The following is a 461373-nucleotide window of genomic DNA, read 5'->3' as shown; positions in this document are numbered from 1 at the left end:
AGATATACACCAGTGCACGGTCGTTAGGCCGCGTAGCGGCGTGGCGGTCCACCGCGTTGTAGCAAAGGTTGGTTTCGCCGCCCTTGAACCATTTGACGAACGGCGGCTTCGAAAAGTCGCAGATCTGCTCGGCCGGCTTGTTCCAGTGGATGAGCTGGGCCTGCTCGGCCCAGAACCCATCACGATCCTCGATCGAGCGGCGGTGAAATTGCTGGTAATCCGTCATTACTTCCTCTCCCTCTCATTCCCTCATTGGCGGATGACAAGCCGCCCATGCCGACGCGCCGGGAAAGCGCCTTCGCCACGAGCGGCGATTTACGACTCAGATGGTGGTTTGCGTGCCATCCATCCTGCCACTGCCGGCGTCCGATCCATATTGGTATCGTTCGAGCTGCTCGATCGGCAGCCCGCAGTGGAGTCGAGATTCTATCAATTCGAATAGCGGCATAAGCGCGCCGATGATGTCGGGCAGGCGCGCCTCGACTTCACCGATCGCGCCAGCACGCAGTTGGCGCAACGCCGCATCGACACTGCATATACGCCTGGCCTGGCGTTCCACCCATTCGGGCTCGACCTTGCCGTGATCCGCGAACACGCAATTGCCGCCCGCCTCATGCCCCCGCTGCACGCGTTCCTGAGCGATCTCCAGCAACTCGCTGACCTTGCCATGGCCATCGACCGCGGAGTTGGCCACGCCGATCGTCACGGTCACCCGGATGTGCTCTTCACGATAAGCCAGCACCAGCTTTTCGAAACTGCTCCGCAGGCGGAGCGCGAAAGCACAGCTCGACACCACGTCGATGCCGGGCGACAACAGGGCGAATTGTGTGGTCGAATGTTGCGACACGCTGTCTTCGGTACGAATCCGTGCCGTGACCATCTTGGTCAGCCTGCGCACGATCAGCTGCACGACGTGCAGGCCATGGCGTTCGAGCAAGGTTTCGTAGTCATCGAGCTCGATCAACATCACCGCGATGCCGGTCTGCCGTCGCTGGGCCTCCGCCAGCACCTGTTCGCCATGGTGCTCGAGATAGGCCCGGCTGACCAGGCCGCTTTCCGGATCCTTCGGGCTGTTGCTCGCGAGCGCTTCGCGGCTGCGCTCGAGCTCGGTCTGCGTCCGCGACAGGCGTACCAGCGAATCGAGCGTCGCCAACAGTTCCACACTACCCACGCCCTTGGCAATGAAACCGTTCGCACCGAGCGCGAGGGCGCGTTCACGCGCATGCTCGTCCTCATCGCCCGAGATGATCACGACCGGCAGGCCGCGCACCCGCGCCACTCTGGAGGAGCGGATCCGCTCGAGCAGGCCGAAGCCGTCGAGGCGCGGCATGCCGATGTCGGTCAGCACCAGGTCGATCGCGGGGTCGACCAACAGGGCCTCCCAGCCCGCTTCGCCATCGACCTCTTCGCGCGCTTCGAAGCGGCCCCGGACATTCTTCAGGATGGAGGCCCGCACCATGCGCGAATCGTCCACCACGAGGATCCGGGGGAGTCTGTCGTCCACGGTCATCCCCGGAACGCCATCGCCCCGAAAGCGAGCTTGCCGCCCAGGTCGATCACAAAAGCGTTGAAAGGCTTCACCAGGCTTCTCCTGCCGGTGGAATGTCACGGACCGTCTCGGTGCGATTCGCCATAATTATAGCCCCATGGAAAGGCCGCCCCGGCAGGTGGCTTCAGTTTGAGCGACGCCGGCCGTTAGCCATCCCGAGACCCTGGTTTCCGAGCATGCCCATGAGCACCCTGCACTCCCCTCTGCCCTCGGTGGGCGCCTACGTGGCGTACTTCACGCAACGGCCACTGCCGGTGCTGCGCCGAACGGCACGCGAACTGGAGGCACTGCACCGCGAGCCGGAGCATGCCGAGAGCCGCCAGTTGGCCTCCATCGTGCAGGCCGACCCGCTGATGACGATGCGCCTGCTCACGCACCTGGAAACGCATCGCCGACAATCCCAGAATCACGATATCACCACGATCGAACGCGCCGTGATGATGATCGGTGTCGAGCCATTCCTCCGCCTGTTCGACGCGCTGCCGACCGTGGAGGACGCGCTCGAGGAGGATCCGCGTGCGCTGGTCGGCGTGCTGCGGGTCATCGCCCGCGCCCGCCGCATCGCCGGGCTGGCACGGGAGTTCGCAATCATGCGGCACGACCTCGACGTGCAGGAGATCACGGTCGCCGCGTCGCTGCACGAAGCGACCGAAATCGTCTGCTGGATCCATGCGCCGGCGCTGACCGAACAGGTCTATGCGCTGCAGACCGCCGATCGCCACCTGCGCTCGGCGGATGCCCAGCGGCGGGTATTCGGCATCACGGCCAATGAACTTCAGCTCGGCCTGGTCCGCGCGTGGCGCCTGCCGGCACTGCTGGCGCAGTTGCTCGACGACAGCCAGCAAAACGATCCGCGGGTCAGGACAGTGAGCCTGGCAGCGCGCCTCGCCAGACATCTCGCCCACGGCTGGGATGACCCCGGCCTGCCGGATGATCTCGCCGAACTCGGCACTTTGCTGCGGATTCCGCGCGAAACCCTGCTCAGGCGCCTCGGCGCCCCTGAGGAGGCCTTGAATCGCCTGGCCACACGCTGACCGGACAATCCTTCTGGAGTCGAACACATGAACACCTTCAGCGCACTGGTAATGGGCGTCCTCGCCCTCGGGCTGGTCTATGGCGTGCTCGCCTATAACGGGCTGGTCAATCTCAAGCACAACATTACCAAGGCCTGGGCCAACATCGACGTGCTGCTCAAGCAGCGCCACGACGAATTGCCCAAGCTCGTCGAGGTATGCCGCCAGTACAAGCAGTTCGAGCAGACCACGCTGGCGCGCGTCACCGAAGCCCGCGCGCGCGTGGCCGCGGCACGCGAAACGCACGATGTCGACGCCCTCGGGTCGGCGGAGAGCATGTTGCGCGCCGGCCTGGGCCAGATTTTCGCCGTTGCCGAAGCCTATCCGGAGCTGAAGGCAAACGAGCACTTCGCGCAGTTGCAAAGTCGCATCAGCACGCTCGAGAACGGCATTGCCGACCGGCGCGAGTGGTACAACGAGGCGGTCAATCGGCATAACGTCCGCATCGAGCAGTTCCCGGACCTTATCGTCGCCCGCCTGTTCGCCTTCAGTGCCCAGCCCTTGCTGCAGTTCTCCAGTGCCGAAAAAGCCGACGTCGATCTGAAGGCGCTGTTCAAGGGCTGAATCGGCCATACGCTGCCGATCCTCGCATGCTTGTTCGACTCATTCACAGTCGGCTGGACGCAGCGCTGCCGCTGCTCCAGATGGGCGCCGCCGCAGGTCTGTTCCAGGTCGATAGCGGATGGCACACCGCCGCGGCGCTGGCCTTTCTGGCCGCGACCGGCCTGTATGGCTGGGCGCGCTCGCTACGGCATTCGCGGCTGATCGCCGATACACCGACATCGCGCATCACCTCCGCGGCGCAAGGCTATGTCGAACTACGCGGCAGGGCCCGGCCACTCGACGGCAGCCCGCTCCATTCGCCGATGAACGGCCTGCCGGTATTGTGGTACCGCGTGCAGACCGAACGCCGCCAGACCAAGGGCACATGGCAGATCGTCAGCACGGTCGAAAGCGACACTTCATTCTTGCTCGACGACGGCAGCGGCACATGTGCGATCGACCCCGAAGGCGCCGACATGCTGGTGCGGCGTCGGGATGTCAGCACGGTCGGCGACATGCGCTACACGCAATGGTCACTGATCCGCCACGACACGGTGTATGCGCTGGGCGATTTTCTCACCCTCGGCGGAGCCTGCACGCATCTGGACAGCCGCACACAGGCTCGCGAGCTGCTGGCCAGTTGGAAACGGGATCGCAAGACGCTGCTGCAACGCTTCGATCTCGACGGCAACGGCGAACTCGACCTGCGCGAATGGGAACTGGCCCGGCAAGCAGCCAAGCGCGAAGTCCAGCGCCAACGGCAGGAACTGATGGCCGCGCCCGAAGCGCATGTGATGCGCAAACCGGCGGACGGCCGGCTCTACCTGGTTTCGGATCTCGACCCGGACCGGATCGCACGGCGCTACCGCTGGCTGGCGGCATTCCACGCCGCCGTGTTTCTCGGCGCCGTGGGCGCCTCGGCTTGGCTCCGCCAGACCGGCGACTTCTGACAGCACCTGCGGCCCATCGCGTAGCGCACTCGATCGTCAGGATGCGGCACGTGATTCCAGTTCTTCCCAACGCAGCATGGCGACCTCGATCTCGGCTTCGAGCGCGTCGAGGCGGGCCTTGATCTGCGCCACCTCCTGCGGCGCCTGCTGGTACAGCGCGGGATCGGCCATGCGCGCATGCAGGGCCGTCTGCTCGTCCTCCAGCGCTGCGATCCGGTCCGGCAACGCCTCCAGTTCGCGTTTGTCGTTGAAGGACATCTTCGCCGGGCGCTTGGCCGCCCCGCCCTCCGGCCTGGCTTCGGCTGCCCGCTGCTTGTCGGCAGTGGCAAGCGCCGCCCGTTTCGCGCTGTCGCGCCGGGCCTGCTCCTCCTCCCGCGCCGCCTGCACCCGCTGCCAGTCGGCATAGCCGCCGGCATATTCGCCCCAACGGCCGTCGCCTTCCGCAGCGATCACCTGAGTGACGACGTTGTCGAGGAAGGCGCGGTCGTGGCTGACGAGAAAGAGCGTGCCGTCGTAGCCGGCCAGCAGATCCTCGAGCAGATCCAGCGTCTCGATGTCGAGATCGTTGGTCGGCTCGTCCAGCACCATGACGTTGGCCGGGCGGGCGAACAGCCGTGCCAGCAGCAGACGGTTGCGCTCACCGCCGGACAGCGACTTGACCGGGGAACGCGCACGCTGCGGCGCGAACAGGAAGTCGCCGAGGTAGCCGATGACGTGCTTCTTCTCGCCGCCGATCTCGACGAAGTCGGAACCCGGGCTGATGACCTCGGTCAGCGGCAGCTCGGGATCGAGCTGCGCGCGCAACTGGTCGAAATAGGCCACGGCCTGGCGGGTGCCGCGCCGCACCGTACCTTCGTCGGCTTCGATCTCGCCGAGGATCAGCTTGAGCAGGGTCGTCTTGCCCGCACCGTTGGGGCCGATGAAACCGATCCGGTCGCCGCGCATGATGCGGGTGGAGAAATCGCGCACCACCACACGATCGCCATACCGCTTCGAGACGTGTTCCAGCTCGGCCACCATCTGGCCGCTCTTTTCGCCGCGGTCGACGGCCAGGCTGACGTCGCCCAATCGGTCGCGGCGCGCGGCGCGCTCGCGGCGCAAGGCTTCGAGACGGCGCACCCTGCCCTCGTTGCGCGTGCGCCTCGCCTCCACGCCCTTGCGGATCCAGACCTCTTCCTGCGCCAGGAACTTGTCGAAGCGCGCCGCGGCCTTTTCCTCGGCTTCCAGCTCTTCGACCTTGCGCCGCTGGTAGTCGGCAAAGCGCCCCGGATAGCTCGCCAGCCGGCCGCGATCGAGCTCGATGATGCGGGTCGCGATGTTGTCGAGGAACACGCGGTCGTGGGTGATGACGATGATCGCGCCGCGGAACTCGCGGATCAGGCCCTCGAGCCAGAGGATGCCGTCGAGATCGAGATGGTTGGTCGGCTCGTCGAGCAGCAGCAGATCCGGCTCGGCCACCAGCGCACGCGCCAGCGACACGCGCTTGATCCCGCCGCCCGACAGGCTGGAAACTTTGGCGCCCGCATCCAGTCCGAGCCGGGCGAGCATGTGCTCGACACGCTGGTTGAGACGCCAGCCGTCGGCTGCTTCGACCTCGTGCTGGAGCGTATCGAGCCTCGCCAATGCCTCGGGTGTCGCCTGCTCGGCCACCGCCATCATCGCGGCATGGTAGTCGACCAGCAGGCGGGCGGCGTTGCCCAGGCCGTCGGCCACGGTCGCAAACACGTCGCGCTCGAGATCGAAGTCGGCCTCCTGTGGCACATAGGCCGTCACCAGCCCGGTTTCACGCCACACGACGCCGTCGTCCAGCGCGGCCTGGCCGGCCACTGCCCGCAGCAGGCTGGACTTGCCCGAGCCGTTGCGCCCGATCAGCGCCACACGTTCACCGGCGTCGAGCTGGAAGGAAATCTTGTCGAGCAGGTCGACATGGCCGAAGGCAAGACTGGCGTTTTCTACGGACAACAGAGGCATGGCGTGAAATCGGCCGGGTCCCGGCCAGCAGCAGACAATCCCGGATTCTAGCCGCCCGCTCGCAGTTCGGGCACTTTGCCCGATAATGCAGCGCCGTCCGGCCGTGACCGCCATGCAGGAAACACTTGATGGAAGATATTCTTCAACGCTTTGCCAACACTGATGAAGATCCGGTTGCCCTGTGGGTAGCACTGGTCGACCGTCTACGGCCACGGCACGCAACCCAGATCGACAAGGCCACCGAAAACCTCCGCACCCTGACGCACTGCCTTGCTCGCCGGCCGGAACTGCTTGCCCAGGTACGAGCGGCGCTCATGCGGCTGTTTGCCGAGCGCAAGCAGGTGTCACTCTACGTCTCCTCCGGCCTGCTCCCCTCCACCGGCTTCTTCACCGAAACGGCGAACCGCATCTCGCACCGCCTGCTGCCCGAAGTACGCGACACGAGCTATCTCAAGGACCTGCTGTCGATCGTGTTCCACCGCAGCGACGACGAAATCTGGGTCAACGGCGTCAGCGACGAAGTCTGGCTGGAGCTGATCGCGGTCCTGGTCGGCGATGAGCAGCCGATGGCCGAAGAGGATGCAGGCCCGCTGCCGCCGGCAGTGGGCGAGATTCTCGAATCGCTCCGGGTACTGTCCTACCACGTGTCGGCCATCGGCCTGGACCCGGAGCTGGTTCGCATCGATCCGAACCTGGAGGAATACGAATCGCCCTTCCTGGCGCAGAACGCCGAACTGCTGGTGTATATCGACCACTACAGCGACTGGTGGACCACCCCCGGCGCGCTCGTCACCGACGATCTCCATCTGACCGTGATGCTGGGCCAGTGCGACGAGGTGCTGCAGCGGGTGCGCAAGCGCGCGACCAAGCTCGGTACCAGCCTGACACTGACCTTCAAGCTCGAGCGCCTGCGCCAGCACCTCGACCGCATCGACGAACTGGTGTCGATGCTGAACGAACTGCGCAAGCGCCGCATGCTGGCCGACGTCGCACCGCGTGCGGTACGCCTGTTCAAGACCCTGGTGTGGGCGGAATGCCGCAAGAACAACCTGACCGACTACTGGAGCCAGAACGTCGAGATCCTGTCGCTGCGCATGACCGAAAGCGCCAGCAAGACCGGCGAGAAATACATCACCAGCACGCGCAGCGAGTACTTCGGCATTCTTCGTTCGGCCATGCTCGGCGGCGTCATCATCGCCTTGATGGCGGGAATGAAGGTCGTGCTGGGCGCGCAAGGCCTGGCACCGCTGAACGCCGCCCTCGCCTTCTGCCTGAACTACGGGCTCGGCTTCGCCCTGATCCACATCCTTGGCGGCACCGTCGCCACCAAGCAGCCCGCGATGACCGCCAACGCCATCGCCGCCTCGATCGGTGAAGCGCGCGGCAGCACGCGCGACCTCGAGGCCCTTGCAGACCTGATCGCACGCACGGTTCGCAGCCAGCTTGGCGCGATCCTCGGCAACCTCGGCACCGCCATTCCGATGGCGATCCTGGTCGGCACGGCCATCCACTATGCGACGGGTGCGCATTTCGTCGATCCGGACAAGGCACATCATCTGCTTGCAGAAATCGACCCGCGCAGCGGCGCGCTGTTCTTTGCCGCCGTCGCAGGCGTGTGTCTGTTCCTGTCGGGCCTGATCGCGGGCTACTACGACAATCTCTGCGCCTACTACCGCATACCTGAGCGCCTGCTGCAGTTGCGATGGCCGCGGCACTTGCTCGGCGAGGCCCGGATGCAGCGAATCGCCGGCTACATCGAGAACAATCTGGGCGCCCTGGCCGGCAACTTCTTCTTCGGCTTCCTGCTGGGCGGCACGACCGCGCTGGGTGTGCTGTTCGGGCTGCCGCTCGACATCCGCCACATCGCCTTTTCCTCGGCCTATCTGGGTTACGCCTCGGCAGCGCTCGACTTCGCGCTGTCCTGGCAAATGGCAATGCTGGCGCTGTCCGGCGTGCTGCTGATCGGCCTGGTCAACCTGGTCGTCAGTTTCACGCTGACCCTGACCGTCGCCATGCGCGCCCGCCGCATCAGCTTCGCCCAGGGCCGCAGCCTGGGCCGGATGCTGCTGCAGCGCCTCGCTCGCCGCCCGCAGGACTTCCTGCTGCCGCCACTGCGCAAAACGACCGGCCCTCTTGGTGAGCCGCCGCCGAACGGCTAGAATGCGCGGTTCGTCGGCTCGTCATAGTTCAATGGATAGAACGGGCGCCTCCTAAGCGCCAGATCCAGGTTCGATTCCTGGTGACGGGACCACTTCAAAGCACCAAGCAGCACCCGGAAGCACCAGAAACCCGCGCAGCCACTGGCCCCGCGGGTTTTTTTGTTGCACCCGTTTGCACCATACGGCACCATACCAATACCCGATTTCTGGGGGTATCTGTGGGGGTACATCGAGAACATACCCCCGTACCCCCAGAAAAATACCCCCACGAGGCACCGGTATGGCCCTGACCGACACCGCCATCAAGCAGGCAAAACCACAGGAAAAGCCCTACAAGCTCGCCGACGAGCGCGGCCTCTTCCTGCTCGTGCAGCCCGCCGGCTCGAAGCTCTGGCGCTTCAAGTACCGCTTCCAGGGAAAGGAGAAGCTGCTTGCGCTGGGCAAGTACCCCGAGGTGAGCCTGGCGGCGGCACGCAAGGCACTGGCGGCCGCACGCGAGCAACTGGCCGCCGGCGTCGATCCTGGCGCGGCCAAGAAGGAAGCGAAGCGCGCCGCCAAGGTCGCAGCGGAGAATTCGTTCGAGGCGGTCGCCCGGGCCTGGTGGAAGGGCTGGAAGACTGACCGCACGGAAGGCACCGCGAACGCAGCCATTCGGGCGCTCGAACTGCACGTCTTCCCGCACATTGGCGACACGCCCATCACCGCCGTGCAACCGGTCGAGATCCTGGAGCTGCTGCGCAAGGTCGAAGCCAAGGGCGCCACCGACATGCTCAAGCGGGTTCGCGCCCGCATCGGCGAAATCTTCATCTACGCCATCGCCAACGGCCTCGCCAAGAGCAACCCCGCCGAAGGCCTGCACAAGGCGGTCAAGACGCACACGGAGCAGCGACGCCCTGCCCTGCGCGCGGCCGATCTGCGCGAGTTCTTCATCCGCCTGGACGCCGTGCGCATCTCCCAGCCGATCAAGCTGGCCATCCGCCTGCTGGTGCTGACCTTCGTCCGGCCGGGGGAGCTGCGCTGCGCCCAATGGCCCGAATTCGACCTCGAGGCCGGCGTATGGACCGTGCCGGCCGAACGCGACCGCAGCTGCGGACTCACTGGCATGAAGATGCGCGAGGAACACATCGTGCCGCTGTCCCGCCAGGCGGTGGAGATCCTGCGCGAACTGCACGACCACTCCGGCGGCCGCGACCTGCTCTTCCCCAACCGCAACGGCCAAGGCCGCCCGATCAGCGACGGCACCATCAACAGCGCATTGCGCGCCATGGGCTACCAGGCGCAGGAAGTGACCGGCGCCGGCTTCCGCGCCACCGCAACCGGCGCGCTGCTGGAGCTGGGCTACCGGCCCGACGTCATCGACAAGCAGCTTGCCCACCGCGAGCGCAAGCAGGTCTTCGCCGCGTACAGCCATCATGCGCAGTTCATGGCCGAACGCAGGGCGATGATGCAGGCGTGGGCGGACTACCTGGATGCGCTGCAGGAGGGCGCGAGGATCATCCAGTTCCCCAGCGTGGTGAACGGGTAACGCAGTCAGTTTTGCCGCGCCTACTCCAACGGGAGGAAAACCGGGTTCCCTTGCCCGGCCGGCGCGGCACCTGTTTCAAGGGACAAGCGTCAAAGGGCGCAACAATGGATAACCAGGAATTAATAAAACTACTCATGGGCCCTGCAAAACCCAAGAGCAACGACAACGAACGTGCAATTCAAATTTCCGATCTGGTTGAAATATACCGTGACCTTTTGGAGCGCAATTTTAAGGAGCTTGTCTTCGGTGAAAAAAAAGTCAAGGAAGGAAGCCCCGAGGACCGTGCTCTTGTCGATCTACGCTACGCAATCATAGAAGCCCATGATGCGTTAGCAGGCTGATGCAAAAGAGCTGAACACCGGACTAACCCAGGGGTTCAAATTGATCTTCACAGGGACTTCGTCGAGAGAATGGGGCTTTCAATGCGACCCACATTGCCGGCATGGACGTTCCGAGACCGATCAGCCCCTGGTTCGTTTGCCCGACTCACGCCGTTCCTCCCGCATTTCCCAATTTCGCGATTCTCAACAAGTTGTAGGCTGCGCCAGAAATGAAGGCCGCCATTTGCGTCTTCGCCTGCCCGATGAATCGCGTCTTGCGCAACCCACCGACCGTCTTGAGCCAGCCGAAGATTTCCTCCACCCGCTTTCGCTTGCGTTGGCTGATCCGATAGCCCTCGGTTCGCGTCGTGCGCCCATCGAGTCCAGGCGTGCAGCGATGGTCGATTCGAGCAATGTGCGGCCGGATACGATGCGCGCGCAGGTGCGCCACGAAATCCTTGATGTGGTAACCCTTGTCGGCCGCCAGACTCTTGGGGTGGATACGCCGTCGGCGGGCGCGGGTGAGCATCGTGCGTGCAGCACGGTGCTCGGCCTGCGTCGATTCCGTGATCAGGATGTCGACACACAGGCCATGACGGTTCTCCATGAGCACATGCCCGCCGTAGCTGAGCCTGGCAGGCTGGCCGTTACCCTTTCGCATGAGCCGTGCGTCAGGATCAGTGCTGCTCTGGTGTGTGGCGTTCGAACGCTTCTCACCTTTGAAATTGACCATCCCCGTGCCATCACCACCGTCTTTCGGCGGCTCGCCGTCCTTGCGCTTGAAACTCTTGAACGAGGCCCAGGCTTCGATGAGCGTGCCGTCGACAGTGAAGTGATCCGAGGACAGCAAATGTTGCCGGCGCGCCAGGCTCACCACCTCGTCAAAGAAGCGGCGGGCGATATCAGTCGCCACCAGGCGTTCGCGCAGGCGGCTGAAATTCGACTGGTCCAGGCCTGCGCTCTCCAGGTCCATGTCGAGGAACCAGCGAAAGAGGATGTTGTAGTTCAGTTGTTCGCAGAACTGCCGGTCAGACCGGATCGAGTACAGCGCGATCAGCAATTGCCCCTTGAGCAGGCGCTCAGGCGGAATCGACGGGCGGCCGGTACTCGAGTACAGCGCATCCAGGTCCGCCGAAATGGCACTCAGCGCCCGATCGGCCAATTGCTTCACCCTTCGCAGGGGATGATCGGCCGGTACGCGCGATTCCGGCGAGAAATAATGGAACATCGAGGACTGGGGATCGAGTGGGCCGCGCATCGCTGTCAGGACAAGGGATTGAGGAACGGATTTATGACTATCAACTCGCAGGATCGTTCACTAGGTTATGCATCAACCTGCTAGATACGATCGAACTACTTCCAAAATCAGGCGCATTACCAAAAATAGAAGGAATTGTCAGCTTAATTGATACAATCAGCAGACACCTGGGTTTTGTAGCGGGAATCCACGGGAATAAATTCGCCACAGCAAGAAGGAATGCACAGAAAAAACATTCTTCCCCTAAAAACGAGAAGGCGAAGGCAAAAGAATTTGTGAAAACCTGCTGGGTGGAGTGGGAAAAACAAAAAGACAAATACCCAAGCAAAGAGGCGTTCGCTCGTGACATGTTAGAAAAATGCGAGCACTTGAAGAGCACCAAAGTCATAACGCGGTGGTGCAAAGATTGGGAAGAACAGGCAAAAAAGGAACTCTGCTAGCACGGTGGGAACTCTGCTAGCAGAGAGGTTTTAAGCGGTTTAATCGTCAAGCAAAGTCTGTACAGATCAAGTATTCACCTGACACCGGCCCCGGGCCGGTGTTGTCTTACGCAGCTTCCATCATCGGCACTTCGGGCTGCTCAGTGATGCCTGCCATGAAGGCCTGAATCGGCGTTCTGCCCTCCATCATCCGCCCTTGATGGGGCCGCTCATGGTTGTAGTGATGCAGATAGCGTTCGAGGTCTTCCTGCATTTGATCGACAGACTCGTACCATGTCGTGCGCCCGGCCACCCGGAAGTGCTCGTCGAGCAACGTGCGGTGCAGCCTTTCGACGAAGCCGTTGCTCTGCGGCCTGCGAACACGGGTCGTGCGATGTTCGATGCCTTCCAACTGCAGGAACAGCTCGAACGGATGATGATCGGGCCGACCGCAGTATTCGCGTCCGTTGTCCGAGAGGACCGTCTCGATTCTCACACCATGCTGTTCGAAGAACGGCAGCACGTCGTTGTTGAGAACATGGACGGCGGTCAGCGGCAGCTTGCTGGTGTAGAGCCGACCAAAGGCGAAGCGGCTGTAGCAGTCCAGCACCGTCTGCAGATAGACCTTGCCCACCCCCTTGAGGCTGCCGACGAAGAAGGTGTCGATGGCAACCAGTTCGCCGGTGTGATGCACTTCGATCTGCCGTTCCCGGAACTCGGGACTGAAGCGTTCGAGCAATCGAACCTGCTCTTCGCTGAGCGGCACTGCATTCTTCTGTTGCTCGCGCTCCAGGCGCAGCAGGCGATCATGTTTGGACAGCAGATCATGGCGGCTCCATACACCCCGCACACCGCCTGCGCTCACCGTCACACCGCGTAGCGCCAGTTCCTGCGCAACCCGCAACGGTCCATGTGTGGGGTGCTCCAAGCTGTAAGCCAGGATCGACGCCTCGATCTCCGGCGCGACCCGGTTCGGGTGAGCGCCCTTGCAGCCCGGCAGTTTGTCCAGCAAACCGGCTGAGCCGTAAGTCTGGTAGTTGCGCCGGATTTCATAGAACTGCTGACGGCTGTAGCCCATCACCTTGCAGGCCTTGCTCACGTTGTGAAGCTCTTGCGCCAGGTCCAGAAGACTGAGCTTGCGACGTGCTATTTTCTCTTCGGTGGTCATGCGTCCTTCTCCAGGTCATGAACAGGTAGGGGTACCCGTTTCATAACCCGGCTCGGGGTCGTATGACCACCCCCCAATGTGGTCAACTGTCAGGGGAATACCGTATCAGCACACAAGTCGCCTCATGCCGCCCCGAGCGGCGTTACCTAGAGGCGAACAATGCAAACCCCTGCCACTCTCAAACCATCTGTTTCCCACTTCGACAACCTGCCAGCATCCGGCCTGGTAGATGACAAGACAGTAGCCGGCGTCCTTGGCTGCAGCCGCAATACCATCTGGCGCAAAACGAAGGCCGGAGACCTCCCCTCCCCCGTAAAGGTCGGCCCTAAGACCACCCGCTGGCAGGTCGGCGCGATCCGTGAATACCTCGCGAGCCTGACCGCTCAGCAGTCTGCTGCGTAAGGGGGAAGCGATGAGCCATTCCCTCAAAGACCTGGCTATCCAGGCCATCAAGTACGCCGAAGCGGCTGAACACACTGCGCGCTGCAAAGAGGCATTGCGTGACGCCTATCGGGAGTTCCGCCATCAGGCCAGCCCCGGGGAGTACCTCGAAAAGAACTCCCCGCAGTGGGCGGCAATGATGGGCGCCACCGCGCCGGAGTATCGCGAGCTGGGGAGCGCCAAGGCCCGCGAGCGCCGCGCCAAGACCAAGCTGCTGCAGATGGCCAAGGGGGTGTAAGCATGACGCCCCCCAGAAATGACAACGCCCGCGAGCAGGCGGGCGTTGTCGGCAAAGCAAAGCGGAACGAGCACGTCGATGCTACCGCCCCTGGTGCTCAACGCAAAGGCGCAGCCCCCACCACCATCCACGCCCCGGTATTCCCGAAGCCGAACAGCATTCGGGAGTCGGCTCTGCTGGCATTGGTCGCCGGCCCCATTCGGCAGTCCGGTTTCAAACCGTCGTGGCGCCTGGCCGCGTACGTCCGTTTCCTGCGTGATGACGGCTGGGCAATCATCAGCCGCGAGGTGATCGAGAACGGACGCACCGTGGCCGAATACCTGCTCGACCTGCAGGACAGCCCGACACGCGCTGCCGCGGCCCTGTACCGGAAGGGCCGGAGGTGTGCAGCATGATGAACCGCGCGCCCTACGGCGGCCCGCGCCGCCGCTCGAACGTACAGATCCACGGAGACCGTGACTTCGATCGTGTCGGCGGTGCTTACGCAAGCAGTGGATCGCATACTGGAAAGAGGTGAATAGAATCTGCAGCGAGGCCGAGGCCGCAGGGCTGCTCCCTGGGGAGTATGAAACGCCGCCCTTCCCGGAAGAACTGCGCGGCCTTACCTGCGGAGCCAAAACCAAGGGCAGCCGCGCACCCTGCCGGCTGACCAGCCTGTATTCGAACGGCCGCTGCAAGTTCCATGGCGGCCTTTCGACAGGACCCGCCAGCGATGCCGGCCGTCAGCAGTCCCGCGAGAATGGCAAAAAAGGCGGACGCCCGAGAAAAACCCAACCTTGTGAGAAGTAGGGAAAACTTGACGTATGAACATCCATGACAAGCTGAAGCAGGCCATCGAATCGCTCAAGCACCTGCTGGAAGACTGGGCGCGATGGAATCGCAGCTATAGCCTGATGCTCGGTTACCCCCGGCATAGCGCTGGCTTTGCCGGGAGTGGTATCCACTCCTTCGATGACATGTGTGATGAGGTGGACTTGCGCATCCGTCAAACGATCGACGCAACGATCAACGACCTTCCGCCTGCGCAGAAAGCCGCGATCTTGCGCTGCTACGGCATTTCGTCGACGTTCAACTTCCCGCGCGACAAGTACCAAACGCAGCTCTTCGAGGCTCACGAACATCTACTGCAGGAACTGCCAAGGCGCGGCGTGGTGCTGCAATAGAGCCGGAAAGCTGCATCCAACGCAGAAACCCAACCCCGTGAGGCGCTCAGAGATGTCAAGGTCGCGGCGGTAGGCCACACGACGTAATCCGCACATGAATCGGCGGAGAAATCGGCGGCATGACTATGGGATTCAAGTTCGTTTTGGATTTCAGCCGTGGTCAGGCAGGATATTTTCACAGAGGCAAAAAAGCAAAAGGCCCGGGGCTGCTGGTAACAGTCCGGGCCTTTCTGTTTTCGACACCCGCTTGCCGGCGGATGCAGTTGGACGCACCGAGACGAGAGGTACGTGCATGGATGGTAGCAGACGAAAGGACAGATTTGGAGACGATGTGATGGTGACAGCTAGAACAAGCCAACAAGGCGCTGACCGCGCAGCTCTTGTGCTGGCATGGTGCCGGGGGATTCGGCACGTCCTGACCCCTATTGCCTGGGTTGCGTGCAGTGCGCTCGCTTACCTCGTGGCGATGCGTCTCTTGCCGTAGAGGTGCGAATCCTTGCCGTCGATGGTGGCTGGCCTGCTCCGCCCTGCATCTGGCCGCGCACCCTTCTTTCGGAGTAGGGAGCAGACTATGAGCAACATCATCAAGCGCGACTTCCGCGGCAGCCTCTACAGCTTCAACATGGATGGATGGTTCAATGCCACCGAGGCGGCGAAGCGGTTCGACTCCGAGCCGTTCGACTGGTTGCGCCAGCGCGATACCGTTGCGTACATGGCCGCTCTGGCCAGGCATTTGTTCAAAACCGATTTTCTGCCGGAATTGAACAAAATCAGCAAGCTGCGACTACCTGCGCGCCGCCTCTGTCAAAGCTTTCGCCGCCCACTGGTTCAGGCTGGTGCCAGCGGCCTGAGCAGCAATCAGCGCGGCGCTATGCACCTCGGGCGGCACACGCAACATCAGCAGGCCAGAGGTCGGCTTCTCAGGCTTCTGGCCGAGCTTTTCGCATGCCGCCAGGTAATCGTCGACCGACTCGTGAAAGGCTGTTTCCAGTTCGGCAACCGATTCCCCGTGAAAGGTCACGATGTCCCTCAAGCCGGCCAGGCGACCGAAGAAGATCTTGTCGCTGTCGTCATACTCAATGCGGGCGGTGTAGCCCTTGTAGGTCATTGCGTTGTTCATGGTCACCGCTCACTTATACCGCATGCGCGCGCCACAAAATCATCCAGCAAGCGCGCGCAGCACATGCTCCGGATCGTTGTGAATGGCGCGCAGCAGCGCCTTGGCTGGGCCGGTTGGCTCCCGGCGCCCCTGCTCCCAGTTGCGCAAGGTTCACACCTGTACATCGATCACCTTGGCGAACCGCGCTTGCGAGAGCCCGGTAGCCTTACGGATTTCCTTCACCTGCAGCGCATCGACGGCGAACTCACGGGACGGCTGGCGCTCTCCCCGCCGGATTTCGTCCATCTGCTGAACGCTTTCCATCAGATCTTCGAAAAAACTGCCCATTGCGCTTACCCCCACGTCTCAAGGCTCAACCAGCGACAGAAGCGGCATCTCGCTGCACATGCGGCCGGATACGCCCCAGCACTTCGCCGAGGGTATCGCGTGCCTGGGCCAGCTCGTAATCGGACTGGAGATTGATCCAGCTCTGCGCATCGGTACCGAAGAAGGCCGCCAGGCGCAGGGCCGTATCGGCCGTAATGCCGCGCTGACCTTTCACAATTTCATTGATGCGCCGGGGAGGCACATCGATGGCCTTCGCAAGCGCGTACTGGCTCAGGCCCATCGGCGCAAGCCATTCCTCTAGCAGAATCTCTCCGGGGTGCGGCCATTTGACTTCACGGCTCATGATGAACTCCTTTCAGTGGTAATCCACGATTTCAACCTGGGAGGCGTTGCCATCCGCCCAGACAAAGCACACCCGCCACTGCGCATTGATGCGGATGCTGTACTGCCCTTTGCGCCCACCCTGCAAGGCTTCCAGCCTGTTGCCCGGCGGCAGGCGCAAGAACTCCAGCGATGCCGCCGCGTTCAACTGCACGAGCTTGCGCATGGCTACCGCTTCGATATTGGCAAACCGCGCCACGCGCTTGCCCAGCATCAGAGCTTCAGTGTCTGCACATTTGAAATCGAGGATCATGGGCACATGATAACGATGTCCGTTAATAACGGCAACCGCCATCAAAATGCCTTGACAGCCCCTACCCCGCCCGCCTACTCTGCACACGTCCCCGCAAACAACGGGGCACCGGTTTGGCGACCGGGAACAGTCAGGCGGACAACCGCCGCCGCGCGGTTTTTTTACGTCCGTAGCATGGTGCTGCCCTATGGGCGGGCCGTGTTGGGAGACCGCAAGGTCTGCCGGGTCCTGACTCCGGTTCGCCAACCCGACACGGTTCCGCCCACCCGTTTGGCGACGGGAAGCGGATTCAAAAACCGCAATGTCAGGAGTCACCACCATGGCACACCCCACCACCGGCGCGCCCGCGCCCTCTTCTGCCGTCGAACCTGACGGCCCCCTCGACCTTCACGTCATGTACCAGCACAGTTCCGCGTGCGGCTTCGATCATGACCTTCTGCTGCGGGCTCCCAGCGCGCAGTCCCTTGCGGCGCACCTGCGCGGCATTCGCGCTATCGTCGCGGTGCTCACCACAGAAAGCGGCGGCGATGTTGATCTTGGCGAATGGATGCGCTCGGGCCTTGTGGAGGCCATTGGCGCGCTGGCGTCCCAAATGGACGACATCCTCTACCGGAGCAACGAACGCGCACAAGAACAGCAGACCGATGCAAACAAGCGGCTGATCGCGGCCGCGCCGGATATGCACCGGGCCGCAAGTGCAGCGGAAGCCTTGCTGACCAGGCAGAAGTGGAAACCTTCCGAACATACGCCGGAAGGCGCCGTGCTCATGTCGCTTCGCGCCGCCCTGGCGAAGGTGGAAGGGAGGGCGGCAGCATGAGCACCGCCTCTCATACCTTCTCCGTTGATGAAATCAACGAAATGACCGGCAAGATCAGCAGCGCCATCGCCATCCTCGATCTGATCTTCATCGTGGGCCGCGACCTGGACTCCCTCTGCGATAACACGCTGAACACGGCAATCGGCGACGCGATGGGGATGATTGTCGATGTGCGCAACCGGCTCAACGACATACCCACAGATACTGGAGGTGCGGCATGAGCACGATCAGCCGCTTCACCCTGTACCGCGCACTGCGCCGCTTCGCCGGCCCGGCGCTGGCCTATCGTCTGACCTTCGGGAGGAAGTGACCATGAGAAATCTACGCGATGCAGTTTTTCTGTTGTGGGAAAAGGCCGAGGACCGTCTAACGCTCGACGAGGTGTCAATGTTTTCCGGTGGAATGGAGAACGCACAGCACCTGGCGCAAGACTTGGCCGTTATATGCGGCAGCCTCGCAGCCCTCGTCGCGGAAGACAGCGAGAACGGCAATGCCGGCAACTTCCAAAATGGTGAAGAAGTGCAGGCGCTGCTCCGTACGCTCGAATGCGGCTCCGATCAGGTCGCTACCTTGATTGGCCTGGCACGACGCGCAGAACCGCGCCGGCTTGAAATGATGGGCTGGAACGAAATCGAAGCCTACGAGAAGGCGAAGCATTTAAGGAAGGTGAAGTCATGAGCACGGACAACATCGATGTGGATGCCATCAACCTCAAGCTGTCAGCGGCCGCCGCGCTCATCGACATGATCTACACGCTTGAAGTCACCGGCGACATCAACAGCCTGAGCCAGCATTCCCTGTCCGGGTGCCTCAGCGAGGCCATGGATCTGGTCAACGATTCGCGCGATCTGCTCCTCGGAACAACCAAAGGAGAACCCGCATGAACAAGACCTTCCCCCTGAGTTCTCCGCGCTGGTGGCGCAGTACCGCGATACCGCTGCTGGCCTGGGTGACGATCACCCGATCGCGCGCCGCCTGTGGCTGCTGGTCGAGCACACGGCCCCCGAGTGGTTCAAGGATGAGATGCGCGACATGGCGCGCGAGATGGGCCTGATTCCCACCTCGCGCCAATGCAACGACCAGGGCGAGCCCATAGTCACGTCGGCGGAACTGGCCGCGCACCTGGGCATGAGCGAGGAGGAAGCCGAGGCCGCGATCGAGCGGCTGATTGCAGATCGCAAGGCGCTGGGCCTGCCGACCGATGGCATCACCCGCGCCAGCGGCGACAAGCTTCACGGGCTGCACTGAGCCAGGTACCGGCAGCACCACCAGCACACCGAACCCGCCCGCGTGAACTGCACCCCAAGAGTTGGACACCGATCCAACTTTTGGGGTGTTTTACATGGCGAAGTGTCCAACTTCTTGGGGTCAGTTCAGCGTGGCGGGTTTTTGCTGCTTCAGAAAACTTCAGTTTTTCGTGTGCAAAATTCAAGATTTTCAACACACTGTTTTCAACATACTGTTGAAACCATCGAGAACATAAAGCATTGTAGCGTCTGAGTTTTCGATTCGATTTTTCAAGTTGTCAAACATCACGCTTTCAGATCACTGTAGCCATGCCTAAATTTGCTCACCACGACTTGGCCTTGCTCAACCCTTCCTTCGACTCCCCACTGGTCGACGTTCTGACCGAGCTTGAGCATCTCCGACGCCTGCGGCTAGATGGAGATACCCCTGCGCCGATCTTCTTCCAGTTGAAATCCATCTTCCACATGCTGGAGAGTCTGGGGTCCGCCCGCATCGAGGGCAACCACACCACCTTGGCCGACTATGTCGAGAGCCGGGTCGAAGGACGGGCCAAGGAGTCTGACCAGCTACGGGAAATCGCCAACATCGAACAAGCGATGGACTACATCGAGGACAGCCTGAAGGCAGGAGATCAGCTTACCGAGCATTTCATCCGCGAGCTGCATGCTCTGGCTGTCAATGACCTCGAACGAGAAGGCGACAAAAACCCGGGCACTTACCGCACTGGTCAGGTGCAGATCGCTCAGTCAGAGCACCTTCCCCCTGCTGCAGTGCGGGTCCCAGAGTACATGTCCGAGTTGGTCGCATTCGTCAATGCGGACGATCCCCCGAAGTACGATCTGATGAAAGTTGCCTTGGCACATCACCGGTTCGGCTGGATCCATCCATTTGGGAACGGTAACGGTCGTGTCGTTCGCCTGCTGACCTACGCACTACTCATCAAGTATGGCTTCAACGTACAGGCAGGCGGCCGCCTCTTGAATCCAACCGCCGTGTTCTGCAACGACCGAGAGCACTACTATTCGATGCTCGCTGTCGCTGACAGTGGCACTCTGGATGGCAGGGAAAAATGGTGCTGCTACGTCCTGCAAGGGGTTCTGGCAGAGATGCAGAAGGTTGACCACCTGGCCGACTTTGGATATCTGCGGCGCAACATCCTCACGCCTGCCCTGGAGTTCGCCCGAGAACGCCAGCTCATCAACCGGGATGAGTCGGCGATTCTAAGTCACGCCATCACAGCCGGAGTAATCAAGGCAGGGGATCTAGCAGCGATCATGCCTGACCTGAACGCCAATCAGCGTACCTACCAGATCAGAAAGCTGGTCGATCAGAAGATGTTGCAACCTACTCGTGAAGGCTCCCGGCAGTACACCGCTGGCTTCGCAAACAACTACCTGATCCGAGGGGTCATCAAGGCACTCACTGACGAAGGCTTTATCCCAGACCCGCTCGCAAAGTCCTGATCTCAGCTTACCAAGCTGTGAGGAGGAGAACACACCCTACCCTCACGCGCTGGGGGTAGATTTGGGGGTATAAATTCTCCGTGCCGCTTCAAATCCTTTACAGAACAAGGTGGCTACCCGATTTTTCGATTCCTGGTGACGGACCAAAGAAAAAACCGCAAGGCTCCAGTCTTGCGGTTTTTTGTCGTGCCTGCCATCCGCAGATACAGCCCGGTATCGTTCAGGGGGCGTTCGCCAGCAGGCGGTGCAGGTACTCCACGGGAATCGCATAGCTGATCCCCGAGGGGTCGGACAGCACGCTCTCCTTGGTCGATTTGACGAACACCATGTTGATGACGCCGATGACCTCGCCTGTCTTCGGGTCGAACACAGGGCTGCCGCTATTGCCGGGATAAGCCGTGGCATCGAGTTGATAGACGCGGAACACGTCGTTGGCCAGCCGCCGGATGAGGGCGGGATTGAGGTCGCGTGAATTGCCCTGCGGAATGCCGATCGGCGTGATCGCGGAGACGATGCCGCGATGCGTGACCGGTGTCATGCCGAGCACGGCACCGATGGGGAAGCCGGTAAACGCGATTTCCTGCCCTTCCTGCACCCGCTCCCGCGCAGCCAGCTTCAGGGCAGGCAGGGCCTCGCCGCCTTCGAGCCGGAGCACGGCAAGGTCGCGGCTGCGTTCGCTGCCAACGCGGCTGACCTGCCGAACCGTCCCCTGCTGGTCCTTGCCGGGGACGACGATTACCAGCATTTCCATGCTCTCGCTTGCGATCGCATCCGGAAGCACATGGGCATTGGTCGCAATCATGCGGCCATCGCCGACCACGAAGCCCGTACCGCGAAACTGGAAAGCGGGGCTGCGGGTACGCTGATAGGTGCCGACCGCAACGACGGAAGGCTTGATGCCGGGCAGGATATCGACCAGGTTCGCCCGCGCAAGCGCAGGACATGCCGTCAGCGCCACGAACGTACAAACCGCTTGCAGCACCCGCCGGCGAATCCCGTCGTGCTGCTGTTCAGCACTCATGTGCCGCTCCCTTCCTGTGCGGCCAGGCGCAGGTTGCGCAGCATCCGGCTGGGTGAGACGACGCTGCGGTCGAAGGGGTGATGCGCCTGTCCGACGTGGCGGAGGATGCGCTCGACATAAGCCTGCGTCTCACGATAAGGCGGCACGCCGCGATGGCGGTCGACCGCCCCTTCCCCCGCGTTGTAGGCGGCCGCGGCAAGGGCGATATCGCCTTCGAAATAGGCCAGCAGCCAGCGCAGATAGGCCAGACCGCCGCGAATGTTCTGTTCGGGATCGTAGGGCTTGCTGACGTTGAAGCGCTCGGCCGTCTCCGGAATCAGCTGCATGACGCCCATCGCGTTCTTGGGCGACAGGGCTTGCGGATTCAGTGCCGACTCGGTCAGGCCGATGGCCAGCGCCAACACAGGCTGGATACCGTACTTCGGCGACAGCTCCGACATCAGGCGGGCGATTTCGCGTCGTTCCGGCGACAGACGGGCGATGAGCCCATCGATCGGCCAGCGCTCCCGCACCACATCTGCCGGCCTGCGCAGGCATTCGGGCTTCGCGCGAGTGTCGTTTCCCGTGTAGCGCAGCATCTTCCTGGCATGCTCGTGGCCCTTGCGGGCGGCCTGGGCAAACAATGCACCGGCATAGGCGTCGTTGCGCTCGACGCCCCGGCCATTGGCATACATCCAGCCCAGGGAATACATCGCTTCGACGTCGCCCAGGCGAGCGGCTTCGCAATAGAGCCGGGCCGCGTAGGGCTGATCACGCGGAACGCCTTCGCCATGCTCGTAGCTCAGGGCTTCCCGCGCCAGATACCGGGCCTGCTCGGCCAGGCGCTTGTCGATGGCAAATGCAGCCGGCGCAGGCAACGCGATCAAGAGCCCGAGCATCCATTTCATGCCATTCCTGAAAAATCCGGGATGGCCAAAACCGGAACGGATCGCTACGGACTGCTTCGTCATCACACTGCCTCGCCGATACGATGGCCCTTACAGGCGCCAGACAACTGCCCCTGCGGCCTTGAGCGCCGCCGGATCGTAAGCCGATTTTACGTCGCTGAACACGCCACCGGGCGAGAGTTTTTGCAACAGCTCGGTAACGGGCATGTCCAGGTACTGCTGGTGCGCCACCGCTGCGACGATGGCTTGCGCCTGCGGCAGGGCATCCCATGTGCAGAGGCTCACGCCATATTCATGCTCGGCCTCGGCAGATTCGGCCACCGGATCATGGACATGGACCTTGCAGCCGTAGCTCTGCAGCTCGCGAATGACGTCGATGACCTTGCTGTTGCGCAGATCGGGGCAGTTTTCCTTGAAGGTCAGACCGAGCACGACGACATCGGCGCCCTTGATGCTGGAGCCCGCGGCGATCATGTTCTTGACCGTCTGCTCGGCGACATACTTGCCCATGCCGTCGTTGATCCGGCGGCCGGCAAGGATGACCTGCGGATGGTAGCCGAGCATTTCGGCCTTGTGCGTCAGGTAGTAGGGATCGACGCCGATGCAGTGGCCGCCGACGAGGCCCGGCCGGAACGGCAGGAAATTCCATTTGGTACCGGCCGCCTTGAGTACTTCCAGCGTATCGATGCCGATCTTGTGGAAGATGACCGCCAGTTCGTTCATCAGCGCGATGTTGAGATCGCGCTGGGTGTTTTCGATGACTTTCGCCGCTTCGGCAACCTTGATCGAGCTGGCCGGGCAGACGCCGGCGGTGATCACCGAACCGTATACCTGCGCCACCGTTTCCAGCGTCTGGGGCGTATCGCCGGAGACGACCTTGACGATCCTGGTCACCGTGCGTTCCTTGTCGCCCGGATTGATGCGCTCGGGCGAGTAGCCGACGAAGAAGTCCTTCTTCCATTCGAGGCCGGACTCACGCTCGAGGATGGGGATGCAGACCTCTTCGGTGGCGCCGGGGTAGACCGTGGACTCATAGACCACGATCGTCCCGCGCTTCATGTTGCGGCCGACGGTTTCGGACGATTTCACCAGCGGCGTCGATCCGGCTGATGTGCGTCATCGACCGGCGTGGGCACGGCAACGATGATGAAATCCGCCTCCTTCAGCACCGAAGGATCGGTGTGGCAAGTCAGATGCGTCGCCGCGCGCAGATCTTCGGTGGCGACTTCGCCGGTCGGATCGATGAAATCACGGTAAGCCGCAACCTTCTGGGGAGACAGGTCGAAGCCGAGGGTCTTTTGCTTCTTGCCGAACTCGACGGCAAGCGGCAGACCGACGTAGCCCAGACCGACGACTGCAATGGTGTTCATGAACAGATTCCTTGTTGCAATGTATTCAAATCAATGGGTAAGGATCATCAAAGCGAATTCAGGAGTTCAGTCGCCTCCTTGTGCAGGGGCGTATTTTCCTCCAGTTTGGGCATCATCGTATCGAGCTCCTTGCGAGCGTCGTCCTTGCGCCCCAACTTTGCATACGAACGCGCCAGGCTCAGTCGCAACTGGGCGAGATCCGGTGCCAGCGACACTGCGCGCTGCAAGTTGGCCAGACCCTTGTCGACCTGGCCACGCTCGATCTGGATCACGCCCAGGGTATCGAGGATGGCGGGGTTGTCCGGCGCCAGGTTTTGCGCCCGCTCCGCATATTCAAGCGCCTTCGGGTCCTTGACCTGGCTGGCAGCCCAGGCCAGGTTGTTGAGCACCATCGGGTTGTCGGGCGATATCTTCCTCATCGCCTCGAAACCATCGACCGCATCCGCATAGCGGGTCTCACCCAGTGCCCGCTCGGCCAGATAACCCCTCATCGCCAGATCTTCCGGCTGCTGCCGCAGCCAGTCGGCAGCGAGCTTGTCGGCCTCGCCCTTGCGCTCCACGCGCATCAGCGCGGAATGCAGACGAATCGCGACCTCGCCACCGCTTCCGCGCTCGATGGCCTGGCGATACGCCGACGCAGCCTCGGCCCAGCGATTGCCGGCGGATTCGATCTCCGCCTCGAGCACGTAGCCAGCCGGGCTTTCGGCGTGCTGCTTCTGCACCGCCTTGGCGACCTTCAGCGCATCCTCGCGCGCTCCACGTTCGAGCAACAGCCCCGCGAAGCGCTGCTGGGCGTCGATCGAATCCGGTTGTATCGCAAGCGCCTTGCGCAAAGCCTGCTCGGCGGCGGCAGTGTCCTTCGCTCCCCGATGCACATCGGCCAACAGGATCAGCGGCGCCACCGATTGCGGACGCAGCGCAGCCAGTCGGTTCAGGGACGCGATGCCCTGCTGGGTTTCATTGGCCGCCAGTTGGGCACGGGCCAGCGCTTCGACTGCGCGAACGTCGTTCGGACTTGCGGCGCTGAGCTTTTGCGCAGCGGCAAGCGCTTTCGGGAACTCCCGGTTGCGCAAGTGATGCTGGATGAGCGCCAGGGCCGGCGCCATGGTTCCCGGCGCGGCCGCTTCCGCACGTTCGAGCGTGGCAAGCACGTCGGCGGGCGCAGCACCGGTTGCGACTTGCAGTTCCGCCAGCGCGAGACGGGCCTCGACGTTCTTTGCGTTGCGATCGGCAATCGCGCGAATCCGTGCCAGCGCTTCCTCCGTCTTGCGCTCACCAAGATCCAGGCGCGCGAGATTCACTGCGGCAGCGAGGAAATCGGGATTGAGCGACAAGGCTTTCTCGAACGCAGCCCGCGCGGCAGGAATGTCCTGCCTGGCCTGCATCACCCCACCACGCAGGTTATATACGAGCGGATTCTGCGGCTGCTTGCGCTCCAACTCGGCCTGGGCCTTGAGCGCCTTCTCGGTGTCGCCGCGCCGCAGGTAGGCGGCGACCAGAGCCAGGTCCGCCTGGATGGCAGCGTCGTCCATCGACGATGCGCTTTCGAAATCAGCCAGCGCACCCTCTGCATCGCCGCTGGCCAGGCGGGCCGCGCCGAGACGCAAACGAGCCTGAGGATCTTCCGGCGCCGCCTTGGCCGCACGCTCCAGGTAATCCTCGGCCTTGGCCAGATCGCCGTTGGCGAGGAATACCTGTCCGGCCAATCCCAGTGTGCGTGCGTCGCTTGGCTGCGTCTCGAGCAGCGGCTGCAGCAGTTCGAGCGCGCGCGACGCTTCACCCGAGGACAGATGGGACGTGATCAACAAGGTACGTGCCAATTGCTGGCCAGGGGCACGGCTGAGTACGGTGTTCAGATGATTGCGGGCCTGCGCCTGGTCGTTGAGTTGCAGCAGCACCGAGCCGGCGAGCAGTTGCGCGGGCAGGAAATTGGGCGCCTGGTTCAGGACCTGTGTCAGCAAATCACGCGCTTCGGTCAGACGACCCTCGCGCGCATCTATGAAGGCCTGGAGATAGCGGGTCGACGGATGATTGGGCGCCGCCTTCTTCATCGTCTCGAAGTGCTTCACCCCTTCTTCGTATCGGCCGCCACGAAACAGCAGGGAGACCAGCGCATAGTGGTAGCCGGCTTGCTTGGGACTCAGGCGCACGGCCTCTTCCAGGGCCTTGAGCGCCTCTTCCTGCTTGCCTTGCGCCAGCAGGATGTCGGACAAGGCGGCCAACACATCGCCATTGTCGGGGCTGTGCGCAACAACGGCCCTGATGGCCTCTTCTGCTCCAGTCGGGTCGTTGCTGAAAAGACGGGCGCGCGCCAGACCGATACCGGCCTCGACATCGGTCGCACGCAGCGTGAGCGCCTGTTGATAGAACCGCATGGCTTCCTGGACATTCGCCTTGCCGAAATGGGCATCGCCCACGGCCCCCAGCAGACGCCCCTGCGCGGCATCCTCATCCAGTTTCACATCGGCGAAATCGGTCAGTACGCGATCGAACTCGCCGGCGCGCACTCTGGCCCTCGCCAGCAGAGGAACGACTTCGGTTCTGGCATAACCGAGGTCGAAGGCATGCTGCAGTTCCTTGATCGCTCCCACCGTATCGCCTTGCTGCAGGTTGATGCGTCCCAGGAGGAAGCGGGCCTCGGCGAGGTTTCCGTTCTCCTGCAGGGCATTCTTCAATTGAATGACTGCTGCATTGGTATCGTTGTTGGACAGATAGCCTTTCGCCGAAGCAAGCATCTGCTCCGGGCTGTCGCTGCAGGCACTCAACAAGGCGGCGGAAACCAGCGCCAGGGCAAGACCCCGCGAACGCCCTTTCCAGGCCGAAATCCGCCGGCCCTCTGCAGTGTTGTTCACGATCCGTTCTCCTTCTTCAAACCGAAGCGGTTCATCAAGTCGTAGAGTGAAGGGCGGCTGATTCCAAGGACTTCGGCCGCCCGGGCAATGTTGTTGTTGGTTCGCGCGAGGACCCGCAACACCGCCCGGCGCTCGGCCTCATCGCGGACCTGTCGCAGGTTGAGATGCTCGAGATCCTCCTCGATCGTCTCGAAGCCGAGATCGTCCGCGGTGATGCGGTTGCCGTCGGCCATGATGACCGCGCGCTTGAGGCAGTTTTCCAGTTCCCGCACGTTGCCTGGCCATGGATGTGCCTCGATTGCGTTGACCGCATCATCGGTCAACGTCATCGAACCACGCCCGTTCTCGCGCGCATAGCGCTGAACGAAGGCATGGGAGAGCAGTACGGCGTCGCCTTCCCGTTCACGCAGCGGGGGAATGTCGACGACGATCTCCGCCAGGCGGTAATAGAGATCCTCACGGAACGCCCCCGTCTTGATCTGCTCCTTCAAATCCCGGTGCGTGGCGCACACAATCCGGACATCGACCGGAATCTCGTCACGCCCGCCAACGCGCTCGATGACCCGTTCCTGCAGGAAGCGCAGCAGCTTGGCCTGCAAGGGCATCGGCAGATCACCGATCTCATCGAGGAACAGGGTGCCCTTGTTGGCGGTCTCGATCTTGCCGAGCGTCTGCTTCACCGCCCCGGTGAACGCGCCCTTCTCGTAACCGAACAGCTCGCTTTCCAGCAAGGCTTCGGGAATGGCCGCGCAGTTGATTGCCACGAAGCGCTCCGCGGCACGCGACGACAGCGCGTGCAGACCACGCGCAAGCACCTCCTTGCCGGTTCCGCTCTCGCCCAACAGGGCTACGGTGACCGATGCCGAGGCAAGCTTCTCGATCGTACGGCAGATCTTGAGCATCCCGGGATCGCGCGTCAGCAGGCCGGACAGGGGACTGGCCCCCATTGCCGACAGACGCGCATTCTCGAGTTGCAGATCGTGCATGCGGAAAGCCCGCTCGATGGTGAGCGACAGCAGCTCGGGCTCGAAAGGCTTGGCGAAGAAGTCGTATGCCCCCAGCCCGATCGCCTTGACCGCGTTCTCGCGATCATGCTGGCCAGTCAGCACGATCACCTTGGTGTCCGGCGCCAGCACGAGGATTTCGCGCAGCAGCCGAAACCCCTCGGTGACATCGTCAGGCGCCGGCGGCAGCCCCAGGTCCATGGTCACCACTGCAGGCTCGTGGCGGCGCAACTGCGCAATCGCGCTTTCCCTGTCGTCTGCAACGACGGTTTCACAGGCATCGAAGGCCCAACGCATCTGCTTCTGCAGCGCGGGATCGTCCTCGACGATCAATAGCGTCCGCTGCTTTTCAGGCATGAATTTCACTGGCTCCGTCTTGTAGATCCTGCCGCCCATCCGACAAGCATGGCAACAGGATGGTTGCTCGCGTCCCCTGTCCGACTTCGCTTTCGAACTGGAGGTCGCCACCGATCTCGTTCAGATACTGACGGGTCTCGAACACGCCTATGCCCATGCCGCTGGCTTTGGTCGTCTGGAACGGACGGGACAGGCGGTCACGAAGGAAATCGGCCGACATGCCGCACCCCGTATCTGCAATCACCAGACTCACCTTGCCGTCGCCGGCAAGACTGAGCTGAGCGGTCACCTTACCATCCTCGTTTGTGGCATCCAGTGCATTTTGCACGACATGGCCAATGATTCGCTCCAGGCGCTCGGGATGAGCCAGCACCATCGCCTGGTGGGGAAGCGGGTCGAGCAACTGGACCACGGGTGACTGGCTGCGCTTCGACTCACAGACAGTGCGCAGGATCTGCACGATATCGACGCCACGGGGCGAATCGATCGGACGCTTCTCCTGCAACTGCGTCATCAACCCCCTCATCCGCGACTCGACGTGCGACACAGTCTCGAGCATGTCCTGCTGGAACTCGGGCTTGTGTCCGTGGCGCTCCGCATTCTTGAGCATCAGCGACAGCTGCGCGACGAGGTTCTTCAGATCGTGCACGATGAAGGCCGACATCCGATTGAAGGAGTCGAACTTGCGGGCTTCGAGCAGGGCCTCCGCAGCAAGCATCCGTTCGAGATAGCCTGCGGCCTGCCGCTGGGCAGTCTTCAGCAGGTCGAGCACCTCCCAATCCACCTCGAACGGCGCACGAGGCGTTGCCAGCACGACGAAACCGAGCAGCGAATCCGTGCTCCTGAGGGGGATGACGAGCCACGCATCCGGCAAGCTGGAAAGCCAGTCCGGCAACACGAGGCCGTCGTAGTACCGGGGGCGGCTCCGGTACTCCTCGAGATCGATGATCCACTCGCGCTCATCGAGAAAGCGGCAGAGTCCGGAATCCATCGACTCGACGGCATCGATCGCCGGACGGTTCAGGCGAGCATAAGGCGCGAACTTGCCGTAGCTGTCGCGCAGCCACAATGCTCCACCAGGGCTTTCGACCAGATCCGACAATGCCTTGACGACCGACTGCCCGAGATCGAGCCCCTTGTCCGCCGCGGCCAGAGCCTGGGTGAATCGCAGCCATTCGGTCCGATAGTCGTAGCGATACGGGAAAAGGTGCTTGCTGAGGAGAACTCTCAGGCGAGCCCGCTGCGATCCGGAAAAAAGCAGCGCGCCCAGCAGCACGAGGCCGCCGAAGAGCAGGGCCATCTGCAACGCCCGCCCCCAACTTTCTCCGAAATAGCGTACGTAATAGGCCACCGCGGCGATCACCAGCAGATAGACCCCGGCAGCGGCGAGAGCGGCGGAATGGAACACGACCTCCCGCGACACTGCCATACGCAGCGTCCAGGTAGGGCTGCGTGTCCCAGAAAGCGCGATCAGCGGTATCAGCAGCGCATGCGCCACGCCCCGAACCGCAATGACATCGAGATCGATCCGATTGAACAAGGCGGCATCGGCAAACAGATACAACTCGAAGATGTAGCCGGCTCCAAGTCCGATGCACAGGGGCTTGATGCCCCATCGGGACGCATCGGGAAGCGCCCGATAGAGGTGCTCGATGAACATCAGCCCCACTACCGCATGCGCAAGCCAGGCGACCAGGATCGGTCGAATCGGCAACACGATGCCCGGCACGAACACCTCGAAAGCCAGCGAAGCCAACTGGCTTCCAACGACCCCTGCGGCGAGATACGCAGGCCATCGCACGCGTGCCCCCCACAGGGGACGCATCAGGACGATGAGAAAGGCAAACCATGCCGCACCGCGAAGGCAGTCGAGCAGAACGCCCAGCACCGGCCACGGCGCACCGGTGAAATAGACGGAACTCGCTTCGGTCGCGGCCCACAGGCAGGACAGCATGACCGCAACCAGGAGGACGCCCCCCGGAAGCCCTCCTCGCCATGCGAAGAAGACGTAGAGCCCGAAGAAGAAGAAGGCCAGCGCTGCAGTGCCGTAACCCCAAAAGGCAAGCTCCAGCACTTCAGGTCTCTCGTTTCAGTTCGACGACAGCCAATGCACCTTCGCCTTCAGCCGGCATGCATCCGGTGCATCTCAATGAGCCCCCTCGCCCGTCAGCACGACGCGAACGGTTTCGAAGAGCACGAGGATGTCGAGAATGAGCGTATGGTTCTTGACATAATAAAGATCGTACTGGAGCTTCTCCATCGCATCATCGACAGAGGCACCATACTGGTAACGAACCTGAGCCCAGCCCGTCACGCCAGGCTTGACGCAATGCCGGACGTTGTAGAAAGGGATTTCCCTCGCCAGTTGCTCGACGAAGAAGGGGCGCTCGGGCCGCGGCCCGACCATGCTCATGTCGCCGACAAGGACATTGAACAACTGGGGAAGTTCATCGATCCGCAGCTTGCGGATCACGCGTCCCACTCTGGTCACGCGATCATCATTGGACGTCGCCCAACGCGGCTTACCGTCCTTCTCCGCGTCACGGCGCATGCTGCGAAACTTGGTCACACGGACAACCCGGCCACCCAGCCCGACCCTCTCCTGGCGATAGAACACCGGAGCGCCATCCTCGATGAGGATGAGCAGCATCGTCACGAGCATGATCGGCATGGCCAGGATCAGCAACAGCAATGCTGCGCAGATGTCGAACACACGCTTCACGAAGGTACGGATCAGGCCTTGCCGGAAGCCGTCACCATAGATCAACCAGCTCGCCCTGAGCGAATCGAGCTTCACCTGCCCCTGGACCCTTTCGAAAAAGGACGACAGATCGACAATGCGAACGCCTTCGAGCTTGCAGTCCAGCAGTTCACGAAGGGGCAGCACACCACCCCGCCGCTCACGCACGGCAACGATGACCTCGTTGACCTTCAAGGTCCGGACGATATCGAGCAGCCCCTGCGCCGGCAGGACCTGCCTCGCATCCACTTCGAGCTTTTCGTCCCCGCCGCTCCGCAGGAAGCCGACCACTTCGACGCTACGCTGCAGTGGGCGAGTCAGATCACGATAGACCTGAGCTGCATCAGCCCCGGTACCGATGATCAGCACGCGCGGAGAAAACAGGCTGGAAGCCTGCCTTTGGTTGATCAGGCCCCGCATCAGCAGCAAGGAGGACAGCAACAGCACGACGGTCCATTGCAGAGAATGCGGCGCCATCTCGGCCCAGGGCAGCAGCCCGAAAACGCCATAGGCCACAGGGATGCTGACCAGCAGCGACAGGGCAACACGGGCAAACGCCTGCCGCTTGCAACGCTGCAGCACAGGACGATAAAGCCCCATCGCGGTATTCAGCCCGACCATCAGCAACGCAAAAATCAAGGCAGATGGAGCGAAGACGGCCCAATCAGGAACCCCGGGCGGCGCCAGGAAGATGACCGTGCCCAACACGACGAGAAACAGCAGCAGGGCATCGAACAGCACCTGTTGTAGCGTGTGAGACGGAAGATAGTGACTGAAGACCTTCAGCATCGTTTACCCCAGACTGAACCCATTCACTTTGGAGCTCCCTCACACCCGACATGAGCATGAGCAGCTTCCTGACAGACTATCCGACTGACACCTTACAGCGCGTTAAACCCATCACATCCACGGCATCACTGGCCACGCCAAGCGCCGTGAATGCAAAACAACTCTGTATATTATCACGACATTTCCGCCCCCGTCAGTCGGCGGTTTTCCATGCTGTTTTCGGGCATAGGCTGGCCCGTCGCGCCTTGGCAGCTGGTAGCGAGACGTGTGCCGGGGGTGTTGTGTTGCGGTGTTTTTGTCGCTGTAGACGTAAAAAAGCCCGACCACGGGGTGTTGGTCGGGCATTTTTACGGTGTAGTTAGTCTGACGATGACCTACTTTCACGAGGGCGGACCTCACTATCATCGGCGCGTTTGTGTTTCACGGTCCTGTTCGGGATGGGAAGGGGTGGTTCCACAAAGCTGTGGTCGTCAGACTGTGACTTGTTCCCTGCGCGGGGTGCAGGGCAAAGTAGGAAGAAGTGTGGGTGTTGTGTGATTGGTGCGCGTGTTGCGCACGTTACGAGTTCTAGTGTGTTTCAAGGTTATAGGATCAAGCCACACGGGCAATTAGTATCGGTTAGCTCAACGTGTTGCCACGCTTCCACACCCGACCTATCAACGTTGTGGTCTTCAACGACCCTTCAGGGGGCTCGAGGCCCCGGGGAAGTCTCATCTTGAGGCGAGTTTCCCGCTTAGATGCTTTCAGCGGTTATCTCTTCCGCACATAGCTACCCGGCGATGCGACTGGCGTCACAACCGGTACACCAGGGGTGCGTCCACTCCGGTCCTCTCGTACTAGGAGCAGGCCCTCTCAAACTTCCAGCGCCCACGGCAGATAGGGACCAAACTGTCTCACGACGTTTTAAACCCAGCTCACGTACCACTTTAAATGGCGAACAGCCATACCCTTGGGACCGACTACAGCCCCAGGATGTGATGAGCCGACATCGAGGTGCCAAACTCCGCCGTCGATGTGAACTCTTGGGCGGAATCAGCCTGTTATCCCCAGAGTACCTTTTATCCGTTGAGCGATGGCCCTTCCATACAGAACCACCGGATCACTATGACCTGCTTTCGCACCTGCTCGACGTGTGGGTCTCGCAGTCAAGCCACCTTTTGCCATTGCACTATCAGTACGATGTCCGACCGTACCTAGGTGACCTTCGTACTCCTCCGTTACCTTTTGGGAGGAGACCGCCCCAGTCAAACTGCCCACCATGCACGGTCCCCGACCTGGATTCACAGGCCTGGGTTAGAACCTCGACGACACCAGGGTGGTATTTCAAGGATGGCTCCACCGGAACTGGCGTCCCGGTTTCATAGCCTCCCACCTATCCTACACAAGTCCCGTCAAAGTCCAATGCAAAGCTACAGTAAAGGTTCATGGGGTCTTTCCGTCTAGCCGCGGGGAGATTGCATCTTCACAAACATTTCAACTTCGCTGAGTCTCAGGAGGAGACAGTGTGGCCATCGTTACGCCATTCGTGCAGGTCGGAACTTACCCGACAAGGAATTTCGCTACCTTAGGACCGTTATAGTTACGGCCGCCGTTTACCGGGGCTTCGATCAAGAGCTTGCACCCCATCACTTAACCTTCCGGCACCGGGCAGGCGTCACACCGTATACGTCCACTTTCGTGTTTGCACAGTGCTGTGTTTTTAATAAACAGTCGCAGCCACCGATTCTCTGCGGCCCCTTCGCCCTTCGGATGTTCTCCTACAAGCTAACGGGGCATACCTTCTCCCGAAGTTACGGTATCAATTTGCCGAGTTCCTTCTCCTGAGTTCTCTCAAGCGCCTGGGTATTCTCTACCAGCCCACCTGTGTCGGTTTGCGGTACGGTCAGTTCTAGACTGAAGCTTAGAGGCTTTTCCTGGAAGCAGGGTATCAGTTGCTTCGGACCCGAAGGTCCTCGTTATCACGCCTCAGCTCAGCCCGGCGGATTTGCCTACCGGGCACGCCTACACGCTTGAACCACCTATTCCAACAGATGGCCAACCTAACCTTCTCCGTCCCCCCATCGCATCTAGAACCGGTACAGGAATATTGACCTGTTTCCCATCGACTACGCATTTCTGCCTCGCCTTAGGGGCCGACTCACCCTGCGCCGATGAACGTTGCGCAGGAAACCTTGGGCTTACGGCGAGGGTGCTTTTCACACCCTTTATCGCTACTCATGTCAGCATTCGCACTTCCGATACCTCCAGCATCCCTTACGAGACACCTTCGCAGGCCTACGGAACGCTCCCCTACCACGTGTCAAAGACACATCCGCAGCTTCGGTTCATGGCTTGAGCCCCGTTACATCTTCCGCGCAGGACGACTCGACTAGTGAGCTATTACGCTTTCTTTAAAGGATGGCTGCTTCTAAGCCAACCTCCTAGCTGTCTGTGCCTTCCCACCTCGTTTGCCACTTAGCCATGCATTTGGGACCTTAGCTGGCGGTCTGGGTTGTTTCCCTCTTGACACCGGACGTTAGCACCCGATGTCTGTCTGCCGTATATCACTTTGCGGTATTCGGAGTTTGCTATCGCGGGGTAGATCGCAGTGACCCCCCCAACGATTACAGTGCTCTACCCCCGCAAGTGTCCGTACGACGCACTACCTAAATAGTTTTCGGGGAGAACCAGCTATTTCCGGATTTGTTTAGCCTTTCACCCCTATCCACAGCTCATCCCCTAACTTTTCAACGTTAGTGGGTTCGGACCTCCAGTGCGTGTTACCGCACCTTCATCCTGGCCATGGATAGATCATCCGGTTTCGGGTCCGCCCAGCAACTACGACGCCCTTATCAGACTCGCTTTCGCTACGCCTCCCCTATTCGGTTAAGCTCGCTACTGAACGTAAGTCGCTGACCCATTATACAAAAGGTACGCAGTCACCCCTTTCGAGGCTCCCACTGTTTGTATGCATGCGGTTTCAGGATCTATTTCACTCCCCTCCCGGGGTTCTTTTCGCCTTTCCCTCACGGTACTGGTTCACTATCGGTCGATCACGAGTATTTAGCCTTGGAGGATGGTCCCCCCATCTTCAGACAGGATTACACGTGTCCCGCCCTACTTGTCGCACGCCCAGACCCGCCACCGGCTTTTCGCATACGGGACTATCACCCTGTATCGTCGGACTTTCCAGACCGTTTTGCTAAGCTGATGGTTTAGTCGTGCAGGCTCTTCCGTGTTCGCTCGCCACTACTTACGGAATCTCGGTTGATTTCTGTTCCTGCGGCTACTTAGATGTTTCAGTTCGCCGCGTTCGCCTCCTCTGGCCTATGTATTGAGCCAGGGATGACCCTTGCGGGCCGGGTTTCCCCATTCGGACATCGTGGGATCAAAGCTCTATTGCCAGCTCCCCCACGCTTTTCGCAGGCTTACACGTCCTTCATCGCCTGTGATCGCCAAGGCATCCACCACATGCACTTAGTCGCTTGATCCTATAACCTTGGTGCCTCCACAGAAGCACCCCTGTCACAGGTCGAACTCGTTTGTGCGGCCCAAACTGTGCTGACAACGCAGTTTGAGCCAATGCAATCACACAACTGCAGTACGCACCGGCTCGATGCGTACTACACTTCTTCCACTTTGTTAAAGAGCAAACCTCAAACCGGTATCGCTACCGATCAAGAAGTCAGAGATGGTGTCTATCTAAAACACCATCTCTGACTTCCCGAAACGCGCATGACCTGGTGGAGCTGGTCGGGATCGAACCGACGACCTACGGCTTGCAAAGCCGCCGCTCTCCCAGCTGAGCTACAGCCCCCTTGTCTTCAGCAACCAAGGCTTCAAGCAACCCTAAATCCTGGTGGGTCTGGTTGGGTTCGAACCAACGACCCCCGCCTTATCAAGACGGTGCTCTAACCAGCTGAGCTACAGACCCTCTTCTCATGCACCTTCGAGGCTCTTCGCCTGAACAACCGATAAGTTGTGGATACTTGGCAACCATGACCTCTTTTCTCTTGAAAGGAGGTGATCCAGCCGCACCTTCCGATACGGCTACCTTGTTACGACTTCACCCCAGTCATGAATCTCACCGTGGTAAGCGCCCTCCCGAAGGTTAAGCTACCTACTTCTGGTGAAACCCACTCCCATGGTGTGACGGGCGGTGTGTACAAGACCCGGGAACGTATTCACCGCAGCATGCTGATCTGCGATTACTAGCGATTCCGACTTCACGTAGTCGAGTTGCAGACTACGATCCGGACTACGATCGGCTTTAAGGGATTGGCTCCACCTCGCGGCTTGGCAACCCTCTGTACCGACCATTGTATGACGTGTGAAGCCCTACCCATAAGGGCCATGAGGACTTGACGTCATCCCCACCTTCCTCCGGTTTGTCACCGGCAGTCTCACTAGAGTGCCCAACCTAATGATGGCAACTAGTGACAAGGGTTGCGCTCGTTGCGGGACTTAACCCAACATCTCACGACACGAGCTGACGACAGCCATGCAGCACCTGTGTTCTGGCTCCCGAAGGCACTCTCGGCTCTCACCAAGATTCCAGACATGTCAAGGGTAGGTAAGGTTTTTCGCGTTGCATCGAATTAATCCACATCATCCACCGCTTGTGCGGGTCCCCGTCAATTCCTTTGAGTTTTAACCTTGCGGCCGTACTCCCCAGGCGGTCGACTTCACGCGTTAGCTGCGTCACTCAGTGCATTGCTGCTCCGAACGACTAGTCGACATCGTTTAGGGCGTGGACTACCAGGGTATCTAATCCTGTTTGCTCCCCACGCTTTCGTGCATGAGCGTCAGTACAGGCCCAGGGGGCTGCCTTCGCCATCGGTGTTCCTCCACATCTCTACGCATTTCACTGCTACACGTGGAATTCCACCCCCCTCTGCCGTACTCTAGCCTGCCAGTCACAAGCGCAGTTCCCAGGTTAAGCCCGGGGATTTCACGCCTGTCTTGGCAAACCGCCTGCGCACGCTTTACGCCCAGTAATTCCGATTAACGCTCGCACCCTACGTATTACCGCGGCTGCTGGCACGTAGTTAGCCGGTGCTTCTTAGTCCGGTACCGTCATCCACACCCTCTATTAAAGAGCGCGATTTCTTCCCGGCCGAAAGAGCTTTACAACCCGAAGGCCTTCTTCACTCACGCGGCATGGCTGGATCAGGGTTGCCCCCATTGTCCAAAATTCCCCACTGCTGCCTCCCGTAGGAGTCTGGGCCGTGTCTCAGTCCCAGTGTGGCGGATCATCCTCTCAGACCCGCTACAGATCGTCGCCTAGGTGGGCCTTTACCCCACCTACTAGCTAATCTGACATCGGCCGCTCCAATCGCGCGAGGCCCGAAGGTCCCCCGCTTTCTCCCTCAGGACGTATGCGGTATTAGCACATCTTTCGATGTGTTATCCCCCACGACTGGGTACGTTCCGATGCATTACTCACCCGTTCGCCACTCGCCGCCAGGCCGAAGCCCGCGCTGCCGTTCGACTTGCATGTGTAAAGCATGCCGCCAGCGTTCAATCTGAGCCAGGATCAAACTCTTAAGTTCAATCCTACAAAGTACTCAAAATACTGACTTGCAGTATGAGCACCTAATCATTGTGAAACCGCAGCAAAAAGCTGCCGAGACCACAACCACCAAGCACCCACACTTATCGGTTGTTCAAGTTTTTAAAGAAACGTGCCGGTCAGCACAGAAGCGAGATTATGATCAACAAACAACACCCTGTCAACCACCCCGAACTGCCTTCCTGAAAAACCAAAACCAGAAAAACAACCCGGAAACCCCGCCTCCAAACCCACCCGGAAGCCCCGCATCACCCACCCAAACCACCCGGGCGCCGCGAGAAAGATCGGCATTATAGACACCAACACAAAACCGTCAAGGCAAAAATTCAATAGATATATTGATCCGGACATCAGCCAGAACGCGGACGAGCGGACGAGCAGTCACCGGAGCGGGATGGATCGGGCCGCATGGGTAGAGCATCAGCAAAACCCACCGTCTCGAAACCGATTGCGGCAATCGATGGGGTCTAGCAGGTTGATGCATAACCTAGTGAACGATCCTGCGAGTTGATAGTCATAAATCCGTTCCTCAATCCCTTGTCCTGACAGCGATGCGCGGCCCACTCGATCCCCAGTCCTCGATGTTCCATTATTTCTCGCCGGAATCGCGCGTACCGGCCGATCATCCCCTGCGAAGGGTGAAGCAATTGGCCGATCGGGCGCTGAGTGCCATTTCGGCGGACCTGGATGCGCTGTACTCGAGTACCGGCCGCCCGTCGATTCCGCCTGAGCGCCTGCTCAAGGGGCAATTGCTGATCGCGCTGTACTCGATCCGGTCTGACCGGCAGTTCTGCGAACAACTGAACTACAACATCCTCTTTCGCTGGTTCCTCGACATGGACCTGGAGAGCGCAGGCCTGGACCAGTCGAATTTCAGCCGCCTGCGCGAACGCCTGGTGGCGACTGATATCGCCCGCCGCTTCTTTGACGAGGTGGTGAGCCTGGCGCGCCGGCAACATTTGCTGTCCTCGGATCACTTCACTGTCGACGGCACGCTCATCGAAGCCTGGGCCTCGTTCAAGAGTTTCAAGCGCAAGGACGGCGAGCCGCCGAAAGACGGTGGTGATGGCACGGGGATGGTCAATTTCAAAGGTGAGAAGCGTTCGAACGCCACACACCAGAGCAGCACTGATCCTGACGCACGGCTCATGCGAAAGGGTAACGGCCAGCCTGCCAGGCTCAGCTACGGCGGGCATGTGCTCATGGAGAACCGTCATGGCCTGTGTGTCGACATCCTGATCACGGAATCGACGCAGGCCGAGCACCGTGCTGCACGCACGATGCTCACCCGCGCCCGCCGACGGCGTATCCACCCCAAGAGTCTGGCGGCCGACAAGGGTTACCACATCAAGGATTTCGTGGCGCACCTGCGCGCGCATCGTATCCGGCCGCACATTGCTCGAATCGACCATCGCTGCACGCCTGGACTCGATGGGCGCACGACGCGAACCGAGGGCTATCGGATCAGCCAACGCAAGCGAAAGCGGGTGGAGGAAATCTTCGGCTGGCTCAAGACGGTCGGTGGGTTGCGCAAGACGCGATTCATCGGGCAGGCGAAGACGCAAATGGCGGCCTTCATTTCTGGCGCAGCCTACAACTTGTTGAGAATCGCGAAATTGGGAAATGCGGGAGGAACGGCGTGAGTCGGGCAAACGAACCAGGGGCTGATCGGTCTCGGAACGTCCATGCCGGCAATGTGGGTCGCATTGAAAGCCCCATTCTCTCGACGAAGTCCCTGTGAAGATCAATTTGAACCCCTGGGTTAGTCCGGTGTTCAGCTCTTTTGCATCAGCCTGCTAGCTGCGCTTGGATCAGAGAGGGACATTGCCCCCCATCCTTCCCTGACCCCATGAGCCGAAAGCCCGGACGCACCAAGCCCTACCAGCGGGTGTACCATCCCTGCTCGTCATTCGATCCGCAACGAACATGCGACAGTACCTAGACCTCATGCGCCATGTCCTCGAACATGGCGACCGCAAGACCGACCGCACCGGCACCGGCACCCTGTCCGTCTTCGGCTGGCAGATGCGCTTTCCGCTGAAGGAAGGCTTTCCGCTGCTGACGACCAAGAAGCTCCATACGCGCTCGATCATCCATGAGCTGCTGTGGTTCCTGCAGGGCGACACCAACATCCGCTACCTGAAGGACAACGGCGTCTCGATCTGGGACGAGTGGGCCGACGAAAACGGTGACCTGGGCCCGGTGTACGGCAAGCAATGGCGGCGCTGGGAAAACAAGGACGGCACGACCGTCGACCAGATCACGAAGCTGATCGACGGCATCAAGCGCAACCCGGATTCGCGCCGGCACATCGTCTCCGCCTGGAACCCGGGCGAAGTGGATACGATGGCGCTGCCGCCCTGCCATGCGCTGTTCCAGCTCTACGTCGCCAACGGCCGCCTTTCCTGCCAGCTTTATCAGCGCAGCGCGGACATCTTCCTCGGCGTACCGTTCAACATCGCTTCCTACGCCCTGCTCACCCACATGCTTGCACAGGTGTGCGAACTGGAAGCCGGCGACTTCATCTGGACCGGTGGCGACTGCCATCTCTACCTGAACCATCTCGACCAGGCACGCGAGCAACTCTCACGCACGCCGCGTGCGCTGCCGACCTTGAAGATGAACCCCGAAGTGAAGGACATCTTCGCCTTTCGCTTCGAGGACTTCGGCATCGACGGCTACGATCCGCATCCCCACATCAAGGCACCGGTAGCTGTATGAGCACGGCTCCTGAAATCACCCTGATCGCAGCGGTCGCACGCAACGGCGTGATCGGCCGCGACAACGGGCTGCCCTGGCGGCTCAAGGCCGACATGCAGCATTTCCGCGCGATGACCATGGGCCATCCGGTCGTCATGGGGCGCAAGACCTGGGAATCACTGGGTCGCCCCTTGTCCGGCCGCCGCAACGTCGTCGTCACCCGCGACACGCGGTTCCGCGCGGAAGGCGCCGAGGCTTTCCACTCGCCGGAGGCGGCGCTCGCCGCCGCTTCGGACGCCGAGCGCATCTTCGTGATCGGTGGCGCCCAGCTTTACGCCACCCTGCTGCCCCGCGCCGACCGTCTCGAACTGACCGAAGTCTGGGCCGACGTCGAGGGTGACGCCCATTTCCCGCTCTTCGATCGTTCCGATTTCGTCGAGGAGCGGCGCGATGCGCGCACCGCCGATGTGGACAACGACTTCGATTTCGACTTCGTCAGCTACCGCCACCGCTGAGCACAGGCAGCGCATGACGCAACGAGGGCCGCTGATCGCGGCCCTCGTTGCGTCATGCCTGTACCACCGCCGGCGTCGATCAGTCCTTCACGCAATCGACGTGATAGCGACCGTCCTCACCCTTCACGAGACCATGGATGTCGGTCTCGAAACCGGGGAAGCGGGAGTTGAAATCGCGTGCGAACTTCAGGTAGCGCACGATCGTGGCATTGAAGCGCTCGCCCGGGATCAGCAGCGGGATGCCCGGCGGATACGGCGTGACCAGCATCGCGGTGACACGGCCTTCGAGTTCGTCCAGCGACACGCGCTCGATCTCGCGATGCGCCATCTTGGCGAAGGCATCGGCCGGCTTCATCGCCGGCACCATGTCCGACAGATACATCTCGGTGGTCAGGCGGGCGATGTCGTGCGCCTTGTAGAAGCTGTGGATCTGGTCGCACAGATCCTTCAGTCCGACCCGCTCGTAGCGCGGGTGCTTGGCGATGAACTCCGGCATCACGCGCCACAGCGGCTGGTTGCGGTCGTAGTCGTCCTTGAACTGCTGCAGCTCGGTCACCATCGTGTTCCAGCGGCCCTTGGTGATGCCGATGGTGAACATGATGAAGAAGGAGTAAAGCCCGGTCTTCTCGACGATGATGCCGTGCTCGGCCAGGTACTTGGTGACGATCGCCGCCGGGATGCCGGTATGTTCGGCGAAGTCGCCGTCCATGTTCAGACCCGGGGTGATGATCGTCGCCTTGATCGGGTCGAGGATGTTGAAGCCTTCGGCCAGGTCGCCGAAGCCGTGCCAGCGCTCGCCGGCCTTCAGCGTCCAGTCCTCGCGGCCGCCGATGCCTTCCTCGGCGAGGAATTCCGGCCCCCACACCTTGAACCACCAGTCGTCGTCGCCGAACTCGGCGTCGACCTTGCGCATCGCGCGACGGAACTCGACTGCTTCGCTCAGCGATTCGTTCACCAGCGCGGGGCCGCCCGGCGCTTCCATCATCGCCGCCGCCACGTCGCAGGACGCGATGATCGCGTACTGCGGCGAGGTCGAGGTGTGCATCAGGTAGGCCTCGTTGAAGATGTCGCGGTCGAGCTTGCGCGTCTGCGAGTCCTGCACCAGGATCTGCGACGCCTGGCTCAGGCCGGCCAGCAGCTTGTGGGTCGATTGGGTCGAGAACACCATCGATTCGCGGCAGCGCGGACGATCGGCACCGATGGCATGGTAGTCGCCATAGAAGTCATGGAAAGCCGCGTGCGGCAGCCAGGCCTCGTCGAAGTGCAGCGTATCGATCTCGCCGTCGAGCATCTCCTTGATCGTCTCGACGTTGTACACCACACCGTCGTAGGTCGACTGCGTGATCGTCAGGATGCGCGGCTTCTTGCTCTTGGCGTTGCGCGCAAAGGGATTGGCCTCGATCTTCTTCTGGATGTTCTCCATCGAGAACTCTTCCAGCGGGATCGGCCCGATGATGCCGTAATGGTTGCGCGTCGGCGTCAGGAACACCGGCACCGCGCCGGTCATGATGATCGAGTGGAGAATCGACTTGTGGCAGTTGCGGTCCACGACGACGATGTCGCCGGGCGCCACGGTGGTGTGCCACACCATCTTGTTCGAGGTCGACGTGCCGTTGGTGACGAAATACAGGTGGTCGCAGTTGAAGATGCGCGCCGCATTGCGCTCCGAGGCCGCCACCGGACCGGTGTGGTCGAGCAGTTGGCCCAGTTCGTCCACCGCATTGCAGACGTCGGCACGCAGCATGTTCTCGCCGAAGAACTGGTGGAACATCTGCCCCACCGGGCTCTTCAGGAAGGCGACCCCGCCCGAGTGCCCCGGGCAGTGCCAGGAATACGAGCTGTCCGCCGCGTAGTGGGTCAACGCACGGAAGAAAGGCGGCGGCAGCGATTCGAGGTAGTTCTTCGCCTCGCGCACCACGTAGCGGGCGATGAACTCCGGCGTGTCCTCGAACATGTGGATGAAGCCGTGCATCTCGCGCAGCACGTCGTTGGGGATGTGGCGCGTGGTACGCGTCTCGCCGTGCAGGAAGATCGGGATCTCGGCATTGCGGAAGCGGATCTGCTCGACGAAGGCGCGCAGATCGGCGATCGCCTTGGCCGAGGCCTCGGGCGACGAGAACTCTTCGTCGTCGATCGACAGGATGAAGGTCGAGCCGCGGCTCTGCTGCTGGGCGAAGGAGGTCAGGTCGCCATAGCTGGTGATGCCGAGCACTTCCATGCCTTCGTCTTCGATCGCCTTCGCCAGCGCGCGAATCCCCAGGCCCGAAGAGTTTTCCGAGCGGAAATCCTCGTCGATGATGATGATGGGGAAGTGGAATCTCATCCTGATCGTCTCCAGCGGGGTCCTTGCGGGACGGAAAAAGGGAAGTGTAAGCCGCCGATCTTTGCGCAGGCGTGAATGTTGCAGCGAAGCGCGGAATGAAGCGGAAAAAGCACGAGGGGCCGTCAGGCGGCCCCATCATCGTGGTCACGGCGTCCGTTCGCTCAGATCTTCGGCAGCGTGACGCCGGTCTGGCCGAGGTACTTGCCGCCGCGGTCCTTGTACGAGGTCTCGCACACTTCGTCCGACTCGAAGAACAGCATCTGCGCCACACCCTCGTTGGCGTAGATCTTGGCCGGCAGCGGCGTGGTGTTGGAGAACTCCAGCGTCACGTGGCCTTCCCACTCGGGTTCCAGCGGCGTGACGTTGACGATGATGCCGCAGCGCGCGTAAGTGCTCTTGCCCAGGCAGACCGTCAGCACGCTGCGCGGAATGCGGAAATACTCGACGGTGCGCGCCAGCGCGAAGGAGTTCGGCGGAATGATGCACACGTCGCCGGTGAAATCAACGAAGTTGCGCGCATCGAAGTCCTTCGGATCGACGATGGTCGAATTGATGTTGGTGAAGATCTTGAATTCGTTCGCCACCCGCACGTCGTAGCCGTAGCTCGAAGTACCGTAGGAAACGATGCGGCCGCTTTCGTTGCTGCGCACCAGTTCCGGCGCGAAAGGCTCGATCATGCCGGCCTCTTGGGCCATGCGGCGGATCCACTTGTCGGACTTGATGGACATGGGCGCGGGTTCCAGCGAATGCGTTGCGACCGCCTGCGGTCGGGAAAGCCGCGTAGTGTAGGCCAAGCGCCGCGAAGGGGAAAGAACCTTCACGGCGCTTGTTGCGCAAGCACTCAGACCTTGCCCTTCCACGGCACCAGCCGGCGTTCGAGCGCGCGCATGCCGAGATCGAACAGCAACGCCATCGCACCGATGACCAGGATGCCCATGATGACCACGTCGGTGACCATGAACTTCGACGCGCTCAGCACCATGAAACCCAGCCCCGCGGTCGCCGCGACCATCTCGGCCGCGACCAGCGTGGTCCAGCCGAAGCCGATGGCGATGCGCATCCCGGTCAGGATTTCCGGCAAGGCCGCAGGCAGGATGACGTGGCGCAGCACCTGCGAGCGCGTGCCGCCCATCGAGTACGCGGCGTGGATCTGCTCGATGGCGACCGAACGGACACCGGCACGGGCGCTGAGCGCCAGCGGCGCGAACATCGCCAGGTAGATCAGCAGCAGCTTCGAGCCTTCGCCGATGCCCATCCAGATCACCACCAGCGGCAGATAAGCGAGCGGCGGCAGCGGCCGGTAGAACTCCACCAGCGGATCGAAGATGCCGCGGGCGACGCGATTGACGCCCATCATGATGCCGATCGGCACGGCGGTGAGCACTGCGAGCAGGAAAGCGCCGAAGACCCGGAAGGCGCTCCAGCCCATGTGGGTCAGCAGCGACGCGTCGGCAAAACCATCGCGTGCGACCTCGATGAATTGCGTCCACACCGCCCCCGGCGACGGCAGGAACAAGGGTTTCACCCAGCCCTGGCTGGTCGACACCTGCCACAGCGCCATGCAGACGAGAATCGTGCAAAGACTCAGCATCAGGCTGTCGCCATTGCCCGGCGCGCCGTACTGCTCGCCCGGACGTACCGGGCTGGCGCGGCGCATGGACCGCAGCAGCCCGACGAGGCCGCCGCCGGCTCTGTCCTGTATCTTCATGCTGCCGCCTCCTCGTCGCCGTGGATGATGCCCAGCACCTGCTCGCGCAAGGCGATGAAATCCGGGCTGGACTTGATTGCGCGCGCATTGCGCGACTCGAGGAATCGCCGGCCGAAATCCAGCGGAAACTCGTGGGTGATGCGCCCCGGGCGCGGCGACATGATGATGAGCCGGGTGCCCATGAAAAGCGCTTCCTCGACGTCATGCGTGATGAAGAACATCATCTTCTGCGTGCGCTGCCAGATTTCGAGGATCAATTCCTGCAGACGCTCGCGCGTCAGTGCATCGAGCGCGCCGAGCGGCTCGTCGAGCAGCAGCATGTGCGGATCGTTGGTCAGCGCCCGGGCGATGCCGACACGCTGCTGCATGCCGCCCGACAACTGGTGGATGGAATGGCGGCGGAAATCCTCCAGCCCGGTCAGGCGCAGGAAGTGCATCGCCCTTTCCTCGCGCTCCGTCTTCGCCACCCCGCGCAGCTTGAGGCCGAAGGCGACGTTGTCGAGGACGTTCAGCCAGGGCATCAGCGCGTGTTTCTGGAACACCACGCCGCGCTCAGCCCCCGGCCCCGTCACCTGGTCGCGCAGCATCGCCACCGAATCGCTCTGTTCGGGCGGCCTGCCATGATAGTTGCCGAGCGTGATGAGACCCGAAGTCGGGCTGATGAAGCCCGACATCAGGTTCAACAGCGTCGTCTTGCCGCAACCCGACGCCCCCAGCGCGACGACGAAATCGCCCGCGACGATTTCCAGATTCACACCGGACAGTGCCGTCACCGACTGCCCTTTCTCTCTGCCGGGATACACCACCGACACATCGTGTATTTTCAGACTCAGGCTCATGCCCGTCTCCTGCCCTGTAGGCGCGGGCGGCCTTGCGGCAGCACGCGCGGAATCACTGACCGCCCTTACTTCACGGCATCGACGAAGCGCGACGTGACGGCGACACCGTAGTCGTCCAGTACCGCCGGAACCTTCTTCTGCTCCTTCAGGAAAGCCGCGGTGGCGGCCAGCGCCCTGGCCGCGCCGCTGTCCTTGCCGCCGCCCAGCCAGTTCCCGCCGGCCTGCTCGGCAGCCAGCGGGAATTGGTACAAGGCCAGTACCGGTGGCACCTCCTCGGGTTTCACGCCCGACTGCTGGGCCACCTGCATGACCATCTTCGAATCCGGCGTCCACCGCTCGGGAGCCTCCACATAACTCGCCGTCACCGTCTGCAGCACCTTGGTGAAAGCCGTCATCTGCGCTTCATTCCTGGCGGCAAAACCCTTGTTCACCACCAGGCCGTCGAAGGTCGCCTTGCCCCATCCGGTCAGCGTGCCCGAGGTCAGCAGCACCTTGCCGCTCTTCTTGAGTTGCCCCAGCGCCGGATCCCAGATGAAGGCGGCATCGATGTCGCCGCGCTCCCAGGCGGCGGGAATGTCGGACGGCTGCAGGTTGATGACCTTCACCTTGCCGCCCAGGCCGAACTGTTCGAGCGCGAACAAGGCATGGAAATGGGTCGTCGACACGAAGGGCACGGCCAGCTTCTTGCCGGCCAGATCCTGTGGCGCCTCGATGCCGCTGCCCTTGCGCACGACCAGCGCTTCGGCGTCGGCGATGTTGTCGAGCACCCAGAACACCTCGACCTCGACACCGCGGCTGACGGCCGCCGCCACCGGACTGCTGCCGGCCACGCCGATCTGCACGTCACCCGAGGCCATCGCCATCATCACGTCGCCGCCGCTGTCGAAGTTGCGCCACTTGATGTCCCAGCCGGTCGCCTTCTCGAACGCCTTCTCGACGACGGCCTGCTTCCACGGCCCGAACATGCTCTGTATGCCGATGGTGACCGTCTCGGCCTGCGCGCTGCCGGCGACGCCGAACACAAGGGTGGCGAGGGGCACGAGCAGCTTGCGGCACGTGCGGTCATGCAGTTTCTTGAACATGGTGACGCTCCTGTTGGAAGTGGTTCCTGCTGGCATCGATGTTATGAGGGGCCCATAACTTGCTATAGATCCAGGCCGGTTCACCACTGGTGCCAGAAATCGAAAGATTCCTGTCCCATCAGTCGGTTACCCATTCACGGACGCATCAGTTTGGTGCATCGCAACAGGATCATGAACCATGTTGGAGCGATACCTCCGCCCCTTCGAGGCCGGCCGCGGCCTGCAGGAGCAATTGCGCGAGAACCTGCTGGACGCGATCATCGACGGCGCGCTGTCACCCACCGAAGCGCTGCCCTCCTCGCGCAAGCTGAGCACGCTGCTGGGGGTTTCACGCAACACCGTGGTGCTGGTGTATGAGCAGCTCGTCAACGACGGCTACCTCACGCCGGTGGATCGCCGGGGCTACTTCATCAACGAGAAATACCTGCGCGAGCAGCTCGGCGTGCGCCTCAAGCCCAGCCCGCGCAAACTCTTCGAGCGGCCGGACGAGGCGCCGGACTGGGATCGCCGGCTCCGGCACCAGCCTTCGCAACTGCGCGGCATCGTCAAGCCGCGGCAGTGGCACGACTACGGCTACCCCTTCATCTACGGCCAGGTGGAATTCGATCAGCAGACCGCGGCGCGCTGGCGCAACTGCGCCCGCATCGCCTCGCTCGGCGCCCACATGCGGCACTGGATCGACGACCAGATCAACCGGGACGACCCGCTGCTGGTCGAGCAGATCATCCAGCGTCTGCTGCCGAAGCGGGCGATCAAGGCGCGCGCGGAAGAGATCCTCATCACCATCGGCACACAGAACTCCCTCTACCTGCTGGCGACGCTGCTGGGCGGAGCGGGCGTGCGCATCGGCATCGAGAACCCCGGCTACGTCGATGCGCGCCACATCTTCGGCCTCGGCGGCAGCCCCCTGAAGCCGCTGCGCATCGACCATCAGGGCCTGGTGGTCGATGCGCAGCTCGAGGGCTGCGACCTCGTCTTCTGCACACCGAGCCATCAATCACCGACCGGCGTGACGATGCCGGTCTATCGGCGCATGGCCTTGCTGGCAAGTGCGCGTGCAAACGATCTGCTGCTCATCGAGGACGACTACGAGAGCGAACACAACTACCTCGGCAGCAACCACCCGGCGCTCAAGAGCTTCGACGACAGCGGACGGGTGATCTACGTCGGCAGCCTGACCAAGAGCCTGCTGCCGGGCGTGCGCCTCGGCTTCATCGTCGCCGACGAGGAGCTGATACACGAACTGCGCGCGCTGCGCCGCTACATGTACCGCCACCCGCCGCTCAACAACCAGCGCATCCTCGCGCTCTTCCTGTCGATGGGCTATCACGACGAGCACATCCGCCGCCTGCGCGACAGCCTGGGACGCAAATGGCGGATACTCACCCGCGCGCTGGACGTCCATCTGCCCGATTTCCAGGCTCACGGCATGGCCGGCGGCTCTTCGCTGTGGATCAAGGGCCCGGCCGATTTCAACGCATGGGACCTGCATCGCCAGGCCTCGAAGCTCGGCGTCCTGATCGAACCCGGCGAGATCCATTTCATCGGCGAAAACCCGCCCCGGCGCTTCTTCCGCCTCGGCTACGGAGCGATTCCAGAGGATCGCATCGAAGCGGGCATCGCCGCACTGGGGCGGGCCTGGCGCGACGTCGCGGCAAATACGGAGGCCGCCTCCGGCTGAGCGCCCGCCCTTTCCTTTCCAGCGGGCCCGCCGCCCTCGTCGCCCAGGATCGGCGACCGACGTCTGCGCCGCCTCAGCTGTTCTTGATGACGATGTTCGGGAACTTGTGCGTCATGTCCTTGGACTTCTCGGCGATGCGCACCGCCACCTTGCGCGCGATCTGCTTGTAGATCGACGCGATGCGGCCCTCCGGGTCGGCGGCCACGGTCGGCTTGCCGCCGTCGGTTTCGGAGCGGATCTGGATGTCCAGCGGCAGCGCCCCCAGGAAGGGAATGTTGTAGTCGGCACACATCTTCTCGCCGCCGCCCTGGCCGAAGATGTGCTCCTCGTGGCCGCACTTCGAGCAGATGTGGATGCTCATGTTCTCGACCAGACCGAGAATGGGCACGCCCACCTTCTCGAACATCTTCAGGCCCTTGCGCGCATCCAGCAGGGCGATGTCCTGCGGCGTGGTGACGATGACCGCGCCCGTCACCGGCACGCTCTGCGACAGCGTCAGTTGGATGTCGCCGGTGCCCGGCGGCATGTCGATCAGCAGGTAGTCGAGATCCTGCCAGGCCGTGTCCTTCAGCATCTGGTTCAGCGCCTGCGTCGCCATCGGGCCGCGCCAGACCATCGGCGTGTCCTGCTCGATCAGGAAGCCGATCGACATCGCCTGGATGCCGTAAGCTTCGAGCGGAATCATCGTCTTGCCGTCCTCCGACACCGGCCGCTGGCCGCCGATGCCCAGCATCTGCGGCTGCGACGGGCCGTAGATGTCCGCATCCAGCAGGCCGACCCGCGCGCCTTCGGCCGCCAGCGCCAGCGCCAGGTTCACCGAGGTCGTGCTCTTGCCCACGCCGCCCTTGCCGGAAGCCACGGCAATGATGTTGCGCACCCCCGGCAGCAGCTTCACACCGTGCTGCACGGCATGGGCCACCACCTTGCTGCTGACCTCGACGTCGATGCGGCCGATGCCCGGCACCATTGCCAGCGCCTCCGCCAGCAAGGCACGGATGGGTTCGTGCTGGCTCTTCGCCGGGTAGCCGAGCTCGACCTCGAAGGCGACATTGCCGCCTTCCACCACCAGGTTGCGGATGCAGCGGGCGGAGACGAAATCCTTGCCGGTATTCGGATCGATGACCGACTTGAGCACGTCGGTGACGGTTTGCTGGTCGAGACTCATTGCCTGTTTCCTCGATGATCGGAACGCCCGCAGCCGGGCGAAAACGGGGGAATGATACCGGAGCCTCCGCCAACGCTCACCCGCGCTACCATTGGGGTTTCCTGCCGGCGCGGATCGGCCGCGACCGGCCGGCCAATCTGCACGCCCGAATTTCGTCTGCTTTCCACCCTCGGCAGCGCCCCTGCCCCATCGACCTTACTTCCGGCAATGAACATCTCCGCCTCCCTCCGCTCCACGCTCCTCGCCCTCGGCGCCGCACTGCTGGTGCAGGCCTGCGCCACCACCGGCACGCCCGACGCGCCCGCCGCGGTCGCCGACGACCCGATCCACCTGCATGCCCTCGTCCGCCAGACGGCGCCGGCACCGGACTGGCCCGTACTCCGGCAGGCGATGGACGAGGCCACGCGCAGCGCACCCGGCGTCACCATCGGCGCGGCCGATGCGCAAGGCTTCCGGATCGAGATCCCGGTATCCGACGGCTTCACCTCGGGCAGCACCGTCATCCGTCCACCGCTCGCCGCCGCGCTCGATGCGATCGCACCGCTGCTCGCCGCCGAACCCGGCGTCGCAGTCAAGGTCATCGGTCATACCGACAGCCAGGGCAGCGAAATGGTCAATCTGCGCCTGTCGATCGAACGTGCCGAAGCCGTTGCCGCTCATCTCGCCGAACGCGGCATCGCCCTCGATCACCTGAGTGCCGACGGCCGCGGCGAAGCCGACCCGCTCACCAGCAACGCCACCGAGGAAGGACGCGCACGCAACCGACGCGTCGAATTGCTGCTGCGCGAAATGCGCTGACGGGCTGCCCCACAGACGCCCCCTCGGCCACTCACGCAGCGGGGCAGCAGTTGTCGTGCTTTGCTAAACTCGCATCCTTTGATCCACGTTCCACAGACCATGCCCCGCAAGATCCTCGTCACCAACGCCCTGCCCTATGCCAACGGCGACATCCACCTCGGCCACCTGGTGGGCTACATCCAGGCCGACATCTGGGTGCGCTACCAGCGCATGCGGGGCCATTCGGTGCATTACGTCTGTGCGGACGACACCCACGGCACGCCGGTCATGCTGCGCGCCGAAAAGGAGGGGCTGACGCCCGAGCAGTTGATCGATCGCGTGCATGGCGAACACCTGCGCGACTTCACCGCCTTCGGCGTTGCCTTCGACAACTACCACTCCACCCACAGCGCCGAGAACCGCGACTACGCCGCGGACATCTACGGCAAGCTGCAGGCCGGCGGCCTGATCGACACCCGCGAGATCGAGCAGTACTACGACCCGGTCAAGGAAATGTTCCTGCCCGACCGCTTCATCAAGGGCGAATGCCCCAAATGCGGCGCGGCAGACCAGTACGGCGACAACTGCGAAGCCTGTGGCGCCGCCTACGCGCCGACTGAACTCAAGAATCCCTACTCTGCCGTGTCCGGCGCCAAGCCGGTGCTGCGCACTTCGACGCACTACTTCTTCCGCCTGTCGGACGAGCGCGCGGTCGCCTTCCTTCGCCGATGGACGCGCGGCACCAACGCCCACGGCGAACGCCGCCTGCAGATGGAGGCCGCCAACAAGATGAAGGAATGGCTGGGCGAAGAGGGAGAAAACAAGCTGTCCGACTGGGACATCTCGCGCGACGCCCCCTACTTCGGCTTCGAGATTCCCGGCGCCCCCGGCAAGTACTTCTACGTCTGGCTCGACGCGCCGATCGGCTACCTCGCCAGCTTCCGCAACCTCGCCGACAAGCGCGGCGACATCGTCGTCGAGGACTACACCGACGGCGAACGCGCCGCTGCGGCCGGCACCGAGATGGTGCATTTCATCGGCAAGGACATCCTCTACTTCCATGCCCTGTTCTGGCCGGCGATGCTCAAGTTCGCCGGCTATGCCACACCCAGCCAACTGTGCGTCAACGGCTTCCTGACCGTCGATGGCGCCAAGATGAGCAAGAGCCGCGGCACCTTCATCACCGCGCACTCCTACATCGCGCAGAAGCTCAATCCCGAGTGGCTGCGCTACTACTTCGCCGGCAAGTCGAACGGCACCATGGAAGACGTCGACCTCAACCTCGACGACATGATCGCCAAGGTCAATTCCGACCTCGTCGGCAAGTTCGTCAACATCGCCAGCCGCTGCGCCGGTTTCATCGGCAAGCGCTTCGACGGCAGGCTGGGCGAAACCGACACCCGGGCCTGCGCCGACTTCGCCGCCGCCTGGGCCGACGGCGCCATCGCCGCCGCCTACGACGAACGCGACTACGGCCGCGCGCTGCGCGAGATAATGCGCCTGGCCGACCTCGCCAACCAGTACGTCAACGACCACAAGCCCTGGGAACTGGCCAAGCAGGAAGGCCAGGAAGCCCGCCTGCACACCGTGTGCAGCACCGCGCTGAACATGTTCCGCGACCTCGCCCGCTTCCTGAAGCCGGTGCTGCCGGCGCTGGCCGCCGAGGTCGAATCCTTCCTGTCGATTCCGGCGCTGGACTGGCAGGGCGACTGGGCCACGCTGCCCGCCGGCCACGCGATCCAGCCCTACAGCCACCTGATGACCCGCGTCGAGCGCAAGCAGATCGACGCCCTGCTCGAAGCCAACCGCGAATCGCTGGCCCCGGCCGCAGCCGCACCGGCCAAGGACGCCTCCTCGCAGCAGCGCCACGCCGAAAAGCAGCAGCACGCCGCCCAGGCTGCCGAGACAGCGCAAACGAGTGCATCGCCGTACATCTCGATCGACGATTTCACCAAGATCGATCTGCGCATCGCCAGGATCGTCGATGCGCAGCACGTCGAAGGCGCCGACAAGCTGATTCGCCTGCAGCTCGACATCGGCGAAACCGACGAAGCCGGCAACCCGAAGCCGCGCCAGGTCTTCGCCGGCATCAAGGCGGCCTACGACCCGGCCACGCTGGTCGGCCGCCACACCGTCATGGTCGCCAACCTGGCGCCGCGCAAGATGAAGTTCGGCCTCAGCGAAGGCATGGTGCTGGCTGCCTCCGATACCGAAGGCAAGACCAGCGGACTCTACATCCTGTCGCCCGACGCCGGTGCCGCGCCCGGCATGCGGGTCAAGTAAAGCCATGCCGCTGACGCCCTCGAAACGCTGGATCATCCTGCATCGCGCAGGACGAGGGCGACCGTCTCCGTAATGCTGCCCGAAGGGGCAGCCACAGGTTTGCCTCGTTCTGACTCGCAGCGGAGACGACATGAAAATCCAGTTCCGACCCAAGCTCCTCGACACCCTGCCCGGCTACGGCCGCGCGGGTTTCGCCCAGGACCTTTCCGCCGGCATCACCGTCGGCGTGCTCGCCCTGCCGCTGGCGATGGCCTTCGCCATCGCCTCCGGCATGACCCCGACCGCCGGCATCTGGACCGCGATCGTCGCCGGCCTGCTGATCTCGCTGCTCGGCGGCTCGCGGGTGCAGATCGGCGGCCCGACCGGCGCCTTCATCCCGATCATCTACGCCATCGTCGTCGACCACGGCGTACAGAACCTGCTGATCGCGACGATGATGTCCGGCATCCTGTTGTTCGCCATGGGTGCACTACGGCTCGGCAGCATGATCCGCTTCATTCCGCTGTCGGTGGTCATCGGCTTCACCAACGGCATCGCGGTCGTCATCTTCATTTCTCAGATCAAGGATTTCCTCGGCCTGAAGATCGACAACCTGCCTGGCGAATTCTTCGCCAAGATGATCGCGTTGTGGGCTGCTCTGCCGACCATCGACCTACCCACCGTCGCCGTCGCCGTCGCCTCGCTGACGATGCTCGTCGTCTGGAACCGTCAAGCGCGGAAAGTGCGCTGGATGGCACGCCTGCCGGGACCGCTCGCAGTGCTGATCATCATGACTGCGATCAACGCCCTGTTCGCACTGCCGATCGACACCATCGGCAGCCGCTTCGGCGGCATCCCTCAGGAACTGCCCAGCGTCGGCCTGCCGGAACTGAGCCTGGGCACGCTCGGCAAGCTGGTGGCGCCCGCGCTCACCATCGCCCTGCTCGGCGCCATCGAATCACTGCTGTCGGCCCGCGTCGCCGACAGCCAGATCGACGACCGCCACGATCCCAATCAGGAGTTGATGGCGCAAGGCATCGCCAACGTCGCCGCACCACTGTTCGGTGGCTTCGCCGCCACCGGCGCGATCGCCCGCACCGCCACCAACATCCGCACCGGCGGCCGCACGCCGGTCTCCGGCATCCTCCATGCGTTGGTGCTGCTGGCGATCGTGCTCGCGCTGGCGCCGCTCGCCAGCGCCATCCCGCTTGCCACGCTGTCGGCCATCGTCGTCATCGTCTCGATCAACATGGGCGAATGGCACGCCTTCGCGCCGAAGGAACTGGCGCGCTATACGCTGCAGTACCGCACGATCCTGCTCTCCACCTTCTTCCTCACCGTGGTGTTCGACCTGACGCTGGCGGTGGAGCTGGGCATGGTGCTGGCCAGCCTGTTCTTCATCTACCGCATGTCGGACCTGACCCGCATCGAACGCGTGCCGCTGGAAGACTACTACGGCAACGAAGCGATGCAGCGCGAGGACGGCACCCCGCGCATCCTTGCCTACAAGATGTTCGGCAGCCTGTTCTTCGGCGCCGCCAACAAGCTCGAGAACCTGTTGCTGATGCAGCACGGCCACCCCGACGTGGTGATCCTGGATCTGGACAAGGTCATCAGCCTGGACACCACCGGGCTGGACATCCTGCAGACCCTGCACCGCAACCTGCAGAAGCGCGGCGCCCACCTGATCCTGTGCGGGCTGAACTCGCAGCCCGGTTCGCTGGTGTTCCGTTCCGGCTTCATGGAAAGCCTTGGCGACGAGAACATCGCCGCCAACATCACCGACGCCCTGCTGCGCGCCCAGTGGCTCAGCGGCACCCGCCCGGAGGTCGCCTATGCCTGAACAGGATCAGCCCCAGACCGCTGCCCGCCTGCTGCGTATCCACGGCAAGGTCCAGGGCGTCTGGTACCGCGCCGGCGCACAGGCCGAAGCCACCCGGCTGGGCCTGTGCGGCTGGGTCCGTAACCGGCTCGACGGCAGCGTCGAAACACTGTTGATCGGCCCGCTGCCGGCTGTCGACGCATTCATCGGCTGGGCGCACCAAGGGCCGCCCAAAGCCAGGGTCGCACGCATCGACGTCAGCGCGGCCGACGAGGAAGCCGTGAATGGATTCGAACAACGACCGACTGCCTGAAGAATCCCCCGTGGCCCAGGCGCCGCACGTTCACGTTTTCTGCACATTTCCCTGACGTTTCCACAACGCCGGCCTGCCCATAGTGGCGGCCGATGAACGCCGCCAACCCCAGCACCTCGACCGCCGCCTTTCGCCGCCCTGCCCGCTTCGCTCTCGCGGGCGGGATGGCGACGCTCATCCATTGGCTGTGTATGAGTGCGCTGATCGCGGCCGGCATCGACGCCCATGTCGCCACTGCGGCGGGTGCGATCACGGGAGCGGCCGCCAACTATCCGCTGCAGCGCCGCCATGCCTTCGCCAGCCGTGCAGCCCACGATCGTGCCCTGCCGCGCTACCTGGCAAGCTGCGCGCTCGCCTGGCTGGCCAACCTGCTGCTTTTCGCCCTGCTGCACGGCCCCGCAGGCTGGCCGCCGGCCCTCGCGCAGGCAGGCACGAGCGGAGCAAGCGCTGCACTCAGCTACCTGCTCTACGCAAGGATGGTCTTCGATGAAGCCGCAGATGCTCAAACGCCTGCCTGAGCGGCGTGCCCTGCCCACCCTCAGCATCGTCGTGCCGTTCTACAACGAGCGCGAAGTACTGCCTGCCTGTGTGGCGCGGCTGGAACAGGTGCTCGATACGCTCGAGCTGAGCGTCGAGCTGGTGTTCGTCGACGACGGCAGCGACGACGGTTCCGCCACGCTGCTGGCTGCCATGCAACCACGCGGCGCCGACCTCCGCCTGATTCGCCTGACACGCAATTTCGGCAAGGAAGCAGCGATGAGCGCCGGCATCGCCCATGCGCGCGGCGAAGCCGTGATCGTGCTCGATGCCGACCTGCAGGACCCGCCGGAACTGATTCCCGACATGATCGCGCAATGGCGTGCCGGTGCCGACGTGGTGCAGATGCAGCGCCGCAGCCGCGCCGGCGAAAGCTGGCTCAAGCGCAGTAGCGCCCACGCCTTCTACCGCCTGCTGGCGCGGCTCAGCCCGGCACCGATTCCGCTCGACACCGGCGACTTCCGTCTGATGAGCCGGCGCGCGGTGGATGCGCTGCTGCGCCTGCCCGAGCGCAACCGCTACATGAAAGGCCTCTACGCCTGGATCGGCCTGCCCACCGCGATACTGCAGTACGACCGTGCCGCGCGCCACGCCGGGCGCAGCAAATGGCGCTACACCGCGCTGGCGGGCCTGGCGATGGAAGGCATCACCTCCTTCTCCACCGCACCGCTGCGCCTCGCCACCCTGGCCGGCGCGCTGACCGCGCTGGCAGGCGGGCTCTACGGTCTCTGGATCGTCGCCAAGGCCCTGCTGTTCGGCGACCCGGCGGCCGGCTTCCCTTCGCTGGTGGCGCTGCTCGCGCTGCTGGGCGGCATGCAGTTGCTCGGCATCGGCATCGTCGGCGAATACGTCGGCAAGACCTATCTGGAAGCCAAGCAGCGGCCGCTCTACCTAATACAGGACGAGCAGTTGATCCTCGGCGGCACCCAGGCGGCCGAATGGAAGAGGCGCCGCCATGCCTGATTCCATCCGTCGGCCGACGAGCGGATTCGGCCTGTTCTGGCTGCTGTGCGCAATACTCGGCCTGCGTCTGCTGACCATGACCGTGCTGCCGATGAGCGACACCACCGAGCCGCGCTATGCCGAAACCGCCCGCCTGATGGCCGAGCGCGGCGACTGGATCACGCCCTGGTTCACACCGGAAATACCTTTCTGGGGCAAACCGCCGCTGTCCTTCTGGGCCCAGGCAGCGTCCCTGAAACTGTTCGGCGTGCATGACTTCGCCGCCCGCCTGCCGAGCTGGCTGGCCATGATCGGCATCCTGTGGCTCACGCTGCGGCTGGCGCGACAGCAAGGCAGCGAACGCCTGGCGTGGTGGTCCGGCCTGGTGCTGGCCAGCATGGCCCTGCCCTTCGTCAGTGCCGGCGCGGTGCTCACCGACCCTTTCCTTGCCTTCGGCACCACCCTCAGCCTGGTCTCGCTGGCCCTCGCCGTCCGCGGTCGCCCCATCCCCTGGGGCTGGCTGTTCTTCGTCGGCCTGGCGATCGGCCTGCTCGCCAAAGGACCTCTGGCGCTGGTGCTGGTCGGCCTGCCCGGCAGCATCTGGCTGCTGTGCAGCGGCAGCTGGCGCCGCGCATTGGCCGCCTTGCCGTGGAAGGGAGGCAGCCTGCTGGTCGCCGCGCTGGTGCTGCCCTGGTACGTGGCTGCCGAACTGAAGACGCCGGGCTTCCTGGACTACTTCCTCGTCGGCGAGCACTTCCGCCGCTTCGTCGATCCGGGCTGGGCCGGCGACCTGTACGGCAACGCCCATCACCAGCCCTACGGCACGATCTGGCTGTTCCTGCTGTGGGCGAGCTTCCCCTGGGGCATCGCCGGCCTGGCGCTGCTCGTCCATCGCCTGTGCAGCCAAACCGGCCGCGCCAGGCTGCGCGAGGCACTGGCCGACGAGGACGTGCGCCTGCTGCTGGTGGCCGGACTTGCGCCGGCAGTGTTCTTCAGCGTTGCCGGCAACATCCTGTGGACCTACCTGCTGCCGGGCCTGCCTTTTCTCGCCATCCTGATCGCGCGCGGCCTGCAGCCACTGCTGGACGCCACGTCAGTCCGGCGGACGGCGCTGGCGCTGGCGCTGGTGCTGGCGGTGCCGCTGACGCTCAGCGCGGCAGGCGTCCACCTCGCCCTGCATCCGTACAAGCTGAAATCCGCCGCGCCGCTGATCGCCGCCCTCGAAATACTGCCGGGCGGCAGTGTCGAGCGCCTGTACTACCTGGACGACATGCCGTTTTCCGCGCGCTATTATTCGCGCGACGCCGCCCGCCGCATCAAGCGCACCGATCTGCTGCCGATGTTGGCACAAGCGACGGAACCCCTGTTCGTCGCCGTCCGCCGACGCGATCAGGAGTGGCTGGAACAGGCCGCCGCCCACAGATTGACGGTACGCTTCCGCGGCGCACAACACATCCTGCTGCAATACAACCCGCCGACACCGCACTGACGGTTTGGCCACTTTTACGAGACTGCCGATGCGTCTGCTGGTCATCGAGGACAACGCCGACATCCTGGCCAACCTGGTCGATTACCTGGGCATGAAAGGCTACGTCGTGGATTGCGCCGCCGACGGCCTCACCGGCCTGCATCTGGCGGCCACCCAGCACTACGACCTGATCGTGCTCGACGTGATGCTGCCCGGCGTGGACGGCTTCAGCCTGTGCGAGCGCCTGCGCAACGGCGAACGCAAGAACGTGCCGGTGATCATGCTGACCGCGCGCGACGCGCTGGACGACCGCCTGCAGGGCTTTCACAGCGGCGCGGACGATTATCTGACCAAGCCTTTCGCCCTGCCGGAACTGGCCGCACGCATCGAGGCCGTGCTCAAGCGCAGCCATGGCGGCATGCGCCGCGACTTGTGCGTCGGTGATCTGCGCTACGATCTCGACACGCTGGAAGTCAGCCGCGCCGGACAAAACCTGCACCCGGGTCCGATCGGGCTGAAGCTGCTCGCCGTGCTGATGCGCAAGAGCCCGGCCGTCGTTCCCCGCGAAGTGCTGGAAGACGCCCTGTGGGGCGACAACCCGCCCGACAGCGATGCATTGCGCAGCCACATCCATGCGCTGCGCCAGCAGATCGACAAACCCTTTTCCCGGCCGCTGCTACATACGGTGCACGGCATCGGCTACCGGCTTGCCGATGGCTGAGCCTGTTTCACATCTTTTTCACTTTCTGCGCACCTTTCCTTGACCACCGCCTGATTACCTTGCGTGGGCTCTGCACCCAATGGAGTCCACCATGTCCCGCAACACCGCCCCGGCCGACGTCGAACTGCCCTTCAGCGCCAAATACGACGCCGAGCATTCCGAGGCTTATCACGACAAGCATCGCAGCGGCCTGCGCCGCCGCCTGTCCAACCACCGCGACCAGCAACTGGCTCGCCGGGCTCTCGCGCTGGCCGGCGAACCGCAATGGGTGCTGGATCTGCCATGCGGCGCGGGGCGTTTCTGGGAAGTGCTGGGCGAGCAACCAGATCGCCAGATCATCGCCGCCGACAATTCCGCGGCGATGCTGGACGTCGCCTTGCGCCACTGTCCGGCAGGCCTGCGCGCGCGCATCCGTCCGCTGCACACTTCGGCTTTCGCCATCGACCTGCCCGACGACTCGGTCGACAGCGTCTTCTGCATGCGCCTGCTGCATCACATCGGCGAGCCCGGACACCGGCTCGCCATGCTGCGCGAATTCCATCGCGTCACCCGCGACAGCGTGATCCTGTCGCTGTGGGTCGATGGCAATTACCTGTCCTGGCGGCGCAGGCAGCAGGAAGCGCGGCGGCAGCGGCGCGGCAAGACTGGCTACCAGAACCGCTACGTACTGCCGCGCGCCACCGCGGAAGCCGAATTTTCTGCCGCCGGCTTCGAGATCGCCGGGCATCTCGACTTCCTGCCCCTGCACTCGATGTGGCGCATCTATGTTCTGCGCCGCGCCTGAACGGCCCGCCGGAACGCCGATCACGGGACAGCACGATTTCGATTACTGGTGGACGCTGCCGGGCGATTGGGTGGAAGAGCCGAACGAGCGGCGGAACGGCTGGAGCGGTGTGATTCGGGCCGTAGTGGAAGATGGCGAGGTCTACATCAAGCGCCAATGCAACCACCTGTGCCGCAGCCTTCGCCATCCGCTGGGCTGGCCCACGGCCAGCCGGGAGTGGCACTTCCTGCTTCGCCTGCGCGCCCTGGGCATCGCCGCCCCCACGCCGGTCTTCCACTCGGTCCGGCATACTGCAGCCGGCACCGAAGCCGTGCTGGTTACCGCCGCACTGGCGGGTTACCATCCGCTGCACGAACTGGGAGCCTTGCCATCAGCCCGGCGTGCCGCCATCGCCGAGCTGCTGGGCCGGATGCTCGGCCGCCTGCACCGCGAGCATCTGCAACACAGCTGCCTCTATGACAAACACGTCATGGTTCGCCTGCATGACAACGCGCGACCCGATGTCGCCCTGCTCGACCTGGAGAAGATGCGCCACCGCCTGACGCCGACCCTGGCGGCCCGCCACGATCTCGCCCAGCTGCGCCGACGCCAGCGCTTTTTCGATGACCAGGACTGGGCTCGCCTGCTCGCCAGCCACACCCATGCCTTGACGGGCAGGTGGGCCTCGATTCGCCGATGAAAACTTCGCTCTCGCGCCGGCTGTTCCGCACCTTCCTCGCCATCGGTTTCATCAACGTCGCCGTTACGCTGGTCATCATCGAGAGCGTCCGACGACATGGAAGACAGCATCCTGCGGCACGAACTGGCACTGGAGCGGGCCTTCCTCGAGCAGCACGTCAGCGGCACGAAGGTCGAATCCCGCGACACCGCACTGCTGACCACCTTGTACGTGCCCGATGGTGCACTCCCGACCGAACTGCCCGAAATCTTCCGCAACCGCCCGGTGCCGTTCTCGGCCGAAGTGGAAATAGCGGACAAGACCTGGCTGATCTCCATCGAACGCATCGCAGAGCCGCCCGGCGTGATCTATCTCGCCCAGGACATCACGCTGATGGAAAGCCGCGAAGCAGCGCAGCGGATCGGCTGGGGGCTGTTCGCGCTGCTGGTGCTCGGCCTGGTCGTGCTGCTGACGCGCATCGGTACCCGCCGCATCCTCGGCCCGCTGGACGATCTCACCCGCCACATCGCGCGCCTGCAGCCGGGCTCGCCGGTCGCCCGCATCGACAGCCGCTACGAGGACATGGAGCTGGCCAACATCGCCGCCACCCTCAACCAGTTGCTCGATGCGCTCGATGCCTACGTGCAGCGCGAGAAATCGCTGGTCGGCCTGGCCAGCCACGAGCTGCGCACGCCGGTGGCGGTGATCTCAGGCGCGCTGGACGTGCTGGCGCAACGCGACTCGCTCGGCGAAGCCGACCGCCGCACCGTGGCGCGCATCCGGCGTGCTGCCGACGACATGCGCGCCGACGTCGAGACCCTGCTCAAGCTCGCACGCCGCTCGGGCGACAGCGACCAGCCGGAGGATCTCGACCTCGCCGACGGCGTGCGCGCGATCGTGGCAGAGCTCGAAGACGGCACGCCGCAACAGGCAGGGCGCATCAGTTGCGAATTGCCCGAGCCGGCCCCCGTCATCCACGCCGATCCGACCCTGGTACGCATGCTGCTGCGCAACCTGGTACAGAACGCGGTGCGCCATACCGCCGGCAAGGTGCATATCGAACTCGGCGCCCACAGCCTCAGCATCCGCGATGCCGGTGCGGGACTGCCCGAGCACATCCGTGCCCGCCTCAACGCGCCCCCGGACCGTCTCGTTCCTGAAGACGGCCTGGGGCTGTTCATCGTCCGCCTGATCTGCGAGCGCCTGGGCTGGCTGCTGCGGGTACGCCGCAGCGACGCCGGCGGCACGGTGCTGGATCTGCTGTTCCTGCCGGACGCTGCGCGCAACGCTCAGGAATGAAGCCTTGCACCCGCAGCCGCCGCAGGCTCAGTTCGGATAGACGATCTCCACCGCCTCCGGCGCCAGCCAATCGCGCAGGCTCTCCAGCAGCGCGTCGTCCAGCCGCACCCGCCAGCCGTCACCCAGAGGCAGGTCGGCCTCGGCAGCGGCGTTGCGGTAATTGACCCGCACCGGGCAGCCGCCTTCGCGGAAAGGTTCGAGCAGGGTCTGCAACTTGCCCGCCGCAGCGAGCGCGCCGCCGCTGGCCGCGACTTCGCCGTTGATGCGCACCTGCAGGGCGCGGGCGAAGCGGCTGCGCGCCTCGCCCAGGGTCAACAGGCGCTCGGCGACGATGCGCAGGCCACCGGAAAAGTCGTCGTTGCTGACCTTGCCTTCGACCACCAGCACTTCGTCGGTGACAATCTTGCCGCGGTTGGCATCGAGCACTTCGGAATAGATCGCGACCTCGCGCGGCTGGCTGCCGTCGTCGAGCTGGACGAAGGCCATCTTGCCGCGGTTGCCCATCTTGGTACGCGTTTCCATCACCACGCCGGCCATCATCGTGATGTCGCGCGAAGGCTCGAGCTGCGCCAGCGTGCGGCGCACGAAGCGGCGCACCTCGAGCTTGAAGGCATTGAAGGGATGGCCGGAGAGGAAGAAGCCGATGGCGAGCTTTTCCTCCTTCAGCCGCTCGCGCTCGGTCCACGGCCGCAGCTTGGCGAACTCCGGCGCCGCGCCGGCGGCCTCCGGCATCATGTCGAACAGGCCGCCCTGCATCGCGTTGGCCGCAGCCTGCTCGGCAGCTTCCATCGCCAGCGCCACGGTCGCCATCAACTGCGAGCGATCGAGGCCGGCGTGGCCTTCCAGCGTGTCCATCGCACCGGAACGGATCAGCGCCTCGATGACGCGGCGGTTCACCATCCTGCGGTCGACGCGTTCGCAGAAATCGAACAGGTCGCGGAAAGCGCCGGCCTTCTCGCGCGCGGCGATGATCGCCCGCACCGCCGGCTCGCCGACGCCCTTGACCGCACCCAGGCCGTAGCGGATCGTCTTGCGATCCACCGGCACGAAGCGGTAGTCCGAGGCATTGACGTCCGGCGGCAGTACCTTGATGCCGTTGGCGACGGTGTCCTCGAAGAAAATCTTGACCGTGTCGGTGTTGTCCAGGTCGGACGACATCGTCGCCGCCATGAAGGCGGCGCAGTGGTGCGCCTTCAGCCAGGCAGTGTGGTAGGTCACCACCGCATAGGCCGCGGTGTGCGACTTGTTGAAGCCGTACTCGGCGAACTTGGTCATCAGGTCGAAGAGCTGCTCGGCCAGCGCCGGGTCGTAGCCCTTCTGCTGCGCGCCTTCGGCGATGGTGGCGCGGTGCTTGGCCATCTCCTCCGGCTTCTTCTTGCCCATCGCGCGGCGCAGCATGTCGGCGCCGCCCAGGGTGTAGCCGCCGATGATCTGGCTGATCTGCATCACCTGTTCCTGGTACACGATGACGCCGTAGGTCGGCTCCAGGCAGGCTTTCAGGTCGGGGTGGAAGTAGTCGATCTCCTGCTGGCCCTTCTTGCGCAGGATGAAGTCGTCCACCATGCCCGAGCCCAGCGGGCCGGGGCGGTACAGCGCCAGTACCGCGATGATGTCCTCGAAGCGGTCGGGCGCGAGCTTCTTCAGCAGCTTCTTCATGCCCTCCGATTCGACCTGGAAGATCGCCGTGGTGTTGGCGTCCTTCAGGATCTGGTAGGCGGCGGGGTCCTCGAAGCCCAGGCTCATCAGGTCGGGCCGGCTGCCTTCCAGGCGGTCGACGTATTCCAGCGCCAGCTCGATGATGGTGAGGTTGCGCAGGCCGAGGAAGTCGAACTTCACCAGGCCGACCGCCTCGACGTCGTCCTTGTCGAACTGCGACACCGGCGAGGCATCATCGCCGTCGGCGATGTACAGCGGGCAGAAATCGGTCAGCTTGCCGGGCGCGATCAGCACGCCGCCGGCGTGCATGCCGACGTTGCGCGACAGGCCTTCCAGCGGCTGCGCCAGCCCCCACAGGGTCTGGATCGCCTCGCCGTCGTTGCCGTCCTTCATCATCTCGCCGATCTGCGGCTCCATCTCGTAGGCCTTGTTCAGCGAGACGGGCTTGGCGCCCTCGATCGGGATCAGCTTGGACAGGCGGTCGCACAGGCCGTAGGGCAGGTCGAGCACGCGGCCGACGTCGCGCACCACCGCCTTCGAGGCCATGGTGCCGAAAGTCGCGATCTGGCTGACCGCATCCTTGCCGTAGCGCTCGCGCACGTATTCGATGACGCGGTAGCGGTTGTCCTGGCAGAAGTCGATGTCGAAGTCGGGCATCGACACCCGCTCGGGGTTCAGGAAGCGCTCGAACAGCAGCGCGTAGGCGAGCGGATCGAGGTCGGTGATCTCCAGCGAATAGGCCACCAGCGAACCCGCGCCCGAGCCGCGCCCCGGCCCCACCGGCACGCCGTTGCGTTTGCCCCAGCGGATGAAGTCGGCCACGATCAGGAAGTAGCCGGGAAAGCCCATCTGGATGATGGTGTCGGTCTCGAACTTGAGCCGTTCCTCGTAGCGCGGGCGCTGCTGCTCGCGCTCCTCGGGGTGCGGGTAGAGCTGGACCAGGCGGCGCTCCAGGCCGGCCTTCGCCTCCTGGACGAGGAAGTCGTCCAGCGTCATGCCGTCGGGCGTCGGGAACAGCGGCAGGAAGTTCTTGCCGAGCTGCACCGTCAGCGAGCAGCGGCGGGCAATCTCGACGGCGTTTTCCAGCGCCTCGGGGATGTCGGCGAACAGCTCGCACATCTCCGCCTGGCTCTTCAGGTACTGCTCTTCGGTGAAGTCGCGCGGCCGGCGCTTGTCGGCCAGCACGTAACCCTGGGCGATGCACACCCGCGCTTCGTGGGCCTGGAAGTCCTCGCGCTTGAGGAATTCCACCGGATGCGTCGCCACCACCGGCAGGCCGAGCTCGCCGGCGATCTCGAGCGCCTGGCGGATGTAGCCTTCGGTGCCCGAATGGCCGGCGCGCTGGATCTCGATGTAGAAGGCCTCCGGAAACAGCCGTGCCCAGTCCGCCGCCAGTTGCGCCGCCTGCGCGGAATTGCCGGCGACGATCGCCGCGCCGATGTCGCCCTGCATCGCGCCCGACAGGCACAGCAGTTCGCTCGCCGCGCCGTTCTCGAACCACTCGCGCCGCATCTCGGCGCGGCCGCGGTACTTGTTGTCGAGATAGGCGCGCGTCAGCAGCTCGCACACCTGGCCGTAACCCGCGCGGTTCTTGCAGATCAGCAGCACGCGGTGGGGCTTGTCGCGCTCGGCCTCGTTCTGGATCCAGGCATCGACGCCGACGATCGGCTTGATACCCTTGCCGCGCGCGGTCTTGTAGAACTTGACCATGCCGAACAGGTTGGCGAGGTCGGAGATGCCGAGCGCCGGCATGCCGTCGGCCGCGGCGGCGGCGACGGCCTGGTCGATCTGGACGATGCCGTCGGTGATCGAGTATTCGGAGTGCAGGCGGAGATGGACGAAGCGCGGCGGCGAAGCTGGCAAGTCCTGGGAAAGCATGTTCTGGGAGGCAGTCATGGGCGCGATTTTACCCGAGCCTGCCGGCTCTCACCGCCTCATCCCCCGCTCGCCGCCGTGCTGCTACGGCAGCAGGACGGTCGAACCCATGGTCAGACGCGCCTCCAGGTCGCGATGGGCTTGCGCGGCATCCTTCAGCGCATAGCGCTGGTTGACGGCGATGCGCAGCTTTCCTGCGGCAACGAGTTCGAACAGCGCGGCGCTGCGTGCCTCCAGCTCCTCGCGCGTGGCGATGTAGTCGAACAGGCTCGGACGGGTGACATACACCGAACCCGCGCGCGCCAGCAGTCCGCAGTCGAACGGCGAAACCGGCCCGGTGGCATTGCCGTAGCTCACCATCATGCCCCGCCGCTGCAGGCAGGACACGGAATCGAGGAAGGTGTCGCGGCCCACCGAATCGTAGACCGCCGCTACCCCCGTACCGCCGGTCAGTTCGCGCACCCGCTCGGCGAAACGCTCGCGCGAATAGACGATCACATGGTCGCAGCCGAGCGCCTTCGCCTGCGCCGCCTTGTCGTCGTTGCCGACGGTACCGATCACGGTCGCGCCCAGCAGTTTCGCCCACTGCACCAGGATCGAGCCGACGCCGCCGGCCGCGGCATGCACCAGGATGATATCGCCCGCCTTCACCGGATAGGTGCTGTGCAGCAGGTAGTGCGCGGTGAGGCCTTGCAGCATCATCGCCGCGCCCTGCTCGAACGAGATCGCCTCGGGCAGGCGCACGAGGTGGCGGGCCTCGATGTTGCGCGCCTCGGCATAGGCGCCGAGCGGCCCGCTGGTATAGGCGACGCGGTCGCCGATCTTCAGCTCGGCCACGCCTTCGCCGACGGCCTCGACGACGCCGGCCGCTTCCATGCCCAGCCCGGACGGTAGCGACAGTGGATACAGCCCGCTGCGGTGATAGGTGTCGATGAAATTCAAGCCCACCGCATGCTGCCGGACCCGGACTTCTCCGGCGTCCGGTGCCGGCAGCGCCACCTCCTCCCATTGCAGCACTTCGGGGCCGCCGGTACGGTGAAAGCGAATCGCGTGCGTCATGTCCGTCTCCTGAGTGGAACGTGCGCGGCGGCAGTGCCTCAGCGCACGAGTGAGATGCCGATGCGCCACTGGCCGCCGTTGTCCTTGTCGTAGTCGAGCAGGGTTTCGCCGTAGCCGCCCACGTACTGCAGGTGCAGGAAGGCGCCCACGCCCGAGAACACGCTGCGGCGCAGCGGCCAGGACAGATCGAACTGGCGGCGCATCTTGCCAGCCGTGCCCCGGCGCAGCAGCGACGTGAGCATCAGGCCATCGTCCCGGCCGTAGCGCAAGCCCAATTCGGCATAGCCGCGGTAGCGGGCGATATCTGGATTGTCCTCGCGGTCGAGATAGCTCCATACCTTGGGTTCGAGGCCGAAATAGCTCACGCCGTCATCCAGGTAGTAGCGCCCCTCGGCCTTCAGGAACAAGGTGTCGATGCTGCGCGAATCCTCGTCGTCCTTGCCGTTCGATTCGTGTTCGTAGCCACCGGACAGGGCGACGAAGCCGCCGTGCGAAGGGTCGGAGATCAGCCAGCGGTAGAACAGCGAGGGACGGAAGCTGGTGTCGCGGAAAGGCTTCGAGTCCGACTGCAGGTCCCACAGCGAGGTCTGGGTGAAGCCGAAATAGAGCCCGCGCGCGACCGGGAAATGCTCGCCGACAACGCCCTGGTCGTCGAACATGCGGTAACGGAAGCTGAACTGGAAGCGCGCCGAGACCGGATCCTTGCCGCCGACGAGGAAATACATCGGCTCGTGGGCGGCAAGCGCCGAAGGCTGGACCGGCTCGCTCTGCGTCGTCGTCGCCGGGACGACGGTTCCGCTGCGCGAGAGGTTGTTCGACTGCGCCGTATCCACCGGCGTACGGAAGGCCGCTCCCGCGTCCATCACGATGCGGGCCGACGCCGCATCGGGCAGCGACAGCGTGGCGAAACCGGTGACCTCGGCCGGCCAGTGGCCGAGATAGCGCCGCTGCTGCGTGCGCTCGTCGGTCGCGGCAGCGGCAACCAGTTCGAGTCCGATGCGCGGGCCGCCGTCGGGCAGTTCGATCTGCGCCGCCAGGCGCTCCGGCAGTTCCGCCCCATCCGCCGGGGCGATGACCACGACGTCGAAGCTGCGGCCCGGCACCACACGCGGCTCGGGCGATGCCAGCAGCCACCCGTCCGCCATCGCGGGCAGGTTCGTCAGGCCCAGAGTGCATGCGAGCATGCAGTGGGCGATCGGGGCATGAAACGTCTTCGAAGCTCGGCGGGGCAACATGGACAGTGCCGGATGGGCACGTTTTCGGTAGTTGATCGAATAGCTGCGGGGGCGCCACCCGCGAAGATGGCGCCCGGCAGCTTCAGCCCGCCTGTTCGGCGCGCGAGGCCTGTGCGTCCACCACCGCCAGGGCGGTCATGTTGACCAGGCGGCGCACCGTCGCCGAAGGCGTCACGATATGCACCGGCTTGGCCGCGCCGAGCAGGATCGGCCCCACCGACACACCGTCGCCGTTGGCGATCTTCATCAGGTTGAAGGAGATGTTGGCGGCGTCGAGGTTGGGCATCACCAGCAGGTTGGCTTCGCCCTTGAGGCGCGAATCCGGGTGCAGGTTGTCGCGGATTTCCTCGGACAGCGCCGCATCGCCGTGCATCTCGCCATCGAGATTCAGGTCGGGAGCGGTTTCGCGCAGGATCTCGCAGGCACGGCGCATCTTGCGTGCCGACGCCGAAGTCGAGCTGCCGAAGCTGGAATGCGACAGCAGCGCGACGCCGGGTTCGATACCGAAGCGGCGCAATTCGTTGGCCGCCATCAGCGCAATGTCGGCCACCTCTTCGGCGCTCGGATTCTCGTTGACGTAGGTGTCCGTGATCGCGAGCATGCGCTTGGTCAGCAGCAGCAGGTTCATCGCCGCGAACTGCTTGGCGCCGGGCGCCAGACCGATGACATCCCCGACCTGCTTCAGGTGGTAATCGTAGGAGCCGAAAGTGCCGCACACCAGCGCGTCGGCATCGCCACGGCGCAGCAGCATGGCGCCGATCAGCGTGGTGTCGCGCCGGATCTTGGCCTTGGCCAGTTCGGGCGTGACGCCGTCGCGGCTCATCAACTGGTAGTACTCGGTCCACAGTTCGCGATAGCGCGGATCGGACTCCGAATTGACGATGTCGAAATCGCGTTCGGGCACGAGGTTGAGGCCGATCTTCTTGATCCGCATCTCGATCACTTCCGGGCGCCCGATCAGGATCGGCCGCGCCAGCCCTTCGTCGAGCACCACACGCACCGCATGCAGTACGCGTTCCTCTTCGCCTTCGGCGTAGATCACGCGCTTCTGCTCGATCGGCACCCGCTTGGCGGCGGAGAACACCGGCTTCATGACCATGCCGGACTGATAGACGAAGGCGTTCAGGCCCGACACGTAGGCGTCGAAATCCTCGATCGGCTTGGTCGCCACGCCCGAATCCATCGCAGCCTTCGCCACCGCCGGCGCGATCTTGACGATCAGGCGCGGATCGAAGGGCTTGGGAATGATGTATTCGGGGCCGAAGCTCAGTTCCTGGCCACCGTAGGCGCTGGCAACGACGTCGCTCGCTTCGGCCTCGGCCAGTTCGGCGATCGCCTTCACGCAGGCGAGCTTCATCTCCTCGTTGATCGTGGTCGCGCCGACGTCGAGCGCACCGCGGAAGATGAAGGGGAAGCACAGTACGTTATTGACCTGGTTCGGGAAGTCCGAACGGCCGGTGGCGACGATGCAGTCGGGACGCACGGCCTTGGCATCGGCCGGCAGAATCTCGGGGTTCGGGTTGGCAAGCGCGAAGATCAGCGGCTTGTCGGCCATCCTCGCCACCATTTCGGGCTTCAGCACGCCGGCGGTCGACAGGCCGAGGAAGATGTCGGCGCCCTCGATCACTTCGCCCAGCGTGCGGGCATCGGTCTGCTGCGCGTAACGGGCCTTGGTCGGCTCCATGTTGGCCTCGCGGCCTTCGTAGATCACGCCCTTGGAGTCGCAGACGTAGATGTTCTCGCGCCTGAGGCCGACGCTGACCATCAGGTCGAGGCAGGCGATGGCGGCCGCGCCGGCGCCGGAGCACACCAGCTTGACCTCGGCGATGTCCTTGCCCACCACCTTCAGGCCGTTGATCAGGCCGGAGGCCGAGATGATCGCGGTGCCGTGCTGGTCGTCGTGGAAGACCGGGATCTTCATGCGCTCGCGCAGCTTCTTCTCGATGTAGAAGCACTCCGGCGCCTTGATGTCTTCCAGGTTGATGCCGCCCAGCGTCGGCTCGAGCGAGGCGATGATGTCGATCAGCTTGTCGGGGTCGTTCTCGGCCAGTTCGATGTCGAAGACGTCGATGTTGGCGAACTTCTTGAACAGGCAGCCCTTGCCTTCCATGACCGGCTTGGACGCCAGCGGGCCGATGTTGCCCAAGCCAAGCACCGCGGTGCCGTTGGTGACCACGGCCACCAGGTTGCCGCGGCTGGTCAGTTCGAAGGCTTCGGCCGGATCGGCGACGATCGCATCGCAGGCCGCGGCCACGCCGGGCGAATAGGCCAGCGCGAGATCGCGCTGGTTGGTCAGGCCCTTGGTCGGGACGACCGAAATCTTGCCCCGCGTCGGCGAACGGTGGTAATCGAGCGCAGCAGCGATGAAATCCTGATCCATGTTTGGTCCCCTCTTGGAATGAGTGTGTTTTGTGAGCCGTGGCGAGCGCTGCCGCCCGCCGTATCGCGCTGCCCGGGAAAAGCGCACGCGGTTCCGCCATCCGGACAGGCTCGTTCTTGTTGTTCGGCGCTCCACCCCACCGGCCGCTCTTGTCGGTCGCGGGACGCCCGGAAATCGACGTCGCGGAAGTTTAGCGCAGCGCACAGGCCTTTGACACAGGGGTTTTACTGATATCCACTATCCGCAAACCCCCTTCCCATGCCGCTTTTTGGCAGAATGCGGGCTCCGACCGAGGGAGCGAAGAATGCGACGCGTGGTATTCAATCAGAAAGGCGGCGTGGGCAAGTCGACCATCACCTGCAATCTGGCGGCAATCAGCGCCCAGCAGGGCAAGCGCACGCTGGTCGTCGACCTGGACCCGCAGGGCAATTCCACCCAGTACCTGCTCGGCGCCTCGGCCGAGGATCTGGATGCCACGCTGGCCGACTTCTTCGACCAGACGCTGAACTTCAAGCTCAACCCGCGTGACACTTCCGACTTCGTCGTCGCCACGCCCTTCGAGCACCTGCACGTGATGCCCTCGCACCCGCTGCTCGAAGAACTGCAGGGCAAGCTGGAGTCGCGCTACAAGATCTACAAACTGCGCGATGCGCTCGAAGAGCTGGCGGACGATTTCGACTGCGTCTTCATCGACACGCCGCCGGCCCTGAACTTCTTCACCCGCTCGGCGCTGATCGCTGCCGATGCCTGCCTGATCCCGTTCGATTGCGACGAATTCTCGCGCAAAGCGCTGTATTCGCTGCTGGAGAACGTGCAGGAGATCAAATCCGACCACAACCGCGAGCTGCAGGTCGAAGGCATCGTCGTCAACCAGTTCCAGCCGCGTGCCAGCCTGCCGCAGAAAGTGGTGCAGGAACTGATCGACGAAGGCCTGCCGGTGCTGCAGCCTTATCTGTCCGCCTCGGTCAGGATCAAGGAGTCGCACGAGCAGGCGAAGCCGATGATCCACCTCGATCCCAAGCACAAGCTGTCGCAGGAATTCGTCGCCCTGCACGACACCCTGGCGCGCAAGTACGGCGCCTGACGGCACGGAGAGGCAAAGAGCCCCTGCTTCCGATGGCAAGGGGTGCCGGCGCCCACCGTCTCAGACCCCGGGGTCGGGAATCCGCAGCCGCCCGGCCATCCAGTCGATGAACGAGCGCACCCGGGACGACAGCAGCCGCGAATGCGGATACACCAGTTGCACCGGCAGCTCGGGCGGCTCGAATTCCCGCAGCAGGCGGACCAGTTGCCCGTCGGCCAGTTCGGCGGCGACCTGGTAATGCAGCAGCCGGGCGATGCCGAGCCCCTGCACGCAGGCCAGGCTGGCAGCCTGGACCTGGTTGGTGCCCAGGCGAGCCGGCACGGGCACGGTCAGGGCCTCGCCGCCGTCGATGAAATGCCACTCTCCTCCCTGCTGGGCGAAGACGATGCAGTCATGTTCGCACAACGCGGATGGGTGCGGAAGCTGCCCGGCCGCACGCAGGTAGTCCGGGCTGGCACACACCACATGCCGCGTCCTGCCCAGCGGCACCGCCACCATCGACGAATCGGGCAATTGTCCGATCCTGACGGCGAGGTCCAGCCCTTCTTCCAGCAGATCGACCATGCGGTCGAGCAGGATCAGTTCCACCCGCATCGCCGGATGCTGCGCCAGGAAGGCATTGACCAGCGGCGCGACATGGCGGCGGCCGAACTCGACCGGCGCGGTCAGGCGCAGCAGGCCGCCGGGGCTGTGCCGGCGCGCATCGAAGCTGTGCTCGATCTCGTCGAACTCGGCCAGGATGCGGCGGCTCCAGGCGAGGAATTCCGTCCCCTCGTCGGTCAAGGCCAGGCGCCGGGTATTGCGGTTCAGCAGGCGCACGCCGAGGTGTTTTTCCAGCGCCGCCAGGCTGCGCACCACCGACGCGGCAGACTGCCCCGACGCCCCTGCAGCCGCACTCAGGCTGCCGGCCTCGACGATGCGCACGAAGGTTGCCATCGCTTTCAGTTTGTCCATCGCTCGCCTTTCATTTGTGCGTCGAACGCAATGGTGTTGTCAGCCCGGCGGCATTGATGGCACACGCCAGGGCGCCGACACTCGTTCCCGTCCCGACACCGCCGCCGATTCTCGACATGAACGCAGCCGCTTCCCCGATCGTCCCCCCACCGAGCATCCCGTCGCCGCCCGGCGCGGCGCGCTGCCCGGCCCGCATCCTGGCCTACGACCATGTCGGCATCCGCGTCAGCGACCGCCGCCGCGCGCTCGATTTCTACCAGGCGCTCGGCTTTGCCGAAAGCCTGCGCTTTCCCGAGCACGAAGCCAACGAGATGCTGAGCCCGGACGGCGTGCGCATCAACCTGATCTTCAATGCCGCGCGCCGGCCCGATGCGCGCAACGTGCTGCTCGACGAACCCGTCAAGCTGCCGGGCATGACCCATCCGGCTTTCATCGTGGACGACCTCGGCGCACTGCAGGCCTGGCTGCACCAGCGACGCATCGCCGTCACCGAAGGGCCGCATCACATCGGCCCGCGCCGCATCGCGCTGTTCATCCGCGACCCGGACGGCAACGTGCTCGAATTCAACCAACTGATGGACCACCCCGAAGGAGACAGAACATGAAACTCTACGATCTGGAACTGTCCGGCAATTGCTACAAGGTCAGGCTGTTCGCGGCACTGGCGAACATCGAGCTGGAGATCGTGCCGGTCGATTTCCTCGGCGGCGAACACAAGCGCCCGCCGCTGACCGAACTCAATCCCTGGGGCGAACTGCCCATCCTGGTCGACGGCGAGCGGGTGCTGCGCGATTCGCAGGCCATCCTGGTCCACCTCGCCGGCACTTACGGCGGCGCGGCATGGTGGCCGGCCGAAGCTCATCTGCAGGCCGAGATCGTGCAATGGCTGTCCACCGCGGCGAACGAAATCCAGCATGGCCCCGCGTCCGCCCGCCTGGTGGACAAGTTCGGCTACGCCATCGACAAGGCCGGCACCCTGGCCAAGGCCGCCCGCATCCTGCCGCTGCTCGACGCCCATCTCGCCGAGCGGGACTGGCTGGCGCTGTCGCGCCCGACCATCGCCGACTGCGCGGTGTTCCCCTATGTCGCGCTGGCGCCGGAAGGCGGCATCGAGCTGGCGCCCTACCCCAACATCCTGCGCTGGATCGAGCGCGTCAAGCGCCTGCCGGGTTATCTCGCGATGCCCGGCACCTGAGCGCAGCTCAGGCCGGATCCAGCTTCGCCACTGCCAGCAGCAGCCATTTCATGCCGGCCGAGCCGAAGTTGATCTGCACCTTGGCGTCGCTGCCGCTGCCCTCGGCGGCGACGATCACGCCTTGGCCGAAGCGGGCGTGGTTGACCGTCTGGCCGATGCGCAGGCCATTGGGCAAGGCAGCGGAGGCCGGACGCGCCATCTGGGCGGAAGCGGCGGACGGCTTGAAGTAGCCGCCGCCGGCACCGCCCGTCGCGCCGCCCGCCGCCGAACGCGGGCTGGGCGGCGTCAGCCATTTCGTCAGTTCGGCGGGAATCTCCTCGAGGAAGCGCGAGCGCAGGTTGTAGCGCGTCTGACCGTGCAGCATGCGGCTCTGGGCGAAGGACAGATACAGCCGCTCGCGCGCCCGCGTCACCGCGACATACATCAAGCGGCGCTCTTCCTCCAGGCCGTCGGTCTCGAGGATGCTGTTCTCGTGCGGGAACAGGCCCTCTTCCAGCCCGGACAGGAAGACGACGTTGAACTCCAGCCCCTTGGCCGAATGCACCGTCATCAGTTGCACCGCGTCGGCGCCCTGGTCGGCCTGGTGGTCGCCCGCCTCGAGCGAGGCATGGGCGAGGAAGTCGGCCAGCAAGGCGTGATCCTGTACCTGCCCGGCCTCTTCTGCAGGCTGGAACTCGGCAAGGAAGTTGGCCGCGGCGCTCACCAGTTCGTCCAGGTTCTCCAGCCGCTCCTGGCCTTCCTTGTCGGCCTTGTAGTGCGCACGCAGGCCGCTGATGTCCAGCACGTGGTCGACCAGTTCCGGCAGTGGCAGGCTGGTCGTGTCGCGCCGCATGTCCTCGATCAGGCGCACGAACTGGCCGAGCACCGTCCCCGGTTTGCCGGAAAGATGCGGCACCGCGGCATACAGGCTGGAGTTCCAGGTGCGCGCGGCGTCGCCCAGCACTTCCAGCGTGCGTGCGCCGATGCCGCGGGTGGGGAAATTGACCACGCGGGCGAACGAAGTGTCGTCGTCCGGGTTGGCGATCAGGCGCAGGTAGGCGAGCGCGTGCTTGATCTCCTGGCGCTCGAAGAAGCGCAGGCCGCCATAAACGCGGTAGGGAATGCCGGCCGAGAACAGCTGGTGCTCCAGCACCCGCGACTGCGCGTTCGAACGGTACAGCAGCGCGATCTCGCTGCGCTGGGCGCCATCGCGCACCAGCGACTGGATCTCCTCGACGACCCAGCGCGCCTCGTCTCCGTCAGAATAGGATTCGAACACCCGGATCGGCTCGCCCGCGCCCTGGTCGGTCCACAGGTTCTTGCCGAGCCGGTTGCTGTTGTGGCGGATGATGGCGTTGGCGGCATCGAGGATGTTGCTGTGCGAACGGTAGTTCTGCTCCAGCCGGATCACGTTCTGCACGCGGAACTCGCGCTCGAAGTCGCGCATGTTGCCCACTTCGGCGCCGCGGAAGCGGTAGATGCTCTGGTCGTCGTCGCCGACGCAGAACATCGCCGCGCCGCCTTCGCGCCCTTCGTCGGCGAACTGCTTCAGCCAGCGGTACTGCAGGCGGTTGGTGTCCTGAAATTCATCGACCAGGATGTGGCGGAAACGGCGCTGGTAATGACGGCGCAGCGGCTCGTTGCGTTCGAGCAGCTCGTAGCTGCGCAGCAGCAGCTCCGCGAAATCCACAACAGACTCACGCTGGCACTGTGCTTCATACTCCTGGTAAAGCTGGACGCGCAGCCGGGTGTAGTCGTCCCAGGCCTCGACCGCATGCGGGCGAAGCCCGGCTTCCTTCTGGCCGTTGATGAAGTGCTGCAGCTCGCGCGGCGGGAATTTCTCGTCGTCGACGTTCAGCGTCTTCAGCAGGCGTTTGATCGCGGCAAGCTGGTCGCCCGAGTCCAGGATCTGGAACAGCTGCGGCAGCCCGGCATCGCGGTGGTGCGCACGCAGCAGGCGATTGGCCAGGCCGTGGAAAGTGCCGATCCACATGCCGCGGGTGTTCACCGGCAGCATCGCCGTCAGGCGGGCGAGCATTTCCTTGGCCGCCTTGTTGGTGAATGTAACCGCCAGGATGCCGGCCGGATCGACCTGGCCGGACTGGATCAGCCAGGCGATGCGGGTCGTCAGCACCCGCGTCTTGCCCGAGCCGGCGCCTGCCAGGATCAGGGCGTGTTGCGGCGGCAGGCTGACGGCCTGCAGTTGTTCGGTATTGAGATTGGCGAGCAGGTTGGACATCGGCGCTCCTTGCAAGGCCGTGCATTGTAATGCGGAGCCGCGGTGCGATCGATTCGGGCACGGCCGGCCCCTGCCCGCAGGCCTGGCAGAAAATGGCGTGACAAGCTGATGTTGCATTGCAACAACACACGGCTTGCCAAGCAGGGTTCCGATCGCTATTTTTGAGTTGTGCGAAGCAGCAAATTTGTTGGTGACAGCGGAACCATTTCACGATCGATCCGCCTAATCAACCATAAAATCAACCACAGAGAGCCGCCGCAGCCGAGTGCTGCGGCACAACATAGCTCGACGCACGGTCCACAAGACCGTCGAGAGCTCGACGCCGTGACCCGGCGTACAGGAGAAAACATCATGAAAACACCCAAACTGCTTCCGTGGTACGCCCGCAAGGCGGGTGTCTCGACCGAGCGCGCCGAGGCCCTGTGGCACAAGGCCGTGCGTGAAGCCACCGCCGAGACCGGCTGGGTCGGCAATTCGGAATACTGGGGCGCCTGCATGGACAGTTTCCTGGCCCTGCTCGACAAGGAACGCAACACCTTGTGCGCGCCGCAGGTACTGCCCTTCGTCCGCAGCCACAACCGCATGTGGCGCCTGCCCTTGCTGGCGATGGAAGACATGTGCTCGGCCCTCAATGCCAGTTGGCAGCGCCAGCGCCACGCAGGCTTCCCGCGCCGGGCTGCCTGACGCCCACTGTCCTGACTCGACCGGTGCGACCCGATCGCACCGGGACCTCGAACTCCGTGCGCGGCCCCAGGCCGCACACTCCCGTCTCCCTCCCTCTCCTTCAATGGAGATTCGGCATCCCGCTTTGGCGGGGTGCCATTTTTTTGTCTGCATGATGCCGGCGCCGCTGGCCCGCCCCGCTTCGCGGCCGGCCCCGGCTTCGCGGTATCTCGCGCGTTTCCAACGCTTCCGAGCCCGCACGCACACCCATGCAGGACAAATACCAGCCCGCCGCCGTCGAGGCGGCCGCCCAGCAGCACTGGGACTCCACCGACGCCTTCCGTGCGACCGAAGACGCGAGCAGGCCCAAGTACTACTGCCTGTCGATGTTCCCCTACCCGTCGGGCAAGCTGCACATGGGGCACGTGCGCAACTACACCATCGGCGACGTGCTCGCGCGCTTCCACCGCATGAAGGGCTACAACGTGCTGCAGCCGATGGGCTGGGACGCCTTCGGCCTGCCGGCCGAGAACGCCGCGATCAAGAACAAGGTGCCGCCGGCGAAGTGGACCTACGACAACATCGCCTACATGAAGCAGCAGCTGCAGTCGCTCGGCTTCGCCATCGACTGGAGCCGCGAGCTCGCCACCTGCCAGCCGGACTACTACAAGTGGAACCAGTGGCTGTTCCTGCGCATGCTGGAAAAAGGCATCGCCTACAAGAAGACCCAGGTGGTCAACTGGGACCCGGTCGACCAGACCGTGCTCGCCAACGAACAGGTCATCGACGGCCGCGGCTGGCGCACCGGCGCGGTGGTCGAAAAGCGTGAGATTCCCGGCTACTACCTGGCCATCACCCAATACGCCGAAGAGCTGCTGGGCGACCTCGACGAACTCGACGGCTGGCCCGAGCGGGTCAGGACCATGCAGGCGAACTGGATCGGCAAGAGCACCGGCGTGCGCTTCGCCTTCGGCCACGAGGTCCGCGACGAGACCGGCGAGCTGATCGGCGACGGCAGGCTGTGGGTGTTCACCACCCGCGCCGACACCATCATGGGCGTCACCTTCTGCGCGGTCGCCGCCGAGCACCCGCTGGCGACGCAGGCCGCGCGCGACAACCCGGAACTGGCCGCCTTCATCGAGAAGTGCAAGCACGGCTCGGTGATGGAAGCCGACATGGCGACGATGGAGAAGGAAGGCCTGCCCACCGGCCTGAGCGTCGTCCACCCGCTGACCGGCGAGCGCGTGCCGCTGTGGGTCGGCAACTACGTGCTGATGAGCTATGGCGACGGCGCGGTGATGGGCGTGCCGGCGCACGACGAGCGCGACTTCGGCTTCGCGCTGAAGTACGGCCTGCCGATCAAGCAGGTCATCGCCGTCGGCGACAACGCTTTCTCGACCGCGGCCTGGGCCGACTGGTACGGCTCCAAGGACGGGATCTGCGTCAATAGCGGCCGCTACGACGGCCTCGGCTACGCCGACGCGATCGAAGCGATCGCCGCCGACCTCGCCGCCGCCGGCGGCGAGAAGAAGGTCCAGTGGCGCCTGCGCGACTGGGGCGTGTCGCGCCAGCGCTACTGGGGCTGCCCGATCCCGATCATCCACTGCGAGCACTGCGGCGACGTGCCGGTGCCCAACGAGCAACTGCCGGTGGTGCTGCCGGAAGACTGCATCCCCGATGGTTCGGGCAACCCGCTGCTCAAGCGCAGCGACTTCATCGACGTCGCCTGCCCGAAATGCGGCGCGGCGGCGAAGCGCGAAACCGACACCATGGACACTTTCGTCGATTCGAGCTGGTACTACGCCCGCTACTGCTCGGCCGGCAATGACAAGGCCATGGTCGACGAGCGCGCCGGCTACTGGATGCCGGTGGACCAGTACATCGGCGGCATCGAGCACGCCATCCTGCACCTGCTGTATTCGCGCTTCTGGACCAAGGTGATGCGCGACATGGGCCTGGCCACGGTCAAGGAGCCCTTCGCCCGCCTGCTGACCCAGGGCATGGTGCTGAACAACGCCTGGCTGCACAAGCCGGAAGGCGGCGGCAAGAACTACTACTGGGAAAGCGAGGTCGAGGTCGTCCGCGACGCCAAGGGCCAGATCACCGGCGGCCGGCTGAAGGCCGACGGCACCGTGCTCGAGCACGAACTGACGACGATGTCGAAGTCGAAGAACAACGGCGTGGACCCGCAGGCCCTGATCGAGCAGTACGGCGCCGACACCGCGCGCTTCTTCATGATGTTCGCCAGCCCGCCGGAACAGACGCTGGAATGGAACGACGCCGGCGTCGAAGGCGCGCACCGCTTCCTGAAGCGGGTGTGGTCCTTCGCCCACGCCTACGCCACCGAGCTGCGCCCGGCGCTGCCGGCCAGCCCGACGCTGGGCACGGCCAAGCTGCCGGCCGAGCTGGCCGAGCTGCGCCGCGAGCTGCATCTGGTGCTGAAGCAGGTCGGCTACGACCTCGGCAAGCAGCAGTTCAACACCGTCGCCTCCGGCGCGATGAAGATGCTCAACGCGCTGGAGAAGGCACCACGCAGCGGTGCCGATGCCGCCGAAGTGGCCGGCGAAGGCCTGTCGATGCTGCTGCGCGTGCTGTCGCCGATCTGCCCGCACATCGCCCACGTGCTGTGGCGCGACTGCGGCTTCGGCGACGACATCCTGGACGCGCCGTGGCCCGAAGCGGCCGAATCGGCGCTGGTGCAGGACGAGGTCGAGCTGATGCTGCAGGTCAACGGCAAGCTGCGCGGCAGCGTACGCGTGGCCGCCGATGCGGGCAAGGACGCCATCGAAGCGGCCGCGCTGGCTTCCGAAGCGGCGCAGAAATTCATGGAAGGCCGGCCGGCCAGGAAAGTGGTCGTCGTGCCCGGCCGCCTGGTCAACATCGTCGCCTGAGGACAAGGCCATGCCCCACGCTTCGATACCCACCCCGCCGGCCGCCGCCGCCATGCCCTCGCGCAACCGGCGGCGCCTGCTGCTCGGCGGTGCCGGCCTCGCCGGCCTGCTGCTGTCGGGCTGCGGCTTCAAGCTGCGCGGCCCGCAGCAGCTGGATTTCGCCACGGTGCACATCAATGCCAGCGAGCTTTCGGAACTGGGCGCCAGCCTGCGCCGGCTGATCGCCACCACCGGCAGCACCACCGTCGTGGACGACCCTGCAAAGGCCGATGCCCGGCTGCAGATCCTCGCCAACAACCGCGGCCGCGAGATTCTCAGCCTGACCGGCGCAGGCAAGGTGCGCGAGTACCAACTGACGCAGACGCTGCGCTTCCAGCTGCTCGACAAGAGCGGCGCGGTGCTGCTTCCACCCACGGCGATCTCGGCGGCGCGCGAATACACTTTCGACGACTCCCAGGTGCTGGGCAAGGAGCAGGAAGAAACCCTGCTCTACAACGACATGCAGCAGGATCTGCTGCAACAGTTGATGCGCCGACTCGCCAGCGTGCAGCGCGCGCACTGAACGCCCGAACCGGCACCACGCCGTGAATCTGCGTCCGGCTCACGCGCCATGAATCTGCGCCCCGACCAACTTGCCGCCCAGCTCGACAAGCCGCTCGCCCCGCTGTGGCTGCTGCACGGCGACGAGCCGCTGCTGGTGCTCGAAGCCGCCGACGCGATCCGCGCCGCGGCGAAGCGGCAGGGCTTCGAGGAGCGCGAGACCCTGGTCGTCGGCCAGGGTTTCAAATGGGATGCGCTGGCGCTCGCCGCCGGCAACCTGTCGCTGTTCGGCGGTGCCAAGCTGATCGACCTGCGCATTCCCGGCGGCAAGCCCGGCCGCGACGGCGGCGAAGCGCTGCAGCGCTACGCCGCCAGCCTGCCGGCGCAGACCCTGACGCTGATCACGCTGCCCGAGCTCGACTGGCAGGCGCGCAAGACCGGCTGGTTCAAGGCCGTGTCGGAAACCGGCATCTGCGTCGAACTCAATGCGCCCGAACGCGAGCGCCTGCCCGACTGGATCGGCCGCCGGCTCGCCGCGCAGAAGCAGACCGCCAGCGCCGACGCCCTCGCCTTCATCGCCGAGCACGTCGAAGGCAACCTGCTCGCCGCCCACCAGGAGATCCTCAAGCTCGGTCTGCTGCACCCCGAAGGCCCATTGAACCTGGAGCAGGTGCGGGAGGCGGTGCTCAACGTCGCCCGCTACGACATCGACATGCTGCGCCAGGCCGTGACCGAAGGTGAGCCGGCGCGCTGCGCGCGCCTGCTCGAAGGCCTCAAGGGCGAAGGCGCAGCGCCGCCGCTGGTGCTGTGGACGCTGGCCAACGAAACCCGCACGCTGGCCAGCCTGTGCGCCGGACGCGACGCCGGCCAGCCGTTGCCGGCGCTGTTCAAGGCCGAACGCATCTTCGACCCGCGCCGCCAGCAGACGCTCGGCCGCGCGCTGGGACGCCTGAACCAGGGCGCGCTGCGCGCGGCGCTGATGCACGCCGCCCGCATCGACCGCATGATCAAGGGCCTGGTCGCCGGCGACATCTGGGACGAGTTCCTGCAGCTGGCGCTGCGGCTGGCACGCCGCACATAGCCCGCGGGCGACGTTCGGTGTTTTAATTGGGTTTTGGGCTGCCGCGCCCTCATCTCACCAGACACCGCGATGGACATCCAGAACTACATGCAGACCCTCGGCCGCCAGGCCCGTGCCGCTTCGCGCGTGCTGGCCGCCGCCTCCACCGCCACCAAGAACGCCGCGCTGCTGGCGATGGCCGCCGAGATCCGCGCCCGTAGCGAGGCACTGCTCGCCGCCAATGCGCAGGATCTCGCCGAAGCGCGCACCGCCGGCCTCGAGCCCGCACTGATCGACCGCCTGACGCTGACCGACAAGGGCGTCGAAGCCATGGCCGAAGGCCTCGAACAGGTCGCCGCGCTACCCGACCCGGTCGGCGAGATGACCGACATCAAGCGCCGCCCGTCCGGCATCCAGCTCGGCAAGATGCGCGTGCCGCTGGGCGTGATCGGCATCATCTACGAAGCCCGCCCCAACGTCACCGCCGACGCCGCCGCGCTGTGCCTGAAGTCCGGCAACGCCGCGATCCTGCGCGGCGGCAAGGAGGCGATCAATGCCAACCGGGCGATCGCCGCCTGCGTGCGCAGCGGCCTGCTCGCCGCCGGCCTGCCCGAGCATGCGGTGCAGGTGGTCGAGACCACCGACCGCGAAGCCGTGGGTGCGCTGATCGCGATGCCCGAGTTCGTCGACGTCATCGTGCCGCGCGGCGGCAAAGGCCTGATCGAGCGCATCTCCAGGGACGCGCGCGTGCCGGTGATCAAGCACCTCGACGGCAACTGCCACGTCTATATCGACGACGAAGCCGACCCGGCCAAGGTCGTGCCCATCGTCGAGAATTCCAAGACCCAGCGCTACGGCACCTGCAACACCGCCGAATCGCTGCTGGTCGCGCGCGGCGTCGCCGACATCTACCTCGCCGACATCGGCCGCATGCTGGCCGGCAAGGGCGTCGAGATGCGCTGCTGCGCCGATTCGCTGGCGCTGCTGCGCGAAGCCGGCATCGACGCCGCCAAGCTCGTCGCCGCCACCGAAGCCGACTGGCGCGAGGAATACCTGGCGCCGATCATCGCCATCAAGCTGGTGGACGGCCTCGACGAGGCGATCGCCCACATCAACGGCTACAGTTCGGGCCACACCGAAGCGATCGTCACCGAGAACTACAGCCACGCGATGCGCTTCCTGCGCGAGGTGGATTCGTCCTCGGTGATGGTCAATGCCTCCACCCGCTTCGCCGACGGCTTCGAATACGGCCTGGGCGCGGAAATCGGCATTTCCACCGACAAGATCCACGCTCGCGGCCCGGTCGGGCTGGAAGGCCTGACCAGCCAGAAGTGGATCGTGTTCGGCAACGGCGAGACACGCAAATAAGACGCAAGTAAGACGAAACTGAAACACAAGCGAGTGACGCAACCGAGTCGCGCCTGATTTCCGGGCGCTCTGACGGAGCCTTCCCTGATGAAAGCACTTGTCCGTACCCTGCTGGCCGCCACCTTGCTGTCGGCCAGCCTCGCCCAGGCAGTGGAAGTGGCGGGCATCGACTTCGCACCGCAGACCCAGGTCGACAACGGCACGCTGAGCCTGAACGGCGCCGGCCTGCGCACCCGGCTGACCTTCAAGGTCTATGCGATGGGGCTCTATCTGCGCAGCCCGAGCACCAGCAGCGCCGACATCCTGCAGGACGGCGGCGAGAAGCGCATCCGCATCGTCATGATCCGCGACCTCGACGGCAAGCAGTTCGCCGACGCGATGCTCGACGGGCTGAAGCGCAACCATGACGACGAAACGCTCGCGGCACTGAAGCCCTCCACAGACGCCCTGCTCGCCGCAGTGCAGGGCAGCGGCGAAGCCAAGGCCGGCACCGAAGTGATCCTCGACCGGCTCGCCAGCGGCGCGACGCGCCTGCTGATCAACGGCCAGCCGCAGAGCAGCGACATAAGCGATCCGGCTTTCTACCCCGCCCTGCTGCGCATCTGGCTGGGCGAGCGGCCGGCCGACTCCGGCCTCAAGGCGAGCCTGCTGAAACCCGCACAATAGACAGCAGGCGCGCAATGCGAACTCCGGACTCCTCGACGGACATCGACTTTGACGCGGTGATCGCACTGCCCTTCGGGCCGTTCGGCATCCGCGCAGCCGACGGCGCCGTCGGCGAACTCGTCTTCCTGCCGCCGGACACGCCGCTTCGCGCGCCGACGAACGACACCGCCCGCATCGCAGCCGAAGCCCTGCACGACTGGATCGAGCATCCGGAACAGCCCTTTCCGCTGTCGCTGCGCGAATGCGGCACGCCTTTCCAGCGCCGGGTGTGGGCGGAGATCAGCGCCATTCCGGCAGGCCGGACGCGGACCTACGGCGAACTGTCGGCCCGGCTCGGCAGCGCGGCACGCGCGGTCGGCCAGGCCTGCGGCGCCAACCCCTATCCGCTCGTCGTACCCTGCCATCGCGTCACCTCGGCCAGCGGCCTCGGCGGCTTCGCCAATGCCACCGGCGGCTGGCTGCTCGACGTCAAGCGCTGGCTGCTGAGGCACGAAGGCGCGGCATGACGGCGCGCCCGGCCGCTGCCGAAACCGGCCTGGCCGCCGAAATCCGCAGCGAACTCGACCGCTTCACCGACAGCCTGTGGCTGGAGCACGGCCTCGCGCGCAACACCCTCGACAGCTACCGCAGCGACCTCGCCCTGTTCGCGGCCTGGCTGGCGGAACGCGGCCTGTCACTGCCGCGCGCGCGGGCGAGCGAGCTCGCCGCCTATCTGGCCGAATTCAGCCTGCGTGCCCGCCCGGCCAGCCAACGCCGCCTGCTGTCTGCCTGGCGGCGCTATTACCGTCATCTGCTCGCCAACCGCGAGATCGCCGAAGACCCGACGCTGATGCTGGACCCGCCGCTGCCCGGCCAGCGCTTTCCGAAGACGCTCAGCGAAGCCCAGGTCGAAGCACTGCTCGCCGCGCCCGACCTCGGCACGCCGCAGGGCCTGCGCGACCGCTGCATGCTCGAAGTGCTGTACGCCGCCGGGCTGCGCGTATCCGAGTTGATCGGGCTGAAGCTGTTTGCCGTCAGCCTGGACCAGGGCGCGCTGCGGGTGATGGGCAAAGGCAGCAAGGAAAGACTCGTGCCGCTCGGCGAAATCGCCGCCGACTGGCTCGTGCGCTACCTGCGCGAAGCCCGCCCGGCGCTGCTCGCCGGCCGCAGTTGCGACGAAGTTTTCGTCACCCGCCTCGGCAGCGGCATGACACGGCAGATGTTCTGGCGCATCATCAAGCAGAACGCACTGCTGGCCGGCATTCCCCAGGAGCGCATTTCCCCCCATACGCTGCGCCATGCATTTGCGACCCATTTGCTCAACCATGGGGCCGATCTGCGCGTCGTCCAATTGCTGCTCGGCCACGCCGACATCTCGACCACCCAGGTGTATACCCATGTGGCACGTGAAAGACTCAAGCAACTGCATGCCAAGCATCACCCTCGGGGCTGACGGCGGCGCTGTTCTCCCGCCCCGCTCCATCTCTCCAGCTTTTCCCGGATTCCGATCATGAGCCGACACGATATCCGTCCGCCGGAGACTCCGGCGACCCGTTTCCTGAAACAGCACGGCCTGGCCTATTCGAGCCATCTTTACGAATACGAGGAACACGGCGGCACCGCCGTTTCTTCCCGCGAATTGAATGTCGACGAGCACGCGGTGATCAAGACCCTGATCATGGAAGACGAAAATGCCCGCCCATTGATCGTGCTGATGCATGGCGACCACAAAGTCTCGACAAAGGACCTTGCCCGCCAGACCGGGCGCAAGCACATCGAACCGTGCAAGCCCGAAGTCGCCAATCGCCATACGGGCTACCTCGTCGGTGGCACCTCGCCTTTCGGCACCCGCAAGGCCATGCCGGTCTTCATGGAGAGAAGCATTCTCGACCTGCCGCTGATCTATATCAATGGCGGCCGCCGCGGCTATCTCGTCGGCGTTCATCCGCACGACATTCTTCGAATCCTGCGGGCCGAACTGGTCGAAGTGGCGAATTGATTGCCCCGAATGGCGCGAGCACCACAATCGAATCATTCAAAATACAAAAAACCATCGTATTGTGCCGCAATTACTGGCAGAATCCGGACATGGCTGCCCGGCACTGCTGATTCGATTGCTTGCCGGCCCAATTGTTTGCCGGCCAGACCCGGCATGAATTCATCCAATTCCAACTCGCACAACCAACGAGGACACACCATGGACCTTTCGAGCTATTCGCTTCCCGAACTGCGCCGCCTGCAGGCAAAGGTCGAGACTGAAATCCGGCGCCGCAGCGATTCCACGCGCCGCACGCTGTTGAAACAGGTGCAGAAGCTGGTTGCCGAACAAGGCCTCACCCTCGACGACCTGATCGACTCCCCCGCTACCGCTGCCGCCGCGGCACCGGCCAAGACGTCTGCCACCAAGGCCAAGCGCGGCACCGCCAAGAAGGCCAAGACGCCTTCCGTCATCAAGTACCGCAATCCGGCCAATCCCGAGCAGGGTTGGAGCGGCCATGGCCGTCGCCCCCAATGGGTGCTCGACTGGCTGGCCCAGGACAAGCCTCTGGCAGAACTGGCGGCTTGAGCTCGCCGAACATGCGATGAAAAAGCCGGGCCCACGAGCCCGGCTTTTTCATTTGCTGCGGCGAAACACGCAAGGCGGCAAGCCTGCCACAGCCCGGAATACCGATTCATTCGGACCAATGAATGCGCGGAATGCATCCATCGCCAGGTGAAATTGCCCGTGCTTCAGACTTCCGCGGGCGGCGGCGCCGTGCCGTCCCGCCCACGCTGGATGAAGACCCCGACCCGACGCACGTCCTTCATCACACCGATCTTCGCCACGCGCAGTTTCACCCAGGGCGCGCCGAACTCATCGAACAGCAGCTTGACGACGAATTCGCCCAGGCTTTCGATCAAATTGAAATGGCGCTGCCCCAGTTCCTCGCGAATGCGCTGGGTGACGACCGCATAATCGATGGTGTCCGCGATATCGTCCCGTTCGGCCGCAGTATCCGGAACGCCGAAGGTGAGATTGAGTTCGACCGTCTGCTGCCCGGTCTTCTCCCGCGCATAGACGCCGACCCAGGCCTTGACCCGCAACTCCTCGATGAAGATGAAATCCATGCTGGTTCCCGTTTAGAATCGCTGCGATTCTATCCTGTGCGCAGACGCCGGCCGCGGCCGAAGATGCGCTTTCGCCACGCTGTCCTGAACATTTGATGCATTCGCCTCTTCCGATCCGGAGAGGCGCGGAGCGAAGATGTCCCTCATTGCCCTGCTCCTCGGAGCCTATCTGCTCGGCTCGATTCCTTTCGCCGTCGTCACCAGCAAGCTGCTCGGTCTGGAGGATCCGCGCCGCTACGGCTCGGGCAACCCGGGAGCGACCAATGTGCTGCGCAGCGGCAACAAGGGCGCTGCGGCGCTGACCCTGATCGGCGACTGTCTGAAAGGCTGGCTGGCAGTATGGGCGGCCACCCGGCTGGGCTTCGGTCCGCTGGAAGCCGCCCTGGCCGGCCTGGCCGCCTTCCTGGGCCATGTGTTCACCATTTTCCTGCGCTTCAATGGCGGCAAGGGCGTGGCGACCGCGCTCGGCGTGCTTGCCGGCGTGGATGGGCGCATCGCCATCCTGTGCGCGCTGGTCTGGCTGGCGGTGGCGTTCACCACCCGCTATTCGTCTGCCGCGGCGCTGTCGGCTGCCGTTGCCGCACCCGTTGCCGGACTGATCTTCCTCGGACCGCAAGCGAGTGTGCTGGTGCTGGCGGTGATGGCCGCACTGCTGATCTGGCGCCACGCCGCCAACATCCAGCGCCTGCGGGACGGCACCGAAGGCAGGATCGGCGGCAGCAAGAAACCGAAGGCGGACTGAACCACTCAGGCAGCCGCCGCCTGCGGCGGTTTCAGCTCGGCCAGCGGCCAGCGCGGCCGGATGCGCACCGACGGCTCGCCAGCCACGGTCTCTCCGGCGGCAAGGCGCATCGCGCCGGCGAAAGCGATCATCGCGCCGTTGTCGGTGCAGAGCGCCGGCTCCGGGTAATGGACCCGTCCGCCCCGCTGCTGCAGGGCGGCATCCAGCGTCTGCCGCAGATGCAGGTTGGCACCGACGCCTCCTGCCACGACCAGGGTCTTCAGCCCGGTCTTCTTCAGTGCCGCCAGCGCCTTCGCGCACAGCACCTCGACCACTGCCTGCTGAAACTCCGCGGCCAGATCGGCCATGCCGGCCGGATCCCAGTCGGGGCCCGAAACGACATTGAGCACCGCGGTCTTGAGGCCGCTGAAGCTGAAATCGAGATCGCCCGAATGCAGCATCGGCCGCGGCAGGCGGAAGCGGCCGGCCACCCCTTGTTCGGCAAGCCGGGCAAGCTGCGGCCCGCCGGGATAGCCCAGGCCGAGCAGCTTGGCGGTCTTGTCGAACGCCTCGCCGGCGGCGTCATCGACGGATTCGCCCAGCAGCGCGTAATCGCCCACGCCCCGTACCCGCATCAACTGGGTATGCCCGCCGGACACCAGCAGCGCGACGAAGGGGAACTGCGGCGGATCGGCCGACAGCAGCGGCGACAGCAGGTGGCCTTCGAGATGATGGACCGGCAGCGCGGGAATGCCGCGCGCCAAGGCGAAGGCTTCGGCCACGCTCGCGCCGACCAGCAGCGCACCCGCCAGGCCGGGCCCCGAGGTGTAGGCCACGGCGTCGACATCGCGGTTTTCCAGCCCGGCCTGCGCCAGCGCCTGCTTCATCAGCACCGGCAGGCGGCGGATGTGGTCACGCGAGGCGAGTTCGGGCACCACGCCGCCATAGGCCGCGTGGAGGTCGATCTGCGAATGAAGGCAGTGCGCCAGCAATCCGGCCTCGGTGTCATACACCGCGACGCCGGTCTCATCGCACGAGCTTTCGATTCCCAGCACTTTCATGGCTTGCATCCGTTTGATTCGGTGCGCCATTTTAACCTTCGCCGGACATTTTCCGTGCACCTGCCCTTGCCATCCGGACAGGCGTGGTTTATATTCGCCGTCTTTCTGCCCACAAGACACCCAAGGAAGTCCGCAATGCCCGGTATCCGCGTCAAGGAAAACGAGCCGTTTGAAGTTGCGATCCGCCGCTTCAAGCGCACCATCGAAAAGACCGGTGTGCTGACCGAACTGCGCTCGCGCGAGTTCTACGAGAAGCCCACCGCCGAGCGCAAGCGCAAGCTGGCCGCCGCCGTGAAGCGCAATCACAAGCGCCTGCGCAGCCAGACCCTGCCGCCGAAGCTGTACTGATTGCCGCAGCAGCCGGAGCCCGGCTGCTTGAGCTCACCGGCTGCCCCGGCAGTCGGCCATACGCCGGAAGGAGATCGGACGAGACGATCTTCTGCCGGCGTTGTGCATTTCCGCCTGCGCAACTCGTCTACGGTCGCGTACGATGATTCCCCAGTCCTTCGTCCAGGAACTGCTGTCGCGCGTCGATATCGTCGACGTCATCGAACGCTACATCCCGCTGAAGAAGAGCGGTGCGAACTATTTCGCCTGCTGCCCTTTCCACGGCGAGAAATCCGCTTCGTTCTCGGTCAGTCCGTCCAAGCAGTTCTATCACTGCTTCGGCTGCGGCGTGCATGGCAGCGCACTCGGCTTCCTGATGGAGTACAGCGGCCTCAGCTTCGTCGATGCCGTCAAGGAACTCGCCGGCCAGGTCGGTCTGCAAGTCCCGGACGACGGGCGCAGCGCCGGCCCCAAGGACGACGGCAGCGAACGCCTGTACGAGGCAATGAACCTGGCCGCGCGCTTCTACCGCGATCAGCTCAAACCCACCCGCCGCGCCGTCGACTACCTGAAGCGACGTGGCCTGTCGGGCGAGATCGCCGCGCGCTTCGGCCTCGGCTACGCCCCCGACGACTGGCAGGCTCTGCAGAAAGTCTTTCCCGACTACCAGGCGAAGATTCTGGCCGAAGCCGGCCTGGTCATCGACAACGACCAGGGCCGGCGCTACGACCGCTTCCGCGACCGCATCGTCTTTCCGATCCATGACCGCCGCGGTCGCATCATCGCCTTCGGCGGCCGCATCCTGGACAAGGGCGAACCGAAGTACCTGAATTCGCCGGAAACCCCGCTGTTCGAGAAAGGACGCGAACTCTACGGTCTCTACCTGGCACAGAAGCCGATCCGTGACGCAGGCTTCGCCGTCGTCGTCGAAGGCTACATGGACGTCGTCGCGCTGGCGCAGTTCGGTATCGCCAACGCCGTCGCCACCCTCGGCACCGCCACCACGCCGCAGCACGTCCATACCCTGCTGCGCCAGACCGACCGCATCGTGTTCTGCTTCGACGGCGACGCTGCAGGCCGTCGCGCCGCCTGGCGGGCGCTGGAGAATGCGCTCGAATCCCTGCGCGACGATGCGACGCTGGCCTTCCTGTTCCTGCCGGCCGAACACGACCCCGACTCCTTCGTCCGCGCCGAAGGCACCGACGCCTTCCGCAAGGCGGCGACCTGCGCCAAGCCGCTGGCACGCTTCCTGATCGAGGAGTTGCGCAGCCGTCACGACATGGATGCGGCCGAAGGCCGCGCCGCCTTCGTGCACGAAGCCGCCCCGCTCGTCACCCGCATCGCCGCCCCGCTGCTGCGCCTGCAGGTGATCAAGATGGTGGCGGAGGAAAGCGGCCTGACCCAGGAGGAAGTGGAGCACGCCTTCGGCGTCATCGCCGCCAACCCGAGGCACGGCCGCCAACGTGCGCCGCAGCCGGCGGCGCCCCCGGAAGACGCCCCCCGCCCCGCCTTCCAGGGCAAGCGGCGCAGCGGCGGTCTCGCCGGCATGCGCCCCGCCGGCCGCCGCAAACCGCCCTCGACCGCCGCCACCCTGCTGCGGCTGATCATGCAGCATCCGGCCTGGGCGGCGCGCATGCCGGTCGACCTGGTGCCGTCGGATAGCGCGGAAGGCCTCGCCCTGATCGCCATCATCGACATGACGAGCCTCGGCGAACCCGTTCCGCCGGGCGGGCTCGGCGCGCTGATCGAACGCTTCCGCGACACCCCCCACAGCGAAACACTGTCACGCGTCGCCGCGGAACTCGTCGACGCCGAATTCGACGAAAGCATCGTCGAGACCCTGTTCGAGGACAGCCTGCGAAAACTCCACGCCGACAGCCTCTCCACCGAAATCGATGCCCTGCTCCGCCACGACCGCGAGCACGGCCTCGATGCCGCCGGCCGGCACCGCCTGGCCGAACTGCTGATGGACAAGCGCAAGCTGGCGGAGGCATCGAAAGCCTCGGATTTATAGTATAATTTTCGGTTTACCGTTTTCTTACTCCCTCACCTGAGGAGTGCTATGGCACGCGAAACAGCCAAGGATTCGCCGCGCAAGACCGGCCCCAAGGGGCGGACATCCAAAGCGAAGGACAAGGCCGCACAGGTCGTCGAAAGCCCCGTCGCCGCGCCGCTGGACGCCGAAGTCCGGCGTACGCGGCTGAAGACGCTGATCACGCTCGGCAAGGAGCGCGGCTACCTCACTTACGCCGAAATCAGCGATCACCTGCCCGACGACGTCGCCGACGCCGAGCAGATCGAAGGCATCATCGCCACCTTCAACAACATGGGCATCCAGGTCTACGACGAGGCACCGGCCGCCGAAGACCTGCTGATGTCGGACAGCGTCGCGAGCAACGTCGACGAGGACGTCGCCGAAGAAGAAGCCGAACAGGCGCTGTCGTCGGTCGACTCCGAGTTCGGCCGCACCACCGACCCGGTGCGCATGTACATGCGCGAAATGGGCACGGTCGAGCTGCTGACCCGCGAAGGCGAGATCGAGATCGCCAAGCGCATCGAGGACGGCCTGAAGCACATGGTCCAGGCCATTTCGGCCTGCCCGACGACGATCGCCGAAATGCTCGAGATCGTCGACCGCATCGTTGCCGACGAAGCCAAGATCGACGAACTGGTCGATGGCCTGATCGACCCGAACTCCGGCAGCGAAGAGGCCGCCAGCGACGACGGCAACGACGACGCCGACGCGGACGAAGCGGACGACGACGAAAGCGACGAATCGGACGGCGACGACGACGAAGGCGACGAGGACAGCGCCGAGCGGGCCAATGCCGCATCGCTGCTGCAGCTCAAGAACGATTCGCTGGCACGCTTTGCGGTCATCCGCGAGCTTTACGCCCAGAAGATGGACGTACTGGGCAAGAGGGGCTCGCAGGACACCCAGTACCTGCTGCTCCAGCAGCAGATCTCGGACGAACTGCTCAACATCCGCTTCACCGCCAAGGCGATCGAGCGCCTGTGCGACTCGGTGCGCCACATGGTCGAGCAGGTGCGCGGCCACGAGCGCCAGATCCTGCGCCTGTGCGTCGACCGCTCCGGCATGCCGCGCCAGCACTTCATCAAGAGCTTCCCGGGCCACGAGACCGACCTCGAGTGGCTGAAGAACGAGATCGCTGCCGGCAAGAACTACGCCGAGAACCTGCTGCGCGCCCACCCCGCGGTGCTCGAAGAGCAGCAGAAGCTCATCGACCTGCAGGACAGGCTCGGCATTCCGCTCAAGGAGCTCAAGGACATCAACCGCCAGATGTCCACCGGCGAAGCCAAGATGCGCCGCGCCAAGCGCGAGATGACCGAGGCCAACCTGCGCCTGGTGATCTCGATCGCCAAGAAGTACACCAACCGCGGCCTGCAGTTCCTCGACCTGATCCAGGAAGGCAACATCGGCCTGATGAAGGCGGTGGACAAGTTCGAATACCGCCGCGGCTACAAATTCTCGACCTATGCGACGTGGTGGATCCGCCAGGCCATCACCCGCTCGATCGCCGACCAGGCGCGCACGATCCGCATCCCGGTTCACATGATCGAGACGATCAACAAGATGAACCGCATCAGCCGCCAGATCCTGCAGGAAACCGGCGCCGAGCCGGATCCCGCGACCCTGGCCGAGAAGATGGAGATGCCCGAGGAGAAGATCCGCAAGATCATGAAGATCTCCAAGGAGCCGATCTCGATGGAAACGCCGATCGGCGACGACGACGACTCGCATCTGGGCGACTTCATCGAGGACACCGCCACCCTGGCCCCGGCCGAGGCGGCGATGTACTCCGGCCTGCGCGACGCCACCGGCGAAGTGCTCGACTCGCTCACGCCGCGCGAAGCCAAGGTCCTGCGCATGCGCTTCGGCATCGAGATGAACACCGACCACACGCTGGAAGAAGTCGGCAAGCAGTTCGACGTCACCCGCGAGCGCATCCGCCAGATCGAAGCCAAGGCACTGCGCAAGCTGCGTCACCCGAGCCGCTCCGAGAAGCTGCGCAGCTTCCTCGACAGCGACCAGTAAGACGTTTTCCGGGCCTCTAGCTCATGCCTGGTTAGAGCAGCGGACTCATAATCCGTTGGTGCTGGGTTCGACTCCCAGGGGGCCCACCAGAAGCAGAAAACCGCCGATCCGCAAGGGTCGGCGGTTTTCGTTCGGGCGTTCGGAACGGGGATTCGCTTGCGGCAGCAAGCGACAAGAGCGGACAAAAGCCGTGACGTGACGATGGGGACCGAAGTCCCCACCGGCTGTCTTGGGTAATAAGGCTTCAGCGGCCCCAGCTGTGCCGGTTAGGCGGCAACAGCGAAACGCTCATCGTTGGCGTTTGTGGTTTTGCGCGGATTACGTCCGTCGCCTCTCGGGTTGCCTGCGCACCTTTGCCCGCCCTGTCGAAACCAGTATACCCCCACCCAAACACACTCACGATCGGCACAATGCACTTGGGTGGAGGTGAGGGGAATCGAACCCCTGTCCAGAACGCCTCCGGGTTGCCGGAATTACAACCATGGGCGCTATGGTACGCAGACGGGCGTGTGCGTCAAGCCCCGCCCCTGTCTTTGGCGGCTGGAGTTGTAAGCGCAGCTGTCACGCTCCCAGCCGGTCGCGCAGCAAAGATCGGCCGAGCCGTGTGCAGCCGTGCGGCAGATTCGCAGGCACGCTTAGGGGAAGCCCGGGGCTGGGACGAATCGGCGACTCGGGTGATAATGTCGGACTGCCGATTTAACGGATTGTATGCAATGAAGCGTGTTGACGATTTTCGCCTGAAGCTGGGTTCGCACGAGCTGGTGCCGATCATGGTGGGCGGCATGGGTGTCGATATCTCGACAGCCGACCTCGCCCTCGAGGCCGCTCGCCTGGGCGGCGTCGGGCATATTTCGGACGCGATGCTGCCGACGGTTTCCGACCGCCGCTACAACACGAAATACGTCAAGAACAAGCTTCAGCAATACAAGTTCAACGTCGCCAACTCGGACAAGTCCATCGTCCAGTTCGACCTCGGCCTGATCGCCGAAGCCACCGCGACGCACGTCAGCCGCACGATGGAACGCAAGCGCGGGACAGGCCAGATTTTCATCAACTGCATGGAAAAGCTGACCATGAACGCACCGAAGGACACGCTTCGGGCGAGGCTCCGCGCGGCGATGGACAACGGCATCGACGGCATCACGCTGGCGGCCGGCCTGCACCTGGGTTCGTTCCAGTTGATCGAGGATCATCCGCGCTTCCATGACGTCAAGCTCGGCATCATCGTCAGTTCGCTGCGCGCGCTGCAGCTGTTCCTGAAGAAAAGCGCCCGCACCGGCCGGCTGCCCGACTACGTCGTCGTCGAAGGCCCGCTCGCCGGCGGCCATCTGGGCTTCGGCCTCGACTGGGCACAGTACGACCTCGCCACCATCGTCGTCGAGATCCGCGACTGGCTGAAGGAGCAAAAGCTCGACATTCCGCTGATTCCTGCCGGCGGCATCTTCACCGGCACGGATGCGGTCAATTTCCTCGAGATGGGCGCGGCGGCAGTGCAGGTCGCGACACGCTTCACCGTGACCCGGGAATGCGGCCTGCCGGAAGACGTGCAGCAGCATTACTTCAAGGCCAGCGAGGACGAGATCGAGGTCAACCAGATCTCGCCCACCGGCTACCCGATGCGCATGCTCAAGAGCAGCCCGGCGATCGGCAACGGCATCCGCCCCAACTGCGAAGCCTACGGCTACCTGCTCGACTCGACCGGCAACTGCCAGTACATCGAAGCCTACAACCGCGAAGTCGCCGCCCATCCGGAGGCGAAGAAGATCCGCGTCTTCGACAAGACCTGTCTGTGCACCCACATGCGCAACTTCGACTGCTGGACCTGCGGCCACTACACCTACCGGCTCAAGGACACCTCGGTGCGCGAGGAAAACGGCGACTACCGCATCCTGTCGGCCGAGCACGTGTTCCACGACTACCAGTTCAGCACCGACAACAAGATCGCCCTGCCGGACTGACGGGCGGCAGACCGGCGTCCGGCACTCCCGCCGCCCGAACGGCCGCCGGAGTGCCGAGTTCCGGGCCCAGGATCAGAAAGTCCTGCTCTGGATCAGTTCGACCTTGTAGCCGTCCGGATCTTCCACGAAGGCGATGATCGTCGTGCCGTGCTTCATCGGCCCGGCTTCGCGCACCACCTTGCCGCCGCGGGCACGGATCTCGTCACAGGCCTTCTTCGCGTCCGGCACTTCGAGCGCGATGTGGCCGTAGGCCGTGCCCAGCTCGTACTTGTCCACGCCCCAGTTGTAGGTCAGCTCGAGCACGGCGCCGTCCTGCTCGTCCTGGTAGCCGACGAAGGCCAGCGTGAACTTTCCGTCCGGATAGTCGTGCCGGCGCAGCAGGCGCATTCCAAGCACATCGGTGTAGAAGGCGATGGAGCGATCCAGGTCGCCGACGCGCAGCATGGTGTGGAGAATTCTCATGTTCAGTCCTTCCTCTGTTTGAGATTTGCCGCCGGAACCGGCCGGCGGCTGGAACAGCCGTTTCAATCTTCGGCCTCGAGATTGTCAACCTGAGTGTCGACCTGAGCGCCCGCCTGCGCCGCACCGGCGGCGCCGATCACGGGCAGGCCTGCCGAGGCCTGCCGCAGGCGGGCACGTTCGGTGCGCCAAGCCGGGCAGACCGATTCGACCACCGCCCAGAAACGCGGCGAGTGGTTCATCTCGCGCAGATGCGCGACTTCGTGCGCCACCACGTAGTCGATGAGTTCGGGCGGCAGATGCACCAGCCGCCAGTGCAGCCGGATGCCGCTCAGGCTGCTGCAGCTGCCCCAGCGCGTGCGCGCGTTCGACAGCCTCACCGGCGGCACCGGCAAGGCCAGGCGCAGGCAGTACTCCTCGACCCGGCCACGATACCAGGCCAGCGCACGGTTCTGCAGGGCACGCAGCAATGCGCGCTCGGCATCGACTCGGGCAGGAAGGTGCAGTTCCTCCATGCCATCGGTGCTCGGGCGCCATTGCACGCGGCTCACGCCGCCGATGCGCAGCCGCATCGGGCGGCCGAACAAAGGCAGTTCGCAGCCGTCTGCCGGCACCACCACCGGCGCGCGGGAAAGCTCGGCGGCACGGCCCAGGCGGTCGAGCAGCCAGGCAGCATGATTGCGGATGAAGGCGTCGATCTCGGCCAGCGGCGTGCGCAAGGGCACCGACACCCGCGCGCCGCGGTGATCGGCCTGCAGCGCCAGCGTGCGCCGTGCCGGCGAACGCCTCAGCATCAGCTCGACACATTGCCCACCCAGCTCGATCCGGTGCGCTTCCTCACTTGCCGCCGCGCGGCGCGCGCGTTTCAAGCCTTGTCCTGCCACTCCAGCCCGCGCGCATCCAGTTCGGCCTTGATCGAGGCCATCGCCGCCGCCACGCACTCGGCCGCCCCTTTCATGCCCAGTTCGAGCGAGCGGCGCTGTCCTTCTTCCGCCAGCGTGGGCAGGCTGAACAGCGTCGCATCGGGGAAGTCGGCGGTAACCTGCCGCATCAGGCCGATCAACTGGCCTTCGTAGGCGTCCCAGACGGTGATCGCCTGCTCGATATAATCCTCGGCGTGATGCAGGTGGGCGTATTCGGTATCGAGCACCCATTCGACCATCGGCCAGGCCATCTTCGGAAAGCCCGGCGTGAAGTAGTGCTTGCGGATCGAAAAGCCCGGAATCCGGTTGTAAGGGTTCGGCACGATCTCACTGCCACGCGGATAAACCCCCATCTGCAGGCGTTCGGGCGTGGTTTCGTCACCGAAGCGGGCACGAATCTCGGCCTCCGCCTCCGGGTGCAACTCGAGCTCCAGGCCGAGCGCGGCGCCGGCCGCCTCGCGCGTGCGGTCGTCCGGCGTGGCGCCGATGCCGCCGAAGCTGAAGACGACGTCGCCGGTGGCGAAGGTCTGGCGCAGCGTGTCGGTGAGCCGCTCGAAGTCGTCGCCGCAGTAGCGCGCCCACGACAACTTCAGGCCACGCGCGCCGAGCAGTTCGATCAGCCTGGCCAGATGCCTGTCGCCGCGGCGGCCCGACAGGATCTCGTCGCCGATGATCAGGGCACCGAAATTCATTGCGGGATCTGCTCCCGGCCGGGCGCTTCGGCATCGAGCAAGGTCACGCCGCGCACCAGGCGGTCCTGGCGCAGCCGGTCGAGCAGGTAATGGACGAAGGCCAGACCGGCGTAGGCCGGCGCAACGAGGTTCACCACCGGCACATAGGCCAGCAAGGCGCTGCCGCCACCCAGCAGCAGCATCTGCGGCCGCCAGTCGCGGCGCAGGCGGTTCAGCTCCTCGTTGTCGGCATGCAGCATCAGCGCGTCGTAGCCGAAGGCACGCTGGTTCAGCCAGCCGGTCAGGAACACCGAAGCCAGCAGCCCCACGCCGGGGATCAGCCAGAAAGGCAGCGACACGATCAGGGCGATCAGGAACAGCAGACCGGCAAAAATCGAATTCCAGGCGCTGCCCAGGTTGGAACCGCCCTTGCGTTGCTCGATGTCGGCATAGTCGCGGCGGGCGACGCGCTCCAGCATCATCGGCAGCGCGATGGCGGCGACGATCAGCGCTGCGGTGACATAGACCAGCGGCACCAGGGCCAGCGCCACCGCTATCTTGACCAGCACCAGGGTCACGGCGGCCGTTGCCTCGGAAGCCGAAATCCAGGTACCGACGAAGCTCCAGCCCCTCACCCAGGCGAAGATCCAGTCCGTCACCGGCACCCAGGCGAGCACCGCGACGACAGTCCAGATCATCATCGACACCAGGCCCGGCCACAGCAGGTGCCAGAAGATGTCGCGCTGGAACAGGCTGCGCGTGGCGCGGCCAAAAGCGATCAGGATCTCCTTCATGTCTCCCCCGTGCCCGACGTGTTCAACGCGGCATGCCCGGCAAGCCACCCGGCATCATGCCTTTCATGGCACGCATCATCTTGTGCATGCCGCCCTTGGAGAACTGCTTCATCACTTTCTGCGTCTGCTCGAACTGGTTCAGCAGGCGATTCACTTCCTGCACCGTGACCCCCGCGCCGGCGGCGATGCGCCGCTTGCGGCTGGCCTTGAGGATTTCGGGCTTGGCGCGCTCGAGCGGCGTCATCGAGTTGATGATGCCTTCGATGCGGCCGATCGCCTTTTCTTCCGCGCCGCCCTGCAACTGCCCGGCAGCCTGGGCGAACTGCGCCGGCAGCTTGTCCATCATCGAGGCCAGGCCGCCCATCTTGCGCATCTGGCCGATCTGCTCCTTGAAGTCGTTGAGGTCGAAGCCCTTGCCGCTCTTGAGCTTCTGCGCGAAGACGCGCGCCTTTTCCTCGTCGACGCCGCGGCGCGCCTCCTCGACCAGGCCGAGGATGTCGCCCATGCCGAGGATGCGGCTGGCCATGCGGTCGGGATGAAAAGGCTCGATTCCGCTGAGTTTTTCGCCGACACCGGCGAACTTCAACGGCTTGCCGGTGACGTGGCGCACCGACAGCGCCGCGCCGCCGCGCGAATCGCCGTCCAGCTTGGTCAGCACCACGCCGGTCAGCGGCAGCGCCTCGTTGAAGGCGCGCGCGGTGTTGACCGCATCCTGGCCGAGCATGGCATCGACCACGAACAGGGTTTCGATCGGCGACACCGCGGCGTGCAAGGCCTTGATCTCGGCCATCATCGCCTCGTCGATGGCCAGGCGGCCGGCGGTATCGACCAGCAGCACGTCGACATGATGCTTGCGGGCATAGTCCAACGCAGCCTGCGCGATGCCGACCGGCTGCTGCCCCACGGCCGACGGGAAGAACTCGACGCCCGCCTGGCCCGCCACCGTCTTCAACTGCTCGATCGCCGCCGGGCGATAGACGTCGGTGGACACCACCAGCACTTTCTTCTTCTGCTGCTCGTGCAGCAGCTTGGCGAGCTTGCCGGTCGTGGTGGTCTTGCCCGCGCCCTGCAGGCCGGCCATCAGCACCACCGCAGGCGGCTGGACGGCGAGATTCAGGCCCTCGTGGGCGCTGCCCATCAGGCTGCGCAATTCGTCGTGCACGACCCCGACCAGCGCCTGGCCGGGGGTCAGCGAGCCGACGACCTCCTGGCCCACCGCCTTTTCCTTGACCTTGGCAATGAAGTCCTTGACCACCGGCAGCGCGACATCGGCCTCGAGCAGCGCCATGCGCACCTCGCGCATCGCCTCCTGGATGTTGTCTTCCGTCAGGCGGGCCTGGCCACGCAGGGTCTTGACGACCTTTGACAGCCGCTGGGTGAGATTGTCGAGCATGTGCGAGAAGCCTTCGTCCGGGGGTGACTTGGAGTAAACTGATGTCCTGCTATGCGCTCAATTCTACTTCATCTGATTCCCGCCTCGCTTTACGCCGGCGTCGGCATCGCGTACTGGCGCAGCTACACCGCCGCACGCGCGCCCGCAGCGAAAGGCCAGTCGTGCATGTCGTTGCGCGAGCGCCTGTTCCTGCTGCTGACGCTGATCGCGCACGGCGCAGCCCTGCACACGGCGATCTTCCCGGACGGGCAGATGCGCTTCGGCTTCGGCGTGGCGATGTCGCTGATGGTCTGGCTGGCAGTCTGCTTCTACTGGGTCGAGACACTCTATACCCGGCTGGACGGCCTGCATACCGTGATCATGCCGGCCGGCGTGGTGGCGAGCATCGTGCCGCTGATCTTTCCGGGCGAGCACGTTCTCGCCAACGCGGCCTCGCCCGCGTTCCGCGCCCATTTCGTCATCGCCATGCTGGCCTACAGCCTGTTCACCCTGGCCGCGCTGCACGCGATGCTGATGTCGATCGCCGGGCGCCAGCTGCACAATGCCCGCTTCAGCCGGCTGCTGGCGGGCCTGCCGCCGCTGCTGACGATGGAAGCGCTGCTGTTCCGGCTGATCTCGATCGCCTTCGTGCTGCTCACGCTGACGCTCATCACTGGCGTGATGTTCTCGGAGTCCCTGTTCGGCCAGGCCTTCCGGGTCGACCACAAGACGGTCTTCGCCTTCGTCTCCTGGCTGCTGTTCGGCGGACTCCTGCTCGGCCGCCAGCTATGGGGCTGGCGCGGCCGGACCGCGTTGCGCTGGACCCTGGCCGGCTTCGTCGCACTGATGCTCGCCTACGTCGGCAGCCGCTTCGTCATCGAAGTGGTGCTGCAGCGGGCGGGCTGAACCCGGCTCCGCCAGTGCCCGTGACGGCAGGCATGGGGCTGCCGTATCGAAGCCTTTACAAGGCCTGAGCCGGGATGCAACATCGACCGCAATTCAATCCAGGGCACGGCATGGCGGCAAATCCTCAACCAGCCCTGAGCGGCTTCGCTCGGGCCCTCGTTCAGCACGGACGCGTTTCCGAAGCCGACGCGATCGCCTGTACTCCACGGAGCGCCGAAGGCGCCAACGCCTTCATGCTCGAAGTCGCGCAGCGCGGCCTGCTGTCCGCCGCGGCGATGGCCCGCTTCGCCGCCGACACCTTCGGCTATCCGCTGATCGACATCGCCGCTTTCGATAAGGCGATGTTCTCGACCGACGCGGTCGACCGCAAGCTGATGCAGAAGCATCAGGTCGTGGCCCTGGCCAAGCGCCAGAACCGCATCACGCTCGCCCTTGCCGATCCGTCCAGCATGCGTGCGCTGGACGAGATCCGCTTCCAGACCGGCATGCAGCTCGATCTGGTGGTCGCCGAAGCCGACAAGCTCAAGCGCGTGGTGGACGGATTGTCGGAATCCGCTTCGGAAACCTTGAGAGAGCTCACCGGCGACGATTTCGACATGGACCTCCTGAACCAGGAGGCGCCGGGCGAAACACAGGCGGAAGAAGAGAGCAGCAACGACGTCGACGACGCGCCGGTCGTCCGCTTCATCCAGAAAGTGCTGATCGACGCGATCAACGAAGGCGCGTCCGACGTCCATTTCGAACCTTACGAGAAGTACTACCGCATCCGCGTGCGCACCGACGGCACGCTGCGCGAGATCGCCCAGCCGCCGCTGGTGCTGAAAGAGAAGATCGCCGCCCGCATCAAGGTCATCTCCCGCCTGGACATCTCCGAGAAGCGCATTCCGCAGGATGGACGCATGAAGCTGGTGCTGTCCAAGAACAAGGCCATCGATTTCCGCGTGTCGACGCTGCCGACCCTGCACGGCGAGAAGATCGTGATGCGCATCCTCGACCCGAGCTCGGCGATGCTGGGCATCGACGCCCTCGGCTACGAGCCGGACCAGCGCCAGGCCCTGCTCAGCGCCATCGAACGCCCCTACGGCATGATCCTCGTCACCGGCCCGACGGGCTCCGGCAAGACCGTATCGCTGTACACCTGCCTCAACCTGCTGAACAAGGCGGGCGTCAACATCTCGACCGCGGAAGACCCGGCGGAAATCAACCTGCCCGGCATCAACCAGGTCAACGTCAACGAGAAGGCCGGACTGACTTTCGCCGCCTCCCTGCGCGCCTTCCTGCGCCAGGATCCGGACGTGATCATGGTCGGCGAAATCCGCGACCTCGAAACCGCCGAGATCTCGGTCAAGGCCGCGCAGACCGGCCACCTGGTGCTCTCCACGCTGCACACCAACGACGCCCCGACCACGCTCGAGCGCCTCAAGAACATGGGCGTGGCGCCGTTCAATATCGCCTCTTCAGTGATCCTGATCACGGCGCAGCGCCTGGCGCGGCGGTTATGCTCCTGCAAGAAACCGGCCGACATACCGCTCGAAGCGATGCTGGAAGCCGGCTTCACGGTGGAAGACCTCGACGGCAGCTGGCAACCCTATGGACCAGTGGGCTGCGAGCGCTGCAAGGGCAGCGGTTACAAGGGACGGGTTGGCATCTACCAGGTCATGCCCATCAGCGAGGAGATTGCCCATATCATCATGACGGGCGGGAATTCGATGGACATCGCCGCACAGGCCGAGCGCGAAGGCGTGCGCGACCTGCGCAGGTCCGGCCTGCTCAAGGTCAGGCAGGGTGTCACCTCGCTCGAAGAAGTGCTGGCCACGACCAACGAATAAGGCAAAGGAAGTTATGGCAACCGCAAGCCGGGCAGCGCGTCAGACGGAGCCGAAAGAGCATCTCTACAACTGGGAAGGCAAGGACAAGACCGGCAAGATCATCCGCGGCGAGATCCGCAGCAACGGCGATGCCCTCGTTCGCGCCATGCTGCGCCGGCAGGGCATCCTGGTCACCAAGGTCAAGCAGCAGAAGATGTCGCGGGGCGGCAAGATCTCCGACAAGGACATCGCGCTGTTCACCCGCCAGCTGGCGACGATGATGAAATCCGGCGTGCCGCTGCTGCAGGCCTTCGACATCGGCATCAAGGGGTCGGGCAACCCGGCGCTGGCGCGCCTGCTCAACGACGTCCGCACCGACGTCGAGACCGGCTCCAGCCTGTCGCAGGCCTTCTCCAGACATCCGGTGCATTTCGACAGGCTGTTCTGCAACCTCGTCAGCGCGGGCGAACAGGCCGGCATCCTCGACAGCCTGCTCGACCGCATCGCCACCTACAAGGAAAAGATCCTCGCCATCAAGGGCAAGATCAAGTCCGCGCTGTTCTACCCGATCGCCGTCATGGTGGTGGCCGCGCTGGTCATCTCGGTGATGATGCTGTTCGTCATCCCCGAATTCAAGAGCGTCTTTGCCGGCTTCGGCGCCGACCTTCCGGCGCCGACGATGATCGTGATCGCGATGTCCGACTTCTTCGTCGACTTCTGGTACATCGTCCTCGGCATTCCGATCCTCGCCATCGCCGTCATCAGCTGGCTCTACAAGCGCTCGCCGGCGATGCAGATCGCGGTCGACCGCATGGTGCTCAAGCTGCCGGTCGTCGGTGCGATCATCCGCAAGGCCACCGTGGCACGCTGGACGCGGACGCTGTCGACCATGTTTGCCGCCGGCGTGCCGCTGGTGGAAGCGCTCGACTCGGTGGGCGGTGCCTCGGGCAACCACGTTTACCTGACGGCGACGCGCGAGATCCAGAACGAGGTCAGCACCGGCACCAGCCTCACCGTGGCGATGCAGAGCTCGGACGTGTTCCCGACCATGGTGGTGCAGATGGTGTCGATCGGCGAGGAGTCCGGCCAGCTCGACGCCATGCTGGGCAAGGTCGCCGATTTCTTCGAGCAGGAGGTCGACGAGGCCGTCGCAGGCCTTTCGCAACTGCTCGAACCGATCATCATGGTCTTCCTCGGCACCGTGATCGGCGGCCTGGTGGTCGCGATGTACCTGCCGATCTTCAAGCTCGGCTCCATCGTCTGAGCGTTCCATGCTGGAAGCGCTGCGCGACCCTGCCGTCTTCACCGTCCTGGGAGCCCTGCTGGGGCTGTTCGTCGGCAGCTTCCTCAATGTGGTGATCCATCGCCTGCCCAGGATGATGGAACGCGAATGGCATGCCCAGGCGGCGGAACTGCGCGGCGAACCGGCGCCGGCGGCCGAGCGCTTCAACCTCGCCACGCCGCGCTCGCGCTGCCCGCATTGCGGCCACCTGATCGGCGCTTTCGAGAACATTCCGATCGTCAGCTATCTGGCGCTGCGCGGCCGCTGCCGCCACTGCGGTGCCGGCATCAGCAAGCGCTACCCGATCGTCGAGGCCTTCACCGCCGTCCTGTCGGCCTATGCCGCCTGGCATTTCGGCTTCGGCCTCGCTGCGCTCGGCGCCCTGCTCTTCATCTGGGCGATGATGGCACTTGCCTTCATCGACCTCGACACCCAGCTGCTTCCCGATGAACTGACGCTGCCGCTGCTGTGGCTCGGCCTGCTGTTCAATCTGGGCCATACCTTCACCGATCTGCCGAGCGCGGTCGTCGGCGCGATGGCCGGCTATCTCGCGCTGTGGTCGGTCTATTGGGCCTTCAAGCTGCTGACCGGCAAGGAAGGCATGGGCTACGGCGATTTCAAGCTGCTGGCGGCGATCGGCGCCTGGCTGGGCTGGCAGGCGCTGCCATTGACGATCCTGTTCTCGTCGCTGGTCGGCGCGCTGATCGGCATCACGCTGATCGTCGTCGCCCGCCGCGGCCGCGACATCCCGATCCCATTCGGCCCCTATCTCGCCGCGGCAGGCGTGATCGCACTGTTCTGGGGCGAAGCCCTGAGCTCCCGCTACCTCGCCGTGCTGTAGCCCGACGCAGGCGGCAGCGCCCGCCCATTCTTGAAACTCCCGCCGCCCGCCCCCATCTGCCGCCTTGCTCCGCTGCCGCGGACTTCGACTTTTTCCTTATGCTGCATTGCGTTAGACTTGCGCACTTGTTTTCGGGAGCCTGTCATGCCCATCTATGAATATCGTTGCCCGGATTGCGGTTTCCAGAAGGAACACCTCCAGAAAATGAGCGACGACCCGCTCTCCACCTGCCCTTCCTGCGGCGCCGCCAACTATGCCAAGCTGCTGTCGGCCGCCGGTTTCCAGTTGAAGGGCAGCGGCTGGTACGCGACCGACTTCAAGAGCGGCAGCACCAGCAGCAGCACGTCGAGCGGCACCGGCAGCAGCGCGCCTGCCGCCCACAGCTGCTCCGGGGGCGGCTGCGGCTGCCACTGAACGCCGGGCCGTTCCAGGCCGGGCCGGGCCACGTTCGGCCTCGCCTGGCCGGAGCGTGCCGGACCGGGCTGCGCCAGGCAGGACCCTACCCGGCCGGCTTGCGCCGGGCGCCCCTTGCAAAGAGACTCCGTGAAGAAATACTTCATCACCGGCCTGCTGATCTGGATTCCATTGGTGATCACCTTCATGGTGCTCGCCTGGATCATCGGCACGCTCGACCAGATTCTGCTGTGGCTGCCCAACGGCGCCCAGCCCCGGGCATGGCTGGGCTTCGACATTCCGGGCGTCGGCATGCTGATGAGCCTGCTGGTGGTGTTCCTCACCGGGCTGATCGCCGCCAACGTGCTCGGCCAGAAGCTCGTCCAGGTGTGGGAAGCCCTGCTCGCCCGCATTCCGGTGGTGAAGTCGATCTACTACGGCGTCAAGCAGGTGTCGGACACGCTGTTCTCCAGCAGCGGCCAGGCCTTCCGCAAGGCGCTGCTGGTGCAGTACCCGCGCCGGGGTTCGTGGACGATCGCCTTTCTCACCGGCCAGCCCGGCGGCGATGCGGCCAGGCACCTGCAGGGTGACTACGTCAGCATCTACGTGCCAACGACGCCGAACCCGACTTCGGGCTTCTTCCTGATGATGCCGAAGGAAGACGTCATCGAGCTCGACATGAGCGTCGACGAGGCGCTCAAGTACATCATCTCGATGGGCGTCGTCGCCCCGCCCTCACGCCTGCCGGAGCAGGCAGCCCTGCTCAACGAATAACACCTTTTCTTTCAGACCTCCTTGCGGCGCCCTGCGCCGCCATCAAGACCAGCCGGAACCCATCCATGCGAACTCACTACTGCGGCAAAGTCACTGCCGCCGACCTCGACCAGACCGTCACCATCTGCGGCTGGGTGCACCGCCGCCGCGACCACGGCGGTGTCATCTTCATCGACCTGCGCGACCGCGAAGGCCTGGTGCAGGTGGTGTGCGATCCCGACCGCGCCGAGATGTTCAGGACCGCCGAATCGGTGCGCAGCGAGTTCGTGCTGAAGATGAGCGGCAAGGTGCGCCGCCGCCCGGCCGGCACCGAGAACGCCAACCTGACCTCGGGCGAGATCGAGATCCTCTGTCATGGCATCGAGGTGCTCAACAGCGCCGCCACGCCGCCCTTCCAGGTCGACGACGAGAACCTGTCCGAGACGGTGCGCCTGACCAACCGCGTCATCGACCTGCGCCGTCCGCAGATGCAGAAGAACCTGATGCTGCGCTACAAGACGACGATGGCCTTCCGCCGCTTCCTCGACGCCGCCGGCTTCATCGACGTCGAAACGCCGATGCTGACCAAGAGCACTCCCGAAGGCGCGCGCGACTACCTGGTGCCCTCGCGCGTGCATCCGGGCCAGTTCTTCGCCCTGCCGCAGTCGCCGCAGCTGTTCAAGCAGTTGCTGATGGTCGCCGGCTACGACCGCTACTACCAGATCGTCAAGTGCTTCCGCGACGAGGATCTGCGCGCCGACCGCCAGCCCGAGTTCACCCAGGTCGACCTCGAGACCTCCTTCCTGAACGAAACCGAGATCACCGCGCTGGTCGAGGAAATGATCCGCTTCGTATTCAAGGAAGCGCTCGAGGTCGAGCTGCCCGCGCCCTTCCCGCGCATGAGCTACGCCGAAGCGATGCGCCGCTACGGCTCGGACAAGCCCGATCTGCGCGTTACGCTCGAACTCACCGACGTCACCGACGCGGTACAGGACGTCGCTTTCAAGGTCTTCAGCGGCCCTGCCAGCTCCGGCGGCCGCGTCGCGGCGATGCGCGTGCCGGGCGGCGCCAGCCTGACGCGCGGCGAGATCGACGAATACACCAAGTTCGTCGGCATCTACGGCGCCAAGGGCTTGGCCTACATCAAGGTCAATGACGCTTCGCAGCCCAACGAACAAGGCCTGCAGTCGCCGATCGTCAAGAACCTCCACGAAACCGCGCTGCGCACCATTCTCGAACGCACCGGCGCGCAGTCGGGCGACCTGATCTTCTTCGGCGCCGACAAGACCAAGGTCGTCAACGACGCCATGGGTGCGCTGCGCACCAGGCTCGGCCATGAAAAGGGCTACGTCACCGGCCAGGCCTGGTGCCCGCTGTGGGTGGTCGACTTCCCGATGTTCGAGTACGACGAGGACGACAAGCGCTGGACGGCCTGCCACCACCCCTTCACCAGCCCGAAGGACGAACACCTGGAACTGCTGACCAGCAACCCGGGCGAATGCCTGGCCAAGGCCTACGACCTGGCGTTGAACGGCTGGGAAATCGGCGGCGGCTCGGTGCGTATCCACCGCGCCGACGTGCAGGCCAAGGTGTTCGAGGCGCTTAACATCGGCCCCGAGGAGCAGCAGACCAAGTTCGGCTTCCTGCTCGACGCACTGAAGTACGGCGCGCCGCCGCACGGTGGCCTGGCCTTCGGCCTCGACCGCATCGTCACGATGATGACCGGCGCCGAATCCATCCGCGACGTCATCGCCTTCCCCAAGACCCAGCGCGCCCAGTGCCTGCTGACCGACGCCCCGGGCGAGGTGGACGAGAAGCAGTTGCGCGAACTGCACATCCGCCTGCGGCAGAAGCTCGAAACCCAGGTCGAGATCGGCAAGAGCTGAGCGACAAGCGCCGGCCCACCCGGCACCTGCCACCAGCGCGGGCTTCACGGCCTTTCACGACGATGGATGAAAGGCCGTGAAGCCCGCGCCGTTTCAGATTTCGCCCGGGATGACGTAATCTTCGCCTGAGGCACGCACCGCGTGCATTTGGCGCCAATACAGATGCTTCTTCCGAGCGAGCTCGAAGTTCTCGTCGTCGAAAGCCAACCCACCATGCGCACGCAGCTGCGCACGATGCTGGCATCCATCGGGATCGAAACCGCCCACTACGCGGTATCCGCCACTGCGGCGATCAAGCAGCTGCGCGAGCAGCGCTACGACCTGATCCTGTGCGAGTACAACCTCGGCGAAGGCCAGGACGGTCAGCACCTGCTGGAGGACCTCCACGCCCACGGCATCCTCCCGCCCGACACGGTGTTCGTCATGATCACCGCCGAACGCAACAACGAGCGCGTCACCAGCGCCTGCGAACTGACGCCGAACGACTACATCCTCAAGCCGCTCAATGCCGAGACGCTGCGCGTGCGCCTGCTGCGCGCCTTCCAGAAGCGCGATGTCTTCCTGCCCGCCTGGCAGCTGATGCGCCTCGGCGACCCGATCGGTGCGATCGAATACTGCCGCATCGCCCGCGACGAGAACCCCCAGTACCTGACCGATCTGATGCGGCTGCAGGCGCAGTTGCACGTCGGCATCGGCCAGCTCGACGAAGCCGAAGCGCTGCATCACGAGATCCTCGGTTCGCGCAGCATTCCATGGGCCGAACTGGGGCTTGCGCGCATCCTCGTGCTGAAGAAGCGCCATGTCGAAGCGGAAAGCATCCTCGTCGACCTGCTCGCCGGCCACGACCGCTTCATCGCGGCCTACGAGCTGCTCGCCCGCATCCAGGAGGAGACCGGGCGCCCGCACGAAGCCTGTGCCACGCTCGCCACCGCGGCGGAAAAATCCCCGTATCGCATGGCCCGCCTGCGCCGCCTCGGTACTCTGTCGCTGGCCATCGGAAACCCCGCCGGCGCCGAAGCCGCGCTTGCGGAAGTCGTCGGCAAGGGGAAATACTCGGCGTTCCGCGACCCCGAAGACCACGTCCGTCTCGTCCAGGCCCAGCTTGCCCAGGACAAGATCGGCGACGTGCAGGAGACGATCGCGGACCTCGACCGCAACATGGGACGGCAGCCGAAAGGCGAAGTGTGCAAGGCGGTATGCAATGCGCTCATCCATGCCCACAAGCAGGATCGCGCCGGTGCGCAGCAGGCGCTCAAGGCCGCGATGCTGGCCGGCGGCACGATCCGCGAGCTTTCGGTCGAACTGCGCCAGGACCTGATCAAGACCTGCTTCGAACAGGACATGCAGGAACAGGCCAGCGAACTCGCCGCCGATCTGCTGCGCAGCTCGGCCGACGAACGCACCATCGAAACCACCCGCGCCGTGCTCGACACCCGCGGACTCGGGCCGTTGTCCCGGGAGATCGAAGCCCGCGTGCAGGCCGAAGTCAAGACGCTCGTCACCACCGGCGCCGAGAAGGCCCGCGCGGGCGATTTCGACGGCGCCGTGAGCGAGATGATGAGCGCCGCGCGCAAGCTGCCGGGCAATCCGCATGTGCTGTTCAACGCCGCGCTGGCGCTGTTGCGCCATATCGAGCACCGCGGCTGGAACGACGCCTTCGCCACCCAGGCCCACGGCTTCATCCAGCGCGCCCAGCGCCTGTCGCCGGCCAACCCGCGCCTGACGGCGATCACCGGCTTCATGCACGACCTGATCAAGCGCTACGGCATCCGGCCGGAAAAAGTCATGACGCGGGTCATCCGCTCCTCCTGACGCCCAGCCATGATGCGCACCCTGCTGCTCCGCCTGAGCGCTCTCGCCCTGCTCGCCCTCGCGGGCTGCACGCCCACCTCGCCCGACAAGGGCGCGCACGCCGGCATTCCCCCCGAAGCCTTCGAGACCATCGCCCTGATCCAGCAGGGCGGGCCTTTCCCCTACCGCAAGGACGGCACGGTGTTCCAGAACCGCGAAAAGCTGCTGCCCTTGAAGCCCCGCGGCTGGTACCGCGAATACACGGTGCCCACCCCCGGCGCACGCGACCGCGGCGCACGCCGGATCGTCGCCGGCGGCAAGCCGCCGGAAATCTTCTACTACACTCCGGACCACTACCGGAGCTTCCGCCAGGTGGAACCGCGCCCATGACGCCGAGCCGTCCCTCCGCGCCGTCCGCCGCGGATCCGCTCATGCTGCGGATCGACCTCGCCGGCTGCACCGGCAAGGCCGAACTGCTCGACCGCTTCGCCGCAGCGCTGCACTTTCCCGCCTGGTTCGGGCACAACTGGGATGCGCTTGCCGACCTGCTCTGCGACCTGTCATGGCTGCCGGCGTCACCCCGCCATCTCGTGCTGGCCGGGCAGGCCGAGCTGCAGACGGCCGACCCGGAAAGCCACGCCACCCTGCTCGAGATCCTAGACGACAGCATCGCCTACTGGTCCGGCACCACCACACCGCTCAGCGTCGCCATCGAGGAAGATGGGCGAAGCAACGATCCTGAGGCCTGAGCGGCCGCACCTAGCCGGCCGCGCCTAGCCGGCCGTATCGACCGGTCGCGCCTGAGCCGGCAACACCTCGCCGGCCACATCTAGCCAGCCGCTGTCCGCTCCTTGGCGGCGACGAGTTCGGCCAGACAGGCCGGGCAGTAGCACGCCCCGGTGTCCGGCACGGTCTCCACCGCCGGCACCGCAAAAGCCGGCGGAAAGGCGACACACCAGCACACTTCCTCGCCGGCCCGCATCCCACAGCTGAAAACGGCCCCACAGCGCGGACAGACATTGCCCGGCGGTGCCACATTCACAACGCGCTCCATGAAGCTCGAGCCTCTCTTCGTCAATCGTGGCCCGCATGATAGACCGGAGTCCACGCATCCCCCTGGATCTCCCTCTTGAATCATGTCCACCCGCTCCCATATTCGTATCGAGGCCGGAGAGACTGCCGGCCAACTCAAGCAGAAGGAGAGCAAGCGATGAGCAACAATCTGACCCGCCGTGTCGATCCGCTGGAAGATTTCTTCCGCGGCTTCTTCGTCCGCCCGGTGGATTTCGGTGGCGGCGCACTCGCCAGCGCCGGTGGCGAAGCACCCCAGATGCGTGTCGACGTCAAGGAAACCAGCAGTGGTTACGAAGTCCATGCCGAACTGCCCGGCATGAAGAAGGAGGACATCCACGTCCACATCGACGGCCCGGTGGTATCGATCACTGCCGAACGCAAGCAGGAGAAGGAAGTCAAGGAAGGCGAAAAAGTCCTGCGCACCGAGCGCTATTTCGGCAAGGTGTCGCGCAGCTTCCAGCTCGGCCAGGAAATCGACGAGGAGAAGGCGTCCGCCAGGTTCAGCGACGGCGTCCTCGAACTGTCGCTGCCGAAGAAGGCCGAAGCCCAGGCCAAGCGGCTGAGCATCGACTGAAGCCGGGCACGAGCCCGCAACTGCAGGCCCGTCACGCCCTCACGGAGCGGGAGTGGCGGGCCTGCTGCCATTCCTGCAACAGCCCGCGCCAAACCACGGGCGGCACAGTAAACTGGATGTTTTCGTTCCCACTGCAACCGAGGACGCCCCATGACCGATACCCGCGCCGCCGACACCGTCAGCCCGGCCCGCAAGGCCGAAATCCTTGCCGAAGCCCTGCCCTACATCAAGCGCTTCTTCGACAAGACCATCGTCATCAAATACGGCGGCAACGCGATGACGGATCCGAAGCTGAAGGACTGCTTCGCCCGCGACGTCGTGCTGCTGAAGCTCGTCGGCCTCAATCCTGTCGTGGTGCACGGCGGCGGTCCGCAGATCGAGAACCTGCTGGCCCGCGTCGGCAAGAAGGGCGAGTTCATCCAGGGCATGCGCGTCACCGACGCCGAGACCATGGAAGTGGTCGAGATGGTGCTGGGCGGCCAGGTGAACAAGGAAATCGTCAACCTGATCAACCAGGCCGGCGGCAAGGCCGTGGGCCTGACCGGCAAGGACGCCAGCTTCATCCGCGCCAAGAAGCTGCTGATGCAGAAACTCGACGCCCCGGCGGGCGACCTGGTCGACGTCGGCCAGGTCGGCGAGATCACCAGCATCGATCCGAGCCTGATCTCCTTCCTCGACAAGGGCGATTTCATCCCGGTGATCGCACCGATCGGCGTCGGCGAAGAAGGCGAGACCTACAACATCAACGCCGACGTGGTCGCCGGCAAGCTGGCCGAGATCCTGAAGGCTGAGAAGCTGGTGCTGCTGACCAACACGCCGGGCGTGCTCGACAAGAGCGGCAAGCTGCTGACCGGCCTGACGCCGCGCGAGATCGACGAACTGGTCGCCGACGGCACCCTGTCCGGCGGCATGCTGCCCAAGATCGGCTCGGCGCTGGACGCGGCGCGCAACGGCGTGAAGTCGGTGCATATCATCGACGGCCGCGTCGAACACTGCCTGCTGCTCGAGATTCTCACCGACCACGGCGTCGGCACGATGATCAAGAGCAAGTAAGCGCAAAGAAAAGCCCGCCCCGCGGCAAGCGCGGGGCGGGCCTTCGTCGTCCGGAGTGAAGCTCAGACGCGATAGTAGTCGCGGTACCAGGCGACGAAGCGCCCCACCCCGTCCTTGACGCTGGTGGCCGGTGCGAAGCCGGTCCACTCGTTCAGCGCATCGGTGTCGGCATAGGTGGCCGGCACGTCGCCGTCCTGCAGCGGCATGAAGTTCTTCTGCGCCGTCGTGCCCAGCGCCTCTTCGATGGCCTCGACGAAGCCCATCAGTTCCACCGGGTTGTTGTTGCCGATGTTGAACACCCGGAACGGCGCCTTGCCGCGGCCCGGATGGGGATTGTCCGAATCGAACGCGGGGTCCGGCTCGGCAGTATGATCCAGCGTGCGGATCACGCCTTCGACGATGTCATCGACGAAGGTGAAGTCACGCCTCATCTTGCCGTGGTTGAAGACGTCGATCGGCCGGCCTTCGAGAATCGCCTTGGTGAACAGGAACAGCGCCATGTCCGGCCGGCCCCACGGACCATAGACGGTGAAGAAGCGCAGACCGGTGGTCGGCAGGCCGTACAGATGGCTGTAGGTGTGAGCCATCAGCTCGTTGGCCTTCTTGGTCGCGGCGTAGATGCTGACCGGATGGTCGACGCTGTCGGCCTCGGAGAACGGCATCCTGGTGTTGCCGCCATAGACGCTGGAACTCGACGCATAGACCAGGTGCTGCACCTTGGAATGGCGGCAGCCTTCGAGGATGTTCATGAAGCCGACGACATTGCTGTCGATGTAGGCATGGGGGTTCTGCAGCGAATAGCGCACGCCGGCCTGGGCGGCGAGATGGATCACGCGGTCGAACTTTTCCTCGGCGAACAGCCGCTCCATGCCGGCGCGGTCGGCCACGTCCATCTTGATGAAGCGGAAACCCGCATGCGGCGTCAGGCGGGCGAGACGTGCCTCCTTCAGCGTCGGGTCGTAGTAATCATTGAGATTGTCGAGGCCGACGACTTCGTCGCCACGCTCGAGCAGACGCAGGGAGGCATGCATGCCGATGAAGCCGGCGGCACCAGTGACAAGAACTTTCATGGGGCTCTCAGAAAAAAGGCAGGAAATCCGAAGGACTCTAATTATCGCATGCCGCCGTGACATGCCGTGCCATTGAAACACTGCTGCCGCCATCCTTGCTTATACTTGCGTGACCGATTCATCACCCGACTCGATGCTGACCCGCTTCCCCTATACGCTGCTGTGGATTCTTGCCCTGCCTCTCGTGCTGTTGCGCCTCGTCTGGCGCGGGCGGCGCCAGCCGGGCTATCTCAGGCACCTCGGCGAACGCTTCGGCCGCTACGCGGTGCGTGCGCCGACCCGGGTCATCTGGGTGCACGCGGTGTCGGTCGGCGAGACCCGTGCCGCCGAGCCGCTGGTCAAGGCGCTGCTGCAGCGCTGGCCGGAGCACAGCATCCTGCTCACCCACATGACGCCGACCGGACGCGAAACCTCGCAGAGCCTGTTCAGCGGCAATACACGCGTGCTGCGCTGCTACCTGCCTTACGACCTCGGCTGCTTCGCGCACGCCTTCCTGCGCCACTTCCGCCCCCAGTTCGGCGTGATCATGGAAACCGAGCTGTGGCCCAACCTGCTGGCCGCCTGCCGGCGGCGCAAGATCCCGGTGATGCTCGCCAACGCCCGGCTTTCGGAACGCTCGGCGAAGCGCTATGCCCGCCTGCCGGCACTGAGCGCGCTGACGATGGGCGCGCTGAGCGCGATCGGCGCCCAGACCGCGGCCGATGCGGCACGCCTGTCCGCACTCGGCGCCCGCCGCGTGCTGGTCACCGGCAACATCAAGTTCGACATCACCCCACCCGAGGATATCGACACCCGCGCAAGTCTTTTCCGCAGCCGCATCGGCCAGCGGCCCGTGCTGCTCGCCGCCAGCACCCGCGACGGCGAAGAAGAACTGCTGCTCGAGGCCTTCGCCCGCCTTGCCCCGCCGGAAGTGCTGCTCGCGCTCGTGCCGCGCCACCCGCAGCGCTTCGACGAAGCGGCACGGCTGGCGGCCCGCCGCGGCCTGAAGCTGCAGCGGCGTTCGGACGATGTCCCGGTCGACGGCGACACCCGCGTCTGGCTGGGCGATTCGATGGGCGAGATGTTCGTCTACTACGCAGCGGCCGACGTGGCGCTGATCGGCGGCAGTTGGCTGCCCTTCGGCGGCCAGAACCTGATCGAGGCCTGCGCCGTGGGCACCCCTGTCGTCGTCGGCCCGCACACTTTCAACTTCGCCGCTGCCGCCGAACAGGCGATCTGCGCGGGTGCGGCGCGGCGCGCCACCGATGCGGAGGACGGCATCCGCATCGGGCTTGCACTGCTGGACGACGAAGCATCGCGCCATGTCATGATCGCCGCCGGCAAGGCCTTCGCCGCAGCCGACCGCGGTGCGACCGCGCGCACGCTGGAAATGCTCGAAGGATTGAAAGCCTGAAGCCGGCGTTCAGGGCGCCAGCAGGGCGTTGATGGCGCGGACGTCGTCCTCGCCCAGCGTGCCCGCCGCCGCCTTCAGCCGCAACTGCGCCAGCAGCGTATCGTAACGCGCCCGCGACAAGCGCTGCAGCGTATCGGCCAACTGGGTCTGGGCGTTCAGCACGTCGATGTTGATGCGCACGCCGACTTCATAGCCGAGCTTGTTGGCCTCGAGCGCCGACGCCGACGAAATCCTGGCGGCCTCCAGCGCCCTCACCTCGGCCATGCCGCTGGTGAGCCCGAGCCAGGACTGGCGGGCGGCCAGGGCTGCCGTGCGGCGGGCGTCCTCCAGGTCGGCATCGGCCTTCATGCGCAGCGCCGCCGCCTCGCGCGTCACCGAAGACACGCGCCCACCCGCATACAGCGGCATGTTCAACTGCACGCCGATGGTCGTGCTTTCATTGCGATCGGTCGCCAGTTGCGGCCGGTGGATCACGCCATGCGAGGCGATCAGATCCACCGTGGGCAGATGCCCGGCCCGGGCATGCTCGACTTCGCGCGCGGCGATCTCGCGCACCAGTTGCTGCGCCTGCACGCCCAGGTTGCCCGCCTCGGCGGCATTCACCCAATCGGCGATGCTGTCCGGCTGCGGCCGCTGCAGCGCGACGCCTTCACGCAGACCGGCGAGCATGTCGGGCTGCCTGCCGATGATCTGCGCCAGCACCTGGCGCGCCACTTCGAGCTGGTTCTGCGCCGCGATTTCCTGCGCCGAGGCGAGATCGAAGCGCGACTGTGCCTCGTGCACGTCGGTGATCGTCACCGTACCGACTTCGAAGCTGGTCCTGGCCAGTTCCAGCTGCTCACCCGCCGCGGTGCGCAGCTGGCTCACCGCGTCCACCGCATCCTGGGCGTTGAGCACGTCGAAATAGGCTTCGGCGACGCGCAGCACCAGCTCCTGCCGCTGCGCATCGAACTGGGCGCCGGCAAGCGCGGTCTGCAGCTCGCCCTGCTTGAACTGCACCCAGTTCTGCCAGCGGAACAAGGGCTGGCTGAGCTGGACGCCGTAGCCGCGCCGGTCGTAGTCGCCGGACGTCCTGCCGGCGCGGGCCTCGATCTCGTTGTCGTTCCAGCTTGCATCGGCATTCAGGCCGATCTGCGGCAGCAGGCCGGCGCGGCCCTGCGCCACCTTCTCCTGCCCGGCCTCGAACTGCGCACGGGCGGCGGAGAACTTGGCGTCGTTCGCCAGCGCCTCCTGGTACACCTGCATCAGATCGGCCGCCAGGGCACTGCCTGAAAACAGTGTGGACAGACAGATTGCCAGGATGCGATTCACTCGAGCCTCCGGAGACAGGCTACCGCTCAGTATTGCGGCATGCCCGGATCCACCTGTGCCGCCCAGCCGGCAACGCCACTCGCCAGGTTGATGACCCTGGTGAAGCCCTGGTGCTCGAGGAACATGCACACCTGAGCGCTGCGCCCGCCGTGGTGGCAGATCACGACCGTCTCGCGGTCGCGATCCAGTTCGGCAAGGCGCGCAGGCACGCTGCCCATCGGCATCGGCACCGAACCGTCGATGCGGCACAGTTCGAACTCCCAGGGCTCGCGCACGTCGAGCAGCAATGGCGCTTCCCGGGAGGCATCGCTCAGGCGCTCGGCCAGGTCGCGCGGACCGATCTGCTGCATGGGCGGCTCAGAAGCTGAAGCTGTCGCGGCGCGCTGCGTTCTGCAGCATCGGCACGACGGTTTCGAAGATGTCTTCGCTGCGGAAACGCCCTTCGGCCTCGCAGGTGATCAGGCGGGCCTTCATCACCGGTGCCTCGCCGACGAAGGCGAACAGGCGGCCGCCGACCTTGAGCTGCTCCAGCAGCGCCTGCGGCACCTCTTGCACGCCGCCCGAAACGACGATCACGTCGTACGGCGCGCGCTCGGGCCAGCCGTCGATGCCGTCGCCCTGGGCGACGATGACGTTCTCGACGCCATTGCGCTCCAGGTTGGCGGAGGCGAGCTTGACCAGCTCGGGCTCGATTTCCATCGTCCGCACCCATTCGCAGCGCGCGGCCAGCAGCGCGGCGAAAAGCCGGAACCGGTGCCGATCTCGAGCGCGGAGTCGGATTTCGACGCTTGCAGCGCCTGCAGCACCTTGCCTTCGATGACCGGCTTCAGCATCACCTGGCCACAGCCGATCGGGATCTCGACGTCGGCGAATGCCAGCGCGCGCGCCTCCGCCGGCACGAATTCCTCACGCTTGACCGTCATCAGGAGATCGAGCACGTCCTGATCCAGCACCTCCCAGGGGCGGATCTGCTGCTCGACCATGTTGAAGCGTGCTTTTTCGAAGTTCATCAAGTGCTCCCGGCGAAAATAGGCGGACGCCGACTCGGTACGCCGTCCATCGTGGCAAAACCGCGTCATTCTAACGCAGTTGATGCCTTGCGACGGGAATGGATCGCGGGCAAAGCGCGGGAAGCGCAGCCGCGAACGCCAGGCACGCGGATTCAGCGCGACTCGAGCACCAGGCGGCCGTTGGTCGGCTGGATCGGCCGCGTATTACGCGCGTACAGGCGGCTGAAGAGGGCGAGCTGATCGGCGCTCATCTCCACCGGCGTCTTCATCACCACCCACACCACGTCCTCGGTGCAGGGCGGCGTCGGCAGCGAGCCCAGGTAAAGGAAATGAGCCGGATCGGCCGGCACGAAAGTGGCCAGGTCGATGGCCGCATCGGGCACGTACTCGCGGCCGCGATCGAGCGGCAGGTTGTTCCACAGCGTCTGCAGCAGCGCGTTGGGCTCCGTGCCGACCGTCAGTTGCACGGCCAGCATCGCGATGTCGCCGCCGGCGCTGCGATGCTCGAGGTACATCGCCATGTCGTAGGCCATGCCGCCGATGCGCTCCTGCGAGGGGCGGTGAAGCGTGAAGCGCTCGAGCTCGTAGCGGACGCCCCGCACCTCCATGCCCATGCCGCCGCCGACATCGACCTGCAGCGTGTTGCCGGTATCGCTGATGCGGAAACCGCTGGCATGGTAATGAAACTTGACCGGGGCCAGATCGACCGCCAGACCTTCGCGCAGATCGATCGGCGACTGGCGCTGGCCCTCGCTGCAGGTGCGCCAGTCGGGCCGCAGCCGCCCCCAGGCGTCGGGGCCGGTCTCACCCTCGTAACTCCAGCCCGGCCCTGCCGGTCCGCTGCGCTGGGCCTGCAGCAGCGCCTCCAGCGGATCGGCCTTTGCCGCCTCGCCCACTGGCTTCGCCGCAAGCGCTTGCGGCTGCCCGCTTCCCCCTGGCGACCGGGCCGGCGGCGTGGCGCGTGGCCTGGCCGCCTCGCCCGCGGACGCTTTGCGCGCAGCACTCGGCTTCGGTTTCTGCACGGCCGCTACGGGTTCAGGCCGCCCGGCCGGGCGCTGCGGCGCAGCCTCCGGGGCTTCGGGCGCCTCCCGCACCATCGCTTGCGCATCGGGCCTGGCCGGTTTGACGCCGGGCAGGCCCGGCACGATCGACGCCGGCGCTGGCTGCGTATCCGTCGCACGGAGCGGCTGCGCTGAAACGTCGCCCGCCTCGATCGGGCCGGGACGGGCAGACGCTTCGACAGGCTGCAACCGCTCGGCAGGCTTGACGGCGATTGCCTGCGGCACGGCCTTCCCGGCCAGCTTCTGGATCTCGCCCGCCACTTTCTGGATGTCGGCGGCGGATGGCGGGCCGCATACCTCGCGCCACATCCGTTCATCCACCGACCCCGGCGTCACCTGCAGTGGCTGCGCATCGGCGACCGGCTCCTCGCGCACGATGTTGTCGTCGATGTCCAGATAAACGCGCTTGACGGTGGCGAAAGTCCGGTTCTGGCAGTCATAGCGATTCAGCGCCTTGATCGTGGCGTAGCCGGAAGCAGCCGCTTCCGCCCTGCCCAGCACCACCCTGCCCCACGACACCTTGGTGCCGCGGTCGGACGAGAAGATGCTGGCGCGATCGATTTCGACGCGCCGGCTGCGGTCGCTCAGCACCAGTTGCCAGTCGGCGGCAAGCGCGTCCTGCAAGGGCATGGCGACCAGCATGGCGAGGAGAAGCGGACGGAACGGTTTCATCGAAACAGCCGGATTCGGATCGGTACGATCCTAAACGACCCCGCCAGCGAAATCTTGAGACCCTTGCCACACGAGAGCACATGCAGTATCGTCTGCCGCTCTCGTTGGGGGTGCCCATGGCGAATGGGCTGAGATACACCCTTGGAACCTGATCCGGCTCGCACCGGCGTAGGGAAACGGACTCATGAACTCATCTGCATCATCCGCGGCTGCGGCCAGCGGCACATCCCACATTCCGAACGTCGTCTCGATCGCCGGCATCGATCCGTCAGGCGGCGCAGGCGTCTTCGCCGACATCAAGACCTTCTCCGCGCTCGGCGCTTTCGGCTGCGGCGTGGTCGCGGCTCTGACCGCGCAGAATACGCAGGCCGTGACCGGCGTGCATGTGCCGCCGACCGATTTCCTGCGCCTGCAGATCGACACCCTGTTCGCCGACGTGCGTTTGCACGCCACCAAGATCGGCATGCTCGGCAGCGCCGAAGTCACCGCCACCGTTGCCGACCGCCTCGCCCACTGGCAGGCCGCCAGGGTCGTGCTCGACCCGGTCATGGTCGCCAAGAGCGGCGACAGCCTGCTGGCAAAAAGCGCGATCGCGATGATGCGCGAGGCGCTTTTCCCGCAGGCTTTCATGATCACCCCCAACCTGCCCGAAGCCGGCGTGCTGCTCGAGCAGCGCGCCCCGGAATCGGTCAAGGAAATGTACCGCGCCGCCGAGCGCCTGCGCGAACTGCTGCCGCAGTCGTCCGAACGCTGGGTGCTGCTGAAGGGCGGCCATCTGCCGGGCAACGAGTTGACCGACCTGCTGTTCGACGGCGACCGCATGGTCGAACTGCCCGCCCGGCGCATCGACACCCGCAACACCCACGGTACCGGCTGCACGCTGAGCTCGGCCATCGCCGCGCTGCTGCCCCAGACGGCGGGCGACTTCCGCCCGGTCGAAGCAGCGGTACGCCATGCGCGCCAATGGCTGGTGAATGCGATCGCGCATGCAGACCAGCTGGCGGTAGGCAGCGGCCATGGACCGGTCCATCACTTCCACGCGCTGTGGCGCGTACGGAACGGTTCGGACTGAACCCCTCCGGCGCCCCGCACCGAGCAGGTCCGCAGCGCCTCGCACCCTCCCCGCCGCACCACCCTATCTCCGCATTCCGCGCTGGCGGTGCAGCCTTTTCCCAGTTCCATCCCGCCGTACACGATTCAAACACCCAACACGGAGACAGCCCTCATGAACGCCCCGGAAAAATTCCTCGCCTCATCCGCCCACGTCGACGAAGCGGCGATCGCGCCGCTGCCGAACTCGCGCAAGATCTACGTCGAAGGCTCGCGCCCGGACATCCGCGTGCCGATGCGCGAGATCACGCAAAGCGACACCCCGGCCTCCTTCGGCGCCGAGCCCAACCCGCCGATCTTCGTCTACGACTGTTCCGGCCTCTACACCGACCCGGCGGCGAAGATCGACATCCGCTCCGGCCTGCCTGCGCTGCGCCAGGGCTGGATCGAGGAGCGCGGCGACACCGAAGTGCTGCCCGACCTGTCCTCCGAATTCGGCCGCCAGCGCGCCGCCGACAAGGCGCTCGACGAACTGCGCTTCCCCGGCCTGCACCGCAAGCCGCGCCGCGCCAAGGCCGGGCAGAATGTCAGCCAGATGCACTATGCGCGCCGCGGCATCATCACCCCCGAGATGGAATACATCGCCATCCGCGAGAACCTGAACCGCGCCCGCTACATCGAGACCCTGCGCGCCACCGGCCCCAAGGGCCAGCGCATGGCCGACATGCTGCTGCGCCAGCACCCGGGTCAGAGCTTCGGCGCCAGCCTGGCCGCCGAGATCACGCCCGAATTCGTGCGCGACGAAGTCGCCCGCGGCCGCGCCATCATCCCGGCCAACATCAACCACCCGGAGACCGAGCCGATGATCATCGGCCGCAACTTCCTGGTGAAGATCAACGCCAATATCGGCAACTCGGCGCTCGGCTCCTCGATCAACGAGGAAGTCGACAAGATGACCTGGGCGATCCGCTGGGGCGGCGACACCGTGATGGATCTGTCGACCGGCAAGAACATCCACGAGACCCGCGAATGGATCATCCGCAACAGCCCGGTGCCAATCGGTACCGTGCCGATCTACCAGGCACTGGAGAAGGTCAACGGCAAGGCCGAGGAACTGAGCTGGGAAATCTTCCGCGACACCCTGATCGAGCAGGCCGAGCAAGGCGTGGATTACTTCACCATCCACGCCGGCGTGCGCCTGCGCTACGTGCCGCTGACCGCCAACCGCATGACCGGCATCGTCAGCCGCGGCGGCTCGATCATGGCCAAGTGGTGCCTGGCGCATCACAAGGAAAGCTTCCTGTACGAACGCTTCGAGGAAATCTGCGAGATCATGAAGGCCTACGACGTCGCCTTCAGCCTCGGCGACGGCCTGCGTCCCGGCTCGATCTACGACGCCAACGACGACGCCCAGCTGGGTGAGCTCAAGACCCTGGGCGAACTGACCCAGATCGCCTGGAAGCACGACGTGCAGGTGATGATCGAAGGCCCGGGCCACGTGCCGCTGCACCTGATCCGCGAGAACATGGACCTGCAGCTCGAGCAGTGCCACGAGGCGCCCTTCTACACCCTGGGGCCGCTGACCACCGACATCGCCCCCGGCTACGACCACATCACCAGCGGCATCGGCGCGGCCACCATCGGCTGGTACGGCACCGCGATGCTGTGCTACGTCACGCCCAAGGAGCACCTGGGCCTGCCCAACAAGCAGGACGTCAAGGAAGGCATCATCACCTACAAGCTGGCGGCGCACGCAGCCGACCTGGCCAAGGGCCATCCGGGCGCGCAGATCCGCGACAACGCGCTGTCCAAGGCGCGCTTCGAGTTCCGCTGGGAAGACCAGTTCAACCTCGGCCTCGACCCGGACAAGGCGCGTGAATTCCACGACGAGACCCTGCCCAAGGATTCGGCCAAGGTCGCGCACTTCTGCTCGATGTGCGGCCCGCACTTCTGCTCGATGAAGATCACCCAGGATGTGCGCGACTTCGCCGCCGCCCAGGGCATCGCCGAGGCCGAGGCGCTGAGCAAGGGCATGGAAGTGAAGGCCGTCGAGTTCGTCAAATCCGGCGCGGAAGTCTATCGGAACGTCTGAGCACGGTTCCGGCGGCACAACGACAACGCCCGCCCGGGAGAGCTTCCCGGGCGGGCGTTGTCAATTTCTTTCGGGCCAGGCAGGAAGCCGGCCCGGGAAAAACCGGACGGCCTTACTGTGCCGCTTCGCCGACGAAGATCTCGACGCGGCGGTTCATCGCACGGCCGGACACAGTCGAGTTGTCGGCGACCGGCTGGCGCGAGCCGCGGCCGTCGATGGCGATGCGCTGCGCCGACACGCCGCGCGCCGTCAGGTAGTCGCGCACTGCGGCGGCACGGTTGATCGACAAGGGATTGTTGACCGCGTCGCTGCCGGTGCTGTCGGTGTGGCCGATGATGGTGACGGTGGTGACCGGGTGCTGGTTCAGGCCGCCCGCCAGCCGGTCGAGCACCGGGCGCATGTTCGGCTTGATGTCGTAGCGGCCGGTGTCGAAGGAGACATCGCTCGGGATATCGACCTTGAGCTGGTTGTCGGCGGTCTGGCTGACGCCGATGCCGGTGCCCTGGGTCGCCTGCTCCATCTCGGCCTTCTGCTTCTGCATGTGCTGCGACCACAGATAGCCGCCCGCAGCGCCCACCGCGGCGCCCACCGCCGCCCCGGTCGTGGTGCTCTTGCTCTTGTTGCCGCCGGCCGTCGCGCGCCCGATCGCCGCACCGGCCACGGCGCCGATGCCGGCACCGACGCCGGTGTCGCGCTGGGTTTCGCTCATGTTGGCGCAGCCGACCAGGCCGCCGGCGGCGAAGGTGAGCGCAGTCAGGGAAACGATGATCTTCTTCATGATGTCCAGCCTCCAGATTTGTAACAGGCCAGGCGATTATCCACGCCCAGCGCGGTACCTACGCCAGCCCGGTGTGCAACAAAGGATGACCGGCTCCGCGCCGGCCATCCGTATGATGAAAATCGCATGGATCGCCCATGTTGCCAGAACCGGAGCACAGGCGTGCAGCGGCGCACCGGACAGCATCGCCGTCGGCGTGTCGTACGTCACGGCCGACAGGCTGCGTGGATCGGCCACCTCCCCGAGCTGCCCGCGACGGCGACCGTGAGAAGGCCTATCCGCGCGCCCTGTCGATCACGCTCGGGCCGCCATCGATGCCGGCAGGGAAGCCCTCCGACGCCTGCATGCCGCGGCCGAGCGCACGCATGTCGGCACCGCTGGGATGCTGGAACACGCGCAGGCCGAACTCCGGCAGGATGGCCAGCAGATGGTCGAAGATGTCCGACTGCGTGCCTTCGTACTCGGCCCACACGACGGAGTTGGAGAAACAGTAGATTTCCAGCGGCAGGCCGTCGGAAGTCGGCGCCATCTGGCGCACCATCAGCATCATGCCCTGATGCACGCCGGGGTGATGGCGCAGGTAGCGGTCGACATAGGCGCGGAAGGTGCCGATGTTGGTGACGCGGCGGCGATTGACGACGTCGCGCTCGCCGCCCGGCAGGCTGGCGTTCCAGGCCTCCAGTTCGGCCTCCTTGGCCGGCAGGTAGCCGTCGAGCAGCGCGAAGCGGTCGAGGCGCCGGCGTTCTTCGTCGGTCAGGAAGCGGATACTGTGCTGGTCGATGTAGAGGCTGCGCTTGATCCGCCGCCCGCCCGATTCGCGCATGCCGCGCCAGTTGCGGAACGAATCCGAGATCAGGCGCTTGGTCGGGATGGTCGTGATGGTCTTGTCGAAGTTCTGCACCTTCACCGTGTGCAGCGCGATGTCGATGACGTCGCCATCCGCGTTCAGTTGCGACATCTCGATCCAGTCGCCGATCCGGACCATGTCGTTGGACGCCAGCTGGATGCTGGCGACGAGCGACAGCAGGGTGTCCTGGAAGATCAGCATCAGCACCGCCGCCATCGCCCCCAGGCCGGACAGCAGGATCAGCGGCGAACGGTCGACCAGGCTCGCCACCATCAGGATCGCGGCGATGAAGTAGATGACGATCTTGGTCACCTCGACATAACCCTTGATCGGCCGGATCCGGGCGCTCGGGCGGCGCTGATAGCGCGCGCCGAGAATGTTCATCAGGCCGCCCAGCGCCAGCGCCACCGTCAGCACGATGAAAGCGCTGCACACGTTCTGGACTACCGTCACCAGCGCTTCGGGAAGGTGCGGCACCATGCCGACGCCGATCATCAGCACCAGCGCGGGGACGACGTTCGACAGCCGCGACACCACCCGCATCGGGCTCGTTCCGCCCGGCTCGCCGTCCCGGGCGAGCACGCTCGCGCCCAGCAGCGTGCGCAGGCCGCGCAGCAGGACGTGCTTGGTCAGCCAGTTCGCCAGCCAGGCGAGGGCCAGCAGGCTGCCGACCGCCACCAGGGTATAAAGCGCTGGATGCTGCTCCAGCGCACCGACGGCAGCATCGAAATCCTCTTGCATTCCATCTCCACGAAAAACTCGCCCCAGCGTATATCCGAACGCCGTCCGCGGGCGAAGCGCATTTGGCGCAAATTATATCCAGCCGATTTCCCGCCCTTCTGCCTCCCCGGCCCGACGGGTGGAGCCAATCGGCTACAATTCACCCCAATCGCAAGCATCCACGGGCCATGCCGGCAGGCCGCCCGCAACTCTCCAGCTCCCTTGAATCCGATGAATCACCCCGACAGCAAGACCGGCGCCGAAGCCGCCGCACCGAGCAACTTCATCCGCAACATCATCGACGAAGACATTCGCAGCGGAAAATGGGGCGGCCGCGTCGAGACGCGCTTCCCGCCCGAACCGAACGGCTACCTGCACTACGGCCACGCCAAGTCGATCTGCCTGAACTTCGGCCTCGCCGAAGTCTATGGCGGCGTCTGCCACATGCGCTTCGACGACACCAACCCGGAAAAGGAAGAGCAGGAATACGTCGACGCCATCATCGAAGCGGTGCGCTGGCTCGGCTTCGACTGGGGCGAGCACCTGTATTTTGCCTCGGACTACTTCGACACCATGCACGCCTGCGCCGTCAGCCTGATCAAGGCCGGCAAGGCCTACGTCGACTCGCAGTCGGCCGAAGAGATGCGGACCAACCGCGGCACGCTGACCGAAGCGGGCAAGAACAGCCCCTGGCGCGACCGCAGCGTGGCCGAGAACCTAGAGCTCTTCGAGCGCATGCGTGCCGGAGAGTTCGCCGAAGGCACTCACGTGCTGCGCGCCAGGATCGACATGGCCAGCCCCAACATCAACCTGCGTGACCCGGCGATCTACCGCATCCGCCACGCCAGCCACCACCGCAGCGGCGACAAGTGGTGCATCTACCCGATGTACACCTTCGCCCACCCGATCGAGGATGCGATCGAGAACATCACGCATTCGGTGTGCACGCTCGAATTCGAGGACCAGCGCCCCTTCTACGACTGGCTGCTCGACGCACTGGCGGCCGAAGGCCACTTCCCGCGCCCACTGCCGCAGCAGATCGAATTCTCCCGCCTCAATCTGACTTACGTCGTGCTGTCCAAGCGCAAGCTGATCCAGCTCGTCAACGAAGGCCACGTCGACGGCTGGGACGACCCCCGCCTGCCGACCCTGATCGGCGCCCGCCGCCGCGGCTTCACGCCGGCCGGCTTCCGCCGCTTCGCCGAGCGCATCGGCGTCTCCAAGGCCGACGCCTGGATCGACATGAGCGTGCTCGAAGAGTGCATGCGCGACGACCTCAACGACGCCGCCGAACGCCGCGTCGCCGTGCTCGACCCGCTGCGGCTGGTCATCACCAACTACCCCGAAGGCCAGTCCGAGCAATGCGAGGCGCCCAAGCACCCGCTCAAGCCCGAACTCGGCAAGCGCGAGATGCCGTTCGGCCGCGAGCTGTGGATCGAGCGCGAGGACTTCATGGAAGAACCCATCAAGGGCTTCCGCCGCCTCTACCCCGGCAACATGGCGCGGCTGCGCTACGGCTTCGTCGTCAAATGCACCGGCTGCGAGAAGGACGCCGACGGCAATGTCACCACGGTGCTGGCCGAATACATGCCCGACTCCAAGTCCGGCACGCCCGGCGCCGACAACTACAAGGTCAAGGGCAACCTGCACTGGGTCTCGGCCGCGCACGGCTACCAGGCCGAAGTGCGCCTGTACGACCGCCTGTTCGCCCATCCCCACCCCGGCCAGCGCCGCGAAGGCGACGCCCCGGAGACCGAGCGCGACTTCCTCGACGACATCAACCCGGACAGCAAGCGCACCGTCACCGCCTGGCTGGAACCGGCGCTGAAGGACGCCCGGGCCGAGGACCGCTTCCAGTTCGAGCGCCACGGTTACTTCGTCGCCGACCGCGTCGATTCGAAACCCGGCTCGCCAGTGTTCAACCGCACGGTCACGCTGAAGGATTCGTGGGCGAAGGGCGGGAAATGAACCATTGAGGAAGCATCGAGCCCCACCGCCATGAAACTGCGCCGCCTGCTCCCCTATCTCGTCATACCGATCCTGCTGGCGGCAGCCGGCTGGTGGCTGACGCGGCCCAAGCCGGTGGCGGTGGTGGTGCATGAAGTGGGGCGCGGGCTGGTCGAGGCGACGCTGTCGAACACCCGCGCCGGCGAGATCGAAGCCTGCCAGCGCAGCAAGATGGCAACCATCGTCGGCGGCCGCATCGACTATCTGGGCGTCAAGGAAGGCGACCGCGTCGAAGCCGGCCAGGTGCTGATGCGGCTGTGGCATGGCGATCTCGAAGCACGGCTGACGGTGGCCAGGGCGCAGCTTGCGACCGCGCGCCAGCGCGTGCGGGAAGCCTGTACCGTCGCCGACAATGCCGAACGCGAGGCGGCACGCCAGGCGCAACTGGTCGAACGCGGCTTCGTCTCGGCCAGCGCCGAGGAAAGGGCCCGCACCGAAGCCCATGCCCGGCGCGCCGCCTGCGACACGGCGCGGGCCGACGTCCTCACCGCCCAGGCGCAGGTCGATGCCACCGAGATCGATCGCCAGCGCCTGGTGCTGGTCGCGCCCTTCGCCGGCACCGTGGCGCTGATCACCGGCGAGCTCGGCGAGATCTCCATCCCTTCTCCGCCCGGTGTGCCGACGCCGCCGGCGATCGACCTGATCGATGACACCTGTCTGTACGTCAAGGCACCGATGGACGAAATCGATGCCCCGCGGATCCGTCCCGGCCAGCCGGTGCGGATCACGCTCGAAGCGATGCCGGCCACCGTCTTCGAAGGCCGCGTCAAGCGCATCGCGCCCTATATCACCGCAGTCGAGAAGCAGGCGCGCACGGTGGAAGTGGACATCGATTTCGTCCGCCCCGATGAAGCGCGCGGCATGCTGGTGGGCTACAGCGCCGACGTCGAGATCGTACTCGACACGCGCGCCGACGCGCTGCGCATTCCCACCGCGGCGCTGCGCGAAGGCCAGCGCGTGCTGGTGGAAGCAAACGGCCGGCTGGTCGAACGCGAAGTGCGTACCGGCTTGTCGAACTGGGAACACACCGAGATCGTTGACGGCCTGAACGCCGGCGAGCGCATCGTCACCTCGCTGGAGCGCGCAGGCGTCGCGGCCGGGGCGCGGGTCAGCATCGAAGCCGTCGCCCGCTAGCCCGGAGCAGAGCATGGCGCAGATCGAACTGGAAGGCATCGAGCGCATCTTCCGGCTCGGCGACAGCGAGGTGCATGCGCTGAACGACGTGTCGCTGCGCATCGAGGCCGGCGAGTACGTCGCAGTCATGGGCCCTTCCGGTTCGGGCAAGTCCACCCTGCTGAACCTGCTCGGCCTGCTCGACCGCCCGAACAGCGGCCATTACCGCCTCGAAGGCCGCGACGTCACGACCTTGTCGGCCGACGAACAGGCGGCGGTGCGCAGCGCGCGCATCGGCTTCGTGTTCCAGAGCTTCCATCTGGTGCCGCGCCTGACCGCCGCCGAGAACGTCGCCCTGCCGCTGATGCTGGCCGGCGTCCCGGTGGCCGAGCGCAGCGCACGCGTGCAGCGGGCCTTGAAGGATTTCGGCCTCGAGTCGCGCGCCCACCACCGCCCCGACGAACTTTCCGGCGGCCAGCGCCAGCGCGTGGCGATCGCCCGCGCCACGATCATGCGCCCTGCGATGCTGCTGGCCGACGAACCCACCGGCAACCTCGACCGCGCCACCGGCCAGGAAGTCACGGCCCTGCTCGAAGCGCTGAATGCCGCCGGCACCACCCTGATCGTCGTCACCCACGATCCGGCGATGGGCGCACGCGCCCGCCGCCGCCTGCTGATGGAGGACGGCGCCATCCGCCAGGATCTGCGCAGCACGCCGGCAGCAACGCCGGATCCGCCATGAGCCCCGTCGATACGCTGCGCTTCGCCACCCGCGCCGCGCTCGGCTACCCGCAGCGCACCGCGCTGATGATGCTGGCGATGTCGATCGGCGTCGCCGCAGTGGTGATGCTGACCGCGCTCGGCGACGGCGCGCGGCGCTTCGTCGTCGAGGAGTTCGCCGCGCTCGGCGCCAACCTGCTGATCGTGCTGCCCGGCCGCAGCGAAACCGGCGGCGTCAACCCGGGCAGCTTCGTCAGCAGCACGCCGCGCGACCTCACCACCGACGATGCCGCATCGCTGCTGCGCTTGCCGCAGGTCAAGCGCGTGGCTCCGCTGGCGATGGGCAGTGCCGAGATTTCATTCGGCGGCCGGTTGCGCGAAGTCATGGTGCTGGGCACCAGCGCCGACTATGTCGACATCCGCGGCTTCGGCGTCGCCCGCGGGCAGTTCTTGCCGCACGAGGATTTCCGCCGCGCTTCGGCAGTCGCCGTCATCGGCGAGACGATCCGTGCCGAACTGTTCGGCAACCAGAATGCCATCGGCCGCATGATCCGGCTGGGCGACCGCCGCCTGCGCGTGATCGGCGTCATGGGGCCGGCCGGCCGCGGGCTGGGCATGAACTCGGACGAACTGGTGCTGGTGCCGGTCGCCACCGCGCAGGCGATGTTCGACACCAACTCGCTGTTCCGCATCATGATCGAGACGCGCGACCGTGAATCCCTGCTGCCCGCCCAGCGCGAGGTCGAGAAGCTGCTGGGCGCACGCCGCCAGGGCGAGCTCGATTTCACCGTCATCACCCAGGATGCGGTGCTGGGCACTTTCGACCGCATCCTCGGCGCGCTGACTCTCGGCGTGGCCGGCATCGCCGCGATCAGCCTGGCAGTGGCGGGCATCCTGGTCATGAACGTGATGCTGGTCGCCGTGACCCAGCGCACCGGCGAAATCGGCCTGCTGAAGGCGCTGGGCGCCAGCAGCCGGGCGATCCGCCTGGCCTTCCTCGCCGAAGCCGCGCTGCTGTCGCTGGCTGGCGCGCTGGCCGGCTTCGTGCTCGGCCACGCCGGCGCGTGGGCGATCCGGCTCGCGTTTCCCACCCTGCCTGCCTGGCCGCCGGACTGGGCGGTGAGCGCCGCGCTCGGCACCGCGCTGACCACCGGCCTGCTGTTCGGCGTCATGCCGGCACGCCGCGCCGCCGCACTGGACCCGGTCCAGGCGCTGACGAAGCGATGAGCAGGCAGACGATGCCATGAGCTGGCGCGACCTCCTCCATCTGGCGCTGCGCTCGATCACCGCCCACCGCCTGCGCAGCATGCTGACGCTGGGCGGCATCGCGGTCGGCATCGCCGCAGTGATCCTGCTCACTTCGCTCGGCGAAGGCCTGCACCGCTTCGTGCTGCGGGAGTTCGGCCAGTTCGGCACCAACGTCATCGAGATCGCCCCGGGGCGCGAAGGCGCGCGCGGCGGCCCGCCCGGCCTGCCCTCCTCCGCGCGCGAACTGACGCTCGACGACGCCGCGGCGCTGGCCCGCCTGCCGCACGTCATCCACGTTTCCGGCAACCTCAGCGGCAACGCCGAAGTACGCGCCAATGGCCGCGTGCGCCGCACCACGGTGCTGGCAGTCGGCTCCGGCATGCAGGACATCTACGCGATGCGGGTGCGCATCGGCCGCTTCCTGCCGCCGGACGACAGCGAGAACGCGCGTGCCTTCGTCGTGCTCGGCGCCAAGCTCAAGCGCGAGCTGTTCGATGCCGGCAACGCACTCGGCGCACGGGTGCAGATCGGCGACGAACGCTACCGCGTCATCGGCATCATGGAGGAAAAGGGCCAGTTCCTCGGCTTCGATCTCGACGACACTGCCTTCATCCCCACCGTGCGCGGCATGGCGCTGTTCAAGCGCGACGGCCTGATGGAGATCGGCCTCAGCTACGACGAGAACGTGCCGGTCGCGCGCGTCGTCGATCAGGTCAGGCACAGCCTGACGGCACGCCACGGCCGCGAGGATTTCACCGTGCGCACCCAGGAGGACATGCTGGCGACGCTGTCGAACATCCTCGGCATCCTCACCGCCGCGGTCGGCGCCTTGGGCGGCATCTCGCTGCTGGTGGGCGGCGTCGGCATCGCCACCATCATGACCATCGCCGTCACCGAACGCACCGGTGAAATCGGCCTGCTGGTGGCGCTCGGCGCGCGCCGCCGCACCATCCTCGGCCTGTTCCTGGGCGAAGCCGTAGCGCTTTCCGCCGCCGGCGGCCTGATCGGCCTGGCCGCGGGCATGGGGCTCGCCCAGTCGATCGGCCTGCTGCTCCCCGAGCTGCCGGTCAGCACACCCTGGGCTTTCGTCCTCGCCGCCGAAACCATGGCGGTGCTGATCGGTCTGCTGGCCGGCATCCTGCCCGCCAGCCGCGCCGCCCGCCTGAACCCCGTGGAGGCCCTGCGTGCCGAATGAACTCAAGGGCGCGCGCCCTGCCCTGCTCCTCGGTGCACTGCTGCTGGCAAGCTCCGCCGACGCTGCGCCAGCCCCGTGGCACGTCTGGCGCAGCAAGCTGGACGGCCGGAAATTCTGTGCCCAGACTTCGCCCGGCCCAGGCTGGGAACACGAACGCGGCCCCTTCACCGATCCCCATTGCCGCAAGCCCGGCAAACCGGCAGATCCGCCACACGGGAGGCATATCCCGTCCGCATCCCCTTCGGTTGACCCAGGTCAAGCTTTGCCCAGATTGCCCGGCAAATCCGTCCCGGCGCGCTAGACTGGAATCAAGGGCGCACCGTGACGTATTTCACGCGACATTCGGGATACTTCCGGAGCCGGAGCAAGCTTGACCAGCATAAAAAAGGAGACAGTCATGAGCATCCTCGATTCCCCGCTCGGTCGCTGTGAAGCCATCCGGGAAATGGTTCTGCTCGACGAAACGCAGCAGGAATGCGCATGCGAGCATGGTTGCCCACCGGGCTGCGAGTGCCCGCTCACCGGCTGCTTCGCCGAAGTGAGCGGCCTGAGCGCAGAACACGCAGCCGAACTGAAACAAGCCGACAAGCGCATAAGGCAGACACAGGCTCGGGCCCGCGAACTCCTGGCAGCCTGAATATGCTGGTCTGAATCCATCTGCGGCCATCGTCCCCGGTGGCCGCATTTTGGTACGCTCCGTCCAGGACGGTTGAATCAGAAGGATTCGTCCTCGCGCAGGTAGCGCCATTGCCCGAGCGGCAGGTCGCCGAGCTTCACCTTGCCGATGCGCACGCGCTTGAGGCCCACGACCTTCAAGCCGACCAGTTCGCACATGCGGCGGATTTGCCGCTTTCGCCCCTCGCGCAACTGGAAACGCAACTGATCGTCGTTGATCCATTCGACTTTCGCCGGGCGCAGCCTGACGCCATCCAGTTCGAGGCCATGAGTCAGCAAGGCCAGGCCGTCTGCCTCGAGCCGGCCTTCGACCCGCACCAGATACTCCTTGTCCACCTTGGAATCGTCGCCGATCAACTGGCGGGCGATGCGGCCATCCTGCGTCAGCACCAGCAAGCCGGTCGAATCGATGTCGAGCCGCCCGGCAGGGGCGAGATTCTTGAGCTGGCTGGGGTGGAAGCGTTGCGCGGTGTCACGGTCGAACTGATTCGCCGCCCCGATCAGGCTCACCGCCGGCGCGTAACCGGGCTCCGGTTGCCCGGACACGTAGCCGACCGGCTTGTGCAGCAGGATCGTGACGCGCTGGCGCTGGGCCCGGCTGGCCTCCGGCGCGAGATCGATGCGCACGTCCGCTTCGACGCGAATGCCCAGTTCGGAGACCCGCTTGCCATCGACGAAGACCCAGCCGCGCTCGATGAACTCATCGGCTTCGCGGCGCGAACAGATGCCGCGCTCGGCCATGATCTTGGACAGGCGAACGCCCTGGGGCGCGGCTTCTCCTTCCCGCTCGCGGGCATCCTGCCCCGGCACGTGGCGCTCCCGCTCCCCAGGCCGATCATCGGTTCGCGGCTTCCGCTCAGCCGAGGCCGAACGAGAGGAAGAGCCAGCCACCTTGCCTCGTCCGCCAGACCGCGCTGCGCCGGCGGCCGGCGGCCGGCGCCGGGCAGCCCGCTCGGCGTCCTGTGATGCCGCATCCTTGCGCTCTTCGCCATCGGCAGCTTCCGCCTTACGCGGACGCAGCTTGAGCGTACCGCTGATCTGCGAAGGCGCGGGCGTGGGAGGGGTTCGGCGGATCGTGCTCAAGACAGGCGGCTCCGGTTGAAGGGTCGGTGGAGACAAGGCGGCATTATCGCCCACAATCGGGACGGCACGCGTTCCATGGGATCGCACTTCATTTCATTAGGCGAAATCAAGGTGGGCGAGTAAGATTCGAATTCCTGCCAATCCATCGAATGCTCGTACTGAGCACTGCCGTGTCCACCAAGAAGATCGACCCCGCTCCCGCTGCAACCGAAGGCAAAAACTCCATTCAGGTCATCGACCGCATGATGAAGCTGCTGGACGTCCTCGCCCAGCATGCCGACCCCGTTCCGCTCAAGCAGCTTGCCCTGGAAACCGGCCTCCATCCGTCCACCTGCCCATCGCATTCTCGGCGCGATGACCCAGAGCGGCTTCGTCGACCGCACCGATGCCGGCATCTACCGCCTGGGCATCCGTCTGCTGGAACTGGGCAGCCTGGTGAAGTCGCGCATCTCACTGCGCGAAACCGCCATGCCGATGATGGTGAAGCTGCACGCAGCCACCGGCGAGAGCGTAAACCTCGGTATCCGTGCAGGCGACGAGATCGTCTATGTGGATCGGACGTCGAGCGGGCGGTCTTCGGTGCGCGTGGTGCATATCGTCGGTGCCCGTGCGCCCCTGCACACGACGGCGACCGGCAAGCTGTTCCTGGTCGAGGACGGCCCCGAGCGCATTCGGGAATATGCCCGACGCACCGGGCTGCCGCCTTCGACGCCGGCTTCCATCACCACCTTGCCGGCACTCGAAAAGGAACTCGAACGGGTCCGCCGCCACGGCGTGGGCTTCGACCTGGATGAAGTCGAAGCCGGCGTGCGCTGCATTGCCGCCGGCATCCGCAACGACAACGGCGAGTTGATCGCCGGCCTGTCACTGTCGACGCCGTCCGAACGCTTCAACCCCGACTGGGCACCGTTGGTGCGCGAAACCGCGGACGAAATCTCGCATGCCCTGGGTTATGGCGCCGTACGCGCCGCCCGCGAGCATCGCTGAGGCGGATCAGCCTTCGCGGCGAACCGGCGCCGCCGCCATGCGCGGCGCGCTGTCGACCTGCTCCAGCCATTTGCGCACGCGCTTGGCATCCGCCGTGCGGGTGTAAAGCCCGCTGGAATCCATCAGCACCATGACCACCGGCTGGTCATGCAGCCAGGTCTGCATGACCAGGCAGCGGCCGGCCTCGGAGATGTAGCCGGTCTTGGACACGCTGATCGACCACTCGGGACTCTTGACCAGGCCGTTGGTGTTGCCGAAGCGGGTCAGCCGGCCGCGAACATCGACATAGCGTTCCGCCGAGGTCGAGAACTCCCGGATCAGCGGATAGGACGCCGACGCCGACACCATCTTGGCCAGGTCGCGCGGGCTGGAAACGTTGGCCGGGTTCAGTCCGGTGCTGTCGTGGAAGCGTGTATTCCAGAGTCCGAGCAAGCGCGCCTTGACGTTCATCGCTTCGACGAAAGCTCGCTCGCCGCCCGGATAATGGCGCGCGAGCGCCGAGGCGGCACGGTTCTCGGACGACATCAAGGCAAGATGCAGCATTTCTTCGCGCGTCAGCGTGGTGCCGATGGCCAGGCGCGAACCCGTACCCTTGAGCGTGTCGATGTCGGCGTTGGTGATCGCGATCGATTCGGACAGATTCTGCCCGGCATCGAGCACGACCATCGCGGTCATCAGCTTGGTGATCGAGGCGATCGGCACCACCGCGGCGGCATTGCGCTCGAGCAGCACTTCACCATTGGTTGGATTGACGATGTAGAAGGCACTGGAACCGAGCTGCGGGAAGCCGTTGGCATCCAGCGCCAGCGCAACCTCGTCCGCGGCGGCGGCCGCAGCGGCAGCCGATGCTGCAGCGGCTGCGGGCGCCATCCGCACCGAAACACGCTGAGTCTTCCCGGTCGGAGCGGCCTTGCTTCCGGCATTCCGTGTCGTCTTGCCGGCGGACGGTTTCGCCGCAAGCTTCTTCTTCGGCGCAGCCGTCTTCGCGGCAGGCTTCTTTGCCGCGGATTTCTTGACAACAGGCTTCTTCTGTACGGCCTTGGCACTGGTTCGCGCGGGCTTGCTGGCTGCAGCCTCGGCAAGATTCGAAACCGGTTGCAACATGAACAGGCCGATCACAGCGGCGGCAAGCAGGGAACGTGGTTTCATGGCAGGGCGTGCAACAGGAGGTTACTTTCCTTGAATCTGCAGTAAAAATAATCAGATAACAAGGCTATTTGAAGCAAATTCGCAGGCAGGTGCGAATTGTCACACGAACACCGTCACGCGGCATCGCCTGATACAAAAAAGCCGCTATGCTTGGCGTTTGCGCGGGCCAGAAGACGGTGGGCACTCCGCTCCACGGAATCCATGCGCCATCGGCGGCGCTAGAGGCGAAGGAAATCGCTCACTTCGCCGCGCCGCGCCATCGTGTCCTCGTAGCCCAGCTCGATCAGCGCGTTCGTGAATGCCGGCTCGAACAGCAGGTAGGACAGCAGCGCCGAACCCTCGCTGCGCATCGCGCCCAGGCTGCGCAGCACGGTACGCAGGGCGCGCGGCAAGGCCAGGCGATGCCGGCCGGCGATGGCGTCGAGCCGACGCGAAGGCAGCATCACCAGCGTTTCGATGTGCTTCAGGCCGGCCGAGGCTTTCCGCTCTTCGTCCGTCATCAGCGCCAGGCTTCGGTTGATCCGGTCGAGCCGCTCGAGATCGACCGCGAGCGTATCGAGAAAGATGCTCGACATCGCATGCCCGGCGATCTGGGCCGGCGATGGATAATCCTCCCCCCGCTGGCGCACCTCCTCGGCGAGCCGCCCCGCGCCAACCACCATGATCCGGTCGGCCCCCAGGTGGATTGCCGGACTGACCGGTGCCAACTGGCGCATCGAGCCGTCACCGAAGAACTCGCGGTGAATGTGCACCGCCGGAAAGACGAAAGGCAGGGCGCTGCTGGCCATCAGGTGATCGACGCCGATGCAGCTGCGCACACCCATGCGATGCGTGCGCCGCCACGGCAGGATGTCGGCTGCGGCCTCGAAGAAGGTCAGGCTTTCGCCCGAGGCGTAGCCGGAAGCCGTGACGCTCAGCGCCCGCAGGTGGCCGCGCTCGATGGCGCGGCCGATTTCGGCGAAATCCAGCACCCGGTCCAACAACTCGCCCAAGGGCGTGTTGTCGAGCAGCGAACGGGGTGTCTGGCGCACGGCCCAGCCGGTCGTCAGCGCCAGGCCCCAGCGCCCGATGCTGCCGAGCACGGCGGGCGCGTCGGCACGATAGATCTGATCGACGTGGAGATTGCGCCAGATGTGCTCGAGCCGCGACACGCCATGCTTGAAGCTGCGCGAGAACACCGCCAGCGCCGCGGCGTTGATCGCCCCCGCCGAGGTGCCGCAAAGGATGGGAAAGGGGTTGCCGGCGCGGCGGCCGCGCAGTTCACTGACCGCGGCCAGCACTCCGACTTGATAAGCGGCACGCGCGCCGCCCCCCGTCAGAACCAGCGCTGTCTGCGGCCTCCCTGCCGTCATCGTCCATCGTGCCCGCGTATTGCCATGCGCGGAGGATGAACGATGAAGGCGGGAGGCGGCAAGCGCATCAGTCTCCCTGGCCGGCTTCGACGACGGTCAGCGCCGTCATGTTGATGATGCGCCGGACGGTGGCCGAAGGCGTCAGGATATGGACCGGCTTGGACGTACCCAGCAGGATCGGACCCACGGTCATGCCTTCGCCCGCGGCATTCTTGAGCAGGTTGAAGGCGATGTTGGCCGCATCCAGGGTCGGGAAGATCAGCAGGTTGGCATCCTCGCGCATCCTGGCGTTGGGGAAGATCTGCAGGCGATGCCTGGCATCCAGCGCCGAGTCGCCGTGCATTTCGCCTTCGACGGCAAGGTCGGGATGCCGCTCGTGCAGCGCGCGCAGCGCAGTGCGCATCTTCTCGGCGGTCGGCGAATCGGCCGAACCGAAGGACGAATGCGACAGCAGGGCGACCTTCGGCTCGACACCGAAGCGCTTCATTTCCTCGGCCGCCAGCAAGGTCATCTCGACGATCTGCTCCGAGGTCGGATCGTAATTGACGTAGGTGTCGGCCAGGAACAGGGTGCGGCCCGGCAGGCTGAGCAGGTTAACCGTGTAGAGATGCTCGACACCTTGGCGACGGCCGAGCACGGACTCGACGAACTCGCGGTGCAGACGGTGCATGCCGTAGGTGCCGCAGATCAGCCCGTCGCCGTAGCCGAACTTGAGCAGCAGCGTGCCGATCAGCGTCGTACGGCGGCGGACTTCCTTCTTGGCGTATTCCGCCGACACCCCGTGACGCTCCATCAGTTCGTGGTAGTGCTGCCACAACTGGTTGAAGCGCGGGTCCGAATCGGGGTTGACCATTTCGTAGTCGCGATCGGCCAGCATGCGCAGGCCGAAGCGTTCGATGTTGGACTTCACGACCTCGGGGCGGCCGATCAGGATCGGGCGCGCCAGGCCTTCGTCGACCACCTGCTGCACTGCGCGCAGCACTTTCTCGGACTCGCCTTCGGCGAAGATGATGCGCTTCGGATTCGCCCGTGCGGCGGCGAACACCGGCTTCATGATCAGGCCGGACTGCCAGACGAAATTGTTGAGCTGGGCACGGTAGGCATCCCAGTCGGTGATCGGCCGCGTCGCCACGCCCGAGGTCACCGCCGCCTCGGCCACCGCGGGCGCGATCTTGACGATCAGGCGCGGGTCGAAGGGGCGCGGGATGATGTAGTCGGGACCGAAGCCGCCGACCTTCTCGCCGTAGGCGGCCGCGACGATGTCGCTCTGCTCGACGCGCGCCAGTTCGGCGATCGCCTTCACCGCGGCGAGCTGCATCTCGTCGGAGATCGTGGTGGCGCCGACGTCGAGCGCACCACGGAAGATGAAGGGGAAGCACAGCACGTTGTTGACCTGGTTCGGGTAGTCCGAACGGCCGGTGGCGATCAGGGCGTCGTCGCGCACTTCCTTGACCTGCTCCGGCAGGATCTCGGGCGTCGGGTTGGCGAGCGCCAGGATCATCGGCCGCGGCGCCATCTTCGCCGCCATCTCCGGCTTCAGCACACCGCCCGCCGACAGGCCGAGGAAGACGTCGGCGCCCTCGATGATCTCGCCCAGGCTGCGGGCATCGGTCTGCTTGGCGTAGCGCGCCTTGATCGGATCCATCAGCGTGGTGCGGCCTTCATAGACCACACCCTCGATGTCGGTGACCCAGATGTTGTCGACCGGCACGCCGAGCTTTTCGAGCAGGCCCAGGCAGGCCAGCGCCGCAGCGCCGGCGCCCGAGGTCACCACCTTGACCTGGTTCAGCGCCTTGCCCTGCAGGTGCAGGCCGTTGAGGATGGCGGCGCCGACCACGATCGCGGTGCCGTGCTGGTCGTCGTGGAAGACCGGAATCTTCATGCGCTCGCGCAGCTTCTTCTCGATGTAGAAGCATTCCGGCGCCTTGATGTCCTCGAGGTTGATGCCGCCGAAAGTCGGCTCGAGCGCGGCGATCATGTCGATCAGCTTGTCGGCGTCCGGCTCGTCGATCTCGAGGTCGAAGACGTCGATGCCGGCGAACTTCTTGAACAGCACGCCCTTGCCTTCCATGACCGGCTTGGACGCCAGCGGGCCGATGTTGCCCAGGCCCAGCACCGCCGTGCCGTTGGTGACGACACCGATCAGGTTCGAGCGCGCGGTGAGCTCCGCGGCCTGCGCGGGATCCTCGACGATGGCATCGCAGGCGGCCGCGACTCCGGGCGAGTAGGCCAGCGACAAGTCCCGCTGGTTTGACAGCACCTTGGTCGGCGTCACCGAGATCTTGCCCGGGCGCGGATAACGATGATAGTCGAGGGCGGCACTGCGAATCAGTTCATCCATGGTCTCTTTCCTGTCTCGTCTTCTAGGTATGGAGTGCGCGGCAGCACCATCGACCGCTCCCGGCATCAGAGCAGGCAGGACAGCACTCGCGCGGCCCTGCCGAGGATACCGCGATTACCAATTTTCCGCATTCCGAAAACGCGATTTGCGATATGAAAGGAAACTGAAAGGAAAGCAGTGCGCCCCGCACGCCCATCTTAAACGCACCCTGGCCTGCCAATCACCTACGAGCATATCCAATTCATGATCCGGCATCGGTCGTGGCATAATTATGGGCTTTCACCGGTTGCGGCCCGCCCTCGCGGAACCGAGACCGGACATCGGGTGCCACCGGCACCCACGCAGCCCGCCGGCCAGGCAGCAGACCGCCTCGACGATGGCCGACCGACGGGAATGGTTTCGCATCACAGCACGGGAGAGCTGTACACATGTCTCAGAACCACGCCCAGGCGGCCATTGCCGCTGCCCCCGAATACGTTCGCCACGAAGGCCTCAAGAAGTGGGTCGGCGAAATCGCCGCCCTCACCGAACCCGATCAGGTGGTCTGGTGCGACGGCTCGCAGGAAGAATACGACCGCCTGTGCGCCGAAATGGTCGAATCCGGCATGCTGATCAAGCTCAACCCGGAAAAGCGCAAGAACTCCTACCTCGCCTGGTCCGACCCCTCCGACGTCGCCCGCGTCGAGGACCGCACCTTCATCTGCTCCAAGGACAAGGTCGACGCCGGCCCCACCAACAACTGGGAAGACCCCGCAGTCATGCGCGGCACCCTGAACGATCTGTTCAAGGGCTCGATGCACGGCCGCACGATGTACGTGATCCCGTTCTCGATGGGCCCGCTCGGCAGCCCGATCGCCCACATCGGCGTCGAAATCTCCGACAGCCCCTACGTCGTCACCAACATGCGCACGATGACCCGCATGGGCAAGGGCGCCATCGAAGTGCTCGGCACCGACGGCGAGTTCGTGCCCTGCGTGCACAGCGTCGGCGCACCGCTGGCGCACGGCGAGAAGGACAGCCGCTGGCCGTGCAACCCCACCACCAAGTACATCGTGCATTTCCCCGAAACGCGCGAAATCTGGTCCTACGGCTCGGGTTACGGCGGCAACGCGCTGCTGGGCAAGAAGTGCTTCGCGCTGCGCATCGCCTCGACCATGGCGCGTGACGAAGGCTGGCTGGCCGAGCACATGCTGATCCTCGGCGTCGAGTCGCCCGAAGGCGAGAAGAGCTACGTCGCCGCCGCCTTCCCGTCGGCCTGCGGCAAGACCAACTTCGCCATGCTGATTCCGCCGAAGAGCTTCGACGGCTGGAAGATCACCACCGTGGGCGACGACATCGCCTGGATCAAGCCGCGCAAGGAAGCCGACGGCAGCACCCGTTTCTACGCCATCAACCCCGAGTCGGGCTTCTTCGGCGTCGCTCCCGGCACCTCCGAGAAGACCAACTTCAACGCCATGGCGACGCTGAAGGAGAACATCATCTTCACCAACGTCGCCCTGACCGACGACGGCGACGTGTGGTGGGAAGGCATGAGCAAGGAAGCGCCCACCCACCTGCTCGACTGGCAGGGCAAGGACTGGACGCCCGAGATCGCCAAGGAAACCGGCCGCAAGGCAGCGCACCCCAACGCCCGCTTCACCGCCCCGGCCGGCCAGTGCCCGTCGATCGACTCCGCCTGGGAAGATCCCGCCGGCGTGCCGATCTCGGCCTTCATCTTCGGCGGCCGCCGCGCCACCACGGTGCCGCTGGTGTACCAGGCCTTCAACTGGAACTTCGGCGTCTACATGGCCTCGACGCTGGGCTCGGAAACCACCGCCGCCGCCTTCGGCGCGCAGGGCGTGGTGCGCCGCGACCCGTTCGCGATGCTGCCCTTCTGCGGCTACCACATGGGCGACTACTTCAACCACTGGCTGCGCATGGGCCACGTCGTCGAGGACACGCCGAAGATCTTCTGCGTGAACTGGTTCCGCATGAACGAGAAGGGCGAGTTCATGTGGCCCGGCTTCGGCGACAACATGCGCGTGCTGAAGTGGATCATCGACCGCTGCAAGGGCCGCATCTCCGCCAAGGAAACCGCGCTGGGCTGGATGCCGCGCTTCGAGGATCTCGACTGGACCGGTACCGACATCAGCCGCGAAGAGTTCGAAGCCCTGACCCAGGTCGATGCCGACGCCTGGCGCGCCGAGCTGAACTCCCACAAGGAGTGGTTCGACAAGCTGCAGGACCGCCTGCCGCGCCAACTGGCGCTGAAGCGCGAGCTGTTCGAACTGGCGCTGCACGCCGACTGAGGCGCCGGCCGGCTCCACAACGAAAAAGCGCCGCTGGTCGGCGCTTTTTCGCTTTCAGGGGAACATCCACCCCACTTTCACCAGGACGATCAAGCCATGCACCGCTCGACCCGCCTCGACGACATCCAGCCCTTCCACGTCATGGAGCTGCTGCGCCGCGCGCGCGAACTGGAAGCACAGGGCCACGACATCATCCACATGGAAGTCGGCGAACCGGATTTCCCTACGCCGCAGCCCGTCATCGACGCCGCGACACGCTTCATCGCCGGCGGCGACGTGCATTACACCGCCGGTCTGGGCCTGCCCTCACTGCGTGAAGCCATCGCCCGCTTCTACCAGGATCGCTTCGGCGCCGACGTCGCCCCCGAGCGCATCATCGTCACCTCAGGCGCATCGGGGGCACTGATGCTGGCGCTGGCGGCAACGACCGAGCCGGGAGACGAATGGCTGCTGCCCGATCCGGGCTACCCGTCCAACCGCCATCTGGTGCGCAGCTTCGAAGGCCGCGCGCGAGGACTGCCGGTGGAGGCCACGAGCCGCTACCAGCCGACACCGGCGCAGGTCGAGGCCGCGTGGAGCGGCCGCTGCCGCGGCCTGATGGTGGCGACGCCTTCGAACCCGACCGGCACCCTGCTGGACGTCGACGAAATCGCCGCGCTGCATGCCGTCGTGCATGCCCGGAACGGCGTGCTGATCGTCGATGAGATCTACCAGGGCCTCAGCTACGGCGTGGAGGCAACGACCGCTCTCGCCCATCCTGCGCTGAATGCCGCCGACGACGTATTCGTGGTCAACAGCTTCTCGAAGTATTTCGGCATGACGGGCTGGCGCCTGGGCTGGCTGGTGGCACCGGCCGGCATCGTGCGCGACATCGAGAAGCTCGCGCAGCACTTCTTCATCTCGCCATCGACGCCGGCGCAGCATGCGGCGCTGGCGGCCTTCCGCCCGGAGACGGTGGAGATTCTGGAGGCGCGCCGACACGCGTTCGGCGAGCGCCGCGACACCCTGCTGCCGGCGCTGCGCAGCCTCGGCTTCACGGTGGCGACCGAGCCGCAGGGGGCGTTCTACATCTACGCCGATGTGTCGAAGCTGGCGGACGATGCCGAAGCGCTGGCGCACCGTCTGATCGAGGAAGCCGGCGTCGCTGCCACGCCCGGCCTGGATTTCGGCCACCATCTGCCGCGCCGGCACCTGCGCATCGCCTACACGACGCGGCGCGAGCGCCTGCTGGAAGCCGCCGAGCGCATCGCCCGGCTCAGGCTGTAGGCGGTGTCAGCCGGCGGACGCCGGCGTTTCGTTCCGCACCACGGTTTCACGGCCCGAAGCCGCCACCAGGCGCTTCTTGATCGCCATCACCTTGCGCGTATAGCGCGCGTTCGGGTCCTTCAGCGAGCCGTTGTAGTACTGCAGGGCGCGCTGCAGGGAACCGTAGCGCTGCAGCCCCTCCTGGAGTACCAATGTGCCCACGCGCACGTTCAGGGTCGGGTCGAACAGCGCGTACTTGCCGCGCCCCTGGCCGATCTTGTCCTGGTGATAACGCGGGATGACCTGCATCAGGCCCTGGGCGCCCATGTTGCTGACCGCGCGCGGATTGAAGCTGGACTCGACCGCCATGATCGCGACGATCAGCAGGGGATCGAAGCCATGCTCCTCGGCCGACTCCTCGGCCGCCATCAAGGCCGGCTCGATAACGTCCCCCGGCACCCGATAGGTATCGGTGATCCAGTCGCGCACCCGCAGCATTTCGGGTGACAGCCCATCGTCTCCGGCGTCCAGACCGAAGTCCGGCATGCGGAGCGACGCAAGCGCCGACGACTTTCGAGCGCTCGGCACAACCAGGGCCGGTTCCGGCTTTTGCGGCACCATAAGCGCCGGCTGGGCGCGATAGGCATCCGCCTGCGCCATCGCTGCTTCGCTCACCGTCGGCGCCGCCTTGCCCTGCACGCGCAGATCGGCATAACCGATCGCGGGACGGCTGCCGCCGTCGTGGCCCAGGTAGGCCATGCCCGCGAGGCCAAAGAAAAGAACGGCACCGTGCGCAATACCGAACACGGCCCCGCTCGCCTGGCGCGCGAGCGCGTTGATTCGAGTTGCGTGTTTCATGGTGTCCTCCATGCTGTGGCCTGAGGGCTGCGCAGGATTGCCGTGGTGGGCATCCAGAGCCTGCGCAGGGTATCGCGCAAGCCGTCCCGAAGCGGCGGATCAGCCGCTCCCGGGTGCAGTCACACTCGGTCGCCAGTAGGTGTTCAAGCCCGTCGCCGCAACCAGACAGCGGGCCCCGCGGTGCGTGCGTCCATGAAACTGCGTCTCCCCGGGAGGAAGGCGCCGCACCGAGATCGGTTTATGAGTCAATAAGATTGCTGCAAAGCAACATCGAGCGGATTTTATTGCGGCAAAGACATTTTGTCAAAACTTGACACGCGCACATGAACTACCAGGCGCCCGTCGCATACCTCACACTTACCTGTGTCATGAGAGAATCGTTCAGTCTATCAACTGCCTCCCGCCATCTCATGCGGCCGAATCGACGAGCACGGCAGGCCCGGATACGGGATGGGTCGGCACAAACAGGGCCGGAAGCGCAAGGTGGCTCCAACAGGCGCCCCCTGCTCAGAACGGAGCGAAGCCCTGCAATGGCATCTCAGGACAGAGCCCCAGATAAGTAAGCACGGGAAAACTCATGAAAATCGCTATCGCCGGTACCGGCTACGTCGGTCTTTCCAACGCCATCCTGCTTGCCCAGCACAACGAAGTGGTGGCGCTGGACATCGTCCCCGAGAAGATCGCCCTGCTCAACCAGAGAAAATCCCCTATTGAAGACAGGGAAATCGAGGACTTCCTGGCCAACAAGCAGCTCGATTTCCGCGCTACGCTGGACAAGCAGGAAGCCTACGGAGGCGCCGATTTCGTCGTCATCGCCACTCCCACCGACTACGATCCGCAGACCAATTATTTCAACACGGCGTCCATCGAAGCCGTCATCAGGGACGTGATGGCCATCAACCCGGAGGCAACGATGGTCATCAAATCCACCGTACCGGTTGGATATACCGCGAAAACCCGGCAGGCGATGGGCACCCACAAGCTCATTTTCTCCCCCGAGTTTCTGCGTGAAGGCAAAGCGCTCCACGACAACCTCCATCCCAGCCGTATCATCATTGGCGAGGAATCATCCCGCGCCGAGGTTTTCGCCGGACTGCTGCAGCAAGGCGCCATCAAGCAGGACATCCCGACGCTATTCACCTGCAGCACCGAGGCCGAGGCCATCAAGCTCTTCGCCAACACCTACCTGGCCATGCGCGTCGCCTACTTCAACGAACTGGACACCTATGCCGCCACCCACGGCCTGGATACCCGCCAGATCATCGATGGCGTCTGCCTGGATCCGCGCATCGGCAATCACTACAACAATCCCAGCTTCGGCTACGGAGGCTACTGCCTGCCCAAGGACACCAAGCAGTTGCTGGCCAACTATCATGATGTGCCGCAGAACCTGATCCATGCCATTGTTGAAGCCAACACGACCCGCAAGGATTTCGTTGCGGACGAAGTGATCCGGCGCCGCCCGAAAGTCGTCGGTATCTATCGCCTCGTCATGAAAGCCGGCTCGGACAATTTCCGTACCTCCAGCATTCAGGGGATCATGAAACGGATCAAGGCAAAAGGCATCGAGGTCATCGTCCACGAGCCGGAGCTCAAGGCTCCTCTTTTCTACAACTCCCGGGTGGAAAACGATTTCGAAGCCTTCAAGCAGCAAGCGGAGATAATCATCGCAAACCGCTACACCAAGAAGCTGTCGGACGTCAAACATAAGGTTTACACGAGAGATCTGTTTGGCTGCGACTGAACGCCCCACGGGCATGGCATGCCGTACGCCGCCTCCGCTGATCAATCCAGAGTCATGTCTTCTCGAGGTAGAGACCGAGACGCCCCCAGTCAAAAAAAGGTCCCGGATCCGTCTTGCGGCCCGGCGCGATGTCGGCATGCCCAACCACCGTCTCGATCGGGTAGCGTTGCTTCAAGTCGCCGATCAACCCGGCCAGCCGCCGATACTGGATATCCTCGAATGGCAACGTATCGCAACCTTCCAGCTCGATTCCGATCGAAAAATCGTTGCAGCGCTCCCGTCCGTTCCAGCTCGACACCCCCGCATGCCAGGCTCGCAGATCGGGCTCGACGAAACGGACTACCTCGCCGTCGCGGCGAATGAAGTAATGGGCCGATACCCGTAGATGATGAATCGAGGCGTAGTAGGGGTGCTCGTTCGGGTCGAGCGTATTAGTGAACAGTTGCGCCACCCCTGGCCCGCCGAACTGCTCCGGCGGCAGGCTGATCGCGTGCACGACGATGAGGCGAATACTTGCGCCCTCGGGACGCTCGTCGAAATTTGGTGAAGGCAGGTAAAGGTTCACAATGCTCACGGCAATCCTGAACGACAATGGCGCAACGACGTTAACAGCAAACCCAGCGCGCGCCAAGGTGGCCGGCGCGTTGTGCCTGACATGCCGAGGCGCTACCCTCTAATACGCTATGCAATTTTCCAGTCCATCCGAACGACCTGAAATGAACCACACCCACCTGCTGCACCAGCTAATCCTCGCCTCCGCCCAGCGTGCCGCCGACGCTCCCGCACTCAGCTTCGGCGCCGAACACAGAAGCTATGCGCAGCTCGCCACTGACGTCCAGGACTTCGCCTCGGGCCTGCGGCAGTTGGGGCTTGAGCGAAGCGAGCGCGTCGGCATCTATCTGGACAAGCGCATCGAAACCGTCGTCGGCATGTTCGGCACGACTGCCGCGGGCGGCGTGTTCGTGCCGGTCAACCCCATCCTGAAAGCCGAACAGGTCGGCTACATCCTGCAGGACTGCAACGTCCGGGTGCTGCTGACCTCGCCCGAACGCTTCGCCGCGCTGGCCGGCGTGCTCAGCTCCTGCCATGACCTGCGCCACGTCGTGCTCACCGGCGCATCCGCCGAACTGCCTTCCCTGCCCGGCGCCTCGGTGCACCGCCTAAGCGATCTCCTCGCCGCACCCGCCGTCCCCGGCCACCGCGTCATCGACGCCGACATGGCCGCCATCCTGTACACCTCGGGCAGTACCGGCCGGCCGAAAGGCGTCGTGCTGTCGCACCGCAACATGGTCGCCGGCGCGAAAAGCGTCGCCCAGTACCTCGAGAACCGCGCCGACGACACCTTACTGGCCGCCCTGCCGCTGTCCTTCGACGCCGGTTTCTCGCAACTGAGCACCGCCTTCCACAGCGGTGCGCGCGTGGTGCTGCTGAACTACCTGCTGCCGCGCGACGTGCTGAAGGCCGTCGAGAAGGAAAAGGTCACCGGCCTCACCGCCGTTCCGCCGCTGTGGATCCAGCTTTCGCAACTGCAGTGGCCCGACGCCGTCACCGAACACCTGCGCTACATCGCCAACACCGGCGGACGCATGCCGCTGGAGACCTTGACCAAGCTGCGCGGCATGTTGCCGAAAACCAAGCCCTTCCTGATGTACGGCCTCACCGAAGCCTTCCGTGCCACCTACCTGCCGCCCGAGGAAGCCGACCGCCGGCCCGACTCCATCGGCAAGGCCATCCCGAACGCCGACGTGGTCGTGCTGCGCGAGGACGGCAGCGAATGCGCACCCAACGAACCGGGCGAACTCGTCCAGCGCGGCGCGCTGGTGGCGATGGGTTACTGGAACGACCCGGAGAAGACCGCCGAACGCTTCAAGCCGCTGCCCAGCCATGCGCCCGGCCGCCAGAGCGGCCTGGTACTGCCGGAACTGGCGGTCTTCTCGGGCGACACCGTGCGTCGTGACGAGGAAGGCTTCCTGTACTTCATCGGCCGCCGCGACGAGATGATCAAGACTTCCGGCTACCGCGTCAGCCCCACCGAAATCGAGGAAATCCTCTACGCCACCAGGCTGGTCGGCGAATGCGCCGCCTTCGGCGTCGAGCACGACACGCTCGGCCAGAGCATCACCGTCATCGCCACCCCGCCGCAAGGCGGCCTACCTCGACAGCGCGGCCCTGCTGGCGGAATGCCGCCAGCGCATGCCCGCCTACATGGTGCCTAGCCGCATCGAAGTACGCGACGGGCCGTTGCCGCGCAACCCGAATGGCAAGATCGATCGCAAGACGCTGGCGAGCGAGGTCTGACCTCCCGCCCAAGCACCACCCTTTGCTCACCGGACACGGCATGGCAAGCACGCTTCGATCCCGGACGGGCACGACCGGGGCTGTCCGCGTCGGCCTGCTCGCCCTCTGTGCTGCGCTCGGCACAATTCTGTCGCTCGACTTGGACGCGGCCGTCCTCCGCGTCGGTCCCGGCGAAAGGTTCGAGCGGATTGCCGACGCAGCAAAAGCTGCCAAGGACGGCGACACCGTCGAAATCATGCCTGGCGAGTATCGGGGCGATGTTACGGTATGGCGACAGAAGAGCCTGCTGATCCGCGGGATCGGCGAGCGCCCGGTTCTGATCGCGGACGGCAGGATCGCCGAAGGCAAGGCCATCTGGGTCATCCGCAACGGCAACATACAGATCGAGAACATCGAATTCCGCGGGGCAAGGGCCAGCAGCGGCAACGGCGCGGGCATTCGCTTCGAGCGCGGCCAGCTCGAGGTACGCAACAGCGCTTTCATCGATAATCAGATGGGCATTCTCGCCGCGAACTTCGAAGATGCCGAACTCATCATCCGGGACAGCCTTTTCACCCAAGCCCCACGACAGGAACGGCCACTTCCCCACCTGCTCTACGTCGGCCGCATCGCCCGCTTCGAACTCAGCGGCAGCCGTTTCCACCAGGGCTACCGCGGCCATTTACTGAAGTCGCGCGCGCGCCATAATGACATCCGCTACAACCTGTTGTACGACGGCCCTCTCGGCGAAGCCTCTTACGAACTCGATCTGCCCAACGGCGGTGTAGCCTTCGTCATCGGCAACATCTTCGGCCAGAGCGCCAATACGCAGAACCCGATCGTGATCGCCTACGGGGCCGAGGGCAACGCCTGGCCTGGCAGTGCACTCTACCTGTCGCACAACACGCTGCTCAGCGATCGCTTGACTGGTGCCTGGTTCCTGCGCACTTTCACCGATCGGCTTCCGCCCAGCACTGAAATCCTCGGCATCAACAACCTGACGGTTGGCATCGGCGCATTCACGCTCGCGGCCAATGGCACATTCAGGGGCAATGTCCCACTGCCCCCTGGCGGCCTGCGCGACCCGGGCATGCTGGATTTTCGACCGCAAGGCGCCAGCCTGCTGCGCTGGATTACAGAGCCTGCCGGCAGCGTGAGGGACATATCGCTGATCCCCGCCGCCGAGTTCACCCTGCCGCTGGGCACTCGGTCTCTGCCGCCAGTGCATGGCTGGCTGCCCGGTGCGCTGCAAAGCGACGACTGAGCCACTGCAACTCACTCGGCGCGGCCAACGAAGCAAGGTCCATGTCATGCCGCAGTGACGGGAATCACTGACAATTCGTGCTTCATGCGGCATCATTTGCAAGTTTTTGATCTTTCTCGGCCCCAGCGGCCAACGGAGTACGGTGTGCTAGAGCGGTTTTGCGGTGTTCTTCATGCGTCGGGCACAGTCACGGACGCAAGCAGCGATTTCCCCAATCAACTGGCACGGCTCCAGCTTCCACGAGGCGCAATCGGCTATAGGGCCGACGTGGCAGTGTTCCAGGGCGACGGCCAGATCTGCCTCGCGCTCGGCAATCCGCGCTTCAAGGACTCCACCCTGCAGCAGACCAAGGAACAGCGCGGAGCCGCAGCCGCCTGGGTACAGGCTTTCCGTAGCCACGGCGACGATGCCCTGCAGCAGGCGAACGGCCGCTTCAGCGTCATTCTCGTCGGGCTTGACGGCCGCGAGGCGCTGCTTGCCACCGACCGCTTCGGCACCTGGCCGGTGTGCTACGCCGAACGAAACGGACGACTGCACTTCTCCGATCGGGCCAGCACCGTTCCCGGCATTCGCCGGCAAGCCTCATCGCAAGCGGTGTTCGAATACCTCTTCTTCCACATGATCCCCGCGCCCACAACCATTTTCGAGGGCGTGTATCGGCTGCCTCAGGGACATCTGCTCAAATGGCAGGACGGCAAAGCGGAATGCCGGCGCTGGTGGCAGCCCCGCTTCGACGAGGATGCCAGGCCGAATCTCGAAGAGTCCAAGGCGCGCTTCCTGCAGATCATCGAAGACGACGTGCGCCGCGAAGCCGAAGGCGCCGAGGTCGGCTGCTTCCTGTCCGGCGGCACCGACAGTTCCACCGTCACCGGCATGCTGTGCAAGGTGCTCGGCCAGCCTGCCCGCAGCTACTCGATCGGCTTCGATGCCAGCGGCTACGACGAAATGGAGTACGCGCGCATCGCCGCCCGGCGCTTCGGCGCCGACCATCGGGAATACTACGTCACGCCTGACGATCTGCTCGACGGCATTCCCAAGGTCGCCACCCACTACGACCAGCCTTTCGGCAATTCGTCGGCGGTGCCGGCCTGGATCTGCGCCAGCCGCGCGCGTGAGGACGGCATCGACAAGATGCTCGCCGGCGACGGCGGCGACGAACTCTTCGGCGGCAACACCCGCTATGCCAAGCAGCGCGTGTTCGGCTGGTACGAGGACATCCCGGGCCTCGTGCGCCGCGGCCTGCTCGAACCCACGCTGGCGCTGCCGGGCATGGACCGCATCCCGGTGGTGAAGAAGGGCGTCAGCTACGTCGAACAGGCGCGCGTGCCGATGCCCGACCGCATCCACATGTACAACATGCTGGTGCGCCTGGGCATGGATACCGTGTTCGAGCCCGATTTCCTCGCCCGCATCGACCTCGAACAGCCCAAGCGCGAACAGCGCGAAGTCTGGCAGGCAACCAATGCCCGCTCGCACATCAACCGCCTGCTCAACTACGACTGGAAATACACCCTTGCCGACAACGATCTGCCCAAGGTCATCGGCACCACGCAACTGGCAGGCGTCGATGTAGCCTTCCCGCTGCTCAGCGACGAACTCACCGACTTCTCCACCGGCCTGCCGCCGGAATGGAAGCTCAAGCGCCTGACCCTGCGCTGGTTCTTCAAGGAAGCCCTGCGCGGCTTCCTGCCCGACGAGATCATCGCCAAGAAGAAGCACGGCTTCGGCCTGCCTTTCGGTGTCTGGGCCTGCCAGCACGCCGGACTCAAGGCGCTCGCCACCGACGCGCTGAACAGTTTCCGCGGCCGCGGCATCGTCCGCCCCGGCTTCATCGACGAACTCCTCTCCACCCACCTCCCGGCCTACCCCGGCTACTACGGCGAAATGGTGTGGATCCTGATGATGATGGAGTTCTGGATGCGCGAACATCTGCACGACTGATCCATCACTCCCTGAACACGAAACGAATCCTGAATCCTGACATGACCGAAGTCCGCCAAGCCCCCGTCCATACCCCGATGTCGCAGTTCCGCACCGACGGCAGCGATCTCATCATCAACGGCCAGCCGATCAGCCGCATCGCTGCCCGCGTCGGCCGTACGCCGTTCTACGCCTACGACCGCAGCCTGCTCGACGCCCGCGTGGCCCAGCTGCGCGCAGCGCTGCCCAAGGCGGTCAAGCTGCACTACGCGATGAAGGCCAACCCAATGCCCGCCCTGGTGGGCCACGTGGCGCGCCTGGTCGATGGCATCGACGTGGCTTCGGCCGGCGAGCTCATGGTGGCGCTGGACGCTGGCGCGGACCCACGTGAGATCAGCTTCGCCGGGCCGGGCAAGACCGAGGCCGAACTGCACCAAGCCGTCGCCGCCGGCATTCTCATCAACGTCGAATCCTTCCGTGAAGTGCCCTTGCTGGCCGCCGCGCAACAGACGCTCGGCCTGCCGGCACGCGTTGCGGTGCGCGTCAATCCCGACTTCGAACTCAAGTCCTCGGGCATGAAGATGGGCGGCGGTCCCAAGCAGTTCGGCGTCGACGCCGAACAGGTGCCGGAACTGCTGGCCGAAATCGGCCGCGCCGGCCTGGCCTTCGAAGGCTTCCATCTGTTCGCCGGTTCGCAGAACCTCAAGCCTGACGCCATCATCGAAGCGCAGCAGAAAAGCTACGCGCTGGCATGCCGGCTCACGGAACACGCCCCCTCACCGGTCAGGTTCCTCAACCTCGGCGGCGGCTTCGGCATTCCCTATTTCCCCGGCGAACAGCCGCTGGACCTCGCTCCCATCGGCGCCAACCTCGCCGACATCGCCGGACAGGCAAGGCAGGCCCTGCCCGAGGCAGAAATCGTCATCGAACTGGGCCGCTACCTGGTCGGCGAAGCCGGCCTGTACGTCGCCAGAGTGATCGACAAGAAAGTCTCGCGCGGCCATACCTATCTCGTCACCGACGGCGGCCTGCACCACCACCTGTCGGCCTCGGGCAACTTCGGCCAGGTCATTCGCAAGAACTACCCCGCTGCCATCGCCAACCGCATGGATGCTCCCGTCCAGGAGCCCGTCTCCGTGGTCGGCCCGCTATGCACTCCGCTCGACCTGCTGGCGGACCGCATGAGCCTGCCCAATGCCGAACCGGGCGACCTCGTCGTCATCTATCAGTCGGGCGCCTACGGCGCCAGCGCCAGTCCGCAACGGTTTCTGGGACATCCAGCAGTCGTCGAGGTGCTGGTGTAAACACACGCGGACACTTTCTGGAGCACGCCCTCGTCAACGCAAATCGCGGTCCGCCGCAAGGCAAGACCGCGATTGTCGGGCACGAGAAAAGACGGATCAGTCCTGTTCAGGCATGAGCCACTCGATCTCAAGTCTGGGGCGATTCCCGGCCGGCGTTGCAAGCTCGCTCGCATTCAGCGACAAAGCGTTGTAGTTTCCCGAGATCCAGACCGTGCGCCAGCCATGATTGGGCGACTCGCTCGTGCTCATCTTCTGAACACGTCCGGTCAGATCGAAGCTCATCCAACCGGCATCCCAGCCCGCTGCCAGGCGAGCGTCCTCGATCGCCTCGTAGTCCGTGCCCACGCCCGCCGCACCCGCCACATGCCATGGCTCGCCGGCGCGGCGCTGATTCCACGTCGCCTCCTTTTCCTCCCAAGGCATCTTCATTGCGTGCACGCCAATCACAGCGTCATAGCTGCCCTTGTACAGCTGCAGTTTTGCCGACGTGATCTGCGCGCCATCGGGCACCGGACCGCCTTCCGAAGCGAAAATCGCAAACCGCAGCAGCGGTATGTACGTCGTCTTCAGCATCGACAGCTTCGCGCTGCCACCGAAGTTCGATGACTTGTGGTACGAGGACAAGTACGTATCCGCCGTCTTGAAATCACTGCCCTCGGCTCGCTGAATCACGACCGTGCCACTTTCACCGGGCGCAGGTGGTTCCGCCGCAACCCGGACCGTCACATGTGCCACTGCGCTCAACGCGCTCGCCCCATCGTCATCGAAGGCCTCTGCCGTCACTTCGAAACTGCCTGCGGCAGTGGGCGTCCATTCCAGAGAATAGGGCGCTGCGGTCGCAGTCCCGACCACCGTACCGGAAACACGGAACACAACCTCTACGATCGTCCCATCTTCGTCCACCGCATCAGCACTCAATACGATCGGCGTGCCGAACTCCACCTCCGTTCCATTTCCGGGAGAGGACAACACGACCTGGGGCGCCACATTGGCCGGATCAGGCACCCCCGGGTCGGGATCACCTGAGTCGCCACCGGACGACTTCACCCATTCGATTTCAAGCTTTGGACGATTCCCGGCCGGCGTTGCAAGCTCGCTCGCATTCAGCGACAAAGCGTTGTAGTTTCCCGAGATCCAGACCGTGCGCCAACCATGATTGGGCGACTCGCCCGTGCTCATCTTCTGAACACGTCCGGTCAGATCGAAGCTCATCCAACCAGCATCCCAGCCCGCTGCCAGGCGAGCGTCCTCGATCGCCTCGTAGTCCGTGCCCACGCCCGCCGCACCCGCCACATGCCATGGCTCGCCGGCGCGGCGCTGATTCCACGTCGCCTCCTTTTCCTCCCAAGGCATCTTCATTGCGTGCACGCCAATCACAGCGTCATAGCTGCCCTTGTACAGCTGCAGTTTTGCCGACGTGATCTGCGCGCCATCGGGCACCGGACCGCCTTCCGAAGCGAAAATCGCAAACCGCAGCAGCGGTATGTACGTCGTCTTCAGCATCGACAGCTTCGCGCTGCCACCGAAGTTCGATGACTTGTGGTACGAGGACAAGTACGTATCCGCCGTCTTGAAATCACTGCCCTCGGCTCGCTGAATCACGACCGTGCCACTTTCACCGGGCGCAGGTGGTTCCGCCGCAACCCGGACCGTCACATGTGCCACTGCGCTCAACGCGCTCGCCCCATCGTCATCGAAGGCCTCTGCCGTCACTTCGAAACTGCCTGCGGCAGTGGGCGTCCATTCCAGAGAATAGGGCGCTGCGGTCGCAGTCCCGACCACCGTACCGGAAACACGGAACACAACCTCTACGATCGTTCCATCTTCGTCCACCGCATCAGCACTCAGTACGACCGGCACGCCGACCGTAGCCTCTGTCCCGCTCCCGGGGGAAGACAATACGACCGTAGGTCCCACATTGGATGGGTCGGGCGGGGGGTCACCATCCCCTGGGCCCGGACCAGGGTCAGGATCACCTGAACCATCGCCAGATGGCTCTACCCAGTCAAGCGGCTTATAAACCCAGATATCACCTGCATTGATATCAACAAGACCAATAAAAACATCAAAACCAGGGATATATTTCCACTTTCCGAGAATGCCTGTACCCACCGCATTCGGAGGCTGGTCGCCCGTCGCAGGATCCATCCCCACCACCCTCCAGCCCGTCGTGGCAACCGGATACGGAGCTTCGATCGACCACAGTCGTCCCGAACCGCACCATAGGACATAGCGCCCGCCATTGGGGTCGTAATCCATCGCACAATCGGTAATCGAGCGGCCAATGGCATTCAATTCATCGACGAGCTCCTTGACCTGCCCATCCACCGCTACACGGTTCTCGTAGTTGCTCCCCCCAACTGTCGCGAGATTCCAGTAGAAAAGCGGCGAAGCATTCGACCCGGTACGAAGCACGATATCCACGACGGGATCATGCGCACATGTCGTCTGGCCGCTCGGGCCGGACCAATAACGCCCGATGCGTGTCATCGTGTCGAACTGCGGGGCGTTGGCATCGAGCACTTCGTAGCGATAAAGCTCCAGTGCCGTTGCACTGGCATTCGTCCTCGCCGCGACATAAACGACGTCATGACCATCCGACTTGCCGCTATAAGCTGTGCACCCATTCACATGGGATTTAGGCAGCAGAGATGATGACAAATGCTTGTGGATGTCGCGATTCTGCCACATCTCCCCCCCTTCGATCTCGGGAAACGGTGCGACGCGCTGTACATGCGACCCTGTAGTCCCACCCACCTTGTCAGGATCTGCCTTGGACGGATCAAAGAAATAAGGCCCGGTGGTTCTCAAGATACCTGGGTTTTCTTCGCTCGGCTTGGTATAGGCCCCACCCGTATTATGGATTGCGCCACCGAAAGTCAGAAACCGGTCAGCAAGGGGCAGAAACAATGAATTGTCATAGGTATGCGCGGACGTAGGCGCCGAATCTGCACCATCGATCGCATTCCATGTGTTCGATCCGACAAATTCCACTTCACTGGAAAGAGACGCACGTTCCCATTGCAAGGTCCGGGAACGCCAGCGATATACGTCGTTGCCAGAATAATTGGCGTGACCTCCACCATACAAAATCAAATCGCCGCGATTACTGTCCCAAGCGAAGCTGCTCCATGCACCGATAATCTTGGAGGGTACTGAAACGCCAGATCCATAAATGGGGCGCAGGCTGTTTGGCGGCCATGCAGAAGCATAAGAGTTCGTATTTACGCGCTTCCAGCTCCCCTCAGACATCCCACGTATGACATCCAGCAAAGCCCCCTCGGCATAAGGCGCTGCCGATGCCGACAGCGCCCCCAGAAACATCCACCCTCCAAGCAAGCCGCTGCGGAAAATATGTCGCCGCATTGCACTGCCGCAGTGTTCGGACTCTTTCATAACCATATCCATATACTGATAAGCAAAGAATGGCGGGCAAATGCATTGACACAGCCTATCAAGCGCGCCCTTGGCAGACAAGAGCAAAAATCGAACCACTTCAAATTATCAATTTGAAACAATCAATTACCGGGATCAGGAAGGAAAACACGCGAAATATGTAAATTTCGTCGACAAACTATCAAAAAACCGTCGTTCAAGGGAAAACTCACCGCTTCCATGGAAGCACATGAGTGAACGCGCCTGGTCCGCTAACGCGGTCCGGGCATTGGCTGTACCTGTGGCAGCTCCACACCCACCGCCTCGACGACATCGGCTCCCAGCAGGCAGAAAAGCTCGTCTACATCTCCGACACTGTCGTCGGCAGCCAGACAGAGCTCTTCGAATGCAGCCGAAAGTCGGATTCGAGCGCCAGTACGGGCTCCACTGGCTGCCCCACCGCCACGCGGATCGCCTGGCATCCTGCGGCACCGCCATCGCAACCATGAGGCGATCTTCCTTGAGCCGCAAGGGCGGGACCAAAACCGGCCCGCACCGCTAAAGGAGCACTCCGCCCAAGCCAGTCGCCAACACGCCCCTCAAGTTAGGGCGGTCCAGTCAGATGCGAGAAATGAGGGCTAGTGATCAGGGGAGGTCTGAGATCCGGCCTCCCGCCATTTGCCGGCACGCATCAATTGATTCTTGAGCCCGGGAAGAGGGAAACCTAGCTTGTACGCCACGTGGGCATTTTCGAGAGCAGCGTCATAATCTCCAAGCTTGATGTACGCCAATCCCAGGTTGTAGTGAACATTGGCATTGGGTTGCCCGCCCTCCCTAGCCTGCTCCAGATATTTCACGGCCTCACGGTTCTTCCCCGCACGCAACAGATGCATCCCGTACAACATCTTGACCACTTCGTCATCGGACCTGAATCGCATCCCGCGCTCGAACCAGCAATCGATCGAGTACTGCGAACCAGTCGGCCTAGGTTTTTTCTCCCGCTCGCTCAGACGCGCCATGGCATCAAGCGCTCGTGGATGGTTGGGAAACACCCTCAGCACATAGCTGATGTCACCGCCGATTTTGGCCGACGACGCACCGCCCCTCAATTGCTCGACGTCCTGCGTGAAATGAAAGCGTTCGACGATGGCATGCTTATCGTAGCTCGAACGATAGTCGAACGGCCCGAAGTGATTGTCCAAGCTACCGCAGGCATTCATGTCCTGTGCCGACGCGGCAAACACAGCAGACATCAGAAGACCCACAGCCCCTGCTCTTGCCATCAGCCCACAATCCGACATTGCCAGCTTCCGTCGCACCATACCCCCACCTCCTTGTCGTTTTCCTCAGCCTTCGCCGGAATCACGATCTGAAACCGCTCGAAATCTGCAAGTTGATCCATTCGAGCGTAAACCGTTCCACTTCACGTGCATCTTCCATGCGGGAAAACGTGTGGTCGGCCTGCTCGAAATGCCTTACGACAGCCTGCCGGGACGCCATCAAGCGGCGCCACCCCAAATCCGCCGCGGCGAGTTGCTGAAACTCACGAGCAACGAAATCCCGCCCACTCAGCAGAATCGCAAACGGTTGGCCGGATTCAGCCAAACCCTTCAGCATCCGTTGCGGCAGACCTGGCACGTCCGCCAGATGTGGCGGTTTCGCCGGAGCCGGCGCCTGCTTCGGTGCCATCTGCGTCGCCGATGCTGCCGCCTCTTGCTGTTTGCCGGATCCAGCTACCGTAGCCAGCAGCGATCGTAATGAACTCAGGAAGTGCACATCGCCACGCAGCAACTTGCGCCAGAAGCGCCCATCGAAAAACCGTTTGAGGTAATAGTGCCGCAGCATCACACTCGCGTTCCCCGCCTCGGTGCGCACCCAAGGGTTGAGCAGCACCGCCCCCGCGATCAACGGATGTGCCGGCATCGCCATGCAGGCCGCACTGGCACCATCGCACAATCCCCACAGCACGATGCGCTTCAGCCCGGGAGTCGCAGCAGCGAAGGCTTCGATGGCCGCCAGCATGTCATCGCCGACTTCTGCGAAACTGCGCTGCGCACCGGTGGCATCCCCCATTCCCCGGTAGTCGAAGCGCATGCACGGCACCCCGTTACGGGCGAGGTAACGGGCAAGATTGACGAATTGGCGATGACTGCCCACCCGGTACTGGGGGCCGCCAACCACGATCAGAACGCCGGCCGACGAATTCTGGTCCGAGGTGGAAACGACGCCAAGCAGGCTGTCATCCCCACAATCGAACATCAATGCTTGCTCAATGACTTCCATGCATCTCGTCCAGCGCCACCACGGTGGCATCGAGCAGGGCCTCGCAGACTTCGATTTCCTGCGCCTGCCAGAACGATGGCCCATGCACGCATCGGGCCACGACATCCACCCCCTGGACGATCATGCGCTCGACCAGCATGGAAACAGCGGGCGAGCAAACAGCGGGCTCCACTGAACTAATCTCCAGCAAGCGAACCGGCGCGCGGAAACTGGGGCGGAAACCCAGCTTCGCTGCTTCCAGCCCTGAGCACAGGGCCGGGCCCAGCATGTACCCTGCAACTTCCACCGCCTTGCCCGCATCGATATCCGCACGCATCGCCGCCATGACGGCCTTGGCATCGTGCTCGTCCAGCATGCCGCTGACCCCCTTCAGGCGCAGGAACTGGTTGAGGTGCTGCTTGCCATTACCCACCGGTTGCCACAGAAGTACTGAATGATCATTGGCTCCCGCTCGCGACAGCCAGTCCGATACCAACAGCGCACCAGCACGCAGCCCCCACAGCACGATGCGCTCAAACCCCTGTTCCCCCAACCACAGACATGCTGCGTCAAGGTCCGCCAGCCAGGCATCCCAGGACGCCTCCACAAAATCGCCACTGCTATCGCCGCACCCCAACAGATCGGGCTGAAGGACCGTCCACCCCTCACCGGCCAAGCTTGTCGCAGCCAGCGTCGCCATCCGCCGGGATTTGTTCAGCTCTTCAGCAAATGGATGGACATACAGCACTGCTCCACGCGACTCAGCAGCCACAGGGCCAGTCAGCAAGCAGAAGCGCTGCCCACCTTCACATCCTGGTAGAAAAAAGCCTTCCGCCGCAACGAAGACATGCAGTATCAGCTCAGTTTCCCGGACACGAACTCGACGAGCGCCCCCACGGTTTCGAAAGTCGCACCATCGATCTCGTCATCTTCGACATAAAAACCGAAACGCTCCTCGAGCATGTTGATCACACCGACGACCGCCATGGAGTCCAGCTCGGGCACGGCACCCAACAAGGGCGTGCTGGCATCGAACTCCAGTGCCCGGCCTTTCATGCTCAGCACGTCATCGAGAATCGTAAGAACTTCTTTCTGGATATCCAAAGGTCACTCCCCAATGCAGACACGGTTTTCGTATGCTCGGCCCTGCACCCGAAGTGAGGACCGAACGCGCGGTATTATAAACACCGCTTGCCGCCGGCAAGCCCTTGCAACTCTGAAGTGGAGACATTTTGAGCACCTCCCTCGCATCACGCCTGGGCAGTACCTTCCGGCAATTCGGCTGGAAGGAGGGCAGCATCTATCTTCTCGGCAAGGGGCTTTCGCAGGCGACCGGAGGCAGGCTTCGCCTCATCCGCTACCATCTGGTCGCACAGCCCGTACCGCCTTCATCGGAGGCTCGTCCCCTTCCTCCAGGGAGCCGCACGTCGATCGAGTTCATTTCGCCTGGCGCCCCCGTCATCAGTCAGTTCCCGCGCCCGTCGAAGGTCATCGAGCGTCGCTTTGCCAATGGAGACCGCTGCATCACGGCCCAGACCGACGGGCGCTTTGCCGGCTACATCTGGCTCGCACGCAACCAATACGACGAAGACACCGTGCGCTGCCTGTATCGCCTCGCCGACCCGGCTCACAGCGCTTGGGATTACGATGTTTATGTAGACACCGATTTCCGCATGGGTCGCACGTTTTCCCGGCTATGGGCCAGTGCCAACCAGCAACTTGCAAGCGAAGGCGTACGCTGGAGCTTTTCGAGGATCGCCGCAGCAAACCCCCAGTCGCTCGATTCTCATCGCAGGCTCGGAATCCGGAAGCTGTTCTCGGCAAGCTTCATCAAAGCTGACAAGTGGCAGCTGATGCTCGCCGGTGCTCGCCCCTACATCCATCTCTCGGTATCGGAGGCATCGCGCCCCACGCTGGACGTTCATCCTCCACAGACTGATCGGTCATGAAAGCACGGCGTATCATATTTCATGCCCTGCTCTTCGGAACACTGGGCGCTGTCTTCGGCTTTTTCAGCGCAACACTGCTGGACAGGCAAGCCCGGGTACCCACGGCCAGTTTCGTGGAAACGCAGCGCGGCCACCTCGCCCGCCTGGATGGCGCCAGCGCCCCTGGCCGGGTAATCTTCCTGGGCAGCAGTACCTTTCAGGGCCTGGATGTCTCGGCGGTCAGTCCGCTAGGACTCAATCTCGGCCTCGGCGGCGATACGCTGCACGGACTGGCCGAACGCTCGGCGCATTATCGTTCCCCCCGGCTGGCACAGGCCGTAATGTTGAACATCGGGCTCAACGATCTGATGCAGCAATGCCGCCAGCCGGAGACTACGCTGGACCGAATACTGGCCCAGATACCGGCGCAGACCCCGGTATTCGTGCTCGGCTTGCAGCGCGTCGACACACATCGCCACGGTATGCGCTGCAGCGGACGCATCACCCAGCTCATCACCGATCTGAACACGCAGCACGCCCAAGCCTGCGCTCGCCACTCCAACTGCAGCTACCTGCTGCATCCGGCCGGCCCCGAAACCCCTCCCTCGACATCCTTCGTCCAGTTCGAGGATGACGGCATCCATCTGTCGGCAGCCGGCTACCAGGAGTTGATCGAACGGCTCCGCGCAGCGCTTGCCGGCCATGCCCCCGAACTCGCCACTTCGGCCCTCCTCCACCGATGACTTCACCACATCACTCCCAAACACCTTTGGCACGGAATGCCTCACTCGACGCCGCCCGCGGCATCCTGATGATGCTTGGAGTCGTCCTGCACACAGCGAACATCTACTCCACCCAGGGCGGCTGGCTGGTGTGGGACACCGAGCGCAACGGCTTCTTCGACGTGCTCACCGAGCTGATCCATGTCTTCCGCATGCCGGCATTCTTCTGGATTTCGGGCTACTTCTGCGCCCTCACCTTCCAGCGCAGCGGCTCACAGGGACTGTTGCGCAAGCGCCTCCCGCGGCTGGCGCTGCCTCTCGTCGCAACCTGGCTCACGCTCAACGTTGGTCAGGAATTGCTGATGGCAGCCATGCGAGGAGAGGATGCAAGCAAAGCCCTGCTGGACGGCGTTCCACTCTTTCACCTGTGGTTTCTCGTCGATCTTCTGGTCTACATCGCCCTTGCCGCCCTGCTGCTCCCCCGCGTCCGTTCCTTCCTACGCCTTTCGGAACGGTTGGAAAAACTTCCACTTCCGGGCATGCTGCTCATCCTCGTCGGCCTGAACATGACATTCAGCATCGCGGCACGCGCCACCGGCATGGCCTATGAAAACGTATTCGGCCTGACTTCGCTGTACCGCCTTGCCACCTATGCACCGTTCTTCATCGTTGGCATCTTCATGTACACGCATGCCTCGGCACGAGAGACCTTTCTCAAGATGCCCATCGTACTCATCATCCCGGCACTGCCGCTCGCCGTTGTCGGCAGTCGCTACACACACGGTCATGGAGCACTCGTCGGCGAGGCCGCACTCGCGCTGGAATATCTCATGATCTGGATCAGCGTTGCCGCCATCCTGCGCATATTCCACGCTGTTTTCCGGCGTGAAAGCCGTATGACACGGTTTCTCAGCGACGCTGCCTATTCCATTTTCCTGTTCCACCATATCATCGTGGCAGCGCTGGGCATGGCCCTGCTCAATCAACCCCTTGGCGCATGGACGAAATTCATCATCGTTGCCAGCGTCAGCCTCGGCCTTTCCGCCTTGATCCATGTAACGGTGGTCCGCCGCAACCGCGCCGCACGACTGCTCTACAACGGAAAATGAACCTCGTCCGGCCGTAACACCTGTCACCACAGCATCAACGGAGCTCTTCTTGCCTGCGGCAAAACCCAACATCATTCACGGCGCATTCCTCGCCATCGCCATGCGCTGGACAGACCGCCTCATCGGCCTGCTCAGCACGATCATTCTTGCCCGCATTCTGGTTCCGGCCGATTTCGGCATCATCGCCACGGCGTCCATCGTCATCGCGCTGGCGGACGTGCTGCTGGAGATGGGCGTATGGCTGGTGCTGATGCAGACCAAGAACCCCACGCCCGCACACTATGACACGGCGTGGACGATCCGCTTCGTCCAGACCTCGATCATGACGGCGCTGGTGCTCCTCGCCGCCCCTTATGCCGCCGGCTACTTCGACAACCCCGAACTGACGCCCGTGATCCGTGTCCTCGCCCTGACCTTCGTCCTGGAGGGACTGGAAAACATCTGGATCATCAACCTGCAGAAGGAGCAGCAGTACACCCGAGACTTCAACTTCATGTTCTCGAAGCGCTTCACCGGCTTCGTGGTCACCGTCGCCTGCGCCGTGCTGTATGAATCCTACTGGGCGCTCGTGGCCGGCAACCTGGTCGGACGCCTTACCGGTGTCATCCTCAGCTACGTGATGCACCCCAACCGGCCTCGCTTCAGCCTCGAGAAGTTCCGCGAAATATTCACCCTGTCACAATGGGTCTGGGTCCAGAGCATCGCCCAATACTTTCAATTGCGGCTGCACGAAATCGTCGTGGCCAGCCGCGAATCCTCCAGCGTCATGGGCACCTACACGCTTGCCGGTCAGATCGCGGCCATGCCCACCAGCGAATTGCTGGCTCCCCTCAACCGCGTATTGTTTCCCGCCTTCGTCAAGGTCAAGAGCGATCTCAATGAACTCAAGCGCGTGTTTCTCCTCGCCCAGAGCGTTCAAGCTCTGGTCGCGATTCCCGCTGGCGTAGGCATGGCGCTGGTAGCACATGAGATCGTCACCCTGATGCTCGGCGAAAAATGGCTACCCGCAGTTCCACTCGTCGAGACACTGGCCTTGATCGGCTGCTTCACCGCCATCACCAGCAGCGGCATCTATGTGCTGTCCACCCTCGGTAAATTCCGCATCACGGCCATGTACGCCTGGATCCAGGTCGCGATCTTCGCTACCCTGGCCTACCTTGCCTTTCCCGATGCCGGAGCAGCCATGGTTGCACAACTGCGTGTCGTGCTGGCGATACTCGGGCTCATCAGCTTCACGTTATTCCTCTGCAGGGAGCTTCCAGGTCTGAAGGTGCGCGAAATGGCCGCCTCGGTGGTACGCCCCGCACTCGGCGCCAGCGCCATGTACTGCGCAATAACGGCATTGGCCCCCTATCTGAATGTCGTCCTGGTGCTGCAGCTGATCATCAAAATCTTCATCGGTGCTCTCGTTTACTCACTCACCGTTTTCGGCATCTGGGCTCTGCTCGGCCGCAAGGCGGGGGCGGAATCCTATGTTCTCGACAAGCTGATCCGTCCCTTGCTGAAGAAGCTTTAACCCCCTTCTCCTCGAACTCACATTGCACCGTAATGCTCGAGAACTCTCCGGCGGCTCCATACCATCATGAAATTTTTTGGTACGTACGCCCCACTTTCAGCGAAACGCCTTCGGGTCGATGAGCGCTCGAGCGCCCCCAGGCGCGCATCTTCGCTCTCCCCCATATCCAGAAAGCATGCACCACCTGCCGCTGGCACGTCATGCAGGTAGGCAAGGCGAGGGCTGATGGCCCCCACCGCGGGGTCGTAGTACCAGCTTGTCCCGATCAGGCCGTTCGAATCCGGCCAGCAATACAGCAGTTCAGCCACCAGCCGAAAACAACGCTCCCTGCCTTCGGCGTTGAATTCGTCCAGCATCGGCAGATGAACATGATTTTCTAGATACGGCCGAAACGCACGCGTATCGAAAAAAAGCGTCTTGAGCAGTTGGCAACGCCCGCGCATCCCCTTCTGGGCAATCAAGACACGCCTCGGTATGCCGGAGTGACGGTATACGAGATGCGATGCGCAAGGAATCAAGACTTGGCGCGCAATCCCCAAATCCTTCATGAAAATATCGTTATCCAGGCTCGCCCGAGTTCGCGTTTCCTCATCCCCGATGGATGACATGATCCGTCGCAAGTTCTTTTCGAACTCTGGCCTGAATAAAGCGCTCAGCCCAGATATTTCAAAGCGAGGATCGAAGTTCTCAATCAACTTCAGAACAAGGAGGTTAAGATAAGCAGAAAGAGTCTTTTCCGAAGACTGCTTGCGAATCCTCAGTGCGATCTCGAATACCTTGCCGGGCACGTACCCATAGCCCAGGAAAGGATCGACCGTATCGAAAATCGAAATCAGTGCGTCCAATGGAAACTCTCGCTCGATCCGCAAAAGCTCGGGATGAGCGTCCAGCAGCTTAGCTTCAGCTTGCGCCTGCCAGACAAGAAGCAATTCAATTCCCCTATAAGAAAAGAACCAAAACCGCACTCACGATCTGAGCGGGCACAAAAACTCACAAGCCCGCGAATATCACCCCATGTGGCTTATCCACATGCGCAGCTCCCTGGTAGCTGGGTTCAACGTTGTACTCCACTACCATTGGCCCATCGGTGGTCACTGCAAGGTCCATTCCGACAAATCGCGCTCCGGGCAAGACGCGCAAAGCGTTGCAGGCAAGCTGCTTGCATTCTGACCAATATGGAATCTGCACTCCGATCAACTCCGCAACTGAATCCGGATGGTTTTTGTACTGGTTACGGGTCAGCGTCAGATCCAACGCTTCGCTGATCACGCCTGAATTCAGATCGATCGCGCAGGCCAACCCTCCAGCAGCCGTGTTGTCCACCAGACTGCCAGCCCGGCCTACTCGCAGGAATGCCCCAGCAACATGGATGCCAGTGCTGTCGTCAACGACCCAGATTCGCAGGGTGTTAACCGATGTGGGATTGAGCCTGGCCAACACCGGATGCTGTTCGATCATTTCTTCGATCACATATCCTTCAGGCGCCGAGCCCAGACGCAGAGCAAGTGCGTCCATACCGACCTCTTCGCCGGACAAGACCTCGCGCAATACCTTTCGGCCTGCCTCCATAGTCAGCCTGAGCCCGAACACCCCCCTACCGCTATCGCCTTCGGCGGGCTTGAAGAAAAGCCCTCCGGCGTCGCAAAGTGCCAAGGCTCGGGCCAGATCGCTGGCAGTACAAAGATCTTGCCCACTCGTGTCCTGACCGAACTGCGGATGAAACAGCCCCAGCAAACGAGCTGTGGGCAGGCCCAATGCGCTCAGGAAGCTTTTTTCGACCAATTTGTTCTGTGAAATCTTGAAATAGCGAGGATCGTTGATCTTATGCACGAAGCGCAAATACTTACGGCCATTCCAATGCTTCAGCTTGGTTTCCATGGACAACCCAGGCCGCCAGAACCGCGCCATCAGGTAGTAACCCGGCCCCAGCCCGCTAAATACATACAACAGTCCCATTTCAAGCAGTTGACGCCACAACGGCAAACCTCCAGATTTGGCCTTCTGGGCTGCAACTGAAATGTAACTTTTCATTCTGATCAACTCTCAAATCGCGGGCCTGCTTCGCAAAACGTCTCCGCAGCCAGGACCGTTTCCGAAGCTGCTTCCAGTTGCATGCAATCCCAAGTCAGTGGAGATTCAGCTCCCCGCGCCGCTATAACGATAAGCCCATACATTGATGCCATCAATGACAACCAAGACATCATGCAACGGGTCGAGATAGGCAAGTCGCTTCTTTCCCACCGGCATCGAACTCCTCTTTGGCTCAAGCTTTCGCCAATCGTGCGTATCGGGCTGGTAGGACCAGATTGCATTCTCTCGAAAATCGACGAGCAGGCCATGACCGCTCCTGGGGTGATAGACGAAAGTAGTCCAAGCGTCATGACCGTCCGGAACGGCCTGACTGTCCTTGTCTTCTTCTCGCACCCTGGACCACGTTCGCGTCTTGACGTCGAAGTGGTAGGTCGCACGTCCCCTTTGGACGACGAGAATATCGCGCCGCGGATCGTAGTAGCCAACCTGCTCAGGCGCTGGGGATTCGGCTGCAAACCTCCTGCCCTCCTGTCCTTTTGCACCGAGATCGTGCCAGCGCAGATTGTGCATGTCGAAGCGCCAGGTGCCACGCATTTGCCAATTGTTGGCATGCCAGACGACATCTCCGAGCGAATCGATATATTCGAACATACCCGCCAAGGCGGCGCGCGGGGCGGCCCCCGTAGTGCGCAATAGTTCCCAGCGCGCGGTTTCCGGGTCGAAGCTCCACAAGGGCAAGCCCTTGTAGCGCGAATCAGGCTTCCCCCCATCTGTGCGACCAGCTTGTCGAGGTCGGACACCCAGAGATTCATCCACAGCAAACGGCGCATCTGCGGATGATAGGCCAGCCCCCACCATGTATGGCCCACTATTGCCGGGCCGCCACGCCGGGTGGCAAGGACGCCGTTACGGTACTCGACGTCGCTGGGGTCGTCACCCAAACCGGCGTAGCTGCGCGGATTGTCGGGGGGATAGCGCAAAACCCAGGTCAGCGCACCGAGATCGAACTCCCATACATCGTTCAGGCGATGGGGCTGCCCATGATTGGCTCCCGCAAAAAGTGCGCGCCCGCGATCCTTCGCCCACACCATCTTGATGGAATAGTCACGGCCTCTCGGGCCTGTCCGATGCAGATCGAAACGCCGCGCGACATCGTTGAAGTCTCCAACCAGGCGGGCCTTGCCGAGCACCGCCGCCTCGTTCGGCCCAAGCGCCGAAAGCGCGGCAACAATCGCAGCATCGGATTGCAGTACTGGCGTCGCCTGGACTGAAGAAGCCGCCTGCGCGGTGATCGGCAGGCAACACCCGACGAAGGCCAGCACCACAATACGGAACAAAAGCAGGCTCGGCCTACTCATCGCGCCTTTTCCGCATCGCTACTCATCGGGCCGATGTAGCTGCGCGCGACCACGACGTTGTCGATGTAGAGGCTCATGTCACGGGGCGAAGGCGCCGTCCCCCCATGATAGACATTCATCCACACACTTTCGATGCGCAGATCAGGAATCGTACGGAAAGACAGTCCAGTCTTTTCGGCGACCAGGTGACCGTCGATCCAGGCCCTGAAGATACCGTCGTGCTTGCCGGGAGTATTGAGCTTGACGTACTGCTCGATCGCATACCAGCGATTGTTTTGGAGCAAACCACCCGGACCGTCACCCCAGCCCCAGTAGCCTCCCGAATTGTCCTTCATGTCGGCATGATAGACATAGGAGCCCGCTGGCGTGACCCGCTCTGCTCCGGACTGGATGCTGCGGGCAAAAGCACCACGCATTGACCAGCCATTGGTACCATCCGATTTACGCATGCCCCACCCCCCTTGCCGTAGGTGCCGGCCAGGCCTGGCAATTTGCCGCCGTCACGGTCGGGGTTCCAGTCGGCACCGAGCCGGAGGTAGTAGCGAAAATAGACCTCTTCCGGCTCTTCAGCATGATGGAGGGCGAACAAGTAGCGTAGATTGAGGGCAGTATTCGCACCCTCCTTGAGAGTCGTTTTCAGCGCCTTGCCCTGCAAAGGTTCAAATCCATTGCCTTCCCCGGCACCCACGACGGCCATCTCGCTACGCGTCAAGCTCTTCCAGTCCGTCAGCCAATTCTCCCGCTCGAAGTCCGCAGCGAACAGAACCTCCGGTACGCGATCGATGCCACGATCGCCAGAATGACGAGCCGCAAGCCCGTCATTGTGAACCGCGGATGCCTCGGCCCACGGCGGTTGAGTGCTGAAAGCACCCACGGTAAGGGCCTTGCCATACAGTTTCTCGGGATGGAGCAGGAGGCGTGCCGCACGCAATCGGTCTGCAGGACCTGCGGGCAGATCGAACACGACAAGAGTGTTATGTTCAGGGCTGATCCGCAGGCGCTGGCTCTGGCCGAGCCCCTTGACGGTCGAACAATCAAGCGTGACGTCGGCACTCGGCCTCAAGCGCTGGATAGGTTGCCCCTCCCATTGCAGTTCCAAAAGCGGCCCATCACCGTCCTCGGCCTCGCGGCTTGGAAGTTGCAACGTCCCCTGTCCTGCCAGCGCACGCAGCATGATGCCAGTATTCGGACGGCTCCCGTCGAGCCATTGGCGCGCAAGCTCGGTGACGTCCAGATCCAAACCCTCGGACAGCGCCCTTTGGCCGGCATTGGCGACGGCGTAGGGCTCTTCTCCATGCAGTTCCCCGCTGCGATCGAGCCAGTCACCGAGAGGCCGTTGCCACGTGAGCTTGCCGCCCACTGAATAGTGCCTGCAACCGACACCCGTCGGAGCATCGCTGAGTTGATGCACGGGATTGCCCGCACCCTGCGCGGCAGCAGCCCCAGGCAGGGTGACCAGGCAGCATATTGCAACAGCAAGCGATCGAACACGCATGCTCCCCTCCTCGTTCATGCAGAGCGCAAGCCAATGCGATTGCGCAGTTCCATCAACAAAGACCAGAAGCCACTCAGTCGAGCTTCTAGTTCGATGTCGCTCATCGACTGGCAATCGAGAATCCGCTTGAGCGCAAATGGATTCTCGCCTCGCCGGTTCAGGCCAAAATCCGTCGTGGTCGCGCTACGCACGCCCATTTCCTCAAGAACAGGATAGACCACCGGCGCATGCACGCCACTCGGATAGCAGAAGTGCGAAAGACTGGCCGGCGTCACCTCGGGCAGACGGGCAAGTTCATTACGATTGCGTTCAATCTCGCCACGCACCCGCTCCTGATCGAATTCATGCATTCGATGGGTATGGGTATGGAGTTGCAGGTCGATGCCCGCAGCCCGCGCGGCACGCAGCTCGTCCACGCTCATGAGGTGAAACCAGCGTCCGCCATCGATGGAGTCGAGATCTGCCCCGATCTTCTGCGCAATCCGCCGTACTGCTTCCCAGCGCGCGTCGAGCGTGGGCAGAGCATCCACACGGGCTGCGAGTTCGGTCGCGCAGGCCTCACGCCCCATCGGCGCCGTCTTCCTGTCCCCGGCGGGAAGCAATTCGTCGACGGGCGGCAGCGCCTGAGCGCGGGCGACCAGGAAGTTGAGCAGCACGTTGAGCACCGGGCGTTGCGCCAACGAATAGTATGTCGTGACATAGACCGTCGCTGGCATGCGGCGCTCCACCAGTGCCGGCAGCATGTGGCGGCTGATGCCATACCAGGCGTCATCGATGGTGATCACGACTGCCGCATCGGGCAGGGTGCCGTCCGCCAGCCGATCGACGGCCTCGTCCAGACCAAGCAGTGGATACCCTTCGCGGGCGAGAAGATCGAGGCGCCGCGCAAAGGTATCGGCCCCCATGAACAGGCAGTCCCCGAAATGCGGAGCATCGCCGATCCAGATGCCGTGATAGCACAGGATGCGCAGTTGCCGGCGCGTAAGCCGGCGGCTGAGAGCAAATAGCCCGAACAGGCGGGCAAGCTTGAGAATCGTCTGCTTCATTGTTCGATGGCCCCGCTTCAAACCTGTGTGGCCGCTTGCCTCATGTTGAGGATCAAACGCCGGACGAAAGCCCTGCGCGACTCATCCCACGGCGTGAATCGGGCAAGCTGATATGGATCTTCCCCCTGCGGGAAACGCCCCAACCGGTGGTGAAAGCTGCCGCATAACCAGCACGTTCGACCATGCGGGCATGCTCGGCGCGATAATCCTTGCCAGGACCGCCATTCGGATAGGCAAACAAGGTAATCGCTTCCCCGAGAATGGCTTCGAGCCTGGCCTTGTTGTCACGGATCTCGCGCTCGGCCTCATCCGGCGGCAAGGAGGCCAGAATGGGATGCGCGCAGGTATGGCCTCCGATCACCATGCCGCCGTCGCGCAGGGCCCGCACCTGGGCCGTGCTCATCATCAGATCGCGCGGCAGACTCACGCCAGCAAGCTCGACCAGCCGATCCACCTTCTCGATGCGCTGCGCGGGGAGGAGATACTTCAGCTTGCCGATCACCTTTTCGATGGCTTTGCGACGGGACGCGACATCACCGAGCTGGACATCTTCCAGGCCGATCCTGGCAAGTTCGAGAACGCCGCTGGGCGCACCGCGCAGTGCAAGGGTGATCTTGTCGTTCCACATCACGCCACCATCGAGAAAATCGGTGGCGACGAAGAATGCGGCTCGCATGCCATGACGCCGCAGAATCGGCATGGCAACTTCGGCATTGTCAGCATAACCGTCATCGAACGTGATGGTCAGCGCACGCGGGGGTAGATTACCTTGGGCCAGCAGGGCTATCGCCTCGTCGGGAGGCAATACGTTGAACACTTCTCCCAGCCAGCCGAGCATGTCGTCGAAACGGCGTGCATGCAGGGCCTGCGGCGCATCGGGGTCCATTGCGGGCCGGACCCGATGGAAGATCAGGGTGCTCAATCGCGCACGCTGTCCGCTGCCCGAAAGCAATCCGGCAAGGAGCTTTTCCAGTTTCATGCTGTTCTTACCCACCACAGAAAGCGCATCCGCAGCGGCGTATTTGCTGCCGGACGTGCGGTCAGTTCAGCGTCATGCTCATCAACCATGGCATGCTCGGCCCGCCAGCGAGTCGCAACCACCAGTGCGACCAGAATGTTGTACGGCAAGTCGAAATAGGCCAAGCTCAGGAATGCGCCTCCAATCGCATAGCCGACGAGCGATACCTGAATCATGCTGCCTAGATGGTAAAGCCAGCCAAGCTCAGGATCGTTACGTGTACCGCGACGCAAGGCCGCTGCGCGCCGCCAGGCCAGCAGCCACAATGTCAGGAACAGGCCAAGCCCGACGTAGCCATGCTCACCCAGCACCTGGAAATAGATGCTGTGAGCGGTCAGAGGGTTGCTCGGATCCGGTGCATACAAACCGAATACGAAGGGATTCTGCACGTCGAAGCCGCCACCGAAGAAACGGTCGTTGGCGACGTTGGCCATCGTTATCCAGGCGTTGATACGCCCCATCGCCGAGCCATCATTCTCATAGGTCTGTATCGTGCCCATGCGCTCGTACCAGCTCTCGGGCATCATCGCCAGGATGACCAAGCCGACCAGGGACAGCATGAAGGCATTGATCGCCTTGTTCGGCGCCCGCCACCACAACACCACGGCCATCCCCGAAATCGCGAGCATGGCACCTCTCGATTGGGTGCCGATCGCCGACACGGCCGACAACACCATCAACACGAGCAGCCCCCGCTTCACCCATTTGTGCGGCGACGTCACCCGCAGGAAATGCATCAGCGGGATCGTCATGATCAAGGCAAGCCCCAGTTCGTTGTTGCCTTCGACGAACCCGCCCGGCGGTCCCCATACGCGCCCTCCGCCACCTGTCGCAATCGTATAGATTCCCCCCTTCAGGCCATAGAAACCGAGCGACAGTACGTTGATCCAGATGAACAGTCTGATGTGCATATGCTTGTAAAGCACGGCAGCGGCGATGAAGGTCATGATCTGGATTTTCAGGACCTTGATGAGTTGGGGCAGCGACTCTCCAGGAAAAAAGGCGAAAACGGTCGTCAAGCCCATCCACACTACGAAGATGGCGAGCACGACCATGGGGGTGCTCCAATCGAACTTGACCCGGTCTTTGGTCGTGAAGAGACCGATGAAGGTCACCAAGGCAACGACCATCGCTACCGGCGCGCTATTCATGAATCCGTATGCCAGCTTGTGCGGATTCATGATGCCTACCCAGGTCCACAGCAGCACGCCAACAAACACGTAGCGGAACACGTAGGGAATCGTCGCCGCAAGGGCTCCCAATACTAGAAAGTCGCGAATCGGCATGTCTGGCTCTAAGGAGTGACGTGGCTGACGACGTAACGGAACTTGCCCGATTTCTCCGGCAGGATCTCAGTCACTCGACTCACTCGCACCTCGACAGCCTGCCCGAGCCGAGTCTTGAAGTCATGCACGATCCGCAGCTCCGACGCCGGGTCGAATTGTGCATTGGTGACCAGCAGAACCTCGGTGAGCTCGCGCGAATGCTGCACGATCTTGAAACGCTCCACGCCAGGCAAATCCCGCACCGTGTAGATGAGCGCAAGTCCGTGCATGATCGTGCCATCCTGCGCGACGACGAAATCGGTGGCACGCCCCTGTACTTCGGCCAGCACCGGCAAACCCCGGCCGCAGGCGCAGGATTCATCGCTGAGTACGCCGACGTCCCCGGTCCGATAGCGGACGAAGGGAAAGTCGGAGGTAGACATGTGCGTCACGACGATCTCGCCCGCCTCTCCTCTGGCCGCAGGCGAACCATCCGGCCGTACGGTTTCGACGATGATGTCCTCGGCGCTGATGTGCAGGCTGCCGGAGGGGCATTCGTGGGCAATGAAGCCGGCATCGCGCGCGCCATAGCCGTTGGCAACCGGGCAGCCGTAAGTTTCGGCAATGGTGCGGCGCTGTTCGTCATAGAGCTTTTCGGATGTGACGAAGGCGACTTTGATGCCGAGCTTGTCCATTGCAATACCCTTCTTGCAGGCATGCTGGGCTATCAGGGACAGGCTGGAAGGGTAGCCAAACAACATCGCCGGACCTATGCGGCGGATGGTGTCGACGAAGCGGTCGAGGTTGGCCGGCGACATCTCGAAAGCCGGCAGCAGATGGCTGCGCATGAGCGTGTCACGCAATTGGCGGATGCGGTCCTGGGCGCCGAGTTCGACCGGGCTGCCCCACACCACCAGTTCCGGATCGCCAATGTCGACGCCCCACCAGCGCGTGGCACGCCATTTGGCAGCCACGTCATGGCTCTTGCGCGATTTACCGATGTAGAAGATCAGCGGTTCACCCGAGGAGCCTCCGGTGTTGTAGCGGCTCAATGGGCCGTGGCCTTCGGCCTTGAGCTGCTCGACGTTGGCACGGATGATAGATTTGGTGAGGAAAGGCAGGCCCTGGAGCGATTCGAGCGCATCAACCCGGTCGGGGTCAAAGCCTTCGCGCGCAAACAGGTCGCGGTAATACGGTACCGTCCGTCCAATCTGGCCGAGAAAGGTACGCAACCGTTGAACGCGATATTGCGCGAGGCGATCGGCAGACCACCACTGGCTATCCTCCAGTTGCCGGCGCAGGGCGACCGAGTCGTGATGTTTGAGCCGCTCGTGCAGCGGAAAGAGAAGATTGGTGCAAATCGCGGTATAGAACCCCATCATGCGTCCTGTTGCCCGGCGACGCGCCGGTAAAGATCGAACCATTGATCCCTGACCGTCGGCCAGGCATAGCGCGCGGCCTCCTCAATGCCAGCTGCGCGCATGGAAGCCGCTCGAGTCGGCTCGGTCAGCACGTGCAGAGCCTCGGCTGCCATGCGCTCGGCATTGCCAATCGGAACGAGGCGCGCGGAAACACCATCCTCGACCATGTCGGGAATGCCTCCGGCATCGGTACTGATCACAGGCACGCCGCTGGCGAAAGCCTCGAGAATGGAAATCGGCATGTTGTCGACGGTGCTCGGATTGAGCATGCAATCGGCGGACGCATAGAGTGCAGGAATGTCGGCATTGTCGATACGGCCGACAAAGTGCACGGCAGCTTCGATACCGAGCTCCCGAGTCAGCGCCTGCAGGCGGCCGAGCTCGGGACCGGTTCCGGCAACGGTCAGCCGTGCCCCGGGCAGAACGTTCCGGACGCGCTCAAAGGCACGGACGGCGGTCGGAATATCGTAGATCGGTTCGAGGTTACGGGTCACGATCAGATGCGGCGCCTCGCCGAAATCGCGCACAGGCGCCGGGCTGAAGCGCGACAGATCGATGATGTTCGGCACGATCACGGCATTCAGACCATGACGCGCAAAGACACACTGCAGAAAGCCGGAGGGCGTGACGCGCTCGCTCGCCATGCGAAGCGTCGCGAGCACGTGGCGTGGCGCTGCCGCAAAAAAGGTGTCAGCGTTGCCGCCACGGTAATTGACGATCACGCTCACACCACGAATACGCCCGATCCACACTGCCGGAGCGGCGAAGAGATGCCAGGCCCAGCCGGAGTTGGCGAGGATATGCATGACCTGCACCCGCCCCGCGACCGACCACAGTGCGGCCAGGTAGGGAAGCAGACGGAACAGCGCACGCAACACCGGAATACGCCCCGCCCACTCCGGCCTGTAAGGGGCGTTGTTGCGCACGAGTTCGACCTCGACACCTTCCTGCCGCAGCAGGCGGACAAGCTGCTCGCATTGGTTGGCCATACCGCCGGAAGGTGGCGGCAAGGGCCCGACGATGCAGAGGGTAGGCATGGCCCTGGGCTGGACAGTGGGTGTGGAGGGATCAGACATCAACGCACTCAATTGGAATCAACAGCAGTGCGTGCGCGCCTGCGAATCAGCCAGATGACAAAGAACAGGCAGCACAGCGCACCTAGAACAGCGGCAGCCCAAAGTCGTACACGCAGCATCCGCATCGCATCTTGCTGCACCGCATTCTGTTCGGTAGCCAGAATGCGAATGCCTGGGTGAACGCCCGACACCACACCTCCCAACTGCTCAAGAGCCCGATGCACGCCTCCCAGCAATTGCACCAGCGATGCCCGGTCGTATTCGAACACGTTGTTGCCCCACCACATGTACCATTCAGGCAAACCGCGGCGGTAGTAGTCCAGCGCTTTCGCATCCTCACGGAAACCGGGCCGTGCCAGCGGGATCCACCGGGACCAGGCGCAGGTCATCCGCACCTGCCTCCAGCGCGGCACGGAAAGCCATGGCCGACAGCGGCTCGCCGTCGGAATCGGTGACGTAGAAGTTGTTGAACACGTCGATCATGACCCAACGTGCCCGCTGGCTGTCCCAGATCTCGTTGAAGATGTGGCCGTGGCCGCCGAAACCGTCGAAGGAAAACGCCCACGGCCGCGAGAACACCCCGGCAGCAGTGGCGAAGCCGGTGAAGCTGTCGGCATAGTCGCCGCAGTAGCCCTCGCCCTGCTGCGTGATACGCGTGTAGGTATCGGCGAGATCGGCCTGAATCGCGCCGCCCTGCCGCCGTCCATCGGGCAACAGATGGCGGCCGATGGCGAGCGCAGTGGCCCAGTCGTCGCCGTCGACCTTGAGTTGATCGCGGGTGACGATGTCGGCATAGAGCGGCAGCGGCTTTGCTGTTTCGACGGCGAAACCGGCCGGCACATTTGCAGGCGTCCAGTCGTACACCGCCGGCTCGGATTGCAGCAGCAAGGCATTGCGCATCCGCACCAGTTCGGTGGAGTCGCGCAGGTGCGGCACGAGCGTGACGCCCACCGCCAGCGTCAACACGGCGGACAGCCAGAACAGGCGCAGCCAGATACGTGATCTCGCCGCGCTGTTCTGCCGCTCCACGGCAGCTTTCACCAGCAGAGCCCTTCGACTTCGGCGTGCAGCGTCTTGCTGTTGGGCATATTCACCAGGTCCAGCACCTTCTGCTCCGGCCGTGCATGCGTGACCAGAGCATCGAAGATCGCGGCATTGGAGACGCCGACGATCAGCATCTCGGCACTGGCGATGATGTCATCGAGGTCGGGCTGGAGCAGGTCGCCGATGTGCGGCAACTGAGTCTCGATGAAACGGCGGTTTGCGCCGAGCAAGCGCGACAACTGCACGTCCGGATCGTAGATGGCCAGTTGCACGCCCTTGCCAATGAGCTGCTCGGCCAGCGTCACCAGCGGGCTTTCGCGCAGATCATCGGTGCCGGTCTTGAACGACAGGCCGAGCATGCCGACCTTGCGGCAGCCGGATTCGAGCACCTTGGCGACGGCGCGGTCGATGTGCTGGCGGTTGGATTGCAGGATGCCGCTCAACATCGGCAGTTCGACATCGTGCATCTTCGCCAGGTAGGTGGTGGCGCGCAGATCGCTTGGGCAGGCACGAACCGCCGAAGGCAAAACCGGGTTTCAGGTAGGCGGGCGAAATGTTGAGCTGGGTATCCTGGCAGACCAGTTCCATGACCTCGAACGGATTCACCCCCAGCGCCCCGCACAGGCGCGCGGTTTCGTTGGCGAAAGTGATCTTGAGAGCGTGGAAATTGTTGCAGGCATATTTCATCGTCTCGGCCGCACGCACCGAGGTGCGCAGGAACTTGCACGGCAGATGGCCGAAGAGTTCGCGCAGGCGCTCGACCGGCTGATCGTGGTTGGCGCCGACGACGGTGAAGGGCGGCTTGTCGTAATCGCGGATGGACGAACCTTCGCGCAGGAACTCGGGCTGGAAGCAGGTGAAGAAGCCTTCGCCGTCGCGCTTGCCGGATTCGGCCTCGAGAATGGGAATCAGCGTGCTCTCGACGGTGCCCGGAACGAGCGTGGAGCGGAACACCAGCACGTGCGGTGTCGACTTCTTCGCGATGGCCTTGCCGAGATCGGCCGCCAGACGCAATACCGCACCCTGGTCCTGGCTACCATTGGGCGCCGAAGGCGTACCCACGCAGATCAGCGAGACATCGCTGTCGAGCAGCGCCCGGCCCGCATCGGTGGTGACGCTGACGCGGCCACTGGCAGCGACGCTGGCCATGAGATCGACCATGCCCTCTTCCACCACCGGCGTGGTGCCTGACTTGATGAGATCGAGCTTGCTCTGGTCGATGTCGACACCGATGACCTGGTGGCCATCGCGCGCGAGGCAGGCGAGCGACACCGCTCCAACGTAGCCGAGGCCGAAAATACTGATCTTCATTGCGTTGCTCCGTGTTTGCTTTGAAATTCGTCGAGGCAGCGGTCGAGGATGGTATCGAGCCGTTCCATGGACCGCGGCCAGGCGTGATGGGACAACATGCGCTCGCGCCCGGCTCGGGCGAGGCGGTCGCGCTCGGCGGGCTGTTCGATGATGCTTGCAATGGCTTCGGCATACTCCTGTGCGCTGTCGGCGACGAGGAGATGCTCCCCCGCCACCGCATCGACACCGCCCGCCGCGATACGGCTGGAAACGACTGGCACGCCCATCGCCATGGCTTCGAGGATCTTGTTCTGCGTGCCGCGCGCAATGTTGAGTGGCGCGACCATCGCCGCCGAACGCAGGATGTAGGGGCGTACGTCGGGCACCGAACCGGTCACGGTGATGCCCGCGCGCTCGCCGAGCTTCTGCACCGCGGGAATGGGGTCGGCGCCGACGATGAGCAGCTTCATGTCGGGGCGCCGGCTTCGCAGCAAGGGCCAGACCTCGTCGCAGAAACGGAACATGGCTTCCTGGTTGGGGTAATAGTCCATGCGGCCGATGAAGCTGATCGTATCCGGATCGTAGCCGTCGCCATCGGGCTTGAAGAAGTCCGCGTCCACGCCATTGGGAAACCAGTCGGACGACACGCCGGTGCCGTAGGATTCGAGCGTCTCCCATTCGGCACGGGTGGTGGCGGTGCACAGGTCGAAGCGGCGGGCGAGGCGCTTTTCCTCGCGCACGAGCTTGGTACCCTCCAGCCAGTAACCCATGCTGAGCGGAAAGGATTTGTAGTTGACGTATTCCAGCCACTTCTGCGAATCCATGTCGCCGAAGTCGAGGATCTTGGGAATCCCGCGAACCTTCTCCACGTACTGCGCCACCGAAGAGCAATGCACGAAGATGAGATCGAAGCGTTCGCTGGCGAGCAGGGCATCGACCTTGCGCGCAAGTTCGGGCGAGTAGAAATAGCCCATCGAGGACGGTACGGGGCTCGGCAGCCGGGCAACCATGCGCACGGTCTGAACCGGGTTGGACACCACCGCCATCTCGAAGCGTGCGCAATGCGGCTGGATGCCGCTGCCCTCCTGCGCTTCGGCCTCGCTGCGGGCGAGCGAGCACACCGTCACCTCATGTCTTTGCGACAGGTGGCGAATCATGTTGAAGGGACGGATCTTTGCCTCCGCGCTTGGGGGGAAACGGAAAGCGGTGGCAAACGTAAAGAATCTTCATGCGATGAGGCTCTTCAACTCTGCGGTGACGTCGTCGGGAGAATGGCCGTCGAGGTAGAGCCGGCTCCAGATCTCGAGGTTCATCAGGGAAAGTAGTGCATCGGTGCCGTCGATGCGGGCAGCTTCATGGTCGGCAACCAGACGGGCAACGACCTCGGCGTCGAACAGGCCTCGATCATTCACCACGTCGCGTGCGAGCAGGCGCCGCAGCACCGGAGCGAGATCGCGCTTGAGCCAGGCGCCCATCGGCGTGCCGAAGCCGCGCTTCTTGCGGTCGAGGATGTCGGGCGGAAGGGTGTCGGCCAACGCATCCTTCATCAGATGCTTGAGGCGGCCGTTCTTCACTTTCAGGGACTCGGGAATCGCAGCGGCCAGCTCGACCAGTTCCCGGTCGAGCAGCGGCACGCGGCACTCCAGCGAGACCGCCATGCTCATCTTGTCGGTGAGCAGCAGCAGATCGTCGGGAAGCTGGGTCTCGGCGTCCACCGCGAACATGCGGTTGAGCGCATCGTCCCGTCCCGCCGCGGCGAAGGCTGCGGCCAGCGCATCGCTGCCGCCGCTCGCGCCACGGGTCAGGGCGGCGACTGCTCCACGGTCGAGCACCTGGAGGTAGGCCCGGTAACGATCATCGGCCGACAGCTCCGCCGAGGCCAGGAAGCCGCGCGCCAGCCGCACGGTGTTGAGCAGCTTCGAATGGCGGTCGCTCGGCAGCAGCCCGGCGGTACGCGACAGCAGCAGCCGCGACCAGCGCGGCAGGCGCTGCAGCTTGCGCACGTAGTGATCGCCCAGATAGCGGCGGTAGCCGCCGAACAGCTCGTCTCCGCCTACGCCGGACAGGATCACCTTGACGTCTCGGCGGGCGAACTCCGACACCAGGTAGGTGGTGATGAAAGCCGAGTCCGCCACCGGCTCGTCCATGTGCCACAGCAGCTTCGGCAGCAGGCCGACGACGTCGGGCTTGACGACGATTTCATGGTGCTCGGTACCCAGCAGCGTGGCCACCTGGCGCGCATAGGGCAGTTCGTTGTACAGGCGCTCCGCCTCGCCGCCCTCGAAGCCGATGGCGTAGGTGCGGATGGGCTGTTCGGAGTGCTTCGCCATGTAGGCGACCACTGCGCTGGAATCGACACCGCCGGACAGGAAGGCGCCGATCGGCACGTCCGACACCATTTGCCGATGTACCGCGGCTTCCATGCCGCTGCGGATGCGCTCGACCCACTCGGCCTCCGACGGTGCGCGGTCGATGCGTGACGGCAGGCGCCAATAGCGCCACTCCCTGACCTCGCCGTTCTCCACCGCCAGCAAGGTGGCCGGCGGCAGCTTGCGGATGCCCTTGAACATCGAGTGGGGCGCCGGCACGTAGCCCAGGTGCAGGTAGTCGCCGAGCACTTCGCGATTGAGTTCCGCCCGCATGCCGGGCAGTTGGAGCAAGGCCTTGGCCTCGGTGGCAAACCCCAGCATGGCGCCCGACTGGTGCACGTACAGCGGTTTGACGCCGAGATGGTCGCGGCCGATCAGCAGGCGCTTGCGGCGCTCATCCCACAAGGCGAAATTGAACATGCCGTCCAGCCGATGGACGAAATCATCGCCCATCTGGTCATAGAGGTGAAGCAGCACCTCGCTGTCCGAGCCGGTCTTGAAACGATAGCCGCGAGCCTGCAGTTCTGCGCGCAGTTCGCGGAAGTTGTAGATTTCGCCGTTGCATACCAGCCATACGCTGTCGTCGGCATTGGAGATCGGCTGGTGGCCGCCGGCGAGGTCGATGATCGACAGCCGGCGCATCGCGATGCCGCAGCGGCCATTCGGGTCGATGTGCTGGCCTTCGTCGTCCGGGCCGCGATGGACCGTGACGTCGCCCATGGCGCTGAGTTGCGCAGGGTCGACGCGGGTGCCATCGAAACGGTACAAGCCATGGATTCCGCACATGATCAGCGCACCTCGGCAAGGACGGATTCGCGGCCATGGCAGGCAAGCGCACGCCGATAGACTTCGCGGTAGCGGCCGACGCTGTTGGCCCAGGTCCGCTCGCGCTCGACGAAATCGCGCGCCTGGCGGCGAATCGCAGGCCAGCGCTCGCGATGCTCGAGCACATCGGCGATGGCATCGGCCAGCGCATCGACACTGCCCGCTTTGAACAGGAAACCGGTTTCGCCGTGGCGAATGAGCTCGCGATGGCCGCCGACGTCCGATGCCACGAACATCCGCCCCTGGGCCATGGCCTCGAGCGGCTTCAGCGGCGTGACGAGTTCGGTGAGGCGGATCGGCAGGCGCGGATAGGCGAGCACATCGATGAGTTCGTAATACTTCTGCACCCGGCTATGCGGTACCCGGCCGGTGAAAGTGACGCGGTCGGCGATGCCTTCCGCCGCGGCCTGGCTGCGCAGGCTGTCCTCCTGCACGCCACCGCCGACCATCAGCAGGCGGATGTCCGGGTAGCGCGCCGCCAGCCTGGCTGTGGCCGACACCAGCAGATTGAGCCCCTCGTAGCCATAGAACGAACCGGCGAAGCCGAGCACGGTGCAGCCGTCGAGACCCAGTTCGCTACGCAGGGCAGGATCGGCTTCAGCGCCGAACTGGAAGGTGTCGGCATCGACCGCATTCGGAATCACGGTGATCCTGTCGGCCGGGATGCCGCGTGCCTGGATGTCGCCGCGCAGGCCTTCGCAGATCGTGGTGATCTGGTCGGCATGGCGCAGAGCGAAACTTTCGAGCGCGCGCGAGACACGATAGCGCAGGCTGCCCTCGGTGGTCGTGCCATGATCGACCGCGGCATCCTCCCATGAGGCGCGCATCTCGTAGACCACGGGAATCCGGCGCCTGCGCCCGACCCATTCGGCAGGCAAGGCGTTGAGTACCGGGGAGTGTGCGTGAATCAGATCCGGCCTGAACTTGGCGACGAGTTGGTCGATGCGGCCTGCGGTGAGGCGCATCTGCGCGATCAGGCCGGTGCCTTGTGGCGCCGGGGTGCGGTGGAAGCGCAGGCCATCCGCCTCTTCCGCCTCCATGTCGGAAAAACCCTGCTTGGGCGTCGTCAGATGGACCGTCTCCCAGCCAAGTGCATGCTGCTCGCGCAGGATGGCCGCGGTACGAAAGGTGTAGCCGCTATGCAGCGGCAGGGAATGGTCGAGTATGTGAAGGATGCGCATGGTCATTCAAACCGCTTCGGCCAACACCGGAGAATTCGGCGACACAGCTTCGTTTCTGCGCATGAAGGCCTCGAACATCAACAGCGTCCACAGCGGCGCGCTGTAGTCGCGCGCGCCAGACTGGTGGGCATCGACCAGGTGCTGCAGATAATCGCGCTTGAACATGCCGGTCGCCGCCAGCGTGTCGCCCAGCACGGCCTCGCGCACGCGCTGCTTGAGCGGACCGCGGAACCAGCGCGCGAGTGGCACGGCAAAGCCCATCTTGGGCCGGTAGAGCACGTCGTCGGGCAGCAGCGGCTCCATTGCCTTCTTGAAAACGTACTTGCCTTCGTTGCCCTGGATCTTGAGCGAGGACGGCAGCGTGGCGAGCCATTCGACCAGCTTGTGGTCCATCAGCGGTTCGCGCACTTCCAGCGAGTGGGCCATGCTGGCGCGGTCGACCTTGGTGTTGATGTCGCCGACCAGGTAGGTCTTGAGGTCCAGGTACTGGATCAGCGCCAGTGCATCGTCGGTGCCGGCCTTGGCCGCGTGGCGGCGGAACACTTCGAGGGCATCGTAGCCACCGAGCTTGCGGAGGAAATCGGCACTGAAGAGCTTGCTGCGCATGTCGCCACGCAGAATCGACACACTGTGGAAATAGGCTTCGACAGAATCGCGCGCCATGGCCTGGAAGGTGGTCTTGGCGCGAAATACGCGCGGCGCCCAGTCGGCCTTCGGATACACGCGGCCGAGCAGGCCGAACAGCGGCTGGCGTACTCCTTGCGGCAGCGCCGAGCGCATGCGCTCTTCCATCAGATGCATGCGGTAGCGGCGGTAGCCGCCGAAACTCTCGTCGCCGCCGTCGCCCGACAGCGCCACCGTGACCTTCTTGCGCGCGAGCTGGCAGACGCGGTAGGTAGGAATCGCGGAGCTGTCGGCATAGGGTTCGTCGTACAGCGCCGCCAGCGTGTCGATGAGGTCGAAATCATCCGACTTGACGGTTTCGACGAAGTGATTGGTGCGATAGCGGTCCGCAACCATCTGCGCGAACTCGGACTCGTTGAACTTCGGATCGTCGAAGGCGATGGAGCAGGTGTTGACCGGCTCGTTCGACAGGCCCGCCATGGTGGCAACCACGGCGCTGGAATCCACCCCGCCCGACAGGAAGGCGCCCAAGGGCACTTCGGAAATCATGCGCAGGCGCACAGATTCGCGCAGGCGCTCGGTGAGTTCGGCAGTGGCATCGTCGAGCGACAAGGGGTTGTCGAGCGTGAAGCGGACATCCCAGTACTGCTTCGGCTCAGGCACCGGCTGGCCGCGGCGGATGCACAGCGATTCGCCCGGCCCGAGCTTTTTCGCGCCAAGGAAGATGGTACGCGGCTCGGCGACGTAGCCCAGCGCGAAATACTCTTCCACCGCCAGCGGGTCGATGCGGCGGTCGAGCCCGGGGTGCTGCATCAGCACCTTCAGCTCCGAGCCGAAGGCCAGCGTACCGTCGTCGAGCAGCGCGTAGAACATCGGCTTGACCGCCAGGCGGTCGCGCGCCATGAACAGCGTGTCGCGCTTGCGGTCGTGAATCGCGAAGGCGAACATGCCGCGCAGGCGCTGCACGCAGTCCTCGCCCCAGGCCTGCCAGGCATGGACGATGACCTCGGTGTCGCTGCGGGTACGGAACACGTACCCCAGCGCCTCGAGCTCGGGCACGAGCTCCTGGAAATTGTAGATCTCGCCGTTGAAGACGATGCCGACCGAGCCGTCCTGGTTGAACAGCGGCTGCTGGCCGGTAGCGAGGTCGATGATGGACAGGCGGCGATGCGCCAGCGCAACGCCGGGCTCGAAGTGGTAGCCCCCTTCGTCCGGACCACGATGGTGCTGAATATCGTTCATACGCCGCATCAGCTCGCGATCGAAGTCGCGCCTGCCGCGCGTGTCAAAAAGGCCGGCAATGCCGCACATGCTCAATCATCCTTGCTCAGGGCGAACGCCGTCGCAGCAGGCGTTCGTAAAGTTCGGTATAGCGCGCCACCATGGCGTCGAGACTGAAACCCTGCTCCACCCGCAGACGGCCGGTTAGCCCATGTGAATTCCGCAGCGCAACATTCGAAGCGTAGCACATCAGCGCCTCGGCCATCGTGACCGGCTCCTCTGCCGGCACCAAAAGCCCCGTGCGCCCAGCCTCGATCAGTTCGCCATTGCCGCCGACATCGGTCGCCACCACCGGCAAGCCGCTGGCCATCGCCTCGAGAATGGTGTTGGAAATGCCTTCTGCCCTGGACGGCAGCGCGAAGATGTCCAGGCTGCGCATCACTTCGGGCACATCCTTGCGTTCGCCTGCCATCCATACGACATCGGCCAGGTTCTGCTGCCTGACCTCATCCTCGATCGCGGGCCTGAGCGGGCCTTCTCCGGCAATGACAAGCCGCAGGCGAGCAGCAGCCTCGCCTCCATCCCGGCGTGCGACGGCAAAGGCGCGGACCAGGTTGAGCTGGTCCTTGACGGCCTGCAGGCGGCCAACGGTACCGACGATGAGCACATCCGAAGCAGCGAACGGACTACCCGCGAGCGAAGCACGCACGCCATCCGGAGCCGGATGGAAACGAATGGTGTCCACGCCGTTGCAGATGCGCTCGACACGCGCTGCCGCCACACCGACACGTTCGATCAGATAACGCTCGATCTGCCCCGACAGCGCGACATAGCGCGCAACGAAAGGACTGTAGGCGCGGCGCACGAGCTGGTACTTGCGCAGCGTGCCGCCGGGATCGGATACATCCCAGCCGTGCTCGCCATGCACGCGCGCCGGCACACCGGCCGCCCAGGCTGGCACGGCAGCTTCGAGCGCGGCGAGGTTGCGTGTATGCACGATAGCCGGCCGGTGCTCGCGAAACAGCCGGAACAGACGCGGATACAGCTTGACGCCATGGCCAGGCGGCTTGTGCAGCGAGATGAACTGGACATCGTCGCGCTGCACCCGCTTGCAGAAACCCTCCGCACAATGGCTGAGCGCGACCACTACGTGGCGGAAGCGCTCCGCTGGCATGCGGTTGAGGATATTCACCACGCCATTCTCGAGGCCGCCGACATCGAAGCTGTACAGCACGTGCATCACCAGCGGACGGCCATCGCTTGCGGACGACAGAATCATCGGCAGGCTCATTGCGGAATGCTCTCCGCGGTCCGGTCCACCGCCATTTCGATGGCCGCCAGATGCGCACCAAGGAAAGCCTCCAGGCGCTGGCCCGCACGGCCAGCATCGTCTCTCACCGGCGTTGCCAATACGATGGCAGCTGACGCGTCCTCTCGGCCCACCAGACGTTCGAGGGCAAGACGCAGCTTGATTTCGCTGTCGCGATGGAAATTCAACCCGTCCAGCCGATATAGATGCCAGACCAGCAAGTTGCCCTGGGGCGAGGTGATCAGCGATTGCACCAACGCAAGCCCGCCGGCGACGGTGCGCACTTCGCGGCGCAGGATATCGACGCCGTCCTCCCGCGCCGATACCACGCCATTGCCCCACTTGAGCATTTCGCTGTCGTCCCGTTGCGCGTAATACCAGGCGATGGACAAGCCGACGGGCGGCGAACCTGCCTCCTCCCGGTAAGCGCCGAAAGCTTCGGCCCGCGCACCGGCATAGTGCGGACGATAAGCAATGGCCGTCGCATCCCCCACGCGCCAGCCCGCAGCCGGCGCCGGCACCGACAAAGCCACCGGGAAAGCAGCCACCGGCGCTTCGAGCGCGCGCAGCAAGGCAGGAAAGGGCGTCACCGCGAGGGCCAGCACCAGCACGGCAGCCCAGGATCGCGCCGCAGCCGGTGCATCCGCAGCCTCCACCAGCGGTGTCGGATAGACCGGCTCTTCCCGCCAGCGCCCCCCGACCCAGAACATCAGGAAGATGACGACGCCGAAGAACACCCAGCCATACAGCAGGTGGTCGACACCGACAGCCAGCGTGTTGTCCGACAGATAGCCGATCATCACGATCATGTAGGCACGGAGCCAGTTGGCCAGGATCGGCACGATCGCCGCGACAAGCATGAAAAGCAGACGCCGCCGCAGGCTGCGGTAGTTGAGGTAGGCGTACAAGGCACCGACCATCAGCGAGGCGATCAGGTAGCGGCTGCCGCTGCACGCCTCGACGACCGACCAGCGTCCATTCGGCACGACGAAATGCAGGCCTTCCTGATAGACAGGCACGCCGGACAGGCGCAGTGCCCAGACGGTGAATTCCGCCGTGTAGTGCATCAGCGTCGGCAGCATGAAATCGCCGATGGGCACGGCGAAAAACAGGAACAGCAAGGGGAAAAGCAGCACCCGCCCCAGCTTCCAGCCCAGACTGCCGAGGAACACACAGAACAGCATCGCCACCAGCGCGAAATGCTGGGCGGCGGCCACGCTCGCCAGGCCGCCGAGCAGCCACAGCAGGCCGGCCGCGGCCGCCGGCAGCGCCATCCAGCCGCTTGGCTGCGGCCCCAGGCCCGTCATGCGGTCGCGCGCACGCCAGACCAGCCAGGCGAAGATCGGCAGCACGACCAGGCCGTGCGCATAAGTGTCGGAGCGCCACCAGATGCCGGCCATGTCCCGCGCGGTCTGCCAGTACCATCCCACGACCCAGAGCAGTCCCAGGACGAGCGCCAAGGCCACGCCCGACAGACCTGGGCCAGGCCGTGCGGTGATGTCAGGGTTCACACCGCTCCCCCGTCCACACTCTCAACGACAGCTGCATCGATCGCCACCATGTGATAACCAGTCATTCCAGAGTTCGACTGAGTACGCCCTGCCGGTCTCGCCAGGCAGCCACGAAACAAGGCCCCAAACGGCAAGCTGACGACAAGAACGCCTCTTGCTCTGCCTGCCCTCAACCCAGGTTGCGCACGATGTGTGGGCCGATGGCGTTCGCCACGCCCAGCGGCAGGCGCTTCCACAAAGCGATGAAGGCGCGGTACTTGGGATTCATCGGATTGTTCTGCGGTACGCCGTCGCGCTTGTACAGGCGGTACTCGTATGACAACGGCTGAGGCTCGAAACCCCAGTTCTTCTTGAAGCTGTAGGGGCCGGTGCCGATCTTGCTGCGACCGTAGTCGAACACCTTGCAGCCACGCTCGCAGGCGCGACGCATCAGTTCCCAGTACTTGAAGTCGTTGGCCGCGAGTTCGCGCGCGGCAACGTCGTCGCCGGCGTAATAGGGCAGCACCTCGTCGCGGAAATAGAAGCTGAGCACGCTGGAAAGCAGCCGGCCGTCGGCATCGGTGACGGTGAGCACTTCGCAATCATCGCCGAATGTGGCTTTCAGGCGCTGGAAGAACTTCTTCGGCAGCGCCGGCGTACCGTGGCGCAGCACGTTGTCGGAGTACAGCGCAAAGAAGCGCTCGACGTCTGCATCGACGTGGCTGACGAGTCCGTTCTTGATGCCCTTGCGCACCATGGCACGCTGCTTGCGCGGAATGGCAAGCATGTTGGCTTCGACTTCGGGCAGGATTTCCTTGCGGAAAGTCACGTAGAGATCCTGGCGCGGCCAGTCCTCGTGGCGAATACGGTCGAGATTGCGGTATTCCAGATGCTGCACGCCGAGCTTCCTGGCAAGGGCGTCAGCCTCCTGCTCGAGCAGGGCGACGGCCTCGTCGCCCGCCTCCTCGGCTGCGGCGATGCCACCGTACACGCAGAACGGCAGCGAAGTCAGCGCGTGACCGAAGAGCCGGCTCTTGACCTCGGCCAGCGGCAGCACGGCAATGATGTCGCCGTCGCGCTCGGCAAACAGGAAGAAGGTTCGATGACGGAACACCGTGCGCACGATGTCTTGCCACGCCGACAGGTGGAAGAAAGTCGCCTGTGGGCAAGCGCGTACGAAAGCGTCCCAGCGGACAGCGTGTTCGGGTGAGAGCGGTTTGATCTTGATTGGCATGCGATACACTTGTCCTGCCAGCCATTCAGGCCGCGTCGCGGAAAACCTCATCCGCACGCCCCCAGGCAAAATCGGACAACAGGCGGTCGAGGCGCGCGGCGGTGTGCTCCAGATTCACGTAATGGCGGAAGCGCGTCTTGGCGCTGGCTTCCTGTACGCGGGGCTGCTCGGGGTCGATTTCCCACGGATGAAAATAGAAGATCGCCGGACGCTTGTCATCGGCATTGACGCGCGCAATCTGCCAGCGCGACAGCGAATACGGCAGCAGGCGGAAGAAGCCTCCGCCGCCTGCCGGCCAGTTGCGGCCGAAGGCGCGCACCGTGGTGACCGGCACTTCCACCAGGCCATTGGCGAGCCGCCACGGGAAGCGCGGGGCGTCGGGAATGCCGTAGTGGTCGTGCTTGACCGGATAGACGCTGGAACTGTAGGCATAGCCGGCCTCGGCAATGCAGTCGTGTGCCCACAGATTGCCGGTGCCGATCGAAAAGCTCGGCGCGCGATAGCCCGAAACGGCCCGGCCGGTGATGTCTTCCAGCACAGCCTTTGCCAGGCGGATGTCGGCAGAAAACGCTTCGGGCGTCATCGCGCTGGCACGCTCGTGGCTGTAGCCGTGGCTGGCCACTTCGTGGCCATTGTCGGCAATGCGACGGACCAGTTGCGGGAAGCGCTCGGCAATCCAGCCGAGTGTGAAGAAGGTGCCATGCGCACCATGGCCATCGAGCATCTCGAGGATGCGATCGACGTTGCGTTCGACGCGGCAGGGCACGGCGTCCCAAGCTTCGCGCGGGAAGTGCGGCGCCAGTGCGGAGACCTGGAAATAGTCCTCGACATCGCAGGTAAAGGCGTTGGTGATGCGATCGTTCATGTCAGACCTTCGTTGCGTGAGCTTCGGCCACCGCCAGCCAGCCGTGCAGGTGGGCAGCGATGCGCTCCGCGGTATGCCCGTCCCAGAATTCAGGAATGCGGCCTGCCTTGCCGCCCGTACCCAGCACTTCATGTGCGGCAACGATGATGGCTTCCGGATCGATGCCGACAAGCGTATTTGTACCCTGCTCGACCGTGATCGGGCGTTCGGTGTTCTCGCGGATCGTGACGCAGGGCACGCCGAGCGCGGTCGTCTCTTCCTGGATGCCGCCCGAATCGGTCAGCACCAGGCGCGCACCGGACATCAGGCCAAGCATTTCGAGATAACCCTGCGGCGGCAGAATCAGGAAGTTTCCCTCCTCCACCCGGTCGAGCATGCCGAAGCGTTCGAGATTGTTGCGGGTGCGCGGATGCAGGGCGAAGACCAGCGGCAAGGATTCGCTGACCTGCTTCAACGCATCGATGATCGGGCCGAGGGTGTCGGCATCGTCCACATTGGACGGCCGATGCAAGGTGACCACGCCGTAGCCGCCAGCGACTCGGCCGGCATCGAGGCCCGCCGCGGCAAGCAGATCGGCCGCAGGCACCGCTTTGGGCAGGCTGGCGCGCAGACTGTCGATCATGACGTTGCCGACGAAGACGGCGCGTTCGGCTGGAATGCCTTCGCGCACGAGATTGTCGTGGGCGCTGCGTTCAGTGGTGTACAGGATGTCCGAAAGCTGGTCGGTCAGGATGCGGTTGATTTCCTCCGGCATGCGGCGGTCGTTGCTGCGCAGACCGGATTCGACGTGGATCACCGGAATGTGGCGCTTGCTGGCCACCAGCGCGCAGGCAAGTGTCGAATTGACGTCGCCCACCACCAGCACTGCCCGGGCACCATGCTCATCGATGACGGGCTCGAAACGTTTCATGACTTCGGCCGTCTGCACGGCGTGCGAACCCGAGCCGACAGCCAGATTGACGTCCGGTTCGGGCAGATCGAGATCGGCGAAGAGGCGATCCTTCATCGCCGGGTCGTAGTGCTGGCCGGTATGCACCAGCAGCGTCGGAATCGGCGGTTGGTGAGCGGCAAAGGCGCGAATGAGCGGCGCCACCTTCATGTAGTTGGGGCGTGCGCCAACGACGCAAATTACAGGCGCGCTGGATGAGGCGGAAACGGTCATGAGGCCTTCTCTTCGGCCGGTGCATCGTTGCGCACCGCCTGCAATAGCTGATTGAGTACGTTCAGAGTGGCGGACACCGAATGTTCCAGGCAGGTCAGGCGCGCCTCGATGCGCTGGATATCGGTGTTGGCGGCCATCTCCGCAACCTGGTTCTGAGTTCGGGCGATACCTGCAGCCGCTCGAGCGCAAGCCGGTCGAGTGCAAGGCCCAGGGGCGGCTGCACAGGTGTTGCGGCATCCGACGAACGCGAGGCGGCGAACTCTTCTTTCAGTTCGTCGATGGTTTCGCGCACATCCGCCTCGCTGACCGTGTGGCGCTCGGCCAGATAGGCACCGAGCAGCAGCCTGTCGCACAAGGTATTGATCTTGCGCGGAATGCCTCCCGTATAGCCATAGATCGCGGTGTAGGCACCGGACTCGAAGATGGGGTCGCCGTTCCAGCCGACATGGCGGAGGCGATGCTCGATATAGCCTGTGGTCTCCTGCGAGTCGAGCGGCCCGAGGTGGTACGAGGCAATCACGCGCTGGCGCAGTTGCTGCATCCGCCCGCTTTGCATGATCTCGCGGAACTCAGGCTGGCCTATCAGAAAACTCTGCAGCAGGGCGTGGTCTTCGAGCTGGAAGTTGGACAGCATGCGCAGTTCTTCCACCGCGGCTGGCGTCAGGTTCTGCGCTTCATCGACGATCAGCAGCGCACGCTTGCCGGCTGCGGCAACCGACACCAGAAAGGTCTCGAGCGCAAGCAACAGCCCGGCCTTGTCCAGATTGCCAGCCGGCACGCCAAAAGCCGCTGCGACCATGCGTAGCATGTCGCTGGCATCGATCTGCGTACTGACGAGGTTGGCCGCGACGACTTGCGCCGAGTCGAGCTGTTCGAGCAGGCTGCGCACGATGGTGGTCTTGCCCGCGCCGATCTCGCCGGTGATGACGATGAAGCCTTCGCTCTGGTGCAGACCATATTCCAGGTAGGCCATCGCACGCTTGTGCCCGCGGCTACCGTAGAAAAACGTCGGGTCAGGGTTGAGTTGGAAAGGTTTTCCCTTGAACCTGAAGAATGATTCGTACATCTGGGGTCCGCTCAGAAACGCATGCCAAGTGTGGCGCTGATGGCGTTCTCGGTGTAGTCGTCCGTGCCAGTGGCCTTGTTGCGACGATAGCTGAGGCCGGCCGTCGTGTCCGGGCTGAGCCGGCGTGTGATGCCGATGCTGAAGAGCAGGCGATCGACATCACGATTGCTGACCCCTTCACCCTCCGACTTCGAGCGCACGATCGAGCCATTCAGTGTCGACGTCCCCGTGAGCCGGTGCATCAGCGCAACCGATGCCGACCGCGTTTCGATGTAATCGAACTCGGCAAAATCACCGACCAGGACGCCAGACGTCGTATTGAGACGTTCACGTTCGGTATGCCTCAGCATGAACGACAGCGTGTTACGGACACCGGTCAAGGTAACGCCAGCGCCAATCGCCCGCTGCAGGTAATACTGGTTGGTGCGGATGCCAAAACCTCCGGCACGGTCATATTCCTCCTGCGCCCGCTGCCTCCACTCCGCCTCCGTAGCGCCCGGATCAATGAATTTATTGAACTCATACAACCAGTCCAACCAATTCATCTCCCCCCTGTAAAACTCGTCGAGAGTGGAAGAAATGTCGCGACTGGCCGAGAAATTCCATGTGGAGCGTGCCATGCGGTGCCGGACCTGAACGTCATAGCCCGTACCGAAGATCGATCCTCGCCCGTAGCGGAAATACTGGTCCGCTCAGTCGGGTACCAGTCGAAACCCGCCCCCCAGATCGCACCCTTTTCACCGGAAGTCACACCATAGTCGTTGGATTCATGGCCGCCGATCAGCCGCACCCGAAACTGTGGGTCGAGATTGACGAAAAGCGTGGCGCGGCCGATCTCCTGCGTGACATTCCGGCTGAACCCTTCTTGAAAGCTCGTGTCGGTACGCACCAGGTCGATGCCCCAGCCGAAAAGGCGCAACGCACTGGGGTCGGATACTCCCAGCGTCCAGCGCTTCTGATGGGAATCGCCCAGCCGGCTGCTCCCCCCTTTCAACCAGCGGGATTGATAGCCCAGCCGGCCAGTGCCCGCATCGCCAAACCTGAACTGGTAACGCGGCGCGACCGGCCACATGCGCGTTTCGTTGTCCTTGTCCGCACTGAGCGGATCGCCACTGGCACGGCGGCCAAATGCTGACGTGTCGTTGCGGCTGATCGAGCCAGACACTGCAATGAAGACCGCATCCTCGATTGCCTCCAATTCGCCGTTGCCGCGAAGAGCCAGAAAAGTCTCGTTCTCGTCGGTTTCCCGGGCATGAACCAGGTTGCGCAAACTGGCATTCAGGTAGCCGCGAAACCGCCCGGACTCCCGCGACACCCCGATTCCAGGCGATATTTCAGCGACCCAGTCCTTCCGGGGGTTGGCGTCCGAGGTATCAACGTTGTCCGTCCATGTCAGGCGGGTGTCGAGCCTGGGCGTGATGCTCACCGTCTGCGCAGCCGCCGGCGCCGTCATGAACACGGCAAGCGCAAGCGTAGATAGCGCAGGCGTCATCCGTGTATACATCTCAGGCCGCCTGCTCACGCGGTGCGTCGCCATACCCGTAACCATAGCCATAACCATAGATCGAATCAGCCCCTTGCCCCCGGGACTTGTTCAGCACCATCAGCTTGATGGGGCAGCTCTCGATGGTGGAGAGCGCCTGCTTGACCGTGGCATGCGTGGTGCGTTCGGCCTCCACCACCACGACGATCTGCCCCATGTGCGTCGCCAACACGCGCGACTCGGTGGTCACCAGCAAAGGCGGCGAATCGAACACGATGATCCGGTCTGGATAACGGCTCGCCATCTGCTCGAGCAGGCGCGTCATGGCATCGGACGCAAGCAGCTCGGTCGCACGCTGATGTGGCATGCCCGCGGGCAGAATCGAGAGCTTCTCGATGTTGGTGCGCATCAGGACTTCGCTGAGGTCGGTGACATCCCCGGCCAGCACGTCCATCAGCCCCTTCTCTGGCGGCAGCCCGAGCTGCCCTGAGCACCGAAGGACGCGACACATCCGCATCGACGAGAAGGACCGTGTAATCGAGCTCCATCGCCATGCTGATGGCGAGGTTGACCGCATTGAAGGTCTTGCCTTCGCCCGGCAAGGCGCTGGTCACCATGATCAGGTTGCCGTCGTCGATCTTGGCCGCGCCGGTTGCCGTGGCATTGCGCAACAAGGGGCGCTTGATGACCCGATACTCTTCGGCGATGCTGCTGCGAGGATGATCGGGCGTCACCAGACCGAGGGAATGCAAGCGCTGCAGGTCGATCTGCGCAACCCGCGACACGACGCGGCTGAATGCATGGCCAGCAGTTGCCTTGGGCACTTCGGACGACCGGATGGCAGCCGTTTCGGCTTCGGGCTTGTCGGCCACAGAGGGTTGGGCCGGCAACTCGCTTGCGGACTCGCCCGAGGCCTGCTTCAGCTGGTCAAGGCGTTGTGCCGCTTTTTCGATAAGACTCATCGTGTCGTTTCCATTCAACCCTGGATCAAGTTCAATACTGCGACGGCAATGGCAAAACTCGTGGCATACGCGACGACCCCCCGCCGAACGCCGCCAGTCCCCGCCGCCGCTTGTTCCTGCGTTCCGTGGTCTGCAGCATCGTTACCGCCCCCAGGACAGGAAGTCCCGTGATGTCACGCAGGCCGCGACCGTCGGCAAATGCGGGGCGCAACTGGCTGATCAGGAAAGTCAATGCGAAGCCTGCAGCCAGACCAGCCAGCGCGGCCAGCGGCAGCAGCAAGATACGGTTTGGAGCCGATGGCTTGGCGGGCAGCGTGGGCGGATCGATCACGCGGAAATCGGCGACCCCGCCCTGAGCATCCATCTCGACCGAGATCGTGGCCGACTCACGCCGCGCCACGAGACTATCGTAGTTGGTCTTATGCACGGCGTAGTCGCGGTTGAGCTGCGCCATCTCGGCCTCGATCTCGGGCACTCGCTTGGCAAGCTCGCGCAACTGATCCAGCCTTGCCTGGTATTCCCCCACCCGCGCGCGCATCGACGCAACGCGGGATTCGGACTCGGCAAGCGCCAGTTTCATCTGCTGGAAAACCGGATTGGAATTCAGCGCCCCGAACTGGGAGCCGCCTCCAACAGCGCGCATTTCCTCGATCTGCTTGCGCTTTTGCCCTTCGAGCTCCTCGATGACACGACGCGCACCGATCACGTCGGGGTGCTTTTCGGTGTAGCGCTGGAGCAAATCATCGAGATTGCGCTGCAGCGCATCGATACGGCCATCGATCTCCGGAATAGAGACTGCAGAATTGGGCGGCGTCTGCGGCAGCAAAACAGGCTCCTCGCCCACCAGTTGGCGCTGCATCGCATCACGTGCATTCTCCGCCTCGCGCAATTCGAGCTGAGCCTGCTGAAGCTGCCCGGTGATCATGGCGATCTGCGTGACGTAATCCCTGGCGCCATCGCCGAGCAACGCCATGTTGCGCAGGCGGAACTCCTTGACACGGTTTTCGGCCTCGACCAGTTTCTGCTCGTAGTTACGGATCTGCTCTTCGATGAAGCGGCGCGCAGCATCGGAATCCTGGCGCTTGCCGCCCAGGCCGGACTCGACGAACAACGAAACCAGGGACTGCACGACGCGTTGCGCGCGCTCCGGCCGGGTATCCGAATAAGCGAGCGTGAAGAGATTGGTACCGGACGCAGCCGCGGAGCGGATCTGCAGATCCTTCATGAGCCTGCCGATCAGCGCCTCGCGCTGCTCGGGCGTACGCACGTCGAGATCCAGGTCCGCCATCGTGATCAGCTTCTCGACATTCGGCCGGCTGATCAATGTCCGGCTCAGCATGGCAATCTGCTGGTCGATGTTGGGCTGGACGGCAAGGCCGGACATCAGCGGCCTCAGCACCGACTGTGTATCGACGTGGATACGTGCTGTCGACTCGTACCTGTCAGGCATGAAATAAACGATGGCGCCTGCGGTGAGCCCCACGACCCATGCAAATGCCAGCCCCCACCAGCGAAAGCGCCACATGCCGCGCAGGTAACCGACGAGTTGTGTTACGAGTTCTTCCATCAGACTTCTTCATCGACACGAAGTCCGCCACCGGGCGCAGGCGCGCCGAGCGGACTCCGGAGGTTGGCGGACTGGCGAATCAGAACCAGCTTTGCGGAATGATCAGGACGTCGCCCGGACGCATCTCGACGTTTGCCGAGACATCGCCGCGCTTGACCAGGTCGCGGATGCGGACGCTGTACTGCTTGTTGCCTTCGGCGGTACGCAGGATGGTCGCGTTGTTGCCATCGGCGAACTCCGTCATGCCGCCGACAGCGATCATGACGTCGAGAAGCGTCATCTTCTGGTTGTAAGGCAGGATCTTGGGCTCGGCCGCTTCGCCGATCACCCGGATCTGCTCACTGTAAGGGCCGACGAAATCTGTGACGATCACGGTCACCACCGGATCACGAATGAACTTGGCGAGTTCCTGCTCGATGTCTCGCGCCAGCGTGGAGGCATCCTTGCCCATTGCAGGCAGATCCTCGACCAGCGGCGTGGTGATCTTGCCATCAGGCCGCACAGGGACCGACATCGACAGTTCGGGGTTGCGCCAGACGACGATGTTGACGTTATCGCCCGGTCCGATCATGTAGTTGTACTCCGAGTCGGCAGCGGCAGCCGGCGCCGGCGGATACGAACTTGCGCAGGCCGAAAGCAGCGCCCCTGCAGCCAGCATGGACACGGCACGCCATACCCAGGCGAGCACACTCGAAGACTTCTGGATCATGTTCTAGTTCCTCCCAGGATTCATAGCCCGCTATGATACGACGACAAGCTTCAGCAAAATGCTACAAAGCTGTGTAATATGTTCCGAGGAACAAATGCACACAATCCCTTACACTGCTGTGTGCGCCTGCTGGCTAGAGTGCTGTGGTTTTTGAAGAAGCAAATCGACACCGAAACATGCGCCAACCTAGGACAAGGGCGTAATCGAACGAACGAACGCGAAGGATCGCACTACCCATGGACGCTTCCTCTCAGCGCCGCGCCGTTGACTTGGCGACCCGCTCACAGCATGCACTCGCCCTCTTTCCCGGCGCCAGCCTGAATTCGGCACCGACCTGGAAATCACAGCACCCAGCGGACTCTTTTCGCCTGAACCCCGATTTCAGGCTGATCCGGGACGGCTACGAACTCCGCATTGCCAACGGCACGGAGGCGCTCAAACGCAATACGGCTCGGCTCATCGAGCGGATGTACTCCTCACGCGGCCTTTTCCCCTATGGCCAGGGCGAGAGCCTGGATGAGCGGGACATCACGGTCGCAGCCTGCAAGGGCGACCACGCCGTCGCCACTTTGACTTTGTGCCTTGACGCGGGCAAAGGTCTCCTAGCAGACACACTTTATCGCGCCGAAATCGACGCGACACGCAAAAACGGTGGTCAAGTGTGCGAAATCACACGCTTGGCGATGGATCCCGAGCACAGTTCGCATGAAGCCCTGGCAGGCATGATGCAGATTCTGTACATCATCGCCCGCTTGACCTACCGCGTCACCGACGTGTTCATCGAGGTCCATCCACGCCATGCCGGCTTTTATCGGCGCCTGCTGGGTTATCAGATGATCGGCCCGGAGAAGATCTGCCCGCGAGTCGGCGCGCCTGCAGTGCTGATGCATCTCTGCCAGCAGCGGCTGGATCATCTGATCGACACGCATGCCGGCCGCTCCGATGACGATTCGCGCAGCTTCTACCGGATGTTCCAGAAGCGCGCCGAACTCGAAGCACTGCAGCGCTCGCTGGTGGCATCCGGCCCGATTCAGAACCAGCGTCGGACTTCCATATAAACGCGGTCCCGCTCGTCGAAGCGGCCGAACATGCCCTGCTGCGGTCCGTGGAAGATGTCCATGCCCGCAGTGGCGCGCCATTCAGGCGCGAATTTCCAAGTCAGCTTGGGACGCAGCATGTAATCGCTGCGATTGAGGCTGGCTGCGGCAAGAAGCTCGAGTTCGATGATGCTGCCGATTTCGCGCACGACCTGGAAAGTCATGCCGCGCTCCTCGCGGTCGAGTCCCATCCGCTCGTCGTGCCTGTCGAGCCAGCGGGCGAAGTATTGCAGGTTGAAACGCCACACATCCTGGTACGGAATATCCACGCCGAAGGCATAGTCGAGCATGTCGGTCTTCTCCAGACCGATCCGCCCGCCCTCCAGGAAAGTGTTGAGGCTGCGGCCGCTGGTATGTACGGCTTCGCCCTTGAGGACGAAGCTGCCCATGTCCTTGCTGAACGTGCCGCCGACCTGGCGAATCCGCTCATGCGTCAGTTCGAGCCCCATCGTGGCGGGGTTCAGGCCCAGCGTGGGCGTGATGTCGCTGCTGCGATAGTAGAACGCGCTCATGTCCCAGCCGCCGATCAGCCTTGAAACCCGCAGACCCCAATTGCTGTTCGAAAGGCTGTCCGAGGGCTCCCGTTCCTTCACCCGGGTGCCGGCAGGCAGACGTGGATACATGTAGAAATCGGAACCCGGCTTGCCGATGTCGTCGTAGCTCGGACTCGGAATCCAGATCATCTCGAAATGTGTTTCCCCGCCGAAGTACTCCGCCCGCGCAGCCCATTGGGCGATGCGCATGGCCTCGAGCTCGGGCAGCAGGAAGTCACGCATGTCACGGGCGGACACCACGTCGGCAAAGAAGAAGCCGACCATCTCACCCCAGATGATGTGCTGGCGGCCGAGCCGGAACTCCCAGTCGCCCGCGCCGAAATCGACCCAGGCTTCGCGCAGGATGGCGTCACGACGCTGGTCCCTGCGGACCGCGGACGGATAGTAGTCATCCTCGAGGTCGAAAGCGCCGTCGGCATCCGCCCGCGCGGACAGCTTCCAGCGCGCCCGCTCCCCCAGCCTGCCGCTGGCGGCCAGTTCGAGCCGGGCGCGCAGCCGCGACCAGCGCTCGTCATCGGCATAGGTATAGGCGGCGCCCAGTTCGCCGTAGCCCGACAACCGGATGTCGGAACCGCTCTCGCTGGCGGTTCCGAGGTCCAGCAGGGCATCGAGTTCGGCATCCTCCACCGCCTGCTCGGCGGCGAATCCGGAAAGAGCGAAAGAGGCACAGGCGAGTGCCAGCGCGGCGCGTCGAATCACAGACATGAATACTCCTAGACTTCAGGCTCGACTTCGCCCTTGGGGCGCTGATCCTGGACGAACATCCACTGGTCGTCCGAACGCATGCCCAGCGCGGTGATTTCACCGTCCGCGATGCGCACGAGGCGGTCCGCCATGTTCATGACCTTTCGATCGTGGGTGGAAAAGACGAAAGTGGTGCCCGATTCGCGATTGATCCGCCGCATCAGCTTCAGGATGCTCGTCCCCGTCTTGCTGTCGAGGTTGGCGGTCGGCTCGTCGGCCAGCACGATCTTGGAATGCGTCGCCAGCGCACGCGCGATCGCCACGCGCTGGCGCTGCCCGCCGGACAGCTGGTTGGGGCGGTGCGAGGCGTACTTGCTCAGGCCGACGACCTCGAGATAATGCTTCACCCGCTCCTGCCGCTCGGCCTTCGACAGCTCCTTGAGCTGCAGCAAGGGATATTCGACGTTTTCCGCCGCCGACAGCACCGGCAGCAGATTGAAGGTCTGGAAGATGAAGCCGATGGTTCGCGCCCGCACGTCGGCAAGCTGGTCCGGCGTCCTTCCTGACACGTCGTGGCCGTCGATGATGACGCGTCCCGAAGTCGGCGTATCGATGCAACCGATGATGTTCAGCAGTGTGGACTTGCCGCTGCCGGACGGACCAGCGATGGCCAGAAAGACGCCGGGCTCGATCGCGAGCGACACATTGGTCAGCGCCTTCACGTCCTGGTCACCCAGACGATAGTGTTTACTGACGTTTTCAACCCGAACAATAGCCATCTGGATGGTGACGAATTGATGAAAAACGCCAAGAGGATAGCATCCATGAGCCAAGCGATGAATCATGAACGCCGATTGCGCCGCAGCATGCTCGGCCTGCTGGCCGGCGCCGTGCTGCTCCCTGCCTGGATGCAGGTGCATGCCCAGGATTCGGACACGCAATCGGCAGCAGCCCCCGCGGCAACGCCCGAAGCCATCGAAATGGTCAAGCGTGCCGACGAAACCCGCTTCCCGCGCGAAAGTTTCCAGACCGAAATCACCATCCGCAACCTGAGTGACGGCCAACAGACGGACCAGCGCAAATTCCGCATCCTGTCGCGCGGCAACGACAACACCATCGTGCTGACCACCGAGCCCGCTTCCGAGCGCGGCCAGGCGCTGCTGATGCGGGGCCGCGACCTGTGGATCTTCATGCCCAGCGTCTCCCAGCCCGTGCGCCTGTCGCTGGCCCAGCGCCTCACCGGCCAGGTGGCCAACGGCGACCTGGCCCGTGCCAACTTCGCCGGCGACTACACGCCCAGCATCATCGGCCAGGAAACGCTGGACGGACAGCCGGCGATCGTGCTCGACCTCGTCGCGGTGGATCGCAGCGTCACCTACTCGAAGGTCAAGTACTGGATCGCCGAGCAGGACAAGCGCCCGCTGAAGGCCGAGTTCTATGCTCTATCCGGACGTTTGCTGAAGACCGCCCGCTACGAGGACTTCAAGGAGCTGGCCGGCCGCCTGCGCCCCACCCGCCTGGTGATGGAGGACGCCCTCAAACGCGGTGAAGTCTCCGTCCTCACCTACGAAACGATGAACGTCCGCGACCTGCCCGAGCGCATGTTCTACACGCGAATACCTGCGCCGCCTCGAGCAATGAGGCCAATGGGGACGTAGTCATTCCATACCCCATTTCTGCAGCCGGTAGCGCAGCTGGCGCAGCGTCATGCCGAGCTTGCGCGCCGCCGCGCTGCGGTTCCAGCGTGTCTGCTCCAGCGCCTGCAGCACGCGCAGACGCTCGATCTCGCCGTCGGCCTCGGGGTCGTAGCCACCCAACTCCGTTGCTGCACCAGTGCCTGGCGTCGCGACAGGCGCCGGCGCCATCGGCGACGCGAACTCGGCCGGCAGCAGGTCGATGTCCTCGACACCGATCTCGTCCCCTTCACACAAGGCGCAGGCGCGTTCGAGCAGGTTCTCCAGCTCGCGCACGTTGCCCGGGAAGGAATGGCGCTGCAGCGCCGCCAGCGCCGCGGGCGACAGGCGGCGCGCTGCCGTCGCCTCGCGCTCGGCGACGCGGGCGAGGATGTGCTCGGCCAGTGCGGGAATGTCCTCGCTACGCTCGCGCAGCGGCGGAACACGCAGGGTGATCACGTTGATGCGAAAGAACAGATCCTGGCGGAAGCGCCCTTCCGCCACCAGCCGTGCCAGATCCTGGTGAGAAGCCGACAGGATGCGTACATCCACCGCCTCCTCGACATGCGCACCGACCGGGCGCACGGCCCGCTCCTGCAGCGCACGCAACAGCTTGACCTGCATCGACAGCGGCAGTTCACCGATCTCGTCGAGAAACAAGGTGCCGCCGCGAGCGGCCTGGAACAGGCCTTCCTTGTCGCTGGCCGCGCCGGTGAAGCTGCCCTTGCGATGGCCGAAGAACTCGCTTTCCATCAACTCGGGCGAGATCGCGCCGCAGTTGACCGGCACGAACGGCCCGCTGGCACGCGCGCCGAGCGCATGGATCAGGCGCGCGATGACTTCCTTGCCGGTACCCGACTCGCCGTGGATGAACACCGGCGCCTGGTTGCGCGCCAGCTTCTCGGCCTGGCTGCGCAAGTGCAGGAAAGCCGGCGAGGCGCCGATCAGCCTGCGTCCGTCCGGCGCATCCGCCCCGGCGCCCGGTTCGAGCTTGAGCGCATGGCTGACGAGTTCGCGCAGCACCTTGAGCTCGATCGGCTTGGTGACGAAATCGAAGGCGCCGAGCTTGAGCGCGCGGATCGCGGTGTCGATGCTGCCGAACGCCGTGATCACCGCCACCGGCAGGCCGGGCAGATGCTGCTGGATGTACTCGACCAGCTCGAAGCCTTCGCCATCGGGTAGGCGCATGTCGGTCAGGCACAAACGATAGCGCTGCTGCTCCAGGCAGGCACGCGCCTCGGCCACCGAACCGGCCGTGTCGCAGCCCAGCCCCATGCGCAGCAGCGACAGCTCCAGCAGTTCGCGGATGTCGTCCTCGTCATCGACGACGAGGACGTCGATGGATGCAGGACGGTGGCGGCGTTCGTGGATGCTCATGGTTTCTGGCGCCCCTCGAGGACGAAATCCGCACCCGGGCCGTTCGCCGCGAGTTCGAGCGTGGCGTCGTTGGCCTCGGCCAGCTCGCGTGCGATGTACAGCCCCAGGCCGGTGCCCTTGGCATGGGTCGTGAAGAAAGGTTCGAACAGATGCAGACGTGTGGCCTCGTCGAGCCCGGGGCCATCGTCGCGCACATGCAGCGCGACGCGCTCGCCCGCCAAGGCCATCGCATGCAGGCGTATGGCCGCGGACTTGCCCGAGCAGTAGCGCCGCGCATTCGCCAGCAGGTTGTCGAGGATCTGGTGCAGATGCGCCCGGTCGATGGCGAAGCTGAGCGAGGGCTCGATCTCGACCGCATACAGATCGCGCTCGGCGGGATCGCTGAACACCCGCGCCTCGATCACTTCGGCGGCAAATTGCGCCAGCGGCAGCGCTTCGGGCAGGGCCTGCTCGCGCCGGCCGAGCGCCAGCACATCGCGGATCATGCGCTCGATGCGATGCGCGTTGTCGTTGATGATGCGCACCAGCCGTCCCTGCATCTCGCCGCGCTTCTCGTCGCGCAGCAATTCGGCCGCCTGGGTCACGGCCGACAGGGGGTTGCGGATCTCGTGCGCCATGCTGGCAGTCAGACGCCCCAGCGCCGCCAGCTTGGTCTGCTGCAGCCCGCGCTGGATATCCTCGAAATCGGTCAGGTAGATCAGAAAGCCGCCCCCCTCGGCGCCCTGCTGCTCGCCATACACCACGCGGCAGCGCATCAGGCGCCCGCCCGGACCGATGCGCAGCAGGCGGCCGTCCGGATGGCGGCCGCACATCAGTTCGTCGAACACCGGATCGATATCCGTCAGCTGCAGCCCTTCGAGCGAGCCCGAAGCGGAGGACGCATCCATGCCGAGCAGCACGGCCGCCTGCGGGTTCGACTGCAGCACGCGGCCCTTTGCGTCGGCGACGATCACGCCATCCTGCATGTCGCGGATGATGCGTTCGTTGACCGCCTGCTGCTTGGCCAGCGCTTCGCCGCGTTCCGCCGCGAGCGAGGCATTGGCCTGCGCCCGCGAGGCGAGCAGGCGGGCGATCAAGGCGATGCCGAAGAAACCGGTGCAGAAGATGCCGACCTTGAGGAAATCGACCGGCTGATCGCCGACCGCCAGGCGCCATGCGTTCTCGATCAGCACCGCGATGGTTGCCAGCGCGGCGAAGAACAGCACCATGCGTCCTTCCGCGACCAGGCCGACACCGGCCAGCATCACCATCATCAGCACCGGCAGGCCGCTGCCGTAGCCGCCGCTCGCCCACATCATCAACGACAGCGCCACGACGTCGATCACGGCCTGCAGCGCGATCGTGCGCGATTCGCCCAGGTAGCCGGACACTTCGCGGAAACCGAGTACCAGGGCGCTCGCCACGTAGCCGTACGCGACGGCGCGAAACACCGCCGGCATCTCGCTCCCCAGCCCCAGCTCCTCGCCCGCGACGACGAACAGCCCTGCCAGCACCAGCCGGAACAGGTTGAGAAAATGCAGCGAGGCGAGGCGCGAACGCTCGATGGCGATCGACGCAGCCGCGCTCATTTCACTCCCGCGGCCCGGCGAGCCGATGCGCATCGGAGCAGTAGAAGCGGCCGTGCTCGCGCACGCCTTCGGACTCGGGCACGTTGAGGCCGCAATGCGCGCATTCCAGCACGCGCTCGGCCACGGCATCCGCCTGGCCATTCTTGCTCTTGGACGGCTTCTTTCCGATCCGCGCCATCGCCCGCCGAATCCACCAGATGCCGGCAAAGACGAGAATGAGGATCAGCAGATTGCGCACGGTAGGCAGGGCGAAGAAGCATCGCCGGACAGGATGAAGACGCGCTGGATTCTAGCATGCAGCCACCCGCCTCCCTGCTGCTGCGGCCCACCGGCATGGCCTGCCGGCAAGGTCCGTCGCCATGCCGGCCGCTGCAGTCTGCCGCCGCTGTACTGCCATCTCCGCACGCTCTTTGCGACAATGGCGGCTCCATCCGCTCTCCTGCCCGCCATGCCGTACTTTCCCGCTCCGCTCGGTTCGCGCCTGCCCGCAGTCGGCACCACGATCTTCACCGTCATGTCGCGCCTGGCGCAGGAGTGCCGGGCGATCAATCTGTCGCAGGGCTTCCCTGACTTCAACGCCGAGGACGTCCTGTTCGAGCGCGTCGCCCACTGGATGCGTGCCGGCCACAACCAGTATCCGCCGATGGCCGGCTGCCTGCCGCTGCGCGAAGCCGTCGCCGCCAAGATCGAGACGCTGTACGGCACGCGCTACGACGTCGAGGCGGAGATCACCATCACCGCCGGCGCCACCCAGGCATTGTTCACCGCAGTCGCGGCCTGCGTGCATCCCGGCGACGAAGTGATCGTGTTCGAGCCGGTCTATGACTCCTACGTGCCATCGATCGAGCTGGCCGGCGGCAAGGCCGTGCGGCTGCGGCTGGCCGCACCCGACTACCGTCCGGACTGGACGGCGGTGGCGGCGGCGATCACGCCGCGCACCCGCATGATCATGATCAACACGCCGCACAACCCGACCGCGACCGTCTGGCAGCGCACCGACCTCGACCGCCTGGCCGAGCTGGTTCGCGGCACCGGCATCGTCATCGTCGCCGACGAAGTCCCTACGAGCACATCGTTTTCGACGGCGTCGCCCACGCCAGCTGCGCCGCCCACGCCGAACTCGCCGAGCGCAGCTTCGTGGTCTCGAGCTTCGGCAAGACCTACCACATCACCGGCTGGAAGGTCGGCTACGTGGTCGCACCGCGCGAACTGATGGCGGAATTCCGCAAGGTGCACCAGTTCAACGTCTTCACCGTGAATACGCCGGTGCAGCTCGCGCTCGCCGACTACATGGCCGACGCTTCGCGCCACGCCGGCCTGGCCGCCTTCTACCAGGCCAAGCGCGACTTCTTCCGCAGCGCGCTGGCCGGCTCGCGCTTCGAGCTGCTGCCCTCGCGCGGCACCTACTTCCAGCTCGCCCGCTACGACGCGATCTCGGACCTGGGCGACACCGCCTTCTGCGAGTACCTGACCCGCGAAGTCGGCGTCGCCGCGATCCCGGTGTCCGCCTTCTTCGCCGATGGCCACGACGACAAGGTCGTGCGCTTCTGCTTCGCCAAGAACGAAGCGACGCTGGCCGCCGCCTGCGAAAAGCTCGACGCCGCCTTCGGCACAGCCTGAATCCGGCGCAGACGGGATCCCTGAATGTTCGAACAACCCATCCCCACGCTGCGCCGCGACGGCGACGCGGTCCTCATCCTCGACCAGACGGCGCTGCCCTTCCGCGCCGAAACCCTGCGCCTCGCCACGCTGGCCGACGCCGCCCGCGCCATCCGCGACATGCAGGTGCGCGGCGCGCCGCTGATCGGCGCCACCGCCGCCCATGGCGTCGCCCTCGCGCTGCTGCACGACAGCGGCGATCCGGCGCTCGAGCATGCCCTGCAAGCGCTGGCCGCCACCCGGCCGACCGCCGTCAACCTGCACTGGGCGCTGGCGCGCATGGCGAAGCTGCTGCGGCCGCTGCCCGCCGGCGACCGCCTGGCCGCTGCCTGGGCCGAAGCCGAAGCGATCCGCACCGACGACGCCGCGACCTGCGACGCCATCGGCCGCCACGGCCTGACACTGATCGAAACGATCGCGACCCGCCGCCCCGGCCCGGTACGGCTGATGACCCATTGCAACGCCGGCTGGCTCGCGACCTGCGGCGCCGGCACCGCGCTGGCGCCGGTCTATGCCGCGCAGGCCGCGGGCGTTGCCGTGGAGGTCTTCGTCAGTGAAACCCGGCCGCGCAACCAGGGCCTGCTGACTGCCTGGGAACTGGCCGCCGCCGGCGTGCCGCACACCCTGATCGCCGACAACGCCGCCGGCCTGCTGCTGATGCGCGGCGAAATCGACCTGGTGATCACCGGCGCCGACCGCATCGCCGCCAACGGCGACACCGCCAACAAGGTCGGCACCTGGCTGAAGGCGCTCGCCGCCCAGGCCAGCGGCGTACCCTTCTACATCGCCGCGCCGCATTCGACGCTGGACTTCGGCTGCGCGGACGGGCCGTCCATTCCGATCGAAGACCGTGGCGCGGCAGAGCTCTGCATGCTGCGCGGCATCGACGCCAGCGGCGGCCTCGCCGAACTGCGCCAGGCAGCGCCCGGCACCCGCGTTGCGAACCCCGCATTCGACATCACGCCGGCATCGCTGATCACTGCGATCATCACCGAGCGCGGCATCACCGTACCCGGTCAACTCGCCAGCCTCTATCCCGAGGCCGCACGATGAGCGCCGAAGCTTCCGCACAGCCGACCCCGCCGGACGCCGACGCCGGTCCGGAGCTGCGCGCCGCCCTGCTCGACACCATGCGCGCGATGGGCGGCGCAGGGCTGAACGTCGGCAGCGCGGGCAATGCCAGCGTGCGCCTGCCGTCGCCGGCCTGCATGCTGATCACGCCGAGCGGCCTGCCGGCAGAACGCTGCCGGCCGGAAGACATGGCCGTCGTCGGTGCCGACGGCAACTGGCGAGGCCTGTTCGCGCCTTCATCCGAATGGCAGCTGCACCGCGACATCTACGCCGCCTTTCCCGACGCCGGCGCGATCCTGCACGCCCATGCGCCCTTCGCCACCGCGCTCGCCTGCCAGCGCCTCGACATCCCGCCTTTCCACTACATGATCGCGCGCTTCGGCGGCAGCACCGTGCGCTGCGCGCGCTACGCCACCTTCGGCACCCAGGCGCTGTCGGATGCCGCCGTCGCCGCCCTGCACCAGCGCAGCGCCTGCCTGCTGGCGAACCACGGCATGGTGGTGTTCGGCCGCGAGCTGCAGCACGCGCTGGCACTGGCAATCGAGTTCGAAACCCTGTGCGAGCAGTACTGGCGCACGCTGCAGCTCGGCCCGCCGGTACTGCTGTCCACCGAGGAAATGGCGGAAGTCATCGAGCGCTTCCGCTGGTACGGCAAGCCGCGCGGCTGAGCCTACCGTCCCCGGAGCGGCTTCTGCGCGAAGCTGGCCTACCGATCCGGGCTTTCCAGCAGCCGCAACAGGCTGGCAGTGTCGTCCCTCCCCCAGCCCGCCCGCATCAGCGCATTGAGCTGCTGCCAGACCTGAGCGGCCACCGGCAGCGGCGCGCCGAGCCGGGCCGCCTCGTCCATCAGCAGGGCGAAGTCCTTGTGGTGCAGCCGTGCCTCGACGCCCGCGGCGAAGTCGCGCTCGACCATCTTCGCTCCCATCACCTCCAGCACGCGCGACGCCGCCGATCCGCCCATCAGCGCGCTGCGCACCGCCGCCGCGTCCACGCCGTGCGCATTGGCCAGGCTGAGGGCCTCGGCGCAGGCCTGGATGGCGGAGACCATGATCATCTGGTTGCAGGCCTTGGCCACCTGGCCGGCTCCCGGCGGGCCGATGTGCACAATGCGCTTGCCCACCGCCTCGAGCAGCGGCCGCACGCGCGCCAGCACGGCCTCGTCGGCGCCGGCCATGATCGCCAGCGTCGCCTCGCGCGCGCCCTGGCCGCCGCCGGACACCGGTGCATCGACGAAGCCGATGCCGCGCGCGGCGTAGCGCTCCGCCAGCGAACGCGCCATCGCCGGCGCGATCGTGCTCATGTCGACATGGACGGCGCCGGGCGCGAAGCCGGCGGCCAGGCCCTGCTCGCCGAAAGCCAGCGCATCCACGTCCGCGCTGGCGGTGACGATGGTGATCACCGTGTCGCAGCGCGCCGCCAGTTCGGCAGGCGTGGCGCACACCGGCACGCCTTCGGCGGCCAGCGCCGCCGCCGACTCCGGCCGGCGCACCCACACCGCCAGATCATGCCCCGCCGCACGCAGATGGCGCGCCATCGGCTCGCCCATCACCCCCAGTCCGATGAAACCGACTCTCATGTCCGCCCCCTCACTTGCCGCTGCCGCCGCTCATGCCTTCGAGCAGCTTCAGCATCGCCACCGAGTCGTCTTCGCCCAGGCCGCTGCCGACCATGGCGTTGAACATCTGCGCCGTCGCCGCCGACGACGGCAGCGCCAGGCCGAGGCGGTGCGCCTCTTCCATGACGATGCGCATGTCCTTCTGGTGCATCCAGGCCTTGAAGCCCGGCTTGAAGTTGCGCTCGAGCATGCGCTGGCCGTGATTCTCGAGCACGCGCGAATAGGCGAAGCCGCCGAGCAGCGCCTCGCGCACCCTGGCGGCGTCGACGCCGCTCTTGTTGGCGAAATTCAGCGCCTCGGCCACCGCCGCCACACCGACGCCGGTCAGGATCTGGTTGCAGGCCTTGGCGACCTGGCCCGCGCCGCTGTCGCCGATGCGGGTGACGGACTTGCCCATGGCCTGGAACAGCGGCAGCGCGCGTTCGAACGCCGCCGCGTCGCCGCCGGCCATGATCGTCAGCGTGGCGGCGATGGCGCCGACTTCGCCGCCGGACACCGGCGCGTCAATCATGCTCACGCCGCGTTCGGCCAAGCGGGCCGCGATCGACTGCGCCGCCGCCGGCGCGATCGTGCTCATGTCGATGTGGATGTGGCCGGCAGAAGCGCCGTCGGCGACGCCATCGGCGCCGAGCGTGACCTGCTCGACATCGGGTGCGTCGGCGACGATGCTGATCGTGATCGCCGCACGGCGGGCGACTTCGGCCGCGCTGGCGGCGTCATTCGCGCCGGCCTCGAGCAGCGGCTGCATCGATTCACGCCTTCTGCTCCAGACATGCACCGTGTGGCCGGCCTTGATCAGGTTCAATGCCATGGGCCGGCCCATGAGGCCGAGTCCGATGAATCCGACTTCCATTCTGTATTCGCTCCGTATTCGGGGTTGGGGCACAGGGCGGGCTGGTGAGCGGCTGCAAACATGCCCATAATCGCCGCCATGAACTACGGCCCAATCATCAAGGAAATCGGACGAGGCGCCAAGGGCGCGCGTTCACTCGACGCTGCCACGGCGGCAAGCCTGTTCGGCGACATCCTCGACGGCAAGGTAGCGGACATCGAACTCGGCGCCATCCTGATCGCCTTCCGCATCAAGAGCGAATCGCTCGAGGAACTGATCGGCTTCAAGCAGGCGATGGATGCGCGGACGGTGCAGCTGACGGTGCCCGACGGCCCGCGCTGCGTGGTGCTGCCCACCTACAACGGCGCGCGCCGCCAGTCCAACCTGATGCCGCTGGTGGCGATGCTGCTGGCGCGCGAAGGCGTGCCGGTGCTGATCCAGGGCCGGCACGATTTCGACACCCGGGTGAGCCCTTTCGAGCTGCTCGCCGCCCTCGGCCTGCAGCCCGCCGCCGATGCCGAAGATGCATCGCGGCAATTGGCGGCCGATCGCCTGGCCTGTATCCACGTCGACAGTCTATTGCCCGGGCTCGATCCGCTGCTGGCGCTGCGCACGCGCATGGGCGTGCGTGCCAGCGGCCACATCGTTGCCAAGCTGCTCGACCCCTGCCACGGCCGCAGCGTGCGGGTGGTCGCCGTCACCCACCCCGAATACCTCGAGCGCATGGACGCTTTCCTTCGCACCGATACCAGCCCAGGCGGCCGCGCCTGTGCCGGCCGCGCCCATACCGGCCGTGCCATGCTGTTGCGCGGCACCGAAGGCGAAATCTACGCCAACCCGCGGCGCTGCCCGGAAATGAAGGTCTATCGGGACGGCATCGCGTCGATCGGCGTGGCGGGCGAGGAAGGCGGCGCGCCGCCGCTCGGCACGCTGCCGGACGCCCCCTCGGTGGCGGACAACGCGGCGCAGATCCGTGCCATGCTGGCCGGCGAGATGCCGATTCCCGCGCCGATCACCGCCCAGGTGGCAGCGCTGAAGGCGCTCGCCGGCTGAGGCCGGACGGGCCACACCGGCCCTTCCCTTCCCCGCATATTGCCGGCCCGGACGCAGCCGGCTTCAGGCGCCGGCCAGCGTGCCGGCGCGGTAGTCGGCCAGTGCCTGGTAGATCTCCTGCTCGGTATTCATGACGAAAGGCCCGTACTGCGCGATCGGCTCGTTCAGCGGCCGGCCGGCGATCAGCAGCGCGCGCGTTTCCACGCCGGCCGCGTCGACGACCACGCCGTCGCACTCCGCATCGTTGGCGAGGATGGCCATGCGCCCGGCAGGCACTGCCGTGCCGGCGACGTCCAGTTCTCCGCGATAAACGTACAGGAAGGCGTTGTGCCCGGCCGGCAACGACTGGCTGAAGCGCGCGCCGGCCGGCAACTGCAGGTCCAGATACAGCGGCGCGGTCGCCTCGCGCGTCACCGCGCCGGCCGTGCCGTGGCTTTCACCGGCGATCACCGTCGCCTGCACGCCGGCATCGGTGGTGAAGCGGGGCAGTTCGCCGCTGGCGAAATCGCGATACCAGGGCACGCATAATTTGTCCCGCGCCGGCAGGTTCAGCCACAGCTGAAAGCCCGCCATCAGGCCTTCCTGCTGCTGCGGGATCTCGGCATGGATCACGCCGCGCCCGGCCGTCATCCATTGCACGCCGCCGTTTTCCAGCAAGCCTTCATGGCCGGCACTGTCGCGATGCAGCATGCGGCCGGCGATCATGTAGGTGATGGTCTCGAAGCCGCGGTGCGGATGGTCGGGAAAACCGGCGATGTAGTCGTCGGCCTTGTCGCTGCCGAAGGCATCCAGCATCAGGAAGGGATCGAGCCGGCGCTGCAGCGGCTGGGCCAGCACGCGGGTGAGCTTGACGCCGGCGCCGTCGGACGTGGCCTGGCCGACGACCAGGCGTTCGACGTCGCGCGGACGGGAAACGGTTTCGCTCGGGCGGATGCTCATGTCGGTACTCCTGCTAGGAACTGCGGCTGGCCAGGTGCGGCCGGCGAGGTGCGGCAGGCCGGATGAAGCGGCGCGGCCAGTCAGGCGCGGCCACCGGCAAGACCCAGCCTGCCGCCAGGTTTTCAGCCCAGAACGGCTTCGATGTCGGCCTCGGCTTCGGCGAAACCCTGCTTTGCCGCCTCCTCGCCCATGTTCAGGCCTTCGGCATAGACGAAGCGGACGTCGGTGAGGCCGACGAAACCGAGCACGGTCTGCAGGTACGGCGTCTGCGTGTCGGCCGACGTACCACGGTAGCGGCCGCCGCGAGCGCAGGCGACGAAGACCTTCTTGCCCTTCAGCAGGCCTTCGGGGCCGTTCTCGGTGTAGCGGAAGGTGACGCCGGCGCGGGCGATGGCATCGATCCAGTTCTTGAGCTGGGACGAAATGGCAAAGTTGTACATCGGCACGCCGAGCACGATGACGTCGGCAGCCTGCACTTCGGCGATCAGCGCATCGCTTTCGGCGACGCGTCCGGCTTGCTCCGGCGTGCGCTGCTCCGCCGGCGTGAACAGTGCGCCGAGCGCGGCTTCGTCCACCACCGGCGCGGGATTGCGCGCCAGATCGCGCAGCACGACGCGGACGCCGGGGTCCGCTGCCAACAGACGGGCGATGATGCTGTTGGCAACGCGGGTGGAGTTCGCGCCTTCGCTGCGGGCGCTGCCGTTGATCTGCAGGATGTTCATGTCTGTTCTCCGTGGGGTCGAGGGGTTTGCCGAAGTCCGGCCGGAATCCGCCTGACGCGAGGTCGAGGTCACGATGCCGGGACTGCAGCCTTGTTCGATGACGACGATCAGAGTCTAATCATGTCGCCCGTCTTCATTAATCCAGCAGAACGCATAACATTGTCCCTCATATGGAACAGTACAGCCCCAACGACCTGCTGATCTTTGCCCGCGTGGCCGAGACCGGCAGCTTCACGGCGGCGGCCGAACGCCTCGGCCTGCCCAAGTCCACGGTTTCGCGCCGCGTCTCGCAACTGGAAGAGCAGCTCGGCGAACGCCTGATGCTGCGCACCACGCGGCGGCTGACGCTGACCGAGTTCGGCACCGCGCTGCTGGAACACGCGCGCCAGGTGGCCGATGAGATCGAGGCCGTGAAGGCACTGGCCGAAAGCCGCCAGGCCAGGCCCAGCGGCCGCCTGCGGGTGTCGATGCCGAGCGATTTCGCCAGCCTGCTGCTGGTCGACATGCTGTCGGCCTTCACCGCGATGCACCCTGCGGTGTCGCTGGAGCTGGATCTGTCGCCACGCCGGGTGGACCTGCTGGGCGAGAACTTCGACGTCGCCATCCGCATGGGCGAACTGCCCGACGACGCCCTGCTCGCCGCGCGCCGCCTGGCGGTCTTTCCCAGCGGGCTGTATGCCTCGCCCGGCTATCTCGCCGAACACGGCGAACCCGGGCACCCCGAGGCGCTGAACGCGCACCGTGCGCTGCGTCTGCTGACGCGCAGCGGCGAGGCACTCGGCTGGACGCTGATGCGGGGCGATGAGCGCTGGCAAGGCACGCCGCCCGGCAGCATCACCGCCAATTCGCCCGAACTGCTGATCCGCTTCGCCCGCGCCGGCGCCGGCATCGCCGCGGTGCCCGTTTATTTCGCTGCACCCTACGTGCGCCAGGGGGAGCTCCGCCGCGTGATGGCGGACTGGTGCCTGCCTGCCAACACCGCCTGGGCGGTATTCCCCGGCCGCCGGCTGATGCCGGCCAAGACGCGGGCCTTCCTCGACATGCTGCAGGCGGCGCTGGGAACCTGACGCGTCCGCCGCGCTCCGAGGGAACATCCCCTACAATGGGCGCCTTCCCAGCAAGACCGGATCACGATGTCCCTGCTCCAGACCCTGCTGCGCCTGCCGGCGCGCACGCTTTACCTCGCCCTGTTCGCCACCGCCATCGGCCTGCTCGGTTTCGGCCTCTACCTGCAGCATGTGAAAGGCCTCGAACCCTGCCCGATGTGCGTGATGCAGCGCTATGCCTTCCTCGCCGTGGCGCTGATCGCCCTGGTCGGCGGCATCCACGGGCCGGGCCGCACGGGCAGCCGGGTCTATGCCGCGCTGATCGGCCTGGGGGCACTGGCCGGCGGCGCCATCGCCGCGCGCCAGACCTGGATGCAGCTCGATCCCCCGGCGATTCCCGAATGCGGCCCGGGGCTGGAATTCATGCTGGAGAGTTTTCCGCTCGGCGAAGCGCTGCCGATGATCTTCCGCGGTGCGGGCGACTGCGCGGCAGTGGATTGGACTTTCCTCGGCCTGTCGATCGCCAACTGGTCGCTGCTGAGCTTTTCGGCGACGGCGGTGTTCGCGCTGTGGATGCTGCTGCGCCGGGCAGACAGGCCCTGAGCGGTATCGATGGGTCTTGTGCTGTGGCGCCCCCGTAGCGGCTTCTGCCGGGCCGCCGAACCGCAAAAGCAGACCCCGTCGGGGAAGCTATCGCGCCCTGTCGCGGCTGAAGCCGCTCCTGCAGAAAACCGAGCCGCTACGCGTCAATCGACCACGCGCATCATGCGGCCGCCGATCTCGTAGCGGCCGTCGCCCAGCGCATTGCAGCGCGTGACTTCGAGCTTGCCGACCAGCGGCGGGCGATCGGCCACGGGCGAGCCCTGGGGTCCGAGCACCGCGACGTCGAGGACTTCGTTCTGCTCCGGCACGTAGGCGGCATGCAGGGTCATCCCGCCGACGCCGATCTCGATGCACACCGCCTCGATGCGCTGACCGCCGCGCAGGGCGATGAAAGCCGGGCAGCCGAGCGGCAGGCGCCGGTCGAGGCGCCGGTTCTGGTGGGGCGGAATGTCCTTCATGCTGATACGTCCAAGGCAGGCGATACGGATCGCCCGATTCTAGCCCCGCATCCCCGGCCGACAGCACTCGTTACGCATGCCGGACGTGCATCAGATCACACCCCGGCGATCGTCCCCCTTCGCGCCGGCCTGCCGTCATGCCGCGCAGCTGCGGGCGTATTCGGCCATCGCCGCGATCACGCCTTCGGCTTCGCCCGCAGCGACGGCGAGCGTGATCTCGCATTCCGGGTGTGCAATGCGGGCGGCGTCGAGCAGCACCGGAAGGTCGCGCTTCAGATGCCCGTTCTGGGCCAGAAAGACCGGCACGATGGCAATGCGCCGCATCCCGGCACCGGCCAGCGCGGCGATGGCTTCGGCCAGGGTCGGCTGCATGAACTCGAGAAAGGCTAGCTCCACGCGCGGCGCGCCGGGCTGGGCCAGCATGTGCTGGCGGATCCGTTTCATCGGCCCGGCCCATTCGGGATCGCGCGCACCATGGCCGAACAGGATCACCGCGACGTCGCTCATGCCTCGGCTCCGGTCATGGCCTCGGCCCGCTCCGCTGCACCCGCACGTGCCTGGCCGGCGCGCAACAGGTGAAGCAGCGCGCGCGAAGCGCAGAACAGCCCGACACTGGCGGTCATCGCCATGCTCGAACCGTAGCCGGCGCAGGCCAGGCCTTGCGGCCCGCGGCTGCGCCCAGCTTCTGCCTCGCAGGCCGGCGCGGACGGATGACGCAGCGGTTCGGTGGAAAACACCGCTTCGATGCCGAACTTCCTTTTCGGCTCGCGCGGAAAGCCGTGCTCCTTGCGCAGGCGGGCACGCACCTTGGACAGCAGCGGATCCTGCAGCGTACGGGCCAGATCATCGACGCGGATCTGCGCCGGATCGAGCTTGCCGCCCGCGCCGCCCGCCATCACCAGCGGCATCTGCCGCGCCCGGCAGAGCGCGGCGATCGCCACCTTGGCGCGCACGTTGTCGATGGCGTCGATGACGACGTCGAAACCCTGCAGCAGGCTCGCGGCATTTGCCGCCGTGAGGAAATCCTCGACCGTGTCGACCCGGCATTGCGGGCTGAAGGCGGCGATGCGATCCGCCATCGCCTGCACTTTCGCCTGCCCGAGGGTGGCATCGAGCGCATGGGCTTGGCGGTTGATGTTGGACTCGGCGACGTGGTCGAGGTCGATCAGCGTCAGCCTGCCCACGCCGCTGCGCGCCAGCGCCTCGACGGCCCAGGAGCCGACACCGCCGATGCCGATCACGCAGGCATGGGAAGCCGCCAGCGCATCCGCGGCCCCCGTGCCGTAAAGGCGGTCGATGCCGCCGAAACGGCGGGCGCGGTCCACGTCCTCCACCCGCTCGTCGGCCCCGCCGCCATCCACCCGGCTCACGTCCATCGCCCTTCCGTCAGGCCGGCTGCGGCTCGGCCACGCGCTGGCTGTCGAGCCAGATGCCCAGGCCTTGCGCGTTGAGTTCGAGGTCCATGCGCAGCAGTTCCAGCGTCTGCTCCTCGTCCAGCGCCCAGCCCTGGCGCCCCGCTTCCTCGCGGACGACCTGCTCCAGGCCGGCGAGGATCTCGACGTGGCGCGCCACCTCGTCGCCCCGCGCCGCCCGTGCCACCGCGACCATGGCGTCGATCAGACGGTGGAGATCGGCGCCGAGCCGCGGCACCTCGGTCACGCGGCCATAGTGGGTCAGGTACATCGCCTGCGGCTGCATGGAAAGCATGCGGTCGATCGACTCGTGCATCGCCTCCGGGTCGAACTGCGTCGGCGTGGTGGTCGGCAGCACGAAGACCCGGCCATCGACGTCGAGCTCGCGGTAGGACAGGCCGAAGGTATCGCCGGTGAAGAAGGCGCGCGCGCTGTCGTCCCAGATGCAGATGTGGTGGCGGGCATGTCCCGGCGTGTCGAACACGCGGAACAGGCGCTTGCCCATGCGCAGCTCCAGGCCGTCGGTCGCCGGCACGATGCGCTCGGGCGGAATCGGCACCAGCCGGCCATAGAGCTGGTAGGCGCGCTCGGCGCCATAAACGGCGGCAGTGCCCTCCCACAGCTTGCTGGGGTCGATCATGTGGCGCAGGCCGCGCGGATGCACCAGCAGGCGGGCATTGGGCAGCGCGCACATCAGGCTGCCCGCCCCGCCGGCGTGGTCCAGATGGATGTGGGTCAGCATCACCCATTCCACCTTGCCGGGCTCGATGCCGAGCATCGCCAGCGCACTCAGCACGCGGGGCACGGAATCATTGCAGCCGGTATCGACGATCGCGGCACGCCCCTCGTCGACCACGATGTGGATCGCCGCCAGCTGCGGCCGGCCGTAGCCGGACTCCAGCGCATGGATGCCATCCGGATAGCTGATGAGCTCGTTCATGGAAATCCCCTCCTCTTGTCGCTTCTTCGGGTCGAACGCCCGATCTCATGTTAGCGATGATCCGCAGCCGCAGCCCGGGCGCAAATCACGCTGCAAGAAGCCCCTGCTCCCGCCTTCAGAACGGGATGTCGTCGTCGAAATCGCCGAAGCCGGACGAGGACGCCGCCGGCGCCTGCGACTGCGGGCGCGGCGCGGCTGCAGGTGCCGGACGCGATGCCGGCGCCGGCGCCGGCGCGTCGTAGCCGCTGTCCGGCGCGCGCATCGGCGCGTCGCCGCCTTCGCGCCGGCCGAGCATCTTCATCTCGTCGCCGCGGATCTCGGTGGTATAGCGGTCCTGGCCGTTCTGGTCCTGCCACTTGCGCGTCTGCAGGCGGCCTTCGACGTAGATCTGGCTGCCCTTGCGCAGGTACTGGGCGGCGACTTCGGCGACGCGGCCGAAAAACACCACGCGGTGCCATTCGGTGGCCTCGCGGCGCTCGCCGCTGGTGCGGTCCTTCCAGACTTCGGTCGTCGCCACCGTCAGGTTGCAGATCGCGTCGCCGCTGGGCGCGTAGCGCGTCTCGGGATCACGGCCGAGATTGCCGATGAGAATCACTTTGTTCAGGGATGCCATCCCGTTCTCCTTTCAAATGAATGCCGTGCGGTGGTTCATGCCCTTTCGGGCGCCGGCACCGCACGTACCGGAGGTGGGGTCATGCTCGATGCCAGCAGCAGCCAGAGAAATGCCAGCGCGCCACAGACCAGACTGACCGCGCCGGCCCCGAAACGTTGCCCGAGCCAGCCGCCGAGCAGCCCCCCCAGGAACAGGCCGACCGACTGCAGGGTGTTGTGACACCCAGCGCCGTCCCCTTCGAATGTGCGGGCGCGATGCGCGAAATCCAGGACGGCTGCGTCGCTTCCAGCACGTTGAAGGAAACGAAGAACAGGGTCAGCAGCAGCGCCAGCGGCAGCAAGCCGTCGCCGAACAGCCACAGGCCGAACTGCACCAGCGCCAGCAGGCAGATCGCGGCGTTGAATACCGGCTTCATCAGGTTGCGCCGTTCGGCGACGATCACGGCGGGCACCATGACGACGAAGGACAGCAGCACCGCGGGCAGATAGACCTTCCAGTGCTCGGGCATCGGCAGCCCTGCGGCGACCAGCCCCACCGGCACCATGACCCACATCGTGGTCTGGATCAGGTGCAGCGCAAAGACGCCGAAATTCAAGCGCATCAACTGGCCGTCGCGCAGCACGTCGATGAAGCGGCCGCCGTTGGCACGCGGCACCGGCGGCGCGGCCGGCACCACCCACAGCACGACGGCGATCGCCGCACAGGCCAGCGCCGCGGTCAGCCAGAAGATGCCACTCATGCCGATCGCCGCATACAGCAGCGGTGCCGCCACCATCGACAAGGCGAACACCAGGCCGATCGACGAGCCGATCATCGCCATGACCTTGGTCCGGTGCTGGTCGCGCGTCAGGTCGGCCGCCAGCGCGGTGACCGCCGCCGAGATCGCCCCGGCGCCCTGCAGCACGCGGCCGGCGATGATCATGTGGATGTCGGTCGCGAGCGCCGCGACCGCGCTGCCGACGACGAACAGCAGCAGGCCGAAGACGATCACCGGCTTGCGGCCGAAGCGATCGGAGGCCGCGCCATAGGCGATCTGCAGGCAGGCCTGGGTCAGGCCGTAGGCGCCGATCGCCAGGCCGACCAGGGTCAGGTCGTCGCCGCCCGGAATGCCTTCGGCGTAGACCGCGAACACCGGCAGGATCAGGAACAGGCCCAGCATGCGCAGCGCAAAGATCGCCGCCAGGCTCATGCCGGCCCGGCGTTCGGCGGAAGTCATCGGATCGTGCGGCGGAGCGGACATGCGGGAAGATAGGCTTCGATAAAGCAGTCAATTCTAGCATCGCGCCACCCCGGCATCGCGCACTGCAGCTCCTCCCCGCCATTCCGGATTGGCTCGCGCCGACGTTCTCTCTTATAGTTTCGGGTTCCCTACCGCCAGCCGTGCAGCCATGGACGAAATCCGCATCCGCGGTGCCAGGACCCATAACCTGAAGAACATCAACATCGATCTGCCGCGCAACCGGCTGACGGTGATCACCGGGCTGTCGGGTTCGGGCAAGTCCTCGCTGGCTTTCGACACCCTGTACGCCGAAGGCCAGCGCCGCTACGTCGAGTCGCTGTCGGCCTATGCCCGCCAGTTCCTGCAGTTGATGGAAAAGCCCGACGTGGACCTGATCGAGGGCCTGTCGCCGGCGATCTCGATCGAGCAGAAGGCCACCAGCCACAACCCGCGCTCGACGGTCGGCACCGTCACCGAGATCCACGACTACCTGCGCCTGCTGTACGCCCGCGCCGGCACGCCCCACTGCCCCGACCATCCCGAGCACGCGCTGGAGGCGCAGAGCGTGGCGCAGATGGTGGACCACGTGCTGGCGCTGCCCGCCGAGACGCGGCTGATGATCCTGGCACCCGTCGTCGCCGGCAGGAAGGGCGAGCAGGCCGACCTGTTCGCCGACCTGCGCGCCCAGGGTTTCGTCCGCGTCCGCGTCGACGGCGAGGTGATGGAGCTGGACGCGATGCCGCCACTGGAAAAGGGCCGGCGGCACAATGTCGAAGTGGTCATCGACCGCCTGAAGGTCCGCGAGGACCTGCGCGGCCGGCTGGCGGAGTCCTTCGAGACCGCGCTGACCCATGCCGATGGCCGCGCGATCGCGGTCGAGATGGACGGCGGCCGGGAACACCTGTTCTCCGCCCGCTTCGCCTGCCCGGTGTGCAGCTTCGCGCTGGCGGAACTCGAACCCCGGCTGTTTTCCTTCAACAATCCGGCCGGCGCCTGCCCGAAATGCGACGGCCTGGGCCAGGTCGAGTTCTTCGACCCGGCGCGCGTCGTCGCCCACCCGGAACTGTCGCTGGCCGCCGGCGCCATCCGCGGCTGGGACAAGCGCAACCAGTTCTACTTCCAGATGCTGACGAGCCTCGCCGGCCACTACGGCTTCGACGTCGAGGCCGCTTACGAAACGCTGCCGGCCAAGGTGCGCGAGATCGTGCTGCACGGCTCGGGCAAGGAAAAAATCGCTTTCCGCTACATGGCGGACAACGGCCGCACGGTGCTGAAAGAGCATCCTTTCGAAGGCATCATCCCCAACCTCGAACGGCGTTTCAGGGAAACCGACTCGATCGCCGTGCGCGAGGAGCTGACCAAGTACCGCGCCACCCAGCCCTGCCCCAGCTGCAAGGGCAGCCGCCTGCGCAGCGAAGCGCGCCACGTGCTGATCGGCGAGCGGGCGCTGCATGAGATCGGCCACCTGCCGCTGGGCGAGTGCCGCGACTTCTTCGCCGGCCTCAAGCTCGAGGGCGCGCGCGGACAGGTCGCCGACAAGATCGTCAAGGAGATCGCCGACCGCCTCAGCTTCCTGATCAACGTCGGCCTCGACTACCTGTCGCTGGACCGCTCGGCCGACACCTTGTCCGGCGGCGAGGCCCAGCGCATCCGCCTGGCGAGCCAGATCGGCTCGGGCCTGACCGGTGTGCTCTACGTGCTCGACGAACCTTCGATCGGCCTGCACCAGCGCGACAACGACCGCCTGCTGGCCACCCTCGGCCAGTTGCGCGACCTCGGCAACACGGTGATCGTCGTCGAGCACGACGAGGACGCGATCCGCCATGCCGACTACCTGGTGGACATGGGCCCCGGCGCCGGCGAGCACGGCGGCCGCATCGTCGCCCACGGCACGCCGGCCGAAGTCATCGCCGACCCGGCGTCGGTGACCGGCGACTACCTGTCGGGCCGGCGCTCGATCGCCGTCCCCTCCCGCCGCACGCTACCCGACGAAACCCGCATGCTGCGCATCGTCGGCGCCCGCGGCAACAACCTGCGGAACGTGGACGTCGCCCTGCCGCTCGGCCTGCTGACCTGCGTCACCGGCCTTTCCGGTTCGGGCAAATCCACCCTGATCAACGACACCCTCGCTGCCGCGGCCAGCCGCCACCTCTACAAGTCGGCCACCGAACCCGCGCCGCATGACGCGATCGAAGGCCTGGAAGCCTTCGACAAGGTCATCAACGTCGACCAGTCGCCGATCGGGCGCACACCGCGCTCGAACCCCGCGACCTACACCGGCATGCTGACGCCGATCCGCGAACTCTTCGCCGGCGTCCCCGAAGCGCGCGCACGCGGTTATGGGCCGGGCCGCTTCTCGTTCAACGTCCGCGGCGGACGCTGCGAGGCCTGCCAGGGCGACGGCCTGGTCAAGGTCGAGATGCACTTCCTGCCCGACATGTACGTGCCTTGCGACATCTGCCACGGCAAGCGCTACAACCGCGAGACGCTGGAAATCCGCTACAAGGGCCGCAGCATCCAGGAAGTGCTGGAAATGACGGTCGAACAGGCACTGGCCTTCTTCGCCCCGGTGCCGGCCGTCGCGCGCAAGCTCGAGACGCTGATGGACGTCGGCCTGGGCTACATCCGCCTGGGCCAGAGCGCGACGACGCTGTCCGGCGGCGAGGCCCAGCGGGTGAAACTGGCCCTGGAACTGTCGAAGCGGGATACCGGGCGCACGCTGTACATCCTCGACGAACCGACGACCGGCCTGCATTTCCAGGACATCGAGCTGCTGCTGAAAGTGCTGCACCGCCTGCGCGACCAGGGCAACACGATCGTGATCATCGAGCACAACCTCGACGTCATCAAGACTGCCGACTGGATCGTCGATATGGGCCCCGAAGGCGGCGCCGGCGGCGGCAGGGTGGTGGCCTGCGGCAGCCCGGAAAGCGTCGCGGCGAACCCCGCCAGCCACACCGGGCGCTACCTGCAGAAGGTACTCGCCGCAACGGCACGCTGAAACGATCCGCGGGAAGCGGCTTCAGCCGGGGGCGCCCAGCCGCGAAAGGGTGCGACAGCGCCTTTTCGCGGCGAGGCAGGCCTGTGGCCTGCATTCGCGGCTCAGCACCCCCCGGCTGAAGCCACTCCTACGGAAAACCGCGCTACCGCGGCCTCCCGCCTCAGCTCCGATAACCCTTCGGGTTGCTGCTCTGCCAGCGCCAGGCATCTTCACACATCGCCGCGAGATCACGCTCGGCTCGCCAGCCCAGCACCTCCGCCGCGCGGTTTGGATCGGCCCAGCAGGCGGCGATGTCGCCGGGGCGCCGATCGACGATGTCGAATGGCACTTCACGCCCCGAGGCCTGCTCGAAAGCCCGCACCATCTCCAGCACGCTGTAGCCGCGCCCGGTGCCGAGGTTCAGCGTCGTCACCCCGGGCAGCGCCTCGATGCGCTCCAGCGCCTTCAGGTGGCCGAGCGCCAGATCGACGACGTGGATGTAGTCGCGCACACCCGTGCCGTCCGGTGTCGGATAGTCGTTGCCGAAGACCTTGAGGCGCTGGAGGCGGCCGACCGCCACCTGGCTGACGTAGGGCATCAGGTTGTTGGGCAGGCCGTCCGGATCCTCGCCGATGCGGCCGCTCGCATGCGCCCCCACCGGATTGAAGTAGCGCAGCAGCACGATGTTCCAGCGCGGATCGGAGACCGCGAGATCGCGCAGAATCTGCTCGCCCATCAGCTTGGTCCAGCCGTAGGGATTGGTTGCCGTGGTCGGAAAACGCTCGTCGATCGGCACGCTGGCCGGATCGCCGTGGACGGTTGCAGACGAACTGAACACGATCCGCCGGCAAGCCGCGGCATCCATCGCCTGCAGCAGACGCATCAGGCCGAGCAGATTGTTGTCGTAGTAGGCCAACGGCTGCTCGACAGACTCGCCGACCGCCTTCTTGGCGGCGAAATGGATGACGGCCTCCACCGGATGGGTGCGAAACACCGTCTCGAGCAGCGCGGCATCCCGCACGTCGCCCTGGATGAAGGCGCGGAGCGGGCGCCCCGCAAGCTCCTCGATCCGACGCACCGCTTCGGGAGAAGCATTCGACAGATCATCCAGGATGACGACATCGCACCCCGCGGACAGCAGTTCGACGCAGGTATGCGAGCCGATGTAGCCGGCCCCACCTGTCACCAGGGTCACGCTCATGAATCGGTTCCTCCAGGTAGCGGAGATGGACGAAAAAAAACCGGGCAGAGCCCGGCTTTTTCAGCTGAAGTCAGCCCGATCAGGCTGCCTCGTCGACTTCGACGGCTTCGCCCTCGGGACGGTCGAGCAGCTCGACGAAAGCCATCGGCGCGTTGTCGCCGTCACGGAAGCCGCACTTCAGGATGCGCAGATAGCCACCGTTGCGGGTAGCGTAGCGCGGACCCAGCTCGTCGAACAGCTTGACGACCATCTCGCGGTCGCGCAGGCGGTTGAAGGCCAGGCGGCGGTTGGACAGGTTGGGCTTCTTGCCCAGCGTGATCATCGGCTCGACGACGCGGCGCAGTTCCTTCGCCTTCGGCAGGGTCGTCTTGATCACTTCGTGGCGCAGCAGCGAGTTGGCCATGTTGCGGAACATCGCCTGGCGGTGGCTGCTGGTACGATTCAACTTGCGAAGACCATTGCGGTGACGCATTTCAATTCCTCACTTGCCCGGCGTCTCAACCGAGCTTTTCAAGCCCGGCCGGCGGCCAGTTTTCCAGTTTCATGCCAAGGGTCAGGCCGCGGGAGGCCAACACTTCCTTGATTTCGTTCAGCGACTTGCGGCCCAGGTTCGGGGTCTTCAGCAGCTCGGTTTCGGTCCGCTGGATCAGGTCGCCGATGTAGTAGATGTTCTCTGCCTTCAGGCAGTTGGCCGAACGCACGGTCAACTCGAGATCATCGACCGGGCGCAGCAGCACCGGATCGATCGTCATCTGCTTCTCGATCGGCGCCGACACCGGCGTCCCTTCGAGTTCGGCGAACACCGACAGCTGGTCCATCAGCACGCGGGCGGCGTAGCGGATGGCCTGCTCGGGGTCGACCGCGCCGTTGGTCTCGATATCGACCACCAGACGGTCCAGGTCGGTGCGCTGCTCGACGCGGGCGCTCTCGACCAGGTAGCTGACGCGGCGCACCGGCCCGAACGAAGCGTCCAGCACGATACGGCCGATCGTCTTGCTCTCGGCGTTGACCGGACGAACGTTGCCGGGCACGTAGCCACGGCCTTCCTCGACCTTGATCTGCATGTCGAGCTTGCCGCCCGGCGCGATGTGGGCGATGACGTGATCGGGATTGATGATCTCGACGTCGTGACCGACTTCGATGTCACCCGCCCGCACCACGCCTTCACCCGACTTCGTCAGGCGGAGCATGGCCTCGCTGCGGTTGTGCAGCTTGAACACGACGCCTTTCAGGTTCAGCAGAAGGTCGACCATGTCCTCGCGCACGCCGTCGAGCGTGGAGTACTCGTGGAGCACGCCTTCGATCGACACTTCGGTCGCTGCGTGACCGGGCAGCGACGACAGGAGGATGCGCCGCAGCGCATTTCCCAGCGTATGGCCGAAGCCACGCTCGAACGGCTCCATCGTCACGCGCGCCTGAACCGGCGAGCTGCTCTGGACGTCGATGATGCGCGGTTTCAGCAGTGCATTGCTTTGCATCAGCATTCCCTCGGAACTAGAAGAGGATCAGCCTCCCGATCAACGGGAGTACAGTTCCACCACTAGGCCTTCGTTGATCGTGGGGGGCAGTTCGGCGCGCGCCGGGTAGGCCTTGAAGACGCCCTTGCCGGCCTTGGCATCCACTTCCAGCCACTCGGGGAAGCCACGCGACGAGGCGGCTTCCAGCGCGGCCTTGACGCGGAGGTGGGCGCGAGCGCGTTCGCTCAGTTCGACCACGTCGCCCGGACGCACGACATACGACGGAATATTGACGCGCTTGCCATTGACCAGCACGCCATTGTGGCGGACGACCTGGCGAGCTTCGGCGCGCGAACCGCCGAAGCCCATGCGGTAGGCGACGGAGTCCAGACGGCCTTCGAGCAGCTGCAGCAGGTTCTCACCGGTCTGGCCGCGGCGGCGGTCCGCCTCGGCATAGACCTTGCGGAACTGGCGTTCGAGCACGCCGTACAGGCGGCGGATCTTCTGCTTTTCGCGCAGCTGCACGCCATAGCCCGACAGACGCTGGCCGGAGCGCTGGCCGTGCTGGCCGGGCGCATAGGCGCGGCGCTCGATGGCGCACTTGTCGGTGAAACACTTTTCAGCCTTCAGGAACAGCTTTTCGCCTTCGCGACGGCACTGACGGCACTTGGGATCGAGATTACGAGCCACTTATCAACTCCTTGTCAGATACGGCGCTTTTTCGGCGGACGGCAGCCGTTGTGCGGGATGGGGGTGATGTCCGTGATGCTGGAAATCTTGATCCCCAGCGCGTTCAGCGCACGCACGGAAGATTCGCGGCCAGGGCCGGGGCCCTTGATGCGCACTTCCAGGTTCTTGATGCCGCACTCCTGCGCCACCTTGCCGGCAGCCTCGGCAGCCACCTGGGCCGCAAACGGCGTGCTCTTGCGCGAGCCCTTGAAGCCGGCGCCGCCGGAGGTCGCCCACGACAGCGCATTGCCCTGACGGTCGGTGATGGTGATGATCGTATTGTTGAAGCTCGCGTGAATGTGGGCGATGCCTTCGGCCACATTCTTCTTGATCTTCTTACGAACCTTCGTTCCAGTCTTAGCCATTATCGGTTCCTATTACTTCTTGCCGGCGATCGCCTTGCGGGGACCTTTGCGGGTACGCGCATTCGTACGGGTACGCTGACCCCGCAGCGGCAGGCCGCGACGATGGCGAACGCCGCGATAGCAGCCCAGGTCCATCAGTCGCTTGATGTTCATCGTCACTTCGCGGCGCAGATCGCCTTCGACGACGAACCTGCCCACTTCGTCGCGCAGCTTTTCCATGTCCGACTCGGTCAGATCCTTGATCTTGACCGAGCGCACGATGCCTGCGGCGTCGCAGATTTTCTGAGCACGCGTACGGCCGATCCCAAAGATTGCGGTCAACGCGATCTCGGCGTGCTTGTGATTGGGAATGTTTACCCCAGCAATACGGGCCATCCGTCTACCCCAAAACGCTAAACATTAAATTTTAATAGCTAGAGTTGACTTAATCAACCCTGGCGCTGCTTATGCCGCGGATCGGTGCAGATGACGCGCACGACACCCTTGCGGCGGATGATCTTGCAGTTGCGGCAAAGCCGCTTGACTGACGCCTGGACTCGCATGTTCTTGCTCCTGTTTCTCTATTCTCACTTGGTCCGGAAGACGATCCGGCCCTTTGTCAGGTCGTAAGGGGTGAGCTGCACCGTCACCTTGTCACCAGGAAGGATGCGGATGTAGTGCATCCGCATTTTTCCGGAGATGTGGCCGAGAACCATGTGGCCGTTCTCGAGCCTGACACGAAACGTTGCATTGGGCAGGTTTTCCGTGACCTCGCCCTGCATCTCGATGACATCTTCCTTCGCCATGTTACCTGGTCGGGAAACCCGCCCCTTTGAAGTTCGCCTTCTTCAGCAGACTCTCGTACTGGTGCGACATCACCGCCGCCTGAACCTGCGCCATGAAATCCATCGTGACGACCACGATGATCAGCAGCGAAGTGCCGCCGAAGTAGAACGGGACGTTCCACTTCAGGATCAGGAACTCGGGCAGCAGGCAGACCAGGGTGATATACACCGCGCCAGCCAGCGTCAGCCGCATGAGAATCTTGTCGATGTAACGCGCGGTCTGATCGCCCGGCCGGATACCCGGAACGAATGCACCGCTCTTCTTCAGGTTGTCTGCCGTCTCCCGCGCATTGAACACCAGCGCGGTATAGAAGAAGCAGAAGAACACGATCGCCAGCGCATACAGCATCACGTAGATCGGCTGGCCGGGAGACAGCGTGGAGGCGATGTCACGCAGCCAGTACATCCCTTCCGACGAACCGAACCACTGCCCCAGCGTCGCCGGGAACAGGATGATGCTCGAAGCGAAGATCGGCGGAATGACCCCCGACATGTTCAGCTTCAGCGGCAGATGGGAACTTTGCCCGCCGTAGATCTTGTTGCCGACCTGGCGTTTGGCGTAGTTCACCAGGATCTTGCGCTGGCCACGCTCGACGAACACCACGAAACCCGTCACCAGCACCACCAGCACGCAGATGAACAGCGCCGTGAAGGGGTGCATCGAACCCGTGCGCACCAGCTCGAACAGTCCGCCGATGGCACTCGGGAGGCCCGCGACGATACCGGCGAAAATGATGATCGAGATACCGTTGCCGATCCCGCGCTCGGTGATCTGCTCACCCAGCCACATCAGGAACATCGTCCCGGTGACCAGCGTGGCGACGGTCACGAAGCGGAAGGTCAGGCCCGGATCGAGCACCAGCCCGGGCTGGCCTTCGAGTGCGATCGCCATGCCCAGCGACTGGGCGAAGGCGAGCACGAGGGTGCCGTAGCGCGTGTACTGCGTGATCTTCCTGCGCCCTGCTTCGCCTTCCTTCTTCAGCGCCTCGAGACTCGGCACCGCCACGGTCATCAACTGCATGATGATCGAGGCCGAAATGTAGGGCATGATGCCCAGGGCGAAGATGGTGAAGCGCGACAGCGCCCCGCCGGAGAACAGGTTGAAGACCCCGAGGATGCCGCCGGCCTGAGACTGGAACAGCTCGGCCAGTTGATCCGGATCGATGCCGGGGACGGGAATATGAGCGCCCAAGCGATAGACGATCAGCGCGCCCAGCAGGAACAGCAGGCGACGCTTGAGGTCGCCGAACCGTCCCGGATTGCCCAGCGTGGCGGAAGGATTGGCCACAGCTCGTCCCTTTATTACTCAGCCGACACCGAGCCGCCGGCAGCTTCGATCGCCGCCTTGGCACCCTTGGTCGCACCGACGCCGCGCAGCACGACCTTGCGGTCGATCGCGCCGGACAGCACCACCTTGGCCGACAGCGCATCGCCCGGCACCACGCCCGCCTGCTTCAGCGTCAGCAGATCGATTTCCTCGACCGGCACGGCCGCCAGTTCGGACAGGCGCACTTCGACGTTGCGGGCGCGCGTCAGCGACACGAAGCCACGCTTCGGCAGACGACGCTGCAGGGGCATCTGACCGCCCTCGAAACCCGTCTTGTGGAAACCGCCTGCGCGCGACTTCTGGCCCTTGTGGCCGCGGCCGCAGGTCTTGCCCAGGCCACTGCCGATGCCACGGCCGACGCGCTTGGCGGCCGACTTGGAGCCGGCACCCGGCTTGATGTTATTCAGGCGCATATCAACCCTCACGCTTGAGCAGGTAGGACACCTTGTTGATCATGCCGCGCACTTCGGGCGTATCCGCCAGCTCGACCGTGTGGTTGAGACGGCGCAGGCCCAGACCGCGCACGGTGGCGCGGTGCGACTGCTTGGTGCCGATCACGCTCTTGACGAGCGTCACCTTGATTTTCTTGTCCGACATCGCTTACCCCAGGATCTCTTCGACGGTCTTGCCGCGCTTGGCCGCAATTTCCGCCGGGGTGTTGATCGCCATCAGGCCGTTGATGGTGGCACGCACGACGTTGTAAGGATTGGCCGAGCCAATGCACTTGCAGATCACGTCGGTGACGCCCATCACTTCGAACACGGCGCGCATCGGGCCGCCGGCGATGATGCCGGTACCGGCCGGCGCGGGCTGCATCAGCACCGAGGCGGCGCCATGCTTGCCGATCACCGTGTGCTGCAGGGTGCCGTTCTTGAGCGAGACCTTGCGCAACTTGCGACGCGCTTCGTCCATCGCCTTCTGCACCGCCACCGGCACTTCGCGCGACTTGCCCTTGCCCATGCCGATCGCGCCGTCGCCGTCGCCGACCACGGTCAGTGCGGCAAAACCGAGAATCCGGCCGCCCTTGACGACCTTGGTCACGCGATTGATCGCGACCATCTTCTCCCGCAGGCCGTCATCGCGCTCGTCGGAGGCTTGCGCACGTTTGGTTTGCTGCTTAGCCATTCGATTCCTCGCTTAGAACTTGAGGCCGCCTTCGCGGGCAGCCTCGGCCAGCGCCTTGACGCGGCCGTGATACAGGAAGCCCGAGCGGTCGAACGCGACCTGCTCGATGCCGGCAGCCTTCGCACGCTCGGCGATCAGCTTGCCGACGAGTTCCGCGGCAGCCTTGTTGCCGCCGTTCGGCGCCTGGGCGCGGACATCGGCTTCGACCGTCGACGCTGCGGCGAGCACCTTGGAGCCGCAACCCGAGATGACCTGGGCGTAGATGTGGCAGTTGGACCGGAACACCGCGAGGCGAACCGCCTTGAGCTCCGCGAGTTTGGCGCGAGTTTTGCGCGCACGGCGAAGACGAGTTTCTTTCTTGTTCATGACGAACCGCCTTACTTCTTCTTGGTTTCCTTGAGAACCACCACTTCATCCGCGTAGCGGACGCCCTTGCCCTTGTAGGGTTCGGGAGCGCGGTAAGCTCTCACCTCGGCCGCAACCTGGCCAACCTTCTGCTTGTCGCTGCCCTTGATCAGGATCTCGGTCTGCGAAGGCGTTTCGACCTTCACGCCTTCCGGCATCTGGTGCACCACCGGATGCGAGAAACCGAGCGACAGGTTGAGCTTGTCGCCTTGGGCCTGGGCACGGTAGCCCACGCCGACCAGGGTCAGCTTGCGCTCGAAGCCCTTGGTCACGCCGGTCACCATGTTGTTCACCAGCGCACGGACGGTACCCGACATCGCGCGGGCGTTCTCCACGCCTTCGCGGGCCTTGCACACCAGCTCGTCGCCTTCGCGCTCGACGCTGACCTGGCCGGTCAGCGGCTGGCGCAGCGTACCCAGGGGGCCCTTGACGGCGATTTCGGCGTCGGAGATCACGACCTCGACACCCTTCGGAATCGCCACCGGATTCTTAGCTACACGAGACATTGCATCTCCCCCTTACGCGACCAGGCAGATGACTTCGCCGCCGACGCGGTTGGCACGCGCGCTGCGGTCGGTCATCACACCACGCGGCGTGGACACGATCGCGACACCGAGACCGTTCATCACGCGCGGCAGCTCGTCGCTACCCTTGTAGATACGGAGACCGGGGCGGCTGACACGCTCGATGCGCTCGATCACCGGGCGGCCCGCGTAGTACTTCAGCGTTACGTCCAGGGTCGGCTTGCCGGTTTCGTCGTTGACGGCGAAGCCGTCGATATAACCTTCGTCCTGCAGCACTTTCGCGATCGCGACCTTCAGCTTCGACGACGGCATCGACACGGATGCCTTCTGAGCCTGCTGGCCGTTGCGGATGCGCGTCAGCATGTCGGCGATGGGATCGGACATACTCATCTTCGAATTCTCCTTACCAGCTCGCCTTGGTCATGCCAGGCACTTCGCCGCGGAAAGCGATCTCGCGCAGCTTGTTGCGGCACAGACCGAACTTGCGGAACACACCGCGCGGACGACCGGTCAGCGCGCAACGATTGCGCTGACGCGTCGGGTTGGCATTGCGCGGCAGCTGCTGCAGCGCAAGACGGGCCGCCATGCGTTCTTCTTCGGACAGCTTGGTGTCCTGGACCTGCGCAACCAGCGCGGCACGCTTGGCGGCAAACTTGGCCACCAGCTTCGCACGCTTGGCTTCGCGGTTGATCAGAGCGAGTTTCGCCATATCACCCTCAATTCTTGAACGGGAACTTGAACGCACCCAGAAGCGCACGCGCCTCTTCGTCCGTCTTCGCCGTCGTCGTGATGCTGATGTTCATCCCGCGCAGAGCATCGATCTTGTCGTACTCGATTTCCGGGAAAATGATCTGTTCCTTGACGCCGAGGTTGTAGTTGCCACGGCCGTCGAAGCCCTTGGCACCAATACCGCGGAAGTCGCGAACGCGCGGCAGCGCGATCGTCACCAGGCGATCGAGGAATTCGAACATGCGCGGGCCGCGCAGCGTCACCATGCAGCCGATCGGATAGCCGTCGCGGATCTTGAAGCCGGCGATCGACTTGCGAGCCTTGGTCGCGACCGGCTTCTGGCCGGCGATCTTGGTCATGTCGCCGATGGCGTGTTCCAGAATCTTCTTGTCGCCGACGGCTTCACCGACACCCATGTTCAGGGTGATCTTGGTGATGCGCGGCACTTCCATCACGGACTTGTAGCCGAACTGCTTCTGCAGCGCCGGCGCGACTTCGTCCTTGTAAACCTGTTGCAAGCGAGCCATCGTCACTCCTTAGGCGTTCACCAGCTCGCCGTTCGACTTGAAGAAGCGGACCTTCTGGCCGTCTTCAAGCGTCTTGATCCCGACGCGATCACCCTTCTGGGTGGCGGGATTGAACAGCGCGACGTTCGAGACATGGATGGGCATTTCCTTTTCGACGATGCCACCCACTTCACCCTTCAGCGGATTCGGGCGCACGTGCTTCTTGACCCGATTCACACCTTCGACCACGACGCGCTCGTCATCGACGCGGCGCAGCACGGTGCCACGACGGCCGCGATCCTTGCCCGTCAGCACCACCACTTCGTCACCCTTGCGGATCTTGTTCATCTAGCGACTCCTCAGAGCACTTCAGGCGCCAGCGAGACGATCTTCATGAACCGCTCGGAGCGCAGCTCGCGCGTCACCGGCCCGAAGATACGGGTGCCGATCGGCTCGAGTTTGTTGTTCAGGAGGACGGCCGCGTTGTTGTCGAACTTGACCAGCGAGCCGTCAGGACGACGAACACCCTTGGCAGTGCGAACCACCACGGCGTTGTAGACGTCACCCTTCTTCACACGGCCACGCGGTGCGGCATCCTTCACGGTCACTTTGATGATGTCGCCGACGCCGGCATAGCGGCGCTTCGAACCACCCAGAACCTTGATGCACATCACCGAGCGTGCGCCGGTGTTGTCGGCCACGTCCAGTCTGGACTGCATTTGAATCATGAAAATATCTCCAACTTATCCCGCATTCGCGGACAGTCTTGGAACCCGTCAGGGTAGGATGCCCCGAGCGAGCCCCGGAGCAAAGAGGCAAAAGTATAACAGCCTGACGCCGAAGCGCCAAGCTGTTTTTTCGTTTGCTACTTACTCACCACTCAGATGACGCGTGCCTTCTCGAGCACCTTGGCGACACGCCAGGTCTTGGTGCGCGAGATCGGGCGGCATTCCTCGATTTCGACCAGATCACCGGCCGCGGCCGCGCCGTCTTCGACGTGCGCGTGGTACTTGGCCGAACGCGTGATGATCTTGCCGTACAGCGGATGCTTGACCCGGCTTTCGACCAGGACCGTGACGGTCTTCTGCATCTTGTCGCTCACCACACGCCCAACCAGCGCGCGACGAACCTTTTGAACCTGTTCGCTCATTGCTGACCCGCCTTTTCGCGCAGGATGGTGCGGACGCGCGCGATGTCGCGACGAACCTTCCCGATCTGACTCGTGTTACCCAACTGCTGCGTCGCGTGCTGCATGCGCAGCGAGAACTGCGCCTTCAGCAGTTCGACCAGCTCCGTGTTCAACTCATCAGCGCTCTTGGCGCGGAGTTCACTCGCCTTCATGCTCAAGCTCCCACCATGCGAGTCACGAAGACCGTCTCGATCGGAAGCTTGGCGGCTGCGAGCCGGAATGCTTCACGGGCGAGCGCTTCGTCCACGCCGTCCATCTCATACAGCACCTTGCCGGGCTGGATTTCCGCAACCCAGTACTCCGGGTTGCCCTTGCCGTTACCCATACGCACTTCGGCGGGCTTACGCGAAATCGGCTTGTCCGGGAAGATGCGGATCCAGATACGACCACCCCGCTTGATGTGGCGGGTCATCGCACGACGCGCCGATTCGATCTGGCGCGCGGTCAGGCGACCGCGGCCGACCGCCTTCAGCCCGAACTCGCCGAAGGACACCTTCGCACCACGGGTAGCGATACCGGTGTTGCGGCCCTTCTGCTCCTTGCGATATTTCCTTCTAGTCGGCTGCAGCATCATTCACCCCTGCTTTCTTCTTGCCGGCCTTCGCCACGACGGGCGGGACGGCGACCCGGACGGCCTTCGCCGTCACGCGGAGCGCCACGGCGGCCACGGCGGTTGTCGGCTTCAGGCTCGGCAGCGACCGGCTGTTCGTTGCGGCCCAGCATCTCGCCCTTGAACACCCAGACCTTGATACCGATGATGCCGTAGGTGGTCTTGGCTTCCGAGACGCCGTAGTCGATGTTGGCGCGCAGGGTGTGCAGCGGCACACGGCCTTCGCGATACCACTCCGTACGGGCGATTTCGGCGCCGTTCAGGCGGCCCGAGCTCATGATCTTGATGCCCTGGGCACCGAGGCGCATGGCGTTCTGCATCGCGCGCTTCATCGCACGGCGGAACATGATGCGCTTCTCGAGCTGCTGCGCGATCGAGTCGGCGATCAGCTTGGCATCGACTTCGGGCTTGCGCACTTCCTCGATGTTGACGTGGACCGGCACGCCGACGATCTTCTGCAGATCGCGCTTCAGCGCTTCGATGTCCTCGCCCTTCTTGCCGATCACGACACCCGGGCGGGCGCTGTACAGCGTCACGCGGGCGTTCTTGGCCGGACGCTCGATGACCACGCGGCCGACCGAGGCGTGCGCCAGGCGCTTCTTCAGGTACTCACGCACCTTCAGGTCTTCGTGCAGCATACCGGCGTAGTCACGGCTGGAAGCGAACCAGCGCGAACCCCAGTCACGCGTGACGGCGAGACGGAAGCCAGTGGGATTGATTTTCTGACCCATGTTCTCTCCTTACTCGCCGACGGTCACGTAGACGTGGCAGGTGGGCTTGAGGATGCGGTTGCCGCGACCCTTCGCACGCGCGGTGAAGCGCTTCAGCGTCATGCCTTCTTCCACGTGAATGGTCTTGACCTTCAGCGCGTCGATATCGGCGCCATCGTTGTGCTCGGCGTTGGCAATGGCCGACTCGACCACCTTGCGGATGATCTTGGCGCCGCGCTTCGGCGAGAACGCCAGGATGTTCAGCGCCTGCTCGACGGACTTGCCGCGAACCAGGTCGGCGACCAGGCGGCCCTTCTGGGCCGACAGCCGAACGCCACGGAGAATTGCTTTGGTTTCCATGTCGTCCCTCTTAGCGCTTGGCCTTCTTGCTGGCGGCGTGACCCTTGAAGGTACGCGTCAGCGCGAATTCACCCAGCTTGTGGCCGACCATGTTCTCGGTCACGAACACCGGGATGTGCTGCTTGCCGTTATGCACGGCAATCGTCAGACCGATGAAATCGGGCAGAACCGTGGAACGGCGCGACCAGGTCTTGATCGGGCGCTTGTCGTTGCTCGTCCGTGCCGCGTCGACCTTCTTCAGCAGGTGCGCGTCGATGAACGGGCCTTTTTTGATAGAACGTGCCATCTTTTACCCCTTAACGCTTGTGACGACGCTGCACGATCATGTTGTCGGTGCGCTTGTTGCTACGGGTGCGATAACCCTTGGCAGGCGTACCCCACGGGCTGACCGGCTCGCGAGCCTCGCCGGTGCGGCCTTCGCCACCACCGTGCGGGTGATCGACCGGGTTCATCGCCACACCGCGGACGGTCGGGCGGATGCCGCGCCAGCGGTTGGCACCGGCCTTGCCGATCTTGCGCAGACCGTGTTCGCCGTTGCCGACTTCACCGATCGTTGCACGGCACTCGACGTGCACGCGGCGGATTTCACCGGAACGCAGACGCAGCTGGGCATAGCTGCCCTCGCGCGCCAGCAGCTGCACCGAGGTACCCGCGGCACGGGCGATCTGCGCACCCTTGCCCGGCATCATTTCGATGCAGTGGATCGTCGAACCGACCGGAATGTTGCGGATCGGCAGCGCGTTGCCCGGACGGATCGGCGCTTCGACGCCGCTCAGCAGTTGCTGGCCGACTTCGACGCCACGCGGCGCGATGATGTAGCGGCGCTCGCCATCGGCGTAGCACAGCAGCGCGATGTTCGCCGAACGGTTCGGGTCGTACTCGATGCGCTCGACCTTCGCCGGGATGCCGTCCTTGTTGCGACGGAAATCGACGATGCGGTAGTGCTGCTTGTGACCGCCGCCCTGGTGGCGGATGGTGATGCGACCGCTGTTGTTGCGGCCGGCATTCTTGCTCTGCTTCTCGACCAGCGAGGCGAGCGGACGGCCCTTGTACAGATCGGGATTGACGATCTTGACCTGGGCACGACGACCGGCCGAGGTCGGCTTGAGTTTTACGATTGCCATGATCTATTACTCCCCGGCCGCGAAGTTGATTTCCTGGCCGGGCTTCAGGCAGACGAAAGCCTTCTTCCAGTCCTTGCGGCGCCCCATGGTCTTGCCGAAACGCTTGGCCTTGCCCTTGACGTTCAGCACCTGAACGGACTTGACCTCGACCTTGAACAGCGACTCGACAGCCGCCTTCACTTCGGGCTTGGTGGCGTCGGATGCGACCTTGAACACCACTTGCTCATTCTTGTCGGCGACGAAAGTCGCCTTTTCGGAGATCTGCGGGGCGAGCAGCACCTGCAGCAGACGTTCCTGACTGATCGCGCTCATTGCCACGCTTCCTCCATCTTCGCCAGCGCACCCTTGGTGACCAGCACCTTCGGGAAACGCACCAGCGACACCGGATCCGCTTCGCTGACCGACAGCACCAGCACCTGGTGCAGGTTGCGCGAAGACAGGAACAGGTTCTCGTCGATTTCGTCGGTGATGACCAGGACGGAGTCCAGGCCCATGCCCTTCAGCTTCTGCGACAGCAGACGGGTCTTCGGCGCCTCGACGCTGAAGCTGTCGACCACCGCCAGGCGATCTTCACGCGCCAGTTGCGACAGGATCGCCGCCACGCCCGCGCGGTACATCTTGCGGTTGACCTTCTGGCTGAAGTTTTCGTCCGGCGTATTCGGGAAGACCTTGCCGCCTCCGCGCCACAGCGGGCTCGAAGCCATACCGGCGCGGGCGTTGCCCGTACCTTTCTGGCGGAAGGGCTTGCGGGTCGACTTGGCGACCTCGGAGCGACCCTTCTGCTTGCGATTACCCGAACGCGCATTGGCGAGATAGGCCGTCACGACCTGGTGCACCAGCGCTTCGTTGTAATCACGGCCAAACAGCACATCCGACGCTTCCAGCGTCGACGCGGCCTGACCCTGATCATTCAAGAGTTTCAGTTCCATTCCGCGCTCCTCAAGCCTTGACCGCCGGGCAGACGACGACGTCGCCACCCTTCGAACCGGGCACAGCACCCTTCACCAGCAGCAGCTGGCGCTCGGCGTCGACACGAACGATCTCCAGACCCTGGGTCGTGCGCTGGACGTTGCCGTACTGACCGGCCATGCGCTTGCCCGGGAACACGCGACCCGGATCCTGCGCCATACCGATCGAACCGGGCGAGCGGTGCGAAATGGAGTTACCGTGGGAAGCACGGTTGGACGAGAAGTTGTGACGCTTGATCGGACCCTGGAAGCCCTTACCGATCGTCACACCCGTCACGTCGACCTTCTGGCCGACCTGGAACAGGTCGGCGCTGATCACGTCGCCGGCATTGAAGCCTGCGAGCTGATCTTCGGCGACGCGGAATTCCTTCATGCCGCGGCAGGGCTCGACGCCCGCCTTGGCCAGATGGCCTGCCACCGGCTTGGTGATCCGGCTGGCGCGACGCTTGCCATAAGCGACCTGAACCGCGGCATAACCGTCGGTTTCAGAGGTCTTGATCTGGGACACACGATTATCCGACACGTCAAGCACCGTCACCGGGATGGACCTGCCATCCTCGGCGAAAATGCGAGTCATGCCGACCTTGCGTCCAACAAGGCCTAGACTCATATTTTTCTCCTGAATCCCGGTTGCGATTGACCGGGGGTCACAATTAATGCGCCAAAAGGCACAAAGGCCGGATTATACCGGCCTGTTCCAAACTTTCGCAAGCAGGGATTGCTTACTGCAGCTTGATCTCGACATCCACACCTGCCGGAAGGTCCAGCTTCATCAGTGCATCGACCGTCTTGTCGGTCGGATCGATGATGTCCATCAGGCGCTGATGCGTACGGATTTCCATCTGGTCGCGCGAAGCCTTGTTGACGTGCGGCGAACGCAGCAGGTCGAAACGCTCGATGCGGGTCGGCAGCGGCACGGGGCCACGGACGACGGCGCCGGTGCGCTTGGCGGTATCGACGATCTCGAGCGCCGACTGGTCGATCAGGCGATAGTCGAAGGCCTTCAGACGGATGCGGATTTTCTGGTTCTGCATGGTATTTCCTAAAGAGCGAAAAGAGCATTGGGCGGAATCCGGGGATTCCGCCCGCAACGAGTATTACTCGATGACCTTGGCGACGACGCCGGCGCCGACGGTGCGGCCGCCTTCACGGATCGCGAAGCGCAGACCTTCTTCCATTGCGATCGGCGCGATCAGCTTCACCGTGATCGACACGTTGTCGCCCGGCATCACCATCTCGGTGCCTTCCGGCAGTTCGATCGAGCCGGTCACGTCCGTCGTACGGAAATAGAACTGCGGACGGTAGTTGTTGAAGAACGGCGTGTGACGACCACCCTCTTCCTTCGACAGCACGTAGATCTCGCCCGTGAAGTGCGTGTGCGGCGTGATCGAACCCGGCTTGCACAGCACCTGGCCACGCTCGACGTCTTCACGCTTGGTGCCGCGCAGCAGCACGCCCACGTTGTCGCCCGCCTGACCCTGGTCCAGCAGCTTGCGGAACATTTCCACGCCGGTGCAGGTGGTCTTGACCGTCGGCTTGATGCCGACGATTTCGATTTCCTCGCCAACCTTGACGACACCGCGCTCGACACGGCCGGTCACCACGGTGCCGCGGCCCGAGATCGAGAACACGTCTTCGATCGGCAGCAGGAAAGGCTTGTCGATCGCGCGTTCCGGCGTCGGGATGTAGCTGTCCAGCGCATCGGCCAGGCGGAAGATCGCCGGTTCGCCGATGTCCGACTGGTCGCCTTCGAGCGCCTTCAGCGCCGAACCCTTGATGATCGGGATGTCGTCGCCCGGGAAGTCGTACTTCGACAGCAGCTCGCGCACTTCCATCTCGACCAGTTCGAGCAGCTCTTCGTCGTCGACCATGTCGCACTTGTTCAGGAACACGACGATGTAGGGCACGCCGACCTGGCGAGCCAGCAGGATGTGCTCGCGGGTCTGCGGCATCGGGCCGTCGGCGGCCGAGCACACCAGGATCGCGCCGTCCATCTGCGCGGCACCGGTGATCATGTTCTTGACGTAGTCGGCGTGGCCCGGGCAGTCGACGTGGGCGTAATGGCGCGTCGCGGTTTCGTATTCGACGTGCGCGGTGTTGATCGTGATCCCGCGTGCCTTCTCTTCCGGCGCGCTATCGATCGACGCATAGTCCTTCGCTTCACCGCCGAACTTCTTCGTCAGCACCGTCGTGATCGCGGCCGTCAGCGTCGTCTTGCCGTGGTCAACGTGACCAATCGTGCCAACGTTGACGTGCGGCTTGGTACGTTCGAACTTACCCTTTGCCATGTCTGTGAGTCCTCTGGTTTGTCGTTACTGTGAATCTGTGAATGATTACTTGCGGCTGCTGATGACGGCTTCGGCAACGCTCTTCGGAGCTTCGGCGTAGTGCTTGAACTCCATCGAGTAGGTCGCGCGACCCTGGGTCAGCGAGCGCAGCTGGGTAGCGTAGCCGAACATTTCGGCCAGCGGCACCTCGGCCTTGATTTCCTTCATGCCGCCCGGGATGTCGTCCATGCCCTGGACGATGCCACGGCGGCCCGACAGGTCGCCCATGACGTTGCCCATGTAGTCTTCCGGGGTCTCGACCACGACCGCCATCATCGGCTCGAGCAGCACCGGGCTGGCGCGGCGCATGGCTTCCTTGAAGGCCATCGAACCGGCCATCTTGAACGCATTTTCGTTCGAGTCCACATCGTGGTACGAACCGAAGTGCAGCGTGACCTTGACATCGACCACCGGGAAGCCGGCGAGGATACCGTTGTTGAGGGTTTCCTGGATGCCCTTGTCGACCGCCGGGATGTACTCGCGCGGCACCACGCCGCCCTTGACCGCATCGACGAACTCGTAGCCCTTGCCCTGCTCGGCCGGCTCGAGGTTGATGACAACGTGACCGTACTGGCCGCGGCCGCCGGACTGCTTGACGAACTTGCCTTCGACGTCGTTGGCAGCCTTGCGGATGGTTTCGCGATAGGCGACCTGCGGTGCGCCGACGTTGGCTTCGACGTTGAATTCGCGCTTCATGCGGTCGACGATGATCTCGAGGTGCAGCTCACCCATGCCCGAGATGATGGTCTGGCCCGACTCTTCGTCGGTACGCACGCGGAAGGACGGATCTTCGGCAGCCAGGCGGCTGAGGGCCAGACCCATCTTCTCCTGGTCGCCCTTGGTCTTCGGCTCGACGGCGACGTGGATCACCGGATCCGGGAAGACCATGCGCTCGAGGATGACCGGCGCGGAAACGTCGCACAGGGTCTCGCCGGTGGTGACGTCCTTGAGGCCGACCACGGCGGCGATGTCGCCCGCCAGCACTTCCTTGATTTCTTCGCGATCGTTGGCGTGCATCTGCAGCAGGCGGCCGATGCGCTCCTTCTTGTTCTTGACCGAGTTCAGCACGGTCGAACCCGACTCCAGCACGCCCGAATAGACGCGGATGAAGGTCAGCTGGCCGACGAAGGGGTCGGTCATCAGCTTGAAGGCCAGCGCCGAGAACTTCTCGTCGTCCCGGGCATGGCGCACGACTTCCTTCTCGTCGTCATCGACACCGGCGACCGGCGGAATGTCGACCGGCGACGGCAGGTACTGGATCACGGCGTCGAGCATGCGCTGCACGCCCTTGTTCTTGAACGCGGTGCCGCACAGCATCGGCTGGATTTCGCAGGCCAGGGTACGGGCGCGCAGACCAGCGATGACCTCTTCCTCGGAAAGCTCGCCTTCCTCGAGGTACTTGTTCATCAGCTCTTCGGACGCCTCGGCAGCCGCTTCGACCATGTTGGCGCGCCATTCTTCGGCCACGCCGACGATGTCGGCCGGGATTTCGCCGTATTCGAACTTCATGCCCTGGGAAGCTTCGTCCCAGATGATCGCCTTCATCTTCAGCAGATCGACGACACCCTTGAAGGTATCTTCCGCACCGATCGGCACGACGACCGGCACCGGGTTCGCCTTCAGGCGGGTCTTCATCTGGTCAACGACCTTGAAGAAGTTGGCGCCGGAGCGGTCCATCTTGTTCACGAAGGCCAGACGCGGCACCTTGTACTTGGTCGCCTGGCGCCACACGGTTTCCGACTGGGGCTGAACGCCACCCACCGCGCAGTAGACCATGCAGGCACCGTCGAGCACGCGCATCGAGCGCTCGACTTCGATGGTGAAGTCGACGTGTCCCGGGGTATCGATGATGTTGAAGCGGTGCTCGGGGTAGGACTGATCCATACCCTTCCAGAAGCAGGTCACGGCCGCCGAGGTGATCGTGATGCCGCGCTCCTGCTCCTGCGCCATCCAGTCGGTAGTCGCCGCGCCGTCATGCACCTCGCCGAGCTTGTGGCTCACGCCGGTGTAGAAGAGGATGCGCTCGGTCGTAGTCGTCTTGCCGGCGTCGATGTGAGCGGAGATACCGATATTGCGGTAGCGCTCGATGGGAGTCTTGCGAGCCACGTTTTACCTGCCTTCTGTTATGCGCGCACTGGTCGCGATCAACGAATTTCTTGCGTTAGAAAACAATCGAGCCCTGTACAGGGCCCGAGATACCGCTACTGACGAGGATCAGAAGCGGAAGTGCGAGAATGCCTTGTTGGCTTCGGCCATGCGGTGTACTTCTTCGCGCTTCTTCATGGCGGCGCCACGGCCTTCGGCGGCCTCGAGCAGTTCGCCGGCGAGACGCTGGGCCATCGACTTCTCGGCACGCTTGCGCGCGGCTTCGCGCAGCCAGCGCATCGACAGCGCCATGCGGCGCGACGGACGGACTTCGACCGGAACCTGGTAGTTGGCACCGCCGACGCGGCGGCTCTTGACCTCGACCACCGGCTTGACGTTGCCGACCGCCGCCGAGAACACTTCCAGCGGATCCTTGCCGGCCTTGGCAGTGATGTGATTGAACGCACCATAGACGATGCGCTCGGCAACGGACTTCTTGCCCGACTGCATGATCACGTTGATGAACTTCGAAACGTCCTGGCTACCGAACTTCGGGTCCGGCAGGACATCGCGCTTGGGTACTTCACGACGACGCGGCATGACAACCTCTCGCTAAATTTCTTGGGCCAACAATCAGGCTTTCTTCGGACGCTTCGCGCCGTACTTGGAACGCGACTGCTTGCGATCCTTGACGCCCTGCAAGTCGAGGGAGCCGCGAACGATGTGGTAGCGCACACCGGGCAAGTCCTTCACACGGCCGCCACGGATCAGCACGACGGAGTGCTCCTGCAGGTTGTGGCCTTCACCGCCGATATACGAGATGACCTCGAAACCGTTGGTCAGGCGAACCTTGGCGACCTTACGCAGCGCCGAGTTCGGCTTCTTCGGGGTCGTGGTATAGACGCGGGTGCACACACCACGCTTCTGCGGGCAAGCTTCCAGGGCCGGAACCTTGCTCTTCGAAGCTTCCATCTGGCGCGGCTTGCGGACAAGCTGATTGATTGTTGGCATAGCTTAAGAATTTCCCAAAAAACCGAGGCAGCCCACCACGGGCCGCCTCGGGCGGATGATTCCGGCTGCGACCGACTACGATTGGTCGGTCCACAAAAAGAGGCCGGATTCTAGTCCGAGACGGCAGAAAAAGTCAACCGGCCTCGATGTCCTGATTCGGCTCGACGGCGATCTCGGTCGCCCACGCATGTTCCGGTCCCAGATCGACCCCCTGCTCCTGCGCCTTGCGGCTGCGGTGGTAGGCCAGGCCGGTGCCGGCCGGAATCAGGCGGCCGACGATGACGTTTTCCTTCAGGCCGCGCAGTTCGTCGCGCTTGCCCATGATCGCGGCTTCGGTCAGCACGCGGGTGGTTTCCTGGAAGGACGCCGCCGAGATGAAGGAGTCGGTCGACAGCGAAGCCTTGGTGATGCCGAGCAGCACGTTCTCGTACTGCGCCGGCAGCTTGCCTTCTGCTTCCATGCGGTCGTTCTCGTCCAGCACTTCGGAGCGCTCCACCTGCTCTTCGCGGATGAACCTGGTGTCGCCGGCATCGGTGATCACGACGCGGCGCAGCATCTGGCGGACGATCACCTCGATGTGCTTGTCGTTGATCTTCACGCCCTGCAGGCGATAGACGTCCTGGACCTCGTCGATGATGTAGCGGGCCAGTTCGTTGATGCCCTGCAGGCGCAGGATGTCGTGCGGATCGGCCGGGCCGTCGACGATGAGTTCGCCCTTGTTCACCACCTGGCCGTCGTGCACCATCAGGTGCTTGTCCTTCGGGATCAGGAACTCGTGCGCAGTGCCGTCCGGCTCGGTGATCACCAGGCGCTGCTTGCCCTTGGTTTCCTTGCCGAACGAGACCGTGCCGGTGTACTCGGCGAGCATGCCGGCATCCTTCGGTGCGCGCGCTTCGAACAGCTCGGCAACGCGCGGCAGACCGCCGGTGATGTCGCGGGTCTTGGCCGATTCCTGCGGAATGCGCGCCAGCACCTCGCCGACGCCGATCTGCTGACCGTCCTTGACGGTGATCAGCGAACCGACCTGGAAGGTGATCGCCACCGCGTGGTCGGTACCGGCGATCTTCACTTCCTCGCCGTTCTCGTCCAGCAGCTTGACCTGCGGCCGCACGCCCTTGGCGCTGCCCGTCGCCGAGCGGCGCTTGGAGTCGATCACGACCAGCGTGGACAGACCGGTGATTTCGTCGATCTGCTTGGCGACGGTGACGCCTTCCTCGACGTTCTCGAACTTCACCGTACCGCTGTACTCGGTGACGATCGGGCGGGTGTGCGGATCCCAGCTCGCCAGCTGGGTGCCGGCCTTGACCGCGGCGCCGTCCTCGACCAGCAGCAGTGCGCCGTAGGGCAGCTTGTGGCGCTCGCGCTCGCGGCCCATGTCGTCGGCGACGACGACTTCGGCCGAACGCGCGATGACGACCTTCTCGCCCTTGGCGTTGGAAACGTAGCGCATGTTGCCGGCGAAGCGGATGGTGCCGCCCGACTTGGCTTCGACGCCGCTGGCCGCCGCCGCCCGCGACGCCGCACCACCGACGTGGAAGGTACGCATCGTCAGCTGGGTGCCGGGCTCGCCGATCGACTGCGCGGCGATGACGCCGACCGCTTCGCCGGCATTGACCATCGAGCCGCGGCCGAGGTCGCGGCCATAGCACTTGGCGCACAGGCCGTAGCGGGTTTCGCAGGTCAGCGGCGTGCGCACCTTGACTTCGTCCACGCCCAGGCCTTCGATCGCGTCGACCGCGCTTTCATCGAGCAGGCTGCCCGCTTCGATCACGGTTTCCTGCGTGTCGGGGTTGACCACGTCCTCGGCCGTGACGCGGCCCAGGATGCGCTCGCGCAGCGGCTCGACGACCTCGCCGCCCTCGATCAGCGCCTTCATGGCGAAGCCTTCGCGGGTGCCGCAGTCGTCCTCGATCACCACCAGATCCTGGGTGACGTCGACCAGGCGGCGGGTCAGGTAGCCGGAGTTCGCAGTCTTCAACGCCGTATCGGCCAGACCCTTACGCGCACCATGGGTCGAGATGAAGTACTGCAGAACGTTCAGGCCTTCGCGGAAGTTCGTCGTGATCGGCGTCTCGATGATCGAGCCGTCCGGCTTCGCCATCAGGCCACGCATGCCGGCCAACTGGCGGATCTGCGCTGCGGAACCGCGCGCGCCCGAGTCGGCCATCATGTAGATCGAGTTGAACGATTCCTGGCGGACGGTCTTGCCTTCGCGGTTCACGACTTCCTCGGAACCGAGCTGTTCCATCATCGCCTTGGCGACCTGGTCGCCGCAGCGGCCCCAGATATCGACGACCTTGTTGTAACGCTCACCGTCGGTCACCAGACCGGAGGTGTATTGCTGGGCGATTTCCTTGACTTCGGCTTCGGCGGCACGGATCAGGTCGTGCTTGGCGGTCGGCACCAGCATGTCCTTGACCGCGATCGACAGGCCGGCGCGGGTCGCCAGGCCGTAGCCGAACTGCATCAGGCGGTCGGCGAAGATCACCGTCGCGCGCAGGCCGCAGCGGCGGAACGAGGCGTTGATCAGCTTGGAGATTTCCTTCTTCTTCAGCGGCTTGTCGATGACGCTGAACGGCAGCCCGGCCGGCAGGATTTCCGACAGGATGGCGCGGCCGGCGGTGGTGTCGTAGCGCTTGATCTTCTCGATGCGCTCGCCGTTGGGGCCGAGGTCGGCTTCCTTCAGGCGCACGGTGATGCGCGCATGCAGCGCGATCTGGCCGGATTCGTAGGCGCGCTTGACCTCGCCGACGTCGGTGAACAGCATGCCTTCGCCCGGCACGTTCACCCTTCGCGGGTGGCGTAGTACAGGCCCAGCACGATGTCCTGCGACGGCACGATGATCGGCTCGCCGTTGGCGGGCGACAGCACGTTGTTGGAGGCCAGCATCAGGGTGCGGGCTTCCATCTGCGCTTCGAGCGACAGCGGCACGTGGACGGCCATCTGGTCGCCGTCGAAGTCGGCGTTGAAGGCGACGCAGACCAGCGGGTGGAGCTGGATCGCCTTGCCTTCGATCAGCACCGGCTCGAAAGCCTGGATGCCGAGGCGGTGCAGCGTCGGCGCGCGGTTCAGCAGCACCGGGTGCTCGCGGATCACCTCTTCGAGGATGTCCCACACCACCGGCTCCTGCGACTCCACCATCTTCTTGGCCTGCTTGATGGTCGTGGCCAGGCCCATCAGCTCGAGCTTGTTGAAGATGAAGGGCTTGAACAGTTCCAGCGCCATCAGCTTCGGCAGACCGCACTGGTGCAGCTTGAGCTGCGGACCCACGGTGATCACCGAACGGCCCGAATAGTCGACGCGCTTGCCCAGCAGGTTCTGGCGGAAGCGGCCGCCCTTGCCCTTGATCATGTCGGCCAGCGACTTCAGCGGACGCTTGTTGGCGCCGGTCATGGCCTTGCCGCGGCGGCCGTTGTCGAGCAGCGAGTCGACCGCTTCCTGCAGCATGCGCTTCTCGTTGCGCACGATGATGTCGGGCGCCTTGAGCTCGAGCAGGCGCTTCAGGCGGTTGTTGCGGTTGATGACGCGGCGGTAGAGGTCGTTCAGGTCCGAAGTGGCGAAGCGGCCGCCGTCCAGCGGCACCAGCGGGCGCAGGTCGGGCGGCAGCACCGGCAGCACTTCGAGCACCATCCACTCCGGCTTGATGCCGGACTGCTGGAAGGCCTCCAGCACCTTCAGGCGCTTGGAGAACTTCTTGATCTTGGCTTCGGAGTTGGTGGTCTCGAGGTCGCCGCGCAGCTTCTCGACTTCCAGGCTGACGTCGAGCGTGCGCAGCAGCTCGCGGATGCCTTCGGCGCCCATCACGGCGTCGAAGTCGTCACCGTATTCCTCGACCTTGGCGAGGTAGTCGTCCTCGGTCAGCAGCTGGCCGCGGTTGAGCGGAGTCATGCCCGGCTCGACGACGACGAAGGCTTCGAAGTACAGCACGCGCTCGATGTCGCGCAGGGTCATGTCGAGCACCATGCCGAGACGGCTCGGCAGGCTCTTCAGGAACCAGATGTGGGCGACCGGCGAGGCCAGCTCGATGTGGCCCATGCGCTCGCGGCGCACCTTGGACAGGGTCACTTCGACGCCGCACTTCTCGCAGATCACGCCGCGGTGCTTGAGGCGCTTGTACTTGCCGCAGAGGCACTCGTAGTCCTTCACCGGGCCGAAGATCTTGGCGCAGAACAGGCCATCGCGCTCCGGCTTGAAAGTGCGGTAGTTGATGGTTTCCGGCTTCTTCACTTCGCCGTAGGACCAGGTGCGGATCTTGTCGGGCGAGGCGAGCCCGATGGTGATCGCGTCGAACTCTTCCTCGTTCGGCAGGGTTTGCTTGAACAGGTCAGCGAGCAGGCTTTTCATCTATCACTCCATCCGGGCCGCCGCATCGTGTGCGGCGGCCCCGGGATTCAATCGCAGGCAGGTTGTTGGCTGGAAATCTCGGTTCTCAGTCGCGGTCGAGATCGATGTCGATCGCGAGCGAGCGGATTTCCTTCACCAGCACGTTGAAGGATTCCGGCATGCCGGAATCGATCTTGTGCTCGCCCTTGACGATGTTTTCGTACACCTTGGTCCGGCCGGTCACGTCATCGGACTTGACCGTCAGCATCTCCTGCAGCGTGTAGGCCGCGCCGTAGGCTTCCAGCGCCCACACTTCCATTTCACCGAAGCGCTGGCCGCCGAACTGCGCCTTGCCGCCCAGCGGCTGCTGGGTGACGAGCGAGTACGGGCCGGTCGAGCGGGCGTGCATCTTGTCGTCGACCAGGTGGTGCAGCTTCAGCACGTGCTTGTAGCCCACCGTGACCTTGCGCTCGAAGGCTTCGCCGGTGCGGCCGTCGAACAGCGTGACCTGGCCGCCGACCGGCAGGCCGGCGAGTTCCAGCATCTGCTCGATCTCGGACTCCTTGGCACCGTCGAACACCGGCGTGGCGAAGGGCACGCCCTTCTTCAGGTTGCCGGCGAGATCCAGCACTTCTTCCTCGCTCAGGCCGGCGATGTCTTCCGACTTGCCGCTGCGGTTGTAGATCTGGTCCATGAAGCCGCGCAGTTCTTCAGCCGAGGCCTGCGCCTGCAGCATCTTGTCGATCTGCTGGCCCAGGCCCTTCGCCGCCCAGCCGAGGTGGGTCTCGAGGATCTGGCCGATGTTCATCCGCGACGGCACGCCCAGCGGGTTCAGCACGATGTCGAGCGGGGTGCCGTCTTCCATGTAGGGCATGTCCTCGACCGGCACGATCTTCGACACCACGCCCTTGTTGCCGTGGCGGCCGGCCATCTTGTCGCCCGGCTGCAGGCGGCGCTTGACCGCCAGGTAGACCTTGACCATCTTCTGCACGCCCGGCGGCAGTTCGTCGCCCTGGGTGAGCTTCTTCTTCTTGATCTCGAAAGCCTGATCGAAGTCCTTGCGGGTGTTCTCCAGGCCTTCGCGCACGGCTTCGAGCTGGGTCGCCAGGGTCTCGTCGGCCAGACGGATGTCGAACCAGTGGTAGAACTCGAGCGAGTCGAGGTATTCCTCGCTCAGCTCGGCGCCCTTGGCCAGCTTCTTCGGCCCGCCATTGACCTTCTGGCCCAGGATCATGCGCTTGATACGGGCGAAGGCGTCACGCTCGACGATGCGCATCTGGTCGGCCAGATCGGTCTTGAAGCTGCGCAGCTGGTCGTCGATGATCGACTGCGCGCGCTTGTCGCGCTCGATGCCTTCGCGGGTGAACACCTGCACGTCGATGACGGTGCCGACCATGCCCGAAGGCACGCGCAGCGAGGTGTCCTTCACGTCGGAAGCCTTCTCGCCGAAGATCGCGCGCAGCAGCTTTTCCTCCGGCGTCAGCTGGGTCTCGCCCTTCGGCGTGACCTTGCCGACCAGCACGTCGCCGGCCTCGACTTCGGCGCCGATATAGACGATGCCCGATTCATCCAGGCGCGACAGCTGCGCCTCGCCCAGCGACGCGATGTCGCGGGTGATTTCCTCGGGTCCGAGCTTGGTGTCGCGGGCGACGACGGTCAGTTCCTCGACGTGGATCGAGGTGAAGCGGTCGTCGGCGACCACGCGTTCGGAGATCAGGATCGAGTCTTCGAAGTTGTAGCCGTTCCACGGCATGAAGCCAACCAGCATGTTCTGGCCCAGCGCGAGTTCGCCGAGGTCGGTCGAGGCGCCGTCGGCGACGACGTCGCCCTTGGCGATGCGGTCGCCCACCTTCACCACCGGACGCTGGTTGATGTTGGTGTTCTGGTTCGAACGGGTGTACTTGATCATGTTGTAGATGTCGACGCCGACTTCACCCGCCAGGGCTTCGTCGTCGTTGACACGCACCACGATACGGTTGGCGTCGACGTAGTCGACCACCCCGCCGCGCATCGCCTGCACCGCGGTGCCCGAGTCGACCGCCACGCGGCGCTCGATGCCGGTACCGACCAGCGGCTTCTCCGGACGCAGGCAGGGCACGGCCTGGCGCTGCATGTTGGCGCCCATCAGTGCGCGGTTGGCGTCGTCGTGTTCCAGGAAGGGAATCAGCGAGGCGGCGACCGACACGATCTGGCCCGGCGCGACGTCCATGTACTGCACCATGTCCGCGGTCGCCAGCAGGAACTCGCCCTTGTGGCGGCACGACACCAGGTCGCCGACGAGTTCGCCGGCTTCGTCGATCTCGGCGTTCGCCTGGGCGATCACGTACTGGCCTTCCTCGATCGCCGACAGGAAGTCGATCTGGTCGGTGACCTTGCCGTCCACCACCTTGCGGTACGGCGTCTCGAGGAAGCCGTGGCGGTTGGTGCGGGCATACACGGCCAGCGAGTTGATCAGGCCGATGTTCGGACCTTCCGGCGTTTCGATCGGGCACACGCGGCCGTAGTGGGTCGGGTGCACGTCGCGCACTTCGAAGCCGGCGCGTTCGCGGGTCAGACCGCCCGGGCCGAGCGCCGAGACGCGGCGCTTGTGCGTGATCTCGGACAGCGGGTTGGTCTGGTCCATGAACTGCGACAGCTGGCTGGAGCCGAAGAACTCCTTGATCGCCGCCGAGATCGGCTTGGCGTTGATCAGGTCGTGCGGCATCAGGTTGTCGGATTCGGCCTGCGACAGGCGCTCCTTGACCGCGCGCTCGACGCGCACCAGGCCGGCACGGAACTGGTTCTCGGCCAATTCGCCGACCGAACGCACGCGGCGGTTGCCGAGGTGGTCGATGTCGTCGATCTCGCCGCGGCCGTTGCGCAGCTCGACCAGCACGCCGATCACGGCCAGGATGTCCTCATTGACCAGCACGCCCGGGCCATCCTCGCCCTGGGCGCCGACCTGTTCGTAGAAGCGCTTGAGCCAGCCCGGCGCCTTGTCGTCGATCTTCTCGGGGTAGGCGCGGCGGTTGAACTTCATGCGGCCGACCGAGGACAGATCGTAGCGCTCCTCGGCATAGAACAGGCCGTTGAACAGACCTTCCACCGCATCCTCGGTGGGCGGCTCGCCCGGACGCATCATGCGGTAGATCGCGACCTTGGCGCCCCACTGGTCGGTGGTCTCGTCGATGCGCAGGGTCTGCGAGATATAGCCGCCGCGGTCGAGGTCGTTGATGTACAGCGTGCGCAGGTCGGTGACGCCGGCCAGGCGCAGCTTGTCCAGCAGGTCCTCGGTCAGTTCGTCGTTGGCGCGCGCCAGCACTTCGCCGGTCTCGGGATCGGCGATGTCGTTGGCGATCACGCGGCCGAGGACGAATTCGTCCGGCACGCCGATGGTCCTGACGCCGGCCTGGTCGATCTCGCGGATGTGCTTGGAGGTGATGCGCTTGTCACGCGCGACGATGATCTTGCCGTCCGGCGTGACGATGTCGAAGCGCGCCACTTCGCCGCGCAGGCGATCGGGCACCAGCTCGAACTGGGCGCCTTCGCTCTGCAGGTGGAAATTGTCGAAGTCGTGGAAGGTCGCCAGGATCTCTTCCGGGCTCATGCCGATGGCGCGCAGCAGGATCGTCACCGGCATCTTGCGGCGGCGGTCGACGCGGAAGTAGAGGTAGTCCTTCGGATCGAACTCGAAGTCGAGCCAGGAGCCGCGGTAGGGAATGATGCGGGCCGAGAACAGCAGCTTGCCCGAGGAATGGGTCTTGCCGCGGTCGTGCTCGAAGAACACGCCGGGCGAACGGTGCAGCTGCGAGACGATGACGCGCTCGGTACCGTTGATGACGAAGGAACCGGTGGTGGTCATGAGCGGAATCTCGCCCATGTACACTTCCTGCTCCTTCACTTCCTTGATCGTTTCCTTCGGCGCTTCGCGGTCCATGATGACCAGGCGCACGCGCGCGCGCAGCGGCGAAGCGAAGGTGAGGCCGCGCTGCTGGCACTCCTTCACGTCGAAGGCAGGCTCGCCCAGCATGTACTGGACGAACTCGAGCCGTGCGTTGCCGCTGTGGCTCGAGATCGGGAAGATCGAGGTGAAGGCCGCCTGCAGGCCTTGGTTGCGCCTTGCTTCCGGCAGGGTTTCGGCCTGCAGGAATTCGGCGAAGGACTCGATCTGGGTGGCGAGCAGGAAAGGCGCATCGAGCACGGCCGCGCGCTTGGCGAAGCTCTTGCGGATACGTTTCTTTTCGGTGTAGGAATACGCCATGGATGCTCCGGCTAGAGGGCTGACATCTAAAAACAGAACACAGCGTCCGCTTCAATCCTGGCCGCCATGCGGCCCGCAAACGCTCTGCTCTGGCTTCGTCCCTGGCCCGCTGCCCGCGAGCTTCGGCACAAAGCACGAAAGGGCTGGCACTCCGAAGAATGCCAGCCCCGCTGGAAAGCCGGGTCTTACTTGATCTCGACCTTGGCGCCAGCGTCTTCCAGTTGCTTCTTCAGCGCTTCGGCGTCGGCCTTCGAAGCGCCTTCCTTCACGGTCTTCGGCGCGCCGTCGACGACGTCCTTCGCTTCCTTCAGGCCCAGGCCGGTGGCGGCGCGGACGACCTTGATGACTTCGACCTTCTTGTCGCCGGCGGCGGTCAGCACGACGTCGAACTCGGTCTTCTCTTCGGCGGCCGGAGCGGCAGCGCCGGCACCCGGGCGGCCACGGCCATGGCGGCGGCGGAAACGCCGAACTTCTCTTCGAACGCCTTGACCAGGTCGTTCAGTTCCATGACGGTCATCGCGCCAACGGCTTCGAGGATGTCTTCTTTGGTGATTGCCATTTCAAAAACTCCAGAATCGATTATGTTCAGTTTGCTTGTGCGAACGAGACGAAGGAAAGGCTGCGCTCAGGCAGCGGTTTCTTCTTCGCGCTTCTTGGCGAGTGCGGCCATGGCGCAGGCGAAGCCCGACACCGGCGCCTGCATGACGCCCAGCAGGGTCGACAGCAGTTCCTCGCGGCTCGGGATCGAGGCGAGCGCCTTCACACCGGCCTGGTCGAGCGTATTGCCCGCGTAGGAACCGGCCTTCAGCACCAGCTTGTCGTTGCCCTTGGCGAAATCGTTCAGCACCTTGGCAGCAGCGACCGGATCGGTCGAGATGCCATAGATCAGCGGGCCGGTCAGTTGATCGGTCAGTCCCTCGAACGGGGTACCGGCGATCGCGCGACGGACCAGGGTGTTCTTCAGCACACGCAGGTACACGCCAGCTTCGCGAGCCTTGGCACGCAGCACGGTGAGATCACCCACCTCGACGCCGCGATACTCGGCCACCGCGATCGTCTGGGCGTTGGCCACCTGTGCCGACACCTCAGCCACTACGGCTTTCTTGTCATCCAGATTGAGACCCACAGGTCTTTCCTCCTTTTCAAGTCAACACACGAACCGGAAAGACACGGTTCGCACCCACGGCGACCTGGATCAGGAGCGCGGCTGCATCGCAGCCATAATCCTGTTCTGGGCACACCATCTGCGCAGGCCGTCCGGAGACGATTAAACGCTTGGCCGAGACTGAATCCCGGCCTCCCGCACCTGCGGTCTTTGACGATCCGTGCCAGAGAGCGGCACGGCCCAAAGTTCTGTTCGTGCCGCCCGGAGGCGGCACAGGTTCATCAAGCGGCGTTGACGCTGCCCGGATCGACGCGGACACCGGCACCCATGGTGCTGGAAACCGCGATGCGGCGCAGGTAGGACACCCTTGGCCGCGGCCGGCTTGGCCTTGACCAGCGCGTCGACGAAGGCCGACAGGTTCTGCTGCAGCGCTTCGACGCCGAAGGAGGCGCGGCCGATGGTGGCGTGCACCAGGCCAGCCTTGTCGGTGCGGTACTGGACCTGACCGGCCTTGGCGTTCTTGACCGCGGTGGCGACGTCCATGGTCACGGTACCGACCTTCGGGTTCGGCATCAGGCCGCGCGGGCCGAGGATCTGACCCAACTGGCCGACGACGCGCATGGCGTCCGGCGTGGCGATGCAGATGTCGAAATCGAGCTTGCCGGCCTTGATCTGTTCGGCCAGATCGTCGAAGCCGACGACTTCGGCACCCGCGGCGCGCGCGGCTTCGGCCTTGTCGCCCTGGGCGAACACGGCAACGCGGACGCTCTTGCCGGTGCCGGCGGGCAGCACCACCGAACCACGGACGACCTGGTCGGACTTGCGTGCATCGACGCCGAGGTTCACTGCGATGTCGATCGACTCGTCGAACTTGGCGGTCGCGCATTCCTTGACCAGCGCCAGGGCGTCAGCCACCGGGTAGCTCTGGTTGCGGTCGACCTTGGCGCGCAGCGCCTGAACTCGCTTGGAAAGTTTCGCCATGATTACAGGCCCTCCACGGTGATGCCCATGCTGCGGGCGGAGCCGGCGATCGTGCGCACGGCACCTTCCAGATCGGCAGCGGTGAGGTCGGGCAGCTTGGTCTTGGCGATTTCCTCGACCTGGGCGCGGGTGATCGAACCGACCTTGTCGGTATGCGGCTTCGCCGAGCCCTTCTGCAGGCCGGCAGCCTTCTTGATCAGCACCGACGCCGGCGGCGTCTTCATGATGAAGGTGAAGGACTTGTCGGCGAACGCGGTGATCACCACCGGAATCGGCAGGCCCGGCTCGAGACCCTGGGTCTTGGCGTTGAAGGCCTTGCAGAATTCCATGATGTTCAGGCCGCGCTGACCCAGCGCCGGACCGATCGGGGGCTGGGGTTGGCCTTGCCGGCCGGCACCTGCAGCTTGATGTAGCCAATGATTTTCTTTGCCATTGCGGCTTGCTCCTGTATTGAGTGCTAGCGCACCGGTCAGACCCGGCGCTCCTCGCCTTGCTTGCCGTCCATCAAGCTCCCCGGACAATCTGCCCGAGACGGCCGTGAACAGGCTACGGCAGGCCAGACGGCCTGCCGCTCGACACTCAGGTCTTCTCGACCTGGTGAAATCCAGTTCGACTGGCGTCGCGCGACCGAAGATGGTCACGGAAACGCGCAGCTTGCTCTTCTCGTAGTTGGCGTCTTCCACCGAACCATGAAAGTCGGTGAACGGACCTTCCTTGACACGGACGACTTCGCCGATCTCGAACAGCACCTTGGGACGCGGCTTGTCGACGCCGTCCTGCATCTGCTGCATGATCTTCTCGACTTCCTTGTCGGAAATCGGCGCCGGCTTGTTTGCCGTGCCGCCGACGAAGCCGGTGACCTTCGGCGTGGACTTCACCAGGTGCCAGCTCTCGTCGTTCATTTCCATCTCGACGAGCACGTAGCCCGGGAAGAACTTGCGTTCGGTGATGCTCTTCTGGCCGCCCTTCATCTCGACGACCTCTTCGACCGGAACCAGGATCTGGCCGAAGAAATCCTGCATGCCCGCGCGGTTGACGCGCTCGATCAGCGCCCGCTGCACCGACTTCTCGAAGCCGGAATAGGCATGAACCACGTACCAACGCTTCGTCATATCACTTCCAACCCAGAACGAGATCGTACAGAACCCATTCCAGGCTCTTGTCGGTCAGCCACAGGAAGATCGCCATCACGACCACGAAGGCGAACACCAGACCCGTGGTCTGAACCGTTTCCTTGCGGCTCGGCCAGACGACCTTCTTCGTCTCGACGACCGCCTCGCGCGCAAACTCGACGAAGCGGCGGCCCGGCGCGGAGAACCACGCCACGGCGATGCCCGCCGCCACGCCCAGCAGGACGGACAGCACACGAAGCACGAGCGGCTGCTCGGAAAGCAGATAGAAGCCGACAACACCGGCAGCCAGCAAAGCCAGAGCCAGCGCAAACTTCAACTTATCGGCCATTGCGGAAAACCACCCGAAAAAATTGTGGCAGGGGCAGAGGGAATCGAACCCCCAACCTTCGGTTTTGGAGACCGACGCTCTGCCAGTTGAGCTATACCCCTGCAGCAGAGACTACGAGGCGCATCCACCAGGATGCGCCTTTGCATCGGTCAGCGAGCGTATTACTCGATGACCTTGGCGACGACGCCGGCGCCGACGGTGCGGCCGCCTTCACGGATCGCGAAACGCAGACCTTCTTCCATCGCGATCGGCGCGATCAGCTTCACCGTGATCGACACGTTGTCGCCCGGCATCACCATCTCGGTGCCTTCCGGCAGCTCGATCGAGCCGGTCACGTCCGTCGTACGGAAGTAGAACTGCGGACGGTAGTTGTTGAAGAACGGCGTGTGACGACCACCCTCTTCCTTCGACAGCACGTAGATCTCGCCCGTGAAGTGCGTGTGCGGCGTGATCGAACCCGGCTTGCACAGCACCTGGCCACGCTCGACGTCTTCACGCTTGGTGCCGCGCAGCAGCACGCCCACGTTGTCGCCCGCCTGACCTTGATCCAGCAGCTTGCGGAACATTTCCACGCCGGTGCAGGTGGTCTTGACCGTCGGCTTGATGCCGACGATTTCGATTTCCTCGCCAACCTTGACGACACCGCGCTCGACACGGCCGGTCACCACGGTGCCGCGGCCCGAGATCGAGAACACGTCTTCGATCGGCAGCAGGAAGGGCTTGTCGATCGCGCGTTCCGGCGTCGGGATGTAGCTGTCCAGCGCGTCGGCCAGGCGGAAGATCGCCGGTTCGCCGATGTCCGACTGGTCGCCTTCGAGCGCCTTCAGCGCCGAACCCTTGATGATCGGGATGTCGTCGCCCGGGAAGTCGTACTTCGACAGCAACTCGCGCACTTCCATCTCGACCAGCTCGAGCAGCTCTTCGTCGTCGACCATGTCGCACTTGTTCAGGAACACGACGATGTAGGGCACGCCCACCTGGCGGGCCAGCAGGATGTGCTCGCGGGTCTGCGGCATCGGGCCGTCGGCGGCCGAGCACACCAGGATCGCACCGTCCATCTGCGCGGCACCCGTGATCATGTTCTTGACGTAGTCGGCGTGGCCCGGGCAGTCGACGTGAGCGTAGTGGCGCGTCGCGGTTTCGTACTCGACGTGCGCGGTGTTGATCGTGATCCCGCGTGCCTTCTCTTCCGGCGCGCTGTCGATCGACGCGTAGTCCTTCGCTTCACCGCCGAACTTCTTCGTCAGCACCGTCGTGATCGCGGCCGTCAGCGTCGTCTTGCCGTGGTCAACGTGACCAATCGTGCCAACGTTGACGTGCGGCTTCGTCCGCTCAAACTTACCCTTAGCCATATCGCCATCCTTAAGAATCAGAACCAGAAAAACCAGAACGGCGCCCATTCAGACCGGATTCCGGTCATCTTGGCCGCCGCGCCAGGCCAGGCAGAAAATGAGTGGTGCCCTTGACGTGGATTGAACACGTGGCCTCTCCCTTACCAAGGGAGTGCTCTACCACTGAGCTACAAGGGCGCCGAAAACAGCACATCTGGAGCGGGTGAAGGGAATCGAACCCTCGTCATAAGCTTGGAAGGCTTCTGCTCTACCATTGAGCTACACCCGCGCAGCCACTGCATGAACTCGCAGCCGATTCTTCAACCCATTCACTGCTACGCCGACCGGACCGCGAACCGAACGCGCCGCTCGGCGTCTGTATCACTGGTGGAGGGAGAAGGATTCGAACCTTCGAAGGCTGAGCCGTCAGATTTACAGTCTGATCCCGTTGACCGCTTGGGTATCCCTCCACGCGAGAGCCACGCACTATAGGCGACGAGGCTATCCATGTCAAACACTTTTTGCAGCTTTCCGCGCCGGCGTCGATCGTCGTCATTCATTCCGCAGCACGCCGGGGAATCTTGCGGGTTTTCCGGCATTGAAAGCGCCACGCGCATTCGCTTAGCCTGATCGGGCCGGCTCCCTGCTGGCGGCGCCCACGAGGCCTGGCGCAGGCAGCCCGTGCCATTCCGGAAACCAAAGCTCTGGAAGGAGGAAGCGCCATGGCCGTACATGCCCCTCATCCCCCCGCAAGGGCCGCCAGCCTGGACGACAAGTACACCGCCACCAGTGGCCGCGTCTATCTCAGCGGCTACCAGGCGCTGGTCCGCCTGCTGATGATCCAGAAGGCCCGCGACGAGGCTGCAGGCCTCGACACCGCCGGCTTCGTCTCCGGCTACCGCGGCTCGCCGCTCGGCGGCCTCGACCAGACGCTGTGGAAAGCGCGCCGCCACCTGGAACAGTACGGCATCGTCTTCCAGCCCGGCATCAACGAGGATCTCGCCGCCACCGCGGTCTGGGGCAGCCAGCAGGTGCAATTGTCGCCGGGCGCCCGCCATGACGGCGTGTTCGCGATGTGGTACGGCAAGGGCCCGGGCGTCGATCGCTGCGGCGACGTCTTCCGCCACGCCAATGCCGCCGGCAGCGCCCGTTTCGGCGGCGTGCTGGTGGTCGCCGGCGACGACCACGCCGCCAAGTCCTCCACCCTGCCGCACCAGACCGACCACTTCTTCAAGTCGATGATGATGCCGGTGCTCGCCCCCGCCGGCGTGCAGCAATACATCGATTTCGGCGTCCATGGCTACGCCCTGTCGCGCTATTCCGGCTGCTGGGTCGCGTTCAAGGCGCTCGCCGACACCGTCGAGACCTCCGCCTCGGTGGATATCGATCCCCAGCGCGTGCAGGTCGTGATACCGACCGACTTCGCCCTGCCGGCCGACGGCCTCAACCTGCGCTGGCCCGATCCGCCGCTGGTGCAGGAAAAACGCCTGCTGCACTACAAGCTGTATGCCGCGCTGGCCTACGCCCGCGCCAACCGGCTCAACCGGATCGTCATCGACTCGCCCAGCCCCAGGCTCGGCATCATCACCAGCGGCAAGAGCTATCTGGACGTGCGCCAGGCACTCGACGACCTCGGCATCGACGAAGCGCTGGCGGCCGAGATCGGCCTGCGGGTCTACAAGGTCGGCATGGTCTGGCCGCTCGAGGCCGACGGCGTGCGCAGCTTCGCCGAAGGCCTGGACGAGATCCTGGTGGTGGAGGAAAAGCGCCAGCTGCTCGAATACCAGCTCAAGGAAGAACTGTACAACTGGCGCGAGGACGTGCGCCCGCGGGTGGTCGGCAAGTTCGACGAGAAAGGGGAATGGGCCCACGTGCAGCGCCCGGACGGCACGATAGACCACGGCACCTGGCTGCTGCCCGCCGCCGGCGAACTGACGCCGGCGATGATCGCGCGCGCCATCGCGCTGCGCATCGGCCGCTTCTTCACCTCGGAGCGCATCGAAACCCGCGTCGCCTTCCTCCAGGCCAAGGAGCAGGCCCTGTCGCAGCGCAGCTTCAGCGCCGACCGCGTGCCCACCTTCTGCTCGGGCTGCCCGCACAACACCTCCACCCACGTCCCCGAAGGCAGCCGCGCGCTGGCCGGCATCGGCTGCCACTACATGGCGACCTGGATGCCCGAGCGCCGCACCCAGACCTTCACCCACATGGGCGGCGAAGGCGTGCCCTGGGTCGGCCAGGCGCCGTTCACCGACGAAGTCCACATCTTCGCCAACCTGGGCGACGGCACCTACTTCCACTCCGGCCTGATGGCGATCCGCCAGGCCGTCGCGGCAAAGGTGAACATCACCTACAAGATCCTCTACAACGACGCCGTCGCGATGACCGGCGGCCAGCCCCACGACGGCCCGCTCGACGTGCCCACGATCGTGCGCCAGCTTCAGGCCGAGGGCGTGCATAACATCGTCGTCGTCACCGACGGCACCGAGCGCGCCTACGGCCCCGCCGACCTCGCCCACGTGCCGATCCGCCACCGCGACGAGCTCGACCTGATCCAGCGCGAGCTGCGCGCCTCGGGCGGCGTCACCGCACTGATCTACGACCAGACCTGCGCCGCCGAGAAGCGCCGCCGCCGCAAGCGCGGCACCTACCCCGATCCGGCGCGGCGGGTGTTCATCAACGAGGCGGTCTGCGAAGGCTGCGGCGACTGCGGCGATCAGTCCAACTGCATGTCCATCCTGCCGGTCGAGACCGACCTCGGCCGCAAGCGCCGCATCGACCAGTCCTCGTGCAACAAGGACTATTCCTGTCTCAAGGGCTTCTGCCCCAGCTTCGTCACCGTCGAAGGCGGCGGCCTGCGCAAGGGCCAGGCCATCGCCGGCGACGAAGCCAGGCTGCCGCCGCTGCCCGAGCCGCAGCTGCCGGCGACGACCACGCCTTTCGGCATCCTGGTTACCGGCGTCGGCGGCACCGGCGTCATCACCATCGGCGCGCTGATCGGCATGGCCGCCCATCTCGACGGCAAGGGCGTCACCGTGCTCGACATGACCGGGCTGGCCCAGAAAGGCGGCTCGGTCTTCAGCCACATCCGCATCGCCGACCAGCCCGAGGCGCTGCACGCAGTGCGGATCGCCGCCGGCGAAGCCGACGCGGTGATCGGCGGCGACCTGATCGTCAGCGCCAGCGTCGAGGCGCTGGCCAAGATGGCCGCCGGGCGCAGCCGGGCCGTGATCAACACGGCCGAAATCCCCACCTCGGCCTTCGCCCACGACCCCGACTGGGGCTTCCCGCAGCAGCGCATGATCGCCACCCTGCGCGACGCCACCGCGGCCGACAGCGATTTCATCGATGCCCAGCGGCTGGCGCTTGCGCTGCTCGGCGACGGCCTGGCGATCAATCCCTTCCTGCTCGGCTTCGCCTGGCAGCGCGGCCTGGTGCCGGTGTCCGAAGCCGCGCTGATGCAGGCGATCGAACTCAACGGTGCAGCGGTGGACATGAACAGGCGCGCCTTCCGCTGGGGCAGGCGGGCGGCCCACGATCTGCAGAGCGTCGAAGCGCTGCTGCCGCCGGCAAGCGCGGAAAAGCTGCCCGCACCGGGCCTGGATGCGCTGATCGAGCGCCGCATGGCGATGCTGGCGGACTACCAGGACGCAGCCTATGCCGAACGCTATCGCCGCCTGGTCGAACGCGTGCGCGAAGCGGAAGCACGCAGCATCGGCGCCGGCAGCACCCGCCTGGCCGAGGCCGTCGCGCGCAGCTACGCCCGACTGCTCGCCTACAAGGACGAATACGAAGTGGCCCGCCTCCACAGCGCAGCCGCATTCCGGCAGCAGCTCGACGAGACTTTCGAAGGCGACTACAGCATTCGCTTCCACCTCGCCGTACCGCTGCTGGCACGCCCCGATCCCCGCACCGGCCGCATCGCCAAGCGCAGCTTCGGCCCCTGGGTGCTGAGGCTGTTCCGCCTGCTCGCCAGCTTCAAACGGCTGCGCGGCACACGTTTGGACATCTTCGGCCATACCGCGGAGCGGCGCGCGGAACGCGCCCTGATCACCGAGTTCGAGACCGACGTCGAGGAGCTGCTGGGCAGCCTGAGCCCGGACCGCCTGCCGCTGGCGATCCAGCTCGCCGAACTGCCCGAGCGCATTCGCGGCTTCGGCCACATCAAGACCAGGAACATGGCCTGGGCTGCCCAGCAGCGCAAACAGCTACTCGTGCAATGGCGGGCGGCCCCGGCGAACGCTGCCGGGCAGCCGAACTCCGGCACGGAAGCCGTTGCGGACACCAAGGCACGAACCGAAGTGACCGCCTGAAGCAGGCTGGCCCACACCGTCAGCCTCCACACTCGGGCCGAACAAATAGCCGAACCGCCCGAGGAGTCCGGGGTACCCCGGACTCCTCGGGCGGGCTGCAGCAGCCAGATACCGTCTTGATCGTCGAGCGCTCGTTCGGATGATTGCAGCACCAGCGCAACTGTTCGTGGAAGCAGCGCTAGCCGGGGGCGCCGGGCCCAGCAGCATCCGAGGCGGCGGCAAGGCCATGTTCGCGGCTCGGCGCCCCGGATAAAGCCATTCCTACGGAGCCGGTTTCCCTTTTGAGCCGCGAGATGAGCCGGGTTGATAAGATCGGCGTCTTTCGTTCCGCCCGCCCACCGATGCCGCCAGCCCTCAAAGCCCTCTGCGCCCAATTGCTCGGCGCCGCAGGCGCACTCACCCTCGCCCGTGCAGGATTCGTCGGCGGCCTGTGGCCGCTGGTCGCCACGCAGGCAGTTCTGGCCGCCCTCGCCAGCCTGCTGCTGCGCAGCGAACGCTGGTGGCTGCCGATCCATCTCGGCTTCCTGCCCGCCGCGCTGCTCGGCCATGGGCTGGCGCGGGCGCTGGACCTGCACCCGGGCTGGTTCCTGGCCGGCTTCGTGCTGCTGCTGCTCGTGTATTGGACGAGCTTCCGCAGCCGCGTGCCGCTCTACCTCAGCAACCGCGCAAGCGCCGCAGCGCTCGGCCAGTTGCTGCCCACCGCACCGGCTCGCCTCCTCGACATCGGCGCCGGCACCGGCTCGGTACTCCGCCCGCTCGCCCGCGCCCGGCCGGACTGCCACTTCACTGGTATCGAGCTCGCGCCCATTCCATGGCTGCTCGGGCGCCTGCTGACACGCCGCCTATCCAACATCGACTGGCGGCGTGGCGATATGTTCGCCTCGGCGTGGTCGGACCACGACGTGGTGTATGCCTTCCTGTCGCCGGTGCCGATGGCGGCGGTCTGGGCCAAGGCCAGCGCCGAGATGAAACCCGGCAGCCTGCTCGTCAGCAACAGCTTCGCCGTGCCCGGCATCGCCGCGGAACGGATCGTCGCCGTCGGCGACCGGCGCGGCACGCAGCTCCACCTGTACCGGATCGGCGTCTCGGGCGACAGCGCCGATAGGCCGAAATAGCGGGTCGAACCGGCGCTTTTCCACCGCTTGCCGGCGTCGCCATCCCCGGATAATCCCGATCGTGCGGTCGACCGCGGCCGCCAGCAAAGGATGGACGGATTCATGGCTGAGATCATCTGCGTGATCGGCAACAAAGGCGGCACTGGCAAGACCACGCTATCGCACATGCTGTGCCAGGGCCTCGGCCTGCTCGGCCAGCGCGCCGCCTGCGTGCTCACCGACACCTCGCGCGAACCGCTGTCGCCCACCGGCCGGCGCTACGTCACTGCCGATGCCCGCACCCGCGAGGCGCTGACCAAGGTCGTGGACAAGCTGCGCGGACTCGACAACTGGATCGGCATCATCGACGGCGGCGGCAACCGCACCGAGATGGACCGCAAGCTCTATGCGCTGTCGGACATCGTGCTGCTGCCGTTTCGCGAATCGCACGAGGACATCCGCACCGTGCTGCGCGACCTCGAAATGTTTCCGCGTGCCTACGCCGTGCCCTCGCAGTGGCCGAACAACGCCTGGCAGCGCGACGCCGCCGACCGCGCCGTCGCGCAGTTGATGCACGCCCACCGCCACCGCATCCTGCGCCCGGTCAACGCGCTGTCCTCGTCGAAGCTGCTGCTGCAGCGGCAGATACCGGAACAGCTGCCGACACCGCTGGCCAACGCCTGCCGTTCGATCGCCCGCCAGGTGCTGCAGGTCCTCGAGATCGACTTCGCCGAAGCCGCCGACGACGAACACCTCGACGACATCGAGCCGCTGCCGGCGACGGAGCGGCCCCTGCGCCTGGCCAGCGCGCTGCGGCGCTCCCACTGAGCACCGCAGGACCGCCCGGCTCCGCTCAAAGCCGCGCGCCGCAGCGCGACATCACGACCAGCGCCTGGGCACGGCTCGACACGTCGAGCGCGCGGAAGATCGCCGTCATATGCACCTTGACCGTGCCTTCCGAAACCCCCAGCAGGTCGGCGATCTCCCGGTTGGTCTTGCCCGCGGCGAGCAGTTCGAGCACGCGCCCCTGGGCCGCGGTCAGGCCGTAGCGCTCGCTGGCCGGCAAGCGGGTCCGCTTTGCCGGCTGCGCCGCCGTTTTCGCCTCGGGCAGATGCACTCCGCCTTCGAGCACGTCCCTGACCGCCTGCAGCAACACTTCGCTGGAACTGGACTTCGACACGTAGCCCGACGCACCGGCCTTGATCGCGCGCCTCACCGACGCCTCGTCGTCGATCGCCGACACCACGACGGCCGGGATCTCGGGAAACCGCTTCGCCATGATGGCGAGCAGGGAGAAGCCGCTCATGTCCGGCAGCATCAGGTCGATCACCGCCAGGTCGATGTCGCCGTCGGCAGCGAGGCAGGCCAGCGCCTGGTCGGCGCTGCTCGCTTCGACGCACGTCAGCCCCGTCTGCAGCCGGGCCAGGCTCTGTGCCATGGCTTCGCGGACGAGGGCATGATCCTCGACGATGAGTATCCTGCTTGCATGCCGTTCCACCTGCAACACCACCCTCGCTGTCGTATGCCGGAGAAGAATAGCATGCAGGCCGGCAGGGGTTTTCACCCTGCACGGCCGAAAACGGCGACAATCGCTTCCCCTGTGCCCGGAAGCCGGCTGGCGGCGGCCGCGCGCACCTTGCACCAGGAGGAGAGCAGGCCATGATTTCGGGCTGGGGCGTCCGTTCGCGGGTGATGCTGGCGGCCGTGCTGCCGATGCTGATCCTCGCCGCAATCATGACCACGGTATTCACCGGCCTGCGCCTCTCCGATCTGGACGAGGCGCTCGCCGCGCGCGGCCGCGCCTTCGCGCGCCAGCTCGCGGCAGCGAGCGAACAGGCCATGTTCGCCGGCAACATCAAGGCACTGCAGCAGATCGCCTCGTCCGCGACCGGGGAAGACGACGTCCTGGCCGTGCACATCTTCGACCGCGACGGCCAGCTGCTGGCGCTCAGCCGGCAGTCCACCGACCTGCCGACGCCTCCGCTGCCGGAGCCGCAGCTCGCGCCCCCGCTGGAAGCCCGCTCCACCTTGCTGCAGGACGGCATGCTGCTGCGGCTGGTCGAAACCATCCGGCCGATGCCGATCGACATCGACGACGGCATTTCGCTCGCGCCGGCCGCTACGCCACACATCGACCTGGTCCGCCCGCAGGGGATCGTGGTGCTCGATCTCTCGCTCGAACGCCTGCAGCAGCGCCGTGCGGAACTGCTGCTGGCCGGCATCGGCTCGATGCTGGTGGTGCTGTTCGCCAGCCTGCTGCTGGCCGCACGCCTGAGCCGCGGCGTCACCGGCCCCATCCGTGCCGTGGCCGACGTCGTGCTGCGCATCGGCCACGGCAGGCTGCACGAGCGCGCCGCGGCCCGCGGCGGCGGCAGCCTGCAGCGCCTGGCGCGAGGCGTGAATGAAATGGCCGAGCGCCTCGAGCACGCGCACGACCACATGCGCCGCCAGATCGACGAGGCTACCGCCGAACTGCGTGCCCGCACGGCCGAAGCCGAACATGCCAACGCGTCGAAATCACATTTCCTCGCCGCCGCCAGCCACGACCTGCGCCAGCCGATGCATGCGCTCGGCCTGTTCATCTCGGAGCTTTCGCAGCAGACGCTCGATGCGCGCAGCCGGCAGATCGTCGATCGCATCACCGCCTCGGCCAGCGCGATGGAGCAGTTGCTCGACAGCCTGCTCGACATCTCGCGCCTGGATGCCGGCGTGCTGGTGCCGGTCATCCGCAGCTTCGACCCCGTCCCCATCCTCGAGCGCATCCGCGACGAACAGCGGCCCGCCGCCCGGGCACGCGGCATCCGGCTGTACCTGCGGTTGCCGGCGACGCAGCAATACGTGCTCAGCGACCCGATGCTGTTCGAGCGGATCGTCGGCAATCTCGTCAGCAACGCCGTCCGCCATACGCGGGACGGCAGCATCCTGATCGCATGCCGCGGCCGCGGCGACGCCCTGCGCGTGGAAGTGCGCGACAACGGCCCCGGTATCCCGGCCGAGTTCCAGCAGGCGATCTTTCAGGAGTTCGTGCAGCTCGGCAACCCCGAGCGCTCACGCGACAAGGGGCTCGGCCTCGGCCTGGCGATCGTGCGCCGCCTGGTCGACCTGCTCGGCCACCGCCTGGAGCTGCGCTCGGCCCCCGGACGGGGATCGGTGTTCGCCCTCGAGCTGCCCTTCGGCCCCCTCGAAACCGAGACTGCCGCACACGAGGAAGTCCGTGCTCTCGGCAGCCTCAGCGGCGTCCGTGTCGCCGTGGTGGAAGACGATCCGCTGGTGCGGGACGCCATGCTCGGCCTGCTCGCCTCCTGGGGCTGTGAACTGATCGTCGCCAACGACGCCGAGCACCTGCTCGAACAGCTCGAGGACGAAGCCGAACCGATCGAAATCCTCATCTCCGACCTGCGCCTGGGCGGTGCGCTCGACGGCATCGAACTCGCACTGAAGCTGCGCCGGGAACGCCAGGCGCTGCCATTGCACGCGGTGCTGATCAGCGGCGACACCACCCCGGAAGCACTCGCCCGCGCCCGCGCCGCCAGCCTGCCGCTGCTGCACAAACCGTTGCGCCCGGCCAAACTGCGCGCACTGATGCACCGCATGCTCGGCGGCCATTGAACTGCATGAATGCGAATGCAGCAGCGAGACGATCCATCGGTTACTATTCGTTCATCACCATAACTTATCGGGAGCGTGTCAATGTCTCAAGATCACAACGCGCAGGATCCGCTCGAATTCGTTCGCGGCATGTGGAGCAGCATGGGCTTTTCGCTTCCCGGCATGGTCACGCCCACCCTCGACGTCGACGAGCTCGACAAGCGCATCACCGACATGAAGGCGGTCGAAGGCTGGCTGAAGATGAACCTGAACATGCTGCAGATGAGCATCCAGGGCCTGGAGCTGCAGCGCGCCGCGCTCTCCGCGGTCAAGGCGATGAGCACGCGCTCCGACTCGGACGAGGCTGGGTCCGATACCAGCGCCAACCCCTTTGCCGCAGCGGCGGCGATGTGGCCCTGGAATCTGATGAATCCGACCGAGCAGCCGCAGGCCGACACCGCCACGCCCGCCGCCGAAGCCAAGGCGAGCACCCGCAGCACGCGCCGCAAGCCTGCCGGCGACAAATAAGACGGGGCGCAAGACCCGCACCCGGCGGGCACCGTCCGGCTCTGGCCGGAGGTGCCCGTTTTTTCGCTCTGTCCGCAGCCCGCGTCGCCTCAGATGACGCCCGCCCCGCGCAGGCGGGCAATGTCGGCAGCGCTCAGCCCGGCCTCGCCCAGCACCGCGTCGCTGTCGGCGCCCGCCACTGTCGGCGCCGGCCGGAAAACCTGTTCCGGCATGCCCGACAGCTTCACCGGCGGGCCGAACTGGCGCACGCCGCCCACCTCGACCACCATGCCGCGTGCTTTCAGCTGGGGGTTTTCCAGGCTTTCCTCCAGGCTCAGCACCGGCGTCACGCAGCAATCCACGCCATCGAACAGCGCCGCCCATTCGGCCTGGCTGCGGCTGGCGAAAATCGCCGCGAGTTCGGCCTTCGCCCCTTCCCCGATTTCGCCGGCCGCCAGGTGGAAAGGCTTCAGATCCGGCCGTTCGAGCGTGTCGCAGACCAGGTTCCAGAACTTCGCTTCCAGCGCACCGACCGCCATGTAGCGGCCGTCGGCAGTGCGATACACGCCATAACACGGCACCTGTCCGGTCAGCAGATCCTCGCCGCGCGGCCTCACCTGCCCTCGCGCCAGCACTTCGGCCAGCGGAAAGATGGCGTGGGCCATCACGCCATCGGTCATCGACACATCGACCATCCTCCCCTTGCCGCTCGCCCGGGCATCGACCAGCGCAGTCAGGATGCCGAACAGCGCGGTCATGGTGCCGCCGAGCAGATCGCCCAGTTGCAGATTCGAGAGTGCCGGCGCGCCGCCGGCGGTGCCGATCTGGTCGAGCACGCCGGCATAGCCGATGTAGTTGAGGTCGTGCCCGGCGCGCTGCGCATAGGGGCCGGTCTGGCCATAGCCGGAGATGCTGCAGAACACCAGGCGCGGGTTGATCCGCGCCAGCGCGTCGTAGCCGAGACCGAGCTTGTCCATGACCCCCGGCCGGAAGCCTTCGACCAGGATGTCGGCGCCCGCCACCAGCTTCTCGAACACCGCCCGGCCTTCCGGATGCTTCAGGTCCAGGCGCAGGCTGCGCTTGTTGCGATTGACCACCTGATAGAACCAGCTGGTGTCGCCGCCCATCGCCCCCATGCCGCGGGCGTAGTCGCCGGCGCCGGTGTCCTCGATCTTGACGACGTCGGCGCCGTAGTCGGCCAGGTGCTGGGTCGCCAGCGGGCCCGGCAGCAGGCGCGTCAGGTCGAGCACGCGCACGCCGGCCAGCGGCAGCCGCGCGCCATCGCGGGAGTCTTCGCTCATGGTCATCCTCATGTGACGGCGGCGCCCGCAGGCGCCGCAAGAAGGACAGGATAGCGCGGGCTCAGGCGTAGGTCCGCATGTCGTCGATCACCTTGCCGTCGTTGGCGAGCGCCCCGCCCGGCAGGAAGGCGACCTCGCCGCGCAGCTTGGTCAGCTCGCGCAGGCTGGCAGCAATCGCCGCCGCCAGCGTCTCGCTGCCGCCGCCGGCGATTTCGCACATCAGCGTCATGCGGTCGTTGAGGTCGGGGTTGTCCACCACCAGCCGCGCACGCGTGATCTCGGGATGGCGTTTGACGACCTGGGCGACCTGCCCCGGATGGACGAACATGCCCTTGACCTTGGTCGTCTGGTCGGCACGGCCCATCCAACCCTTGATGCACAGGTTGGTCCGCCCGCAGGGCGAGGCGCCGGGCAGCAGCGCCGACAGGTCGCCGGTGCCGAAGCGGATCAGCGGATAGTCGGGATTGAAGGTGGTCACCACCACTTCGCCCACTTCACCGGGCGCGACCGGGTCGCCGGTGCCGGGGCGGACGATTTCGACGACCACGTCCTCGTCCACCACCAGGCCTTCACGCGCCTCGGTCTCGTAAGCGATCAGGCCGATGTCGGCGGTGGCGTAGGCCTGGAAGGCCTGGATGCCGCGCGCGGCGAAAGCGTCGCGCATGCTCGGCGGAAAGGCTTCGCCGGAAACGAAGGCCTTGGTGAAGGACGGCTTGACGCCGAACTCGTCCGCCTTCTCCAGCAGGATGCGCAGGAAGGACGGCGTGCCGACATAGGCATTGGGCTGCAGATCGGCGATCGCCGCCAGTTGCTGCTCGGTCTGGCCGGTGCCGGCCGGAAAGACCGTGCAGCCCAGTGCATGGGCCGCCGTCTCCATCATCGAGCCGGCCGGCGTGAAATGGTAGGAGAAGGTGTTGTGCACAAGGTCGCCGGCACGGAAGCCGGCCGCGAACAAGGCCCGGGCGAGACGATAGTAGTCGGCACGCGCGCCCTCGGGTTCGTACAGCGGTCCGGGCGAGGCGAACACCCGCCGGCAGGCCGCGCCCCAGCCGACCGCGGCAAAGCCGCCGAAGGGCCGCGCGGCCTTCTGCAGCTCCAGCAGTTCCGACTTGCGCGTGACCGGCAACGCGGCGAGCGCGGCGCGGCTCGTCACCGCAGCGGGGTCGACGTCGGCGAGCAGCCTGGCGAACGCCGGCGCGTTCGCGCGCGCATGGGCGATCTGTGCCGGCAGGCACGCCATCAGCTCGCGCTCGCGGCTTTCGGGGTCGCGGTTTTCCCGCGCATCATGGAAATTCATCTCGGCATCCCTGTTCGCTGCGTTGTGGAGTTCGCTGCGGCGCCCGTGCTCAGCTCAGCCAGCGCTTGCGGCGGCGGTAATGCTTGACCTCGCGGAAGCTCTTGCGCCCTTCGCCCGACAGGCCGAGGTAGAACTCCTTGACGTCCTCGTTGCTCGCCAGTTCCTGCGCCGCGCCTTCCATGACGATGCGGCCGTTCTCGACGATGTAGCCGAAATCGGCATAACGCAGCGCCACCATGGTGTTCTGTTCGGCGAGCAGGAAGCTCACCTTTTCCTTGGCGTTGAGGTCCTTGACGATCTCGAACACCTCTTCGACGATCTGCGGCGCCAGGCCCATCGAAGGCTCGTCCAGCAGCACCATGTTCGGGTTCGACATCAGCGCCCGGCCGATCGCGCACATCTGCTGCTCGCCGCCCGAGGTATAGGCCGCCTGGCTGCTGCGGCGCGTCTTCAGGCGCGGGAAATAGGTATAGACCTTGTCGAGGTTGGCTGAAATCTCGCCCTTGTCGCTGCGCGTGTAGGCGCCGGCGAGCAGGTTTTCCTCGATCGTCAGGTGGGCGAAGCAGTGGCGGCCTTCCATCACCTGGACGACGCCGCGGCGCACGAGATCGGACGGCGACAGCGCTTCGACGCGCTCGCCGCGGTACTCGATCATGCCCTTGGTGACCTCGCCGCGCTCGCCCTTGAGCAGGTTCGAGATCGCCCGCAACGTGGTGGTCTTGCCCGCGCCGTTGCCGCCGAGGATGGCGACGATGCCGCCCTCGGGCACCTGCAGCGAGACACCCTTGAGCACCAGCGCGACGTGGTTGTAGATCACCTCGATGCCATTCACATTGAGGAGGAGGTTCGGTGCGTTCATCGCTTCATCCGATCAGTTCGGTGCCGCTGCGCGGCGGCACCGGGGTGATTCTCGCCACCGCGCCTGCCGCCAGGAAGCGGCAGGCGCGGCCCGGAGCCAGGGATCAGGGCTGGCAATCGGCCGCGTCGCGGCGCTTGATCTGCTTCTCGGCGGCGTAGCGGTCGGCTGCTTGCTTGACCAGCGGATCGAGCACGGCCTTGTCGGCCTCATACCACTTGTCGTTCATGACCCACTTGCTGCCGTCCCATTGGTGGATGCGCGCCCACGACGAACCCATGTGGTCCTCGCAACTGGTCTTGAGCGGACGGATCACCCCGGCCAGGCCCAGCTCTTCCAGGCGCTTCTCGTCGATGTTCAGGTTCTCGAAGCCCCAGCGCACCTGCTCGCCGGTCATGACCTTGCCCTTGCCGAACTGTTCCTGGGCGCGGCGGATAGCCTCGACGCTGAGCATGGAGATGATCATGCCGCGGGTGTAGAGCACCGAGCCGACCTCCTCGCGCGGACCCGAACCCTGGCCCGCGTCATGCACCTTCTTCAGGATGTCCTGCATCAGCGGATAGTTGGTGCCGTTGGGGTTCAGTGCCAGCGCGCTGTAGCCCTTGGCGTTGGCGCCGACGTCCTTGACGTCCGGCTCGGCGCCGGCCCACCACACGCCGAACAGCTTGTCGCGCGAGAAGCCGGTCGCCACCGCCTCCTTCAGCGCAGTGGAGTTCATCACCCCCCAGCCCCACAGCAGCACGTAATCCGGGCGCTGCTGGCGCACCTGCAGCCAGGTCGCCTTCTGCTCGACACCGGGCGCGGTCACCGGCAGCAGGCTGAGCTGGAAGCCGTGCAGCTCGGCGCGTTTCTGCAGCAGCGGAATCGGCTCCTTGCCGAACGGCGAATCGTGATAGACCAGCGCGATCTTCTTGCCCTTGAGCTTGTCGAGCCCGCCTTCCTTGTCGCCGAGGTGCTGGATCAGGATGTCGGCCGCGGTCCAGTAGCTGCCCATCAGCGGGAAATTCCACTTGAACACGCCGCCGTCCTGCGACGCCGCCAGGCCGTAGCCCAGCGTGATCAGCGGAATCTTGTCGACCGGCGCCTTGTCGGTCAGCGCGAAGGTGATGCCGGTGGCCTGCGGGTCGAACACCGACGCGCCCTTGCCTTTCAGGCGCTCATAGCATTCCACGCCCTTGTCGGTGGCATAGCCGGTCTCGCATTCCTCGAAGGCGATCTTGACGCCGTTGATGCCGCCGGTGGCGTTGATGTACTTGACGTAGTCCTGCTTGCCGTTGGCCCAGGGGATGCCGTTGGGCGCATAGGCGCCGGTACGGTAGGACAGCAGCGGGATGTACTGCTCCTGTGCCATGGCCGGGGTGGCGAAGGACGCGGCGCCCAGGGCGGCGAGCGTCGCAGCGAAAGCCAGGGGCTTGAATTTCATCGGTGTCTCCTCGTGTTTTTGGTGGATGGTACGTACCGCGTACCCGGACCTGCAGCAAAGAACAAAGATCAGTGCGGGAAGGGCCACAAACGCATCTTCTGCTTGCCCACGCTCCACAGCCTGGCCAGACCGTGCGGCTCGACGATCAGGAAGAACACGATCAGCGCGCCGAAGATCATATGCACCATGTGGGAGACCGTGGCGGTGGACATCGGGATGCCGAACCAGTGCGGCACCTGGTCGAGCAGGATCGGCAGCAGCACCATGAAGGCCGCGCCGAGGAAGGCGCCGGAAATCGAGCCCAGGCCGCCGATGATGACCATGAACAGCAGCTGGAAGGAACGGTCGATCGAGAACGCGGCCGGCTCCCAGGCGCCCAGATAGACGAAGGCCCACAGCACGCCGGCGACGCCGACGATGAAGGAGCTGACCGCGAAGGCCGTCAGCTTGGCATACACCGGGCGGATGCCGATCACCGCCGCCGCCACGTCCATGTCGCGGATCGCCATCCACTGGCGGCCGATGGCGCTGCGCGTCAGGTTCTTGGCCATCAGCGCGAACAGGCACACCACCACCAGGCAGAACAGGTACTTGCTCACCGGCGATTCGATCGGAATGCCGAACACGTTCAGATGGGCCACGCTCACCGAGCCCGAGGTCGAATTGTTGGTGAACCAGCCGATGCGCAGGAAGGCCCAGTCGGTGAAGAACTGCGCCGCCAGCGTCGCCACCGCCAGGTACAGGCCCTTGATGCGCAACGACGGAATCCCGAACAGCACGCCGATCACCGTGGCGCACAGCCCGCCCAGCAGCATCGCCCCGATCAGCGGCATGCCGTCGATACGGACCATGAAGTTGTAGGCGGCGTAGGCGCCCACCGCCATGAAGGCGCCGGTGCCGAGCGAGATCTGGCCGCAGTAGCCGACCAGGATGTTGAGCCCGAGCGCCGCCAGCGCCAGGATCAGGAAGGGGATCAGGATGGCGCGGAAGAAGTACTCCGACCCCACCAGCGGCATCACCACGAAGGCGACCAGCAGCAGCAGGCCGAGCGCCCAGCGGTCCTGGAGAATCGGAAAGATCTGTTGGTCGGCCGCGTAGCTCGTCTTGAACTGGCCGTTTTCTCTGTACAGCATGCGGAAAGTCTCCCGAAATCGCTGAGGACGTCAGACGCGGTCGATGATTTTTTCGCCGAACAGCCCTTGCGGCCGCAGCAGCAGGAAGCCCAGCGCCAGCACGTAGGCGAACCAGATCTCGATGCCGCCGCCGAGCATGGGCCCGATGTAGATCTCCGACAGCTTCTCGCCGACGCCGATGATCAGGCCGCCGATGATCGCCCCGGGCACCGAGGTCAGCCCGCCCAGGATCACCACCGGCAGCGCCTTCAGCGCCACCAGCGACAGCGTGAATTGCACGCCCAGCTTGGAGCCCCAGATGATGCCGGCGATCAGCGCGGCGAAGCCCGCCACCGACCAGACGATCACCCAGATCCTGTTCAGCGGGATGCCGATCGACTGCGCGGCCTGGTGGTCGTCGGCCACCGCGCGCAGCGCGCGGCCGGTCTTGGTCTTCTGGAAGAACAACGCCAGCACGATCACCAGCAGCGCGGAAACGGCCGCGGCGACGAGGTCTTCCTTGCTGATCATGACGCCGCCTTCGAACATGTTTTCCATGATGAAGGCCGGGTCCTTCGGCATGCCGACGTTGATGCTGTAGATGTCGCTGCCGAACAGGGTCTGGCCGAAGCCGTCGAGGAAGTAGGCGATGCCCAGCGTGGCCATCAGCAGCGTGATGCCTTCCTGGTTGACCAGCTTGGACAGGCAGAAGCGCTCGATCGCCCAGGCCAGCACCACCATCATCGCCATCGCCGCGATGAAGGCCAGCAGGTTGGCCAGCAGCAGGCTCTCGAAGCCGAACCACTGCGGGAACCACTCGGCGAAGCGCGCCATCGCCAGCGCGGCGAACAGCACCATCGCCCCCTGGGCGAAGTTGAACACGCCCGAGGCCTTGTAGATCAGCACGAAGCCGAGCGCGACCAGCGAATACAACATGCCGGCCATCAAGCCGCCGAACAAGGTTTCAAGAAAGAATCCCATGACTATGTCCCCGCTCAGTGCGACGTGCCGAGGTAGGCACTGATGACGTCTTCGTTGTTGCGCACCTCGTCCGGTGCGCCGTCGCCGATCTTCTTGCCGTAGTCGAGCACCACAACGCGATCGGAAATGTCCATGACCACGCCCATGTCGTGCTCGATCAGCACGATGGTGGTGCCGAACTGGTCATTGACGTCGAGGATGAAGCGGCACATGTCCTGCTTCTCCTCGACGTTCATGCCGGCCATCGGCTCGTCGAGCAGCAGCATCGACGGTTCCGCCGCCAGCGCGCGGCCCAGCTCGACGCGCTTCTGCAGGCCGTAGGGAAGCTGGCCCACCGGCGTCTTGCGCACGTTCTGGATCTCGAGGAAGTCGATGATCTCCTCCACCTTCTCGCGGTGGGCAATCTCCTCCTTCTGCGCCCGGCCCCAGTACAGCGCCATCTGCAGGATGTTGCTCTTCATCATCAGGTTGCGGCCGGTCATGATGTTGTCGAGCACGCTCATGCCCTTGAACAGCGCGATGTTCTGGAAGGTGCGGGCGATGCCCTGGCGCGCCGCCATGTAGGGCTCGAGCCGCTTGCGCTCCTGGCCGCGGTAGAGAATCCGGCCTTCCTGCGGGTGATAGACGCCGTTGATGACGTTGAGCATCGAGCTCTTGCCGGCGCCGTTGGGGCCGATGATCGAACGGATCTCGTGCTCGCGGACGTCGAAGCTGATGTCGGTCAGCGCCTTCACGCCGCCGAAGCGCAGCGAGATGTTCTGCAGATCCAGGATCACGTCGCCGAAGCGGCGGCCCGAATCCGCGGCAGCATCCGAGGCGGCGGGGTTGATGTCGGTCATGTCCATTCCTCGTCTCCTCAGGCCGCCAACTGGCCGGCCTGCGGCGCAAAAGTCTTCGCTTCCTCGATGCGCAGATCGGCCGAGACCTTGCCGACACGGCCGTCCTCGTAGGTGACCTGGGTCTCGATGAACTGGCGCGCACGGCCTTCGAACAACGCGTCGACCAGCACCGCGTATTTCTCGGCGATGAAGTTGCGGCGCACCTTGCGCGTGCGGGTAAGCTCGCCGTCGTCGGCGTCCAGCTCCTTGTGCAGCACCAGGAAGCGCTTGATCTGCGCCCCGCTCATCTTCGGATCGGCGGCGAGATCGGCATTGACCTTCTCGACGCAGTCGCGGATCAGCCCATACACGGCGTCCTGCGACGCCAGGTCGGTATAGCCGGAATACGGCATGCCCTTCCGCTCAGCCCAGTTGCCCACGGCCTCGAGGTCGATGTTGATGAAGGCGGTGACGAAATCGCGGCCGTTGCCGAAGCTCACCGCTTCCTTGATGTGCTGGAAGAACTTGAGCTTGTTCTCGATGTAGTTGGGCGCGAACATCGAGCCGTCGGACATCTTGCCGACGTCCTTGGCCCGGTCGATGATCTTCAGGTGGCCGTCCTCGTCGAAATAGCCGGCATCGCCGGTCATGAAGTAGCCATCGGCATTGAGCGCCTCGGCAGTGGCATCCGGCCGCTTGTAATAGGCCTTCAGCAGCATCGGTCCCTTGACCAGGATCTCGCCGTTGTCGGCGAGCTTGACCTCGACGAAGGGCGCCGGCTTGCCCACCGAGTCGAGCTTGATCTGGCGGTCGGGCTGCATGCAGACGTAGGCGCAGGTCTCGGTCTGGCCGTAGAGCTGCTTCAGGTTGATGCCGATCGAGCGGTAGAAGCGGAACAGGTCCGGGCCGATCGCCGCGCCGGCGGTATAGGCGACGCGGATGCGGCTCATGCCGAGCACGTTCTTCAACGGGCCGTACACCAGCAGATTGCCCAGCCAGTACTGGAAGCGGTCGCCACCGGAGACCGGCTTGCCGTCCAGGATGTCGGCGCCGCAGCGGCGGGCGACGTCCATGAAATGGTGGAACATCCGGCGCTTGAGCGCGCTGGCGTCCTCCATGCGGATCATGACCTGGGTCAGCAGGTTCTCGAACACCCGCGGCGGCGCGAAGTAATAGGTGGGACCGATCTCGCGCAGGTCGGTCATCACCGTCTCGCCGGACTCCGGGCAGTTGATCGTGAAGCCGGCCACCGTCGCCTGGGCGAAGGAGAACAGGTGGTCGCCCACCCAGGCCATCGGCAGGTAGGACAGGATGTCCTCGCGCTCGGTCAGTGCGTCGAACTGGATCGCGCCGCGCGCCGCCGAGATGAAAGCCTCGTGGGTCTGGCACACGCCCTTGGGCTTGCCGGTGGTCCCCGAGGTGTAGAGCATCACCGAGATGTCGTCCGGCGCGCCCTTGGCGATCTCGCCGTCGAGGAAATCCGGCTGCGCCTGCGCCAGGGCCCGGCCGGCGTCCTGCAGCGCATCCAGCGCCATCAGCAGGGGCTGGTCGTATTTGCGCAGGCCGCGCGCATCGTCGTAGATCACGTGCTGGAGCAATGGCACCTCGCCGGCGATCTCCAGCATCTTGTCGACCTGCTCCTGGTCCTCGACCACCGCGAACCTGACCTCGGCGTCCTGCAGCACATAGACCATCTCCTGCGCCACGGCGTCCTGGTACATCATCACCGGAATACCGCCGAGGCACTGGCAGGCCATCACCGACCAGTACAGCCGCGGCCGGTTGTCGCCGACGATGGCCAGGCGGTCGCCGCGCTTGAAGCCGAGCTTCGCCAGGCCGCAGGCGATCGCCCGCACGTTGTCGGCCACCTGGCCCCAGTCGTAGGTCTGCCAGATGCCGTATTCCTTCTCGCGCATGGCGGGCTGCTGCGGCCGCTGCCTGGCATGGTGCATCAGGTAGCGCGGAAAGGTATCCAGCCCCGCATCCCGCCGGTCGTTGTCGGACATGCCCTTCTCTCCTCCAGTGTCGTACTGCCTGTCTCCTCGGCCGCTGCTCTGGTTTCGTTCTGCGGTCCGGGTGCGACACGGCATGCAGCCCGTGTCGATTCAGGCTGGAGTCTCGCAAGCCATGTTTGCGCAACTGTTTGCGGAATGTAGTGAATTGTTGCAATCGCCGGATTCGTACCCGGGCGTGGCCGGCCGGAGCGGCGATGCGCCCTGCACCTGCTGGCCGGACAGCGTCCGGGCGGCGCCCGGATGCCGAATTCGCGCTAGACTTCGGCGGCACGGAGAGTTTGCCCACGAGCGCCGGCCGGCAAGCGTTTGCTCAGCTCAGGTGCCGCCGCGTCCAGCAATGAGGATGTCGTCCCCATGGAACACAAGGTCTTCACCAAGCCGGTCCACGTCACGACCTGGATGGGCGTCTTCCTGGCGCTGGTGGCGCTGCTCGCCGCGGTGCTGGTGCCGCAGCTCAAGCATGCCTTTCTCGCCAACCCCGGCTTCAATGGCGTGATCCTGTTCGTGCTGGCGATCGGCATCGCCGTCAATCTGCGCCAGGTGTGGCGGCTGCAGCGCGAAGTGCTGTGGATCGAAGCCTTCCAGCGCCACCCGGAAGCCGCACCTGACCTGCGTCCCATACTGCTGGCACCGATGGCGCGGCTGCTGTCGAACCGCCGGCGCGGCGAATCGCACCTGTCGCCGGCCTCGATGCGCACCCTGCTCGACAGCGTGCAGATCCGCCTCGAAGAACAGCGCGACCTGTCGCGCTACATCGTCGGCCTGCTGATCTTCATCGGCCTGCTCGGCACCTTCTGGGGCCTGCTGATCACCATCCGCTCGATCAGCGACATCATCGGCAACATGAGCGTCGGCACCGATCCGGTGGCGATGTTCGAAAACCTGAAATCCCATCTGGACGAGCCGCTCGGCGGCATGGCGACCAGCTTCTCGACTTCGCTGTTCGGCCTCGCCGGCTCGCTGGTCGTCGGCTTTCTCGACCTGCAGGCCGGGCATGCGCAGAACCGCTTCTACAACGAACTGGAAGAATGGCTGTCGCACATCACCCGGCTGCCTTCCGCTGCCGGCCTCGAAGGCGAAGCGAGCGTGCCCGCCTACGTGCAGGCCCTGCTGGAGCAGACCGCCGAAGGCATGGAGCGCATGCAGCGCAGCGCGGCCGAGTCCGAACGCGAGCGCCGCGCCACCGCCGAACACCTTGCCGAACTCAACACCCAGATCGGCCGCCTGGCCGAACTCATCGGCCGCGAATCGCGCGACCTGTCGGCGCTGTCCTCCTCCCAGGAAGACCTGCGCGGCCTGATCCGCCAGCTCGCCCAGCAGCCGGCACAGGGCGCCCAGACTGCCCAGTTCTCGGAAGAGCTGCGCGCCGAACTGCGCCTGCTGTCGCGCACCATCGCCGCGGCGCTCGGCGGGCAGAAGGCGGACTGAGCGATGGCCCGCCTGAAGCAACGCCGCGCGCTGGACTTCTGGCCCGGCTTCGTCGATGCCCTGGCCTCGCTGATGATGGTGCTGGTGTTCGTGATCCTGATCTTCGTCATCGGCCAGTTCGTGCTCAGCGACGCGGTCAGCGGCCGCGACCGCGCGCTGGCGCGCCTCAACGCCGAGCTGGCGGCACTGGCGCAGACGCTGAGCCTGGAACAGTCGGCGCGCGAGCGGGCCGACGCGCAGGTCGGCGAACTGAGCGCTTCACTGGCCGCCACCGAGCGCGAACGCGAAGCGCTGTCCACCGAACTGTTCAGCGCCCGCGACGAACTCCACGCCGCGCAGGACGAAGCCCGTGCGCAGCGCGAGGAAGCCGCCCGGCTGGGCGCCGACATCGCCGCCCTCGAACGCCTGAAAGCCGAGCTCGAAGCCGAAGTCGTGCGCCTCGCCAGCGACCTCGACACCAGCGAACGCGGCCTCAAGGAACAGACCGAGATGTCCGCACAGGCCATCGCCCAGGTCGAACTGCTCAACCGCCAGCTCGCCGCCGTGCGCAGCCAGCTCGAGCAGCTCAACACCGCGCTGGCCGCCGCCGAAGCGGCCGCGCGCGACAAGGATCTCAAGATCGAGGAACTGGGCCGCGAACTGAACCTGGCGCTGGCTGCCCGCGTGCAGGAACTGGCCCGCTACCGCTCGGAATTCTTCGGCCGCCTGCAGGCCGTGCTCGGCGAGCGCAAGGACATCCAGATCGTCGGCGACCGCTTCGTGTTCTCGAGCGAAGTGCTGTTCCCGACCGCTTCGGACGAAGTCAGCGCCGACGGCATGGTCCAGCTCACCCGCCTGGCCGAAACGCTGAAGACGCTGGCCGCCGAGATCCCGGCCGACCTGCCCTGGGTGCTGCAGGTCGATGGCCACACCGACCGCCGGCCGATCTCGACACCGCGCTTCCCATCCAACTGGGAGCTATCCACCGCGCGCGCGCTGGCCATCGTCAAGATCCTGCGCGCCCAGGGCATTCCACCACAGCGCCTGGCCGCCACCGGCTACGGCGAGTTCCACCCGCTCGACACACGGACCAGCGACGAAGCCTACGCCCGCAACCGCCGCATCGAGCTCAAGCTCACGAGCCGCTGACCTCGGCCGACACCCTCGCCGACTCCAGGTCCTTGACCACCAGCGACAAGGCGTCGGTCGACAGCAGCACTTCGACCAGCGACAGCACCAGCGACAGGGCAAGCGCCAGGATGCTGGCGCCGAACAGCAGCTTGCCCGGCAGTTCGGCTTCCATGAACAGCGCGAACATCGACAGTGCGCACAGCAGGAAGCTGAACACGCCGAAGCTCTGCATGTATTTGGTCAGCAGGATGCGGCGCTTGAGCCCGGGCAACTGGCACTGCACCAGTTCGCCGCCGCGGTCGGATGACGAGTTCAACTGGCGGATGACTTGCGCCAGCGTCAGGAAACGGTTGGTGTAGGCGAGCAGCAGCAGCGAGATCGCCGGGAAGAGCAGCGCCGGAGTGGTCAGGTTCATCATGGCCGGCAGTGTAACGCCGCTCGGCTCGCACAGTCTCGGCTCCCCGGCCCGCCGCCCGCCCCCGTGTCAGACCTTTATCCGTGCCAGCGCAGCATCGAGCCCGCAGGACACCTCGGCCAGGCCGCGCGACGCACCGGCAATGCCGCTCACCGCGACCGAGGATTCCCCGGCGCGGCGGGCGATGCCCTCGACGCTGCCGGCGATCGAGGTCACCGCGGCCGATTGCTCGCGGGTGGCCAGTTCGATGCCGTCGACCAGGCCCAGGCTGTTCTCGGCCGATGTCCGGATCGCCGCCAGGGCCGCCTGGGTCTCTTCGATCAGGCCGACGCTGAGGCGCACCCGCGTACTGCCGGATTCGGCATTGCCGACCGCGGTCCGGGTTTCGTCGTGCAGCGAGCCGATGATGGCGCCGATCTCGCCCGTCGCCGCCGTCGTCCGCTCGGCCAGCTTGCGCACCTCGTCCGCCACCACCGCGAAGCCGCGTCCCCATTCGCCCGCCCGTGCCGCTTCGATCGCGGCATTGAGCGCCAGCAGGTTGGTCTGGTCGGCGATCTCCTTGATGACGATGGCGATGTTGCCGATCTCGCCCGAGGCCATCCTGAGCCTGTCCATGCCGGCAGCGGTTTCGCCCACTGCCCGCGCCAGTTGCCCGATCTCGCTCACGGCCCGTTCCGCCTGCGCCATGCCTTCGGCGGCGGCGCGCTGCGTCTCGCGTGCGGCCTCGGCGGAGGCAAGCGCATGCTCGGCCACTTCGCCCACCGCCACGGTCACCTGCTCGACCGCCGCCGCGGTGGACGACGCCGCCTCGCTCATGCCCGCCGCGCCGTCCGACACCAGGCCGCTCGACTGCTTCAGCGTATCCGACTGCACCACGATCCGCTCCGCCGCCTCGCGGACATTGATCAGGATCGCCTGCAGATTGGCCATCATCGCGTTGAAGGCATCGCCGATCGCACGCACTTCGCCGCCGCCTTCGACATGGACGACACGGCGCAGATCGCCGTCCCGCTGCGCTGCCGACATGGTTTCGCGCAGGCGGCACAGGTCCGCGCGCACGCCCCCCATCACGCCGAACTGCAGCCAGCCGATGGCCGCGAGGACCACCGCCAGCGCCGCCCACAGCCAGGCATCCGGCAAGGCCCAGCCACCGAGCGCGGCCAAGGCCAGCATCACCGCACCGGCCGCCGCGACACCCAGCCCGAGGCCGAAGCGCGCCGCCAGCGACCGGTCCGACAATCGCCCCGCCAGCCCGGCCCGGGCCACGCGTCCGTCACGCACCTCGAAGCGGCCGGGATGGGCACGCATCCGCCGATAAGCGGCATCGACCTCGGCGATCGTCGCCCGATCGACATGGCGCCGCACGGATTCGTAGCCGATCACCTTGCCGTTCTCGCGCACCGGCGAGACGAACGCCCTCACCCAGTAGAAGCCGCCGTCCTTGCGGCGGTTCTTGACGTAGCCGCTCCAGGGTTCGCCCGCCTTCAGCGCCCGCCACATATCCACGTAGGCTGCCGACGGCATGTCGGGATGGCGGACGAGGTTGTGCGGCTGGCCGATCAGCTCCTCGCGGCTGAAGCCCGACAGGGCGACGAAGAGATCGTTTGCCGCGACGATATTGCCCAGACAATCGGTCCGGCTGTAGATGAACTCGCCTTCGGGTACCGGTGTCTCGACCGATGTCACGGGCTGGTTGTTTTTCATTCTTGTTTCCGCCAGGGGATGTTTTCAGGGTGCTTGCATCAACGGATACTAAAACCACTTCTTTAGCAATGGTATTATCCATCTTAAATGCCCATTCTTGGTAATTCCATCTCCGACTGTTGCCGGCTGGCGGAAACCTTGTACGGCAGGATGGAGGAAGTGGAGAATCCGGTATCTGTCTGCCGGCTGCGCGAAATGGCCGGCATGAACGGCAACCCGATGCGACGAGGACTCCGATGACCCCCGAAGAAACACGTGCCATTCTCACCGTCTGCCTGCTGGCCGCCTATGCCGACGGCGACAAGCACGACCGCGAGCGCGAGCAGATCCGCCAGGTGGCGCAAGGGCTGGCCGAGGACCAGCAGATCAACCTGCCCGGGCTGTACCAGGAAGTGTTGATGCGCCGCGTGCAACTGGCCGACGTGCTGCCGAAACTGGCCAGCAGCGAAGCACGTCAATTGGCCTACGAGATGGCCGTGTGCGTATGCGAGGCAGATGGCCGGACCAGCACGCAGGAGCAGGCCTTCCTGGCCCGGCTGCGTGAATCGCTGGGCCAGGCGCCGACCGAGTTCACCGCCCAGGCCGACACGCTGGCGAGCGCGCCGCTGGCTACGGCTGCCGCGGAACTGCCGGAGATCGTCACCACGGGCGAAACCGCGCCGCACCCCACCGCAGTCGATGCGCTGCCGGACACCGCCGCACAGCGCCGCCCGGGAACGCTTTCCGTTGCCGACATGGACCGCAAGATCCTCAACGCAGCGATCCTCAACGGCGCCATCGAGCTGCTGCCCGAAAACCTGTCGACGCTGGCGATCATTCCGCTGCAGATGCGGCTGGTCTATCAGATCGGCCAGAGCTACGGCTACGAACTGGACGGCGGCCACATCAAGGACCTGCTCGCCACGCTGGGCGTGGGGCTGACCTCCCAGTACCTGGAACAGGCCGGCCGCAAGCTGCTCGGCGGCCTGCTGGGCAAGGCCGGCAAAGGCATCCTCGGCGGCCTGGGCCGCCAGGCCGTGAGCAGCGGCATGAGCTTCGCCGCCACCTACGCGCTGGGCCACGTCGCCAACCAGTACTATGCCGGCGGCCGCAACCTGAACACGCAGATGCTGCGCGACGCCTACCAGCGCGTGATGGCCGACGGCCGCCAGCTGCAGGCGCAGTACCTGCCGCAGATGCAGGAAACGGCCCGCGGGCTGAATACCGCCCGGATCCTGCAGATGGTGCGCGGCGGCTGAAACACGGGCCCCGGCCCGCACGAAAGAGGCCGCCTGGCGGGCATCGACCGCGGCAAAGCGCGCTTCACGGCTCGTCTGCCGCCGTAGCCGCCGGCCAGTAATGGCTGTCCGGCAAGGCCCGCGCGCCGAAGATGGCCTGCCCCACGCGCACCACGGTCGCCCCTTCCTCGATGGCGATCTCGAAGTCGCCCGACATGCCCATCGACAGTTCGTCCAGCACGATGCCGGCCGGCGCCTCCTGGCGCAGGCGCTCGCGCAACTGCCGCAGCAGCACGAAGCAGCGGCGCACTCGCTCGGCCTCGGCGGAAAACAGCGCCAGGGTCATCAGCCCGCGCACGCGCAGCGAGGAAAACGCCGGCAGCTCCCCGAGGAAGGCCGGCACGTCCGCGGGCGCCAGGCCGTACTTGCTCGCCTCGCCCGAGGTGTTGACCTGCACGAAGACGTCGAGCGCACGGCCCTCGGCCTGCAGGCGCCGATCCAGCGCGGCGGCCACGCGCAGGCTGTCCAGCGCCTGGAACTCGCTGGCGAAGCGCGCCACCAGCTTCGCCTTGTTGGTCTGCAGGTGGCCGATCACCGACCACTGCAGATCGGCCAGATCCTGCATCGCCTCCCATTTGCCATGAGCTTCCTGCACCTTGTTCTCGCCGAACATGCGGCAACCGGCAGCATGGGCCAGGCGCAGGCTGGCGGCCGGCTTAGTCTTGCTCACCGGCAGCAGCCGCACGCCGGCCGGGTCGCGCCCGGCGCGCCGGCAGGCCGCGGCGATGCGGGCCTGCACGGCGGCGAGATTGTGCTGGAAATCCTCGACCGTGCCGGCCTGGGGATAAAGGCCGTGCTGGTCGTGGCGGGTCTGTGTCGTCCTTGCCATGATTCATCCCTTCCTGGTGGCGAGGCCGGCGGAGAGCCTGCGCCACGATGGCTGGCCGTCGAGGACGGCATGGGCCAGCAGGCCGATCAGCAGCCCCCAGAACGCGCCGCCGATGCCGAACATCGTGATGTTGGCGGCCGCGGCGAGAAAGGTGATCAGCGCGGCCTCGCGCGCCTTCGGTTCGGCCAGGGCATTGGCCAGGCTGCCGCCGATGGTGCCGAGCAGCGCCAGGCCGGCCAGCGTCGAGATGAAGGTGGCCGGAAAAGCCATGAACACCGCCGCCAGCGTCACGCCGAAGACGCCGACCAGAATGTAGCAGACCCCCGCGGCGATGCCGGCGATCCAGCGCCTGGACGGATCCTCGTGCGCCTCCCTGCCGGTGGCGATCGCGGCGGTGATGGCGGCGATGTTGAAGGCGTGCGAGCCGAACGGCGCCATCAGCAGCGAACCGAGGCCGGTGACGGCGACGATCGGGTTGGCGCTGGTCCTGAAGCCGTCGTTGCGCAGCACCAGCATGCCCGGCATGTACTGCCCGGTCAGCGTGATCAGGAACAGCGGCAGCGCGACGCTGAGCAGGGCGTTGAGCGAGAACTCGGGCATCGTGAACACCGGCGCGGCGAACTTCAGTTCCAGCCCGGACAGATCGACGCGCTGCTGCAGTAACAGGAAAACCAGCCCCAGCACCAGGATGCCGACGACGGCATAGCGTGCGGAGACCCGCTTCAGCACCACGTAGGCCACGATCAGCAGCCCGGCCAGCGCAGGGTCCACGCTCATGCCGGCGAAGGCCTTGATGCCGAACTGCAGCAGGATGCCTGCCAGCAGCCCGGCAGCGACGCCCGGCGGAATCAGCCGGATGACGCGCTCGAAACAGCCCGACAGCCCGAGCACGACGAAGGCCGCCGCGGAAATCAGATAGGCGCCCACCGCCTCGGCATACGGCGTCGTCGCCAGGGTGGTGACCAGAAAGGCCGCGGCCGGCGTCGACCAGGCGGTGATGATCGGCTCGCGGGTCGCCCAGCTCAGGATCAGGCCCGTCACGCCCACGCCGATCGAGACCGACCACACCCACGAGGCCGTCAGCTCGGGGCTGAGCCCCGCCACCTTGGCCGCCTGGAACACCAGGATGAACGTACCACCGTAGTTCACGATGACCGAGATCAGCCCGGCCACGACGGGATGGGTGAGATCGCTCCAGCGAAGGGATGAAGATGCGTCCGGGGATGGCATGTAGGGCTCCATGGAAGTGATTGACCCGGCAGGGCAAGCTGTTTATATGGATTTATACGCCGTCAATGGCCGGATCATTCATGCCACTTTCACCAAGGAGTACCGGCCAATTGTTCAAGCACGCCCAGCTCGAATCCGTCAAAGCCTGGATCGGCGACCCCGCCCATGGCGCCCTGCCGCTGCATGTCCGGATCCAGCGTGCAGTGCGGCAGCTGATCCTCGACGGTGCGCTCGAGGTTGGCCGGCCGCTGCCGGCGTCGCGCGCGCTGGCCCGCTCGCTGGGCGTCTCCCGTGACACCGTGGAAGCCGCCTATGGCCACCTGCATGCAGAAGGCTTCATCGAGCGCCGCGTGGGCAGCGGCAGCTTCGTGTCGGCGCAGGTACAGCGCCTGCCGGGACGCGGCATGCCGAAGCCCGCGACCGTATCGCGGCCCGCGGCACGCCTGAGCCGGCGCGGCGAGGCCATGTTCGCCGGCGGCGGCGTGCGCGACTTCCTGCTGCCGCGCGCCTTTGCGCCCGGCGTGCCGGAAACGCGCAACTTCCCGCTGCACACCTGGGAGCGGCTGCAGCGGCAGGTGCTCAAGGAGTACGGCACCCGGGCGCTGCTGCACAGCCCGCCGCAAGGCGTGGAGCCCTTGCGCCGCGCCATTGCCGCCCATGTGAATCTGGAACGCGGCGCCCGCGCCACGCCCGAGCGCGTGCTGGTGCTGACCAGTTCGCAGCAGGCGCTGACGCTGTGCGCCAAGGTGCTGCTCGATGCCGGCGAGCGCATCTTCATCGAGGACCCGGTCTATCACGGCGCGCGCAAGGCCTTCGATGCCGCCGGCCTGGAGTGCGTGCCGGTGCCGCTGGACGCCGACGGCATGCAGGTGGCGCTGCTGCAGACGGCGCAAGCTGCCAGGGCGGCCTTCCTGACGCCGTCCCACCAGTTCCCGAGCGGCACGACGCTGGCGCTGGAGCGGCGGCTGGCCGCGATCGAGTGGGCGGAGCGGGAGCAGGCCTGGATCATCGAGGACGACTACGACAGCGAATTCCACTACGAAGGCAGGCCCACCGCCTGCGTGCAGGGACTCGATCCGCACGAGCGCACGATCTACATCGGCACCTTCAGCAAGTCGCTGTTCCCCGGCCTGCGCATCGGCTACATGGTGCTGCCGCCGCAACTGGTGGCACCGATGACGGTGGCGCGCACCCTGCTGGACGGGCATAGCGCCCCGATCCCGCAACTGACGCTGGCGCGCTTCATCGAAGGCGGGCACCTGGGCGCGCACGTGCGCACCATGCGCACCGTCTATGCCGAACGCCGCGACGTGCTGGCACGGCTGGTACGCAACGACCTGGCCGATTTCCTGGAACCGCGGGTGCCGGCCGGCGGCATGCAGATGCCTTGCGTGTTCACCCGCGCGACTCCCGAACGCGAAGCCGTCGACGCCGCCCGCCGCGCCGGCATCGACCTGCTGGGGCTGTCGACGCTGTACGCCTCGCAGCCGTGCGAGACGGGTTTCCTGATGGGTTTCGCCGCCCATGCGCCGAGCGAGCTGGAAGCCGCGGTGGCCGGGCTGGCCGGGGTGCTGCGCGCCCTGCGGCCTTGATCCGGGCAAAAAGCCCCCCACGCTCCACCGCTGCGCGGGTCGCTGTCCCCCCAAGGGGGTGCTTTTTGCCTTGGGACGGCCCGGCGGCAAAAAAAACGGCGCCGAAGCGCCGCATCCCAAGTGGGAGAGGGGAAGACTGAAACTGCCGTGTCCGATTACATGCTGCGGCGGTACTGGCCGCCGACCTTGTACAGCGCCTCGGTGATCTGGCCGAGCGAGCAATGGCGCACCGCTTCGACCAGCACCTCGAAGACGTTGGCATTGTCGATCACCGCCTGCTGCAGCCTGGCCTGCCACTTGGGCGATTCGGCCTTGTTGCGGGCATGGAAGTCGGCCAGGCGCTCGAGCTGGCTCTGCTTTTCTTCCTCGGTCGAGCGCGCCAACTCGATTTCCTGCTGGACATGGCCCTTGGGGTTCAGGAAGGTGTTGACGCCGATGATCGGGTAGGAGCCGTCGTGCTTCTTGTGCTCGTAGTACAGCGACTCTTCCTGGATCTTGCCGCGCTGGTAGCCGGTTTCCATCGCGCCGAGCACGCCGCCGCGGCTGGCGATGGCCTCGAACTCCTTCAGCACCGCCTCTTCGACCAGGTCGGTGAGCTCCTCGATGATGAAGGCGCCCTGGTTCGGGTTCTCGTTCTTCGCCAGGCCCCATTCGCGGTTGATGATCAGCTGGATCGCCATCGCGCGGCGCACGCTCTCCTCGGTCGGCGTCGTGATCGCTTCGTCGTAGGCGTTGGTGTGCAGCGAGTTGCAGTTGTCGTAGATCGCGATCAGCGCCTGCAGCGTGGTGCGGATGTCGTTGAAGTCCATCTCCTGCGCGTGCAGCGAGCGGCCCGAGGTCTGGACGTGGTACTTGAGCTTCTGGCTGCGCTCGTTGGCGCCGTACTTGTCCTTCATCGCCACCGCCCAGATGCGGCGGGCGACGCGGCCGATCACGGTGTATTCCGGGTCCATGCCGTTGCTGAAGAAGAAGCTCAGGTTGGGCGCGAAATCGTCGATGTGCATGCCGCGCGCCAGATAGCTTTCGACGTAGGTGAAGCCGTTGGCGAGCGTGAAGGCGAGCTGGCTGATCGGGTTGGCGCCGGCTTCGGCGATGTGATAGCCGGAGATCGACACCGAATAGAAGTTCTGCACCTTGTGATGGACGAAGTACTCCTGGATGTCGCCCATCATCTTCAGCGCGAACTCGGTGCTGAAGATGCAGGTGTTCTGGCCCTGGTCTTCCTTCAGGATGTCGGCCTGCACCGTGCCGCGCACCGTCGACAGCGTCCAGGCGCGGATCTTGGCGTATTCGTCTGCGGTCGGATCGCGGCCGTTGTCGGCCTTGAACTTGGCGATCTGCTGGTCGATCGCGGTGTTGAAGAAGAAGGCCAGGATGATCGGCGCCGGGCCGTTGATCGTCATCGACACCGAGGTCGTCGGCGCGCACAGGTCGAAGCCGTCGTACAGCACCTTCATGTCGTCCAGCGTGGCGATGCTGACGCCGGAGTTGCCGATCTTGCCGTAGATGTCCGGGCGCAGATCGGGGTCGCAGCCGTACAGCGTCACCGAGTCGAAGGCGGTGGACAGGCGGTGCGCCGGCATGCCTTCGGACACTTTCTTGAAGCGGCGGTTGGTGCGGAAGGCGTCGCCTTCGCCGGCGAACATGCGGGTCGGATCCTCGCCCTCGCGCTTGAAGGCGAACACGCCCGCGGTGTAGGGGAAGGAGCCGGGCACGTTCTCCTTCATCAGGAACTTGAGCGTCTCGCCCTCGTCCTCGAAGTTCGGCAAGGCCACCTTGCGGATCTTGCTGCCCGCCAGCGAAGTGTGGGTCAGCCTGGTGCGGATCTCCTTGTCGCGGATCTTCACCACGTATTCGTCGGCGGCGTACAAGGCCTTCTCGGTCGGCCACTGCTCCAGCAGCTTCTTCGCCGCCGGGGTGAGTTCGCCGTCCTTCCAGTCGATCAGTTCGCCGAACGAACCCGCGTCCTTGCCGCGCTGCTCGAACAGCGCCTTCGCCGTCTTCAGCGACTGGCGCTCGCGGGCGACGCGGGCCTGCTGCTCGACGTGCTTGTGGTAGTCGCGCACGCTGTCGGCGATCTCGGCCAGGTAGCGGATGCGCTCGGCCGGCACGATGGCCCGGCCGGCGGAGGATGCCTTCACCGTGACCGCCGGCAGCTTGCTCTTGGCCGCTTTCAGGCCCTTGCCGAGCAGCGCCGGCAGCATGCACTGGTACAGCGCGGTGACGCCGTCGTCGTTGAAGCGCGCCGCCATGGTGCCGAACACCGGCATCTCGTCCGGGCTCTGGCCGAACAGCTCGCGGTTGCGCTGGTACTGCTTGCGCACGTCGCGCAGCGCGTCCTCGGCGCCCTTGCGGTCGAACTTGTTGATCGCGACGAAGTCGGCGAAGTCGAGCATGTCGATCTTTTCCAGCTGCGACGCGGCGCCGAATTCGGGCGTCATCACGTACAGCGACAGATCGACGAAAGGCACGATCGCGGCATTGCCCTGGCCGATGCCCGAGGTCTCGACGATGACGAGGTCGAAGCCGGCCAGCTTGCAGGCGGCGATGACTTCCGGCAGCGCGGCCGAGACTTCGGAGCCGGTGTCGCGGGTGGCGAGCGAGCGCATGTAGATATTGTCGTGCTCGATCGCATTCATGCGGATGCGGTCGCCCAGCAGCGCGCCGCCGGTACGCTTGCGCGAGGGGTCGATGGAGACGATCGCGAGCTTGAGGCGGTCGTCCTGGTCGAGGCGGAAGCGGCGCACCAACTCGTCGGTCAGCGAGGACTTGCCGGCACCGCCGGTACCGGTGATGCCGAGCGTCGGCACCTTGGTCTTGGCCGCGGCTTCGATCAGCGCCTTCCTGACGTCCTCGCCGTAGCCGCCGTTCTCCAGCGCGGTGATGATCTGCGCCAGCGCCCGGCGGTCGCCGGCGGCGAGCGCCTTCAGCACCGCGGCGGCCTTCTGCGGCGCGGCCGGGGCGAGATCGACGTCGCAGCGTTCGACGACGCTGTTGATCATGCCCTGCAGGCCCATCGTGGCGCCGTCCTCGGGCGAGAAGATGTGGGTCACGCCGTAGCCGTGCAGTTCCCTGATCTCGGCCGGCACGATCACGCCGCCGCCGCCGCCGAAGACCTTGATGTTCTCGCCGCCGTTGGCCTTCAGCAGGTCCATCATGTACTTGAAGAACTCGACGTGGCCGCCCTGGTAGCTGGTGATGGCGATGCCCTGCACGTCTTCCTGCAGCGCGGCCTTGACGATCTCGCCCACCGAGCGGTTGTGGCCGAGGTGGATCACTTCGGCGCCGGTCGCCTGCAGGATGCGGCGCATGATGTTGATCGATGCGTCGTGGCCGTCGAACAGCGCCGCAGCGGTGACGAAACGCACCTTGTTCTTGGGCTTGTAGGCTTGCAGCTTGTGGGCAACGCTCAGGTCGGTCATGTCGGTCTTCCCCCGGCAGGTGAATGATGCCGCGGCTTCGATGCGCCGCTGCTCTTATGAACGGAATGGTAGAAGGCGGGCGGCAGCTTTGCCATTGCGCTTGCCGACGGCAATCGTGCAAAATCCGCCAATCTTCGCAAGCATGCGAATCCGCCCGAGGCACGCGCCGCCATGCCCCAGCCGCCCCTCCCCCTCCGCCTGCCCAGCCGCAGGCGAAAAGGCGCCAGGCCACGGTCGCAATGGGCTTCGTCGATGGCATGCTGTCCGGCATGCGCCGCCGCGGCCTCGATCCGGCGCCGCTGCTCGCCGCCACCGGCATCAGTCTTGCAGATACTGCCAAGCGTATCCCGGTGGACCGCTACGCCGCGCTGTACAACCTGATCATCGCCGAGCTGGACGACGAAGCTTTCGGCCTGTTTCCGCGGCCGATGCCGCCGGGCAGCTTCGAGTTCCTGTGCCGCGGCATGCTGGGCACGGCGACGCTGGCGGAAGCGCTGTCGCGCGCCTGCCGCTTCCTGCGCCTGGTGCTGGCGGACTTGCGGGTGGAGGTCAGGCGGCAGGGCAGACATGCCGAGATCGAGATCGTCGAGCTTTCCACTCCCGGCACGCCTCCGCCTTTCAGCGGCCGTGACGACCCCGCCCGCGTGTTCGCCTTCGAATGGCTGCTGCGGCTGGTCCACAGCGTCGCCTGCTGGTTCGTCAATCGCGGCATCGCGCTGGACGAAGTGCGCTTCCCCTATGCCCGCCCCGATCATGCCGACGACTATGCACTGGTCTATACCGAGTGTTCGAGCTTCGACGGCAATACGCTGCTCGCGCGCTTCCACGACAACCTGCTCGACCTGCCGGTGCGGCGCGACGACACGGCGCTGGCGCACTTCCTCGAAGGCGCACCGGGCCGGATCTCGATGCTGTACCGGCGCGACCGCGAAATGGTGGTGCGCGTCCGCGACCTGCTGCGCGCCGCGCTGCCGGTCAATCTGTCGATCGGCGACGTCGCCCGCCGGCTCCATCTGTCGACCCGGACCCTGCACCGCCGGCTCGAAGACGAAGGCTCGAGCTTCCGCCTGATCAAGGAAGCCACCCGGCGCGACATCGCCTGGTCGCGCCTGGCCAAGACCCGCCAGCCGATCGCGCAGTTGGCGGCCGACCTCGGCTACGCGGACACATCGGCCTTCTACCGCGCCTTCGTATCCTGGTCGGGGCAGTCGCCCGAGCAGTTCAGGGCCCAGCTGGCCGCACGCCAGGACGGCCATGCCGGGCCCCCGCCTTCACGCCGCAACGGAACGTGAGCCCGCGATAAACGTCACAAGCCGGCAGCAGGCGCGCCGCCGGCGTGACACCTGCCCCTGCCCAGCACAGGCGAACTGTGCCAGCATTGGCCCAAAACAATACCGAACAGTACGGAGACAGATCACGACCATGGCGCAGCCGCCCGCCGAAAACGACCCTCAACTGCCCGGCCCCTCACCGGAGCAGCGCCGTCGGCACGACCTGCTGATGGCCGGCCTCGACCTGCTCGACCAGGCGATCGCGGTATTCGACGCCACGCCCAAGCTGGTGACGTGGAACAAGACCATGCAGCGGCTGCTCGACTTTCCCGAATCGCTGTTCCGGGTCGGCACACCCTTCGAAGCTTTCGTGCGCTTCAACGCCGAGCGCGGCGAATACGGCGAGGGCGACACCGAAAAGCTGGTCGCCGCACGGATGGCCGCGGCACGCTCGTTCGAGCCTCACTACGTCGAGCGCGTACGCCCCAACGGCCGGGTGCTGGCAGTGCGCGGCGTGCCGATCCCCAATCTCGGCTTCGTTTCGCTGTGGACCGACATCACCGAGCAGCGCCGCGCCGAAGCGCTGATCCAGGAGCAGAACGTCCGCCTCGAAGCCCGGGTTCCACGAACGCACCGCCGAACTGGAGCAGGCCAACCGCGAGATCGACCAGATCGCCGGCGCGCTGCGCCTGTCCGAAGGCCGCATGCGGCTGATCCTGGACGCCATTCCGGCGATGATCGCCCATGTCGATGCCGGCCGCCGCTACCGCTTCGCCAACCGCGCCTACGCCGAATGGTTCGGCCTGACCAAGGATGGCATCGTCGGCCGTTCGGTCGAGGAAGTCTTCGGCCCGGAGCTCTACCCCGTCATCGACGGCTATCTGCACGAGGCCGAAGCCGGCGAGCGCGTCAGCTACGAGTACGCACGCAAGAACGCCGGCGGCCAGACCGTGCATGCCCGCAGCGTGGTCGTTCCCGATGTCTCGCTCGAAGGCGGCTTTCGCGGCTATTTCGTGATGTCCACCGACATCACCGAACAGAAGGCCAGCCAGGCCGCGCTGGTGCAGGCCCAGAAGATGGAAGCGGTCGGCCAGTTGACCGGCGGCCTGGCGCACGACTTCAACAACCTGCTGACGATCATCATCGGCAACCTGTCGGCGCTGCAGGGCAGGCTGGCGGGCAGCGACGGCGTCAAATACGTCGATCCCTCGCTGCAGGCCGCACAGCGCGGCGCCGAACTGATCCGGCGCCTGCTCAGCTTCTCGCGCCGCCAGACGCTGGAGCCGGCCGCCATCGAAGTCGGCGAGCTGGTGCGCAACATGACGCAGCTGCTGATGCGCACGCTGGGCGAGACGATCACCGTCGGCCTGAACCTGCCGGACACGCCGATCCACGCCCTCGCCGACCCTCACCAGCTGGAAAACGCCATCCTCAACCTGGCGATCAACGCACGCGATGCGATGGCCGGCAACGGTACGCTGTCGATCGCCGTCCAGCCCCGCCACATCGACGGCGCCCTTGCCCGGCTCGTCGAAGTGGCGCCGGGCGACTACGTGCAGATCGACGTCAGCGACACCGGCAAGGGCATCGAGCCCGCCGTGCTGGCGCGCGTCTTCGAGCCCTTCTTCACCACCAAGCCCTTCGGCAGCGGCAGCGGCCTGGGGCTGTCGATGGTGTATGGCTTCGTGCGCCAGTCCGGCGGCAACATCCGCATCCTGAGCACACCGGGCAAAGGCACCAACGTCCGCTTCGTGCTGCCGATGACGCAGCCGGCCGCCTCCCTCCCTTCGCCGCAGGCTGCCGCGCAGCCTCTCCCCGCCTACGAAGGCGGCCCGGTGCTGCTGGTGGAAGACGAACCCGAAGTGCGCAAGGTCATCCGCATGCAGCTCACCGAACTGGGCTATCCGGTGATCGAGGCCGGCGACGGCGTCGAAGCCCTGGCGCTGCTGGAGAACATCGACGACATCGCGCTGCTGGTCAGCGACACCGTGATGCCGGGCGGCCTGGATGGCCACGAACTCGCCCGGCGGGCACGCATGCTGCGCCCGGCACTGCCCATCCTGCTCGTCACCGGCTATACCGGCGAGCGGCCGGAAGGCGGCGACACCGCCGCGCAGCTGCCGGTGCTGCGCAAACCCTTCGACCCGCCGGCGCTGGCCGCCGCGCTGGCTGCGCTTGCGACGCAGGCTGCCGACACCGACACCCCCATCCACTCCACGAACCCGGCCACGAAGGAAAGCCCGACATGACCACGAGCCTCCCGGACTCCCCCTCGCCGCTGATCTTCGTCCTCGAAGACGAACCGGACATCGCCCGCCTGATCTGCGCCAGCCTGGCGGAATACGGCTTCCGTTACGAACACCTGGGCACCGGGCGCGAACTGCTGGCACGCGCCCGCGCCCAGTCGCCCGACCTGTGCATCATCGATCTCGGCCTGCCGGACATGGACGGCATGCAGGTCGTGCGCCAGTTGCAGGACGGCACGCCCTGCGCGGTGCTGATCCTGACCGGGCGCAACGACGTCACCGACCGCGTGCTCGGCCTCGAGCTCGGCGCCGACGACTACATCGTCAAGCCTTTCGAGCCGCGCGAGCTGGTCGCCCGCGTACGCTCGATCCTGCGCCGCTACCAGCGCTCGGCCGCGCCGGAAGGTCCGGCGACGCCCACATCGCCCATTTCGCCGGCTGGGAATTCGACGGCAACCGCCACACCCTGACCGCCCCCGACGGGCGCGAGATCGGCCTGTCGGCCGCCGAAGCCGGCCTGCTCGCGACCTTGCTGCACCGCCCCAACAAGATCCTGTCACGCGAGCAGTTGCTGGGCGAACGCGACGTCGATCCCTTCGACCGCAGCATCGACGTGCGCATTTCGCGCCTGCGGCGCAAGCTCGACGACGACCCGCACAATCCGAAATTGATCAAGACCGTCTACGGCGCAGGCTACCTGTTCGCCGCGCAGGTCGCCTGGCGCTGAGGATGATGTCCCGGGACTTTCAGGCGCCACGGTTCTCAAGCATGGATTTCAGGTTCATAATTATGAGTTATTGATTAACGAATTTCGGAGTCCTGCATGTCCTCCCCGCGCCCGTTCAAGATCCTCGGTATCCAGCAGATCGCCATCGGCGGCCCCAGCAAGGAAAAGCTCAAGACCCTGTGGGTCGACATGCTCGGCCTGGAAGCTGATCGGCAATTTCGTCTCGGAGCGCGAGAACGTCGACGAGGACATCTGCGCGATGGGCAGCGGCCCGTTCAAGGTCGAAGTCGACCTGATGCAGCCGCTCGATCCGGAAAAGAAGCCGGCCGTGCATGCCACGCCGCTGAACCACGTCGGCCTGTGGGTGGATGACCTGCCCAAGGCAGTGGAATGGCTCGGCGCCAACGGCGTGCGCTTCGCCCCCGGCGGCATCCGCCGCGGCGCCGCCGGCTACGACATCACCTTCCTGCACCCCAAGGGCAATAACGAGTTCCCGATCGGCGGCGAAGGCGTGCTGGTCGAACTGGTGCAGGCGCCGGCGGAAGTGGTGGAAGCCTTCGCCAGGATGGCAGGCTGAACGCCGCGGCAGAACGCGCCGCGGATGATCGGAAGAAGGGCTCCCGCCACCACCGGGGGAGCCCTTCTTCTTGCCCTGCCCGAAGCCCGGTTTACAGCGCAGCCGCCGAGAAGGTGTCGCACTCGCGCAGATCGCCCCGCTCCAGCCCGGTGCGGAACCAGCGCACTCGCTGCGCAGCGCTGCCGTGGGTGAAGCTGTCGGGCACGGCGTAGCCCTGGGTCTGCTTCTGGATGTGGTCGTCGCCAATGACCGTGGCAGCGCGCAGCGCCTCTTCGACGTCCCCTCCCTCAAGATGATCTGCTGCTGACGCACGGCATGGTGGGCCCACACGCCGGCCAGGCAGTCGGCCTGCAGTTCGAGCCGCACCGACAACTGGTTGCCCTCGCGCTCCGGCAGGCGCTGGCGGGCCTGCTGCACCTTGCCCGAGACGCCCAGCAGGTTCTGCACATGATGGCCGACTTCGTGCGCGATCACGTAGGCTTGGGCGAAATCGCCAGGCGCACCGAAGCGCCGGCTCAGTTCGTCGAAGAAAGACACATCCAGATAGAGCTTGCTGTCGGCCGGGCAATAGAACGGTCCCATCTGGGCTTGCCCCACGCCACAGGCGCTGCGCGTCGCCCCCGTAAACAGGACCAGCGTCGGCTCCTGGTACCGCTGCCCGGAAGCGCGGAAGATCGCCCCCCAGGTCTGCTCGGTTTCGGCCAGCACCTTGGCAGAGAAGCTGGCAAGCTCGTTCTCGGCTGCCGGCCGCCTGGCATCGGGCTGAATCCCCGAAGGCGACTGCACCACCGCAGCGTTGTCGAGCACCACGCTCGGGTCGACGCCGAAATACATCGCCACCAGCGCCAGCAGGATGGTGCCGATGCCGATCTTGCTGCGTCCGCCCAAGCCGGCGCGCTGCCCGCGCCTGTCCTCGACGTTGCGGCTTTCCCTGCCGTTACGAAAATCCATCGCTCGCTCCCGCATGCACGTGGGCGGATGCTACTCCGCCGCCGCGCAATGCGGGAGAGGGAAAAGCCCCGAACACTCGGGACCGAGCACTACTGCTCTATTCGGCGAGCCCGGCCGCAGCGAGCTTGTCGCTGCGGATCGCCTCGTACTCGTCTTCCCAGAACCACTTTTCCTCACCGAAGGCGGGCTTCAGGTGGTGCAGCCAGGTCGCCTCCTCGTCATAGCAGGCGAAGAAGGGGCGCTGCACCCAGTCCGGGTTGCGCCCCTGGATGAAGCGCAGCACGAAGACTTTCTCGCCGGCGATCTCGGCCACGCCCTGAATCTCGACCTTGCCGGGGCTGGCGCTCATGCTCGGGCCGCGTGCGGTGCGGCCGAGGCCGGACACCTGCTGCATGGCCTCGCGGTAGATTTCCCATGCACGCGCCAGCGGCACTTCGAAGTAGGCGCGCGCGCCGGTGTCACGCTCGGCGAACATGTAGTAGGGCACGATGCCGAGCCTGACCTGCAGCTTCCACATCTTCGCCCACACCGCCGGATCGTCGTTGATGTGTGCCAGCAGCGGGCCTTGCGCACGGATCACCGCGCCGGTGCTGCGGATGCGCTGGATCGCCGCCTGCGCGGCCTCGGTGTCGAGCTCCTTCCAATGGTTGTAATGCGCCATCAGCGCGACGTGCTTGCCTGCCTCGGCCAGTTGCGTCAGCAGCCGGATCAGGTCGTCGGCATCCTCCGCGCCCAGGAAGCGGTGCGGCCAGAAGGTCAGCGCCTTGGTGCCGATGCGGATGGTCTGGATGTGGTCGAACTCGGGCTTGAGCAGCGGTTCGAGATAGTCGCGCAGATGACGCGTCTTCATCACCATCGGATCGCCGCCGGTAAACAACAGGTCGGTGACTTCGCTGTTGCGGCGCAGATAGTCGTGCAGGGTCCTGGCCTCGGACGCGGCGATGCGCAGTTCCTTGTCGCCGACGAACTGCGCCCAGCGGAAGCAGAAGGTGCAGTAGCTGTGGCAGGTCTGGCCCTGGCTGGGGAAGAACAGCACGGTCTCGCGGTACTTGTGCTGGATGCCGTCGAGCCGGTTGCCATGCTCGTCGCGCGGCATGTTCATTTCCATCTGGTCGGCCGGATGGGGATTGAGCTCGTGGCGGACTTCGGCGATGGCCTGATCCAGCTCGGCCTTGTCGGCGCCCTTGCGCAGCAGCGCGGCGATGCGGTCGAAATGCTCCGGCGCGAGCATGCCGCGCTGCGGGAAGGTGAGCTGGAAGATCGGATCGGCCGGGATGTCGTTCCAGTCGATCAGTTCGTCGATGACGTACTGGTTGACGCGGAAAGGCAGCACCGAGGACACCACCTTCATTTCGAAGCGCCGTTCGGCGGAGAGCCTGCCAAGCTGCACGATGCGATCGAGATCGCGCTGGGTATATACCTTGAACGGCACCGGCTCGAAAGCTGCCTGCGCCGCCTCCTCGATGCTCCAACGCGGCTTCAGGGTCTGCACTTGCGCATTCATCTATCGTCTCCTTTCAGTCTGGTCTGACGATACGCGGGCCACTGCGGATACGGCGCCCACGGCTCCACTACCGGGGCCGTTCGGGCTCAGGCCTGGCAGTCGTCAGGGAGTAGGGAGGCAGTCCGGCGGCGCAAATGAGAGAGGCACCAGAGTCCGGACCAGCATGCGCCCGCATCGCGGGCTTGATGGAAACGGGCGCATGTTATTTCACAAAGTATATTTGTGTAAATGCGACTGATGAGCCGGCGTTTGGTTCCGCATGCCACATTAACCAGCCCGGCTCATCGCCGTAACGCCCGCCCGCGTGACCCACTTCACGCCCGGCCGCCGAAAAACGCCGGCTTCGCGCGGCTTTCGCAGGCCGACCTAAAGCCCGCACGAATCGGGCCGATAAGCTGTCGGCCGGGACCCTGCATCCGTCCCGCCGCCACACCAACTCCGTCCCCTGCCTCCCAACGGAAACGCCATGAAAATAGCCCACAAGGTCGGCATTGCAGCCGCCACCGTCCTGTTCCTCACCACCAGCCTGCTGTCGCTGACCCAGGTCGGCCAGGTGCGCGACACCCTGCACGGCCAGACGGAATCCAGCATCGCCGAAACCAGCGCCACCCTCGCCCGCCAGATCGAGAACTGGCTCAACGCCAAGCTCCGCCTGATCGACCTGGCGGCGCAGACCATCGACAGCAGCTACAGTCCCGAGGAAAACCGGCGAGTCTTCAGCGCTCCGCTGCTGAAGGACGAGTTCATCCTGGTGTTCGGCACGCTGGAAGCCGACGGCAAGCCCATCGGCAACCTCGACAGCTGGAAACCCTCGGCCAGTTGGGACGGACGCCAGCGCCCCTGGTACGCCACCGGCAAGAACAACAGCCAGGCGGTGCTGACCGAGCCTTACGTCGACAGCACCACCAACGAACTGCTGATCTCGGCCGTGGCCAGAATCAGCGACGCCGGCCGCTTCCTCGGCGTGTTCGGCGGCGACATCCGCCTGCAGCAGGTCGCCGACGCGATCAACACGCTCGATTTCAACGGCGCCGGCCATGCCTTCCTGCTCAATCGCTCGGGCAAGATCATTTCCCACCCCAGGGCCGAGATGAACGGCAAGCCCTACGCCGAACTGTTCGACGGCGCCTCGCCTGCGCTGGACGGCACGCTGCGCGAAGTGTCCGGTGGCGGCAAGACCCTGTTCGTCTCCTTCACCCCGCTGACCAGGCTGCAGGGCATGGACTGGTACATCGGCGTGGTGCTGGACAAGAGCATCGTCATGGCCGAAGCCGACCGGCTGACCAGGATGGCGATCATCGGCACCGCCATCGGCGTCGTCGTCAGCCTGGTGCTGCTGATCCTGCTCGTGACCCGCCTGCTGCGCCCGCTCGGCTGCGAGCCGGACGAGGCCGCGGCGATCATGGAGAAGGTGGCGAACGGCGACCTCACCACCCACATCGCCCAGGCCCGCCCCGGCAGCCTGCTGCACACGCTCGGCAACATGGTCGTCTCGCTGCGCGGCATGATCGGCGAGATCCACCGCGACGCGACCCAGCTGGCCGCGGACGCGCAGCGGATCGCCAACGCCTCCGACGACGTCGCCGGCGCGGCCGAGCAGCAGTCCGACGCCACCGCCTCGATGGCCGCCGCGATCGAGGAACTGACGGTCAGCTCCAGCAACATTTCCGACAGCGCCCGCGAAACCGCGCAGGACTCCGTGACCGCGGTCGAGCTTTCCGGCCAGGGAGCGGAACGCGTCGGCCAGGCGAGCCAGTCGATCCAGCAGATCGCCAGCACGGTCACCGACGCCTCGGCCCGCATCCGCGCGCTCGATGAACGCGCCCGCCAGATCTCCGACATCGCCAACGTCATCAAGGAAATTGCCGGGCAGACCAATCTGCTGGCGCTCAATGCCGCGATCGAGGCCGCCCGCGCCGGAGAGCAGGGCCGCGGCTTCGCCGTGGTGGCCGACGAAGTGCGCAAGCTGGCCGAACGCACCTCGACCGCGACCACCGAAATCGAGCAGATGATCGTCGGCATCCAGAGCGACACCGTGGGCGCCGTCGACGCCATGAACGCCGCCTTGCCGGAAGTGCAGCAGGGCGTCGAACTGGCCGCCTCGGCGACGGCATCGCTGAACGCCATCGAACAGGGCGCGCGGCGCACCCTCGAACGCATCGGCGACGTCGCCGACGCCACCACCGAGCAGAGCGCGGCCAGCACCGCGATCGCCCAACGCGTCGAGCAGATCGCCAAGATGGTCGAGGAAACCACCGCCACGATCCAGAACACGGCCACGACCGCACACGATCTGCAGGGCATCGCCACCAACCTGCAGGCGCTGGTCAGCCGCTTCCGCATCTAGCCCCGCCGGGCCCACACTCGCCCGGCGGGACGGTCGACGGGGCCGTTCCTTTCCGGGCGACATCAGGCATCATGGCGGGTCCAGACAGTCGTCCGCACCGACCATGAGCGCTCCCGTCTATCTGCGCCGCCCACCCGACTGGGAAGAGCACGAGAAGCCCACGCTGCCCGGCTCGCCGGCGATGATCGACCACCCGCCCTGGGAGCGGGCCTGCTATGCGCTGGTGGCCGTGCTGGTCGGCCTCGCCGGCGGGCTGGGCAACGCGCTGTTCACCGCCAACCTGCCCACGATCCAGGGCCAGGCCGGACTGACGCCCAGCGAGGCGATGTGGCTGCAGGGCGCCTACATCGGCTTCAACGTCACCGCCAACCTGCTGATCTACAAGTTCCGCCAGCAGTACGGCATGCGCTTGTTCACCGAGATCGGCCTCGGCGCCTACGCGCTGCTGTCGGTGCTGCACCTGCTGCTGGGCAGCCCGCAGAGCCTGTGGCTGCTGCGCGCCGCGAGCGGACTGGCGGCGGCGGCCTGCACCACCTTGTGCACGCTGTACATGCTGCAGGCCGCGCCGCGCATCCACGTGCCGAAAATGCTGGTGCTCGGCATCGGCGTCACCCAGTTGGCCACGCCGCTGGCCTGGATCATCTCGCCCGGCCTGCTCGACCTCGGCCAATGGCACAACCTGTACCACCTCGAAGCCGGCCTGGCACTGATCGCCTTCGCCGCCGTGGTGTTGCTGAAGCTGCCCACCGGCGTCCACATCCAGAGCTTCGAGCGGCTGGATTTCCTCACCGCCGCACTGCTGATTCCCGGTGTGGCGCTGCTGGTGGCGGTACTGGTGCAGGGCACCACGCGCTGGTGGTTCGATGCGCCGGAACTGGCCTGGATGCTGGTCGGGGCGATCATCCTGCTGAGCGCCGGGCTGTACCTGGAGCACCATCGCCGCAACCCCATGCTGCAGACGCGCTGGTTCACCCAGAGTGCGAGCCTGCGCTTCGTCATCGGCGCCATCGTGCTGCGCTTCCTGACCACCGAGCAGAGCTATGGCGTGGTCGGCATGCTGCGCACGCTGGGCATGACGGCCGACCAGATGCAGCCGCTGTTCGGCGTGATCCTGGCCGGCACCCTTGCCGGGATTGCCGCATCGGCCCTCACCATCAGCCAGGAAACCGTGCGCCGCCAGTTGATCGCCGCCCTGCTGCTGCTCGGCACCGCGGCGGTGCTGGATTTCGACCGCAGCAGCCTGGACCGTCCGGGGGATTTCTACCTCAGCCAATTCCTCGCTGCCGCCGGCGCCGGCATCTTCATGGGGCCGCTGATGCTGCTTGGCCTGGTGCAGGGGCTCAAGCAAGGCCAGAACTACATGATCACCGTCATCATCACGATCTCGATGACGCAGACACTGGGCGGCCTGGCCGGCTCCGCCGCGCTCGGCACCTACCAGATCCACCGCGAACAGGCGTATTCGGTCGCCATCACCCGGCACCTCAACCCCGCCGACCCGCAGGTCGCCACCCGCCTGCAGCAACAGCAGCAGGCGCTCGCCGGCCAGATCACCGATCCCTCGCTGCGCGCCGCACAGGGCGCAGCCCAGCTGGCGCGGATCGTGCGGCAGGAAGCCAACGTCCGCGCCTTCAACGACGTCTTCCACGTCGTTGCGCTGATCGGCTTCGGCTATCTGGCCTGGGCGCTGTTCCAGGCCCGCCGGGCCAGGTGGGCTGCCGGCATCACGGCCCTGCGCAGGCGCTGGCGCCCCTCCGACGATGCCGAGATCGGCACCGACGCCACGCCGGTACAGGCTGCTCCACCTGCCTCTGTGCGATAGTGCGCCTGCGCGCCCCTTGCGCTTCCCGCCCCTCATCCGCTCTCACCACATAACTCCAAGACATCATGAGCGACGACACCCGACAGCCCCCGTCCCCGGCCTCCGCGCCCGCCTCGTCCCCATCGCCCACGCCCAAGAAGCTGCGGCCGACCCTGGCCAGTGCGCTGATCGCCGTCCTCATCGCCGCGGTCGGCATCCTGCTGGTGCTGCGCGCCTGGAGCCTGCCGCCCTTCCAGACCGGCCGCATTTCCACCGACAACGCCTACGTGCGCGGCCAGGTGACGGTACTGGCGCCGCAGGTCAGCGGCTACGTGAGCGAAGTCCTGGTGCAGGACTACGCGCAGGTCGAAGCCGGCCAGGCACTGGTGAAGATCGACACCCGCAACTACGAAGCGGCGCTGGCGCTGGCCCAGGCCCAGCTCGCCAACGCAAAGGCGCAGTTGGCGAACTCCGAGCAGACCCAGGCCCAGAACCATGCCGCCTTGCAGGCCAGCCGTGCCGCACTGGCCGCCGCCGAAGCCGAGGCCGAACGCGCCCGCGCCGATCTGAAGCGCAACGAGGCCCTGGCGAAGGATGGCGCGGTGTCGGTCGCCCAGCTCGACCATGCCCGCGCCGCCGCCCGGCAGGCCGACACCCGCGTCGAACAGGCACGGGCCGACATCGCCATCGCCAACGAACGGATCAAGGCCACCACGGTGAATCGCGACGCGCTCCAGGCCCAGGTCGAAATGGCCGACGCCCAGCTGCTGCGCGCCCGCATCGACCTCGACAACACCACCGTGCACGCGCCCGGCGACGGCCAGGTCAGCGAGGTCACGGTGCGCAAGGGCCAGTACGTGAGCGCAGGCTCGCAACTGCTGTTCGTCGTGCCGCGCACGCTGTGGGTGATCGCCAACTTCAAGGAGACGCAGATGGCCCGCGTGCAGCCGGGCCAGCGCGCCAGCTTCACCGTCGACGCGCTGGAAAGCGCACGGCTGAGCGGCCGGGTGCTGGACATCGCGCCCGCCACCGGTTCGGAATTCAGCGTGCTGAAAGCCGACAATGCCACCGGCAACTTCACCAAGGTCGTGCAACGCCTGCCGGTCAAGATCGCCATCGATCCCGACCAGCCGCTGGCCGAACGCCTGCGGCCCGGCATGTCGGTCATCGCCGAAGTCGATACCCGCGAGACCGCGCAGTAGCGTACGGGCGCCTCGCCGCCGCGAAGACGCGGCGTCCGTCGCTGCTGGCGCCTGCCGGCTATTTGAGAAAACCGATGAAGCCCGTGATGATCACCGCGTTGAAGAAATCGATGAACAAGGAGCCGACCAGCGGGATCACGAAGAAGGCCTTGAACGAAGGGCCATTGACCAGCGTGAAGGCCTGCATGTTCGCCATCGCATTGGGCGTGGCCCCCATGCCGAAGCCGCAATGGCCGGCAGCGAGTACGGCGGCGTCGTAGTCGCGCCCCATGACCCGGAAGGTCACGAAGTACGCGAAGGCAAACATCAGCACCGTCTGCACGACCAGGATGATCAGCAGCGGCCCGGCCACGGCGGCCAGTTCCCACAGCCGCATGGACATCAGCGCCATGGTCAGGAAGAAGGCCAGCGATACGTTGCCCACCACCTCGAACTGCCGGGCGGGCAGCGTCCAGTCGCGCCAGTCGATGATGTTGCGGATGATGGCCGCCATCAGCATGGGGCCGAGATAGGCCGGCAGGGTGATGTCCAGCGACTTGAGCCAGTTCACCAGGATGGAGCCGGTACCGATGGCGATCATCAGCAGGATCATGGCACGCAGGATGGTTTCGTCGTTCGTCTCCCCCGCGGGCGGCGCGGTCTCGATCGGTTTGATCTCGCTGCCCGCCGTGGCGGCAGTCGGGCCGACGAGTCCGTGGCGCTTCATCAGCAAGGTGCCGACCGGGCCGCCGATCAGACAGCCCGACACCAGGCCGTAGGTGGCGGCAGCGATGGCGGCCGGCAGCGCACCAACGGCGCCGGCACTCTCCAGCAGCGGCCCGAACGCGGCCGAGGTACCGTGACCACCGGTCAGGGATATCGAGCCTGCGGCCAGTCCGATCAAGGGTGAAACGCCGAGCATGCTGGCAAGACCGACACCGAGAAGGTTCTGCAGCACCACCAGCACCAGCGCGCAGCCCAGGAACATCGCCACCGCCAGGCCACCCTTCTTCAGCAGCTCGAAACTGGCGGAAAAGCCGATGGTGGTGAAGAACACCAGCAGCAGGAAGCTGCGCATGTTGTCGTAGAACTCGAAGCTGAACAGCCCGCCCTGATGGCCGATCAGCGCGATGATGGAAAAGATCAGCCCGCCGATGATGGGCGAAGGAATGAAGTAGCGGGAGAAGATGCTCACCCGGTTCTTGACGAACTCGCCCAGTGCCAGCAGCACTGCGGCAAGGGCGACGGTCAGGGCGATGTCGAGTTTGATGATGGTCATATGTCCGAGCCTTTGCTGTTATCGCTTCGGAAAGCCTGTGCGCCGGCGCTGCGAGCGCAGCCAAACTGTGTTGCCAGGGGTCGATGATGCTCGCATCACCCGCTTCAATGCAAAAAAAACGGGCCCGCTTGCGCAGACCCGCTGATCCGACAGGCACCCGGACTGACGTCCGGATCTCCCTCCCTATCGATCAAAAACATCCATCGCTTCGACTCATTCGAACTCGACGATGACTTCGTCCACCGACAGGCTGGCGCCCGGCCTGGCGACGACCTTCTTGACCTTGCCGTCCTGCTCGGCCCTGAGCAGGTTCTCCATCTTCATCGCCTCGATGACGGCGAGCTTCTCGCCCGCCTTCACTTCCTGGCCTTCGGTCACGGCGACTTCGCGCAACAGGCCCGGCATCGGCGACAGCAGGAACTTCGACATGTCGGGCGGCAGCTTCACCGGCATCAGCGACAGCAGGTGCGCGGCACGCACCGTCATCACCATCGGCTCGACCTGCAGGCCGAAGTGCGAGATGCGGTAGCGCAGGCCGCGGCGCTCGATCTGCAGCGCAAGCGGCTTGCCGTTGACGGTGCCGGTGAACAGCAGGTTGCCGAAGGTCCAGTCGGACAGGATGTCGTAGGTCCTGCCTTCGTAGGTGATCGACAGGCCGCCATCGATGTGCTGGGCCGTCACCGGATAGTGCTTGCCGCCCATCACCACGACCCAGTTCTTCGGCACCTTGCGGCCATGGCCGGCGAGCTGGTTGTCGATCTGCACCGCGCGCTCGATGTAGCGCATGCGGGCGAAGGTGGCGACCGCCGCCAGCAGCGCCGGATCGTCGTGCGGCACCATCGAGGCGTCGAAGCCCTGGGGGTACTCTTCGGCGATGAAGCCGGTGTTGAAGTTGCCCGAGCAGAAGCGCGGATGCTGCAGCAGCGCGGCCTGGAAGGGGATGTTCGAACTGATGCCGCGAATCACGAAGTGGTTCAGCGCGTCGCGCATCAGTTGGATGGCTTCGTTCCGGTCCTTGCCGTGCACGATGAGCTTGGCGATCATCGAGTCGTAGTACATCGAGATCTCGCCGCCTCCATACACGCCGGTGTCGACGCGCACGCCATTGCCTTCGGCCGGCGGCTGGAACTTGACCAGGCGGCCGGTGGAGGGCAGGAAGCCGCGGAACGGGTCTTCGGCATTGATGCGGCATTCCATCGACCAGCCGTCGAGCTTGACGTCGACCTGCCCGAGCGGGAGCTTCTCGCCATGGGCCACGCGGATCATCTGCTCGACCAGGTCGAGACCGGTGATCAGTTCGGTGACCGGGTGCTCGACCTGCAGGCGGGTGTTCATCTCCAGAAAGTAGAACTCCTTGGTCGCGCCGCTCACCACGAACTCGACCGTACCGGCCGACTCGTAATTCACCGCGCGCGCCAGCGCCACGGCCTGTTCGCCCATCGCCTTGCGCATCGCGGGGTCGACGAAGGGGCTGGGCGCCTCTTCGATCACCTTCTGATGGCGGCGCTGAATCGAGCAATCGCGCTCGTTCAGGTAGACGTAGTTGCCATGCGAATCGCCCAGCACCTGGATCTCGATGTGGCGCGGCTCCAGCACGTACTTCTCGATGAACACACGATCGTCACCGAAGGCGTTGCGTGCCTCATTGACGCAGGCGGAGAAGCCTTCGTGCGCCTCCTTGTCGTCGAAGGCCACGCGCAGGCCCTTGCCGCCGCCGCCGGCCGAAGCCTTGATCATCACCGGATAGCCGATCTTCTTCGCGATCTCGACCGCCTCGTCCGGGCCGGAGATGGCTTCGTTGTGGCCGGGGATGGTGTTGACGCCGGCTTCGATCGCCAGCTTCTTGGATTCGATCTTGTCGCCCATCTTGGCCACCGAGTAATGCTTGGGGCCGATGAACTTGATGCCTTCCTCTTCCAGACGGCGGGAAAACTCGGCGTTCTCGGACAGGAAGCCGTAGCCCGGATGCACCGCCTCGGCGCCGGTCTGCTTGCAGGCGGCGATGATCTTGTCCATCACCAGGTAGGATTCCTTGGACGGTGCCGGGCCGATGCACACGCCCTCGTCGGCCATTTCGACGAACAGCGCATCCTTGTCCGCCTCGGAATACACCGCGACGGTGGCGATGCCCATCCTGCGGGCGGTCTTGATGACGCGGCAGGCGATTTCACCGCGGTTGGCAATCAGTATCTTTTTAAACATGCGTGGTCTCCGCGGTGAAATCGCTGCGTGCTTCGCCCGCAAGGCAATGTGACTTCGTCGCTGCGCCGCTTCGCGGCTGGTCACCGCGGTTTGCGATCAGAATCTTCTTAAACATGAATATGTCCTCGTGCGCGGATCAGAGCGGGATGTTGCCGTGCTTGCGCCACGGGTTTTCCAGTTCCTTGTCCTTCAGCATCGCCAGCGAACGGCACACGCGCTTGCGGGTTTCGTGCGGCATGATGACGTCGTCGATGAAGCCGCGCGCGCCGGCCACGAAGGGGTTGGCGAAGCGCTGCTTGTACTCGGCTTCGCGCTCGGCGATCTTGGCGGGGTCGTTCTTTTCTTCGCGGAAGATGATCTCCACCGCGCCCTTCGGCCCCATCACCGCGATCTCGGCGCTCGGCCAGGCGAAGTTCACGTCGCCGCGCAGGTGCTTGGACGACATCACGTCGTAGGCGCCGCCGTAGGCCTTGCGGGTGATGATGGTGACCTTGGGCACCGTGCATTCGGCGTAGGCGTAGAGCAGCTTGGCACCGTGCTTGATGATGCCGCCGTATTCCTGCGCGGTGCCGGGCATGAAGCCGGGCACGTCGACCAGCGTCACCACCGGGATGTTGAAGGCGTCGCAGAAGCGCACGAAGCGCGCGGCCTTGATCGAGCTCTTGATGTCGAGGCAGCCGGCCAGCACCAGCGGCTGGTTGGCGACGATGCCCACCGGCGAGCCTTCCATGCGGGCGAAGCCGATGATGATGTTCTTGGCATAGTCGGGCTGCAGCTCGAAGAAGTCGCCGTCGTCGACCATCTTGAAGATGACTTCCTTCATGTCGTACGGCTGGTTCGGGTTGCTCGGCACCAGGGTGTCGAGCGACTGGTCCAGGCGGTCGGCCGGATCGATGGCCGGCACCGCGGGTGGCTTCTCGCGGTTGCTGCCGGGGATGAAGCCGACCAGGCGGCGGGTCATCATCAACGCTTCGACGTCGTTCTCGAAAGCGAGGTCGGCCACGCCCGACTTGGTCGTGTGGGTCACGGCGCCGCCCAGTTCCTCGGCGGTGACTTCCTCGTGCGTCACCGTCTTCACCACTTCGGGGCCGGTCACGAACATGTAGGACGAGTCCTTGACCATGAAGATGAAGTCGGTCATCGACGGGCTATACACCGCACCGCCGGCGCACGGCCCCATGATCAGCGAGATCTGCGGCACCACGCCGGACGCGAGCACGTTGCGCTGGAACACGTCGGCATAGCCGCCGAGCGAATCGACGCCTTCCTGGATGCGGGCGCCGCCCGAGTCGTTGAGGCCGATCACCGGCGCGCCGACCTTCATCGCATGGTCCATGACCTTGCAGATCTTCTCGGCATGGGTTTCGGACAGCGAGCCGCCGAACACGGTGAAGTCCTGCGAGAACACGAACACCAGACGGCCGTTGACGGTGCCGTAGCCGATCACCACACCGTCGCCCGGCGTGTGGTCGGCATCCATGCCGAACTCGCTGCAGCGGTGCTCCTTGAACATGTCCCACTCTTCGAAGCTGTCGTCGTCGAGCAGCAGCTGGATGCGTTCGCGGGCGGTCAGCTTGCCCTTGGCGTGCTGCGCGTCGATGCGCTTCTGGCCGCCACCGAGGCGGGCCTTCTCGCGCTTCTCCTCCAGTTGGCGAATGATGTCTTGCATTGATGATCTCCTGTCAGATCGTATGGATCGGGTGCCTGTGGCCCCCGCTTTCTTCGATTCAAAGATGGCCGAGCAGGCGCTGGGCGGCGAGCGAGGGCGTGGTGCTGCCCTCCTTCACTGCACGCGCCAGCTCGGGCAATTCCTGCTTCACCAGCGGGTGGTTGCGGAAGCGGCTGCGCAAGCCGGAGTCGATCAGCTCCCACATCCACGCCATGGCCTGCTGCTGGCGCTTGGCGGCGAACTCGCCCGACGCGGTCAGCGCCTTGCGGTAATCCGTCACCGCCGTCCAGAACTCGGTGACCCCCTGGTTGTGCAGCGCCGACAAGGTCAGCACCGGCACCGTCCAGTTGGGGCTGGCCGGGCGCAGCATGTGCAGCGCGGTCTTGATCTGCGAGCGGGCCCGCATCGCCGCGGCCGGGTCGATGTCGGCCTTGTTGATGACGATCAGGTCGGCGATCTCCATGATCCCCTTCTTGATCGCCTGCAGGTCGTCGCCGGCATTGGGCAGTTGCAGCAGGCAGAAGATGTCGGTCATGCCGGCCACCGCGGTCTCGCTCTGGCCGACGCCGACGGTCTCGACGATGATCACGTCGAAACCCGCCGCCTCGCACACCAGCATCGACTCGCGCGTCTTCTCGGCCACGCCGCCCAGGCTGCAGGCCGAAGGGCTGGGGCGGATGAAGGCGGCGGGGTTCTGGCTGAGCAGCTCCATGCGCGTCTTGTCGCCGAGGATCGAGCCGCCGGTGACCGAGGACGATGGGTCGACAGCCAGTACCGCGATGCGCAGGCCCTGCTCGATCAGGTACAGCCCGAGCGCCTCGATGAAGGTCGACTTGCCCACCCCCGGCACGCCGGAGATGCCCACCCGCATCGCCTTGCCGGTATGCGGCAGCAATGCTTCGAGCACGCGCTGGGCGCGCAGCTTGTGGTCTTCGCGCTGCGACTCGATCAGCGTGATGGTCTTGGCCAGCGGACGCAGCTGGCCCGCGGTCACGCCCTCGACGAGGCTGCGGTCGGCGGCATCGAGACCGGCGTTCGCGGTGTTCGTTGGGGACGGAAGTTCAGGCATGTTCATCGGCTTCGGGGCTGCTGGTGCATCGGTCGGCGCAGGCCGCGTGGGCAGTTCAGCCTCACGCGACCATCGGCATGCGCCGGCTCAGGCGCCCTTGCGTGCGGCGCGGATCTGCTTCAGCACCTCGCGGGCGGCGGTCGGGATCGGCGTGCCCGGGCCGAAGATGCCCTTGGCGCCGGCGGCATACAGCGCATCGTAGTCCTGCGCCGGAATCACGCCGCCGACGAAGGTGATGATGTCGTCGGCACCCAGCTTCTTCAGTTCGTTGACGATCTGCGGCACCAGGGTCTTGTGGCCGGCGGCCAGGCTGGAGCAGCCTACCGCATGGACGTCGTTCTCGACCGCGTGGCGCGCGGCTTCTTCCGGCGTCTGGAAGAGCGGGCCGATGTCGATGTCGAAGCCGAGGTCGGCGAAGGCCGAGGCCACCACCTTGGCGCCGCGGTCGTGGCCGTCCTGGCCGAGCTTGGCGATCATCACGCGCGGGCGACGGCCCTCTTCGGCGATGAAGGCTTCGATGTCGGCCTTCAAGGCCTTCCAGTCTTCCTGTTCTTCCACGACGGCTCCATAGACACCGGACACGGCTTGCGGGTTGGCGCGGAAGCGGCCGAAGACCTTTTCCATTGCATCCGACACCTCGCCCACCGAAGCGCGCAGGCGGATCGCCTTTACCGTCAGGTCGAGCAGGTTGCCCTCGCCGGTCTCGGCGCACTGGGTCAGCGCATCCAGCGCAGCCTGCACCGCGGCGCTGTCGCGCGTCGCCCGCATCTTGTTGAGGCGAGCGATCTGCGCTTCGCGCACCGCATGGTTGTCGATGTCGAGAATCTCGATCGGGTCTTCCTTGGCCAGCTTGTACTTGTTGACGCCGACGATGACGTCTTTGCCCGAATCGATGCGCGCCTGCTTGTCGGCCGCGCACTCCTCGACCTTCATTTTCGCCCAGCCGGACTCGACCGCCTGGGTCATGCCGCCCATGGCTTCGATCTCCTCGATCAGCGCCCAGGCCTTGTCGGCCATGTCCTGGGTCAGCTTTTCCATCATGTAGGAACCGGCCCAGGGATCGACCACGTTACAGATGTGGGTCTCTTCCTGGATGATGATCTGGGTGTTGCGCGCGATGCGGGCCGAGAACTCGGTCGGCAGCGCGATCGCCTCGTCCAGCGCGTTGGTGTGCAGCGACTGGGTGCCGCCGAACACCGCCGCCATCGCCTCGATCGTGGTGCGAACGACGTTGTTGTACGGATCCTGCTCGGTCAGCGACCAGCCCGAAGTCTGCGAGTGGGTGCGCAGCATCATCGACTTGGTGCTCTTGGGATTGAACTGCTTCATGATCCGCCACCACAGCAGACGCGCGGCGCGCATCTTGGCGATCTCGAGATAGAAGTTCATGCCCACCGCCCAGAAGAAGGACAGGCGGCCGGCAAAGGTGTCGACGTCCATGCCCGACCTGATGCCGGTGCGCACGTATTCCAGGCCGTCGGCCAGCGTGAAGGCCAGCTCGATCGCCTGGTTCGCGCCCGCTTCCTGGATGTGGTAGCCCGAGATCGAGATGCTGTTGAACTTGGGCATGTGCTCCGACGTGTACTTGAAGATGTCGGCGATGATCTTCATCGACGGCGTCGGCGGGTAGATGTAGGTGTTGCGGACCATGAACTCCTTGAGGATGTCGTTCTGAATGGTCCCCGACAGCTTGTCCTGCGGCACGCCCTGCTCTTCGGCGGCGACGATGTAGCCGGCCAGGATCGGCAGCACCGCGCCGTTCATCGTCATCGACACCGAGATCTTGTCGAGCGGAATGCCGTCGAACAGGATCTTCATGTCCTCGACCGAGTCGATCGCCACGCCGGCCTTGCCGACGTCGCCGGTCACGCGCGGATGGTCGGAGTCGTAGCCGCGGTGGGTAGCGAGGTCGAAGGCCACCGACACGCCCTGGCCGCCGGCGGCGAGCGCCTTGCGGTAGAAGGCGTTGGAGGCCTCTGCAGTGGAGAAGCCGGCATACTGGCGGATCGTCCACGGCTTCACGGCATACATGGTCGGCTGCGGACCGCGCAGGAAAGGCTCGAAGCCGGGCAGCGTATCGGCGTGCAGCAGGTTCTCGGTATCGGCCTTCGTATACAGCGGCTTGACGCTCAGGCCTTCGGGCGTGATCCAGTTGAGCTTTTCGATGTCGCCGTCGGGAGCATGCTTGGCGGCGGCCTTCTTCCAGGCCTCCAGATCGGGCTGGGGGTAGATCGGCTCATTGGCGTTCGACATGGAAACCTCTTGGACTCAGGCGCCGCTACTGCGGCAGTTCAATATCAGGGTGGTGACGCAACTCGGTCGGCGCTTGCGGCGACGGCGCCGCTCGCGGCGCGATGCCACGAGCGGCCGTCGACGCCCCATCGCACTGCACGGTCCCTCTCCTGCTCGCCGGTTCATCGCCCGACGCCTCCCATGCCGTGCAGCGTGAGGGAGTGACTGGTTGCAAACCCTTGAATAATACTTTATCCATAATTATGAACGCAAACGCGATGCAACAGGGCGATAATGGCTACCTCCAAAAGCCGGCCAAGACACGGTAAACACTCTCTGTCCATATGCCACCCATGAAAGCATCCCGCATCGCTCCACTCGCCCTCTATCAGGAAGTCGCCGAACGCCTGCGCGAACGGATCTTTCTCGCATGAACTCCCTCCCGGCACCTGGGTGGATGAACAGGCGCTGGCCGAGCACTACGGCATCTCGCGCACGCCGCTACGCGAAGCGCTGAAAGTGCTCGCCTCCGAAGGACTGGTGACCCTCAAGCCGCGCCGCGGCTGTTACGTGACCGAGATATCGGAGCGCGACCTGGACGAGGTGTTCTCCGTCATGGCACTGCTCGAAGGGGAATGCGCGCGCGCGATCGTGGGCCGCGCGAACGACAAGCAACTGGAAGAGCTCAAGACGATACATGCGGAACTCGAGCGCGCTGCCGCAGCCCATGACATCGAAGGCTTCTTCGAAGCCAACCAGAGCTTTCACCGCGCCATTCAGGAGTTCGCCGACAACCACTGGCTGATGCACGTGATCGAGGACCTGCGCAAGGTCATCAAGCTGTCGCGCCACCACTCGCTGTTTTCGGAAGGCCGGCTCGAACAGTCGCTGGCCGAGCACCGCGCCATCCTCGGCGCACTGACGGCCCGCGACGCCGACGCGGCCGAGTCGTTGATGCGTGCCCACATCCGCAGCGGCCGCGAGGCCGTGGCACGCATCGCGGCCGCCCGAACGAAGCAGCCCGAGCGTGTCGCAACGCCGGATGGCTAGGCGGTGCCGCGCCAGTTCTCTTCATTGGCATGATTGAAATGCTGACGCCAGCCGGATTGCATCACGCGGCAAGACAGCGTCACCTGTGACAGGCACATTCGGCATGAACGGAGATCGATGTCGGCTTTCTTTACAACGAGAGCATCTGAGTCTCATGCCAAAAAAATAAACAATTTACCAACAAGCACTTAATAAATATGGCACGATCCATGCTTAGATGAGCCAGCATTCCACTCAACGGCCCTGAGCCATTTGAACAGGTACCAAAAAGTCATGAAAAAAACCGCTTTTGCCATCGCTCTCGCCACCCTGGGCTTCAGCGCCAACGCCGCAGTGATCTCGTTTGACGCCCCCCTGAATCTCCAAGTGACCGAGATCAACCAGACCCTGACGCTGAACAAGTTCGACAGCAGCCTCGGCACGCTGGAAGCAGTTACGGTCGAATTCTTTGGTCAAGGCGTTTCCGGCGTCACCATCCAGAACACCGCGGCCCAGGATCAGAACTTCCGCTTCAGCAGCGTTCTGGATCTGCTCTTCACCGGCCCGCTGACGGATACCGTCTCGATCGAGCTTTTCAACACCAACGGCTTCATCACCATCGGCAGCGGCTCCACCGTCGATCTGGGCCAGGTCGACATCAGTGAATCGCTGAGCCTGAATATTGCTGCGAGCTCGTTCGCCAGTTTCATCGGCTCCGACCTCCTGAGCTTCCAGTGCGAAAGCTTCGTGACCAACTCGCAAAGCGGCGGCGGCGGCAACGTCATCGTGACGCAGAACACCCAAGCTGGCTGCGGCGCCAAGTGACCTACACCTACTCCGAAAACACCCCGAATCCGGTTCCGGAGCCCGGCTCCCTGGCCCTGCTGGGCCTCGGCCTGGCCGGCCTCGGCGCCCTGCGCCGCAAGAAGGCCTGATCGAGCATCCACGATCTGGAAAAACCGCCCTTGAGAGGGCGGTTTTTTCGTCTACGGCCTGCCCGAAGCAATCACGCCACAGGCCCCGCCTCCCGCGTCACCAGCACCTGATCGATGCGGTAATTGTCGATATCGACGACTTCGAACTTGTAGCCCGCATACAGCACCGAATCCGTTCGGCGCGGCACCTTGCGCAGGCGGTACATCAGGAAGCCGGCCACCGTCTCGTAGTTCTCGAAACCCTCGAAGACCTCGATATCGAGCGCCTGCATGACGTCCTCGATCGGCGTGACGCCGTCGATCAGCCAGGAGTGGTCGTCGCGGCGCACGATCAGTTCTTCCTGGAAGGGGCTGACCAGATCGCCCATCACGGTGTTCATGACGTCCTGCAGCGACAGCAGCCCGACCACCAGCGCATATTCGTTAATGACCAGGGCGAAATCCTCCTTGGCGTCGCGGAAGCGCTCCAGTGCCTCGAACAGGGTCAGCGTATCCGGCAGCATCAGGATCTTGCGCACGATCGGCTGGGTGCGCAGCGACAGATCCTGGCCCTGCACGATGCGCGGCAGGATGTCCTTGGAGTCGACGTAGCCGATCACGCTGTCGATGCCGGTTTCGCATACCGGGAACTTGCCGTGCGGATGCTCGGCGATCTTGCGCCGGATACTCTCCTCCGATTCGGACAGGGTCAGGAAGACGATGCTCTCGCGCGAAGTCATAGCCGAGGGCACGATGCGCGAGTCGAGTTCGAACACGTTGCTGATCAGGTGCTGCTCCTGGCGTAGCAGCGCGCCGGTCTGCGCGCCGGCGTCGGCCATCGCGACGATGTCGTCGGCGGTGATGTCCTCGACACGCACGCTGGGCACTTTCAGCCAGCGGAAAAGCGCGTCGGCAATGCCGTTGAAGATCCACACCAGCGGCGCGAACACCCACACGCACACGAGCATCGGCCGCACCACGGCGACGGCGATGCGCTCGGGCCTCACCATCGCCAGCCGCTTGGGCATCAGGTCGGCGAACAGCACGAACAGGGAAGTCACGAAGACGAAGGACAGGGCGAAACTCAGCGTCCCCAGCATCGGACCGTCATACAGCGGCCGCAGCAGGTCCTCGACATGCGGTGACAGCGCCTGCTCGCCGACGATGCCGCCGAGGATACTGACCGCATTGAGCCCGATCTGCACCACGGTGAAGAAATTGCCCGGGCTGTCCTGCAGCGCGAGCACGCGCTGCGCGTTGACGTCGCCGCCCTCGGCCATCAGGCGGAGCTTGACCTTGCGCGATGCTGCCAGCGAAATTTCGGACATCGACAGGAAGGCGCTGACTGCGATGAGCAGCAGGATGAACAGCAACTGGTCGAACAGCACGATGGCTCCTTCGGGATGGACCTCTGGATGGATCGCCCGGAAGTCTATCACCCCGCCATCCGGCCCTCTCCGGGCGCTCCCGGCGCATGGCTCCATGACGACAAAAGCCCGCCGCACATTGTCGTGCGGCGGGCTTTCCCGATCAGCGGCGCGGGGCAGCAAGGCCTCCGCGCCGGATGCAGCATCAGTGTGCCGAAGCCGTGGCTGCGCCGACACCCGTCTGGGCGCGCACGTACTGGTCTTCGAAGGCTTCGATCTCGGCCTTGGCCTCGGCGCTGCTGTCCATCTTCGACACCAGGATGGTGGCGAGGAAGGCGAGCGGCATCGAGAACAGCGCCGGCTGGGTGTAGGGGAAGATCGGCGAGGCGAAACCCAGCACGTCGACCCACACCGACTTCGACAGCACGACGAAGGTCACCGCGCTGAACAGGCCCAGATAGCCGCCGGCCAGCGCGCCCTTGGTCGTCAGCCCCTTCCAGTACATCGACAGGATCAGCACCGGGAAGTTGGCCGAAGCGGCGACGCCGAAGGCCAGCGCGACCATGAAGGCCACGTTCATCTTCTCGAAGGCCATGCCCAGCAGCACGGCGACGATGCCCAGGCCGATGGTGGCGAACTTGGAGACCTTGATCTCGGTCGCTTCGCTGGCCTTGCCCTTCATGATGACGCGGGCGTAGAGGTCGTGCGAGATCGCCGAAGCGCCCGCCAGCGCCAGGCCGGCCACCACCGCCAGGATGGTGGCGAAGGCCACGGCCGACAGGAAGCCCAGCAGCAGGTTGCCGCCGACCGCCTGCGCCAGGTGCATGGCGATCATGTTGCCGCCGCCGATGACCTTGCCGCCGATCTCGCCGCCTTCGAAGAACTGCGGGTTCTGGCCGACGATGAGGATCGCGCACAGGCCCATGATGGCGATGACGTTGAAGAAATAGGCGACGATGCCCGACGCGTACAGCACCGACTTGCGCGCTTCCTTGGCGTCGGTGACGGTGAAGAAGCGCATCAGGATGTGCGGCAGGCCGGCGGTACCGAACATCAGGCCCAAGCCGAGCGAGATCGCGGTGACCGGGTCGGCGAGCAGGCTGCCGGGGTTGAGCAGCTTCTCACCCAGCTTGTGCACTTCCATCGCACGAGTGGTCAGTTCGTCGAACGAGAAGCCGAACTGGCTGAAGGCCAGCACGCCCACCGTGGTGCCGCCGATCAGCAGCATGCAGGCCTTGATGATCTGCACCCAGGTGGTGGCGACCATGCCGCCGAAGGTGACGTACACCATCATCAGCGCACCGACCACGAACAAGGCGATGTTGTAGTCCAGGCCGAACAGCAGCTTGATGAGCTGGCCGGCACCGACCATCTGCGCCACCAGGTAGAAGCACACCACGGTCAGCGAGCTGATCGCCGCCATCGTCCGCACCTTGCCCTGGTTGAGGCGGTAGGCGGTGATGTCGGCGAAGGTGAACTTACCCAGGTTGCGCAGGCGTTCGGCCATCAGGAACAGGATGATCGGCCAGCCGACGAAGAAGGACAGCATGTAGATGTAGGCATCGACGCCCTGCATGTACATCATCGCCGTCAGGCCCAGCAGCGTCGCGGCGGACATGTAGTCGCCGGCGATCGCGAGGCCGTTCTGGAAGCCGGTGATGCCGCCGCCCGCGGTGTAGAAGTCGGATGCCGACTTGGTGCGGCTGGCCGCCCAGTAGGTGATGGCGAGCGTCAGCAGCACGAAGACGAAGAACATCACGATGGCGTGCAGGTTCAGCGGCTGCTTCTCCACTTCGCCGATGGCCGGCTTGGCCAGCGCGAGCGCCGGAACGGACAGCGCGAGCAGGGCCGCGCCGCAACGGGATACGAATCGGTCGTTCATCATTTTTCCGCCTTCCATGCAGCCTGGACGATTTCCTTGTTGATGTCGTCGAATTCGCCGTTGGCGCGACGGACATAGACCAGGGTCAGGATCCAGAAAACGATGAACTGCACCAGACCGGCGACGATGCCGAAAGTCCAGTTGCTGCCTTCGGACAAACGCATGCCGATCAAGTCGGGGGCGAAGGCCACCAACAGGATGAAACCGTAGAACACCACCAGAACGATGGCCGCCAGAACCGCCGCGAAGCGGGTCCGCTTGGTCACCAGCTCCGTAAAACCGCGGATTGCGCCTGATGTGCGCATAGACTGAGCTAGACACTTTCTCCCTCCTCAAGGAAAAGCAACGTTGTGAAACGCCGCCTCCTCCACCCCTCCTTTCACCGGGCGGCCGTCTGACGCGGCGTCCCGATCCGGCGGATGATATATCATTCATAAGATTCCATACACGTCCGTATGGAAAATTTTTATTTGTTTGCACGCACATACAATGGATTCGAACATCTCGCTCGACTGCGCCGAAGGCGTCGCCACCATCGCGCTGAACAACCCGGCCAAACTCAACGCGGTGAATGCGGCGATGTGGCGCGGCTTGTCCGCCGCCATACGGCGCGTGGCGGACGACCCGTCGATACGCTGCGTCATCCTGCGCGGTGCCGGCGACGAAGCTTTCGCCGCCGGCGGCGACATCGAGGAATTCCTGACCGTGCGCGCCACGGTGGACGACGCCCTGCACTATCACGAGGAACTGGTCGCCGGCGCGCTGGAGGCGGTCCGCAATTGCGCGGTGCCGACGGTGGCGGCGATCCGCGGCGCCTGCATCGGTGGCGGGCTGGAGATCGCCGGCTGCTGCGACATCCGCATCGCCGGCGAGTCGTCGCGCTTCGGCGCGCCGATCAACCGGCTGGGTTTCTCGATGTATCCGGGAGAGATGGCCGGCCTGCTGGCGCTGGTCGGTCCGGCGGTGGTGCTGGAGATTCTGCTCGAGGGCCGCATCCTGAACGCGCGGGAAGCGCTGCAGAAGGGCCTGCTGTCACGCGTCGTCGATGACGGCAAGGTGTTCGACGAAGCGGCAGCCTGCGCCGCACGCATCTGCGCCGGCGCGCCGCTGGTGGCACGCTGGCACAAGCAATGGGTGAAGCGGCTGATGGGTGGCTCGCCGCTGTCCGCAGCGGAGAAGCGCCAGGCCTTCGACTTCCTGGCGACGGACGATTACCGCGAAGGGCTGGATGCCTTCCTGAACAAGAGAACGCCCCGATTCACGGGGCGTTGAATCCAACTGCGAGGCCGGGGAAACGACGGGCGCTCAGCGTTCGCCGGCTTCCCTCAGCGCGGCCTGGAACAAGGCCTCCTTGTCGATTTCCAGCGGCAGCGGCGCATCCGGCGGGCAGATCGTTGCCGGATCGATCGTCTCGTCCTCCGCATTCAGCTCCGCCGGCGTCGGCATGTTGTCGCGGGCGATGTCGAGCGTGCTCATCAGGCTGCCCATGCCGTTGAGCGTGCGTGCCTGGGCCACGGACAGGTCGTAGCGGGCATTCACGTAGGCCCGCCGGGCCTGGAAGTACTCGTTCTCGCTGTCGAGCAGGTCGAGCAGCGTGCGCTGGCCGATGTCGAACTGCGCCCGATAGGCTTCACGCGCCTTCTCGATCGACAGTTGGTGCTGGTCCAGATACGTCAATTGCTCCTGCAGGCGCTGGCTGTCGTTGTAGGCGATCGACAGCGTCTGGCGCAGATCGCGACAGGCTTTCTCGCGCAGATCCTTGCTCATGTTCAGCTCGTCGGCCGCCTGGCGGATGCGCGCCTGATCGGCGCCGCCCCGGTACAGGTTGTAGGTGAAGACCAGCTCGACCACGCCTTCGCGGGTATTGCCCCGCACGCCGTCGAGGTTCCGGTCCAGCGCCTGGTGGGCACGCAGATCGAGACGCGGATGGTTGGCCGCACGGCGGACATCGACCATCGCCTGGCTGGCGCGCACGTTCTCCACCGCGGCATAGAGTGCCGGGTTGATCGTGAATGCGGTACGCAGCGCCTCGCGCGCCGAGGCCGGCAGCTTGTCGCGCCCGAGCACCTCGGGCAGCGCGGTCAGGGTCTCGTCCGGCTCGATGCCGACGATGCGCAGATAGCGGGTGCTGACGTCGTGCAGGTTGGACACTTCGGTCAGCAGGTTCGACTCGGCCAGCGCCAGACGCCCGGTCGCCTGCTCCAGGTCGACCCGCCGTCCCACGCCCGCATTGGTGCGTTCGGCGATCTGGTCGTGCACCCGCTTGTGCTCGACATAGTTCTGCTTGGCCAGCGCCACCAGCTCGCGGTAGCGGAGCACGTCGGCATAGGCGCGCACGGATTCCAGTGCGGCGTTCTCGGCCGCATCGACCAGTTCGTGGTAGCGCACCAGCCGGGCATGGCCGAGGTGCTTGACCTGATTGCGGGTGAAGAAGCCGTCATAGACCATCTGCTTCAGCGACAGCACCGCACCGCGGCGGGTATAGGTTTCGGTGTCCTCGCCCGGGCGCTTCAGCCTGTCGCGCCCGATGCCGGCAGCCAGATCGACTTCCGGCAGATAGCCGCCGCGGGCGGCATCCTGCTCGGCCCCCGAGGCATTGAAGGCATTCCAGCGCGCCTGCACTTCGGGGTTCGACACCACCGCCTGGCGCGCCGCATCGCGCAACTGCTCCGGCACCTGGGCCACGGACAACGAAGGCAGCGCCGCCAGCACCGCGGCAGAAATCAACGTATATAGTCTTTGCATTTTTCTTGTTTCCCTATGTACTCGTCCGGCGCACATCGCGCATACGCCATGCGCATGAACCCGCAGCAAGCATCGGCAACGATGGTAATGGCCCGATCCTGAAGCATCTGCCAATTAATTAACGTCGCCGCTCAACTAGGGGCAGCGCCACGATTCCGTTGCCGCGGCGATCCACGATAATCGCCCCCAACAGCCCTCCTGCCCCATCCATGCCCGCCACCGCCACCACTCGCCGCCGCTCAGGACTCGCTCCGCCAGCGTTCGCGGCGTGGCTGTGTGCGCTGAGCTTCAGCGCTCTCGTCGGTGCCGTCCCCTCCTTTCCGGACTTCGAGCGCATGCAGCAGATCGCAGCGCAGCGCTACGCGCCGTCGGCGGTGAAAGCCGTGCTCGCCTGGCGGCAGTTGCTCGCCGATCTGCAGCAGCAGGAGCATTCCGTCGACGACAAGCTCGCCCGCGTGAATGCCTTCTTCAACGCGCGCATCCGCTTCGACGACGACATCGCGGTATGGCGCGTGGCCGACTACTGGGCGACTCCGCTCGAAGCACTGGCCCGCGCCGCCGGCGACTGCGAAGACTTCGCCATCGCCAAGTACATGACGCTGCGCCTGCTCGGCATCGACGACAGCCGCCTCCGCCTGATCTACGTGCGCGCCCGCATCGGCAGCCCGGGCAGCCAGGTATCGCAGGCTCACATGGTGCTGGGCTACTACCCCGAGCCGGGCGCGGAACCGCTGATCCTCGACAACCTGATCCGCGACATCCGGCCGGCCGCACGGCGCCCCGATCTGTTCCCGGTCTTCAGCTTCAACGCCGATGGCCTGTGGGTGGCCGGCGCCCGGCAGTCGTCCGCCGACCCCGGCGCCCGGCTGTCGCGCTGGCGCGACGTGCTCGACCGCGCCCGCGCCGAAGGCCTCGTTCTTCCCGACCAACAGCCATGACCGCCCCATTTTCCGGAACCACCGCACCATGTCCCTGATCAAGCAACTCTGGCTCGCGATCGCCCTGGTCACCGCGCTGTCGCTCGGTGGCAGCTTCATCGTCAGCACCTTGTCGGCCCGCCACTACCTGCAGCAGGAGCTGGCGCTCAAGAACATGGACAACGCCACCTCGCTGGCCCTGTCCCTGTCGCAGATGCCCAAGGACGAGGTCACCGTCGAACTGCAGATCGCCGCCCAGTTCGACGCCGGACACTATCGCCTGATCCGCTTGACGAGTCCGAACGGCGGCGTGCTCATCGAACGCGAGTACAGCGGCCAGGCGACACGAGCGCCGCACTGGTTCATGGCGCTGGTGCCGATCGAAACCCATGCCGGCATTGCCCAGGTGCAGGACGGCTGGCACCAGTTCGGCACGCTGCAGGTCGAGACGCACGACCGCTACGCCTACGACTCGCTGTGGACGGCAAGCCTGCAACTGCTGGGGTGGTTCCTGGGAGGCGGGCTGCTGACGGGGCTGATCGGCACCTTGGCGCTGAAGCGCGTCACTCGCCCGCTCTCAAGCATGGTCGAGCAGGCGGAGGCCATCGGCAATCGCCGCTTCATCACCATCCCCGAACCTCGCACGCTGGAGTTTCGCAGCGTCGTGCGCGCCCTGAACGCCCTGTCCGAACGCATCCGCACGATGCTGACGCAGGAATCGCAAAGACTGGAACAGTTGCGCCGCCAGACCCAACACGACGAACCGACCGGCCTGTTCAACCGCTCGCAGTTCCTGAATCAGCTCGACGCCGCCCTATCGCGCGACGACGCCGATGCCAGCGGCTTCATCTACGTGCTGCGGCTCGCCAACCTGGCCGAGCTGAACCGGCACGCCGGGCGCGCCAGGGTGGACGAAACACTCGTCCGGCTGGCTGCCGCGCTGCGCGCCTTCCCCCTCCCCGCCGTCCGGCTCGACCATGGCCGCCTGAACGCATCCGAGTTCGCGCTGTTGGCCCAGGGCGAAGGCGAGGACAGCCTCGGCATGCTCGACGCCCTGACCGCGCAACTGCATGCACTCGTGCGCGAGCGATTGCCGGAAGCAGAACTCTTCGCCGCGAGCGCCCATTACACCGCCGGCGAGGCGCGCGGACCGCTGCTGGCATGCCTCGACGGCGCCCTCGCCAGGGCTGAACAGAGCGGCGCCCGCCACACCGTCATCGCCGACGCGCGGCCACCGCTATACGCCAGCGTCGATGCCTGGCGGACGGCCATCGTCAAGGCGCTGGAGCACGACGGCCTGGCCCTGCATCACTTTCCGGTGTTCGACATGGCGGGGCAGGTGATCCACTACGAATCTCCGGTCCGGCTCCGCCTGGCAGACAACTGGCTCAATGCCGGACAGTTCCTGCCCTGGGCTGCCCGTTGCGGCCAGGCCAAGCAGGTCGACGCGCAGGTGCTCGCCACGGCTTGCGCAACACTCGCCGAGGATCCCGGCTGCCCCGGACTGGCGATCAACCTCTCCACCGAGGCGCTCGGCCACACCGGCATGCGCGAGGACTTCATCTCCACCCTGCAGGCCCATCGCCAGATCGCCCACCGGCTGTGGGTGGACGTGCAGGAATGCTCCGCGCTGCGCCACCCGACCGAGTTCCGCATGCTCTGCGCCGCGCTGGACGCGCTCGGCTGCAAGGTCGGACTGAAGCATGCCGGGCAGGACTTTGCCCGCTTCCCCGAGCTGCACGAACTGGGGCTCGATTACATCAAGATCAGTGCAGCCTTCATCCGCGACATCGACCGCAGGCCGGGCAATCAGGCCCTGGTGCGCAGCATATGCACGCTCGCCCACTCCATCGGCCTGAAAGTGATTGCCGAGGGCGTCGGCAACGGCGACGAAGCCTCCACCCTGGCCGGACTCGGCCTGGACGGCATGACCGGCCCCGGTCTGCCGGCCGCTCCCCGCCCGAAGCATGGCCTGAGCCTGCGCAGACACCCGGCTCGCGATGAGGGCAGCGCCTTTCTTTGCCTGATCGAGGAACACGGTCACGCTGCGCGATGGCAGCTGCATGCCAGAATTCCGCGTGTAGCCGGCATTTCCCGGCGACACCCGGCCGATGCCGCGGACATCGCATCGAGCCGCGCCCGAACGTGCTTGACTCACCATTTCTCTCTGAAAGGTTGCCTGACTCGTGGCTGAAGGATCTGTAGCGGACTTCCCGCTCGAGGTGACGCCGCCGGCACTCGCCGGAGCGGCTGCAAACGCATCGCCCGGCAGCGCCGACGACCTGCTCGACTGCCTGCTGCTGGTGGCGCGCGCCCACGGCCGCGCGACGACGCGCGACGCGGTCCTCGCCGGCCTCCCCGTCGGCGCCGACGGCCTGAAGCCCTCGCAGTTCGAGCGCGCGGCCAAGCGGGCCGGCTTCACCAGCCGCATCGTGCGCAAGCCGCTCGCGGGGCTCAACGACGCGCTGCTGCCGACCATCCTGCTGCTGCACGGCAACGCCGCCTGCGTGCTGATGGGCTGGAGCGCGGATCGCAGCCATGCCCGCGTGGTCTTCCCCGAACTCGGCGAAGCGGTGGTCGACCTCCCCTTGCCGGAATTGCAGGCGCGCTGGAGCGGCCGCGCGATCCACATGCGGCCGAAGGTGCATTTCGATGCGCGAAGCCCGGCCGTGCGCAGCCACCGCGGCGAACACTGGTTCTGGGGCGCGATCATCGAGAATCGCTCGCTGTACCGCGACGTGCTGCTGGCCGCCTTCATGATCAACGTCTTCGCGCTCGGCGTGCCGCTGTTCACGATGAACGTGTACGACCGCGTGGTGCCCAACAACGCGGTCGAAACCCTGTGGGTGCTTGCCGCAGGCGTCATCGTCGTACTGGTCGGCGACCTCGTGCTGCGCACGCTGCGCGGCTATTTCGTCGACCTGGCCGGCAATCGCGCCGACCTGCGGATCTCGGCGCTGATCATGGAGCGGGTGCTCGGCATGCGCATGGAAGAGCGCCCCGCCTCGGCCGGCTCCTTCGCCGCCAACCTGCGCGCCTTCGAATCGGTACGCGACTTCATCGGCTCGGCGACCGTCGTGGCCTTCATCGACGTGCCCTTCGCCGTGGTCTTCCTGGTGGTGATCGGCTGGATCGCGTGGCCGATGCTGCTGCCCTTCGTCGTCGGCGTCGCCATCGTGCTGCTCTACGCGCTGAGCGTGCAGCGCCGCATGCACGAACTGTCCGAGCTGACCTATCGCGCCGGCGCCCAGCGCAACGCCACGCTCATCGAAGGCCTGGTCGGACTCGAAACCGTCAAGTCGCTCGGCGCCGAGGCGCCGCTGCAGCTCAAGTGGGAAAAGAGCGCCGCGCTGCTGGCCCGGGTCGCAGCCCAACTGCGGCTGCTGTCGGCCACCGTCAGCAACGGCACCTCGACGGTGCAGCAACTGGTCAACGTGTCGATGATCGTGCTCGGCGTCCATCTGATCGGCCGCGGCGAACTGTCGATGGGCGGCCTGATCGCCTGCTATCTGCTGTCATCGCGCGCGATGGCGCCGATCGGCCAGGTCGCCGGCCTGCTGATCCAGTACCACAATGCCTCCACCGCGCTCGAATCGCTCGACCAGATGATGAAGCGCGAAGTCGAGCGCCCCGAAGGCAGCAGCTTCATCAGCCGCGGCAGCTTCCGCGGCGAGATCGAGTTCCGCGACGTCAGCTTCACCTACCCGGGCCAGGAAACCGAGTCGCTGCGCGCGGTGTCGCTGCGCATCCGTCCGGGCGAGCGGGTCGGCATCCTCGGCCGCATCGGCTCGGGCAAGACGACGCTGGAAAAGCTCATCCTCGGCCTGTACCGGCCCACCGCCGGCGCAGTGCTGATCGACGGCATCGACCAGCGCCAGCTCGACCCCGCCGAGCTCCGCCGCCACATCGGCTACGTGCAGCAGGACAGCACGCTGTTCTACGGCACCCTGCGCGAGAACATCGCCATCGCGGCGCCGCAGGCCGACGATGCGGCCGTCATCCGCGCCGCCGAAACGGCCGGCATCCTCGACTTCGTCAATTCGCATCCGCGCGGCTTCGACATGCTGATCGGCGAACGCGGCGAATCCCTCTCCGGCGGCCAGCGCCAGGGCGTCGCCATCGCCCGCGCAGTCATCAACGACCCGCCCATGCTGCTGCTCGACGAACCGACCGCGTCGATGGATCATTCGAGCGAGGAAACGATCAAGCGCCGGCTGGCCGAATTCGCCCGCGACAAGACGCTGCTGATCGTCACCCATCGCACCTCGCTGCTCGACCTCGTCGATCGCGTCATCGTGCTCGACGGCGGGCGCATCGTCGCCGACGGGCCCAAGGCCCAGGTGGTCGAAGCCCTGCGCCAGGGCCGCATCGGGAGGGGCGCGTGATGGGAGCCATCGAAGAACGCGCCTTCAAGCGCATCGGCGAGCTCTCCGGCCGCCCTGCAAATGCCGGCAGCCGGGTGTTCGGCGGGCTGCTGTCGCGGCTGAGCTCGATCGAGCGCGACGACGGCCTCGACTGGTCGAGCGACGCCGACTGGGCCCGCCTGCAGCAGGAACCGCTGCGCGCCCGCGCCCTGCTGCGCATCGCCGCCGTGGTGGTGATCCTGCTGCTGGTCTGGGCGGCTTTCGCCAAGGTCGATGAAGTCACCCGCGGCGAAGCCAGGGTGATCCCGTCGCGCCAGCTGCAGATCGTGCAATCGGTCGACGGCGGCGTGGTCGACAGCATCGAGGTGCGCGAAGGCCAGGTCGTCGAAGCCGGCGAACTGCTGCTGAAGGTCGACCCCACCCGCTTCATGTCCTCGCTGCTCGAAAACCGTGCCGAACACCTGTCGCTCGAGGCCAAGCGCGCACGGCTCGAGGCGCTGACCCAGGGCACCCCGTTCTCGCCGCCGGCGGAAGTCGAGCAGGAAGCGGCGGACATCGTCGCCCACGAACGCCGGCTCTACGAGTCGTCGCAGGCCGAGATGGAGGCACAGCTTTCGATCGCCCGCGACCAGCGGCGCCAGCGCGAACAGGAACTGAACGAGGTCCGGGCGCGCCATTCGCAAGCCAGCAGCGCCCTCGGCCTCGCCCAACAGGAACTGAAGGTGACCAAGCCGCTGGCCTCGTCGGGCGCGGTTTCCGAAGTCGAACTGCTGCGCCTGGAACGCGACGTCGCGCGCCTGCGCGGCGAGCGCGACCAGGCTGCGGCGCAGATATCGCGGGTGCAGTCGGCAATCGCGGAATCGACGCGCAAGATCCAGGAAGTCGAACTGAACGTCCGCAACCAGTTGCGCGGCGAACTCTCCGAAACCATGTCGCGGCTGAGCAGCCTGTCGCAAGGCAGCCGGATGCTGGCCGACCGCGTCAAGCATGCCGAGATCCGCTCGCCGGTGCGCGGCACCGTGCAGCGCCTGCGGGTGAACACCGTCGGCGGCGTGGTCCAGCCAGGCAAGGAAGTGGTGGAGATCGTGCCGCTCGACGATGCGCTGATCCTCGAAGCCAGGATCAAGCCGAGCGACATCGCCTTCCTGCGCCCGGGCCAGCAGGCGCTGGTCAAGTTCTCCGCCTACGACTTCGCCATCTATGGCGGGCTCGAAGCCGAGGTCGAGCACATCTCGGCGGACACCGTGGTCGATGAAAAGGGCAACGCCGCCTATGTCATTCGCGTGCGAACGCACGAATCGACGCTGGGCGAGGACCTGCCCATCATCCCGGGCATGATGGCCGACGTCGATATCCTCACCGGCAAGAAAACCATCCTTTCCTATCTGCTCAAGCCCGTGCTGCGGGCAAAAGCCAACGCGCTGACAGAACGATGAACCGAGACATCTTCATCAGCGGCCATGCCATCGCGGCCGCTCGCTGGCAACAAGCCCTCCCCCACGCGCTGATCGCCGAATCCGGCCGCGGCTTCGGCATCGGCCCGAACGATCTGGTCTGGCTGAGCGCCGAACTGCCCGACTGGCGCAGCCGGATCGCCGAGCTGGTCAGGCAGAACGGCTGCAGCGTGGTGGTGCTGTCGCTGCAGCCCGACCAGCACGAAGCGATCGCCGCGCTCGAACTGGGCGCCCGCGGCTATGCCCATGCCCTCGCCGCGCCGTCCCTGCTGCGCGAGATCGCCACGGTGCTGCGGCACGGCGGCCTGTGGGTCGGCGAGGAACTGATCAGCCGGCTGCTGGGCGCGCTGCAATCCCGCCTGCCGGCGGCGAACCGCGGCACGCTCGCCGCGCTGTCGCAGCGCGAACGCGAAGTGGCGCAGGCAGGACTTCCGGCATGAGCAACAAGGAGGTGGCTCGCCTGCTCGGCATCACCGAGCGCACGGTCAAGGCCCATCTGGGCGCCATCTTCGAGAAGCTGGGCGTACGCGACCGGCTGCAACTGGCACTGCGCGTCGGCGCCGCCGCCACGCTGCCGGCCGACAGCGCCCCGGCACCGGCTTCCGGCGCAAGCTCCCCTGCCCTGTCCTTTGGTCCAATGGCCCTGGCCGCCGGCGCGGCATAGGATCGGATCATATTGAAATCCTGGCCGGGCGCACTGGCGCCCGGTTGACTCCCAACTCCAGAAGAGGCGTGCAATGGCTACCAGCCTTCCTCCCGTCGCAACCGTCATCGCAATCCATGGCACTGCATTTGCCCGTGACGCAGACGGCAACACCCGCTCACTCAAGGCTGGCGATGTGCTGCGCGAAGGCGAAACCCTCGTCACCTCGGCCGGCGGCCGCGTCGAGCTGGCCATGGCCGATGGCAGCCAACTGGAGATCCCCGGGAACCAGACCGTCGCCATCGGCGCCGAGATGGATGAAAGCACCCGCCCGGCCGCGGCCGACGCCCGGCTTGCCGCCGCAGACATCGACAACGTGATCCAGGCGCTGGAACAGGGCGGCGATCTCGGCGACGCGCTCGAAGACCCGGCGGCCGGCCTGGCCGGCGGTGGCGGCGGCGAAGGCAACAACTTCGTGCGCCTGCTCCGCATCGCCGAAGGCGTGGCTCCACTCGAATTCGAGTTCGGCATCCTGCCGCCGGAAGAGCCGCTGTTCTTCCTGGGCGGGCCGGACGGCTCCGACGACACGCCGGAACCGCCCACCACCCTGGTGCCGCCGTCGACGGAGAACGTCACCGAAACCATCACCGTCACGCTCACCGAAACCGTCACGCTGACCGAGACCGTCACCCAGCCGGTCACCGACACCGTGAGCGGCATCATCACCGACACGATCACCGGACAGGTCACGCAGACGGCGGCTTCCACGGTGACCGAAACCGCCACCATCACCGAAACCGGCACCAGCATCATCACGGATACCGTCACCAGCACGGCCACGCAGACTGCCGCCGGCCCGGTCGTCACCGAAACCGTGACCGCCACTGCAAGCAGTACCGGTACCGTGACCGAGACCGGCACTGCCACCGTCACCCAGACCGCCGCCGGCCCGGCCGTGACTGAAACCATCACCATCACCGCGACCAGCACCGGTACCGTGACCGAAACCGGCACGGCCACCGTCACCCAGACCACCGCCGGCCCGGCCGTGACTGAAACCGTCACGGTCACGGAAACCAGCATTGGCACCGTGACCGAAACCGGCACAACCACCGCCACCCAGACTGCCAACGGCCCCGACCTCACCGAAACCGTCACCGCGACGGCGACCGGCACCGCCACCGTGACCGAAACCGGCACAGCCACCGTCACCCAGACCACCAGCGGACCGGCCGTCACCGAAACCGTCACCACTACGGAAACCGGCACCGCTACCGTGACCGAAACCGGTACCGCCACCGTCACCCAGACCGCGACCGGACCGGCCGTCACCGAAACCGTCACCGCCACGGAAACCAGCACAGGAACCGTGGCCGAGACCAGCACCGCCACTCATACCACCGCGGGCCCTGTCGCGACTGAAACCGTCACCGCGACCGAGACCATTACCTCGACCATTACCACTACCGCCTCGGTCGTTTCCGACGAGTACAAAATCGATGGAGAAGGGCGCATCAATGCAGGCGAACTCAGAATCGGATACACCGCGGCTGACGGTCGCAACATCGTGGTCAGCGGCGATGGCTGGCTGGGCGTCTATGAAGACGGATACGACGATGACGAAGGAATGGACAACGATGATGTGGTAAGTGCATCTATCACTGACACCAATGGCGCACCTGTGAACGTCCATGCGCTGGTGCTGAAGATCAACGTCGAAGGCAATGAAGCCACATTCACGGTAATGGTGAATGGCGTCCCCCAGACCCTGACCTTGTCGAAAGGTATGCACGAGATCACTATCAAATCGGACATGCCTTTCAACAGCTTCAGTATCGCGCATGAAGATGGCAGGTTCACCGTGGGCAGTCTCAAGATCGTCGAACAGCAGGAGGTCATTGAAACCGAAACAACTACCGAGACCGCGACCGCCACGCAAACCACCACCGGATCGGCCGTCACCGAAACCGTCACTGCGACGGAAACCATCACCGTGACCGACACTGGAACCACCACCGTCACCCACACCGCGACCAGTCCGGCCGTCACCGAAACCGAAACCCTCACAGAAACCAGCACCGCTACCGTGACCGAAACCGGTACCGCCACCGTCACCCAGACCGCGACCGGGCCGGCCGTCACCGAAACCGTCACCGCCACGGAAACCAGTACCGGCACCGTGACCGAAACCGGCACCACCACCGTCACCCAGACCGCCACCGGACCGGCCATCACCGAAACCGTCACCGCCACGGAGACCAGTACCGGCACCGTGACCGAAACCGGCACCGCCGCCGTCACGCAAACCGCGACCAGCCCGGCCGTCACCGAAACCGTCACCGCCACGGAAACCAGTACCGGCACCGTGACCGAAACCGGTACCGACACCATCACGCAGACCGCGACCAGCCCGGCCGTCACCGAGACCGTCACTGTCACCGAAACCAGTACCGGCACGGTGACCGAAACCGGCACCGACACCATCACTCAGACCGCCAGCGGCCCGGCCGTGACCGAAACGGTGACCGCCACGGAAACCAGTACCAGCACCGCGACCGAAACCTTCACCGACACCGTCACGCAGACTGCCACCGGCCCCGAGATCACCGAGACCGTCACCGAATACACCGAGACCGTCACGCTCAGCCAATGGACCGAGACGGTGACGCTGCCGGCAGCCACCGAAACGATCACCGATACCGCAACCGTGACCAGCACGGCGACCGATACGGTGCAAAGCCAGACCGTCACCGGCGAGGCGCTGTCGGCAAGCGACCTGCTACCGCAGGACGATGTCCTTGCCGGCGGCAGCGTCTCCAGCGGCGGCAGCGGCGCAGGCCCCGACGCCTTCGTGGCCTTCCACTCGGACCCGGCCAGCCAGTTGCTGCAGAACACACCGACGGTCGAATGAAACGCGAAGCTTCGCGTTGAATGGCGGCGGGCTCCGGCCCGCCGCCGCATGCTTTTCCGAAGAGGCGAAAGATCGATGAGGATTCTATTCATCCACGAGGGACTGGGCCAGTTCCAGACCCTGCACGAATACCTGAACGGCCAAGGGCTGGCGCATTCCTGGTTCCTGTGCAGCACCGGCGTCCATAACGCCAACAAGGACAGGATCCCCAACCTGGTCCCGTTCGCCGTCGCCAGCGAGAATCCGGACAGCTACTTCTATACCAAGAACCTGGAAGCCCGCATCCAGCGTTCCTTCCTGATCAAGCAGGCAATCGGCGAACTGCTCAAGAAGACCGGCATCGACCTCATCGTCGCCCATGGCTCGGGCGGCTTTCCGCTGCAGCTCTTCGACGAATTCGACATTCCCATCATCAGCTACATCGAATTCCCGTCCTTCGGCCATCACGGCCACGACCCGAAGTATCCGCAGCCTGACTACGCCACCTTCCGCGACAAGGTGTTCGAGATGACGAGCTATCACCAGGCGCTGAAGAGCGACCTGGTGATCGTGCCGAGCGCCTACGCCAGGGAGATGTTCCCAGCCTGTCTGCACGAGCGCATCGTGCCGCAGATGGAAGGTTTCGACATCAAGCGCAAACCCTCGACCTTCGCCAAGGAAGAAGGCGTATTCCACATCGGCTTCTCCGCCCGCGACCTGTCCTCGGCAAAGGGCTTCGAGCAATTCATCCTGATCGCCAAGGAAATTCTCAAGCGCCGGCCGCAGGTTCGCTTCGTTTTCTGCGGCGCACCGAAAGTCCTCTACAGCTACGAGGAAAACTTTCTGCAGAACAGTTTTCCCGCCGAATCACGGCCGGAATCCTTCATGCAATACGTACTGCAGCGCGAAGGCATCACGCTGGGCGAAGGGGCGAGCTTCCAGCACGTCAGCTTCGCCGGCTACGACGACTTTGCCAGCTACGTCGAGGCCATGGACATGTTCCTCTACCCGCTGCAATTCGGCTCGGCCAACTGGGGGCTGTTCGAACTGCTGTTCCGCGGCAAGACGATCGTCGCCAGCGATCGCTGCTTCGTGCCCGAAGTCATCCGCCATGGCCATAACGGCCTGCTGTGCAAATACGACGACATCGCCAGCTGGGTACGCTACGCCACCGAGATCATCGACGCCCCGCAGGACTTCGTCCATCTGGGCGAGAACGCACTGGCCGATGCCCACCAGCGCTTCCACATCAGCAAGGTCGCGCCGCGCTATCTATCGATCTTCGACACCGTGATCCAGCGCCGCAAGCTCGGCGTCTTCTGAACCGACACAGCCACGGAGGCCCACATGCCGTACGTCGAGCGGAATTCCAGCGGAAAAATCATTGCAGCCCGGCTGACGCCCTCGGAAAGCGCCCTGGAATGGGTCGATGCCGGAAACCCCGAACTCGCCGCCCTGACCGGCAAGCCGATCCCGGCGGACACACGTGCGTCCCTCGAATACACGGATCAGGGGCTCATCCGCGTGCTCGAAGACCTCATCGACACCTTGCTCGCCAAGGACGTGATCCGCTTCACCGACCTTCCGCTCCCCGCCCAGAACCGTCTCCTGCAAAGACGCTCCTTGCGTAATTCGCTCAACCGCAATGCGGATCTGCTCGATGACGATGGAGGGCTGCTTTAGGCGCGAAGATTCATTTCGAAAAAAAGCCAGGCGAATGAAGAATCCGCCTGGCTTTTGCTTTTTCGGCGGTACCCGCAGGCACCACCTTGTAATTGATGCCCGATCAGGCTGTCTGACGACGGCGACGGCAGGCCAGCCCGGCAAGCCCCAGGCCGAGCAACGCCAGCGACGCGGGCTCCGGGACCTGCGAGCTGGTACCGACAGTGATGCCATCGAAGGCCAAGCCGGAATGATAGGACCTGTCCTTCCAACCCGTCACACCAAACTCCAGAATGTAGTCGCCGGCATCGGAGAAATCGAAATACGCCTTGAGCCAACCGGTAGAACCACAGCCATCGTCAAAGCATTTCCCCGAATTCTTGCCCAGCGGCGACCAGTCGGGCGCGCCCCCGGAGATGGAAGCATTCGGTGAGTCGATCTGCGCTGCCATGGGTGTCATGTCGAAGATATTCGTCCCATCCAATGTCGTGCGAACGGTAAACAGCAGAGTGGACTGGGTTGGATCATTGGCAGACAGCAGGCGCACCCAGCCGTAATCGGCATAGCGCCCGCCGTCGGACGAGATGTAGTTGAAACTGAACGACAGGCTGTCGCCAGCATTGGCGGAAAAAGCACTGGTTCGCACGAAAGAACCATCCGTGCTTTTGAAGCCGTCAGCGCCGCTTCTTACAGGCTGGCCAGCTTCCCTGATGCCACCATTCGTCGACACCCAGCCATAACTGCGCCCCTCACCCAAGGCCGCTGCCACCTCATCCGCGCTCGCGGTGCCGTAGCTCCCCGTTCCCGTCCAGCCGCTCGGCAGCGATCCGGCAGAAGTCATGGGTGCTGCAGAGGCCATTGCGGAAAAGCAAAGTGCTGCTGCCGCAACCATGCTCGAAAGTACAGTCGATTTCGTCACGGAATAGTTTTTATGAGACATGGACAAGCTCCTGATAATTGTTCATTCATAGCAGCGCTACTGAGTTGGCCAACTATCAGCAACAGGCGTGCCACCATTTTCATGCCAAACCGGAAAACCCAGAAAAACTCTGTCGAATGTCCTGAAACACCCTTATTCTATGAAAAACAAATCTCTTAAACACTTGATTTTCCTATTCTATTTCGGGGGCCGTGATCTCTTTCACGGAAATAGGCGAAAAAGTCCAAAGGCAAACTTTGCCGAGTTTGGCCGATGCCTTTTTTAGGGCAGCTGTAAATCTTTCCGACAACCAGGGAGGCTGCGTTCTTTTGGAAATAGCGGGAAAGCTGACCGAAGAACGCCGAAGCGCACCCCCACGATCAGGGTTCATCGCAAACCCGGAACCGCGCCCCTCGCATCTGGACCTGGGCGGCATGCTCGATTGCCGGGCCAGCCCCCGGCAATCGAGCATCATTCCGGCAGCGGTTCCTTGTACTCCTCGACCTTGATGCCGCGCATCTGGTAGCCGGCGCTACCCATTTCGGAATCGACCCGCCCCACCTTCAGCACACCATCTACCCATACCGGCGACATGTTCATGCCGGCCGGCACCGGCTTGTCCGGGATCACATGGATGAGCTGGTTCGCCGGAGGCGGCGGGACATGCACGCAGGCGCCGAAATAGGGCACGAGCAGGAATTCGCGGATCGTCCTGCCGTCGCCTTCGAGCGGCACGACGAAGCCGGGGATGCGCACCGACTGGCCCGCCAGGCGCTCGACCACCGGCGCGCGGTCCCACTCCTCGCGCATCCGCGTCATGATCTCCATCGCACGCGGATCGTTGTCCTGCAGGTCGTCGATCTGCAGGTCGGCGAAGAACTTCTGCGGATCCCAGTCGGCCGGGATGAGATCGTCCCAGCTTATCTCACGGAAAGGCGTTGCCGCGCCCTTGCCGGCACTCTTGCCCGCTTTCTCCTTCGCCGGCTCGAGCCGGTCGCCGACCTGATAGTCGCCGCCAGACTGCGCGAACACGGCCGGAGCCGGGCCGAAACCACCCGCCAGGGCGAGCACGCCGGCCAGGATGCCGACACGGAGGGAGCTCAGGGAAAACCGGGGCAATACAGACATCTTCATATCCTGATCGTCAGGCCATCGGCCAGGGAATAACGGTAGGCGCGCCATGCCGGCACCAGGCTCGCCGCCAGGCTGGCGCCGAGCACCGCACCCAGCAGGCGCCATTCACCCGCCGACGGCCAATCCAGTGCGAGGTTGAGGCCGTATTGGGCGGACAGCCACGGCGCCGCGACGGCGACCACACCATACAGCAGCGCGAGTCCGAGCACGATGCCCGCCAGCGACAGCAGCAGGCTTTCGAAGGCGAGCAAGGCGAAGATCTGCAGCGGACTGGCGCCGAGCGCGCGCAGGATCGCCAGTTCGCGCCGGCGCTCGCCCAGGCTGGCGACGACCACCGCCACCAGGCCGGCCAGGCCCACGGCCACGACCAGCGCCGACACCGCCAGCAGCGCGCGCTCGGCCATGCCCACCAGCGACCACAGCTCCTGCAGCGTGGCGCCGGGCAGGATCGCCGTCAGCGGTTCGCCGGCCATGGTGTTGATCTGGCGCTGGATACGAAACACCGCGATGCGGCTGTCGAGGCCGACCAGCGCGGCGGTGACCGACTTCGGGCTGAGGTCGAACTTGCGCACCTGCTCGGGCGCGATCGACAGCCCCGGGATCGGCGCGCCGCCGTGCCAGTCGATATGGATCGCCTCGATGCCTTCCAAGCCCACCAGCACACTGCGGTCGACCGGCGTGCCGGTGCGCGCCAGCACGCCGACGATGGTGAAAGGCTTGTCGGCATGGTCGGCGAAGCGCGGCCCGCCCTCCCCGCCCAGGCTGCCGTGGCTGAGCACGATCCGTTGGTCGGGACGATAGCCGAAGCGCGCCGCCACTTCGGCACCGACGACCGCTTCGAAAATGCCGCCCGGCGCAGCGGCGAAAACACGCCCCTGCGCCAAAGCGAGCCTGCGATCTGCTCCGTGGCGATAATGGGCGAAGAAATCCGCCGTCGTACCGACCACCCGCATGCCGCGATGCGAGTCGCCCAGCGAGATCGGCACCAGCCATTTCACCTGCGGCAGCGCGGCGATGCGCTCCATGCTCTGCCACGACACGTTGTTGCTCGCGTTGCCGATGTGGAACACCGAATACAGCAGCAACTGCACCGCGCCGCCGCGCGCGCCGACGACCAGGTCGGTACCCGAGATCGTCTGCGCGAAGCCCTCGCGCGCGTCGTTGCGCAGGCGCTCCACGCCCAGCAGCAGGGCGACCGACAGCGCGACCGCGATCACCGTCAGCACCACCGACAGGCGGCGGTTGCCGATGCTGCGCAGGCTGAGCGCCAGCACCGGCGTCATGTTCCAGCCTCCACGGCCGCGGCACGGTTGATCTGCGCCAGATCGAGCACGCGGTCGAAATGCGCCGCGAGCCGCAGGTCGTGGCTGACGAACAGCAGCGCCGCGCCCGAGGCCGCGCATTCGCCCAGCAGCAGGTCGACGAAAGCTTGTTGGCGGTCGGCATCGAGTGCCGAGGTCGGCTCGTCGGCGATGATCAGCCCAGGCCGGCCGATCAGGGCGCGCGCTGCGGCGACACGCTGCTGCTGGCCGACCGACAGTTCGGCCGCTGGACGCTCGAGCACCCCGGCGTCGAGGTCGAGGCGGCTGGCGAGGCGCGCGGCTTCGGCCTGGGCCGACACCCCCGCGGCGCGCAGCCGCGCCCGCCGCGCGGCGGAAAAGCGGCAGGCGAGCAGGATGTTGTCGCGCGCGGACAGGTAGGGCAGCAGGTTGAAGAGCTGGAAGACGAAGCCGATGCTGTCGGCCCGGAAGCGGTCGCGCGCGCCGGCCGACAGCCGCGACAGCGGCTGGCCGGCGACGCTGACCTCGCCCGCCTGCGGCTGGATCACGCCGCCGACCAGCGACAGCAGCGTGGTCTTGCCGCTGCCGCTGGGGCCGCGCAGGAATACGCGCTCGCCGGCCGCCAGCGTCAACGCGCCGATCACCAGGCAATCGGCGTCTGCCTTTGGCCAGCGATAGCGCAGCCCACTGACTGCGACCGCGGCGCAGCCTGCGCCGGGTGCCGCATCCGAGGTCACAGCGGCAGTTCGGCCTTGCCCGGAGTCAGCACTGCTGCGCCCTGGCCGGAAGCCGTCGCCCGCTCGGCACGCACTTCACGCAGGCGCGGGAAGCTGTCGAACAGGCGGGTGTGCAGATTGTCGAGCCGGTCCGGCGAGCTGCATTCGAAGCGATAGCTGGCCGTCAGGTCGGCATGGCCTTCCTGCTCGGTCGCACCGGGTACGTCGCTATGCCCGTGGCCATGGTCATGGCCGGGCTGTTCGCTCTGCAGCCACGGCGAGTCGAGTTTCGCTCCCAGCAACTGGCAGCCGGCCGCAGCCGGCAGGCTGAACAGCGTGGCGCCGTCGCGCAGCAGCGTTTCGGCATCGGCCATGGCCTTGCGCTGTTCGTCGCCGCGCGGCTCGTGCTCGAAGCCCACCAGGTTGTCGAGCGGGCTGAGGAACTCGATCACCAGCGCCTTGCCGGCGCTCGCCACCCGCAGCGTGGCCACGCCATGTTCGTGCGCTGCATGGGCGTGATGGTCATGCTCATCGTGGTGATCATGGGCGTGCAGGGCGTGGAAGGGCATCGCGCAGAACAGCGCGCTGGAGACGATCAAAACAAGGCGTGCAGGTTTCATTGTTCCTCCGGAAACGGATCGGACTGGATCGAGCCGTCTTTAATGCTACAATGTTGCATCAAACACGGACAAGCTCCTTTCCATTTCCTTCGTTTCCGTTTCTGTCCACTCGACTCTGTCCGTTCCTGCCGCCCGACAGGGCCCCATCACCGCAATGCCAGACCGCCCGTCTTCCGCCTTCGTTCCCGCCCGTGACCTGATCGCCGCTCATGGCGGCCGGGTCACGCGCACGCGCGTGGCCGTCATCGAAGCGCTGCAGGCCAGCCCGCATCCGCTGTCGCACGACGAGATCGGCGCCACGCTGGCGGCCACCGGCATCGCGCACGACCGCGTCACGCTTTACCGCGCGCTCGACTGGCTGGTCGAACAAGGCATCGCTCAGCGCATCGCCGGCGGCGAGCGGGCCTGGCGCTTCGAGATCCGCAGCGACGGCGGGCACCGCCATGCGCACTTCCATTGCGACCGCTGCGGCCAGATCCTGTGCCTGGAAGACGTGCCCGCCAGCCCCGATCCGGCCTTGCCGGCCGGCTTCGAGCTCGCCCGCAGCGAACTGGTGTTCCACGGTGCCTGCGCCGACTGCGGGCGCGAAGGCGCCAAGGTGGCCAAGCGATGAGCCCCCATGACCACGGCAGCGCCGACGCTGCCACGCCTGCACGCTCGGCTCGGCCCCGCGCTCCGCAGGACTCACGCGCCTACCCCCCGTACCCACCTCGCAGCCTGCTCGGTGTCGGCGTCCTCACCCGCCTGGGCGTCGTTGCGCTCGCCACCGGCCTGCTGTGGCTGACCGTGCTGTGGGCACTGGACTGAAGACATGCATCCCGCCCCGCCCCCGCTGATCCGCATCGAGAACCTGACGCTCGGCTACGACCGCCATCCGGCGGTGCACCACCTGAGCGGCGACATTCCGGCCGGTGCCCTGGTCGCCGTCATCGGCCCCAACGGTGCAGGCAAATCGACCCTGCTGAAAGGCATCGCCGGTGAATTGCGGCCGATCGGCGGCCGCATCCTGATGCCCGGCCTGCCGCCGGGCGCACTGGCCTACCTGCCGCAGCGCGGCGAGATCGACCACAGCTTCCCGGTTTCGGTGTTCGACGTCGTCGCGATGGGCCTGTGGCGCGAGATCGGCGCTTTCGGCGGGCTGTCGCGCCAGCAGCGCCAGCGGGTGCGCGAGGCACTGGCCGCGGTCGGCATGTCCGGCTTCGAAGCACGCCCGATCGGCTCGCTGTCGGGCGGCCAGCTGCAGCGCGCGCGCTTCGCCCGGCTGATGCTGCAGGACGCGCCGCTGATCCTGCTCGACGAACCCTTCGCCGCCATCGACAGCCGCACCGTGGACGATCTGGTGCAACTCATCCTCGGCTGGCACCGCGAAGGCCGCACGGTGCTGACGGTGGTGCACGACTTCGAGCAGGTCCGCCGCCACTTCCCCACCTGCCTGCTGCTGTCGCGCGAACCCGTCGCCTTCGGCCCCACCGCCCAGGTGCTGACACCGGAGATGCTGGCGCGCGCGCGCCGCCTGTCCGAGGCCTTCGACGAGGACGCGCCGGAGTGCCACATCGAGCAGCCGGCCCAGGCCTTGCCGCCGGATGCCGGCCTGCATGCCCACGGGCATGCTCATCACCACGAACACGGCTCGCACCGGCATTGATCCGCAGCCGCTGCGCTGCCAACGCTCCTCCTTTCATCGTGACCGAATTCCTGCTCGCCCCCTTCACCGACTTCGCCTTCATGCGCCGCGCGCTCGCCGGCTGCCTGGCGCTGGCGCTCGGCGCCACGCCGGTCGGCGTGTTCCTGCTGCTGCGCCGCATGAGCCTGATGGGCGACGCGATGAGCCACGCCATCCTGCCCGGCGCGGCGCTCGGCTACCTGGCTTTCGGCCTGTCGCTCGGCGCGATGACGATCGGCGGCATCGTCGCCGGCATCGTCGTGGTGCTGGCCGCCGGCCTGGTGACGCGCGCCTCGGTGCTGAAGGAGGACGCCAGCCTCGCCGCCTTCTACCTGCTGTCGCTGGCAGCCGGGGTCATGATCGTGTCGCTGCGCGGCCGCAACCTCGACTTGCTGCACGTGCTGTTCGGCTCGGTACTGGCGCTCGACGACGGTTCGCTGCTGCTGATCGCCTCGATTGCCAGCGTCACGCTGTTCTGCCTCGCCGTGCTGTTCCGGCCGCTGGTCATGGAGTGCTTCGATCCGGCCTTCCTGCGCGGCGTCAGCCGCTGGTCGCCGGTGGCGCACTACGGCTTCCTGATGCTGGTGGTGCTGAACCTGGTCAGCGGCTTCCATGCGCTCGGCACGCTGATGGCGGTCGGCATCATGATCCTGCCTTCGGCCGCGGCGCGGCTGTGGGCGCGCGGGCTGCCGGCGCTGCTGCTGCTGGCGGTGCTGTTCGCCTTCGGCAGCGGCGTGGCCGGCCTGCTGCTGTCCTTCCATGCCGACGTGCCGGCCGGGCCGGCGATCGTGCTGGTGTGCGGCCTGGTCTATTTCGTCTCGCTGCTCGCCGCGCCCGGCGGCCTGCTGGTCGGCCGCCTGCCGGTGCGCCACCACCTCGAATCCTGAATTTCCCCAACGCTCCGTACGAAAGGCCCCGCCATGAAAGCTCTCCGCCCCTCAGTGCGCCGGCTCGCCGGCCTGCTCGCACTCTTCGCCCTGACCACCTCCGGCGTACAGGCCCAGACCGAACCGATCGAAGTCACCGCCAGCTTCAGCATCCTGGGCGACATGGTGCGCGAGGTCGGCGGCGACAGGGTCCGTGTGCGCTCGCTGGTCGGCGCCAACGAGGACGCCCACGCCTTCCAGCCGCGGCCGTCGGACGCACGCCAGATCGGCAGTTCGGCACTGGTGGTGGTCAACGGCCTCGGTTTCGACGACTGGATGGCACGACTGGCGCGTTCAGGGGGCTACAAGGGCACCATCGTCGTTGCCAGCGAAGGCGTGAGCACGATCGAGATGGCGGAAGACGAACACCACGATCATGATCACCACGGCCACGATCACGACCATGGTCACGGCGCCGACCCGCACGCCTGGCAGGATCTCGGCAACGCCCAGCGCTACGTGGCGAACATCGCCGCGGCGCTGGCTGCTGCCGACCCGGTCCATGCCGACCGCTACCGCGCCAATGCGGAACGCTACCAGGGCGAACTGAAGGTGCTGGACGCCGAGATCCGCGCCGCCTTCACCGCGCTGCCGGCCGAACGCCGCAAGGTCGTCACTTCGCACGATGCCTTCGCCTATTTCGGCAAGGCCTACGGCATCCGCTTCCTGGCGCCGGTGGGCGTGTCGAACAATGCCGAACCCACCGCCAGGGGCGTCGCCCGCCTGATCACTCAATTGAAGGCCGAGAAGATTCCCGCGGTGTTCATCGAGAACATCGCCGATGCGCGCCTGATCGAGCGCATCCGCGCCGAAAGCGGCACGCGCATCGGCGGTACGCTGTATTCGGATGCGCTGTCGGCCGCCGACGGCCCGGCACCGGACTACCTGTCGATGATGCACAGCAACTTCAAGGTGCTGCACGAGGCGCTGTCGGCGCCGTAAGCCGCTTGAGCGCCGGCTGAAGCGAACTGCGGGACCTCAGCCGAAGATGCTGTGCAGCATCTTGGCGCACAGCGCCATCAGCACGCCGGCGAAGATCTTCTTCAGCGTCGCCACCGGCAGCCGGTGCGCCAGGCGGGCGCCGACCGGCGCTACCCACATGCTGACCAGCGATACCATGACGAATGCCGGCAAATAGACGTAGCCGAAGCTCAGCGGCGGCGTGCCGGGCACGTTCCAGCCGTTGACGAGGTAGCCGATCGTGCCGGCCAGCGCGATCGGCAGGCCGATCGCGGCCGACGTGCCGATCGCGTTCTGCACCTTGACGTTGCACCAGGTCATGAAGGGCACCGACAGCGAGCCGCCACCGATCGCGACCAGCGCCGAAATGCCGCCGATTCCCAGCCCGACGCCCGTCATGCCGAGCGGGCCGGGCAGGTCGCGGCTGGGCTTGGGTTTGATGTTGAGCAGCATCTGGATCGACACGTAGGCCATGAACACGGCGAAGAAGATCGCCAGCGCCGCGGTATTCACCCGCGAGGCAATGAAGGTGGCGCAGAAGGTGCCGACCAGGATGCCGGGCGTGATCGTGCGCACCACGTCCCAGCGCACCGCGCCGTGCGCCTGATGGGCGCGCAGGCTGGATATCGAAGTCAGCACGATGCTGGCCATCGAGGTACCCAGCGCCATATGCACCACCTGCTCGTGCGGAAAGCCCTGGGCAAGGAACAGCGTGGTCAGCATCGGCACCATGATGCCGCCGCCGCCGACGCCGAGCAGGCCGGCAAAGAAGCCGACGATCGCGCCGAGCACGGGATAGGTGAGCCACCAGATATCGAAAGTCATGCTGAACGATCCATCATGTGTTGTGCGCCGTCACCCGCCCTGCATGGGCGCAAAAGCGAAAAAAGGCGCAACCGCGATGGCTGCGCCTTTTTGTCTGGCCCCCCGCCTGTGCCGTCTCCGCCGGGCATCCTGAACCATGGGTTCAGGGAGGTCGCATTCCTTCCGCTTCAGGATCACCCGCAAGGGGCGTTCACACCAGCGGCCTTGATGGTCAGCAACCGAGTCTCTCGACTATTGGTTCAAGGAATCTACGGCTTCAACGAACACTGCAGGGGATTGATCGGTACTGCGCTAGGCATGCCTCAGAACAGTTTTTCCTGCTGGGCCAGCACCCCGTCGAGGCGTGCTTTCATGAGTCCGATTCTACGCTTCGCGCCCGGTATGTCAAACCCGTTTCCGCGCTGATGCTGCAGGAATTCATGGGCGATGTTGAGCGCGGTCATGACCGCCAGTTTCTCGCCCGAGGCGTTGGTCCTGCCGCCCAGTTCGCGCAGCCTGTCGTCCAGGTAGGCGACGGTGGCGAGCAGGTCGTCCCGCGTCTCGGGCGTGCAGGAAACCCGGTACTCCTTTCCGAGCAGCATCACGTCCAGATGATCCATCGACACGTTTTCAGGCCTCCGGGAGTTTGTCGAGCAGCGCTTCGAGACGGTCGACCGCCAGCCTGAGCTTGGCTTCGAGCTGGCGGTTCTCGGCGTCGAGCTGGGCGACGCAGCCATGCAGGCCGACGTTGTCGGCCTTGAGCCGGTTGTGCAGACCGATCAGTTCCTCGATCTGCGCTTCGAGTTGAGCAAGTTCGCTATCCATGGTGCCGATCGTGGACAGTGGCCTCGAAGCGGTCAATCAGCGCTGGACCTGGCTGACGTCGCGCACCGCGCCGGTGTCGGCCGAAGTCGTCAGTGCGGCGTAGGCCTGCAGTGCCGCCGAGACCACGCGCTGACGGTTTGCCGGCTTCCAGGCCGCGGCACCCTTCGCCTCCATTGCCGCGCGACGGGCAGCCAGTTCGGCATCGCCGATCGCCAGGTGGATGCGGCGGTTCGGGATGTCGATCTCGATGGTGTCGCCGTCCTCGACCAGCGCGATCGCGCCGCCGCAGGCGGCTTCGGGCGAGGCGTGGCCGATCGACAGCCCGGAGGTGCCGCCGGAGAAGCGGCCGTCGGTGAGCAGCGCGCACTCCTTGCCGAGGCCGCGGCTCTTCAGGTAGGAGGTCGGGTACAGCATCTCCTGCATGCCGGGGCCGCCCTTCGGGCCTTCGTAGCGGATGATGACGACGTCGCCGGCCTGCACCTGCTCGCCGAGGATGCCTTCGACCGCGTCGTCCTGGCTCTCATACACCCGCGCCTTGCCGGTGAACTTCCAGATCGACTCATCCACGCCCGCGGTCTTGACGATGCAGCCCTTCTCGGCGATGTTGCCGTACAGCACCGCAAGGCCGCCGTCGGCGGTGAAGGCGTGCTCCTTGCTGCGGATCACGCCGTGTTCGCGGTCGGCGTCGAGCTCGTTCCAGCGCCGATCCTGGCTGAAGGCGACCTGCGTCGGCACGCCGCCCGGCGCGGCGCGGAAGAAGGTATGCACGGCTTCGTCGCTGGTGCGCGTGATGTCCCACTTGTCCAGCGCTTCGGCCATCGTCGCGCTATGCACCGTCGGCACCTTCGTGTGCAGCAGGCCGGCGCGGTCGAGCTGGCCGAGGATGGACATGATGCCGCCGGCGCGGTGCACGTCCTCGATATGCACGTCGGCCACGGCCGGCGCGACCTTGGACAGGCAGGGCACGCGGCGGCTGACGCGGTCGATGTCCTTCATCGTGAAGTCGACCCCGGCCTCGCGCGCGGCCGCCAGCAGGTGCAGCACGGTGTTGGTCGAGCCGCCCATCGCCACGTCCAGGCTCATCGCATTCTCGAAGGCCTCGAAAGTCGCGATCGAGCGCGGCAGCACCGAGGCGTCGTCCTGCTCGTAATAGCGGCGCGCGAGCCCGACGATGCGGCGGCCCGCTTCCTTGAACAGGCGTTCGCGGTCGGCGTGGGTGGCCAGCGTGGTGCCGTTGCCCGGCAGCGACAGGCCGAGCGCTTCGGTCAGGCAGTTCATCGAGTTGGCGGTGAACATGCCCGAGCACGAGCCGCAGGTCGGACAGGCCGAGCGCTCGATCGCATCCACCTCTTCGTCCGAACAGCTCTTGTCGGCGGCCTTGACCATCGCATCGACCAGGTCGAGCGAGATGACCTTGGCCTCCCACTTGACCTTGCCCGCCTCCATCGGCCCGCCGGAGACGAAGATCGCCGGGATGTTCAGCCGCAGCGCGGCCATCAGCATGCCCGGGGTGATCTTGTCGCAGTTCGAGATGCACACCAGCGCGTCGGCGGTGTGGGCGTTGCACATGTATTCGACGCTGTCGGCGATCAACTCGCGCGACGGCAGCGAATACAGCATGCCGCCGTGGCCCATGGCGATGCCGTCATCGACGGCGATGGTGTTGAATTCCTTGGCGACGCCGCCCGCGGCTTCGATCTCGCGCGCGACCAGTTGGCCCAGATCCTTCAGATGGACGTGGCCGGGCACGAACTGGGTGAAACTGTTGGCGATGGCGATGATCGGCTTGTCGAAATCGCCATCCTTCATGCCGGTCGCGCGCCACAGGGCGCGGGCTCCCGCCATGTTGCGGCCGGCGGTGGATGTGCGGGAACGATACTGGGGCATGGGGGCGCTCCGGAAACTCTGCAGTAAAGCATGTGATTCTAACGCGCGCAGCGAAGCATGCGTATCATCCCTGCTCTCGCCTTTTGCCAGGAGTCGCCATGACGGAGCCCGCCAACGCCCCCCAGCCGATGCCGATACCGATGTCGGCTTCGACCTCGACGCCGCCGAGATCCGCGTCCTCGGCGTGCTGATCGAGAAGGCTTTCGTCACGCCCGACACCTATCCGATGTCGATCAACGCCATCGTCACCGGCTGCAACCAATTGACCGCGCGCGAGCCGGTGATGAGCCTGTCCGAAGCGGAAGTCCAGGCCGCCATCGACAGCCTGATCGGCCGCCGCCTGGTCGCCCGCCGCGACCAGGCCAGCGCCCGCGTCGCCAAATACGAACACCTGGTCCGCCTGCGCCATTCGCTGCCGCCGGCCGAACAGGCGGTGCTGGCGACGCTGATGCTGCGCGGCGCCCAGACCGCGGGCGAGCTGCGCCAGCGCTGCGAACGCCTGCATCGCTTCGACGACATCGCCGCGGTGGACGCGGTGCTGGAACACCTGGCGGAGAAATATCCGCCGCTGGTGACCTCGCTGCCGCGTGCGCCCGGCACCAAGGAAGTCCGCCACGCCCACCTGCTCGGCGGCCAGGCGGCCGTCGCCGAGATGGCCGAAAGCCAGCACGGCGGCGGCAGCGCGGGCGGACGCGGGCGCATCGCGGAACTCGAAGACGAGATCCGCCGTCTGCGAGAGGACTTCGACCAGCTCCGGCGCGAGTTCGACATCTTCCGCCAGCAGTTCGACTGACTCGACTCCGGCAACCGACACCGTCCCCGCCAGCCCGCCCCCGATCACGCCCATGCTGACCCACCCGCAGTTCGATCCGATCGCCTTTTCCCTCGGCCCGCTCTCGGTGCGCTGGTACGGGCTGATGTACCTGATCGCCTTCACGCTGTTCATCGTGCTCGGCCGCCTGCATGCACGCCGCCGCCCGGAACTGGGCTGGAACGCGCAGATGCTGGACGATCTGCTGATGTACGGTGTGCTCGGCGTCATCATCGGCGGCCGCCTCGGCGAAGTGCTGTTCTTCCAGCCGGGCTACTACCTGCGGCACCCGGCCGAGATCCTCGCGATCTGGCAGGGCGGCATGAGCTTCCACGGCGGCTTTCTCGGCGTGCTGGCGGCGATGTGGCTCTATGCCCGCCGCCACGGCAAGTCCTTCTGGCAGGTGACCGACTTCATCGCCCCGCTGGTGCCGACCGGCCTCGCCGCCGGGCGCATCGGCAACTTCATCAACGGCGAGCTGTGGGGCCGCCCGGTGGACGGCGAACTGCCGTGGGCGATGGTCTTCCCCTGGGTCGATGCGCTGCCGCGCCATCCTTCCCAGCTTTATCAAGCGCTCGGTGAAGGCCTGCTGCTGTTCGCCGTGCTGTGGTGGTATTCGGCCAGCCCGCGGCCGCTGCGCGCGGTGTCGGCCGTCTTCCTGATCGGCTACGGCTGCCTGCGCTTCGCCGCGGAATTCTTCCGCACGCCGGATCCGGGCATCTTCGGCACGCTGTCGCTCGGACTGTCGACCGCACAATGGCTCTGCCTGCCGATGATCGCCTTCGGCATCGCACTGGCAGCGCGGAGCCGCCGCCCCGCCTGAGCCTCGACCACATCGTCGATGAGGCCGATAGCAGGAATTCCCCAACACCGTGACATAATTCCTTACCAATAGGACCGACTTCCCGGCTCGCATGACATCAGACGCTATGATTGTCGGTTCGGGCATAACGATTCGGGGACAGCATGGCGGGAAACGGACTCGTGTCACGCAGCTTGTCGCGCATGCGGCAACTGATGAGCGGCCGCAGCGCACAGCAGGTGGAACCCACCGAACGCGATCTGGAAAGGATTCGCAGCCAGCTCCATGAATGCGCGGAAGGCCGTGGCGGTGAAATTTCGACGCGCCAGCGCGCCGCGCGCCTGGCCGAAGCCTATCTTCGCCTGGACGACAGCGGCCGCCAGGCGATCCTGCGCATGATCGCGCTGGAGTTCGGGCCGGACCCGGCGCGCATCGAAGCCGCCCACCGCGCCTACCAGGCCGCGGTCGACACGCCCGCGCAATGGGATGCCGAAGCCCAGCTGCGCGCCGCGATGCGCTCGAGCCGGCTGCGCATCCTGACCCAGTTCAACGCCATCCCGCAGGGCGTCAAGTTCCTCGTCGACCTGCGCGCCGACCTGCTTCGCTTCGTCGCCGACGATCCGCTGCTCAAGCCGCTCGACCGCGAACTCGAAGCCCGGCTGTCGGCCTGGTTCGACGTCGGCTTCCTCGAACTGCAGCGCATCACCTGGACTTCGCCCGCCGCGCTGCTCGAAAAGCTGGTGAAGTACGAAGCGGTGCACGAAATCCGCTCGTGGGACGACCTCAAGAACCGCCTGGACTCCGACCGCCGCTGCTACGCCTTCTTCCATCCGCGGATGCCGCTCGAGCCACTGATCTTCGTCCAGGTCGCGCTGCTGGAGGAACTCGCCGACGACGTCCAGCGCCTGCTCGACATCGAAGCACCGCTGGCCGACGCCAGCAAGGCCACCACCGCGATCTTCTATTCGATCAGCGCCACCCAGACCGGCCTGCGCGGCGTGTCCTTCGGCAACTTCCTGCTCAAGCGCGTGGTCGAGGATCTGCAGCGCGACTTCCCGCGCCTGGACACCTTCGCCACGCTGTCGCCCATCCCCGGCCTGTTGCGCTGGGTCCAGCGCAATCCGCAGGAACTGGCGGAAGCCTTCACTGCGGCAGACTGGAAACGCTTCGCCGCCGTCGGCGTCGAAGGCCCGGACTCGCCGCTGTTCGCCGAACTGCTCGAGGGCCGCAGCGACTGGTCCTCCGAACCCCGGCTCGCTCAGGCCCTGCGCGAGCCGCTGCTGCGCGTCGCCGCCCGCTACCTGCTGGACGCCAAGCGCGACGGCAAACCGGTCGATGCCGTGGCACGCTTCCACCTCGGCAACGGTGCACGCGTCGAACGGCTGAACTGGCTGGCCGATACCTCGTCGAAGGGCTTCGCGCAGTCCTGGGGCCTGATGGTCAACTACCTGTACGACCCCGACCGCATCGAAACCAACCTCGAGGCCTTCGCCAGCGAAGGCCGCGTCGACGCTTCGGCCACGGTCAAGCGCCAGGCAAAGCGCTGAACCATGGCAGCAACGACCCATTTCATGACCTCGAAATCGCACGGCAGCACTGGACGATCCTGATGTTCCTTCGTTTCCGACACGCTTCGATCCGTTTCCGCCTGCTGCTGGCGAGCACCACGGTACAGATGGTGCTGCTGAGCCTGCTGCTGGCCAACAGCGTGCGCCTGATGAACAACGCGGCGTCGGCCAGCCTGGACACCACCATCAGCCAGAACTCCAGCATGCTGCACGCGATGGCCACGACCTACGGCGAGCAGCAGCGCTATGGCGAGCTGCAGGACATCCTCGGCGAACTGCTGCTCGGCGCCAACGAGGGCCTGGTCTATGTCCGCATCGTCGCGCCCGACCAGACACCGCTGGTCAGCGCAGGCCGCCCCGACATCGACACCCTGCCCGAACCCACGGTGATCCGCACCGGCTTCTTCGAAGGCGTGCTCGGCAACGAGATCGTGCATGTGCGCCACCCCCTGCTGCTGCCGCGCAACGAAGTCGGCCTGCTGCAGTTCGGCGTATCGGTGTCCGGCCTGGCGGCGGCCCGCCGCGCGATCACCGAGCAAGGCCTGGCGATCGCGCTGTCCGAGATCGTGCTGACCTTCCTGCTGCTGTCGACCATCGGCTACCTGCTCACCCGCAACCTGGGGCAGCTGCTCGCCGGCAGCAAGGCCATCGCCGACGGCCATCTCGAGCACCGGGTGCCGTCCAAAGGCCATGACGAACTGTCCGTCATCTCGCGCCACTTCAACATCATGGCGGCCACGCTGCAGCGCCGCGTGGCCGAACTGCAGGACACCGCGACCCGGCTCAGGATCAGCGAGGAACGCCATGCCCTGGCGATGCGCGGCGCCAACGACGGCCTGTGGGACTGGGACATTCCCGCCGGTACCGCCTACTACTCCGACCGCTTCTGCGAAATCCTCGATCTGCCGCCCGGCGGCCTCGCCAGCTCCCCGGAAGCCTTTCTCGACTACATCCACCCCGACGAACTGCCGGGGTACCGCGAACGCATGATCGAGCACTTGAAAGGCGACAGCGCGCAGTTCATGATGGAACACCGCGTCCGCCTGCCCGACGGCAGCTATCGCTGGGTACTGACCCGCGGCGTCGCCCGCCGCAGCAACACGCCCCGCATCTCGCGCATGGCCGGCTCGATCAGCGACATCGACATGCGCAAGCGTGCGGAAGAGCAGCTCATCCACGACGCCCTGCACGACGGCCTGACCGGACTGCCGAACCGGGCGCTGTTCATCGAGCACGTCAACCACGCGCTCGCCCAGCGCCGGCGCGACAGCGACGACATGGTCGCGGTCGTCGCCATCAACCTCGAACGCTTCAGCCTGGTGAACGACAGCTACGGGCACGCCGTCGGCGACGAACTGCTGCGCCGCGCCGCCGCCCACATCAAGGCTTCGCTGCGGGAAGGGGACGTGGCGGCGCGCGTCGGCGGCGACCAGTTCGCCGTGCTGCTGAACGACCTCGCGAGCTCGGCCGACGCGTTGCGCATCAGCGAGACGCTCATTGCGCTGCCGTCGTTCGCGGTGCCGACGGCCGACCGCATCCTGCATCCCCGCTGCCGGATCGGCATCGCCTTGAGCGAAACCGAGGGCGAGGATGCCCAGGCCATGCTGCGCGACGCCGACAATGCCCTGCACAAGGCTCGCCAGAGCGATACCTCGCCGATCGAGTTCTTCCACGCCTCGATGCACACCCAGGCCGTCCGCGCGCTGCAGCTCGAATCCGATCTGCGCTGGGCGCTCGCCCATGGCGGCCTGGCCGTCCATTACCAGCCGATCGTCACCCTTTCGGACCGGCGGACCGCGAGCTTCGAAGCGCTGGTGCGCTGGCCTCATACGACGCACGGCCTGCTGGCGCCATCCGAATTCATCCCGCTCGCCGAAACCCTGGATCTGATCCACGATCTGGGCATGGAAGTCCTGCGCATCGCCTGTGCGGACATGCGCAACTGGAAGAACCGCCCCGAAAGCCTGCGCGCGCGCGTCAGCGTCAACCTCTCCGCCCGCCAACTGGCCCGCCCGGCGCTCGCCACCGAACTGCTGGCGATCATCGACCGCAACGGCCTGCCGCACGACCAGGTCCGCTTCGAAGTCACCGAAAGCCTGCTCGCCCGCCCCGACAGTCCCGCCACCCGCAGCTTGCGGGAGTTGCGCAACGTCGGCATCGAGATCCTGATCGACGACTTCGGCACCGGTTATTCGACCCTGAGCTATCTGCACACGATGCCCTGCAACCAGGTCAAGCTCGACGGCTCCTTCGTCAGCTCGATCACCGAGGATCACCGCCTGCAGGCCATCGTCCGGCGCAGCATCGAGCTCGCCCACGACCTCGGCATGACCGTCGTCGCCGAATGCATCGAGGACGCGCGCCAGTTCGAAGTCCTGCGGGAACTGGGTTGCGACTACGGCCAAGGCTACTATTTCTCCCATCCGCTGGACCGGGACCAGACCCTGCAATGGCTGGAACAGGAATCAGCGAAGGCCAGCACGTGATGAAGAACAGACTCTCAGCCCGGCTCTCGGCCTTCGCCGCCGCCCTCGTCCTGCATGCCGGCCCAGCCGCCGCGGACATCGAGAGCGTCACCTTTTCGGGCTTCGGCACCCTGGGCGCCGTGGCGTCGGATACCGACGACCTCCAGTTCGTCCGCGTGGGTACCGAAGCACCCGGTTCCGGCAGGCTCAACTTCGGCTCCGACTCGGTTCTCGGCGTGCAGGGCAATTTCGGCTTCGGCAACGGCACCGAAGCCGTCGTCCAGGTACTGGCCCGGCACACCCCGAAGAACGACTACACCCCCCGCGCCGCGCTGGCTTTCATCAGCTTCGCGCCTTCGCCGGAGTTCACCCTGCGCGCCGGACGACTGCGCGTGCCGGCCTTCATGCTGTCGGATTCGCTCGACGTCAATTACGCGCATCCCTGGGTACGTCCACCGGTGGAGGTGTACACGCTCAATCCCTTTGCCGACCTGGACGGCATCGACCTCCTCTACCGCACCCGGATCGCGGATGTGGACCTCGAGCTGCACCCCTACTTCGGCCGCAGCCGCGTCAACATCGCCCACTACGGCCATGCCTCGCTGTCGCGGCTGCGGGGCCTGAACATCGGGCTTTCCAAGGGCTCGCTCACGCTCCATCTCGGCTACTCGCGTGCGCGCCTGGACCTGCGCTGGGGCGACCCCGAATTCGATCGCCTGCAGCACGCCCTGAACACTTTCCCGCAGGGCAGGGCGATGCTGGCCGAAATGGAGGGCGACGGCGCCTCCGCCTCCTTCACCTCCGCCGGCTTCCACTGGGACGACAACCGCTGGCAGTTGATCGGCGAATACGCGGTGCGCCGCACCTCGGCCTTCGTGAACAGCGCCTCCGGCTGGCATCTGACGATCGGGCGGCACGTCGGCGCCACCACGCCCTACCTCAGATTCGCCCGCAACCGGCAGAGCAGCCCGATCGTCAGCCGGAACCTGAGCATGGGCCTGGCCGAGATCGATGCCTTCAACGCCTCGCGCAACAACAGCCAGCGCAGCATCGGCGCCGGCCTGCGCTGGGATCTGCATCCGAACGCCGCCATGAAGGTCGAGCTGGCACGCAGCCGCATCGAGAACGACGGATGGGGAGCGTTCTACCCGCGGGGAGACATCCTTTCCACCCGCGTCAGCGGCCGCACGGTCAACACTTTGAGTCTGTCGATCGATGTGGTCTTCTGATCGCTTCGCCCTCCCACAGTGCTGGATCGCCCTGTTGGCGATCCTGCTCGCCCTGGGCGCGCACCCGGCACACGCGGAGGAGGTCCTGATCGTCACCGCACGCTCGGGCACGGTCGAGACCCTGAGCCGCGACGAAGCCGAACAGCTCTACCTGGGGCGCCGCGCCACCCTCGCCACCCGCATCTCCATGCTGCTGGACCTGCCGCCCGGCAGAACGCGAGACCATTTCTACCGCACGCTCACGGACAAGAATCCCAGCCAGATCCGCGCCTACTGGTCGCGCATGGTGTTCACCGGACGCGCGCTGCCGCCCAAGGAAGCCGCCGACGCCGGCGATGCGCGCCGCCTCCTGCTCGAGAATCCCGGCGCCATCGGCTACCTGCCCGGGCGCTACGCCGACGACCCGGAGCTTCGCATCCTGCTTCGCCTCGAATAGGCCTGAGCCGCCATGCACACGGGGAACGCGATCACCCGCCGCAGCACAATGGTGCCACCGCGGCGAGGTTGATACACTCCGCGTTTTTGCGCCCGGCTCCGCCGCGGCAGCCATTTCCGTGATCAGAATCGAAGGACTCGGCAAGACCTATCTCGTCAAGGGGCGGGAGGTCAGCGCGCTGGACGGCGTCGACCTCGAAATAGCCAAGGGCGAAATCTTCGGCATCATCGGCCGCTCCGGCGCCGGCAAGAGCACGCTGCTGCGCAGCCTGAACCTGCTCGAACGGCCGAGCTCGGGCCGGGTGCTGATCGACGGCGAGGACATCACCGGCTTCGACCGCCAGCGCCTGCATGCGCTGCGCCAGCGCATCGGCATGATCTTCCAGCACTTCAACCTGCTCAACGCCAAGACCGTGGCGGCCAACATCGACTGGCCGCTACGCTGCACCAGCAGCCTGACCGCCGCCCAGCGCGCCGAACGCGTGGCCGAACTGCTGGCCCTGGTCGGACTCGGCGAGCACGCCAACAAGTATCCGGCACAGCTGTCCGGCGGCCAGAAGCAGCGCGTCGGCATCGCGCGGGCGCTGGCCAGCCGGCCGCAACTGCTGCTGTGCGACGAAGCGACCTCGGCGCTCGACCCCGAGACCACCCAGTCCATCCTGCGCCTGCTGCTCGACATCAACCGCCGGCTCGGCCTCACGATCGTGCTGATCACCCACGAGATGCAGGTCATCCGCACGCTGTGCGACCGCGTCGCGGTCATCGACGGCGGCCGCATCGTCGAAAGCGGCAAGGTCGCGGACGTCTTCCTGCACCCGCGGCATCCGGTCACCCGCAGCATGGTGGCGCAGGACGATCCGCTGACCGCGGCGATGCTCGACCCGACCCACGCCTTCGCCCAGGACAAGCTGCGCGGCACCCTGGTGCGCCTGACCTACGTCGGCGACATCACCTACCAGCCCGTCCTGAGCGACATCATGGCGGCCAGCGCGGTGCGCTTCACGATCCTGCAGGGCGAAGTGTCGAGCATCAAGGACCTGCCTTTCGGCCAGCTGCTACTCGAGCTCGAAGGCAGCGACGAGGACGTCCGCCGGGTGTTCGCCGAACTGGACCGGCACCACATCCATCACGAGGTGCTGCAATGATCGACCTGTCGATGATCGAATGGGGCGACATCGCCCTTGCCACCTGGGAAACCCTGGTGATGACCGGCGTGTCGCTGTTCTTCACCGTGCTGATCGGCCTGCCGCTCGGCATCCTGCTGTTCGTCACCGCGCAGGGGCAGTTGCTGGAACAGCGCGCGCTGTACCGGGTGCTGTCCTTCGTCGCCAACGTACTGCGCTCGGTGCCCTTCCTGATCCTGCTGATCGTCATGATCCCGGTGACGGTGATCCTGATCGGCACTTCGCTCGGCGTCGAAGGCGCGATTCCGCCGCTGGTGGTGGCCACCTCACCCTTCTTCGCCCGCCTGGTGGAAAACGTGCTGCGCGAAGTCGACCGCGGCGTCATCGAGGCCTGCCAGGCGATGGGCATCCGCACCCACCGCATCATCTTCGGCGCCTTGCTGCCCGAAGCCCTGCCCGGCCTGCTCGCCGCCACCACGGTGACCGCGATCACCCTGATATCCTACGCGGCGATGTCCGGCGTGATCGGCGGCGGCGGCCTCGGCGATCTCGCCATCCGCTTCGGCTACCAGCGCTTCCAGACCGAAGTGATGGTGATCACCGTCGCCCTGCTGGTGGTGCTGGTGCAGCTCATCCAGTACGCCGGCGACCGCCTCGTGCTGCATTTCAGCCGCAAGTAACAGACTGGACCTTTCAACCCCGGAGCCCCACATGTCCTTCACCCTTCGCAAACTGCTGTGCGCCGCCGTCGGCGCGCTCGCCTTCACCGCCTCCGCCCACGCCGCGGACAAGCTGGTCATCGCAGCCACGCCGGTGCCGCACGCCGAGCTGCTCGAGTTCGTCAAGCCGATGCTGGCCAGGGAAGGCGTGGACCTCGAAGTCAAGGTCTTCACCGACTACGTGCAGCCGTCGATGCAGACCAACGAGAAGCGGGTGGACGGCAACTTCTTCCTGCACGGCCCCTACCTCGACGAGTTCAAGAAGAAGCAGAAGAACGACATCCAGGTCGTCGTCGCCAAGATCCACGTCGAGCCCTTCGCCGGCTACTCGACCAAGCACAAGACGCTCGCCGATCTGCCCGAAGGCGGCACCGTCGCGCTGCCGAACGACCCCTCCAATTCCGGCCGCGCCCTGCTGCTGCTGGCCAGGCAGGGCGTGATCACGCTGAAGGATCCGGGCAACGTCGTCGCCACCACGCGCGACATCACCGCCAACCCGAAGAAGCTCAAGTTCCGCGAGCTGGAAGCCGCCACGCTGCCGCGCATCCTGAATCAGGTCGACCTGGCGCTGATCAACACCAACTACGCGATCCAGGCCAAACTGAACCCGATCACCGACTCGCTGTTCATCGAGGACGCCAGCTCGCCCTACGCCAACCTGCTGGTGGGCCGCGAGGACAATGCCGACAGCCCGGCGATGAAGAAGCTGGCGGCGGCGCTGACCTCGCCCGAAGTCCGGCAGTTCATCGCCGACAAGTACCAGGGCGCGGTCGTGCCGGCCTTCTGATGCTTGCGATGGCGTGGCCTTCGTCCGCGGGGGCCGTGCTTTCCTAAAGCACAAATCTTCATATCGAATTCGGTTTTTATTATTTTTTGCCCGATTACGGCACTTGTGAACTCCCCAGCCATTACTTGCTGGAGTCATCATCATGCCGTTCCCGGCTTCTTCCCCTGGCCTGCCGGCGCTGCCCGACAGGCCAGTCGCAGCGCTTTCCCCTTCCTTCCCGCCCGCTATCGGCCTGACGGACGGCCTGGCTGCTGAGCCTGCCCCCGGCGCCGGCCGAAGTCCCCACACGCCTGCGGCGGTACGCTGATGTCGGCCGCCAAGACTTTCCGCGTGCTGCCGGGCTTCAACCTGACGCTCGGCTATACCCTCGGCTACCTGTCGCTGATCGTGCTGATCCCGCTCGCCGCGGTGTTCCTGAAGACCGCAGAGCTGAGCTTCGGCGAATTCTGGAACGTCGTCACCGCGCCGCGCGTCGTCGCCTCGTACAAGCTGTCCTTCGGCATGTCGCTGCTCGCCGCCGCGATCAACGCGGTGTTCGGGCTGATGCTGGCCTGGGCGCTGGTGCGCTACAGCTTTCCCGGCAAGAAGCTGATCGACGCCCTGGTGGACCTGCCCTTCGCCCTGCCCACCGCGGTGGCCGGCATCTCGCTGACCGCGCTGTACGCCAAGAACGGCTGGCTCGGCCAGTACCTCGACGTGTTCGGCATCAAGGTCGCGTTCACGCCGCTCGGCGTGCTGGTGGCGCTGGTGTTCATCGGCCTGCCTTTCGTCGTGCGCACGGTGCAGCCGATCCTCGAAGACCTCGACACCGAACTGGAAGAAGCCGCCACCAGCCTCGGCGCACGGCGCTGGCAGACCTTCCGCCACGTCATCCTGCCGATCCTGCTGCCGGCGCTGATGACCGGCTTCGCCCTCGCCTTCGCCCGCGCGGTGGGTGAATACGGCTCGGTGATCTTCATCGCCGGCAACATCCCGATGGTGTCCGAGATCACCCCGCTGATGATCATCACCAAGCTGGAGCAATACGACTACACCGGCGCCACGGCCATCGCCACCGTGATGCTGATCCTGTCCTTCATCCTGCTGCTTATCATCAACGGCCTGCAGGCATGGACGGCGAAACGTACCGGGAGGGACCGCTGATGGCCGCCGCCACCACGATGCACCTGGGCGGCGACCAGGCCGCCCGCTTCGAGAGCCGCGCCGCCACGCGCGAGACGCCGCTGGTGAAGTGGCTGATCCTGGGCACGGCGCTCAGCTTCTTCGCCGTGTTCCTGCTGATGCCGCTGATCGCGGTGTTCGTCGAGGCGCTGCGCAAGGGCTGGGAAACCTATGCCACCGCGCTGGTCGACCCGGACGCGCTGTCGGCCCTGCGCCTGACCCTGCTCGCGGCCGCCATCGCGCTGCCGCTGAACCTGGTGTTCGGCGTCTGCGCGGCCTGGGCGATCGCCAAGTTCGAGTTCCGCGGCAAGCACTTCCTGATCACGCTGATCGACCTGCCGTTCTCGGTGTCGCCGGTCATCGCCGGCCTGATCTACGTGCTGGTGTTCGGCGCCCAGGGCTGGTTCGGGCCGTGGCTGTCGGAGCACGACATCAAGATCATCTTCGCCGTGCCGGGCATCGTGCTCGCCACCGTGTTCGTCACCTTCCCCTTCATCGCCCGCGAGCTGATTCCGCTGATGCAGGCACAAGGCAAGGAAGAAGAAGAGGCGGCGATCGTGCTCGGCGCCAACGGCCTGCAGACCTTCTGGCACGTGACCCTGCCCAACATCAAGTGGGGCCTGCTGTACGGCGTGATCCTGACCAACGCGCGGGCGATGGGCGAGTTCGGCGCCGTGTCGGTGGTCTCCGGCCACATCCGCGGCGAGACCAACACCCTGCCGCTGCACGTCGAGATTCTCTACAACGAATACCAGTTCGCCGCCGCCTTTGCGGTGGCCTCGCTGCTGGCCCTGCTGGCGCTGGTGACCCTGGGCATCAAGACCTGGGTCGAACACCGCGCCGCCGCAGCCTGGCGCAATTCACAGGACGACGCATCATGAGCATCCAGGTACGCAACATCCGCAAGCAGTTCGGCGCCTTCACCGCGCTGGACGACATCTCGCTCGACTTCCCGACCGGCGAACTGGTCGCCCTGCTCGGCCCCTCGGGCTGCGGCAAGACCACGCTGCTGCGCATCATCGCCGGCCTCGAACAGGCCGACGGCGGCCAGGTGCTGCTCGAAGGCGAGGACGCCTCGGACACCCACGTGCGCGACCGCCAGGTCGGCTTCGTGTTCCAGCACTACGCGCTGTTCCGCCACATGACGGTGTTCGACAACGTCGCCTTCGGCATCCGCATGAAGCCGCGCCGCGAGCGCCCGTCCGAGAAGCAGATCGCCGAGAAGGTGCACGAACTGCTGAACCTGGTGCAGCTCGACTGGCTGGCCGACCGCTTCCCGTCGCAGCTGTCCGGCGGCCAGCGCCAGCGCATCGCGCTGGCGCGCGCGCTGGCGGTCGAGCCGCGCGTGCTGCTGCTCGACGAGCCTTTCGGCGCGCTCGACGCCAAGGTGCGCAAGGAACTGCGACGCTGGCTGCGCAAGCTGCACGACGACCTGCACATCACCTCGATCTTCGTCACCCACGACCAGGAAGAGGCGCTGGAAGTCGCCGACCGCGTGGTGCTGATGAACCACGGCAACGTCGAACAGATCGGCACCCCGGAAGAGGTCTATCGCCACCCGGCCACGCCCTTCGTCTACGGCTTCCTCGGTGCGGTCAACTTCTTCCACGGCCGCGTCGAAGGGGAAGGCCTGCGCGTCGGCGACGACCACCTGCTCCATGCCGCGGACGATTTCGGCCAGGGCGCGGAAGTGATCGCCTTCGCCCGCCCGCACGAGCTGGACATCGCCGTCGGTGCCGAGGCGAACCAGGGCATCCCCGCCCGGGTCAGCCGCGTGCTGTCCTTCGGCGTCACCGCGCGCGTCGAACTCGACGGCCTGAACGGCGCCACCGGCCAGCATTTCGAGGTCGAGCTCACCCGCGAGCGCGCCGCCGAGCTCGCGCTGGAAGAAGGACAGGCCGTCCGCCTGCTACCCTCCCGCCTCAGCATCTTCGAACAACGGCATGCGGCGAATGCCACGGCGGCGGGAGCCCGGAAATGAACTTCCAGCAGTTGCGCATCATCCGCGAGACGGTGAGGCGTGGTTTCAACCTGACCGAGGTGGCGAATGCGCTGTTCACCTCGCAGTCGGGCGTATCGAAGCACATCAAGGACCTGGAGGACGAGCTCGGCGTCGAGCTGTTCACCCGCAAGGGCAAGCGCCTGCTCGGCCTCACCGCGCCGGGCAAGGAACTGGTGGTGGTGGTCGAGCGCATGCTGCTCGACGCCGCCAACATCAAGCGCCTGGCCGAGCAGTACAGCAATGTCGATGAAGGCCAGTTGACGGTTGCCACCACCCATACCCAGGCGCGCTACGCGCTGCCGAAGATCGTCGCCGCCTTCAAGCAGGCTTTTCCCAAGGTCCATCTGCGGCTGCACCAGGGCAGCCCGGACGAGATCGTGCAGATGCTGCTCGACGGCGAAGCCGACGTCGGCGTCGCCACCGAAGCGCTCGCCGAAGTGCCCGAGCTCGCCACCTTCCCGTATTACGGCTGGCAGCACGCGGTGGTGGTGCCGGCGGGCCATCCGCTCGAAGCCGTGCGGCCGCTGACGCTGGAGGCGATCGCCGAATACCCGGTCATCACCTATCACGAAGGCTTCACCGGCCGCACCCGCATCGACAAGACCTTCGCCGGCGCCGGGCTGAAGCCCGAAGTGGTGATGTCCGCGCTCGACGCCGACGTGATCAAGACCTACGTCGAACTCGGGCTGGGCGTCGGCATCCTGGCTTCGATGGCCTTCAGCCCGGAACGCGACCCCGGGCTGCGCAAGCTCGGCAGCGACGGGCTGTTCGCCGAGAACATCACCCGCATCGCGGTCCGCCGCGGCCACTACCTGCGCGGCTTCGCCTACCGCTTCATCGAGCTGTGCGCGCCGGAACTGACCGAGGCCGTCGTCGCCAGCACGGTCAGCGGCACCAACGTATAGCCCGGTTGCGCGGCGCCCGCCGCCGCGCCAAGCACAACCTCGCCGGCGCATCCGGCGAGCTCCGCCCATCTGCACGGCATCTCTCGAAATCATCCCCGTCGCAGCTTCGTGCAGCACTGCAATTCGTGCTTCTGCCGATCCGCCGATACCGCCTTCACCGACACCATTGACTCTTTCCGACAATGCGTGATGTAATGCGAATCGTTATTATTGGTGCAAGCACGAAATGCATTCCCGACAGGAGCAGCATACGGCACAAGCCGATCGGTTGCAGTCCGGCGACACAGCGCCTCCCGCAGCCTGGGCGCTTCCCGCCGGCTCGCCCCTGTCGACCGATGTACTGCTCGCCGGACGGAACGCGGTGACCATCGTCCATCTGGGGGTGCATTACGTATTGCGTGCAACGCGTTCCGGAAAGCTGATCCTGACCAAGTAGTCGCCATCCTTCAGGCGGAATCCAGCAGCGAGGCTAGAATATGTACGTCTGTGTGTGTAACGCCGTCACCGAACGCCACATCGTCGCCGCAGTGCGCGAGGGCGCCACGTCCCTGCGCCATCTGCGCCGGGATCTGGGTGTGACGGCCGAGTGCGGGCGTTGTGCGCGTTGTGCGCACGACTGTCTGCGCTCGGCGCTGGCGGAACACAACAGTACGTCCGAAGCGAGCACCCCCATGTTCGCCCGGCCCATATTCCCGCTTGCCCTGGAGGCCGTATGAAAGGCGACAAGAAAGTCATTCAGTATCTCAACCGACAACTCACCATCGAACTGACCGCGATCAACCAGTACTTCCTGCATGCCCGCATGTACAAGAACTGGGGCTTCGACCGGCTCGGAAAGCACGAGTACGACGAGTCCATCGAGGAGATGAAGCACGCCGACATGCTCATCGAGCGCGTGCTTTTCCTCGAAGGCCTGCCCAATCTGCAGAACCTCGACAAGCTGCTGATCGGCGAAAACGTGCCCGAATGCCTGCAGGGCGACCTCACGCTCGAACTCGGCGGCCGTGCCAACCTGATCGAAGCCATCCAGTACTGTGAGTCCTGTAAGGACTACGTGTCGCGCGAGCTGTTCGAACACATCCTCGACGACACCGAAGAACACATCGACTACCTCGAAACCCAACTTGGTCTGGTCGATAGTGTCGGCCTGCAAAACTATCTGCAGTCGCAGATGGAGCCGCAGGACTCCTGACCCAACGACAAAAATTTGCCTGATGGCATGCGCCCTGCGGGGCGCATTTTTTCCCCGACCGATGACCTCAGCAGCCCCAGCCCTCACGTTGCCGCCCAGCCCGTCTCCCGACCCGCTCAAACTTCGACACGAAGCCGCTGACATGCAGGAGGGGATTCCATTGGCTGCGCCGCACGTCTCGTACGGCAGCGGCTTCCAGCGTTTCAGCGTGGCAACGCTGGTCGTCATCTCTCACTTGGCCGGCATGGCCGGCATCGCCCATCTGGCGAACCGCCCTGTCGAGACACCTGAAATCACCAGCATCGCCGTCGCGCTGATCCCGGCCGAACCGGCCATCGAACAGACCTCGCCCACGCCGGTCGAGACGCCGCCTCCGCCCGAGCCGGTGAAACCCGAAGTCAAGCCGCCACCTCCGCCGCCGCCGAAGGAAATTCCCAAACCCAAGCCGAAACCCAAGCCCAAGCCGGTGCCCAAGGTGACGGAATCCCCCACGGCGCTGACCCAGGAAGAAGCCCCCCCGAGCCCGAGCCCACTCCGGCCGAGACGGTCGCCGACGCTGCGCCCAGCACACCGGCTCCGCCCCCCCATCGAGCGCAGCGCCTCCCGGACCTCCGACAGGCGGCGGACCGGTCACCGGTGCGCGCTTCGACGCCGATTATCTCAACAACCCGAAACCCCCCTACCCGCCGCTGTCGCGCCGGCTGCGCGAGGAAGGCCAGGTCATGCTGCGCGTGCTGGTCTCGGTCGATGGCATGCCCAGCCGCATCGAAGTGCGCACCAGTTCGGGCTCCGAGCGTCTCGACCGCGCCGCCGAGCAGGCCGTGAGCCGCTGGCGCTTCGTGCCCGCCAAGCGTGGCGACACGCCGGTCGAAGCCTGGGTGCTGGTGCCGATCGTCTTCAAACTCACTGGAAACTGAAACAATGGAAGCAACGCAAGCCTTCGGCATCGCTCATCTGTGGGCGCAATCCGACCTCGTAATCCGTGGCATCGCCGTGATCCTGATGCTGATGTCGATCGCGAGCTGGTATCTGATCCTGGTTCGCGGCCTGCGCCAGCTGCGCACCCGCCGCCAGGTGGGGGCAATCGAGGCTTTCTGGAGCGCGCCTAGCCTGGACGCCGGCCTGAAGCGGCTCAGCGAGCAGGCACCCGGTTCGTCCTTCGAAGCACTCGCCCAGCAGGGTGCGGCCGCGGCGCAGCATATCCGCCGCCATGCGAGCAGCAACACGCTGCACGCCAATCTCGATGCCGACGAAGTCCTGACCCGCGCCCTGCGCAAGTCCATCGCACTGTCGACCGCCGGACTGGAAGCCGGCATGACCGTGCTGGCCTCGATCGGCTCCACCGCTCCGTTCGTCGGCCTGTTCGGCACGGTGTGGGGCATCTACCACGCACTGGTCAACATCAGCGCATCGGGCATGGCGACGCTGGACAAGGTTGCCGGCCCGGTCGGCGAAGCGCTGATCATGACCGCCTTCGGCCTCTTCGTCGCGATCCCGGCAGTGCTGGCCTACAACGCCGTCACCCGCGCCAACCGCGTCGAACTGTCCGAACTCGACGCCTTCGCCCACGACCTGCAGGCCTGGTTCTCCACCGGCGCCCGTATCTCCCCGGTGAGCGTGGCACAAACCGCCAAGGATCGTTCGCCGGCTCCGGCGGCGGGCGCCGCGCCGGCCAACGGAGCAGCGTAAATGGCATTCGGCGGCTTCAACAACGGGGACAGCCGTCCCCTGCAAAGCGAAATCAACATGGTTCCGCTGATCGACGTCATGCTCGTGTTGCTGATCGTGTTCATGATCACCGCGCCGCTGCTGACGCACTCGGTCAAGATCGACCTGCCCCAGGCTTCGAGCCAGCCCAACGAGGAAAAGCCCGAAACGGTGTCGCTGGCGATCAACGGCGAAGGCCAGCTGTTCTGGAACAACGAGCCGCTCGACGAAGTTGCGCTGCCGCTGCGCCTGCAGGCCGCAGCCGAGCAGAAGCCCCAGCCCGAGCTGCACCTGCGGGCAGACCGCGAGACGCGCTACCAGAAGCTGGCGGAAGTCATGTCGCAGGCGCGCGAGGCCGGCATCGAGAAGATGGGCTTCATCACCCTGCCGGAAAGCGCACCCGCCGAATGAGCGGCTGAGCGGTAGATAAAGGCAGCACGGAAAGTCGGGCCGCAGGATGCGGCCCGACGCACGTCCGGCACCGGCACACTCAGCCGCGCTTGCTGCGCACCCGGATGATCACGTCGAGATGCTCCAGTTCGACGCCCTCGGGCAGGCGCGGCACGCCGACGACCTTCAGTTCATCGGCGGCAACGTCGCGCACTTCACCGGTATCGACGTCGTACAGGTGGTAATGCGGATCGGTGTTCGAATCGAACACCACCCGGTCCGGATCGATGATCAGTTCGCGTACCAAGTTCTTCTCGCGGAACAGGCGCAGCGTGTTGTAGACCGTGGCGCGCGAAGTCTCGGGCGCGTTGACGCGCACCCGCTCCAGCACCTGGTCGGCAGACAGATGGACGGGGCGCGCGAACAACACGCGCGCAATCTCGATGCGCTGCTGGGTGATCGGGACGCCGACGCTGCGCAGGCAGGCGATCGCATCTTCTGTGGTGTGAACGTTCATGTCTCTCTGGGCCCGTCCGGACCTCGATCTTGTCGTCGGGATGGCGCCACGCGCCGTGGCGCCATCCCTGCAAAAACCCCGGCCATTCCGTCAGCACGGAACGGCCGGACCATCGGCCCCCCCTTACTGCCAGGGGTTCGGCTTCGGCGTGTCGTTGGACGACGGCGGCAGCAGCGGCATCACGAAGGTCGGCTGGTCACCGGTCAGCGTCTTCAGGAAGGCGACGATGTCGGCGATTTCCTGCTCGCTGTATTTGCGGCCCAGTTGCAGGCGCCCCATGATGTCGACCGCCTCTTCCAGCGTCGCGGCTTCGCCATCGTGGAAGTAGGGATAGGTCAGTTCCACGTTGCGCAGCGTCGGCACCTTGAAGTTCATGCGGTCTTCGTCCTTGCCGGTGACCGCAGCACGACCTTCGGCCGGGTTGTTGGTCTTGTACGGCTCGAACAGGCCCATCTTCTGGAACGAGGTGCCGCCCACCGCCGGGCCGTTGTGGCAGGCCACGCAGCCGCTTTCCTTGAACAGGCCGTAGCCGGCCAGTTCGCGGTCGGTCAGCGCCTTGTCATCACCCTTCAGCCACTGGTCGAACGGCGAATTCGGCGTCACCAGCGTTTCCTCGAAGGCCGCGATCGCCTGGGTGATCTTGTCGATGTTGATCGCCGCGGAGCCGAACACCGACTTGAACTCGGACACATAGCCCGGAATCGAACGCAGCGTATCGATTGCCAGATCGTGGGTGAAGGCCATCTCGCCCGGGTTGGCGATCGGGCCGCCCGCCTGTTCCTTCAGGTCGGCCGCACGACCGTCCCAGAACTGCGCCACGGCCAGGCTGGAGTTGAGCACGGTGGGCGAGTTGATCGGACCTTGCTGCCACTTGTCGCCGATCGAGGTCTTGAGGTTGTCGCTGCCGCCCATCGACAGGTTGTGGCAGGAATTACAGGAGATGAAGCCCGAGCGCGACAGGCGCGGATCGAAGTACAGCTTCTTGCCCAGTTCGACCATCGCCGGATTGACGGCCTTGGCTGGCTCGATCGGCTGGATCGGCTCGTCGCGGACCGTGGCAGCCCATGCGGAGCCGGCCACGACGAGTGCGGTAGCGGCCGCGATTGCCTTGATTCTCATGTTGATTCTCCTTGTGCGCTTGAAAGTGCTCTGCCGCCGTTTTTAGACGACGTCTAAATTTCCACGGCCATTAGACCCAGCTCTTCCGGACCGTTTGTTGACCGGCATCAAGAAACATTCACTTGCAACGGTCGCTTGTCACGCAAGGGCTGCAATTCGATACACGCCGACACAGGCCAGTCACTATGCTTGGCGGCGTCCAATCCTGGCCGCGGGACGCAGTACCGGCATTCCGGGCCACGCCCGCCCCATTCCGAACCACTGAACGACGCAAACGATGACCGCCTCACCCTCCCGCCCGAAGAAGAACCGCGCCCTGCGCACCGGCCTTGTCGTGCTGCTGCTCGCCCTTGCCGGCGCCGGCACCTGGCTGGCCTGGTCGCAACTGTCCGGCAGCAACGGCGCTGCTGCGTTCCAGTTCGCCAGCGTGCAGCGCGGTGACATCGAGGACGTCGTCACCGCCACCGGCACGCTGCAGCCGCGCGACTACGTCGATGTCGGCGCCCAGGTCTCCGGCCAGTTGAAGAAGATCCACGTCGAAGTCGGCTCGGTGGTGAAGGCGGGCGAGCTGCTCGGCGAGATCGACTCCACCGTGTACCTGTCGAAGGTCGATGCCTCGCGCGCCCAGTTGCGCAACCTGCGCGCCACGCTCAAGGACCGCGAGGCGCAGCTCGCACTGGCCCGCATCCAGCTTCGCCGCCAGAAAGCGCTGATGGCCGAGGACGCCACCACCCAGGAAAGCCTGCAGACCGCCGAAGCCAACGCCAAATCGGCCGAAGCCTCGCTCGAAGCGCTGCGTGCCCAGATCGAGCAGAACGAATCCAGCCTGCGCGCCGACGAGGCCAATCTGCAGTACTCCAACATCCTGTCGCCGATGGCCGGTACCGTGGTCTCCATCTCCGCCCGCCAGGGCCAGACCCTGAACACCAACCAGTCGGCGCCGACCATCCTGCAAGTGGCCGACCTCACCACCATGACGGTGCAGACCCAGGTTTCCGAAGCCGACATCAGCAGGCTGCGCGTCGGCATGGACGCCTACTTCACCACGCTGGGCGGCCAGGGCAAGCGCTGGTACGGCAAGCTCGCCAAGATCGAACCCACGCCCACAGTCACCAACAACGTCGTGCTGTACAACGCGCTGTTCGACGTCCCCAACGACAACGGCGAGTTGATGACGCAGATGACCGCCCAGGTCTATTTCATCGTCGCCCAGGCGCGCGACGTGCTGCAGGTGCCGCTGGGCGCACTGAGCCAAGTCCGCCCGCTGCGCCCGCAAGGCGCCGGCACCGACACGGCCGAGGGCGAGCGCGCGGCACCACGCATGCGGACAGCCGCCGCCGAAGGTGGGGACGGCAGCGACGCAGGCCGCCCCGGCGGACAAGGTGGCGAACGGCGCGGCCCGCGCGCCCAGGCGGGCGCCGACGCCGGCGGCGCCGGCGAAGCCTTCCGGCGCACCGGCCGTGGTCCGCGCGAAGGCGTCCAGGCCGCCGCCGGCGCAGCGCGCCAGGCCACGGTGCGGGTGCTCAAGGCCGACAACAGCATCGAAGAACGCAGCATCAGCATCGGCGTCTCCAACCGCGTGGTCGCACAAGTACTGTCCGGCCTCGAAGAGGGCGATCGGGTCGTGGCCGGCGTCGCCGCAGCTGGCGCCAGCCAGCCAGGCGGCCAGCCGGGCGCCAACCGCCCGCCGATGATGGGTCCGGGGCCGCGGCTGTGAAACGCGAGAGCTTCGCCCCCGCCGCTGCGCAGGTGGCAAAGGCCGCCCAGCCGCTGATCGAGCTGTCCGGCATCACGCGGACCTTCGTCAATGGCGAAGTCGAGACGCGCGTGCTGCACGGCATCGATCTCGCCATCCATCCGGGCGAATTCGTCGCCATCATGGGTGCTTCCGGCTCGGGCAAATCGACGCTGATGAACATCCTCGGCTGTCTCGACCGCCCCACCAGCGGCACCTACCGCTTCATGGGCCAGGACGTCTCCGGCTTCGACCGCGACGAACTCGCCCGCCTGCGGCGCGAAGCCTTCGGCTTCGTGTTCCAGAGCTACAACCTCATCGGCGGCGCCACCGCACGCGAAAACGTCGAAGTGCCGGCGATCTATTCCGGCATGCCGCCGGCCGAGCGCCACACCCGCGCCGAAGCGCTGCTCGACGCGCTCGGCCTCGCCGAACGCAGCCACCACCGCCCCAACCAGCTCTCCGGCGGCCAGCAGCAGCGCGTCTCGATCGCGCGCGCGCTGATGAACGGCGGCCGCATCATCCTTGCCGACGAACCGACCGGCGCGCTCGACAGCAAGAGCGGCGAGGACGTCATGAAGCTGCTGCGGCAGCTGTCCGCCGACGGCCACACCATCATCCTGATCACCCACGCCCGCGAAGTGGCGGAGCAGGCCCAGCGCGTCATCGAGATCCGCGACGGCCATGTCGTCGCCGATCCCGGCCCACGCCTGCCCGAAGGCCCGGAGCCCGACTTCAGCCCGCAGGTGGACCGCAGCTCATCCTTGACCGACATCGTCGAAGCCACCCGCACCGCGCTGCGTGCGCTGCGCGCCAACCTGTTCCGCACCATCCTGACCCTGCTCGGCATCGTCATCGGCGTCGCCTCGGTGATCGCCATGCTCGCCATCGGCGACGGCGCCAAGCAGAAAGTGGTCGACCAGATCAGCGCCATGGGCACCGACCTGCTGACCATCCGCCCCGGCGCACCCAACCAGCGCGGGCGCGACAACACCGCCACGCTGGTACCCGAGGACGTGGACGCGATCCGCGACCTGCCCAACATCCGCGCCGCGGTGCCCGAGCAGTCGAGCAGCGTCACACTGCGCTACGGCGGCAACGACCACCGCACCCAGATCAACGGTACGTCGGAGGACTACATCATCGCGCGCAACTGGGCGGTCGCCAGCGGCACCTTCTTCAGCGCCGACGACGTGTCCCGCTACGCCACCGTCGCCGTGCTCGGCCAGACCGTCGCCAACGCGCTATTCGCCGGCGCCGACCCCGTCGGCCAGTACGTGGTGGTCAACAACATCCCCTTCCAGGTGATCGGCACCATGACCGGCAAGGGCGCCACCGCCTTCGGCCAGGACCAGGACGACGTGATCTTCATGCCGTACACCACCGCCAGCCTGCGCATCACCGGCCAGCGCTTCCTGCGCAACGTCACCGTGGCGGTGGCCGACGTCGACCGGATCGACGACACCCAGGACGAGGTCCACGCGCTGCTGCTCAATCGCCACGGCCGGGAGGACTTCCAGATTCGCAACATGGCCTCGATCATCGACACCGTGTCGGCGACGCAGAACACCCTCACCATCCTGCTCGGCACCGTGGCGGCGATTTCGCTGCTGGTGGGCGGCATCGGCGTCATGAACATCATGCTGGTGTCGGTCACCGAGCGCACCCGCGAAATCGGCATCCGCATGGCGACCGGCGCACGCATGAAGAACATCCTGCAGCAGTTCCTGATCGAGGCGCTGGTGGTGTCGGCCATCGGCGGTGCCATCGGCGTCGCCGCCGGGCTCGGCACCGCGGCCATCATCGCCTTCTTCGGCACCCAGGTTAAATACACCTTGCTGCCGGTCGTGCTCGCCTTCGGCTGCGCCTTCGCCACCGGCCTGGTGTTCGGCTACCTGCCGGCACGCAAGGCCGCCCGCCTGGATCCGGTCGTCGCGCTGGCCTCCGAGTGACCCCCTCCCCGTCTTTCCGTTCATCCATGTCCGCTTCGCCTCTCCGCACCCTGCCCACCATGCTGGCCATCGCCGCCGCGCTCGCCATCGGCGGCTGCGCGCTGCCCATCGCCCACCCCGGCGCCGCGTTCGACATCCCTGCCACCTGGGACGAAGCCGCCGCCAGCGAGGCTGCCGCCAGCTCGATCGATGCCGAATGGTGGCGGCAGTTCGGCTCGGCCGAGCTCGATGCCCTGGTCGAACGTGCGCTCGCCGGCAGCCCCGATCTCGCCGTCGCCACCGAACGGGTGCTGCAGGCCGAGATCGCCGCCCGCAGCGCCCGCGCCTCGCTGTTCCCGACCGTCGATCTGCGCCTCGACACCAGCACCACCGGCAGCCGCGACAGCGACGGCTCCAGCAACAGCAGAGGCTCCCAGGCCAGTCTGGGCATCAGCTACGAGATCGACGTCTGGGGCAGCAACATCGCGCGCTACGAAGGCTCGCGCTACAGCCTCGCCGCTACCCGCTACGACTACGAGGCCACCCGGCTGTCGCTGGTCGCGGGCGTCGTCAATGCCTACACGCAGATCCTGTCGCAACGTGCGCGGCTCGACATCGCCCGCGAGAACCTCGCCATCGCCGAACGCCTGTTCAAGATCGTCGAGGCGCGCTACCGCAACGGCGCCGCCTCGGCGCTCGATCTCAGCCGCCAGCGCGGCACCGTGCTGTCGCAGCGCGACGCCATCCTGCCGCTGGAGGTCACCGAGCGCCAGTTGCTGCGCGCGCTGGCGATCCTCGTCGGCTCCACGCCGGTCGGCTTCGACGTCGCCGAGCGGAACCTCGATCCGCTCGCGATTCCCCACGTCGCGCCCTTCGTGCCGGCCGAACTGCTGGTGCGCCGCCCCGACCTCGCGGCCGCCGAAGCGCAGCTCGCCGCGGCCGATGCCAACATCACCGTCGCCCGTGCCGCGCTGTTCCCGCTCAAGCTCAGCCTGAGCGCCAGCGGCGGGCTTTCCAGCGGCGAGTTCGGCCTGTTGAACCTCTCCAATCCGGTCTCCAGCGGCACCCTGGCGATCTCGCTGCTGCAGTCGATCTTCGACGGCGGCAGGCTGCGCGGCGCGGTCGAGACGAGCGAATCGCAACGCCGCCAGGTCCTGGAGAACTACCGCAAGGCGGTGCTCACCGCCCTGAAGGAAGTCGACGACGCCGCCGCCAACGCCGAACGCAGCCAGCAGCAGGAAGCCTCCCAGCTCGCCATTCGTACCGAATACGAACGCGCGCTGCGGCTCTCGGAGCTGCGCTACCGCGAGGGCAGCGACGACCTTTCCTCGCTGCTCGACGCTCAGCGCAGCCTCTTCTCGGTGCAGGATTCGATCGTGCAGCAGCGCCTGTCGCGCCTCAACGCCGCGGTGGACCTGTATAAAGTGCTCGGCGGCGGCTGGATCGTGCCGCTTTCCCCGACCGACACGACCGAAGGCTGAACCCACCGATGTCCACCCCGCTGCCCAAGCTGAGCGCCATTCCGCAAGAGATCGCCGCCGTCGACGACTACGAAGCCCAGGCCCGCGCCCGGGTGGATGACAACGCCTGGGCCTACATCGGCAGCGGCGCCGCCGACGAGATCACGCTGCGCGACAACCGCGCCGCCTTCGACCGCATCCCGCTGCGCGGGCGGGTGCTCGCCGATGTGCGCGGCGGCCACACCCGGCTCGAACTGCTCGGCCACAAGCTCGCCCACCCCATCCTGCTGGCGCCGGTGGCCTACCAGAAGCTCGCCCATCCGGCCGGCGAAACCGGCACCGTGCAGGCCGCCGCCGCGCTCGACGCCTGCATGGTGGTCAGCACGCTGGCGAGCTGCACGCTCGAAGACATCGCCCGCCATGCCACCGCCCCGCTGTGGTTCCAGCTCTACGTCCAGCCCGACGCCGGCTTCAACCGCCACCTGATCGAACGCGCCGAAGCCGCCGGCTACTCTGCCCTGGTCATCACCGTCGACGCCCCGGTCGCAGGCGCGCGCAACCGCGAGCACCGCGCCGGCTTCCATCTGCCCGCCGGCATCGACGCCGCCAACCTGCGCGGCATGCCGCAGCCCGCCACACCGCCGCTGCCGGCCGACGCCAGCCAGGTGTTCGACCGCCTGATGGCGCACGCCCCCACCTGGAAGGATCTCGACGCCCTGCGCGCCGCCACCCGCCTGCCGGTGATCCTGAAAGGCGTCATGCACCCCGACGATGCCGCACTGGCCGTCGCCGCCGGCATCGACGGCATCGTCGTCTCCAACCACGGCGGCCGCACGCTCGACACCCAGCCCGCCACCATCGACGCCCTGCCCGCCATCGCCGACCGCGTCGGCGGCGCGGTACCGCTGCTGCTCGACGGCGGCATCCGCCGCGGCACCGACATCGTCAAGGCGATCGCCCGCGGCGCCGACGCCGTCATGATCGGCCGCGCCTGGCTGCACGCCTTCGCCGCCACCGGCCCGCTCGGCGTCGCCCACGTGCTACGCCTGCTGCGCGACGAGCTCGAGATCGCGATGGCGCTCACCGGCTGCGCCACGCTGGCGGACATCCGGCGCCAGGGCTGACGCGCCCCCGGGCTAGCGCGCCCCGGGCTGATCGCCAGCGGACTCACGCTGGCCGGCGCCGTTGCAGCAACCTTGCGCAGACGCTTCATGCGCCCAGCGTTTTCCTCTCCGGCCGATCGTGCTTCATCACCGCTGTAGCTGAAGCCCGCCATGCCGCCACGGCTGCACGGCAGCCATGCCTTGCCGGCACGATGAACGGCTCCATCCGGACCGACACATATTCGTCATATGTGTTTCATTGTCGCAACAAAACTGAAGGAAAGTCCGTCACAAAAACGAACAAATCTTTGCAAAGCTTGTTACGAATCATTATTGTTCGCAGAAATTTGCCAAATCGTAGCCAGCCACCTGCAGCGTAAGTCCTCTTATGTTCGAGTCAGGAAGCCAGCCAACTTTCTCGACATCAACCAAGGACTTCGTTTCATGGCACATACTGCAACTCCGCGCCTACGGCGCACTGCCCTGCTGATCGGTCTGATCTTCCCTGCCGGCGCAGCCTTCGCCCAGGAACAGCAGCTCGGCTCGGTGGTGGTCAGCGCAACCGGCTTCGAACAGAAGATCACCGATGCGCCGGCCAGCATCTCGGTCGTCACTCAGGAAGAGCTCGCCAAGAAGCCCTACATGAGCCTGATCGACGCGGTGCGCGATCTGGAAGGCGTGGACGTCGGCGAGACCTCGGACAAGACCGGCCAGAAGACCATCAGCATGCGCGGCATGGGTTCGGAGTACACGCTGGTCCTGGTCGACGGCAAGCGCCAGAACAACCACGGCGACATCTACCCCAACAGCTTCGGCGGCAACCAGTTCAACCACATCCCGCCGCTGGACGCGATCGAACGCATCGAAGTCATCCGCGGTCCGGCATCCACGCTGTATGGCGCCGACGCGATGGGCGGCGTCATCAACATCATCACCAAGAAAGACATCACCAAATGGACCGGCTCGGTCACGGTCGGCCGCACCTTCCAATCCGACAACGATTTCGGCGACGACACCACCACCGACTTCGCCATCCGCGGCCCGATCCTGCCCGGCAAGCTCGGCGTGGCCCTGCGCGGCAGCTACTACGACCGCGAATCCTCCACCCCCGAATATGCCTCGTCTGTCGCCCCCGATGGCACGGTTCACCCTCGTAGCCTGGGCTTCGGCGGTGGCGGCAAGACTGTTGACAATACCAACCAAGCCTATGGCATCAGCCTGTTCTTCACGCCGGACGAGCGCCAGCGCATCACTTTCGATTACGACATTTCCAGGCAAAAGTACGACAACAAGCCCGTCGTCGATCCTTTGACCGGAAATACCAGCTTTCCGCTTGGCACGGTGGACAGCATCGACACCATTTGGGCTGGCTCACCAAACCCTCGCACCCCCCTTCCCCCTTGCGCCAACACTGGTACATGCACACGCGCCGATCCTCGTGTCGGCTATCTGGACACACAAAAGTTCACCCGCGACGCGTGGTCGATCTCGCACGAAGGCAAGTGGGACTTCGGCAACAGCTTCATCGCGCTCTCCTACGTCGAAACCGATAACAAGGGCCGCACCCTGCCCTTCACGGTCGACGAGCGCAGGCATTTGCTGGACGTGATCAACGGCAGCGGTGCATATGCCGGCATGAGCCTGGAGGACCGCAAGGCCGCTGCCGAAGCAGCCTTCCTGCCGCGTCCGAAACGCACGCTACAGAGCAATCAATACACGCTGGACGCCCGGCTGGACATCCCGCTGCAGAACCTCGCGGGCGAGCACCTGCTTGTCGTCGGCGGCCAGGTCATCGACGGCGAACTGAAGGACGGCGTGTTCGGCCTGGAATCCGGCACGCCGGGCAAGGTTCAGGATCACAAGATGTGGTCGCTGTTCATCGAGGACAACTGGATGGCGACCGAGGCCTTCACGCTGACCGCTGGCATCCGCTACGACGACCACGACACCTTCGGCAACCAGGTTTCGCCGCGCGTCTATGGCATCTACAACCTGAACCCGCAATGGACCTTGAAGGGCGGCGTGTCGACCGGCTTCAAGACGCCCAAGACCACCGATCTGTACGACGGCATCACCGGCTTCGGCGGCCAGGGCACCAGCCCGTTCTTCGGCAACCCGGACCTGGAGCCGGAAACCAGCCGCAACACCGAACTGGCGGTGTATTGGAACCATCCGAACGGCCACAGCTTCAACGCCACGATCTTCCGCAACGACTTCAAGGACAAGATTTCCTCGCAGCCTTGCGGCCCCGCGACCTCGCTACCGTGCGCCAGCACCGGTGAATATGCCGATCTCGGCTACACCACGTCCAACAAGGCCACGAACATCGACAAGGTCGTGATCCAGGGCGTGGAACTGGCTGGCCGCTGGCAGATCTCGCCCACCTGGGCGCTGCGCGGCAACTACACCTATACCGACAGCGAGCAGAAGAGCGGCGTCAACAAGGGGCGGCCGCTGAACCAGACGGCGAAGCACATGATGAACACCACGCTGGACTGGCAGGCGATGGACAAGCTCAACATCTTCCTGACCATGGAAGCGCGTTCGAAGCGCTACCGCGGCGTGATCAACAACAAGGAAGCGCACTACAAGGACTATGAAGTCTTCCACCTGGGAGCGAGCTACCACGTGACCAACAACGTCACCATCAACGGCCGCATCAACAATCTGCTGGACGAGGACTTCACCACCTACAAGACCGATTTCATCGAGTGCACCAGCGGCAACTCGTGCATCAACGGCTGGCAACCCAGCTACCTCGACGACTTCAACAACAAGGACAAGGCGCGCAACTTCTGGATCAGCCTCAACGCCCGGTTCTGATCAGGGTACTTCCCCGCAACGGCGGGCTGCACCGGCTTTCGGTGCAGCCCGCTTTTTCTTTTCGATCGTCGGCACACCACCCTTCGCTGCATCGGCAGGCATGGCGAACAGAACCGGAACGGCTCTAGATTGTAATAACCATTTCAACATTGAAATAATTGATACAAATCATTATCATTCGCCAAGCTTTCTTCAGAATAAGCCTGCCCCGCCTGACGGATGAGCACACCGTGCGCTGGCGGGAGGCCGGACCATTCCTTCCACATAAAGGACCCGCTTCATGCCGCACACCGCGATACCACGTCTTCGACGCACCGCCCTGCTGCTGGCCCTCGGGCTTTCCTCCAGCGCGACGTTCGCCCAGGAACAGCAACTCGGCTCAGTGGTCGTTTCCGCCTCGGGCTTCGAACAGGACCTGAAAGAAGCGCCGGCTTCGATCTCGGTCGTCACCCGACAGGACCTGGAAACCAAGCAGTTCCGCGATCTGGCCGAAGCCCTGCAGGATGTCGAAGGCATCGACGTGCGCGGCAGCACCGGCAAGACCGGCGGCCTCAACATCAGCATCCGCGGCATGCCCAGCGACTACACGCTGATCCTGATCGACGGCCGCCGGCAGAACGTGGCCGGCGATGTCACACCCAACGGCTTCGGCGACGCGCTGACCAGCTTCATCCCGCCGCTGTCGGCCATCGAACGCATCGAAGTCATTCGCGGCCCGATGTCCACGCTGTACGGCTCCGACGCCATGGGCGGCGTAGTCAACATCATCACACGCAAGGTCGCGCAGGAATGGAGCGGTTCGCTGGGGGTCGAAGCCAGCTTCCCCGAGGACAATGACTGGGGCAAATCGCAGAAGCTCAACCTGTATGCGAACGGCCCTCTCGTCCAGGACCTGCTGGGCATTGCAGTGCGCGGTAGCACCTTCCGCCGCGGCGAAACCGAGCGCATTCGTGCGGCCAGCGGCAATGCGCGCGACCCGGCGCCGGCCAAGAGCCGCCAGCACAGCGTCGGTACCCGCCTGACGCTGACGCCGAACAAGAGCAACGACATCTGGCTCGACCTCGATCAATCCAGCACCTGGTACGACAATGAGGATTGCCGGCTTGGCGGGCGTGATTTCCTGCAGAGTAACTGCATCACGCCGAATACGACGGTGACCGGTTACAAGGACCACATGCGCATCGAGCGCGAACAAGTCGCGATCGGCCACAGCAGCCGCCTGTCTTTCGGCCTGCTTGAATCGAGCCTGATGCGCACTACCACCGAAACCAAGGGCCGCACCATTCCGACCGCCTCGCGCCCCAGTGGCCATCCCCAGATCGGCGCGGATCGCACGCTCGAAACCGTGAATACGGTTTTCGACACCAAGCTGGTCGCGCCGCTCGGCGAGTCGCACGTGGCAACCGTCGGCGGCCAGTGGTGGAAGGCCGAGCTGACCGACCGCCTGCTGCCGGATGATCACGAACAGAAGATGTGGTCGCTGTTCGTCGAGGACGAATGGCGCCTCGCCGACAACCTCGCCGCCACCTTCGGCGCGCGCTACGACCACCATGACGCATTTGGCGGCGAAGTCAGCCCGCGCGCCTATCTGGTCTGGAACGCGACGTCGAACTGGACCGTGAAGGGCGGCGTCAGCCAGGGCTTCAAGGCACCTCGCCTCAATCAGTTGATCGACGGCGTCAGCGGCATCAGTGGGCAAGGCACCTCGATCAGCATCGGCAACCCGAACCTGAAGCCGGAAACCAGCACCAGTACCGAACTCGGCGTTCTGTTCGACAACCAGCAGAACCTGAGTGCGTCAGCGACGTTGTTCCACAACAAGATCAAGGACAAGATCAGCGGCGGCGGCGATTGCTCGGTCAACTCCATCTCGAGCTGCGTCGCCAATCCGGATGCGACCTATTCGATCAACAACGACGAGGCAAAGACCTGGGGCGTCGAACTCACGTCCCGCATCGTGCTGGCGCCACGCTGGCTGCTGAGCCTGAACTACACCTGGACCGACAGCGAGATCAAGCAGAACGGGCGCAAGAACGGCAAGCTCAGCGATACTGCCAAGCACATTGCAAACGCACAGTTGCGCTGGGAGACGACCGACAAGCTCAGCCTGTGGGCACGCGGGGAATATCGCGGCAAGAGCCGCCGCTTCGATGGTGACCCCTCCGGCTTCTCGGGCAACACACTGAGGGAGTATCAGGCACTCGGCGACCTCAAGGGCTACTCGCTGTTCCACGTGGGCGGTTCATACAAGCTCGCCAGCAACGTGACCGTCAATGCCAACATCTTCAACCTGTTCGACAAGGACTTCACCAAGTACAAGACCTGGACGAACGTGAATGGCATCGAACAACTCGGCAGCGACTACTACACGACTTCGGCATCGACGAGGGGAACGGTGACCGCCGGCCGCACCCTCTGGATTTCCGCGAACATCGATTTCTGAGCTCGCGCAGGCGTACCCTCCTCCGGCGTGCGCCTCGCCACGGCCTCATGGTGTTCGGACGAGCCGCACCGGCCATGCCGGTGCGGCTTTTTTCACCACGACGAAAAGCACGGCTTGCCCGTCGCGCAGAGTTCATGGCGCGGACGGCACACCGATTTTTCGCCACGTCCTACAAAAAACTACAACAAATTCGCAAAACGTTATTGTTGCGAATGATTATCAACATTAGAATCGCCGGTTCATGGTCCCGACATCCAGCGGCTACGTACACCGCATCGGGCATTCGAACCGACGGAACCGCGCTTTACCGATGCCGACCTCTCCCGACTCCCTGAGCCGCCGCACGCCCAACGCAAGCTCCACTCCGGCGTCCGGCCACCAGGCCGTCGCCCGCCAGCAGGCCCGCCGCGGCAATTGGCTCAAGACGCTGCACCAATGGCACTGGATCAGCTCCGCGGTGTCGCTGTTCGGCATGCTGATGTTCGCCATCACCGGCATCACGCTCAACCACTCCGGCGCCATCGAATCCAAGCCCGTCATCGAGACCCGCACGGCCGTCGTGCCCGACGCCGTGGCCGAAGCGCTGCGCCGGATGGCGGCCGACGAGGATGCCCCGGCGGAGCGGCCGCTGCCCGCCGATGCCGCCGGCTGGGTGGCCGAAGCGCTGGGCATCTCGGTGTCCGGCAGGGACGCGGAATGGTCGGAAGAGGAGATCTACCTCGCCCTGCCCCGTCCCGGCGGCGACGCCTGGCTGCGCCTCGACCTGCAGGGCGCCGAAGCGGAATACGAGCTCACCGACCGCGGCTGGATCGCCTGGCTCAACGACCTGCACAAGGGGCGCAATTCCGGCGAGGCCTGGAGCTGGTTCATCGACATCTTCGCCGTGGCCTGTGTGGTGTTCTCGGTCACAGGCCTGCTGATCCTGCAGGTCCATGCCGCCAACCGCGCCTCGGTATGGCCCGTCGTCGGGCTCGGCATCGTGCTGCCCACCGTGCTCATCCTGCTTTTCGTCCATTAACCCCGCCCAGGAGTCACCCATGCACAAACCCCTGTTCCTCGCTGCCGGCCTGCTCGCGGCCAGTTCCGCGTTCGCCGCCGGCATCGAGGTCGACATCGAACTGCCGCGCATCGACGTGTCGGACTACCGCCGCCCCTATGTCGCCGCCTGGCTGGAGCGCCCGGACAACTCGGTCGCCGCCAACCTGGCCGTGTGGTACGACGTCAAGATGCGCAACGCCGAAGGCGCCAAATGGCTGAAGGACATGCGCCTGTGGTGGCGCCGCACCGGCCGCGACCTGGAGCAGCCGGTCGATGGCGTGACCGCCGCCACCCGCAACCCCGGCGTGCACAAGCTGAGCTTCACCGAAGGCCAGACACCGCTCGGCAAGCTGGCGGCGGGCGAATACCGCCTCGTCGTCGAAGCCTCGCGCGAACACGGCGGCCGTGAAGTGGTGACCGTGCCGCTGCAATGGCCGCCGGCTTCGGCCACGCGCAATGAAGTGCGTGGTGAACACGAACTCGGCACCATCGCCGTCCAGCTCAAGCCCTGATCCATCCGCCATCCGACCCGAGGAGAGAAATCCCATGAAATTGAACAAGCACTTCGCTGTTGCCGCCCTCGCCCTTGCCGCCGCCGTGCCGGCCGCGCAGGCACACGAATTCTGGCTGCTGCCGTCCTCCACCGTGCTGTCGAGCCCCGGCTACATCACTGTCGACGCGGCCGTGTCCAACGACATCTTCTATTTCAACTACCGTCCGCTGGGCATCCGCGACAACCTGGACATCGTCTCGCCCGACGGCGCCAAGGTCGAGCCCGAGAGCATGGTGCAGGGCAAGCTGCGCACGGTGTTCGACGCCAACCTGCAGGCCGCCGGCACCTATCGCTTGGCGATCGCCAACTCCAGCCTGATGGCGAGTTGGAAGGAAGGCGGCGAAACCAAGCGCTGGCGCGGCCCCCAGGCCGAGATGGCGGCAAACGTGCCGGCCAAGGCCGATGAACTGACGATCCGCGAAAGCGTGTCGCGGCTCGAGACCTTCGTCACCGTCGGCCGCCCCACCGACGTCAAGCCGACCGGCCAGGGCCTGGAACTGGTGCCGGTCACCCATCCGAACGACCTGTATGAAGACTCGCCTGCGGTGTTCACCTTCGCCGTCGACGGCAAGCCCGCCGCCGGCATCGAAGTGGAGATGATCCGCGCCGGCACCCGCTACCGCGATCAGTTGGAAAAGATCACTTCACCACCAATGCCGACGGCCAGATCAGCCACACCTGGAAGCACCCCGGCATGTACTACCTGAAGGCCGGCGTCACCGGCAAGAGCGCGACGATGGAAAACGTCGAGCGCCGCCTATCCTACGTCACCACGCTGGAAGTGCTGGCGCAATGATCGAGGCCGGCCCGCCGCTCGTCGGCGGGCCGCCTGAATGCCGATGATAAGCAGTCTCGAAATCAGCCGCATCGGCCCGGCCGCGGGCGTGATCGCCGCCTACGCGGCCTTCTGTCTGCGGATCTGGCACGGCCATCGCAAGCGCGCCGCCGCGCACAATGCGACGGGGGCCGACGCGGTGCTGGTGGCGTTCGCCAGCCAGAGCGGCTTCGGCCGCGAACTGGCCGAGGAAGCGGCCACGGCGCTGGAATCGACCGGCGTCGGCGTGCGCCTGTGCGCGCTCGACGCGCTTGACGCCGCCGGCCTGAAAGCCTGCCGCCAGGCCCTGTTCATCGCCAGCACCTGCGGCGAAGGCGACGCGCCGGACAATGCGGCGCGTTTCGTCAAGCGCACGATGGAGCTGGAGCCGTCGCTGTCCGAGCTTCGCTACGGCCTCCTCGCCCTCGGCGACGCCACTTATGCAAACTACTGCGGCTTCGGCCGCCGCCTGGACGCCTGGCTGGAAGCCTGCGGCGCCACGCCGATGTTCCCGCGCATCGACATCGATCGCGCCGACGGCGATACGCTCGCCACCTGGCGCCACCGTCTGGCCGCTTTCGCCGGCCTCGCCGAACTGCCCGAAAGCGCCCTGCCGGCACTCGGCTTCTGGCGCCTGCGCAGCCAGCGCCACCTCAACCCCGGCAGCGCCGGCGAGCCGGCCTGGCACGTCGAACTGGAAGCGGTCGACAGCGACGGGCCGGACGCCCGCCCGGTGCCGCTGCCCGACTGGCAGGCAGGCGACCTGTTGCAACTGTACCCGCCGGGCGAAGGCAGCTCGCCGCGCGACTATTCGATCGCGTCGCTGCCCGAAGACGGCGCTGTTCACCTGCTGGTGCGCCAGATGAAAGGGCCCGACGGCACTCCGGGCGTGATGTCCTCGCTGCTGGCCGGCGCGTCGGGCACCGGCCTGGTGCTGCGCGGGCGCATCCGCCCCCATCCCAACTTCCGCATCGGCGACAATGCCGAGCGGCCGCTGCTCCTGATCGGCAACGGCACCGGCCTTGCCGGCCTGCTCGCCCATCTGCGCCTGCGCGCCCGCCGCGGCGACGGCCGCAACTGGCTGATCTTCGGCGAGCGCAACAAGGCTTTCGACGACTTCCACGGCGCGGAAACCGAGGCGCTCGAACGGCAGGACCTGCTGGCCCGCTGCGATCGCGTATATTCGCGCGACGAACCGGCGGAATACGTGCAGGACCGCCTCGCCGGCGCCGCCGACACGGTGCGCGCATGGGTCGGTGGCGGGGCGGCGATCTACGTTTGCGGCAATGCCGTGGGCATGGGTCCGGCGGTACATGAAACCCTTCTGGCCATCCTCGGGTCCGAGAGCCTGGAACGGCTGGCGCACGAAGGCCGCTACCGCCGCGACATCTATTGAACATGACGGACCGCTGCGGCCGTCATGCCCAGGATTCCATTCAACTCGACGACAAGGAAGAAAGCATGATCAAGCAAAGCTTCGCCATTCTCGCCCTCGCCGCTTTCGGCACACTGGGCAGCCTGCCCGTGCACGCCGAGGACAGCGCACCGCGCGTCAACCACTACGAAGCCAAGAAGGGCGAATCGAAGGACGAGACGATCGCCATCCTGCGCGAGACCAACGCCAAGCTGAAGGAACTGCTGGACGGTGAAATGGGTGAATACGACATCCATGACGTCCACAGCCTGTGCTACACGCTCGAAGACGCGCTGCTGGCGCTCGGCGGCGATGAGGCCAAGCGCCTGCACAAGATCGTCACCGACATGCACTTTTCCAGCGAAGGCCAGGACCGCGACGCCGTCATCGACTACGGCAGGGCTTATCTGAGCGGGATCGAGAAGCTTCTTCCCTGAGCCTGATCCGGTCTCTCCGACCGGGTCTGTCCCGAGCGGCCTCCTCGGCCGGGCACTTCCTCCCTTCATGGAAGAAGTGCCCGGCCGAGGGGGCCGCCTCGTTTCCTGCATCAACGTCGACAGCGGGGCATTGTTGTATCCCAACAACATCTCAAAAAGTTCAATAAATTTTATTTTGTTTCGAAAACAAGAATCGTTATTATTCGCTTCCACAAAATAGCCAGCCACCCAACCGGATGTCTCCCGGCCAGGAAGCCAGCCAGCGTTTACTTCCTGCCCCCACTGACGGAGATATCCCATGGCCCACATCGAGAGCCAGAAACACGCCTTGCCGCAGCAGCCGCGCCTGCACCAGACCACCGCCCTCACCCTTCTCGCCCTGGCCCTGCCCGGCACTGCCGCGGCCCAGCAGGCCGCCCAGACGCCCACACTGCCGAAAGTCGAAGTCACCGCCACCGGCGAACAGACCTACAAGGCCGACACGGTGTCCTCGCCCAAGTTCACCCAGCCACTGGTCGACACGCCGCAGACCATCACCGTGATCAAGAAGGAAATCCTGCGCGAGCAGCAGGCCACTTCGCTGACCGAAGCGCTGCGCAACACCCCGGGCATCACCCTGCTGCTGGGCGAAGGCGGCAACAGCAACCAGAAGGACAACATCTTCATGCGCGGCTTCGATACCTCGGGCAGCGTGTTCATCGACAACGTGCGCGACCTCGGCAACTTCGGCCGCGACACCTTCAACGTCGAGCAGATCGAGATCTCCAAGGGCGCGGTGGGCGCCGACAACGGCCGCGGCGCGCCGTCAGGCTACGTCAACCTGTCGTCCAAGTCGCCCTTCGCCGACAACGCGCTGAGCGGCAGCATCAGCTACGGCACTGCCGAGAACCTGCGCATGACCGCCGACGTGAACCGGCAACTCGGCGAAACCTCGGCCTTCCGCCTCAACGTCATGAAGCAGGACGGCGGCGTCGCCGGCCGCGACCACCTGGAAAGCAAGCGCTGGGGCATCGCGCCCTCGATCGCCTTCGGCCTCAACACGCCGACCCGCACCACGCTGTCCTACCTGCACGTCGAGCAGGACAACGTGCCCGACGGCGGCATCCCGACGGTCGGACTCAAGGGCTACTACAACGCCGCGCTCGCTGCCGCCGGCATCGGTGCGCGCAAGGTCGACACCGAGAATTTCTACGGCTCCAAGCACGATTTCGAGGACGTCAGCCTGGACATGTTCACCGTCAAGGTCGAGCACGACGTCGCGCCCGGCACCACGGTGCGCAACACTTCGCGCTGGGGCAAGGTGCGGCACGAACTGTTGCTGACCGCCCCCGGCAGCGCCAACTCCAGCGCCACCAATCCGAACGGCATCAACGCGGGCAACATCGACAACCCCGAAACATGGACGGTGACCCGCAGCCGCCAGACCAAGTGGCAGGAAAACGAACTGCTGACCAACCAGACCAACCTGACGACCGAGTTCAGCACCGGCGCGCTGACGCACTCGCTGAGCGCCGGCCTGGAATTCATCCACGAGCGCCAGTTGACCAAGACCCTGACCGGCGCCGGCAGCATGGTACCGGGCAATCTGTACAACCCCAGCCGCCACGATCCGGTCAGCAACTACGACCTGGGCACGGACGGACGCAAGGCCGACGGCGAGACGACGACCATCGGCGCCTACCTGTTCGACACCGCCAAGCTCGGCGACCGCTGGCAATTCACCGCCGGCGTGCGCCTCGACCGCTACCGCACCGAAGCCCGCAACACCGTCGCTTCCACCGCCACCAGCCATCCGACGCTGCCGGTCGGCACCCTGGTGCCGCAGAACATCGACGCCAAGGACACGCTGACGAGCTGGAAGGTCGGCGCGCTGTACAAGCCGGCGGCCAACGGCAGCATCTATGCCGCCTACGCCACGTCGAAGCAACCGCCGGGCGGCTCGAACTTCACCCTCAGCGCCACCGGCATCAACAGCCCGAACATGGACCCGCAGGAAGCGAAGACCATCGAGCTGGGCACCAAGTGGGATCTACTCGACGAACGGCTCGCCTTCACTGCCGCGATCTACCGTACCGAGAACAAGAACGATCTCACCCAGACCGACCCGGTCACCGGCGACGTCACCCAATGGGGCAAGAAGACGGTGAAGGGCATCGAGCTGGGCCTGGTCGGCGCGATCACGCCGGCATGGCAGGTGTCGGCCGGCCTGGCGAAGATGAAGACCGACGTCAAGGAAGGCAGCACCAGCCAGCAGGGCAACGCGGTGCAGTGGTCGCCGGAACTGACTTTCACCGCATGGACCACCTATCGCCTGCCCTTCGGCCTGACGGTCGGCGGCGGTGCGCGCTACGTCGATTCGATGCTGCGCTCGTCCAACAACGTCACCGCCACCACCAACATGCCTGAGGTCGACGACTACTGGGTGTATGACGCGATGGCATCCTACGAGATCAGCAAGAACGTCTCGCTGCAGCTGAACGTGTACAACCTCACCGACAAGAAGTACGTCGCGTCGATGAACAACAACGGCGGCCGCTACACGCCGGGCACGCCACGTTCGGCCCTGCTGTCGGCGAACTTCCAGTTCTGAAGCTGCTCTCCTTGCCGCCCGCCAGGCTTCATCGGCGGGCGGTTTTTTCATTTTCCGAGGAATTCCCGCGATGATGCTGCATGTTCCCGAAGTCCTGACGCCCGACGAACTCGACGAGTGCCGGCAACTGCTGGCGGCGGCAGACTGGGCGGACGGCCTGGCCACCGCCGGCGCACAGGCTGCCCAGGTCAAGCGCAACCGGCAACTGCCCGAGCATGCGCCGGCGCTCGGCCGCCTGCGCAGCATCGTCGCCGCCGCGCTGATGCGCAACCCGCTGTTCGTCTCCGCCGCGCTGCCACGCCAGGTGCTGCCGCCCTTCTTCAACCGCTACGAAGGCGGCGAGCACTTCGGCAACCATGTCGACAACGCCATCCGCCAGGCGCCGGGCAGCGGCCAGATCGTGCGCACCGACGTGTCGGCGACGCTGTTCTTCACCGCGCCCGACGAATACGCAGGCGGCGACCTGGTGGTCGAGGACACCTATGGCACCCACCGCGTCCGGCTGCCGGCCGGCGACATGATCCTCTATCCATCGACCAGCCTGCACCGGGTCGAGCCGGTCACCGCGGGCGTGCGCGTCTGTTCCTTCCTGTGGACGCAGAGCATGGTGCGCGACGACTGGAAGCGCCACCTGCTGTTCGACCTCGACATGAACATCCAGCGCCTGCGCGCGCAGCTCGGCGAGACGCCCGAGACCGTGGCGCTGACCAGCCACTACCACAATCTGCTGCGCCTCTGGGTTGAAACATAACAAGTCCGATTCTCATTATTGGGTTATAGTCGCCGACTTGCTGATTCCTGACTAGCTTGTCCGGCCCGACCCCCATGCGCACGCAATCCTGTAAGCACTGCCCGCAGGCAGACCGTCACCCCGGCGAAACGCCCGGCTATCGCGGAGGCCGCCGATGAGCCGCGTCGTCTCCTCGCTGCCGGGCCGCATCCGCATCCGCGACAAGGCCCTGCGCAATCGCGCCCGCCTGGCCCAGGTCGAAGCCGAGTTGAAGCGGGTGGACGGCGTGGTGGTCGTCGAACCGAATGCCGCGGCCGGCAGCATCGTGCTGCACTATTCACCGGACAGGACCGATCCGATCCGGCTCGAGAACGACATCGATGCGCTGATCGACAAGGCGCTCGCGGTGCCGCAGCGCCCCGCCGGCACGCGTTCGCTGCGGATGCAGGTGAACCGCTGCGCCAAGATCGGCATGATGGGCAGCCTCGCCACCTCGCTGGCGCTGGCCGCCACCGGCAACAAGCGCTGGCATGCCGTCACCGGCGGCATGTTCGTCGCCTGCCTGGGCGTGCATCTCGGCGTCCATCGCCGCCACCTGCTGCGCTGACGCGCAGGCGGCGGCATTCAACAGCTACAGTCCGGCGCGGCCGCGGCGCCGCCGCCGCAAACGACGCACTGCGCGGCAAGGCCGATCAGGCGCCTTGCCAGCACCACCGCCTGCGGCCGCGCGCTGCCATCGTCGGGCAGGTAGATTTCCATGCAGAGGTAGAGAAAGGCCGGGTTGCGCCAGACCCGTTCCGGAATCACGGTACGGGTGGGAATGGCATCCACCGCACCAAGCCGGATCACGCGCACGCCATTCGCGGAAGCGCCGGTCGCCGGTGCGCCGTGCGCCAGCGCGGCTTCCAGCCACTCGGCCAGCGCCACGTCGCCGCACATCAGGTCTGCACAGGGGCCATCGCGGTCGGCGCCGACATGCAGGTCGATCAGCAGCCGGTGGCGGCCGCGCATGTGGGGCAGCAGTTGCAGGTACAAGGCCTCGTGCGCAAGATCGTAGCGGAAGCACTGGTCCGGCCGCGGCCGGCGCCCGGACAGGCCGTCGGGAATCTCCAGCACCTCGGCCTCGTCCGGCGCCAGCGCGGCCGCCACTTCGCGGCCGAAGGCCAGTTCCTCGCGGTGGATGCCGATCACGACCAGCACCGGCGCAGCAGGCGCGGCCATCACGATCCGCTCCTCAGCCGGCGCCCGGCTGGCGCGCTCCGGGCTGTGGCGCCCCCGGCTGTGGCGCCCCCGGCTGAGGCGCCCCCGGCTGCCCAGCGCCCGAGGCCTCGGCGGCAGCCCATTCATACACCGCCACCGTCGCCGGGTCGCATTTGCAGCAGGTCGAACCGCAGCCCGATTCACCCTCGATCCGGCGCACGCGCCCCTTGCGTTCGAGCGTGTCCAGCATCGGCCCGAGCGCCTCGGGCGAGCTTTCCAGCGCAAGCGCCATGTCGGCCACGCTGGCCCGGCGCCGCTCGCGCAGATAGGTACTGAGACGGGACAGGATCATATCGGCCTCCTAAACCTGTTGCGGCAGCGGCAGGCTACCGTCCTCGCGTGCGCCGTAGCGCCGCAGCGACAACAAGACGATCGCGAAGCCGATGACGATGCCGACGATCCAGGCCATCGACGAGCCCGGATGCTGCGCCCAGGTTGCCGCCTGGTAGAAGATCGTCGCCAGGCCATAACCCAGGCCCGTCGTCCAGGCAGCGACGAACACTGTCCAGCGCGTACCCGATTCGTTGTACACCGCCGCGATCGCCGCCGTGCAGGGGAAGTACAGCAGGATGAACAGCAGGTAGGCGAAAGCCCCGGCAGCGCCGTCGAAACGGGCCGCCATCGCGCCGAAGGTGCCGGCCGACACGTCCTGGTCCACTGCCTCGGCCACCGCCTCCGCATCGCTGAGGTCACCGACGTTCAGACCCATCGGATCGGCCCAGGAGCCCAACGCATCGACCAGGTTCTCGGGGATGGTGGCGAAGGCCGCGACGATGCTGGCGCCCAGCTCGAAGGGTTCCTCTTCTCCATCTGCTTCTTCGCCGGCATCCTTGGCGGCAAGCGCCGAGTAGGTCGCGTCCAGCGTGCCCACCACCGCCTCCTTGGCCAGCACGCCGGTGAAGATGCCGACCGCGGCCGGCCAGTTCTCCTCGGTCAGGCCCATCGGCGTGAACGCCGGCGTGATGCTGCGTCCGACCGCGGCCAGCACCGAAGCGTCGCTGTCCTCGTTGCCATAGCTGCCGTCGGTGCCGATCGAGTTCAGCACGTTCAGCACCAGCACCATCGGCACGATCACCCGTCCGGCGCGCACGATGAAACCCAGCAGCCGCTCCCAGGCGTGGATCAGCACGCCGCGGACGGTCGGCAGGTGGTAGGGCGGCAGTTCCATGATGAAGGGCGTCGGTTCGCCCTTCAGCAGCGTGTGGCGCAGCACCAGGCCGGTCAGCACCGCCACCGCGATGCCGATGACGTACAGCCCGAACACCACGTTCTGCCCCCTTGCGGGAAGAAGGCGGCGGCGAACAGCACATAGACCGGCAGGCGGGCACCGCAGGACATGAAGGGCGCCATCGCGATCGTCATCAGCCGGTCGCGGCGGTGCTCCAGCGTGCGCGTCGCCATGATCGCCGGCACGGTGCAGCCGAAGCCGACGATCAGCGGCACGAAGGACTTGCCCGGCAGCCCGACCCAGCGCATGAAGCGGTCCATGACGAAGGCCGCGCGCGCCATGTAGCCGGAATCCTCCAGCACCGACAGGAACAGGAACAGGAAGCCGATGACCGGGATGAAGGTGGCGACGACCTGGATGCCGCCGCCGATGCCCTGGGCAAGCAGGAAGCTCAGCCATTCCGGCACACCGAGGCCGTCCAGCAGTTCGGCCAGGCCATCGACCAGCAGCGCGCCGGTGAACTGGTCGAAGAAGTCGATGAAGGCGCCGCCGATGTTGATCATGAACAGGAACATCAGGTACATCATCAGCAGGAAGATCGGCACGCCGAGCACCCGGTTCAGCACGATGCGATCGATGCGGTCGGTGATGTCGCGGCCGACCCGGCCGCTGACCGTCAGCGCTTCGCCTGCGATCCGGTTGGCGAGGCCGTAGCGCGCATCCGCCACCATGATGTCGAGGTCTTCACCCAGTTCGCCGCCCAGCCGCCCGGCTTCGGCAGCCAGCACCTTGCCTGCCGCCGTGCGCGCCAGATCGTCGCCTTCGAGCAGCCGCACCGCCAGCCAGCGCGGCGAGGTGCCGGCGGCCTGCGCCGCCGACTCGAGCTTCGGCACCAGCGCGTCGATCGCCTGCTCGAGCTCGGGCTGGTAGGTGACGGTGGCGCTCGCCGGCTGGTGCGCCTTGACCGCGCTGCGGATCGCCGCTTTCAGCGCATCCACGCCTTCGCCTTCCGACGCGACCACCGGCACCACCGGGCAGCCCAGGCGGTGCGACAGCGCGTCGACGTCGATGCGCAGCCCCTTGTCGCGGGCGACGTCGACCATGTTCAGTACCACCAGCAGCGGCACCCGCATTTCGGCGAGCTGGGTGCTCAGGTAGAGGTTGCGTTCGAGGTTGGACGCGTCGACGATGTTGATGACCAGCCCGGCCTCACCCGAATGGACGTAGTCGCGCGCCACGCTCTCGTCGAGCGAGACTTCGCGATCGACGACGTCCAGCGAGTAGGTGCCGGGCAGATCGACGACCTCGAAGTGCAGGCCGTCGTGGCTGTATTCGCCGCTCTTCTTCTCGACCGTCACGCCGGGCCAGTTGCCGACGCGCTGGCGCGAGCCGGTCAGGGCGTTGAATAGCGTGGTCTTGCCGCAGTTCGGATTGCCCACCAGGGCAAGAATGGTTTCGTTCTTCATCACAGCCTCTCCACCGTCAGCGCGTCCGCCTCGCCCTTGCGCAGGGTCAGGGCGAAGCCGCGCACCCGGATCTCGACCGGATCACCCATCGGCGCGACCCGCATCACCTGCAGTTCCGCTCCCGGCGTCAGGCCCATCGACAGCAGCTTGCGGCGGTAGGGGCTGCCCGCCTCGGCGAAGCCGGACACCTTGGCGCGGTCACCCACCGCGAGTTGTTTGAGCATCATTTGAAAACTCCTATCGAATCGGCGCAGCGCGCTTCATACTCATTTGCATTCAAGACGGCGAGCGCCTTGTCCAACCTCGCCGCGCCAGCTACTGCCTGCGGCTTCGCGTCGTCCAGGCCGATCTCAGCCTTCGATCCGCGCCACCAGAATCTTGTGTGCCATGCCGCCACCGAGCGCGAAACGCGTCTCGCCGCGGCCGACGACCAGCCCGCTGCCCTGGCGCTGGCGCACGACCAGTTCGCTGCCGACGTTCAGGCCCAGCTCGGCCACGCGCAGCGCCATCGACGAGCCGCCCAGGATGCCGACGACCCGGACCGGCTCGCCTTCGCCCGCCATTGCCAGCGGAAAGGCATTGGAACGGTTCGGGGTATTCATGCCGGCACCGTCCTTTCGCGCGGCAGCGCGCCCGTGCGGCGGCCGCGCGGCAGGCCGGCACCGGCCAGCGCACGCAGCAGGATCGCGATGGTGCTGCCGTTGTGCAGCGCCGAGGCCGCCACCGGCGTCAGCCAGCCGAAGGCGGCGGCCGACAGGATCGAAGTGTTGAGGCCGACGGTGAGCTTGAAATTGCTGTCGATCAGCCGCTGAGTGGCGATCGACAGCGCTTTCGCGTCCGCCACCCGCGCGATGTCGTCTTCGAGCAGCGCGACGTCGGACGCCAGGCGGGCGACGTCGGCGCCGTTGTGCATCGAGATGCCGACGTGCGCGCCGCTCAGCGCCGGCGCATCGTTGACGCCGTCGCCGACGAAGGCGATGCGCGCGCCGCCGGCCGCCAGTTCCTGCAGGATGCGGGCCTTGTCCTCGGGCATCAGCCCGGCGTGGAATTCGTCCAGCCCCAGTTCTCCGGCCATCGCCCGGGCGCGCTCGGGATGGTCGCCGGTGAGCATCAGCACCCGCTTCACGCCCAGGCGCCGCAGGCGCCGGACGGTGGCGGCGCTGTTGCTGCGCAGGCTGTCGCGCAGGGCGATGACGCCGAGCAGTTCGCCGCCGAAACCGATGTAGAGCAGGGTCTTGCCTTCCAGGTGCAGGCGTTCGATGGTGTCGCGATGCGCCTGCGTGCTGATGCCCTCGTCGTCCTCGACGAAGTGGCGCGAACCGACGACGATGCGCCGGCCGTCGATGATGCTGGCCACGCCGTGGGCGACGATGAACTCGACTTCCTTGTGGTCGAAGTGCTGCGGGTGGTGCAGCCGCCGCGAAGCCTCGACCACCGCCAGCGCCAGCGGGTGGAAATAGTGCTCTTCCACCGAGGCCGCCAGGTTGATGATGTCTGCGGGGGAATAGCCCGGCTTGAAGGCGATCGAATCGGTCACTTCGAGCTTGCCGGTGCTCAGCGTGCCGGTCTTGTCGAAGACGAAGGTGTCGGCCTCGGCCAGGCGTTCGAGCGCCTTCGCGCCCTTGACCAGCATGCCCGACTTGCCGGCCTCGTACATCGCGGCCTTGAAGGCGACCGGCGTGAACAGCTTCAGCGCGCAGGAATAGTCGGCCTGCAGCACCGCCGCCACCCGCTGCCAGTCGCCCGACACCAGCCAGGTGGCGCCGGCCAGGCCGAGCACCATCGGCACCAGGCGGTCGGCCATGCGCGAGGCTTCGAGCTGGGTGGCGCTCTTGACCGCCAGCGAATGCTCGACGAAATCCGCGATCCGCGCCGCCGCGGCCTGGGCGCCGACCCGTTCGGCGTAGATGCGCAGGCGGCCTTCCTCGACCAGGGTGCCGGACAGCACCGTATCGCCGCGCCGGCGCGTCACCGGCACGCTTTCGCCGGTCATCGTCGCCTCGTTGACCATCGCCTCGCCGCCCAGCACCGTGCCATCGACCGGGATCACCCGCCCGGTGGCGGCGATGACGGTATCGCCCATCCGCACTTCGGCAGCGTCGAGCTGGATCTCCTCGCCGTCGCGCTCGACCCAGACTTCGCCCACGTCGGGCTTCAGCAGATGCTTCAGCAGGTCGTCGGAGCGGCGCTCGATCGACGCTTCGAGGTACTCGCCCAAGGCGAGCAGGAAGGAAGTCATGTTCGCCGCGAGATAGTCCTTGCGCCCGATCGAGATCGCCACCGCCATCGCTTCGAGCACGTGCGAAGTGACGCCCTTCTCGAGGAAGTCATCGACCGCCTCGCCGAGCAGCGGAATCGCCGTGCCCACCGCCACCGGCGCCTGCAGCCCGGGCTGCAGCGAACGGGTGGCGAGCAGCGTGGCCGCGCTCAGCGCCACCGGCGCGGCACTGGGCTCCTCGCCCTGTGCATGCGGGCGCGGCAGCGGCGCCATGCGCAGGATGTCGAGCGCGATGCGGTCGGCCGTGGTGGCGGCTGGATCGAACTCGACCACCAGCGAACGGGCGGCCGGATTGACCCGCACCTTGCTCACGCCGGCAATCGCTTCCACTGCCCGCACGATCGCGCGCGCTTCCAGCGGCGCCCCCTTGCGGCAGGTGTAGCGCCAGCGTGCCCGGCCACGCGCGGCGTGGACCGGTTCGAGCGCGGACATCCAGCCTGCGTCCATCATGCGTCTCCGTGGCGCTCCGCGTCGACTTCGGCGCGGATGTCGGCCATCTGCTCCTTCATCTCCTCGAAGCCGCCGGCCACGCCGGAATACAGCTTCATCGCCGACTTCACGATCTTGCCGCGCAGTTCCTCGTCGCTCAGCACCCAGGCCGCGGCAGCGCCGATCAGCGCACCGAGCAGGAACTGCTCGGTATTGCCGGTGCGCAGGAAGGCCGGCATGTTCTGCAGGAAGCCACCATCGGCAGCCGCCTGCTGGGGCAGCGGGCCCATGCCTTGGGCGAACCCCTGGGCGAAGCCGGCTTCCATGCCGCCCGGCAGGCCGCTCGCCATGCCGTACTGCCCCCAGGGCGGTGCTCCGTACTGCTGGCCGTATTGACCGTACTGAGGACCATACTGGCCATTCGGGCCGTACTGCGCATTGGGCGGCTGGCCGTACTGGCCCGGCCAGGCGTCGTTCTGCATCGCCTGCCTGCCGCGGCCGTGCTTGTTCTTCTTAGCCATCTTGCTTCTCCTGTTCGGCCTGCGCGCTGTCGCGCAGCAATCGTTCGATGATCAGCACACCGGCCGCACCGACCGCGGCAGCGGCCAGCGCACCGGTGTAATTCCGTTGGCGGACGGCGGCCGCGGCCCGGGTGCCGGCAGCCAGTGCAGTGCCGCCCTGCAGCGCATGGCGCAGCACCCGCTTCAGTTCGGCCGGCGAGGGCGACGAAAGCTGTGCAGGACGGTCCTGGAAGGCCGACAGGCAGCCCCCGGCAACGAAGCCCTGCACGAAGGTCGCCCCGCTGGCGCGAAGCGGCACGCCAACCGGCACCGAGCCATAGGGCATGATCGCGTTTCTCATGATCCGGCTTCCTCCCCGGCTGCGCCGGGTTCGGCTTCAGTGCTTGCTGCGGGTGTGGCCTTTGCCTTCTTCGGCTTGGCCGCAGCGCGCGGCGCACGCTTCCTGCGCGGCGGGGCCGGCTTCCCGGCCTGCTCCGGTGCAGCATCGGCGCTTGCCGCAGCAGGAGCTGCCCCGGCATCGGCTGCCGCAGCGTGGGCTGCCCCAACTTCTTCATCTGCTACCGCGTCTTCGGCGGCCAGGCGCTTGCGCGCACGCGCCGAGGCGTTCTCGATCGCTTCCAGGCTGGATACTGCGGCGCCGCGCAGCGTGTCCTGTGCCTTTTCCATGCCGGCACGGGCCTTCTCGACGCCGGCCTCGACGCCCGCCTTGGTCTTGTCGGTCTTGATCAGGCGGAGGGCAACTGCACCGGTCAGCACGCCGGCGACGAAAGGTAATAGCGGGAACATGTCAGTCCTCCTTGCGATGGCGGCCGGTCCTGGTCTTCCATAGATAGACTCCTGCGCCCCCCGTCACCATGCCGGCCAGCATGGCGGGGTGCGCATTGCGCAGAAGCGGACTGAAGATGCCGAGCGGCCCGGCATAAGGCCCGAGCTGCGAGAAGGCACGTTCGAGAAAGTCGGACAGCGGGCCGTGGCGCACATAAGCCTGCTGCGGCGAGATGCCGTGCGCAGCGTGGTAGCTTTCCTGCGCCTGCGCCGCGACCGCGGCCTGGCGGAAGGCGGGCAGATGATGCTGCAGCGCCGCTGCCTGCAGGTTCTGGAACACCCTGCGCACTTCCGGCTCGGCAACCTGGTTCAGCAGCCCGGCATACATCTGCACGTTGGCGATTTCGCCGGCAACGGCGCGCTGGCAGTTCGCCAGCCAGGTCGGCTCGACGGTGGATTCCTGCGGGAAGGGGTCGAGCGGCCGCGGGATGCCGAAGCGTTCGCACAAGCCCAGCAAGGCCGTCACGTGCTGCTCTTCCGAGCGCAGCACGTTGGAAAACGGCGCCCGCTCGCCGAAGGACTCGACCACGCGCGCATAGAAGCTGCGGGCGGCATATTCATCGTAGAGCGCGATCCTGACCGCCTGGTGCGCCACGGGAAAAGGCGCCGCCGGATCGATGCGCTGCGTGCGCAGGATCAGTTCATCATAGTTTTGCATTGCCGGCCTCCAGATAGGCGTCGTGCAATATGCGTTCGAGAATCGCCGCGGCCTCCGAGTCGATGCCGCCCAGCAGATCGATCCAGGCCCGTTCAGGTATCACCGCGGGGTCGTAATGCACGGTGCAGGAGCGCGCCAGCAGATTGACCTGCACCGAAGCGACGCCGGGAGTGCGGTCGAGCAGGGACTGGAATTCGCGCGCCTGCGTCCGCGGCACGTCGATGGACACCGAGCGGCTCTCCAGCTTCAGCCGGATGCGCCCGCGAATGTGATGGGCGATACGCACATCACACAGAAAGACGCGCAACTCTTCGAACTCCGGCATTTCGATCTCCAGCCTTTCTCTACCATGGCAGACTTGCCACACCCACGGCATACGGCCCTGTTTCCAAAACCAATTCCACGGGCATTGCTGGCTGGCGACCTCGGCTGGCTACACGAACCCGATCCATCTGTGAATCACTTTACGCCCCTTGCCGCGGGCGGTAATGACGCATGTCAAACTCCGGTCGAAACGGCTGCTCCGTCTTCAGAACTCCCACGCCACACCGACATTGGCGATGTTGCGGTCATTGCCGCGCCCGACCGCACCCGAAACCTTGACGCCATCGGCGATCTCGTAGCGCAGCCCGGCCTGGCGATCCGGGCCGGCATGCTCCTCGCCGAAAGTCTCGATCGTGAACTGCAGCCGCTCGCTGAGCGGGAAGTCCGCGCCCACCCCCCAGAAATCGGCGTGGCCGTCACCGCGGACCCATTCGCGGCCGAGATTCACGTGAACCCGCGGACCGGCCTCGAAGGCCCAGCTCGCAAGACCGGCCAGCGCATTGGCACGCGAAGTGCCTTCGCCGCTGACGCGCTCGCGTCCGTATTCATACTTGAGGCCGGCGGACAGCCCGGTTTCCGCCTGCAGCGGCACCCATTTGAGCGCCGCTCCGACGCCGCGCACGGTGACGTCGGGCGACTCGTCGCGGTCCTTCGCCCGACCGAAGGAAAGCTCGACTTCGACGTTGTCGATCGGGCCGTAGCCAACGGCACCCTCGAAGCCTTTCAGCGCGTCGTCACGGCTCCAGCCGAATTCGAGCTTGGCGCCGCCGCGCTCCAGCGTTCCGGCGTCATCGACTGCCATCGGGCGTTCGGCCGATACCGGCATGCTCATCGCGGCGAGTGCGGACGCGACGGCGAGCAGGCTCACCAGCCTGCAATTCCTTGTCGTTTTCATGATGCGGCTCCGCGGGGAGACAAGCATGAAAGGGGGTGCCGACTCCCCGGCGACGCCTCCTGTGAGGGCTGTCGGTGCGGCATCTTCATGCCGTCATCAAACAGTACTGATTCTCACTCTATGCCTCTCTGCCGCCGCCGTTCTGACGCAGATCAAAGCCTCATGCGCTCTCCTCCATCGGTTCCTCGCAGCCCGTGCCGGCGTCCGGCCGCGGCCTCAGGAACACCGCGCCGAGGAAGACGGCGGCAAGGCCATAGCCCAGCGCCCAGGCCGCCACGCTCGCCGCCTGCAGCCCGGCCACCGGCATCCCGGGCAGGCCCGCCGCCGCACGCGCCAGCGCCGCTGCGCCGATCGCCAGTGCGGCCACCGGCACCCATGGCCGCATATCGAGCTCGTAGCCGGAGTGGGTGCGTCCGGCGATGCAGAGCACGCCGAAGATCGACAGGCCCATCGCGCCGACCGTCAGCAGATGCAGGCCGGCACTGGATGCTACCGCCACGCCGAGCAGGGACAGGCCGATCAGGCCGTAGCCGAGCGCCATCATCCAGTATCACCGCGTACAGCAAAAAGGCCCAGCGCGTCAGCAGCGCGCGGCCGACGTGCCAGTCGTTGAGCAGGTTCAGCACCGCCGCGGCTGCGGCCAGCGCGATCCAGCCGGCGATCGGCGAGCCCGGCAATGCGAACTCGGCCAGCGTATGGGCGGCAATGCCGAACACGGCGAGATTGCGCCGCGGCGGCCGGGCGCGGTAGGCGGGCAGTTCGTCGTCGTCCTCGCCGGGCAGGCGCGGCCGTTCGCCGGCCATCGCATCGCCCTGCGCCGCTGCACGGCGCAGGCGCTCGGCGTCCAGCGCATCGTTGACGATGCGCATCGACACCCGGCTCATGGCGACGACGATCAGCACCATCATCGCGCCGGCGCCGGCCAGCACCCAGCGCATCGGGTACAGCCCGCGCAGCACGTCGGCGTGGAAGCCGCTGACCACCAGCCACATCGCCGCCAGCCCCCACAGGAAGGACAGGTGGCGCCGTTCCGGATCGCGCCACAGCCGCGGCGCCACCAGCACGACAATTCCCGCCATGAAGCCGCTGTTGAGCAGCGCAGCCAGTACTGCGCCCCCGGCGCCCAGCACGCCGGACAGCCAGAACGCCACACGCGCCGCCGCCCAGCACAGCAGCAGCACGAGCGTCACCCGCCGCCCGAAAGCCGGCGTCGCGGTGAACTCGGGCACCGCAGTCAGCACGAAGCCGGCGACGGCGGCGAGGCCGAAACCGAACATCAGCTCGTGCGCATGCCAGACAATCGGGCCGCCCGGCACGTCGGGCAGGCCGATGCCGGTGGCGAGAAAACCCAGCCAGCCGAGCAGCAGGAGCACGCCATACAGCGCAGTGGCGAGGAAGAAGGAACGGAAGCTGCACATGAACAGCGGCTTCGCCGCCAGCCGATCGAAGCTCGTCATCGCGCCCTTCATCCTCCGCAGCGGCTGGCGCTGCGCGCCGGCGCAGACTCGGGCGTCGCCACCAGGCGCAGCGCCGAAGTGGAAGGGACGCCGGCCGGCATCCCGGTAGTCGGGGTTTCTGCGGCCTGCTCACCCGCCGCCGGAGCGCCGGCCGCCGGTTCGCCGGCCGCCCCTGCCCCTGCCCCTGTCATCAGCGGCGGCATACCGAAAGCATCGCGCACCACTGCGTTCTGCAGCAGCTCCGCCGTATGGCGATAAACCCAGGCGTCGTCCCGCTGCGCCGCGGGCACGTCCAGTTCGAAGCGGCAGACGATGCGTCCGGGCGCCGGCGCCATCAGCAGGATCGCGTCCGACAGCCGCACCGCCTCCATCAGGTCGTGGGTGATCATCAGCACGCCCATCGCGCGCGCTGCCTGGTGGTCCAGCAGCAGGCGGTAGAGCTCTTCCTTCAGGCCCACGTCCAGTGCCGAGAACGGCTCGTCGAGCAGCAGCAGGTCCGGCGCCAGCACCAGCGCGCGCGCCAGCGCCACCCGGCTCTGCATGCCGCCGGAAAGCTGGTGCGGAAACTTGTCGAGGTCGCGCGGCGCGAGGCCGAGCTGCAGGCCGATGTCGCGCGCGCGGCGGTGGCGTTCGGCGCGCGCGAGGCCCGCCGCCTTGAGGCCGAGCGCGATGTTGTCGAGCGCGGTCTGCCACGGCAGCAGGCGCGGCTGCTGGAACATGAAGGCGGTGGTGTCGAAGCCGTTGCTGACCTGCCCTTCCTGCACCGTCAGCAGCCCGGCGGCCAGATGCAGCAAGGTGGTCTTGCCGCAGCCCGAGGGGCCGACCAGCGCCGCCACTTCGCCCGCGGGCAGGCGGAAGCCGATGCCGGCCAGCACCTCGTCGCGGCCGAACGCATGGCTCAGGCCAGCGACGCGCAGTTCGCGCGGGCGGGTATCCGTTGGACAGGACGCGCTCATCTGCCCTGCTCCCGCCAGCGCTCCACTTCGCGCTTGATCGGCTCCAGCACCAGGTATTCGACCGCCAGCAGCAGGCCGACCACGGCGGCGATCCAGGCCATCGTCGCCGCGGTGTCCAGGTGCGAGCGCGACACCGCCAGCGCCGCGCCGACGCCGTCCTGGGTCGCCAGCAGTTCGGCCATCACCACGACTTTCCACGAGGTGCCGAGCGCGGCGATCCAGGCCGGGAACAGGTAGGAGACGACGTGCGGCAGATAGACGTCGGTGAACATCATGCGCCGCGGCAGGCGGAAAGCCTCGGCCATGCCGCGCAACTGGTTGTCCAGCGTGCGCGTGCCCTGCAGCGCGCCGATGAAGATCACCGGAAAAGCGGCGACGAAGACGGTGAATACCGGCGTGCCGTCGCTGGCGCCGAACCACAGCATGGCCAGCACCAGCCAGGCGATCGGCGGCGTGCCCATCAGCACGGTGACGAGCGGACGCGACATCATCGACGCGGTCATCGACAGCCCCGCGAGCAGCCCGACGAAGCTGCCCGCGACCAGCGACAAGGCATAGCCGCTCATCGCCCGGCGCGCGGTGGCGGCCAGTTCCGGCCAGGCCGCGCCGCTTTCGATCAGGCCCAGCAGCGTGCCGAAGGCCGAACGCGGGTCCGGCATCACCAGCGGGCCGTAGATCAGGCTGACCGCCTCCCAGGCCGCGAACAGCAGCAGCAGGCTGGCGATCGCGCCCCAGCCGCTCCACAGGTAGGCGGGCAGTCCGGCCGCCCAGGCACGCAGCAGCCTCATTGCGCGGCGGCGGCTCCGCCGTAGAAGCCGTCGTCGGGCAGCTTGCCGCCGACCAGCGCCGGATTCTTGCGCAGCAGATGGCCGAACATGAACTCGAGCTCGGCACGCGCCTCGACGGCCGGCACCGCCTCGAGCTGGCTGACGGCGATCGAGTCGGCCACCGCTTCCGGGCTCAGCATGTCGATGCGGGCGGCCACCGCCCTGCCACAGGACTCGGCATTGGCGCGGCACCAGGCGAGCGAGCGGGCGTATTCGGCTTCGATGCGGGTGATCACGTCCGGGCGATCGCGCAGCGCGCCCATCACCGCGATGCCGGCCTGCGGAATGCGGGCCGGGCGTTCGAACACCCGCCCCCATTCCTGCTGCAGATCGACGCTGCGGTGCAGCTCGGGCGCGACCACGCTGAGCGGGAAGGAGCCGGTCTTGCGCAAGGCCATCGACACCGCCGGCTCCGCCAGCAGCGCATGGTCGACGCGGCGCATCACCAGCAGCTGCATCGCATCGATCGGGCTGGCGACGTAGCGCAGGCTCAGGTCCTTGCGCACGTCCAGACCCTGCTGCTCGGCCAGCAGCTGGAAGACGATGTCAGGCATGTCGCCGCGAAAAGGCATCGCCAGCTCCTTGCCGCGCAGGTCGGCGAGCGACTTCAGCGCCGGATCGCGCGACACCAGCCACAGCACGCCCCAGGTCGACACGTTGAGCATGCGCAGCTTGGCGCCGCGGTTGTAGAGGTTGGCGGCGACGTTGCTCGGCATCGCCAGCACGTCGGCGCGGCCGTCGAGCGCCATCACGCGCAACTGGTCGGGGTCGCGCCAGGGCACGAACTCGACCACGTCGGCGAGGTCGGCCAGGGCGCCGGAGTCGACCATGTGGATCAATGGGTTCGACACTGCCGCCGAGGGGCCGGCGAGCGTCAGCTTGGGCAGCTTTTGCGCACTGGCGGTACCGGTCACGACCAGGAATGCGAGCACCACGCAGATGTGCAGCAGAATCCGGCTCCAGCCGGGCAGACGGGGGCGTGGTGCTTGCATGTCAGAAACTCCCGGAAAGACTCAATGTTAAACCCCGGCCGGGCGCGGCCAGTTCCTGGCCGGAAATGCCGTCGGTCAGGTGTTCGTGGTAGCGCTTGTCCGCCAGGTTGTGCAGGCCGACGGCGGCGGTGGCACCGTTGAAGAAGCCGACCGGGCCGAAGCGCCAGCCCAGCTCGGCGTCGGCGGTGACGAAGCCGGAGGTGGCATCCTCGGTGCCGTTGGAGAAGCGCGTCGCGATGCGGTCCTGCTCCGCCACCGCACGCAGTTGCGCATGCCAGTAGAAGCCGCGCTCGGCCGGCTGGCCGATGCCCAGCCGCAGTTCGGGCGCCGGCATCTGGTACAGCGGTTCGCTGTCCTGGTGGTTCTTGCCGCGCAGCCAGGTGAAGCCGGCGTCGGCGACGAAGGCGCCGACCGGTGCGCGGACGCTGCCTTCGACACCGTAGATGGTGACCTTGTCGAGGTTTTCGGTGCGCTTGAGCGGCAGCCCGGAACCCGGATGCGTCGCTCCGGTGACGCGGCCGGCGATGTAGTCGTCGATGCGGGTGTAGAAGGCCGCCAGTTGGTATTCGATTCCGCCGCTGGCGGCGCTCTTCAGGCCGAGCTCGACGCTGGTCGACACTTCCGGGTCGAGCTGCGGATTGCCGACGTGGTAGTAGCCGTCGCCGCGCGCCGAATCCTCGAAGCGTTCGCGCATGTCGGCGGCACGGTAGGCGCGGCCGAGATTGGCATAGACGTTGAGGGTTTCGCTCAGCGGATGGATCGCGCCGAGCGACCAGGACAGGTTGTTGTCGGTGCTGTCGAGGCCGCTGGTCTGCGCCGCCGGTCCCCAGCCTTTCTGCCTGGCGTCGCCCTTGACGCGGTCGTAGCGCGCGCCGGCGACGATGCGGCTGCGGCCCAGCTCGAATTCGTCCTGGACAAAGACGCCGATCGCCTCGATCTCGCCGTCGGCGAATGGATCGTTGCGCTGGTTGTTGTTGAAGAAAGGCGGGTTGTTGTCCATGTAGCGCTCGGGATCGCCCTTCATGCGCCAGGTTTCGGCGCCGACCGTCAGCAGATGGCTGCCGCCGACCGGGAACATGTACTTGGCCCGCAGCCCGTCGGTGGTGAAGGTGACGTCGTTGCGCACGTAGTCGCGTCCCAGCCGCTCGGCGCGGGCGCGGATCTGGCGGAATACTTCCTGGCGATAGACTTCTGCCGACAGCTGCCCCTCACCCAATCTGGCATCGACGCCCAGTTCGTAGAGTTCGCGGCGCTGCTCGGGCGAATGGATGGTGGCGACGCCGAGCGGCGGCGGAATGCCCGCCCCCGTGCGCGCCGAACCGGGATACCAGACGTCCTTGTCCTCGTGCCGCTGCAGGTTCAGCCGCAGGCTGATGTCGTCGCTGAGGCGGTGGCGATATTTGGCCAGCAGGGTGTTGGAGTCATAGCCGGTGCGATCCTCGCGGCCGTCCGGGCTGCGGTAGTCGCCGATGTCCCGCCCGGCGGCACCCAGCACCAGGGCATGGTCCGCATTCGAGCGCTGCACCAGCAGCGCGCCGGTGACGCCCTTGTCGACGCTGCTGAAGCGCAGGCCGGCGCGGCCGCCCATGCGTTCGTCGGCGCTGAAGGCGGCGTCGGGCGTCAGCATGTTGACCACGCCGCCCATCGCCCCGCTGCCATGCAGCACCGAACCCGGCCCCTTCACCACTTCCACGCGGTCGAGCAGGCCGAGGTCCATGAAGGAGGCGATCGCGCCCTGAGGCTGGGCGGAATTGACCCGCAGGCCGTCGACCATGACGACCACGCTTTCCCGTTTCAGGCCGCGCAGCACCGGATTCTGCCCCCAGGCACCGTCGGACTGTACCGCCAGGCCCGGTCCGCCACGCATCAGGTCGCCGAGCACGTTGGCGCCGCTCGCGGCGGGGCGCAGCACTTCGATCGCCTGCGGCGTCTCGAGCGCGTCGCCGGCATAGCCCTTGGCGGTGACGACCTGCTCGCCGAGCAGGGTTTCGGCATGTACGACTGAGGACGGGATCAGGGACAGGGGGGCAGCGAACAAACCCAGCATGGCCAGGCACAACTTGCGCGGACGCGACTTCATGGACGGCTCCATCGGGCGGCGAGCTGGCTGGCGGCGGCTGGCTTGCTCAGGATGACAGGAATCAGGCTGATGCAACGATAGCTAAATAGGAATCACTACCGTTTGATTCCGGTCAAATCCGCATCTCAGGTGCCCGGTCACACGCGCTCGATCTTACTTCTTCAGCTTCGGGCAACCCTTGCAGGGCTTGTCCTTCTTGCAGCACTTCTTCTTGCTCATGATCTTGCTCCCGGGCCATCGGCCCAATGACGGCGATCGATCAATGCAGTTGTGAGCCCGCTTCCAGCGTGGGCGGGGATTCGCTCAACATGGCGTACGCGCGCCAGTCATCGACCAGCCTGGATGCGCACTCGCGCACGCAGCCGGCCATCCTGGCATCACTACCGATCACCGCCAGGTGATCGGCAATGGCCTTCGCCACCGCCGGCGACTGCCGCGCCGGAAAGCGCGACAGCAGCTGCAGCACGGCGGCGAGTGCCAGTTCGGGCTGGTTCGGGTAGGCCAGCCCCTCGTCCGGCGCAGCCGAAGCCGCGCCGCGACGGCGACGGGATGCCAGGGTGCTCACATCCGCACCGCGTAGTATTCGACGACCTGCTGCACGTCGACCGGGAACGGCACTTCGTCCGGCGACGGCGTGCGCGTCACGCTGGCGGCGAAGGCGGCTTCGTCGAAAGCCAGCCATTCGGGGCGAGTCAGCGCCGGCTCGGCGAGCGCCTCGACCACGACCGGGATGCGGCGGCCGCGCTCGGTGAGCTGAATGCGGTCACCCGGCTTGACGCGGATCGACGGGATGTTGACCGAGCGGCCGTTCAGCAGCACGTGCTTGTGGCGCACCAGTTGGCGGGCAGCCACGGTGGTCGGCGCGAAGCCGGCGCGGAAGACGAAGTTGTCCAGGCGGCGTTCGAGCAGTTCGAGCAGCTTGTCGCCGGTCGGGCCGCGGTCGCGCTTGGCTTCGCGGAACAGGCGCTGGATCTGCTTCTCGGTCAGGCCGTAGTTGAAGCGCAGCTTCTGCTTCTCGATCAACTGCACGCCGTAGCCCGACTTGCGCTTCGGGCGCTGGCCGTGCTGGCCGGGCGGGTAGTTGCGCTCGCCGAGCGACTTGCGCGACAGGCCGGGCAGCTCTGTACCGAGCGCACGCATCACTTTCAATCGGGGGCCGGTGTAACGGGACAAGATGATCTCCTTCGATCAGTTCTGGAATGATGAAATGGTTGTGGCGGAAGTGCGCGAGCGAAACTGATCCGAAGTCCATGCATCGCTGCCGGCGCTCGCACCGCCCAGATGGCGGGGATGGGATATCGCCTGGTCGAGTTGTTCGCACGATGTCATCAGGTCCTCATCCATCGTGCTGGCATCGAGGCAGCGCAGCAGCAGCCCGGCCTGATGGGCGGCACGGGGACAGCCGGTATCGAGATAGCGCGACACATGCGTGAGCACGCCGGCAAGCAGGCGCGTCTGCTCGAGGACTGGATCCCTTGCCATGAGACACCTCCGACATTCTGCGAATCGTTCTCAATATCATTCAATTCTGGCATCCTGTCAAGACTTCGTCTTCCTGTCCCCATACTCCGGGCCAATGAGAACGGCACACGGAAATTTACACGGCCGGCCAAAGTCACGATAATGGAAGTCGTTCTCATTTCCTCAATTTCTGCCGGAACCTCCACCCATGCGCCTGAAACTTCTCGTTGCCGGCCTGGCCGCGGCCGCCCTCTCCTTCCCCGCCATTGCGCAGAAAACCGTCACCGCGCAAGACGTGTTGAGCCACTACGGCCAGCTCGTCCACGCCAGCTATGCGGATTCCGCCTCCACCGCGAAAACCATGCAGAAGGCCATCGATGCCTTCGTCGCCGCACCGTCCGAAGCCGGCCTGCTCGAAGCCCGCAAGCGCTGGCTGGAGGCGCGCGAATGGTACGGCCAGACCGAGGCCTTCCGCTTCTACGGCGGCCCGATCGACGGCGAGGACGGCCCGGAAGGCCGCATCAATGCCTGGCCGATGGACGAAGCCTATGTCGACAGCGTGGAAGGCAACCCGGGCGCCGGCATCATCAACGACCGCAGCGTGAAGCTCGATGCCGACACGCTCGCCGAGCTCAACGAGAAGGACGGCGAGGAGAACATCTCCACCGGCTGGCATGCGATCGAGTTCCTGCTGTGGGGCCAGGACCTGCGCGCCGACGGCCCAGGCGACCGCGCCTGGACCGACTTCGTCGACGGCAAGGCGCCCAACGCCGACCGCCGCCGCACCTACCTGAAGATCGTCACCGACCTGCTGGTGCAGGACCTCGAAGACCTCACCCAGGCCTGGGCGCCTGGCGCGCAGAACTACCGCGCGGAATTCGTCGCCGATCCGGCCAGCCTGACCAAGGTCATCTCGGCGCTCGGCATCCTCAGCCGCGCCGAACTGGCCGGCGAACGCATCGAAGTCGCGCTCGATTCGCAGAGCCAGGAAGACGAGCATTCCTGCTTCTCCGACAACACCCACCGCGACGCCGTCACCAACGCGCTCGGCATCCGCAACGTCTGGCGCGGCGAATTCCGCCGTGCCGACGGCTCGCTGCTGCAGGGCCCCTCGCTCAATGCGCTGGTGGCGGAAAAGGACAAGGCGCTCGCCGGCGAAGTCGATGCGCGCATGAGCGCCAGCCTGGAAGCCGCCGAAGCCATTCCCTCCCCCTTCGACCAGGCCATCCTGGCCGGCAATCCGGGACGGCCGAAGGTGGAAGCCACCGTCGCCAGCCTGAAACGCCAGACCGAGAGCCTGGTGCAGGCGGCCGACGTGCTGGGCATCAAGCGCCTGAACACCGCGCTGCCCGAGTGAGCCGGCCCGCCAGCTCCGAAAGAGGCGCCCGCTGCCGGCGCCGCCCGCTTCAGCACCCACAGCCGCATCGCCGGGGCAGCAGCGCCGGCGATGCGGACACGAATCGATCGATGTCACTCAAGCTCAGCCTGCGCCGCGCGGTGCTGGTGGTGATGGCCGCGAGCCTGCCCGCCTTCGCCGCAGCGGCCGATGCCGTGGCGGCCGATTTCGAACCCGGCGAGGATCTGCCGGGCGGCGACACCACGACCAGCGACCAGGGCCGCAACGCCTTTTCCTACCCGGCCGCCAATCTGTCGGTCGACCGCCAGACGCCGTTCTTCATCGGCAATTCCTTCTTCAGGAAGAACTGGGTCGAGGCGCCCGCCTCCACCACCGGCCGTGACGGCCTCGGCCCCCATTTCATCGCCCGTGCCTGTGCCGGCTGTCACATCCTCGACGGCAGGGGCGCGCCGCCGCCGGCGCCGGACGGCGTCAACACCGAGCAGCCGGTCGGCCTGCTGTTCCGCCTGTCGATTCCCGCCACGCCGGCACAGCCCGCCGGCAAGGACGGCGTGGTACCCGAGCCGAGCTACGGCACGCAGTTCAACAACGCCGCCGTGGCCGGCATCAAGGCCGAAGGCGCGGTCGAGATCCGCTACGTCGAACAGCCGGGCCGGTTCGCCGACGGCACGCCCTACTCGCTGCGCAAGCCGGTCTACCGGCTGCACGAACTCGCCTACGGGCCGCTGCACCCGGAGACCCGGGTGTCGCCGCGCGTCGCCCCGGCGGTGATCGGCCTCGGCCTGCTGGAAGCGATCCCCGAGGCCGACCTGCGCACGATCGCCGCACGCCAGGCGGAAGAAGGCCTCGGCATCTCCGGCCGCCTCAACCGCGTCTGGGATGCCGGCACGCAGGACTGGATGGTCGGCCGCTTCGGCTGGAAGGCCAACGTCGCCACCGTCCGGCACCAGACCGCAGGCGCCTTCCATGGCGACATGGGCATCACCAGCACGCTGTTCCCGCACGAGGAGTGCATGCCCGCGCAGACCGACTGTCTGGAACGCCAGCAGCGTGAAGCCGGCTGGCGGCGCGAGCGCGGCGAACCGGATGTGGACATCGACGACCGCGCGCTCGAACGCACGGTGTTCTACACCACCACGCTCGCCGTGCCCTCGCGCCCCGACGCCCGCAACCCGCAAGTGCTGGCCGGCAAGCGCCTGTTCCACGAAGCGCAATGCGCGAGCTGCCACGTGCCCCGGCATGTGACCGGCGACCTGCCCGGCTTCCCGGAACTGTCGAAGCAGACCATCTACCCCTACACCGACCTGCTGCTGCACGACATGGGCGAAGGGCTGGCCGACGGCCGCCCCGACTTCGACGCCGACGGGCGCGAATGGCGCACGCCGCCGCTGTGGGGCATCGGCCGGGTCAGGACGGTCAACGGCCACACCTTCTTCCTCCACGACGGCCGCGCCCGCAACCTGATGGAAGCCGTGCTGTGGCACGGCGGCGAAGCCGAAGCCGCCAAGGCGCGGGTGCTCGGCTTCAGCCAGGCCGAGCGCGACGCCCTGATCCGTTTCCTGGAGTCGCTATGAAGCAGCGCCTTGCCCTTGCCCTCGCATCCCTGCTCGCCGCCGCGCTGCTGTCCGCGCCGGCCTCCGCTGCTGCACCGGCGCCCTTCATCAGCCCTTCGGCCTGGATGTCGGCGCTCGGCCGGCAGGTGCTGGCGCCCGGCTATGCGGAACTGGCCCGATCCTCGACCGCGCTCGCGCAGCGCGTCGACGCCGTCTGCAAGCAGCCGGGCGACGGCACGCTCGACGCCGCGCGTGGCGCCTGGCGCCAGGCCGCGCTCGAGCTGCGGCGCCTGAGCGCGCTGCCTTACGGCCCGGCGCTGGAAACCCGCATCCTGCGCCGGCTCGACTTCTGGCCCACCCGCCCGCCGCAGATCGAATCCTCGCTGCGCGGCCGCGCCGCGGGCACGCTGGCGGACGAACGCATCGGCGTCACCGCCAAGGGGCTGCCGGCGCTGGAATACCTGCTGTTCGACCCGGCCCGGGCATCGCTCGCCACCGACGCCGCGGCCTGCGGCTACGCGAGCTGGCTGGCGGCCGACGCCGCCCGCGACCTCGACGCGATCCTGCCCGCCTGGCAGGACTGGATCGCGAGCCTGGACGAAATCGACGAGGAAACCGAAGCCTCGATGATGAGCGACAGCGTGAACATCCTGATCGGCGGCATCGACACACTGCGGGTCAAGTACCTGGAGAAACCCGCACGCAAGCCGACCGATCGCAGCGGCTTCGATGCCTGGCGCAGCGGCGAGGAGCGCAGCCACCTGCTGGCCCTGTTCGACGGCCTGCGGCTCGGCCTGCAAGGCCGCGAGGGCCTGCCGGGGCTCACCGCCATGCTGCGCGGCCGTGGCCTGCTGGTGCTCGCCGACCGCTTCGACGCCCAGATCGCGCTTGCCGGGGATGCCCTGCAGGCGCTGCCGGCCATCCCCGGCGAGGATGGCGGGGCCGCCATCGCCCGCGCCATCGAGGCGCTGGCCGTGCTGCAGGGGCTGCTCGCCCACGATGCCGCGGAGCATCTGAAGGTCCGGGTCGGCTTCGGAGACAACGATGGCGACTGAGCTCTCGCGCCGCCGCCTGCTCGCCGGCCTCGCGGCGCTGTCCTGCGGCGGATTCAGCGCCCGCCCGGCCCTGGCCCGGGCCGCCGCCTGCGCCCGCGCCGATGCCGGCGCGCCGCCCGGCCTGCTGAGCTGCTGGAGCGATTCGCCGACGCGCCCGACCGAATTCCATGCCGGCCTGCTCGGCACCGCTTCGCCGGCGCTCGCGCTGCCCGCGCGCGGCCACGACATCGCCTGGCATCCGTCGGCGGACGGCAGCGCCGTGGTCGCCGCGCGCCGCCCCGGCGATTTCCTCGTGCGCTGGCATGTCGCCACCGGCACCGAGCTGGCGCGCTTCGAAGCCGACGACGAGTCGCGCTTCGAAGGCCACCTCGCCTTCCGCCCGGACGGCCGCGTGCTGTACGCCACCGAGACCGACCTGATCACCGGCGACGGCCGCATCGGCGTGTTCGACGCGCTCAGCCTCGAACGCCTGGACGCCTGGCCCTGCGGCGGCATCGGTCCGCATGCGGTCGAATGGATCGCCGACGGCCGCCTGGCGGTCGCCGTCGGCGGCATCCTGACCCTGCCGGAAACCGGCCGGGTCAAGCGCAACCTGAGCAGCATGGACCCCGCGCTGACCTTTCTCGACCCGGCCGACGGGCGGCTGCTGTCCCGCCACCGTCCGCCGGATGCCTTCATGAGCGTGCGTCACATCGCCCAGGACGCGCACGGCAACATCGCGGTGTCGATGCAGAACGAAGGCAGGGCCGGCCGGCCGCTGTTCGCCCTGCTCGACGGCGAACGGCTGCGCTACGGCGAAGCCGACGCCGGCCTGATCGAACGCTGCGGCGACTACGCCGGCGACATCGTCGCGCTCGACGATGGTTTCGCCGTGAGCTGCACGCACGCGGGCGTGACTGCGAGCTGGGGCGCGGACGGCCGGGCCGGCACGGTTTTCGATACACGCCGGGTGTGCGCGATGACCACGCACGACGACCGCCTGCTCGTCACCGGCGACGCAGGCGACCTGTGGCAGCTCGACGCCGCCGGCGCACGCTGCGCCCGCCACTGGCAATTGCCGGTGGCGCTGGACAACCACGCCGACCCCGCCCCTGCGCAGACCTGAACACCGGCCCCGGTGAAAGCCTGCGCCGCACCCGGGCACCAACCATACGCATCCGTATCTTTTACTGCCGCACCCATTCCTACGCCCAGCGGAAAACCGTATCATTCCCCTGCTCTCCCCAGCGGGGCCAGGGCGGACTCGAACGGCCGCCTCGCGCCAGGGCGGCGAGGGCGTCCACCCCGTCGGAGCGAGGAGAGGGAATCGGAAACGGGCACCGCTGTACTCATTTCTAATCAATAGCCCGTTTCTCACGATGGGAGTGGAAACAGAATGTCGAATGCCTACGCAGTCGGACTGGACAAGAATCCGGCCAACTATGTCCCGCTGTCGCCGCTGAGCTTCCTCGAGCGCACGGCAATGGTCTACCCCACGCGCGCCAGCGTGGTGCACGGCTCGCGCCGCTACACCTGGAGCGAAACCTATACCCGCTGCCGCCGGCTCGCCAGCGCGCTGGTCGCCCACGGCATCAAGCGCGGCGACACCGTGGCGGTGATGCTGCCCAACGTGCCGCCGATGTTCGAGGCCCACTTCGGCGTGCCGATGGCCGGCGCCGTGCTCAACACCCTGAACACCCGGCTGGACCCGGATGCCGTCGCCTTCATGCTCCAGCACGGCGAGGCCAAGGTGCTGATCACCGACCCCGAGTTCGCCGCCATCATCCGCCCCGCGCTCGATCTGCTGGAAGGCGACAAGCCGCTGGTCATCGACGCGCTCGACGACGAATTCCCCGGCACCGAGCGTGTCGGCACCCTGCTGTACGAGGACTTCCTCGCCGGCGGCAATCCCGAATATCGCTGGAGCCTGCCGGCCGACGAGTGGGATGCGATCGCGCTGAACTACACCTCCGGCACCACCGGCAACCCGAAGGGCGTGGTCTATCACCACCGTGGCGCCTATCTGAACGCCGCTTCCAACATCATCAGCTGGGGCATGCCGCAGCACTCGGTATATCTGTGGACGCTGCCGATGTTCCACTGCAACGGCTGGTGCTTCCCCTGGACCATGGCCGCCAATGCCGGCATCAACGTCTGCCTGCGCAAGGTCGACCCGGCGCTGATCTACGAGCTGATCCGCAGCCAGAAGGTCACTCACATGTGCGGCGCACCGATCGTCTACGGCATGCTGATCAACGCCCCCGAACAGCTGCGCGCCGGCATCGAGCACAGCGTCGCCGGCCTCATCGCCGGTGCCGCGCCCCCGGCGGCGATCATCGAAGGCGCCGAACGCGTCGGCTTCGACATCACCCACGTCTATGGCCTGACCGAAACCTACGGCCCGGCCTCGGTCTGCGCCAAGCATCCGGAATGGGACGATCTGCCGATCGACCGTCGCGCCGAGCGCAACGGCCGCCAGGGCGTGCGCTACCACATGCAGGAAGGGTTGACGGTGATGGACCCGCAGACCATGGAGATCGTGCCCGCCGACGGCGAGACCATGGGCGAACTGATGTTCCGCGGCAACCTCGTCATGAAGGGCTACCTGAAGAACGAGAAGGCCACGCAGGAGGCCTTCGCCGGCGGCTGGTTCCACACCGGCGACCTGGGCGTGCTGCAGCCGGACGGCTACGTGAAGATCAAGGACCGCTCCAAGGACGTGATCATCTCGGGCGGCGAAAACATCTCCTCGCTGGAAGTCGAGGAAGTGCTGTACCGCCATCCGGCGGTGCTGACCGCCGCCGTGGTCGCCAAGCCCGACGAGAAGTGGGGCGAAGTGCCCGCCGCCTACATCGAGGTCAAGGACGGTGCCGGCGTCACTGCCGACGACATCATCGCCCACTGCCGCGAGCATCTGGCACGTTACAAGGTCCCCAGGCACATCGAGTTCTGCGTGCTGCCGAAGACCTCCACCGGCAAGATCCAGAAGTTCGCGCTGCGCGAGATGGCGAAATCCAGCTCGGCGATCGAGTAAGACCCGCTCAGGCCGTGCCGGCGCTTCGCACCGCCAGCACGGCCAGGCACCCCGGGGGCCGGGCCGGTGGCTGCTGCTACCAGCCCAGCCCTTTTCTCATCGTCAGCAGCACCGCCATGCCGACGATGAAAGGCAGCCAGGGGTTGCGCCAGCGCCACGCCACGCCGATCACCACCAGGCCGGCGGCGAGCTTGGGATTCAGCAGCGACACTTCGTTGCCGTCGAGCAGCAGGTCGGGCACCACCAGCGCGGACAGCGCCGCCGCCGGCGCGTAGCGCAGCGCGCGCTGCAGCGCGGGCGGCAAACGCCCCTTTTCGCCCAGCAGGATGAAACTGCCACGGGTGCCGACCGTCGTCATCGACATCAGCACGAAAGCCAGCCACAGCCACACGCCTTCGATCATGCCGCCCTCCCGCGCTGCTGCCAGCGTTCGGCGATGAAGCCGGCAGCGATGCCGACCACGATGCCGGCCACCACGCCGAGGCGCAGCGGCAGGCCGCGCAGCAGCACGGCACCCAGGCCGCCGGCCAGCGCGGCGACCAGCATCGGCCGCGTGCGCACCATCGGCAACACCATGACCATCAGCGCGATCGTCACCATGAATTCCAGCGACCAGTCGCGCGGCACGAAATCGGCGCCGAACACGCCGAAGGCGACGAAGAGCTGCCACATCACCCAGTTGAAGATCGACGGCGCGATGAAGTAGCCCCAGCGCCACGGCACGTCGTCGGACTTCAGCGCCTTGTCGGCGCAGATCGCATACACGCCGTCGACCAGCAGGTAGCTCGAGGCCAGGCGCTCGGACAGGCTTCGTCCCGCGAACATCGGCGCGATCGACGCACTGAAGATGACGAAGCGCAGGTTCAGCGCCAGCGCGGTGAGCATGATCAGCCACAGCGGCGCACCGGCGGCGATCAGCGGCAGCGTGCCGAGCTGGGCGGTGCCGGCATAGACCAGCAGGTTCATGCCCAGCGATTCGAGCTCGGTCAGGCCGATCGAACGCATCGCGATGCCGGTGACGATGCCCCAGGGTACCAGGCCGACCGACAGGGGCAGGAAATCGCGCAGCCCTTCCCGGGCGCCGCGACGAAAAGCGGATTGCATCGAAAGCTTCTCGAAAAAAGCTTTGAAGGATAGCAGCCCTATGCCGCGTGCGGCAGGGATTCCCGTCCCCGCAACAGGAAGCTCGCCCCGAGATAGGCGCTGAACTCCACCGGCGCCATCGGCTTCGCGAACAGATAACCCTGCGCCTCGCTGCAGCCGCGCTCGCGCAGGAAAGTCAGCTGGCCATGATCTTCCACGCCTTCGGCGACGGTCTTCAGCTTCAGGATCCGGCCGAGGTCGACGATCAGGTTGACGATCGCGGCATCGTCGGCATCGCTGGCCAGGTCGCGCACGAAGGCGCGGTCGATCTTCAGCTTGTCGATCGGGAAGCGGCGCAGGTAGGCAAGGCTGGAATAGCCGGTGCCGAAATCGTCGATCGCGATGCGCAGGCCGAGCGCCTTGAGCCGCCGCAAGGTGTCCAGCGTCGCGCCCGAACCGTCCTGCACCAGCAGCGATTCGGTCAGTTCCAGCTCGAGGTATTCGGCCGGCAGGCCGGTTTCGCCCAGGATGCGGCCGACCATTTCCACCGGATCGCCGCGATGGAACTGCAAAGCCGATACATTGACCGCCATCACCTCCAGCTCCAGCCCCTGATCGCGCCACTCGCGGGCCTGGCGGCAGGCCTCGCGCAGTACCCATTCCCCGATCGGAATGATCAGGCCGGACTCTTCCGCCAGCGGGATGAAGCGCGCCGGCGGCACGTTGCCGAGCTCGGCGCACTGCCAGCGCAGCAGCGCCTCCGCACCGACCACCCGGCCGCTGGCGAGGTCGACCTGGGGCTGATAGTGCAATGCCAGCTCACCGTGCTGGATGGCGTTGCGCAGATGATTCAGCATCGTCAGGCGCTCGTGCGCGTCGACGTTCATCTGCGCGGTGAAGAAACGGAAGACGTTGCGGCCGCTCGCCTTGGCCTGGTACATCGCAGTATCGGCACGCAGCAGCAGGCTGTCGAAATCCGCGCCGTCGTCCGGCTGAACGGCGATGCCGATCGAGCACGAGCAGCTCAGCGCATGGCCGTCGATGTCGCAGGGTTGCTGCACCGCGTCGATGATCTTCTGCGCGATCGCGGCGACCGCGCCGCGATCGCGCAGGCCCGACAGCACGACCAGGAACTCGTCGCCGCCCTGGCGGCTGATGGTGTCGCTCGCACGCAGGCAGGACGACAAGCGCCGGCCGATCTCCTGCAGGAAGCGATCACCCACGCCGTGGCCCAGGGTGTCGTTGATGATCTTGAAGCGGTCGAGATCGACGAACAGCAGCGCCAGCAGCGTCTGCTCGCGTTCGGCCAGCGCCATCGCCTGGTCGAACCGGTCCCTCGCCAGCACGCGGTTCGGCAGGCCGGTGAGCGGGTCGTGGGTTGCCGCACGCCGCAGCTGCGCCTGCGTCTCGCGCAATTCGCGCAGGTCGACATCGACGCAGTACATTTCCGCCTCGCCCAGCTCGTTGCGCAGCATGCTGTGGGAGGAGAACACCGGGACGAGTTCGCCGTCGCGATTGAGCAGTTCGATCTCGCTGGATGGAATCGGCTCGCCCTCGTCGACCCAGGCGCGGTGCAGGCGGACCACTTCGTCGCGGTCGGCAGGGGGAATGATCAGCTCCTCCAGGCGCCGGCCCAGGGCTTCTTCGCGCGAATAGCCGTAAAGCGCCTCGCTCGCGCCATTCCAGAACACGACCCGCCGGTCCGCGTCGTATCCTTGCACGGCAACATTGTTGAGACTCTCGAACAGGCTGCGACAGCGCTGCTCGCTGGCCTTGAGCCCGGTGATGTCGCGCACCACCGCGATGACGCCGACGAAGCGCCCCTCCTCGTCGACCATCGGCGACAGCTTGGCGCTGTACCAGCAACGCCCGCGCGGCAGCTCGAGCGCGTATTCGACCGACTGAGTCGAACGCTCGTCGCGTGTCCGCAGCAGCGCCTGGCCGATCTCGGCCGGCATGCCCACCTCGTCGGCGCCCTTGCCCATGAAGTGCTCGGGCGGCATCAGCAGTTCCGTGCGGTCGGGATAGTAGGCGTCGGCAAAGCGCAGCTTGTCGTCGAACACGAAGATCAGGTCGTCGAGCGACTCCAGCATTCGCCGCAAGCGCGCGGCGAGGTTGCGCGCCTTGGCGCGCGAGCGCTCGATGCGTGCGAATTGTTCGCGCATCAGGACATGGAGCAGAAGCCCGGTGGCAAGGACGAAAACCGCAGCCTTCCAGCTTTGCAGCCTGACGTAGGCAGCGGCATCGGCTGCGAGCCACAGCGCGACGGCGTCGGACAGCCCGACCCACAGCCCTGCCGCCACCATGTAGGGCACGACGATTCGCAACGCACGCCCGGTGGGGGAGACGGCGTCCAGCCATTTACAGTTCATGTTCCGCAACTCATTGAATCCGCGTACAGCTTGACGGCTGACGGCGGATTCGTCGCGGTAAAACCGCACGGGGTCGTGCAGCGGCGCGGCCAAGCCGCTGCCTGCGCGGCGCGTGCTGCGGTTCAGTCCTCGCCGAGGATCTGGAAACCGAGCGTGGGCGCGGTGAAGTCTTCCGGCTGGGCGCCGAGGCCGATCTCCCCTGCCCCGTACAGCGCGCAACTGTCGCGGCGCAGCATGACGGGCGCCGAGGAGCCGGCAAAGCGCACCCAGCTGCCGTTGCTGCTGAAGTCGGTGAAGGTGCACTGCCCGCCCGCCCATTCGATGCGCGCATGCCGGCGCGACACGCGGGGGTCATCGACGGCAAAACCTGCGCCTTCACCGCGCCCGACGATCAGCGGCCCTTCGCCCGAATACAGCACCGTCTGCTGGTCCAGCCTGTGGATGTCGATGCGCTGGATCGGCTGGCGGTCTTCCAGCAACTGGTTGAAGTCGAAACTCGCGGCCAGCGTCGATTCGGCGGTGCGCGCCCAGTCGACGCGCCACACCCGCATCGGCTCAGCCTTGCCCTTGATCATGATGCGGTCGAGGCTCTGGCATGCCAGCCGCTGAGCCTCCGGCAAGCCGTCGAAAGCCGCCTCGCCGATCAGCGTCTCGCCCGGCTGGGCACGGTCGCTGAGCCGGGCGGCGACATTCACCGCATCGCCGTAACAGTCGCCGTCGTGCTCGACGATGGGGCCCCGCTCGATGCCGGTCTTGACGCCGAGCGTGCCGCCCTGAGGCAGTCCGGGCACCTGCTCGCGCAGCACTTCCTGCATGCGCGACGCAGCTTCGACGGCAGCGAGCGTGTTGTCGAACAGCACCAGCACGCCATCTCCCAGGTATTTCACGAGCAGTCCGCCCGCGAGCGTGAGATGGCGGCCGATGGTCTGCGTACAGCGCGTGACGAGCCGCGTGGCAATCATGTTGCCCGCCGATTCAAAAAGACCGGTACTCCCCGTCAGGTCGGCAAATACCACGGTCCTTACCGATTGCTTCACACCTCTCCCCGCAGTGGATCATCGAAGCCGCGCGGGACAGGATGCTCCTTGCCGGCGCGACGAGGGTCCTGCCCATGCAGAAAGACAGGATGCTAGCACCAAGCCTTCTGAACGTCATCGCCTGCGCGACCAAAGGCGGGCACTTGACGGGGCGGGAAACTCAATCGGCGTGGATCGCGCGCAAGGCTTCAGCCAGTCGGGGGGCAAGGCATGCCGCCTTGCCCGGGTGGGTGATGCGCTCGGTGTTCCGGGCCTGCTCCGTGCCGGCCTCGTGCGGCAAGGCATGCGCATGCAGCACCGGCACGGCCTCGGCCAGCGACGAGACACGGTTCGGATGCGGATCCACCGTCAGCACCACGTCGAACAGGCCGGCGAGAAAACTGCCGACGATGTCCCGGCTGCCGGCCTCGCCGGGCAGGAACTCGTCGCCCTGCCGCATGTAGGCGAGACAGGGCGCGACCAGCGTGACGTGCTCGGCGCCCAGCCGGCCCGCGGCGCGCACCAGCAACAGCAATTCCAGCAGCTTCTCGTCGGGACGATGCAGGCTGCGATAGACGACCACCCTGCGCGGCAGGGACTGGGGCAGCCGCAGATGAAGCTCGTCATCGAGGAAGCGATGCCGCTCGATGACCGCGCACTCGACGCCCACAGCCCGGGCCAGGCGTTCCGCCTCCGGGGTTTCATCGTCAAAGTGCAACAGCAAGGTATCCATCAATACTCCACGAACAAATGCCGCAACGGTGCCGCGAAACGCAGGCAAGCGCCGATACGGGCAGGCGAGTGGAGGCTACACGCAGGCTTCCGCGGTTTGAAGGATCAAATGAGCCCGGGCGAGAAGCACGCCACGCTGGACATTTCCTCTGCTGCGGCAAGGCCGTTTCGGGCAGGCGGACGACGGTTTCCCGCTGCCGGGGCGGCGAATCGCCGGCGGTGTGCAAATGGGCGAACCCCGCCCCTCAGCCGCCGGCTGGCATGCCACTGACGCGGAAGCGCAGCGTACCGATCATCTGCTCGTCCCCGGTCAGCACCCTGACCTGCCAGCGGCCGGCCGGATTCTCCGGAAAGCGCTGCTTGTGCGTCCAGGCGCGGTAGCCTTCCTTGCGCCCGCCGCGGATGTCGAGGGCGATCCGGTCGATCTCGCGCCCTTCGTGGAGCCAGACATGCTGCACACGCTCCTGCAGGCCCAGCGGCGCGCTGATCGCGGTGTAGGCGTAGAGGCCCTGCGCCGCCAACTGGGCGGCGTCGATCTCGGCCAGACTGTCGGCCGGCGCCCGCTGCGCATCGTCGATCCTGCTGGCGAGCGCGACGTCGGTCAGGCGCAGCGTGGCCGGCGGCACCCACAGCCGCGCCAGCCAGCCCGTCGCCGCGAGCGCACCCATCAGCCCCACCACCAGCACCCCGCGCCACCAGCGCGGCACCGTGATCGAGCCGAGCAGGCTGGGAAAGGCGAGCAGCACCGCGATGCCCAGCGCAAGCTCGTAGCTGCGCGCGGTCGGCAGCTGCAGGATCAGCGGCATCGCCACCAGCAGCACCACGAACAGCGTCAGCGTGTGATAAGTGAGGAACAGCCAGCGCCGGGGCGCAAGCCGGCGGTAGTAGATCGGATCGATCAGCGCCACCAGCGCCGCCACGATCAGACCACCGGTGAACACCGCCTGGCCGCTGTTCCACGACGTGCTGGCAAGGAAGAAGGGCAAGGCGAAGAACAGGCTCTCCTGGTGGATCAGCTGGGTCGCATAGCGCAGCACCGGCGCCGGCAGGCGCAGGCCGAAACGGTCGAGCAGCATCTCGCTCAGCATCCGCTCCAGCACCAGCCAGACCCAGCCGAGCAGCATCACCAGCGCGATGATGCGGGCAAAGCCCTCGTGGCGATCGACCAGAAAGAAGCTCGCCACGCCGGAAACGAAGCCGAAGGCCGCGATCACGCCCGGATAGCGCCGCGCCAGAGCGACGAGCCGCAACAGTCGGTGCTTGAGAATGGGCATTGGCGGAAAGAAGAAGGACGGCACGGAACGCAGGGGCTGCCAAACATACCGCAGGCTTCGCCCGGACAGGCACATGCTCAGGAATTCTTTCCATTCGGCCGGAGATGCGCGAACGGCGGCCGGCCGGCCCGAAAACGGGACGGGATGCGGTAGAGTGCGCCCTGATCGCCCCGCCCAGAGCGGGAGGCAGAACAACAATCACATTCCTCTCCCCCCTGCACGATGCTAGAAATCCTTGCCATCATCGGCCCCGTATTCATCATCATCGCCATCGGCTTCATCTCCGTCCGCGCAGAAGTCGTCAGCAAGGCCGAGTGCCGCGGTCTCGGCAAGTTCGTGATCACCTTCGCCCTGCCGGCGATGATGTTCAGAGCCCTGTCGGAACGCTCGTTCGCCGAGGTCATGAACACCGACTACCTGCTCGCCTACACCCTCGGCTCGCTCGCCTCCTTCGCCTTCGGTTTCGGCTGGGCGCGCTGGCGGCAAGGCGAGAACCTGCCGGCCAGCGCGATCCGCGGCCTCGGCACCTCGGTATCGAACGGTTTCATCTGCTACGCCGTGCTGCTGCAGTTTCTCGGCCCGGCGAGCATCGTGGCCCTGGCATTGACCTTCATCGTCGAGAACATCCTGCTGATCCCGCTGGTGCTGGCCATCGCCGAGAGCAGCGGCAGCAGCGGGCAGAAATTCCATCGCGTCGTGCTGCAGACCCTCGGCAGGCTGGCGAAGAATCCGCTGATCCTGTCCATTGCCGCCGGCGTGAGCTGCGCCATGCTCGAAGTCAAGCTGCCCGGCCCGCTGGCGAAAGTGGTGGAGCTGTTCGCCCTCAGCGCGGTTTCGGTGGCGCTGTTCGTCATCGGCGGCACGCTGGTGGGGCAGAAACTCGGCGGCATGGTCGACAAGATCGGCATCGTCACCTTCGGCAAGCTCGTCATCCATCCGCTGGCCATATTCATCGCCTTCCTGCTGGTGGCGCCGGTCGACCCCGTGATGCACGCCGCCGCACTCACCATCGCCAGCATCTCCATGCTCAGCATCTACCCGATCCTGGGGCAGAAATACGGCCAGGAAGGCATTTGCGCCGCTACCCTGGTGGCAACCACCACGCTGGCCTTCCTGACCATCAGCACGATGATCTGGCTCATCCGCTCAGGCATCGCGATACCCGGCTTCACCGCCTCCTGACCGATTCGGAGCACGCCGCCATGCCCACCTACCGCCACATCCTGTTCGATCTGGACGGCACCCTGATCGACTCCGCACCCGCCATTCTCGCCAGCTACCGCGACGCTTTCGCCGCTGCCAGCCGCAGCCCCGCGCGCACGATCGACGCCTCCATCGTCGGCCCGCCGCTGACCGAGACCCTGCAGATGCTGGCAGGCAGCACCGACCCTGCGCTGATCGCCCCGCTGGCCGAAGGCTTCAAGGCCAGCTACGACAGCACCGGCTACCTGCAGACGGCGGCCTATGCCGGCGTCGGCGAGATGCTGGCCCGGCTGGCGGCAGGCGGCCGCCGCCTCGCCATCGCCACCAACAAGCGTCTCCACCCCACGCAATTGATCCTGCAACACCTCGGCTGGGCGCACCATTTCGACGCCGTCTATGCACTGGACATGTTCGAGCCACGCCTGCCCGACAAGGCCGCGATGATCGCGCGCCTGCTCGCCGACCGCGGCATTGCGCACGCGGAGGCGGTCTATGTCGGCGATCGTGCCGAAGACGGCGAATCCGCCGACGCCAACCGCCTGCCCTTCATCGCCGCGACCTGGGGCTACGGCAGCCTGCAGGCCGGCGACATGGCGGCGCACTGGCAGGCGGCAGCCAGTCCGGAAGCGCTTGCGGACACGCTGCTCGGAGCCTGAGGCCCATACCACCGGAAACCGTCCCCGTAGGCGCGGCTTCAGGCCTTTTCGCCGGCCGGCCAGCCGTCGGGCGGATACACGCACCAGCCCCTCCGCCTTTCCGCTTGACCGCGTAAAGTGCCTGGTCGGCGCAGCTTTCGAGGCTGGCGCGATCGTCGCCATGCAGTGGCGACAGCGCGATCCCGACCGAACCGGACACCCGTGCCTCGCCCTGCTCCAGCATGAAGGGCAGGGCCAGTGCGGCGCAGATGCGCTGCGCCGCTTCCCGGGCATCCTCGGCGCCGCCCACTTCGAGCAGGATGGCGGCGAACTCGTCGCCGCCGAAGCGGGCCACGGTATCCGATTCGCGCACGCAGGCGGCGATCCGGCTGCCGGCCTCGATCAGCAGGGCGTCGCCCGCCGGGTGGCCCAGGCTGTCATTGACCGCCTTGAAGCGGTCGAGGTCGATGAACAGCACCGCGAACAGGCCGCCGCTGCGGCGGATCTTCGCCAGCGCGGCCTCGAGCCGGTCCTGGAACAGCGCGCGGTTGGGCAGGCCGGTCAGGGCGTCGTGGTCGGCGCGGTACTGCATGCGCTGTTCGGCCTCCTTGCGCAGCGTGATGTCGGTCAGCGTCGCGACGAAGGTTTCAGCCTCGCCCGCCAGGCTGGCCCGCGTGATCGACATCCACTGCACATAGGCGTCGCCGCTCTTGCGCCGGTTCCAGATTTCACCCTGCCAGCGCCCGCCATCGGCCAGCGCGTCGCGGATGCCGTCGAAGAAATCCTGCCCGTGGCGCCCCGCCCCGAGCAGATCCAGCCCGCGGCCACGCACTTCGTCCTCGCCGTAGCCGGTGATCGCGGTGAAGGCCGGGTTGACCTGCACGATCCGCATCCGGTCGTCGATCAGCATGATCCCCTCGGCCGTGCTGTCGAAGATCGCCCGGTAGCGTGCCTCGCTGGCAGCGAGGCGGCGCTGGTCGCGCTGGCGCCGATCGATCTCGCGCGCCAGCCCGAGGTTGCTCGCCTCCAGCTCGCCGGTGCGCTGCGCGATCAGTTGCTCCTGCTCGGCATTGACGCGGGCGATGGCGCGCACGTGGCGCCGCGCGGTGGCGAAGACGTAGTGGATCGATCCCGCCACGAACACGAAGGCCGCCAGGAACATCCAGGCGACGCGCCGGCGCTGGGCGTCGCGCACGGCCAGCAGCGGGGCGGCGGGCATGGTCACCGAGATGCCGCCGCGGATGTCGCCGAGGCGATAGCCGTCGGCAGCGTGGCATTGCAGGCAGGACTCGACCACGTACAGCGGCGCCATGTAGCGATGGGCCGCGCCGGCCTCGGTATCGACCAGCGCCAGGCGCTCCGGCACGCCGCGCTCGAACGCGGCCAGCGCCTCGGCTTCCCAGGGGTCGGGCCGGTTGGCCGGGCGCAGCGGCCGCAGGCTGGTGAGGTGCAGCCGGATGCCGCCGACCCGCTCCGCGAGTTCGGCGAGCTGCCGCGTCATGATGGCCGGATTGACCATCGTCAGGCGCTGCCCGTCCAGCGTGACGACGTCGCGCCGGGGATGGGCGAGATGGGGGTTGGGCTGGCTGTCGTCCGTCGTCAGCACATAGACGCCGCCATGGCTGGCGTTCCAGTCGCGCGTGGTCTCGACCAGGCGGAACAGGGTCTCGCCCCGTTCGCGCGCAACCGCCATCGACGCCCGGTCGACCTGCCGCAGTTCGGTCCATAGCAGGCCGCCGAACAGCAAGGCGACCAGCAGGTGGACGAACACGAGACTGCGGCAGTACCGGGCATCGTTCCCGTGGGCGGTGGAGAGCAAAGACTTGGATGTCATGGTTTCCGGTGCACAATGCCTTGCCGTCGCCGAAGCGGCAAGCATGCCCGCGCCAGCGCCGGCCGCAGGCGCGGACGGCGGCGTTCAGGCCGGCGTGGACGCGAGACCGGCGATCTCGTCGTCCTCGGTCGCCTCGCCGATGAAGCCGCCGCTCTGCCGTGCCCACAGCCGTGCATACAGGCCGCCGCGCGCGAGCAGGCTGCGGTGGTCGCCCTCCTCGACGATGCGCCCCTTGTCCATCACCACCAGCCGGTCCATCGCCGCGATGGTCGACAGCCGGTGGGCGATCGCCACCACCGTCTTGCCTTCCATCAGGCGGTACAGGCTGGCCTGGATCGCCGCCTCGACTTCGGAGTCGAGCGCGCTGGTGGCCTCGTCGAGCAGCAGGATCGGCGCATCCTTGAGCATCACGCGGGCGATGGCGATGCGCTGGCGCTGGCCGCCGGAGAGCTTCACGCCGCGCTCGCCGACGTGGGCGTCGTAGCCGATGCGGCCTTTCGGGTCGGTGAGGCCGAGGACGAAATCGTGCGCTTCGGCACGCTTCGCGGCCGAGATCATCTCGGCCTCACCCGCATCCGGACGGCCGTACAGGATGTTGTCGCGCACCGAGCGGTGCAGCAGCGAGGTGTCCTGCGTCACCATGCCGATCTGCGCGCGCAGGCTGTCCTGCGTCACCGTGGCGACGTCCTGGCCGTCGATCAGGATGCGGCCCTGGTCGATGTCGTAGAAGCGCAGCAGCAGATTGACCAGCGTGGACTTGCCGGCGCCCGAGCGTCCGACCAGGCCGATCTTCTCGCCCGGCCGGATCGTCAGCGACAGGTCGTCGATGATGCGTTGCGCCTCCGGCCCGGTCGCACCGTAGGCGAAGCCCAGGTGCTCGAAGCGGATCTCGCCCCGGTCCACCACCAGCGGCTTCGCATCCGCGCGATCGACCACCGCATGCGGGCGCGACAAGGTGTTGATGCCGTCCTGCACGGTGCCGACGTTCTCGAACAGCGAGGCCATCTCCCACATCACCCAGTGCGACATGCCGTTCAGGCGCAGCGCCATCGCCGTCGCCGCCGCCACCGCGCCGACGCCGACCTGGCCCTGGCTCCACAGCCACAGCGCGAGGCCGCCGGTCGACAGGATCAGCAGCATCGACAAGCTGTGGTTGACGATCTCGATGCAGCTGACCAGCCGCATCTGCGCATGCACGGTGTGCATGAACTCCTGCATCGCACTGCGTGCGTAGCCCGCCTCGCGGCCGGCGTGGGAGAACAGCTTCACCGTGGCGATGTTGGTGTAGGCATCGGTGATGCGGCCGGTCATCAGCGAACGCGCGTCGGCCTGGGCCCGCGCCACTTTCGACAGCCGCGGCACGAACCAGCGCAGCGACACCGCGTACAGCGCCAGCCAGCCGAGAAAGGGCAGCAGCATCCACAGATCGAAGCTCGCCACCACCGCGGTGAGGGTGACGAAGTAGATGACGACGAAGACCAGGATGTCGGTCATGATCAGGCAGGTGTCGCGCACCGCCAGCGCGGTCTGCATGACCTTGGCCGACACCCGGCCGGCGAACTCGTCCTGGTAGAAGCTCATGCTCTGGCCGAGCATCAGGCTGTGGAACTTCCAGCGCAGCCGCATCGGGAAATTGCCCGCCAGCGCCTGGTGCTTGAGCATGGTCTGCACGGCCACCAGCACGATGCTGCCGGACACGATCGCCGCCAGCCACAGCAGCTTGCTACCTTCGTCGGCCCACAGCCGCGCCGGCTCCATCGCCGCCAGCCAGTCCACCACCTTGCCCAGCATCGCGAACAGCAGCGCCTCGAAGGCGCCGATGGCCGCGGTCAGCAGCATCATGCCGAGGATGAAGGGCCGCGTGCCTTCGGTCGCCGCCCACAGGAAGGCGAAGAAGCGCTTCGGCGCGGGCTGCGGCGGCGTCTCGGGATAAGGATCGACACGGCGCTCGAACCAGTTGAAAAGCAAGGGAATTCTCCGTCAGAAAGGGGCGGCGCCGGAAAGCGAAAATGCCCCGCAGCAGGCGGGGCATTCTACGACAGTGCGGCAGCGGATCAGGCCGGCGCGCTGGTCCGGATCAGGTGGTCGAAGGCCGACAGTGCCGCCTTGGAGCCTTCGCCCATGGCGATGACGATCTGCTTGTACGGCACCGTGGTGCAGTCGCCGGCGGCGAACACGCCCGGCACCGAAGTCTGGCACTTCGGATCGACGACGATCTCGCCGAAGCGGCTCAGCTCGATCGTGTCCTTCAGGAAGTCGGTGTTCGGCAGCAGGCCGATCTGGACGAAGATGCCTTCCAGTTCGATGCGGTGCGGCTCGCCGGTCTTGCGGTCGGTACTACACCAGGCCGTTCACCTTCTCGCTGCCGGTGACTTCGGTGGTCAGCGCGCTCTTGATCACGGTGACGTTGGCCAGGCTGTAGAGCTTCCGCTGCAGCACCGCGTCGGCACGCAGATCGTCGGCGAACTCCAGCAGCGTGACGTGGCCGACGATGCCGGCGAGGTCGATCGCCGCCTCGACGCCCGAGTTGCCGCCGCCGATCACCGCCACGCGCTTGCCCTTGAACAGCGGGCCGTCGCAGTGCGGGCAGTAGGCCACGCCCTTGCCGCGGAACTCCTGCTCGCCGGGCACGTTCATTTCGCGCCAGCGTGCGCCGGTGGCGAGGATCACCGTCTTCGCCTTCAGCGACGCACCGTTTTCCAGCTGCACTTCGGCCAGCGTGGCGCCGTCCGCGCTGCCCGGCACCAGCTTGGCCGCGCGCTGCAGGTTCATGACGTCGACTTCGTACTGCTTGACGTGCTCTTCGAGCGCCATCACCAGCTTCGGCCCTTCGGTTTCCTTCACCGAGATGAAGTTCTCGATCGCCAGCGTGTCCATCACCTGGCCGCCGAAGCGCTCGGCGACGATGCCGGTGCGGATGCCCTTGCGCGCGGCATAGATCGCCGCCGCGGCACCGGCCGGGCCGCCGCCGACGATCAGCACGTCGAAGGCTTCCTTGGCCGACAGCTTCTTGGCGTCGCGCGCCGCAGCGCCGGTGTCGACCTTGGCGAGGATCTCGCCCAGCTCCATGCGGCCGGCGCCGAATTCCTCGCCGTTCAGGTAGACCGTCGGCACCGCCATGATCTGGCGTGCCTCGACTTCCTGCTGGAACACGCCGCCATCGACCATGGTGTGGCGGACGTTGGGGTTCAGGACCGCCATCAGGTTCAGCGCCTGCACCACGTCGGGGCAGTTGTGGCAGGACAGCGAGATGTAGGTGACGAACTCGAAGTCGCCTTCGAGGCTCTTGATCTGCTCGATCACCTCGGCCTCGACCTTGGGCGGATAGCCGCCGGCCTGCAGCAGGGCGAGGATCAGCGAGGTGAATTCATGGCCCATCGGCAGGCCGGCGAAACGCACGCGCGCCTCGCCGCCCTTGGGGCCGACCGAGAAGGACGGCTTGCGCTCGTCGCCGTCGCGGCGTTCGATCAGCGTGATCAGGTTGGACTGCTCGGCGACGTCGCGGAGCAGCTCCTGCATTTCGTGCGACTTCGGACCATCGTCCAGCGACGCCACGATCTCGATCGGCTGCGTCACCCGTTCCAGATAGGCTTTCAGTTGAGTCTTGATGTTGGCGTCCAGCATGATGGCTTCTTCCTTCAAAAGTACGGTCGCCGCTGTTTACGGCGATCCTGATACGACACAGCCGGCACTCGGCCGGCTGTGGAGCGGGCAGCCCGGGCCGGATGGGCCCGGACGGTGCGACGATGGACTCAGATCTTGCCGACCAGGTCGATCGACGGCGCCAGCGTCTTTTCGCCTTCCTTCCACTTCGCCGGGCACACTTCGTTCGGGTGGGCGGCGACGTACTGGGCGGCCTTCAGCTTGCGCACGGTTTCGGTGACGTCACGGGCGATGGCGTTGTCGTGCACTTCCATCGTCTTGATGATGCCTTCCGGGTTGACGATGAAGGTACCGCGCAGGGCCAGGCCTTCTTCCGCGATATGCACGTCGAAGGCGTTGGTCAGCTGGTGGGTCGGGTCACCGACCAGGGCGAACTGGGCCTTGCCGACGGCCTGCGAGGTTTCGTGCCACACCTTGTGCGAGAAGTGGGTGTCGGTGGTGACGATGTAGACTTCGGCACCGGCCTTCTGGAACTCGCCGTAGTGCTCGGCGGCGTCTTCGATTTCGGTCGGGCAGTTGAAGGTGAAGGCGGCCGGCATGAAGATCAGCACGGACCACTTGCCCTTCAGGTCGGCGTCGGTGACTTCGATGAACTTGCCGTTCTTGTAGGCTTGGGCTTTGAAAGGCTTGACTTCGGTGTTGATCAGCGACATCTGACATCCTCCAGAGGGGGTTGATGAAACGGGGGCGTTGAACTGATGGAGCGAAGTTTAGACCGGTTCGATGGATTGCTCTAATTGATAATCGAGATACGGACGATTCAATCTCGCTATCGACAAGCCCTTCATGAATGGTCATCTCCAATCGCTCGCCAGCATACAGCAAGCATGTTGCGGCAAGACCGGCGATCCCATCGAACTGGGGGCGAAGCCCGGAAAATCAAGTGCTGGCGAGATGCCGGCGCACTGAAATGACCGCGCCCAGCCAGCCGAGGAAGGCCGCGAAGGCGACGATCGCCAGCGACGCGCGCCAATCCGGGCCGCCGAGCTGGAACACCGCGCCGTAGGTCTGCGCCAGCCGCGCCACCGGCTGCCCCAGCGCCTGCACGCCGAGCCACACCGTGCCGAGCGCGACCAGGCCGCCGAGCGCGCCCTGCAGCCCGCCGAACCAGTAGAAGGGCCGGCGGATGAAGGGGTCGGTGGCGCCGAGCAGGCGGCTCACTTCGATTTCCTGGCGCTGGGTCAGGATCTGCAGGCGGATGGTGTTGAAGGTGACGATGACGAGGGCGAAACCGAGCAGCCCGGCCAGCATCAGCACCGCGGAGCGCCCCAGCTCCAGCAAGGCATGCAGGCGCGCGACCCAGGCCGAGTCGAGCTGCACGTGGGCCACCTTGGGCCAGTTGCCGATGTCCGCCGCCATCTGCTCGAACAGTTCGGGGTCCTCGCCCTGCGGCGTCAGCACGAAGGCATCGGGCAGCGGATTGTCGCCCAGCCCGGCCAGCACGTCGCCCAGGCCGCTGGCGGTGAGCTGACCGAGCGCTTCGTCGCGGGCGACGAAGCGATAGCTGGCCAGCGCCGGCATGGCCTTGAGCCTGGCCTCGATCGCCTCGGTGTCGGCCTTTTGCGCCTGGGTGTCGAGGAAGACGCTGATTTCCGGCGTGCCCGACACGCCGCGCGCCAGCGAGGCGACGTTGTCCAGCAGCAGGTAGCCGCCGCCGGGCAGCGACAGCGCGATCCCGACCACCAGCGCCGACAGCAGGGTGCCGACCGGCTGGCCGAACAGGCGGCGCAGCGCATCGGCGATCGCCCGCACGTGCAGATACAGCCAGTGGCTCATGCGAACACCTCATCCGCAGTGCTGCCGATTGGGCGGTTGTCCTCGCTCAGCATGCCCTTCTCCAGCACCAGCCGGCGCGGCTGGCTGGCAGCGAACAGCGAGGCGTCGTGGGTGCTGACCAGCACCGTGACGCCCGCCTCGTTGAAGGACAGGAACAGCTCGGCGATGTCCGCCGCATAGGCCGGGTCGAGGTGGGCGGTGGGTTCGTCGGCGATCAGGATGGATGGCCTGTTGACGATCGCGCGCGCGATCGCCACCCGCTGCTGCTCGCCGCCCGACAGCCCTGCCGGCACTTCCTTGCCGCGCCCGTTCAGGCCGACGCGATCGAGCGCGGCGGCTACCCGCTTGGCGGCGTCGCGCGGCGGATGGCCGGTGATCACCAGCGGCAACATGACGTTGTCGAACACGCTGCGGTCGAACAGCAGCCGGCTTTCCTGCAGCACCAGGCCGAGGTTGCGGCGCAGGTAGGGAATCGCCGCCTTCGGCAGATGCGACACGTCCTGGCCGTTGATCAGCACGCGGCCGGCACTCGGCCGTTCGATGACCGGGATCAGCTTCAGCAGCGTGCTCTTGCCGGCGCCGGAATGGCCGGACAGCACCACCAGCTCGCCATGGCGAATCGCAAAGTCGACGCCGGCCAGCGCCGTGTAGCCGCCCGCATAGCGTTTGGCCACGTCCTCGAAGACGATCATGAACGTTCGCCTTCTCCATTCCGCACAGTACCCGCGGCAGGCTCGAACAGCGCGTCGACGAATTCGCGCGCCTTGAACGGCTGCAGGTCGTCGATGCCTTCGCCGACGCCGATGAAGCGCAAGGGCTTCGGGCACTGGCGCGCGATCGCCGCCAGCACGCCGCCCTTGGCGGTGCCGTCGAGCTTGGCCACGACCAGGCCGGTGACGCCGATCGCCTTGTCGAAAGCCTTGACCTGGGCCAGCGCGTTCTGGCCGATGTTGGCGTCGAGCACCAGCAGCACCTCGTGCGGACCACTCGGGTCGGCCTTGGCGATGACGCGCTTGACCTTGGCGATCTCTTCCATCAGGTGGAGCTGGGTCGGCAGCCGGCCGGCGGTATCGGCCAGCACGATGTCGATGTTGCGCGCGCGCGCGGCGTTGATCGCGTCGAAGATCACTGCCGCGGCATCACCGCCGTCCTGCGCTACCACGGTGACCTTGTTGCGCTCGCCCCAGGTCATCAGTTGCTCGCGCGCCGCGGCACGGAAAGTGTCGCCGGCGGCCAGCAGCACGCTCTTGCCCTGGGCCTGGAAATGCTTGGCCAGCTTGCCGATCGAAGTCGTCTTGCCGGCGCCGTTGACGCCCGCGATCATGATCACGAAAGGCTTGTGGGTGCCGGCGTCGAGCGGCTCTTCGAGCGGTGCGACGATGGCCTGCAGGCCGTCGGCCAGCGCCTTCTGCAGTTGATCGGCGGTTTCCAGCCGGTCGCGCTTCCAGCGCAGGCGCAGGTCGTCGATCAGGTGCTGGGTGGCCTCGACACCGCAATCGGCCATCAGCAATGTCGATTCGAGCTCCTCGAGCAGTTCTTCGTCGATCTTGCGGCGGCCGAACAGGCTCGCCAGGCCACCGCCCAGCTGCTGCCGGGTGCGGGCCAGGCCGGCCTTGAGGCGGTCGGTCCAGGAGCGCCTGGCCGGTGCTTCGGCAGCGGCCGGAACATCAGGCTCATCGGCGGGCACGGCTGGCTCGGCGATTTCTTCGACGGCGGCCGGCATATCCACCGGCTCGGGCTCGATGGCGGCCACGGGCTCTTCGGTGGCAGCGGCAGGCTCGGCCACTTCGGCGACCGGCGGCAGGATTGCGGACTCGACTACGGCTTCAGCCGTGACTTCGGGCGGGGTTTCGACGACAGGCGCGGACCCGGTGAGCGGCGCGGCCGCCTCCTCCACCCACGACTCGGCAGGCTTATCGAGGCGCTCGGCGGGCAGTTGCCGAGCGGCAGCTTCTTGCTCCGCTCCGGGCACGACATCGGGGCCTGCATCGGCCGATACCTGTTCGGCAAGGTCCTCGGCCGGCGGCTGGCCGGCTTCGGTTTGCCCGGTCTTGCCGAACTTCTTCTTCAGGAAACCAAACATTACACGCTCGGGTCAGAGGGAACGTTTCGCGTCGGCAGCGCCCCACGCCAGCCGTGGGCACCCGCAACCGATCACGTTAAGATGCGGCTCCCCGTCCGGCCGGCGCACACTGCGCGCCCGGCCCGGCGGAGCGCCGCGAATTCTAACAGATGCAGGACATCCCCATGTTTCTCCACACGTTTGCCCGCGCCCTGGTCATCGGCGGCATCGCCGCCGCGCCGCTGCTCACGCCTTCGGGCGCGCTTGCCAATCCCTTCGAGACCACGCTCACCAACGGCATGAAGGTCATCGTCAAGGAAGACCGCCGCGCGCCGTCGGCGGTGCACATGGTGTGGTACCGCAGCGGCTCGATGGACGAACCCGAAGGCGTGTCCGGCGTCGCCCACGTGCTCGAGCACATGATGTTCAAGGGCACCAGGAACGTCGGCCCCGGCGAGTTCAACAAGCGGGTAGCCGCCGTCGGCGGGCGCGACAACGCCTTCACCGGCAAGGACTACACCGCCTATTTCCAGCAGGTGCCGCCGGACCGGCTGAGCGAGATGATGGCGCTCGAAGCCGACCGCATGCAGCACCTGGTGCTGGACGACGAAGCCTTCCGCCGCGAGCTCGAAGTGGTCAAGGAAGAGCGCCGCCTGCGCACCGACGACCAGCCGCGGGCGCTGGTCTACGAACAGTTGATGGCCACCGCCTTCAAGGCCCATCCCTACCGCCGCCCGGTGATCGGCTGGATGCCCGACCTGGAGGCGATGCAGCCCGAGGATGCCCGCGAGTGGTATCGCCGCTGGTATACGCCGGCCAATGCCTACCTGGTGGTGGTGGGCGACGTCGACCACCGCCGCGTGTTCCGCGACGCCGAACGCTACTACGGCCCGATCTCCGCACGCCCGCTGCCCGCCCGCCGCATCTCCGCCGAACCCGTCCAGCAGGGGCCGCGCCAAGCGGTGGTGAAGGCGCCGGCCGAACTGCCCTACCTGAGCATGGCCTGGCACGTGCCCGCCATGCGCGACCCGGCACGGGATCGCGACGCCTACGCGCTGCAGGTGCTGTCGGCCGTGCTCGACGGTTACGACGGCGCCCGCCTGACCCGCAGGCTGGTGCGCGACAGCGGCCTGGCGCTGTCCGCCGGCGCCGGCTACGACGGCAGCGGCCGCGGCCCGGCGCTGTTCTACCTCGACGGCGTGCCGGCTCCCGGCCACTCGGTCGACGAGCTCGAAGCCGCCCTGCGCGCCGAACTGCAGCGCATCCGCGACGAAGGCGTGAGCGAGGCCGAGCTTGCCCGGGTCAAGACCCAGGCCGTGGCCAGCCGGGTCTACAAGCGCGACTCGCTGATGGGGCAGGCGATGGAAATCGGCTACATGGAGTCGGCCGGCCTGTCGTGGCGCGACGAAGAGCTGCTGCTCGAAGGCCTGCGCAGCGTCACCGCCGAGGAAGTCCGCCGCGTGGCACAGCGCTACTTCAGCGACGACAGCCTGAACATCGCCCGCCTCGACCCTCAGCCGCTCGAGACGCAGGCACCCCGGCAGCCGCGCTCGCCGCTCGCGCCGGCGCATCACTGATCGCTTCCGCCAACCGACGGAATCCCTGACATGACCAAGACTTCCCGCCCCTTTTCCCTCAGCCTGTTCACGCCGCTGGTGACCAGCCTGGCCTTGCTCGCCCAGTTCGTCGCCAGCCCCGCGCTGGCCGGCCCCAGGATCGAACAATGGACGGCGCCGACCGGCGCCCGCGTGCTCTACGTCGAAAGCCGCGCCCTGCCGCTGGTCGACATCCAGGTCGATTTCGCCGCCGGCTCGGCCTACGAGCCCGCCGACAAGGCCGGCCTCGCCAGCCTGACGCAGAGCCTGCTCGACGCCGGCACCACCGCGCTCGACGAACAGCAGATCGCCGACCGCATCGCCGACATTGGCGCACAGATCGGCGGCAGCACCGACAGCGACCGCGCCAGCCTGTCGATCCGCAGCCTGTCGTCCGAAGCCGAGCGCGACGCCGCGGTCGAACTCGGCGCCAACCTGCTCGCCCAGCCCACCTTCCCGGAAGAGATCCTCGAGCGCGAGCGCAAGCGCACCCTCGCCGGCCTGCGCGAAGCGCTGACCAAGCCCGCCACGCTGGCCGCCCGCCGCTTCAACGAAGCGCTCTACGCCGGCCACCCCTACGGCGGCAGCGTCACGCCGGAATCGCTGGAGTCGATCACGCGCGACGACCTGGTCGATTTCCACCGCCGCCATTTCGGCGCCCAGCGTGCCTCGGTCGCCATCGTCGGCGACGTCGATCGCGCCACCGCCGAGCGCATCGCCATCCGACTGACCGAGCAGTTGCCGCCGGTCGAAGCCGCGGCCCCGCTGCCCGCGCCATCGCCGACGCAGGCGACCGTGCTGCACATTCCCAACCCTTCGGCGCAGGCCCACATCCTCGTCGGCCAGCCCGGCCTGGCACGCGAGGACGCCGACTACTTCCCGCTGCTGGTGGGCAACTACGTGCTCGGCGGCGGCGGCTTCGTCTCGCGGCTGACCAAGGAAGTGCGCGAAAACCGCGGCTTCGCCTACAGCGTCTATAGCTTCTTCTCGCCGCAGCAGGTTGCCGGCCCCTTCCAGATCGGCCTGCAGACCCGTGGCAGCCAGGCCGACGAAGCCCTCGCAGTGGTGCGCGACACCCTGGCCGGCTTCATCGCCGAAGGCCCGAGCGCAGAAGAGCTGCAGGCCGCCAAGGACAACCTGATCAACGGCTTCGGCCTGCGCCTGGACTCGAATGCCAAGATCCTCGGCTACGTGGCGATGATCGGCTTCTACCGCCTGCCGCTCGACTGGCTCGACACCTATCCGCAGCAGGTCGCCGCGGTCGGCGCCGAACAGGTCCGCGACGCCTTCGCCCGCCGCATCCACGCCGACCAGTTGGTCACCGTGATCGCCGGCGGCGATGGCGACAAGGCCGACGCCACGCCCACCGCGGCAGAAGCCGGCAAATGAGCCGTGTCCGCATCGTCGGCGGCCAGTGGCGCTCGCGCCTGCTCGAGGTCACCGACGCCCAGGGCCTGCGCCCGACGCCCGACCGCGTGCGCGAGACCCTGTTCAACTGGCTGGGCCAGACGCTGGCCGGCGAGCACTGCCTCGACCTCTTCGCCGGCAGCGGCATCCTCGGCTTCGAAGCCGCCTCGCGCGGCGCCGAATCCGTCGTGCTGGTCGAGCGCAATCCCCGTGCGGTCGCCGCGCTGCACAATGCGGCAAAGACCTTACAAGCGTCGCAAGTAGAGATCGTGTGCGGCGATGCGGTAAGATTCGCCCAAAACGCGCAACGGAAGTTCGACGGCGTGTTTCTCGACCCGCCCTACAAGCAGGGCTGGATCGAGCGGATACAGCCCTGGCTGGACTCGCTGCTGAAACCCGACGGATGGATCTACGTCGAGTCCGAAGCCACGGTGGCAAAGCTGGGGAGCTGGCAGGCGGTCAAGCAGGGCCGCGCCGGAACGGTCAATTTCCATCTGATGCGCAGGAGCCAGGAATGAAGGAAGCGGTGGCGGTCTATCCGGGGACGTTCGACCCGTTCACCCGGGGGCATGCCGATCTCGTCCGCCGGGCGTCGGTGCTGTTCGACCGCGTCATCGTCGCGGTTGCACGCAGCAACAGCAAGGGGCCGATCTTCGGCCTCGACGAGCGGGTGGAAATCGCCCGCGAGGCGGTGGCGGACTACCCCAACGTCACGATCATCGGCTTCGACTGTCTGCTGATGGACTTCCTCAGGCAGCAGAACGCGCGCGTCATTTTGCGCGGCCTGCGCGCAGTGTCGGACTTCGAGTACGAGTTCCAGATGGCCGGGATGAACCGCAAGCTTCACCCGGACGTCGAAACCGTATTCCTGACGCCGGCAGAGGAATACATGTTCATCTCGGCCACGATGGTCCGGGAAATCGCCCGTCTGGGCGGCGATGTAAGCAAGTTCGTGCAGCCTTCGGTGCTGGCACGGCTGCAGGAAAAACTGAAATCAAGGCAATAGCAAGGAAGCGAACACCATGGCTCTGAAGATTACCGACGAGTGCATCAACTGCGACGTCTGCGAACCGGAATGCCCCAACGGCGCCATCTCCCAGGGTGATGAAATCTACGTCATCGACCCGAACAAATGCACCGAGTGCGTCGGCCACTTCGACGAACCGCAATGTCAGCAGGTCTGCCCGGTCGACTGTATCCCACTCGACCCGGACCGGCCCGAGACGCAGGACGAACTGATGGAGAAGTACAAGAAGCTGACCGAAGGCTGAGTAGCCGCTCGCGCTGAAGACGACGAAGCCGCCCGCTGCGCAATGCAGCGGGCGGCTTCGTGCATTCGGGTTCAGGCCGCCGCGCGCACTTCGGCGCCGCGCCCGCTTTCCCGCTCGCCCCGCGCCGGCGGCCCGAGGGTTTCGGCGATTTCCCGCTGCAGGGCGTCGAGCTGCGCCAGCATCGCCAGCACGTTGTCCTCGCCCTGCTTCAGTTCCTCGACCCGGTCTTCCAGCGTGTCCGTCGCCTGGTGGATGCGCTTGACGCTTTCGAGCCGGCGCTTGAGCTGGATCTGGTATTCGCGCACCTGGGTCTCCAGCGGCGACATCACCGCGCGCAGCCACTGCTCGACGTCGCGGTTGGCGACTTCGAAAGTGCGCCGGGCCTGCACCGCGACGGTCTCGAAGAACTTCTGCGTCAGCGCATGCTTCTCGGTCGTCACCAGCGTCAGCGTGGTGTTGAGCTGGCGGTTGAAGGCCGCTTCCAGGCGGTCGATCTCCTTCTCGTAGCGCAGCGTGGAGAAGGATTCGGGCGGCGTCAGCTTGAGCCCGTGCTCGACGCTGAAGCGCTTGTACATGGCGTCGAGCATCCTGGAGATCTCGCCGATCTCTGCCGTCGAGCGCAGCAGGTTCTCGCGCAGGTGGCGGAAGAAGCCTTCCATCGCGTCGCGCAGGCCCTTGGTGAAGGTCGATTCCAGCATCGCCTCGCGCGTGCGACGGGTCTGGTCGCGCAGCGCATCCATGCCGATGTTGGCGAGCAGGCTGTTGGTGAGCTCGGAGAACACCGAACGCACGGCGTAGTACTTCTGCAGCCCCTGCTCGAAGTCGTCCTTCTCGCTGCGGATCTTGCGCATCATGTACTCGATGACGCTCTGGTTCTTGCCGCGCAGGTCGGTCAGCTCCTGCAGTTGTTCGCGCAGGCCGGCCAGGCGGGCTTCGAGCAGCACGCGCGTCTGCGCCATCACCTCGCCGGTCTCGGCCAGCGTGTCTTCGCGCACGATGTCCTGCTTGGCGGGCAGCAGGCCGCCGGTCAGTGCCTGCTCCAGCGCCGGCATGCGGCTGCGCGCGAGCAGCGGCGCATCGCCGGTGACCCGCGCCACCAGCCCTTTCTGCGCCGACACCGGAAACACCGCCTCGGCGCCGATCTCCAGCGTCGCCGCGACCGAGGCCACCTGGCGGGCGATCTCGGCGTCGATCCGCGCCTCGTCGCGCAGGCCGTCCCACAGGCCGTCGATCTTGTTCAGCACCACCAGGCGGCCACGCTGGCTGCCGCCCTGCACATAGCTGCGCCACACGGTCAGATCGCTCTGGGTGACGCCGGTGTCGGCGGCGAGGATGAACAGCACCGCATGCGCGCTCGGCAGCATCGACAAGGTCAGCTCGGGTTCGGCGCCGATCGCGTTCAGGCCCGGCGTGTCGAGCACCACCAGGCCTTGTTCGAGCAGCGGATGCGGAAACTGGATCACCGCATGGCGCCAGCTCGGAATCTCGACCAGGCCGTCCGCGCCCGGCTTCAGCCCGTCGTCGCCACCGGCGTCGACGGCGAAACCGAGGCGGACGGCTTCGTCCTGCGTCACGCGTTCGGTTTCGCCGACGCGGGCGAGCGCCGCCTGCAGGCTGCCGGCATCCAGGCTCTGCAGCGACACGGTCTGCCATTCCTCGGCATAGCGCTTCAGTTCGCTGACCGGCGTTTGGCAGGCGCGCGTGCGGATCGGCAGCAGGCGCAGCTCCGGCTGCGCACCCTTGCGCCATTGCAGCTCGGTCGGGCACATCGTCGTGCGTCCGGCGCTGGAAGGCAGGATGCGGTCGCCGTAGTCGGCGAAGAAGATCGCATTGATCAGCTCCGACTTGCCGCGCGAGAACTCGGCGACGAAAGCCACCGTCAGCTTGTCGTCACGCAGCCGCTCCAGCAGGTATTGCAGGCGCAGGTCGCTCTGGACGTCGCCGACTTCGTTGCGCGCCAGCCACGCGCGCAGGCGCGCGACGGAATCGGCGGCGGCGGTACGCCAGCCGGCATAGGCTGAAAACTGGTCGATCAATTCGGTCATCGGGTCGCTCACAGGACTCAGGGCACGAAGCGAAATATCCGCAGCATAGCGGCGAAGACGAGGCGCGACCATGTAGAAATGCGCACTCCGGCTCAGCGGCGGCGCTGGCAGCGCGGGCAGAAGTAGGTCGCCCGCTGGCCGCTGACGATGCCGAGCACCGTGCCGCCGCACTGCCGGCAGGCTTCGCCGGCGCGGCCATAAACGAAGTACTGCTGCTGGAAATAGCCGGGCCGGCCGTCGCCGCCGACGAAGTCGCGCAAGGTGCTGCCGCCTGCGGCGATGGCGTCGGTCAGCGTCTCGCGCACCGTCTGCACCAGCCGCGCACAACGCCGCAGGCCCAGCGTGCCGGCCGGCTCCAGCGGATGGATGCGGGCACGGAACAGGCTTTCCGAGGCGTAGATGTTGCCGACACCGACCAGCTTGCGGTTGTCCATCAGCACGTGCTTGATCGGCGCCCGCAGGCCGCGCGTGACGCGGAACAGCCAGGCCGCGTCGAAAAACTCGCCCAGCGGCTCCGGCCCCAGATGCGCCAGCAGCGGATGCCGCTCGGGCGCCCCGTCCTGCCACACCACCATGCCGAAGCGGCGCGGATCGCGCAGCCGCAGGGCCTGCGCGCCGAAGACGAAATCGACATGGTCGTGCGTGCCGGGCATTTCGTCGGCGGCGACCAGGCGCAGGCTGCCCGACATGCCCAGATGCACGATCACCGTGCCGGGGCCGAAATCCAGCAACAGGTACTTCGCCCGCCGCGACACGCCCTGCAGCGTCCGGCCGACGATCCGCTCGGCGAGTTCGGGCGGCACCGGCAGGCGCAGCCGCGGATTGCGCACGCGCAGCCCGCTCAGTTCATGGCCTTCGACATGGGGGCGGATGCCGCGGCAGGTGGTTTCGACTTCGGGCAGTTCGGGCATCGGCGCTATCGGGGGTCGGGGTGACGGGGGCGGGGACGAAGCTGGGCAAACCTCACGGCGCCCGCGCGGCCCGTCTTGCGGGTCGGACGCCGATCTGCATACCATGCTTGATCGAACCGAATTCTAGAGCAGCACTCCAAAACCTGCCGACACCCACGGTATACATCCTTGCATGTGCGCCCCTGCCTTCCGTGGCACCATCTTCACTGCGCGAACCGCTGCAGCCCGCCGGACCACCGATATGAACACTCGCTCCTCCCGCTCTCTCCGCATCCTGTGCCTGGCCATCGGCCTGAGCACCACCGCCTGCCTCGCCGGCGCGGCGGACGAGGGCGAGGCAGGCGGGGCGCTGCCGGCGCAGGAACTGACGCCGCGCACCGTTCACCAGTTCCTGCTCGCCGAAATCGCCGGCGCACGCGGCCAGATCGGCCTGTCGGCCCAGCTCTACATCGATCTCGCGCGGGCCACGCGCGATCCGCGCATCGCCCGCCGCGCCACCGAGATCGCGATGTATTCGCGCAACCCCCAGCTGGCCGGCGAAGCCGCCCGGCTGTGGACCGAAACCGCACCCGGCTCCGAAGAGGCGCGCCGCGTGCTTGCGGGCGTCAGCAGCCAGATGGCCAGCAGTGCCCCGGTCAACCTCGAACAGGTCCAGATCCAGCTGGCCCGCACCCTGGCCCAATCCAATACCCGCCTCGCCCAGAACCTGCTGAGCCTGAACCGGGCGCTCGCGGGCATTCCCGACAAGGAGGCGGCGCAAGGCATCGTCCGGCGCCTGACCGATCCCTACCTCGATCTCCCCGAAGCCCATATCGCCCGCGCCCAGGCGGCGATGATCGCCGAGGAGCCGATGCAGGCGCTGGGTGCGGTCGACACCGCGCTGCAGTTGAGGCCGGGCTGGGAACCCGCCGTCCAGTTGAAGGCGCAGATCCTGCAGCACACCGGCGCCACCGCCGAAGCAGTGCGCCAGCTGGAAGCCGAACTCGCCCGCAACCCCGACAGCGCCTCGCTGCGCCTGACCTACGCCCGCGCGCTGGTCAGCGCCCAGCGTTTCGATGCGGCACGTGACGAATTCCGCCGCCTGCTCGCCGCCAACCCCGGCGATCCCGAACTGCTCTACGCCGTCGGCCTGCTGTCGATGCAGCTCGACGACACCGCCGACGCCGAAGCCCGCTACCTGGAAGCGCTCGAAGCCGGCCATCCGCAACCCGACCTGATCCGCCTGCAGCTCGGCCAGATCGCCGAACAGCGCGGCGAAGGCGTGCTGGCACGCAAGTGGTTCGGCGAAGTCGGCGACGAACGCCACCATTCCGAGGCGATGATCCGCAGCGCACAGAGCCTGGCACGCGAAGGCAGCGTCAACGAAGCCCGCGCGCTGCTGAAGGCGCAGCAGGGCAGCGACGAGGACATGCGCCGCTACCTGCTGGCCGAAGCCCAGTTGCTGCGCGAAGCCGAACGCACCGACGAGGCCCTCGCCGTCCTGGACCAGGCCCTGGCCGCCACGCCGGACGACGTCGACCTGCTGTACGAAACGGCGATGCTGGCCGAGCGCGTGAACCGCATCGAGGTCATGGAAGCCCGCCTGCGGCGCGTGATCGAGCTCGAACCCGAGCACGCCCATGCCCACAACGCGCTGGGCTATTCGCTTGCCGACCGCAACATGCGCCTGGACGAAGCCGAGGCGCTGATCGCCCGCGCACACGAGCTGTCGCCCGACGACGCCTTCATTCTCGACAGCCTGGGCTGGGTACGTTTCCGTCGCGGCGATGCAGCCGGCGCGCTGGAACACCTCGAGCGCGCCTACACGATCCGCCAGGACGCCGAGATCGCCGCCCACCTCGGCGAAGTGCTGTGGGCGCTGGACCGCCGCGAGGACGCGAACCGCATCTTCGACGAAGCCCGCCGGGCCCACCCCGACAACAGCCTGCTGGCCGACACCGTCCGCCGCCTGCGCGGCCAATGACGACGCGCCGCCTTTCCCTGCCGGCTGCGGCGGTCGCCGCAGCCGCACTGGCCTTCTCCGCCTGCGCGCCGCTGCCGGCCACCGCGCCGGCGGACATCGCCGCACGCAGCTTCTCGTCGGCCTTCGAGCTGCAAGGCCGCATCTCCGCCAACGACGGCAGCCGGGCCGCCAGCGGCCGCATCGAATGGCGGCACGAGCACGACACCGACAGCTTCGCCCTGCTGACGCCGATGGGGCAGATCGTCGCCACCCTCGACGCCGATGCCGCCGGCGCCCGCCTGCGCACCGCCGACGGCCAGTCGCTGCACGCCGACAGTGCGGAAGCCCTGTTGCCGCGCGTGCTCGGCACCGAGGTGCCGGCCGGCCGCCTGAGCCGCTGGGTGCAGGCGGCACCCGACGCCGGCGCCGAAGTCCGCACGCTCGACGACGCCGGCCGTCCGGCCATCGTCATCGACCAGGGCTGGCGCATCGAATACCTCGAATACGCCGGCGCCGCCGGCGATGCGCCGCCGGCCCGCCTCGACATCTCCCGCGGCGACGCCCGCATCCGCCTCGTCATCGATTCATGGACTGCTCTGCCCTGACCCCGCCGGACACTTCCGACCCGCGACGCCTGCCGGGCTGCCCCGCGCCGGCCAAGCTCAACCTGTTCCTGCACGTCACCGGCCGCCGGGCCGACGGCTACCACCTGCTGCAGACCGCCTTCCGCCTGCTCGACTGGGGCGATACGCTCGACTTCAGCCTGCGCGAGGACGGCGACATCCGGCGTACCACCGCGATCGCCGGCGTGCCGCCCGAGCAGGACCTGGTCGTGCGCGCGGCCCACCTGCTGCAGGCGCATACCGGCTGCCGCCTCGGCGCCGACATCGCGCTGCACAAGGTATTGCCGATGGGCGGCGGCATCGGCGGCGGCAGCTCGGATGCGGCGACGACGCTGATCGCGCTCAACCGCCTGTGGGACACCGGGCTCGGCCGCAGCGAATTGCAGGCGCTGGGCCTGCAGCTCGGCGCCGACGTGCCCGTCTTCGTCTTCGGCCGCGACGCCTTCGCCGAAGGCGTGGGCGAAGCCCTGCAGCCGATGGAACTGGCGCCCGCCTGGTACGTGATCGTGTCGCCGGGCGTATCGGTGCCCACCGGCGAAATTTTTTCGGCAGGGGACTTGACGAGAAACACGCCTCTGATCAAAATGGCGGACTTCGCAGCAAGCACCACACGGAACGATCTGCAGGCCGTAGCATGCAGCCGCTACCCGGAAGTGCAGCGTGCGATCGACTGGCTGATGCAGTACGCACCAGCCCGGATGACAGGCTCGGGCGCCTGCGTCTTCGCCGAAGTCCCTTCGGCCCGGGACGCGGAACGCATCGCCGCAAGCTGTCCGCAACGCTGGACGGCCTGGAAAGTGCGAACGGCCTCTCGCCATCCGCTGTACGAATGGCTAGAATAGCGGCCGCTTCGTCACAGTCGATTTCACGAGCTGGCGAAAAAGGTTTATTGGGGAGTCGCCAAGTCGGTTAAGGCACCGGATTTTGATTCCGGCATTCGAGGGTTCGAATCCTTCCTCCCCAGCCATACAACGACGGGCAGGCCCAGGTGTGATCCGGGAGCCTGCCCGAGTCGTTTTCAAGGGTCGACAATTCAAACGGCATCGGAGCAGCGATCATGCCCCACGGCAGCCTGATGGTCTTCACCGGCAACGCCAATCCCAAGCTCGGCGCGGACGTCACGCGGCGCCTGGGCATCTCCCTCGGCTCGGCCACCGTCGGCCGCTTCTCGGATGGTGAAGTCAACATCGAACTGCTCGAGAACGTCCGCGGCAAGGACGTCTTCGTGCTGCAGCCGACCTGTTCGCCGACCAACGAAAACCTGATGGAACTGCTGGTGCTGGTCGATGCGCTCAAGCGCGCCTCGGCCGGACGCATCACCGCCGCCATCCCCTATTTCGGCTATGCCCGCCAGGACCGCCGCCCGCGCTCGGCGCGCGTGCCGATCACGGCCAAGGTCGTCGCCAACATGCTGCAGGCCGCCGGCGTCCAGCGCCTGCTGACGATGGACCTGCACGCCGACCAGATCCAGGGCTTCTTCGACATCCCGGTCGACAACGTCTATGCCGCCCCGGTGCTGCTGAACGACCTCGACAAGCAGAAGTACGACGACCTGCTGGTGGTATCGCCCGACGTCGGCGGCGTGGTGCGCGCCCGCGCCTTCGCCAAGCGCATGGAATGCGACCTGGCGATCATCGACAAGCGCCGGCCGAAGGCCAACGTCTCCGAGGTCATGAACATCATCGGCGAAGTCGAAGGCCGCACCTGCGTGATCATGGACGACATCGTCGATACCGCCGGCACGCTGTGCAAGGCTGCCTCCGCGCTCAAGGAACACGGCGCCAAGCGGGTGCTGTCCTACTGCACGCACGCCGTGCTGTCGGGCGCCGCGGTGTCGCGCATCAACGACTCCGAACTCGACGAACTGGTCGTCACCGACACCATTCCGCTGCGCGACGACGCCAAGGCCAGCCCGCGCATCCGCCAGATCTCGGTCGCCTCGCTGCTGGCCGACACCATCCTGCGCATCAGCAACGAAGAATCCGTCTCGTCGCTGTTCATGGAATGATTTTCGCCCGCGCCTTCGGCTGAAGGGGCGGGCTTTTTGCGTTTTCGCCTGGTCGCGGGCGGAGACATCAACTTCAGGAGCAACACATGCAAATCCAATTCAAGGCCGCCAAGCGTGACGCTCAAGGTACGGGTGCGAGCCGCCGCCTGCGTCGTGCCGGCCAACTGCCGGGCATCATCTACGGCACCAGCGAAGCCCTGCCGATCACGCTCGACCACAACGAGCTGTTCCACCTGCTGCGCAAGGAAGTGTTCCACTCGTCCGTGCTGACCATCGACGTCGACGGCAACAAGGAAACCGTCGTGCTGCGCGACACCCAGTGGCACGCCTTCAAGCCGCAAGTCCTGCACATCGACTTCCAGCGCGTCGCCGCCGACCAGAAGATGCACCTGAAGGTGCCGCTGCACTTCATCGGCGACGACGTCTGCCCCGCGGTCAAGCTGGGCGGCTGCATCGTCTCGCACGTCCTCAACGAAATCGACGTCCAGTGCCTGCCGAAGGACCTGCCCGAGTTCGTCGAGGTCGACCTGTCGGCGCTGGAAGCCGGCCAGTCGGTGCACGTCTCGCAGATCAAGCTGCCGGCCGGTGTCGAACTGGTCCAGCACGGCGATGCCGACCCGGTGGTCGCCAGCTCGCTGAAGGTCAAGGGCGCTGCTGCCGACGCCGAGGAAGGCGAAGGCGAAGCCGCCTGAGTCCTCCAGACCACGGAAAGCCGGAGACCGTAGATCGATGAGCACAGCGCCTTCGCGCCCCCTGCGCCTCATCGTCGGTCTCGGCAATCCGGGCAGGACTACGCTGAAACCCGGCACAACGCCGGGTTTTGGTTTTGTGAGCGGCTCGCCGACGAGCTCGGCCTGCGCTTCTCGCACGAATCCCGTTTCCACGGCCTGGTCGCCAATGCCCGCGAAGCCGGTGCATGGCTGCTGATGCCGCAGACCTTCATGAACCGCTCGGGCCAGGCCATCGGCGCCCTGGCGCGTTTCTACCGCATCGAACCCGCGGAAATCCTCGTCGTCCATGACGAGCTGGACATCCCCCCCGGCCAGCTGCGCCTCAAGTTCGGCGGCGGCCTCGGCGGCCACAACGGCCTCAAGGACACCTCCGCCCACCTCGGCACCCACGACTACTGGCGCCTGCGCATCGGCATCGGCCATCCCGGCGATCGCAACGAAGTCATCAATTTCGTCCTCAAGCCGGCACGGCGCGAAGAACAGCAGTTGATCGACGAGTCCATCGACAAGGCGCTCACCGCCTGGCCGCTGCTCGCCAAGGGCGAACTCAACACCGCCGCCACCCGGCTGAACGCCCGCCCGGCGCCGCCGAAAGCGCCCAAGCCTCCCAAGGCCCCCAAGACGGCGACACCTCAGGCACCGGACGACGCCGGCGCCTGAACAGGATTCACGCAGTAAGCACTCCTCAGTAGCCGACTGCCGCCAGCGCCTTCAACGGCCCCACACGGCGGATCGACTCGATCTGCTCCGGCTGGCGGGTATACAAAGTGCCGCCGAAACACACCGCACTCATCGAAATCCCCTCGAAGTGCTCCGCGCTGCGCGGCAGTACCAGCAGCCAGCCGTCGCTCGCCAGCAGGTTGTACGGCGACAGCAGGCCATCCGAGCCCGGCTGCAGGTCCAGGGTCTCGCAGGCCAGCCGATAGGCTGCATTCAAGCTGTCCGCCGCCGTCTCCACCGGCACGCCTTCGCCGCAGCACACGCGCACGAAGCAATGCTTCATCGGCAGCGCCGGATGCTGGGCCACGCCCTGCTCGGGCAGGCCTGCCGGCAGGCCGGGCGCGAAGATGCGCAGGCTGGCGTTGCCCGCGGTCGACGGAATCCACTGCACATGCTTGTGGCGCTGACTGGCACCCGCGGCCGTGCCGCCGTTGTACAGGCCGATGCCGCCGGCCTCGGCCATGATCTCCGCCAGCGCGGCGAAGTCGCTGTGCGCCAATGGCAGCAGCTGTTCCTCGAACTCGCGCCGCGCCAGCACCAGGTGGCGCTCGCTGAGCGGAAACTTGTTCAGGATCACGACATGCTCGTCGCCCAACGGGCCGACGGTCAGTTCCGGATCGGGATTCAGGAAGGGATTGAAGTTCGGGTCGCGCGGCCCGCCCGGGATCGCCACCTGGGCAGTCTTGGCCGCATCCTTCACCGCCAGCGACGACACCCAGCGCACGATGAAGCGCATGCCGCCGTCTTCCATCTCGGTCTGCTCCGCCTGCACCGGCTGCAAGGCTCCCGACGCCAGCGCGCCCGCGCTGCGCGCATCGATCGCCTCGATCCAATTGCTCGCCATATCTCCTCTCCTCCTTGATTCGTCTTGTGGCAATACAAGCCGGACATTGTAGGCGCTGCCCGGCCGTTTTGTAGGCACCGGCCGGCTTTGGAGCTGCTCCCCATCGCGGTACAATTCGCGGTTTTCCACACCGGATCAAGGCAATAGCCCGCCTTCGCGGCACCCCGCCCCGGAACGACAAGGATTCACATGAGCCTGAAATGCGGAATCGTCGGACTGCCCAACGTCGGCAAGTCGACCCTCTTCAACGCCCTGACCAAGGCCGGCATCCAGGCCGAGAACTACCCTTTCTGCACCATCGAGCCCAACGTCGGCATCGTCGAAGTACCCGATCCGCGCCTCGCCCAGCTCTCCGAGATCGTCAAGCCGCAGAAGATCCAGCCCGCCATCGTCGAATTCGTCGACATCGCCGGCCTGGTCGCGGGCGCCTCCAAGGGTGAAGGCCTGGGCAACCAGTTCCTCGCCAACATCCGCGAAACCGACGCCATCGTGCACGTCGTGCGCTGCTTCGCCGACGACAACGTCATCCACGTCTCCGGCAGCGTCGACCCGATCCGCGACATCGAAGTCATCGACACCGAACTCGCGCTGGCCGACCTCGCCACCGTCGAAAAGGCCGTCAACCGCTACAAGCGCCCGGCCGCCTCAGGCGACAAGGAAGCCAAGATCCTGGTCGCGGTGCTCGAAAAGTGCTTCGCCCAGCTCGACGCCGGCAAGCCGGTGCGCGCGCTCGACCTCGCCAAGGAAGAATGGGCCAGCCTCAAGCCCTTCTGCCTGATCACCGCCAAGCCGGTGCTGTACGCCGCCAACGTCGCCGAAGACGGTTTCGAGAACAACCCGCAGCTCGACGCCGTGCGCGCCCACGCCGCCGCTGAAGGCGCCGAAGTCGTCGCCCTGTGCGCCTCCATCGAAGCCGAGATCGCCGACCTGGAAGACGCCGACAAGAAGGAATTCCTCGAGACCATGGGCCTCGAAGAACCCGGCCTCGACCGCCTGATCCGCGCCGGCTACACGCTGCTCGGCCTGCAGACCTACTTCACCGCCGGCGTCAAGGAAGTGCGCGCCTGGACCATCCACACCGGCGACACCGCCCCCCAGGCCGCCGGCGTCATCCACACCGACTTCGAACGCGGCTTCATCCGCGCCCAGACCATCGCCTTCGACGACTTCATCCAGTACAAGGGCGAAGCCGGCGCCAAGGAAGCCGGCAAGATGCGCGCGGAAGGGAAGGAGTACATGGTGAAGGATGGGGATGTGTTGAATTTCCTGTTCAACGTGTAATCAACGTCTGACGATTTTCGCTGGATCTCGGTAGCGCTCAGTAGCGCTTAGTGGACAGATTGGTCCGTTTCAAATCAATGGGTTGCTTAAACAATACGGTCTGCTGAGCGTTCCTATTGTTCATCGAGGTCCAGAAAATTCGGGGGTAGCGTTGGGGGTACTCGTGTTCAACCGTGGGGGTACTTTTCCCCGCAGTGGAGTCCAACGATGCCCGAGAATCTCCTCACCGATGCCAAGGTCAGGTCGGCCTGATGCGATTGAGCGGCAGCTTGCCCACGTGGAAAGCAACAAGGTGCGGGCGACGTACAACAAGGCGTTGCTGCTGGATCAGAGAAGGATGCTGTTGCAGGACTGGGCGGACTATCCTGCGGAACGCCTGATATACCTTGCCAACGGTCCAGCGATGGCCAAGTGCCTTTTCCGCATAGGCGACGAGATCGTCGCCCCTCCTCCTCTTGGGCAGGAATGGTGCAGGTGCATCGTCAACCTGCGTCGTTTGTACTAACATGACATCCAACGTACTCTCACGGAGGCATGACCATGTCCACCACGACTTCTGCCCGCACAGCCCGGCTCGGTTTGCGCGCCACCCCGGAGCAGGAGGCCGTGCTGCGCCGCGCGGCCGAAGCTGCGCACAAATCGCTGACCGACTTCATTCTCGATGCGGCCTATCAGGCGGCTGAACAGACCTTGCTGGACCAGCGCCTGTTCATGGTGTCCGGCAGCCAATACCAGGCGCTGCTGGACATGCTGGATCGGCCCGAGTCTGACGACCCGGGGCTGGCCGACCTGTTTGCCCGGCGTCCGGTCTGGGCGGACAAATGAAGCTGTCGAGGCCGCAGGCACTCACCGCCCGACATCGTCTGGACGGTTTTGATTGTGGCAAGCCGGCGCTCACCCATTGGCTGCTGCACCACGCTCGCAAAGCCCAGGGCAGCGGCTCGGCAAGGACCTTCGTGATCTGCGATGCTTCGCGTGCCGACGAACAAGTCGTCGGGTACTTCAGCCTGACCGTGGGCCAGATCGATACCCTGGAAGCGGCCGAGCGCATTCGGCGCGGTATGGGACAGTATCCGATCCCACTGGTGATTCTGGCGAGGCTGGCCGTGGACTTCGACTATCAGGGAAAGAGACTGGGCGTCAGCCTGTTGCAGGACGCCATCCTGCGCACCCTGATGATTGCCGAGCAGGCGGGCATCCGCGGCCTGCTGACACACCCGCTGGATGCCCAGGCCGACGCCTTCTACCGGCGCTTCGGATTCGAGCCGACACCCGTGCGCGAAGGCCAACTGATCCTGCTGCTCAAGGACGCGCGCCGCCATGCCAACGCGCAGCCATGATTGAATGCCCCCATGACCGAAGCCGACCTCCTCCATCAACTGGCTCAAGGCGAAGACAGCCGCCGCCAGTTCAAGCGTGACGCCACCAATGCCGATGCGTTGGCGGCAGAACTGGCGGCGTTTTCCAACAGCGGCGGCGGCACCCTGTTCATCGGCGTGAATGACGATGGTTCGGTGGCCGGGCTGGATGCCGCTGCCGTGCGGCGCCTGAACCAGTTGCTGGGCAATGCGGCATCCCAGCATGTACGCCCGCCGGTGCATCCGCTGACCGAGAACGTGGCGACGGCCAATGGCATCGTGATGGTGGTCAGCGTGCCCGATGGCTTGTCCAAGCCCTATCTGGATGCGCTGGGGCGGTTGTGGGTCAAGCAGGGTGCGGACAAGCGCCATGTGACCTCGCGCGAGGAGATGCAGCGCATGTTCCAGCGTTCGGGGCTGGTGCGGGCCGACCTGGTGCCGGTGGCGGGTACGTCGGTGGCCGATCTGGACGAAAAGGCCTTCCGCGCCTATTTCGAGCGCCGTTACGGGCGCGGTATCGAAAATACTGTCGCAACGCTGGATCAGGTGTTGCAGAACATCGGGCTGGGCGATGGGTGGGAGCTGAACCTGTCGGGGCTGATGCTGTTCGGCCGCAATCCACTGCGCTGGTGCCCGGCCTTCACGATCAAGGCGGTGGCCTTTCCCGGTACGGTGATCTGGGACACGCGCTATCTGGACAGCGAGGACATCAGCGGCACGCTGGCCGAGCAGTTCAAGGGCGCGTTTGCCTTCCTCAAGCGCAACCTGCACCACGTCCAGCGCGGGCAAGGGTTCAATTCGCCGGGCAAGCTGGAGATCCCCGAGGCGGCGCTGGAAGAGCTGCTGGTCAATGCGCTGGTGCATCGCGACTATTTCACCAGCGCCTCGATCCGTATCCTGGTGTTCACCGACCGGGTGGAAATCATCAGCCCCGGCCATCTGCCCGACAGCCTGAGCGTGGAGGATGTGCGCCAGGGCAAGACCAACCGGCGCAATCCGACGCTGACGGAACACGCTTTCCGGGTGCTGCCCTATCGCGGCCTGGGCAGCGGCATTCCGCGTGCGCTGGAGGAATGGCCGCGCATCGACCTGGTCGATGACGTGCGGGGCAACCAGTTCAGCGCGGTGGTGCACCGGCCGGAGGCGGAGTGGGCGAGCGCGACCGACCAAGTCACCGACCAAGTCACCGACCAAGTCACCGACCAAGTCACCGACCAAGTCACGCAGGAGGTGCTTCGCCTTCTGTCCGTGATGCAGGGCGACATGTCACGAGCCGAAATCCAGGACGTACTGGAACTGAAGCACCTGCCCCATCTGCGCGAGGCCTATCTGAATCCGGCGCTGGATCGAGGTTTGATCGAAATGACCCTCCCCGACAAGCCCCGCAGCCGCCTGCAGAAATACCGCCTGACCGCCGCCGGCCGGCAGTGGCTGCAATCGCGGCAGAAGGACTAGTCATACGCTAAGCGATCCCCATATTCTCCGCGAACGTCTCTGCCGTATATCCGCGCCGGAATCTGCCCACCTCCACCAGCCTGGGCACCAGTTCATCGAGCAGCAGATCCAGCGACTGCAGGGCGCCGCCCGGCAGCGCGATGAAGCCGTCGGCAGCCTCGGCGCCGATGCGCTCGATGATTTCGTCGAACGCATCATCGACCGTGCCGACGACGATCCAGTGGGCCGAACCCGCTGCTTCCGGGCGGGAGAGCAGATCGTTCAGGCTGGGCCGTTCGCGGACGACCAGGCGGCGCAGCAATTCGACGTGGGTGGGACTGCGCGCGCCGGCCGGGGGCTCGCCCAGCATGGCAGGCGTGATGGCTTGGTCGGGCGCGAGCTGCGCGAGGTCCAGCCCCAGCGCCTGCGAGACGTAGGTGAGCTTGCGCGTGCCGTCCTGGCCTGCGTGGGTGGTTTCGTACAGCTCCCGCGCCTGGGCGCGGCTGGCGCCCAGATAGAGGCTGAGGCCGGGCAGCACGCGCACGGCGTCGGGCGAGCGGCCACACCCGGCGGCACGCCGGCGCAGGTCCTGGCGTAGCTGCGTGCCACAGGCGACGTCGGGCGCGGCGGCAAACACGGCGTCGGCGACGCGGGCGGCGAAGTCACGGCCGGCATCGGAGGCGCCAGCCTGGAAGAGCGGAATGCGCCCGCCCGCGCGTGCAGGCACGTTGAGCGGGCCACGTACACAGAAATGCTCGCCTTCGTGGCCGATGGCGTGGATGCGCGAAGTGTCGGCATAGCGCCCAGTTCGACGGTCGGCCAGGACGGCTTCCTGCGGAAAGCTGCGCCACAGTGCGCGCACGACCTCGGTGAACTCGCCGGCCTTGCGGTAGGCCTCGGCCGACGTCGGCATCGGGGCGCTGCCGAAATTCCAGGCGCCGTCCAGTGCGGTGACGATGTTCCAGCCTGCCCGCCCCGCGCTGATCCGGTCCAGCGACTGGATCTGGCGGGCGACGACGTAAGGCGGGTTGAACGAGGTGGCGGCGGTGGTGACGAGGCCGATGCGCGAGGTATCGCGGGCCAGTGCGGCCAGGAGCAGGGTGGGATCCAGGCTGCTGAAGCCTGGGCCGTGCTCGAGCGCCGGCACGTCGATGAAGAGGGCATCGGGGCGGAACACGAAGTCCAGGCAGGCAGCCTCTGCACGCCGGGCGACGCCGGCATAGAAGGCGGGATCATGGACTTCTTCCACCCGGCTGGCAGGGTGGCGCCAGCCACCCGCGGACAGCCAGGTGGCGGCCAGGGAAAGTCCGATGCATAAAGAGGAATGGGGCATGGCAGGCTCCTTGTTCCGGGTCGATGAGGGATGTCAATCCGCGTGCGTATCTGCGCCGGCCATCGGCACGACCAGCGGCGAACCGGTGACCGGATCGGGGATGACCACGCTGCGGATGCCGAATAGCCGCTGCACCAGTTCCGGTTCGATGATCTCGGCGGGCGGCCCGACGGCTTCCACGGCCCCTGCCCGCATGGCGACGATGTGGTCGGCGTAGCGTGCAGCCTGGTTCAGGTCGTGCAGGACCATGACCAGGGTCTTGCCGTCCTGGCGGTTCAGGCGGCGGCACAGGTCCAGCATGTCGAGCTGGTGGGCGATGTCCAGATAGGTGGTGGGTTCGTCCAGCAACATGAGCGGTGCATCCTGGGCCAGCGCCAGGGCCAGCCAGACGCGCTGGCGCTGGCCGCCCGAGAGCGCATCGACCGGGTGGTCGGCCAGTTCGGCCAGGCGGGTGCGGATCAGGGCCTGCCGCACGGCAGCTTCGTCTTCGGCCGACCATTGCCGCCACAACGACTGATGCGGATGGCGGCCGCGCGCCACGAGCTCGGCCACGCGGATGCCGCCTGGCGCCAGCGGAGACTGGGGCAGCAGCCCGAGCCGGATCGCCAGTTCACGCGCCCCGTAGCGGCGGATGTCCTTGCCGTCCAGCACGACCTGCCCCGCCTCCGGCGCGAGCAGACGCGCCAGTGCCCGCAGCAGCGTGGACTTGCCGCAGGCATTGGGGCCGACGATGACGGTGATGCGTCCGCGCGGAATGGCGAGATCCAGGCCCTGGCAGACCAGATGGCCGTCGTTGGCCAGCCGCAGGCCATGTGCCTGCAGCGCGGGAATAACGGTATCGGGAGGCAATGAGGTCATGCGGGAAAGGCCGTCTCAGGCGCTGCGGCGGCGCGTGAGCAGCCAGATCAGGTAGATGCCGCCGAGCAGGCCGGTGAGCTTGCCGATGGGCAGGTTGAGTTCCAGGGGCTGGCTCTGGCCCAGCAGATCGGCGGCGGCGACCAGACAGGCACCCATGGCCGCCGAAGCCAGGACGGGCGGCCCGCCCGCGTCGAGCAGGCGGCGGGCGAGCTGGGGTGCGGCCAGGGCGATGAAGGCAATCGGCCCGGCCGCACCGGTGGCCAGCGAGGCCAGCATCACGGCACAGAGCACCATGCCCAGCCGCAGCCTTTCCACCGGCACGCCGAGCTGGCTGGCGAGGTCGTCGCCCGTTTCCAGGATCGCCAATCGGCGCGCGCACAGCAGCACCGGCGGAATGAACACCACGGCCGCGCCGATGGCCAGCCAGGCGTGGGTCCAGGCGCGCGCGTTGAGTGAACCGGCCAGCCAGAGATTGGCCAGGATCGCGTTGTCCAGATTGCCTTTGGCGAGCAGCAGGCCGTTGACGGCGTGCAGCATGGCGCCCGCGCCGATGCCGATCAGGACCAGGCGCTGCGATCCGATCCGGCCATTGCGCCGCGCCAGCAGCCAGACCACGGCTGCCGTGAGCACGCCGCCCGCCGTGGCGCCCAGCGCCGCCCCCGAGATGGAAGGGCCGTACAGCACGATCTGCAGCAGGGCGCCGGTGGCCGCACCGGTCGTGAAGCCGATGAGATCGGGCGAGCCCAGCGGATTGCGCGACAGCGACTGGAACACCGCGCCCGACACACCCAGCGCCGCGCCGACGAACAGCCCGGTCAGCACACGCGGCAGGCGGATGTCCAGCAGCAGGCATTCGCCTGCCGTGGCTGCCTGGCCGCCGATCCAGATCTCCGCGATGCGGGCCAGCGTCAGCCCGCCGCGCCCCATGCCCAGCGCTGCCACGCCCAGGACGAGGGCCAGCAGCAGGAGCATCGCGCAGACCGCCGCTGCGCGCGGCCGCGCCGCGATGGAGAAGCGGCCCAGCCGCCAGGCGATCGGCAGCGCAGCGCAGTTGCGTGGCGCGGACATCTAGCCGGCTCCCATGCGGCGCCGCGCCAGCGCGATGAAGACGGGTCCGCCGATGAGCGCAGCCATGATGCCAGCGCCGGCCTCGGCGGGATGGATGATCATGCGGCCCAGCGTGTCGGCGGCCAGCAGCAGGCAGGCGCCGACCAGCGCGGCGCAGGGAATCAGCCGCCGGTGGTCCGGGCCGCAGGCGTGTCGTGCCAGGTGCGGCGCAGCCAGGCCGATGAAGGCCAGCGGCCCGGCCGCGGCAGTGGCGGCACCGGCGAGCAGCACGATGGCGAGGGCCGCGCCCAGCCACACCAGTTGCGGCCTCGCACCCAGTGATTTGCCGAGGTCACGCCCCAGGGCGAGTGCGTCGAGCGGGCGGGCCAGGGCCAGCGCCGCCAGCCAGCCGAGCAGCATGGCCGGCAGGACCGCGGCCAGCACCTCCATGCCGCGTCCCTGCAGCGAGCCGGTCGCCCAATGGCGGAACTGGTCGAACACGCGGTCGTCGCTGTTGAGGGTGACGATCTGGGTCAGCGCGAACAGCACTGCGGACAGCGCCGCACCGGCCAGCACCAGGCGCAGCGGATCGTGGCCGCGATGCAGCCCGCCAACGAGGTAGACGGCGATGCCGGCCAGCGCCGCACCGCAGAAACCTGCCGCCATCTGGCCAACCGGGCCATAGGCGCCGGCCCAGGCCACCGCGGCGACGATGGCCGCCGCCGCACCGGCGGTGACGCCCAGCAGGCCGGGGTCGGCCAGCGGGTTGCGGGTCAAGGTCTGCATCAGCGCCCCGGCCGCACCCAGCGCGCCGCCGGCGAGCAGCGCCAGCAGCGTGCGCGGCACGCGCAGGTGGCGCAGCAGCAGATGTTCGCTGTCGCCGGCATCGAAGGCAGTCAGGGCTTGCCAGACGGTGGCGGCAGCCAGCGGACGGGCGCCGACGGCCAGGCTTGCCGCGGCCAGCAGCAGGATGCCGGCCAGGCCGGCGGCGGCCAGGATCGCAGGGCGGCGGGTGTCGGCCGGCATGCGCATCAGCGGGCGGCGAACCGCGCCAGCAGCCCGTCGATGATTTCGCCGGCGCTGTAGGCGTCGATGCGGAACGAGTTCCTGCCCAGCCCGTAGACCTGCCGGGCCCGTACCGATGGCAGGTTGGCGAGCACGGGATCGCGCAGCATCGCGGCGGCGCCGGTGTCGTCCGCGCGCAGCACGAAGGTGGTCTGCGCGGTGAGGCGGGTCAGGGCTTCATAAGGCGCCCAGACGAAGTCGCCGGCCTGGCCCAGCGCGCCGTGCCAGGCAGGATCGGCGGATTCGATGCGAAAGCCCAGTGCCTGCAGCAGCCGCGCGTGCGGGCTGTTCGCGGTGGCGATGGGGTTGTCCACGCCGGGACCGTTGTAGCTGACGATGTTGGCCAGGCCTTCCGGAATCTGCAGACGGGCACGGGCCTCTGCGACCCGGGCGTCGAAGCGCGAAATGGCATCACGAGCCTCGGCCTCCATGCCCAAGGCCAGGCCGAGCTGAACGGCCAAGCCCTGCCAATCCTGGCGGCCGTAATCGACCATGATGGCGGGGGCGATGGCTTGCAGGCGGTCGAACTGTTCGCGGGCCGAATCGGCGCCGTTGCCCGAGACGACGATGAGATCGGGCTGGGCGGCATAGGCGGCCTCGAGATCGACCTGCCCGGCCGGCCACAACCTGGTCACGCCGCGCTCGCGCGCCACCGCAGCCCATTGCTCGAAGAATGCGCCATTGGCGGAACCGGCGCTGGCGGCAAGCGGTGCGCCAATCGCCAGCAGGGTGCCGGTCGCGGTGACCGACGTCGACAGGATGCGGCGCGGGCGCCGAACAATCTCGGTGACCGAGCCATCGGCATTCTCGAAGCGGCGCGGCCAGCCGGGCGCCGCGGTGCCGGACTGCGCAGCCGCCGTCGCCCGGCGGCCGGGATGCAGGGCCAGCAGCGAGGCGGGAAGCAGCCACCGCGCTGCGGCGAGCGCGGGGACACCTGCGGTAGCCGCCGCCATGAAACTGCGCCGTCTCACCAGCTCAGCCTCGCATTGGCCATGACCGTGCGCCCGGTGCCGTAGTAGCACGAGGTGGCGGCGGTGCAGGTGGCGACGTAGCGCTTGTCGGCCAGGTTGCTGGCGTTGAGCGACAGGCGCAGGTTCATGTTGCCGACCTTGCCGACGTCGTAGCGGATCGCCGCGTCGTACAGCGTGTACGAAGGAATGTGCAGGTAGTTGGCCAGATCGCCCCGGGTCGCCCCCACGTAGCGCGCGCCTGCGCCCACGCCCAGCCCGCGCAGCGGCCCGCCCTGGATGGTGTAGTCCATCCACAGCGAACCCATCCAGTCGGGCACGCGGACCATGCGGTTGCCGGTGTAGCCATCGTTGTTGCGGACGACCTCGGAGCGCATGCGCGTGAGCGCGCCGATCACGCTGAACCCGGGCTGCGGCGTGATGCGGCCTTCCAGTTCGATGCCGCGCACGCGCACCTCGCCGGTCTGCACCTGGAAGCTTTCGTCGGCGGCGTTGCGCGGATCGGCTGTCAGCACGTTCTTCTGCGTCAGCTCATAGGCCGAGAGCGTGATCATGCCGTCGATGCGGGCCGGCTCGTATTTCACGCCGGCCTCCCATTGCTTGCCGGTCACGGGTTTGAAGCTGCCGCCCTCGCGTTTCGTGCCAGCGGTGGGCTGGAAGGATTCGGCATAGCTCAGATAGGGCGTGATGCCGTTGTCGAACAGATGGCTCACCCCGGCACGGCCGGTGAAAGCCTCGTCGCGCGTATCCTGCCGCATCCCATTCAACCGATTGAGCGAATCGATGCGGGTCTTGTCGTAGCGGCCGCCCAGCGTGAAGCGCCAGCGATCCAGCGCAATCTGGTCCTGCAGATAGATGCCGGCCTGGGTGTCGGTTTCGCGGGTGGACATCTGGGGAAGCAGCGTGGGCGCAAAATCGTAATGGGTATGGACCGGATCGTAGACGTCGATGGCAATGGCGGCGGGCGAGACCTGCGCGGCATGGCGCAGGAAGGTCCAGTCGCTTTCCTGCCAGTCGAAGCCGGCCACCAGCGTATGGACTGCCGCGCCGGAGCCGAACGTACCCTCCACCCGGGTATCGATGGTCAGCGCATCGGAATCGCCGACGCCCTGCACCGCGCGCCGCTGCAGGCTGCGGCCATCTATCAGGGTTATGAAATCGGTGAGCGGCGCACCGCGCCTGCCATTGCCCACGGTGGCCCGGTAGAGCGAGTCCACGTGCGTGTAGCGGGCGTTCTGGCTCAGCTTCCAGGCATCGTTGAACTGATGTTCGAGCTGCCAGCCCGCCGCCCAGATCTCGCGGTCGTACGTTCCAGTTCGGCTCGCCCAGGAAGGTATCGTTCTTGATGTAGCCCCTGGCGCCCTTCACCACCGTGCCCTGATAAGGCAGGAACTGGAAGGTGCTGCCGCCGCTGTCCTTCTGGTAAAGGCCTTGCAGCGTCAGGCGGGTGGCGCCGTCGTTGAAGCGCAGCGTGGCGCTGGGTGCGATGAACCATTGCCTGTGGTCGGTATGGCGGATCTGCGTATCGCCGTCGGCATACAGGCCGACCAGCCGCCACATCAGATTCCCGTCGCCATCGGCGCCGCCGATGTCGAACGCCGTCTGCCCGCGTCCGTGGCCGTCGACCTGCAGTTGCAGCACCTGCTCCTGGTCCAGCCTGGGCCGTTTGCTCACCTGGTTGACCATGCCGCCGGGCGCCAGTTGTCCGTAGAGCACGCTGGACGGCCCCTTGAGCACTTCCACCCGCTCCAGGTTCCAGGTATTGAAGGAGGTCCGGTTCCAGCTCAGGCTGCTGTCGGATGGCGCTCGCAGCCCGTCGAGCATGACGTTGGCGCCGAAGCTGCCCGCGTCGAAGCCACGGATGTACAGGTCATCCACCCGGTTGTCGATGCCCTGGCTTTCCGGCAGCACACCTGCGGTGTAGCGGGTGGCTTCGTTCAGGTTCTGCACGCCGCGCTGGTCCATTTCGCGACGCTCGATCACCGATACCGATTGGGGTACTTCGACCAGCGGCGTGTCGGTCTTGGTCGATGCGCCGATGCTGTCTGCAGGCCGATAGGCATTGACGGTGACCGGCGCCAGCATGACGGACGTTTCTTCGGCGTGGAGCGCGCCGACATGGACGAGCAGTCCAGCCAGCAGCGGATAGACCGCCGCATGGCGGGAAAGGACGGCCGCAGGCGAATGAAGCAAGGCGGGGGGGTCGTGGCGATGGCCGGCACGAAGCATCTCCTGGGGGTCAATGAGAGTGGTTCTTATTCATTTTTCCATGGAGATGCGAGGCAAGCCTTCGTGTGAACGGCAGAATTCTTCGCGATAACGGCAATGTGCGCAGCGCGCGGGCTAGAGACCTGCGCGCACCTGCCTGGGCGTCAAGCCGAACTGGCGGCGGAAGGCAGTGGCAAAGCTGCCGGGGTTGGTATAGCCGGCCAGTTCCGACGCCTGCGCCACGCTCAGTCCATCGCGCTCCAGAGCATGGCGAGCCAATGACAGGCGTTCGCGCTGCAGGAAATCGAACACCGTCATGCCCATCGCTTGCCGGAACTGCCGCTGCAGCGTGGTGGCCGTGGTGTTTGCGTGCCGGGCGATCTCGTCGATGCTGAGCGGCAGGGCTGCGTTTTCGCGCAGCCAGCACCTCAGTTCGAGCATGCGCCGGTGGACGGCCGGGCGCAGCGGTCCGCCCGGTGCTGCGCAATCGCCGGCCTGTGTCCGGGAAAACGCCTCCATGACCAACTCGATGGCACGGCTTTCCAGATACATGCCGGTCAGCATGGACGGCATGAGCGGCGGCTGCAGAAGCTGCTCGGCGAGCACGCGTGCCTTGCTGGAGGCGGTCCACAGCCGAGGTTCCAGGTGCGCGGGAAGGGCCGGCGTGCGGTCTGCCCGGGCACCAAAGGATTCTTCCAGCCATTGGTGACCCAGGCCGATGCAGATACGCCGCGACCAGTCGCCCCGGTGCGCGACTCGCCGGCATTCCTCGGGCTCGTGCAGCACCACCATGCCCGCATCCGCGCCCCGGGCATGCGCCAGCTTCAGCCCGCGCCCGCCGTAGGCGACATCGATGGCGCCATCCAGCACCATCACGATGCGTACGCCTTCGTCCACCGTGGCTTGCCGGGACACGCTTTCATCGTGCATGTCGCAGGCGGAGTTCAAACTGAGTCCGGGCCGCAGAACACGATTCAGCCGCAAGCGCTGCATGGCGACCGGCTCGCGGCGCACGCCGTTCGGGACGAGGGGCATGGCAGAGCCTGATGGGGTCAAGGGGAAATCAGTTAATAATAATGATTATCAATTACTACCGCAAGCCCGTCACCTTTGTGCGCAATCCAGTGGTTGCGCCATGCTGCGCTCGATCTGCACCATCACAAGCTGGACGAAGCCCATCGAAATCCAGGCTGCCAGCCCCGATCATCTACACGACGACCTGAGCATCGAGGGCTTGCGCCATCATGCCGCCAATTAGTCCAATCCTCGTCAGGCTCACCCCCTCCCCCACACCAGCTCAATGCGGACGAAGGCGCAGCTCGCGGCGCAGCACCTTGCCCGTGGTCGTGCTCGGCAGTTCGTCGAGGTACTCGATCAGCCGCGGATACTCGTGCCCGGCTAGGCGCGAGCGCACGTGCTCCTTCAACTGCCGCGTCAGTTCGTCTCCGCCGGCGAATCCATCGTTGAGGACGACGAAGGCCTTCACCAGTTCGGTCCGCTCGGGATCGGGGACGCCGACCACCGCGGCCTGCCGCACCGCCGGGTGCCCGAGCAGGCAATCCTCGATCGGCCCCGGCCCGATCCGGTAGCCGGCACTGGTGATGATGTCGTCGTCGCGTCCGATGAAGCGGATGAAGCCGTCGGCGTCCATCTCGCCCTGGTCGCCCGTCAGCAGGAAGTCGCCGGCAAATTTCTCGCGGGTCGCCGCCGGGTTGTTCCAGTAGCCGAGAAACGACACCGGGTCGGGCTGGCGAACGCCGATCAGCCCGACTTGTCCCGACGGCGTCACCACCCCGCTCGCATCGACGATGCGCACGTCGTGTCCCGGCACGGCCTTGCCCATCCAGCCGGGTCTGGCGGGAAACGAGCGGCTGCTCGACGACACCACCATGTTGCATTCGGTCTGCCCGTAGAACTCGTTGATCTCCACACCGAGGACGGCCCGCCCCCAGTCGAGCAGTTCGGCGCCGAGGCTCTCTCCGCCGCTCGCGACCGATCGTAGCGCCAGGCCGTAGTCGTGATCCCTGCGCGTGCCGGCGCGCAGGAGCTTCAATGCGGTCGGCGGCAGCATCACGTTGCGGACACGGTGCCGGGCCATCAACGACATCGCCTCGGTGGCGTCGAACTTCTCGAAACGGCGCGCGACGACGGGAATGCCGTGGTGCCAGGCGGGCATCAGCACATCCAGCAGCCCGCCGATCCACGACCAGTCGGCCGGCGTCCACATCAAGTCGCCGAGCTGGCCGAGGCCATCGTGCGACATCTCGACGCCGGGGAGATGGCCCAGCAGCACGCGCTGCGCGTGCAGCGCGCCCTTCGATTTCCCGGTCGTGCCGGAGGTGTAGATGATCAACGCCGGATCATCCGCGGCCGTGTCGGCAATCGGCGCATGCGTCGCGGCACCGCGTCGAAGCGCGTGGAAGTCCTCGGCACCATCGGCGGGCCCATCGACACACAGCACCCGCTTGAGATGCGGCAATCTCGCACGGACCCGCTCCAGCTTGCCGATCGACTGGCGGTCGCCGATGAAGACTTCGGCTTCGCTGTCGGCCAAGCGGTGCTCGATTGCTTCTTCGCCAAACAGCGGAAACAGCGGAACCGCAATGGCCGCCGATTTGTAGATGGCGACGTGGCAGTACGCCGTCTCGGGGCGCTGCGGAATCATCAGGGCCACCCTGGTTCCGGGGACGACACCGGCATCGCGCAGCAGGTTCACCGTCTGATTCGACAAGGCCTCGATGTCCTGGAACAAATAGCGCTCGATGGACTTTCCATCGTCGTGGATGAGCGCCAGGCGATCCGGGCCAGCCGCCCATTTCGTGCATGCGTCGAATCCCATGTTGTAGCGAACGGGAATCTCCAAAGCAGATGTCGCATGCCCTTCAATGGAACAATCCACCTCGTTGCTTGCCAGTTTCTCCATTTCATCTCCACGCAGTAAGATAGGCACGACAAGATTCCAGCAGGAATGGAAGAAAAGATTCGAGGATCATTTCCGGGACAAGAACCTTCCCGACCGCCAATCAGCGAATCACGCTAGCAAGAAGACTGCGGCCGAGGAAGATACAGTCGCGGAAAACAGTTGCTCACGACATCCCGAGCCGATGACGCCATGAAACAGAAGAACGCCGCGGAAAAGATCGCCCAGGACATTTCGAAGCAGATACAGTCCGGTTCGCTGAAGAAAGGCGACAAACTCCCGTCGTTGCGAATCTACGCACGGCTCTACTCGCATTCGCTGAATACCGTCATTGCTGCCTTCGAGCTGCTGACACAATGGCAATTGGTCCAGGCCCATCGGGGCAAGGGCTTCTTCGTGATCGGCAGTCCCAGACAATTCCCAGACGGTGACGAGAGCGCACCGCCGCAGGCATACCAGCGCGCCATCGACACCATCTGGCTGATGCGCCAGCAACTGCTGCAGGCCCCGGGCGAATCGAACCTCAGCATCGCATTGCCGCCGCCGCATTGGCTGTCGGAAATGCGCATCGACAAATTCCACCGACAGATCACGCGCAACGGCATTGCCGGGCTGTTCCGCTACGGCAGCCGCTACGGCAACCCGAACCTGCGTTCCCACATCAACCGCAAGCTGGCCGCCCATTCGATCGGCGCCTCCGAGCGCCAGATCATGACGACGCACGGCGGCAACCACGGGCTCGACCTGATCATTCGCCGCTATGTATCGGCCGGTGATCCGGTTTTCGTCGAAGAGCCGGGCTATTACCCGCTATTCGGCAAGCTCCAGTTGCAGGGCGCGCGGATGATCGCCATTCCACGCCTTGCCGACGGCCCGGATGTCGAAATACTCGAACACAAGCTGCGCACCGAACGCGCCCGCCTTTTCTTCATCCAGTCGTCGGGGCAGAACCCGACCGGTTCCGATATCAGCGAGGAAAAGGCGCGGCGAATTGCGAAGCTCGCCGCCATGTACAATCTGCTGGTCGTCGAAGACGATGCCGTCGCCGACATCAAGGTCAATTCCGCACCGAAGATATCGGCGGTGGATAATCTCAAGAACACGCTTTACGTCGGCAGTTTCTCCAAATCGCTTTCCGCATCATTGCGTGCCGGCTTCATCGCCGGTGACGTCAACCGGATCGAGGAACTGGCCGACATCAAGATGCTGCTGCATGTCAGCGGCTGCGAATACAGCGAGCGGATTCTCGACGTGATGCTGAGCGAGGGGCATTTCCTGCGCCACGTGGTCCGCCTCCAGGAACATGCCCGCAGCGCCACCCGGGCCGGCATCCGGATCCTGAAGGATCTCGGCGCCGAACTGTTCTGCGAGCCCGAGCAGACGCTGTACCTGTGGGCGCGCTTCCCCGGCATCGACGACATGAACGCGTTGACACTGCGCCTGCTGCCCAAGGGCGTCGTTCTCGCGCCCGGTTCGATCTTCATGCTGAACCCCCGCTCGAAGTCGCCCTGGACCCGGCTGAACGTCGGCTACCTGCAGGACCCGCTGTTCATCGAAAGCATGCAGGCCTGCCTGTGAAACCGGCGGGTGGCGCGGACCGCATCCGCGCCGCCCGCCGACGGTCATCCCCCCCGCGCGACGTGGATGACGTGGCGATCGGTGAACTCGTGGATGCCGTCGAGGCCGAACTCGACCCCCAGGCCCGACTGCTTGCGCCCGCCGAACGGGATGTCCGGCGCCAGTGCGAAATGGGTATTCACCCACGTCGTGCCGCTTTCCAGCCGCGCGGCGATCCGGGTTGCACGTTCGATGTCCTTGCCCCACACCGAGCCGCCCAGCCCGTACTGCGTGTCGTTGGCGCGGCGGACCGCGTCGTCGATCGACGAATACCTCAGGATCGAGCGGATCGGGCCGAAGGTCTCTTCGCGGACCAGCGGACTGGCTTCGTCGATGTCGCGCACCACCGTCGGCGGCACGAACCAGCCCTTGCCCTCCGCCGGCTCGCCGCCCGCGATCACCGTCCCGTCGCGCCTGGCGACGTCGAGCGAACGCAGCACCGCTTCATACTGGCGCCGGTTCTGGATCGGCCCGTACTCGGTCTTCTCGTCGAGCCCATGGCCGACGACCGCGGACCGGGCCAGTTTCGCGAACGCGTCGCAGAAGCGGTCGTACAGCGCATCCGGCACGTAGATGCGCTTGATGTTGATGCAGACCTGCCCCGAGTTCATGAAGGCCCAGGTGAAGATGCCCTGGGCCGCCGACTCGACGTCGGCATCGTCGAGCACGATCGCGGCATCGTTGCCGCCCAGCTCGAGCACGATGCGCTTCAGCGTCGGCGCGCCGCTGGCCATCACCTGCCGCCCCGCCGCGGTCGATCCGGTGAACGAAACCTTGCCGACGTCGGGATGGCTGGAAAGGCGCGGGCCGAGGCTGCCGTCGTCGCCGACGATATTGACCACGCCCGGCGGCAGGATGCCGTGCAGGATCTCACCCAGCAGCATCGCGTTCAACGGGCTGGTCGGCGCCGGCTTGACGACGACGGTGTTGCCGGTCAGCAAGGCCGGCACCAGCTTGTAGCACGGTCTGGAAGAACGGGAAATTCCACGGAATGATCGCCGCGACGACGCCGATCGGCTTGTACTGGACCTCGACGTAGGCCTGCTCGTCGTCCTGCAGCACGTCCGGCTTCAATTCGACGCCGGCGACCTGGCGCGCCCACATCAGCGAGAGATCCACGTCGGCGCGGGCGGCCGTGATCGGCTTGCCGACCTCCAGCGTGATGATCCTGGCGATCTCCTCGCGGCGCGCCTCGATCGCATCGGCGATGCGGTGGATCAGCGCGACGCGTTCGGCATGCGCCACGTTCTTCCAGCCATCGAACGCCGCCTTGGCCGACGCGACCGCCTGTTCGAGCTGGCTTGCGTCGGCTGCCGGGGCATGGGCGATGATTTCCTCGGTCGCAGGATCGACCACCGGGATCGACGACGCACCGTCGACCAGTTCGCCGTCGAGCAGCATCGCGTAGCGCCGAACGCCTTCGGCCTGCACGGCCGCACCGGGGTTCAGATCGTTTTTCATGCTTTGTCTCCTTCGAATATTTCCTTGTTTCCACTTCTGACGGTTTGCCCTCAGAGTGACCAGACCAGGCGGAAATTGAGCGAATTCCCGGCCGGTCGATTCTTGCCATCCACCGTGTGCAGCAAGTGAACCGAGGCGCTCGCCTTGTCGAAATGGAACATCACCCCGCCCAGGACGTCGGTCTCGCTGTTGGCTGGGTTGATCGCCGACGCCTTCTGGTACTCGTAGGCGACGCCGACGTAAGGTTCGACGAGCGGCGAGACACGATAGCCGAACAGATGCTCGGTCGACCACGACTTCCCGGCCTTGGCGCCCTCCTTGTTCGACGTCCCCGGGAAGTTCCAGATCACGTCGCCGGTATAGTTGAACTTGCCCAGCTGCACATCGATGAAAACGGAGTTGGTGAACTTCCAGCTGTCGCCGCCGCCGACATCGCCGTCGCCGACCGGGAGCTGGAACAGAAAGTCGGTGCCGACCGTGACCTCGTCCGACAGCTTGTACCAGATGTAGGGCGCGACGATGGGGTCGCCCACCCCGCTCGACGAAGTCCTCGCCGTGCGGTTGCGCGCGCCGATCACCGGCACGATCAACTCCCAGGCGTAGCCGAAGTTCGGATTGCTTTCGAGGGTCCAGCCGCGCGAATACTTCAGCAGCGAGACCATCGTCTCCGTGCGGTCGGAACGGCGCTTGTCGCCCTTGGCGTCGAAGGCCCGGTCACCCCGTTCCAGGTAACCATAGACGAGAAACACGTCGAATCCATCGGGGACGTTGGAAGGCAGCGCATATTCATGCGGCGCGATGAAGCTGCGGCCCGTGGCCGCCTCGCTGTCCGTCGCCGCAAGCATTCCGGCAGCGCCGGCAACGCAAGCCAGCCCCAGCAGCCGCCCGATCGACGGACGTTGTTGACGTTCTTCGTTCATTTTTTCACCTCGTGACGAGGCCACCACCCCCGCGAGATGCGGCGGCGGTGCCCTCAGGGTCGGTCATGCTTCAGGGATTGGCTTTGGCCGCCGGATTGCCGGACGCCTGCGCGGCCTGCTCGGCTTCCTCGTCGGCCTTGAGCTGGATGGCACGGTCGACCAGCCAGGCGCGCAGCGCCTCCACGTCGTCCCGGCTCATGCGGTCGGCGAAGCTCACCATGCCGCGGCTTTCGCGGATGCCGTCATAGACCACCGCGGCGAACGACGCCTTGTCCAGCAGCAGCGGCGAACGGCGCAGGTCGGGCACGACCTCGTCATTGGTGTAGGTGCCGTAGCCGTGGCAGGCCACGCAGTTGCCGTAGAAGGCCGCGCCCCTGGCGACCATTTCGGCCGGGAAGGTCTCCGCCGGCACCTGTGCCGGCCGGCACACGCGCTCGTAGGGCGGCAGGGCGCCGCCGCCGTCGAGCTTGAACACCAGCACCCGTCCGATGCCGGCGCGGGGGTTCTTCATGTGCGGGATCTGCAGGCCGGCCGAACCGCCCAGTCCCGACAGCACGGCGATGTACTGCGTGCCGTCGATCTCGTAGCTCATCGCGCCGGCGATGATGCCGATGCGTCCGTCGTAGCTCCACACTTCCTTGCCGGTATCGGCGGCATAGGCATGGAAGATGCCGTCGGGCGTGCCCTGGAACACCAGGTTGCCCGCCGTGGCGAGCGTGCCGCCCGCGCCGATGGATGGATAGGGCACGCGCCAGACTTCCTTCTGCGCCTGCGGGTCCCAGGCGATCAGGTCGCCGCGGAAACTCTGGGTGATGCTCAGGCGGTCGGCCTCGTCGCGCGGCGCCAGCGTCGGATGCCCGGAGATGTTGGCCAGGTTCCAGGCGCCGTTGAGCGGGTTGTACTTGAAGTCCGGGTCGTGCTTGTAGCCGAACGAGCCCTGCTGCGCCGGGATATACACCAGGCCGGTGTCCGGGCTGTACGCCATCGGCGGCCAGTTGTGCGCACCGAACGCGCCCGGAATCGCAAGGAAATCGTTGCCGTGCTTCGAATAGCGCGCCGCCGGGTATTCGATCGGGCGCCCCGTTTCGAGATCGATGCCCGCGGCCCAGTTCACCGGCATGAAGTTCTTCGCCGAAATGAGCTTGCCGTTGCTGCGATCGAGCACGTAGAAGAAGCCGTTCTTCGGTGCCTGCATCGCCACCCTGGTCTTCTTGCCACCGACGTCCAGCTCGGTCAGCACGATGGGCTGCGTCGCGGTGAAGTCCCATTCCTCGGCCGGCGTGGACTGGTAATGCCACTTGTACTCGCCGGTATTGGCATCGACCGCGACGATGGACGAGATGAACAGGTTGTCGCCCTCGCCGCCCGAACGCGCCACGTGGCTCCACGGCGTGCCGTTGCCGGTGCCGATCAGGACCTGGTCGTAGTCCTTGTCGTAAACGATGGAATCCCACGCGGTACCGCCGCCGCCGGTCTGCTTCCACCAGCCGTCGCCCCAGGTCTTGAAACCGATCTCCCGGTGGATCCTGTCCGAGGCCGCGCCGTCGGGCTTTCCTTCCGGGTTGGGCGTGATGTAGAAGCGCCAGGCCAGTTCACCGCTCTCGGCGTCATACGCCGACACGTAGCCGCGCACGCCGAACTCGGCGCCGCCGTTGCCGATGAACACCTTGCCGTTGGCCACCCGCGGCGCGCCGGTGATGGTGTAGCTGCGCGTCACGTCGGTGGTCTGCGTTTCCCACACCGGCTTGCCGGTCCTGGCGTCGATCGCGATCAGGCGCCCGTCGTAGGTGCCCACGTAGATCTTGCCCTGCCACGCCGCCACGCCGCGGTTGACCACGTCGCAGCAGCCGTCCGGCGCCTTCCTGCCCGGCACTTCGGGGTCGAAGAACCACAACTGCTCGCCGGTCGCCGCATCGTAGGCATATACCTTGGACCACGCCGTGCTCGTGTAGAGCACGCCGTCGATCACCAGCGGCGTAGCCTGCTGGCCGCGGTTGGTGTCGAATTCGCCGTACCAGGCCAGGCCGAGCCGGGACACGTTGGCAGTGTCGATCCGCTTCAGAGGGCTGTAATGCTGTTCGTCCGAGGTGCCGCCCCGGGTGATCCAGTTGGCCGGATCGGCAGCCGCCTCGACGAGCCGTTTCTGGTCGACGGCCGCTACGGCGTTCTTCCCCGCGGAAAAGGATTGGAGTGGAAAGGCGGCAATGGCGACACAGCCTGCAATGCCCAGGCATGCCTTCCGCCAGGAAAGCTGATTCGATGACGTTCTGAATATCACCACATCCTCCTGATTCTTCATTTTTCTGAATCATCTGCAATCGCGGACGGTATGGCCTTCTGCTCATTGCCATCCACCCGCTTTTCTGTCTCCTACCCGGCCAAACACCTGCCAAAAAACATCCGACGCGCAATCTCCTTCAAATACGTCCGTATCCGTCAATTTTCCGGATCATTCCCACCCCGCCCGGCATGACTCCGCCGAGGAAATGAAGACGCAATGGCACACTGCCGCCACGCGCCGGCAGCACCCTGCTTTCGAGAAAAATGATCCGCCTGAAGAAATGACGCCCGGCAAACGGGGCTTCGCCCGGAAAGGCCAGCAATGCAAATACCCTGGGCCGCTCCGGAATCAAAAAAATAAATTCGCCCCTTGCCTGAAAAGGATCTTAGGACAGAACTGCGGTGCAACATGACGGCCCGCAGATACAGTTTCGGACAACAGTTGGATCGGCGAATCCATTCCCGCCCGGCAATGGATTCGCGCACTCGGGCAGTTGCCCGAATGGCGCATTGCGACTATTTCACCAGCGCCTCGATCCGCATCCAGGTGTTCACCGACCGGGTGGAGATCATCGGCCCCGGCCGTCTGGCCCATCTGCGCGGGGCCTATGTCTGAATCCGGCTCTGGATCGAGGCTTGATCGAAATGGCCATCCCCGACAAGCCCCGCAGCCGCCGGCAGAAATACCGCCTGAGCCGCCTGCCGGTAGTGGCTGCAATCACAGCGCAAGGATGAAGTCAGGTCGCGCCGGACGCCTCCCTAATCCGCCTCCTCATCATGGCGAAGTCGCCGCAGCGCATCGGCAAATTCCGCGAACCGCTCCCCGCTCGCACCGATGCAGACCAACTGGCCACCAGGCGCGCGCACGGCCGATGGCGACCAGTTCATCGTCGTGCCGCTCCACTGCAGCACTTCGGCGCCGGCATGCCCGTTACGTCGCAGAATCCCTTTTGCCCGAATGACGACATCAGCGTATCGGTGTAATAGCGTGGCCAGACGCTCGCCATCGACCTGGGCGTCGAAGCGGACACTGCACTGCTGCCAGTTGCTCGCGTGGCCGAGGCCGAGTGCGCTGCCCACCGGTGCCGCAGCCCGCGGTACTGCCGCCCGTGGAGGCACGGCGCACGGCTGGCGCTCGACTGCCACATCCCGCCCGTGGAGCGCGACGGCGAGCACGGGCGGAAAGGGCTCGTCGGCACCGATGCGGTTGACCACCACGCGATTCGCGGCGCCGATCTGGCGTCGCCAGATGCCGGCGCATAGCGGGTCGCCGGCGTGCCGCTCGGCCTGGCTGGCGTCGACGAGGCATACGAGTTCGGCCAGCCGCAGCCGGGGCGACACGGCAATCGTGTCCACGATGCGGGCGGGATCGGCTATGCCGCTCGCTTCGATGTAGATCGCCGCCGGCGCGGGCTCCATGCGCAGGATCTGCGCCAGTTGTTCGGCGAGGCTGCCGCCCAGCGTGCAGCAGATGCAGCCCTTGCTCAGGCGCAGCACCTGTTCGTCGCGGTACTCGATCAGTTCGGCGTCGATGTTGATGTCGCCGAAATCGTTGACCAGGATCAGGCTGCCCGCGGGGATGCCGTCGCGCAGGCGCGCATTCAGGTAAGTCGTCTTGCCGGCGCCGAGAAAGCCGCTCAGCAGCGTTACCGGAATCCGCTCAGTTTTCATGCACTCGCCCGCCGAGTACGGTGGCGGCGACGCCGATCTCCGCCAGCCGCCCAGGCGGAACCGAGAATGGATCGCTGTCGAGCACCGCCATGTCGGCGTACTTGCCGACCTCGAGGCTGCCGACGAGGTGGTCCAGCCGCAGCGTATAGGCTGCGCCGAGCGTGATCGTGCGCAGCGCCTGCTCGACGTCGAGACGCTCGGGAACGCCGAGCTCGGCGCCGCTCGCGGTACGCCGCTCGACCGCACACCACGCGGTGAACAGCGGGCCGAGCGGTGTCACCGGCGCATCCGAATGCATCGCCAGCGGAATTCCCAGGCGAAGCGCCGAGGCGAGCGGCTCCAGGCGCCGCGAACGCGCGTAGCCGAGCGTGCAGCGGCGGTGGATGTCGCCCCAGTAATAGATGTGGTTGGCGAACATGTTCAGGCACACGCCCAGCTTCGCCGCACGCCGCAGCTGGGCCTGGCTGATGAACTGGCAGTGCTGCAGCGTGTGGCGGTGATCCGGTCGCGGCCACAGCGTCAGCGCTTCCTCGATGGCGTCGAGCATCAGTTCGACGGCCTCGTCGCCGTTGGTGTGGATGTGCAGCTGCAGGCCCGCCTGGTGGTAGTCGAACACCAGGCGCCGCAAGGCCTCGGGCGGTGCGTTCCACATCCCGTTCGGGTGGCCGTCGTGATAGCCCGGCCACTTCAGGCGCGCGGTATAACCCTGGATCGAACCATCGGTCATCAGCTTGACCGGACCGAAGTGCAGCCGCTCGCCGGAGAAGGCGGTACACGCCTGCAGGCGCTCGATGCCCTGCTCGGCCGTCCAGGCGAGCGCACTCATCGCCGGCACCAGGCGCACCGGATAGGCATCGTCGGCCGCAACCTCGCGCAGCGCCTCGATGCCGGCATCGGTCAGCGGGTTGTAGAGGTCGGTGATCGTCGTCACCCCGGCGCGGCGCGCCACCGCGCCATAGGCGCGCAGTGCGTCGACGCTGGAGACTTCCTCGAACAGGTTGCGGCCGAGCGCCTCGAACACGCCGTGCATGGCGGCCATTTCCTGCAGTTCGCCGTTGGGCGTGCCATCCTCGCCGAGCATGATGCCCTCGACCCCGGCATGGCGATCCAGCCCGGACAGGCGCAGCATCGCACTATTGACCGAGAGCACATGCAGGCTGGCATGGAACACGACCACCGGGCGGTCCGCCACCGCGGCGTCGAGCGCGCGCTTGTCCAGGCGCACGCCGTCGAAATAGACCGGGTCGAAGCCCCAGGCCACCAGCGGCTCGCCCGCAGGCAGCCGTGCCGCCGCCTCGGCCAGGCGGCGCTGCATCTGCTCCAGCGAGCTCACGCCCGCCCAGTGCCGGCCGTCCGGGTCGCGGCGCGGGAAGTAGCCGAGATACAGGTACTTCCAGATCGCGCCTTCGAGCGCATGGCTGTGGCCTTCGACGAAGCCCGGCAGGATCACCTTGTCGGCAAAGCGCTCGTCGAGGGTGAAGGCGCCGAGGTCGCGCAACTCCTCGAGCGGGCCGACACCGAGGACGCGGCCGTCCTGAACTGCGACGTGGGTCGCCTCCGGCAGCGAGGGGTCCATGGTCAGGATGCGGCGGGCGGAAAAGATCGTGATGCTCATTTGGACAGCTCCGGAACGGCGTCGGCGGCGCGGCCGGCCTGCGGCACTTGCCGCCACATCAGCAGCGGGACGGCGACGAGGGCAGCCAAGGCCGTACCGCCGAAGATCGCGATGTAGGCACCGGTGCTCAGCGAGGGAGCGATCGGCGCGAAGATGAACAGGATGTGGAAAGTCGCGACGACGATGGCGATGTTGTAGAAGGCGAGTTCCTTCGCCACCGAGGTGCTGAAGTCGGCGTCGACCATGCGCAGCAACAGCAAGCCGCTGCCGGTGGAGCCGCAGCAGCAGCCGAACATCGTCACCGCGCGCTCGTAGCCGAGCCTGCCGCTCAAGCGCCCCATCAACAGGCTGCCGATCAGCGTCGCCGCCGTAATCACCGCGGACACCAGCAGGATCGGCACCAGCAAGGCTCCCAGCACCGCGAACTCGATGCTCATCAGCGTGCCGACGACCATGAAGTCGACCGAGCCGCCGGTGATCCGCTTCATCGTATCGTCATTGACATAGGCGGCGAGACCGGCCTTTTCGATCGCCCAGCGCATCAGCACGCAGACGGCGAGGCCGTGCAGGAAGAACATGTTGTGGCTGAACAGCACGCCGAGGTTCAAGCCCCAGGGCGTAAAGCCGGCGGCGATATCGCGCACTGCCAGCAGCCAGACGTGGGTGATCACGTAGGCAGCGCCGAGCAGGCAGATGTGGAAGGCGAGCGAATCCAGATTGGCCGGATGCGACACCATTCGCCCCCCCTCAGGCTGCCGCGCCGGGGCATAGAAGCCGGACAGGAAGTCGCTGTCGATGCCCGAGGCCTTGTTCGCGTTCAGCCCCCGGCGGATGACCCAGCGCGCCATCGGCACGCCGACGGCGAAGGCGACGAGGAAACCGAGCGAGGCATAAATCAGGCCCACCTGGGTCGCGTTGGCAATGCCGAACTCATGCTCCCACAGGCCGCCGTAGGTCAGCGCCTGGCCCGGCCCCTGCGTGAAGCCGTGGGTGATGAGAGCGCCGAGGAAGGCGCTGACGTCGGCACCGGTGATCTCGTCATAGGCGACGATCACTCCGTAGCCGAGCACACCTTGCAGGCCGAGGCTGATCACCCATATCACCGTCAGCCACAGGCCGCCGCGCACGATGCTGCCGCCGGCGAGGGCCTGGTTGCCGCTGTTGCCGGTCAGGCACAGGGACATGAAGCTCAGGGTGAAAAAGTGGAAGGTCAAAGCCGTGAAGTCGGCTGCCGTGAAACCAGGCAGCAGCCCGGCCGACACCAAGGCGAAGCCGATCATGCCGCCGGTGATGCTGGCCGGGATCAGCGCGTTGCGTAACCAGGCGATGCGGGCCCTGAGCAGGCTGCCAAGCAGCAGCATGATGGCCATCAGCGCAAAGGCGATGACACCGTGAAAAGTGCTTTCCATTTTGGTTTTCCGTCTCTCTCGCTTAGGGATCTCGGTCCCTTGTGGTGTGCTCGCGGACGGTGGAAGCAGAATCGGCCTGCCGCCCGCGCCATTCGCCGTGTTGATCCAGCGATAAACGGAAGATATGGCAAGCATCGTTGCCTTGTATAATACCGTTTTGCCATGCTGTGATACCTTTCAAGCATCAATGAAAATCGAACTCCGCCAGATCCGCCAGTTCCTCGCCGTCGCCGAAACCCTGAACTTTCGCCGCGCCGCCGAGAACCTCGCGCTCGCGCAACCGGCGCTGAGCCGCGGCATTCAGTTGCTCGAGCACCAGCTCGGCCTGAGCCTGTTCCACACGGAACAACCGGCGCGTTCAACTGACGCCGGCCGGCGCGGTGTTCCTGAAGGGCTGCTATGCCCTGATGGAGGACTTGGAGGAGACGGTGCGGCAGGCGCGCAAGGCGCACCGCGGCGAGCTCGGCACGCTCGCGATCGGCTACACCGATTTCGCCATTTCCGGCGCCTTGCCGCGCATACTGGACGGCTTCCGCCGCGCCTACCCGGAAATAGACATCGAGCTGACCTACGGCTCCACCCGTCAGCAGCTCGACGAGCTCATGCTGCGCAAGATCGACGTCGCCTTCCTGACCAGTCCCGTGACCGGCGCCGACATCGAGACCCTGCCGGTGCAGCACGACCGCTTCGTCGCCGTGCTGCCGCAGACGCACCCGCTCGCCAGCCAGGCGACCGTCGACATCCACAGTCTCGCGGACGAACCCTTCATCGTCGGCGTCATGGCTCGCTGGCGGCACTTCCGCCGCCACCTCGACGCGCTGTGCCTGAAGGCGGGCTTCGCCCCGCAGATCGTGCAGGAGGTCCACAACACCGAGGGCATGTTCGGCCTGATCAGCGCCAACGTCGGCCTCACCATCCACATCGAATGCGCGGCGAACTACATGCGCCAGGGCGTCGCGATCCGGCCGCTCGAGGGCATCAGCGACAACGACGTCATCGTCACCGAGGCGGCATGGCGAAGTACCGACATGAGTCCGGCGCTGACGCGCTTCGCAGACTACCTGCGTACCGACGCCGCCGCGCCGGCCTGAGCCCCCGGCCACCGTATCGCCCCCTCGCCGGCCGGCCGTCCGGGACACGGCAGGAAGGAAAGTGACGGCCTTCGGTACGCGCCTGCGGGCGCAGCGTCCCGCTCGTTCCTCAAGCATCGGGCAGTTCCTGCCGATAAGCAGTGCCGGCAACACTGACAACAGCAGCCCGGCACGATCATCGCCACGTGCTGCACGTATCCCCGATATGGAGCACCCCATGCGTCTCGACGCCTTCACCCTCAAGACCCGGCTGATCGTCGCGGTCGCCATCCCCTGCATCGCCCTGCTGCTGGTTGCACTGACCAGCCTCGGCAGCATGGCCAGCATGCACAGGAACACCGAAATCCTCTACCTCAACACCGCCGCGCCGATGCGCGCGATGGCCGAAGCGGCGTCGCGGATTCCGCGCATGCGCGTGGGCATCGACATGATGCTGCTGCAGGACACCCCCTTGCGCGACGAGCGCGGCGTGAGGACGCGGGTGCAGGAAGCCCGCAGCGAAGACATTCCCGGCATGCGCGATGCCATGCGCAATGCGGTGGACGCCCAGGTCAATCCGGAACGCAAGGCGCAGGCGCAGCGCCTGTTCGACCAGTTCGAGACGATGGTGGCGAACGAACTCGAGCCGATGCTGAATGCCCTCGATGCCGGCGACATGGGCACGGCCCAGCGGATCTACCGCGACCAGTACGCCAAGAGCTACGGCACGATGCGCCAGGGTGCCAACGAGCTGCTCGATGCGCTGTTGCAGCAGGCCGAGCAGCAGAACCAGCACAGCGCCGAGAGCTACGACGCCGGTTTCACCCGCCAGGTCGCCATCATCGGCCTCGGCCTGCTGGTGTCCTTCGTCGTGTCCTGGATGATCGCCAGCCATCTGCGCCGCCGCGTGGCGATCCTGCAGGACAAGCTGAGCCTGGCTGCCGAGAACCTGGCACTGGACACCCGCATCGAGCTGCCCGGCAAGGACGAACTGGGCGAGATCGCGGGCAGCTTCAACCGTTTCATCGACAAGGTGCATGGCGCGATGCGGCAACTGGCCGACAATTCGCGCCAGCTCTCGGGCATGGCCCGCGAGGTGGCCGAACGCGCCCGCCTGACCCAGGACAACTGCACCTCGCAAAGCGAACGCACGGTGGAGGTGGCCACCGCCATCAACGAGCTCGGCATCACCGTCAACGAAATCGCCCGCAATGCCGAGAACGCCGCCACCCTGGCCCGTGAAGCGACCGAGCATGCCGGCAGCGGCAGCGAGGTCGTCGCCCAGGCGCACCGCCAGATCGATGCGCTGAACGGCGAACTGGCGCAGGCGGCCAAGGTGATCGAGGCGCTGGCCGAGCAGACCGATGCCATCAGCACCACGCTCGACACCATCCGCAGCATTTCCAACCAGACCAACCTGCTGGCCCTCAACGCCGCCATCGAAGCCGCCCGCGCCGGCGAACAGGGCCGCGGTTTCGCCGTGGTGGCCGACGAGGTGCGCACGCTGGCCAGCCGTTCCGGCAGCTCGACCGAGGAGATCCAGCAGGTGATCGATCGCCTGCAGGCCGAATCCCGCGCCGCGGTGGAAACCATGATAAAGGGCCGCCAGCAGAGCACGCTGGTGGTGGAATACGCCGGCAAGGCTTCCAGCGCGCTGGAGCAGATCAACGGCCACATCAACCAGATCAGCGACCAGAACCTCCAGGTCGCCATCGCCACGGAAGAACAGTCCAACGCGGTCGGCGAGATCAACCACAACGTCGAGGGCATCAGCCAGCTCACCGCCGGCACCACGCAGATCGCCGCTCAGTTGAACGAGGCCAGCAGCAACCTGCAGGCGCTGTCGACGCAGCTGGACGACCTGGTGGGCCGCTTCAGGCTGTGAGCCCCAGCCGCGAAATGCCCGGCTGCCGCCGCGCTTGCATGCGGCGCGGCGGCAGCCGGGCATTCACCGCCCCGTGACCGCCTTCAGCACATCGATCACCAGCCGCCAGCGGCTCAGCACCAGCGCCGAGAAGATCAGCCCGCAGCCGAAGAGCTGCAATTCGCTCATGCGTTCGCCGAACCACCATGCGGCGACCATCGCGGTCCACATCGGCTCCAGCATCAGGATCAACGCCGCGTGGCTGGGCGTGGTCAGGCTCTGGCCGTAGAGCTGGACGAAGAAGCGCAAGGTGGTCGCCAGCAGCGCGCTGGCGAGCAGCCAGCCGAGCACCGGCATCGACACCGCTTCGGGCCAGGTTTCGAACAGCGCCGACAGCGGCAGCATCAGCACGCCGACCGTCATCACCTGCACCGTGCTCAGCGCCAGCGGCGGCACGCTGCGCACCACCCGGCCGTTGAGATTGATCAGCACCGCGAACACCATCGCGGCGGCGAGGAAGAACCATTGCCCGGGTTCGAAGCGGAAGCCGTGCTCCAGCGACAGACAGGCGAAGCCGGCCAGCGCCAGCGGCATCGACACCCAGGCAACGCGGGGCGGACGCTCGCCGAAGAACAGGCGGCCGACGAGCGGCACCAGCACCACGCCCAGGCTGGAGATGAAGGCGCCTTCGCCCAGGTGGCTGGCGTGATGGAGGCCGCCGATCCAGAAGCCCATCGCCAGCGCGAACAGCACGCCGATCAGCAGCGCGCCGCGCCAGTTGGCCCCGCTCATCGCCCGCAGCTGCGTCCAGCTGAAGGCCGCCAGCACCACGCCGGCCAGCAGGAAGCGGGTGCCGATGAACAGCAGCGGCGGCAGGCCCGCGAGCGATTCCTTGGAGAAGATCCAGCCGGCGGCGGCCACCAGGGTCGCCAGCACGAGCAGCAGGTCCGCCTTGAGCGGATGACGGGTATCGGACATGGAGGACGGCCTCAGTCGCCGCTCGGCGGACGGGCGAGCTTGCGTTGCAGGGTGCGGCGGTGCATCTGCAGCGCCCGCGCGGTGGCCGAGATGTTGCCGTCGTGTTCGGCCAGTACGCGCTGGATGTGCTCCCACTCCAGCCGGTCGACCGACATCGGCGCATCGGGCGCATGCTCGTCGACGACGACGTCTTCGGCCTGCAGCGCCTTGACGATGGCGTCGATGTCGGCCGGCTTGGCCAGGTACTGGACGGCGCCGAGCTTCACCGCGTCGACCGCGGTGGCGATGCTGGCATAGCCGGTCAGCACCAGGATGCGCGCACCCGGGCTGGCTTCGAGCAGCGGGCGGATGAGCTTGAGGCCGGATTCGCCGCCGATGTTGAGGTCGAGCACGATGAACTCGGGCGCATGGTCCTGCACCAGTTCGAGCGCGCCTTCGCTGTCGGTGGCGCCGTAGGTGTCGAAACCGCGCTGCGCCAGCGCACGCGACAGCACGCGGTTGAAGGCGGGGTCGTCATCGACGACGAGCAGGACGGGGGCGTGTTCTGAACTCATGCGGCAGGCAGAAGGGTCAAGCGTGCAATGGTGCCACCTCCCGGACACGAAAGGAATCCGGCCTGCCATCCGTACGAGCGCGGCATGGATGCTTGCCTTAATTACATTTGTTGAAATATAATTTAGACAAATGTTGATGCCTTGCTTGCATCGAATTCCTTTCGCCGGTTCCTGCGCCAGCTCGATCGGCTTCATTCAACGGCCTGAGCGTCGCTTGAGTTCCTTTGTAGGCCCTGCGGGGCCGGCCGGCAGGTGATCCTGTTCCCTGACGGCTTGGTGTGCCGCTCGCCATCCGCTGGCAAACGCCGCACCACCGACAAACAACCCATGGCATGAACGACACGGACCGAAGTACCCCGAGCATTTCCCCTTCCCTTCATTTCCGCTCCGCACGCCCCGGCGACGGCGCCGCCCTGTGGCAACTGGTCGATGCGACCGGCGCGCTGGAGCTCAACTCGGCTTATTTCTATCTGCTGTTCGCGGCCGATTTCGGTGACACCTGCCTGGTCGCCGAACGCGACGGCCGCATCGTCGGCGCCGTCGTCGGCTACCACCCGCCGCGCCGGCCCGACACGGCCTTCGTCTGGCAGATCGGCGTACTGCCGGAACTCCGCGGCCAGGGCCTGGGGCTGAAGCTGCTGCAGGAATGGGCCGTGCTGCCGGCCAATCGCGGCTGCAAGTGGGTCACCGCCACCGTCGCCGACGACAACGCGGCGTCGCAGGCGCTGTTCCGCCGCTTCGCCCGCGACTGCGGCGCGGACTGCGAAGTCTCGCCGCTGTTCACACCGGAGCTGTTTCCCCGTCCGCACCCTGCGGAACCCCTGTACCGCATCGGTCCGCTCGACGGCTCGGCGCCCTGAGCCGCTGCGCCGGGGACGGCGCCCGCCGGGCGCTTTGCCGGCACCGCCCACTGGCGCCGCCCGCCGGTGCCACCACTCGACCATTACAAGGAGGAATCCGATGAACGTCTTCGAACGACACGAATCCGAAGTCCGCGGCTATTGCCGCAACTTTCCCGCGGTATTCACCACGGCCAAGGGCCCGTGGATGAGCGACCAGCGCGGCCGGCGCTATCTCGATTTCTTCTGCGGCGCCGGCGTGCTCAACTACGGCCACAACCCGGAGCCGCTCAAGCGCGCGCTGCTCGACTACCTGACGGCGGACGGCATCACCCATACGCTGGACATGTACAGCACGGCGAAGGCGCGCTTCATCGAACGCTTCAACGAGCTGATCCTCGAGCCGCGCGGCCTGAGGTACAAGCTCCAGTTCCCCGGCCCCACCGGCACGAACGCGGTCGAGGCGGCGCTGAAGCTGGCGCGCAAGGTCACCGGCCGCGAGCAGGTGGTGAGCTTCACCAACGCTTTCCACGGCATGACGCTGGGCTCGCTGGCGGTGACCGGCAACGGCTTCAAGCGCGCCGGTGCCGGCGTGCCGCTGTCGCACGCCGCCTCCGTCCCCTTCGACGGCTATCTCGGCAGCGACGTCGATACCCTCGACTACTTCGAGGCGATGCTGCTCGACAACGGCAGCGGCATGGAAGTGCCTGCCGCGGTGATCGTCGAGACGATCCAGGCCGAAGGCGGTGTCAACGTCGCCGGCGCCGAGTGGCTGCGCCGCCTGCGCAAGATCACCCGCGACAACGGCATCGTCCTGATCGTCGACGACATCCAGGTCGGCTGCGGCCGCAGCGGGCGCTTCTTCAGCTTCGAGGAGGCCGGCATCGAGCCCGACATCGTCACGCTGTCGAAGTCGCTGTCCGGCTACGGCCTGCCGCTGGCGCTGGTGCTGATCCGGCCCGAGCTGGACCAGTGGGAGCCGGGCGAGCACAACGGCACCTTCCGCGGCCACTGCCCCGCCTTTGTCACCGCGACCGCGGCGCTGGAGCACCACTGGCAGGACGAGCGCCTGAGCCGGGCGGTGGAGCACAAGGGCGCGCTGGTGCAGAAACGCCTGCAGCGCATGCTGAAGTCGCACGGCGTCGACGGCACGGTGCGCGGCCGCGGCCTGATCCAGGGCGTCGAGTTCGGCAACCCCGCACTCGCCGGCCGCGTCTCGTTGGCCTGCTTCGAGCGCGGCCTGATCATCGAGACCGCCGGCATCGACGACCAGGTGCTGAAGCTGCTGCCCAGCCTGACCATGGACGAAGCCACGCTGAGCAAGGGCCTGGACATCATCGACGACGCGCTGGCCTCGGTGCTGGCCGAAGACGTCGGCCAGGTCGCCTGAACACGCGCCGGCACTTCCCAAAACAAAACCGACATCGAGGACCCGGACCATGATCGTGAAACATCTCGACGACATCCTCGGCACCGCCGCCGACGTGGACGCCGACGGCTGGACCAGCCGCCGCCTCATCTACAAGCAGGACGGCATGGGCTATTCGGTCAACGACACCATCATCAAGGCCGGCGCCGAACTCGAAATGGAGTACCGCAACCATCTCGAGACGGTCTATTGCATCGAAGGCGAGGGCGAGATCACCGATCTCGCCACCGGCCTCACCCATTCCATCCGGCCGGGCACGCTGTACGCCCTCAACGACCACGACCGCCACGTCCTGCGCGCCAACAAGGGCGTGCCGATGCGCATGGTGTGCGTCTTCAACCCGCCGCTGACCGGGCGCGAGGTGCATGACGAAAGCGGCGCCTACGCGCTGGCCGACTGAGGAGGAGCATGCCATGACGACGACCCTGTCACCGCAGGCCGCACAAACGCGGCCGCGGGACGACGACCGTTATCCGTCCCGCTTCTGGCCCGAGCCGCGCATCAGCGAGCGCCGGGATCCGGTGGTCCATGGCGGCGCCGGCGACGGCCCGCTGAGCGAGGCCGAGCTGCGCTTCTACCGCGACAACGGCTATCTGAGCTTCGAGCAGTTGATCGGCGCACACGAACTCGAGACCTACCTCGCCGAACTGAACGCGCTGCGCCGCGACGAAGCCGTCAGGCAGGCGGCGGAAGCCGTCATCGAACCCGACAGCGGCGAGCTGCGCTCGCTGTTCGAAGTCCACAAGCGCAGCGCCGTGCTGCGCCGGCTGTGCGCCCACCCCCGGCTGGTGGCGATCGCGCGCCAGTTGCTGGGCAGCGAGGTCTATCTGCACCAGTCGCGCATCAACTACAAGGGCGGCTTCCGCGGCAAGGAGTTCTACTGGCACTCCGATTTCGAGACCTGGCACATGGAGGACGGCGTGCCGGCGATGCGGATGCTGAGCTGCTCGGTGAGCCTGACGCCCAACACGCCGCACAACGGCCCGCTGATGATCATCCCCGGCTCGCACCAGCGCTACATCTCCTGCGTCGGCGCCACGCCCGAGGAGCACTACCTCGCCTCGCTGCGGCGCCAGGAAGTCGGCGTGCCCGACGATGCCAGCCTGAGGCGGCTGGTCGAGGACTTCGGCATCGTCGCCCCCACCGGCCCGGCCGGCTCGGTGACCTTCTTCGACTGCAACACGATGCACGGCTCGAACTCCAACATCACGCCGCTGCCGCGCAGCAACGTCTTCTTCGTCTACAACAGCGTGCACAACACGCCGGCCGCGCCCTTCTGCGGCCTGCCGCCACGGCCTTCCTTCATCGCCGAACGGCAGGACTTCACGCCCATCCAGACGGAGGCTTCACCATGAACGGGCAGCGACTCCTCCCCCGCGGCGGCCTGCTCGCCGCGCTGATCGCCACGGCGCTGGCCGGCATCGGCCCCGCCGCGGCCGAGACCACGCTGGAACGCATCCAGCGCGAAGGCAGCATCCGCGTCGGCTTCGCCAACGAGGCGCCCTACGCCTACGCCACCACCTCGGGCGAACTCACCGGCGAATCGCCCACCGTGTTCCGCCACATCATGAAGCAGCTCGGTGTCGGCAAGATCGAAGGCGTGCTGACCGAATGGGGCGCGCTGATCCCCGGCCTGAAGGCCGGGCGCTTCGATGCCATCGTCGCATCGATGTACATCACGCCCAAGCGCTGCGAGCAGGTGTTGTTCGCCAACCCCACCTACGGCGTCGGCGACGCCCTGGTGGTCAGGAAAGGCAACCCGGACGGCATCCACACCTATGCCGACGCCGCTAGCAGCGGCAAGAAGCTGGCCTTCGTCGCCGGCACGGCGGAGATCGAGCACGGCCAGCTGGCCGGCATGACACGGCAGCAGCAGATGATCGTGCCCGACTTCGCCGCCGCCGTCGCCGCAGTCAAGGCCGGCCGCGTCTCGGCCGCCGCCTTCAATGCGATGGCCGCAGGCGAGCTGGCGGGCAAGGACGAGGCGATCGAGCGCGCCGAGCCCTTCGCCTTCACCCACGAAGGCAAGCGCTATCGCGGCGAAGGCTCGTTCGCCTTCCGCCTGCAGGACACCGAACTGCGCGACGCCGTCAATCGGGAGCTCGCCAGCTTCGTCGGCAGCGAAGAACACCTGGCGATGGTGAAGGCGTTCGGCTTCGACGCCTCCAACCTTCCCGAGATGACGGCCGATCAGCATTGTGCCGGCGAATAGGACGGGTTCGGCCGGGTCTGGCCCGACCGGATCCCGTCCGGCCGCCGGCGCGCTGGCTGCGGCCGCCATCCTCGGTTTTGCCGGCGGGCTGGTCGTCCCCAGCTTCGCCGGCTTTCGCGATTTCCTGCCCGAGCTGCTGCGCGGCGCAGCGGTCACCGTGCAGGTGGCCGCCGGCGGCAGCCTGGTCGCGGTGGCGATGGCGCTGCTCGCCACCGCGGCGCGGCTGTACGCTCCGCTGCCGCTGCGCTGGCTCGCAGTCGCCTACGTCGAGCTGTTCCGCGGTACCTCCGCGCTGGTGCAACTGTTCTGGCTGTTCTTCGTGCTGCCGATGTTCGGCATCAGCCTGTCGCCGATGACGGCGGGCATTGCCGCGCTCGGCCTCAACATCGGCGCCTACGGCAGCGAGCTGATGCGCGGCGCGATCGAGGCCGTGCCGCGCGGCCAGTGGGAGGCCGCCAGCGCGCTGAACCTCGGCCGCTTGCGCACGCTGCGGCGGGTCATCCTGCCGCAGGCTTTCGTCGCCATGATCCCGCCCTGGGGCAACCTCTTCATCGAGCTGCTGAAGGCGACCTC

Annotated in this window: 408 protein-coding genes, 9 tRNA genes, 3 rRNA genes, 2 other RNA genes, 24 pseudogenes and 1 riboswitch (2 of these 447 only partly in view); of the genes and pseudogenes, 199 read left to right on the top strand and 247 right to left on the bottom strand. The window is 65.8% G+C overall.

Features of this window, described 5'->3' with window-relative positions; all coding sequences use genetic code 11:
* Positions 1-226, bottom strand: partial view of a propionate--CoA ligase gene (locus tag AAFL97_RS03490; RefSeq protein ID WP_341643728.1) — the 5' portion only. The gene continues 1667 nt to the left of window position 1, outside the view; only the first 226 of its 1893 coding nucleotides appear in the window; the start codon lies at positions 224-226; its stop codon lies off the left edge, out of view.
* A gap of 96 nt (positions 227-322) precedes the next feature.
* Positions 323-1510 (bottom strand): GGDEF domain-containing response regulator, encoded by a 1188-nt coding sequence (locus AAFL97_RS03485; protein ID WP_263462213.1) that lies wholly within the window; start codon positions 1508-1510, stop codon positions 323-325.
* Between the two features lie 221 nt (positions 1511-1731).
* On the opposite strand from AAFL97_RS03485, the gene AAFL97_RS03480 reads away from it, so the two are divergent.
* The 3 genes from AAFL97_RS03480 to AAFL97_RS03470 are packed head-to-tail and all read left to right on the top strand — an operon-like array spanning position 1732 to position 4115.
* Entirely contained in the window at positions 1732-2583 is an 852-nt protein-coding gene (locus AAFL97_RS03480; protein ID WP_263462212.1) for an HDOD domain-containing protein, read from the top strand.
* A 27-nt stretch (positions 2584-2610) separates the two neighbouring features.
* Positions 2611-3186, top strand: a complete 576-nt coding sequence (locus AAFL97_RS03475; RefSeq protein ID WP_341643727.1) for a LemA family protein — start codon at positions 2611-2613, stop codon at positions 3184-3186.
* 26 nt (positions 3187-3212) lie between these two features.
* Positions 3213-4115, top strand: coding sequence for a hypothetical protein (locus AAFL97_RS03470; protein ID WP_341643726.1), 903 nt, complete (start codon positions 3213-3215; stop codon positions 4113-4115).
* 36 nt (positions 4116-4151) lie between these two features.
* On the opposite strand, the gene AAFL97_RS03465 is transcribed toward AAFL97_RS03470, so the two are convergent.
* The gene (locus AAFL97_RS03465) at positions 4152-6086 is read right to left on the bottom strand and encodes an ATP-binding cassette domain-containing protein (RefSeq protein WP_341643725.1); all 1935 of its coding nucleotides are present in this window, start codon (positions 6084-6086) and stop codon (positions 4152-4154) included.
* A gap of 128 nt (positions 6087-6214) precedes the next feature.
* Here AAFL97_RS03465 and AAFL97_RS03460 point away from each other — a divergent pair, with 128 nt between their 5' ends.
* From AAFL97_RS03460 to AAFL97_RS03445, 4 genes are all read left to right on the top strand, one after another.
* Positions 6215-8245 (top strand): site-specific recombinase, encoded by a 2031-nt coding sequence (locus AAFL97_RS03460; protein ID WP_341643724.1) that lies wholly within the window; start codon positions 6215-6217, stop codon positions 8243-8245.
* A gap of 17 nt (positions 8246-8262) precedes the next feature.
* Positions 8263-8337, top strand: a tRNA-Arg gene (locus AAFL97_RS03455).
* Positions 8338-8525: 188 nt separating this feature from the next.
* Positions 8526-9770, top strand: coding sequence for a tyrosine-type recombinase/integrase (locus AAFL97_RS03450; protein ID WP_341643723.1), 1245 nt, complete (start codon positions 8526-8528; stop codon positions 9768-9770).
* Between the two features lie 104 nt (positions 9771-9874).
* Positions 9875-10111, top strand: a complete 237-nt coding sequence (locus AAFL97_RS03445) for a hypothetical protein (RefSeq protein ID WP_341643722.1) — start codon at positions 9875-9877, stop codon at positions 10109-10111.
* A gap of 145 nt (positions 10112-10256) precedes the next feature.
* Here the strand turns inward: AAFL97_RS03445 and AAFL97_RS03440 are convergent, their stop codons facing one another.
* Positions 10257-11348 (bottom strand): IS5 family transposase, encoded by a 1092-nt coding sequence (locus AAFL97_RS03440; RefSeq protein WP_341643699.1) that lies wholly within the window; start codon positions 11346-11348, stop codon positions 10257-10259.
* On the opposite strand from AAFL97_RS03440, the gene AAFL97_RS03435 reads away from it, so the two are divergent.
* The gene (locus tag AAFL97_RS03435; RefSeq protein ID WP_341643721.1) at positions 11336-11788 is read left to right on the top strand and encodes a hypothetical protein; all 453 of its coding nucleotides are present in this window, start codon (positions 11336-11338) and stop codon (positions 11786-11788) included. The two genes, AAFL97_RS03440 and AAFL97_RS03435, sit on opposite strands and share 13 nt — an antisense overlap.
* A 106-nt stretch (positions 11789-11894) precedes the next feature.
* On the opposite strand, the gene AAFL97_RS03430 is transcribed toward AAFL97_RS03435, so the two are convergent.
* Complete coding sequence (locus tag AAFL97_RS03430; RefSeq protein WP_341643720.1) at positions 11895-12935, bottom strand: IS481 family transposase; 1041 nt, start codon at positions 12933-12935, stop codon at positions 11895-11897.
* Positions 12936-13094: 159 nt separating this feature from the next.
* Here AAFL97_RS03430 and AAFL97_RS03425 point away from each other — a divergent pair, with 159 nt between their 5' ends.
* From AAFL97_RS03425 to AAFL97_RS03410, 5 genes are all read left to right on the top strand, one after another.
* Complete coding sequence (locus tag AAFL97_RS03425) at positions 13095-13337, top strand: helix-turn-helix transcriptional regulator (RefSeq protein ID WP_341643719.1); 243 nt, start codon at positions 13095-13097, stop codon at positions 13335-13337.
* Positions 13338-13347: 10 nt separating this feature from the next.
* Positions 13348-13614, top strand: a complete 267-nt coding sequence (locus AAFL97_RS03420; protein WP_341643718.1) for a hypothetical protein — start codon at positions 13348-13350, stop codon at positions 13612-13614.
* A gap of 2 nt (positions 13615-13616) precedes the next feature.
* Complete coding sequence (locus tag AAFL97_RS03415; RefSeq protein ID WP_341643717.1) at positions 13617-14009, top strand: hypothetical protein; 393 nt, start codon at positions 13617-13619, stop codon at positions 14007-14009.
* A 118-nt stretch (positions 14010-14127) separates the two neighbouring features.
* Positions 14128-14403: an HGGxSTG domain-containing protein gene (locus tag AAFL97_RS24530; RefSeq protein ID WP_445954464.1), complete on the top strand. Its 276-nt coding sequence runs from the start codon at positions 14128-14130 to the stop codon at positions 14401-14403.
* Between the two features lie 14 nt (positions 14404-14417).
* A complete protein-coding gene (locus AAFL97_RS03410) occupies positions 14418-14777 on the top strand; it encodes a hypothetical protein (protein WP_341643716.1) in 360 nt (119 codons plus the stop codon).
* A 609-nt stretch (positions 14778-15386) separates the two neighbouring features.
* Here AAFL97_RS03410 and AAFL97_RS03405 read toward each other — a convergent pair.
* The 5 genes from AAFL97_RS03405 to AAFL97_RS03385 form a co-directional block, all read right to left on the bottom strand.
* Positions 15387-15554, bottom strand: coding sequence for a hypothetical protein (locus AAFL97_RS03405; protein ID WP_341643715.1), 168 nt, complete (start codon positions 15552-15554; stop codon positions 15387-15389).
* 7 nt (positions 15555-15561) lie between these two features.
* The gene (locus AAFL97_RS03400) at positions 15562-15885 is read right to left on the bottom strand and encodes a type II toxin-antitoxin system HicB family antitoxin (RefSeq protein ID WP_341643714.1); all 324 of its coding nucleotides are present in this window, start codon (positions 15883-15885) and stop codon (positions 15562-15564) included.
* A 162-nt stretch (positions 15886-16047) separates the two neighbouring features.
* Entirely contained in the window at positions 16048-16224 is a 177-nt protein-coding gene (locus tag AAFL97_RS03395) for a hypothetical protein (protein ID WP_341643713.1), read from the bottom strand.
* 25 nt (positions 16225-16249) lie between these two features.
* Complete coding sequence (locus tag AAFL97_RS03390; RefSeq protein WP_341643712.1) at positions 16250-16567, bottom strand: HigA family addiction module antitoxin; 318 nt, start codon at positions 16565-16567, stop codon at positions 16250-16252.
* A gap of 12 nt (positions 16568-16579) precedes the next feature.
* Positions 16580-16858: a type II toxin-antitoxin system RelE/ParE family toxin gene (locus tag AAFL97_RS03385; protein WP_341643711.1), complete on the bottom strand. Its 279-nt coding sequence runs from the start codon at positions 16856-16858 to the stop codon at positions 16580-16582.
* 319 nt (positions 16859-17177) lie between these two features.
* Between AAFL97_RS03385 and AAFL97_RS03380 the strand changes: the two genes are divergently transcribed.
* The 6 genes from AAFL97_RS03380 to AAFL97_RS03355 all read left to right on the top strand — a co-directional run bounded on the left by AAFL97_RS03380 (position 17178) and on the right by AAFL97_RS03355 (position 20386).
* Entirely contained in the window at positions 17178-17675 is a 498-nt protein-coding gene (locus tag AAFL97_RS03380) for a hypothetical protein (protein ID WP_341643710.1), read from the top strand.
* Positions 17672-17896: a hypothetical protein gene (locus AAFL97_RS03375; protein ID WP_341643709.1), complete on the top strand. Its 225-nt coding sequence runs from the start codon at positions 17672-17674 to the stop codon at positions 17894-17896. Before AAFL97_RS03380 ends, AAFL97_RS03375 begins: the two co-directional genes overlap by 4 nt.
* 91 nt (positions 17897-17987) lie before the next feature.
* A complete protein-coding gene (locus tag AAFL97_RS03370) occupies positions 17988-18353 on the top strand; it encodes a hypothetical protein (protein ID WP_341643708.1) in 366 nt (121 codons plus the stop codon).
* Positions 18350-18559: a hypothetical protein gene (locus AAFL97_RS03365; protein ID WP_341643707.1), complete on the top strand. Its 210-nt coding sequence runs from the start codon at positions 18350-18352 to the stop codon at positions 18557-18559. The genes AAFL97_RS03370 and AAFL97_RS03365 overlap by 4 nt, the downstream gene beginning before the upstream one ends.
* 31 nt (positions 18560-18590) lie before the next feature.
* Entirely contained in the window at positions 18591-18923 is a 333-nt protein-coding gene (locus AAFL97_RS03360) for a hypothetical protein (protein ID WP_341643706.1), read from the top strand.
* 338 nt (positions 18924-19261) lie between these two features.
* A complete protein-coding gene (locus tag AAFL97_RS03355; protein ID WP_341643705.1) occupies positions 19262-20386 on the top strand; it encodes a Fic family protein in 1125 nt (374 codons plus the stop codon).
* A 220-nt stretch (positions 20387-20606) separates the two neighbouring features.
* Here the strand turns inward: AAFL97_RS03355 and AAFL97_RS03350 are convergent, their stop codons facing one another.
* The 12 genes and pseudogenes from AAFL97_RS03350 to AAFL97_RS03295 all read right to left on the bottom strand — a co-directional run bounded on the left by AAFL97_RS03350 (position 20607) and on the right by AAFL97_RS03295 (position 36937).
* Positions 20607-21407, bottom strand: coding sequence for a S1 family peptidase (locus tag AAFL97_RS03350; RefSeq protein WP_341643704.1), 801 nt, complete (start codon positions 21405-21407; stop codon positions 20607-20609).
* Positions 21404-22285 (bottom strand): lytic transglycosylase domain-containing protein, encoded by an 882-nt coding sequence (locus AAFL97_RS03345; protein WP_341647085.1) that lies wholly within the window; start codon positions 22283-22285, stop codon positions 21404-21406. The genes AAFL97_RS03350 and AAFL97_RS03345 overlap by 4 nt, the downstream gene beginning before the upstream one ends.
* A gap of 99 nt (positions 22286-22384) precedes the next feature.
* Positions 22385-23664 (bottom strand): annotated as a pseudogene (locus AAFL97_RS03340) (nucleotide sugar dehydrogenase).
* Positions 23665-23711: 47 nt separating this feature from the next.
* Positions 23712-26516: an XrtA/PEP-CTERM system TPR-repeat protein PrsT gene (prsT, locus tag AAFL97_RS03335; protein WP_341643703.1), complete on the bottom strand. Its 2805-nt coding sequence runs from the start codon at positions 26514-26516 to the stop codon at positions 23712-23714.
* Positions 26513-27877 (bottom strand): PEP-CTERM-box response regulator transcription factor, encoded by a 1365-nt coding sequence (gene prsR, locus AAFL97_RS03330; RefSeq protein ID WP_341643702.1) that lies wholly within the window; start codon positions 27875-27877, stop codon positions 26513-26515. The genes prsT and prsR overlap by 4 nt, the downstream gene beginning before the upstream one ends.
* Positions 27870-29951, bottom strand: a complete 2082-nt coding sequence (gene prsK, locus AAFL97_RS03325) for an XrtA/PEP-CTERM system histidine kinase PrsK (RefSeq protein WP_341643701.1) — start codon at positions 29949-29951, stop codon at positions 27870-27872. Before prsK ends, prsR begins: the two co-directional genes overlap by 8 nt.
* A 72-nt stretch (positions 29952-30023) precedes the next feature.
* Positions 30024-31406 carry a TIGR03013 family XrtA/PEP-CTERM system glycosyltransferase gene (locus AAFL97_RS03320; RefSeq protein WP_341643700.1) on the bottom strand — a complete coding sequence of 461 codons (1383 nt, stop codon included), beginning with the start codon at positions 31404-31406 and terminating at the stop codon, positions 30024-30026.
* Between the two features lie 361 nt (positions 31407-31767).
* Positions 31768-31881: ribosomal RNA gene (gene rrf, locus AAFL97_RS03315) — 5S ribosomal RNA — on the bottom strand.
* Positions 31882-31993: 112 nt separating this feature from the next.
* Positions 31994-34876, bottom strand: a 23S ribosomal RNA gene (locus AAFL97_RS03310).
* A 250-nt stretch (positions 34877-35126) separates the two neighbouring features.
* A tRNA-Ala gene (locus tag AAFL97_RS03305) sits at positions 35127-35202 on the bottom strand.
* Positions 35203-35242: 40 nt separating this feature from the next.
* Positions 35243-35319, bottom strand: a tRNA-Ile gene (locus AAFL97_RS03300).
* Between the two features lie 82 nt (positions 35320-35401).
* Positions 35402-36937: ribosomal RNA gene (locus AAFL97_RS03295) — 16S ribosomal RNA — on the bottom strand.
* The 16S, 23S and 5S rRNA genes sit together here with 2 tRNA genes alongside, the layout of an rRNA operon.
* Positions 36938-37508: 571 nt before the next feature.
* Between AAFL97_RS03295 and AAFL97_RS03290 the strand changes: the two genes are divergently transcribed.
* The 3 genes from AAFL97_RS03290 to AAFL97_RS03280 all read left to right on the top strand — a co-directional run bounded on the left by AAFL97_RS03290 (position 37509) and on the right by AAFL97_RS03280 (position 40172).
* Entirely contained in the window at positions 37509-38600 is a 1092-nt protein-coding gene (locus AAFL97_RS03290; RefSeq protein ID WP_341643699.1) for an IS5 family transposase, read from the top strand.
* Positions 38601-38883: 283 nt separating this feature from the next.
* Positions 38884-39678, top strand: coding sequence for a thymidylate synthase (locus AAFL97_RS03285; RefSeq protein WP_341643698.1), 795 nt, complete (start codon positions 38884-38886; stop codon positions 39676-39678).
* Positions 39675-40172: a dihydrofolate reductase gene (locus AAFL97_RS03280; protein WP_341643697.1), complete on the top strand. Its 498-nt coding sequence runs from the start codon at positions 39675-39677 to the stop codon at positions 40170-40172. The genes AAFL97_RS03285 and AAFL97_RS03280 overlap by 4 nt, the downstream gene beginning before the upstream one ends.
* 79 nt (positions 40173-40251) lie before the next feature.
* Here AAFL97_RS03280 and AAFL97_RS03275 read toward each other — a convergent pair whose 3' ends face one another.
* The 5 genes from AAFL97_RS03275 to tauA all read right to left on the bottom strand — a co-directional run bounded on the left by AAFL97_RS03275 (position 40252) and on the right by tauA (position 46124).
* Positions 40252-42495 (bottom strand): arginine/lysine/ornithine decarboxylase, encoded by a 2244-nt coding sequence (locus tag AAFL97_RS03275; protein ID WP_341643696.1) that lies wholly within the window; start codon positions 42493-42495, stop codon positions 40252-40254.
* A gap of 161 nt (positions 42496-42656) precedes the next feature.
* The gene (gene dcd, locus AAFL97_RS03270) at positions 42657-43223 is read right to left on the bottom strand and encodes a dCTP deaminase (protein WP_263463008.1); all 567 of its coding nucleotides are present in this window, start codon (positions 43221-43223) and stop codon (positions 42657-42659) included.
* Positions 43224-43336: 113 nt separating this feature from the next.
* Positions 43337-44203: an ABC transporter permease subunit gene (locus AAFL97_RS03265; RefSeq protein ID WP_341643695.1), complete on the bottom strand. Its 867-nt coding sequence runs from the start codon at positions 44201-44203 to the stop codon at positions 43337-43339.
* On the bottom strand, positions 44200-45042 hold the full coding sequence (locus AAFL97_RS03260) for a taurine ABC transporter ATP-binding protein (protein WP_341643694.1): 843 nt from the start codon (positions 45040-45042) through the stop codon (positions 44200-44202). The genes AAFL97_RS03265 and AAFL97_RS03260 overlap by 4 nt, the downstream gene beginning before the upstream one ends.
* Before the next feature lie 65 nt (positions 45043-45107).
* Positions 45108-46124: a taurine ABC transporter substrate-binding protein gene (gene tauA / locus AAFL97_RS03255; RefSeq protein ID WP_341643693.1), complete on the bottom strand. Its 1017-nt coding sequence runs from the start codon at positions 46122-46124 to the stop codon at positions 45108-45110.
* Positions 46125-46302: 178 nt separating this feature from the next.
* Here tauA and pdxR (AAFL97_RS03250) point away from each other — a divergent pair, with 178 nt between their 5' ends.
* Complete coding sequence (gene pdxR / locus AAFL97_RS03250; protein WP_341643692.1) at positions 46303-47805, top strand: MocR-like pyridoxine biosynthesis transcription factor PdxR; 1503 nt, start codon at positions 46303-46305, stop codon at positions 47803-47805.
* Positions 47806-47878: 73 nt separating this feature from the next.
* Here pdxR (AAFL97_RS03250) and apbC read toward each other — a convergent pair whose 3' ends face one another.
* Entirely contained in the window at positions 47879-49003 is a 1125-nt protein-coding gene (apbC, locus tag AAFL97_RS03245) for an iron-sulfur cluster carrier protein ApbC (RefSeq protein WP_341647084.1), read from the bottom strand.
* Positions 49004-49177: 174 nt separating this feature from the next.
* Between apbC and AAFL97_RS03240 the strand changes: the two genes are divergently transcribed.
* The 11 genes from AAFL97_RS03240 (at position 49178) to AAFL97_RS03190 (ending at position 60553) form a co-directional block, all read left to right on the top strand.
* Positions 49178-49768, top strand: a complete 591-nt coding sequence (locus tag AAFL97_RS03240; protein ID WP_341643691.1) for an OmpA family protein — start codon at positions 49178-49180, stop codon at positions 49766-49768.
* Between the two features lie 99 nt (positions 49769-49867).
* Complete coding sequence (gene metG / locus AAFL97_RS03235) at positions 49868-52030, top strand: methionine--tRNA ligase (RefSeq protein ID WP_341643690.1); 2163 nt, start codon at positions 49868-49870, stop codon at positions 52028-52030.
* A 130-nt stretch (positions 52031-52160) separates the two neighbouring features.
* On the top strand, positions 52161-53852 hold the full coding sequence (locus AAFL97_RS03230; RefSeq protein WP_341643689.1) for a SulP family inorganic anion transporter: 1692 nt from the start codon (positions 52161-52163) through the stop codon (positions 53850-53852).
* Entirely contained in the window at positions 53845-54144 is a 300-nt protein-coding gene (locus tag AAFL97_RS03225) for an acylphosphatase (RefSeq protein WP_341643688.1), read from the top strand. The genes AAFL97_RS03230 and AAFL97_RS03225 overlap by 8 nt, the downstream gene beginning before the upstream one ends.
* A 92-nt stretch (positions 54145-54236) precedes the next feature.
* Positions 54237-54662, top strand: a complete 426-nt coding sequence (locus AAFL97_RS03220) for a GtrA family protein (RefSeq protein ID WP_341643687.1) — start codon at positions 54237-54239, stop codon at positions 54660-54662.
* Complete coding sequence (locus AAFL97_RS03215) at positions 54631-55644, top strand: glycosyltransferase family 2 protein (RefSeq protein ID WP_341643686.1); 1014 nt, start codon at positions 54631-54633, stop codon at positions 55642-55644. The genes AAFL97_RS03220 and AAFL97_RS03215 overlap by 32 nt, the downstream gene beginning before the upstream one ends.
* Complete coding sequence (locus AAFL97_RS03210) at positions 55637-57112, top strand: ArnT family glycosyltransferase (RefSeq protein ID WP_341643685.1); 1476 nt, start codon at positions 55637-55639, stop codon at positions 57110-57112. Before AAFL97_RS03215 ends, AAFL97_RS03210 begins: the two co-directional genes overlap by 8 nt.
* A gap of 28 nt (positions 57113-57140) precedes the next feature.
* A complete protein-coding gene (locus tag AAFL97_RS03205; protein WP_341643684.1) occupies positions 57141-57812 on the top strand; it encodes a response regulator transcription factor in 672 nt (223 codons plus the stop codon).
* 91 nt (positions 57813-57903) lie between these two features.
* Complete coding sequence (locus AAFL97_RS03200) at positions 57904-58596, top strand: class I SAM-dependent methyltransferase (protein ID WP_341643683.1); 693 nt, start codon at positions 57904-57906, stop codon at positions 58594-58596.
* Positions 58577-59275, top strand: coding sequence for a lipopolysaccharide kinase InaA family protein (locus AAFL97_RS03195; protein WP_341643682.1), 699 nt, complete (start codon positions 58577-58579; stop codon positions 59273-59275). The genes AAFL97_RS03200 and AAFL97_RS03195 overlap by 20 nt, the downstream gene beginning before the upstream one ends.
* 96 nt (positions 59276-59371) lie before the next feature.
* Positions 59372-60553 (top strand): HAMP domain-containing sensor histidine kinase, encoded by a 1182-nt coding sequence (locus AAFL97_RS03190; protein ID WP_341643681.1) that lies wholly within the window; start codon positions 59372-59374, stop codon positions 60551-60553.
* 27 nt (positions 60554-60580) lie between these two features.
* Here AAFL97_RS03190 and dnaE read toward each other — a convergent pair whose 3' ends face one another.
* From dnaE to AAFL97_RS03170, 4 genes are all read right to left on the bottom strand, one after another.
* Positions 60581-64105, bottom strand: a complete 3525-nt coding sequence (gene dnaE / locus AAFL97_RS03185; RefSeq protein WP_341643680.1) for a DNA polymerase III subunit alpha — start codon at positions 64103-64105, stop codon at positions 60581-60583.
* A 63-nt stretch (positions 64106-64168) separates the two neighbouring features.
* Positions 64169-65143 carry a quinone oxidoreductase family protein gene (locus AAFL97_RS03180; RefSeq protein WP_341643679.1) on the bottom strand — a complete coding sequence of 325 codons (975 nt, stop codon included), beginning with the start codon at positions 65141-65143 and terminating at the stop codon, positions 64169-64171.
* Positions 65144-65181: 38 nt separating this feature from the next.
* The gene (locus tag AAFL97_RS03175; RefSeq protein ID WP_341643678.1) at positions 65182-66327 is read right to left on the bottom strand and encodes a phospholipase A; all 1146 of its coding nucleotides are present in this window, start codon (positions 66325-66327) and stop codon (positions 65182-65184) included.
* Positions 66328-66460: 133 nt separating this feature from the next.
* Positions 66461-68758 carry an NADP-dependent malic enzyme gene (locus tag AAFL97_RS03170; RefSeq protein ID WP_341643677.1) on the bottom strand — a complete coding sequence of 766 codons (2298 nt, stop codon included), beginning with the start codon at positions 68756-68758 and terminating at the stop codon, positions 66461-66463.
* A gap of 304 nt (positions 68759-69062) precedes the next feature.
* Here AAFL97_RS03170 and AAFL97_RS03165 point away from each other — a divergent pair, with 304 nt between their 5' ends.
* Entirely contained in the window at positions 69063-69842 is a 780-nt protein-coding gene (locus AAFL97_RS03165) for a ParA family protein (protein WP_263463031.1), read from the top strand.
* A 60-nt stretch (positions 69843-69902) separates the two neighbouring features.
* Here the strand turns inward: AAFL97_RS03165 and AAFL97_RS03160 are convergent, their stop codons facing one another.
* Complete coding sequence (locus AAFL97_RS03160) at positions 69903-70796, bottom strand: LysR substrate-binding domain-containing protein (RefSeq protein WP_341643676.1); 894 nt, start codon at positions 70794-70796, stop codon at positions 69903-69905.
* Between the two features lie 116 nt (positions 70797-70912).
* Between AAFL97_RS03160 and AAFL97_RS03155 the strand changes: the two genes are divergently transcribed.
* Both AAFL97_RS03155 and AAFL97_RS03150 read left to right on the top strand, forming a co-directional pair.
* Positions 70913-71401: a VOC family protein gene (locus AAFL97_RS03155; protein WP_263463034.1), complete on the top strand. Its 489-nt coding sequence runs from the start codon at positions 70913-70915 to the stop codon at positions 71399-71401.
* Complete coding sequence (locus tag AAFL97_RS03150; RefSeq protein ID WP_341643675.1) at positions 71398-71991, top strand: glutathione S-transferase family protein; 594 nt, start codon at positions 71398-71400, stop codon at positions 71989-71991. The genes AAFL97_RS03155 and AAFL97_RS03150 overlap by 4 nt, the downstream gene beginning before the upstream one ends.
* Before the next feature lie 7 nt (positions 71992-71998).
* Here AAFL97_RS03150 and AAFL97_RS03145 read toward each other — a convergent pair whose 3' ends face one another.
* Positions 71999-74209, bottom strand: a complete 2211-nt coding sequence (locus AAFL97_RS03145; protein ID WP_341643674.1) for a UvrD-helicase domain-containing protein — start codon at positions 74207-74209, stop codon at positions 71999-72001.
* Between the two features lie 351 nt (positions 74210-74560).
* On the opposite strand from AAFL97_RS03145, the gene AAFL97_RS03140 reads away from it, so the two are divergent.
* From AAFL97_RS03140 to ybaK, 9 genes are all read left to right on the top strand, one after another.
* Positions 74561-74893: a hypothetical protein gene (locus AAFL97_RS03140; RefSeq protein WP_341643673.1), complete on the top strand. Its 333-nt coding sequence runs from the start codon at positions 74561-74563 to the stop codon at positions 74891-74893.
* A gap of 248 nt (positions 74894-75141) precedes the next feature.
* The gene (gene leuS / locus AAFL97_RS03135; RefSeq protein WP_341643672.1) at positions 75142-77763 is read left to right on the top strand and encodes a leucine--tRNA ligase; all 2622 of its coding nucleotides are present in this window, start codon (positions 75142-75144) and stop codon (positions 77761-77763) included.
* Positions 77764-77773: 10 nt separating this feature from the next.
* On the top strand, positions 77774-78325 hold the full coding sequence (locus AAFL97_RS03130) for an LPS-assembly lipoprotein LptE (RefSeq protein WP_341643671.1): 552 nt from the start codon (positions 77774-77776) through the stop codon (positions 78323-78325).
* Positions 78326-78373: 48 nt separating this feature from the next.
* Positions 78374-79384, top strand: a complete 1011-nt coding sequence (gene holA, locus AAFL97_RS03125; RefSeq protein ID WP_341643670.1) for a DNA polymerase III subunit delta — start codon at positions 78374-78376, stop codon at positions 79382-79384.
* Between the two features lie 69 nt (positions 79385-79453).
* The gene (locus AAFL97_RS03120) at positions 79454-80731 is read left to right on the top strand and encodes a glutamate-5-semialdehyde dehydrogenase (RefSeq protein ID WP_341643669.1); all 1278 of its coding nucleotides are present in this window, start codon (positions 79454-79456) and stop codon (positions 80729-80731) included.
* A gap of 87 nt (positions 80732-80818) precedes the next feature.
* Positions 80819-81397 (top strand): chalcone isomerase family protein, encoded by a 579-nt coding sequence (locus tag AAFL97_RS03115; protein ID WP_341643668.1) that lies wholly within the window; start codon positions 80819-80821, stop codon positions 81395-81397.
* Positions 81398-81411: 14 nt separating this feature from the next.
* Positions 81412-81903, top strand: coding sequence for a methylated-DNA--[protein]-cysteine S-methyltransferase (locus tag AAFL97_RS03110; RefSeq protein ID WP_341643667.1), 492 nt, complete (start codon positions 81412-81414; stop codon positions 81901-81903).
* On the top strand, positions 81900-82829 hold the full coding sequence (xerD, locus tag AAFL97_RS03105) for a site-specific tyrosine recombinase XerD (RefSeq protein ID WP_341643666.1): 930 nt from the start codon (positions 81900-81902) through the stop codon (positions 82827-82829). The genes AAFL97_RS03110 and xerD overlap by 4 nt, the downstream gene beginning before the upstream one ends.
* A 57-nt stretch (positions 82830-82886) precedes the next feature.
* On the top strand, positions 82887-83375 hold the full coding sequence (ybaK, locus tag AAFL97_RS03100; protein ID WP_263460946.1) for a Cys-tRNA(Pro) deacylase: 489 nt from the start codon (positions 82887-82889) through the stop codon (positions 83373-83375).
* A 32-nt stretch (positions 83376-83407) separates the two neighbouring features.
* On the opposite strand, the gene AAFL97_RS03095 is transcribed toward ybaK, so the two are convergent.
* Positions 83408-83542, bottom strand: a complete 135-nt coding sequence (locus AAFL97_RS03095) for a hypothetical protein (protein WP_263460945.1) — start codon at positions 83540-83542, stop codon at positions 83408-83410.
* A 31-nt stretch (positions 83543-83573) separates the two neighbouring features.
* Between AAFL97_RS03095 and AAFL97_RS03090 the strand changes: the two genes are divergently transcribed.
* Complete coding sequence (locus AAFL97_RS03090) at positions 83574-83942, top strand: H-NS histone family protein (RefSeq protein ID WP_341643665.1); 369 nt, start codon at positions 83574-83576, stop codon at positions 83940-83942.
* 164 nt (positions 83943-84106) lie between these two features.
* Here AAFL97_RS03090 and AAFL97_RS03085 read toward each other — a convergent pair whose 3' ends face one another.
* The gene (locus AAFL97_RS03085; RefSeq protein ID WP_068637491.1) at positions 84107-84484 is read right to left on the bottom strand and encodes a dihydroneopterin aldolase; all 378 of its coding nucleotides are present in this window, start codon (positions 84482-84484) and stop codon (positions 84107-84109) included.
* Positions 84485-84620: 136 nt separating this feature from the next.
* Between AAFL97_RS03085 and plsY the strand changes: the two genes are divergently transcribed.
* The gene (plsY, locus tag AAFL97_RS03080; RefSeq protein WP_341643664.1) at positions 84621-85226 is read left to right on the top strand and encodes a glycerol-3-phosphate 1-O-acyltransferase PlsY; all 606 of its coding nucleotides are present in this window, start codon (positions 84621-84623) and stop codon (positions 85224-85226) included.
* Positions 85227-85231: 5 nt separating this feature from the next.
* Here plsY and tsaD read toward each other — a convergent pair whose 3' ends face one another.
* The gene (gene tsaD / locus AAFL97_RS03075; RefSeq protein ID WP_341643663.1) at positions 85232-86266 is read right to left on the bottom strand and encodes a tRNA (adenosine(37)-N6)-threonylcarbamoyltransferase complex transferase subunit TsaD; all 1035 of its coding nucleotides are present in this window, start codon (positions 86264-86266) and stop codon (positions 85232-85234) included.
* Positions 86267-86401: 135 nt separating this feature from the next.
* Between tsaD and rpsU the strand changes: the two genes are divergently transcribed.
* The 4 genes from rpsU to AAFL97_RS03055 all read left to right on the top strand — a co-directional run bounded on the left by rpsU (position 86402) and on the right by AAFL97_RS03055 (position 90739).
* Positions 86402-86614, top strand: coding sequence for a 30S ribosomal protein S21 (gene rpsU, locus AAFL97_RS03070; protein WP_002924646.1), 213 nt, complete (start codon positions 86402-86404; stop codon positions 86612-86614).
* Between the two features lie 142 nt (positions 86615-86756).
* On the top strand, positions 86757-88607 hold the full coding sequence (dnaG, locus tag AAFL97_RS03065) for a DNA primase (protein ID WP_341643662.1): 1851 nt from the start codon (positions 86757-86759) through the stop codon (positions 88605-88607).
* Between the two features lie 48 nt (positions 88608-88655).
* Positions 88656-90650: an RNA polymerase sigma factor RpoD gene (gene rpoD, locus AAFL97_RS03060; protein ID WP_341643661.1), complete on the top strand. Its 1995-nt coding sequence runs from the start codon at positions 88656-88658 to the stop codon at positions 90648-90650.
* A gap of 10 nt (positions 90651-90660) precedes the next feature.
* Positions 90661-90739, top strand: a tRNA-Ile gene (locus tag AAFL97_RS03055).
* Positions 90740-90846: 107 nt separating this feature from the next.
* Here the strand turns inward: AAFL97_RS03055 and ssrA are convergent.
* Positions 90847-91182, bottom strand: a transfer-messenger RNA (tmRNA) gene (ssrA, locus tag AAFL97_RS03050).
* A gap of 181 nt (positions 91183-91363) precedes the next feature.
* On the opposite strand from ssrA, the gene AAFL97_RS03045 reads away from it, so the two are divergent.
* Complete coding sequence (locus tag AAFL97_RS03045; protein WP_341643660.1) at positions 91364-92608, top strand: nitronate monooxygenase; 1245 nt, start codon at positions 91364-91366, stop codon at positions 92606-92608.
* A gap of 72 nt (positions 92609-92680) precedes the next feature.
* Here the strand turns inward: AAFL97_RS03045 and gloA are convergent, their stop codons facing one another.
* From gloA to ffh, 5 genes are all read right to left on the bottom strand, one after another.
* Positions 92681-93070, bottom strand: coding sequence for a lactoylglutathione lyase (gloA, locus tag AAFL97_RS03040; protein ID WP_341643659.1), 390 nt, complete (start codon positions 93068-93070; stop codon positions 92681-92683).
* A gap of 62 nt (positions 93071-93132) precedes the next feature.
* The gene (locus AAFL97_RS03035) at positions 93133-93936 is read right to left on the bottom strand and encodes a M48 family metallopeptidase (protein WP_341643658.1); all 804 of its coding nucleotides are present in this window, start codon (positions 93934-93936) and stop codon (positions 93133-93135) included.
* The gene (locus AAFL97_RS03030; RefSeq protein WP_341643657.1) at positions 93933-94682 is read right to left on the bottom strand and encodes a competence/damage-inducible protein A; all 750 of its coding nucleotides are present in this window, start codon (positions 94680-94682) and stop codon (positions 93933-93935) included. Before AAFL97_RS03030 ends, AAFL97_RS03035 begins: the two co-directional genes overlap by 4 nt.
* Complete coding sequence (locus AAFL97_RS03025) at positions 94679-95455, bottom strand: EI24 domain-containing protein (RefSeq protein ID WP_341643656.1); 777 nt, start codon at positions 95453-95455, stop codon at positions 94679-94681. Before AAFL97_RS03025 ends, AAFL97_RS03030 begins: the two co-directional genes overlap by 4 nt.
* Positions 95456-95477: 22 nt before the next feature.
* Positions 95478-96848: a signal recognition particle protein gene (gene ffh / locus AAFL97_RS03020; protein WP_341643655.1), complete on the bottom strand. Its 1371-nt coding sequence runs from the start codon at positions 96846-96848 to the stop codon at positions 95478-95480.
* A 51-nt stretch (positions 96849-96899) separates the two neighbouring features.
* On the opposite strand from ffh, the gene AAFL97_RS03015 reads away from it, so the two are divergent.
* The 10 genes from AAFL97_RS03015 (at position 96900) to AAFL97_RS02970 (ending at position 107236) form a co-directional block, all read left to right on the top strand.
* Positions 96900-97733, top strand: coding sequence for a cytochrome C assembly family protein (locus AAFL97_RS03015; RefSeq protein WP_341643654.1), 834 nt, complete (start codon positions 96900-96902; stop codon positions 97731-97733).
* Positions 97734-97843: 110 nt separating this feature from the next.
* Positions 97844-99562, top strand: coding sequence for a type IV-A pilus assembly ATPase PilB (pilB, locus tag AAFL97_RS03010; protein WP_341643653.1), 1719 nt, complete (start codon positions 97844-97846; stop codon positions 99560-99562).
* Positions 99563-99575: 13 nt separating this feature from the next.
* Entirely contained in the window at positions 99576-100805 is a 1230-nt protein-coding gene (locus AAFL97_RS03005) for a type II secretion system F family protein (protein WP_341643652.1), read from the top strand.
* Positions 100806-100812: 7 nt separating this feature from the next.
* The gene (locus AAFL97_RS03000) at positions 100813-101664 is read left to right on the top strand and encodes a prepilin peptidase (protein WP_341643651.1); all 852 of its coding nucleotides are present in this window, start codon (positions 100813-100815) and stop codon (positions 101662-101664) included.
* A 144-nt stretch (positions 101665-101808) separates the two neighbouring features.
* On the top strand, positions 101809-102078 hold the full coding sequence (locus AAFL97_RS02995) for an FmdB family zinc ribbon protein (RefSeq protein WP_341643650.1): 270 nt from the start codon (positions 101809-101811) through the stop codon (positions 102076-102078).
* Positions 102079-102207: 129 nt separating this feature from the next.
* The gene (locus AAFL97_RS02990; RefSeq protein ID WP_263460928.1) at positions 102208-102831 is read left to right on the top strand and encodes a DUF502 domain-containing protein; all 624 of its coding nucleotides are present in this window, start codon (positions 102208-102210) and stop codon (positions 102829-102831) included.
* A gap of 65 nt (positions 102832-102896) precedes the next feature.
* Positions 102897-104696 carry an aspartate--tRNA ligase gene (gene aspS / locus AAFL97_RS02985; protein WP_341643649.1) on the top strand — a complete coding sequence of 600 codons (1800 nt, stop codon included), beginning with the start codon at positions 102897-102899 and terminating at the stop codon, positions 104694-104696.
* 162 nt (positions 104697-104858) lie between these two features.
* Positions 104859-106508, top strand: coding sequence for a response regulator (locus tag AAFL97_RS02980; RefSeq protein WP_341643648.1), 1650 nt, complete (start codon positions 104859-104861; stop codon positions 106506-106508).
* Between the two features lie 9 nt (positions 106509-106517).
* Positions 106518-106877, top strand: a complete 360-nt coding sequence (locus AAFL97_RS02975) for a ribonuclease domain-containing protein (RefSeq protein WP_341643647.1) — start codon at positions 106518-106520, stop codon at positions 106875-106877.
* Positions 106878-106918: 41 nt separating this feature from the next.
* Positions 106919-107236, top strand: a complete 318-nt coding sequence (locus AAFL97_RS02970) for a barstar family protein (protein ID WP_341643646.1) — start codon at positions 106919-106921, stop codon at positions 107234-107236.
* An 80-nt stretch (positions 107237-107316) separates the two neighbouring features.
* Here AAFL97_RS02970 and AAFL97_RS02965 read toward each other — a convergent pair whose 3' ends face one another.
* Positions 107317-107541, bottom strand: a complete 225-nt coding sequence (locus AAFL97_RS02965) for a cysteine-rich CWC family protein (protein WP_341643645.1) — start codon at positions 107539-107541, stop codon at positions 107317-107319.
* Between the two features lie 156 nt (positions 107542-107697).
* Here AAFL97_RS02965 and AAFL97_RS02960 point away from each other — a divergent pair, with 156 nt between their 5' ends.
* Positions 107698-108135: an Hsp20/alpha crystallin family protein gene (locus AAFL97_RS02960; RefSeq protein WP_341643644.1), complete on the top strand. Its 438-nt coding sequence runs from the start codon at positions 107698-107700 to the stop codon at positions 108133-108135.
* A 150-nt stretch (positions 108136-108285) separates the two neighbouring features.
* Positions 108286-109188 carry an acetylglutamate kinase gene (argB, locus tag AAFL97_RS02955; protein ID WP_263460921.1) on the top strand — a complete coding sequence of 301 codons (903 nt, stop codon included), beginning with the start codon at positions 108286-108288 and terminating at the stop codon, positions 109186-109188.
* Positions 109189-109250: 62 nt separating this feature from the next.
* Here argB and AAFL97_RS02950 read toward each other — a convergent pair whose 3' ends face one another.
* The gene (locus AAFL97_RS02950; RefSeq protein WP_341643643.1) at positions 109251-110258 is read right to left on the bottom strand and encodes an NAD-dependent epimerase; all 1008 of its coding nucleotides are present in this window, start codon (positions 110256-110258) and stop codon (positions 109251-109253) included.
* 133 nt (positions 110259-110391) lie between these two features.
* On the opposite strand from AAFL97_RS02950, the gene waaA reads away from it, so the two are divergent.
* Positions 110392-111651, top strand: a complete 1260-nt coding sequence (gene waaA, locus AAFL97_RS02945; RefSeq protein ID WP_341647083.1) for a lipid IV(A) 3-deoxy-D-manno-octulosonic acid transferase — start codon at positions 110392-110394, stop codon at positions 111649-111651.
* Positions 111652-111660: 9 nt separating this feature from the next.
* Here the strand turns inward: waaA and AAFL97_RS02940 are convergent, their stop codons facing one another.
* The 4 genes and pseudogenes from AAFL97_RS02940 to AAFL97_RS02925 all read right to left on the bottom strand — a co-directional run bounded on the left by AAFL97_RS02940 (position 111661) and on the right by AAFL97_RS02925 (position 115705).
* Complete coding sequence (locus tag AAFL97_RS02940; RefSeq protein ID WP_341643642.1) at positions 111661-112962, bottom strand: TolC family outer membrane protein; 1302 nt, start codon at positions 112960-112962, stop codon at positions 111661-111663.
* A 26-nt stretch (positions 112963-112988) separates the two neighbouring features.
* Positions 112989-113312 (bottom strand): rhodanese-like domain-containing protein, encoded by a 324-nt coding sequence (locus AAFL97_RS02935; protein ID WP_341643641.1) that lies wholly within the window; start codon positions 113310-113312, stop codon positions 112989-112991.
* A gap of 7 nt (positions 113313-113319) precedes the next feature.
* Positions 113320-113972 (bottom strand): annotated as a pseudogene (locus AAFL97_RS02930) (protein-L-isoaspartate O-methyltransferase family protein).
* 152 nt (positions 113973-114124) lie between these two features.
* On the bottom strand, positions 114125-115705 hold the full coding sequence (locus AAFL97_RS02925) for a surface-adhesin E family protein (RefSeq protein ID WP_341643640.1): 1581 nt from the start codon (positions 115703-115705) through the stop codon (positions 114125-114127).
* A 96-nt stretch (positions 115706-115801) separates the two neighbouring features.
* Positions 115802-115897, top strand: a riboswitch (TPP riboswitch).
* Between AAFL97_RS02925 and thiD the strand changes: the two genes are divergently transcribed.
* Together thiD and thiC are read left to right on the top strand one after the other, a co-directional pair.
* Positions 115890-116777: a bifunctional hydroxymethylpyrimidine kinase/phosphomethylpyrimidine kinase gene (gene thiD / locus AAFL97_RS02920; protein WP_341643639.1), complete on the top strand. Its 888-nt coding sequence runs from the start codon at positions 115890-115892 to the stop codon at positions 116775-116777. (Overlaps the previous riboswitch by 8 nt.)
* 153 nt (positions 116778-116930) lie before the next feature.
* A complete protein-coding gene (gene thiC, locus AAFL97_RS02915) occupies positions 116931-118847 on the top strand; it encodes a phosphomethylpyrimidine synthase ThiC (protein WP_263460913.1) in 1917 nt (638 codons plus the stop codon).
* 112 nt (positions 118848-118959) lie between these two features.
* On the opposite strand, the gene AAFL97_RS02910 is transcribed toward thiC, so the two are convergent.
* Together AAFL97_RS02910 and AAFL97_RS02905 are read right to left on the bottom strand one after the other, a co-directional pair.
* Positions 118960-119625: an OmpA family protein gene (locus AAFL97_RS02910; protein ID WP_263460912.1), complete on the bottom strand. Its 666-nt coding sequence runs from the start codon at positions 119623-119625 to the stop codon at positions 118960-118962.
* Between the two features lie 274 nt (positions 119626-119899).
* Positions 119900-121213: a mechanosensitive ion channel family protein gene (locus AAFL97_RS02905; RefSeq protein ID WP_263460911.1), complete on the bottom strand. Its 1314-nt coding sequence runs from the start codon at positions 121211-121213 to the stop codon at positions 119900-119902.
* Positions 121214-121423: 210 nt separating this feature from the next.
* On the opposite strand from AAFL97_RS02905, the gene AAFL97_RS02900 reads away from it, so the two are divergent.
* The 6 genes from AAFL97_RS02900 (at position 121424) to AAFL97_RS02875 (ending at position 128112) form a co-directional block, all read left to right on the top strand.
* Positions 121424-123160, top strand: a complete 1737-nt coding sequence (locus AAFL97_RS02900) for a glutamine--tRNA ligase/YqeY domain fusion protein (protein WP_341643638.1) — start codon at positions 121424-121426, stop codon at positions 123158-123160.
* 30 nt (positions 123161-123190) lie between these two features.
* Positions 123191-124333 (top strand): efflux RND transporter periplasmic adaptor subunit, encoded by a 1143-nt coding sequence (locus AAFL97_RS02895; RefSeq protein WP_341643637.1) that lies wholly within the window; start codon positions 123191-123193, stop codon positions 124331-124333.
* Between the two features lie 13 nt (positions 124334-124346).
* Positions 124347-125054 (top strand): ABC transporter ATP-binding protein, encoded by a 708-nt coding sequence (locus AAFL97_RS02890; RefSeq protein WP_341643636.1) that lies wholly within the window; start codon positions 124347-124349, stop codon positions 125052-125054.
* Positions 125051-126259 (top strand): ABC transporter permease, encoded by a 1209-nt coding sequence (locus AAFL97_RS02885; RefSeq protein ID WP_341643635.1) that lies wholly within the window; start codon positions 125051-125053, stop codon positions 126257-126259. The genes AAFL97_RS02890 and AAFL97_RS02885 overlap by 4 nt, the downstream gene beginning before the upstream one ends.
* Positions 126260-126275: 16 nt before the next feature.
* The gene (locus tag AAFL97_RS02880) at positions 126276-127475 is read left to right on the top strand and encodes an ABC transporter permease (RefSeq protein ID WP_341643634.1); all 1200 of its coding nucleotides are present in this window, start codon (positions 126276-126278) and stop codon (positions 127473-127475) included.
* A gap of 397 nt (positions 127476-127872) precedes the next feature.
* Positions 127873-128112, top strand: coding sequence for a hypothetical protein (locus tag AAFL97_RS02875; RefSeq protein ID WP_341643633.1), 240 nt, complete (start codon positions 127873-127875; stop codon positions 128110-128112).
* 77 nt (positions 128113-128189) lie between these two features.
* On the opposite strand, the gene AAFL97_RS02870 is transcribed toward AAFL97_RS02875, so the two are convergent.
* Positions 128190-128960 carry a pseudouridine synthase gene (locus AAFL97_RS02870; RefSeq protein WP_341643632.1) on the bottom strand — a complete coding sequence of 257 codons (771 nt, stop codon included), beginning with the start codon at positions 128958-128960 and terminating at the stop codon, positions 128190-128192.
* A gap of 269 nt (positions 128961-129229) precedes the next feature.
* Positions 129230-129556 carry a hypothetical protein gene (locus tag AAFL97_RS02865; RefSeq protein WP_341647232.1) on the bottom strand — a complete coding sequence of 109 codons (327 nt, stop codon included), beginning with the start codon at positions 129554-129556 and terminating at the stop codon, positions 129230-129232.
* Between AAFL97_RS02865 and AAFL97_RS02860 the strand changes: the two are divergent.
* Positions 129476-130220 (top strand): annotated as a pseudogene (locus AAFL97_RS02860) (IclR family transcriptional regulator). The gene AAFL97_RS02865 and the pseudogene AAFL97_RS02860 overlap by 81 nt on opposite strands.
* A gap of 6 nt (positions 130221-130226) precedes the next feature.
* On the opposite strand, the gene pbpG reads toward AAFL97_RS02860, so the two are convergent.
* From pbpG to AAFL97_RS02845, 3 genes are all read right to left on the bottom strand, one after another.
* Entirely contained in the window at positions 130227-131369 is a 1143-nt protein-coding gene (pbpG, locus tag AAFL97_RS02855) for a D-alanyl-D-alanine endopeptidase (protein WP_341643631.1), read from the bottom strand.
* Between the two features lie 218 nt (positions 131370-131587).
* Positions 131588-132721 carry a patatin-like phospholipase family protein gene (locus tag AAFL97_RS02850; RefSeq protein WP_341643630.1) on the bottom strand — a complete coding sequence of 378 codons (1134 nt, stop codon included), beginning with the start codon at positions 132719-132721 and terminating at the stop codon, positions 131588-131590.
* A 67-nt stretch (positions 132722-132788) separates the two neighbouring features.
* Positions 132789-135062 (bottom strand): NADP-dependent malic enzyme, encoded by a 2274-nt coding sequence (locus tag AAFL97_RS02845; protein ID WP_341643629.1) that lies wholly within the window; start codon positions 135060-135062, stop codon positions 132789-132791.
* Between the two features lie 428 nt (positions 135063-135490).
* On the opposite strand from AAFL97_RS02845, the gene AAFL97_RS02840 reads away from it, so the two are divergent.
* Positions 135491-137350, top strand: coding sequence for a phosphoenolpyruvate carboxykinase (GTP) (locus tag AAFL97_RS02840; protein WP_341643628.1), 1860 nt, complete (start codon positions 135491-135493; stop codon positions 137348-137350).
* 96 nt (positions 137351-137446) lie between these two features.
* Positions 137447-138616 (top strand): pyridoxal phosphate-dependent aminotransferase, encoded by a 1170-nt coding sequence (locus tag AAFL97_RS02835; protein ID WP_341643627.1) that lies wholly within the window; start codon positions 137447-137449, stop codon positions 138614-138616.
* 6 nt (positions 138617-138622) lie between these two features.
* Here the strand turns inward: AAFL97_RS02835 and AAFL97_RS02830 are convergent, their stop codons facing one another.
* Entirely contained in the window at positions 138623-139453 is an 831-nt protein-coding gene (locus AAFL97_RS02830; RefSeq protein ID WP_341643626.1) for a lytic transglycosylase domain-containing protein, read from the bottom strand.
* Between the two features lie 577 nt (positions 139454-140030).
* Here AAFL97_RS02830 and AAFL97_RS02825 point away from each other — a divergent pair.
* Positions 140031-141197: a nucleotide sugar dehydrogenase gene (locus AAFL97_RS02825; protein ID WP_341643625.1), complete on the top strand. Its 1167-nt coding sequence runs from the start codon at positions 140031-140033 to the stop codon at positions 141195-141197.
* A gap of 52 nt (positions 141198-141249) precedes the next feature.
* Here the strand turns inward: AAFL97_RS02825 and ampD are convergent, their stop codons facing one another.
* Complete coding sequence (gene ampD, locus AAFL97_RS02820; RefSeq protein ID WP_341643624.1) at positions 141250-141771, bottom strand: 1,6-anhydro-N-acetylmuramyl-L-alanine amidase AmpD; 522 nt, start codon at positions 141769-141771, stop codon at positions 141250-141252.
* 142 nt (positions 141772-141913) lie between these two features.
* On the opposite strand from ampD, the pseudogene AAFL97_RS02815 reads away from it, so the two are divergent.
* The 4 genes and pseudogenes from AAFL97_RS02815 (at position 141914) to AAFL97_RS02800 (ending at position 147962) form a co-directional block, all read left to right on the top strand.
* Positions 141914-143495: pseudogene (locus AAFL97_RS02815) on the top strand (acyl-CoA ligase (AMP-forming), exosortase A system-associated).
* Positions 143496-143535: 40 nt separating this feature from the next.
* Entirely contained in the window at positions 143536-144738 is a 1203-nt protein-coding gene (locus tag AAFL97_RS02810) for a hypothetical protein (protein WP_341643623.1), read from the top strand.
* 273 nt (positions 144739-145011) lie between these two features.
* On the top strand, positions 145012-146679 hold the full coding sequence (locus AAFL97_RS02805) for an asparagine synthetase B family protein (RefSeq protein ID WP_341647082.1): 1668 nt from the start codon (positions 145012-145014) through the stop codon (positions 146677-146679).
* A 41-nt stretch (positions 146680-146720) separates the two neighbouring features.
* A complete protein-coding gene (locus AAFL97_RS02800; RefSeq protein ID WP_341643622.1) occupies positions 146721-147962 on the top strand; it encodes a pyridoxal-dependent decarboxylase, exosortase A system-associated in 1242 nt (413 codons plus the stop codon).
* A gap of 96 nt (positions 147963-148058) precedes the next feature.
* Here the strand turns inward: AAFL97_RS02800 and AAFL97_RS02795 are convergent, their stop codons facing one another.
* From AAFL97_RS02795 to AAFL97_RS02775, 5 genes are all read right to left on the bottom strand, one after another.
* A complete protein-coding gene (locus AAFL97_RS02795) occupies positions 148059-151358 on the bottom strand; it encodes a DNRLRE domain-containing protein (RefSeq protein WP_341643621.1) in 3300 nt (1099 codons plus the stop codon).
* Between the two features lie 617 nt (positions 151359-151975).
* A complete protein-coding gene (locus AAFL97_RS02790) occupies positions 151976-152590 on the bottom strand; it encodes a tetratricopeptide repeat protein (protein ID WP_341643620.1) in 615 nt (204 codons plus the stop codon).
* A 109-nt stretch (positions 152591-152699) separates the two neighbouring features.
* The gene (locus AAFL97_RS02785) at positions 152700-153620 is read right to left on the bottom strand and encodes a hydrolase 1, exosortase A system-associated (protein WP_341643619.1); all 921 of its coding nucleotides are present in this window, start codon (positions 153618-153620) and stop codon (positions 152700-152702) included.
* Positions 153607-154452, bottom strand: coding sequence for a hydrolase 2, exosortase A system-associated (locus AAFL97_RS02780; protein ID WP_341647081.1), 846 nt, complete (start codon positions 154450-154452; stop codon positions 153607-153609). The genes AAFL97_RS02785 and AAFL97_RS02780 overlap by 14 nt, the downstream gene beginning before the upstream one ends.
* A gap of 2 nt (positions 154453-154454) precedes the next feature.
* Positions 154455-154703, bottom strand: a complete 249-nt coding sequence (locus AAFL97_RS02775; protein WP_341643618.1) for an acyl carrier protein — start codon at positions 154701-154703, stop codon at positions 154455-154457.
* A gap of 128 nt (positions 154704-154831) precedes the next feature.
* On the opposite strand from AAFL97_RS02775, the gene AAFL97_RS02770 reads away from it, so the two are divergent.
* From AAFL97_RS02770 to AAFL97_RS02755, 4 genes are all read left to right on the top strand, one after another.
* On the top strand, positions 154832-155548 hold the full coding sequence (locus AAFL97_RS02770) for a GNAT family N-acetyltransferase (RefSeq protein ID WP_341643617.1): 717 nt from the start codon (positions 154832-154834) through the stop codon (positions 155546-155548).
* A 113-nt stretch (positions 155549-155661) separates the two neighbouring features.
* Positions 155662-156270, top strand: a complete 609-nt coding sequence (locus AAFL97_RS02765; protein WP_341643616.1) for an SGNH/GDSL hydrolase family protein — start codon at positions 155662-155664, stop codon at positions 156268-156270.
* A 26-nt stretch (positions 156271-156296) separates the two neighbouring features.
* Positions 156297-157358 (top strand): acyltransferase family protein, encoded by a 1062-nt coding sequence (locus AAFL97_RS02760; RefSeq protein WP_341643615.1) that lies wholly within the window; start codon positions 156297-156299, stop codon positions 157356-157358.
* A gap of 49 nt (positions 157359-157407) precedes the next feature.
* Positions 157408-158874 (top strand): lipopolysaccharide biosynthesis protein, encoded by a 1467-nt coding sequence (locus AAFL97_RS02755; protein WP_341643614.1) that lies wholly within the window; start codon positions 157408-157410, stop codon positions 158872-158874.
* A gap of 17 nt (positions 158875-158891) precedes the next feature.
* Here the strand turns inward: AAFL97_RS02755 and AAFL97_RS02750 are convergent, their stop codons facing one another.
* From AAFL97_RS02750 to AAFL97_RS02740, 3 genes are all read right to left on the bottom strand, one after another.
* Positions 158892-159803 (bottom strand): hypothetical protein, encoded by a 912-nt coding sequence (locus tag AAFL97_RS02750; RefSeq protein WP_341643613.1) that lies wholly within the window; start codon positions 159801-159803, stop codon positions 158892-158894.
* A 61-nt stretch (positions 159804-159864) separates the two neighbouring features.
* Positions 159865-160905 (bottom strand): sugar-transfer associated ATP-grasp domain-containing protein, encoded by a 1041-nt coding sequence (locus tag AAFL97_RS02745; protein ID WP_341643612.1) that lies wholly within the window; start codon positions 160903-160905, stop codon positions 159865-159867.
* Between the two features lie 105 nt (positions 160906-161010).
* The gene (locus AAFL97_RS02740) at positions 161011-161637 is read right to left on the bottom strand and encodes a hypothetical protein (RefSeq protein WP_341643611.1); all 627 of its coding nucleotides are present in this window, start codon (positions 161635-161637) and stop codon (positions 161011-161013) included.
* Positions 161638-162032: 395 nt separating this feature from the next.
* Here AAFL97_RS02740 and AAFL97_RS02735 point away from each other — a divergent pair, with 395 nt between their 5' ends.
* Positions 162033-162176, top strand: coding sequence for a hypothetical protein (locus tag AAFL97_RS02735; protein ID WP_341643610.1), 144 nt, complete (start codon positions 162033-162035; stop codon positions 162174-162176).
* Between the two features lie 83 nt (positions 162177-162259).
* On the opposite strand, the gene AAFL97_RS02730 is transcribed toward AAFL97_RS02735, so the two are convergent.
* From AAFL97_RS02730 to AAFL97_RS02610, 25 genes and pseudogenes are all read right to left on the bottom strand, one after another.
* Complete coding sequence (locus tag AAFL97_RS02730) at positions 162260-162598, bottom strand: polysaccharide lyase (protein WP_341643609.1); 339 nt, start codon at positions 162596-162598, stop codon at positions 162260-162262.
* A complete protein-coding gene (locus AAFL97_RS02725) occupies positions 162595-163758 on the bottom strand; it encodes a hypothetical protein (RefSeq protein ID WP_341643608.1) in 1164 nt (387 codons plus the stop codon). The genes AAFL97_RS02730 and AAFL97_RS02725 overlap by 4 nt, the downstream gene beginning before the upstream one ends.
* A 14-nt stretch (positions 163759-163772) precedes the next feature.
* Positions 163773-164804, bottom strand: coding sequence for a polysaccharide deacetylase family protein (locus AAFL97_RS02720; RefSeq protein ID WP_341643607.1), 1032 nt, complete (start codon positions 164802-164804; stop codon positions 163773-163775).
* Between the two features lie 52 nt (positions 164805-164856).
* Positions 164857-165783 carry a polysaccharide deacetylase family protein gene (locus AAFL97_RS02715; protein WP_341643606.1) on the bottom strand — a complete coding sequence of 309 codons (927 nt, stop codon included), beginning with the start codon at positions 165781-165783 and terminating at the stop codon, positions 164857-164859.
* Complete coding sequence (locus AAFL97_RS02710; protein ID WP_341643605.1) at positions 165780-167108, bottom strand: putative O-glycosylation ligase, exosortase A system-associated; 1329 nt, start codon at positions 167106-167108, stop codon at positions 165780-165782. The genes AAFL97_RS02715 and AAFL97_RS02710 overlap by 4 nt, the downstream gene beginning before the upstream one ends.
* Before the next feature lie 8 nt (positions 167109-167116).
* The gene (locus AAFL97_RS02705; RefSeq protein ID WP_341643604.1) at positions 167117-168469 is read right to left on the bottom strand and encodes a phenylacetate--CoA ligase family protein; all 1353 of its coding nucleotides are present in this window, start codon (positions 168467-168469) and stop codon (positions 167117-167119) included.
* Entirely contained in the window at positions 168466-169545 is a 1080-nt protein-coding gene (locus tag AAFL97_RS02700; protein WP_341643603.1) for a glycosyltransferase family 4 protein, read from the bottom strand. Before AAFL97_RS02700 ends, AAFL97_RS02705 begins: the two co-directional genes overlap by 4 nt.
* A gap of 47 nt (positions 169546-169592) precedes the next feature.
* Positions 169593-169871 carry a hypothetical protein gene (locus tag AAFL97_RS02695; RefSeq protein ID WP_341643602.1) on the bottom strand — a complete coding sequence of 93 codons (279 nt, stop codon included), beginning with the start codon at positions 169869-169871 and terminating at the stop codon, positions 169593-169595.
* Between the two features lie 49 nt (positions 169872-169920).
* Positions 169921-170625 carry a hypothetical protein gene (locus AAFL97_RS02690; protein WP_341643601.1) on the bottom strand — a complete coding sequence of 235 codons (705 nt, stop codon included), beginning with the start codon at positions 170623-170625 and terminating at the stop codon, positions 169921-169923.
* Complete coding sequence (locus AAFL97_RS02685; protein WP_341643600.1) at positions 170622-170987, bottom strand: UDP binding domain-containing protein; 366 nt, start codon at positions 170985-170987, stop codon at positions 170622-170624. Before AAFL97_RS02685 ends, AAFL97_RS02690 begins: the two co-directional genes overlap by 4 nt.
* A complete protein-coding gene (locus AAFL97_RS02680) occupies positions 170953-171939 on the bottom strand; it encodes a nucleotide sugar dehydrogenase (protein WP_341643599.1) in 987 nt (328 codons plus the stop codon). Before AAFL97_RS02680 ends, AAFL97_RS02685 begins: the two co-directional genes overlap by 35 nt.
* Positions 171936-173075 carry a TIGR03087 family PEP-CTERM/XrtA system glycosyltransferase gene (locus AAFL97_RS02675; protein ID WP_341643598.1) on the bottom strand — a complete coding sequence of 380 codons (1140 nt, stop codon included), beginning with the start codon at positions 173073-173075 and terminating at the stop codon, positions 171936-171938. Before AAFL97_RS02675 ends, AAFL97_RS02680 begins: the two co-directional genes overlap by 4 nt.
* Before the next feature lie 69 nt (positions 173076-173144).
* Entirely contained in the window at positions 173145-175073 is a 1929-nt protein-coding gene (asnB, locus tag AAFL97_RS02670; protein ID WP_341643597.1) for an asparagine synthase (glutamine-hydrolyzing), read from the bottom strand.
* 2 nt (positions 175074-175075) lie between these two features.
* Positions 175076-176293, bottom strand: coding sequence for a TIGR04063 family PEP-CTERM/XrtA system glycosyltransferase (locus AAFL97_RS02665; RefSeq protein WP_341643596.1), 1218 nt, complete (start codon positions 176291-176293; stop codon positions 175076-175078).
* A 6-nt stretch (positions 176294-176299) separates the two neighbouring features.
* On the bottom strand, positions 176300-178228 hold the full coding sequence (locus AAFL97_RS02660) for an XrtA/PEP-CTERM system amidotransferase (protein ID WP_341643595.1): 1929 nt from the start codon (positions 178226-178228) through the stop codon (positions 176300-176302).
* A 16-nt stretch (positions 178229-178244) separates the two neighbouring features.
* On the bottom strand, positions 178245-179429 hold the full coding sequence (locus AAFL97_RS02655) for a TIGR03088 family PEP-CTERM/XrtA system glycosyltransferase (RefSeq protein WP_341643594.1): 1185 nt from the start codon (positions 179427-179429) through the stop codon (positions 178245-178247).
* Positions 179426-180958 carry an exosortase A gene (gene xrtA, locus AAFL97_RS02650; protein ID WP_341643593.1) on the bottom strand — a complete coding sequence of 511 codons (1533 nt, stop codon included), beginning with the start codon at positions 180956-180958 and terminating at the stop codon, positions 179426-179428. Before xrtA ends, AAFL97_RS02655 begins: the two co-directional genes overlap by 4 nt.
* 169 nt (positions 180959-181127) lie before the next feature.
* Positions 181128-182171, bottom strand: coding sequence for a FemAB family XrtA/PEP-CTERM system-associated protein (locus AAFL97_RS02645; protein WP_445954463.1), 1044 nt, complete (start codon positions 182169-182171; stop codon positions 181128-181130).
* 25 nt (positions 182172-182196) lie between these two features.
* Positions 182197-183036 carry an XrtA system polysaccharide deacetylase gene (locus AAFL97_RS02640; RefSeq protein ID WP_341643591.1) on the bottom strand — a complete coding sequence of 280 codons (840 nt, stop codon included), beginning with the start codon at positions 183034-183036 and terminating at the stop codon, positions 182197-182199.
* Position 183037: 1 nt separating this feature from the next.
* A complete protein-coding gene (gene wecB, locus AAFL97_RS02635; protein ID WP_341643590.1) occupies positions 183038-184198 on the bottom strand; it encodes a non-hydrolyzing UDP-N-acetylglucosamine 2-epimerase in 1161 nt (386 codons plus the stop codon).
* Positions 184195-185264 (bottom strand): annotated as a pseudogene (locus AAFL97_RS02630) (XrtA/PEP-CTERM system-associated ATPase). The gene wecB and the pseudogene AAFL97_RS02630 overlap by 4 nt, the downstream one beginning before the upstream one ends.
* A gap of 11 nt (positions 185265-185275) precedes the next feature.
* Positions 185276-186717: pseudogene (locus tag AAFL97_RS02625) on the bottom strand (TIGR03016 family PEP-CTERM system-associated outer membrane protein).
* Positions 186718-186769: 52 nt separating this feature from the next.
* A pseudogene (locus AAFL97_RS02620) lies at positions 186770-187709 on the bottom strand (XrtA-associated tyrosine autokinase).
* A gap of 14 nt (positions 187710-187723) precedes the next feature.
* Positions 187724-189276: pseudogene (locus tag AAFL97_RS02615) on the bottom strand (XrtA system polysaccharide chain length determinant).
* Positions 189277-189355: 79 nt separating this feature from the next.
* Positions 189356-189985 carry an XrtA/PEP-CTERM system exopolysaccharide export protein gene (locus AAFL97_RS02610; RefSeq protein ID WP_341643589.1) on the bottom strand — a complete coding sequence of 210 codons (630 nt, stop codon included), beginning with the start codon at positions 189983-189985 and terminating at the stop codon, positions 189356-189358.
* A 236-nt stretch (positions 189986-190221) separates the two neighbouring features.
* Between AAFL97_RS02610 and AAFL97_RS02605 the strand changes: the two genes are divergently transcribed.
* Positions 190222-191043, top strand: coding sequence for an N-acyl amino acid synthase FeeM domain-containing protein (locus AAFL97_RS02605; RefSeq protein ID WP_341643588.1), 822 nt, complete (start codon positions 190222-190224; stop codon positions 191041-191043).
* Here AAFL97_RS02605 and AAFL97_RS02600 read toward each other — a convergent pair.
* Both AAFL97_RS02600 and AAFL97_RS02595 read right to left on the bottom strand, forming a co-directional pair.
* On the bottom strand, positions 191016-192341 hold the full coding sequence (locus AAFL97_RS02600) for a DUF1302 family protein (RefSeq protein ID WP_341643587.1): 1326 nt from the start codon (positions 192339-192341) through the stop codon (positions 191016-191018). The two genes, AAFL97_RS02605 and AAFL97_RS02600, sit on opposite strands and share 28 nt — an antisense overlap.
* An 8-nt stretch (positions 192342-192349) precedes the next feature.
* Positions 192350-193099 carry an ABC transporter ATP-binding protein gene (locus AAFL97_RS02595; protein ID WP_445954462.1) on the bottom strand — a complete coding sequence of 250 codons (750 nt, stop codon included), beginning with the start codon at positions 193097-193099 and terminating at the stop codon, positions 192350-192352.
* Positions 193100-193144: 45 nt separating this feature from the next.
* On the opposite strand from AAFL97_RS02595, the gene AAFL97_RS02590 reads away from it, so the two are divergent.
* On the top strand, positions 193145-193978 hold the full coding sequence (locus AAFL97_RS02590) for an outer membrane lipoprotein-sorting protein (RefSeq protein WP_341643585.1): 834 nt from the start codon (positions 193145-193147) through the stop codon (positions 193976-193978).
* Here AAFL97_RS02590 and AAFL97_RS02585 read toward each other — a convergent pair whose 3' ends face one another.
* Genes AAFL97_RS02585 through AAFL97_RS02575 form a run of 3 tightly spaced genes read right to left on the bottom strand, consistent with a single transcriptional unit; the run spans position 193979 to position 197176 of the window.
* Positions 193979-195370 carry a sigma-54-dependent transcriptional regulator gene (locus AAFL97_RS02585; RefSeq protein WP_341643584.1) on the bottom strand — a complete coding sequence of 464 codons (1392 nt, stop codon included), beginning with the start codon at positions 195368-195370 and terminating at the stop codon, positions 193979-193981.
* Positions 195367-196938, bottom strand: coding sequence for a sensor histidine kinase (locus AAFL97_RS02580; protein ID WP_341643583.1), 1572 nt, complete (start codon positions 196936-196938; stop codon positions 195367-195369). The genes AAFL97_RS02585 and AAFL97_RS02580 overlap by 4 nt, the downstream gene beginning before the upstream one ends.
* Before the next feature lies 1 nt (position 196939).
* The gene (locus AAFL97_RS02575; protein WP_341643582.1) at positions 196940-197176 is read right to left on the bottom strand and encodes a PP0621 family protein; all 237 of its coding nucleotides are present in this window, start codon (positions 197174-197176) and stop codon (positions 196940-196942) included.
* A gap of 210 nt (positions 197177-197386) precedes the next feature.
* Here AAFL97_RS02575 and AAFL97_RS02570 point away from each other — a divergent pair.
* From AAFL97_RS02570 to AAFL97_RS02560, 3 genes and pseudogenes are all read left to right on the top strand, one after another.
* Positions 197387-198558, top strand: a pseudogene (locus AAFL97_RS02570) (pyridoxal phosphate-dependent aminotransferase).
* A 24-nt stretch (positions 198559-198582) separates the two neighbouring features.
* Positions 198583-199650, top strand: coding sequence for an S-methyl-5-thioribose-1-phosphate isomerase (mtnA, locus tag AAFL97_RS02565; protein WP_341643581.1), 1068 nt, complete (start codon positions 198583-198585; stop codon positions 199648-199650).
* Positions 199647-200336: a class II aldolase/adducin family protein gene (locus tag AAFL97_RS02560; protein ID WP_341643580.1), complete on the top strand. Its 690-nt coding sequence runs from the start codon at positions 199647-199649 to the stop codon at positions 200334-200336. Before mtnA ends, AAFL97_RS02560 begins: the two co-directional genes overlap by 4 nt.
* Before the next feature lie 38 nt (positions 200337-200374).
* On the opposite strand, the gene AAFL97_RS02555 is transcribed toward AAFL97_RS02560, so the two are convergent.
* Positions 200375-201244 carry an NAD(P)-dependent oxidoreductase gene (locus tag AAFL97_RS02555; protein ID WP_341643579.1) on the bottom strand — a complete coding sequence of 290 codons (870 nt, stop codon included), beginning with the start codon at positions 201242-201244 and terminating at the stop codon, positions 200375-200377.
* Between the two features lie 10 nt (positions 201245-201254).
* On the bottom strand, positions 201255-202136 hold the full coding sequence (locus AAFL97_RS02550; protein ID WP_341643578.1) for an NAD(P)-dependent oxidoreductase: 882 nt from the start codon (positions 202134-202136) through the stop codon (positions 201255-201257).
* Between the two features lie 78 nt (positions 202137-202214).
* Here AAFL97_RS02550 and ybiB point away from each other — a divergent pair, with 78 nt between their 5' ends.
* On the top strand, positions 202215-203168 hold the full coding sequence (gene ybiB, locus AAFL97_RS02545; RefSeq protein WP_341643577.1) for a DNA-binding protein YbiB: 954 nt from the start codon (positions 202215-202217) through the stop codon (positions 203166-203168).
* 63 nt (positions 203169-203231) lie between these two features.
* On the opposite strand, the gene AAFL97_RS02540 is transcribed toward ybiB, so the two are convergent.
* Both AAFL97_RS02540 and AAFL97_RS02535 read right to left on the bottom strand, forming a co-directional pair.
* Positions 203232-204107, bottom strand: a complete 876-nt coding sequence (locus AAFL97_RS02540) for a pirin family protein (protein ID WP_341643576.1) — start codon at positions 204105-204107, stop codon at positions 203232-203234.
* 122 nt (positions 204108-204229) lie between these two features.
* Entirely contained in the window at positions 204230-204829 is a 600-nt protein-coding gene (locus AAFL97_RS02535; protein WP_341643575.1) for an FMN-dependent NADH-azoreductase, read from the bottom strand.
* Between the two features lie 170 nt (positions 204830-204999).
* Here AAFL97_RS02535 and AAFL97_RS02530 point away from each other — a divergent pair, with 170 nt between their 5' ends.
* Together AAFL97_RS02530 and AAFL97_RS02525 are read left to right on the top strand one after the other, a co-directional pair.
* The gene (locus AAFL97_RS02530; RefSeq protein WP_341643574.1) at positions 205000-205896 is read left to right on the top strand and encodes a LysR family transcriptional regulator; all 897 of its coding nucleotides are present in this window, start codon (positions 205000-205002) and stop codon (positions 205894-205896) included.
* A gap of 66 nt (positions 205897-205962) precedes the next feature.
* The gene (locus tag AAFL97_RS02525; RefSeq protein ID WP_341643573.1) at positions 205963-206478 is read left to right on the top strand and encodes a disulfide bond formation protein B; all 516 of its coding nucleotides are present in this window, start codon (positions 205963-205965) and stop codon (positions 206476-206478) included.
* A gap of 143 nt (positions 206479-206621) precedes the next feature.
* Here the strand turns inward: AAFL97_RS02525 and AAFL97_RS02520 are convergent, their stop codons facing one another.
* The 6 genes and pseudogenes from AAFL97_RS02520 to AAFL97_RS02495 all read right to left on the bottom strand — a co-directional run bounded on the left by AAFL97_RS02520 (position 206622) and on the right by AAFL97_RS02495 (position 211117).
* On the bottom strand, positions 206622-206936 hold the full coding sequence (locus AAFL97_RS02520) for a PilZ domain-containing protein (protein ID WP_263460838.1): 315 nt from the start codon (positions 206934-206936) through the stop codon (positions 206622-206624).
* A 135-nt stretch (positions 206937-207071) separates the two neighbouring features.
* Complete coding sequence (locus AAFL97_RS02515; protein WP_341643572.1) at positions 207072-207443, bottom strand: sirohydrochlorin chelatase; 372 nt, start codon at positions 207441-207443, stop codon at positions 207072-207074.
* Positions 207440-208312 (bottom strand): tRNA threonylcarbamoyladenosine dehydratase, encoded by an 873-nt coding sequence (locus tag AAFL97_RS02510; protein WP_341643571.1) that lies wholly within the window; start codon positions 208310-208312, stop codon positions 207440-207442. The genes AAFL97_RS02515 and AAFL97_RS02510 overlap by 4 nt, the downstream gene beginning before the upstream one ends.
* A gap of 10 nt (positions 208313-208322) precedes the next feature.
* A complete protein-coding gene (locus AAFL97_RS02505) occupies positions 208323-209288 on the bottom strand; it encodes an MBL fold metallo-hydrolase (protein ID WP_341643570.1) in 966 nt (321 codons plus the stop codon).
* Between the two features lie 115 nt (positions 209289-209403).
* On the bottom strand, positions 209404-209901 hold the full coding sequence (gene ssb / locus AAFL97_RS02500) for a single-stranded DNA-binding protein (RefSeq protein ID WP_341643569.1): 498 nt from the start codon (positions 209899-209901) through the stop codon (positions 209404-209406).
* A gap of 35 nt (positions 209902-209936) precedes the next feature.
* Positions 209937-211117: pseudogene (locus tag AAFL97_RS02495) on the bottom strand (MFS transporter).
* Between the two features lie 172 nt (positions 211118-211289).
* Here AAFL97_RS02495 and uvrA point away from each other — a divergent pair.
* Positions 211290-214121 (top strand): excinuclease ABC subunit UvrA, encoded by a 2832-nt coding sequence (gene uvrA / locus AAFL97_RS02490; RefSeq protein WP_341643568.1) that lies wholly within the window; start codon positions 211290-211292, stop codon positions 214119-214121.
* Between the two features lie 160 nt (positions 214122-214281).
* Here uvrA and galE read toward each other — a convergent pair whose 3' ends face one another.
* The 47 genes and pseudogenes from galE to AAFL97_RS02255 all read right to left on the bottom strand — a co-directional run bounded on the left by galE (position 214282) and on the right by AAFL97_RS02255 (position 247587).
* A complete protein-coding gene (galE, locus tag AAFL97_RS02485) occupies positions 214282-215301 on the bottom strand; it encodes a UDP-glucose 4-epimerase GalE (protein WP_341643567.1) in 1020 nt (339 codons plus the stop codon).
* Between the two features lie 79 nt (positions 215302-215380).
* Positions 215381-215773 carry a 50S ribosomal protein L17 gene (gene rplQ, locus AAFL97_RS02480; RefSeq protein WP_068638413.1) on the bottom strand — a complete coding sequence of 131 codons (393 nt, stop codon included), beginning with the start codon at positions 215771-215773 and terminating at the stop codon, positions 215381-215383.
* A gap of 25 nt (positions 215774-215798) precedes the next feature.
* Positions 215799-216779: a DNA-directed RNA polymerase subunit alpha gene (locus tag AAFL97_RS02475; RefSeq protein WP_442806714.1), complete on the bottom strand. Its 981-nt coding sequence runs from the start codon at positions 216777-216779 to the stop codon at positions 215799-215801.
* Between the two features lie 39 nt (positions 216780-216818).
* A complete protein-coding gene (gene rpsD / locus AAFL97_RS02470) occupies positions 216819-217448 on the bottom strand; it encodes a 30S ribosomal protein S4 (RefSeq protein WP_263460829.1) in 630 nt (209 codons plus the stop codon).
* Between the two features lie 14 nt (positions 217449-217462).
* Entirely contained in the window at positions 217463-217852 is a 390-nt protein-coding gene (gene rpsK / locus AAFL97_RS02465; protein WP_068638411.1) for a 30S ribosomal protein S11, read from the bottom strand.
* Between the two features lie 12 nt (positions 217853-217864).
* Complete coding sequence (gene rpsM, locus AAFL97_RS02460) at positions 217865-218227, bottom strand: 30S ribosomal protein S13 (protein WP_263460828.1); 363 nt, start codon at positions 218225-218227, stop codon at positions 217865-217867.
* 53 nt (positions 218228-218280) lie between these two features.
* On the bottom strand, positions 218281-218394 hold the full coding sequence (rpmJ, locus tag AAFL97_RS02455) for a 50S ribosomal protein L36 (protein ID WP_004258276.1): 114 nt from the start codon (positions 218392-218394) through the stop codon (positions 218281-218283).
* 24 nt (positions 218395-218418) lie between these two features.
* On the bottom strand, positions 218419-218637 hold the full coding sequence (infA, locus tag AAFL97_RS02450) for a translation initiation factor IF-1 (protein WP_002931617.1): 219 nt from the start codon (positions 218635-218637) through the stop codon (positions 218419-218421).
* A gap of 1 nt (position 218638) precedes the next feature.
* A complete protein-coding gene (secY, locus tag AAFL97_RS02445) occupies positions 218639-219964 on the bottom strand; it encodes a preprotein translocase subunit SecY (protein WP_068638409.1) in 1326 nt (441 codons plus the stop codon).
* Between the two features lie 14 nt (positions 219965-219978).
* Positions 219979-220416, bottom strand: a complete 438-nt coding sequence (gene rplO, locus AAFL97_RS02440; protein WP_068638408.1) for a 50S ribosomal protein L15 — start codon at positions 220414-220416, stop codon at positions 219979-219981.
* A gap of 1 nt (position 220417) precedes the next feature.
* Complete coding sequence (gene rpmD, locus AAFL97_RS02435) at positions 220418-220600, bottom strand: 50S ribosomal protein L30 (protein WP_004332362.1); 183 nt, start codon at positions 220598-220600, stop codon at positions 220418-220420.
* 3 nt (positions 220601-220603) lie between these two features.
* Positions 220604-221128 carry a 30S ribosomal protein S5 gene (rpsE, locus tag AAFL97_RS02430; RefSeq protein WP_004332363.1) on the bottom strand — a complete coding sequence of 175 codons (525 nt, stop codon included), beginning with the start codon at positions 221126-221128 and terminating at the stop codon, positions 220604-220606.
* A gap of 12 nt (positions 221129-221140) precedes the next feature.
* A complete protein-coding gene (gene rplR / locus AAFL97_RS02425) occupies positions 221141-221494 on the bottom strand; it encodes a 50S ribosomal protein L18 (protein WP_263460827.1) in 354 nt (117 codons plus the stop codon).
* An 11-nt stretch (positions 221495-221505) separates the two neighbouring features.
* Complete coding sequence (rplF, locus tag AAFL97_RS02420; protein ID WP_263460826.1) at positions 221506-222039, bottom strand: 50S ribosomal protein L6; 534 nt, start codon at positions 222037-222039, stop codon at positions 221506-221508.
* Positions 222040-222051: 12 nt separating this feature from the next.
* Positions 222052-222447 (bottom strand): 30S ribosomal protein S8, encoded by a 396-nt coding sequence (gene rpsH / locus AAFL97_RS02415; RefSeq protein WP_263460825.1) that lies wholly within the window; start codon positions 222445-222447, stop codon positions 222052-222054.
* 13 nt (positions 222448-222460) lie between these two features.
* Positions 222461-222766, bottom strand: a complete 306-nt coding sequence (gene rpsN / locus AAFL97_RS02410; RefSeq protein WP_341643566.1) for a 30S ribosomal protein S14 — start codon at positions 222764-222766, stop codon at positions 222461-222463.
* Positions 222767-222773: 7 nt separating this feature from the next.
* Positions 222774-223313, bottom strand: coding sequence for a 50S ribosomal protein L5 (gene rplE, locus AAFL97_RS02405; RefSeq protein WP_004258233.1), 540 nt, complete (start codon positions 223311-223313; stop codon positions 222774-222776).
* A 9-nt stretch (positions 223314-223322) separates the two neighbouring features.
* On the bottom strand, positions 223323-223640 hold the full coding sequence (rplX, locus tag AAFL97_RS02400) for a 50S ribosomal protein L24 (RefSeq protein ID WP_263460823.1): 318 nt from the start codon (positions 223638-223640) through the stop codon (positions 223323-223325).
* An 11-nt stretch (positions 223641-223651) separates the two neighbouring features.
* Complete coding sequence (gene rplN, locus AAFL97_RS02395; RefSeq protein WP_004332368.1) at positions 223652-224020, bottom strand: 50S ribosomal protein L14; 369 nt, start codon at positions 224018-224020, stop codon at positions 223652-223654.
* 152 nt (positions 224021-224172) lie between these two features.
* Positions 224173-224442, bottom strand: coding sequence for a 30S ribosomal protein S17 (gene rpsQ, locus AAFL97_RS02390; protein ID WP_068638399.1), 270 nt, complete (start codon positions 224440-224442; stop codon positions 224173-224175).
* Positions 224439-224633, bottom strand: a complete 195-nt coding sequence (gene rpmC / locus AAFL97_RS02385) for a 50S ribosomal protein L29 (RefSeq protein ID WP_068638397.1) — start codon at positions 224631-224633, stop codon at positions 224439-224441. The genes rpsQ and rpmC overlap by 4 nt, the downstream gene beginning before the upstream one ends.
* 2 nt (positions 224634-224635) lie before the next feature.
* Entirely contained in the window at positions 224636-225052 is a 417-nt protein-coding gene (gene rplP, locus AAFL97_RS02380) for a 50S ribosomal protein L16 (RefSeq protein ID WP_068638402.1), read from the bottom strand.
* Positions 225052-225822 (bottom strand): 30S ribosomal protein S3, encoded by a 771-nt coding sequence (rpsC, locus tag AAFL97_RS02375; RefSeq protein WP_068638395.1) that lies wholly within the window; start codon positions 225820-225822, stop codon positions 225052-225054. Before rpsC ends, rplP begins: the two co-directional genes overlap by 1 nt.
* A gap of 9 nt (positions 225823-225831) precedes the next feature.
* Positions 225832-226161 carry a 50S ribosomal protein L22 gene (rplV, locus tag AAFL97_RS02370; RefSeq protein ID WP_263460822.1) on the bottom strand — a complete coding sequence of 110 codons (330 nt, stop codon included), beginning with the start codon at positions 226159-226161 and terminating at the stop codon, positions 225832-225834.
* 10 nt (positions 226162-226171) lie between these two features.
* Entirely contained in the window at positions 226172-226447 is a 276-nt protein-coding gene (gene rpsS / locus AAFL97_RS02365) for a 30S ribosomal protein S19 (RefSeq protein WP_002931587.1), read from the bottom strand.
* Between the two features lie 10 nt (positions 226448-226457).
* The gene (gene rplB, locus AAFL97_RS02360; protein ID WP_341643565.1) at positions 226458-227285 is read right to left on the bottom strand and encodes a 50S ribosomal protein L2; all 828 of its coding nucleotides are present in this window, start codon (positions 227283-227285) and stop codon (positions 226458-226460) included.
* 6 nt (positions 227286-227291) lie between these two features.
* Positions 227292-227597: a 50S ribosomal protein L23 gene (rplW, locus tag AAFL97_RS02355; protein WP_263460820.1), complete on the bottom strand. Its 306-nt coding sequence runs from the start codon at positions 227595-227597 to the stop codon at positions 227292-227294.
* The gene (rplD, locus tag AAFL97_RS02350; protein WP_341643564.1) at positions 227594-228214 is read right to left on the bottom strand and encodes a 50S ribosomal protein L4; all 621 of its coding nucleotides are present in this window, start codon (positions 228212-228214) and stop codon (positions 227594-227596) included. Before rplD ends, rplW begins: the two co-directional genes overlap by 4 nt.
* A gap of 10 nt (positions 228215-228224) precedes the next feature.
* Complete coding sequence (rplC, locus tag AAFL97_RS02345; RefSeq protein ID WP_263460818.1) at positions 228225-228863, bottom strand: 50S ribosomal protein L3; 639 nt, start codon at positions 228861-228863, stop codon at positions 228225-228227.
* Positions 228864-228975: 112 nt separating this feature from the next.
* Positions 228976-229287, bottom strand: a complete 312-nt coding sequence (gene rpsJ, locus AAFL97_RS02340) for a 30S ribosomal protein S10 (RefSeq protein ID WP_002931577.1) — start codon at positions 229285-229287, stop codon at positions 228976-228978.
* 63 nt (positions 229288-229350) lie between these two features.
* A complete protein-coding gene (gene tuf, locus AAFL97_RS02335) occupies positions 229351-230541 on the bottom strand; it encodes an elongation factor Tu (RefSeq protein ID WP_341643561.1) in 1191 nt (396 codons plus the stop codon).
* Positions 230542-230586: 45 nt separating this feature from the next.
* Positions 230587-232686, bottom strand: a complete 2100-nt coding sequence (gene fusA / locus AAFL97_RS02330; RefSeq protein ID WP_263460817.1) for an elongation factor G — start codon at positions 232684-232686, stop codon at positions 230587-230589.
* A 108-nt stretch (positions 232687-232794) separates the two neighbouring features.
* Positions 232795-233265 carry a 30S ribosomal protein S7 gene (rpsG, locus tag AAFL97_RS02325; RefSeq protein ID WP_263460816.1) on the bottom strand — a complete coding sequence of 157 codons (471 nt, stop codon included), beginning with the start codon at positions 233263-233265 and terminating at the stop codon, positions 232795-232797.
* 33 nt (positions 233266-233298) lie between these two features.
* Positions 233299-233676 (bottom strand): 30S ribosomal protein S12, encoded by a 378-nt coding sequence (gene rpsL, locus AAFL97_RS02320; RefSeq protein ID WP_004258162.1) that lies wholly within the window; start codon positions 233674-233676, stop codon positions 233299-233301.
* A 133-nt stretch (positions 233677-233809) separates the two neighbouring features.
* Positions 233810-238020: pseudogene (gene rpoC / locus AAFL97_RS02315) on the bottom strand (DNA-directed RNA polymerase subunit beta').
* A gap of 85 nt (positions 238021-238105) precedes the next feature.
* Positions 238106-242239, bottom strand: coding sequence for a DNA-directed RNA polymerase subunit beta (gene rpoB / locus AAFL97_RS02310; RefSeq protein WP_341643563.1), 4134 nt, complete (start codon positions 242237-242239; stop codon positions 238106-238108).
* Between the two features lie 185 nt (positions 242240-242424).
* Positions 242425-242798 (bottom strand): annotated as a pseudogene (rplL, locus tag AAFL97_RS02305) (50S ribosomal protein L7/L12).
* A gap of 66 nt (positions 242799-242864) precedes the next feature.
* The gene (rplJ, locus tag AAFL97_RS02300) at positions 242865-243365 is read right to left on the bottom strand and encodes a 50S ribosomal protein L10 (RefSeq protein WP_341643562.1); all 501 of its coding nucleotides are present in this window, start codon (positions 243363-243365) and stop codon (positions 242865-242867) included.
* Between the two features lie 260 nt (positions 243366-243625).
* Positions 243626-244325, bottom strand: a pseudogene (gene rplA / locus AAFL97_RS02295) (50S ribosomal protein L1).
* A 2-nt stretch (positions 244326-244327) separates the two neighbouring features.
* Positions 244328-244758 (bottom strand): annotated as a pseudogene (gene rplK / locus AAFL97_RS02290) (50S ribosomal protein L11).
* 220 nt (positions 244759-244978) lie between these two features.
* Positions 244979-245437 (bottom strand): annotated as a pseudogene (gene nusG / locus AAFL97_RS02285) (transcription termination/antitermination protein NusG); the annotation flags it as partial.
* A 1-nt stretch (position 245438) separates the two neighbouring features.
* Entirely contained in the window at positions 245439-245786 is a 348-nt protein-coding gene (gene secE / locus AAFL97_RS02280) for a preprotein translocase subunit SecE (protein ID WP_263460810.1), read from the bottom strand.
* Between the two features lie 25 nt (positions 245787-245811).
* Positions 245812-245887 (bottom strand) — tRNA-Trp (locus tag AAFL97_RS02275).
* A 60-nt stretch (positions 245888-245947) separates the two neighbouring features.
* On the bottom strand, positions 245948-247138 hold the full coding sequence (tuf, locus tag AAFL97_RS02270; RefSeq protein ID WP_341643561.1) for an elongation factor Tu: 1191 nt from the start codon (positions 247136-247138) through the stop codon (positions 245948-245950).
* A 102-nt stretch (positions 247139-247240) separates the two neighbouring features.
* Positions 247241-247315, bottom strand: a tRNA-Thr gene (locus tag AAFL97_RS02265).
* Between the two features lie 17 nt (positions 247316-247332).
* Positions 247333-247406, bottom strand: a tRNA-Gly gene (locus AAFL97_RS02260).
* A 96-nt stretch (positions 247407-247502) separates the two neighbouring features.
* A tRNA-Tyr gene (locus AAFL97_RS02255) sits at positions 247503-247587 on the bottom strand.
* A gap of 252 nt (positions 247588-247839) precedes the next feature.
* Between AAFL97_RS02255 and AAFL97_RS02250 the strand changes: the two genes are divergently transcribed.
* The 3 genes from AAFL97_RS02250 (at position 247840) to AAFL97_RS02240 (ending at position 253349) form a co-directional block, all read left to right on the top strand.
* Positions 247840-251427 carry an indolepyruvate ferredoxin oxidoreductase family protein gene (locus AAFL97_RS02250; protein WP_341643560.1) on the top strand — a complete coding sequence of 1196 codons (3588 nt, stop codon included), beginning with the start codon at positions 247840-247842 and terminating at the stop codon, positions 251425-251427.
* A gap of 341 nt (positions 251428-251768) precedes the next feature.
* Positions 251769-252542: a class I SAM-dependent methyltransferase gene (locus tag AAFL97_RS02245; RefSeq protein WP_341647080.1), complete on the top strand. Its 774-nt coding sequence runs from the start codon at positions 251769-251771 to the stop codon at positions 252540-252542.
* A 102-nt stretch (positions 252543-252644) separates the two neighbouring features.
* On the top strand, positions 252645-253349 hold the full coding sequence (locus AAFL97_RS02240) for a hypothetical protein (protein WP_341643559.1): 705 nt from the start codon (positions 252645-252647) through the stop codon (positions 253347-253349).
* A gap of 25 nt (positions 253350-253374) precedes the next feature.
* Here the strand turns inward: AAFL97_RS02240 and AAFL97_RS02235 are convergent, their stop codons facing one another.
* On the bottom strand, positions 253375-254019 hold the full coding sequence (locus AAFL97_RS02235; protein WP_341643558.1) for a response regulator transcription factor: 645 nt from the start codon (positions 254017-254019) through the stop codon (positions 253375-253377).
* 161 nt (positions 254020-254180) lie between these two features.
* Here AAFL97_RS02235 and AAFL97_RS02230 point away from each other — a divergent pair, with 161 nt between their 5' ends.
* On the top strand, positions 254181-256130 hold the full coding sequence (locus AAFL97_RS02230; RefSeq protein WP_341643557.1) for a hybrid sensor histidine kinase/response regulator: 1950 nt from the start codon (positions 254181-254183) through the stop codon (positions 256128-256130).
* An 81-nt stretch (positions 256131-256211) separates the two neighbouring features.
* Positions 256212-256637: a PhaM family polyhydroxyalkanoate granule multifunctional regulatory protein gene (locus tag AAFL97_RS02225; RefSeq protein ID WP_341643556.1), complete on the top strand. Its 426-nt coding sequence runs from the start codon at positions 256212-256214 to the stop codon at positions 256635-256637.
* Positions 256638-256726: 89 nt separating this feature from the next.
* On the opposite strand, the gene AAFL97_RS02220 is transcribed toward AAFL97_RS02225, so the two are convergent.
* The 8 genes from AAFL97_RS02220 to AAFL97_RS02185 all read right to left on the bottom strand — a co-directional run bounded on the left by AAFL97_RS02220 (position 256727) and on the right by AAFL97_RS02185 (position 266410).
* Positions 256727-257917 carry a CaiB/BaiF CoA transferase family protein gene (locus tag AAFL97_RS02220; RefSeq protein ID WP_341643555.1) on the bottom strand — a complete coding sequence of 397 codons (1191 nt, stop codon included), beginning with the start codon at positions 257915-257917 and terminating at the stop codon, positions 256727-256729.
* Between the two features lie 61 nt (positions 257918-257978).
* Entirely contained in the window at positions 257979-259214 is a 1236-nt protein-coding gene (locus tag AAFL97_RS02215) for a phenylacetate--CoA ligase family protein (RefSeq protein WP_341643554.1), read from the bottom strand.
* Between the two features lie 49 nt (positions 259215-259263).
* Complete coding sequence (locus AAFL97_RS02210; RefSeq protein ID WP_341643553.1) at positions 259264-260073, bottom strand: ABC transporter ATP-binding protein; 810 nt, start codon at positions 260071-260073, stop codon at positions 259264-259266.
* A gap of 103 nt (positions 260074-260176) precedes the next feature.
* Positions 260177-261493: an ABC transporter substrate-binding protein gene (locus AAFL97_RS02205; protein ID WP_341643552.1), complete on the bottom strand. Its 1317-nt coding sequence runs from the start codon at positions 261491-261493 to the stop codon at positions 260177-260179.
* A gap of 68 nt (positions 261494-261561) precedes the next feature.
* The gene (locus AAFL97_RS02200) at positions 261562-262626 is read right to left on the bottom strand and encodes a branched-chain amino acid ABC transporter permease (RefSeq protein ID WP_341643551.1); all 1065 of its coding nucleotides are present in this window, start codon (positions 262624-262626) and stop codon (positions 261562-261564) included.
* Between the two features lie 30 nt (positions 262627-262656).
* Complete coding sequence (locus tag AAFL97_RS02195) at positions 262657-263586, bottom strand: branched-chain amino acid ABC transporter permease (RefSeq protein WP_341643550.1); 930 nt, start codon at positions 263584-263586, stop codon at positions 262657-262659.
* 14 nt (positions 263587-263600) lie between these two features.
* Positions 263601-264431, bottom strand: a complete 831-nt coding sequence (locus tag AAFL97_RS02190) for an ABC transporter ATP-binding protein (protein ID WP_263460798.1) — start codon at positions 264429-264431, stop codon at positions 263601-263603.
* Between the two features lie 11 nt (positions 264432-264442).
* Positions 264443-266410: an AMP-dependent synthetase/ligase gene (locus AAFL97_RS02185; protein WP_341643549.1), complete on the bottom strand. Its 1968-nt coding sequence runs from the start codon at positions 266408-266410 to the stop codon at positions 264443-264445.
* Positions 266411-266773: 363 nt separating this feature from the next.
* Here AAFL97_RS02185 and AAFL97_RS02180 point away from each other — a divergent pair, with 363 nt between their 5' ends.
* Together AAFL97_RS02180 and AAFL97_RS02175 are read left to right on the top strand one after the other, a co-directional pair.
* Positions 266774-267847, top strand: a complete 1074-nt coding sequence (locus AAFL97_RS02180; protein WP_341643548.1) for a flagellar motor protein MotA — start codon at positions 266774-266776, stop codon at positions 267845-267847.
* A 3-nt stretch (positions 267848-267850) separates the two neighbouring features.
* Complete coding sequence (locus AAFL97_RS02175; protein WP_341643547.1) at positions 267851-268975, top strand: peptidoglycan -binding protein; 1125 nt, start codon at positions 267851-267853, stop codon at positions 268973-268975.
* On the opposite strand, the gene AAFL97_RS02170 is transcribed toward AAFL97_RS02175, so the two are convergent.
* Together AAFL97_RS02170 and AAFL97_RS02165 are read right to left on the bottom strand one after the other, a co-directional pair.
* Positions 268962-269372 (bottom strand): DUF2721 domain-containing protein, encoded by a 411-nt coding sequence (locus AAFL97_RS02170; protein WP_341647079.1) that lies wholly within the window; start codon positions 269370-269372, stop codon positions 268962-268964. The two genes, AAFL97_RS02175 and AAFL97_RS02170, sit on opposite strands and share 14 nt — an antisense overlap.
* 69 nt (positions 269373-269441) lie before the next feature.
* Positions 269442-271076 carry a methyl-accepting chemotaxis protein gene (locus AAFL97_RS02165; protein WP_341643546.1) on the bottom strand — a complete coding sequence of 545 codons (1635 nt, stop codon included), beginning with the start codon at positions 271074-271076 and terminating at the stop codon, positions 269442-269444.
* 236 nt (positions 271077-271312) lie between these two features.
* On the opposite strand from AAFL97_RS02165, the gene AAFL97_RS02160 reads away from it, so the two are divergent.
* The gene (locus AAFL97_RS02160) at positions 271313-272314 is read left to right on the top strand and encodes a YcjF family protein (protein ID WP_445954461.1); all 1002 of its coding nucleotides are present in this window, start codon (positions 271313-271315) and stop codon (positions 272312-272314) included.
* Between the two features lie 64 nt (positions 272315-272378).
* Here AAFL97_RS02160 and AAFL97_RS02155 read toward each other — a convergent pair whose 3' ends face one another.
* On the bottom strand, positions 272379-273182 hold the full coding sequence (locus AAFL97_RS02155; RefSeq protein WP_341643544.1) for a YggS family pyridoxal phosphate-dependent enzyme: 804 nt from the start codon (positions 273180-273182) through the stop codon (positions 272379-272381).
* A 3-nt stretch (positions 273183-273185) separates the two neighbouring features.
* The gene (locus tag AAFL97_RS02150) at positions 273186-274412 is read right to left on the bottom strand and encodes a benzoate/H(+) symporter BenE family transporter (RefSeq protein ID WP_341643543.1); all 1227 of its coding nucleotides are present in this window, start codon (positions 274410-274412) and stop codon (positions 273186-273188) included.
* Positions 274413-274492: 80 nt separating this feature from the next.
* On the opposite strand from AAFL97_RS02150, the gene pdxR (AAFL97_RS02145) reads away from it, so the two are divergent.
* Entirely contained in the window at positions 274493-276004 is a 1512-nt protein-coding gene (gene pdxR, locus AAFL97_RS02145; RefSeq protein WP_341643542.1) for a MocR-like pyridoxine biosynthesis transcription factor PdxR, read from the top strand.
* Positions 276005-276159: 155 nt separating this feature from the next.
* On the opposite strand, the gene icmF is transcribed toward pdxR (AAFL97_RS02145), so the two are convergent.
* A complete protein-coding gene (icmF, locus tag AAFL97_RS02140; RefSeq protein WP_341643541.1) occupies positions 276160-279426 on the bottom strand; it encodes a fused isobutyryl-CoA mutase/GTPase IcmF in 3267 nt (1088 codons plus the stop codon).
* Positions 279427-279665: 239 nt separating this feature from the next.
* On the opposite strand from icmF, the gene AAFL97_RS02135 reads away from it, so the two are divergent.
* From AAFL97_RS02135 to AAFL97_RS02120, 4 genes and pseudogenes are all read left to right on the top strand, one after another.
* Positions 279666-280718 (top strand): AraC family transcriptional regulator, encoded by a 1053-nt coding sequence (locus AAFL97_RS02135; protein ID WP_341643540.1) that lies wholly within the window; start codon positions 279666-279668, stop codon positions 280716-280718.
* Between the two features lie 130 nt (positions 280719-280848).
* Positions 280849-282946: pseudogene (locus AAFL97_RS02130) on the top strand (PAS-domain containing protein).
* A pseudogene (locus AAFL97_RS02125) lies at positions 282943-283670 on the top strand (response regulator transcription factor). The pseudogenes AAFL97_RS02130 and AAFL97_RS02125 overlap by 4 nt, the downstream one beginning before the upstream one ends.
* A gap of 96 nt (positions 283671-283766) precedes the next feature.
* Positions 283767-284247: pseudogene (locus tag AAFL97_RS02120) on the top strand (VOC family protein).
* Between the two features lie 91 nt (positions 284248-284338).
* Here AAFL97_RS02120 and ypfJ read toward each other — a convergent pair.
* Positions 284339-285198 (bottom strand): annotated as a pseudogene (ypfJ, locus tag AAFL97_RS02115) (KPN_02809 family neutral zinc metallopeptidase).
* Between the two features lie 97 nt (positions 285199-285295).
* A complete protein-coding gene (locus AAFL97_RS02110) occupies positions 285296-286702 on the bottom strand; it encodes a KamA family radical SAM protein (RefSeq protein ID WP_341643539.1) in 1407 nt (468 codons plus the stop codon).
* Positions 286703-287168: 466 nt separating this feature from the next.
* Between AAFL97_RS02110 and AAFL97_RS02105 the strand changes: the two genes are divergently transcribed.
* The 3 genes from AAFL97_RS02105 (at position 287169) to AAFL97_RS02095 (ending at position 292052) form a co-directional block, all read left to right on the top strand.
* Positions 287169-289049, top strand: coding sequence for a methyl-accepting chemotaxis protein (locus AAFL97_RS02105; protein ID WP_341643538.1), 1881 nt, complete (start codon positions 287169-287171; stop codon positions 289047-289049).
* A 103-nt stretch (positions 289050-289152) separates the two neighbouring features.
* On the top strand, positions 289153-290871 hold the full coding sequence (locus AAFL97_RS02100; RefSeq protein WP_341643537.1) for an MFS transporter: 1719 nt from the start codon (positions 289153-289155) through the stop codon (positions 290869-290871).
* A gap of 65 nt (positions 290872-290936) precedes the next feature.
* The gene (locus AAFL97_RS02095; RefSeq protein ID WP_341643536.1) at positions 290937-292052 is read left to right on the top strand and encodes an HlyD family secretion protein; all 1116 of its coding nucleotides are present in this window, start codon (positions 290937-290939) and stop codon (positions 292050-292052) included.
* 58 nt (positions 292053-292110) lie between these two features.
* Here AAFL97_RS02095 and gltS read toward each other — a convergent pair whose 3' ends face one another.
* From gltS to scpA, 5 genes are all read right to left on the bottom strand, one after another.
* On the bottom strand, positions 292111-293310 hold the full coding sequence (gene gltS / locus AAFL97_RS02090; RefSeq protein WP_341643535.1) for a sodium/glutamate symporter: 1200 nt from the start codon (positions 293308-293310) through the stop codon (positions 292111-292113).
* Positions 293311-293523: 213 nt separating this feature from the next.
* Positions 293524-295512 (bottom strand): acetyl-CoA carboxylase biotin carboxylase subunit, encoded by a 1989-nt coding sequence (gene accC, locus AAFL97_RS02085; protein WP_341643534.1) that lies wholly within the window; start codon positions 295510-295512, stop codon positions 293524-293526.
* A 136-nt stretch (positions 295513-295648) separates the two neighbouring features.
* A complete protein-coding gene (locus AAFL97_RS02080; protein WP_263460778.1) occupies positions 295649-297181 on the bottom strand; it encodes an acyl-CoA carboxylase subunit beta in 1533 nt (510 codons plus the stop codon).
* 58 nt (positions 297182-297239) lie between these two features.
* On the bottom strand, positions 297240-298250 hold the full coding sequence (meaB, locus tag AAFL97_RS02075; protein WP_263460777.1) for a methylmalonyl Co-A mutase-associated GTPase MeaB: 1011 nt from the start codon (positions 298248-298250) through the stop codon (positions 297240-297242).
* 87 nt (positions 298251-298337) lie between these two features.
* Positions 298338-300503: a methylmalonyl-CoA mutase gene (gene scpA, locus AAFL97_RS02070; RefSeq protein WP_341643533.1), complete on the bottom strand. Its 2166-nt coding sequence runs from the start codon at positions 300501-300503 to the stop codon at positions 298338-298340.
* 332 nt (positions 300504-300835) lie between these two features.
* Here scpA and AAFL97_RS02065 point away from each other — a divergent pair.
* The 3 genes and pseudogenes from AAFL97_RS02065 (at position 300836) to AAFL97_RS02055 (ending at position 302446) form a co-directional block, all read left to right on the top strand.
* Positions 300836-301532 (top strand): annotated as a pseudogene (locus tag AAFL97_RS02065) (GntR family transcriptional regulator).
* Between the two features lie 273 nt (positions 301533-301805).
* The gene (locus AAFL97_RS02060) at positions 301806-302336 is read left to right on the top strand and encodes a choice-of-anchor E domain-containing protein (protein ID WP_341643532.1); all 531 of its coding nucleotides are present in this window, start codon (positions 301806-301808) and stop codon (positions 302334-302336) included.
* Positions 302333-302446, top strand: coding sequence for a PEP-CTERM sorting domain-containing protein (locus AAFL97_RS02055; protein WP_341643531.1), 114 nt, complete (start codon positions 302333-302335; stop codon positions 302444-302446). Before AAFL97_RS02060 ends, AAFL97_RS02055 begins: the two co-directional genes overlap by 4 nt.
* A gap of 71 nt (positions 302447-302517) precedes the next feature.
* Here the strand turns inward: AAFL97_RS02055 and AAFL97_RS02050 are convergent, their stop codons facing one another.
* The 3 genes from AAFL97_RS02050 to AAFL97_RS02040 form a co-directional block, all read right to left on the bottom strand.
* Positions 302518-303810 (bottom strand): hemolysin family protein, encoded by a 1293-nt coding sequence (locus tag AAFL97_RS02050; protein ID WP_445954523.1) that lies wholly within the window; start codon positions 303808-303810, stop codon positions 302518-302520.
* A gap of 187 nt (positions 303811-303997) precedes the next feature.
* Entirely contained in the window at positions 303998-305674 is a 1677-nt protein-coding gene (locus tag AAFL97_RS02045; protein ID WP_341647077.1) for a cation acetate symporter, read from the bottom strand.
* Positions 305674-305940, bottom strand: coding sequence for a DUF485 domain-containing protein (locus AAFL97_RS02040; RefSeq protein WP_445954460.1), 267 nt, complete (start codon positions 305938-305940; stop codon positions 305674-305676). The genes AAFL97_RS02045 and AAFL97_RS02040 overlap by 1 nt, the downstream gene beginning before the upstream one ends.
* 223 nt (positions 305941-306163) lie before the next feature.
* Between AAFL97_RS02040 and AAFL97_RS02035 the strand changes: the two genes are divergently transcribed.
* Positions 306164-306946: an enoyl-CoA hydratase/isomerase family protein gene (locus AAFL97_RS02035; protein ID WP_341643530.1), complete on the top strand. Its 783-nt coding sequence runs from the start codon at positions 306164-306166 to the stop codon at positions 306944-306946.
* A gap of 33 nt (positions 306947-306979) precedes the next feature.
* Here AAFL97_RS02035 and AAFL97_RS02030 read toward each other — a convergent pair whose 3' ends face one another.
* Complete coding sequence (locus tag AAFL97_RS02030) at positions 306980-308419, bottom strand: TolC family outer membrane protein (RefSeq protein WP_341643529.1); 1440 nt, start codon at positions 308417-308419, stop codon at positions 306980-306982.
* A gap of 335 nt (positions 308420-308754) precedes the next feature.
* Between AAFL97_RS02030 and AAFL97_RS02025 the strand changes: the two genes are divergently transcribed.
* The 9 genes from AAFL97_RS02025 (at position 308755) to AAFL97_RS01985 (ending at position 320370) form a co-directional block, all read left to right on the top strand.
* Positions 308755-309357 carry a transglutaminase-like cysteine peptidase gene (locus tag AAFL97_RS02025; RefSeq protein WP_341643528.1) on the top strand — a complete coding sequence of 201 codons (603 nt, stop codon included), beginning with the start codon at positions 308755-308757 and terminating at the stop codon, positions 309355-309357.
* Between the two features lie 28 nt (positions 309358-309385).
* Positions 309386-311530 carry a bifunctional diguanylate cyclase/phosphodiesterase gene (locus AAFL97_RS02020; protein WP_341643527.1) on the top strand — a complete coding sequence of 715 codons (2145 nt, stop codon included), beginning with the start codon at positions 309386-309388 and terminating at the stop codon, positions 311528-311530.
* A 28-nt stretch (positions 311531-311558) separates the two neighbouring features.
* The gene (locus tag AAFL97_RS02015; protein ID WP_341647076.1) at positions 311559-313721 is read left to right on the top strand and encodes a type I secretion system permease/ATPase; all 2163 of its coding nucleotides are present in this window, start codon (positions 311559-311561) and stop codon (positions 313719-313721) included.
* Entirely contained in the window at positions 313721-315136 is a 1416-nt protein-coding gene (locus tag AAFL97_RS02010; RefSeq protein WP_341647075.1) for an HlyD family type I secretion periplasmic adaptor subunit, read from the top strand. Before AAFL97_RS02015 ends, AAFL97_RS02010 begins: the two co-directional genes overlap by 1 nt.
* On the top strand, positions 315133-315594 hold the full coding sequence (locus tag AAFL97_RS02005) for a DNA-binding response regulator (RefSeq protein ID WP_341643526.1): 462 nt from the start codon (positions 315133-315135) through the stop codon (positions 315592-315594). Before AAFL97_RS02010 ends, AAFL97_RS02005 begins: the two co-directional genes overlap by 4 nt.
* Entirely contained in the window at positions 315591-315818 is a 228-nt protein-coding gene (locus tag AAFL97_RS02000; protein ID WP_341643525.1) for a helix-turn-helix domain-containing protein, read from the top strand. Before AAFL97_RS02005 ends, AAFL97_RS02000 begins: the two co-directional genes overlap by 4 nt.
* Positions 315819-315891: 73 nt before the next feature.
* Positions 315892-318708, top strand: coding sequence for a retention module-containing protein (locus AAFL97_RS01995; protein WP_341643524.1), 2817 nt, complete (start codon positions 315892-315894; stop codon positions 318706-318708).
* Positions 318709-318783: 75 nt separating this feature from the next.
* On the top strand, positions 318784-320010 hold the full coding sequence (locus tag AAFL97_RS01990) for a glycosyltransferase (RefSeq protein WP_341643523.1): 1227 nt from the start codon (positions 318784-318786) through the stop codon (positions 320008-320010).
* Positions 320011-320034: 24 nt separating this feature from the next.
* Positions 320035-320370 carry a hypothetical protein gene (locus AAFL97_RS01985; RefSeq protein WP_341643522.1) on the top strand — a complete coding sequence of 112 codons (336 nt, stop codon included), beginning with the start codon at positions 320035-320037 and terminating at the stop codon, positions 320368-320370.
* Between the two features lie 103 nt (positions 320371-320473).
* Here AAFL97_RS01985 and AAFL97_RS01980 read toward each other — a convergent pair whose 3' ends face one another.
* The 5 genes from AAFL97_RS01980 to AAFL97_RS01960 all read right to left on the bottom strand — a co-directional run bounded on the left by AAFL97_RS01980 (position 320474) and on the right by AAFL97_RS01960 (position 325018).
* The gene (locus tag AAFL97_RS01980; protein ID WP_341643521.1) at positions 320474-321289 is read right to left on the bottom strand and encodes an NF038132 family protein; all 816 of its coding nucleotides are present in this window, start codon (positions 321287-321289) and stop codon (positions 320474-320476) included.
* Between the two features lie 450 nt (positions 321290-321739).
* Positions 321740-322396: a DUF3299 domain-containing protein gene (locus tag AAFL97_RS01975; protein ID WP_341643520.1), complete on the bottom strand. Its 657-nt coding sequence runs from the start codon at positions 322394-322396 to the stop codon at positions 321740-321742.
* A gap of 2 nt (positions 322397-322398) precedes the next feature.
* Positions 322399-323685, bottom strand: coding sequence for an ABC transporter permease (locus AAFL97_RS01970; protein WP_341643519.1), 1287 nt, complete (start codon positions 323683-323685; stop codon positions 322399-322401).
* A complete protein-coding gene (locus AAFL97_RS01965; RefSeq protein WP_341643518.1) occupies positions 323682-324326 on the bottom strand; it encodes an ABC transporter ATP-binding protein in 645 nt (214 codons plus the stop codon). The genes AAFL97_RS01970 and AAFL97_RS01965 overlap by 4 nt, the downstream gene beginning before the upstream one ends.
* An 89-nt stretch (positions 324327-324415) precedes the next feature.
* Positions 324416-325018, bottom strand: coding sequence for a DUF2796 domain-containing protein (locus tag AAFL97_RS01960; RefSeq protein WP_341643517.1), 603 nt, complete (start codon positions 325016-325018; stop codon positions 324416-324418).
* 154 nt (positions 325019-325172) lie between these two features.
* On the opposite strand from AAFL97_RS01960, the gene AAFL97_RS01955 reads away from it, so the two are divergent.
* Genes AAFL97_RS01955 through AAFL97_RS01935 form a run of 5 tightly spaced genes read left to right on the top strand, consistent with a single transcriptional unit; the run spans position 325173 to position 328549 of the window.
* Positions 325173-325631, top strand: a complete 459-nt coding sequence (locus AAFL97_RS01955; RefSeq protein ID WP_341643516.1) for a Fur family transcriptional regulator — start codon at positions 325173-325175, stop codon at positions 325629-325631.
* Entirely contained in the window at positions 325628-325825 is a 198-nt protein-coding gene (locus tag AAFL97_RS01950) for a hypothetical protein (RefSeq protein ID WP_341643515.1), read from the top strand. Before AAFL97_RS01955 ends, AAFL97_RS01950 begins: the two co-directional genes overlap by 4 nt.
* Positions 325826-325829: 4 nt before the next feature.
* Complete coding sequence (locus AAFL97_RS01945) at positions 325830-326663, top strand: metal ABC transporter ATP-binding protein (RefSeq protein ID WP_341643514.1); 834 nt, start codon at positions 325830-325832, stop codon at positions 326661-326663.
* A 38-nt stretch (positions 326664-326701) separates the two neighbouring features.
* On the top strand, positions 326702-327568 hold the full coding sequence (locus AAFL97_RS01940; protein ID WP_341643513.1) for a metal ABC transporter permease: 867 nt from the start codon (positions 326702-326704) through the stop codon (positions 327566-327568).
* A gap of 33 nt (positions 327569-327601) precedes the next feature.
* The gene (locus AAFL97_RS01935; RefSeq protein WP_341643512.1) at positions 327602-328549 is read left to right on the top strand and encodes a metal ABC transporter solute-binding protein, Zn/Mn family; all 948 of its coding nucleotides are present in this window, start codon (positions 327602-327604) and stop codon (positions 328547-328549) included.
* A gap of 36 nt (positions 328550-328585) precedes the next feature.
* Here the strand turns inward: AAFL97_RS01935 and AAFL97_RS01930 are convergent, their stop codons facing one another.
* From AAFL97_RS01930 to ilvD, 5 genes are all read right to left on the bottom strand, one after another.
* Positions 328586-329392, bottom strand: coding sequence for a sulfite exporter TauE/SafE family protein (locus AAFL97_RS01930; protein WP_341643511.1), 807 nt, complete (start codon positions 329390-329392; stop codon positions 328586-328588).
* 95 nt (positions 329393-329487) lie between these two features.
* Positions 329488-329670, bottom strand: a non-coding RNA gene (gene ssrS, locus AAFL97_RS01925) — 6S RNA.
* 24 nt (positions 329671-329694) lie between these two features.
* On the bottom strand, positions 329695-329991 hold the full coding sequence (locus AAFL97_RS01920; protein ID WP_341643510.1) for a cell division protein ZapA: 297 nt from the start codon (positions 329989-329991) through the stop codon (positions 329695-329697).
* A 10-nt stretch (positions 329992-330001) separates the two neighbouring features.
* Complete coding sequence (locus tag AAFL97_RS01915; RefSeq protein ID WP_341643509.1) at positions 330002-330196, bottom strand: hypothetical protein; 195 nt, start codon at positions 330194-330196, stop codon at positions 330002-330004.
* Positions 330197-330232: 36 nt separating this feature from the next.
* Positions 330233-332083: a dihydroxy-acid dehydratase gene (gene ilvD, locus AAFL97_RS01910; protein ID WP_341643508.1), complete on the bottom strand. Its 1851-nt coding sequence runs from the start codon at positions 332081-332083 to the stop codon at positions 330233-330235.
* A gap of 184 nt (positions 332084-332267) precedes the next feature.
* Here ilvD and AAFL97_RS01905 point away from each other — a divergent pair, with 184 nt between their 5' ends.
* The 16 genes from AAFL97_RS01905 to bfr all read left to right on the top strand — a co-directional run bounded on the left by AAFL97_RS01905 (position 332268) and on the right by bfr (position 347283).
* Positions 332268-332876 (top strand): YceH family protein, encoded by a 609-nt coding sequence (locus tag AAFL97_RS01905; RefSeq protein ID WP_445954459.1) that lies wholly within the window; start codon positions 332268-332270, stop codon positions 332874-332876.
* Positions 332877-332928: 52 nt separating this feature from the next.
* Positions 332929-333717, top strand: coding sequence for a prolipoprotein diacylglyceryl transferase (lgt, locus tag AAFL97_RS01900; RefSeq protein ID WP_341643507.1), 789 nt, complete (start codon positions 332929-332931; stop codon positions 333715-333717).
* A 143-nt stretch (positions 333718-333860) separates the two neighbouring features.
* A complete protein-coding gene (locus tag AAFL97_RS01895; protein WP_341643506.1) occupies positions 333861-335243 on the top strand; it encodes a malonyl-CoA decarboxylase in 1383 nt (460 codons plus the stop codon).
* 62 nt (positions 335244-335305) lie between these two features.
* Positions 335306-337750 carry an EAL domain-containing protein gene (locus tag AAFL97_RS01890; protein ID WP_341643505.1) on the top strand — a complete coding sequence of 815 codons (2445 nt, stop codon included), beginning with the start codon at positions 335306-335308 and terminating at the stop codon, positions 337748-337750.
* The gene (locus AAFL97_RS01885; RefSeq protein WP_341643504.1) at positions 337750-338958 is read left to right on the top strand and encodes a porin; all 1209 of its coding nucleotides are present in this window, start codon (positions 337750-337752) and stop codon (positions 338956-338958) included. The genes AAFL97_RS01890 and AAFL97_RS01885 overlap by 1 nt, the downstream gene beginning before the upstream one ends.
* On the top strand, positions 338945-339394 hold the full coding sequence (locus AAFL97_RS01880) for a hypothetical protein (RefSeq protein WP_341643503.1): 450 nt from the start codon (positions 338945-338947) through the stop codon (positions 339392-339394). Before AAFL97_RS01885 ends, AAFL97_RS01880 begins: the two co-directional genes overlap by 14 nt.
* Before the next feature lie 118 nt (positions 339395-339512).
* Entirely contained in the window at positions 339513-340538 is a 1026-nt protein-coding gene (locus AAFL97_RS01875) for a methionine ABC transporter ATP-binding protein (protein ID WP_341643502.1), read from the top strand.
* On the top strand, positions 340538-341197 hold the full coding sequence (locus AAFL97_RS01870) for a methionine ABC transporter permease (RefSeq protein WP_445954522.1): 660 nt from the start codon (positions 340538-340540) through the stop codon (positions 341195-341197). The genes AAFL97_RS01875 and AAFL97_RS01870 overlap by 1 nt, the downstream gene beginning before the upstream one ends.
* Positions 341198-341228: 31 nt before the next feature.
* Entirely contained in the window at positions 341229-342023 is a 795-nt protein-coding gene (locus AAFL97_RS01865; RefSeq protein WP_341643500.1) for a MetQ/NlpA family ABC transporter substrate-binding protein, read from the top strand.
* Between the two features lie 306 nt (positions 342024-342329).
* Complete coding sequence (gene cysT / locus AAFL97_RS01860) at positions 342330-343166, top strand: sulfate ABC transporter permease subunit CysT (RefSeq protein WP_341643499.1); 837 nt, start codon at positions 342330-342332, stop codon at positions 343164-343166.
* On the top strand, positions 343166-344065 hold the full coding sequence (gene cysW / locus AAFL97_RS01855) for a sulfate ABC transporter permease subunit CysW (RefSeq protein ID WP_263460742.1): 900 nt from the start codon (positions 343166-343168) through the stop codon (positions 344063-344065). The genes cysT and cysW overlap by 1 nt, the downstream gene beginning before the upstream one ends.
* The gene (locus tag AAFL97_RS01850; protein ID WP_341643498.1) at positions 344062-345165 is read left to right on the top strand and encodes a sulfate/molybdate ABC transporter ATP-binding protein; all 1104 of its coding nucleotides are present in this window, start codon (positions 344062-344064) and stop codon (positions 345163-345165) included. Before cysW ends, AAFL97_RS01850 begins: the two co-directional genes overlap by 4 nt.
* Positions 345162-346091, top strand: a complete 930-nt coding sequence (locus AAFL97_RS01845; protein WP_341643497.1) for a CysB family HTH-type transcriptional regulator — start codon at positions 345162-345164, stop codon at positions 346089-346091. Before AAFL97_RS01850 ends, AAFL97_RS01845 begins: the two co-directional genes overlap by 4 nt.
* Positions 346092-346317: 226 nt before the next feature.
* Positions 346318-346527, top strand: coding sequence for a hemin uptake protein HemP (gene hemP, locus AAFL97_RS01840; RefSeq protein WP_341643496.1), 210 nt, complete (start codon positions 346318-346320; stop codon positions 346525-346527).
* Positions 346528-346567: 40 nt separating this feature from the next.
* Entirely contained in the window at positions 346568-346807 is a 240-nt protein-coding gene (locus AAFL97_RS01835) for a (2Fe-2S)-binding protein (RefSeq protein ID WP_341643495.1), read from the top strand.
* On the top strand, positions 346804-347283 hold the full coding sequence (gene bfr, locus AAFL97_RS01830; protein WP_341643494.1) for a bacterioferritin: 480 nt from the start codon (positions 346804-346806) through the stop codon (positions 347281-347283). Before AAFL97_RS01835 ends, bfr begins: the two co-directional genes overlap by 4 nt.
* 231 nt (positions 347284-347514) lie before the next feature.
* Here bfr and AAFL97_RS01825 read toward each other — a convergent pair whose 3' ends face one another.
* Positions 347515-347685: a hypothetical protein gene (locus AAFL97_RS01825; RefSeq protein WP_341643493.1), complete on the bottom strand. Its 171-nt coding sequence runs from the start codon at positions 347683-347685 to the stop codon at positions 347515-347517.
* A gap of 320 nt (positions 347686-348005) precedes the next feature.
* Between AAFL97_RS01825 and AAFL97_RS01820 the strand changes: the two genes are divergently transcribed.
* The 3 genes from AAFL97_RS01820 to AAFL97_RS01810 are packed head-to-tail and all read left to right on the top strand — an operon-like array spanning position 348006 to position 349401.
* Positions 348006-348200 (top strand): energy transducer TonB, encoded by a 195-nt coding sequence (locus tag AAFL97_RS01820; protein ID WP_341643492.1) that lies wholly within the window; start codon positions 348006-348008, stop codon positions 348198-348200.
* A gap of 4 nt (positions 348201-348204) precedes the next feature.
* A complete protein-coding gene (locus AAFL97_RS01815) occupies positions 348205-348972 on the top strand; it encodes a MotA/TolQ/ExbB proton channel family protein (RefSeq protein WP_341643491.1) in 768 nt (255 codons plus the stop codon).
* On the top strand, positions 348973-349401 hold the full coding sequence (locus AAFL97_RS01810) for an ExbD/TolR family protein (protein WP_341643490.1): 429 nt from the start codon (positions 348973-348975) through the stop codon (positions 349399-349401).
* Between the two features lie 79 nt (positions 349402-349480).
* On the opposite strand, the gene AAFL97_RS01805 is transcribed toward AAFL97_RS01810, so the two are convergent.
* Both AAFL97_RS01805 and AAFL97_RS01800 read right to left on the bottom strand, forming a co-directional pair.
* Positions 349481-349897 (bottom strand): Fur family transcriptional regulator, encoded by a 417-nt coding sequence (locus tag AAFL97_RS01805; protein ID WP_341643489.1) that lies wholly within the window; start codon positions 349895-349897, stop codon positions 349481-349483.
* Positions 349898-350020: 123 nt separating this feature from the next.
* Entirely contained in the window at positions 350021-351016 is a 996-nt protein-coding gene (locus tag AAFL97_RS01800; RefSeq protein ID WP_341643488.1) for a cytochrome-c peroxidase, read from the bottom strand.
* Positions 351017-351293: 277 nt separating this feature from the next.
* Between AAFL97_RS01800 and AAFL97_RS01795 the strand changes: the two genes are divergently transcribed.
* From AAFL97_RS01795 to AAFL97_RS01730, 14 genes are all read left to right on the top strand, one after another.
* Positions 351294-352733, top strand: a complete 1440-nt coding sequence (locus AAFL97_RS01795) for an efflux RND transporter periplasmic adaptor subunit (protein ID WP_341643487.1) — start codon at positions 351294-351296, stop codon at positions 352731-352733.
* Positions 352730-354703, top strand: coding sequence for a MacB family efflux pump subunit (locus AAFL97_RS01790; protein WP_341643486.1), 1974 nt, complete (start codon positions 352730-352732; stop codon positions 354701-354703). Before AAFL97_RS01795 ends, AAFL97_RS01790 begins: the two co-directional genes overlap by 4 nt.
* A gap of 26 nt (positions 354704-354729) precedes the next feature.
* Entirely contained in the window at positions 354730-356163 is a 1434-nt protein-coding gene (locus AAFL97_RS01785) for an efflux transporter outer membrane subunit (RefSeq protein ID WP_341643485.1), read from the top strand.
* An 8-nt stretch (positions 356164-356171) separates the two neighbouring features.
* Positions 356172-357266 (top strand): alpha-hydroxy acid oxidase, encoded by a 1095-nt coding sequence (locus tag AAFL97_RS01780; RefSeq protein ID WP_341643484.1) that lies wholly within the window; start codon positions 356172-356174, stop codon positions 357264-357266.
* Between the two features lie 423 nt (positions 357267-357689).
* Positions 357690-360068: a TonB-dependent receptor domain-containing protein gene (locus AAFL97_RS01775; protein WP_341643483.1), complete on the top strand. Its 2379-nt coding sequence runs from the start codon at positions 357690-357692 to the stop codon at positions 360066-360068.
* A 280-nt stretch (positions 360069-360348) separates the two neighbouring features.
* Complete coding sequence (locus AAFL97_RS01770; RefSeq protein WP_341643482.1) at positions 360349-362511, top strand: TonB-dependent receptor domain-containing protein; 2163 nt, start codon at positions 360349-360351, stop codon at positions 362509-362511.
* Between the two features lie 310 nt (positions 362512-362821).
* Positions 362822-363529, top strand: a complete 708-nt coding sequence (locus tag AAFL97_RS01765) for a PepSY-associated TM helix domain-containing protein (RefSeq protein WP_263460726.1) — start codon at positions 362822-362824, stop codon at positions 363527-363529.
* Between the two features lie 19 nt (positions 363530-363548).
* Positions 363549-364061, top strand: coding sequence for a DUF2271 domain-containing protein (locus tag AAFL97_RS01760; protein ID WP_263460725.1), 513 nt, complete (start codon positions 363549-363551; stop codon positions 364059-364061).
* A 34-nt stretch (positions 364062-364095) separates the two neighbouring features.
* Positions 364096-364809 (top strand): DUF4198 domain-containing protein, encoded by a 714-nt coding sequence (locus AAFL97_RS01755; protein ID WP_341643481.1) that lies wholly within the window; start codon positions 364096-364098, stop codon positions 364807-364809.
* 132 nt (positions 364810-364941) lie between these two features.
* The gene (locus AAFL97_RS01750) at positions 364942-366312 is read left to right on the top strand and encodes a flavodoxin domain-containing protein (protein WP_341643480.1); all 1371 of its coding nucleotides are present in this window, start codon (positions 364942-364944) and stop codon (positions 366310-366312) included.
* A gap of 65 nt (positions 366313-366377) precedes the next feature.
* The gene (locus AAFL97_RS01745; protein WP_263460722.1) at positions 366378-366767 is read left to right on the top strand and encodes a DUF6746 family protein; all 390 of its coding nucleotides are present in this window, start codon (positions 366378-366380) and stop codon (positions 366765-366767) included.
* A 298-nt stretch (positions 366768-367065) separates the two neighbouring features.
* Positions 367066-369357 carry a catecholate siderophore receptor Fiu gene (locus tag AAFL97_RS01740; protein ID WP_341643479.1) on the top strand — a complete coding sequence of 764 codons (2292 nt, stop codon included), beginning with the start codon at positions 367066-367068 and terminating at the stop codon, positions 369355-369357.
* Positions 369358-369427: 70 nt separating this feature from the next.
* Positions 369428-370108, top strand: a complete 681-nt coding sequence (locus AAFL97_RS01735) for a Fe2+-dependent dioxygenase (RefSeq protein WP_263460720.1) — start codon at positions 369428-369430, stop codon at positions 370106-370108.
* Positions 370109-370262: 154 nt separating this feature from the next.
* Positions 370263-370694: an HMA2 domain-containing protein gene (locus tag AAFL97_RS01730; RefSeq protein ID WP_263460719.1), complete on the top strand. Its 432-nt coding sequence runs from the start codon at positions 370263-370265 to the stop codon at positions 370692-370694.
* Positions 370695-370711: 17 nt separating this feature from the next.
* On the opposite strand, the gene AAFL97_RS01725 is transcribed toward AAFL97_RS01730, so the two are convergent.
* The 21 genes from AAFL97_RS01725 to AAFL97_RS01620 all read right to left on the bottom strand — a co-directional run bounded on the left by AAFL97_RS01725 (position 370712) and on the right by AAFL97_RS01620 (position 387705).
* Positions 370712-371308 carry a hypothetical protein gene (locus tag AAFL97_RS01725; RefSeq protein WP_341643478.1) on the bottom strand — a complete coding sequence of 199 codons (597 nt, stop codon included), beginning with the start codon at positions 371306-371308 and terminating at the stop codon, positions 370712-370714.
* Between the two features lie 13 nt (positions 371309-371321).
* Positions 371322-371639, bottom strand: a complete 318-nt coding sequence (locus tag AAFL97_RS01720; protein ID WP_341643477.1) for a FeoC-like transcriptional regulator — start codon at positions 371637-371639, stop codon at positions 371322-371324.
* Positions 371640-371648: 9 nt separating this feature from the next.
* Positions 371649-372611: a nucleoside recognition domain-containing protein gene (locus AAFL97_RS01715; protein WP_341643476.1), complete on the bottom strand. Its 963-nt coding sequence runs from the start codon at positions 372609-372611 to the stop codon at positions 371649-371651.
* Positions 372569-373981 (bottom strand): ferrous iron transport protein B, encoded by a 1413-nt coding sequence (feoB, locus tag AAFL97_RS01710; protein ID WP_341643475.1) that lies wholly within the window; start codon positions 373979-373981, stop codon positions 372569-372571. The genes AAFL97_RS01715 and feoB overlap by 43 nt, the downstream gene beginning before the upstream one ends.
* Positions 373981-374208 (bottom strand): FeoA family protein, encoded by a 228-nt coding sequence (locus AAFL97_RS01705; protein WP_341643474.1) that lies wholly within the window; start codon positions 374206-374208, stop codon positions 373981-373983. Before AAFL97_RS01705 ends, feoB begins: the two co-directional genes overlap by 1 nt.
* Positions 374209-374331: 123 nt before the next feature.
* Positions 374332-374583: a FeoA family protein gene (locus tag AAFL97_RS01700; protein ID WP_341643473.1), complete on the bottom strand. Its 252-nt coding sequence runs from the start codon at positions 374581-374583 to the stop codon at positions 374332-374334.
* Positions 374580-376709: a heavy metal translocating P-type ATPase gene (locus AAFL97_RS01695; protein WP_341643472.1), complete on the bottom strand. Its 2130-nt coding sequence runs from the start codon at positions 376707-376709 to the stop codon at positions 374580-374582. The genes AAFL97_RS01700 and AAFL97_RS01695 overlap by 4 nt, the downstream gene beginning before the upstream one ends.
* Positions 376706-377209, bottom strand: coding sequence for a hypothetical protein (locus tag AAFL97_RS01690; protein WP_263460713.1), 504 nt, complete (start codon positions 377207-377209; stop codon positions 376706-376708). The genes AAFL97_RS01695 and AAFL97_RS01690 overlap by 4 nt, the downstream gene beginning before the upstream one ends.
* Positions 377202-377549 (bottom strand): hypothetical protein, encoded by a 348-nt coding sequence (locus AAFL97_RS01685; RefSeq protein WP_341643471.1) that lies wholly within the window; start codon positions 377547-377549, stop codon positions 377202-377204. The genes AAFL97_RS01690 and AAFL97_RS01685 overlap by 8 nt, the downstream gene beginning before the upstream one ends.
* Positions 377546-377995 carry a hypothetical protein gene (locus tag AAFL97_RS01680; protein ID WP_263460711.1) on the bottom strand — a complete coding sequence of 150 codons (450 nt, stop codon included), beginning with the start codon at positions 377993-377995 and terminating at the stop codon, positions 377546-377548. The genes AAFL97_RS01685 and AAFL97_RS01680 overlap by 4 nt, the downstream gene beginning before the upstream one ends.
* 1 nt (position 377996) lies before the next feature.
* Positions 377997-378692: a ferritin-like domain-containing protein gene (locus AAFL97_RS01675; protein WP_263460710.1), complete on the bottom strand. Its 696-nt coding sequence runs from the start codon at positions 378690-378692 to the stop codon at positions 377997-377999.
* A complete protein-coding gene (locus tag AAFL97_RS01670) occupies positions 378679-379017 on the bottom strand; it encodes a cation transporter (RefSeq protein WP_341643470.1) in 339 nt (112 codons plus the stop codon). The genes AAFL97_RS01675 and AAFL97_RS01670 overlap by 14 nt, the downstream gene beginning before the upstream one ends.
* Positions 379018-379221: 204 nt before the next feature.
* Positions 379222-379911: a hypothetical protein gene (locus tag AAFL97_RS01665; RefSeq protein WP_341643469.1), complete on the bottom strand. Its 690-nt coding sequence runs from the start codon at positions 379909-379911 to the stop codon at positions 379222-379224.
* A gap of 152 nt (positions 379912-380063) precedes the next feature.
* On the bottom strand, positions 380064-381368 hold the full coding sequence (locus AAFL97_RS24525) for an NnrS family protein (RefSeq protein WP_445954458.1): 1305 nt from the start codon (positions 381366-381368) through the stop codon (positions 380064-380066).
* An 8-nt stretch (positions 381369-381376) separates the two neighbouring features.
* On the bottom strand, positions 381377-382324 hold the full coding sequence (locus tag AAFL97_RS01650; protein WP_341643468.1) for an ABC transporter ATP-binding protein: 948 nt from the start codon (positions 382322-382324) through the stop codon (positions 381377-381379).
* Positions 382321-383112: an ABC transporter permease gene (locus AAFL97_RS01645; RefSeq protein ID WP_341643467.1), complete on the bottom strand. Its 792-nt coding sequence runs from the start codon at positions 383110-383112 to the stop codon at positions 382321-382323. Before AAFL97_RS01645 ends, AAFL97_RS01650 begins: the two co-directional genes overlap by 4 nt.
* Positions 383109-384143 carry an ABC transporter substrate-binding protein gene (locus tag AAFL97_RS01640; protein ID WP_341643466.1) on the bottom strand — a complete coding sequence of 345 codons (1035 nt, stop codon included), beginning with the start codon at positions 384141-384143 and terminating at the stop codon, positions 383109-383111. Before AAFL97_RS01640 ends, AAFL97_RS01645 begins: the two co-directional genes overlap by 4 nt.
* 1 nt (position 384144) lies before the next feature.
* Positions 384145-386223 carry a TonB-dependent receptor gene (locus AAFL97_RS01635; protein ID WP_341643465.1) on the bottom strand — a complete coding sequence of 693 codons (2079 nt, stop codon included), beginning with the start codon at positions 386221-386223 and terminating at the stop codon, positions 384145-384147.
* A gap of 259 nt (positions 386224-386482) precedes the next feature.
* Positions 386483-386788 (bottom strand): hypothetical protein, encoded by a 306-nt coding sequence (locus AAFL97_RS01630; RefSeq protein WP_263460702.1) that lies wholly within the window; start codon positions 386786-386788, stop codon positions 386483-386485.
* Positions 386785-387396: a 30S ribosomal protein S4 gene (gene rpsD / locus AAFL97_RS01625; protein WP_068635940.1), complete on the bottom strand. Its 612-nt coding sequence runs from the start codon at positions 387394-387396 to the stop codon at positions 386785-386787. Before rpsD (AAFL97_RS01625) ends, AAFL97_RS01630 begins: the two co-directional genes overlap by 4 nt.
* 15 nt (positions 387397-387411) lie before the next feature.
* Positions 387412-387705 carry a hypothetical protein gene (locus AAFL97_RS01620; RefSeq protein WP_341643464.1) on the bottom strand — a complete coding sequence of 98 codons (294 nt, stop codon included), beginning with the start codon at positions 387703-387705 and terminating at the stop codon, positions 387412-387414.
* Positions 387706-387892: 187 nt separating this feature from the next.
* Here AAFL97_RS01620 and AAFL97_RS01615 point away from each other — a divergent pair, with 187 nt between their 5' ends.
* From AAFL97_RS01615 to AAFL97_RS01595, 5 genes are all read left to right on the top strand, one after another.
* Positions 387893-389041 carry an imelysin family protein gene (locus tag AAFL97_RS01615; RefSeq protein WP_341643463.1) on the top strand — a complete coding sequence of 383 codons (1149 nt, stop codon included), beginning with the start codon at positions 387893-387895 and terminating at the stop codon, positions 389039-389041.
* 110 nt (positions 389042-389151) lie between these two features.
* Positions 389152-390615, top strand: a complete 1464-nt coding sequence (locus AAFL97_RS01610; RefSeq protein WP_341643462.1) for a di-heme oxidoreductase family protein — start codon at positions 389152-389154, stop codon at positions 390613-390615.
* Complete coding sequence (locus AAFL97_RS01605) at positions 390612-391649, top strand: imelysin family protein (protein WP_341643461.1); 1038 nt, start codon at positions 390612-390614, stop codon at positions 391647-391649. Before AAFL97_RS01610 ends, AAFL97_RS01605 begins: the two co-directional genes overlap by 4 nt.
* Positions 391639-392754 (top strand): DUF1513 domain-containing protein, encoded by a 1116-nt coding sequence (locus AAFL97_RS01600; RefSeq protein ID WP_341643460.1) that lies wholly within the window; start codon positions 391639-391641, stop codon positions 392752-392754. Before AAFL97_RS01605 ends, AAFL97_RS01600 begins: the two co-directional genes overlap by 11 nt.
* A 270-nt stretch (positions 392755-393024) precedes the next feature.
* Complete coding sequence (locus tag AAFL97_RS01595) at positions 393025-394662, top strand: acyl-CoA synthetase (protein WP_341643459.1); 1638 nt, start codon at positions 393025-393027, stop codon at positions 394660-394662.
* Between the two features lie 76 nt (positions 394663-394738).
* Here AAFL97_RS01595 and AAFL97_RS01590 read toward each other — a convergent pair whose 3' ends face one another.
* The 6 genes from AAFL97_RS01590 to AAFL97_RS01565 all read right to left on the bottom strand — a co-directional run bounded on the left by AAFL97_RS01590 (position 394739) and on the right by AAFL97_RS01565 (position 401139).
* A complete protein-coding gene (locus AAFL97_RS01590) occupies positions 394739-395065 on the bottom strand; it encodes an AzlD domain-containing protein (RefSeq protein WP_341643458.1) in 327 nt (108 codons plus the stop codon).
* Positions 395062-395766, bottom strand: a complete 705-nt coding sequence (locus AAFL97_RS01585) for an AzlC family ABC transporter permease (RefSeq protein WP_341643457.1) — start codon at positions 395764-395766, stop codon at positions 395062-395064. Before AAFL97_RS01585 ends, AAFL97_RS01590 begins: the two co-directional genes overlap by 4 nt.
* A gap of 38 nt (positions 395767-395804) precedes the next feature.
* A complete protein-coding gene (locus AAFL97_RS01580) occupies positions 395805-398117 on the bottom strand; it encodes a putative bifunctional diguanylate cyclase/phosphodiesterase (protein WP_341643456.1) in 2313 nt (770 codons plus the stop codon).
* Between the two features lie 122 nt (positions 398118-398239).
* Positions 398240-399133, bottom strand: coding sequence for an FHA domain-containing protein (locus tag AAFL97_RS01575; RefSeq protein WP_341647072.1), 894 nt, complete (start codon positions 399131-399133; stop codon positions 398240-398242).
* A gap of 181 nt (positions 399134-399314) precedes the next feature.
* The gene (locus AAFL97_RS01570) at positions 399315-399866 is read right to left on the bottom strand and encodes a ribose-phosphate pyrophosphokinase-like domain-containing protein (protein WP_341643455.1); all 552 of its coding nucleotides are present in this window, start codon (positions 399864-399866) and stop codon (positions 399315-399317) included.
* 244 nt (positions 399867-400110) lie between these two features.
* Positions 400111-401139, bottom strand: a complete 1029-nt coding sequence (locus AAFL97_RS01565) for a DUF5924 family protein (protein ID WP_341643454.1) — start codon at positions 401137-401139, stop codon at positions 400111-400113.
* 222 nt (positions 401140-401361) lie between these two features.
* Here AAFL97_RS01565 and AAFL97_RS01560 point away from each other — a divergent pair, with 222 nt between their 5' ends.
* Both AAFL97_RS01560 and AAFL97_RS01555 read left to right on the top strand, forming a co-directional pair.
* Entirely contained in the window at positions 401362-402321 is a 960-nt protein-coding gene (locus tag AAFL97_RS01560) for an AEC family transporter (protein ID WP_341643453.1), read from the top strand.
* 20 nt (positions 402322-402341) lie between these two features.
* The gene (locus AAFL97_RS01555) at positions 402342-402998 is read left to right on the top strand and encodes an HAD family hydrolase (RefSeq protein WP_341643452.1); all 657 of its coding nucleotides are present in this window, start codon (positions 402342-402344) and stop codon (positions 402996-402998) included.
* Here AAFL97_RS01555 and AAFL97_RS01550 read toward each other — a convergent pair.
* The 7 genes and pseudogenes from AAFL97_RS01550 to ftsY all read right to left on the bottom strand — a co-directional run bounded on the left by AAFL97_RS01550 (position 402889) and on the right by ftsY (position 412333).
* Positions 402889-404811: a diguanylate cyclase domain-containing protein gene (locus AAFL97_RS01550; RefSeq protein ID WP_341643451.1), complete on the bottom strand. Its 1923-nt coding sequence runs from the start codon at positions 404809-404811 to the stop codon at positions 402889-402891. The two genes, AAFL97_RS01555 and AAFL97_RS01550, sit on opposite strands and share 110 nt — an antisense overlap.
* Positions 404812-404895: 84 nt before the next feature.
* A complete protein-coding gene (locus AAFL97_RS01545; protein WP_341643450.1) occupies positions 404896-406779 on the bottom strand; it encodes an ABC transporter ATP-binding protein in 1884 nt (627 codons plus the stop codon).
* A gap of 86 nt (positions 406780-406865) precedes the next feature.
* Positions 406866-408435: pseudogene (ahpF, locus tag AAFL97_RS01540) on the bottom strand (alkyl hydroperoxide reductase subunit F).
* A 128-nt stretch (positions 408436-408563) separates the two neighbouring features.
* A complete protein-coding gene (ahpC, locus tag AAFL97_RS01535; protein ID WP_263460686.1) occupies positions 408564-409127 on the bottom strand; it encodes an alkyl hydroperoxide reductase subunit C in 564 nt (187 codons plus the stop codon).
* Between the two features lie 226 nt (positions 409128-409353).
* Positions 409354-410250, bottom strand: coding sequence for a permease-like cell division protein FtsX (ftsX, locus tag AAFL97_RS01530; protein WP_263460685.1), 897 nt, complete (start codon positions 410248-410250; stop codon positions 409354-409356).
* On the bottom strand, positions 410247-410942 hold the full coding sequence (locus tag AAFL97_RS01525; protein WP_263460684.1) for a cell division ATP-binding protein FtsE: 696 nt from the start codon (positions 410940-410942) through the stop codon (positions 410247-410249). The genes ftsX and AAFL97_RS01525 overlap by 4 nt, the downstream gene beginning before the upstream one ends.
* Positions 410939-412333, bottom strand: coding sequence for a signal recognition particle-docking protein FtsY (ftsY, locus tag AAFL97_RS01520; RefSeq protein WP_341643449.1), 1395 nt, complete (start codon positions 412331-412333; stop codon positions 410939-410941). The genes AAFL97_RS01525 and ftsY overlap by 4 nt, the downstream gene beginning before the upstream one ends.
* Positions 412334-412497: 164 nt before the next feature.
* On the opposite strand from ftsY, the gene AAFL97_RS01515 reads away from it, so the two are divergent.
* From AAFL97_RS01515 to AAFL97_RS01495, 5 genes are read left to right on the top strand one after another with little or no spacing between them, the layout of a single operon-like run.
* On the top strand, positions 412498-413889 hold the full coding sequence (locus AAFL97_RS01515; protein WP_341643448.1) for a M16 family metallopeptidase: 1392 nt from the start codon (positions 412498-412500) through the stop codon (positions 413887-413889).
* Positions 413890-413919: 30 nt separating this feature from the next.
* Positions 413920-415296, top strand: a complete 1377-nt coding sequence (locus AAFL97_RS01510; RefSeq protein ID WP_341643447.1) for a M16 family metallopeptidase — start codon at positions 413920-413922, stop codon at positions 415294-415296.
* The gene (gene rsmD / locus AAFL97_RS01505) at positions 415293-415832 is read left to right on the top strand and encodes a 16S rRNA (guanine(966)-N(2))-methyltransferase RsmD (protein ID WP_341643446.1); all 540 of its coding nucleotides are present in this window, start codon (positions 415293-415295) and stop codon (positions 415830-415832) included. The genes AAFL97_RS01510 and rsmD overlap by 4 nt, the downstream gene beginning before the upstream one ends.
* Complete coding sequence (coaD, locus tag AAFL97_RS01500; RefSeq protein WP_341643445.1) at positions 415829-416320, top strand: pantetheine-phosphate adenylyltransferase; 492 nt, start codon at positions 415829-415831, stop codon at positions 416318-416320. The genes rsmD and coaD overlap by 4 nt, the downstream gene beginning before the upstream one ends.
* Positions 416321-416336: 16 nt before the next feature.
* On the top strand, positions 416337-416585 hold the full coding sequence (locus AAFL97_RS01495) for a YfhL family 4Fe-4S dicluster ferredoxin (protein WP_341643444.1): 249 nt from the start codon (positions 416337-416339) through the stop codon (positions 416583-416585).
* 71 nt (positions 416586-416656) lie between these two features.
* Here the strand turns inward: AAFL97_RS01495 and AAFL97_RS01490 are convergent, their stop codons facing one another.
* Positions 416657-418630 carry a dynamin family protein gene (locus AAFL97_RS01490; RefSeq protein WP_341643443.1) on the bottom strand — a complete coding sequence of 658 codons (1974 nt, stop codon included), beginning with the start codon at positions 418628-418630 and terminating at the stop codon, positions 416657-416659.
* Positions 418631-418722: 92 nt separating this feature from the next.
* The gene (gene mutM / locus AAFL97_RS01485) at positions 418723-419541 is read right to left on the bottom strand and encodes a bifunctional DNA-formamidopyrimidine glycosylase/DNA-(apurinic or apyrimidinic site) lyase (protein ID WP_341643442.1); all 819 of its coding nucleotides are present in this window, start codon (positions 419539-419541) and stop codon (positions 418723-418725) included.
* A gap of 241 nt (positions 419542-419782) precedes the next feature.
* Here mutM and AAFL97_RS01480 point away from each other — a divergent pair, with 241 nt between their 5' ends.
* The 7 genes and pseudogenes from AAFL97_RS01480 to pth all read left to right on the top strand — a co-directional run bounded on the left by AAFL97_RS01480 (position 419783) and on the right by pth (position 425505).
* Entirely contained in the window at positions 419783-421504 is a 1722-nt protein-coding gene (locus tag AAFL97_RS01480) for a tetratricopeptide repeat protein (RefSeq protein ID WP_341643441.1), read from the top strand.
* Positions 421501-422088, top strand: coding sequence for a lipoprotein insertase outer membrane protein LolB (gene lolB / locus AAFL97_RS01475; protein WP_341643440.1), 588 nt, complete (start codon positions 421501-421503; stop codon positions 422086-422088). The genes AAFL97_RS01480 and lolB overlap by 4 nt, the downstream gene beginning before the upstream one ends.
* Positions 422070-422948: a 4-(cytidine 5'-diphospho)-2-C-methyl-D-erythritol kinase gene (ispE, locus tag AAFL97_RS01470; protein WP_341643439.1), complete on the top strand. Its 879-nt coding sequence runs from the start codon at positions 422070-422072 to the stop codon at positions 422946-422948. The genes lolB and ispE overlap by 19 nt, the downstream gene beginning before the upstream one ends.
* 48 nt (positions 422949-422996) lie before the next feature.
* Positions 422997-423073, top strand: a tRNA-Gln gene (locus AAFL97_RS01465).
* Between the two features lie 90 nt (positions 423074-423163).
* Positions 423164-424114, top strand: coding sequence for a ribose-phosphate pyrophosphokinase (locus AAFL97_RS01460; RefSeq protein ID WP_341643438.1), 951 nt, complete (start codon positions 423164-423166; stop codon positions 424112-424114).
* 86 nt (positions 424115-424200) lie between these two features.
* Positions 424201-424806, top strand: coding sequence for a 50S ribosomal protein L25/general stress protein Ctc (locus AAFL97_RS01455; protein WP_341643437.1), 606 nt, complete (start codon positions 424201-424203; stop codon positions 424804-424806).
* A 37-nt stretch (positions 424807-424843) separates the two neighbouring features.
* Positions 424844-425505 (top strand): annotated as a pseudogene (pth, locus tag AAFL97_RS01450) (aminoacyl-tRNA hydrolase).
* A gap of 25 nt (positions 425506-425530) precedes the next feature.
* On the opposite strand, the gene AAFL97_RS01445 reads toward pth, so the two are convergent.
* Complete coding sequence (locus tag AAFL97_RS01445) at positions 425531-426409, bottom strand: ATP adenylyltransferase family protein (protein WP_341643436.1); 879 nt, start codon at positions 426407-426409, stop codon at positions 425531-425533.
* Between the two features lie 189 nt (positions 426410-426598).
* Here AAFL97_RS01445 and ychF point away from each other — a divergent pair, with 189 nt between their 5' ends.
* From ychF to AAFL97_RS01420, 5 genes are all read left to right on the top strand, one after another.
* On the top strand, positions 426599-427690 hold the full coding sequence (ychF, locus tag AAFL97_RS01440) for a redox-regulated ATPase YchF (protein WP_341643435.1): 1092 nt from the start codon (positions 426599-426601) through the stop codon (positions 427688-427690).
* Between the two features lie 277 nt (positions 427691-427967).
* A complete protein-coding gene (locus tag AAFL97_RS01435; protein ID WP_341643434.1) occupies positions 427968-428195 on the top strand; it encodes a hypothetical protein in 228 nt (75 codons plus the stop codon).
* 29 nt (positions 428196-428224) lie between these two features.
* Positions 428225-428515 (top strand): type II toxin-antitoxin system TacA family antitoxin, encoded by a 291-nt coding sequence (locus AAFL97_RS01430; RefSeq protein ID WP_341643433.1) that lies wholly within the window; start codon positions 428225-428227, stop codon positions 428513-428515.
* The gene (locus AAFL97_RS01425; protein WP_341643432.1) at positions 428512-429030 is read left to right on the top strand and encodes a GNAT family N-acetyltransferase; all 519 of its coding nucleotides are present in this window, start codon (positions 428512-428514) and stop codon (positions 429028-429030) included. The genes AAFL97_RS01430 and AAFL97_RS01425 overlap by 4 nt, the downstream gene beginning before the upstream one ends.
* 12 nt (positions 429031-429042) lie before the next feature.
* A complete protein-coding gene (locus AAFL97_RS01420; RefSeq protein WP_341643431.1) occupies positions 429043-430503 on the top strand; it encodes a Fic family protein in 1461 nt (486 codons plus the stop codon).
* 7 nt (positions 430504-430510) lie between these two features.
* Here AAFL97_RS01420 and AAFL97_RS01415 read toward each other — a convergent pair whose 3' ends face one another.
* The 8 genes and pseudogenes from AAFL97_RS01415 to AAFL97_RS01380 form a co-directional block, all read right to left on the bottom strand.
* Positions 430511-431815 carry an NtaA/DmoA family FMN-dependent monooxygenase gene (locus AAFL97_RS01415; protein ID WP_341643430.1) on the bottom strand — a complete coding sequence of 435 codons (1305 nt, stop codon included), beginning with the start codon at positions 431813-431815 and terminating at the stop codon, positions 430511-430513.
* A 33-nt stretch (positions 431816-431848) separates the two neighbouring features.
* A complete protein-coding gene (locus AAFL97_RS01410) occupies positions 431849-432673 on the bottom strand; it encodes an ABC transporter ATP-binding protein (protein WP_341643429.1) in 825 nt (274 codons plus the stop codon).
* A 15-nt stretch (positions 432674-432688) separates the two neighbouring features.
* Positions 432689-433741, bottom strand: coding sequence for a FecCD family ABC transporter permease (locus tag AAFL97_RS01405; protein WP_341643428.1), 1053 nt, complete (start codon positions 433739-433741; stop codon positions 432689-432691).
* Positions 433742-434746, bottom strand: a complete 1005-nt coding sequence (locus AAFL97_RS01400) for a FecCD family ABC transporter permease (protein WP_341643427.1) — start codon at positions 434744-434746, stop codon at positions 433742-433744.
* A 5-nt stretch (positions 434747-434751) separates the two neighbouring features.
* Entirely contained in the window at positions 434752-435738 is a 987-nt protein-coding gene (gene fepB, locus AAFL97_RS01395) for a Fe2+-enterobactin ABC transporter substrate-binding protein (protein ID WP_341643426.1), read from the bottom strand.
* A 14-nt stretch (positions 435739-435752) separates the two neighbouring features.
* The gene (locus tag AAFL97_RS01390; RefSeq protein WP_341647071.1) at positions 435753-437090 is read right to left on the bottom strand and encodes a TonB-dependent siderophore receptor; all 1338 of its coding nucleotides are present in this window, start codon (positions 437088-437090) and stop codon (positions 435753-435755) included.
* A 409-nt stretch (positions 437091-437499) separates the two neighbouring features.
* Positions 437500-437718: pseudogene (locus tag AAFL97_RS24520) on the bottom strand (TonB-dependent receptor plug domain-containing protein); the annotation flags it as partial.
* Positions 437719-438096: 378 nt separating this feature from the next.
* A complete protein-coding gene (locus AAFL97_RS01380; RefSeq protein WP_341643424.1) occupies positions 438097-438996 on the bottom strand; it encodes an AraC family transcriptional regulator in 900 nt (299 codons plus the stop codon).
* Here AAFL97_RS01380 and AAFL97_RS01375 point away from each other — a divergent pair.
* On the top strand, positions 438995-439219 hold the full coding sequence (locus AAFL97_RS01375; RefSeq protein WP_341643423.1) for a hypothetical protein: 225 nt from the start codon (positions 438995-438997) through the stop codon (positions 439217-439219). The genes AAFL97_RS01380 and AAFL97_RS01375 overlap by 2 nt on opposite strands.
* A 39-nt stretch (positions 439220-439258) precedes the next feature.
* Here AAFL97_RS01375 and AAFL97_RS01370 read toward each other — a convergent pair whose 3' ends face one another.
* Positions 439259-440884, bottom strand: a complete 1626-nt coding sequence (locus tag AAFL97_RS01370) for an AMP-binding protein (protein WP_341643422.1) — start codon at positions 440882-440884, stop codon at positions 439259-439261.
* 189 nt (positions 440885-441073) lie between these two features.
* Here AAFL97_RS01370 and AAFL97_RS01365 point away from each other — a divergent pair, with 189 nt between their 5' ends.
* Positions 441074-442459, top strand: a complete 1386-nt coding sequence (locus tag AAFL97_RS01365; RefSeq protein WP_341643421.1) for an aminotransferase-like domain-containing protein — start codon at positions 441074-441076, stop codon at positions 442457-442459.
* Between the two features lie 44 nt (positions 442460-442503).
* Here the strand turns inward: AAFL97_RS01365 and AAFL97_RS01360 are convergent, their stop codons facing one another.
* From AAFL97_RS01360 to AAFL97_RS01340, 5 genes are all read right to left on the bottom strand, one after another.
* Positions 442504-443439 carry an aldehyde dehydrogenase family protein gene (locus AAFL97_RS01360; protein WP_341643420.1) on the bottom strand — a complete coding sequence of 312 codons (936 nt, stop codon included), beginning with the start codon at positions 443437-443439 and terminating at the stop codon, positions 442504-442506.
* Positions 443369-443959 carry an aldehyde dehydrogenase family protein gene (locus AAFL97_RS01355; protein WP_341643419.1) on the bottom strand — a complete coding sequence of 197 codons (591 nt, stop codon included), beginning with the start codon at positions 443957-443959 and terminating at the stop codon, positions 443369-443371. The genes AAFL97_RS01360 and AAFL97_RS01355 overlap by 71 nt, the downstream gene beginning before the upstream one ends.
* A gap of 50 nt (positions 443960-444009) precedes the next feature.
* Complete coding sequence (locus tag AAFL97_RS01350; RefSeq protein ID WP_341643418.1) at positions 444010-444879, bottom strand: transporter; 870 nt, start codon at positions 444877-444879, stop codon at positions 444010-444012.
* Positions 444880-444949: 70 nt separating this feature from the next.
* A complete protein-coding gene (locus AAFL97_RS01345) occupies positions 444950-447157 on the bottom strand; it encodes a PQQ-dependent dehydrogenase, methanol/ethanol family (RefSeq protein WP_341643417.1) in 2208 nt (735 codons plus the stop codon).
* A 139-nt stretch (positions 447158-447296) separates the two neighbouring features.
* Positions 447297-447482, bottom strand: coding sequence for a hypothetical protein (locus AAFL97_RS01340; protein WP_341643416.1), 186 nt, complete (start codon positions 447480-447482; stop codon positions 447297-447299).
* 322 nt (positions 447483-447804) lie between these two features.
* On the opposite strand from AAFL97_RS01340, the gene AAFL97_RS24515 reads away from it, so the two are divergent.
* A complete protein-coding gene (locus tag AAFL97_RS24515) occupies positions 447805-447894 on the top strand; it encodes a Fic family protein (RefSeq protein ID WP_445954521.1) in 90 nt (29 codons plus the stop codon).
* A gap of 24 nt (positions 447895-447918) precedes the next feature.
* On the opposite strand, the gene AAFL97_RS01335 is transcribed toward AAFL97_RS24515, so the two are convergent.
* The 3 genes from AAFL97_RS01335 to AAFL97_RS01325 are packed head-to-tail and all read right to left on the bottom strand — an operon-like array spanning position 447919 to position 451854.
* Positions 447919-448830 carry a CobW family GTP-binding protein gene (locus AAFL97_RS01335; RefSeq protein ID WP_341643415.1) on the bottom strand — a complete coding sequence of 304 codons (912 nt, stop codon included), beginning with the start codon at positions 448828-448830 and terminating at the stop codon, positions 447919-447921.
* Positions 448820-450445, bottom strand: coding sequence for an amidohydrolase (locus AAFL97_RS01330; RefSeq protein ID WP_341643414.1), 1626 nt, complete (start codon positions 450443-450445; stop codon positions 448820-448822). The genes AAFL97_RS01335 and AAFL97_RS01330 overlap by 11 nt, the downstream gene beginning before the upstream one ends.
* Positions 450442-451854 carry a sodium/glutamate symporter gene (locus AAFL97_RS01325; RefSeq protein WP_341643413.1) on the bottom strand — a complete coding sequence of 471 codons (1413 nt, stop codon included), beginning with the start codon at positions 451852-451854 and terminating at the stop codon, positions 450442-450444. Before AAFL97_RS01325 ends, AAFL97_RS01330 begins: the two co-directional genes overlap by 4 nt.
* 124 nt (positions 451855-451978) lie before the next feature.
* Here AAFL97_RS01325 and AAFL97_RS01320 point away from each other — a divergent pair.
* The 3 genes and pseudogenes from AAFL97_RS01320 to AAFL97_RS01310 form a co-directional block, all read left to right on the top strand.
* Positions 451979-452170, top strand: a pseudogene (locus AAFL97_RS01320) (helix-turn-helix domain-containing protein); the annotation flags it as partial.
* A gap of 64 nt (positions 452171-452234) precedes the next feature.
* Positions 452235-452945, top strand: coding sequence for a LysR family substrate-binding domain-containing protein (locus AAFL97_RS01315; RefSeq protein ID WP_341643412.1), 711 nt, complete (start codon positions 452235-452237; stop codon positions 452943-452945).
* Between the two features lie 217 nt (positions 452946-453162).
* Positions 453163-454809, top strand: coding sequence for a methyl-accepting chemotaxis protein (locus tag AAFL97_RS01310; protein ID WP_341643411.1), 1647 nt, complete (start codon positions 453163-453165; stop codon positions 454807-454809).
* Positions 454810-454872: 63 nt separating this feature from the next.
* Here the strand turns inward: AAFL97_RS01310 and AAFL97_RS01305 are convergent, their stop codons facing one another.
* Both AAFL97_RS01305 and AAFL97_RS01300 read right to left on the bottom strand, forming a co-directional pair.
* On the bottom strand, positions 454873-455766 hold the full coding sequence (locus AAFL97_RS01305) for a DMT family transporter (protein ID WP_341643410.1): 894 nt from the start codon (positions 455764-455766) through the stop codon (positions 454873-454875).
* Between the two features lie 11 nt (positions 455767-455777).
* The gene (locus AAFL97_RS01300; protein WP_341643409.1) at positions 455778-456320 is read right to left on the bottom strand and encodes a response regulator transcription factor; all 543 of its coding nucleotides are present in this window, start codon (positions 456318-456320) and stop codon (positions 455778-455780) included.
* A 332-nt stretch (positions 456321-456652) separates the two neighbouring features.
* Here AAFL97_RS01300 and ectA point away from each other — a divergent pair, with 332 nt between their 5' ends.
* From ectA to ehuC, 6 genes are all read left to right on the top strand, one after another.
* Positions 456653-457180, top strand: coding sequence for a diaminobutyrate acetyltransferase (gene ectA, locus AAFL97_RS01295; protein WP_341643408.1), 528 nt, complete (start codon positions 456653-456655; stop codon positions 457178-457180).
* A gap of 100 nt (positions 457181-457280) precedes the next feature.
* Positions 457281-458549, top strand: coding sequence for a diaminobutyrate--2-oxoglutarate transaminase (gene ectB, locus AAFL97_RS01290; protein ID WP_341643407.1), 1269 nt, complete (start codon positions 457281-457283; stop codon positions 458547-458549).
* Between the two features lie 49 nt (positions 458550-458598).
* Entirely contained in the window at positions 458599-458988 is a 390-nt protein-coding gene (locus tag AAFL97_RS01285; protein WP_341643406.1) for an ectoine synthase, read from the top strand.
* Between the two features lie 13 nt (positions 458989-459001).
* Entirely contained in the window at positions 459002-459943 is a 942-nt protein-coding gene (thpD, locus tag AAFL97_RS01280) for an ectoine hydroxylase (RefSeq protein WP_341643405.1), read from the top strand.
* Positions 459940-460800 carry an ectoine/hydroxyectoine ABC transporter substrate-binding protein EhuB gene (ehuB, locus tag AAFL97_RS01275; protein WP_341643404.1) on the top strand — a complete coding sequence of 287 codons (861 nt, stop codon included), beginning with the start codon at positions 459940-459942 and terminating at the stop codon, positions 460798-460800. The genes thpD and ehuB overlap by 4 nt, the downstream gene beginning before the upstream one ends.
* Positions 460787-461373, top strand: the 5' portion of a protein-coding gene (gene ehuC / locus AAFL97_RS01270) for an ectoine/hydroxyectoine ABC transporter permease subunit EhuC (protein ID WP_341643403.1). It continues 196 nt past the right edge of the window; the window shows 587 of its 783 coding nt (coding positions 1-587); the start codon lies at positions 460787-460789; the stop codon falls past the right edge of the window. Before ehuB ends, ehuC begins: the two co-directional genes overlap by 14 nt.

The sequence above is a fragment of the Thauera sp. SDU_THAU2 genome (genome assembly GCF_038260575.1).
In the GTDB taxonomy this organism is placed as follows: domain Bacteria; phylum Pseudomonadota; class Gammaproteobacteria; order Burkholderiales; family Rhodocyclaceae; genus Thauera.
The sequence above is the reverse complement of the archived record's forward strand: the minus strand, read 5'-3'. Positions and strand labels throughout refer to the sequence as shown.

Bases quoted from the DNA above. Each gene is read 5' to 3' on its own strand.
- AAFL97_RS03485 (WP_263462213.1), bottom strand. From the start codon at position 1,510: ATGACCGTGGACGACAGACTCCCCCGGATCCTCGTGGTGGACGATTCG.
- AAFL97_RS03480 (WP_263462212.1), top strand. From the start codon at position 1,732: ATGAGCACCCTGCACTCCCCTCTGCCCTCGGTGGGCGCCTACGTGGCG.
- AAFL97_RS03475 (WP_341643727.1), top strand. From the start codon at position 2,611: ATGAACACCTTCAGCGCACTGGTAATGGGCGTCCTCGCCCTCGGGCTG.
- AAFL97_RS03470 (WP_341643726.1), top strand. From the start codon at position 3,213: ATGCTTGTTCGACTCATTCACAGTCGGCTGGACGCAGCGCTGCCGCTG.
- AAFL97_RS03465 (WP_341643725.1), bottom strand. From the start codon at position 6,086: ATGCCTCTGTTGTCCGTAGAAAACGCCAGTCTTGCCTTCGGCCATGTC.
- AAFL97_RS03460 (WP_341643724.1), top strand. From the start codon at position 6,215: ATGGAAGATATTCTTCAACGCTTTGCCAACACTGATGAAGATCCGGTT.
- AAFL97_RS03450 (WP_341643723.1), top strand. From the start codon at position 8,526: ATGGCCCTGACCGACACCGCCATCAAGCAGGCAAAACCACAGGAAAAG.
- AAFL97_RS03445 (WP_341643722.1), top strand. From the start codon at position 9,875: ATGGATAACCAGGAATTAATAAAACTACTCATGGGCCCTGCAAAACCC.
- AAFL97_RS03440 (WP_341643699.1), bottom strand. From the start codon at position 11,348: ATGCGCGGCCCACTCGATCCCCAGTCCTCGATGTTCCATTATTTCTCG.
- AAFL97_RS03430 (WP_341643720.1), bottom strand. From the start codon at position 12,935: ATGACCACCGAAGAGAAAATAGCACGTCGCAAGCTCAGTCTTCTGGAC.
- AAFL97_RS03425 (WP_341643719.1), top strand. From the start codon at position 13,095: ATGCAAACCCCTGCCACTCTCAAACCATCTGTTTCCCACTTCGACAAC.
- AAFL97_RS03420 (WP_341643718.1), top strand. From the start codon at position 13,348: ATGAGCCATTCCCTCAAAGACCTGGCTATCCAGGCCATCAAGTACGCC.
- AAFL97_RS03415 (WP_341643717.1), top strand. From the start codon at position 13,617: ATGACGCCCCCCAGAAATGACAACGCCCGCGAGCAGGCGGGCGTTGTC.
- AAFL97_RS03410 (WP_341643716.1), top strand. From the start codon at position 14,418: ATGAACATCCATGACAAGCTGAAGCAGGCCATCGAATCGCTCAAGCAC.
- AAFL97_RS03400 (WP_341643714.1), bottom strand. From the start codon at position 15,885: ATGACCTACAAGGGCTACACCGCCCGCATTGAGTATGACGACAGCGAC.
- AAFL97_RS03395 (WP_341643713.1), bottom strand. From the start codon at position 16,224: ATGGGCAGTTTTTTCGAAGATCTGATGGAAAGCGTTCAGCAGATGGAC.
- AAFL97_RS03390 (WP_341643712.1), bottom strand. From the start codon at position 16,567: ATGAGCCGTGAAGTCAAATGGCCGCACCCCGGAGAGATTCTGCTAGAG.
- AAFL97_RS03385 (WP_341643711.1), bottom strand. From the start codon at position 16,858: ATGATCCTCGATTTCAAATGTGCAGACACTGAAGCTCTGATGCTGGGC.
- AAFL97_RS03380 (WP_341643710.1), top strand. From the start codon at position 17,178: ATGGCACACCCCACCACCGGCGCGCCCGCGCCCTCTTCTGCCGTCGAA.
- AAFL97_RS03375 (WP_341643709.1), top strand. From the start codon at position 17,672: ATGAGCACCGCCTCTCATACCTTCTCCGTTGATGAAATCAACGAAATG.
- AAFL97_RS03370 (WP_341643708.1), top strand. From the start codon at position 17,988: ATGAGAAATCTACGCGATGCAGTTTTTCTGTTGTGGGAAAAGGCCGAG.
- AAFL97_RS03365 (WP_341643707.1), top strand. From the start codon at position 18,350: ATGAGCACGGACAACATCGATGTGGATGCCATCAACCTCAAGCTGTCA.
- AAFL97_RS03350 (WP_341643704.1), bottom strand. From the start codon at position 21,407: ATGAGTGCTGAACAGCAGCACGACGGGATTCGCCGGCGGGTGCTGCAA.
- AAFL97_RS03345 (WP_341647085.1), bottom strand. From the start codon at position 22,285: ATGCTCGGGCTCTTGATCGCGTTGCCTGCGCCGGCTGCATTTGCCATC.
- prsR (WP_341643702.1), bottom strand. From the start codon at position 27,877: ATGCCTGAAAAGCAGCGGACGCTATTGATCGTCGAGGACGATCCCGCG.
- AAFL97_RS03320 (WP_341643700.1), bottom strand. From the start codon at position 31,406: ATGCTGAAGGTCTTCAGTCACTATCTTCCGTCTCACACGCTACAACAG.
- AAFL97_RS03290 (WP_341643699.1), top strand. From the start codon at position 37,509: ATGCGCGGCCCACTCGATCCCCAGTCCTCGATGTTCCATTATTTCTCG.
- AAFL97_RS03285 (WP_341643698.1), top strand. From the start codon at position 38,884: ATGCGACAGTACCTAGACCTCATGCGCCATGTCCTCGAACATGGCGAC.
- AAFL97_RS03280 (WP_341643697.1), top strand. From the start codon at position 39,675: ATGAGCACGGCTCCTGAAATCACCCTGATCGCAGCGGTCGCACGCAAC.
- AAFL97_RS03275 (WP_341643696.1), bottom strand. From the start codon at position 42,495: ATGAGATTCCACTTCCCCATCATCATCATCGACGAGGATTTCCGCTCG.
- dcd (WP_263463008.1), bottom strand. From the start codon at position 43,223: ATGTCCATCAAGTCCGACAAGTGGATCCGCCGCATGGCCCAAGAGGCC.
- AAFL97_RS03265 (WP_341643695.1), bottom strand. From the start codon at position 44,203: ATGAAGATACAGGACAGAGCCGGCGGCGGCCTCGTCGGGCTGCTGCGG.
- AAFL97_RS03260 (WP_341643694.1), bottom strand. From the start codon at position 45,042: ATGAGCCTGAGTCTGAAAATACACGATGTGTCGGTGGTGTATCCCGGC.
- tauA (WP_341643693.1), bottom strand. From the start codon at position 46,124: ATGTTCAAGAAACTGCATGACCGCACGTGCCGCAAGCTGCTCGTGCCC.
- pdxR (WP_341643692.1), top strand. From the start codon at position 46,303: ATGTTGGAGCGATACCTCCGCCCCTTCGAGGCCGGCCGCGGCCTGCAG.
- AAFL97_RS03240 (WP_341643691.1), top strand. From the start codon at position 49,178: ATGAACATCTCCGCCTCCCTCCGCTCCACGCTCCTCGCCCTCGGCGCC.
- metG (WP_341643690.1), top strand. From the start codon at position 49,868: ATGCCCCGCAAGATCCTCGTCACCAACGCCCTGCCCTATGCCAACGGC.
- AAFL97_RS03230 (WP_341643689.1), top strand. From the start codon at position 52,161: ATGAAAATCCAGTTCCGACCCAAGCTCCTCGACACCCTGCCCGGCTAC.
- AAFL97_RS03225 (WP_341643688.1), top strand. From the start codon at position 53,845: ATGCCTGAACAGGATCAGCCCCAGACCGCTGCCCGCCTGCTGCGTATC.
- AAFL97_RS03220 (WP_341643687.1), top strand. From the start codon at position 54,237: ATGAACGCCGCCAACCCCAGCACCTCGACCGCCGCCTTTCGCCGCCCT.
- AAFL97_RS03215 (WP_341643686.1), top strand. From the start codon at position 54,631: ATGAAGCCGCAGATGCTCAAACGCCTGCCTGAGCGGCGTGCCCTGCCC.
- AAFL97_RS03210 (WP_341643685.1), top strand. From the start codon at position 55,637: ATGCCTGATTCCATCCGTCGGCCGACGAGCGGATTCGGCCTGTTCTGG.
- AAFL97_RS03205 (WP_341643684.1), top strand. From the start codon at position 57,141: ATGCGTCTGCTGGTCATCGAGGACAACGCCGACATCCTGGCCAACCTG.
- AAFL97_RS03200 (WP_341643683.1), top strand. From the start codon at position 57,904: ATGTCCCGCAACACCGCCCCGGCCGACGTCGAACTGCCCTTCAGCGCC.
- AAFL97_RS03195 (WP_341643682.1), top strand. From the start codon at position 58,577: ATGTTCTGCGCCGCGCCTGAACGGCCCGCCGGAACGCCGATCACGGGA.
- AAFL97_RS03190 (WP_341643681.1), top strand. From the start codon at position 59,372: ATGGAAGACAGCATCCTGCGGCACGAACTGGCACTGGAGCGGGCCTTC.
- dnaE (WP_341643680.1), bottom strand. From the start codon at position 64,105: ATGACTGCCTCCCAGAACATGCTTTCCCAGGACTTGCCAGCTTCGCCG.
- AAFL97_RS03180 (WP_341643679.1), bottom strand. From the start codon at position 65,143: ATGACGCACGCGATTCGCTTTCACCGTACCGGCGGCCCCGAAGTGCTG.
- AAFL97_RS03175 (WP_341643678.1), bottom strand. From the start codon at position 66,327: ATGCTCGCATGCACTCTGGGCCTGACGAACCTGCCCGCGATGGCGGAC.
- AAFL97_RS03170 (WP_341643677.1), bottom strand. From the start codon at position 68,758: ATGGATCAGGATTTCATCGCTGCTGCGCTCGATTACCACCGTTCGCCG.
- AAFL97_RS03165 (WP_263463031.1), top strand. From the start codon at position 69,063: ATGCGACGCGTGGTATTCAATCAGAAAGGCGGCGTGGGCAAGTCGACC.
- AAFL97_RS03160 (WP_341643676.1), bottom strand. From the start codon at position 70,796: ATGGACAAACTGAAAGCGATGGCAACCTTCGTGCGCATCGTCGAGGCC.
- AAFL97_RS03155 (WP_263463034.1), top strand. From the start codon at position 70,913: ATGAACGCAGCCGCTTCCCCGATCGTCCCCCCACCGAGCATCCCGTCG.
- AAFL97_RS03150 (WP_341643675.1), top strand. From the start codon at position 71,398: ATGAAACTCTACGATCTGGAACTGTCCGGCAATTGCTACAAGGTCAGG.
- AAFL97_RS03145 (WP_341643674.1), bottom strand. From the start codon at position 74,209: ATGTCCAACCTGCTCGCCAATCTCAATACCGAACAACTGCAGGCCGTC.
- AAFL97_RS03140 (WP_341643673.1), top strand. From the start codon at position 74,561: ATGAAAACACCCAAACTGCTTCCGTGGTACGCCCGCAAGGCGGGTGTC.
- leuS (WP_341643672.1), top strand. From the start codon at position 75,142: ATGCAGGACAAATACCAGCCCGCCGCCGTCGAGGCGGCCGCCCAGCAG.
- AAFL97_RS03130 (WP_341643671.1), top strand. From the start codon at position 77,774: ATGCCCCACGCTTCGATACCCACCCCGCCGGCCGCCGCCGCCATGCCC.
- holA (WP_341643670.1), top strand. From the start codon at position 78,374: ATGAATCTGCGCCCCGACCAACTTGCCGCCCAGCTCGACAAGCCGCTC.
- AAFL97_RS03120 (WP_341643669.1), top strand. From the start codon at position 79,454: ATGGACATCCAGAACTACATGCAGACCCTCGGCCGCCAGGCCCGTGCC.
- AAFL97_RS03115 (WP_341643668.1), top strand. From the start codon at position 80,819: ATGAAAGCACTTGTCCGTACCCTGCTGGCCGCCACCTTGCTGTCGGCC.
- AAFL97_RS03110 (WP_341643667.1), top strand. From the start codon at position 81,412: ATGCGAACTCCGGACTCCTCGACGGACATCGACTTTGACGCGGTGATC.
- xerD (WP_341643666.1), top strand. From the start codon at position 81,900: ATGACGGCGCGCCCGGCCGCTGCCGAAACCGGCCTGGCCGCCGAAATC.
- ybaK (WP_263460946.1), top strand. From the start codon at position 82,887: ATGAGCCGACACGATATCCGTCCGCCGGAGACTCCGGCGACCCGTTTC.
- AAFL97_RS03090 (WP_341643665.1), top strand. From the start codon at position 83,574: ATGGACCTTTCGAGCTATTCGCTTCCCGAACTGCGCCGCCTGCAGGCA.
- AAFL97_RS03085 (WP_068637491.1), bottom strand. From the start codon at position 84,484: ATGGATTTCATCTTCATCGAGGAGTTGCGGGTCAAGGCCTGGGTCGGC.
- plsY (WP_341643664.1), top strand. From the start codon at position 84,621: ATGTCCCTCATTGCCCTGCTCCTCGGAGCCTATCTGCTCGGCTCGATT.
- tsaD (WP_341643663.1), bottom strand. From the start codon at position 86,266: ATGAAAGTGCTGGGAATCGAAAGCTCGTGCGATGAGACCGGCGTCGCG.
- rpsU (WP_002924646.1), top strand. From the start codon at position 86,402: ATGCCCGGTATCCGCGTCAAGGAAAACGAGCCGTTTGAAGTTGCGATC.
- dnaG (WP_341643662.1), top strand. From the start codon at position 86,757: ATGATTCCCCAGTCCTTCGTCCAGGAACTGCTGTCGCGCGTCGATATC.
- rpoD (WP_341643661.1), top strand. From the start codon at position 88,656: ATGGCACGCGAAACAGCCAAGGATTCGCCGCGCAAGACCGGCCCCAAG.
- AAFL97_RS03045 (WP_341643660.1), top strand. From the start codon at position 91,364: ATGAAGCGTGTTGACGATTTTCGCCTGAAGCTGGGTTCGCACGAGCTG.
- gloA (WP_341643659.1), bottom strand. From the start codon at position 93,070: ATGAGAATTCTCCACACCATGCTGCGCGTCGGCGACCTGGATCGCTCC.
- AAFL97_RS03030 (WP_341643657.1), bottom strand. From the start codon at position 94,682: ATGAATTTCGGTGCCCTGATCATCGGCGACGAGATCCTGTCGGGCCGC.
- AAFL97_RS03025 (WP_341643656.1), bottom strand. From the start codon at position 95,455: ATGAAGGAGATCCTGATCGCTTTTGGCCGCGCCACGCGCAGCCTGTTC.
- ffh (WP_341643655.1), bottom strand. From the start codon at position 96,848: ATGCTCGACAATCTCACCCAGCGGCTGTCAAAGGTCGTCAAGACCCTG.
- AAFL97_RS03015 (WP_341643654.1), top strand. From the start codon at position 96,900: ATGCGCTCAATTCTACTTCATCTGATTCCCGCCTCGCTTTACGCCGGC.
- pilB (WP_341643653.1), top strand. From the start codon at position 97,844: ATGGCGGCAAATCCTCAACCAGCCCTGAGCGGCTTCGCTCGGGCCCTC.
- AAFL97_RS03005 (WP_341643652.1), top strand. From the start codon at position 99,576: ATGGCAACCGCAAGCCGGGCAGCGCGTCAGACGGAGCCGAAAGAGCAT.
- AAFL97_RS03000 (WP_341643651.1), top strand. From the start codon at position 100,813: ATGCTGGAAGCGCTGCGCGACCCTGCCGTCTTCACCGTCCTGGGAGCC.
- AAFL97_RS02995 (WP_341643650.1), top strand. From the start codon at position 101,809: ATGCCCATCTATGAATATCGTTGCCCGGATTGCGGTTTCCAGAAGGAA.
- aspS (WP_341643649.1), top strand. From the start codon at position 102,897: ATGCGAACTCACTACTGCGGCAAAGTCACTGCCGCCGACCTCGACCAG.
- AAFL97_RS02980 (WP_341643648.1), top strand. From the start codon at position 104,859: ATGCTTCTTCCGAGCGAGCTCGAAGTTCTCGTCGTCGAAAGCCAACCC.
- AAFL97_RS02975 (WP_341643647.1), top strand. From the start codon at position 106,518: ATGATGCGCACCCTGCTGCTCCGCCTGAGCGCTCTCGCCCTGCTCGCC.
- AAFL97_RS02970 (WP_341643646.1), top strand. From the start codon at position 106,919: ATGCTGCGGATCGACCTCGCCGGCTGCACCGGCAAGGCCGAACTGCTC.
- AAFL97_RS02965 (WP_341643645.1), bottom strand. From the start codon at position 107,541: ATGGAGCGCGTTGTGAATGTGGCACCGCCGGGCAATGTCTGTCCGCGC.
- AAFL97_RS02960 (WP_341643644.1), top strand. From the start codon at position 107,698: ATGAGCAACAATCTGACCCGCCGTGTCGATCCGCTGGAAGATTTCTTC.
- argB (WP_263460921.1), top strand. From the start codon at position 108,286: ATGACCGATACCCGCGCCGCCGACACCGTCAGCCCGGCCCGCAAGGCC.
- AAFL97_RS02950 (WP_341643643.1), bottom strand. From the start codon at position 110,258: ATGAAAGTTCTTGTCACTGGTGCCGCCGGCTTCATCGGCATGCATGCC.
- waaA (WP_341647083.1), top strand. From the start codon at position 110,392: ATGCTGACCCGCTTCCCCTATACGCTGCTGTGGATTCTTGCCCTGCCT.
- AAFL97_RS02935 (WP_341643641.1), bottom strand. From the start codon at position 113,312: ATGCAGCAGATCGGTCCGCGCGACCTGGCCGAGCGCCTGAGCGATGCC.
- AAFL97_RS02925 (WP_341643640.1), bottom strand. From the start codon at position 115,705: ATGAAACCGTTCCGTCCGCTTCTCCTCGCCATGCTGGTCGCCATGCCC.
- thiD (WP_341643639.1), top strand. From the start codon at position 115,890: ATGAACTCATCTGCATCATCCGCGGCTGCGGCCAGCGGCACATCCCAC.
- thiC (WP_263460913.1), top strand. From the start codon at position 116,931: ATGAACGCCCCGGAAAAATTCCTCGCCTCATCCGCCCACGTCGACGAA.
- AAFL97_RS02910 (WP_263460912.1), bottom strand. From the start codon at position 119,625: ATGAAGAAGATCATCGTTTCCCTGACTGCGCTCACCTTCGCCGCCGGC.
- AAFL97_RS02905 (WP_263460911.1), bottom strand. From the start codon at position 121,213: ATGCAAGAGGATTTCGATGCTGCCGTCGGTGCGCTGGAGCAGCATCCA.
- AAFL97_RS02900 (WP_341643638.1), top strand. From the start codon at position 121,424: ATGAATCACCCCGACAGCAAGACCGGCGCCGAAGCCGCCGCACCGAGC.
- AAFL97_RS02895 (WP_341643637.1), top strand. From the start codon at position 123,191: ATGAAACTGCGCCGCCTGCTCCCCTATCTCGTCATACCGATCCTGCTG.
- AAFL97_RS02890 (WP_341643636.1), top strand. From the start codon at position 124,347: ATGGCGCAGATCGAACTGGAAGGCATCGAGCGCATCTTCCGGCTCGGC.
- AAFL97_RS02885 (WP_341643635.1), top strand. From the start codon at position 125,051: ATGAGCCCCGTCGATACGCTGCGCTTCGCCACCCGCGCCGCGCTCGGC.
- AAFL97_RS02880 (WP_341643634.1), top strand. From the start codon at position 126,276: ATGAGCTGGCGCGACCTCCTCCATCTGGCGCTGCGCTCGATCACCGCC.
- AAFL97_RS02875 (WP_341643633.1), top strand. From the start codon at position 127,873: ATGAGCATCCTCGATTCCCCGCTCGGTCGCTGTGAAGCCATCCGGGAA.
- AAFL97_RS02865 (WP_341647232.1), bottom strand. From the start codon at position 129,556: ATGGAGGCCGGTTTCCAGGGCAAGCTGCTTGAGCGGAACGGGGTCGGC.
- pbpG (WP_341643631.1), bottom strand. From the start codon at position 131,369: ATGAAACCACGTTCCCTGCTTGCCGCCGCTGTGATCGGCCTGTTCATG.
- AAFL97_RS02850 (WP_341643630.1), bottom strand. From the start codon at position 132,721: ATGACGGCAGGGAGGCCGCAGACAGCGCTGGTTCTGACGGGGGGCGGC.
- AAFL97_RS02845 (WP_341643629.1), bottom strand. From the start codon at position 135,062: ATGGATGAACTGATTCGCAGTGCCGCCCTCGACTATCATCGTTATCCG.
- AAFL97_RS02840 (WP_341643628.1), top strand. From the start codon at position 135,491: ATGTCTCAGAACCACGCCCAGGCGGCCATTGCCGCTGCCCCCGAATAC.
- AAFL97_RS02835 (WP_341643627.1), top strand. From the start codon at position 137,447: ATGCACCGCTCGACCCGCCTCGACGACATCCAGCCCTTCCACGTCATG.
- AAFL97_RS02830 (WP_341643626.1), bottom strand. From the start codon at position 139,453: ATGAAACACGCAACTCGAATCAACGCGCTCGCGCGCCAGGCGAGCGGG.
- AAFL97_RS02825 (WP_341643625.1), top strand. From the start codon at position 140,031: ATGAAAATCGCTATCGCCGGTACCGGCTACGTCGGTCTTTCCAACGCC.
- AAFL97_RS02810 (WP_341643623.1), top strand. From the start codon at position 143,536: ATGGCAAGCACGCTTCGATCCCGGACGGGCACGACCGGGGCTGTCCGC.
- AAFL97_RS02800 (WP_341643622.1), top strand. From the start codon at position 146,721: ATGACCGAAGTCCGCCAAGCCCCCGTCCATACCCCGATGTCGCAGTTC.
- AAFL97_RS02795 (WP_341643621.1), bottom strand. From the start codon at position 151,358: ATGAAAGAGTCCGAACACTGCGGCAGTGCAATGCGGCGACATATTTTC.
- AAFL97_RS02790 (WP_341643620.1), bottom strand. From the start codon at position 152,590: ATGTCTGCTGTGTTTGCCGCGTCGGCACAGGACATGAATGCCTGCGGT.
- AAFL97_RS02785 (WP_341643619.1), bottom strand. From the start codon at position 153,620: ATGGAAGTCATTGAGCAAGCATTGATGTTCGATTGTGGGGATGACAGC.
- AAFL97_RS02745 (WP_341643612.1), bottom strand. From the start codon at position 160,905: ATGAAAAGTTACATTTCAGTTGCAGCCCAGAAGGCCAAATCTGGAGGT.
- AAFL97_RS02735 (WP_341643610.1), top strand. From the start codon at position 162,033: ATGCAGATCGAAACGCCGCGCGACATCGTTGAAGTCTCCAACCAGGCG.
- AAFL97_RS02730 (WP_341643609.1), bottom strand. From the start codon at position 162,598: ATGAAGGACAATTCGGGAGGCTACTGGGGCTGGGGTGACGGTCCGGGT.
- AAFL97_RS02725 (WP_341643608.1), bottom strand. From the start codon at position 163,758: ATGCGTGTTCGATCGCTTGCTGTTGCAATATGCTGCCTGGTCACCCTG.
- AAFL97_RS02720 (WP_341643607.1), bottom strand. From the start codon at position 164,804: ATGAAGCAGACGATTCTCAAGCTTGCCCGCCTGTTCGGGCTATTTGCT.
- AAFL97_RS02715 (WP_341643606.1), bottom strand. From the start codon at position 165,783: ATGAAACTGGAAAAGCTCCTTGCCGGATTGCTTTCGGGCAGCGGACAG.
- AAFL97_RS02710 (WP_341643605.1), bottom strand. From the start codon at position 167,108: ATGCCGATTCGCGACTTTCTAGTATTGGGAGCCCTTGCGGCGACGATT.
- AAFL97_RS02705 (WP_341643604.1), bottom strand. From the start codon at position 168,469: ATGATGGGGTTCTATACCGCGATTTGCACCAATCTTCTCTTTCCGCTG.
- AAFL97_RS02700 (WP_341643603.1), bottom strand. From the start codon at position 169,545: ATGCCTACCCTCTGCATCGTCGGGCCCTTGCCGCCACCTTCCGGCGGT.
- AAFL97_RS02695 (WP_341643602.1), bottom strand. From the start codon at position 169,871: ATGTGGTGGGGCAACAACGTGTTCGAATACGACCGGGCATCGCTGGTG.
- AAFL97_RS02685 (WP_341643600.1), bottom strand. From the start codon at position 170,987: ATGCTCGGCCTGTCGTTCAAGACCGGCACCGATGATCTGCGCGAAAGC.
- AAFL97_RS02680 (WP_341643599.1), bottom strand. From the start codon at position 171,939: ATGAAGATCAGTATTTTCGGCCTCGGCTACGTTGGAGCGGTGTCGCTC.
- AAFL97_RS02675 (WP_341643598.1), bottom strand. From the start codon at position 173,075: ATGATTCGCCACCTGTCGCAAAGACATGAGGTGACGGTGTGCTCGCTC.
- asnB (WP_341643597.1), bottom strand. From the start codon at position 175,073: ATGTGCGGAATCCATGGCTTGTACCGTTTCGATGGCACCCGCGTCGAC.
- AAFL97_RS02665 (WP_341643596.1), bottom strand. From the start codon at position 176,293: ATGCGCATCCTTCACATACTCGACCATTCCCTGCCGCTGCATAGCGGC.
- AAFL97_RS02660 (WP_341643595.1), bottom strand. From the start codon at position 178,228: ATGTGCGGCATTGCCGGCCTTTTTGACACGCGCGGCAGGCGCGACTTC.
- AAFL97_RS02655 (WP_341643594.1), bottom strand. From the start codon at position 179,429: ATGAGCCTGCCGATGATTCTGTCGTCCGCAAGCGATGGCCGTCCGCTG.
- AAFL97_RS02645 (WP_445954463.1), bottom strand. From the start codon at position 182,171: ATGCCAATCAAGATCAAACCGCTCTCACCCGAACACGCTGTCCGCTGG.
- AAFL97_RS02640 (WP_341643591.1), bottom strand. From the start codon at position 183,036: ATGAACGATCGCATCACCAACGCCTTTACCTGCGATGTCGAGGACTAT.
- wecB (WP_341643590.1), bottom strand. From the start codon at position 184,198: ATGACCGTTTCCGCCTCATCCAGCGCGCCTGTAATTTGCGTCGTTGGC.
- AAFL97_RS02610 (WP_341643589.1), bottom strand. From the start codon at position 189,985: ATGATCCAGAAGTCTTCGAGTGTGCTCGCCTGGGTATGGCGTGCCGTG.
- AAFL97_RS02605 (WP_341643588.1), top strand. From the start codon at position 190,222: ATGGACGCTTCCTCTCAGCGCCGCGCCGTTGACTTGGCGACCCGCTCA.
- AAFL97_RS02600 (WP_341643587.1), bottom strand. From the start codon at position 192,341: ATGTCTGTGATTCGACGCGCCGCGCTGGCACTCGCCTGTGCCTCTTTC.
- AAFL97_RS02595 (WP_445954462.1), bottom strand. From the start codon at position 193,099: ATGGCTATTGTTCGGGTTGAAAACGTCAGTAAACACTATCGTCTGGGT.
- AAFL97_RS02590 (WP_341643585.1), top strand. From the start codon at position 193,145: ATGAGCCAAGCGATGAATCATGAACGCCGATTGCGCCGCAGCATGCTC.
- AAFL97_RS02585 (WP_341643584.1), bottom strand. From the start codon at position 195,370: ATGAGCATCCACGAACGCCGCCACCGTCCTGCATCCATCGACGTCCTC.
- AAFL97_RS02580 (WP_341643583.1), bottom strand. From the start codon at position 196,938: ATGAGCGCGGCTGCGTCGATCGCCATCGAGCGTTCGCGCCTCGCCTCG.
- mtnA (WP_341643581.1), top strand. From the start codon at position 198,583: ATGTTCGAACAACCCATCCCCACGCTGCGCCGCGACGGCGACGCGGTC.
- AAFL97_RS02560 (WP_341643580.1), top strand. From the start codon at position 199,647: ATGAGCGCCGAAGCTTCCGCACAGCCGACCCCGCCGGACGCCGACGCC.
- AAFL97_RS02555 (WP_341643579.1), bottom strand. From the start codon at position 201,244: ATGAGAGTCGGTTTCATCGGACTGGGGGTGATGGGCGAGCCGATGGCG.
- AAFL97_RS02550 (WP_341643578.1), bottom strand. From the start codon at position 202,136: ATGGAAGTCGGATTCATCGGACTCGGCCTCATGGGCCGGCCCATGGCA.
- ybiB (WP_341643577.1), top strand. From the start codon at position 202,215: ATGAACTACGGCCCAATCATCAAGGAAATCGGACGAGGCGCCAAGGGC.
- AAFL97_RS02540 (WP_341643576.1), bottom strand. From the start codon at position 204,107: ATGAGCATCCGCCCGAGCGAAACCGTTTCCCGTCCGCGCGACGTCGAA.
- AAFL97_RS02535 (WP_341643575.1), bottom strand. From the start codon at position 204,829: ATGAACATCCTGCAGATCAACGGCAGCGCCCGCAGCGAAGGCGCGAAC.
- AAFL97_RS02530 (WP_341643574.1), top strand. From the start codon at position 205,000: ATGGAACAGTACAGCCCCAACGACCTGCTGATCTTTGCCCGCGTGGCC.
- AAFL97_RS02525 (WP_341643573.1), top strand. From the start codon at position 205,963: ATGTCCCTGCTCCAGACCCTGCTGCGCCTGCCGGCGCGCACGCTTTAC.
- AAFL97_RS02520 (WP_263460838.1), bottom strand. From the start codon at position 206,936: ATGAAGGACATTCCGCCCCACCAGAACCGGCGCCTCGACCGGCGCCTG.
- AAFL97_RS02515 (WP_341643572.1), bottom strand. From the start codon at position 207,443: ATGAGCGACGTCGCGGTGATCCTGTTCGGCCATGGTGCGCGCGATCCC.
- AAFL97_RS02510 (WP_341643571.1), bottom strand. From the start codon at position 208,312: ATGGACGTGAGCCGGGTGGATGGCGGCGGGGCCGACGAGCGGGTGGAG.
- AAFL97_RS02505 (WP_341643570.1), bottom strand. From the start codon at position 209,288: ATGAACGAGCTCATCAGCTATCCGGATGGCATCCATGCGCTGGAGTCC.
- ssb (WP_341643569.1), bottom strand. From the start codon at position 209,901: ATGGCATCCCTGAACAAAGTGATTCTCATCGGCAATCTCGGCCGTGAT.
- uvrA (WP_341643568.1), top strand. From the start codon at position 211,290: ATGGACGAAATCCGCATCCGCGGTGCCAGGACCCATAACCTGAAGAAC.
- galE (WP_341643567.1), bottom strand. From the start codon at position 215,301: ATGAGCGTGACCCTGGTGACAGGTGGGGCCGGCTACATCGGCTCGCAT.
- rplQ (WP_068638413.1), bottom strand. From the start codon at position 215,773: ATGCGTCACCGCAATGGTCTTCGCAAGTTGAATCGTACCAGCAGCCAC.
- AAFL97_RS02475 (WP_442806714.1), bottom strand. From the start codon at position 216,779: ATGCAAAGCAATGCACTGCTGAAACCGCGCATCATCGACGTCCAGAGC.
- rpsK (WP_068638411.1), bottom strand. From the start codon at position 217,852: ATGGCTAAGACTGGAACGAAGGTTCGTAAGAAGATCAAGAAGAATGTG.
- rpsM (WP_263460828.1), bottom strand. From the start codon at position 218,227: ATGGCCCGTATTGCTGGGGTAAACATTCCCAATCACAAGCACGCCGAG.
- rpmJ (WP_004258276.1), bottom strand. From the start codon at position 218,394: ATGCGAGTCCAGGCGTCAGTCAAGCGGCTTTGCCGCAACTGCAAGATC.
- infA (WP_002931617.1), bottom strand. From the start codon at position 218,637: ATGGCGAAGGAAGATGTCATCGAGATGCAGGGCGAGGTCACGGAAAAC.
- rplO (WP_068638408.1), bottom strand. From the start codon at position 220,416: ATGCGCCTGAATAACATCAAGCCGGGTGCCGGCTCCAAGTCGGCCGCC.
- rpmD (WP_004332362.1), bottom strand. From the start codon at position 220,600: ATGTCGGACAAGAAAATCAAGGTGACGCTCGTCAAGAGCGTGATCGGC.
- rpsE (WP_004332363.1), bottom strand. From the start codon at position 221,128: ATGGCTAAGCAGCAAACCAAACGTGCGCAAGCCTCCGACGAGCGCGAT.
- rplR (WP_263460827.1), bottom strand. From the start codon at position 221,494: ATGAACAAGAAAGAAACTCGTCTTCGCCGTGCGCGCAAAACTCGCGCC.
- rplF (WP_263460826.1), bottom strand. From the start codon at position 222,039: ATGTCTCGTGTAGCTAAGAATCCGGTGGCGATTCCGAAGGGTGTCGAG.
- rpsH (WP_263460825.1), bottom strand. From the start codon at position 222,447: ATGAGTATGTCCGATCCCATCGCCGACATGCTGACGCGCATCCGCAAC.
- rpsN (WP_341643566.1), bottom strand. From the start codon at position 222,766: ATGGCGAAACTCGCTCTGATCAACCGCGAAGCCAAGCGTGCGAAGCTG.
- rplE (WP_004258233.1), bottom strand. From the start codon at position 223,313: ATGGCTCGCTTGCAACAGGTTTACAAGGACGAAGTCGCGCCGGCGCTG.
- rplX (WP_263460823.1), bottom strand. From the start codon at position 223,640: ATGAACAAGATCCGCAAGGGTGACGAAGTGGTGGTGCTGACGGGCAAG.
- rplN (WP_004332368.1), bottom strand. From the start codon at position 224,020: ATGATTCAAATGCAGTCCAGACTGGACGTGGCCGACAACACCGGCGCA.
- rpsQ (WP_068638399.1), bottom strand. From the start codon at position 224,442: ATGAGCGAACAGGTTCAAAAGGTTCGTCGCGCGCTGGTTGGGCGTGTG.
- rpmC (WP_068638397.1), bottom strand. From the start codon at position 224,633: ATGAAGGCGAGTGAACTCCGCGCCAAGAGCGCTGATGAGTTGAACACG.
- rplP (WP_068638402.1), bottom strand. From the start codon at position 225,052: ATGCTGCAGCCGACTAGAAGGAAATATCGCAAGGAGCAGAAGGGCCGC.
- rpsC (WP_068638395.1), bottom strand. From the start codon at position 225,822: ATGGGTCAGAAAATCAATCCCACTGGCTTCCGTCTCGCCGTCACGCGT.
- rplV (WP_263460822.1), bottom strand. From the start codon at position 226,161: ATGGAAACCAAAGCAATTCTCCGTGGCGTTCGGCTGTCGGCCCAGAAG.
- rpsS (WP_002931587.1), bottom strand. From the start codon at position 226,447: ATGGCACGTTCTATCAAAAAAGGCCCGTTCATCGACGCGCACCTGCTG.
- rplB (WP_341643565.1), bottom strand. From the start codon at position 227,285: ATGGCAATCGTAAAACTCAAGCCGACCTCGGCCGGTCGTCGTGCCCAG.
- rplW (WP_263460820.1), bottom strand. From the start codon at position 227,597: ATGAGCGCGATCAGTCAGGAACGTCTGCTGCAGGTGCTGCTCGCCCCG.
- rplD (WP_341643564.1), bottom strand. From the start codon at position 228,214: ATGGAACTGAAACTCTTGAATGATCAGGGTCAGGCCGCGTCGACGCTG.
- rplC (WP_263460818.1), bottom strand. From the start codon at position 228,863: ATGAGTCTAGGCCTTGTTGGACGCAAGGTCGGCATGACTCGCATTTTC.
- rpsJ (WP_002931577.1), bottom strand. From the start codon at position 229,287: ATGCAGAACCAGAAAATCCGCATCCGTCTGAAGGCCTTCGACTATCGC.
- tuf (WP_341643561.1), bottom strand. From the start codon at position 230,541: ATGGCAAAGGGTAAGTTCGAACGTACCAAGCCGCACGTCAACGTTGGC.
- rpsG (WP_263460816.1), bottom strand. From the start codon at position 233,265: ATGCCGCGTCGTCGTGAAGTACCCAAGCGCGATGTCCTGCCGGACCCG.
- rpsL (WP_004258162.1), bottom strand. From the start codon at position 233,676: ATGCCAACAATCAATCAGCTTGTCCGCAAGCCGCGCCAGATGGAAGCT.
- rpoB (WP_341643563.1), bottom strand. From the start codon at position 242,239: ATGGCGTATTCCTACACCGAAAAGAAACGTATCCGCAAGAGCTTCGCC.
- secE (WP_263460810.1), bottom strand. From the start codon at position 245,786: ATGGCCGATAAGTTGAAGTTTGCGCTGGCTCTGGCTTTGCTGGCTGCC.
- tuf (WP_341643561.1), bottom strand. From the start codon at position 247,138: ATGGCTAAGGGTAAGTTTGAGCGGACGAAGCCGCACGTCAACGTTGGC.
- AAFL97_RS02250 (WP_341643560.1), top strand. From the start codon at position 247,840: ATGGCCGTACATGCCCCTCATCCCCCCGCAAGGGCCGCCAGCCTGGAC.
- AAFL97_RS02245 (WP_341647080.1), top strand. From the start codon at position 251,769: ATGCCGCCAGCCCTCAAAGCCCTCTGCGCCCAATTGCTCGGCGCCGCA.
- AAFL97_RS02240 (WP_341643559.1), top strand. From the start codon at position 252,645: ATGGCTGAGATCATCTGCGTGATCGGCAACAAAGGCGGCACTGGCAAG.
- AAFL97_RS02230 (WP_341643557.1), top strand. From the start codon at position 254,181: ATGATTTCGGGCTGGGGCGTCCGTTCGCGGGTGATGCTGGCGGCCGTG.
- AAFL97_RS02225 (WP_341643556.1), top strand. From the start codon at position 256,212: ATGTCTCAAGATCACAACGCGCAGGATCCGCTCGAATTCGTTCGCGGC.
- AAFL97_RS02220 (WP_341643555.1), bottom strand. From the start codon at position 257,917: ATGAGCGAAGACTCCCGCGATGGCGCGCGGCTGCCGCTGGCCGGCGTG.
- AAFL97_RS02215 (WP_341643554.1), bottom strand. From the start codon at position 259,214: ATGAATTTCCATGATGCGCGGGAAAACCGCGACCCCGAAAGCCGCGAG.
- AAFL97_RS02210 (WP_341643553.1), bottom strand. From the start codon at position 260,073: ATGAACGCACCGAACCTCCTCCTCAATGTGAATGGCATCGAGGTGATC.
- AAFL97_RS02205 (WP_341643552.1), bottom strand. From the start codon at position 261,493: ATGAAATTCAAGCCCCTGGCTTTCGCTGCGACGCTCGCCGCCCTGGGC.
- AAFL97_RS02200 (WP_341643551.1), bottom strand. From the start codon at position 262,626: ATGCTGTACAGAGAAAACGGCCAGTTCAAGACGAGCTACGCGGCCGAC.
- AAFL97_RS02195 (WP_341643550.1), bottom strand. From the start codon at position 263,586: ATGGGATTCTTTCTTGAAACCTTGTTCGGCGGCTTGATGGCCGGCATG.
- AAFL97_RS02190 (WP_263460798.1), bottom strand. From the start codon at position 264,431: ATGGACATGACCGACATCAACCCCGCCGCCTCGGATGCTGCCGCGGAT.
- AAFL97_RS02185 (WP_341643549.1), bottom strand. From the start codon at position 266,410: ATGTCCGACAACGACCGGCGGGATGCGGGGCTGGATACCTTTCCGCGC.
- AAFL97_RS02180 (WP_341643548.1), top strand. From the start codon at position 266,774: ATGGAACACAAGGTCTTCACCAAGCCGGTCCACGTCACGACCTGGATG.
- AAFL97_RS02175 (WP_341643547.1), top strand. From the start codon at position 267,851: ATGGCCCGCCTGAAGCAACGCCGCGCGCTGGACTTCTGGCCCGGCTTC.
- AAFL97_RS02170 (WP_341647079.1), bottom strand. From the start codon at position 269,372: ATGAACCTGACCACTCCGGCGCTGCTCTTCCCGGCGATCTCGCTGCTG.
- AAFL97_RS02165 (WP_341643546.1), bottom strand. From the start codon at position 271,076: ATGAAAAACAACCAGCCCGTGACATCGGTCGAGACACCGGTACCCGAA.
- AAFL97_RS02160 (WP_445954461.1), top strand. From the start codon at position 271,313: ATGACCCCCGAAGAAACACGTGCCATTCTCACCGTCTGCCTGCTGGCC.
- AAFL97_RS02155 (WP_341643544.1), bottom strand. From the start codon at position 273,182: ATGGCAAGGACGACACAGACCCGCCACGACCAGCACGGCCTTTATCCC.
- AAFL97_RS02150 (WP_341643543.1), bottom strand. From the start codon at position 274,412: ATGCCATCCCCGGACGCATCTTCATCCCTTCGCTGGAGCGATCTCACC.
- pdxR (WP_341643542.1), top strand. From the start codon at position 274,493: ATGCCACTTTCACCAAGGAGTACCGGCCAATTGTTCAAGCACGCCCAG.
- icmF (WP_341643541.1), bottom strand. From the start codon at position 279,426: ATGACCGACCTGAGCGTTGCCCACAAGCTGCAAGCCTACAAGCCCAAG.
- AAFL97_RS02135 (WP_341643540.1), top strand. From the start codon at position 279,666: ATGGGCTTCGTCGATGGCATGCTGTCCGGCATGCGCCGCCGCGGCCTC.
- AAFL97_RS02110 (WP_341643539.1), bottom strand. From the start codon at position 286,702: ATGAATGCGCAAGTGCAGACCCTGAAGCCGCGTTGGAGCATCGAGGAG.
- AAFL97_RS02105 (WP_341643538.1), top strand. From the start codon at position 287,169: ATGAAAATAGCCCACAAGGTCGGCATTGCAGCCGCCACCGTCCTGTTC.
- AAFL97_RS02100 (WP_341643537.1), top strand. From the start codon at position 289,153: ATGAGCGCTCCCGTCTATCTGCGCCGCCCACCCGACTGGGAAGAGCAC.
- AAFL97_RS02095 (WP_341643536.1), top strand. From the start codon at position 290,937: ATGAGCGACGACACCCGACAGCCCCCGTCCCCGGCCTCCGCGCCCGCC.
- gltS (WP_341643535.1), bottom strand. From the start codon at position 293,310: ATGACCATCATCAAACTCGACATCGCCCTGACCGTCGCCCTTGCCGCA.
- accC (WP_341643534.1), bottom strand. From the start codon at position 295,512: ATGTTTAAAAAGATACTGATTGCCAACCGCGGTGAAATCGCCTGCCGC.
- AAFL97_RS02080 (WP_263460778.1), bottom strand. From the start codon at position 297,181: ATGCAAGACATCATTCGCCAACTGGAGGAGAAGCGCGAGAAGGCCCGC.
- meaB (WP_263460777.1), bottom strand. From the start codon at position 298,250: ATGCCTGAACTTCCGTCCCCAACGAACACCGCGAACGCCGGTCTCGAT.
- scpA (WP_341643533.1), bottom strand. From the start codon at position 300,503: ATGTCGAACGCCAATGAGCCGATCTACCCCCAGCCCGATCTGGAGGCC.
- AAFL97_RS02060 (WP_341643532.1), top strand. From the start codon at position 301,806: ATGAAAAAAACCGCTTTTGCCATCGCTCTCGCCACCCTGGGCTTCAGC.
- AAFL97_RS02045 (WP_341647077.1), bottom strand. From the start codon at position 305,674: ATGAACGACCGATTCGTATCCCGTTGCGGCGCGGCCCTGCTCGCGCTG.
- AAFL97_RS02035 (WP_341643530.1), top strand. From the start codon at position 306,164: ATGGATTCGAACATCTCGCTCGACTGCGCCGAAGGCGTCGCCACCATC.
- AAFL97_RS02030 (WP_341643529.1), bottom strand. From the start codon at position 308,419: ATGCAAAGACTATATACGTTGATTTCTGCCGCGGTGCTGGCGGCGCTG.
- AAFL97_RS02025 (WP_341643528.1), top strand. From the start codon at position 308,755: ATGCAGCAGATCGCAGCGCAGCGCTACGCGCCGTCGGCGGTGAAAGCC.
- AAFL97_RS02020 (WP_341643527.1), top strand. From the start codon at position 309,386: ATGTCCCTGATCAAGCAACTCTGGCTCGCGATCGCCCTGGTCACCGCG.
- AAFL97_RS02010 (WP_341647075.1), top strand. From the start codon at position 313,721: ATGGGAGCCATCGAAGAACGCGCCTTCAAGCGCATCGGCGAGCTCTCC.
- AAFL97_RS02005 (WP_341643526.1), top strand. From the start codon at position 315,133: ATGAACCGAGACATCTTCATCAGCGGCCATGCCATCGCGGCCGCTCGC.
- AAFL97_RS02000 (WP_341643525.1), top strand. From the start codon at position 315,591: ATGAGCAACAAGGAGGTGGCTCGCCTGCTCGGCATCACCGAGCGCACG.
- AAFL97_RS01995 (WP_341643524.1), top strand. From the start codon at position 315,892: ATGGCTACCAGCCTTCCTCCCGTCGCAACCGTCATCGCAATCCATGGC.
- AAFL97_RS01990 (WP_341643523.1), top strand. From the start codon at position 318,784: ATGAGGATTCTATTCATCCACGAGGGACTGGGCCAGTTCCAGACCCTG.
- AAFL97_RS01985 (WP_341643522.1), top strand. From the start codon at position 320,035: ATGCCGTACGTCGAGCGGAATTCCAGCGGAAAAATCATTGCAGCCCGG.
- AAFL97_RS01980 (WP_341643521.1), bottom strand. From the start codon at position 321,289: ATGTCTCATAAAAACTATTCCGTGACGAAATCGACTGTACTTTCGAGC.
- AAFL97_RS01975 (WP_341643520.1), bottom strand. From the start codon at position 322,396: ATGTCTGTATTGCCCCGGTTTTCCCTGAGCTCCCTCCGTGTCGGCATC.
- AAFL97_RS01970 (WP_341643519.1), bottom strand. From the start codon at position 323,685: ATGACGCCGGTGCTGGCGCTCAGCCTGCGCAGCATCGGCAACCGCCGC.
- AAFL97_RS01960 (WP_341643517.1), bottom strand. From the start codon at position 325,018: ATGAAACCTGCACGCCTTGTTTTGATCGTCTCCAGCGCGCTGTTCTGC.
- AAFL97_RS01955 (WP_341643516.1), top strand. From the start codon at position 325,173: ATGCCAGACCGCCCGTCTTCCGCCTTCGTTCCCGCCCGTGACCTGATC.
- AAFL97_RS01950 (WP_341643515.1), top strand. From the start codon at position 325,628: ATGAGCCCCCATGACCACGGCAGCGCCGACGCTGCCACGCCTGCACGC.
- AAFL97_RS01945 (WP_341643514.1), top strand. From the start codon at position 325,830: ATGCATCCCGCCCCGCCCCCGCTGATCCGCATCGAGAACCTGACGCTC.
- AAFL97_RS01935 (WP_341643512.1), top strand. From the start codon at position 327,602: ATGAAAGCTCTCCGCCCCTCAGTGCGCCGGCTCGCCGGCCTGCTCGCA.
- AAFL97_RS01930 (WP_341643511.1), bottom strand. From the start codon at position 329,392: ATGACTTTCGATATCTGGTGGCTCACCTATCCCGTGCTCGGCGCGATC.
- AAFL97_RS01920 (WP_341643510.1), bottom strand. From the start codon at position 329,991: ATGGATCATCTGGACGTGATGCTGCTCGGAAAGGAGTACCGGGTTTCC.
- AAFL97_RS01915 (WP_341643509.1), bottom strand. From the start codon at position 330,196: ATGGATAGCGAACTTGCTCAACTCGAAGCGCAGATCGAGGAACTGATC.
- ilvD (WP_341643508.1), bottom strand. From the start codon at position 332,083: ATGCCCCAGTATCGTTCCCGCACATCCACCGCCGGCCGCAACATGGCG.
- lgt (WP_341643507.1), top strand. From the start codon at position 332,929: ATGCTGACCCACCCGCAGTTCGATCCGATCGCCTTTTCCCTCGGCCCG.
- AAFL97_RS01895 (WP_341643506.1), top strand. From the start codon at position 333,861: ATGGCGGGAAACGGACTCGTGTCACGCAGCTTGTCGCGCATGCGGCAA.
- AAFL97_RS01890 (WP_341643505.1), top strand. From the start codon at position 335,306: ATGTTCCTTCGTTTCCGACACGCTTCGATCCGTTTCCGCCTGCTGCTG.
- AAFL97_RS01885 (WP_341643504.1), top strand. From the start codon at position 337,750: ATGAAGAACAGACTCTCAGCCCGGCTCTCGGCCTTCGCCGCCGCCCTC.
- AAFL97_RS01880 (WP_341643503.1), top strand. From the start codon at position 338,945: ATGTGGTCTTCTGATCGCTTCGCCCTCCCACAGTGCTGGATCGCCCTG.
- AAFL97_RS01865 (WP_341643500.1), top strand. From the start codon at position 341,229: ATGTCCTTCACCCTTCGCAAACTGCTGTGCGCCGCCGTCGGCGCGCTC.
- cysT (WP_341643499.1), top strand. From the start codon at position 342,330: ATGTCGGCCGCCAAGACTTTCCGCGTGCTGCCGGGCTTCAACCTGACG.
- cysW (WP_263460742.1), top strand. From the start codon at position 343,166: ATGGCCGCCGCCACCACGATGCACCTGGGCGGCGACCAGGCCGCCCGC.
- AAFL97_RS01850 (WP_341643498.1), top strand. From the start codon at position 344,062: ATGAGCATCCAGGTACGCAACATCCGCAAGCAGTTCGGCGCCTTCACC.
- AAFL97_RS01845 (WP_341643497.1), top strand. From the start codon at position 345,162: ATGAACTTCCAGCAGTTGCGCATCATCCGCGAGACGGTGAGGCGTGGT.
- hemP (WP_341643496.1), top strand. From the start codon at position 346,318: ATGCATTCCCGACAGGAGCAGCATACGGCACAAGCCGATCGGTTGCAG.
- AAFL97_RS01835 (WP_341643495.1), top strand. From the start codon at position 346,568: ATGTACGTCTGTGTGTGTAACGCCGTCACCGAACGCCACATCGTCGCC.
- bfr (WP_341643494.1), top strand. From the start codon at position 346,804: ATGAAAGGCGACAAGAAAGTCATTCAGTATCTCAACCGACAACTCACC.
- AAFL97_RS01820 (WP_341643492.1), top strand. From the start codon at position 348,006: ATGCTGCGCGTGCTGGTCTCGGTCGATGGCATGCCCAGCCGCATCGAA.
- AAFL97_RS01815 (WP_341643491.1), top strand. From the start codon at position 348,205: ATGGAAGCAACGCAAGCCTTCGGCATCGCTCATCTGTGGGCGCAATCC.
- AAFL97_RS01810 (WP_341643490.1), top strand. From the start codon at position 348,973: ATGGCATTCGGCGGCTTCAACAACGGGGACAGCCGTCCCCTGCAAAGC.
- AAFL97_RS01805 (WP_341643489.1), bottom strand. From the start codon at position 349,897: ATGAACGTTCACACCACAGAAGATGCGATCGCCTGCCTGCGCAGCGTC.
- AAFL97_RS01800 (WP_341643488.1), bottom strand. From the start codon at position 351,016: ATGAGAATCAAGGCAATCGCGGCCGCTACCGCACTCGTCGTGGCCGGC.
- AAFL97_RS01795 (WP_341643487.1), top strand. From the start codon at position 351,294: ATGACCGCCTCACCCTCCCGCCCGAAGAAGAACCGCGCCCTGCGCACC.
- AAFL97_RS01785 (WP_341643485.1), top strand. From the start codon at position 354,730: ATGTCCGCTTCGCCTCTCCGCACCCTGCCCACCATGCTGGCCATCGCC.
- AAFL97_RS01780 (WP_341643484.1), top strand. From the start codon at position 356,172: ATGTCCACCCCGCTGCCCAAGCTGAGCGCCATTCCGCAAGAGATCGCC.
- AAFL97_RS01775 (WP_341643483.1), top strand. From the start codon at position 357,690: ATGGCACATACTGCAACTCCGCGCCTACGGCGCACTGCCCTGCTGATC.
- AAFL97_RS01770 (WP_341643482.1), top strand. From the start codon at position 360,349: ATGCCGCACACCGCGATACCACGTCTTCGACGCACCGCCCTGCTGCTG.
- AAFL97_RS01765 (WP_263460726.1), top strand. From the start codon at position 362,822: ATGCCGACCTCTCCCGACTCCCTGAGCCGCCGCACGCCCAACGCAAGC.
- AAFL97_RS01760 (WP_263460725.1), top strand. From the start codon at position 363,549: ATGCACAAACCCCTGTTCCTCGCTGCCGGCCTGCTCGCGGCCAGTTCC.
- AAFL97_RS01755 (WP_341643481.1), top strand. From the start codon at position 364,096: ATGAAATTGAACAAGCACTTCGCTGTTGCCGCCCTCGCCCTTGCCGCC.
- AAFL97_RS01750 (WP_341643480.1), top strand. From the start codon at position 364,942: ATGATAAGCAGTCTCGAAATCAGCCGCATCGGCCCGGCCGCGGGCGTG.
- AAFL97_RS01745 (WP_263460722.1), top strand. From the start codon at position 366,378: ATGATCAAGCAAAGCTTCGCCATTCTCGCCCTCGCCGCTTTCGGCACA.
- AAFL97_RS01740 (WP_341643479.1), top strand. From the start codon at position 367,066: ATGGCCCACATCGAGAGCCAGAAACACGCCTTGCCGCAGCAGCCGCGC.
- AAFL97_RS01735 (WP_263460720.1), top strand. From the start codon at position 369,428: ATGATGCTGCATGTTCCCGAAGTCCTGACGCCCGACGAACTCGACGAG.
- AAFL97_RS01730 (WP_263460719.1), top strand. From the start codon at position 370,263: ATGAGCCGCGTCGTCTCCTCGCTGCCGGGCCGCATCCGCATCCGCGAC.
- AAFL97_RS01725 (WP_341643478.1), bottom strand. From the start codon at position 371,308: ATGGCCGCGCCTGCTGCGCCGGTGCTGGTCGTGATCGGCATCCACCGC.
- AAFL97_RS01720 (WP_341643477.1), bottom strand. From the start codon at position 371,639: ATGATCCTGTCCCGTCTCAGTACCTATCTGCGCGAGCGGCGCCGGGCC.
- feoB (WP_341643475.1), bottom strand. From the start codon at position 373,981: ATGAAGAACGAAACCATTCTTGCCCTGGTGGGCAATCCGAACTGCGGC.
- AAFL97_RS01705 (WP_341643474.1), bottom strand. From the start codon at position 374,208: ATGATGCTCAAACAACTCGCGGTGGGTGACCGCGCCAAGGTGTCCGGC.
- AAFL97_RS01700 (WP_341643473.1), bottom strand. From the start codon at position 374,583: ATGAATACCCCGAACCGTTCCAATGCCTTTCCGCTGGCAATGGCGGGC.
- AAFL97_RS01695 (WP_341643472.1), bottom strand. From the start codon at position 376,709: ATGATGGACGCAGGCTGGATGTCCGCGCTCGAACCGGTCCACGCCGCG.
- AAFL97_RS01690 (WP_263460713.1), bottom strand. From the start codon at position 377,209: ATGGCTAAGAAGAACAAGCACGGCCGCGGCAGGCAGGCGATGCAGAAC.
- AAFL97_RS01685 (WP_341643471.1), bottom strand. From the start codon at position 377,549: ATGAGAAACGCGATCATGCCCTATGGCTCGGTGCCGGTTGGCGTGCCG.
- AAFL97_RS01680 (WP_263460711.1), bottom strand. From the start codon at position 377,995: ATGTTCCCGCTATTACCTTTCGTCGCCGGCGTGCTGACCGGTGCAGTT.
- AAFL97_RS01675 (WP_263460710.1), bottom strand. From the start codon at position 378,692: ATGCAAAACTATGATGAACTGATCCTGCGCACGCAGCGCATCGATCCG.
- AAFL97_RS01670 (WP_341643470.1), bottom strand. From the start codon at position 379,017: ATGCCGGAGTTCGAAGAGTTGCGCGTCTTTCTGTGTGATGTGCGTATC.
- AAFL97_RS01665 (WP_341643469.1), bottom strand. From the start codon at position 379,911: ATGAAAACGACAAGGAATTGCAGGCTGGTGAGCCTGCTCGCCGTCGCG.
- AAFL97_RS24525 (WP_445954458.1), bottom strand. From the start codon at position 381,368: ATGACGAGCTTCGATCGGCTGGCGGCGAAGCCGCTGTTCATGTGCAGC.
- AAFL97_RS01650 (WP_341643468.1), bottom strand. From the start codon at position 382,324: ATGAGCGCGTCCTGTCCAACGGATACCCGCCCGCGCGAACTGCGCGTC.
- AAFL97_RS01645 (WP_341643467.1), bottom strand. From the start codon at position 383,112: ATGAGGCTGCTGCGTGCCTGGGCGGCCGGACTGCCCGCCTACCTGTGG.
- AAFL97_RS01640 (WP_341643466.1), bottom strand. From the start codon at position 384,143: ATGCAAGCACCACGCCCCCGTCTGCCCGGCTGGAGCCGGATTCTGCTG.
- AAFL97_RS01635 (WP_341643465.1), bottom strand. From the start codon at position 386,223: ATGAAGTCGCGTCCGCGCAAGTTGTGCCTGGCCATGCTGGGTTTGTTC.
- AAFL97_RS01620 (WP_341643464.1), bottom strand. From the start codon at position 387,705: ATGGCAAGGGATCCAGTCCTCGAGCAGACGCGCCTGCTTGCCGGCGTG.
- AAFL97_RS01615 (WP_341643463.1), top strand. From the start codon at position 387,893: ATGCGCCTGAAACTTCTCGTTGCCGGCCTGGCCGCGGCCGCCCTCTCC.
- AAFL97_RS01610 (WP_341643462.1), top strand. From the start codon at position 389,152: ATGTCACTCAAGCTCAGCCTGCGCCGCGCGGTGCTGGTGGTGATGGCC.
- AAFL97_RS01605 (WP_341643461.1), top strand. From the start codon at position 390,612: ATGAAGCAGCGCCTTGCCCTTGCCCTCGCATCCCTGCTCGCCGCCGCG.
- AAFL97_RS01600 (WP_341643460.1), top strand. From the start codon at position 391,639: ATGGCGACTGAGCTCTCGCGCCGCCGCCTGCTCGCCGGCCTCGCGGCG.
- AAFL97_RS01595 (WP_341643459.1), top strand. From the start codon at position 393,025: ATGTCGAATGCCTACGCAGTCGGACTGGACAAGAATCCGGCCAACTAT.
- AAFL97_RS01590 (WP_341643458.1), bottom strand. From the start codon at position 395,065: ATGATCGAAGGCGTGTGGCTGTGGCTGGCTTTCGTGCTGATGTCGATG.
- AAFL97_RS01585 (WP_341643457.1), bottom strand. From the start codon at position 395,766: ATGCAATCCGCTTTTCGTCGCGGCGCCCGGGAAGGGCTGCGCGATTTC.
- AAFL97_RS01580 (WP_341643456.1), bottom strand. From the start codon at position 398,117: ATGAACTGTAAATGGCTGGACGCCGTCTCCCCCACCGGGCGTGCGTTG.
- AAFL97_RS01570 (WP_341643455.1), bottom strand. From the start codon at position 399,866: ATGGATACCTTGCTGTTGCACTTTGACGATGAAACCCCGGAGGCGGAA.
- AAFL97_RS01565 (WP_341643454.1), bottom strand. From the start codon at position 401,139: ATGCCCATTCTCAAGCACCGACTGTTGCGGCTCGTCGCTCTGGCGCGG.
- AAFL97_RS01560 (WP_341643453.1), top strand. From the start codon at position 401,362: ATGCTAGAAATCCTTGCCATCATCGGCCCCGTATTCATCATCATCGCC.
- AAFL97_RS01555 (WP_341643452.1), top strand. From the start codon at position 402,342: ATGCCCACCTACCGCCACATCCTGTTCGATCTGGACGGCACCCTGATC.
- AAFL97_RS01550 (WP_341643451.1), bottom strand. From the start codon at position 404,811: ATGACATCCAAGTCTTTGCTCTCCACCGCCCACGGGAACGATGCCCGG.
- ahpC (WP_263460686.1), bottom strand. From the start codon at position 409,127: ATGTCGCTGATCAACACCGAAGTCAAGCCTTTCAAAGCCCAAGCCTAC.
- ftsX (WP_263460685.1), bottom strand. From the start codon at position 410,250: ATGAGCCACTGGCTGTATCTGCACGTGCGGGCGATCGCCGATGCGCTG.
- AAFL97_RS01525 (WP_263460684.1), bottom strand. From the start codon at position 410,942: ATGATCGTCTTCGAGGACGTGGCCAAACGCTATGCGGGCGGCTACACG.
- ftsY (WP_341643449.1), bottom strand. From the start codon at position 412,333: ATGTTTGGTTTCCTGAAGAAGAAGTTCGGCAAGACCGGGCAAACCGAA.
- AAFL97_RS01515 (WP_341643448.1), top strand. From the start codon at position 412,498: ATGTTTCTCCACACGTTTGCCCGCGCCCTGGTCATCGGCGGCATCGCC.
- AAFL97_RS01510 (WP_341643447.1), top strand. From the start codon at position 413,920: ATGACCAAGACTTCCCGCCCCTTTTCCCTCAGCCTGTTCACGCCGCTG.
- rsmD (WP_341643446.1), top strand. From the start codon at position 415,293: ATGAGCCGTGTCCGCATCGTCGGCGGCCAGTGGCGCTCGCGCCTGCTC.
- coaD (WP_341643445.1), top strand. From the start codon at position 415,829: ATGAAGGAAGCGGTGGCGGTCTATCCGGGGACGTTCGACCCGTTCACC.
- AAFL97_RS01495 (WP_341643444.1), top strand. From the start codon at position 416,337: ATGGCTCTGAAGATTACCGACGAGTGCATCAACTGCGACGTCTGCGAA.
- AAFL97_RS01490 (WP_341643443.1), bottom strand. From the start codon at position 418,630: ATGACCGAATTGATCGACCAGTTTTCAGCCTATGCCGGCTGGCGTACC.
- mutM (WP_341643442.1), bottom strand. From the start codon at position 419,541: ATGCCCGAACTGCCCGAAGTCGAAACCACCTGCCGCGGCATCCGCCCC.
- AAFL97_RS01480 (WP_341643441.1), top strand. From the start codon at position 419,783: ATGAACACTCGCTCCTCCCGCTCTCTCCGCATCCTGTGCCTGGCCATC.
- lolB (WP_341643440.1), top strand. From the start codon at position 421,501: ATGACGACGCGCCGCCTTTCCCTGCCGGCTGCGGCGGTCGCCGCAGCC.
- ispE (WP_341643439.1), top strand. From the start codon at position 422,070: ATGGACTGCTCTGCCCTGACCCCGCCGGACACTTCCGACCCGCGACGC.
- AAFL97_RS01460 (WP_341643438.1), top strand. From the start codon at position 423,164: ATGCCCCACGGCAGCCTGATGGTCTTCACCGGCAACGCCAATCCCAAG.
- AAFL97_RS01455 (WP_341643437.1), top strand. From the start codon at position 424,201: ATGCAAATCCAATTCAAGGCCGCCAAGCGTGACGCTCAAGGTACGGGT.
- AAFL97_RS01445 (WP_341643436.1), bottom strand. From the start codon at position 426,409: ATGGCGAGCAATTGGATCGAGGCGATCGATGCGCGCAGCGCGGGCGCG.
- ychF (WP_341643435.1), top strand. From the start codon at position 426,599: ATGAGCCTGAAATGCGGAATCGTCGGACTGCCCAACGTCGGCAAGTCG.
- AAFL97_RS01430 (WP_341643433.1), top strand. From the start codon at position 428,225: ATGACCATGTCCACCACGACTTCTGCCCGCACAGCCCGGCTCGGTTTG.
- AAFL97_RS01425 (WP_341643432.1), top strand. From the start codon at position 428,512: ATGAAGCTGTCGAGGCCGCAGGCACTCACCGCCCGACATCGTCTGGAC.
- AAFL97_RS01420 (WP_341643431.1), top strand. From the start codon at position 429,043: ATGACCGAAGCCGACCTCCTCCATCAACTGGCTCAAGGCGAAGACAGC.
- AAFL97_RS01415 (WP_341643430.1), bottom strand. From the start codon at position 431,815: ATGCCCCATTCCTCTTTATGCATCGGACTTTCCCTGGCCGCCACCTGG.
- AAFL97_RS01410 (WP_341643429.1), bottom strand. From the start codon at position 432,673: ATGACCTCATTGCCTCCCGATACCGTTATTCCCGCGCTGCAGGCACAT.
- AAFL97_RS01405 (WP_341643428.1), bottom strand. From the start codon at position 433,741: ATGTCCGCGCCACGCAACTGCGCTGCGCTGCCGATCGCCTGGCGGCTG.
- AAFL97_RS01400 (WP_341643427.1), bottom strand. From the start codon at position 434,746: ATGCCGGCCGACACCCGCCGCCCTGCGATCCTGGCCGCCGCCGGCCTG.
- fepB (WP_341643426.1), bottom strand. From the start codon at position 435,738: ATGGCGGCGGCTACCGCAGGTGTCCCCGCGCTCGCCGCAGCGCGGTGG.
- AAFL97_RS01375 (WP_341643423.1), top strand. From the start codon at position 438,995: ATGGCAGAGCCTGATGGGGTCAAGGGGAAATCAGTTAATAATAATGAT.
- AAFL97_RS01380 (WP_341643424.1), bottom strand. From the start codon at position 438,996: ATGCCCCTCGTCCCGAACGGCGTGCGCCGCGAGCCGGTCGCCATGCAG.
- AAFL97_RS01370 (WP_341643422.1), bottom strand. From the start codon at position 440,884: ATGGAGAAACTGGCAAGCAACGAGGTGGATTGTTCCATTGAAGGGCAT.
- AAFL97_RS01365 (WP_341643421.1), top strand. From the start codon at position 441,074: ATGAAACAGAAGAACGCCGCGGAAAAGATCGCCCAGGACATTTCGAAG.
- AAFL97_RS01355 (WP_341643419.1), bottom strand. From the start codon at position 443,959: ATGAAAAACGATCTGAACCCCGGTGCGGCCGTGCAGGCCGAAGGCGTT.
- AAFL97_RS01350 (WP_341643418.1), bottom strand. From the start codon at position 444,879: ATGAACGAAGAACGTCAACAACGTCCGTCGATCGGGCGGCTGCTGGGG.
- AAFL97_RS24515 (WP_445954521.1), top strand. From the start codon at position 447,805: ATGGCCATCCCCGACAAGCCCCGCAGCCGCCGGCAGAAATACCGCCTG.
- AAFL97_RS01335 (WP_341643415.1), bottom strand. From the start codon at position 448,830: ATGAAAACTGAGCGGATTCCGGTAACGCTGCTGAGCGGCTTTCTCGGC.
- AAFL97_RS01330 (WP_341643414.1), bottom strand. From the start codon at position 450,445: ATGAGCATCACGATCTTTTCCGCCCGCCGCATCCTGACCATGGACCCC.
- AAFL97_RS01325 (WP_341643413.1), bottom strand. From the start codon at position 451,854: ATGGAAAGCACTTTTCACGGTGTCATCGCCTTTGCGCTGATGGCCATC.
- AAFL97_RS01310 (WP_341643411.1), top strand. From the start codon at position 453,163: ATGCGTCTCGACGCCTTCACCCTCAAGACCCGGCTGATCGTCGCGGTC.
- AAFL97_RS01305 (WP_341643410.1), bottom strand. From the start codon at position 455,766: ATGTCCGATACCCGTCATCCGCTCAAGGCGGACCTGCTGCTCGTGCTG.
- AAFL97_RS01300 (WP_341643409.1), bottom strand. From the start codon at position 456,320: ATGAGTTCAGAACACGCCCCCGTCCTGCTCGTCGTCGATGACGACCCC.
- ectA (WP_341643408.1), top strand. From the start codon at position 456,653: ATGAACGACACGGACCGAAGTACCCCGAGCATTTCCCCTTCCCTTCAT.
- ectB (WP_341643407.1), top strand. From the start codon at position 457,281: ATGAACGTCTTCGAACGACACGAATCCGAAGTCCGCGGCTATTGCCGC.
- AAFL97_RS01285 (WP_341643406.1), top strand. From the start codon at position 458,599: ATGATCGTGAAACATCTCGACGACATCCTCGGCACCGCCGCCGACGTG.
- thpD (WP_341643405.1), top strand. From the start codon at position 459,002: ATGACGACGACCCTGTCACCGCAGGCCGCACAAACGCGGCCGCGGGAC.
- ehuB (WP_341643404.1), top strand. From the start codon at position 459,940: ATGAACGGGCAGCGACTCCTCCCCCGCGGCGGCCTGCTCGCCGCGCTG.